Source organism: Actinophytocola gossypii, assembly GCF_025165815.1.
GTDB classification, from domain to species: domain Bacteria; phylum Actinomycetota; class Actinomycetes; order Mycobacteriales; family Pseudonocardiaceae; genus Actinophytocola; species Actinophytocola gossypii.
In genome coordinates this window covers 111,068-466,972 of sequence record NZ_JAFFZE010000016.1, presented here as the reverse complement: position 1 = coordinate 466,972, position 355,905 = coordinate 111,068, and the positions used below count along the sequence as shown (strand labels likewise).

Genomic DNA, 355,905 nt, shown 5'->3' with positions numbered 1-355,905 from the left:
GAGGATCCATTGGACGATGGATCTGCGCGGTACGGTGCTCAGGACGATGGGAGATCCGGGTGCCGGCGCCAATGTTCAGGCGGCGGCACAGGAAGCGCTCGACGAGGGTTCGGTCGACACCTTCCTGACGTTCCTCAACCACGGCCTCTACGTCGCCCGCGCGCTCGACGCCTGTGCGGCTCAGCCGGCATAGCGAGCAGGACAGGAGAACGAACGGGGCCGCGGCGACAAACGCCGAGGCCCCGTTCCCGTTCGGATGACTCAGGTGCGGGCGCGTGCCTTCGGGTACAGCGACGCCGCCAGGACCACCGCGATCACCGCCGCGATGACCTGGAAGATGTGCCGCCACCAGTCGAAGCCGTCGGTTTCCGCCACCCCCGTCCAGCCGGCGACGAGGTTGCCGACCAGCGCACCGACGATGCCGGCGAGGATGGTCAGCCAGAACGGGATCGCCTGGCGACCCGGAGCGAGCAACCGCCCGAGGATTCCCAGGATGATTCCGGCGATGAGCAGGCCGATAATTGCGCTCACTGACCACATAGCTGCTCCTCAGCGTATTGAGTGGTACACCACAGGTACCACTGATCCGCGGAGGTCACACCTCGGCCGGCATCACGAATCGGCTCAGAAAGCCGCTTCGTCCAGCTCCATCAGCGAGTTGTCGGCCGACTCGACGATCCGGCGGCCGGCCGACAGCTCCGGCAGCACGTTGCGCGCGAAGAACGACGCGACGGCGATCTTGCCCTCGTAGAAGGCCTTGTCCTTGCCCGTCGCCCCGGCGTCCAGCGCCGCGATCGCCACCTCCGCCTGCCGCTGCAGCAGCCACCCGACCAGCAGGTCGCCCGCGGCCATCAGCAGCCGAACACTGTGCTGGCCGACCCGGTAGACGCTCGCCGTGTCCTCCTGCGCCGCGGTCAGGTAGCCGATCATCGCGCCGAGCATGCCCTGCACGTCCTCGAGGGCCTGCTTGAGCAGCGCGCGCTCCTCCTTGAGCCGGCCGTTGCCGCTCTCCGCCTCGATGAACGCGGAGATCTGGCCGGCGAGGTGGGTGAGCGCGGTGCCCTTGTCGCGGACGATCTTGCGGAAGAAGAAGTCCATCGACTGGATCGCCGTGGTGCCCTCGTACAGGGAGTCGATCTTCGAGTCGCGGATGTACTGCTCGATCGGGTAATCCTGCAGGAAGCCAGAGCCGCCGAGCGTCTGCAGCGACTGGGCGAGCTGCTCGTAGGCCCGCTCGGACCCGACACCCTTGACCACCGGCAGCAGCAGGTCGTTGACCCGGGCGGCGAGCGCACGCTCCTCGTCGGTGCCCTCGCCGGTCCACTCGACGTCCTGCATGGTGGCGGTGTAGAGGTACACCGCGCGCAGGCCCTCGGCGTAGGCCTTCTGCAGCATCAGGCTGCGCCGCACGTCCGGGTGGTGGGTGATGGTGACCCGCGGCGCGGTCTTGTCCGTCATCTGGGTGAGGTCGGCGCCCTGCACCCGCTCCTTGGCGTAGCTCAGCGCGTTCAGGTACCCGGTGGACAGCGTCGCGATTGCCTTGGTGCCGACCATCATCCGCGCGTACTCGATGACCTGGAACATCTGCGCGATGCCGTCGTGCACCTCGCCGACCAGCCAGCCCTTGGCCGGCACGTCGTGCTGGCCGAACGACAGCTCGCAGGTGGTGGAGACCTTGATGCCCATCTTGTGCTCGACGCCGGTGACGTAGACGCCGTTGCGCTCGCCGAGCTCACCGGTCTCGCCGTCGAAGAGGAACTTCGGCACGAAGAACAGCGACAGGCCCTTGGTGCCCGGGCCCGCGCCCTCGGGACGGGCCAGCACCAGGTGGGCGATGTTCTCGCTGAGGTCGTGCTCACCCGAGGTGATGAACCGCTTCACGCCGTCGATGTGCCAGGAGCCGTCGTCCTGCTTCACCGCCTTGGCGCGCCCGGCGCCGACGTCGGAGCCGGCGTCCGGCTCGGTGAGCACCATGGTGGCGCCCCAGCCGCGGTCGATCATCAGCTTGGCCCAGCGCTTCTGCTCGTCGGTGCCGTTCTGGTACAGCACCTGGGCCATGCTCGGGCCGGACAGGTACATGAACAGCGGCGGGTTCGCGCCGAGCACGAGCTCGGCGGCGGCCCACTGCACCGACGGCGGGAGACCGAGGCCGCCGAGGTCGTTGGTGAGCGCGAGGCGCCACCACTCGCCGTCCCAGAGTCGCTGGTAGGCCTTGCGGAAGCCCTCCGGCAGCGTGACCGAATGGGTGGCGGGGTCGAACACCGGCGGGTTGCGGTCGCCCTCGGTGAACGAGTCGGCGAGCGGCCCGGTGGCCAGGTTGTTCAGCTCCGCGAGTACGCCGCGCACGGTCTCCTCGTCGGACTCGGCCAGGACGCCCGTGCCGAGCCGCTGCTGGATCCGGAAGACCTCGAACAGGTTGAACTCGAGGTCACGCACGTTGCTCTGGTAGTGGCCCATGGTGGCTCCCCGTCTTTCTCAGCTTCCCCTACTCGGCGGTAACTTCAGGATATTACTTGCCGGTAGCTCGGGCAAGTGACCCCGGGGAGAACGCCTGTTCAGTCGCGAGCGACCCGCGAGCCCGGCACGTGCTCGTCGTCCACGACCAGCACGCCAGAGCGGAACGCGATCGCCACCGCGTGCGTGCGGTCCCGCGAGGCGAGCTTGCGCAGGATGCTCTTGACGTGCGTGCGGACGGTCTCGACGGAGACGAAGAGCAGGTCGGCGATGGCCTGGTTCTCCAGCCCGTCGGCGATCAGCTGCAGGACCTGGTGCTCACGGCGGGAGAGCGCCTGCCGGGGCCGGCGCGCCGGCGGCGGGGCCGGGGTCGCGAGCATCGGGGCGAGGACCGGGTCGAGGTAGCGCCCGTCGAGGTGCACGGCCTGGATCGCGCGCAGCACCTCGCCCGGCTGCGCGGTCCGCCGCAGCGCCCCCCGCACCCCGGCGGTGAACGCGACCGTGAGGTGCCGCGCGGTCCGCTGCGCGTCGGCGACGAGCAGCACGACCCCGATCTCCCGGTTGCCCGCGGTGAGCGCCTGGACGAGGTGCCCACGCGGGTCGAGCGAGGAGTCGACGAGGACCACACCGGGTCGCAGCCGTTCGCACAGCCGCTGCCCGAGCACGGCGGACTCGGCCGCCCCGATCCAGCGCAAGCCGGGCGTGCGGTGGACGAGCGCGGCGAGACCCTCCCGGACCAGGGGCGTGCCGTCGACGATGGCCACCCCGATGCTTCTGTCGTAGCTGCTCACGGCCGTCCCGTTCTTCTCGCCGGCGCCCAGTCGACTCAGGGACGTCGGTCACCGGTGGCCGTGACGGCGTTTTGCGGGGGTGGCAAGCGACGACGAACACTTAGCACTGGACGGGGTCGGGCCACTACTGTTGGTGGCACTGTGGAATCCGACATCGAGCGCAACGCGCAGGACTGGTTCAGGTTCATGGTCGACACGAACCTGGCCCCTGGCCTGCGCGCGCTCGGCTTCTTCGGCGTCGGCCGCCGGTTCCGGATCGAGGGCGTCCGCCACTGGGGCGAGGTCCTGGTGGAACAGGCCAGGTCCTTCACCGCCCGCGCCGTCCGCTTCACCGTCCACGTCGGTGTCATCTCCCGCGACGAGTGGGCCGAACAACTGCGCGTCCGCCCGTACTACCCCGCCGGCGAGGTCACCCAGAGCCACGCCGGGTGGCAGGCCCCGATCGGCGAACTGGTCACCGTCGCCGGCCACCCCATCGGCGAACTCTGGTGGGAACTCGAGGTCGGCCGCCCCTTCGACTCCCTCGCCAACGAGGTCCTCACCGCGGTCCGCGAGTTCGCCCTCCCCGCCATGCGCACCCGCATGCCGCCGGAATAAATGTGGCACGATCGCGCACGTGAGCGGACCGGACGCGACGCGGCAGCACCTGCGTGACCTCGCGCTGCTCCGCCGGGTCCGGGACCGGATCGACCGGGAGTACGCGCAGCCGCTGAACGTCGAGGCGCTCGCTCGGGGGGTGCACATGTCCGCCGGGCACCTCAGCCGGCGGTTCCGGGCCGCCTACGGAGAGTCGCCGTACTCCTATCTGATGACCCGGCGCATCGAACGGGCGATGGCGCTGCTGCTCCGCGGCGACCTCAGCGTCACCGAGGTGTGCTTCGCGGTCGGCTGCTCGTCGTTGGGCACCTTCAGCACCCGCTTCACCGAGCTGGTCGGGATGTCGCCCAGCGCGTACCGCAGGCAGGCGCCGCGGGCGACCCAGGGGATGCCGCCGTGCGTGGCGAAACGGGTCACCCGGCCGGTCAGGAATCGAGAAGCACCGGTCGCCGGCCGCGGCTAGCGTGACCGCATGGACATCACCATTCACCAGGCATTTCTTCCCCACGACGACCCGCAGGCCTCGCTGGCCTTCTACCGCGACACCCTCGGTTTCGAGGTCCGGCAGGAGGTCGAGTACGGCGACCAGCACTGGATCACCGTCGGCCCGCCCGGCCAGCCGGAAACGTCGATCGTCCTGCACCCGCCGTTCGCCGACCCCGGCATCACCGACGAGGAACGCCGGGTCGTCACCGAGATGATGGCCAAGGGCACCTACGCCGGCATCAACCTGGCCACGAAGGATCTCGACAGCACCTTCGAGCGGCTGCAGGCCGGCGACGCCGAGGTCGTCCAGGAGCCGACCGACCAGCCGTGGGGCGTCCGTGACTGCGCCTTCCGCGACCCCGCGGGCAGCATGATCCGGATCTTCGAAGTCCGCTGACCGACCGCCCGGGCGGGCAACCGCACGATGCGCGAACCGCAGGCGACCGCGGGGCCGCGATGGGAGACGACAGATGACCCGCGAACCAGGAACCCCCGGAGCGTTCTCGCGCTGGATGCAGCGCACGATGAACGCCAGGATGAACCGCAGGATCCGAGGTGGACGCGGCGTGGCCATGGGCATGGACGTGCTTATCCTGCACACCGTGGGTCGCCGGAGCGGACAGCCGAGGGAGACGCCCGTCATGTGGGTCGCCGACGGCGACGACGCGCGGCTGGTCGTGGCCTCGGGTGGGGGGAGCCGGCACCCGGACTGGCACGCCAACCTGACCGCCCACCCCGACCGCGTGGCCGTCGAGCTGGCCGGCGGCGAGGCCGTGCCGGTCACGCCGAACCAGCTCGACGGCGCTGACCGCGAACGGGCGTGGCAGCGCATCACGGCCGCCCAGCCCCGCCTCGCCAAGTACCAGAACAAGTCCGACCGGCGGTATCCGGTCATCCGACTCAGCCCGCGCTAGCCCGAACATGGAGACACGATGAGCAAGGCCACGCCGCACGTCGCCGACAGCCACGGGCTGATCCGGGTGCACGGCGCGCGGGAGAACAACCTCAAGAACGTCAGCATCGAGATCCCGAAGCGACGGCTGACGGTGTTCACCGGGGTCTCCGGTTCGGGCAAGAGCTCCCTGGTGTTCGACACGATCGCCGCCGAGTCGCAGCGGATGATCAACGAGACCTACAGCGCCTTCCTGCAGGGCTTCATGCCCACGCTGGCCAGGCCGGACGTCGACGTGCTCGACGGGTTGACCACCGCGATCATCGTCGACCAGCAGCGGATGGGCTCCGACCCGCGGTCGACGGTCGGCACCGCCACCGACACCGGCGCGCTGCTGCGCATCCTGTTCAGCCGGCTCGGGCAGCCGCACATCGGCTCGGCGCAGGCGTTCTCGTTCAACGTCGCCTCGATCAGCGGGTCGGGCGCGGTGACCATGGAGAAGGCCGGCCGGACGGTGAAGGAACGCCGCAGCTTCAACCTCACCGGCGGCATGTGCCCTCGGTGCGAGGGCCGGGGCAAGGTCAACGACATCGACCTCACCCAGCTCTACGACGACTCGAAGTCGATCGCCGAGGGAGCGTTCACCATCCCCGGCTGGAAGTCGGACAGCTGGTGGACGGTGCGGATCTACGCCGACTCGGGCTTCCTGGACCCGAACAAGCCGATCCGCGAGTTCACCAAGAAGGAGATGGACAACTTCCTGTACCGGGAGGCCACCAAGGTCAAGGTCGAGGGCTCGACCCTCACCTACGAGGGCCTGATCCCCAAGATCCAGAAGTCGTTCCTGTCCAAGGACAAGGAGTCGATGCAGCCGCACATCCGGGCGTTCGTCGACCGGGCGGTCACCTTCACCACCTGCCCCGACTGCGACGGCACCCGGCTGTCCGCGACGGCAAGGTCGTCGAAGATCAAGGGCATCAACATCGCCGACGCCTGCGCGATGCAGATCAGCGACCTGGCCGAGTGGGTCCGCGGGCTGGACGAGCCGTCGGTGGCGCCGCTGCTGGCCAAGCTGCGTCACCAGCTCGACTCGTTCGTGGAGATCGGGTTGGGCTACCTGAGCCTCGACCGGTCGGCTGGCACGCTGTCCGGCGGCGAGGCCCAGCGCACCAAGCTGATCCGCCAGCTCGGCTCCTCGCTCACCGACGTGACCTACGTCTTCGACGAGCCGACGACCGGCATGCACCCGCACGACATCCAGCGGATGAACACCCTGCTCCTGCGCCTGCGCGACAAGGGGAACACGGTGCTCGTCGTGGAGCACGAGCCGGAGACGATCGAGATCGCCGACCACGTCGTCGACCTCGGTCCCGGTGCCGGCACGGCGGGCGGCACGGTCTGCTTCGAGGGCACCGTCGACGGGCTGCGCGCCAGCGGCAGCCTGACCGGCCGGCACCTCGGCGACCGGGCGGCGGTCAAGGAGACGGTGCGCGAGCCGACCGGTTCGCTGGAGATCCGCGGCGCGTCCGCGCACAACCTGCGCAAGGTGGACGTGGACATCCCGCTCGGCGTGCTCGTCGTCGTCACCGGCGTCGCGGGATCCGGCAAGAGTTCCCTGGTCAACGGCTCGATCCCGGCCGACGAGGGGGTGGTGTCGGTCGACCAGAGCCCGATCCGCGGCTCGCGCCGGAGCAACCCCGCGACCTACACCGGTCTGCTCGAGCCGATCCGCAAGGCGTTCGCCAAGGCCAACGGCGTGAAGCCGGCCCTGTTCAGCGCGAACTCCGAGGGCGCCTGCCCGAACTGCAACGGCGCCGGCGTGGTCTACACCGACCTCGCGATGATGGCCGGCGTCGCCACCACCTGCGAGGAGTGCGAGGGCAGGCGGTTCGACGCGTCGGTGCTGGAGTACCGCCTCGGCGGCCGCGACATCAGCGAGGTGCTCGCGATGTCGGTGACCGAGGCCGAGGAGTTCTTCGGCGACGGCGAGGCCCGTACCCCGGCGGCACACAAGATCCTCGAACGCCTGGTGGACGTCGGCCTCGGCTACCTCAGCCTCGGCCAGCCCCTGACCACGTTGTCCGGCGGCGAGCGCCAGCGCCTCAAGCTGGCCGTCCACATGGGAGACAAGGGCGGCGTCTACGTCCTCGACGAGCCGACGACCGGCCTGCACCTGGCCGACGTCGAGCACCTGCTCGGCCTGCTGGACCGCCTCGTCGACGCCGGCAAGTCGGTGATCGTCATCGAGCACCACCAGGCCGTGATGGCTCACGCCGACTGGCTCATCGACCTGGGGCCGGGCGCGGGCCACGACGGCGGCCGGATCGTGTTCGAGGGCACCCCTGCCGACCTGGTGGCCAACCCCAGCACCCTCACCGGCGAGCACCTGGCGGCCTACGTCGGCTGATTCGTCGGTTGATCAGGCCAGGTCATGTTGATCGACCGCTCGAAGTCGACGTAGCCGAGGCGACGGAACGCGTTCGCCATCGGGGTGTTGCCGAGGTCCGTTGCCGCCCGGATCCTCGGCACGCCCTGAGTGGCCAGGATCCGGGTGCCCTCGGCGAGCAGGTCGTCGATGTGCCCGTTGCCCCGGTGCGCCGGCAGCACCGCGATGTAGCCGATGATCGGGTTGTAGTCGTTGCGCGCCGGGGTGACGAACCCGACCGGCTCGCCGTCCGGCAGGGTGGCGACCCGCCACCAGTCCCGCGGGGCGCGGTAGTGCGCGAGCTCGTCCTCGTAGTGCCGGACGGCGGCTTCGCGCGGGGACATGCGGGTGAGGTCGTCCCGGCCGTGCGCGTCCAGTGTCCCGTCGAGAACCCGGGTCATCAGGTCGAGGATCTCTTCGGTGTCCCGGACGGGCCGGAACCGCAGTCGCCCCGTCGGCTCGGGGATCGCCGTCCCGGGATGCCAGTCGAACCGCAGCCGTTCCACGAACAGCCGCGCACCGGCGCGTTCCAGCACGGCCATGCGGTCCTCGACGTCGCGCCGGGCGGCGGTGTCCGCCCGCCAGTCGGGCGGGATCATCCGCACGTACTCGGGCGGCCGGGTCCCGGCCGGAACCACGTCGGCCATGGCCCGTTCCAGCAACCGCACGCCGAGGTCCACGCGGTCGCCGCTGTCGTCGAGATCGAGGACGTCCAACAGGAACGGCGTGTCGTCTCCGGCCCGCCCCCACCAGGCGACCCGCGCCACCGGCCGGTCCCCCCGAAGGGCGACCCACATCCATTCCGGCCGCCGCCGACCGGCGACGAGGTCGTCGTCGAGTTCGTGGTTGAGGCCGTAGGGCAGTCGGGTGAAGAGGTCGAGTTCGTCGCGCCCGGCGATCGGGCGCATGGTCAGGTCGTGCTGTTCCACACTCAAGGCACACTCCGGTTTCGAAGGCGCCTGCCCGCTCCGGATCAGGTGCGGTTCGCGCCTCCGGAGAACACAAGCGCAATGATCTTGGGAAGCATCGGCTTATCCCTCCTCTCGGTGTCGTGGCCCCAGGTCCTGCCACCGGAGCCCAGGCGGCAACATCTATGCCATGACGCTCCCGCACACAACTGGATTTCGACCCGCGGGGGAATCGCCGTCAGTTGGAGGAGCCATGATCGTCACCGTCGTCCGGGCCGCCGACTTCGACCGGTTCGTGGAGACCTTCTCGACCAGAGGCGTCGAGAAGAGAAGGGAGCACGGATGCAAGGGCGCCCACCTGTTCCGGGACCCGGAGGACCCCGACCGAATCTGGGTGTTCTTCGACTGGAAGGAAGAGGACTACCAGGGATTCCTCGCGGACCCCGAGATCCCCGACATCGCCCGCGAACTAGCCCTCCAGGAGCCGCCGGTCCGGGTCGACCCCGTCGCCAGCTACGACTCCTGACCACACCCCGAACCACTGCTCGGCGCCGAACTCCTCGAACCGCTCCACCTCACTGAAGCCCAACTTCACCGCGACGCGCCTGGCCCGATCGTTGGCGGTCTGGGTGCAGAGCACCACCGGCTCACCAGGAAACGCGCCGGCGAACCAGCCGAGTGCCGCCGCACCCGCCTCGGCGGCGTACCCACGCCCCCACGCCTCCGGCATGCCCGCGCGGTTCCGGGCCATGGTTCTCCTGGCCGCGTTCGCTTCACTCCGGTGGGGTGAGGTGTCGGCGCTGCGACGGTGCGACATCGCCGAGGACGCGAGCTGGGTGCGCATCACCCGCGCGTTCGTCGAGTCGACGGAGAAAGGGCTCATCGTCGGCCCGCCAAAGTCGAAGGCGGGCGCGCGGACGCTCACGCTGCCGACCGCTGTCCGGCCGGACATCCTCCGGCACCTGGAGACCTACACTAAGGGGTCGCGAGACGCGCTCGTATTCACCGGCGAGAACGGCGGGGCGCTGCGACGGCCGAACTTCAACCAGCGGGTGAAGTGGACAGCCACGGTCACGAAGATGAGGCTCACCGGCCTGCACTTCCACGACCTGCGGCACGCGGGCAACACCTGGGCGGCACAGGCAGGAACCTCAACGCGAGACCTCATGACGCGCATGGGCCACGACGACATGCGGGCCGCGCTCATCTACCAACATGCGAGTAGTGAGGCTGATCAGGCGATCGCGAGCCGACTGTCCCGGCTGGTTGACAACCACCTAGACCTGGGAAAACGCGAGTAGGTCGGCGTGGCTGGGCGATTCCCCCTCGACAAGAGGGGGTACGATCAACGGGAGAGGTAAGTGGGTGGGGCCCGTCGTACCTGGACGGCGCCCCACCCCTCTCCCATGCCACCAAGGTTCCGTCGTACCTGGACGGCAACCTCTCGGGGAGACCTCTACCGTTCGGCCGCGGGCTGGTCATCACCTTGCTGGTGGCGCCCGCGGCCTTTTCGGTTGCTACTGACGACAGTGCCTGGCTGGCTCAAGTCAATGCATAGGACGCCATCGTCCATCGTTGCGGGGAACCGCCGCGCCATTGTCGTGTCGATGCCGTAGTACTTGGTGAACGCGGTGCCCGCAACCAGATAAGGCCCGATGTCCTTGCCGCCTTGGCTGCGAATCGGGTACGCGTGCTCCACGTCGGTTTCGATCGCTCTAAAGCCGATGACCTTCGCCTCAGGGTCGAAGAGCAGTTCCACTGCTTTCGGCTCTCCCAACGCTGCATGAGCTGACTTGTTGAGCGCGAGGTTGCCGCGCTTCTGGATGGTCACGTATGGCTTCTCAGCAAGCGGGACCATGCGCTTGGTGAACACCTCGAACTTGGGCAACGACCTCACCTCCAGTCTGAACGCTCATGTAGTGGGCGACAGAGAGAACCGTAGCAGACGTCACCCCGTCCGCCGAGCGAGTATGGCGGCGTGTCGTAGGCCCGAACGCTTCTATTGCGTGGCTGACTGTGTGTCCACCAGTGTCCACGAGTGACGAGTGACCTTCAGTGTCAGTGCTGTAGTTGGCCCGACAGGGACGCCTTGAAACGAGAGAACCATCCTGAACGGGGCAGTGTTCAGCGGGTGGAGCGGATGGCCTTTCGTGTGGCGCGCTGCGCTCGACGTCGCGCCGAGGAACGCGCGGGCATGCAGGCGTGGTGCCCTCGGAACCCACGTACTCGGGTGGGGGGCAATAGGGGCACGTGAGGGGCACGACGGTGTTGCTCGTTACAAGATGACAGAAGCCCCAGTTCACAATGGACTACCTGTGACCTGGGGCTTCTGGCGTGGAGCGGATGACGGGAATCGAACCCGCGTTCTCAGCTTGGGAAGCTGATGTTCTACCATTGAACTACATCCGCAGGGCCCCGGCGGCGGGGCATCGCTGATGCTACACGGTGGCTGTGGCTAGGGTGAGCGGGTGTTGCTGAGTGATCGGGACCTCCGCGCGGAACTCGCGGACGGGCGCCTGCGGATCGACCCCTGTGACGACGCCATGGTGCAGCCGTCCAGTGTCGACGTGCGGCTGGACCGGTACTTCCGGGTCTTCAACAACACCAGGTACACCCACATCGACCCCAGTCAGCAGCAGGACGACCTGACCACCCTCGTCGAGGCGGGGGACGACGGACCGTTCGTCCTCCACCCGGGTGAGTTCGTGCTCGGGTCGACCTTCGAGGCCGTCGCGCTGCCGGACGACCTCGCCGGACGGCTCGAGGGCAAGTCGAGTCTGGGGCGGCTTGGTCTGCTGACCCACTCGACCGCCGGCTTCATCGACCCGGGGTTCGAGGGGCACATCACGCTCGAACTCTCCAACGTCGCCAACCTCCCCATCACCCTGTGGCCCGGCATGAAGATCGGCCAGCTCTGCCTCTTCCGCCTCTCCAGCGCCGCCGAGAACCCCTACGGCTCCACCGCCGCCGGCTCCCGCTACCAGGGCCAGCGCGGCCCCACCCCCTCACGGGCGTACCTCAACTTCCACCGCATCGACACCAGCCGCTAGCCGGCGCTCCCCGGCCACCGGCGTCAGCACCGCCCCGGCCAGCGGGAACACGGCCGCCACCGCCAGCGCCACCGGGTACCCGAACGCCGTGATCAACGCCCCGAACGCCGGCGCGGCCACCATCGCCACCGCGTTCTGGCCCGTGTTCTGCACCCCGAGCGCCCGTCCGGCCCAGAACGGCCCGGCCAGCTCCGCGGTCGCCGTGAAGCCGAGGCCGTTGTCCGTCACCGACACCACCAGCGCCGCCACCAGCCCGGCCACCGCCAGCCACGAACCAAGTACGTCCCCCACCGACCACGCCACCATCGTCACCAGCGCCAGCACGGCGATCACCCGCATCGGCCCCAGCCGGTTACCCACCCGGTCCGACCACACCCCGGCCACGATCCGGCCCGCGGCCCCGACCACCTGCACCACCGCCACCAGCCGGCCGGCGTCCACCGGGCTCCACCCGCGCTCCGACACCAGGAACGTCACCGCGAACGTCGCCGCCACGAACTGCGGCCCCACCAGCAGCGCGCTCGCCGCGTGCAGGCGCAGCAGCGTCGCCCTCGGGCCGGCCCGGTACGGCGACGACGTGACCGCGGGGCGCGGCGGCCGCGGTGGATCCACGACCACCACCAGCACCAGCACGCCGGCCAGCACGCACAACCCCGCCGGCAGCGCCAGCGCCACCACGGCACCAAACCGTTCGCCGAGCACCGGCAGGGTCGCCGCCGCCAGGCCGAGACCGAGTGGCTGCGCGGTCTGCCGCAGGCCCATCGCCAGGCCGCGTTCCCGCGCCGAGAACCACCCCAGCACCACCCGCCCGCTGGCCGCGTTCACCGACGCCCCCGCCGCGCCGGCCAGCAGCAGCCCGCACCCGAACAGCACCAGCCCCGGCAGGAACAGCGCCGCCGCCAGCAGCACCCCGTTGGCGAGCAGCCCGGCCGCCATCACCAGCCGCTCGCCGTAGCGGTCCGCCGCAGCGCCCCACGCCACCAGCGCGCACAGCAACCCCAGCAGCGGCGCCGACACCAGCAGGCCCGCCTCGGTCAGCGACACCCCGTGCGACGCCCGCAGCTCCGGGATCAGGAACGGCAGCCCGTACAGGAAACTCGACGTCGTCGCCTGGGCCACGACCCCGACCACGAGGATGAGCCAGCGTCGCGCCATGCCCGGCACGGTAGCCCGATGGGGGACAACCCCCGGTCCGGCTCGGGGGCGTCCCGGATGTTCCCGCGACCCCCGGGGCCATAGCGTCGAGTCGACGCAGGAAGACTGAGCAAAAGGGGTTCTGACATGGGCATCGGTCGAGTGGTCGCGGGTGGCGCGGTGGTGCTGGCCGGGCTGGGCGTGCTGAGCGCGTGCGGGTGGGACATCACCAAGGAGAAGGCCACCGACGAGACCGGGATCACCGGCGACGTCACCAGCGTTCTGTTCGACAACGACGCCGGCAACGTCACCATCACGACCGGTGACGCGCCGACGGTCAAGCGGGTGATCCACTACGAGGACGAGCAGCCGGACACCACCCACCGCGTCGAGAACGGGGTGCTGACCCTGGCGCCCTGCCCGGTCGAGGACTGCTGGATCGACTACGAGGTCGTGGTGCCGGAGGGGGTCACCGTCGACGGCAGCCTCGACTCCGGCAACGCCGAGGTCACCGGGGTCGACGAGGCCAACGTCCAGGCCAGCTCGGGCAACGTCACCGTCCGCGACGTGACCGGCCCGGTCAACGTCGAGGCGAGCTCCGGAAACGTCGAGCTGGACGGCATCGGCGGCACGGCCCAGGTGCGGGTGAACTCCGGCAACGCCACCGTCGCCCTCACCGATCCCGCGGACGTCCGGGTCGACGCGGACAGTGGCGACATCGACGTCGCCGTTCCGGACGGCACGTACCAGGTCACCGCCAACGCCGACAGCGGCGAGGTCACCAGCGACGTGACCAGCGACGACACCGCCGAGCACGAGCTCCACCTGCGGGCCGACAGCGGCGACGTGACCGTCCACCGAGCCTGACGGGAACCATTCGCCACCCTCCCGCGTTGAGGGAGCAGAAAGGTTGAGCGCCGGGGGCTCAAGTCCAGATCGGCAAGGCGTAGGATCGCTGTCGCGGACTTGAGCGGTACAGGCTCAACCGAACCAGAGAAAGAGCAGGAGGGAAACCCACCATGGCGCGAGCGGTCGGTATCGACCTGGGGACGACCAACTCCGTCGTCGCCGTCCTCGAGGGCGGTGAGCCGACGGTGATCGCCAACTCCGAGGGTTCGCGGACCACCCCGTCCGTCGTTGCCTTCGCCAAGAACGGCGAGGTGCTCGTCGGCCAGCCGGCGAAGAACCAGGCCGTGACCAACGTGGACCGCACGGTCCGCTCGGTCAAGCGGCACATGGGCACCGACTGGAAGACCGAGGTCGACGGCAAGGCGTACTCCGCGCAGGAGATCAGCGCGCGCGTGCTGATGAAGCTCAAGCGCGACGCGGAGGCCTACCTCGGCGACACGGTCACCGACGCGGTGATCACCGTGCCCGCCTACTTCGAGGACGCCCAGCGGCAGGCCACCAAGGAGGCCGGGCAGATCGCCGGCCTGAACGTGCTGCGGATCGTCAACGAGCCGACCGCGGCCGCCCTGGCCTACGGCCTGGACAAGGGCGAGAAGGAGCAGACCATCCTCGTCTTCGACCTCGGCGGCGGCACGTTCGACGTGTCCCTGCTGGAGATCGGCGAGGGCGTGGTCGAGGTCCGCGCGACGTCCGGCGACAACCACCTCGGTGGCGACGACTGGGACCAGCGCATCGTCGACTGGCTGGTGGACAAGTTCAAGCAGTCCAACGGCATCGACCTGAACAAGGACAAGATGGCGCTGCAGCGCATCCGCGAGGCGGCGGAGAAGGCCAAGATCGAGCTGTCCAGCTCGAACAGCGCCAACATCAACCTGCCGTACATCACCGTCGACGCCGAGAAGAACCCGATGTTCCTCGACGAGACGCTGACCCGCGCCGAGTTCCAGCGGATCACCAGCGACCTGCTGGACCGCACCCGGTCGCCGTTCAACAACGTGATCAAGGACGCCGGCATCAAGGTCGGCGACATCGACCACGTGGTCCTGGTCGGCGGCTCCACCCGGATGCCCGCGGTGTCCGACCTGGTCAAGGAGCTGACCGGCGGCCAGGAGCCGAACAAGGGCGTCAACCCGGACGAGGTCGTCGCGATCGGCGCGACCCTGCAGGCCGGCGTGCTGCGCGGCGACGTCAAGGACGTGTTGCTGCTGGACGTCACCCCGCTGTCGCTGGGCATCGAGACCAAGGGCGGCGTGTTCACCAAGCTCATCGAGCGGAACACGACCATCCCCACCAAGCGGTCGGAGATCTTCTCCACCGCCGACGACGGCCAGACCACCGTCGGCATCCAGGTCTTCCAGGGTGAGCGCGAGATCGCGGTGCACAACAAGAAGCTGGGCACCTTCGACCTCACCGGCATCCCGCCGGCACCCCGCGGCGTCCCGCAGATCGAGGTCACCTTCGACATCGACGCGAACGGCATCGTGCACGTCAACGCGAAGGACCTGGGCACCGGCAAGGAGCAGTCGATGACCATCACCGGCGGCTCCGCGCTGCCGAAGGACGACATCGACCGCATGGTCAAGGACGCCGAGGCGCACGCCGAGGAGGACAAGCGCCGTCGCGAGGAGGCCGAGGTCCGCAACCAGGCCGAGACGCTCGTCTACCAGACGGAGAAGTTCGTCAAGGACAACGACGAGAAGATCCCGGGCGAGGTCAAGGACAAGGTCAACGCCGCGATCGCCGAGGCGCAGGAGTCCCTCAAGGGCACCGACACCGCGGCCATCAAGACCGCGATGGAGAAGCTCGCCACCGAGTCGCAGGCCATGGGCTCGGCGATGTACGCCCAGACCGGCGCCCAGCCGGGCGGCGAGGGCGGCGCCGACGCGCCGGGCGGTGAGCAGCCGGGCGGCCAGTCCGGCCAGGGTGCCGAGGATGTCGTGGACGCCGAGATCGTCGACGAGGACGGCAAGAAGTGACCTCGGAACGACCCGGCGGGAGCCCCGAGGGGCTCGGAGCCGATCCCGGAGAGGAGCCGCGAGTCGTCGTGCGCGACCGCCGTCGAATCGACCCGCTGACCGGGCAGGTGCGGCCGCCGGAGGAGCCGGCGGCCGCCACCGGCGAGCCGGCACCCGTCACGGAGCCCGTCACGGAGCCCGTCACCGAGCCCGTCACCGAGCCGGGCACCGAGCCCCTGCCGGAGCAGGCGGCCCCGGTCGAGGCCCCCGGCCAGGAGGCCGAGCTCAAGGCGCAGCTCGACGAGCGCACCGCCGACCTGCAGCGGTTGCAGGCCGAGTACGCCAACTACCGCAAGCGGATCGACCGCGACCGGGAGGCCGAGACCGCCCGGGCGAAGGCGTCCGTGGCCACCGAGCTGCTGCCGGTGCTCGACGACATCGAGCGCGCGGCCCAGCACGGCGACCTGACCGGCGCGTTCAAGGCGGTGGCCGACAAGCTCGTGGTCACCCTCGACCGCGTCGGCCTGGAGTCCTTCGGGCACGACGGTGAGCCGTTCGACCCGTCGGTGCACGAGGCCGTCCAGCACGACACGTCGCCGGACGTCAGCGGCCCGACGGTCACCGCCGTACTGCGCCGCGGCTACCGCTTCGGCGACCGGGTGGTGCGCGCGGCGCTGGTGGCCGTCACCGACCACGAGCCCGGCGGTGCCGCCGCGCCGGCCGAGGAGGCGCAGGCCGACTGGTTCGAGCCCGCCGAGGTGTCCGAAGCCGAACCCGACGACAAGAACTGACAAGGAGGGAGGGGACGTCCGATGAGTGCGAGGGACTGGATCGACAAGGACTTCTACCACGAGTTGGGCGTCTCGTCCGACGCCAGCGACGCCGAGATCAAGAAGGCGTACCGCAAGCTGGCGCGCGAGCTGCACCCGGACGCCAACCCCGGCAACACCCAGGCCGAGACCCGGTTCAAGGCCGTGTCCGAGGCCTACGGCGTGCTCGGGGACGGTGAGAAGCGCAAGCAGTACGACGAGGCCCGCCGGCTGTTCGGGTCCGGCGGGTTCCGCCCCGGCGGCTTCGGCGGCTTCGGCACCGGCGGCGGCGGGTCCACGTTCGACTTCGGCGACCTGTTCGGCGGCCAGCAACAGGGTGCCGCGGCCGGTGGCGGCATCAGCGACCTCCTCGGCAACCTGTTCGGCCGCCGAGGCGGCACCGCCAACGCGGCCAACCGCCCCCGCCGAGGCGCCGACGTGGAGACCGAGGTCCGCATCGACTTCGTCGAGGCGGTCAAGGGTGCGACGGTCCCGCTCCGCCTCTCCAGCCCGTCCACCTGCGGCACCTGCCACGGCTCCGGCGCCAAGCCCGGCACAACCCCCCGCACCTGCCCGACCTGCGCCGGCGTCGGTCTCCTCAACCGCAGCCAGGGCGCGTTCTCGTTCAGCGAGCCCTGCCGCGACTGCCGAGGCACCGGCCGCATAGTCGACGACCCGTGCACCGAGTGCGGCGGCGACGGCGTCAGCACCAGAACCAGGACCCTGACCGTCCGAATCCCCCCAGGCGTCAACGACGACCAGCGCATCCGCCTGGCCGAACAGGGCGAACCAGGCGGCAACGGCGGCCACGCCGGGGATCTGTACGTGCGCGTCCACGTGACCCCGCACCGCGTCTTCGGCCGCAACGGCAACGACCTGACCATCAAGGTCCCGGTCACCTTCCCGGAGTTGGCCCTGGGCACCACCCTCACGGTCCCCACCCTCGACGACAAGGTCACCCTGAGGGTCGCCCCCGGCACCGCCACCGGCCGAGTCCTCCGCGTCCGAGGCAAGGGCATCGCCAAACGCGACGGCCAGATCGGCGACCTCCTGGTCACCCTGCAGGTAGCGGTCCCGGAGAAGATGGACGACAAAGCCAGAACCGCCCTCCAGGAGTACCTCGCGGCCACCGAAGGCCACGACCCCCGCCCGGACCTGACCGCGATGCTGGAGCAACGAGGAGGGTCGTGATGTCCGGATTCCCGTTCCCACCCGGCGCCGACGAGGACACCCCGGTCTTCGTGATCTCCGTGGCCGCCGAACTCTCCGGCCTACACGCCCAAACCCTGCGCGGCTACGACCGCATGGGCCTGGTCTCTCCCGGCCGCACCTCCGGCGGCGGCCGGAGATATTCGATGCGCGACATAGCCCTACTCCGCGAGGTACAACGCCTGTCCCAGGAACAGGGCGTCAACCTGGCCGGCATCAAACGCATCATCGAACTGGAACACGAAGCGGACGCCCTACGAACCCGAGTAGCCGAGCTGACCGAGGAACTGGCCGCCGTACACGCCGCAGCGGAACAGGCCGCCGCCGCCATCCACCGCTCCTACCGCAACGAACTGGTCCCCGTCCGCCAGCAGACCGCGCTCGTGGTGTGGCGCCCGAAAAAGCGCTGACCGCCCAACCGAACGCCCGCAGCAGGCCGGCCGCGTCGATGGCGGCCCGGGTCGACGGGCGGCCCGCGTCGACTGGCGGCCGCGTAACTGGCGGCCGCGTCGACTGGCGGCCGCGTAACTGGCCGACCGCGTCGACTGGCGGCCGCGTAACTGGCCGACCGTGTCGATCGGCGGCCGCGTAACTGGCCGACCGTGTCGACTCGTGGTCGCGCAACTGGCCGACCGTGTCGACTCGTGGTCGCGCAACTGTGGCCCCGCAGACCGGAGGGATCCCACCCGACCGGGAGTCCCGAGGCGACCGGGAGCCCCGAGGCGCGCACGGCAACCTCATCAAACGGCGCGAAAAGCGGGTCCGGGGTTCCGGCGGGTCTGGGGCGGGCAGGCGCCAGCCTTGCCCGGTAGGGCCTGCCCCCAGGGACACCCAGCCCGCATACCTCAGTCCACAGTGAACGGATCGTAAGTGATCCGATCCAACGACGTCCCGGCCACCAACATCCTCGACACCGTCGACCGAACCATCGCCGGCGACCCCGAGACCAGCACGTCGTGGTCCTCCCAAGCCCCGTACCTGGTCACCACATCCGCCAACGTCCCGTGCTCGACCCCAGCCAGCCCGGGTTCCGACTCCAACACCGGAACCACCTTCAACCACGGGTTCGTAGCCGCCAGCATCCGCAGGTTCTCCAGGTCGTAAAGGTCCTGCCGCACCCGCCCCCCGAAAAACAGGTGCACCCGAGGATTCTCGCCCCACTTCGCCAAATGATCGACAATCGCCCGCATCGGAGCGATCCCGGTCCCGCCAGCGACCATCACCACATCGCGCCCAGCGTCCCGGTCCACCCGGATCCGCCCCATCGGCGGCCCGATCCGCCACTGATCACCCGGCTCCGAATGCCCCACGATCGCCCGGCTGACCCAGCCGCCCTCGACCGACCGCACGTGGAACTCCAGCAACCCGTCCTCGCGAGGCGCGGTCGCCGGCGTCAGGTACCGCCACAGCCGCGGCCGCTGCGGCGTCTCCACGCTCACGTACTGACCAGGGTGATACGGCAACGGATAGTCCGGCCGCACCCGCACGATCGCCAGGTCGCGCTCGATCCGGTGCCGTTCCACCACCGTCGCCGGCCACCACGCCGGGCTGTCGTCCGCGGACGCCGCCTCCAGCATGGCCCGCGCCATGATCGTGTACGCCTCGGCCCAGGCGCGTTCCACGTCGTCGGTCCACGCGTTGCCGGCGTACTGCTTGACCCCCGCCAGCAGGGCCATCCCGACCGCCTCGTAGTGGCTGGCGACCACGCCGAACTTCCGGTGGTCTCGACCGAGCTGGCGCAGGAACGGCAGCAGGTCGTCCGGGCGGTCCACCATCTGCACCACGTGCACCAGCGCACGCAGCAGCCGGGACCGCTGGACCTGCATGTTCACCGGGAACATCTCGCGCGTCGCCGGCGCGATCGCGAACAGCGTCGCGTAGAAGTGCTCGGCGACCCGCTCGGAGTGGTGCTCGACGACGGCGAAGCTCTCGCGCACCAGCCGCACCATCGCGCCGACCGGGTCTGTGGGATCCTCGACGTGCTCGTGCCGCGGGTGATGCGGGAGCGGGCTCACAAGTGCGTTGGCTGTCATGGTCGGGGCACTGACTCCACCTCTCGGCGTCCCGGGGCGCGACGCCGCCCGTTGAGTTCGCGGTCACCCATCCCCGACATGAGGACCCTAGACGGAATCTCCCCAGTTGTCCGCACTCGTGGCACTTTCGTGTGAGTGGGTACTACGAAGCGTGGTCGCGTTCACGCTTTCGGGTTACATCGCGATGGGGCGGCTGCCCGGTCGTTCCGCCGTTATGAAACCGTGTCCGCCGTGCGTCGAGACGTGGTGCCCCCCACCGGTGTGGCCGGACCAGCACTGCTGGACCTCGAGATCGCGGACGGATCCGCGGCCCCGGCCCGCCGGCCGCAGCCGCCCCCGGCGGACGGGCCGACCTGGAAATTTCACCCGATCGGCCGAACGGCGCAACCCGGACCGCCGAGCGCGCCGGGACCACTCCGGCCGCCGGCCCAGCCGCCGCACCCCCGAGACGACCGCACCGGCAGGCCGCCCGGCAATCCGCACTTCCGGGACGATCGCACCGGCAGGCCACCCGGCAATCCGCAGCCCCCGATCGCACACCCCCAGGCCCCGCAACTCCCGCCGCTCCGGCCGCCGCTGCCCGAGTCGCAGCGCGACCTGCCCGGCTCCCGCGGCGAGCACCTGCTCCAGTGCGCCTACGGCACCCAGGACCGCGCCCGGCGTTTCTACCGCGACCAGGTCCTCGACCGGCTCAACGACGAGATGATCGTGTTCGTCGGCCGCATGGAGATGGCCTTCGTCGGCACCGCGGACGCCGCGGGCGAGTGCGACACCACCTTCCGCGCCGGCCCGCCCGGCTTCCTGCACGTGCTCGACGACCGGCGGATCGCCTACCCGGAGTACCGGGGCAACGGCGTGCTCGCGAGCCTCGGCAACATCAGCGAGAACCCGCACGTCGCACTGCTGATGATCGACTTCGTGCGCGACCTCATCGGCCTGCACGTCAACGGCCGCGCCGGCATCGTCGACGACGCCGAGCTGCGCGCCGAGCGCCCCCAGCTGCCACAGGAGTTCGAGCGCGGCCGGATCCCCGAGCGCTGGGTCGTGGTGCACGTCGAGGAGGCCTACGTGCACTGCCGCAAGCACATCCCCCGGCTGCAGCCGGTCGCCAGGAACCGGGAGTGGGGCACCGACGACGCCCGCCGCAAGGGCGGCGACTACTTCGGGGTGCGGGCCGACCAGGGCGCCACTCGCTGAAATACACCCGCCTGGCGGTGTCCGTCAGCGTCCGTCCTCGGCCGCGAGCGCGCCCTGTGGACAGGGAACTGGGGATTGTGGACAGGTGTGGAGCACCTGTGGACAACCCTGTTGGTACATGTGGGTGAGCACGGCACGATGGGACGCGACACCGGGAAACAACCGAGTTGAGCGGAACTGACTCAACTTTGCTGACGTTGTACCTGGTGAGTGCGACACACGTGAGGTGAGGGGATGGACGCTTTCAACCCGACGACGAAGACCCAGCAGGCGATCTCGTCGGCGGCCCAGGCCGCGACCGTGGCCGGCAACCCGGACGTCAAGCCGGTGCACCTGCTCGGTGCCCTGCTCGCCCAGGGCGACGGCCTGACCGCGCCGCTGCTCGCGGCCGTCGGCGCGGACCCGGGGGTGGTCCGCAAGGAGCTCGACAAGCTGGCGAACGCCCTGCCGTCGGCCACCGGATCCACGGTGTCCGCGCCGCAGCTCGACGGCCAGGCGCTGCGCGCGGTCACCCACGCGCAGAAGCTCGCCACCGAGATGGGCGACGAGTTCGTCTCCACCGAGCACCTGCTGGTCGGCCTGGCCACCGAGGGCGGCGCGGTGGCCGACCTGCTCAACCGGCACGGCGCCACCCCGGACGCGCTGCGCGAGGCCTTCGTCAAGGTCCGCGGCTCGGCCAGGGTCACCAGCGCCGACCCGGAGGGCACCTACCAGGCCCTGGAGAAGTACGGCGTCGACCTGACCGAACGGGCCCGCAAGGGCGAGCTCGACCCGGTCATCGGCCGCGACGCCGAGATCCGCCGCGTGGTGCAGGTGCTGTCCCGCCGCACCAAGAACAACCCGGTGCTGATCGGCGAGCCGGGCGTCGGCAAGACCGCGATCGTCGAGGGCCTGGCCCAGCGGATCGTCGCCGGTGACGTGCCCGAGTCGCTGCGGGGCAAGCGCGTGGTCGGCCTCGACCTCGGCGCGATGGTCGCCGGCGCCAAGTTCCGCGGCGAGTTCGAGGAGCGGCTCAAGGCGGTGCTCAAGGAGATCACCGAGTCCGCCGGCCAGGTCATCACGTTCATCGACGAGCTGCACACGATCGTGGGCGCCGGTGCCACCGGCGAGGGCGCGATGGACGCCGGAAACATGATCAAGCCGATGCTCGCCCGCGGCGAACTGCGCATGGTCGGCGCCACCACGCTCGACGAGTACCGCCAGCACATCGAGAAGGACGCCGCGCTGGAGCGGCGCTTCCAGCAGGTGCTGGTCGGCGAGCCGTCGGCCGAGGACACCGTCGGCATCCTGCGCGGCCTCAAGGAGCGCTACGAGGTGCACCACGGCGTGCGGATCACCGACGGCGCGCTGGTCGCCGCGGCGTCGCTGTCCGACCGGTACATCACCGCCCGCTTCCTGCCCGACAAGGCCATCGACCTGATCGACGAGGCCGCCTCCCGGCTGCGGATGGAGATCGACTCCCGGCCGGTGGAGATCGACGAGGTGGAGCGCGCGGTGCGCCGCCTGGAGATCGAGGAGATGGCGCTGGCCAAGGAGGAGGACGAGGCCTCCCGCCAGCGGCTGGCCGCGCTGCGCGCCGAGCTGGCCGAGCGGCACGAGGAGCTCTCCGCGCTGACCGCCCGCTGGCAGAACGAGAAGGGCTCCATCGAGCAGGTCCGCGAGCTCAAGGAACAGCTCGAACAGCTGCGCGGCGAGTCCGAGCGGGCCGAGCGCGACGGCGACCTCGGCCGTGCCGCCGAGCTGCGCTACGGCCGGATCCCGGCGCTGGAGAAGGACCTCGATGCCGCCACCCGCACCGCGGCGCGCGCCGAGGAGCAGGCCATGCTCAAGGAGGAGGTCGGCCCGGACGACGTCGCGGACGTGGTGTCCGCGTGGACCGGCATCCCGGCCGGGCGGCTGCTGGAGGGCGAGACCGCCAAGCTGCTGCGGATGGAGGAGGCCATCGGCGCGCGGGTGGTCGGCCAGACCGAGGCCGTGCGCGTGGTGTCCGACGCCGTCCGCCGGGCCCGCGCGGGCGTCGCGGATCCCGACCGGCCGACCGGCTCGTTCCTGTTCCTCGGCCCCACCGGCGTCGGCAAGACCGAGCTGGCCAAGGCGCTGGCCGAGTTCCTGTTCGACGACGAGCGCGCGATGGTGCGCATCGACATGAGCGAGTACTCCGAGAAGCACTCGGTGGCCCGCCTGGTCGGCGCCCCGCCCGGCTACGTCGGCTACGACCAGGGCGGCCAGCTCACCGAGGCGGTCCGGCGGCGCCCGTACAGCGTGGTGCTGCTGGACGAGGTCGAGAAGGCCCACCCGGACGTGTTCGACGTGCTGCTCCAGGTCCTCGACGACGGCAGGCTGACCGACGGCCAGGGCCGCACGGTCGACTTCCGCAACACGATCCTGGTGCTCACCTCGAACCTGGGCTCGGCGGCCATCGCCGACGTCACCCTCGACGAGCGGCAGCGCAAGGACGCCGTGCTCGCGGTGGTGCAACGCCACTTCAAGCCGGAGTTCCTCAACCGCCTCGACGACGTGGTCGTGTTCGGCTCGCTGGCCACCGAGGAGCTGACCCCGATCGTCGACATCCAGGTCGCCCAGCTCGCCAAGCGCCTCGCCGCCCGCAGGCTCAGCCTCGAGGTAAGCCCGTCCGCCCGGGACTGGCTCGCGCTCAACGGGTTCGACCCGGTCTACGGCGCCCGTCCGCTGCGCCGCCTGGTCTCCTCGGCCATCGGCGACCAACTGGCGAAGGGTCTCCTGGCCGGCGAGATCCGCGACGGCGACACCGTCCGCGTCGACGTCACCGACGACAACTCCGCACTCGTCGTCGGCCGGTAGTCCGCCTCCCCGAACTCGTAGGTGTTGGTCGGGTACTCGCTGCTGGGCCGCGTCACGGTGCCCTGAGGTGCCGTTGGGAGGGCCGCGGGTTGGTCCGACGGCGAGGGTTGAGGCCACCACCTGCCCTTTTGTCCTCGACCAGTCGGCTGTACACGGCGCGCCGGGGCGGTGATCTTGGCGCGGGGAGCGGGCCTACTACGCTTCCCCCGTGGGTATACCGGCATGGTTGTGGTTCGTCGTGGCGGTGGTGGCCGGGCTCGCCGGCGCCGCGATGTTGCTGCGCGACCGCGCCCGGCTGACCTCCCGGAACCGGGAACGCCGCAGGTGGGCCGCGCTGCGCGGGTGGCAGTTCGCGGACACCGACCCGCTGCTGCCCAGCCAGTGGGAGGGCGGCGCGATCGCCTTCCACGGCGGCGGGGTCGCCCGTGACGTGGTCGCCGGCTCCACCTTCACCGCCGACGGCCGGCGCCGCGTCTACGTCTTCGACCTGGAGAACGCCGGCCGGGTGACCGCGGTCGTCGCCGCCGTGCAGTGCCGGCGGAAGCTGCCGGCACTGGTCGAGCTCTGGCTGCCCAGCGCCCCCTTCCAGCGCGAACACATGCCCGAGCTGCTCGGCCCGGTCGGCCAGCGGTACGCGTTCGTCTCCGACCTCACCGCCGCGCACGGGCTGGTCACCCCGGACCTGATCGACGCCACCGAGGAGATCGGCGCGGACATCCCGGTTGCCTGGATCGAGGACGGCTGGGTGCTGGCCGGCGCCGCCCCGCACGCCACCCCGTCCCGGCTGGAGCGGCTGCTGCGCGGCATCGGCGAGCTCGCCGACGTCATCGATCCCTTCGACGCCGAGATCGACCCGGTCGGCGAGCACGAGCACCCGACCGGCCGGCACGGCGAACGCACCGAGTAACACAGCGAACGACAGCGGACAACACACCGAGTAACCCGGCGGTTCCGCGGACCACCCGGTCGGTGAACTACTACCGTGTCCGCATGCCCACTGCGCTCGTCACCGGCGGCACCGCTGGGATCGGCCTGGCGTTCGCCAGGCACCTCGCGGCCGAGGGGTACGACCTGGTACTCGTCGCCCGCACCAAGGAGCGGCTGAAGGACGTCGCCGCCGAGCTGTCGGAACGGCACGGCGTCGACGTGCGGACGATGGCCGCCGACCTGTCCACCACCCGGGCTCGCAAGCGGGTCGAGGAACGCCTGGCCGACGAGGACAACCCCGTCGACCTGCTGATCAACAACGCCGGCTTCGGCACCCGGGGCCACTTCGCCGACGTGGACGTCGACTGGCTCCAGGCACAGCTGGACGTGAACGTGGCCTCGGTGCTGCGGCTGACCAGGGCCGCGCTGCCCGGCATGATCGCCCGCCGGCACGGCGGCGTCGTCAACGTGGCCAGCGTGGCCGGGTTCTTCCCCGGCACCGGCCCGACCTACGCCGCGTCCAAGGCCTGGGTGACCACGTTCTCCGAGGGCCTCGCCGCCACGCTCACCGGCACCGGGGTACGGGTGCTCGCGCTGGTTCCCGGCTTCACCCGTACCGAGTTCCACGAACGGGCCGGCGACGACAAGGACAACCAACTACCCGACCGGCTGTGGCTCGACGCCGACCGGGTCGTCGCCGACGCCATGCGCGACCTGCGCCGTGGCCGTACCTTCTCGGTGCCCGGGGTGATCTACAAGGCACTCCTCGCCGTGCCGCGGCTGTTGCCCCGCGGCCTGCTGCGGCGACTGGAGACGAAGTCCACCGCAGGAAGGGACAGGACCTGACCATGGACCTGGGGAACGTGCTGCTGGTCGTCGGCGCTCTCGTGGTGATCGCCGGTTGGACGTGGTACCAGTGGCAGGCACGCAAGAAGAAGGCAGGCGAGTTCAGCACCGTCGCCGCCCAGCGCGGCTGGGAGTACCAGGACGTCGACGAGTCGCGGATCAACCGGTTCCTCGGCACCCCGTTCGGCGAGGGCCACAGCCGCCGCGCCGAGCACGTGCTGCGCGGCACCTACCGCGGCCGCACCATGCAGGCGTTCGAGTACTCCTACAAGGAGACCCGCGGCCGCGGCGACCACATCTACTCCGAGAGCTACAAGCGGGCCAACCTGCGGGCCGGCAACACCGAGCACATCTCGCCCCACCAGGACACGAAGACCTACCGCTTCACCGTGGTCTCCCTGCTGAGCCCGGCGCCGCGCCCCACCCTGGAGGTGACCCGCGAGGGCTGGGGCCGCAAGCTGCTCGGCATGGTGGGCGTGAAGGACCTGCAGCTGGAGAGCGAGCAGTTCAACAAGACGTTCCACATCCGCACGAACGCCGACAAGTTCGCCTACGACATCCTGCACCCGCGGATGATGGAGTGGATGCTCACCGACCAGCGCGCCCAGTCGATCCCGTTCCGCTTCGAGCGCGGGGACATCGTCGTCTGGGACGAGGGCAGGATCGAGCTGGCCAAGGTGGACCAGCTGCTCGAGTACGCCAGCGAGATCCTGGACCGCACCCCGGACTTCGTCTGGAAGGACTGACCCGCCGGGGCCGTGCGGGGGTACTTCGTCCAGCCGGAGCACCGGGTGTGAGAGGCTTCTGACCTGTGCGAACCGCTCCGACTGTGGATCCGACGGCCAAGGGCGAGCTGGCCCGACTGGTGAGCGAGCTGGCCGTGGTGCGCGGCCGGGTCGTGCTCTCCTCCGGCAAGGAGGCCGACTACTACGTCGACCTGCGCCGGGCGACCCTGCACCACGCGGCGGCGCCGCTGATCGGCCGGCTGCTGCGCCAGCTCACCGCCGACTGGGACTACGTCGCCGCCGGCGGCCTGACCCTCGGCGCGGACCCGGTCGCCGGCGCGATGCTGCACGCCGCCGCCGGGGCGGGCGAGGTGCTGGACGTGTTCGTGGTGCGCAAGGCCGCCAAGGAGCACGGGATGCGCAGGCGGATCGAGGGCATCGAGGTGGCCGGGCAGCGGGTGCTGGTCGTCGAGGACACCACGACCACCGGGAACAGCCCGCTGACCGCCGTCGACGCGGTCACCGAGGCTGGCGCGACGGTGGTCGGCGTGGCCACCGTCGTCGACCGGGAGACCGAGGCCCGCGAGGTCATCGAGGCCCGGGGGCTGCCGTACCGGGCGCTGCTGGGACTCGCCGACCTCGGCCTGTGAAGGCGTACGCGATAGGTTCGGGGGCGTGAACGCCGCACTGGTCATCGTCCTGGTCGTCGTCGCGCTCATCGTGATCGTGGTCGGCGCCTTCGTCGCGATGTACAACAAGTTCGCCAGACAGCGGAACACGATCGAGGAGTCCTGGCGGCAGATCGACGTCGAGCTGCAGCGCCGGCACGACCTGATCGGCAACCTGGTCGAGGTGGTCAAGGCGGCCGCCCGGTTCGAGCAGCGCACGCTGACCGGCGTCATCGAGGCCCGTGGCCAGGCGGTCGCCGCGCGTGGTGCCGGCCCGCAGCGGCAGGGGCAGGTCGAGCAGCGGCTCAACGGGGCCTTGTCGAACTTCTTCGCGGTCGCCGAGCAGTACCCGGACCTCAAGGCGAACCGGGACTTCCACCACCTGCAGGAGCAGATGGTGGAGAGCGAGGACCGGATCGCCGCCGGCCGCCGGTTCTACAACGGCAACGTGCGCGCGTACAACACGCGGTTCGACACGTTCCCGTCGAGCATGGTGGCGAACATGGGGAACTTCCAGAAGAAGGAGTACTACGAGGTCGACGACCCGAGGGTGCGCGCGGCCCCGTCGCTGCGCGGCGCCTTCGACAGCCTGAACGAGCCGGTCACCCCGACCCCGCCGATGGGCGCGCCCGCGCTCCAGCAGACTCCGCCGACCGAGCCGGTCCAGGCCCAGCCGCAGGTCCCGCCAGCGCAACCGCCGGAAAACCAGCCGCCCGCCCGGTAACCTGGGCACATGGCCGCGTTCCTCGCCGACGTCACCGTCGTGGTGCACTTCGCGGCGCTGCTCTACATCGGCCTCGGCGGGTTCCTCGCCTGGCGGTGGCCGAAGTCGATCTACGTGCACGTGTTCTTCGCGGCCTGGGGTGTCCTGGTCAACGTGACGTCCGTGCCGTGCCCGCTGACCACGATCGAGGACTGGCTCCGCGCCCGGCAGGGCCTCGGCCCGCTGCCCGGCGGGTTCAACGAGTACTACATCTACGACGACCTGGTCCCGCGCTCGTTCCTGCCCGTGGTCGCGGTCGGCGCGATCGTGCTGCTGATCGTGTCCTACGTCGGGGTGTACCTGCGGCACCGCCGCCGCGCCGCCACCCCGGTGCCCCGGTGAGCGAGCCCGGCCCGACCGAGTGGGAGTTCGGCGACCCGGTCGGCGTCGGCCCGTGGCCGGGCGAGTGGCCGGCCGACGACCGGTACGACCCGGACCTGCTGGCCGGCGGCGACCGGCGCAACGTCGTCGACGCCTACCGGTACTGGCGGCGGGACGCCGTGGTCGCCGACCTGGACCGTCGTCGGCACGACTTCCACGTCGCCATCGAGAACTTCGGCCACGACCACAACATCGGCACCGTCGTCCGCACCGCCAACGCCTTCGCCGCGAAGGCCGTGCACATCGTCGGCCGCCGCCGCTGGAACCGCCGAGGCGCGATGGTCACCGACCGCTACCAGCACGTCGACCACCACCCGGACGTGGAGTCCCTGCTCAAGTTCGCCGCCGCCGATGACCTGTCGGTGGTCGGCGTCGACAACTCGCCCGGCGCGACCCCGGTGGAGACGACCGCGCTGCCGCGCCGCTGCGTGCTGCTGTTCGGCCAGGAGGGCCCCGGCCTGACCGCGGCGGCCCGCGAGGGTGCCGACCGCGTGGTCTCGATCGCCCAGTTCGGCTCGACCCGCTCGATCAACGCCGGCGTCGCGGCGGGCATCGTCATGCACAGCTGGATCCGCCAACACGCCGACCTCACGAGCGCCTGGTAGGACACACTCAGGTGACATCGTCCGTTCGGCGGGGACATGGGATCGATCCAGCCACGACCATGGAAGGGTGAGCCAACGAGCCGAGTACGCGGGTAGTCCGACCGAGGAGTCCCCGTCGCTGTGGGCCGCGCGGGCCGCGGTCGCGGAGCGGGCCGTGCTCACCCGGCATCTGCGCCGGTTCTGGGGCCTGCCCGGCACCCGGCTCGGCGTCGCCGCGTGGCCGCCGTCGGCGCGGCAGCGGCTGCACACGCACTGGAACTACTGGTGGCAGGCGCACCTGCTGGACTGCCTGGTCGACGCCCAGCAGCGCCAGCCGCACCCTGGCCGGGCCGCCACCATCCACCGGCTCGTGCGCGGGATCCGGCTGCGCAACCTGTCCTGGACCAACGCCTACTACGACGACATCGCCTGGCTGGGTCTCGCGCTGCTGCGCGCGCACGAGTGCGAGCAGGTGCCGGTCCAGGTCCCGCTGACCGCGATCACCGCCCAGCTGCGGGACGGCTGGACCGACCACGCGGGCGGCGGCGTCTGGTGGCGGCGCGGCGACAACTTCAAGAACGTGCCGGCCAACGGTCCGGCCGCGATCCTGTTCGCCCGGTGGGCGTCGCTGGGCGGCGAGCGGGCCGACCGGCAGCGCGCCAGGTCGCACACCGAGTGGATGGAGCAGCTCCTGGTCGACCCGGGGACCGGCCTGCTCTGGGACGGCCTCTACGTGGAGCCGGACGGGACGGTGCGCGACGTCGTGCGCACCGTCTACACCTACTGCCAGGGCGTGTTCCTCGGCGCCTGCGTCGAACTGGCCGCCGAGGACACCTCCGGCGTGTGGGTGGGCCGCGCCGAGCGGACGATCCGGGCGGTCGCCACCCACCTGGTCGACCACGACGTCCTCCGCGGCCGCGGCGGCGGGGACGGCGGCCTGTTCGCCGGGATCCTGGCCCGCTACCTGGCGCTGGCCGCCGCCCGGCTGCCCGGACTCGGCTCGGACCTCGGTCCGGTGGCGGCGCGGGTGGTGATCGCCTCGGCGCAGGCGGCGTGGCGCAACCGGGCCCTCGCCCGCGGTGGCCCGCTGTTCGGCCCGGAGTGGACCCGCCCGGCGGACGTGCCGCACTCGGCCCGGCACCGGCGGGTGGAGCGGGACCTGTCGGTGCAGCTGTCCGCCTGGATGGTCCTGGAAGCGGCGGCGATGCTGGAGCGGCTAGGTTCGCCAGGGTGACGGTGCTGGTGGTGACCGGGGGCAGCAGGGGGATCGGGGCGTCGGTGTGCCGGCTGGCGGCCGCGCGCGGGTACTCGGTGGTGGTCGGCTACGCCACCGACGGTACCGCCGCGCGGGACGTGGTCGCCGAGATCGAGGCGGCCGGCGGGCGGGCGATCGCGGTCGGCGGCGACGTCGCCGACGAGGCCGACGTCGCCCGGCTGTTCGACACGGCCGCCGAGCTGGGGCCGCTCGCCGGGGTGGTGGCCAACGCCGGCATCGTGGGCGCCGCCGGCCGGCTCGACGAGCAGGACGCCGGGACCGTGCGGCGGGTGCTCGAGGTGAACGTGCTCGGCGTGTTCCTGTGCGCCCGCGAGGCCGTGCGCCGGATGTCGACCCGGCACGGCGGACGTGGCGGCGCGGTCGTGACCGTGTCCTCGACGGCGGCCGGGCGCGGGTCGCCTGGCGAGTGGGTGCACTACGCCGCCAGCAAGGCCGCCGTCGAGTCGATGACGCACGGGCTCGCCCTCGAGGTGGGCGACGAGGGCGTCCGGGTCAACGCGGTCGCGCCGGGCCTGGTGGAGACCGGCCTGCACGCGGCGGTCGGCCTGCCCGACCGGATCGCCCGGCGCGCGCCGATGATCCCGATGCGGCGCGCGGGGCAGCCGGCGGAGATCGCCGAGGGGATCCTGTGGCTGCTGTCCCCGGCGGCCTCGTTCGTCACCGGCGCGGTGCTGCCGATCAGCGGTGGGTACTAGACCTGTCTGGCCCAGAGCACGAGCTGGATGCCGTCCGGGTCGCGCAGGGCGATGACCCTGGTGCCCGGCGCGGACTGCTCCTCGGTGATCGGGGAGAACGTGACGCCGTGTTCGGTGAGGCGGTCGGTCCACTCGCCGAGACACGCGTTGTTCGGCACGCTGAACGACAGGTGGTCCAGCCCCGGCCGCCGCTCGTCGAACGAGCCGCGGCGCGCGTCGGGGTGCTGTACCAGCGTCAGCGTGATGCCGAAGCCGGGCCCGCGTAAGAACACCTTGCGCCGGCCGGTGGTCTCGTCGTCGTCGCGGCCGATGGTCTCGAAACCGAGCACCCGTTCGTACCACGGCTCGCTGCGGTCCACGTCGGTCACGGTGAGCGCGACATGGTGAACGCCGGTCAACGTGGGCATCAGAGTCCTTCCGGGGCCCGGTGGGGGCGGGCCGCCTCCGACATAGTGCCCCAGGGGCATGACGATAAGACCACCGTTACTGGATCTTTTGCAGGCCGAGACTTGAGCGCTCAGTCGCCGGTGGTCGCGCTCACCGGCTCCGGGTCGACCGGGCGGTGCATCTCCTGGCGGTACCGCACCACGCCCCACACCGTGCCGACCACGAGGAACGCGATGCTGCCCCAGAGCGCCACCGCCTTGAGCCACGGCATGCCGTCGATGATCCCGGCGGCGTAGTAGCCGATCAGCACCAGTGTCGGCACCCACGCGATCCCGCCGATGGACGTCGCCAGCGTGAACCGGCGCAGGTCCATGTTCGCCGCGCCGGCGATCAGCGGCGCGAGCGTGCGCACCCACGGGATCCACCTGGCCAGCACGATCGCCCAGAACCCACGGCGGTCCAGGAAGTCCCTGGCCCTGGCCAGGTTCTCGTGGTTGAGCACCCGGCCGCCGCGCCGGGCGATCAGCGCGTTGCCGGTCTTGTTCCCGATGTAGTACCCGAGCATGTTGCCGGCGACGGCGGTGATGGTCGCCGCGATCGACAGCAGCCAGGCGTGCGTCTCGTGGTCGTGCTGGGCGAGCACCACGCCGGCCGCGAACAGCAGCGAGTCGCCGGGCAGGAACAGCCCGACGATGAACGCGCACTCGGTGAACACGAACCCGAGCACGATGATCCACACCATGACCGGGCCTGCCGACTCGAGTACGCCGGTCGCGAGCGCGCTCGTCTCAGCCAGGTCTACGGACACGACCGGTAGCCTACGTGTCCGTTTTCGCGCGCATGGGGGGAACCGGACCTATCGCCCGCCGATCGCGCGTCGATTGTGTTCGGAATCACTCATGCGGCCGCGCGTGTCGCCTCGCCGGCGCGCACGTACTCGCCCACGTAGCGGATCGCCGCACGGCCCTCGGGGAGCAGCGGGTAGAACGCCGGGAACACGTGCACCTGCCCGGGCCACACCTGCAGCTCGCACGCGCCGCCGGCCGCGCGTAGCCCCTCGGCCAGCCGTTCGGAGTCGCCGAGCAGGCACTCGGTGTCCCCGACCTGGACCAGCACCGGCGGCCAGCGGCGCTTCGGCGCGCCGAGCACGTCGAGCCGGCGGTGCCTCGGCCCGTGCGCGCCGGCGTAGACGCGCCCGCACTCCCGCGCCCGGGCGGGCGGCACGAACGGGTCCCGCCGCACGGCGTCCCGGTCGTCGAGCTCGGCGCCGGTCAGGTCCAGGAACGGGGAGAACAGCACCGCGCCCGCCGGCATCGGCAGGCGCCGCCCGGCCAGCTCCGCCAGCAGCCCGCAGGCCAGGTGCCCGCCGGCCGAGTCGCCCATTACGACGATCTCGGCCGGTGCGTACCCGGAGGCGAGCAGCCACCGGTACGCGGCCAGCGCGTCGTCGGCCGCCGCCGGGAACGGGTGCTCCGGCGCGCGCCGGTAGTCGAGCAGGAACGCGGGCCGGCCGGTGGCCGAGGACAGCGCGGCCACCAGGTGCCGGTGCGTGCGCGGGGAGCCGAACGCGAACCCGCCGCCGTGCAGGTACAGCACGATCCCGGCGGCCCGGGCCGCGTCGCGGCCGGTGATCCAGGTGCCCCGGACGTCTCCGTCGGCGACCGCGGTCACCCGGGTGCCGCGCGGGATCGGGGTCAGCCCGACCGCGTCGAACGCCTCGCGGACGACCTGGAGGGCGGGGTTGCGGGTGATCGGCAGCCGGTCGCCGAGCGGGCGCAGGCCGCCCGCGAGCAGCTGGGCCAGCGCCCGGCTCCGCGCGCTCGGGGTGGTCGGCACGGGGTTCGGCGGTGCCACGCGGCCCACCTCCCGTCCCCGACGACGTTCAACATCAACGGTAAATGATGGGAGGTCCAACGAAAGTCTCAAGTGTCGTACGGTTGAGTACGTGCGCACCGACACCGGTTTGCTGGCGACCCTGACCGACGCGCTGGGCAAGGACGCGGTGCTCGTCGACCCGGACGTCACCGGCAGCTACCGCCGCGACATGATGCCGCTCGCCCCGCACGGCGCCCCGCTGGCCGTCGTGCTGCCGGGCAGCGCCGAGGAGGTCCAGGCCGTGGTGCGGGCGTGCGCGGCCGCCGGGGTGCCGATCGTGCCGCGCGGCGCGGGCAGCGGACTCTCCGGCGCGGCGAACGCCATCGAGGGGTGCGTCGTGCTGGTGACCACCCGGATGAACGAGATCGTCGAGGTCGACCCGGACAACCGGCTCGCCGTGGTGCAGCCGGGCGTGGTGAACCTGGACCTGCGCGGCGCGGTGGAGAAGCACGGGCTGTTCTATCCGCCCGACCCGTCGAGCTACGACTGGTGCACGATCGGCGGCAACCTGTCCACCAACGCCGGCGGCCTGTGCTGCGTGAAGTACGGGGTCACCACCGACTCGGTGCTTGGCCTGGAGGTCGTGCTGGCCGACGGCGAGCTGCTGCGCACCGGCCGGCGGACGGTCAAGGGCGTGGCCGGCTACGACCTGACGAAGCTGTTCATCGGCAGCGAGGGCACGCTCGGCGTGATCACCCAGGCCACGCTGGCGCTGCGGCCGCTGCCGCAGGCCCCCGGCACGCTGGTGGCCGCGTTCCCGTCGGTCGCCGCGGCGGGCGTCGCGGTGAGCCGGGTGGTGCGCGAGGGCGTGGTGCCGTCGCTGATGGAGATCCTGGACTCGACGTCGATCGCCGCGGTCGAGGCGCACCTGAAGACGGAGCTGGGCGCCGGGTCGGGGTGCGCCGCGCTGCTGCTGTGCCAGTCGGACTCGGGCGGCGAGCAGGCCGGGCGCGAGCTGGCCGCGATCGAGCAGGTCTGCCGGGACGCCGGCGCGGACCTGGTGCACTCCACGTTCGACCCGGCCGAGGGCGCGATGCTGCTGGCCGCCCGGCGCGCGGTGCTGCCGGCGCTGGAGGAGTACGGCACCTGGATGACCGACGACGTGTGCGTGCCGCGCACCCGGATCGCCGACCTGATCGCGGGCTGCGAGCGGATCAGCGCGGAGGTCGGGCTGAAGGTCGCGGTCGTCGGGCACGCCGGCGACGGCAACATGCACCCGACGATCATCTACGACGCCTCGTCGGAGGACGAGTTCGCGCGGGCCAACCAGGCGTTCCACGACATCCTGGCGCTCGGTCTGTCGCTGGGCGGCACGGTCACCGGCGAGCACGGCATCGGCAAGATCAAGCGCGAGTGGCTGGCCCGCGAGATCGGCCCGGTCGGGGTGCGCACCCACCGGGCGATCAAGGCGGCGCTCGACCCGGGGAACCTGTTCAACCCCGGGTCGATGTTCGACCTGTCCTAGAAGCGGGTGATCTCGGTGGTCGTCTCGGCGGCGGTCTCGATCGCGGCCTCGGCGACCTTCTTCTTCTCCCGGCGGGCCTTGATCACCTCGTAGACGATCGGCATGATCGAGATCAGCACGATCAGGATCAGCATCGCCTCGATGTTCTCGTGCACGAACGGGATCTGGCCGAGTGCGGCGCCGAGCAGGGTCACGCCGGTCGCCCAGAGCACGCCGCCGATGGCCGAGTAGGTGAAGAACTTCTTCGGGTCCATCCGGCCGACGCCCGCGATGGCGGTGATGAACGTGCGCACGATCGGCACGAAGCGGGCCAGGATGATGGCCCTGGCGCCGTACTTGTCGAAGAACTCGTGCGTCTTGTCCACGTACTCCTGCTTGAACAGCTTGGAGTTCTGCTTCTTGAACAGCGCCGGCCCGGCTTTCAGGCCGATCCAGTAGCCGCACACGTTGCCGATGAACGCGCACACCGTGAGCAGCACGCACACGAGCCACACGTCGGCGTCGATGATGCCGCTGGCCGCGAACATGCCCGCGGTGAACAGCAGCGAGTCGCCGGGCAGGAAGAACCCGATCAGCAGCCCGCACTCGGCGAAGATGATCAGGCACAGGCCGGGTAGCAGGAACGGGCCGAGCCCCCGCAGGATCGTCTCGGGATCGAGCCACGAAGGCATGATCGACATCACGTTGGCGGTGGCGGCGGCAATCGTCACACCGGACAAGGTACCGAAAGCGCTATATATCGTTATAGAAGGGTGAGCAGTCCGACCACCGCACCGGCCGCGAGCCCCAGGAGCAGGGCGAGCAGGAGCACCCACCCGACCCCGACGCCCCCCGGTTCGACCCGCCGGGTGGCCACCTCGGCGACCGGGTGACGCAGGGTGGGATCGGGTTGCCTCGGCAGCGTGACCCCGGAGCCGGAGAGCAGGCCGTAGCTGCCGAGCACCGGGCTGGTGCCCGGGTCCGGTTCCGGGTCCGGCTCGGGGTTCCGTTCCGTGCCGGGTGCCGGCAGCGGCGTGCGGGCGGCGTGCGCGCGCAGCGCGTCGGCGACCAGCCGTTCCGGGTCGTCGGTCACGTGCCCGACGGTACCCACTCGCCGTGGTGCAGGACCGCCTGTGGGTGCAGCGTGTCGTCGAGCAGCACCAGGTCAGCGGCGAGGCCCGGGGCGATCCGCCCGGCCAGGTCGCCGAGCCCGAGCAGCTCCGCCGGGCGGGTGCAGGCGGCGTGCACGGCCTCCAGCACGCCGAGCCCGCACCCCTCCACGAGGTTCCGGAACGCGGCGTCCATGGTGAGGGTGCTCCCGGCCAGCGACCCGCCCCCGGCGAGCGTCGGCACCCCGTCCTCGACCCGCACCTCGAGCCCGCCGATGTCGTAGACCCCGTCGCCGGCGCCGGCGGCCGAGATGGCGTCGGTGATCAGCACGGTCCGCCCGGTGCCCGCGTGCCGCGCCGCGAGCCGGACCACGGTCGGGTGCAGGTGCACGAGGTCGCAGATCAGCTCGACGGTCACCCGCTCGTCGTCCAGCAGCGTCCCGATCGGCCCCGGCTCGCGGTGGTGCAGCGGCCGCATCCCGTTGAACAGGTGGGTGGCGACGCTGGCGCCCGCGTCCACGGCCGGCACGACGTCCTCGGCCAGCGCGTCGGTGTGCCCGACGGCGGCGAGCACGCCCGCGTCCACCAGCCGCTTCACCGCCGGGACGGCGCCCTCCAGCTCGGGGGCGACGGTGACCATCCGGATGGCGCCCCGGCCGGCCGCGAGCAGCGCGTCCACCGAGTTCGCGTCGGGCGCGCGGAGCACGGCCGGGTCGTGCGCCCCGCACCGGGCGGCGGACAGGAAGGGGCCTTCCAGGTGGATCCCGGCGAGCAGCCCGTCCTCGACCAGTTCTCGCAGCGCCGCGACCTGCTCGACCAGCTCGGGGACGGGCCGCGAGACGAGGCTGGCGAGCAGGGTCGTGGTCCCGTGCCGGCGGTGGGCGAGCACGCCGTGCCGGACGTCGGCCGGATCGGTGCTGGTGAACGCGGCTCCGCCGCCGCCGTGGCAGTGGATGTCGACGAACCCCGGCACGACCCACCGGCCGGCGGCGTCGGTGACCGGGGCGTCCGTCACCGGCGGGTCGCCCGCGCCGACGGCACTGATCGAGCCGCCCTCCACGAGCACCCAGCCGGGGTCGAGCACGCCGTCCGGCGTCGCGACCCGGCCCCCGGTGATGAGCTGCGCAGCCATCGCCACACCCCTTGAACCCGCCGTTTCGACACTATTGGTCTATACCATAGCGGCTATCAGTCGACCGGGAACATTTCACAAAACGTCAACCGATCTCGTCAATCATAGTCAGCAAGGCGCGTTTGTCCACGCCGACCTGGACATGGGGTGACCCCGATGGCGGTCCGTAACCTTCACGTCCGGCGCCTGCTCGGCGACGCGGGAGTGCTCATCGACACACCGGCCACGGGTCCTCGCCCGAAGCGGAGTCAGTTCGGGGAGCGCATGATCTTCTGCAGCGCGTCCAGCGCCCGGCTCGCGGTCGACTTGACCGTGCCCTTCGAGATGCCGGCCGCCTCGGCGATCTCCGCCTCGGACAGGTCGCCGTAGTACCGGAGCACCAGCACCTCACGCTGCCGGGGCGGCAGCTTCGACAGCGCCCGGACCACCGACTGGTGCTCCGCGGTCAACATCGCCAGGCTCTCCGCGGAGCGGGCGTTCACCATGTGCGGCGGGGTGTACTCACGCGCGGTCTTCCGTCGCCGCAGGACGCTGCGCGAGCCGTTCACCACGGCCGTGCGCAGGTAGCCGAGCGCGGCCGCCGCGTCGCGCAGGTTGCCCCAGTGGCGGTGCAGGCCGGTGAACGCCTCCTGCACCACGTCCTCGGCCGTCGCCGGCTCGTCGACCAGCAGTACGGCCAGGCGCACCAGCCGCATCCGGTGCGTCCGGTACAGGTCCTCCAGGGTCAGCGGCGCCGGCTCCCGGCCGGGTATCGCGTAGCTGCCCGTGTCGATCGCCCGCAGGTGACCGAGCGTGCGCTCGACACTGCGCTCCGCGCTGCGCTCGATGCCCTGGTCCCCTGCCACGGGCCAAACCTACCGGTGCCGGGAAGCCCCGGGCAGTGCCAGTACCCGGGCCACTACCGTGCCGCCATGGCCTGCTTCACCGTCGAGACCACCTACACCGACGACCGCGACGCCCTCGCCGCCGCCCGGCCCCGGCACCGGGAGTACCTGGCGCGGCTCGTCGAGCAGGGCATCGTCGCCGCCGCCGGTCCCTGGGCCGACGACTCCGCCGGGTTCGCGATCTACCGGGTCGCCGACCGCGCCGAACTGGACCGGCTGCTCGACGAGGACCCGTACACCACCGAGCACGTCGCCGCGGCCAGGACGATCCACGAGTGGAACGTCGTCCTCGGCACGATCGGCTAGCCCCGCCCGGCCACCCTTCCCGCGTGTCGACAAGCGGGTTCGTGCGTTCCGTGTCCGCTCTACGCCTCCGTGACCGCCGAGTTCGGGACCGGCGCGCTGGACACGCGGAGCGAGCTGCTCGTCATGGGCACGGAGCGGATCGGCGGCAGCGGCCCGCTCCACCTCGCCGGCCGTCCGACGTTCACCACCGACGGCCGGTACCGTAGCGGCTCAGTACGTGCCGCCCAGCTTGCGGTGGTCCCAGCTGACCATCCCGGTCGGCCGGAACACCAGCCCGATCCGCTTGCGTGCCTGCACCCGCACGAACTGGGTCGCGGCCGTGGCGACCTGCTCGTTCGCGTTGTACCGGCGGGTCAGCTCGAACCCGATCCGCGTCACCCGCTCGGCGTCCTCGACCAGCTCGACGTCGCACTCCATCGACACGCCGCGCAGCTGGTCGTAGCTCTCGCCGGCCTCCACCAGCACGGTGGCCTGGGGGAGTCGCCGCAGGTTCTTCGCCTTCTGCGAGGTGCCGTAGGTCCAGGTCTCGACGACGTCGCCCTTCGGCACGTACCAGAGCGGGACCAGGTGCGGCCGCCCGTTCGGGCCGATCGTGGCGACGTTCGCGACCGTGCCCTCCGCGAGGAAGGCCGCGACCTCCTCCGGCGTCATCGTGATCCCCGCCCGCCGCGACATCCGCGCCTCCCCTGATCGGCCGCCCGCAGGCTACCGTCCGGCCGCGCTCCGCGCCGCCGCCCGCGCACCCGGCCCGACCATGCTGGCCTCCTCCGGCCCGCGCCGCTCGATGTCGGCGATCGCCGCCCGGTCCGCGTCCGGGACGATCCGCCGCGAGACCAGCTCCACGACCCGGGGGAGCAGCGCCCGGACCAGCTTCAGCGCGCCCACCCAGCCCGGCACGTGCACCGCCCGCGCCCGCGACCGGATCCCGGCGCTGATCAGCTCCACCGCGACCGGCAGCGGGTACTTCTTGCCCATCAGCCCGCGCTGGGTCCGGCGGATCGCGCCGAACACCGGGTGCTCGTCGGCGCTGTCCACCATGTCGGTCGCGATCCAGGTCGGGTGCACCACGCCGACGTCCACGCCGAGGTGTCGGACCTCGGCCCGCAGCGCGTTCGCGAGCGCCTCCACGCCCGCCTTGGCCGCCGAGTACGCCGCGTTGCCCGGGATGTGCACGATCGCCGCCGCCGACGACACCAGCAGCAGGTAACCCCGGCTCTCGACCAGGTGCGGCATCGTCACCCGCACGGTGCGCCACACGCCGAGCAGGTCGACCTCGATCACCCGCTCGAACGCCTTCGGGTCTATCGACCGGGTGAACCCGGTGGCCGCGATGCCGGCGTTGGCCAGGACGACGTCGATCCGCCCGTACCGCTCCACGATCGCGGCGACCGCGCGCTCCAGGTCGTCCCAGCTGGTCACGTCGGCCGTCCAGGAGCCGGCGTCCGCCCCGCACTCGGCTGCGACGGCCGCCAGCTCATCGGCCTCCAGGCCGACGAGCGCGACCTTCGCGCCCCTGCGCGCGAGGTCGCGGGCGACGCCGGCGCCGATGCCCCGCGCGGCCCCCGTGACCACTACGACTTTTCCGCGCACGTCCCGTTCCCGGTCGACCATCCCGCCTCCTCGAAGAGCGTTCGTCGCCTGAACTTACCATGAGTAACCTACTCGGAGTAGATGGCAAATGTGTACCGGATGTTCACCCCGGAAGGCTCTAGGTGACCGGGGGCCGGCGCGGCACGATCCGAAGTCATGGTTGATTCCCTGCTCGACCGTAGATCGGTCCTCAAGGCATCCGGCGTCGCCACCGTCGCCACCGTCGGCCTCGCGGTCGGCACCGCCCCCGCCCCCGCGGCCGCCGCCGTCGACGCCACGTTCGCCCACGGCGTCGCCTCCGGTGACCCGCTGCCCGACGCCGTCCTGCTCTGGACCCGCGTCACCCCGACCCCCGGCGCCACCCCCGGCTCCGGCGTGGGCCCCGAGGTCGACGTGACCTGGGAGGTCGCCACCGACCCGGCGTTCGCCGCCGTCGTCGCCTCCGGCACCGCCCGCACCGGCCCGGACCGCGACCACACGGTCAAGGTCGACGCCACCGGCCTCGCCCCGGCGACCACGTACCACTACCGCTTCCACCTCGGCGGCGCCGTGTCCACCGTCGGCACCACCCGCACCGCTCCGGCCGCCACCGCCGCGGTGTCCCGGCTGCGCTTCGGCGTGGTCTCCTGCTCCAACTGGCAGGAGGGCCACTTCGCCGCGTACCGGTACCTCGCCGAACGCGGCGACCTGGACGCCGTTCTGCACCTCGGCGACTACCTCTACGAGTACGGCGCCGCCACCGACGGCGTCCGCCGGCACGTCCCCGCGCACGAGATGGTCTCCCTGGCCGACTACCGCCGCCGGCACGCCCAGTACAAGACCGACGAGCACCTCCAGCGCCTGCACGCGTCGGTGCCCGTCATCGCGACCTGGGACGACCACGAGGTCGCCAACGACGCCTGGTCCGGTGGCGCGGAGAACCACCAGCCGGCGACCGAGGGCGACTACGCCGCCCGCCGCGCCCGCGCGCACCGGGCGTACTTCGAGTGGATGCCGGTGCGCAACCAGGCCGACCGGCTCTACCGCAGGCTGCGGTTCGGCCTGCTCGCCGAGCTGTCCATGCTCGACCTGCGCAGCTACCGCTCCCAGCAGGTGCCCCCGTTCGACGACGGCGTCGACGACCCGGACCGGACGATGACCGGCGCCGCCCAGCTCGCCTGGCTGCGTGACGGGCTGGTCGGCAGCGACGCGCAGTGGAAGCTCGTCGGCAACTCGGTCATGGTCGCGCCGGTGCTCGTGCCGCCGCTGCCCGCCGACCTGCTCGGCCCGCTGCTGGAGCTGCTCGGCCTGCCCCGCGAGGGCGGTGTGATCAACCCCGACCAGTGGGACGGCTACGCGGCCGACCGCCGGCTGCTGCTCGACGCCATCGCCGACACCGGCGTGCGGGACACCGTGTTCCTCACCGGCGACATCCACTCGTCGTGGGCGTCGGACGTGCCGCGCGACGCCGGCCTGTACCCGCTGTCGCCGTCGGTGGCGACCGAGTTCGTCTGCACGTCGGTGACCTCGGACAACATCGACGACATCGCCGGCGTCCCGCCGCGCACGGTCGGCCCGGTCATCGAGACCGCGCTGACCACGCTGAACCGGCACGTCCAGTGGGTCGAGGTGGACTCGCACGGCGCCTCGGTGCTCGAGGTGACCCCGGCCGGTGCGCAGATGGACTGGTACTTCCTGGCCAACAAGGCGGACCCGGCGAGCACCCTGACCCACGCCCGCTCCTACCGGGTGCGCGCGGGCACCCAGCGGGTCCGCCGCGTCGGCTCGCCGATCGGGAATTGATCGACCGCCCTCCTGGTTGTCTTCGATAATCATCGAAGAGTCGACGGATGGAGGCGGCGTGCACGGGTTGGGACTGTGGGAGCCGGCGAGCGGGTCGGAGCTGAACGAGCCGGAGGCACTGGCGGAGCTCGAAGCACTCGGCTTCGGCACCCTGTGGATCGGGAACTCGCCCCCCGAGCTGCGGTACGCCGAGCAGTTGCTGGACAACTCGACCACGCTGACCGTGGCCACCGGCATCGTGAACGTGTGGCTCGAACCGCCGTCGGTCCTCGCCGGGCACCGGGCCCGGGTGCTGGCCAGGCACCCGGGCCGGTTCCTGCTCGGCATCGGCGCGAGCCACCGTGCGCTGGTGGGCGACCGCTACACCAAGCCGTACGAGAAGCTGGTGAGCTACCTCGACGGCCTGGACGCCGAGGGCGTTCCGGCCGACGGCCGGGTGCTCGCCGCGCTCGGCCCCCGGGTCCTCCGGCTGGCCGGCGACCGCTGCGCCGGCGCGCACCCGTACCTGACCACGCCCGAGCACACCGCGAAGGCCCGCGCGGCCCTCGGCACCGGCCCGCTGCTGGTGCCCGAGCAGAAGGTCGTCCTGACCACCGACCGGACCGAGGCCCACACGCTCGGCCGCCAGGCGCTCTCGATGTACCTGGCGCTGCCGAACTACACGAACAACTGGCTCCGCCTCGGCTTCACCGAAGAGGACTTCGCCGACGGCGGCAGCGACCGGCTCGTCGACGCGATGGTCGCGTGGGGCGACGAGGACGCCGTCCGCGGCCGCGTCGAGGAGCACCGGCTGGCCGGTGCCGACCAGGTGGCGCTGCAGGTCCTCAACCCCGACCGGCTCGCCACGCTGCGCCGGCTCGCGCCAGCGCTGGCCGGCTGAGTACCGGGTGGTGGGACTCGTAGGATTCTGCTGAAGGCCGTGTCCAGCCCCGAGGAGGACGTACCGATGCCCATCGCCACACCCGAGGTCTACGCCGAGATGCTGGACCGGGCGAAGGCGAACGAGTTCGCGTTTCCCGCCATCAACGTGACCTCGTCCGAGACGCTGAACGCCGCGCTGCGGGGCTTCGCCGAGGCCGAGAGCGACGGGATCATCCAGGTCTCGACCGGCGGTTCCGAGTTCGCCTCGGGAACGAAGGTGAAGGACATGGTCACCGGCTCGGTCGCGCTCGCCGAGTTCGCGCACGTGGTCGCCGAGAAGTACCCGGTGAACATCGCCCTGCACACCGACCACTGCCCCAAGGACAAGCTGGACGGTTTCGTCCGTCCGCTGGTCGCGCTCTCCCAGGAGCGGGTGGCCGCGGGCCGCAACCCCCTGTTCCAGAGCCACATGTGGGACGGCTCCGCCATCGACCTGGACGAGAACCTGACGATCGCCACCGAGCTGCTCGACCAGGCGGCCAAGGCGAAGATCATCCTCGAGGTCGAGATCGGCGTGGTCGGCGGCGAGGAGGACGGCGTCGCCCACGAGATCAACGAGAAGCTGTACACGGCCGAGGGCGACTTCATCAAGACCGTCGAAGCGCTGGGTTCGGGGGAGAAGGGCCGCTACCTGCTGGCCGCGACGTTCGGCAACGTGCACGGCGTGTACAAGCCAGGGAACGTCAAGCTCCGCCCGGACGTGTTGAAGCGCGGCCAGGAGGTCGTCACCGAGAAGCTGGGCCTTGCCGCGGGCTCGAAGCCCTTCGAGCTGGTCTTCCACGGCGGCTCGGGCTCGCTGCTCGAGGAGATCCACGAGGCTCTGTCGTACGGCGTGGTCAAGATGAACATCGACACGGACACGCAGTACGCGTTCACCCGTCCGGTGGCCGCGCACATGTTCGCCAACTACGACGGTGTGTTGAAGGTGGACGGCGAGGTAGGCAACAAGAAGGCCTACGACCCCCGCAGTTACCTGAAGGCCGCCGAGCAGGGCATGGCCGCGCGCGTGACCCACGCGTGCGAGAACCTGAAGTCCGCCGGCCGCATGCTGGCCGGCTGAGCGAACGGGACCGGGCCGTCGGGCAGGATGCGGGTATGACGCTGCAAGAGAACCTGTTCGGCGGCCCGCCCGCGACCCAGCTGCCCGACCGCCCCGAGCCCCAGGCGGCCATGGCGTCGGGGACCGAGCCCGCCAAGGTCGTCACCCAGTGGCCCGACTTCAGCGAGGGCTGGGCCGCCCTGGCCGAGCTGGCGCTGACGGAGAACAACCCGGTGGCCGCGTACGCCTACGCCCGTACCGGCTACCACCGGGGCCTCGACCAGCTCCGCCGAGCGGGTTGGAAGGGCCACGGCCCCATCCCCTGGTCCCACCGCCCGAACCAGGGCTTCCTCCGCGCCCTGGCCGCCCTGGCCCGAGCCGCCGAAGCCATCGGCGAGACCGAGGAACACGCCCGCTGCGCCCAGTTCCTCGCCGACTCCGACCCCGAGGCCCCCGCCCAGTTGGGCCTGGCCTGACCCCGCGCTCCACCCGGACCGCCCGCGTCAACCACCCCAGTTGTCCACAACCACGCCGGTTGTCCACATGTTGATCTAGGTACCTTCCCCCGTGACCTTCCGCCGATAGACTGGCAAGGCGGGACGCCCCCGGGATCGGGTGGGGGTTGTCGTACGGGGGTTTGTGTGGGTGGGGGTTGGGCGGGGCGGGTCAGCCGGTGGGACGGTTGAGGACGCCTACCAGCAGGGAGTGCACGGCGGCGTGGTCGCGGTCGTCGGCAACTCGGCAGGAGCCGCCGCGTAGGTGGTACCACTCCGTTGCCCCGGCGTACCGGACCTTCGCGGTCACCACGCCGTCCTTGGACAGGGTGGTGCGCAGCTCCAGGTCGCCGGTCAGGACGCCGACCTCCTCGGTCAGCACGCCACCCTGACCGGCGACCAACGGGCTCTTGTACGAGTTCAGCACGTACCCAGCATGTCCGACAACGCCCCCTGCTCCGCCGAGTTCACCGTCAAGTCGTACACGTACTTCACATGCGTGTACGCCCGCGCGTACTCACACCAGTGCGACTCCAGCGGCGGCTTCCACGCCTCCGGGGTCTGGTCGCCCTTCGACTGGTTCACGTTGTCGGTCACCGCCCACAGCTGGGGGGACGACAGGTCGTTCGCGAACGCCTCGCGCTCGGCGGTCGTCCACTCCGACGCGCCGCTGCGCCACGCGGCCGCCAGGGGCACCATGTGGTCGATGTCCACATCGGACGGTTCGCTCCACGTGTCGCCGTCGTACGGGCTGGTCCACGTGCCGGACGTGGGGTAGCAGTCCGTCCCCACCTCGACACCGTCACCGTCGCGGCGGAGGACCATCTCGCGGGTGTTGCAGTTGCCCTCGACGGACGACCAGTGCGGGAACAGGTCACGGTCGTAGCCGTCCATCGACCCGTCGGGGGCCACCGTCAGCGAGGACAGTTCCGACCTGGCGGTTTCCGCGTCGGGGATTCCCGGCGGTACGGCGGACGCCGAGCCACCACCCACCGCGACCGCGGCTCCGGCGGCCAACAACAACGACGCACCGAAAACCCGTGCTTTCCCCGACTTCGTGAGCATGACGCCTCCGTGTGACAGTCCAGGACGAGACGTCCCTGACTGTGCGACACGAAGTTGACACGATCAATACCACTCGGTGACGGTGAGTGAAAACCCTGGAATTCCCGACTTTCGGTGGGGGCTGAACGGCTCAGTACGGCCGCGCACGCTCGCGCAGACCCGGGGCGACCGTCTCCGTCGAGGCGCGGGGGAACGAGATGCGGTCCGGTACGCCGTCCGAGACGTAGCGCAGCGACGGGGACGCCGCGAGCTTGTCCAGCCACACCGTCGAGCACACCTCGGCCTCGGGGCCGGTGCCGGACTGGGACCGGATCCGCGGAATCCCGGACGGCTCGAACTCGGCGCTGTACGGCGACGGCGACGGGTTCGCCCCGACCAGGAACGCGCCCCGGTACCGGTACCCCTCTCCGTGCAGCGCCAGCTCGGGCGGCTCGGGCTGGATGCCGAACGGCAGCGCCAGCGTGCTCGGCTCACCCCCGACCTCCCGCACCAGCCGGTCCAACTCGACGATCTCCCGCCGCACCTGGTCCGGAGTGGACTCGCCGAGGTTCGCGTGCGTCGCCGTGTGGTTGCCGATCTCCATCCCGTGTTCCAGCAGCCACGGCAGCGTGCGCCGCCCACCCGGATCGCCGAACGGGTCGGCGTTGACGAAGAACGTCGCCACCGGGCGGAACTCCGGGTGCCGCTCGGCGACCTCCTGCATGATCGACACCGCCGTACCGGGCTTCGGTTCGCCGGCCTCGGTCAGCGCGAACTGGCTCGGGTCCGCGTCGTCGAACGTGAGCACCACCGGGTGCGCACCGGCCGGGACGTCGAGGTCGCCCGCCGCGAACCGGCCGGCGGTGACCGGCACGTAGCCCTCCTCGGCGAGCCGCTCCAACTCGGCGCGGAACCCGTCGGGGGTCCGGTCGTACACGGACTCCGGCTTCGCGACGATCCGGTGGTACATCAGCACCGGCACCGAACCGAGCTCGTTCGCGCCGACCTCGGCCGGGTCCGGGGGCGCGGAACCGCTGGTGGTGGGCGGCGGTGAGGACGACGCCGGGGCCGGCGCGGGCTGCGGGGTCCCGCCCTGCGCGGCGCATGACGACAGCGCGAGCAGGGCCGCGAGCGGGACGAGGATTCGGCTTGGCACGTCCTCCACTGTCGAGCAGCTTCCGCGCATCGGACAACAGCAAGGACACGTTCGGGTGACTATGTGTTAGTTCTTCGTTGCGGTGGGCAACCCCGCTGGCACCTGTGACGATCACCCGACCGGGGGGTGGAGGATGGCTGAACGAACGAGGCGCCGGTGGATCTGGGTACTGGCGGTCGTCGGTGTGCTGGCCGCGGTGGCGGTCGCCGTGCCGGTCGGCGTGTGGAGCATGGGCGGCAAACCCGACATCGACGGCGTCGCCGACGGCGCGGTCCTGCACCCCGACCGCCTCGGCGACCTCGCGGTCAGCGCCGACGACGACATCGTGCTGCTCGTCGACGGCGAACAGGTACGCACCCGGCGCGACGGCGACCGGATCGTGCTCGCCGACCCCGGCCTCGATGAGGGCGTCCACAGCGTGACCGCCCGCGACACCGCGCCGCTGCTCCCGGACCGGGAGACCACCCACCACTTCACCGTCGACGCCACCCCGCCCGAGCTGACCGTCGACGACACCGAGGTCACCTCGCTGACCGAGCCGTACACGCTCACCGGCCGGGCCGAGGACGCCAGCGTGGTCACCGTCGACGACCAGGTCGTCCCGCTCGAGGAGGACGGCACCTTCTCCGTCGAGCTGCCGCGCCCGCCGGCGACGGTGAGCGTGCTCGCCCGCGACGCCGCCGGCAACACCGCGACCGAGGAACACCAGGTCCAGGTCCGCCACCCCGGCATGCGCGCGGTGCACATGAGCGCCATGGCCTGGTCCTCGCCGACGCTGCGCGACCCGGTGCTGCGCATGGCCCGCGAGGGCCGGATCGACACCGTCCAGCTCGACATCAAGGACGAGGCGGGCGACGTCGGCTACCTGTCGAACGTGCCGCTGGCCAAGCAGATCGGCGCCACCAACGACCACTACGACGCCAAGGCCGTCGCCGAGCAGCTGAACGACCTCGGGGTCCGCCTGGTCGGCCGGCTCGTCGCGTTCCGCGACCCGGTGCTCGCCGAGGCGTCCTGGGCGTCCGGGAAGCACGACCGGGTGATCCAGACCAGCGGCGGCACGCCATGGTCCGGCTCCTATGGCGAGTACGCCTTCACCAACTTCGCCAACCCCGAGGTGGTGGCCTACAACGTCGCGCTCGCCGAGGAGGCCGCGGAGCTGGGCTTCGACGACATCCTCTACGACTACGTCCGCCGCCCGGAGGGCTCGCTGGAGCAGATGCGGATTCCGGGCCTCCAGGGCACCCCGGAACAGGCCATTGTGGACTTCCTGGCCACCAGCCGGGACTCGGTCCGGCCGCACGGCGCGTTCCTCGGCGCCTCGGTGTTCGGCATCGCCGTGGACCGGCCGACGGCGATCGCGCAGGACATCGGCGCGATGGCGCCCGTGGTCGACTACGTCTCGCCGATGGTCTACCCGTCGCACTGGGGGCCGGGCGAGTTCGGCGTGGCCAACCCGGAGTCGCAGCCCTACGACATCACCTACCGCTCGCTCAAGGCGTTCGTCGACCTGATGAAGGGCAGCGGGGCCGAGGTGATCCCGTGGCTGCAGGCGTTCAGCATGAGCAGGACCTACGGCCCGGCCGAGGTGGCGGCCCAGATCGACGCCGCGAAGAAGGCGACCGGCGCGGAGTCCTACCTGCTGTGGAACGCCTCCTGCCGGTACGACACCACCGGCCTGAAACCCGCGAGCTAACGCCGGATCCGCAGGTCGTCGGTGTGCCGGTACCAGGTCCAGCGGTTCATCGGACGCGGGTGGCGCACGCCGTCGCGCACCGGGGTCACCGGCTGCTCGCCGCCGAACTGCACCGCCCGCCCGCTCACCGTGCTCGACCGCCGGCGCAGCAACCCCTTCCGCACCACCGTCACCGCCAGCCCCGCCCCGGGGTCCGGGGTGACCTCGACCCGCTCCGCCGTCCCGCGCAGCGGCGTCGCGTCGTCGCAGAGGACCGTGCCGTGGACGGGGGCCAGGACGCCGAGACCGAGCAGGACGCCGCCGGCGTCGTCGCGGATCAGCGGCACCGTCCCGGCCGCGCCGTCGAGCGCGGCACCCACCCGGTCCGCCGGCAGGCCCCAGACCCTGGCGACGGGCGAGGACGCCGACACCGGGACGTACCCGACGGTCACGTCCAGCCGGTCAAGGCGGAGCAGCCGCAGCACCACCGCGGCCAGGTCGGCGTCACTCCCGTGTACCAGGACGTCACCGCTGGTACCGGCCTTGATCAGCGCGTCGATGTCCGACTTGCCCGGTGTGGTGGGGATCTCCACGGCATCGGATCCGCTGGCCGAGGCCAGTTTCCGCCAGTCCGGGCTGGTGACGGCCGGGCCACAACCCAGTATCAGTGCGCCCACCCGCCGCCTCCTGGTCTACGCTCAATCACCGGCATTTCCGCTGAACCCCAGGAGTTTCACATGCCGGCCATCGTGCTCATCGGCGCCCAGTGGGGCGACGAGGGTAAGGGTAAGGCCACCGACCTGCTCGGCGAGCGGGTGCAGTGGGTCGTGCGTTACCAGGGCGGCAACAACGCCGGGCACACGGTGGTGCTGCCCGACGGGCAGGACTTCGCGCTGCACCTGATCCCGTCCGGCATCCTCACCCCGGGCGTCACCAACGTGATCGGCAACGGCGTGGTGATCGACCCCGGCGTGCTGCTCGACGAGCTGGCCGGCCTGGAGGAGCGCGGCGTGGACACGTCCCGCCTGCTGCTCTCCGCGGACGCGCACCTGATCATGCCGTACCACGTGGCCATCGACAAGGTCACCGAGCGGTACCTCGGCAAGGCCAAGATCGGCACCACCGGCCGCGGCATCGGGCCGGCGTACCAGGACAAGGTCTCCCGGGTCGGCGTGCGCGTGCAGGACCTGCTGGACGAGAAGATCCTGCGGCAGAAGGTCGAGGCCGCGCTGGACGTGAAGAACCAGATCCTGGTCAAGGTCTACAACCGGCGCGCGCTCGACGCCGAGCAGGTCGTCGACTCCGTGCTGGAGGCGGGCGAGAAGTTCGGCCACCGGATCGCCGACACCCGGCTGCTGCTCAACGAGGCCCTGGAGCGCGGGGAGAACGTGCTGCTGGAGGGCTCCCAGGGCACGCTGCTCGACGTCGACCACGGCACCTACCCGTTCGTCACCTCGTCGAACCCGACCTCCGGTGGCGCGGCCGCCGGCTCTGGCATCGGGCCGACCAGGATCACCACGGTCATCGGAATCCTCAAGGCGTACACCACCCGCGTCGGCTCCGGCCCGTTCCCGACCGAGCTGCACGACGAGATGGGCGAGCGGCTGCGCAAGACCGGCGGCGAGTTCGGCGTCACCACCGGGCGGTCCCGGCGCACCGGCTGGTTCGACGCGGTGATCGCCCGCTACGCCGCCCGGGTCAACGGGATCACCGACTACTTCCTGACCAAGTTGGACGTCCTGTCCGGACTGGAGACCGTGCCGGTGTGCGTCGGCTACCGGGTCGACGGCAGGACCGTGCACGAGATGCCGATGACCCAGACCGACGTGCACCACGCCGTCCCGGTCTACGAGGAGCTCCCCGGCTGGTGGGAGGACATCTCCGAGTGCCGCGACTTCGACGAGCTGCCGGCCAACGCCCGGTCCTACGTGGAGCGCCTGGAGGAACTCGCCGGCGCCCGGATCTCCGCCATCGGCGTCGGCCCCGGCCGCGAGCAGACCATCGTCCGCCACTCCCTCACCGGCTGAGTGCGATGGAGGGAGCCCTCGTCGCGTAAGGCTCCCTCCATCGCGTCGGGTCAGCCGGCCAGGCGGTCGTCGCGGGCGGCGACGGCGATGTCCGGGTTGTCGGTGAAGACGCCGTCCACACCGGCGGCGCGGAACGCGGCCAGCTCGGCGAACATGTCGCCGTACTCGGCCGGCACGTCCGAGGTGCGGAAGTCCGCCGGCAGGAACTGGTTCTCCGCGCGGAACGTGTACGGGTGCACCTCGAGCCCGGCCCGGTGCGCGTCCCGGACCAGCGACGTCGGCTCGGTCAGGAAGCCGGCCTCGTCGCGCGGGATGACCTGGTCCTTCGCCGGGCCGAGGCCGTCGGCGTACCGGGACACCCAGCGCAGCCCGGACCGGGTCACCAGGTCGGCGTAGGTGCGCGGGTCACCGGTGGCGACGAAGTCGTACGGCGCGCCGGAGGCCGAGGTCAGCTGCACCAGCGGCACCCGCAGCCTGCTGTCCAGCCACCGCAGGTTCGACACCTCGAACGACTGCACGTACACCTCGGCGCCGCGCCGGTTGAGCCCGTTGCGGTTGAGCACCTCGACGACCTTCGGCTCCAGCGCCTTGCCCTGCTCGCGGAAGTACGTGGGGTGCTTGGTCTCCGCGTAGATGCCGATGTCGCGGCGCAGCTCCCTGGACAGCCGCTTCGCCAGGTCGATGACCTCCTGGAACGTCGGCACCTGGTACCGGCCGTCGTAGATCGTGTTGCGCTGGCGGACGTCCGGGATCCGCTCCACGGCGCGCAGCGTACGCAGCTCGGCGAGCGTGAAGTCCTCGGTGAACCAGCCGGTGACCGCCTGGCCGTCCAGGTTCTTGGTGGTCTTGCGGTCGGCGAACTCCGGGTGGTCGGCGACGTCGGTGGTGCCGCCGATCTCCGGCTCGTGCCGGGCGACGAGCACACCGTCCTTCGTGGTCACCAGGTCGGGCTCGATGTAGTCGGCACCCATCCGCGCGGCCAGCTCGTAGGAGGCCAGCGTGTGCTCCGGCCGGTAGCCGGACGCGCCGCGGTGGCCGACGACCAGGAAGTCGTCGTGGTGGACCGAAGGCCGGTCGGTGGCCGGCCGGTCCGCGCTCGCCGGCGCCGCGCCGACCAGGGTGAGCACGGCCGCCGCGGCGACGGTCATGCGCAGGAACGTCGAACTCACAGGGCTCCTCCTCGTTCGAAAGGGCCCCAGCATCGTGCTCGATGCCGGCAAACGAGGCACAGACCGCGTGGTAACGGACGGATAACGCATCTGATCACTTCTGTTGGTGCTGTTGTCACCGGTAAGTTGCCGTGGGTGACGAGCTCAACGCAGCGCACCGACGTCGTCGCCGAGCCGCGCGACCAGGTCGGGGAGCACGACGAGGAGCGCCCGGCGCGGCGGCTGTCGGGCCGCTGGGAGCTGTTCGTGTGGGCCGCGGCGATCGCGGTCGCGTTGCTGGTGCTCAAGCAGGTCTTCCTGCCGTTCTCCCAGGGCAACCAGTTCTACCTGGTGGTCTTCCTCGGACTGACCCTGCCGCTGGTGTTCCTGTCCTACCGCCCGCGCGGCCGGCCGAAGGATCCGGACAACCCGGGCCCGCTGGACTGGGCGTTCGCCGCCGCCGCGCTGCTCGTCGGGCTCTACCCGGTGCTGCCGCTGGCGATCGGCGACTTCGGCGGCGGCTACGACGCCTTCCTGGACCGGCAGGGCGTGCTGTCCACACCGGACATCCTGGCCGGCGCGCTGCTGCTGGTGCTCGTGCTGGAGGCCACCCGGCGCACCACCGGGCTGGTGCTTCCCGTGGTGTGCCTGGTGTTCCTCGCGTTCTCGTACTACGGCGGGTACCTGCCGCCGGAGTGGGACATCTCGCACGCCGGGGTCGACTTCGGCCAGATCGTCAACGCGCTCTACAACGACCAGAGCGGCTTCTACGGCATCCCGCTGGACGTGGCGGCCACCTACATCGTGCTGTTCACCATCTACGGCGCGGTGCTCGCGTCCTCCGGGGCCGGCACGTTCTTCGTGGACCTGAGCTTCGCGCTGTTCCGCCGCTCCCGCACCGCACCCGGCCGCACCGCCGCGATGTCCGGGTTCCTGCTCGGCACGGTGTCCGGTTCCGGCACCGCGACGACGGTGAGCCTCGGCGCGATCACCTGGCCGGTGCTGCGCGAGGCCGGCTACCCGAAGGAACGCGCGGGCGGCCTGCTCGCCGCGTCCGGCATCGGCGCGATCATGTCGCCGCCGACGATGGGCGCGGCGGCGTTCATCATCGCCGAGTACCTGGAGACCGACTACCTGACGGTGCTGGTGTGGGCGATCGTGCCGACGCTGCTGTACTACCTCGGCATCGGGTTCGCGGTGGAGGCGGACGCGCGGCGGTTCGGCGCGAAGCGGGTGGACGTCGACACCCAGCCGGTGGGCAAGCTGCTGCTCCAGGGCGGGTACCACTTCCTGTCGCTGGGGATCATCGTGGTGTTCCTGGCGATCGACATCCCACCGTTCACCGCCGTCGTCTACGCCACCGGGGTGGCGGCGCTGTTCGCGCTCGCCGCCCGGCTGCTCGCCGCCCGCCGCGAGGGATCGGGGTGGGGTGCCGGCCTGCTCGGCTGGGTGCGGGCGGTCGCGGACTCGCTGGCGGTGGGCATCCGCGGCGCGCTCCCGGTGATCGCGGTCTGCGCCGCGGCCGGCGTGATCACCTCGACGATCACCAAGACCGGCCTCGGCCAGGAGTTGGCCGCGGCGCTGGTGGACGCCGCCCGGGCGCTGGCCGACAACCCGACGGTGATCCTGACCCTGACCGTGGTGTTCGCGGCCGTCGCGGTCGGCGTGCTGGGGCTGGCGGTGCCGGTGACGGCGTCGTTCATCATCGCCTGGGTGGTGCTCGGCCCGGCGCTCGCGGACCTCGGCGTCGCCGCGCCCGAGGTGGCGATGTTCATCTTCTACTACGCCGTGCTGTCGGAGGTGACGCCGCCGACCGCGCTCGCCTCGGTCGCCGCGGCCGCGATCACCGGCGGCTCGGTGATCAGGACGATGTGGCAGACGTGGAAGTACACGCTGCCCGCGTTCCTGGTGCCGATCGCGTTCGTGTTGACCGACAACGGGTCCGCGCTGCTGCTGCAGCGGCCGGCGGGGACCGTGCTGTGGGTGTTCGCGGTGTCCGCGCTCGGCGTCGCTGCGCTGGCGGTGGCGACCGGCGCGTGGCTGTTCGGCCCGGCGCGCTGGCCGGAGCGGGTGTTGTGCGCGGCCGGCGCGGTGCTGCTGCTCTACCTGCAGCCCCTGTCGATCGCGATCGGCGCCGGGTGTGTGGTCGTCGCGGTCGTGGTGCACCTGGCCACCCGCGAGAGGGAACCCGTTACAGACCAAGGAGCGTGACCATGCGATCACCGATGATCGTCGCCGGAACCCTCGCCGTGGCCCTGCTCGCGGCCGGCTGCGGCGGCAAGCAGGAACGCGAGCCGGCCGGCGGAGGTGAAGCGGGCGCCTGCGAGGCGACCCAGGGCCGGATCACCATCGCCACCGGCAACACCGGCGGCGTGTACTACACCCTCGGCGGTGGTCTGGCCCAGCTGATCAGCGACAACACCGACCTGAACGCCGGTGCGGCGGAGACCGGCGCGTCGGTGCAGAACATCCAGCAACTGGTGGCCGGCGACTACGACATCGCGTTCTCCCTCGCCGACACCGCGGCCGACGCGGTCGAGGGCAAGGGCACGTTCGACGGCGAGCCCCAGGACATCGCGGCGCTGGCCAGGATCTACTCCAACTACACGCAGGTGGTGGTCCGCGCCGACGCCGGCATCGACTCGGTGGCCGACATGCGCGGCAAGCGGATCTCGACCGGTTCCCCCAAGTCCGGCACGGAGGTCATCGCCAACCGCCTGCTCGAGGCGGCCGGCCTGGACCCGGCGTCCGACGTCTCCGCCCAACGCCTGGCCCTGCGCCAGACCGTCGACCAGATGAAGTCCGGCCAGATCGACGGCTTCTTCTGGTCCGGCGGCATCCCCACCCCCGAGGTGACCGACCTGTTCACCTCCCGAGGCGACGACGTCAAGTTCGTGGACATCACCGACCTGCTCCCAAAGCTGCAGGAGATCAACCCGGTCTACGAGGAGGGCACCCTCCCCGCCGCCACCTACGACCTGCCGGCCGACGTGTCCACCATCGTCGTCCCGAACATGCTCCTGGTCCGCGCCGACTTCCTCGAGAACGACGCCTGCGCCATCACGAGCCTGATCTTCGACAAGAAGGCCGACCTGGTCCAGGTCCACCGCGCCGCCGAAGAACTCGACCGCACGACGGCGACCGAAACCGACCCCGTCCCCCTGCACCCCGGCTCCGAACAAGCCCTCACCGCCGAGAACTGACCCCCTCCCGGCCAGCCGCCGACGGTTGCCACAGGCAGTCGCCCACACGCGGTTGCCCCAAGGCCGCCGCCCACCAGCGGCCGCTCAGCGGCGCTCGTCCGCCGAGCAGTTGTCCACAGGGGGTTGCCCGCGCGGGCGGTTGTCCACAGGGAAGATCCACATCCGGTGGATCCGTCGGTGCCGGTCGGTAAGCTGGTGATCGGGGGCCGGAGGCCAACCCCGTGCCGCTGTCGCGCGTCCCCGACCAGGCATCTACGCTCCCTGTTCGTGCGTGTCCTGGTAATCGGCTCCGGCGCGCGTGAGCACGCCCTGGTGCTCGCGCTCTCCCACGACCCAGCGGTGGTCGCGCTCGCCTGCGCGCCCGGCAACGCCGGCATCGCCGCGCTCGCCGAGACCTACGGCGTCGACGTGACCGCGCCCTCCGCTGTGGCCGACCTCGCCGTCGAGTGGAAGGCCGACCTGGTCGTCGTCGGCCCTGAGGTCCCCCTGGTCGCCGGCGCCGCCGACGCGGTCCGCGCGGCCGGCATCGCCTGCTTCGGACCGTCCGCGGCGGCGGCCCGGATCGAGGGCTCGAAGGCGTTCGCCAAGGACGTGATGGTCGCCGCCGGGGTGCCGACCGCGCACAGCGAGATCGTCGACAACCCGGCGAAGCTCGACGCCGCCCTCCGCCGCTTCGGCCCCACCTGGGTGGTCAAGGACGACGGTCTGGCCGCCGGCAAGGGCGTCGCCGTCACCACCGACCTCGCCGTCGCCCGCGCGCACGCCATGACCCTGCTCGACGGCGGCCACCCGGTCCTGCTCGAGACCTACCTCGACGGGCCGGAGGCGTCGCTGTTCTGCCTGGTCGACGGCACCACGGTGGTCCCGCTGCTGCCCGCCCAGGACTTCAAGCGGGTCGGCGACAACGACGCCGGCCCCAACACCGGCGGCATGGGCGCCTACGCCCCGCTGCCGTGGGCACCCCCCGGCCTGGCCGACGAGGTGGTCGCGAAGATCGTCCAGCCGGTGGTCCGGGAGCTCGCCGCGCGGGACTGCGCGTTCACCGGCCTGCTCTACGCCGGTCTGGCGCTGACCGACAGCGGCCCGCAGGTGATCGAGTTCAACTGCCGCTTCGGCGACCCGGAGACCCAGTCGGTGCTGGCCCTGCTCCGCACCCCGCTGGCCGGTCTGCTGCACGCCACCGCCACCGGCACCCTGGCCGCCCACCCGCCCCTCGACTGGGCCGACGGCGCCGCCGTGACCGTGGTGATCGCCGCCGAGGGCTACCCCGGCTACCCCCGCTCCGGCGACGTCATCACCGGCTCCGACGCCGACGGCGTCCTGCACGCCGGCACCCGCCGCCGCGACGACGGCGCGATCGTCTCGGCCGGCGGCCGGGTCCTGTCGGTGGTCGGTCAGGCCGACACCCTCGCCGCCGCCCGCGCCGAGGCGTACCGCAAGGTGGCGGCCGTGCACCTGCCCGGCTCCCACCACCGCACCGACATCGCCGAACGCGCCACCGCCACCCCCTGAACTTGGTAGCCTGCGAAGCGGGACCGCTCAGTTACAACACGTGGGGAGCGATCGGGGATGCACATCGTTGGCGACTACGGCCGTGGCATCAACGAGGCGTTCTGGCAGGTCGACCAGGCCACCAGAGCCGTCAGCTCCGGCACCTTCACCGTGAACCAGGACAACGTCCTTGCCGCGGCGAGGATCATCGAAGCGCAGGCCGATGTTCTGCGAAGGCTGTGGTTGAACACCAGGGACGACCTGCGTATCGAACCTCCGGGCAACGATGACGTCAGCACTCGCATCGCACTGGCCTGGAACGACCGGCTCGTCGATGACGACGACTCCTATGCCGAGCGGATCAGTGCCTACGTCGTCGGCCTGCGGAAACTCGCCGTCCAGCTGGGCGACACCGCCAAGGCTTACGGCTACACCGAGGACCAGATCGAGGCCGCGTTCAGGGGACAGGGTGCGTAGGGCTTTCCTGCTCGCGGCGGCTGGACTGTTGACCATCGCAATCGCCGGTGCGTGCACCGACAGCACAGTCGGCCAGGCGACACCTGGCGGCGCCGGATCGACCGAAACCAGTCCGCCGGAAGGCGGGGGCTCGGACGAGTCAAGCGGCAGCGCGTCCCCCACGGTCGAGATTCCCGCACGCCCACAGGATCTGAGCCTGGAAGGCGTTGATCCGTGTGCGTTGCTCACCCAGGCACAACTGACCCAGCTCGCTGGTCAGATGGGATTCGACGAACCGCCCGTGCCGGACACCCGGGAAACGGCCGGCGTTTCCATGCCTGCCTGTTTGGTCGGGCAGTCGGCTGAGCCCTTCAACGCCTTCCAGCTCAGCTTGGTCACGAACGAGGGCATCGACGTGTGGCTTGCCGGAGATCGGAATGTCGATGCGTGGTTGGTCTCCATCGCCGGTTACCCGGCAGTGAACTACAAGCTGATGGGGACCGAGGACGAGGAGTGCGTGACCTCGGTCGGTGTCGCTGAAGGTCAGCAGTTGACGGTCGATCTTCCGACTCTCGTCGACACGGACTACCGCAAGCTGTGCGAGATCACCGAGAGCGTCGCCACCATGGCGACCGAGACGCTGAAGACGTTGAGGTGAGGGAATCATGAACGGCGACCACGGACTCAGCGACCTGCGTTTCGAGGGCTACTCCAACGAAGAACTCGCCCGCCAGGTGGAGGGCCTGCGCGAAGGCTCCGGCTCGAGCACGCTGCACAACGCCGTCGGCGCGCTGGTGAGCCTTGCCAACGGGCTGGCCGACACCGACCAGACCCTCCGCGAACAGCTCCGCGAGATCGGCGTCACCTGGGAAGGCGAGGCCTCCGAGGGCGGCACCGAGGCCACCGAGAACGCCTCCATCTACGCCGAGCACGCCACCGAGCCCGTCACCGACTCCGCGATGGGTGTCGACAGCCAGGGCGCCACCTTCGCCAACACCCGCAACTCCGCCCCCGACTCGGCCACCCTCCGCGGCCCCAGCGAGGAGAACGTCGTCGACCGCGTCGCCGGCTTCTTCGGGCACACCACCGATCACGCCAAGGAGGTCCGGGCCACCAACGAGGCTCGCGACCGCGCGGTCGACGGCCTGAACGGCTACCGCTCCAGCAGCTCCGACGCACTCAACCGGTCCCGCGCCCTTCCCGTCCCGCCCGGCATGAACCTCGTCGCCCGGCCGGTCGAGCAGCCCACCGGGTCCACCAGCGTCTCCAGCTTCGCCCCCGACGGCGGCCTCACCCCCAGCGGCGCTGGCCAGTACCCGACGCCCGGCAGCGGCCCCGGCCCGATCGGCAGCGGCCCGGCCAACGGATCCGGCCCGCTCCCGCCCACCGCCGGCGGCCCGCCGCCCACCAACGTCGGCCCGCCCGGGCAGCGGTTCGGTGTCGGCACGCCACCACCCGGCGGGCTGCCGGTGGCCCCCGGTGGAGCACCCCCGCCGCTGCGCCCGTTGCTCAACCCGATGCTCATGGCCGAGGGCGCCGCGATGATGAGCGCCGGCGGCGCGGGTGGCGCGGGCGCGGCGGCCGAGCGGGACCGCGTGGTCCGCGGCGGCGCGGGCACCGGCGGTGCCGCCGGCAAGGCACCCCGCGGCGGCGTGCCGATCGGCGCCGCCCCCGACGACGAGGCGCGGGCCGCGCGCAACGCGGAGCGGTTCGGCGCCAGGACCGGCCGCCCCGGCTCCTCCATCATGCAGCCGGCCGCGGCCGGCGGGCGGACCGCCGACGGCGAGGAGGACCAGGAGCACGTGCGCCGCTACGGCATCGACTCGGGCGACGTGTTCGACGACGACCGGGTGGTCGCGCCGGAGTCCATCGGCGACGAGCCGGATGACGACTAGCGACACCGTCCGGCTCACCGCGCTCGAGTTCGACGTCATCTGGGAACGCGAACGCCTGCCGCGCCGGCACGAGGCGCTCGGCCTGCCGAGTCCCGGCCGCACGCACACCGAGCGCGCCCAGCTCGTCGCCGAAGCCCTCGCCGGGCTCACTGCCCGCGGGCTGGCCGACGGCGAGCGCGCCGACGCCGAGCTCGTCGACCAGCTCAACCTGCTCGCCCGCCCACAGGTCTGCCTGGACAGCTGGGTGTGGAGCGACCGGGAGATCCGCGCGCTCACCGTCGTCGCCGGCAACCAGGCGCTGCTCGCGGTCGTCGACTCCGGCGAGGTCTGGCTGATCCCGGCCCGCGACACCGCGATCGCCGAGGCCGCCGTCTCCGTCTGCGGCGAGGCGCCGGCCGGGCCGGGGCGGTCGGTGAGCGTGCCGACCGACCTGCTCACCGCCGCCGACGCCGACGCGCGGGGCGACAGCCGGCTCCTCGCCTCCGCGCTCATCGACAGCGGGGTCAGCGGCTCGGACGCCAAGACGCTCGCCGGCATGGTCGACGGCATCGGGCTGCGCGGGCAGTTCGGCGCCAACCGGGTGCAGCGCGACGGGCGGATGGTCCGCGCCGACCGCGTCGTCGCCTTCCACGACACCCACCACGGCCGCTACGCCCACCTGGCCAAACCCAACAACGACGGCCGCCGCTGGAGCACCGTCACCCCGGCCGACAACCGGCGGCTCGCGATGCTGGTCGAGGAACTGCTCGACGAGGTCTGAGGGTATTTCCCCGATGTCCTGGCCCCGATCACCTGGCACACTCGAAGTATGTTGCTGAAGATCCTCGGCGCCATCGTGGTCATCTGGGTGGCCTTCGCGGTGCTCGGAGTCGTGTTCAAGGTGCTCGGCACGCTGCTGATCGTCGGTGCCGTGATCACCGTCGGCGCGATCGGTTACGCGGCGGTGAAGGGCGCGTCACAACGCAAGCAGATCCGCTGAGAACCCGCACAATGTCCGGGTGACCGAACTCGAACCCCGATTACCGGCATGGCTGGCCGCCGAGCCGGGCCTGCGCCGGTGGCGGCGGTGGACCGACTGGCCGCTGACCGCGCTGGCCGCGATCTTCCTCGCGCTCTACGCGGTCCAGGTGCTCCACGTGAGCGCGGACGAGAACACCAGGGCCATCGTCGAGGCCGGCATCTGGGTGATCTGGCTGGTCTTCGTCGCCGACTACGTGATCCGGTTCTGGCTGGCCAGGCGAAAGCTCAGGTTCGTCCTGCGCAACCCGTTCGACCTGCTCGTGGTCGTCCTGCCGATGCTGCGCCAGCTGCGCGCGCTGCGGGTGGTCACGATCATCACCCTGCTGAACCGGCGGCTCATCCACACCCTGCACCAGCGCGTCGCGGTGTACGCGAGCGGCGCGACGATCCTGGTCGGGCTGTGCGCGTCGCTCGCCGTGCTGGACGCGGAGCGCGACGCCCCGGACGCCACGATCACCACCTTCGGCGACGCCGCCTGGTGGACGCTCACCACGATCACGACGGTCGGTTACGGCGACCGCTACCCGGTCACCGGCGAGGGCCGGATCGTCGCGGCCACGCTCATGGTCGGCGGGATCGCGCTGCTCGGTGTGGTCACCGGTCTGGTCGCGTCCTGGTTCGTGCGGATGCTCAAGGGCACGGAGGAGGCCGCCGCCGAGCGCGCCGAGCAGGCCGAGGACGTCCTGCTCGCCGAGATCGCCGAGCTGCGCGCGGAGATCCGGGCCATGGCCGACCACCTGGCCGAGCAGCGCCGCGACGACTGAGCCACGGCTAGCGCCAGCCGATCCCGCCGATCCGCTCCAGCACCTCGGCGACGTCGGCCGCGCTGACGTCCCGGTGCGTGATGAACCGGACCCGGTTCAGCATCGGCACCGCCAGCACGCCGACCCGGCGCAGCCGCTCCAGCGTCGCCCCGGCGTCGGGGGTCGAGGTGAGCACGATGTTCGTCTCCGGCGTGTCGACCTCCCAGCCCAGCTCGGCCAGCCCGGCCGCCAGGGTCGCCGCGTTCGCGTGGTCGGAGGCCAGCGACGTGATCCGGTCCAGCGCGACCAGCCCGGCGGCCGCCAGCACCCCGCCCTGCCGCACGCCGCCGCCCAGCATCTTCCGCACCCGCCTGGCCTCCTCGACGAACCCCGCCGAGCCCGCGACCAGCGACCCCACCGGCGCGCCGAGACCCTTGCTGAGGCACACCTGGACGGTGTCCACGCCGACCGTCAACGCCGCCGGCGGCACCTCGAGGGCCACCGAGGCGTGCCACAGCCGCGCGCCGTCCAGGTGCACGCGTAAGCCGACGTCGCGGGCGGTCGCCACCAGCTTGGCGTGCTCGTCCGGCGGCGTGACCACCCCGCCCGCCGCGTTGTGCGTGTTCTCCAGGCACAGCAGGGTGGTCCGCAGCGCGTAGTACGGCGCGTTCCCGCCCGCCGTGCGTACCGCCTCCACCGGAAGGTGACCCGGCCGGTCACCCCACTCGACCGGATCCGGCATCCCGCCGGACAGCCACGCGGCGGCACCCAGCTCGCTGTCGAGCACGTGCGCGCCGCGCGGCGCGAGGAACTTCTCCCCCCGGTTCAGGTGAATGGTGAGCGCGATCACGTTCCCCATCGACCCGCTCGGCACCCACAGCGCCGCGTCGACGCCGAGCAGGTCGGCCACCCGCTCCTCGAGCCGGCGCATCGTGGGGTCACGATCCAGCACGTCGTCGCCGACCTCGGCTCTGGCCATGGCGACCCGCATCGCCTCGTCGGGTTTGGTGACGGTGTCCGAGCGGAGATCGATGAGTCTCGTGTTTGTCACGATCCGATCACACCACATCCGGGTGCGGGCATCCCTACGGGCACCTCGCGCGTCCAACGAGTGACTCCGGAAGGGGGTGGGCCTACATCTCAGTCGGGACCCGTGCAACCGTTGACCCGTCCCGGTCCGTCCCCCATACGCAGAACGACGAGCGGAGAGAGTCCGCGTGGAACAACGCGACGAGGAGGACTTCGCGGAGTACTTCGCGGCACGGCGCGACGCCGTGCGGCGGTCCGCGTACCTGCTGTGCGGTGACTGGCACCGCGCGGACGACCTCGCGCAGACCGCGTTCGTCGCGCTGCACCGGAGATGGCGCAAGATCCGGGACCGTGGGGCCCTGGACGCCTACGTCCGCCGGACGCTGGTGCGCGCGGTGATCGACGAGTCCCGACGCCCGTGGCGGCGGGAACGCGCGGTCGACGAGCTGCCCGAACGGGCACAGCCGGGCAGCGGCGTCGACACGACGGTCGCGAACCGGGCGGCGCTGCTCGACGGCCTGCGGCGGGTCCCGCCCCGGCAGCGGGCGGTGCTCGTGCTGCGGTTCCTCGAGGGACTGGACGTGTCGGCCACCGCGGCGGCGCTCAAGTGCTCCGAGGGCACCGTGAAGAGCCAGACCGCCCGAGGGCTCACCGCGCTGCGGGAGGCACTCGGGGACACCCTGGACGACCTGCGGTCGACCACCTGAGGAGGGAGGACGTCGATGGACGAGCGCAAGCTCACCGAGTTGCTGCGTGACGCGGTCGCCGACGCGCCGCCCCCCACGTTCGACCGGGACGACGTCGCCCGCGAGTCGGGCCGGCAGCTGCGCAGGCGGAACCGCGCGCTGACAGGTTCAGCCTTTGGTGTGGCGATCCTGGCGGGCATCGGTGCGCTAGGCGTGGCATTGTGGACAGGACCGGGCTCGATGGAGACGACCGGCGCGGAAAGTCCCGCGGCAGCGAGCGGTAACGAAAACGCTGCTCCATACGAGTTACCTGAAGAGGGAGGTCGCGGCGACGCGGAAACGCAGCGTGGCGACGATCAGAGCTCCTCTCCGGAGTCGCGGAAGCAGGGCCGCTCTTCGGATGAGGAAGCCGGGCCCATCGGGCCTGGCAGCACCCCTAGCGGGTGCGAACAGGCGGACCGGGAGCTCGCTGCTGCCCTCGCGGGCGAGCTCCCGGCCGCCGCCAACGTCGAGGCCGAGGACGGCCGCGTCGAGTGCGTCGACACCGCGACGAAGGTCACGTTCCAGGTGCCCGGCGGCACGGTCACCGGCTGGTTGGTCCCGCCAGGCGAGGTCGTCACCCTCGAACCGCCGCCCGGCTGGGAGGTCCGGCGGGCCAGCACCACCACCGCGGACGGTGACACGGTCATCGTGGCCAGCGCCGACCCCGCCGACAGCGTCGACCCGCCGTACGCCGACCAACTCGAGGAATGGGTCGAGCGGATCGCCCTGAAGTTCTGAGCGGCGCCGGCACCTGGCACGATCGTCGGAGATGACGGCCGCCAGCACACCGAAGGGCGAGCGTCGCCGGCAGGCACTCGTGGAGGCCGCGGCGGAGCTCCTGGTCGAGCGCGGGTTCGACGCCCTCCGCCACCGCGCGGTCGCCGAACGCGCCGACCTGCCGCTCGCCTCCACCACGTACTACTTCGACTCCCTCGACGACCTGGTCGCCGCCGCGGTCGAGCACCACGGCCGCGCCGAGCTGGTCCGCGGCGCCGCCCTGCTCGCCGAGCTGCCGACCCGGCCGCGCGGCGTCGACTCGGTCATCGACCTGGTGCTCGACCAGCTCCTCGGCCCACCCGCCGGCGACCGGGACGCCGAGCTGGTGCTGCTGCGCTACGAACGGCTGGTCGCCACCTTCCGCCGCCCCTACCTGCGGCCGCTGATGCTCGCCCTCGGCGAGGAGCTGCGCGGCCTGCTGCTCGAGGTCTTCACCCGGTCGGGGATGGAGGTCGACCGCCGCCGGCTGGAGCAGCTGATCGCGCTCGTCGACGGCGCCGTGGTGAACGCGCTGATCGGGATCGACCCGGACCCGCGCGCGGTCGCCCGCCGCATGCTGCACGAGTTCCTCGCGCCCTGAGTGCAACCCCGGCCCGCTCTCGGTCGTGGGTAACGGGTGCGAAGGGAGCCCCATGCGACAGACCGACGAGGAGAGCTTCCGCCGGTTCGCCACCCGCTACGCCGCGTCGCTGCGCCGCTCGGCGTTCCTGTTCTGCGGTGACTGGCACCTGGCGGAGGACCTCATGCAACAGACCCTCGTCAAGGTCTACCGCTCCTGGTCGCGCATCCAGCAGGACGAGAGCCTGGCCAACTACGGCCGCACGGTGCTCCTGCGCACCTGGCTGGACGAGAAACGCCGCCCGTGGCGCCGCTCCGAGCACACCGCCGAGGCCGTGCCGGACACCGCCGACGACCGGCACGACCCGGCCAACGGCGTGCACCGGATGTGGGTGCGCGACCTGGTGCACCGGGGCCTGCTGACGCTGCCGCCCCGCCAGCGCGCGGCGCTGGTGCTGCGCTACTTCGACGACCTGTCGGTGGCCGAGACCGCGGCGGTGCTCGGCTGCTCGGAGGGCACCGTGAAGAGCCAGACGGCCCGCGGCCTGGACACCCTGCGGGCCTCGGTCGCCCGGCTCTCGGCCGAGGAGTTGGGCCCGACCGCGGGGAGGGTCGTGACGTGACCGAGCAGGACGTTCGGGACGGACTGGCCAACGCGGTGGCCGGGGAGCCGCCGCTGCGTCTCGACCCGGACGCGCTGATGGCCACCGCGCGCCGCCAGGTCCGCCGCCGGGCGCTGGTGGCGGTGAGCCTGGCGACGGCGGCGGTCGCGGTCGCCGCGGTGACCCTGCCGGCCGCCATCGGCCCCCGCGACGACCTCGCCCCGGCCGCGCCCCCCGTGACCACCTCGACGACCACCGCACCGACCCCGCCGCCCTGGCCGCCGCCGGACGTCGAGCCCCGGGTGCACACCGCCGCCGAGCTGTACCGCCGAGGCGACCAGATGCGCGCGTTCCTCGGCGACGTCGCGCCCACCGTGCTGCCCGGCGCCACCGACGTCGAGGTCGCGCCGTTCGCCGGCGAGGCAGCGGGTGACGTCGACGACGGCCAGGGCTACCTGACCTCCTTCGCCCACTACACCCTCGACGGCAACCGCTTCGCGCTCGGCGTCAACGTCTACGCCCCCGGCGCGCACTCCGAGGGCCCCGACGAGGTGTGCGTCCCCGACCCGGACGGCTGCGAGACCCTCGACACCGAGCGCGGGGGCCAGGTGCTGGCCGTCGACGTGCGGACCGGGAGGGGCGACCCACCCATCACGATCCTGGCCGTCTACCACTTCCGCCGGGACGGTTCGGTGGTCTCGGTCGTCGGCTACGACTACGACCCCGCCGCCACCCTGCCCATGAGCACGCCACCCATGCCGGTGACCGCCGAGCAGCTCGCCCGGCTCGCCGTGGACCCGGCACTCGGCCTGTAGGCACCGCCGTGATCGAGGACCGGTTGCGCGAGGTCCGGCTGGACGAGCCGGCACTGCTGCTCGACCTCGACGCGCTGGTCGCCAGGGCCGCGCGCCACCGCAGAGCGCTCCGGCTCGCGGTCACCCTCGCCGTGCTCGTCACGCTGGCAACCCTTTCCACCCTCTGGCCGTGAGCGGCCAGTGTCCGGTTCCGCGAGTTCGCCCGCGCCCCCGCGACCCGGCTGGACCCCGACGGCCTGGTCGCCGAGGTCACCCTCAACGGCACCGACGACATGGGGTTAATCACCTCCTGCGGAACCTGGTGTCCGACCGCGACCTGCGCTTCCGACCGGGCGGCTAGGCTGGCCCGACGTGACAGTCAAGCCGCGCATCCCCAACGTGCTCGCCGGTCGCTACGCCTCCGCGGAGCTCGCCACCCTGTGGTCGCCGGAGCACAAGATCGTCCTGGAGCGGCGGCTGTGGCTCGCGGTCCTGCGGGCCCAGTCCGCGCTCGGGGCCGAGGTCCCGGACGGGGTGCTGGTCGACTACGAGCGCGTCGTCGACCAGGTCGACCTGGAGTCGATCGCGGCCCGCGAGCGGGTGACGCTGCACGACGTGAAGGCCCGGATCGAGGAGTTCAACGCGCTGGCCGGGCACGAGCACGTGCACAAGGGCATGACCTCCCGCGACCTCACCGAGAACGTCGAGCAGCTCCAGGTCCGCGACTCGCTGGTGCTGGTTCGTGACCGCGCGGTCGCCGTGCTGGCCCGGCTGGCCGCGCTCGCCGCCGAGCACGCCGACCTGGTCATGGCCGGCCGCTCGCACAACGTCGCCGCGCAGGCCACCACGCTCGGCAAGCGGTTCGCCTCGGCCGCCGAGGAACTGCTGGTGGCGTTCGAACGGCTGGACGGGCTGATCGAGCGCTATCCGCTGCGCGGTGTGCAGGGCCCGGTCGGCACCGGGCAGGACATGCTCGCCCTGTTCGACGGGGACGTCTCCGCGCTGGACGCCTTCCAGCGGCGGATCGCCGAGTACCTGGGGTTCACCAGGGTGTTCGACTCGGTCGGCCAGGTGTATCCGCGCTCGCTGGACCACGACGTGGTGTCCACGCTGGTCCAGCTGGCGGCCGCGCCGTCGTCGCTGGCGAAGACGATCCGGCTGATGGTCGGGCACGAGCTGGCCACCGAGGGCTTCCGCGCCGGGCAGGTCGGCAGCTCGGCGATGCCGCACAAGATGAACACCCGTTCCAGCGAGCGGGTCAACGGGTTCGCGGTGATCCTGCGCGGCTACGCCTCGATGGTCGGCGAGCTGGCCGGTGACCAGTGGAACGAGGGTGACGTGTCCTGCTCGGTGGTGCGCCGCGTCGCGCTGCCGGACGCGTTCTTCGCGCTCGACGGCCTGTTCGAGACGTTCCTCACCGTGCTCGACTCGTTCGGCGCGTACCCGGCGGTGATCGCCCGCGAGCTGGACCGGTACCTGCCGTTCCTCGCCACCACGAAGGTCCTGATCGCGTCCGTGCGCGCCGGCGTCGGCCGGGAGACCGCGCACGAGGCGATCAAGGAGCACGCGGTCGCGGTGGCGCTGGCCATGCGCGAGCGCGGAATCGAGCGCAACGACCTGCTCGACCGCCTGGCCGCCGACGACCGGATCCCGCTCGACCGGCCAGGGCTCGACGCGCTGCTCGCCGACCGCCTGTCGTTCACCGGGGTGGCGGGCGCGCAGGTGGCGGCCGTGGTCAAGCGGGTCGGCGAGGTCACCGGCCGGCACGCGGACGCGGCGAAATACACGCCGGGTGCGATTCTCTGACCGGCTAGGCTTCGGGGCGTGCCGACCGTAGCCGCGCTGACGTACTACCCGATCAAGGGCTGTGCCGGGGTGTCCGTGTCCAGCATGGACGTCACGCCGGCCGGGCCGGTGCACGACCGGACGTTCATGGTCGTGAGCGCCGAGGACGGGCTGTTCCGCAGCCAGCGCCGCACCCCGGCGCTCGCGGTGGTCCGCCCGGCGCTGGAGACCGACGGGAGCAAGCTGACCCTGTCCGCGTCCGGCCGCGAGGACCTGGTCGTCGACGTGCTGCTCGACGGACCGCGCCGCACGGTCGACGTGCACGGCGTCTGGCAGGGCGACGGCGTCGACCAGGGCACGGACGCGGCGGCCTGGCTGAGCGACCTGGTCGGCGAGCGGGTACGCCTGGTGCGGGTGCCGCCGGACCACGACCGGATGCTCGACGAGCGGCACGGCCCGGTCACGTTCACCGACTCGACCGCCCTGCACCTGATCGCGCAGGCGTCGCTGGACGACCTGAACGCGCGGATCCTGGAGGCCGGCGCGGAGCCCGTTCCGATGGCCCGGTTCCGGCCGAACGTCGTGGTCACGGGCGTGGCGGCGTACGGGGAGGACGACGTGCGCGCCATCGAGGCCGGGGCACTGCGGATGCGCTGGGTGAAGCCGGACGTCCGGTGCAAGGTCACGATGGTCGACCAGGAGACCGGGGAACGCGCCGGCCCGGAGCCGCTGCGCACGCTGGCGACGTACCGCCGTGAACCGGAGGGCGGAGTGAGCTTCGGGATCAAGCTGCGGGTGGCGTCCCCCGGCCCGATCGCGGTCGGCGACGAACTGTCCTGGAGCGCGGACCGCTAGGGTCGTTGCGCCATGAGCTACGACTGGGTCTCCTTCACGACCGACTACGGCACCGACGACGGCTTCGTCGCCGCGTGCGAGGGCGTCATCGCCCGGATCACCCCGCCGGTCCGGGTACTGCACGTCACCCACACCGTGCCGGCGCAGGACGTGCGCCGGGGCGCCGCGACGCTCGCGCAGACCGTGCCCTACCTGCCGCCCGCCGTGCACCTCGCGGTCGTCGACCCCGGGGTCGGCACCGAGCGGCGCGGGGTGGTGCTGGTCGCCGCCGAGGGTCTGCTGGTCGGGCCGGACAACGGCCTGCTGGTGCCGGCCGCGGAGGCGCTCGGCGGGGTCCGCGCCGCCTACGAGCTGACCGAGCCCGCGTACCAGCTGTCCCGGGTGTCGGCGACCTTCCACGGCCGGGACATCTTCGCGCCGGCCGCCGCGCACCTGGCCGCCGGGATCGCCCCGGAGAACTTCGGCGCGCCGGTCGACCTCGGCGCGCTGGTCCGCCACCCCGAGCCGGAGACCGTCGCCGAGCAGGGCAAGCTGGCCACCGAGGTGTTGTCGATCGACAGCTTCGGCAACATCCAGCTGGTCGCCACCGGCGCCGACCTCGACGCCGCCGGCGCGCGGCCCGGCACCACCGCGCACGTCAACCTCGCCGGCCGCTCGGTCAAGGCCCTGGTCGCCCGCACCTTCGGCGACGCGGAGCACGCCGAGGTGGTCGTGTACCTGGATTCGGCGGGCCGGGTCGCGCTCGCGGTGAACGGCGGCTCGGCCGCGGCGGACTACGGTGCCACGCTCGGTGATCAGGTCCTGCTGTTGTTCGCCCGACCCTGAACCGCCTGTCACCTCGCCGTCAGGCGGATGTCATTCCGGTATGGCCTCATGGTGGCCGTGACCGCACGCCTGCTGGTGTCACTGTCCGGAATCACCGCCTCGACCCTCGACCGCGCCGACGACCTGTGCACCGAGCTCGCCGCTCGGGGCGTCCCGCTGTCGCTGCTGCTCGCGCCCCGCCTGGCCGGCGCCCACCACCCCGACGCCGTCCGCACGTGGGTCCGCACCCGTGTCTCCGCCGGCGACGCGCTCCTGCAGCACGGCTTCGACCCGGCCACCGCCGCCCGCCGTCGCCGCGCCGAGTTCGCCGCCCTGCCCGCGCACGAGGCCAACCTCCGCCTGATCGCCGCCGCGACGACCATGGAACGCCTCGGCCTGACCCCGGACGGCTTCGTCCCGCCACGCTGGCTCGCGTCCCCCGGCACCCTCACCGCGCTGCGCCGCCACGGCGTACCCCTGTGCGCCGACGCCATCGGCGTCCGCGACCTGCGCGCCGGCACCGTCCACCGCGGCCGCGTCCAGGGCTTCGGTTTCGGCGAACGCACCGAGCCATGGTGGTGCTTCGCCCTGGTGATGACCACCGCCCGCCAGGCCCGCCGCGGCGCCACCATCCGCCTCGCCGCCGACACCGCCGACCTCACCCGCCCCGGCCCCCACCGGGCCCTCCTGGACGCCATCGACATCGCCCTACACCACGACGCCCGCCCGGTGACCTACCCGGCCCTCCTACCCCGCCCCCGGGCGCACGCGGCCTGACCCACACCGCCCGCGCCGGGAACGTACAACTCACCGCACGGGAACGTACGACTCGCGACGCTCGCGAGTCGTACGTTCCGGTTGCGCGAGTCGTACGTTCCCGTCGTGCGAGTCGTACGTTCCGGTCGCGCGAGTCGTACGTTCCGGGGGGTCAGACTTCGGCGGGTTCGCCCGGTGTCAGGGGGCGCAGCTCGCAGCCGTCCGGCGCCATCCGCTCGAACCAGCTGTAGCTCATCCTCATCGCCTCCTTGGTGAGCAGTGCCTGGTGGATCGGCACCGCGACCCGGGGTGACACCGCGCGCAGGTAGTCGATCGCCTCGCCGGTCCGCAGCCACGGCGCCTGGGTCGGCAGCGCCAGCACGTCGATCTTCTGCTCCGGCACGAACAACGAGTCGCCAGGATGGAAGAACGCGCCGTGGTCCACCACGTACGCCACGTTCGGCGCCTTCGGCAGGTCGTCGTAGATGATGGCGTGCTTCCCGCCGGTGACGTTCACCGACGCCCCGGCGAGGGTCAGCGCGTCGCCGGGCCCCACCTGTTCCGCGTCGAGCCCGAGCTTGCTCACGTCCTCGACCGAACCCGGGTCGACGATAAGCGCCGCCGTCGGGTTCGCCGCGACCAGCGCGGGCAGCCGGTCCTGGTCGAGGTGGTCGAAGTGCTGGTGGGTGATCAGGATGGCGTCGAGGTCGCGCAGCTCCTCGAACCCGTGGGAGAACGTCCCCGGGTCGAACAGCAGCCGGGCCGAGCCGGTGTCGACGAGAACGCACGCATGGCCGTAGTGAACGATCTGCACGACGACACGCTACTCGTCACGACCCCTACCGGCCGGTAGTTTGAAGGCGAACGCCGACCAGAGGGAGGCCCAGCATGACCGCCGTACAGGCCAAGCCCGACACCTTCGACTCGCTCGACCCGGCCACCGGTGAGGTCGTCGGGAGCCACCCGATCCACACCGCCGCCGACGTCGAGGCCGCGGTCGAACGGGCACGGGCCGCGGCCGACTGGTGGGCCGGCCTCGGGTTCGCCGGTCGCGCGGAACGGCTGCAGCGCTGGAAGGGCGTGGTCACCCGCCGCAGCGCCCAACTCGCCGAGCTGGTGCACGCCGAGACCGGCAAGCCGCACGGCGACGCCATGCTGGAGATCGTCCTCGGCATCGACCACACGGCGTGGGCGGCGAAGAACGCGCGCCGGGTGCTCGGCCGCAAACGCCGCTCGTCCGGGTTGCTGATGGCCAACCAGGCGGCGACCGTGGAGTTCCAGCCGCTCGGCGTGGTCGGCGTGATCGGCCCGTGGAACTACCCGGTGTTCACCCCGATGGGCTCCATCGCCTACGCGCTCGCGGCCGGCAACGCGGTCGTGTTCAAGCCGTCGGAGTACACGCCGGGCGTGGGGAAGTGGCTGGCCGACACGTTCGCCGAGGTGGTGCCCGAGCACCCGGTGCTCCAGGTCGTCACCGGCTACGGCGAGACCGGGGCGGCACTGTGCCGCGCGGGCGTGGCCAAGATCGCGTTCACCGGCTCGCCCGCGACCGGCAAGAAGATCATGGCCACCTGCGCCGAGACCCTCACCCCGGTGCTGATCGAGGCAGGCGGCAAGGACGCCCTGCTGGTCGACGCCGACGCCGACCTGGCCGCGGCGGCCGACGCGGCGGTGTGGGGCGGCATGTCCAACGCCGGCCAGACCTGCACCGGCGTCGAGCGGGTGTACGTACACGAACGGGTGTACGACGAGTTCGTCGCCAAGGTCGTCGACATCGCCGGCAAGGTCCGCGCGGGTGGCGACGCCGAGGCCGACATCGGCCCGATCACCATGCCCAAGCAGCTGGACATCATCCGCCGGCACATCGCCGACGCCCTGGCCCGCGGCGGCCGCGCGCTGGTCGGCGGCGCGGACGCGGTCGGCGACCGGTACGTCCAGCCGACGGTCCTGGTCGACGTCCCCGAGGACTCCGCGGCCGTCCGCGAGGAGACCTTCGGCCCGACCTTGACCATCGCCAGGGTCCGCGACATGGACGAGGCCGTCGAGAAGGCCAACGCGACCGAGTACGGCCTCGGTGCCACCGTGTTCGCCAGGACCCGCGGCATGGAGCTGGCCGCCCGCCTGCGTTCCGGCATGACGGCGGTGAACAGCGTGATCAGCTTCGCCGGCATCCCGTCCCTGCCGTTCGGCGGCATCGGCGAGTCCGGCTTCGGCCGCATCCACGGCCCCGAAGGCCTCAAGGAGTTCGCGCGCCCGAAGGCCATCGCCCGCCAGCGCTTCCGCTCGCCGATGAACCTGACCACGTTCACCCGCACCGCCAAGACCGACGCCAACCTCGCCAAGCTGATCACGCTCCTGCACGGCAAGCGCCGGTGAACCGGGCCTCACGAGGTGACCAGGTCCGCCGCCTTCTCCGCGACCATGATCGTCGGGGCGTTCGTGTTGCCCCTCGGCACGACCGGCATCACCGACGCGTCCACCACCCGCAGACCCTCGACGCCCTGCACCCGCAGTGACGGGTCCACGACCGTGCCGATCGCGCACGTGCCGACCGGGTGGTAGAGGGTCTGGGTCATCGACCGGACGTGCTCGGCGAGGTCCTCGTCGGACAGGGTGTGCGACGCGGGCGCGTGCGGCGCGTCCAGGTAGCGCGCCAGCGGCGCTCGGGCGCCGATCGCCGTCGCGTCCCGCACGGCCCTGGTCATCACGTCCAGGTCGGCGGGGTCGTCGTAGTAGCCGGGGTCGATCTCCGGGCGCCACGCCGGATCGGCCGAGCGCAGGCGCAGCCGGCCGCGGCTCCTCGGCGCCACCAGCGTCGCGCCGATGGTGAAGCCGGTGACCGTCGGCTCGCGCAGGCCGTTGTCGTAGAACAGCGTCGGCGCGACGTGGAACTGCATGTCCGGCAGCCCGTCGCCGACGGCGTAGAACGCGCCCGCCTCGCCGACGTTCGAGGCGAGCGGGCCGCGGCCGGTCAGCTTCCAGCGGAGTAACCCGGTCGTGGTCGCCAGGTTCACCAGATCGGTTGTCCCCCTGGTGCGCCACAGGACCGGCGCGGCCGGGTGGTCGTGCAGGTTCTCGCCGACCTCCGGCAGGTGCGCCACCACCTCGACGCCGTGCTCGCGCAGGTGCTCGGCCGGCCCGACCCCGGACAGCATCAGCAGCTGCGGCGAGTTCACCGCCCCGCCCGCCAGGATCACCTCGGCGTCGGCGTGCTCCACCTCCGACACACCCCGGCGCCGGTACGCCACCCCGACGGCCCGGGTGCCGTCGAACACCACCCGCTCGGCCAGGGCGTGCGTGCGGACGGTCAGGTTCGGCCGCTCCAGGGCCGGCCGCAGGTACGCGTCCGCCGCCGACCAGCGGCGGCCGTTCCGGCAGGTCACCTGGTACAGCCCGGCGCCCTCCTGGGTGGCGCCGTTGAAGTCGTCGGTCGGCTTGAGGCCCCACGACACCGCCGCGTCCACCCACGCGTGCGACAGCTCGTGGGTGTACCGCCGGTCCTCGACGTGCAGCGGGCCGTCGGTGCCGTGCAGCGGACCACCGAGCCGGGAGTTGCGCTCGGCCTTGACGAAGTACGGCAGCACGTCGTCGAAGGTCCAGCCGTCGCCCCAGCCGTCGTAGTCGGCCCGGTTGCCGCGGATGTAGATCATCGCGTTCATCGACGAGCAGCCGCCGAGCACCTTGGCCCTCGGCCAGTACGCGCGCCGCCGGCCGAGCTGCTTCTGCTCGACGGTCTCGTAGTTCCAGTCGTACCGGGTCTTGAACAGGGTCGAGAACGCCGCCGGGACGTGCAGCTCGTCGGCGTCGTCCTCGCCGCCGGCCTCGAGCAGCAGGACGGTGCGGTTCGGGTCCTCGGTCAGCCGGTTCGCGAGCACACAGCCGGCGCTGCCCGCGCCCACCACGATGTAGTCGAAGGCCATCCACCGAGCCTGCTACACGTCGGCCAGGATCTCCAGTTCCTCGTCGGCGGACAGGCCGGCCCGGCGCTCCCGGTCCAGGCCCAGCTCCCGTTCGCGGGCCAGCGCGTCGGCGACCGTGTCGGCCAGCGGGCGCACCGCCAGCCCGGCGGCGAGCGACGGCGCCGGGTCGTGGGTCTGCATCCCGGCGTAGTCATCGGGCAGCCACAGCGGCAGCGACCGCGGCCCGCCCCACGGCTGGACCTTCGCCGCCACCAGCCGCTCCGGGGACACCGGAACCAGCTCGACGTCCACGCCGACGGCCTCGGCGATGTCGGCGAGCACCGCCGGCAGCGGCCGCACCGGCCCGATCGCGTCGTAGGTGCCGGCGATGCCCCGCTCCCCGGCGTCGACGATCCAGGAGGCGTAGTCCCGCACGTCGATGTGCTGGACCGGCTGGTCCGGCGCGTCCGGCACCAGCACCCGGCCGCCGCGCGCGAACCGGCCCGGCCAGTACCCGAACCGGTCACTCCTGTCCCACGATCCGGTTATCAACCCCGGACGGGTGACAAACGCGCGGTCACCCATGGCCGCGCGCACGGCGTTCTCGCTGGCGACCTTGATCCCGCCGTACAGCGCCACCCCGTCCTCGCCGGCCGCCGCCATCGCGTCCCGGTCCGAGTGCTGGGCGAGGGCGGGCACCAGCGGCCCGGTCGCCGGCGTCTGCCCGACGGTCGCGTTGTCGGCGTAGACGTTGATCGTGGAGACGAACGACCAGTGCCCGGCCCGGCCACCGAGGTCACGCAGTGCCCGCGCCACCCACGGGTGGGACAGGGGAGAGACGTCCACCACCGCGTCGAACTCACCGGTCAGCGGCGTGAGCCCGTCGTCGGCGTCCCGATCGACCCGCACCAGGGTGGCGCCGTCCGGCACCGAGCCGGACTCGCCACGCGCCGCGCACACCACCTCGTGCCCCCGCCGCACCCCCTCCGCGGCCACGGCATACCCGACGAAGATCGTTCCACCCAGGACGAGAAGTCGCATGCGCCCACTCTCGCTGCCGACCAGGCCGGTCGCCACCCTTCTCGCCCAGGGCGAAACAGCGCGCGCGACCATGCAACGAAAGGGGTCGCTTCCGCATTAGAGGTGCGAAATCGACGATCGGGAGTGGCCGATGGAGTTTGCTGAGTACGTGGCGAGGCAGCGTCCCGCGCTGATGCGGTTCGCCACGGTCCTGACCTGCCGGACGTGGCTGGCCGAGGACCTGGTGAGCGACGTGTTGGGCCGGGCGTTCGAGCACTGGGAACGGATCTCGGGGATGGCCGAGCCGCACGCCTACGTGCGGCGGATGGTCGTCAACGAGTACCTGTCCTGGCGCAGAAGGCTGACCCGCATCTCCTCGCGCGCCGACGTCGAGCCGAGGGTGATCTCCGACGGCGCGGACGAGCGGGCCGAGCGGGACGCGATGATCCGGCGCCTCGCCGGCCTGCCGAGGAAGCAGCGCGCGGCCGTGGTCCTGCGCTACTACGCGGGCCTGTCCGACCGGGAGATCGCCGCCCAGCTGGGGTGCCGGGAACCGACCGTGCGCAGCCAGATCCACCGGGCCCTCAACGCGCTGCGCATCGACCTCACCGCCGGCGTCGCCGACTTCCAGGAGACCTCATGAGTGACCTTCGCACCCTCCACGACGCCTTCGCCGAGCTGGAGCGGCGCGCGGACGCCGCGACCGTGGGCACGGCCCCGGCCGCGCGGACGCACCGGGCCGTCCGGCTGATCCCCGTCGCGGTCACCGTCGTCGCGGTGGCGGTCATGATCGCGGGTGCGGTGTGGGTGCTGCCTGGCCGCCCCGGCACGCCCGCCGCCGGCCCGCCGACCACACCGTCCACCAGCACGACGCACGGCTCGGCCCCCACCTCACCGGACGACCTGATCGCCCGGTTCAGGGTGGTGCTCGGCGACACCGCGACGTTCGAGGTGACCAGCAAGAACACCGTGCCAGGGGCTTTCCCGTCCAAGCAACCGGGGACGTCGACAGGACCCCAGCCGGAGGACCCGGACGCCCCCAGCAGCCCGCTCATCGGCGGAACCCTGACCGCCGGGGGTGTCACCGGAAGCTTCTCCCTGATGATCTACCCCACCGATTCCGAGCCCGACGCGTGGTGCACCCTTTCCCGTACCGAGGACTGCGACGTCAGCACGCTGCCCGACGGCTCCCGGCTGGCGACCGGGACCGCGCGGCCGGCTCCCGGCGCGGTGTCGCACCTGGCGAGTCTCAAGCGGCCCGACGGGACGCTGGTCCTCATGCACGTCGGCAACCAGGAGGACCCCAGGGGCGCTGCGCTCGACTCGCCGGGCGGCGAGTTCCACGCGCCGCGGCCGCCGCTGACCCTCGACCAGCTGACCGCGCTCGTCACCTCCGACAAGTGGTGACGAGCGCAGGTGGCGCGGCTGGTGTTCCGGAACGACGAGGTCGCGTCCCGGTTCGTCGAGTGGGAACCCAAGGCCCGTGACCTGGTCGCGCTACTGCGGATGGAGATCAGCCGCACGCCCGACGACGAGACGCTCACCGCGCTCGTGGCGGACCTTCGCGAGGTTCTGGGAGTCACACCGAGTGCGTGAGAAGACGAAGGGTTACCACCGCTACCGCCACCCGGACGTGGGCGAGTTCACCCTGCGCTACGGCGGTGGACATGCCCGACGTGCTGGTCGTTCGCCAGGTCGCGGACCCGGGCACGCCGGACGAGCAGGCACTGCGCCTGCTCGCCAAGCTGACGACTCAGCAGGCCTCGACGAACCGACGCCAACTGGCACGGGGAACGGTGAGCATCGGACCGGTCGCGTTCTTGGAGTCCCGCACGGCGACCGCGAGGTCATCCCTCGTAGATCGGTGCGGTGGGATTGGAAAAGCTACTTCGACACACGAACTCCCCGACCCTTCGCTGAAGCTGCTCTTCCGCCACGCCACTTCCACGCAGTCGCTGCCCGACGTGCCGCTGAAGCTGCTCTTCCTCCAGGCGGTGAGCGACATCCGGTTGGCTCCCTCGGTCGTACTCGTCGGCCAGGCTGGCCGTGAACTCCCGAGATTGTCCCTCATCCAGCGCGACGTCAGCGAGCATGGGCAGGAGCTGTTGATAATCGTTTACATAGCTCCGGTCATCGAGGATCAGACCACCGAAGAGGTGATCCAGATACAGCAGCGGAGCGTGTTCGTCGGACTCCATCAGCTGGAACGGGCCACCGAAGTCGGAGCGTTTCCCGACTGCGTTTGGCAAGATGCGCAGCTTGATCTTGTTCGAGTCGGCCGAAAGCACCAGGTGCAGGAGCTGTTCCTGCATGATCGCGGCACTGCCAACCCGCAGCCGTAGGGCCTGCTCGTGCACGTAGAAGGTGAACCGCGTGGGGGTCGACCAGTGCAGGATGCGCTGCCGCTGCTCGCGAGTGCGAACCGCGCCCTTCAGTTCTTCCTCGGGCAGGTCCGGCTCCCGCGCCGAAATTCGGGCTTCGGCGTAGGTGGCGGTCTGCAACAGGCCGGGGATAGCCAGCGGCTCGTAGATGATCGAGTGCTTGGCTGCGGACTCGTGGAAGATCAGGGACCTCAGTGAGTTCCCGATCCGCTTGTCCGACAGCCAGTAGCCCTGCCTGCGCTCGGCGAGCCTGGTCAACTCCAGCAGCGGCTGCGCCTGCGGCAGATTCAGCCCGCACATCACCGCGTACTGGACCACGTCCACAGTCGTCGAGTCCCGCTTGCCGGTCTCCATGCGGGAGACCATCAACGGCGGCCACGCCAGCTTCCGCGCGAGTTCGGCGCCCGTGAACCCCGCGCTCTGGCGCAACCGGCGCAGCGCGCCGCCCAACTCGCGGTAGGCGGCCGTTGGATTGCTGATGCCCATTCCGACACGCTATGACCACGGACCGTAGATGTCCGCACACTCCCGCGAACTCCACCCCAAGGGTGCACTCACGGCCCGCCGTCTCGCATCTTGACACAGGGTAGGCTTCGGTAGTACCGCCTCTCGACCCAGGAGCAGCCTGTCGTGGCCCGAGTCGTCGTCGATGTCATGCCCAAGCCCGAGATTCTCGACCCCCAGGGTCAGGCCGTGGCCCGCGCCCTGCCGCGCCTCGGGTTCACCGGGATCTCCGATGTCCGCCAGGGCAAGCACTTCGAGCTGGAGGTGGACGACTCCGTCGACGACGAGACGCTCGCCAAGATCGCCGAAGGCTTCCTGTCCAACCCGGTGATCGAGGACTTCACGGTCCGGAGGATCGGCGCATGAAGATCGGCGTCATCACCTTCCCCGGCACGCTCGACGACATCGACGCCGCCCGCGCGGTCCGCTACGCCGGCGCCGAGCCGGTCGCGCTCTGGCACGGCGACGAGGACCTGCGCGGCGTCGACGCGGTCGTCGTCCCCGGCGGCTTCTCCTACGGCGACTACCTGCGCGCCGGTGCCATCGCCCGGTTCGCGCCCGTGATGACCCCGGTGGTCGAGGCCGCGCGCGGCGGCATGCCGGTCCTGGGCATCTGCAACGGCTTCCAGATCCTCTGCGAGGCGGGTCTGCTGCCCGGCGCGCTGCTGCGCAACGCCGGCCTGCACTTCGTCTGTCGCGACCAGACCCTGCGCGTCGAGCGCACCACCACCGCCTGGACCGGCGGGTACGCCGACGGCGCCGAGATCGTCATCCCGGTCAAGAACATGGACGGCCGGTTCGCCGCCGAGAAGTCCACTGTGGACGAGTTGGAGGGTGAGGGCCGCGTGGTCTTCCGCTACGTCAACGGAAACCCGAACGGCTCGCTCGGCGAGATCGCCGGCATCAGCTCCGCCGACGGCCGCGTCGTCGGCCTGATGCCACACCCGGAGCACGCCATCGACGCCCTCACCGGGCCCAGCGCCGACGGCCTCGGCATGTTCCGCTCCGTCCTGGGTTCGGTGGCCGCGTGACCGCCACCGCACAGGTCGACACCGTCGGGCTCGCCGCGTCCACTCCGGACATCCCGCAGCCGTACCGCGAGCTGGGCCTCAAGGACGACGAGTACGCCCGCATCCGCGAGATCCTCGGCCGCCGCCCCACCGACGCCGAACTGGCGATGTACTCGGTGATGTGGAGCGAGCACTGCTCCTACAAGTCCTCCAAGGTGCACCTGCGCTACTTCGGCGAGACCACCACCGACGAGATGCGTGCCTCGATGCTCGCCGGCATCGGCGAGAACGCCGGTGTGGTCGACATCGGCGACGGCTGGGCGGTGACGTTCAAGGTCGAGTCGCACAACCACCCGTCCTATGTGGAGCCCTACCAGGGCGCAGCGACCGGCGTCGGCGGCATCGTCCGCGACATCCTCGCCATGGGCGCCCGCCCGCTCGCCGTGATGGACTCCCTGCGCTTCGGCGCGGCGGACCACCCCGACACCCGCCGCGTACTCCCCGGCGTCGTCGCCGGGGTCGGCGGCTACGGCAACTGCCTCGGCCTGCCCAACATCGGCGGCGAGGTCGTGTTCGACCCGTCGTACCAGGGAAACCCACTGGTCAACGCCCTGTGCGTCGGCGCGATGAGGGCCGAGGACCTGCACCTGGCGCACGCGTCCGGCACCGGCAACAAGGTGATCCTGTTCGGCGCCCGCACCGGCCTGGACGGCATCGGCGGCGTCTCGGTCCTGGCGTCGGACACCTTCGCCGGCGACGAGGGCGGCAGCGGCCGCAAGAAGCTTCCCAGCGTCCAGGTCGGCGACCCCTTCACCGAGAAGGTGCTGATCGAGTGCTGCCTGGAACTGTTCCGAAAAGGCATCGTCGTAGGCATCCAGGACCTCGGCGGCGCCGGCCTCTCCTGCGCCACCAGCGAGCTGGCTTCCGCCGGCGACGGCGGCATGCACGTCGAGCTTGACCGCGTTCCGTTGCGCGCCAAGGGAATGACCCCCGCCGAGATCCTCTCGTCGGAGTCCCAGGAGCGCATGTGCGCGGTCGTCCGACCGTCCGATGTGGACGCCTTCATGGCCGTCTGCCGCAAGTGGGACGTCATCGCCACCGAGATCGGCGAGGTCACCGACGGCGACCACCTGGTCATCACCTGGCACGGCGAGACCGTCGTCGACGTCCCCCCGCGCACCGTCGCCCACGAGGGCCCGGTCTACGAGCGGCCCGTGGAACGCCCCACCGACCAGGACACCCTGGCCGCCGCGTCCACGAGCACGCTCCCGCGCCCCACCGACCTGCGCGAGGAGATCCTCCGCATGGCTGCGTCACCCAACCTGGCGTCCCGCAGGTGGGTGACCGAGCAGTACGACCGCTACGTCCGCGGCGGCACCGTCCTGGCCCAACCCGCCGACGCCGGCATGATCCGGATCGACGAGTCCACCAACCGCGGCGTGGCCGTCTCCTGCGACTGCAACGGCCGCTACACGAGGCTGGACCCGTACACCGGCGCCCAACTCGCCCTGGCCGAGGCCTACCGCAACGTGGCCGCGTCCGGCGCCCGCCCGATCGCGGTCACGAACTGCCTCAACTTCGGTTCCCCCGAGGACCCCGGCGTCATGTGGCAGTTCCAGCAGGCGGTCCGCGGCCTGGCCGACGGCTGTGCCGAACTGGGCATCCCGGTCACCGGCGGCAACGTCAGCTTCTACAACCAGACCGGCGCCACCGCCATCCTCCCCACCCCGGTCGTCGGCGTCCTCGGCGTCATCGACGACGTGACCACCCGGATCCCCACCGGCCTCGGCGCCCCCGGCGACACCCTGTTCCTCCTGGGCGAGACCCGCGAGGAACTCGACGGCTCGGAGTGGGCCAACGTCGCCCACGGTCACCTCGGCGGGCGCCCGCCACAGGTCGACCTGGCCCGCGAACGCACCCTGGCCGAGATCCTCCGCGCCGGTGACGTGTCCGCGGCACACGACCTGTCCGAAGGCGGCCTGGCCCAGGCCCTGGTCGAGGCGTGCCTGCTGACCGGCACCGGCTGCCGGGTCACCCTCCCCGGTGACCCGTTCGTGGCGCTGTTCAGCGAGTCGAGTGCGCGCGTCCTGGTCTCCGTCCCCGCCGACCGGGCGGACGCGTTCGCCACCCGCTGCGCCGAGGCCGGCCTGCCCGCGCACCGCCTGGGTACCGTCGAACCGACCGAGACCCTGGAGATCGCCGGCATTCCCGCCCTGCCCCTGACGGAACTCCGCGAGGCCTGGGAGGCGACCCTGCCGGCCCTGTTCGACTGAGCCGTGGAGTACGCGGAGCACGCCGACACGTACGCGAGTGTTTCCGAGGTCGGCCCGCCGAACGTCGGCCACGACCGCCCGGGTCACCGACGGGTGTGGACGGCGCGCTCGACACTGTCGCGCAACAGGGCGCGCCGACGCTCGTGCAGGTCCGCCGGCTCGTCGGCGGTCGCGGCGTAGACGTTGCTGACCGGTGACCAGGCCATCGACATCGCGATGACCATGGCCATCACGTCGAACGGGTCACCCGGTCGCACCAGCCCGGCCGCCTGCGCGTCGGCGATGGCGCGGAGCTTGCCGTCGTCGAGCCGGTCGGCGTCCTCGACGAGGTGCCCGGCCGGGCGCCGCTCCATCCGTGCCCACGTGGCGAGCCGGATCAGCTCGGGGTGGCGCAGGTACTCGTCGTAGAGCCGTACCGCCCAGTCGGCGAGGTCGGTGGCGTCGATGGGGACCACGTTCACGATCCGTTCGAGCGAGTCGGCGAAGATCGCGTCGAACAGCCCTTCCTTGCTGCCGAAGTAGCCGTAGAGCTGTGCCTTGTTGGTCCGGGCGGCGGCCACGATCCGTTCCACGCGCGCCCCGGCGATGCCGTGCTCGGCGAACTCTCGGGTGGCCGCGTCGACGATGCGGCGATGCGTCGCGGCTCCACGGGACGTCATGGCGTGGTCGTACATGTCGCTGAGTGTACGCTCGGATAGACCGAACAGTCTGTTTAAAGAGGCGAGATGAGAACCACCACCGGTTGGCGGGCGGACGGCTCCGCGACGGCGCTGCGGCGGGCGTTCGTCGAACGTCGCGACCTCCGCCCCGACGACATCGCGGTACGCGTCGACCACTGCGGCGTCTGCCACACCGACCTGCACGCCGTCCGGAACCGGGACGGTGGGCCCCTGGTGCCCGGTCACGAGTTCACCGGCGTGGTCACCGAGACCGGCTCCGAGGTCACCCGGTTCGCCCCCGGCGACCCGGTCGCGGTCGGCAACATCGTCGACTCGTGCGGCGGTTGCGCCATGTGCCGGGCGGGCCAGGAGAACTTCTGCCACGAGTTCCCCACGCTGACCTACGGCGGCACCGACCGCCTCGACGGCTCGACCACCCTTGGCGCGTACGCCCGCGAGTACGTCCTCCGCGACCGGTTCGCCCATCGCCTCCCGGCCGGCCTCGATCCCGCCGCGGCGGCTCCGCTGCTCTGCGCCGGCATCACCGTGTGGGAACCGCTGCGCAGCCTCGACGTGGGTCCGGGCAGCCGGGTCGCCGTGGCGGGGCTCGGCGGGCTGGGTCATCTCGCGGTCAAACTGGCGGTGGCTCTCGGCGCCGAGACCACGGTCCTCAGCCGCTCGGCGGACAAGGCCGACGACGCCGGGCGGCTCGGTGCCCACGACTTCGTCGTCACCTCGGACCCCGCGCGGCCGGCCGACGCGCGGGAACGGTTCGACGTCGTCGTCGACACCATCTCCGTACCGCACGAGCTGGGGCCGTACCTGCGGCTGCTCGCCATGGACGGCACGCTCAGCCAGGTCGGGTACCTCGGGCCGGTCACCGTCGACACCATGGACCTGCTGGTCGGACGGAAGAAGCTCACCTCGGCGGGCAGCGGCGGGCTCCCCGCGACAGAGGCCATGCTGGAGTTCTGCGCCGAGCACGGCGTCACCGCCGACATCGAGCTCCTGCCGTCGGCGCGGGTGAACGAGGCCCTCGACCGACTCGAACGCAACGACGTCCGCTACCGCTTCGTCCTCGACCTGTCCGATCTGGACTGAGCGGTCAGGGGCGGACGAGGCCCAGGTCCGGGTCGCGGGACGAGTCGACGTTCCAGCTCGGCGGCAGGTGGTTGTCGTGGGCCAGGGAGACCTTCATCGCGTAGGTGCGGGCGGTGAGGTGCTCGCCGGCCACCCGCAGGTCGAGGCCACCGCCGAAGTGGGTCTCGCCGAGGTCGGTCGGGTGGTCGAAGACCGCGCCGCGGAAGCTGACCTCGGCGTCCCAGGTCGAGCCCTCGAACTTCGTCGCGCCGTGGAACACCGTCGCCTCGAAGTCGGCCTTGTCGTGCACCGTGACGCGGCTGAACCACGCCCGGTCCTCGAACACCATGTGGTGCAGCCACAGCCGCCCCCAGCTGCGGCTGCCGGTGAACCACGCCGGGCCGCGGACCTCGCAGTGGTGCATCGAGTTCGACTCGTACAGGCGCAGGTGCCGCAGCCGCAGCTGTCCGACCACCCGGCCCGAGATGTTGAAGTACTCCAGGGCGGCGCCGTTCAGGTCCAGGTCGTACGCGGGCGCGTCCGCCGTACCCGCCTCCGGCAGCAGGTCGGCGATCAGCGCCTGCGCGGTCTGCCGCACCTGGAGCCACCGGTCCGCCTCGGCCCGGTCCAGCGTCGGCTCCGTACCCCGGACGGCCTCCCAGCGCGGGTGGTCGAACGGGCGCCGCAGGTACGAGCAGATCACGTCCAGCACGTCCTGGGTGTACGCGGGCCGGCTGCGCGCCAGGCCGCCGAGCGCGTGCAGCGCCCCCACCCGCACCTGGTCCGCCTCGCTGCCCAGCAACTCCACCGCGCGCAGGAAACGCTCGTCGGCCGCCCGTTCGCGGTCGTGCTCGGCGCGGTCGCTCTCCAGCCGCTGCCGCTCGCGGTCCAGCTCCTGGCGTTCCTCGTCGACCCGGCGCCTGCGGTCGTTGAGCCACAGCGCGTACAGCGCCACCACCGAGCCGGCCGCGAGCCCGCCCGCCTGCAGCGCCTCGCGGCGGTTCGGGTTCTCGCCGGTCAGCAGCCAGCCGGTGACCAGCGCCAGCGTCCCGACCGCGAGCGACACGGTGCCGACCAGCCGGAACCGGCCGCGCAGCGCGGGGAACGCGAACACCACCACGCCACCGAGGACGGCGGTGGCGCCGACGATCATGAACACCACGCTGATCATCGGCGCCACCTCCTCAACTCAGTAGGCGTAGAAGGTGAGGATGCACCAGCCCTGCTCCTTGTAGAACGCGCTGGTGCGGGCGGTCTCCACCGGCGCGCCGCCGAGGGTGCCGGTCAGGTCGACGCCGACGTAGGTGTCGTCACCGGTGATCGCGTTCGGGTCCATCGCCAGGTCGGCCTTCTGGGTGATCGCTTCCGAGACGTTGGTCTGGGCGGAGCTGTCCGCGCAGAGCACGCCGTTCACCGCGTCCGAGTCGCCGGCCTTGATGGCGGCGAGGAAGTCCTCGACGAACGCCTGGCCGTCCTCGGCGGTCGGCTCGCCGCCGCCACCGCCGCCGCCGCTGGTGCCGCCGGTGTCGTCGCTGTCGCCGCTGCCGGTGGAGGGCGCGGAACTCCCGGAGTCCTCGTCCAGGGAGCCGCTGTCCGGTGCGATGTCCTGCCAGCACCAGGCGTCGCCGTCCTTGGCGACCACCGCGCTGAACGTCGCCGAGTTGCTGTCGAGGGTGATCTCCAGGGTGAGCTTGACCTCGTCGTCGGACACCTCCTCGGTGTCGACCAGCTCGACGCCGGAGGTCTCGTCGATGTCGCGGGTCGCGCCCTCCACGTTGGAGGTGGCGTCCTCGCACGCCATCTCGGTCAGCGCGTCCTTGTCCTGCGAGTCCGCCGCGGCCACCAGCTCGTCGATGAACGTGTCCGCGCCGCTGCCCTCGTCGCCGCCGCCCTCGTCCTTGTTCTGCGAGGTTTCGGTGCCGCCGCCCGCGTTGTTGCCCTCGTCGTCGGAGAGGAAGAAGCCGGGCGCCACGAAGCCGGTGATGCCGAGCCCGCCGAGGACCAGCACGACGATCGCGACGACCGCCACGATCGCGCCGGTGTTCTTCTTCTGCGGGGGCGGCGGGCCGCCGAAGCCACCGCCGTACTGGCCGCCGGGGTAGCCGCCGTACTGCCCGCCAGGCTGCTGCTGCGGGTAGCCGCCATACTGCTGCTGGCCGCCATCCGGCTGCTGCGGGTAGCCGCCGTACTGCTGACCCCCGTACTGCTGTCCCTGACCGTACGGGTCCTGTCCACCGTACGGTTGCTGCGGATAGCTCATGCCCTCTCCCCTACTCGTTGTCCCGGCCCGGACAGTTCGACGTGGCCACCGGGGACACCGTTCCCCTGCTCACGCGGAGCTTAAATGCCGGAAGGGGGCCTTCGCGCCCGGGTGGGTGACGAAGGCCCCCTTCGCGGGGGAATCGTGCCGGTCTCAGTCGCTGTTCGTGGCGAACACCTGGAGCCGGTCGTAGCTGCCGTTGAACGTGTTCTGGTCGATCGGCGTCGAGCTGTACTGCCACACCGTGTAGAAGCTCCAGTCGTACGGGAGCTGGCCGACGGTGGAGGAGTACCGCGCGACCCACAGCGGGTTGGTGCGGCTGAAGCTCGCCCCGACGCACTGGTTCCACCAGCTGGTGGAGGTGTAGATCGCCGGGTACTTGTTCCACCGCGCGTGGTAGGTGTCGCTGAAGTCCCTGATCCACGCCGCCATCGCCGACTTGGACTTTCCGTAGCAGGTCGCGCCGTACGGGTTGTACTCCATGTCCAGCGCGCCCGGCAGCGTCTTGCCGTCACCGGACCAGCCGCCACCGTTGTTGGAGAAGAAGGTCGCCTGCGCGGCGCCGCTTGACCGGTCCGGGAGCGCGAAGTGGTACGCGCCGCGGATGAAGCCCCGGTTGTACGAGCCGTTGTACTGCTGGGCGAAGTACGGGCTGGTGTACCCGGTGCCCTCGGTCGCCTTGACCCAGACGAACCGCTTGCCGGCGTTCCACTGGGCGTTCCAGTCGACGTTGCCCTGCCAGCCGCTCACGTCGATGCCCGGCACCGACGCCATGACGCCGACGTCGCGGGGGTCGACCGTGGCCGGCATGGCCGAGGTGTCCTCGTGTTTGCGGATCTGCGAACCCATCGGGTGGTCGTACTTGCGCACGTACGCGTCGATGGCCGCCTGGTCGCCTGCAGGGGTGGCGTCCTGGTCGGCCGATGCGGGGCTGGCTAGCACTGCCGCCGTGACCACCGAGATGGCGGCGGCCGCCACGCTCAGCAGTCCACGACGCCTGTCGCGAAAGATACTGTTCATCCTGTTCGCCCTTTCCGAATTGCCCTCGCGTTCGGCAGCTCGCGGGCCGGAGCTGCCAAGATACAGATTGTCGTCGCGCGCTACCGATTTGTCACCCTGTCCGGTGAATTGGTAACGACAAGTTCGCCGCCGCGTCGTGATGACCAGGTACGACGCGGAGGATGGCGGCGTGGACGCACGGTGAGGACGGTTCTATCCTCGGTAGACCTTCGAAGCCGAAAGGTGTGACGGTGGCTGGCGGGACATGCTCGGCCCGCGACACGTTCGCGGTGGCGTGGGCGAACGCGCTCGAGGGCACCGGGTTCGTGGCGGCCGAACGGGCGGAACTGCTCGACCGGGTGGGTGTACTCGCCGACTCCCTGGTGGCCGCCGCGGCCGCGACGCCGTTCCTTCCCGGCCCGATCGAGCGGGTCGGCGCGGAGCTGGTCGCCCTGCGGTTCATCACCCCGGAGGCGCTCGCGGTCACCGTTCGGCTGGTCGGCGACCTGCTGGCCGGGGCGCCGGTCCTCGCCGACGTGCAGTCCGCGCTGGCCTGCGGGTTCGTCCGCGCCGTGCAGCTGCGGATCTTCCGCGAGCAGGAGACCCTGCGGCACGCCGCGCTGGACGCCCGCGACCAGGCCGAGGCGGCGCGCAGGCGCAGCGAGGCCCGGTTCCGCGCGATGTTCTCCGACGCGGCCATCGGCATCGGCATCACCGACACCACCGGGCGGCTGCTGGAGATCAACTCCGCGATGGCCGAGATGCTGGAGCTGGACCCCGAGCAGCTGCACGACCGGAACCTGGGTGACTTCCTGCACGAGGACGACCCGCCCGAGCTGCGCCGGTACTTCGACGAGATGGTCAGCGGCGAGCGCGACCACTACCGGATCGAGCGCCGCTTCCGCAAGCGCGACGGCTCGCCCCTGTGGACGAACGTGACGGTGTCGCTGGTGCGCGACGAGACCGGGGCCCCGCAGCTGCTGGTCGGCATGGTCGAGGACGACACCGAGCGGCACGCGCTCTCCGAGCAGCTGCGCCACCAGGCCAACCACGACCCGCTGACCGGCCTGGGCAACCGGGCGCTGTTCACCGAGCGGCTGCACGCCGCGTTCGCCGGCCCGAACGACTCGCGGATCGGGCTGTGCTACCTGGACCTCGACGGCTTCAAGGCGGTCAACGACACCCTCGGCCACGTCGTCGGCGACCAGCTGCTGGTGGTGATCGCCGACCGGTTGTCCCGGCTGGTGTCCGCGCCCGGCCGGCTGGTCGCCAGGATGGGCGGCGACGAGTTCGTGGTGCTGGTCGAGCGCACCACCGGCATCCCGGAGCTGACCGAGCTGGCCGAGCAGCTCCTGGCCGCGGTGGCCGAGCCGGTGCACGTCGGCGGCCACCGGCTGACCGTGTCGGCCAGCGTCGGGATCGTCGAGCGGGCGGTCGGCACCTCCAACCCGGCCGACACCATGCGCGACGCCGACGTCACCCTGCACTGGGCGAAGGTCGACGGGAAGAACCGCTGGGCCTGCTTCGACCCGGAACGCAACGCCCGCGAGATCGCCAGGATCACGCTGTCCGCGTCGATGCCGGCGGCCCTGGAACGGGACGAGTTCTACGTCGACTACCAGCCGATCGTCCGGTTCTCCGACGGCACGCTGATCGGCGCCGAGGCGCTGGTGCGCTGGGCGCACCCGGAGTTCGGGCGGCTCGGGCCGGACCGGTTCATCGGGCTCGCCGAGGAGACCGGGCTGATCGTGTCGCTCGGCCGCTGGGTGCTGACCACGGCGTGCCGGCAGGCCGCCGAGTGGGCGCGCCTCGGCGGGATCGCGCCGGTGGTGAGCGTGAACCTCGCCGCCCGGCAGGTCGAGGAGCCGGGCGTGGTCGACGACATCGCCAACGTCCTGCGCGACACCGGCCTGCCGCCGACGAGCCTGCAGCTGGAGCTGACCGAGAGCGCGATCATGGGTACCACCGGTGAGCCGCTCGGCGCCCTGCACAAGCTCGTCGACCTGGGCGTCCGCATCGCGATCGACGACTTCGGCACCGGCTACTCCAACCTGGCCTACCTGCGTCACCTGCCGGTGCACGCGCTCAAGATCGCCGGCTCGTTCGTGGAGGGCCTGCGCGCCGACGAGCCGGACTCGGTCGACTCGCAGATCGTGCACGCCCTCGTCTCGCTGGCGCACACGCTGCGGCTGGACGTCGTCGCCGAGGGCGTGGAGACCCGGGACCAGGCCGACCGCCTGACCGCGCTGGGCTGCGACTCGGCCCAGGGCTGGCTCTACGCCAAGCCGGGGCCGCCGGAGGAGATCACCCGATGGCTGCGCTGAGCCTGGCCCGGAGCAGCTCGGCCGGGAACGTCGCGGTCACCGGCCCCTCCGGGTCCACCAGCAGCGGGTGACCGTTGAGCTGGGGCACCAGGTCCCAGCCGGACACCCGGCGCCAGCCCGGCCACGCCGCCGGCACCCGTTCCTCCGCCGTGCAGGCCGGAACCATCAGCTCGCCGTCCGGGTTGGGGAACGCGGTGACCGTGTCGTCGTCGGGGGTGGCCGCGTAGACGAGCAGCTCGGCGCGCAGTACCGCGTCCGGCAGCGTCGCCTCCTCCCGGAAGCCGGCCCGGACCAGCCGCAGCGCCCGCTCCAGCTCGGTGCGCCGCTCCGGCGTCGGGCGGTACTCGGTCGCGTGGCGCCTGGCGTTCGGCGCGGCCTGTTCCGGCATGGTTGTTCATGGTAAGCGGGTAGGTTCCGGGTATGCCGACCGTGCTCGCGCCACTGCTGCTCGTCACCCTGCTCGCGGTGGGCTGCTCGAGCGGTGAGTCCGGCTCGCCCACGGCCCAGGATCCGGCCCAGGATCCGCCGTCGGAGACCGAGCGGGAGACCACCTCGGCAACGGGCGTCGACCGGCCGGCGCCGATCGACCTGACGACCGTCGACGTCTGCCAGGTGGTGTCCGCGATGCCGCTGGCCGACTTCGGGCTCGACGCCGACCGGCCGCCGCTGGCCGGGGAGTCCGATCTGTTCCCCGGCGCGAAGGACTGCTTCGCCAACGGCACGACCAACAACGTCTCGCTGCTGATCGTCGCGGTCACCGACCAGGACGCGCGGTCCTATGTGGAGACCGCGAACGCCGGGAAGTCCGAGGCCGACGCCGCCGGCTACCCGCTCACCGTGCTCACCCCGGCCAACCCGAACAGCTGCCTCGGCGTCGTCGACGTGCACGACGAGCAGCTGCTGTACGTCTCCTACGGGCTGAGCAGTCCGCTCGAACAGCCGGTCACGCCGCAGCCGGAGCTCTGCCGTGCGGTGCCCGGGATCGCGACGGCCGCGATCGGGGCGCTCGACTGACGTCACGAACGGGCCCGGCTCGCGTCCCAGGAGAAGTTTCGCCCACTGTGGGGGAACCGGTCCACAGCGGACCGCATCAGAGATACAGTCGTCGCGATCGCACATCCCGAGGAGACGAGCCGTGTTCCTGAGCTACGACGGCGGTGGCGGTGGGTCCGCGTCGCCGGGGCCGACCTTCAGCGGCAACCAGCGCCTGCGTATCGAGCCCTCCGCGATCCCGGGGGCCCTGGCCGCGTTCCGCGACGCGTACGACCGGGTGTCCCGCAAGGTCAACGAGCTGGCCGGGCTGCCGGTGAACGACTGGGCGGGCGACCCGGTCAGCAACGAGACGGCCAGCCAGTTCGGTCAGCGCACCAACGGCGGCGGCGCCGACTCCGCGTACGAGTGCCTGCTCGGCTACCAGAAGCAGCTGGCCAACGCGATCGAGTCGCTCGAGTCCACCGAGCGGCAGTACCTCGCGATCGAGGGCACGAACAGCGCCCGCTGGGGCATCTACGACTAGGACGAGGGATCCCGATGGGCAACCGCTGGCGGGGTTATGACCACCCCGAGCTCTACAACATGATCAACTCTGGTCCGGGTGCGTCCGCTTCCGATCCGCAGACGACGTACTGGCAAGGTCTGTCCGAGGAACTCACCCAGGTCGACCAGGACCTCAACCAGAAGCTGACGAGCCTCAACGCGACCTGGGAGGGCGAGGCCGCCGAGCGCGCGCAGTCCGGCCTGACCCCGCTCGCGCTGTGGGCCAACGACGCCGAGTCGGCGAGCTCGGTGATGCGCACCTCCACCGAACTGCAGGCCGACTACATCTCCGACGCCCGGGCCAGGATGCCGGAGCCGGTCAAGGTGACCACGCCGTCGCCGTCCGGCTGGCAGGTCGCCGGCGCCGCCGCGGCCGCGGTGATCGGCAACCCCGGCCCCGCCCTCGGGGTGGCCGCGCAGGCCGCCGACCACGAGGCGCAGGAGGCCGCGCAGGACGAGGCCGCGCAGCGCGCGGTCGAGACCATGCAGAGCTACGAGTCGTCCAGCACCTGGAACCGGGAGAGCCTCGGCACGTTCGTGGCGCCGCCGGACGTCGTGGTGAGCAGCCCGCCGCCGCAGGGCGGCACGGCGTTCACGGTCACCGGCACCGGTGCCCAGGCCGACTCGATCGGCGGCGGTGGCGGTGGCGGGGGTACCAACACCAGTGGCGTCAGCATCCCGACCGGCGGCAACACCAGCTCGCCCACGCCGAACGGCGGCCACCTGTCCGGCGGCTTCAACGGCGGCGGTGGTGGTGGCGGCGGCGGTGGTGGCGGCAGCGTCGGGAACGTGCCGCCGATCGGCGGCGGTTCCGGGCTGCCGCCGCAGAACACCACACCGTCCGGCCTGCCGCCGGCGCCGGCCCCGCCCCCGCTCGGTGGCCCGCCCATGATGCCCGGCGGCAACCCGCCGCAGTACCTGCCCAACCAGGGCGGCCTGCCGCCGTACGGCAACCCGAACGGCGGCTTCCCGATCACCGGCATGCCGGGGACCAGCGGCAACGCGGGCGACATCGTGCGCGGGGCGCAGCCGCTGCGCGGTGGCCTGCCCGGCGGTCTGCCCGGTGGCGGCCTGCCCGGCGGCATCGACCCGGACGGGTCGCGGGCGGCCTCGCAGCTCGGTCGCGGCATGGGCGGCGTGCCGGGTGAGAGCGTGCTGCGCGGTGGTCCCGGTGGCGGCGGTGTCGGTGGCGGTGCGGCCGGTGGCCGCGGCGGCGCGCCCGGCGCGATGGGTGCCGGCGGCCGGCGCGCGGACGGCGAGGACGACGACGAGCACTTCGCGGCGGACTACCTGATGGAGACCGACGACGTGTTCGGGGACGACCGCAAGGTGGCACCAACGGTGATTGGTGGTTCCGCGCCGCAACAGTGAGCTGACGTAGAACGACGGATGGAGCGGGAGCCGCGTTCGCGGCGCCCGCTTCGCCGTCTCTAGCTAAGGTTGTGCCTCGTGACCAGCACGTTCTCCCTCGGCGAGGGCGGAAGCGATCCGATCTCCCTGTCCGCCCTCGAGTTCGACGTGCTGTGGGAGCATCTGCGGCTCGGTCAGCTGCCGCTGGTGGTGAAGGTGCCCTCGCCGGGGAAGACCTTCGAGGAGCGGGCCCGGCTGGAGCGGCAGGCGTGGGCCGGGCTGGAGGGCCGGGGGCTCGGCCGGCCGGTCGAGCCGCACCCGGAGCTCGAGGACATGCTGGTGCTGCTGGCCAAGCCGGACCGCGAGGTCGACGTGCGGGCCTACGCCGGCCGGAACATCCGCGCCCTCGCCGCCGCCGTCGGCGAGTCCGCGGCGGTCGCCGAGCTGAGCGACGGCTGGGTGACGTTGCGCCGGGCGTCGGCCTCCGGCCTGCCCGGGGCGGCCCTGCGTTCGCTGACCAGCGAACCCGCCGGCCCCGGCCAGTCGGTGACGCTGCGCACCACCGACTTCGAGGCCGCCGCGACCGCGGGTGGTGGCACCCAGGAGGGCTTCCACAAGGCACTGCTCGCCCAGGGCGTCCGCACCGACGACGCGACCGCCCTCGCCGAGATGATCAAGGACGTGTCCGGGATGGGCAACTTCGGCGCCGCCGCCCGCGACCGCCTCGGCCGGCGCCGAAGAGCCGAGCGCGTGGTGTCCTTCTTCGACACCGAGGACGGCCGCTACGTGCAGATCAGGCGGCCCGGGCCGGACGGCACCCTGTGGACCACGATCTCGCCCGCGGACGCCCGCAAGCTGACCCACCACGTGGAGGAACTGCTGACCGACATCGTGACCGAGGCGGCGTCCTGACCAGGCCCGTCGACCCTCACGAACTCCGCGCCGCCGTCGAGGCCGTCTGGCCGTGGCTGACCGGTCCCGCCGACCGGCCCGCCCGCCCCGCGCTGGCCGCCGCGGTCCGCCTGAGCCTGCGCACGCTGGCCCAGGACGCCCCCGGCCGCAGCGTCGAGGTCCGGGTGCCGCCGTTCGCGGCCGTCCAGTGCGTCGAGGGCCCCCGCCACACCCGGGGCACCCCGCCGAACGTGGTCGAGACCGACCCCCGCACCTGGCTCGAACTGGCCACTGGCACCCTCACCTGGTCCGAGGCCGAAGCCGCCGGCCGCATCACCGCCTCCGGCAACCGCGCCGACCTCGCCCCGCACCTCCCCCTGCTCCGCATGGCATGAAGGTGACCTTCACGGCGTTCTCCCCGCGCGGAAGCGGTCGAGGACGCGGCGTTCGCGCTTGGTCGGGCGGCCGGCGCCGCGGTCCCGCCGGGCGACGGGCATGAGCGCCTCGGGCGGTGGCTTGGGGGTGCGGTCGAGGTAGCAGGTGGCCGCGTCCGCCGCGCCGACCCGCTTCTGGATCACCCGCACCACCTCGACGACCTTGGTGGTGCCGGCGACCCGGACCCGGACCTCGTCACCCGGTACCACGGTCGTCGCCGGTTTGGCCGGCTTGTCGTTGATCCGCACGTGTCCGCCCCGGCACGCCGCCGCCGCGTCCGGGCGCGTCTTGGTCAGCCGGACCGCCCACAGCCACCGATCCACCCGAGTCGACTCCACGCCCCCCATCATGGCAGCGGACGCTCGTACACGGAGACGTGCGAGCGGCTGTCCGAGGTGAACGGGACGCGGTGCCAGTCCGCGTGCCGTTCCCGCAGCCGCAGCCCGGCGAGCCGGGCCATCAGGTCCAGCTCACCGGGCCAGCAGTACCGGTGGGCGACGGGCAGCAGGCGCGTCCCCTGCTCGCTCAACGTGATGTGCTGCTTGGTGAGCCGCTGCGCCACCGGGTCGTGGTGGGTGACGGTGATCGTGGCGGAGTCCTCGGTGACGGCGCTCGCCGTCACCCCCTGGCCCTGGTCGGGCACGTAACACTCGATGACGAACGTCCCGCCCGGTTCGAGCACCCGCGCCACGTTGCGGAAGCAGTCGACCTGGCGCTCCTGGCTGGTCAGGTTGAACAGCGAGTTCCACACCAGGTACACCAGCCGGAACGGCCCGTCGACCGGCACGTCCGCCATGTCCGCGACGGCCACCGGCACCGCGTCCCCGCCCGGCGCGGCCCGCAGCCGCTCGGCCACCGCCGCCGACGCCTCGACGCCTTCGACCGCGAGCCCGCGCGCGGCCAGCGGCAACGCGACCCGGCCGCCGCCGATCGCCAGCTCCAGCACCCGGCCGCCGTCCCCGGCGAGCGGGGCGAGGAACTCCACCGCCGCGGTCGGATCGGGCCCCGAGGTCAGATCCTCGAACCGTCGTGCCCACCGGTCCCCGAAGAACGCGGGGTCGTCGAATCCGCTCATCCGGCCACGCAACCAGACCCCGCGCCCGGCCGGCCACCGAATAAGCCCGCCTCAGTCGTCCGGGCGGGCGCGGCGGCCCCGTTTGACCTCGCTCCGGCGCTTCTTCGCCGACAGCCGGCGTTCCTTCGAGCCCTTCGTCGGCTTGGTGGGGCGGCGGCGCGGCGGCGGGGGCTCCGCGGCCGCGCGCAGCATCGACGCCAGCCGCTCCCGGGCCGCCATCCGGTTCGCCAGCTGCGCTCGCTGGGTGCTCGCCGTCACGGTGAGCACCCCGTCCACCAGCCGCCCGCCCAGCCGGGACACCAGCCGCTCCCGCAGCGACTCCGGCACCGACGGGGAGCGCGCGACGTCGAACGACAGCTCCACCCGGCTGTCCGTCGTGTTCACGCCCTGCCCGCCGGGCCCGGAGGACCGGGAGAACCGTTCCCGCAGCTCGCCGTCCGGGATCACCAGCTGCGGGGTCACCACCAGGTCATCCATGGAGCACGAACTCCGGCAGCGCGGCGATCGCGATCAGCTTCTTCTCCGGCACCACGGTCGGCTTGTCGTAGCTGACCCGGTCACCGCGTTGCCGGGCGCTCTCCGACAGGTTCGACGCGACGACCGTCACGAACGTGCCGTCCGGGCGCGCCGACCGGACCCACCGCCGCAGCTCGCCGCCCGCCAGCTTCTGCACCGCCACCGCCATCGGCAGGTCGTACTCCTCACGCACGTCGCAGTGCGCGAACGGCGTCCCCGGCACGTCGCACGTCGTGCCGGGGTGCACGCCCGGCGGCTCGACCAGCACCGACAGCGAACCATCGCCGTCCGCCGTGTGCACGTCGGTCGTCAGCTGGTAGGTCCGGCCGTCGGTCAGCCGGAACGTCACCTCGCCGTCCGCGCCGGGCGGCGGTCGGAGCTTCGCGTTGTCGGGCAGCAGGCCGGACGTGGTCAGCCCGGCCATCAGCCGGACGCTGTTGTCGTCGACCGTGGACGCCGACGGCGGCTTCCGGGTGGTCGTGCTCGACGGCGGGGACTGCGTGGTCGAGGCCGACACCGGTGGCCGCTCGGTCTGGCCGGCGGCCGGGGGCAGCGACGGCTCCTCGCTCACCAGCCCGGTGACCAGCACCGTGCCGACCACGGCGGCCACCACCGCGGCTCCGGAGCCGCCGGCCGCCAACAGCCTGCGGTTCCGCAACCTGCGCCTGCCCTGCCGGAGCACCGCGTCCCGGTCGAGCCGCAGCGGGGGCTCGTCGGACAGCGCGCTGCCCAACCACCGCTTGACGTCGTCGCCGTCGTTGTCGCCGCTCATGCCTCACCCGCCCCCGCCGGTTCGTCGCTGGACAGCATCCGCCGCATCGACGCCAGGCCCTTCGCCGCCTGGCTCTTGATCGTGCCCTCGCTCTTGCCGAGCGCCGCCGCGGTCTCGGCGACCGACAGGTCCTCCCAGTACCGCAGCACCACGACCGCCCGCTGGCCGGCCGGAAGCTGGGACAGCGCCCGGCGCACGTCCACCGACTCCTCGACCTGGTGCGGCGCGCTCGGCGTCTCCGGCAGCGTCTCGACCGGGGACTCGCGCCGCCGCCAGGCCCGCCGGGACTCGTCGATCGCGGCCCGCACCATGATCTTGCGGGAGTACGCGTCGACGCTGCCGTCGCGCCGGATGCGGGACCAGGCGACGTAGATCTTCGTCAGCGTGGTCTGCACGAGATCCTCCGCCCGATGCCAATCGCCTCCACACAGCAGGTAAGCGGTCCGGCGCATGACGACGGCGCGGCTCTCGAGGTACTCCCCGAACTCCGTGTCCCGGTCCTGCACGAACCCGCGTTCCTCTCGCCTCTCCCGTCAGACGGCGCACCGCCCCCGACGGGTTGCCAGTGCCTCGTCAAGAAAGGTTCGGCACGTTTCTCGGCGGCCCAGGCGCCCGCTGGCGGCGTTGGCGGAAGGCCCGAATACGACCCGGTATGAGAGACCTTCCGCCGCCTTGCCAGCGAACGCCTGGATCCACCGATAAACGCACCAACCTTCCCTGACGAGGCACTAGAACCTGGGATGGTCCCCGGTGAGCTCGGCGCGTGGGGCGTCCGGGTCGTCCCCGGTCGGGGTGATCTCGCCGAGCACCCAGGCCGGCACGTGCCGGGCGGTGAGCACCGCGAGCGTGCGGTCGACGTCCTCGGGGGCCACCACGGCCACCATCCCGACGCCCATGTTGAAGGTGCGTTCCATCTCGGCGCGGTCCACCCGGCCGCGCTGGGCGATCATCGAGAACACCGGCGCGGGGGTCCAGGTGCCCCGGTCGAGCACGGCGCGCAGCCCGGGCGGGATCACCCTGGCCACGTTGGCCGCCATGCCGCCGCCGGTGATGTGCGCGAACGTGCGCACCTCGGCCTCGGCGACCACCGCGAGGCAGTCCTTGGCGTAGATCCTGGTCGGTTCCAGCATCTCCTCGCCGAGCGTCCGCCCGAACTCCTCGACGTGCCCTTCCAGCGGCATCCGGCCGATCTCCAGCAGCACGTGCCTGGCCAGGGAGAACCCGTTGGAGTGCAGCCCGGTGGAGCCCATCGCGATCACCACGTCACCCGGCCGGACCCGCTCCGGGCCGAGCACGGAGTCCGCCTCGACGACGCCGATGCCGGTGGCCGACAGGTCGTAGGCGCCGTCGGTCATCAGCCCGGGGTGCTCGGCGGTCTCGCCGCCGAGCAGCGCGCAGCCGGCCTGCACACAGCCGTCGGAGATGCCCTTGACCAGGGCGGCGATCCGCTCCGGCACGACCGCGCCGACGGCGATGTAGTCCTGCAGGAACACCGGCTCGGCCCCGCACACCACGAGGTCGTCGACGACCATGGCGACCAGGTCGAGGCCGACGGTGTCGTGCACGTCCAGGGCCTGCGCGACCGCGATCTTGGTGCCGACGCCGTCGGTGGACGCGGCGAGGATCGGCTCCCGCCAGCGGTCGAGCTTGAGCTTGAACAGGCCGGCGAACCCGCCGATGCCGCCGAGTACCTCCGGCCGCATGGCCTTCTCCGCGAACGGCTTCAGCTGCTCGACGGCCTCTTCGCCGGCCTCGATGTTCACCCCCGCGGCGGCGTAGGTCGCGTGCGGGGAGTCACTGTTGTCGGTCATCGTTCCCGGATCTCGGAGTCGGTCTCGGAGAGTCGCTGTCTCAGGGTCGCTGGAGTGCGTCCCCAGCACCATATCCGGCGGGCACGACCGGGGCGGCGGAGCCCGCGACGCCCTTCTCCAGCCCTTCGAGGAGGTGCTTGCCGATCCTGGTCTCCTCGGGCAGCTCGATCGGGTACTGCCCGTCGAAGCAGGCCGTGCACAGCCGGCTGCGCGGCTGCTCACTGGCCGCGACCAGGCCGTCGAGCGAGACGTAGCCGAGCGAGTCCGCGCCGATCGACCGGCGGATGCCCTCCAGGTCGAGCCCGTTGGCGACCAGCTCGGCGCGGGAGGCGAAGTCGATGCCGTAGAAGCAGGGCCAGCGCACCGGCGGCGACGCGATCCGCACGTGCACCTCCAGCGCGCCCGCCTCGCGCAGCATCCGGACCAGCGCGCGCTGGGTGTTGCCGCGGACGATCGAGTCGTCCACCACGACCAGCCGCTTGCCGCGGATCACGTCCTTGAGCGGGTTGAGCTTGAGCCGGATGCCGAGCTGGCGGATCGTCTGCGACGGCTGGATGAAGGTGCGGCCGACGTAGGCGTTCTTGACCAGGCCCTGGCCGTAGGGGATCTCCGAGCCCTGCGCGTAGCCGATCGCGGCCGGTGTGCCGGACTCGGGCACCGGGATGACCAGGTCGGCCTCCACCGGCGCCTCCTTGGCCAGCCGGCGGCCGATGTCGACCCGGGTGGCGTGCACCGAGCGGCCGGAGATGGTGGTGTCCGGGCGGGCCAGGTAGACGTACTCGAAGACGCAGCCCTTCGGCTCCGGGTTGGCGAACCGCGAGGAGCGCAGCCCGTCGTCGTCGATGGCCAGCAGCTCGCCCGGCTCCACCTCGCGGACGAACGACGCGCCGACGATGTCCAGCGCCGCGGTCTCGCTGGCGACCACCCAGCCGCGCTCCAGCCTGCCGATGACCAGCGGGCGGACGCCGTGCGGGTCGCGGGCGGCGTAGAGGGTGGTCTCGTCGGCGAAGACCAGGCAGAACGCGCCCTTGACGTCGGGCAGCAGCTCCATGGCGGCCTGCTCGATGCCCCGGTCGGCGGCGGCCGAGGCGAGCAGCCCGCACAGCAGGTCGGAGTCGGTGGTGGCGCCGTTGTTGGTGCGCATGCCGGCCGCGGTGGCCCGGTCGAGCAGTTCGGCGGTGTTCACCAGGTTGCCGTTGTGGCCGAGGGACAGCCCGCTGCCGATCGCGGTGTTGCGGAACGTGGGCTGGGCGTTCTCCCAGGTGGTGGAGCCGGTGGTGGAGTAGCGGCAGTGGCCCACCGCGACGTGGCCGCGCAGGGACGAGAGCACCTGCTCGTCGAACACCTGGCTGACCAGGCCGAGATCCTTGAAGACCACGATCCGCTGGCCGTCGGACACCGAGATGCCGGCGGCCTCCTGCCCGCGGTGTTGAAGCGCGTACAGGCCGTAGTAGGTGAGCTTGGCGACGTCCTCGCCGGGAGCCCACACGCCGAACACACCGCACTCCTCGCGGGGCTCGGTTTCCGGCACGTCTTGTCGGTCGGTGACCACCGAGTCAACTCCCCTGCGGACGGTGTCAGGTGACTCCAGTGTAGGTCGCCGAGCGGGGCGACACCCCGACGCGCCGACGTGGCGGTCAGCTCATTCTGAGCGCGCGGAGTACCCGTTCATCACCCGATCCGGTCAACTGCATCCGGCCCCACAGCTGGTAGAGCAGGTTCGCGGCCTTTCCGGTCAGGTACGCGTCCGCGGGTTCGTCCGGGTTCGCCGCCCGCACCTCCGGGGCTTGGCCCGGCAGCAACCGGACGAACCACGCGTGTGGACGGTCCGTGGTGGACACCACCGCGGTGCCGGTGTTCGACGGGGGAGCGTCGAGCAGCTGCCGGGCGGCGAGCAGGGTGCCGAGCAGCTCGTCGATGGCGTCGGTGGCCTGGTCGGGGTCGGTGGGGTCGAGGGTGCGCAGCGCGGCCTGGGCGTCCCAGCGGCGCAGGTTCAGCTCGTGCGCCGCCCGCCGGTGCCACACCCGGGCGAGGTCGGGCGCGGCGGGGGAGAACGTCCACACCGGCCGGTTCCCCGGCGCGGCCCCGAGCGCGACGGTCGCCTGCGCCAGCTCGTCGTCGAGGTGCCCGAGCGGGTCCAGGACCGGCGCGGGGGCGACCGGCCGGAGCTGGACGGTGCTCCCGCTGGACAGGTACCGGGTGACCTGCGCGAGGAACCGGGCGACGTGCACGGTCAGCTCGGTGAAGGTCCACCCCGGACAGGACGGCACCGGCGCGGCGAGGTCGGCCTGCGCCACCGCCGCGCGGAACGACGCCGCCTGCTCGCCGAACACCTCGGTCCACCGCCGCGGGGTCCACTCCGGCATGGGCTCCTCCTTCCCGGATGCACACAGTGTGCGCGAACGAACCCTATGCGGCGTGGGTGCGCGGTAGCGTCGTTTTGCCGAACCAAGGGAGGACCCTGTGCCCGACGGTTACCAGGTGGAGCCCGCCACACTGCGGGACGCGTCGAACCGGATCTACGAGGGCTCGGACGGCGTGGGGGACGCGGCGGCGCTGCTGTCGGTCGCCCAGCTCGTGCCGGCCGCGCTCGGCGAGGTCGCCGCGGCCGACGAGCTGGCCACCGCGTTCGCGACCTTCGTCGGCGAGCACGGCGACGACCTCCGGCACGGCTCGGTCTGGGTCAACGACGCCGCCGACGGCCTGGTCGCGAGCGCCGACGACTACGAGCGTCGCGACGAGAACGCCACCACCGGCCTGCACGCGGCGGAGGCGTCATGACCGACCCGGAGATCCTCTACGGCAAGCTGGCCAGCGGCGACGCCGGCCGAATCGAGGCCGTCGCCGAGCCGATCGGCTCCGCGATGTCCGCCCTCACCGACGCCCGCGCGGCCATCGACGGCGGCGGCTCGACCGCGGCCTCCGGCTGGCAGGGCGAGGCCGCGACCGGGTTCGCGGCCCGCGCCGACCTGTCCGGCACCGCGACCTCCACCGCACACGACCGGCTCGGCCAGGCGAAACTGATCGTCGAGGCGGCCGCCGGCGCGTACCGGACCATGCGCGGCGCCGCCGACAACGCGATCCGCGCCTGGCGCACGCGCCCGTCCGGCATGGACGCCGCCGCCACCGAGGCCCTCGCCACCCGCGTGAACGAGGCCCTCACCGGCGTACGCGACGGCTACGAGCGCACCCTTCGCGCGTACGCCGGCGCGCTCGGCCACATCGCCCCGGCGTTCGCCGAGAAGGCGGCCGGCGACGAGTCGTGGGCGCGCACCGCGCCGGTCACCGGCCTGACCGTTCCCCCGCCCGGCTCGGACCCGAACGCCGTGGCGCAGTGGTGGGCCGGCCTGTCGGAGACCGAACGCGACCAGCTCCTGGCGACCAGGTACGACGAGCTGGGTCGCCTCCGCGGCCTGCCGGCGGACGTGCTCGACGACGCCAACCGTCGCCGGATCGAGGTCGACCAGGCCCGGCTGGGCGCCGAGCACGCGGACCTGAACGCCCGGATCGAGCAGCGTGCCGAGGAGCTGGGCCTCGACCCGTCGGACGAGGGCGCCCTGCGCGAGAACCCGGAGCTGGCGGACCTGCTCGACCAGCGCCAGGACGTCACCCGCCAGCTGGAGAACGCCGAGGCCGCCGAGCAGCGGGTGGCCGAGGCCACCGAGGCGTCCCCGGACGGCGCGTACGTCCTGTCCTACGACCCGGTCGGCCCCGGTGCCCAGGAGGGCATCCTCGCCGTCGCGTACGGCAACCCCGACCTGGCCGACAACGTGGCGGTCGTGGTGCCCGGCACCGGATCGACCCTGACCAGCTTCCCCAACGGCGACGCGTCCGCGCTGCGTGCGCAGATGGACGCCGCCGACCCGAACGCGAGGAACGTCACCATCGCCTGGCTGGGCTACGACGCGCCGACGTGGGACATGAGCGTGGCGACCCCCGACAACGCCATCGAGGGCGGCGACCTACTGGTGTCGGATGTGGAGGGTTACCGCGCGTCCGCCCAGGGCGACCAGCACATCACGGTGATCGGCCACAGCTACGGCAGCGTGACCGTCGGCTACGCCGGCATGAACGGCCTGGCCGCCGACGACGTGGCGTTCATCGGCTCGCCGGGCGTCGGCGCCTCCAACGCCGACCAGCTGTCCCCCGGCGAAGGCCACGTCTGGGCCGGCAGCACCGAGCACGACCCCGTCGTCCAGGGCACCAGCGGCGACTGGTTCACCGCGGACGGTTCGTCGACGGGCCCGTACGACGAGTCCTTCGGCGCCAACGGCTTCGGCGCCTCCGACGGCGGCAACGCGATCGACGCCCACGTCGGCTACTACGACGAGGGAACCGAGTCCCTGCGGAACCTGGGCAACATCGCGACCGGCAACTACGACGCCGTCACCGAGCCGCGCTGGCAGGACCAGCCCCTGCCGCCCGAGCTGCCCGGGTCCGACCTCCCGATCGTCGGCCCGGCGATCGACGCCGCCGCCGGCGCCGGCCGCGAAACCGTCGACATCGTCGAGGACGTGGGCAGCGGCCTGTGGAACACCGGCGGCCACGTCGTGAACGGCGACTGGGACTCCGCCTGGAACGAACTCACCGACACCGGCGGCGAACTGCTCAACGACGCCGGCGACCTGGTCCTCGGCACGGTCGGCGACGCCGTCGAGGGCGGCCGCGACCTCTACGAGAACACCCTCGGCCGCCTGTTCTGACGGACCCGAACCGGCCCCGATCCGGCACCCTGACTCCGTGCTGTTGACGTGGATTCGCGAGGTGGTGTACGAGCCGCCGCGTATCGTCGGCTGACGAACGCGGTTCGATATCGGTTCACGACGTCGTCCGGGTGTTCGAGGAGTGCGCGTCGATCCTGCGCGAGCGGATCGCAGCCGAGGTGCTCGACAGGGGCTACTTCAGGTCAGGGCCTTGACGAGGAACTCTCACGGGCAGGTCTCGGTGAGCTTGACGGCGCCGAGGTCGATCGCGGACGTGGCAGTGATCGGGGTGCCGGCGGGGATGTTCTGGGTGCACACCTGCCAGTTGGCGTCCAGCACCTGGTTGCGGTCCTCGCCGGTCAGGTCGTGGGAATCGCTGTAGAACACGGCGCCGCCGGTCAGCGCCTGGATGCTGTCCTGCGCGTCCTGCAGGCTCATCCCGACCACGGACGGCATCGGCCACTGCTCGGGCGTTTCCGCCGGTGGCGGCGTCGCGATGGCCGTCGCGGACTCGGGTGGCATCGACGGCATGCCGGACTCGTCCTGGTGTTCCACCTCGGCCGTCGCGACGTCTTCGGGGGTGCTGGTCGGCGACGCGCAGCCCACGGCGGCGACGGCGATCGCGGCGACCGCCAGGTATCGGGGAAGGTTCACAGCCCACTCATCGCACGGGGAGCCGCCGTCGTTGCACGGACAACCAAACGTGGGGGGAGGAGGTGGCGGGCCGGGGTCACGCGCTCGCCGCGGACGCGGTGGACCAGGGCCTCCGCGGCCAGCCGGCCCATCTCGGCGCGGGGCTGGTCGATCGTCGTCAGCGAGACGTGGCGTAGGGCCGCGAGCCAGGTGTTGTCGTAGCCGACCACCGACACGTCGCCGGGTACCGACAGGCCGGCCTCCTCCAGCGCCGAGATCGCGCCGACCGCGTTCAGGTCGTTGGCCGCCAGCACGGCGGTCGGCGGCGCGGGCGACAGCAGCGCACGCACCGCCGCGGCGCCGGCCGCCTCGGTGTACTCGCCGCGCACCACTCTCGGCGTCAGGCCGTGCCGGCGCATCGCGGTCACGTACCCCGTGCGGCGGGGCGCGGACTGGGAACCGTTGCCGCCGTCGATGTGGGCGATCTCCCGGTGCCCCAACGACACCAGGTGATCCACCGCCATCGCGGAGCCGGCGCGGCCGTCGTCGTTCACCGTGTCCACCGTGGACACCCGGGACGAGCGCGAGACCAGCACCACCGGGGTGTGCGCCGACGCGCCGGTGAACGCGGACGCCGGCAGCACGGGCCCGAGCAGCGCGACCCCGGCAGGCCGGAACGACAACAGGCCGGTCAGTGCCTGGCGTTCGCGCGCCGGCGACCGCCCGCCCGTGTTGATCACCAGTTCGAAGCCCGCCGACCTCGCCCCGGCGTCCAGGCCGTCGACCACCTCGGCCCAGAACGGGTTGTGCAGGTCCGACACCATCACGCCGAGCACGTGCGACGTCCGGCTCGCCAGCGACCTGGCCATCAGGTGCGGCGAGTACCCCAGCTCCTCCGCCGCCCGCAGCACCGCCGCGCGCCGGCCCGCGCTCACCTTCGGCGAACCCCGCAGCACCAGCGACACCAACGCCCGGGACACGCCCGCTCTGGCCGCCACGTCCTCGATCGTCGGTCGGGGCACCGGCCCTCCCTTGACACTCTGTGACCGACATTACAGGATGGTGCCGTTGGAGCGCTCTAACCCGAGAAGTGGAGCGGAATGCGTATCGGCGTGGCCGGCGTCGGCCGGATCGGGACCATGCACGCGACGCATCTGGCGTCGCTGGACAAGGTCGACCAGGTTCTGCTGTACGACCCCGTACCCGGGCGCGCCGAGCAGGCCGCCGACGCGCTCGAGGGGCACGGCGGCGCCGGCGGCCGGGCCAGCGGCGGCGCCGGCTGGGGCTCGGGCACCCGTGCCGTCCCCGACTTCGACACGCTCCTGCAACTCGCCGACGGCGTCGTCGTCGCGACCCCCACCACCACGCACGCCGACCTCGTCCGCGCCTGCCTCGCCGCCGGCATGCCCGTGCTGTGCGAGAAGCCGATCGCCGCCGACCTCGACGGCACCGCCGCGCTGGTCGAGGACATCGAGCGCACCTCGGTGCCGGTACTGGTCGGCTTCCAGCGCCGCTTCGACCCGGCGATGCTCGACCTGCACAGCCGCATCCGCGCCGGCGCGCTCGGGCCGATCTACCACGTCCGCGCGGTCGGCTACGACGCCGAGCCGCCCGACCTCGCCTACCTGCCCTCCTCCGGCGGCATCTTCCGCGACCTGCTGATCCACGACCTGGACGCCGTGCCCTGGCTGGTCGGCGAGCCGGTCACCGAGGTCTGCGCCTACGGCTCGGTGCTCGTCGACGACGCCTTCGCCGCCGCGGGCGACGTGGACAACGCCGTGGTGCTGCTGCGGTTCGCCGGCGGCGCGCTCGCGGTCCTCGCCGCCGGCCGGCACGACCCGCTCGGCTACGACCACCGCCTCGAGGTGCTCGCCGCGAAGGACTCCGTCACCGTCGGGCTCGATCCGCGCACCCCGCTGCGATCACTGGAACCCGACGCGGCGCCGCTCGCGCCCGACCCGTATCCGGGCTTCCCGCAGCGGTTCCGGCGCGCCTACCTGAACGAGATGAGCGTCTTCGTGGACGTACTCACCGACACCGCCGAGAACCCGTCGCCGGCCAGGGACAGCCTGGCCAGCCTGCGGCTCGCCGAGGCGTGCGAGCAGTCCATGCGCACCGGCGCCCCGGTCCGGCTCGACGTGCGGAGCCCGGTATGAGGATCGCCGCCGCGCCCATCTCCTGGGGAGTCTGCGAGGTCCCCGGCTGGGGCCGCGTGCTCGATCCGGCCACCGTCCTCGGCGAGATGACCGACCTCGGCATCACCGCCACCGAACTCGGCCCGCCCGGCTACCTGCCGACCGAGCCGGCCACGCTGCGGGAGACCCTCGCCGCGCACCGGCTCGGGCTGGTCGGCGGGTTCCTCGCGGTCGTCCTGCACGACCCGGACCGCCAACGATCCACTGTGGACGAGGCGGCCCGGCAGGCGGACCTGCTCGCCGCCGCCGGTGCCGACGTGCTCGTGCTCGCCGCGAACACCGGGCTGCACGGCTACGACGAACGCCCGCCGCTGCGCCCCGAGCAGTGGCGGACACTCGTCGACACCGCCGGCATGATCCGCGACACCGCCGTGCGCGCCGGGCTGCGCACCGTGCTGCACCCGCACGTCGGCACCCAGGTCGAGACCGCGGCCGAGGTCCGGCGGTTCCTCACCGACTCCGACCTGCCGCTGTGCGTCGACACCGGGCACCTGCTGATCGGCGGCACCGACCCGGTCGAGCTGGTCCGCCGGTACCCGGACCGGATCGGCCACGTGCACCTCAAGGACGTCCGCGCCGACCTCACCGACGCCGTGCGCGACGGCCGGCTCGGCTACACCGAGGCGGTCGCACGCGGCGTGTACGTGCCGCTCGGCGACGGTGACGTCGATGTCGCCGCTCTGCTGAAACTGTTGCGTGACAACGACTACCAGGGCTGGTACGTACTCGAGCAGGACACCGCGCTGCCCGAGGATCCCGGCGCGGACGTCGAGGCCGTGCCACGCCGGGACACCGCGCGTAGTCTGGCCTTCCTCCATTCCGTCCACTGAGGACGCGAACGGCCTGAGGGGAGAGACAACGATGTCCGACCGAGGGCGTAGCAAGCCCGCCTTACTCGCCGCCGCGCTGGCGGCACTCGCGCTGGTGCTCGCGGCCTGCACCGGTCCGAGCGCCGAGTCGGCCACCCCACCCGCCGGCGGCGGGGGCGGTGGCGGCGACACCGAGTTCGACCCGGAGGCCCCACTCGACTTCGCGGTGATCACCCACGGCACCGAGGGCGACGCCTTCTGGAGCGTGGTCAAGAACGGCGCCGAGGCCGCCGGCCGCGACCTGGGTGTCGACGTCACCTACGTGTCCAACGGCGACCCCGGCGCGCAGGCCAAGCTCATCGACAACGCCGTCGCGCAGGGCAAGACCGGCCTCGTCGTGTCGATGGCCAACCCGGACGCGCTCAAGGCGTCCATCGAGGCAGCCGTCGACGCCGGCATCCCGGTCATCACGATCAACTCCGGCACCGACCGCAGCGAGGAGTTCGGCGCCATCGCGCACGTCGGCCAGGAGGAGTTCATCGCCGGCCAGGCCGCCGGCGAGCGGTTCGCGCAGGCAGGCAGGAAGAGGATGATCTGCGTGATCCACGAGGCAGGCAACTCCGGCCTGGCCGACCGCTGCGACGGCGCCCGCGACGGCTTCGGGGACGGCGAGGTGACCAACCTCCAGGTCGACATCGCCAACCCGACCGACATCGAGGCCCGCATCCGCGGCGCGCTGCGGACCAACCCGGACGTGGACGCCGTGCTCACGCTCAACTCCCAGGTCGCCGACCGCGCGGTCACCGCGGCCGCCGGGGCCGGCTCGGACGCCGAGGTCGCCACCTTCGACCTCAACACCGACGTGGTGGACGCGATCCGCGACGGCGACATCGTCTTCGCCGTCGACCAGCAGCAGTACCAGCAGGGCTACCTGCCGATCGTGATGCTGAAGCTGTACCGGGAGAACGGCAACACGCTCGGCGGCGGGCAGCCGGTGCTCACCGGGCCCGGCTTCGTCGACCAGTCCAACGCGGACCTGGTGCGTCCGTACACCGAACGCGGCACGCGCTGAGGAGCCCTTCCATGACAACCTTGGACGAACGTGTCGCCCAGAACGGGCTGGTCAGCCGTCTGATCGTGCGGCCGGAGATCGGCGCGCTGATCGGCGCACTCGCGGTGTTCGTGTTCTTCTCGATCGTCGCCGACAAGTTCCTCACCGCGGCCGGCGTGGCGACCTGGCTGGACGACTCGGCGACGCTCGGCATCATGGCGGTCGCGGTGGCGCTGCTGATGATCGGCGGCGAGTTCGACCTGTCCGCCGGCGTGATGACCGCGTCGACCGCGCTGGTCACCGCGATCCTCGCGGTCGAGGTCGGACTGAACGTGTGGCTCGCGCTGCTGCTGTCGCTGGTGTTCGCGCTCGGCGTCGGCGCGCTGAACGGCTGGATCGTGGTGCGCACCGGGCTGCCGAGCTTCATCGTCACGCTCGGCACGTTCCTCGCGCTGCAGGGCCTCAACCTCGGCATCACCCGGCTGGTCACCAACTCCGTGCAGGTGTCCGGGATGCGCTCGACCGACGGCTACGAGTCGGCCGGGTTCGTGTTCGCCTCGACGTTCCAGGTCGGCGACACCCCGTTCCAGATCTCGATCGTGTGGTGGCTCGGGTTCGCCGCGCTGGCCGCGTGGGTCCTGGTGCGCACGAAGTTCGGCAACTGGACGTTCGCGGTCGGCGGCTCGGCGCCCAGCGCGCGGGCGGTCGGCGTGCCGGTGCGGCGGACGAAGATCCTGCTGTTCATGACGACCGCCGCGGCCGGGTGGCTGGTCGGGTCGATCAACATCCTGCGGTTCACCACCGTGCAGGCCAACCAGGGCATCGGGTTGGAGTTCCAGTTCATCATCGCCGCGGTGATCGGCGGCTGCCTGCTCACCGGCGGGTTCGGCTCGGCGATCGGGGCGGCGATCGGCGCGTTGATCTTCGGCATGGCCCGGCAGGGGATCGTGTTCGCGAACTGGAACTCCGACTGGTTCATGCTCTTCCTCGGCATCATGCTGCTCGGCGCGGTGCTGGTGAACAACACGTTCCGGCGTCGAGCGGAGAGGGTCCGGCGATGAGCGCGCTGATCGAGGTCGACGGCATCGGCAAGAACTACGGCAACGTGGTCGCCCTGCACGACGTGTCCACGGTGGTCAACGCGGGCGAGGTCACCTGCGTGCTCGGCGACAACGGCGCCGGCAAGTCCACGCTGATCAAGATCCTGGCCGGCGTGCACCAGCACGACTCCGGCCGGTTCCTGGTCGAGGGCGAGGAGGTGCGGCTCGGGTCGCCGCGGGACGCGCTGGACCTGGGCATCGCGACCGTCTACCAGGACCTCGCCGTGGTGCCGCTGATGAGCGTGTGGCGGAACTTCTTCCTCGGCTCCGAGCCGACCGTCGGGTTCGGACCGTTCCAGCGGCTCGACCGGCGCACGGGCCGCGAGACCGCCCGCAAGGCGCTCGCCGACCTGGGCATCGACCTGCGTGACGTGGAGCAGCCGGTCGGCACCCTGTCCGGCGGCGAGCGGCAGTGCGTGGCGATCGCCCGGGCGGTCCACTTCGGCGCGAAGGTGCTGATCCTGGACGAGCCGACCGCGGCGCTGGGCGTCAAGCAGGCCGGGCTGGTGCTGCGGCACGTCGCGCAGGCGCGGGACCGGGGGCTCGGCGTCGTGCTGATCACGCACAACCCGCACCACGCGTACCCGGTCGGCAGCCGGTTCCTCGTCCTCAAGCGCGGCGCCAGCCTCCGCTCGGCGGAGAAGAAGGACATCACGCTCGAGGAGCTGACCCGCCAGATGGCCGGCGGTGCCGAGCTGGAGGCCCTGGAACACGAACTGCGGGAGGTCTCGTCACCGTGATTCTCACGACCGCGCAGGCCCTGGTCCGGTGGCTGGCGGCGCAGCGGACGGTGCTGGTGGACGGCACCGAAGCCCCGCTGTTCCCGGCCGTGTTCGCGATCTTCGGGCACGGCAACGTGCTCGGGCTGGGGACCGCGCTGTCGGAGAGCGACCTGCCGGTGTGGCGCGGGCACAACGAGCAGGGCATGGCGCTGGCCGCCGTCGCCCACGCCAAGGCCACGCACCGCCGGCAGGTCGGCGTGGCCACGTCGTCGATCGGGCCGGGCGCGCTGAACATGGTCACCGCCGCCGGGGTCGCGCACGCCAACCGGCTGCCGCTGCTCCTGCTGCCCGGCGACACGTTCGTCAACCGCGCGCCCGACCCGGTGCTCCAGCAGGTGGAGCCGTTCGGCGACGGCACCGGCACGGCCAACGACGCGTTCCGCGCGGTGAGCCGCTGGTTCGACCGGATCACCAGGCCCGAGCAGCTCGTCGCCACGTTGCCGCAGGTCGCGCGGGTGCTCACCGATCCGGCCGACTGCGGCCCGGTCACCCTCGCGCTGCCGCAGGACGTGCAGGCCGAGGCGTTCGACTTCCCAGACGCGCTGTTCGAGCCGGTCACCCACCACCCGCCGCGGCCCCGCCCGGACCGGGACGCGCTCGCCAGGGTCGCCGAGGCGGTCCGGGCGTCCCGGCGGCCGCTGCTCGTACTCGGCGGCGGCGTGCGGTACTCCGACGCGGTGGGCGAGGCCGTCGCGCTCGCCGAGGCGCACGGCGTCCCGGTCACCGAGACCACCGCCGGGCGCACGCTCGTCCCGCACGACCACCCGCTGCACGCCGGCCCGCTCGGCATCACCGGCTCGGCGTCGGCGAACGCGCTGGCCGCCGAGGCCGACCTGGTGCTCGCCGTCGGTACCCGGCTGCAGGACTTCACCACGGCGTCCTGGTCGCTGTTCGGCCAGGACGTGCGGCTGGTCACGGTGAACGCCGCCCGGTTCGACGCGGTCAAGCACGGCGCGCTCGCGCTGGTCGCCGACGCGCGGGAGGCCATGGCGGAACTGGCGCCACTGCTGACCGGCTGGCGTTCCGGGTCGGCGTGGACGGCCAGGGCGACCGAGGAGCGGGCGCGGTGGGACGCCTACATCGACGCCCTGCGCGCGCCGTCGGATGAGCCCGCGACGTACGCGCAGGTGGTCGGCGTGGTCAACGAGGCGAGCGAGCCCGGCGACTACGTGATGACGGCGTCCGGCGGCCTGCCCGGCGAGCTGATCGGCGGCTGGCGTGGTGCGGACGTGGCGTCGATGGACGTCGAATACGGCTTCTCGTGCATGGGGTACGAGATCGCCGGGGCCTGGGGTGCGGCGATGGCCCGCCCGTCCGGCGTGGTGACCACGCTGGTCGGCGACGGTTCGTACCTGATGCTGAACTCGGAGCTGTTCTCCGCGGCGTTCGCCGGTCACGGCTTCGTCGCCGTGGTCTGCGACAACGACGGCTACGCGGTGATCGACCGGCTGCAACGCGGCAACGGAGCGCCCGCGTTCAACAACATGTACGCCGACGCGCGTTCGCGGCAGGCGAACACGCCACGGGTCGACTTCGCGTCCCACGCGGCGTCGCTCGGCTGCGCCGTGCTCGCCGCGCGGGACGTCGACGAGCTACGGGCCGCCTACGCGCAGGCGCGAACGCACGCGCGTGACGGCCGCGTGGCCGTCGTGGTGATCCCCACGCACCCGTCGGCGTGGACGGACGCCGGGGCGTGGTGGGAGGTCGGCGTGCCGGAGCAGTCGACCTACCCAGCCGTCACCGACGCCCGCGAGGAGCTGGACAAGGCGAAGTCGGACCAGGTGCGTTACCTGGGCCGCCCCTGAACCAGCCGGTCAACGACGGTAGTCGTCGTCCTCGTAGTCGTCGGTGTCGTCATCGAACCGCTCCCCGTTGCCGTCCGACGACGACGGACCCGACAGCTCGCGTTGCAGAGCCTCGAAGTCCGTGTGGGGAGTGCTGTATTTGAGCTCGCGGGCTACCTTGGTCTGCTTAGCCTTCGCCCGGCCGCGCCCCATGGCTCGACCCCCTCGCACAGTGACGGGGCGGCCGGGGGAATCGGCGGCCCCGCAGATCTCGACTAGTGGTTCCTGCCAACTACCGTACCGTGCCGACGGGGTTCCGCGCGAAGGGGCACGGTGTTCCTGGGCACCTTCGCCCAGGTTTTCGGTCCGTGACACGATGCGTCCCGTGCCTCGACCGTTCGTCGCCTACCTCCGGGTGTACGAACCGTTGTCCTCGTTCGACGATGAGGTCGCCAAACCACTGCGCGCGGCCCTGGAAACGGACCATCTGGACCACACGACGGTGGGCGAACGCGAGCGCGACATGTGGCTCAGATCACAGCTCTCGCAGCCCCCGACGTTGCTCCCGGGTGAACTGGCCAACGGCGACCCGTCCCCGCGTGCCGCCCGCGAGCTCCTGGTCCTGGATCCCGCCGAGGTCCCCGTCGAGCAGGCCACGGTCGGCCCCGGCCCGCTGGTCTGCCCGCTGGACGTCCGCGCCCGCTCGGCCGCGGCGCTGGTCGGCTTCCTGTCGTCGGCCCACCAGGCCCTGCGCACCGCCGCACTCCCCACGTCGACGGACAGCGTTCGGGAGAAGGCCGCCGCCGTCCTCTCCGACCTCCCCGGCGGCGCCGTGCACATCGTGTCCACGACGTGGACGGTGCCACTCCCGTGGTTCACCCTGGTCGACCCCGAGCACCGCCACCTGGTCCTGGCCACCCGCGAGGACCCCCGCCGCCAGGTCTGCTGGCGCGTGGCGATGTCGGACGCCAGGCGTCGGGTCGCCAAGGCGCACTCGCTGGCCGAGCGGGTACTGGGTGACCAGGGCCCCACGAAGGTCCTGGAGGACACCGGCCGCTGGCTGGAGCACTTCCACCCACACTCCGCGGTGGAACTCGACTACGGCGGCCTGGTCCAACTCCTGGACGACGAGGAGTTGGAGTCCGACACCTCCGCCGAGGACGTCAACGCCATCGTCGCGGCCCTGGAACGCGAGGACGTCGAGGCCATCGCCGCCCGCTTCGAACGCCTCCGCGACTTCTGGGGCGACCTCGCCATCCGCGAACGCTTCAACTGACGCCGGGCGGGTCCTCGCCGCGTTCGGCGGCGAGGAGTTGGTCCACCGAGGCGCTGCCGGCGCGGTAGCGGCGGGCGATCTCGTCGTTCAGGACGTCCACGACGACCTGCACCTCGCGCCGCCGCTGGGACACCGAGGCCTCCTCGGCCACGTACGTCCGCAGCGCCAGGTCCAGCCGCTCGTCCGGCAGCGACGTCACGTCCGACAGGTCCGTGTCCGACACCAGCGCCTCCACGTGCCGCCGGTGCGCCTCCGCCCGCGACGGCTCCAGCGTCTGGTGCCGGCCCGACCCCACCGGCACCGGGCCGACCGCGTTGTCCGCCAGGATCTCCGCCAGCCGCTCCACCACCGACGCGGAGCCGCCGTCCACCCGGCGCGACCGTTCCGCCTTCACGATGTCTATCCGCCCGTGCAGCAGCCTGCGCAGGTACGACAGATCCGTCTCCTCCTGGGCCGCGTCGTCACGCCGCGCACGGACCTCGGTCAGGTCGAGCTCACTCAGGTCGGCCACGTAGTCCGGCGCGAGCACCCGGTCTATTCGCCTGCGGCCACCTGGTCGGACTTCGATCACGTGCTCATCCTCCGGTACCGAGGGGTCTGTCGCCAAGTCGTTACGGAGTCAGTTGCTTTCCGCAACCCCGATGAGATCCCGGACCTCGGACGGCGTCAGCGGCGGCCGCTGCGCCAGCGTCGCGAACGCCGCCGCCCGCTCCACCAGCTGCGCGTTGTCCCGCACCCGCTCCCCTCGGGCGAACGACACGGTGTCCTCCATCCCGACGCGGACGTGTCCGCCGGCCGACAGGGACGCCAGCAGTACCGGCACCGTGGTCCGGCCGATGCCGGTGGCCGAGAACGTCGCACCCGGCGGGATCGCGCGCAGGGCCGCGACCAACGTCTCCGTGTCGCCCGGCATCCCGCCCGGCACTCCCATGACCAGGTCGACGTGCACCTTCCCGCCCGCCGGCAGGCCGTGCTCGTCGAGCAGCCGGCGCAGGCTGGCCAGCTGGCCGACGTCGAAGATCTCGTACTCCGGGACGATCCCGCGCTCCCGCATCCGCCGGTGCAGCTCGACCACGAACTCCCAGCGGTTCATGAACACGTCGTCGCCGAAGTTGACGGTGCCCATCGTGCAGGACGCCGAGTCGGGCATCGCCTCCAGCACGCGCAGGCGGTCGGCCTCGGGGTCGGTGACGGCGCCGCCGGTGGACAGCTGCACGACGAGGTCCGTGCGCTCGCGCAGCGCCGCGACCGTCTCCTTGAGCCGTCCGAGGTCGAGTGTCGGTTTGGTGTCGGCGCCGCGGATGTGCACGTGGATCATCGCCGCGCCGGCCGCCTCGCACGCGACCGCCTCGGCGACCAGCTCGTCGAGGGTGACCGGCAGGTTCGGCACGTCCGACTTGGCGTGTTCCGCTCCGGTCGGCGCCACCGTGATCAGGGTCCCTGTCATGCCCCGGCAGGGTAGTCAGCCGCGCAGGCGCTTGGCAGCCTCGCGACCGAGCGCGGGAGTGTCCCCCGGCACCGAGTCGGGGTCGATGGCGGCCTGCACCACCCGGTCCTCGTCGCCGGCGAGCAGTTCGGCGTCCAGCGGCACCGAGTACTTGACCAGCGCGAGCGCGATCGAACCCAGCTCGTGGTGCCGCGCGACCGAGCCGACCCGGCCGACGGTCTTCTCGCCGACGCGCACCGGGTCGCCGGTCTCCGGCAGCACCTCGGGGGAGCCGTCCAGGTGCAGCAGCAGCATCCGGCGCGGCGGGCGACCGACGTTGTGCACCTTCGACACGGTCTCCTGGCCGCGGTAGCAGCCCTTCGCGACGTGCGCGGCGACGTGCACCCAGCCGGTCTCGTGCGGGATCGTGCGGTCGTCGGTGTCCACGCCAAGCCGGGCGCGGACCGCCTCCACCCGCAGCGCCTCGTAGCCCCAGGTGCCCATCGGCCGGGCGCCGGCGCCGGTCAACCGCTGCCACCAGGCGTCCACGGCGTCGCGCGGCACCAGCAGGTCGACGCCGAGCGGCATGCGGCGCACGATCGCCCCGTCCACGGCGGCCACCGCGTACGGCTCGGCGGGCACCGGGAGCAGGTCGCCGGTGTTCGGGCCGACCAGGGACAGCACCGCGCGCTCCGGCGTGGCGTCGCGCGGTTCGACCTTCGACCAGAACACCATCGACTCGAGGTAGGCGAGCAGCGGCTGGGGGCCGCCGCGGGCCCCGGTGGCCTGGGCGCCCGGCTCGGTGTCCAGCCACACGGTCTCGTCGAGGTGGGCGACGTTCATGTGCGCGTCGACCCGGCCCTGGCTGTCCAGCACCAGCGCCTCGGTGCCGGCACCGTCGGCCAGCTCGGTCATGTGCTGGGAGATCACCAGGTGCAGCCAGGACAGCCGCTCCGGACCGGTGACCGCGATCAGCTCCCGGTTCGACCGGTCGACGACGGCGACCCCGCGCGCGGCGGCCCGCTGCTCGGCGAACGGGTCGCCGAAGTGCCACGGCACGCCGGCGTCGGGCGAGCCGTCGGGCGCCGGCACGGCGCCCGGCTGGTCGAGTGTGCTCACGGCGTCTCCCTGGTGCAGTTCCGGCAGGTGCCGGAGAGCGCGAGATGGCTGACATCCAGTGCGAACCCGTGCCGGTCGCGCAGTGTTCCGCGCAGGCCCTCCATCACCTCGCACGGTGCCTCGACGACGTCGCCGCAGGTGTGGCAGACCAGGTGGACGTGCTGGTGCTCGTGCACGGAGTAGGTGGGCGCGCCGTGCCCGAGATGGGTGTGCCGGACGATGCCGAGGCTCTCCAGCAGCTCGAGGGTCCGGTAGACGGTGGTGATGTTGACCGTGGGCGTGCTGCGCTGCACCCGCTGGCAGACCTGCTCTGGCGTACCGTGCTCCATCTCGAGCAGCGCGTCGAGCACGAGTTGGCGTTGTGGGGTCATGCGCATGCCGCGCTGGTGCAGGGTCTGCCTCAGCTCGGCCCGTTCGGCGTCGATGTCGCGCGCGCTCGCGGTCTCCACACCATGAATCGTAGGCCGTGAACGAGAGCGTGGCCGCGCGCGGCGGGCTGCGTGAGCGGAGCGGCGCCGCGTGCGCCGTCAGGGAGGGAAGACGGCGTGTTAGCGGCGACGCGCAGCGAACCATGTAACAGTAGGCTCCGGGTATGCGGGTGCTTGCGATGCTGGACGGGACCCTGGCCGACCCCGAGGCGGCCCACATCCGGGTCGACGACCTGGGGCTGCTCCGGGGTGACGGGGTGTTCGAGACCGTGCTCGTGGTCGACGGGAAGCCGAGGGAGCTCGGCCCGCACCTCGACCGGCTCGAGCGGTCCGCGCGCATGTTGGAGCTGCCAGCACCCGACCGCGCGGCCTGGGAGGCCTGCGTCCAGGTCGTGCTGGACGCCTGGCGGGGCCCGGCCGAGATGGCGCTCAAGCTCGTCCACACCCGCGGGCCGGAGTTCGGCGACGGCACCCCCACCGGATTCGCCATCGGCATGCCGATCGGCGAGAAGGTGCTGCGCAACCGGGAGTCCGGCGTGCGCGCGCTGACCCTCGACCGCGGTTTCGACCCGGAGATCGTCGACCGCGCCCCGTGGCTGCTGCTCGGCGCGAAGACCCTCTCCTACGCGGTCAACATGGCCGCCGGCCGCTGGGCCGAGGCGCACGACGCCGACGAGGTCATCTTCATGGCCGCCGACGGTTCGGTGCTGGAGGGCCCCACCTCGAACGTCGTCATCGCCGAGGGCCGGACGCTGCGCACCACCCCGCCGTCCAGCGGGATCCTCCGCGGCACCACCCAGGGCGCCCTGTTCCGCGCCGCCGAGCAGGCAGGCTGGGTCACCAAGGTCGAGCCGCTGACGCTGCCCGAGCTGCGCGCCGCCGACGGGCTGTTCCTCGCCTCCAGCGTCCGCAAGATCACCCGGGTGCACACCCTGGACGGCGAGGCCCTGCCGGACGCCTCGGCGCTGCACCGCGAGCTGAACGCGCTGTACGAGTCCGAGTACGCCTGAGCCGCGTGTCCAGTCGGGTCGAGCGCTACCTCGCACACCTGGACCGCCTCTCCGGCGGGATCGAGCCGGTCTTCCAGCCGGTCCCGTCCGAGGGCGACCTCCCGGACGTCACGGTGATGATCTACCGGGACCTCCCGGAGCCGGGCCACGTCACCGGGATCACGTACGGGTTGTCCCTCGCCGAGCACCCGGAATGGCGGCACGGGCGGCCCGAGCTGTGCCTGTCCGTCCGCTCCGACGATCCGGCCTGGGCGCACGCCGCGGGCTGGGTCGCCGGTCGGCTGCGCGGCGACTGCCCGTTCCGCTATGGCGACACGATCGACTTCCGCGAACAGGTGTCGCCCGAGTCGGCGATGACCTCGGTCTTCGTGTTCGCGCCGTTCGTCCTCGATCTGAAGGACTACGCGGACATCGACGTGGGTCCGCCGGGTCACGAGGGCCACGACGTCGTGCACATCGCCGGGCTCTACCCAATCCACGACGTCGAGCGCGAGTACATCCACGAACACGGGCTCGAGGACTTCTGGCACCGCGACTGGGACCCGGCGGACGTCACCCGCCCGCCCTGCGTGCCGTAGTCAGCCGGCGACGCGGCGCAGGTAGGCGGACGTGTGCGGCTGGAGCGGCTGGCCGACCATCGCGCGTTCCTCGACGTAGGCCAGGTCGCCGTTGTTGACCAGGCCGTACAGCCGCTTGGCGCCGTTGACCTCCTTGGCCGACGCGGTGCGCATGGTCATGTCCGTGGCCAGCTCCCAGGACGTCTGCGTGCGCGGCTCGCCGTAGAAGATCTCCACCACGCCGGTCGCGTGCGCCAGCAGCAGCTCGATCGTGTCGTCCGGCTGCGGGCGCCACCAGCCGACCTCGCGGGCCGCCGGCCGGATGACCTTGCCGTCGTCGTCCAGCAGCCACGCGCGGGACTCGTAGTACACGAACGGGCGGCCGTCGTGCGCGAAGGTGACCTGCTGTCCGAAGTGCTGGGACTCGATCGTCGGGTACACGACCTCGCCCTCACCGCGCCACACGCCGATCAGCGGCAGCAGCGCGAGCAGGCGGTCGTCGAGGTCCGCGCCCTCACGCAGGTTCGCCGTGTCGTTCGGAATGGGCAGGTCCGCCCACTGCGGGAGGTTGCGGGCACGGGTCGTCTCGGCGCGTTCGGCGGCCGCGCGGACCGCCGCGTCGCCGCTGCCGGGGACCGGGGAGTCGGGTTCGGTCATCGTTCCAGCCCGGTCTGCAGGCGGTAGGCCACGACGGCCAGGTAGCCCGTGCCGGCCACGCCGGCGACGCTCAGCAGGATGGTCCAGAACAGTTCCACCCGGCGAGGATATGCGAACGCGGGACGGCCGAACCAACGGCCGTCCCGCGCTCAGGTGATCGGCTGGCTGCTACTCGACCGTGACCGCCACCGGGTGCAGCCCGGGGCCGTCCGCGGTCACCGTCGTCTCGCCGTTGCCGGTGCGGTGCAGGGCGCGCACGGTCCACCGGCCGGGCGCGGCGAAGAACCGGAAGTCACCGTCGGCCGAGGACACCACCTCGGCGGTGAACTCGCCGCTCGCGTCCAACAGCCGCACGTACGCGCCGCCGACCGGCGCGCCGTCCGCGGTCACCTTGCCGCCGAGCACGATCTCCTTGGCCAGGTCGATCCCGGCCGGCAGCTCGGCGGTCTGCTCGGGCGCGCCGCACCCGTCACTCGTCACGGTGGTGGTCATAGCGGTCTCCTCACTGGGTGCCGGGACCGGTCTCGACCGGCACGCCGACCAGCGAGCCGTACTCGGTCCACGAGCCGTCGTAGTTCTTCACGTCCGAGTAGCCGAGCAGCTCGTGCAGCGCGAACCAGGTGTGCGAGGACCGCTCGCCGATGCGGCAGTAGGCGATGGTCGCCTTGCCCTCGTCGATCCCGGCGTCGGAGTACAGCTCACGCAGCTCGTCGGCGGACTTGAAGGTGCCGTCCTCGTTGGCCGCCTTGCTCCACGGCACGTTGATCGCCGACGGGATGTGCCCGCCGCGCTGCGCCTGCTCCTGCGGCAGGTGCGCCGGGGCGAGCAGCTTGCCGGAGAACTCGTCGGGGGAGCGCACGTCGACCAGGTTCTTGGCGTTGATGGCCTCGACGACCTCGTCGCGGAACGCGCGGATCGCCGTGTCCTGCTCCTTGGCCGAGTACGAGGTCTCCTCGCGGGTCACCGCGTCGGCGGACAGCGGGCGCCCGTCGAGCTCCCACTTCTTGCGGCCGCCGTCGAGCAGCTGCACCTTGTCGTGGCCGTACAGCTTGAAGTACCAGTACGCGTACGCGGCGAACCAGTTGTTGTTGCCGCCGTAGAGGACCACCCGGTCGTCGTTGGCGATGCCCTTGCCGGACAGCAGCTTCTCGAAGCCGGCGCGGTCGACGAAGTCGCGGCGCACCGGGTCCTGCAGCTCGGTCCTCCAGTCGATCTTCACCGCGCCCGGGATGTGCCCGCCGTCGTACGCGGAGGTGTCCTCGTCGACCTCGACGAACACCACCCCGGCGGTGCCGAGGTTCTCTTCGGCCCACTCGGCCGTGACCAACACGTCTTCGCGGCTCATGAGAGCGCTCTCTCCTTCGTTGGGTGGATCAGGACGCGCGGGGATACGCGGGATGAGCGGAGGCCGAGAAGGGGTCCGCTCGTCAGACGCTCGCCGGACACAGGCTGGAGTCGACGCGGCAGTAGTCGACCGCGCGGCGCCTGGTCAGCAAGGTGTACACGGCGCCAACCCTACCGCCGACTCCCTGCTCCTGGGAGCGGCGTCCACTTCGTGAGACGGTCGCGAAGGCGTGGTTTCCGCAGGTCAGCCCCCGAGCATGACGTCCCAGGCCTTGCCCTTCACCGACAGCACGCCGGGTTCGACGGCCACGGCGGTCGGGGTGACCGTGAACGGCAGCTCGCCGGGGTCGAGGGTGATCGTCAGCGCCTGCAGGATCGCGCCTTCCAGCTGCTCGGGGAACTGGCTGGTGCCGAGCACGTTGTTGCGCAGCTCCACCCGCGACGGCACGAAGCTCGCCTTCGCGTCGACCAGGGTGATCAGGCCGAACGCGCAGAGGTCGGTCTCCTCGCCGCTGAAGTCGACGGTCGCGCAGATCCGGGCGCCCGCGGTGGTGTCGTCGTCGTTCTCCAGCTCCTCGGCGCGCTCGGCGGCGGCCTGCTCGGAGTCGGTGCGCTCCTCGGGGTCGGACTGGGCGTCCTGCTCGCTGATCGGGTCGATGGTGACGTTGGCGATCGAGCTGATCAGCGGGTTCTCGTTCTCCAGGATCGCCCGGTTCACGTCCGAGGCCTTGACCCGGACCTGTCCCTCGACCTCGCGCACCTCGACGCCCCGCAGCGACCCGGACACCAGGTCGCCGAGCGGGGCGATGACGCCGCGCAGGTCGACGTGCACCTCCAGGTCACGCAGCGTGTCCTGAACCGGAACGCCCTTCGCGTCGATCGCCACGTTGTCGTACTCGCCGGAGATGGCCTGGGCGAGGAAGGAGAACCCGTGCACCTTCACCGACGGGTCGTCGGTGAGGTCGAACTGCTCGCGGGCGCGCTTGGACACCTGGTACTCGAACACCGCCGCCGCGCCGAAGTCGGCCACCACCAGCAGGCCGAGGAGCACCGCGAGCGCGATGACGAGCCGGCGGGTCCGGCGCCGCCGCTTGGGCTTCACGCGGGGCTTGCCGGGGTCGGTCGTCCCGGTGTCGGTCATCGTCATGCCGCCGTTCGCTCCGATCGCTGTTCATGGGTCGCGGCGCCCAGCCAGGCCGTCATCCGGTCGACCAGCTCCGGGGTCATCGCGGTCTCCGCGTGCCGCACACCGCGCTCGAGCCACAGCTCCGCACGGCCCTCGGTGGCCCGGTGCACGGCCAGCGGGTGGTCCACCCCGACGTAATGATCCTCGGTGCCGTGCACGAGCAGTAAGGGGGTGGGTGGGATTCGGTGCGCGACCTCGATCGGACTGGTCGGGATCCCGGCGACCGGCCGCGCCAGCCGCACCCCGAGCGTCCGCAGCGCCAGCCGCCCGTGCGGCAGCTCGGCCAGCCAGAACAGCCGGCGCATGGCGTCGGTGTCGCGGACCCACCAACGGCAGGCGGCGCTGACCGCCACGACCGCGTCCGGCCGGTGGGTGCCGGTGGCCGCGTGCAGCAGGGCGACCGTGCCGCCCATCGAGAAGCCCAGGGTGGCCACCCGCTCGTGCCCGTACTCGCGGGCGAGCCGGACGCCCGCGTCCAGGTCGTGCACCTCGAGCGGGCCGGCGGTGCTGCGTCCGCCGGAACGGCCGTGCCCGCGGAAGTCGAGCGCGATCACGGTGTGCTCGCGGGCGAGCCGGTGCAGCAGCCGGGTGACGAACGGTTTGCGGACGTGGTTGGTGAAGCCGTGCCCGACGACCACCGCCGTCGTGTTACGGGCGTGTTGCCGGCCGCGTTGATTTCGCACCAGGAGCCCCGTGAGTCGCACACCGTCGGTCGTGCGTTGGTGCACTCGTGTGACACAAGTGTCACGACCAGGACATTTCGCGGGCACGGCGGCTATTCTCCCGGATAGCCACGGAGCTACCCAGAGAGGCGGGCCCAGATGAGCCTCGACCTGCTGCTGCTCACCGCGGACCCAACGCCGGGCTCGGTGGTGCCTTCCCTGATGCTGCTGCCCCACCACGTGCGCACCCAGGCGCCGGAGGTGACGGCCCTGCTCGACGCCGGATCGCGCGACGTCGTGCTGGTCGACGCGCGGGTGGACCTCGCCGCGGCCAAGAGCCTGTGCCGGCTGCTCACCAGCGGCGGTGACAGCGTGCCGGTGGTGGCGATCGTGAACGAGGGCGGACTGGTCGCGGTCAGCGCCGAGTGGCGGGTGGACGACATCGTCCTGCCGACCGCCGGGCCGGCCGAGGTGGACGCCCGGCTGCGCCTGCTGACCTCCCGGGGACCGGCCGGCCCCGGCGCGGACGGCGCGCTGCGGCTCGGCGAGCTGGTGATCGACGAGGCGACGTACACCGCGCGGCTGCGCGGCCGGCCGCTCGACCTCACCTACAAGGAGTTCGAGCTGCTCAAGTACCTCGCCCAGCACGCGGGGCGGGTGTTCACCAGGGCGCAGCTGCTCCAGGAGGTCTGGGGCTACGACTTCTTCGGCGGCACCAGGACCGTCGACGTGCACGTCCGACGGCTGCGCGCGAAGCTCGGCACCGAGCACGAGCAGATGATCGGAACCGTGCGCAACGTCGGCTACAAGTTCGTCCAGCCGCAGAAGCCGACCGGCGACACGGTGCCCGCGCACTGATCCGGTTCGGCGCTATGGTCGAGCGGGTACGGGTTCCCGATCCGCTCCGGAGGCCACGGTGAGCTGGCAGGACGCCGAGCCAGGCGACGAGGTGCGCGCGCTGCTGCTCGCCGCCCGGGCACATGACGGACGCCCCGAGGTCGACGAGACCGGTCCGCTGCCGCGCGAGTTCCGCGGCGGCCGGCACCTGCTCCGGCACGACGGCGGCACCCTGGTCGGCTACGCGCACCTCGACCCGCGCGGCGACGCGTACGGCAACCAGATCGTCGAGGCGATCGTGCACCCCGACCACCGCGGCCGGGGGCACGGCACCCGCCTCGTCACCGACGCCCTCGCCGCGACCGACGGCCCGCTGCGGATCTGGTCGCACGGCGACCACCCGGCGGCCGCTGCCATCGCCGGGCGCGCGAGGCTCGCCAGGGTCCGCGAGCTGCTGCGGATGGGCCTCGGCGCGGACACGGAGCTGCCCGAGCCGAAGCTCCCGGACGACGTCACGATCCGCGCGTTCGAGCCGGGCCGGGACGAGGACGCGGTGATCGGCGTGAACGCCCGTGCCTTCGACTGGCATCCCGAGCAGGGGCAGCTCACCGTCGACGAGCTCATCGCGGCCGAGATCGAGTCCTGGTTCGATCCGGCCGGGTTCTTTCTGGCCGACCAACGGGGAAAGACCGTCGGGTTTCACTGGACCAAAATTCACCCGGACGGGGTCGGTGAGGTCTACGTCGTCGGCGTCGACCCGGCGGCCCAGGGTGGGGGCCTCGGGAAGGCCCTGACCCTGGTCGGACTGCATCATCTGCGGCGCGTCGGGATCCCTGAGATCATTCTGTACGTGGAATCGGACAATGCACCGGCGGTAGCGGTCTACACACGACTCGGATTCAAAGTCACCGAAACGGACGTCGCCTACCAGCGGTAAAAGTCACAATTCGGGGTTGTTCACCTGCCGTTCATCTCTAGAGGGGCGCACGTCCACCCCTCTTCCCTAGCGTCCGCGCTGAGCATGACTTGACATCGACATATCTCGAGAGGATCCAGTGAAGCGCATCCGCTACGGCCGCATCGCGGCCCTTGTCGCCGCCAGTGCGATCGCACTGACCGCGTGCGGCAGTGACCCCGTCGAGTCGGGCGGGGACAACGGTGGCAATGGTGGCAACGGCGGGGGCTCCGAGGAGAGCCTCTCCGGCGACCTCGCCGGTGCCGGTGCCAGTTCCCAGGAAGCCGCCATGCAGGCGTGGATCGCGGGCTTCGGCTCGGAGAACCCGGACGCCACGGTGACCTACGACCCCATCGGGTCCGGCGGTGGCCGCACCCAGTTCGGGGAGGGCGCGGTCGCCTTCGCCGGCTCCGACTCCGTGATGGACGACGAGGAGCGCGCCGCCGCCCAGGAGCGGTGCGGCGGCACCGACGCCATCCACCTGCCGCTGTACATCAGCCCGATCGCCGTCATCTACAACCTCGAGGGCGTCGAGGGCCTGCAGCTCTCGCCGGCGACGCTGGCCGGCATCTTCAACCGCCAGATCACCAACTGGGACGACCCGGCGATCAAGGCGGACAACCCGGACGCCACGCTGCCGAACAAGCGGATCATCCCGGTGAACCGCTCGGACGAGTCCGGCACCACCGAGAACTTCACCGAGTACCTGGCCGCCACGGCGGGCGAGGCCTGGCCGCACGAGCCGAGCGGTGACTGGCCGCTGCAGGGCGGGCAGTCCGGTGCGCAGACCGCGGGCCTGGTGCAGACCGTCAAGGGCGGCGACGGCACCATCGGCTACGCCGACGCCAGCCAGGCCAGTGACCTCGGCGTCGCCAAGATCAAGGTGGGCGAGAGCTACGTCGAGTACTCGGCCGAGGCCGCGGCCAAGGTCGTCGACGAGTCCCCGCGCGCCGAGGGCGTGCCGGAGGGCGACCTCGCCATCGACCTGCAGCGCGACACCACCGCCGAGGGCACCTACCCGATCGTGCTGGTGTCCTACCTGATCGTCTGCAAGAGCTACGAGGACGCCGCCGAGGGTGACCTGGTGAAGGGCTTCGTCAGCTACGTCGCCAGCGAGGAGGGCCAGGCCGCGGCCGAGCAGGCCGCCGGCTCCGCGCCGATCTCCGCCACGCTCCGCGGCGACGTCGAGGCCGCGGTCGAGTCCATCACCGTCGGCAGCTGAGTGACCTTGCTACGGTTCCGGCCGGCTGGGCGAACACCGCACGGTGACCGCCCAGCCGGTCCGGCCCGTCCCACCCCGTTACCGGAGACTCTGCAGTGACCACAACGGGCGACCCGGCGGCCAAGCCCGCGCGGCCGGGTAAGCAACGCGCGCCACAGCGACCGGGCGACCTCATCTTCTCGATCAGCGCCAAGGCCGCCGGCGTGCTGATCCTGGTGATCCTCGCCGCCGTCGCCCTGTTCCTCATCGTGCAGGCCTGGCCGGCGATCCAACTCGACTCGGCCGAGCTCGCCGAGGAGGTGCACTGGATCGGCGAGGCCCAGTCGCTGCTCGACTACGTCGGCCCACTGGTGTTCGGCACCATCCTGGCCGCACTCATCGCACTGATCATCGCGACGCCGATCGCCATCGGCGTCGCGTTGTTCATCTCGCACTACGCGCCGCGGCGGCTGGCCACGAGCTTCGCCTACGTGATCGACCTGCTCGCCGCGATCCCCAGCGTCGTGTACGGCCTGTGGGGCGGCCTGTGGCTGATGCCCAAGCTGTACCCGGTGTTCGACTGGCTGGCCACCAACCTGGGCTTCATCCCGATCTTCGAGGGCCCGGCCGCCGACCCGCCGCGCACGATCCTCACCGCCGGCATCGTGCTCGCGGTGATGATCCTGCCGATCATCACCGCGGTGTCCCGCGAGGTGTTCCTGCAGACGCCGACGCTGCACGAGGAGGCGGCGCTCGCGCTCGGGGCCACCCGCTGGGAGATGATCCGGATGACGGTGCTGCCGTTCGCCCGGTCCGGCGTGATCAGCGCCGCGATGCTCGGCCTCGGCCGCGCGCTCGGCGAGACGATGGCCGTCGCCATGGTCCTCTCGCCCGGGCTGCTGTACTCGTTCCTCATCCTGCGGCCCGGCCAGCAGCAGAACATCGCCGCGAACATCGCGCTGAAGTTCCCGGAGTCCAGCGGAGTCGGGATCAACGTGCTGATCTTCACCGGCCTGGTGCTGTTCGTGATCACGCTGGTGGTCAACATGCTCGCGCGGTGGATCGTGTCGCGGCGCGCCGAGTTCTCGGGGGCGAACTGATGACCGACGTTCAGACTCCGGTCGACATCGAGGCCAGCCTCGCCGGCCGCAAGCTCACCCACGGCAAGCTGCCCCGGTACACGCCGATGGCGGTGTTCGTCGGGTCGCTGGTGCTGGTCGGTGGCCTGCTGGCGGTGCTCGGCTCGTTCTCGATCCCGCTGACGGTGTTCCTGGGGGTGCTGCTGCACGCGGTCGTGCTGCTGGTGGTCACCCGGATGGTCGAGGGCGGTCGTGCCGCGAAGGACCGGCTGGCCACGACGTTGATGTACTCCGCGTTCGGCCTCGCGCTGATCCCGCTGATCAGCCTGATGTGGACGGTGCTGCAGAACGGCCTCAAGCGGTTCGACCTGTACTTCCTGACCTACACGATGCGTGGCGTGTTCGGCGGCATGGACGCCGGCGGCGCGTACCACGCGATCATCGGCACGCTCGAGATCACCCTGTTCGCCACGCTGATCTCGGTGCCGATCGGCCTGCTGACGGCCGTGTACCTGGTGGAGTACGGACCGACCAGGCTCGGGAAGGCCATCACGTTCTTCGTCGACGTGATGACCGGTATCCCGTCGATCGTGGCCGGCCTGTTCGCGTACGCGCTGTTCGTGCTGTTCTTCGGGCCGGGCGTGCGGATGGGTGTGGTCGGTTCGGTGGCGCTGTCGGTGCTGATGATTCCCGTGGTGGTGCGGGCGACCGAGGAGATGCTCAAGCTGGTGCCCAACGAGCTGCGCGAGGCCGCGTACGCGCTGGGGGTGCCCAAGTGGCTGACGATCGTCAAGGTCGTGCTGCGCACCGCAGCGGCGGGCATCGTCACCGGCGTGATGCTGGCGATCGCCAGGATCATCGGCGAGACCGCTCCGCTGCTGCTCACGGTCGGGGTGGTCAACTCGGCGAACTTCGACCTGTTCGACGGCCGGATGATGACACTGCCGGTGTACGTGTACCGGCAGTACAGTCAGGGCTTCGCGCCGAACGGCATCACCACGATCAACTACGACCGGGCCTGGGCCGCGGCGCTGACGCTGATCCTCATCGTCATGCTGCTGTTCGCCGTGGCCCGGCTCGTCTCCCGATTCTTCGCCCCCAAGACCGGCCGCCGGTAAGGAACACGATGGCAAAGCGACTGGACATCAAGGACCTGAACATCTACTACAGCGACTTCCTGGCGGTGGAAGGCGTGTCGATGGCGGTCGAGCCGCGCGCGGTGACCGCGTTCATCGGCCCGTCCGGCTGTGGGAAGTCGACGGTGATCCGGTCGCTGAACCGGATGCACGAGGTGATCCCCGGGGCGCGGATCGAGGGCAGCATCGCACTGGACGGCGAGAACCTGTACGCCCGCGAGGTCGACCCGGTGCGGGTGCGCCGGCAGATCGGCATGGTCTTCCAGCGGCCCAACCCGTTCCCGACGATGTCGATCCACGCGAACGTGATCGCGGGGATGAAGCTGAACAACAAGCGCATGTCGAAGAAGCAGGCCGACGAGATCGTCGAGCGTTCCCTGCGCGGGGCGAACCTGTGGAACGAGGTCAAGGACCGCCTGAACCGTCCGGGCTCGTCGTTGTCAGGTGGCCAACAGCAGCGCTTGTGCATCGCGAGGGCGATCGCCGTCCAGCCGGACGTACTGCTGATGGACGAGCCGTGCTCCGCGCTGGACCCGATCTCGACCCTGGCCATCGAGGACCTGATCGGCGAACTGAAGCAGGACTACACGATCGTGATCGTCACCCACAACATGCAGCAGGCAGCGCGGGTGAGCGACCGGACCGCGTTCTTCAACCTCGCCGGCGTAGGCCAACCGGGCAGACTCATCGAGATGGACGCGACCGAGAAGATCTTCTCCAACCCCACCGAGAAGGCCACCGAGGACTACATCTCCGGCCGCTTCGGCTGACCCCTCGCCGCTGCGGACTTCGCTACAATACCGCAGAAGTCCGCAGCCCTGAGGGGGAGGGCGACCAGTGAGACGCACCGCTCTGATCGTGACGCTCGCGGCCGACCTCGCGGTCGGCCTGGCTGGCTGTTCATCGGAAATGCCGGGCAGCGCGAGCCCGACGGAAGACGACGGTGGCGGGAACGCACCGTCCTTTCCCGAAGGTACCTCGACCGGCGAGGAGACCACCGAGCCCAGCGGAGCGAAGTCGGACTCCGTCGATCTCGATCCGTGTGAGCTGCTCAGCTCTGCGGACCTCACTGCGCTCGGCCTGCCGACCGAGCCGTTCGGCTCGGGAGAAGTCGGGCCTGGTCGCAGCTGCGGTGGCAGGCTTCGGGTCAGTCCCTCGCCCGGCTCGGACCACGCTGTGAAGGTCAGCGGAGCCCGGGGTGCCTGCGTTACCGCGATCGCGGTGACCGATTCGTCCCGTGTGGATGTGAACGGCCTCACCGGTGGCGACATGACCAAGGTTTGTGAGTACGCGCAGCGGGCCGCTGAACCCATCGAACCCAGGCTGCCCGTGATCGCGGGAACCCGGCAGGTTCGGATTTCGTCAGAACCAGGTCTCCCGAACACACCGCTTGGTACCGTTCGGGGGTAGGTCTGTGACCGTGGGACAACGGGGGCTCGATCATGCATGTTGCAGGCGGTATCGGCAGCATCGTCGGCAGCGCGAAATCGTTTGCCAATCTGGCGTCAACCGGTGGTTTCGCTGTCAACGAAACCGGCGGCCAGGCGTTGCTGGCCGCGATCCGCGAGATGCGCGATTGGATCGACGCGCAGGGCTACGGACTCAACATGCTCGCTCAGCAGCCTCCGCTAGGGTCGAGTCACGGCGCTGAGACCATGAAGCCGTACGTAGCCGATGTCGCCTCGGACAAGCAGGGCTTCATTACGATGCTGCAGGAGTTCCGTACCTCGTTGGACGACGCGGAGCGGGGGATTCAGGCCGCCATGGCGTCCTACCAGGAGACGGACACCGGCATCGGCGGCGGATTTCAACAGGTGTGAGGGAAGGCGACCAGTGAGGCGTACGGCCTTGATCGTGACGTTTGCGGCTGCGCTCGCGGTTGGGTTGTCGGGCTGCTCGTCGGAGACTCCGGGCAACGCGAGCCCGACCGAGAACAGTGGCGGGAATACCCCGTCTTTCCCCGAGGACTCCCCCACCGACGAGGAGACCACCTCGCCGAGCGAGTCCGAGTCGGGTACGACCGGCCTGGAGCCGTGTGAGTTGTTCACCGAGCAGGATCTGGCTGCACTCGGCTTGCCGAGCGAGCCCAAAGAGGAAGAGGAACTCGGTCCTGCGCGTAGCTGTTACTGGCAAACCTCAGGCAGCCACCTCGTCGGTGTGGGCATCATCGACGAACTCGGCATCGACCAGGTGCAGTCCGAGACTCCACCGGAGCCACTGACGGTCGGATCGCACGACGCCGTGCAGTACACGGGAGCCTTGGATGTCTGCGCTGTCTCAATCGCGGTGACCGACTCGTCCAGGGTCGATGTGAGCAGCGTTGCCGGTGGTGACATGGCCAAGGCCTGTGATCACGCGAAGCAGGCCGCTGAACTCGTTGAGCCGAAGCTGCCCTGATCGGGAGTTGGAGATGGCACCTCAGGATCCGTACAACGGTGGCTACGGCGCCGATGGTTACAACAGCGAAGGGCGCAACCGCCAGGGCGATTACGACGCTACGTACGACCAGAGCAGCCCGTACTACATCGACCGCGGTGATACGTCGATCACGAGTGAGCAGGCGCAGCGGAACGCTGAGCAGACCGCCGACCAGCAGGAGTCCGGTGGCACCTTCATCGACGACGTCATCGACATCTTCACCCGGCAGGGGCGGGTCGACGAGGCCTACGACCAGGAGCTGAGCGGACAGGCCGCCGAGCTGGCGCAGGGTGTGGAGACTCGGCAGCCGCCGATGATGATGTGCTCGAACTACATGAGCTACGACCACGGCGCGCTCAAGACGATGGTCACCGACGGCGTCGACCCGGACCAGGTCGGGCAGATGGGTGACAAGTGGATCGAGGCGGGTAACGCCATGGTCCGCTTCCAGTCCGGCGTCGCCACGGCCATCAACAACAGCGAGACCGACTGGCAGGGCGAGGCCGGCAACTCGGCCCGCAAGTTCATGGCCGACGTCGGCAACTGGGTCGGCACCGCCGGGCAGAGCGCGCAGCTCGCCGGCACCCAGACCAACATCCAGGCCGAGTCGCTCGCCGAGGCGAAGAACACCATGCCAGAGCCCGTCGAGTTCGACGCCGCCGCGGCCAACCGGGACCTGCAGACCACCAGCAACCCGGCCGACATGATGTTCAAGTACGCCAACTACATGGCCCAGTACCACCAGCAGCAGGCCGCCCACCAGCAAGCCGCGCAGGTCGTCGGGACCTACGACAGCGGCCTGTCCGGCGCCAGCCAGATGCCCGCCTTCGCACCGCCGCCGGTGATGAACAACCCTAACGGCGGCACCTCCGACCCCGGCACCAGCAACATCGACTCGATGGGGCCCGGCGGCTCGGTCGACAGCGGCGGCACCGGGGGCAGCGGCGGCGTCGGCGGCTACGGGGACGCCGGGGGCGGCTCCGGCAGCGGCGTCTACTCGGTCCCGACGCCCAACGGCGGCAACGGGTACGACGGCTCGGGCAACAACGGCGGAAGCAACGGCGGCAACAACTGGGGCGGTACCGGGCCGAGCGGCGACGGGCTCCTCCCCGGACCGGGACCGATGCCCGTGCCGACGCCCGGTCCGGGCCCCGGCCCCAACCCGGGCAACAACCAGCACTTCCCCGGCGCGCCGATGCCGCTCGGTCTGGGTGGCGGCCCCGGCGGGCCCAACGACATGGAACGCGGCGGCGGACGTTACGGCGGCGGGCGCGGCTTCGGGCCGGGCGGCGGTGGCGGAGGGTTCGGCTCCGGCGGCGGTGCCGGCAGCAGCGGCATGGGCGGCCGGCCCGGCATGGGCCCGATGGGCGGCGCCGGCGCGATGGCGGCGGAGAACGCGGCCATGCGCGGCGGCGGTGTCGGCGGCGCCGGCGCGGCGGGCGCCCGTGGCACCGGCATGATGGGCGGTATGGGCGGCGGCCGAGGCCAGGGCGAGGACGACGAAGAGCACACCCGGCCGTCGTTCCTGGTCGAGGGTGACCCGGACGCCGTGTTCGGCACCGACCAGATGACCGCGCCGCCCGTGATCGGTGAGTGATGGGCGGACCCTTCTTCCTGTCGCTGACCGAGGTCGACATCCTGGCGCAGCTGCTCGGCGCCAACGTCCGGCAGTTCCCGTTCCAGATCCCCAGCGTGGGCCGCTTGCAGGTGGACCGGACCCGGATCGCCCGCGAGGTGTTCGCCGACCTCGGCCGGCGCGGGCTCATCCGCGGTCGTGACGTCGACCCCGACCTCGAACGGGCCATGCGCACGCTGTCCGAGCCGGTGATCGCGGTCGCCGTGCTCGGCACGGTCAACGAGCGCGAGGAGATCTACGCCCGCGCCTCGGCGGCCGGGGAGACCGGCGTGCTGGCCCGGCTGATCGGGCAGAAGATGCGCATCGAGCTGATCCGGCCGACCGCGCTCGCGGTCTCCCTGGTCGGCCTGCTGCCCAAGCTGGACGGCGGCCCCGGCCAGTCCGTCACCATCAACCGTCCCGGCGCGCCGGTGCCGGTCAGGGCGGGTGCCGACCAGGGCGGCGACCAGAGCCTGTTCCGGCCGGTCAGTGGATCGGGCGGGGTCGACCAGCGGCTACGGCTCGCCGCGTCCTACCTCAACCGGCCCCGCACCGGCACCGGGTTCTTCGCGGTCTCCGGCCGCGACCGGCACGGCCGGGAGCAGCGGGCCGGCGGGCTGACCTGGATGGACACCGACGCCGGCCGGTACCTGTCGCTGTCCCGCCCGCCCGCCGAGGACGGGTCGGTCAGCAGCACGTTCTCCCCGGCCGACAACAACCGGCTGGTGCACGCCCTCGGCGAGATGATCGAGTCGGTCGCTCCGCGCCGCTAGACCGCCTCGTCGTGGCCGGCGCCGGGCATCCGGCCGGTGACCACGAACACGACCCGCTTGGCCACCGACACCGCGTGGTCGGCGAAGCGCTCGTAGAACCGGCCGAGCAGGGTCACGTCCACGGCCGAGGCGACACCGTGCGGCCAGTCCTTGTCCATGATCACGGTGAACAGGTGGCGGTGCAGGTCGTCCATCTCGTCGTCGGCCTGCTCGAGCGAGTGGGCCTGCTCGACGTCCTGGCTCAGGATCACCTGCTCGGCCTCGCGGGCCAGCGACACCGCGACCCGGCCCATCTCCCGGAAGTCCGACGCCACCTGATCGGGCAGCACCGGCTGCGGGTGCCGGCGGCGCGCGGCCTTGGCGACGTGCAGGGCGAGGTCGCCCATCCGCTCCAGGCTCTCCGCGGCGTGGATGGCGGCCAGCACGGTGCGCAGGTCGGTGGCGACCGGCGCCTGCAGGGCCAGCAGCGCGTAGGCGTGCTCCTCGCACGCGGCGCGGGCGTCGTCGACCTTGGCGTCGTCGCCGATCACCTGTTCGGCGAGGCCGAGATCGGCGTCGAGCAGCGACCTGGTGGCCAGCTCCATGGCGGTCGCCACCATGGAGCACATTCCCGCCAGCTCAGCGGCCAGTTCATCGAGTTCGACACGGTACGCCTCACGCATGACGACATGCTACGGGCGCAGGTGCCCGGGAACAGCATCGCCCGATGAACCCCGTGTGAACCCGAGGACACAACTCAGGCGCAGGAGACGTCGCCCGCGTTGACCGTGGAGAGGTTCTCCGGCAGCTCGACCGGTTCCTTGCCGGTCGGGGAGCCGACCTCACCGTCGAACCCGGGGCCGATGATCAGCTGCAGCGCGCCGCCGACGGCCGGGTCCTCGACCAGCTGCGCGTCGGGCACGGCGGCCGCGAGCGTCTGCGCCTCGGCCTGCTTGACCTTCGAGAACTTGATCACGGTCCGGTCGACGTCCGCCGGCGCGCCACCCATCCACACGACCTGGAAGCCGAGCTCGGCCAGTTCGTCCGCGGTGTCGCCGGCGATGCCGTCCTGGTCGTTGCCGCCGTTGAGGACCTGGATCTTGATCTTCGTCGGGTCGACCGTCGTCGGCTGGCCCTGCTGCTGGAACCGCAGCCCGGACGCCATCTGGGCGTTCGGGGACTCGCCCTCGCCCGACCTGGCGCCCGACTCCGACGAGGTCTCGCCGGGCAGCGGGGTGTCCTGGCGGATCGCCTCGAACAGGGCGTTGTTGTCCTCGACCAGCAGATCCTCGTTGCCGTTCTCGTTGGCCTCGCCGACCGTCGGCACCGTGATGAACGTGACCTTGCCCGCCTCGATGCCCTGCATCGACTGGCCGAGCATGAACATCTGCTCGACACCGATGTTGTCGCCGAACGTGGCGTTGCCGAACGCGTTCAGGAAGCCGGTCAGCTTGCCGGGGTCGAGCAGCACCTCCGAGGACATCGCCTTGCGCAGCAGCGAGGACATGAACCGCTGCTGGCGCTGGATCCGCCCGTAGTCCGAGGTGATGTCGCCCTCGACCTTCCTGGCGCGCACGAAGTTCAGCGCCTGGTCGCCGCTGATGGTGACCCGCTCGCCGGCCGTCGGGATGATCATGCCGAGCTCGTCGTCCTTCATCGGCTCCTCGACGCACACCTCGACGCCGTCGACCGCGTCCACCATCTCCTTGAAGCCGTTGAAGTCGATGCCGACGAAGTGGTTGATGGCCAGGCCGGACAGCTCCTGCACCAGCTTGGTCACGCACTTCGGGCCGCCGACCTGGTACGCGGTGTTGAGCTTGACCACCTCGGCCCCGGGGTCGGTCTTGCCGGTGTACTCGCCGGTCTTGGGGTCCCAGATCTCGCACTCCGGCCGGGTCACCTCGAGGTCGCGTGGGAACGACACGACCACCACGCGTTCCCGGTTCTCCGGGATGTGGGCGACCATCACGGTGTCCGAGCGGGCGCCACCGACGCTGTTCTCGTCACCGACGCCGTCCTCGGCGGACGCGCCGGCCCGGGTGTCCGAGCCGACCAGCAGGAAGTTCTCGTCGCCGCGCTGCGCCGCCGCGTCCTGGATGGCCGCCGAGTTCGGGTCGAGCGCGTCGATCTGCTGGGCCTTCGCCTCGATCCAGCTCTTGAAGCCCCAGCCGACGCCGGTGCTGAGGAACACCAGTCCGGCGGCGACGATGGCGAAGGCACGGCCGGCGGTGGCGGAGCGGTTGCGGCGCTTGGACTTCTTCCGGCGCAGCCGGGTCAGCTTCGACACCGGCTCGTCGTCGGCGTCCTCGTCCGGCTGGTCCCGCTCGCCCGGCTCGTCCGAGATGTTCTGCGGCGCGGCGATGGTCTGCGAGGCGACGAGCTCGTCGAGGTGGTCGAACTCGGCGTCCTGCTGCTGCCACGGGCGCAGCTTGCGGCGCTTCGACTTCTTCTCGCGCTCCTCGGCCTGGATCTCGTCGTGCACGGCGGAGAAGCGGGCGAGGGTGTGGTCGATGCTGCGGCGCTTCTGCACCTCCTCGCCGATGGCCTCCATCTCGGTGGTCATCGAGATGGGGTCCTCGTCCGGCCGGCGCGGCGGCGGGAGCGGGACGGGGCCACGTCCGGTCTGCTGGCCGGGAGCGCGGGTGCCGGGCAGGTCGGCGCCGTCGTCGTCCTGGCCGTCGAGGGCGTGGCCGATGCCGGAGGCGCGGGCGCCGGGCGGCAGATCCGCCTCGGGGCCGCCGGGGCGGCGGCCCGGGGGCACGATCCGGTCGTCCGGGCCGGGCCGGCGAGGCGGGCCGGAGGGGCGGTCGTCGACGCTGGGGCCGCCGGGGTGCCGGCCGGGTCCGGCCATCCGGTCGTCGGGTCCGGGCCGGCGCGGCAGGTCGGCGGGACGGTCGTCGACGGGGTTGGGGTGGCGGCCCGGGCCGGGCATGCGGTCGTCGGGGCCGGGGCGGCGCGGTGGGCCCGACGGACGGTCGTCGACGCTCGGGCCGGGATGGCGGAGGGGCGGGTTCGACGGGAAGTCGCCGGTGTCGGGGGTGGGGCGACGGCCCGGGACGGGGCGGCCCGCTGGTGGGCGCCCGCCGGGGTCGGGCAGGTCGGCGGGGCCCGCTGCCCGGCCGGGGCGGTGGCTGGCCGGTGGCGGGGTGGGAGCCTCGCGGCCGCCCGGCAGCGGGCCAGCCTGCGGTCTGCCCGTTCCGCGATCGCCCGGGAGCGGGCCGCCGGTGGCCTCACCGGGGCGGTAGTGGCCGCTGGTCTGGCCCGGTGCGCGGCGCACGGGGTTCGGCTGGGGGCCGCCGGTGGCTTCGCCGGGACGCCGGCCGGCCGGCCGGCCGCGGCCGGGCGGGAGTTCGTCGGCGGGGAGCGGCTCGGCGCCGTGGCGGGGGTGCGGGGCGGCGTCCGGGGGCACGGCGGCGCGGCGACCACTCGGGCGAGCGTCGGCGGCGGGCCGGCCGTTGGGGGGCGGGGCGGCGTCCTGCGGCGCGGCGGCGCGGCGACCGCTCGGGCGGGCTTCGGCGGGGTGGCCGTTGAGCGGAGGGACGGCGTCCTGCGGCTGGGCGGCGCGTCGACCGTTCGGGCGGGCGTTGGGGGGCGGGACGGCCGCGCGGCCACCGGGGCGGCCGTTGGGGTGGTTGCCGGGGTGCTCGTCGGCGTGGGCGCCCGGGATCGGGTGTGGGCCGGAGGCGTGCCGTTCGGCGCCGGGGACCGGGTGTGGGCCGGAGGCGTGCCGTTCGGCCCCGCTCCTGGGCGGTGCGGCCGGGGCGCGGCCGGCATCGGCCTGGTAGCCGTCGGCGGCGTGGGGGGCCGCGCGGCGTGGGCCGTCACCCGGCTGTGGTGCGGGGCCACGGCCGTTCGGCGGGAGTTCGCCGGGACGTGCGCCCTGGCGGCCGGGAGCGGACTCGCCGGGACGGCCGCGCGGGGGCTGGTTCGGGGGGAGGGCGCGCCGGCCGCCGCCCTGGGGCGGCCCCTCGGCCGGGGGCTGGGGCGGCAGGGGCAGGTTCGCGCGGGAACCGGTGTGCCGCTGCACCAGGTCGGCGACGCTCAGGCCGCCGCCGTTGTCCTCCATGGAGCGGCGGCGGCGCCTCGGCTGCTCGTCCGGCTGCTCGCGGCGGTGTCTGCGTCCGTACCCGTGTGGATCACCGGAGCGGGTGCCACCAAGGTGGTCATCGTCGGGCACCCGGTCTCCTTTCACCTCGCGCTTCGCCGGCGCCGCGGCACACGGGTCGTGCCGCTTTCTTTACCAAGACGTTGTGATCGACAAGGGTGTCGTCGACTCACAGTGTCGTTCCGAGGCGAGATAGTACGGATGGATGGCACCCGTGACGACCATCGATCTCGTTTTGGCCACTTTCTGTGCGCAATTGGGCTCAGTACGCTAGCCCGATCGGCCTACCCGGAACGACCCGAACGTTATCGAACCGCCGCCGCCCGGTTTCGTCAACGTGGCCGACGCACCGGCGCGCCGCACAGTCGCACCTCGCCCCCGACACGGTATGCGACCGCGTTCCGCCCCGACTGCTTGGCGGTGTACAACAGCCCGTCGGCGTGGCGGAGTTGCTGCTCCGGCGGCGCGAGCCCGGTCGCCGCCTGGTGCGCGACACCGATGCTGACCGTCACCCGCAGCCCGGCCACGACCGTCGACCACGCGAACTGCTCGATCCTGGTCCGCGCCGCCTCGGCCACGGCGACCGCCGTGTCCGGGTCCACCCCGGGCAGCACCAGCACGAACTCCTCGCCGCCGTACCGCGCGCAGAACCCGCCGTCCGGCAGCGCCACCTGCAGCAGCTCCACCACCTGCTGGAGCACCCGGTCGCCGACCAGGTGCCCGTAGGTGTCGTTGACGCTCTTGAACCAGTCGAGGTCGACCAGCGCCACCGCGAGGCCGCCGTCGGCCTCCTCGAGCAGCTTCTGGTCCAGGTAACGGCGGTTGTAGCTGGCGGTCAGCGCGTCCCGGAAGCTCTGCTCACGCGCCTCGGCGTGCTCGCGGCGCAGCCGGGCCACCTCGAGCCGCACCTGCTCGGGCACCCGCTCCGGCACCCGGGGACCGTGCTCGGCGGTGGCGAGGGTCAGCGCGTGGCGCAGATGCTCGTAGGCCTGCTGCCACTGGCCACGAGACGCGAGCAGGTCGGCGCACGACCGGTGCAGTTCGACCAGGCTGGTCTCCTGTTCGGGCACCGGGCCCTCGAGGTGCCGAGCTGGGTGCTGCATCGGTACAGTAACCTCGCCGACGACCCGGTCCCGTCGGGCGGGCCCCGGTTGGGACAGCCCCGACAGCCCCTGGTCCAGCACGGCCACCGCGCTCACCTCCTCACGTAGGTCTCTTCGTCCGGGTAGAGCGCGCTCTTGAGGTGTTGGGACGGCTCGATTCCGTTTTCCCCCTACCGGTGGAACCGATACTGCTCCAACCCAGTGACGAAATCGCGACGATCCGTGCCCGGGTTTCTCGCGGCGAGAAACCCGGCCGCAGGTCACCGGCCCAGCGGACAGGGCGAGAAGCCGTAGGCGCGGCCGTCGAGCACCACCACGCGCTGTGAACCGATCTGCTCACCCAAAAGGGCACCGTCCTCACGCACACTGATGGACACCCCGAGCACGTACACGACCCCGCGGGGCGGACCGTCGGCCTCCGGCGGCACCCAGTCCGGGTCGACGCGGAACGTCGACATCGCCGGGATCATGTGCATGGTGAGCCCGCCGAGGTCGCAGAGCCGGTCGGTGAAGTCCGGGTGCTGGGTGCGCGCGAGGTACTGGCGCAGCACGTCCTCGCCCTCGTCGGCCGCGTCGTTCAGCCGGTCGTAGTACTCCTCGACCAGGGCCTGGTCGCCGTCGGACGAGCCGGAGCCGGCCGGCGCGGCCTCGCCGGCCACCGCCACGCTGCAGCCGGTGACGGCGACGAGCAGGAACGCCGCCAGGGCAACGATGGCACGTCGCATAGGTCCTCCCCCGGATGCTCGTCCAGCCAAAGGCTAGCGCGGGCGGTCCGCCGCTCAGGCCGGTTCGATGCGGTACCCGACGCCGCGCACCGTGTGGATCATCGGCGGCTGCTGGAGCTTGCGGCGCAGCCCCGAGATCAGCACGTCCAGCACGTTCGAGTTGGGGTCGACGTACCGGTCCCACGCCTGCTGGAGCAGCTCCTGGCGGGCCGCCGGCGCGCCCTGCCTGGCCACCAGGTGCTCGAGCACGGTGAACTCCCTGGCGGTCAGTGTGAGCAGCACCCCGGCCCGGCGCACCTCGTGCCGGGCGGTGTCGACCTCCAGGTCGCCGCAGCGCAGCACCGGCGGCCGGCCCGAGGTCACCAGCCGGCACAGCCGTCGCACCCTGGCCACCAGCTCGTCCATGGCGAACGGCTTCACCAGGTAGTCGTCGCCCGCCTCCAGGCCCTCGATCCGGTTGATCACCGAGTCCAGCGCGGTCAGGAACAGCACCGGGGCCGCCGGCCGGCGCGCCCGCACGTAGTGCAGGGCGTCGCCGCTGGGCAGCATCCGGTCGAACACCGCGCAGTCGTAGGCGTTGACCATCAGCGCCTCGTCCGCCGCCGGCAGGTCGCCGACGGCGTCCACCGCGAACCCGGCTCCGCGCAGCGACCCGGCCACCCCCAGCCGCAGGTCCTCGTCGTCCTCGATCACCAGCACGCGCACACCACCGACAGTAGTCGGCCGAGCCGGGACCGCTCCCGCCGCTCACGGGTACTCAGGTGGCCGCGAGGACGTCCTGGGCGGTGAGCGTGCGCAACTCGGTGACGTCGGGCATCCGGCCGAGCGTGCGCAACCGCTGGGACTGCGCCTTGCGCACACCCTCGAACAGCCGGCGGGCGTCGCGGGCGTTGCCGAAGTTCGGATCGGTGGAGATCCGGGCGAAGAACTCCAGCAGGATCGGGGAGGCGTCCGCGTCGACCAGGTAGTCGCCGCCGCTCATCATCCTGGCGATGATCTCCAGCAGGTCGTCCGGCGTGTAGTTCTCGAACTCGATCGTCTTGGAGAACCGGGAGGCGAGACCGGGGTTCGCGGCCAGGAAGTCGGCCATCTCCGAGGTGTAGCCGGCGACGATCACCGCGACCTCGTCCCGGTGGTCCTCCATCAGCTTCACCAGCATGTCGATGGCCTCCTGGCCGAAGTCGCCGCCGGAGCCGGCCTGCCGGGACAGCGTGTAGGCCTCGTCGATGAACAGCACTCCGCCGCGTGCCTCGTCGAACACGCTCGCCGTCTTCTCCGCGGTGTGGCCGATGTACTGGCCGACCAGGTCGCGCCGGGACACCTCGCGGAACTGTCCCCGGCTGAGCACGCCGAGCGACTTGAGCAGCTTGCCGTAGGTGCGGGCGACCGTCGTCTTCCCGGTGCCGGGGGCGCCGGCGAAGATCAGGTGGTGGCTGACCGTGCCGACCGACAGGCCGGCGCCGCGCCGCCACTCGTTGACCTGGATCTCGTCGACCAGCGCCCGGACCTCGGCCTTGACCGCCGGCAGGCCGACCATCGCGTCCAGGTCGGCGAGCAGGTCGTCCAGCCCGGCGTCCCCCGACCCGGCGCGCTTCTTCGCCTCCACCACCGTCGGGGTGGCGTCCGGTGCGAGCGACAGCGCCGGCTCGGCGGTGTTGTCCAGCTGGCACTCCTCGACCGCTCCCGTGCAGCCGGGACCGAACGCGATACCGACGCCCTGCGTGTCGTGCACCTTCACCCGCCGAAGCACCGGGCGGCTCTGGTGGGCCACCGCGATCCCCTCGGCCGAGGTGCGGGAGACCTCGCAGGCCTCGATCACCGGCCGGGCGTACTGGTAGACGTAGATGCCACGCTGCCCGCACCCGGCCACCACGCAGTTCCGCAGCTCCGGGTCGGCGCCCATGGCGACCACGATCCCGTCACCGGCGACGTTCTCCACCGTGGTGTCGTGGATCCGCCCGGACGAGCTCTCCACCACGATCCCGGCGGCGGTCGTGCGCGCGACGGTGAACCGCGCGCAGTTGCGCACCGCGAGCGCCGGGCCGAGGTCCGCGCCGAGCACGCACCGCTCGACGGTCAGCTCCACGTTGTCGGCCCGCAGCGCGTTCGACGCCGCCCGGACCTCGATGCCCTGCAGGGTCAGCGCTCCGCCGCTGGCGACCAGTACCGGCCAGTCGCCGCCGGAACCGTCGAGCACGACGGTGGCGCCGTCCACCGCGCGCAGGGTGAGCCGCCGGTCGGTCAGCTCGAACGTCTCCGCGTAGCTGCCGTCCGCGATCGTCACCACGCCGCCGTCCGGGGCGTCGCGCAGCGCCTCGCCGACGGTGTCGTACGCGCCGTGCTGGCCCGGGGCGACGAGCAGGGTCCTACGGGACATCAGCCCGCCCGTTCCATCAGCCAGCCGCGGTCGGCGGCCTTCGCCCCGGCCTGGAACCGGCTGCGCGCGCCGAGCCGGTCCATGATCGTGGACACCATCCGCCGCACGGTCCGCACCGAGCAGTTCATCCTGGCCGCGGCCGACTCGTCGGTGCAGCCGGCGGACAGCAGGGTCAGCAGCTCCCGCTCCTTCAGGTTCAGCTCGGCGGTGTTCGGCAGGTCGGACGCGGTGAACGGCACCGCGGTCGGCCACACCCGCTCGAACAGCTCGACGGTGGTGGTGACCACGCTGGGCAGGCGGAACACCGCGGTGCTCGCGGTGGCGCCGCCCGCGGTGCGGTCGACCGGCAGCACCACCACGGTGCCGTCGATCACCAGCGCGTCGGTCGGCACCTCGGGAACCGTGCGGGCGTCCGCGCCGGCCAGCGCCAGGGCGCCGAGCCGGGTGGCGAGCACCGGCTCGGTGCGGGTCGAGTCCGGCACCACCACCCGGTAGCGCACGCCCCGGCGGACGTTCTCCTGGTCGATCCGCCGGATCGCCCCGATCGGCTCCCGGCCGCCCCGGGAGAGCGCGGTCATCAGCAGGACCTCGCGGGTCGCCGACGCCAGCAGCGCCTCCACCCCCGCCGTGGAGGGACCGGGAGCGGCGTGCCGGACCGGGAGCATCGAGACGGGGCCACGGTTGATGGTCTTGGTCATGGTCTTCATCGCGAGAACACTCCGATCGGAAGGGACGCGGCGACGCCGGACGAGTGCGTGCCGTCGAGTCGGGCGAGCCGGAAACCGGCGGGGACGTACTGGGCCGCGCCGGTGACGACGCGGGCGGCGGCCGTGGCGGCGTGTTCGACCGCGGCCTCGGTGGTGGCGGCCAGGCGCAGCACGCCGGAGACGTGGGCCCCGGTTCGGCCGGACCGCGCGGCCAGGGCGACGGTGAGGGAGACGCCGCCGGTGACCGCGAACAGGTCGGCGACCAGGCGCCGCAGCTGGGGGTCGGTCAGCCGGTCGAGGCCGGACAGCACGAACGCGGCCTGCGAGACCGGTCCGGTGCGCCAGAACCGCCAGTCCTCGCGCACCTCGTTGCGTCCGCCGGTGACGTGCGCGAGCCCGGCGACGGCGGCGAACGCGGCGTCCTCGGCCAGCGGCTCGGCCGGCACCCCCGCCCGGTCGAGCGCGCGGCGCACCCGGCGCATGGCGTTGCGCAGCGCCAGGGTCAGCTCCTCGTCGTGCGGGGTCTCCACGGTGCGGACGGCGTGCACCGCGAACCACACCTTCGGCGGACCGTCCCGGCGGACCCCGGCGTGCAGCACGGTCTGCACGCCGTACCGGTGCGGCTGCCCGGCCTCGACCGAGCCGGCGACCGGGAGCAGCGCGGCCGGCGGCGGCACCAGGGCGAGCGGGTCGCCGACCTGCCCGCGCGGGCGCAGCACCGCGGCGAGCCCGCCGGGGTGGCTCACGGTCATCGCCGGGCCGGTGTTGGTCTCGGTGACCCGCACGGTCGTGCCCGGCACCAGCAGCTCGAGCAGCGCTGGGGTCTTGCCGCCGGTCTCCGGCAGGTCGCGCCGCCTGGCGCGGGACAGGAAGCCGGCGGCGACCGAGGCGACCTGGTACAGCCACCGCCCGCCGACCCGGACCGTGGTGAGCGCGAGCAGCACCGCGGCGCCGGCGGACGCGGTCACCAGCACCGGCCACGGCTGCCGCACGGTCAGCACCACCGCCAGGGCGGCGAGCTGCCAGCAGATGACCTGGATGAGGTTGAGGTGCCGCACGTACTCCTTGACCGGGTTGCCGCGCGGTCCCTTCGGCGGGGTAGCCGTGGTCGCGATCGGCACGGCGTTCGGCGGGCGCATCGGCGGCCGGGACGCGCCGTACGGCTGGGTGCGGCCGTCGGCCGCCGCTGCCGGTTGGGCGGCGACCTGGGTCCGGGCCCGCGGCTGGGCCTGGGCCGCCGGCGCGCCGACGAGCACGGGCGCGGCCGGCGCGGTGACCCGCGTCGGCGCCGGCTGGGCCGAGGGAACCCCTGGTGGGGGTGCCGCCACGGCCGGTTCCGGCCATCCCGCGCCGGCGGGACGGGGCGAGGCGCTACCGTCGTCGATCATCCGGCCTCCGTCGTGTTCGCTCCTGCTGGACACACGATCGGACGGAGCACATTAGGTTTCGATGACAGAGACGAACGTGCGCGTTTTGGTAGTCGAGGACGACGAGGACCTTCGGGTCGCGGTGGCCGCGGAGCTGGGCGCGTCCGGCCTGGCGGTCGCGGCCGCCCCGGACCTGGCGACCGCGGACGCCGCCCTGCGCGCGGACCAGTACGCCTGTGTCGTGTTCGACCGGATGCTCCCCGACGGCGACGCGATGACCTACGTGCACCGCCGCCGGCAGGAGGGCTGGCACGTCCCGGTGCTGTTCCTCACCGCGCGGGACACCGTCGGCGACCGGATCGACGGCTTCAACCACGGCGGCGACGACTACCTGGTCAAGCCGTTCGCGGTGGCCGAGATGGCCGCGCGGGTGCACATCCTGTGCCGCCGGGCCGGCGCGCGCCCGGCGATCCTGCGCATCGCCGACCTCGAGGTCGACTGCGCGCGCCGCGCGGTGCGCCGCGCCGGGGTGCTGCTGACGCTGTCGAACCGGGAGTTCGCCGTGCTGGAGTACCTGGCCACCCGGGCCGGGGAGGCGGTCACCCGCACCGACCTGATCGAGCACTGCTGGGACGAGAGCACGGACCCGACGGCCAACGTGGTCGACGTGACGGTCAAACGGCTGCGCCGCAAGCTCGGTACCCCCGAGCTGATCCACACCGTGCGGGGCCACGGCTACCGGCTGGCGGGAAGCGGGCGATGAACCGGTCCGCCGCGGACGGGCTGCGCCGCCTCCGGTGGGTGCTGACGCTGCTGTTCACCTCGGTCAACGCCGCCGGCCTGGTCGTGTTCGCCTGGCTGTCCATCGACGCCGACCAGGACCGGTACGAGCAGCGCCTGGACGGCGAGCTGAGCCGGGTCGTCTCCACCGTCATGCGGCTGGTGCAGGACGACAACGGCCGGGTCAACACCGCCTTCATCGGCGACGACGTGATCTCCGGCGAGTGCCCGCAGTTCTACGTGCTGCCGCCGGAGGCAGGCGAGTTCGAGCCGTACGTCTCGGACAAGGAGTGCGTCGACGCCGACCGCGAGTACCTCGCCGGAACGGCTCGGCAGGCGACCGACTCGGGCCGCGAGCTCAGCGGCTGGTACGAGTACGCCGACGGCGAGTTCGCCCGGCTCCTGGCCCAGCCGTTCGAGCTCGACTCGCGTGGTGCCGTCGGGGTGGTCGTGGCGCTGGCCGACGCGGAGCCGGCCCGGGACGCGCACGACCGGATGATCCTGCTGGTCGTCGGCGGGTGCGTGCTGGCGGTCGGCGGGCTCGCGTTCGCCGGGCACTGGCTGTCCGGGCGGGCGATCCGGCCCGCGGCCGGGGCGTTGGAGCAGCAGGAGACCCTGCTCGCCGAGACCGCGCACGACCTGCGCACCCCGGTCGCCGCGCTGCGGGCGCTGGCCGAGACCGCGCTGCGCAACCCCGCCGAGGCACCCGAACTGCTGCCGCGCACGGTGAACCTGGCCGCGCGGATGGGCGGGATCATCGACAGCCTGCTCGTGCGGGCCAGGCTCGCCGCCGGTGTCGACCGGCTCGCCGTGCAGCCGGTGTGGCTCGACCAGTTGGTCACCGGCGTCGTGGAGGACACCCCGGCCGGCGGCGCGAGCGTGACCGTGACCGCGGCCCCGACCAAGGTCATGGTCGACCCCACGCTGGTGCAGCGGGCGATCGGCAACCTGCTGGACAACGCGCTGCGCTACGGCCGCCAGCCGGACCAGCCGGCGATCGTGCACATCTCGGTCGCCGGCGGCCGGGTGACCGTGGCCGACCACGGCCCCGGCGTGGACGCCGCGCTGGCCGAGGACGTGTTCGACCGGTTCCGCACCGGCAGCGGGTCCACCGGGCTTGGGCTGTCGATCGTGCGCTGGGTCGCCCAGGCGCACGGCGGCACGCTCGCGGTCTACAACGCCGAGGAGGGCGGCGCGATCTTCGAGTTGACCTTCCCGGTAGCCCCCTGACCTGAACCTGCCAATTTGGTCTCACCCCGCATCGCCGGGAGTCGTCAGGCGTTAACGTGTTGTGGCCATGTCTGCGCAGACTTCTTCCGCCACCCCGGCCCGGGGCCCCAAGGGCTGGCGTTCGCGGCTTCCCGTACTCGCCGTCGTCGTCGCCGTGGTCGCGGGGGTGGTCGCCGCGGTCACCGGGGCGACCGCGAGCGTCGACGCGATGAAGTTCCTCCCGCCGGGGCACTGGGTCTTCAACTCACCGGCCAACCTGCTGCTGCACATCGACGGCGCCACCTCCCGCATCGACGCCAAGGGCGGGATCAGCGGGGACTACGGCGACCGGGTCCAGGTCGTGCAGGGCGACTCCAGCGGCTACGTGATCGGCGACAACCGGATCACCGTGTTCGGCAAGTCCGACCTGTCGGTCGTCGACGAACTCGAACCGGCCGCCGACGAGACGCCGATCGGGCTCGAGGTTCCCGGTGGGCCGTACGCGGTCTACCGGGAGGCGGGCCAGATCACCCGGTTCGGCGAGGAGCCGCTGACGATGTCGGCCGGCGGCTCGGTCGGCGACCCGGTCGCCACCAGCGACGGCACCCTGTGGATGGCGCGCAAGGGCAGCCCGTTCCTGTGCAGCCTGGCGCCGGAGGCGACCAGCATCGACTGCTCGGTGCTGGTGCCGAACGGCAACCCCGGCGTGATGTCGGTGGTCGACGACCGGCCGGTGTTCGTGGACACCGAAGCGGACATGATGCACGCGGTGGAGGACGACGGCCTCGGCGAGGGCCGGAGCCTCGGCGTGGAGGTGCCGGAGGAGGTCCAGGTCGCCGCGCACGACGTGGCGGGCCGGCTGGCGGTCCTCGACCCGCGCGACGACGACATGCACCTGGTCGACGCGGCCGGCCTCGATCCGGCCGCGAACGGCGAGGAGACCGTCGAGGTCGAGCTGGCCGACGGCGAGTACGACGGCCCGGTGTCCACCGGCGACGCGGTCGCCGTGATGGACCGGGAGACCAGGACCCTCTCCACCTTCGACGCGCGCGGCAAGCCGGTGGGCGAGAAGAAGCTGGAGTCCGAGAGCGAAGAGCACCCGCGGATCTCGCGCGGCCAGGACAACCGGATCTACGTCGACGGCGCCGACGGCCAGCACGTCCTGGTGGTCGACCAGGACGGCCGGGTCAGCGATGTCGACGTCCCGGGCCAACTCGAGGACGGCGAGGATTCGGGCGGGAAGGAGCAGGGGCCGCCAGCCCCGCCGCCGTCGTCGCCGCCGTCGTCGCCGCCCTCGTCGAACCCGCCGCCGCCGGACCGGTCGGGCCCCGACCTCCCGCTGCCGGACCAGAACGACCTTCCGACGCCGGACCAGGGCCAGGAACAACAGCAACAGCAGCAGGAGACCACCTCGCCGACCCCGGAGCCCCCGCCGGAGCCGCCGCCGCTGCCGCCCTCCGTGCCCGGTGCCCCCGGCAACCCGCGCGCCACGGCCGACAACGCGTCGGCCACGGTGAACTGGGCCGTGGCGTCGAGCAACCGCGCGCCGATCACCGGGTACACGGTCTCCTGGACCGGCGGTGGCCAGCAGGGCTCGCTCACCACTGGCCCCGGTGCCCGCAACACGCGGGTCAACGGGCTGACCAACGGTGTCCAGTACACGTTCCGGGTGGCCGCCACGAACTCCGTCGGCACCGGGCCCGCCGCCGCGACCAACCCGGTCGTCCCGGCCGTGCCGGTGAGTCGACCGGGCGCTCCGGTCGCCCTCCAGGTGCAGTTCGACGCGAACGCCCGCACGGCCGCGATGAGCTGGAGCCCGCCGAACATGAACGGGGGCACCCTCAGCCACTACGTCGTCGGCGTCACCGGGATGGGGGACATCACCGTCGCCGGCAACACGGCCAACATCACCAACATCCCGGGACCGAACGGCAACGTGACGTTCAGCGTCCGGGCCGTCACCACGAACCCGAACGGCGGCACCCTGACCGGCCCGGCGACGAGCCGCGACCGGCCGGACCCGATTCCGCAGGTGACGGTCACGATCAGCCGCGGGGCGCCCACCGACGAGTACTGCGGCGAGTTGGACGACTGCCGCTGGACGAACGGCATGTCCACCGGCCTGCCGCCCAACACCGACATCCACATCCAGCCGTTCTCGGATTCACCGAGCTACCAGAACGACGGCTATACGGGCACCACGAACGCGGAGGGCGTGCACGACTTCTCGGAACGGTTCGCCTTCGGAGCCCCGGGCTACTCGCTCTGGGTCATCGTGACAGTAGTCTCGACGGGCGAGGAGCACAGGTCGAACAGGATCACAGTGGAGGCTGGGTGAACGAGCCAGTCGCTGGTCAGGTCTACGAGAAGATCGCGGCCAACGTCCAGGGCGTCATCCGGGGCAAACCCCAACTCGTGCGGCTCGCGGTGGCCGCGTTGCTCGCCGAGGGGCACCTGCTGGTCGAGGACGTGCCCGGGCTGGGCAAGACCACGCTGGCCCGCTGCCTCGCCCGCAGCATCGGCGGTGACTGGAGCCGGATCCAGTTCACCCCCGACCTGCTGCCCGGCGACATCACCGGCGTGCAGGTCTACCACCAGGGCGCCGAGCAGTTCGAGTTCCGCCGGGGCGCGGTGTTCGCCAACGTCGTGGTCGCCGACGAGGTCAACCGGGGCACGCCGAAGACCCAGTCGGCGCTGCTCGAGGTGATGGCCGAGCGCACGGTTACCGTGGACGCCGTGCGGCACGAGGTGCCGCGCCCGTTCCTGGTCGTCGCCACGCAGAACCCGATCGAGATGGAGGGCACCTACCGGCTGCCCGAGGCCCAGCTCGACCGGTTCCTGATGCGGCTGTCGGTCGGCTACCCGAACCTCGAGTCCGAGGTCCTGGTGATCATGAGCGACTGCGCCGGCATCGGCCCCGACGAGCTGCGTCCGGTGGTCGACCTGGACACGCTGCGGCAGGCCACCGAGGAGGTCCGTCGCGCGCACATCGACCGGAACGTGGTCGAGTACGCCGCCCGGATCGCCGCCGTCACCCGCGAGCACGAGGCACTGCGCTACGGCGCCAGCCCGCGCGGCAGCATCGCGCTGGTCCGCGCCGCGCAGGCGGTGGCCGCCACGTACGGGCGCACGTTCGTCACCCCGGACGACATCAAGGAGGTCGCCAAGCCCGTCCTGGAGCACCGGCTGATCCTCACCGCGGAGGCGGAGCTGAACCAGCGCAGCACCAGCACCGTCATCGACGACGTGCTCAAGCAGGTGCCGGCGCCGAGCAGCAGCACGAACGCCGCCGTTCCCGCGGGGCAGTAGCGGTGCCCCGGCTCACCGGCCGAGGCGTCGTCGTGCTTGTCACGGCAGTGGTGTGCTTCGTGCTGGCCGAGTGGCTGGGCTACCCGCTGCTGCGCGGCGTCGCCGGCGCGGCGCTCGGCGTGGTGCTCGCGGCGCTGCTGGTGACCGCGCGCCGGCCGAGGGTCGCGGTGACCAGGGCGGTCTACCCGGACCGGGTGCGCCGCGGACAGCCGGCGTTCGCCCAGCTGTCCGTGCGCAACCCGGGCGGCCGGTGGCAGGGCGAGTTCACCGCGGGCGACCCGATGGGTTCCGGCTTCCACGCGGTCACCGTGCGCGCGCTCGGACCGGGCGCGCAGGCCACCTACCACTACGACCTGCCGACGCGGCGCCGCGGCCGGTTCCAGGTCGGCCCGCTGACCCTGCAGCGCGCCGACCCGCTGGGCCTCGGGCGCAGCCGCCTCACCACCGGTGACACCACCACGCTGTGGGTGCACCCCCGGGTGCTGCCGGTGCGCGCGCTGGCCGGTGGGCACCCGCGCCACCACCACGAGGGCCGCACCCGCGACGAGACCCTGCACGGTTCGCTGGACCTGCGCGACGTCCGCGAGTACGTGGTCGGCGACGAGGTGCGGCACCTGCACTGGAAGGCGACCGCGCGGACCGGCCGGCTGATGGTGCGGGACTACGTCGACCCCGAGCAGCCGAGGTTCACCACCCTGCTGGACACCCGCGTCGAGCTGACCACCGAGGCCGCCTTCGAGGACGCGGTGGACCTGGCGGCGTCGCTGCTGACCGCGTCGGCCACCGCCGGCCACCGCTGCCGGCTGGTCACCTCCGGGGAGCTGGACGTGGGGGTGGCGGGCGGCACGCAGTCGGTGCGCAGGCTGCTCGACGAGCTGTGCGAGCTGACCCCGGCCACCGACGTCGACCGGCCGCTGGTGCCGCCGGAGTTCGCCCGCTCCGGCGACCGGGGCGGCGCGCTCGTGGTGGTGCTGGCCGGCGCGCACCCGGCGGACCTGGCGGCCCTGGCCACCCTGCGCCAGCACTACGCGACGACCGTGGCGGTGGTGCTGAACGCGTACCCGGGGCACGGCCCGACCGGCGTCGCGGTGCGGGTGCCGGGAATGCGGGTACTGCACGCGAGCGACGCGGCCGACGCGGTCCGCCGCTGGAACGTGGTGGTGGCCGGGTGAGCACGGGGACGTCGACACGCATCGGGCTGGCGCTGGTGGTGCTGGCCGCGGTGGCGCCGGGGCTGCTGTTCGAGCCGGTGTTCGGGTTCGCGGCGCTCGTGCTGCCGCTCGCCGTGGTGGCCGTGGTCGCCTACGCCGCGGCGGAGCTGGCGCTGCGCAGGCCTGGGCTGGTGCCGTGGCGGGCCCTGCTCGCGCTGGTCGCCGGGCTGCTCGGCCTGGTGGAGACCACGTTGCGGGACACCACCGCCGCCGGCCTGCCGACCGCCGAGACGCTGCGGATGTTCGCCACCGGGGTGACCGACTCCTGGCGGCAGACGCTGCAGTCGACGTGGCCCGCGCGGCCCGACCCGGAGCTGCTGCTGTTCGTCCCGCTCGCCGCGCTGGGCGCCGCCGTGGTGGCGGTGGAGCTGATGGCACGACTCCGCCGGCCGCTGGTGGCGCTGCTGCCCGGGTTCGTCGTACTGGTGCTGAGCCAGGCGTACGTGGCGCTGACCGGGGTGACCGCGACCGCCGCCGGGCTGGGGTTCGCCGCGCTGGCCGTGGCGCTGCTGGTCGTCACCCGCACCCCGGCTGGGCCGGAGCCGACCAGGACCACCGGCCGCCGAGGCGTGGCGACCGCGCTGATGGTGGTGCCCGCGCTGGTCCTCACCGTGGCCGGCGCGGCCCTGCTCGGCGCGCTCGACCCGGTCGAGCGGCCCGCGTACTCGCTGCGGGAGAACCAGGAGGCGCCGCTGCCACCGGGCCGCATGACCAGCCCGCTGGACGACATCGCCGACCGGATGACCAACCCGGACGTCGAGGTGTTCCGCTACACCACCGACGACCCGGTCGAGTACTGGCGGCTGTGCGTGCTCGACGAGTTCGACGGCGCGTCCTGGCAGGTCGACGCGCAGTTCCTGCGGATGGGAAGTGAACTCACCCCGCCGCCCGGGGTGGGCGAGGTGACCAGGAACCAGGCCGACGTCCGGGTGACCGGCCTCGACGGGCAGTGGGTGCCGAGCCAGGCGATGCCGGCGTCGGTGACCGGTCTTGCCCCGCGGATCGGCGAGGACTCCGGGACGCTGGTGGTGCCCGCACACGAGGGCCCGGTGGAGTACGACCTGAGCTGGTGGGCCACCACTCCGACCCGCGAGCAGCTGCGCGGCGCCGGCATCGACCGCGACGTCCCGGTCGGCGGTGTCGGCACCCCGCCCGAGGCGGTCGTCAAGCTGGCGCAGCGGGCGGTGAGCCGGATGCGCCCGTCGTTCGAGGCGGCCCTGCTGCTGGAGGACTTCTTCCTCAAGGGCAACAGGTTCGAGGCCGTCAAGGACGGGGAGCTGCCGACCGGCAACGGCTGGCACCAGCTGGAGCGGTTCCTGACCGACACCAGGATCGGCACGAGCGAGCAGTTCGCCACGGCGTACGTGCTGATGGCCAGGATCCTCGGCATCCCGGCCAGGGTGGCGGTCGGCTTCCGCGCCCCCGAACCGGCGGCGGACGGCGCCACGGTGGTGCACAACGACGACGTGCTGGCCTGGCCCGAGGTCGCCGTCGAGGACGTCGGCTGGGTGCCCCTCGACCCGACCGGTCAGGCGAGCGGCACCGGCGGCGGCTCGGCGCTGGCGGAGGCCACCGCCGGTGCCCGCGACAACCTGCCCCCCAGGAACGAGGTGGTGGAGCCCGACGTGCCGGAGGAGGACGACGCCAGTGGTGCCGCTCCGGTCGGCGGCCCGTCGTTCCCCCTGATCGCGCTGACCGTCGTGGTCGGCGCCGTGCTGGTGTTGCGACTCGCCGGCGTCCCGCTCGCTCGCGGGGTGCGTGCGTGGCGCCGGCGCCACCGGCGTGGCGCCGGCGCGGTGGTCGGCGCCTGGGAGGAGGCGCGGGACCGGCTCCGGGCGTACCGCGTCCCGATCACCGTGGGCATGACCGTCCGCGACCTGGCCGGCACCGTTCCGGAGCCGCTGGTCGTGGACAACCTGCACACCCTGGCCAGAGGCGTGGACCTGGCCCTGTGGTCACCCACCGGCGCCGGCCAGACGACCACGACCGAGGCGTGGCTGGCCGTCCGCGAGGTCCGCCGCGGCCTCGCCAGGAGAGGCTTCGGAGCCCGGCTCCGGGCGGCGCTGCACGTGCCGTCGCTGTTCCGGCCGCGTTAGCTCCCCGCGCGCAGGTGGTCCAGCGCCGCCTGCCGGGCGGCCTTCTCCGGCCGCGGGGCGACGTAGTCGTGCGCCGCCATGTGCGCCAGGAACTCCGCCTCCGGCGCGATCCCGTGCCGCTCGACGTAGTAGCGCAGCCCGTCGCCCCAGATCCACTCGCCGTCGGTCATCGTGGACAGCGGCACGGCCTCACCCCGCACCGGATCCAGCCGGTCCACGTCCAACCCGGTGATCCGCACGATCACCGTCCCGGACCGCAGGAATTTCACCACCCGCTCCAGCTCCGCCGGATCGGTGATCCGCGGCCGCTCCGGGTCGAACGTCCAGTTGCCGTCCCCGTCCTTCCCATCGAACAACCGGGCGATCCGCATGGTTTCCTCCGTGAGACTCCGCTGGTCAGGGCGTGACCAGGGTGTAGTTGGGCACGTACAGGGCCCGTTCCGCCACCGGCGTGTGCCGGTCGTTCATCGGCACGTCGTCCGGTACGGCCGTGCGGGAGATGTGGATGCCAAGCTGGCAGTTCTCGCACCACAGCTGCGCCCAGCCGATCCGCCTGCTCGGTTCTCCGGTGAACACCAGACGCAGTGCCGGCTGTCCGCAGTTCGGACACGTGCTGTCACCGTGTTCGGGAAGGGCCGCGTACATCGCCTCGTAGGCGTCCAGCCACCTGTCGAACTGGCCACCCGTTTCCGGTTGTTCCATGTCACCACCTCTTCGTTCGGTCGTCGCGTCAGCCGCGGACCGCCACTCCGAGCCCGTTCCGCAGCTCCTGCCGGCCTTCCTCGGACAGGACGAACGAGCCGCGGAGGCGGACGTCCCGCCCACCCCAGCTGGGATGTTGCCGGATCAGTGCGGCGAGTTCGGCGGCGGTGGGCCGCCCGTGCACGACGACGACGGCCGTTCCGCCGCTGCCCTTGACCTCGATGGTGGGCTGGTCCGGCACGTTCGGGGTGAACGCGGGGTTGTCCTCGTTGAGCGGGTGCGCGTCCCACCAGCTGAACTCGGCGTCGTAGGCGCGGTTCTCGAACGGCTCCTCCTCCCACTCGGTTTCCGGGTACGGCAGCCCCGCGCGCAGTTCCTCGACGTGGAACCGCTCGTGGTACAGCGTGCGCGCCAACCACGCCTCGCCGTGCCGGAACGCGCGGCGGCAGAGGACAACCGTCGTGTCGGGCCGGGTGATCCCGTCGATGTTCGCCCGCTTCGGCCGCAGCTCGAACACCATCCCGCTGATGTCCACACCGTACTTCTCGGCGACCCGGCGCACGGTCTCCATGGTCATCGGCAGGCGGTCGACCGGCGGTAGCGCGCCCTCCCGGTGGAGCAGCGCGGGTTCCTCGTCGTCGGTCGGGCCGCCGTCCCGCACGCCCCATGGGTTGTGCCGGTCCAGTGCGGGCGGGTCGACCAGCTCCGGGATCGCACGCGGGGCGACGGGCCCGGGGGCGCGACGAACCCGGGGATGGAAGACACGCATCTCGCCCGTCGTCGAGCGGCGGGAAGGTATGCCGCTCGCGGTGAGGTCACCGTCGACGACGAAGATATCGCCGTCGGCGGCGGCGACGAGCCCGGTCGGGGCCATCACCGGAGACCCGCTCAGGTCGGCGAGTCGCTGCGCGATGCCGTCGTCGTCCTGCCCGGTCCGGCTCGCGAGCAGCCGGATCGGTTGCCCGCGCCATCGAGGGTCCCGCTGGGCGAGCAGAACGAGGTGCTCGGCGTTCAGCAGACGGTTCCCCACCCGGACCGAATGGCGACCGCCGTGCAGGTCCAGGGTGAAGTAGCCCGGCATCGGCCGGACCAGGGTGATGCCGTCGAGCAGCGCGTCGCCCGGCGCGTAGAACGCCCTTCCGCCCGGGTAGGGCATGCTCCGGTCGTACAGGTGGAGCAGGACGTCGGCCGGATCGTGCTCGCGCGCCGGCCCGAGCCGGTCGGGGTCCGGATCCGGCTCGAGCGGCAGGCCGCCGGCCGCGGACCACGGTGAGCCAGGGTCGGGGCGCGGCGGTGCGGGCGGCGGCGGAGCGCCGCCGCGGTTCCGCCCGAACAGCTGGAACCGTTTCCCCGGTCGCCTCGGCGGGCGGTCGTCCGGGCCCAGCTTCGGCACGACGGTGCCGTACGGGTCGGTGATCTCGCCGCTCCAGGCCGTCCCGAGGATGCGCTTGAACCGCTGGATCTCCCGCAGGCGGGCGACGGCCAGGTCGACGGCCACGCTGCCCAGCCCGGTGGCCAGCAGCATGGTCCGCATCGCCTCCGGTTTCACCGCGAGCACCGCCATCAGCACCTCGCGGTCGAGCGGCTGGCCGAGCTGGCTCGCGACGAAGCCGGAGACGATCGGGTAGGCCGTGCCGTGGGGGAACGAGTAGGAGTTGTCGATGGCGACCGGATCGCCGGCCGGGCTGGTCAGGTAGTTCCCGGGGTTCCGGTCCAGGTTGCCGATGACGTAGTCGAGCACCGCCAACTGCTGTTGCCGCTGCCACGGGAAGTCGTCGACGATTCCGCCCTTGTTCCGGCGTTCGGCGAACCGCTGGAGCGAAGCGGGCCCGTGCCGGCTGTCCTCGACCATCGTCGTGGTGGGCACCAGTCCGAACCCGAACATCTCGTCCAGCCGCGACGCGGCCACGTCCCGCTGGGCCAGCCTGCCGCCGACGGGCAGCCGCATTTTGAGTGCGTCGTCGCTGTTCCGGGTCTTGACCGCCTCGCTGTGCACCGGTTTCAACACCGTCAGGGACCCGTCGTCGAGCCGGGCGAGCAGCACCGTGGCCGCGTGTCTTCCGCCGATGGCTCTCCGGTCGACCACGGTTCGTTCGGCCAGCTCGCGTTCCCCCCGGCTCGGTTGGTACTCGCCGCCGCGCAGGCGCCACGGGTTGTGTTGGTCGAGTGCGCCGAGGCCGACGTAGATGGGTGCTTCCACCAGGTCGGGGGCGAGGTGGGCGATGTTGTTCCGCCTCGGGTCGAACCAGCGGATCTCGCCGGTCGGGGGGAACTTGGGGTGGGCGATGCCGCTCGCGTCGACCTCGACGTCGGTGACGAACTCCGCGCCGTTGTCGTCCCGGCCGTAGTAGGCGGACGGGCCGCCGACCCGGACCTGGCGGCGGTCGGCGAGGCGTTGGGCGAAGCTGTCCACGCCACGGCCGCTGCCGCAGGCGAGCAGCAGGATGGGCTGCCCGTGGTAGTTCGGGTCCAGGTCGAGGATGGCGTCCAGGTGCTCGACGGTGAGCAGGTGCGCGCCGATGCGGATCGCGGTCCCGTCGGCGCCGTACTCGACGCCGTGCACGTCGAGTACGTAGGCGTCCTCGTGCCGCGGCGTGCCGACGGGGTCGTCGAGCAGCGGGTCGCCGGCCGCGAAGAACACCCGCCCGCCGGGGACCGCGCGGCTCTGCTCCAGGAACGTCCGCAGCTGGTCGGCCACCCGCCGCTTCGTCCCGAGGTAGAGCTCGTGGTCGTACGGCATCGGTGTGCCGTCGTCGCGCAGCTGCCGGTACGCCTGCCACAGCGCCGCCAGGTCCGCCCTGGCCTGCTCTGCCGGCGCGCTGTTCCCGGCCTCGACGCGGGCGAACAGGAGCGCCCGGTCGGCCAGCCGCTCCAGCCGGTCGAGGCCGACCAGGCGGGCGCCGAGCCGGGACATCGGCCTCGGCTCGCGGAAGAGCAGCTCCCGCTCGTAGGCCACCATGGCCTTGACGTCCTCCGGGCCGGGGTTCGCCGGCATCGGCGGGCGCACCGGCATCGGGGCCAGCTGGTGCCGTCCGTGGCCGCGCTCGCGGGCGCGTTCGGCGGCTGCGGCCTCCCGGGTCAGCAGCGTCCCCATGAAGTCCCGCACGGCGGTCGACTCTGCGGCCTCGACCACCCGCTCCTTCGCGCGGTCCGCGAAGATCTTCCGGTCGACCGCGTGCTGCTCGGCCCGCCGGTGCAGGTACCGCATGGGGAAGCTCGCCAGGATCCCGGCGGACGCCGCCGCGACCACGATGATCATGCCGGCGCCCTGGTTGAACGCGATGGCGGCGCTCACCGCGATGCTCTCCAGTGCCACCGCCTGGAGCACGCCCTGCTTGCCGAACCCGCGCTTGTCCCGGTGCCCCGGCGGTCGGGCGGCGGGGTTGGGCGGCGCCGGGACCACGGGCTCCCGGTCGGCGGCCGGCGACGCCCGGCCGAACGCGTCCGCCTCGGCCGCCTCCACCCGGGTCTCCACCTCGTCGAGCATCGCCAGCAGGTTCCGTTCCCGCTGCGCGGCCTGCTCGGTCATCGTCGCGGCGGAGTCGAACTTGACCTGTTTGACGATCTGGTCGTACTCGTCGCTGGTGAACTCCCGGTCCATGAACGTCGCGATCAGGACGCCGAGCCCGAAACGGGTCAGGCCGGAGCCCACCGCGTCGAGGGCCGCGCTGCCCGTCGCGCTGACCGCGTCGAGCACCGCGTTGCCCATCCGGCTCGGGGCGTTGGTGGCGTCCCGGGAGAAGTCACCGGCGCTGTTGGGAGCCGCGCTCGCGCCGTAGCGGTTGGCTGGGTTGTTGTCGATGGTGATGTCCGGGATCGGCTCCCGCACCGGAGCCACGCTGGGCGGGTTCGTGCCGGCGATCCGGTCGATCCGGTCCAGCAGCTCGTGCACGTGGGCGAGGAACCGCTGGTCGAACCGCGCGTTCCGACGGTCGAGCTCGCGGGCGATCTCGTCGAACCACGTCCACTCGCGCGGCACCATCCTCTTGCGCAGGTAGCGCTCGGCCACCGGCCCGAACGCGGCGGCGAAGCCGGCGATGCCCCAGTGCGTGACGAGGTTCCAGGGCGGCAGGCCGACGGCCAGCAGCGGGGTCGCGGCGATCGCGCCGATCACCGGCGGGAGGCCGCGGTTGATGAGGAGGTTCCGGTACCGCTGCACCTGCCTCGGTTCGGGGTCGGTCACCGGCGGTTCGGGCGGGCCGGGATCGTTGACGTCGATGCCCATCGTGCGCATCCGGGCGAGCAGCGCGTTGAGTGGCTCGCGGCGTTTCTCCGCGATGTCGTACGCGCGCTTCTTGCCGTAGTAGCCGTGGCCGGCGTCGACCATGTCCTTCTCCCGCCGGCCGTACCACCGGCCGACCAGCGTGCCGGCGACGGCCGTGCCGAGGTTCATCACTCCGACCGCGGCGGCGACAGCCAACGACCCACCGCTCGCGATCGACAGGCCCGCGATCGCCGCCGTCGCGGCGGCACCGGGAAGGATGCTGGCGCCGAACACGGGGATGAACGCCTTCCACGGCGTGTACCCGCTCGGCTCGTGCACCCAGCTCGGCCGGCGTGTGTTCGCCACGAACCCGTCGATCAGGTACCGGGTGTCGGCCGTGGTGACGGCGCGGCGCTGCGGCCCGCCCTCCTCCTCCGGGTGCACGCCCATGTCCTCGACCAGCGCCTGCCAGACCTTGGTGTGCCGGCGCTGGTGCGGCAGGCCCTGCTTGGCGGCGGCGGCCCGGGTGCGGTGCAGGTGCCGCAGCTCGGCCTCGCGGCCGACGTCGTGGGCGGAGAGCGTCGACGCGGAGCCGGGGTGGTGGTCGCGAGTGAGCAGGTCCTGCTCGACGTCGTTGCCCGCGAGCCGGTCGCCGAGCTGGGCGAGACCGCTGGCCACCGCCAGGTCGACGAGGTCCTCCGCGAGCCGGGGCGACACCCGGATCAGGCCGCGGTCCGCACCGATGACGACGACCTCGGCCGGGTGGCCGTCCTGCACCTCCTTGGCGACGACGGTGACGACGAAGGTGGAGCCGTCCTTTCTGGTCACCCGGTAGTGGCCGCGGCGGGTCTCCTCGACGCCACGCATCGCCGCGTCGTCCTTGACCCGCGACATCGCGCCGCGGGCGTGCTCGCCGATCCACCGGTTGGGGACGGCGTCGGAGTCCACCCGGAACGTCGAATGTGGCAACGCCCGCACCGGGAACGTGGGCGGGGTGTCCGGCTCGGCGCGCGCGGGTTCGCCGGTGGTCGGTTGGTCGCTCTGCTGGTTCGCCTGGTCGGTTGGCTTGATGGCGGCCGCCGCCGTGGCGGCGTTGCGGCCCTGTTCGGCGAAGCGTTGGGCGCGGTCGGCGGCGGTGGTGGCTTGGGTGGCGGCGAGTTCGGCTTCCTGGGCGGTGATCCGCGCCCTGGTGGCGTTCCGGTGGAGGGCGCGGCGGGTGACGTGGTCGGTCGTGGCCAGTTCGGCGGCGCGGTTGGCGGCGCCGGTGGCGGTGTCCGCGTCGAGTCCGGCGATTCGTGCTTCCTTCGCGGCCAGGGCGGCTCGGTCTTCGGCGAATCGTGCGTGTGTGTCGGCCGCGGGGTTCTGGTCGGCGGCGGTCCTGGCTTGGGTGGCGACGTCCTCGGCGTGTTCGGCGGCTGCGGTGGCCTGTTCGGCGGCCTGCCGGGCGCGTTCGGCGGCGGCGCGGGCGGTTTCGTGCGCGGTGGCGCCGTCGCGCAGGAGTTGCCGCTTGCCGGGGGTTGGTTGGTGGGTCTCCTGCTTCGGCTCGGTGGCCGTCCCACCGGCGGCCGCCGCCGCGGCCGTGGCGGCGTTGCGGCCCTGTTCGGCGAAGCGTTGGGCGCGGTCGGCGGCGACGGTGGCCTGGGTGGCGGCAAGGTCGGCTTCCTGAGCGGCGATCCGCGCTCTCTCGGCGTCCCGGTGGAGGGCGCGGCGGGTGACGTGGTCGGTCGTGGCCAGTTCGGCGGCGCGGTTGGCGGCGCCGGTGGCGGTGTCCGCGTCGAGTCCGGCGATTCGTGCTTCCTTCGCGGCCAGGGCGGCTCGGTCTTCGGCGAATCGTGCGTGTGTGTCGGTCGCGGGGTTCTGGTCGGCGGCGGTCCTGGCTTGGGTGGCGACGTCCTCGGCGTGTTCGGCGGCTGCGGTGGCTCGTTCGGCGGCCTGCCGGGCGCGTTCGGCGGCGGCGCGGGCGGTTTCCTGCGCGGCGACGGTAACGGCGGAGGTATCGCGCCGGAGCTGCTGCTTGCCGGGGTCCGGGCGGGGAGCTACTCGCTGCTGGTCAGCACCACTCCGTCCTGGAGCGCCGTCCGGTCCGCCGGGTCGATCCGCAGGGTCAGCCGGTTCGTTCCTGTCTGCGTCGGGGTCGGGAACTCCAGTTCCAGTACGCGCACCTGCTGTCCCGTGTCCTCCCGGTGCAGCACCGTTCCCGGCTCGATCACTCCCTTCTCCAGCCGGCCCGACGCCAGTAGCTCGTCCTCCGGCAGCAGGTATGTCTTGTCCACGACGAACCTGGTTGGCGGCATTGTTGCGGTACTCCTCCAGTGCTGGGGTTTCGTTGGCGTGGGCTTCGGTTTCCAGGGTGGCGCGGTTGTCGCTGGTGACGCGGATTCCGCTGAGTCGTTGGTGGACGTGGGTCATTTCGTGGGCGATGGCCGCGACGAGGGTTTCGTTGTCGACGAAGCTTGCGGGGCCGAGCCGGAGCTGTGGGCCGGTCGGCAGGATCCTGGTGCGGGCGGAGGCGTGGTGGTCGTCGAGGTAGGCCAGTTCGGCGGGGTCGGTGACGGTGACGAACTCGACGTGGACCGGTTCGCCGGTGGTCGGGTGTTCGATGGTGGGGGTGATGCCGGCGAGTGCCGCGTGTTGGAGGGCGGTGTCCGGGGTGAGTGGTAGGTGGTCGCCGCTGGCCAGGACGTCGGTGTTGCCGCGGGAGGCGGTGGGCCGGAACTGGTCCTGTTCGAGATCGGCGACGGTCTCGCGGTACGCCACCACCGCCAGGGCCTGGCCGGCACGGGCCGCGGCCTCCAGCTCGTCGCTGTTCTCGCTGGTCACGCGGATCCCGGCGAGCCGATGGTGGACGTAGGTCAACTGGTACGCGATCGTCCCCACGAGCATCTCGCTGTCGGCGAAGCTCGTCGGGGCGAACCGGATCTGCGGCCCGCTGGCCAGGAGCCTGGTTCGGGCGGTCGCGCCGTGGCGGTCGAGGTAGGCCAGCTCGCTGGGGTCGGTGACGATCACGACCTCGACGTCGACAGGTTCGCCGGTGGCCGGGTTCTCGACGGTCAGACCGAGGCCGGCGTACGCGGCGTGCAGGTGCACGGTGTCGTGGGTGGGCGTGAGCTGGTCGCCGCCGTCCGGGACGTCGGGCTCGGTGTCGGATTCGGTGGGGGCGAACGACCGCACGTCCAGGACGAGGTCGTCGGTCCCGGCCGTGGCGCGCAGCGCATCGAGCGCGTCGCTGGTGAACCGGAGCCCGGTGTGCCCCAGGCTTTGCCCGGCCGGGTCCGGTGCCGGCGTCGAGGTGCCGCCTGGTCGCGAAGGGGCGGTGGTGATGTCCACGCCGAGGGCGTGGCGTAGGTCGGCGAGGTGGTCGGGGGCGATGTCAGGGCCGGCGATGGCGAGGACGACGTCCTTGCCGTGTCGGGTGGGGTCGTGGCGGATCAGGGCCTTCAGTTCGGTCACGCTGAACTGGTCGGCGTGCAGGTGGATGGTGTGGTAGGTCTCGCGGGGCGGGGTGAGCACGGCACCGTCGGGTAGGAACGAGCGGCCACCGCGGACCGGGTGGCTGTCGGCGAGCGTGTCGGCGATGGTGGTGTCGCCGGTTACCGGTACGCCGAGCAGCGTTTCGAGTTCCTGGAGTTTTTCTGGTCGCAGCCCGACGGGTCCGGCGATGTGTACGGGTCGTCCGCGCCATTCGGGGTCCGCTGTGATCAGCCGGCGGGTTCCCTCGACGTCGAACAGTCGGCCGTTGACGAGGATCCCGTCCAGGTCGCCGATGGCGTAGAGGGTGTGCACGGGCGGGAAGGCGGGCCGGGTGGGGAGCGGTTCGCCGAACACGCGGTTGCCCTGGACGATCTTGCTCGCCGCCAGGGCGTCGCCCACCCTGGTGTCGTCCGCCCGCACCGGGGCGCCGAGGAAGGACGCCAGCTCGTCGAGGTGCCGGGTGGTCACCAGGCCGGAGGGGTCGACGAGCCACAGGCCGGGCGTCCGCTCGCGGTTCCAGCTCGGGTCGTGGCGGAACACCCTGGCCATCTCCGTGGGGGTGACGGACCGGTCGCCGAGCTGGAACCCGCCGTCGGGGGCGATCCGCACCTGCACGGTGTGGAAGCGCGGGGTGCGCGGGACGGTCCGCGCCGCCTCGTGGGCCGCGGTGTCGTCGGCCGGGAAGAACGCCCGGCCGCTGGGTGTGACACTGCTCTGCAGCAGGGCGTCGGCGAGGGTCGTGTCCGACTCGACCCGCACGCCGGCCCGGTCGAGGTGCGCGCGGAGCTCCTCGATGAACGGGGCGGACACTCCGATGTCGGCGGCGTCGACCACGACCGGGCGGTCCCCCCGGCTGGGGTCGGCGAGGATCACGGCGGCGAACTCCGCCGCGTCGCGCGGTTCCCCCTCGATCACCACGTGGTCGATGGCGCCGAGGACGTGCAGCACGTGCCGGTCCGGGACCGGCGGCATCCAACGCGCGAGCTCGTGGAGGTCGGCGCGCTCCGGCGCGTGGAACGACCGGCCGGCGCGGGTCGTCACGCTCGCGGCCACGAGGTCGGCCGGCGTGCGCGGCGGCTCGAGCCGGTGCGTGGGCTCGGCCCGGACCGCCACGCCGAGCCGCCGGCCGAGCGCGGTCAGCTCGTCGGGGGTCAGGTCGGTGCCGTGGAGCCACACGTCCTGCCCACGCCAGTTCGGGTCGAACCGGAGCATGGTGGCGAGCGGGCGGACGCCGAACCCTTGCTCACCCGGGGGAACGTGCACGTTGTGGTAGCCCTCGTGCTCCTCGGACGCCTCGCCGACCGGCCGGAACGACCGGCCGTTCGGGGTGACCTCGCTGGCCACGAGAGCGTCGGCCAGCGACCGGAGCAGCGCGCCGGGGATCCTCGGCCGGCGGCCGAGCGTGAACGGATGCCTGGCCCGCTCCTCGGCCAGCTCGGCCGCCGAGAGCCCGGGCCTGGGCATCGGCTTGGCCGTGGCCATCAGGCGCTGGTAGAAGAACCAGGTGTCCTCCAGGTCGCGCACGGCCTGGTCCAGGGCCCTGCTGTCCCCGGTCTCCTCGGCCAGCCGGCGCAGTTCGTCGATCCCGCGCAGGTCCGCGGTCAGCTGGGCGAGGCCGCGCAGGCGGGCGTCGAACAGCAGGTACGGCCGGATCTCCTGGTCGAGCGCGGCCCGCTCCAACTCGACCATCGTGCGCACGTACTGGGTGAACCACGGGTGGCCCGCGTCGATGTGGGTCGGTGTCATCGACGGTGGCGCGGTCGGTTCGAACACCGGATCGGGGGTCGGGACGGCGGTGCCGCGCCCCTCGACGGCGATCTCTCGTTCGAACAGGGTCATCAGATGGCGAAAGCGCTCCGGCTGCGCCGCCAGCGACGCCTCCTGCCGCGACTCCCGCTTCCGTACGTCCCGCTCGTTCTTGGCCTGGCTCGCGGACAGGCGGTCCTTCCACCGCGCGACCCAGCCGCCGACACCGACCGCCGACGCGGCGCCGAACGCGGCGATCAGGAAGCCGGGGACGATCGGCGTCGTGCTCAGCGAGTTGACCGCGTACGCCAGCAGCGCGGTCCCGGCCCAGCCCGCGGTGCCCACGATCGCGCCGAACCGCAGGTAGGTCCGCCGTTCCGCCACGGTCGTCGGTACCGGCTCCGTCGGCAGGTCGAGCGGGGTGAGGCGCGGCTCCGGCGCGACCGCCGGCGGCGTGCTCAGCATCGGGGCGCCGACCGGGGTGTTCGCGTCGAGGTCGGCCGCGGAGAGCCCCGCCCTGGCGGCCGCCTTTCTGGCCGAGGCAGCCGCTTCGGCCGCCGCCGACGCCGCCGCTTCGGCCCGCCGCTCGGCGACCTTCCGCCGGCGGTCGGTCCGGGCCGCGTGCTCCTCCGCCGCCCGCACCCGCTCCGCCGCCGCGTCGGCCAGGTCGCGGCGGCGCTGCTCGGCGGCGTTGACCGGCCTGTCCGTGCGGGGCGCGGTCCGTGCCGCGGCCGCCTCGGCCTCCTGCCGCGCTCGGCCAACGGCGACGCCGGCGTCGGTGGCGTCGCGGCGGGCCTGCTCGGCGCGCATCGCGGTGTGCTCGGCGGTGACCCTGGCGCGTTGCGCCGCCGCGTTGGTGTTGGCCGCGTTGGTGAGCAGCCGCCGGGTGGCGGCGTTCACCGGCGTCGTCCGCCCCTGGCCCGCGCTCTGCTCGCCGGTGCCGGCGAGGTTCGGCGGTGCCGACAGGCCGGCCTTGGTCGCGGCCGCCTCGGCCCGCCGGGCGGCGTCCTCGGCGGCGGCGACGGCGTCCTTCATCCGCGCGGTGGCGGCCGCGGCCTTCTGGGCGAGCGGGTGGTCGGGGCCCACACCGGCCTCGTCGACGGCATTGCCGGCCACCCTGGCGGCGGCTGTGGCGTCGGTGGCGTAGCGGTGGGCCCGCTCGCCGAGCAGGGCGGTGTACTCGGCGGTGATGCGGGCCCGCCGGGCCTCGGGGTCGGCGTGCGGGGCATGGGCGAGCCGGAGCCGCTGAGCCTTGCCGACCGGGGTGGTCGCCGGGTCGAACCCCAGCGCCCGGACCATCCGTGCGGCGTGGATCTTCGGCAGGATGGAGACCAGCACGTCCTTGATCAGCTCGTAGCGCAGCTGCTGGTCGAACGCCTGGTCCGTGGTGAACTCGTGCAGGTCCCGGCGGTCGTGGAGCCCGCGCTCCTTGGCGAACATGATCCGGTCGGCGATCGCCCCGACGAGCGTCGCCAGCAGACCGCGGCCGACGCCGAGGCCACCGGCCAGGGCGGCGTCGCGGTTGGGCAGGTGCGGGCCGTAGAACAGCAGCGCCCTGAGGGTGGACTGGATCCCCCGCCGCGACGACCACGCACCGAAGTGCGCGAAACCGGGCCAGTCGCCGAAGTCGGGGGGTGGTGCCGGCGGGCGCGGAGTCACCACGTGCGGCTGGGACCGGACCTCGTCGACCGAGTCGACCCAGGCCATGAACATGTGCAGGGTGTTCGTCACGGCCGCGGCGAACTCGGCCTCCTGCGCGCTCAGCGGTGCCCTGAGCTGTCCGTACCTGGTCAGCTGGCCGGCCATCTTCCGCTGCTGGAACCACCGCTCGAGGAACGGGGTGGCGCCGGTGACCGCGGCGCCGGTGAGCCACATCGCGAGCACCGCTCTCGACACGTCGAACCGGGACGACGCGACCCCCAGGGCAGGGTCGGTCGGCACGAGCGACGCGATCGGGAGCATCGTGCTGGCCGCCGCCGCGCCGAACACGAGGGGCGTCGCGTGGATCAGCCGGTCCCGCAGCGCCGGAACACCGGTGAGCCTGGTGTAGTCGTCGGGCACCGGCTCGGTCGGCGCGTGCTCGGGGTCGGCGAACGCGGTGCCCCGCGCCGCGGCCAGCAGCGGGTCGACCATCTCCTTGACGAGCATGGCGGACGCGTAGGCGTGCCACTCGGCCTCCCGGTGCTTGACCGCATCGGTCGCGGCCTTCACCTTCTTCGCGTACCACCGGCCGAGCAGGCCGTCGCCGAGCCCGACCGCGAGCGCGGACAGCGCCACCGCCCCGCCGAACGTCGGGTTTCCGAGGGCCCCGCCGAGGATGACGCCCACCGCGAAGCCCGGCAGCGTCTTGGTGACCAGCGCGGTGACGATGAACGACTTGTGGGACTGCACGCCGTCGCCCTGCGGCCCGAGCCTGGCGTGCCAGGACCCCCGCGACCCGACCGGGAAGTGCTCGTCGACGATCCGCTCGACGTCCGCGGACAGCCTGGTCTTGAGCTGCCGGGAGTTCGCCTTGGTGGGGTGGACCGAGATCTCCTCGGCCAGCAGCCGCATGTGGTGCCGCAGGGCGATCCGCTTCAGCACCCTGGCCGGGCCGGTCGCGGTGCGGTACTCGGCGTCGAGGACGCGCAGCTCGGTCTGCCGGCCGTGGTCGTGCGCGGAGGTCTCGGTGCGGTCCCCGGGATTCTGGCCGACCAGCAGGTCCGGGGCGTCGTTGCCGAGCAGCTTCTGGTTGACCTCGCCGAGCTCGTGCCCGAGCCCCACCTTGAGGGCGATGGACCGCATCCACAGTGGCGTCGACGCCAGCAGCGTCGGCGCGAACCGGATGGTCGTGCGTCCGTTGACCACGGTGTACTCGGCGGGGTTGCCGTTCTGGGTGGGACCGACGGTGACGCGGAACGGGAACCGGCCGCCGTCGGCGCGGACTCCCCAGCCGTTCACCGGCCCGTCCATGACGATGTCGGCGAGACCGGCGGCGGCGGCGACGCGGTGGCGGGTGTTCTCGTCGGCGAGCAGGTGCTCCAGCTTCCGCAGGGTCTGCCGGGCCATCGGCGCCCGGTTGTCCTTCGCGGTGAACCCGGGCCGCGCGCCGGCCGCCCCCGTGACGGACGGGCCCGGTGGTGGAGGTGGGTCGCTCCTGACCTTCACCCCGAGCTCCTGCTCGAGCGTGGCGGCCTGCTCGTCGGTCAGTCCGGCACCGGCGACCCAGACCGGCTGCCCCTGCCAGGTCGGGTCGTGCCGCAGGACCGTGGCCAACCCGTCCGTGCCGAACCAGCCGTCGGGGACGTGCACCGTGTAGTAGCCGTCGCGCGGCTCGGCGTCCTGCGCGGCGGCGTGGCTCGCGGTGTCGGCGGCGGGGTGGAACGCGCGGCCGCCGGGGGTGACCCGGCTCGCGGCGAGGGCGTCGGCCATGGCCGGGAGCAGGGCGCCGGGGACCTTCGGCGCGCGGCCGAGCGTCAACGGGTACTTCGCCCGCTCCTCGGCCAGCTTCGCCGGGGCGAGGCCGGGCTCCGGCATGTCCTTGGCCGTGACCATCAGGCGCTGGTAGAAGAACCAGGTGTCGTCGAGGTCGCGGATCGCCTGGTCGAGCTCGCGGCGGTCGCCGGTCCGCTCGGCCCGCTCGCGCAGCTCGTCGATGTGCCGCAGCTCCGCGCCCAGGCGGGTGAGGCCCCGCAGGCGGCGGTCGAACAGCAGGTACGGCCTCGGTTCCTGGTCGAGGGCCCGGTTCTCCAGGTCGACCATGGTGCGGATGTACTCGGTGAACCACGGGTGGCCGGGGCCGATGTGGGTGGGGGTCATCGACGGGGGCGCGGTCGGTTCGATCGCGGGGTCGGGGTCCGCAACGGTGCCGCTCTCCTCGACGGCGATCTCCCGCAGGAGGATGTTCATCAGGTAGTCCAGGCGCGGACCCTGCGCGGCCTTCGAGGTCTCCTGTGCCGCCGCCCGGTCGGCGTCGATCAGCCGGTCCTCCGCCTCGGCGGTCGCCCTGCGGTCCCGCCAGCGCTGGACCCAGCCGCCGATGGCGATCGCGGACCCGACGCCGAGCGCGGCCACCGCGTAACCGGGGTAGATCGGCGTGTCGTGCAGGGAGTTGACCACCCACGCCGCGCCGCCGATCGCGGCCCAGCTCAGACTGTTGCGCACGGTGCCGTGTCGCAGGTAGGACCGCTTGCTCTGGACGGTCGACGGGGCGGGACCACTCGGGGTGGCCAGTGGGGTGGACCTCGGCTCCGGCGGGACCGCGGGCGCCTTGCTGATCAGCGGCGCGCCGATCGGGGTGTTCGCGTCGGCCTCGGCCGCGGTGAGCCCGGCCCGGTCGGCCGCCGTCCTCGCCGCTTCGAGGGTCCTGGTGGCTTCCGCCGCGGCCTGATCGGCTCGTTGCCGCGCGAGCACCGCCTCCTGCCTGGCGTCCGCCTCGCGGTACCTGGCCTCCCGCGCTCGCTCGGCCGCCTGGTCCGACTCGCTGGACAGGGGCGAGGCGGGATCCTCGGCCGCTCTCGCGGCCCTGGCGGCGATGGTGGCCTTCTCAGCGGTGATCTTGGCCTGCTCGGCGGCGACCTCAACCTGCTCGGCGCGCATCGCGGTGTAGTCGGCCACGGCCCTGGCCTTCTGGGCGGCCGCGTGGGCGTTCGCGGCCTGGTGCAGCAGGCGCCGCCGGACGGCGCTGACCGGCTTGGCCTGGTCGTCGCCCTGGTTCGGGGCCGGGTTCGGGGTGGCGTCCTGCTCGGCGATGCCGGCTCGGGCCGCCGCCGCGGCGGCGACCTGTTCGGCCGCCTCGGCGTTCGCGGTGGCGGTGACCGCCCGCGCGGCGGCGGCCTCGGCGGCCACGACCAGGGGGTGACCGCGGTCGCCGGCGACCCCGGCCCGCTTCGCGTCGAGCTCGGCGGCGGCGGCCTCGGCGCGGGCGTCCTCGGCGACCGCCGCGGCGTGGCGGGCCTCGACCCTGGCTCGCTCCGCCCGCACCCGGTCGTCGGCCTCCCTAACGAGCCGCCGCCGCTCGGCCGCGCCGACCGGCTTCGGCTGTGGCGCCGGGTCGGGCCCGTGGATCCGCTGCCGTGCCGCGAGCTGGATCTCCGACAGGACCCGCTCGAACACCTGCTTGATCAGCTCGATGCGCTGCTGCTGGCGGAACGCCTGGTCGACGGTGAGGTCGTGGCGCACCCGTTCGTCGAGGATGCGCATCTCGGTCTCGTGGAACCGCCGGTCGACGATCGCCCCGATGAGGACGCCGGTCACGCTGCGGCTCGCGCCGAGCGCGCCGGTCAGCAGCGCCTCGCGGCCCTGGAGGTTGCCGATGATCTCGACGAGCGCCCGGAACATGGGCGCGCCGCTGTCCGGCGCCAGGCTGGCCCCGAAGTGCAGCGCGTTCGGCCCGCCACCGTGGTAGTCCGGCGCCCGCGGCGGCGGCGCGTGGACCACGGGCGGCTGCGACTTCTCCCCGTCGATCGTGTCGAACCACGCCCGGACCATGTGGAAGTCGGCGATCACGCCCTCGACGAACTCGGTCTCCTGCTTGGTGAGCGCGTCGCCCTGCACCTCGATCTGCGCCAGCTCGGCGGCGACCTGCCTGGTGCGGAACCACTTCTCGACGATGGGACCGCCCCCGAGCACCGCGAGGCTGGCGGCCAGCATGCCACCGAAGGTTCGCGGGGAGAACTCGGCGACCGGCGGTGGGGTGCCCGGCGGGGCCCCCGGGTCGACCGGCCCGGGGAACGGCCCGACCGGGATCATCACGCCGGACGCGACCGTGCCCATCAGGTTCGGCAGCCAGCGCACGAGCCGTTGCCAGCGTTTCGGCAACCCGGTGAGCGCCTCGGCGATCGGGGGCGGCTCGGTGGGTGCGTCGGCCGGATCGGCGAACGCGGTGCCGCGGGCCGCGGCCAGCAGCGGGTCCAACACCTCCTTGATGCGCTGGGCGGCCTCGTAGGCGTGCCGCTCGGCTTCCTTGGCCTTGAGCGCGTCGGCGGCGTCGAGCGACACCTTGGCGTACCACCGGCCGATCAGGCCGCTGCCGAGCCCGGCGACGAGGGTGGACAGCGCGAGCGCGCCGCCGAAAACCGGGTTTCCCCCGGCCGTGCCCCACACCAGCGCGACGCCGAAGCCCGGCAGCGTCCCGGTGACGAGTGAGGTGCCCATGAACCACCCGTGGGAGGGCAGCCCGTCGTTCCGTTCCTGCAGGAAGGCGTGGAAGGACGCCCGGGAGCCGATCGGGAAGTGCTGGTCGACGATGCGTTCGACGGGCCGTTCCAGCCGGGCCTTGTGCTGCTGCGAGCCGTCCTGGGTGGGGTGTACCCGCATCTCCTCGGCCAGCAGCCGCATGTGGTGGCGCACCAGGGCACGCCGCACGCGGTTCCGCGCGCGGGGCGCGGACGCCGCCAGGTGCTCGGCTTCGAGGACCCGCAGTTCGGCCTGCCGGCCGTGCGAGTGCGCCACCTCGTGGTCGTCGTTGCCGAGCAGGATCTGGTTCAGCTCGCTGATCTCGTGCGCGAGCGCGCGCTTGACCATCGCGCCGCGCAGCCAGGCCGTGGTCGACGACACCAGCGTCGGCGAGACCACGATGACCCCGACCCCGTCGTCGCCGACGGTGAACTCGGCCGGGTTCCCGTCGTGGGTCTCCCCGACCACGACGCGGAACCGGAACTCGCTGAGCCCTTTGCGGACGCCCAGGTAGACGTCGGCCTTCTTCTCGATCGACTCGATCCCCGCTGCCTTGGCGACGTCGCCGATCAGCTCCCGGATCATGCGCTCGGTCAGCGCGGCCTTGGGTGTCCGGTCGGCCTTGGCCGCGAAGCCGGGCATCCGCTTGGCCGTGCCGCTGTAGACCCGCCTGCCCAGCGGCGACGACGGCGCGGGAATGACGGTCTTCCCGGTCAGCGCACCGATCGACGAGCCCGGCGCGCCGCGGTCGACGCGCGTGTGCCGGGGCGCCGGACCGGGCCGGCGCGGTTGCGGCCCGGTGTCGGGCCCCGCCACGCCCGCCGCGGCGGCGGCCAGCGCGCCCCCCATCTCGACGGGCGCGGGCGCGCTGTCGTCCGTGCCGGTCCCGGCGGTCTCGTCGGGGGAGTCGGTGGCGGTCTCGGTGGTGGACTCGGTTCCGGTGTCGTCGTCGGTTCCGTTGAGGGTGGGCTCGCCGTTCACCTCGTTCGGCTTCGCCGCGTCGGCCGACTCCCGGGCGTCCTCGTCGGACGCGCGCCGCTGCTCGTCCCGCGCGGTGCCGGTCCCGAGCACGGGACCCGAGACCGTGTGGGCCGGCGCGACCGGAGCGCCGGCGGGGGGGGGGTGCGCCCGGGGGGCGCCCGGGGTGTGGGCCGGCGCGACCGGCGCCCCGGCGGCGATCAGTCCGCCGGTCGGACCGGCGGACTGATCGCCGGACCGCGAGTCGTCCGCGGAATCGTTCGGAGCCGGGCCGGACGAGTCGTTCGTCGACGTTCCCGTCTCGGACGGGACCTCGGTGGGCCCCGTGGTCGAGCCCTCGGTCGAGTCGGCGTCCGGTCGACCGGCGGGCTGGTCCGGCGCTGCCTGGTTCTCGTTCGACTGGTGCTGGTCCGCGGTGTCCGACACGCGCGGGCCGTCGTCCGTCGAGTCGTTCCGCGTGCCCTGCTGCTGCGTGCCGGACTCGCCACCCCCCGACATCGTCCTGGACGGCGGGCCGCCGTCGGAACCTCCGCCCGACGGCGCGGTCGGTCTACCGGCACCACCACCGCCGTCGCCCGGCGAACCGGCCGTCGACTGGGACCCGCCGTCCGCGCCGCCGTCCGCGCCGGGTGGCGGTCCCGCGGCCGCACCACCGGGGGCCGGCCCCGCCTGTGTGCCGCCGGGGTTGTGCGGCTGACCGCCGCCCGACACGTCTCCCGGCCCCCCGGCCGCGCCGGTCGACGATCCACCGAGCCCGCCGACCCCTCCCGGGGCTCCGCCTGGCCCTCCGGTCAGACCGCCGGCCGAGCCACCCGGCCCGGTGGCCGAGCCGCCGGTGGAGGTGCCAGGGTTCCCGGTCGAGCCGCCGGTGGAGGTGCCCGGGTTTTCGGTCGAGCCGCCGGTGGAGGTGCCCGGGTTTTCGGTCGAGCCGCCGGTGGAGGTGCCCGGGTTTTCGGTCGAGCCGCCGGTGGAGGTGCCCGGGTTTTCGGTCGAGCCGCCGGTGGAGGTGCCAGGGTTTCCGGTCGAGCCGCCGGTCGACGTTCCCGGTTCCCCGGTGCCGGGCGGGCCGGCCGCGCCGGGTTCCTTGCCGCCGGGTCCGGAGTCGCCGTCGGGTACGGGGCCGGCGGGCAGCTTGTCCCCGCCGCCCCCGCCTCCGTCGCCCGGCCCACCGCCGAGCAGGGCCTCCAGCTCGTACCCGACCGGCCCGAACCGCTGCATGTTGTGCTGGATCGCCAGGTCGGTCGCGATCGTGCGCGGCGTGCTCACGATGGCCGTGGCCAGGCCCTGCTCCGCGACCGCGTCGCGGTAGTTGCGCCAGTTGGCCAGCTGCTCCGGGTCGTCGTAGTTGTCGACGATGACGGTCGCGTTCGGTGACACCAGACCGTTGCGCATGCCACCGGTGATGACCCTGACCGCCATGGTGTTCGGTGCGCTCGGAAGCTCGTAGTCGGGGTTGCCGCCCACCTTCCGGATGATGTTGTTCATCCCCGCCCTGGCCCACCGGCCCACGAGGCTCAGCCCCTCGGAGAGGGTGCCCCCCACCCCTTCCACGATCGCGTTGTAGCCCACCTCGCGGACGTTGAAGCGTTCCCGCGCGCCCATCAACATCGAGGTGACCTGGGTCAGGGCGTTGTTGAAGCCCCCGTCGAACATCTCCTTGCCGATTTCGATGGTCACCCTGGCCAGACCGGCGATTCCCCGCGCGGCGATCCCGGTGATCATCGTGGTCAGCCTGCCGGCGACCCAGTGCGCGACGTGGTTGGCCAGGCGCCCACCGCCGGGGATCCGGGACAGCGCGAAGTACAGCGGCGCGCTGACCGCGATCTCGATGATGGTGCTGATCTTCGCCTCGAGGATCTGGTCGCCGTACTCGCGGACACCGCCGGAGAACACGCGCATCTGCTCGGCGACGTGCCGGTAGTACGTCGAGAGGGTGACGAGTCCCGTCAGGAACCGCGCGCCGACGGTGTCCATCCAGGAGCTGGCGACGCGCATGGCCTCGGCCTCGAACGACGCCGCGACCTCGTCGAGCATCGTGGCGGTCTCGAACCACTTGTCCGCGAGGGCGTAGACCTTGGACTCGTCGTCCGGCGGCCAGATGGGGTAGACGGCCAGTTCCTTGACCTTCGCCCACAGCCCCGACGGGTCCTGCGGTTCGGGCATCCCCATCGGAGTGTCCGGCTACAAGTTGTTGAGCCGTTGCGCGTTGGCCTGCTCCGCGGCGACGTACTCGTTGACCGCGTAGCTGCCGAAGTCGACCAACTGCTGGAGACGCCGGCCCAGCTCGTCCACCGCTTCGACGAGCTGCTTCACCGAGGCGTTGTACTGCGCGGCGAACTGCCGGCCGAGAGGGCCGTTGCCGAGCTGGCTGTCCAGTGCGGCGATCTCGCCGAGCTTGCCGACCCACGCCTGACGCAGTGCCGTCGCGGCCTCGGCGAGGGTCGCCACGATCGCGCTGACCGCGCTCGGGCGCATGTCCATCCCCGCGCCGTCGACGTTGACGCCTTCAGTCATCGCCGCTCCCAGGTTTCGACTTGTCGTCGAGCAGGTGCAGTACCGGGCCGTACCGGGAGTCGAAGTCGTCGCCGCGTGCGTGCGGGGGCACCAGCCGCTCGGCGAACCGGGTCGCCTCCCGCTCCGCCTCCGCCGCGGCCTTCCGCACGGTGCCGACGATCGCCGCCGCGAGCCCCTCGGCGTCCTGGTCGCGGAAGACCCGGGTGTCGAGCTCCAGCTCGAGCAGCTCACCCCGCCCGCCGACGACGGCGGTGACGAACTCGTCGTCGGAGTGGGCGGTGCCGCGGACGTCGTCGATGTTGTCGCACATGGCCCGCACGTGCTCGGCGAGCCGTTCGTACTCGGCGAGGTTCCCGCGAACCACGTCCGACACCGTGTCCATGCTGGTCAGCATGACCGGGTGGAGCGGCGTGCACACCGCGGTGACCGGTTCCGGCCAGTACGCCTCCCGCGCGCCAGGAACGGCCGGATGATCCGAGACCATGAGCCGTCTCGTCGCCTCCGCCGTGGTCGTGTCCGCCGTCGCGGCCGCGGTGCTCGCCGGAGGCACTCCCGCCGCGGCGGCCCCGCCCCCGGGCGCCTGCCAGGGCACCCCGGACCCGGCTCGTGAGCCGGTCACCGAGCTGCCGTGGGCGCAGCAGCTGCTCGACCTGGACCGCACCTGGCCGCACAGCACGGGTGCGGGCGTCACGGTCGCCGTCGTCGACTCCGGCGTCGACGCCGACCACCCGCAGCTGCGCGGCAAGGTGCTCCGCGGCCAGGACTTCTTCCACGTCGGGGACCTGCCGGGGAACTTCGACTGCGTCTCGCACGGCACCGCGGCCGCCTCCATCATCGCCGCGTCCCCGGCGCCGGGGATCGGCTTCCGCGGCGTCGCCCCGGACGCGCGCATCCTGCCGGTGCGGATCACCGACCGGGAGCTGTCCGACGACGGCCAACCGACGCCGATCAACCCCGAGGCGGTCGGTCAGGGCATCCGGTACGCCGCCGACCACGGCGCCAAGGTGATCAACCTGTCCCTGTCCGGGCACGGGAACTACCGCGCGATCGGCAACGCGGTCGCCTACGCGCAGTCCAAGGACGTGCTCGTGGTCGCCGCGGTCGGCAACCGGGCGGACAACGGGAACATCGCGTCCTTCCCGGCCCAGTACGACGGCGTGCTCGGGGTCGGCTCGTTGACCATCACCGGGGAGCGGGCCAACGGCTCGCAGACCGGCACGTACGTGGACATCATGGCGCCCGGCGAGGACGTGCTGGCCGCCACCAGGGTCGGCGGGCACAACTTCTGGGCCGGCACCAGCTTCGCGACGCCGTTCGTCACGGGGGTCGCGGCGCTGGTCCGGTCCGCGTGGCCGAAACTGACCGCGCCCGAGGTCGCCGCGCGCATCCTCGCCACCGCCGACCCGGCCCCCGGCGGGCGGGACAGCGAGACCTACGGCGCCGGGATCGTCAACCCCTACCGAGCCGTGACCGAGGACCTCACCGACGCCGCCCCGCTGATGGTGCCGCCCGTGGTGGAGCCGCCGCCGGACCACGCGGCGATGCGCGAGGCGGACTGGTGGGCCGACACGAGCGCCGAGGTGAAGATCGGCGCCGGCCTGGTGGTGCTCGCCATCGCCGTGGCCGGGGTGCTCGGATGGTTCCTGCCCCGGGGCAGGCGGCGCCGCTGGTACGCCGGCCGGGCCGCCCTGCCGCCGGCCACACCGACCCGGCAGGAGCCGCCCGACCAGATCTTCCTGTTCCCCGCGCCCGCCGCGGAACGGCACCGCCGCTAAAGTCCGAACGGGACCCAGGAACGACGACGGCTCCGGGAACGGGCGCACGTTCCCGGAGCCGTTGTCCTTGTCGCGTCAGCGGTTCGGATCAGCCGCCGCCGTACATGCTCAGGCACCGCTGCTGGGTGTCCATGTAGCAGTCGTTGCTCGCCCGCATGGCCTGCTCGTGGCGCTGGCCGCGCTCGACGTCGGCCATGTGGAGGGCGTAGTTCCGCTCCTCGTCGGCCATCATCGCCGCGCCGACGGCGTCGGTGTGCCCGTCGCCGTGCAGGGCACGCAGCTGACCGAGGTTCTCGTCGGCCAGGTCCCTGCGCTCGCCCATCCTGGAGGCCAGGTGGGTGGCGCCGCTGTCGATCTCGGCGAAACGCGCCATGATCAAGTCGTTCATGTGGATCCTCCTCTCTCTGATTCGCCGAGTTACGTGTTGATCGCGTTCAGGAACCCGACGCTGTCCAGCTCGGCGGTGTCGTAGTTCACGATCACCTGCCCGTTGGCGACGTTGAGCTCGTCGTGTCCCCGGCTCGTCACGTTCATGATCTCGTCGTGGTTGTGCCCCTGGGTCAGGGACGCGGTACCGGCCCGGCCGATCCAGCTGGGCGCGAGGTCCTCGTGCCCGGCCAGCGTGGCCGACTGGCCGGCGGCCGCCGAACTGTGGATGTCGGTACTGCGGCTCAGGGCGGCCTGCATCATGGCGAGGTCACCATGCAACAGGTTTTGGTTCATTCGCCTGCTCCTCTTTTCGCCACGTGGTTACGTGCACCGCTACGTCGCGGCGTTGCCGACAGTAAGGAGCTTTCAGCAGGTCAGGTGGACCGGCGGCACGTTCCTGCCACGTCCACGCCGCACCCGGCCGCGATCGTCGACCATCGTCGCAACCCTACTGCGAGGAGGTCGCGAGCGTGGGAACGCTGGTGGTGCGCCGGCCGCTGCGACGGCCGGCACCGGACATGCCGGCCGGTGAGCTGCTGCTGGAGGCGCCGCCGGAGATCCCGGTGCCGCGCGGGCGGCAGTGGACGCAGGTGCTGATGGTCCTGCCGATGGTCCTGATGATGGGGGCCATGGTGCTGCTGTTCAGCGGCAGCTTCGGGCAGGGCAGCGCGTACGGCACCATCCGCTACATCACCTTCGGCCTGTTCGGTCTGGCCATGCTCGCCATGGTGGGCGTGGCGTTCCTGCAGGGCGGCGGGCCGAGCAAGCGGGAGATGGGCACCGCGCGCCGGCTGTACCTGCGCGGGCTCGCCCAGCACCGGGTCCGGGTCGGGCGGACGGTCCGGCGGCAGCGCACCGCGCTGTGGTACCTGCACCCCGACCCGCACACGCTGTGGTCGGTCGCCGGCAGCTACCGGCTGTGGGAGCGGCGCCGCGGCGACGCGGACTTCGGCGTCACCCGGGTCGGGCTCGGCCCGCAGAGCCTGGCCACCAGGCTGATCGCGCCGGACACCAAGCCGCTCGAGCAACTGGAGCCCCTCTCGGCGCTCGCGCTGCGCCGGTTCCTCACCACCTACTCGTCGGTCCCGGACCTGCCGCTCGCCATGGCCGTGAACGGGTTCAGCCGGATCCACATCCGCGGTGACGAACGGGCCAGGGGGCTCGTGCGGGCGATGATCGCCCAGCTCGTCACCCTCCAGGCCCCCGACGACCTGCGGATCGCGATCTGCGTGAGCGATGAGCGGCGCGGCGACTGGGAGTGGGTCAAGTGGCTGCCGCACGCCGTGCACCCCGAGCGCACCGACGCGCTCGGGTCGATCCGCCTGGTCGCCCCGACGATCGGGATGCTCGAGGCGATGCTGGACGACGTGCTGGCCAACCGGCCGCGGTTCGACCCGGAGGGCGCCGCCGCCCGGGTGCCCGGGGCGCACCTGGTGGTCGTGCTCGACGGCGGCGAGATCGCCGGCTCGGACCACCTGGCGAGCGGCGCGGGCGTCGAGGGCGCCACGCTGATCGACCTGACCCACGAGCCGCCGCGCGGGCCGGACCGGTACGCGATGGTCCTGTCCGTCGCCGAGGACGGCGCGCTGACGAGTACGACCGCCGACGGGGACATCGCGCTCGGCCGCGCCGACTCGCTGTCGACGGTCGCCGCGGAGGCGCTCGCCCGCCAGCTCGCGCCGCTGCGCCTGACCGAGGGCGCCAAGGGCGAGACGCCGCTGAGCGCGGAGCTGGGGCTGGAGGAGCTGCTCGAGCTGGGCGACCCGTACGCGTTCGACCCGACCGACACGTGGGTACCGCGCCCCCGACGGGACCGGCTGCGGGTCAAGTTCGGCATCCGCCCGGACGGGACCACGATCGAGCTCGACCTGAAGGAGTCCGCGCAGGACGGCATGGGCCCGCACGGCCTGCTGATCGGCGCGACCGGCTCCGGCAAGAGCGAGCTGCTGCGCACGCTCGTGCTCGCGCTCGCGGTCACCCACCCGCCGAACTCGCTGAACTTCGCGCTGATCGACTTCAAGGGCGGCGCCACGTTCGCCACCCTGGACAAGCTCCCGCACACCAGCGCGGTGATCACCAACCTCGCCGACGAGCTGCCGCTGGTCGACCGCATGGCGGACGCGATCAACGGCGAGCTGCTCCGCCGCCAGGAGCTGCTGCGCGCGGCCGGCAACTACTCCTCCCTCCGCGACTACGAGAAGGCCCGGGCGGCCGGCGCGCCGCTGCCCGAGGTGCCCACGCTGTTCGTGGTGTGCGACGAGTTCTCCGAGCTGCTGTCGGCCCGGCCCGACTTCATCGACATCTTCGTCCAGATCGGCCGGATCGGCCGCGCGCTCGGCGTGCACCTGCTGCTGGCCAGCCAGCGGCTCGACGAGGGCAGGCTGCGCGGACTGGACGCGCACCTGTCCTACCGGATCGGCCTGCGCACGTTCTCCGAGATGGACAGCCGGTCCGTGCTCGGTGTCTCGGACGCGTTCTCCCTGCCCTCCCGCCCCGGCCACGGCTTCCTCCGCTTCGGCGACGAGCCGATGGTCCGCTTCCGCTCGGCGTACGTGTCCGGGGTGCACCGCGCCGACCAGCCGGGCCCGGCCGCGACCGGCGACCAGGAACCCGTCGGCCTCAACGTGTACTCCACCGCCTACGTCGCCCCGGACGTCGAGGAGGAGGAGAAGCCGGTGGAGACGGTGCCGGACGAGGTCGACGACGACGCGGTCGGCGAGAGCCTGATGGACATCCTGGTGGCCAGGTTCGCCGGCCGGGGCACGCCCGCGCACCAGGTCTGGCTGCCGCCGCTGGACGAGCCCCCCACGATCGACCAGCTGTTCGGCGAGCTGGTGGTGGATCCCGAGCGCGGGCTGCGGCCGAAGGACGACACCTTCGTCGGCCGGCTGAGCGCGGTGTTCGGCGTGGTGGACCGCCCGCTCGACCAGCGGCGCGACCCGCTGGTGCTCGACCTCGCCAGTGGCTCCGGGCACGCCGTCGTCGTCGGCGGGCCGCAGTCCGGCAAGAGCACCGCCGTGCGGTCGCTGATCGCCGGCATGGCGGTCACCCACACGCCGAGGGAGGTCCAGTTCTACTGCCTGGACTTCGGCGGCGGCTCGCTCGCCTCGATCCGGGACCTGCCGCACGTCGGCGGCGTGGCCGGCCGGCAGAACGTCGGCGCGGTACGCCGGACGATCGCCGAGGTCGCGACGATCCTGACCGAGCGGGAGCGCCGCTTCGCCGAGCTGGACATCGACGGCATGCCCAGCTACCGGGCGATGCGGGCCAACGGCACCGTCGACGACCCGCACGGCGACGTGTTCCTGGTGATCGACGGCTGGCTGACGCTGCGCAAGGACTTCGACGACCAGGAGGAGATCGTCTCCACCATCGCGGCTCGCGGTCTGGCGTACGGCGTGCACCTGATCGGCACCGTCGCGCGCTCGTTCGACCTGCGGATGCAGGTGCGTGACCTGTTCGGCAGCAAGGTCGAGCTGCGCCTCGGCGACCCGATCGACACCATGATCGACCGCCAGGGCGCGCTCCGCGTCCCCGAGCGCTCCCCCGGTCGGGGACTCGGCCAGAGCAAGCACCAGATCCTCACCGCGCTGCCCCGGATCGACGGGCGGGGCACCGCCGACGACCTGTCCTCGGGGGTCGCCGACCTCGTCGCGAGGATCGGGCAGGCCTGGCCGGGTGAGCCGGCGCCGCCGGTGCGGATGCTGCCGGGACGGCTGCCCGACATCGCCCTGCCCAGCGACGACCCGGAGAAGCTCGCCCTCACGGTCGGCATCGCCGAGGAGGACCTCGCGCCGGTGCGGTTCGACTTCGCGAACGACGCGCACGTGGTGCTGATCGGGGACGTCGACTGCGGCAAGACGACGTTCATCCGCTCCATGGCGAAGCGGATCACCGACACCTACACCCCCGAGCAGGCGCGGATCATCATGATCGACCACCGCCGGTCCCTGCTCGGCGAGGTGTCGAAGGACCACCTGCTCGGCTATGGCACCGACACCAGGATGACCGGCGGCTACATGCAGGTGCTGGCGGACGCGATGAAGGAGCGGCTGCCCGGCAAGGACGTCACCCCCGAGCAGCTGCGCGGGCGGAACTGGTGGAACGGCCCGGAGATCTTCGTCCTGGTCGACGACTACGACCTGGTTCTCACCATGGAGGAGAACCCGATGATGCCGATCATGGAGTACATCGCGCAGGGCCGGGACATCGGACTGCACGTCATCGTCACCCGCCGGTTCGGCGGCGCCGGGCGGGGTCTGTACGAGCCGTTCCTCAACCGCCTCCGGGACGTCGGTGCGATCGGCATGTTGATGTCCGGCACCAAGGACGAGGGCCCGCTGCTGAGCGGGTACCGGGCCGAGCCGCTGCCCCCCGGCCGGGCCAAGGTCATCACCCGTAGGGGCAATCCGAAGATGGTGCAGCTGGCCTGGACGCCCCGTCCGGAGTAGTGGCTCGTAGCCGGTTGCAGTCGAGCAGGGAGGAACGATGACGGACAGGATTCACGGGCGAACGAGCTCGATGCTGGCCTACCGGCCCGTGGGTCCCGAGACGGTGCGGGCGGCCGGCCCGGTCTCGGGGATCATGGCGCAGCAGGTCGACTTCACGTCCAAGGACCAGACCGGCGAACAGAACCTGGTCCGGTACCTGGCCGACGCGAACCAGGGCGTGCGGACGTACCAGGACAGCGTCAACGGCACCGGTGCGGCGTACGCCTCCACGGAGGACGCCAACGCCAGTGGCATCAACAGCATCGCCGAGACGGAGGCCTGAGGTGCTGGACTACACCAAGATCGACCTGGAGACCCAGCTCGCCCACATCGCCTCGGAGCTGCCGAGCGCGGCGCTGCTGTCGCAGAAGGCCGCCATGTGGACGCAGGCCGGCAGCTCGCTCAGCTCGGCCGCGCAGAGCTTCGGCAGTTCCACCAGGAATCTCGCCCCGGACTGGCAGGACCAGGTCGGCGAGCGCTGGCTCGAGAGCGCCGAGGCCAGCCAGCGGACGTTGACCACCTGGGACCAGAACGTCAACGGCAACAACCCGAGTCCGGACCTCGAGGCGGTCGCCGGCGCGATCCCGCCGACCCACGAAACCGTGCTGCGGTTCAAGAAGATCGCCGACCAGCTCAAGCCGCTCGCGTCCAACCCGCTCGTCGGCGGGGCGATCCAGGCGATCCTGCTCCAACTGCAGCAGGCGGCCGGCGCGATCATGAACAAGCTGGCCAAGGACTACGCGGCGGCCGGCGAGAAGGTGGCGGCGGCCGGCAGCGGCACCCAGTGGCAGGGCATCCAGGGTGGCGGCGTCGGCGCAACCGCGCAGTCGGGCTCCTTCGCCGGCGGTGGCGGTGCGCTTCCGCCCGGCGCGGACAACGCGGCCCTCACCTCCCTGTTCGCCAAGGGCGCGGCCGGCGCGGAGCTGTCGGCCACCGGCGGTGAGTCCGGTGTGGACTCTGCGGGCGAGTCCGGGGAGTCCGGTGTGGACGCCGAGGAAGCGCCCGTCGTGGAGTCGATGTCGCCGGAGCTCAGCGGTGGCGGTGGCCTCGCGCCGGCGGCCATGCCGCCGGTCTCGCCCCCGCCCGCCGCGCCGCCGGTCGCACCCCCGGCGACCGCCGGGCCGGCCGGGGTGCCGATCGCGCCGGTCGTCGGCGCCGCGGTCGCCCGTGGTGCCGCCCGTGGTGGTGGTGCGGTCCGGATGCCGAGTGTGCCCCCGGCGCGGATCGGGCCGACGGCCATCCCGGTCGCCGCGCCCCCGGTCAGCCCGTTGACCGCACCGGCGGCGGCCGCCGCACCGGTGATCCCGCAGCCGCTGGCGACGCCGGCTCCGGCCGCGGTGACCGGCACGGCCGGGGTGGGCGCCGTGCCGCCGATGATGCCGATGATGGGCGCCGCCGCGCTCGGGGCAGGCGGTTCGGCGACCGACGCCGGCATCGGCGCCGGTCTCGCCCGCCGGCCGGTCCGCCGGCCGGACGACGAGGACACCCCGACCCCCGGTTTGCCCGCGATGCTGTCCGGCAAGGCCGGGGTGCCCGACCCGTTCGCGGCCGCCGTGCGGCAGCGGACCTCGGCCGGGCACGACGCGCCGGCCACCGTCGAGTTCCTCGACGAGGACCAGGAGGTGCGCCGATGAGCGGCATGCTCTACATGCAGACCGGCGAGATGGCCGGCTACCAGGCAGGTGGGGGCGTCACGCCGCCGCAGTTGTCTGCGCTGCAGAGCCAGATGGCCGAGGGGCAGTACTTCTCCCAGAAGGACCACATCGCCTCCCAGTCCCTCGGCCAGTACGTGCCGGAGTGCAACACCGGCCTGCAGGCGTACACGAACACCGCACACCACGCGACGAACCTGTACGTGAGCGCCGACCAGTCCATGGCCGGCGAGATCAACTACCTGACCGACGCCGAGTACGACGTCCGGGCGTTCGACGTGGCCAACGCCAGCCCCGGTGAGCGGCCGGTGGGCGTTCCCGACGAGATGAGCATCGACGCCGAAGCGTTCGAGCAGGAGTAGCGGACATGGCACTCACGGACTACTCCACGATGCCCGTGGACCAGCAGTACGACATCGCCGCGGCGGAGCGGAACAACGCGTCGGTGTTGGAGGGCAAGGCCACGATGTGGGAGCAGGTCGGCGCCGAGCTTGGCACGACCGCCGACACCTTCCAGAACGCCACGAACCGGGCGGAGGCGGCCTACGGCGGCGTCGACGGCGAGGCGTTCGTCGCCCGCTCCCGCGAGAGCCACAAGACGATGATGCAGTGGCGCGACGCCATCCAGGGCAGCGGCGCCCCCGCGGCCCTGCGAGCGGTGGCCGGGCAGATCCCGAAGACCGCCTTCGCGGTGGGTGAGATGGTGGCCGCGCGGAACAAGGCGCTGGCGAAGCTCGCGGAGATCCAGGACGCGGTGAACGCGGCCGGCGGCGTCGGCACCCCCTACGTGGTGCTCCAGTCGCACATCCAGCCGGCCGTCAACGCGACCACGCCGCAGCAGATCGAGGACTTCTACAGCCGCGAGGCGGCGTACTACATGACGGCGCTCGGCGACCTGTACATGGTCGCCGGTGACGCGGTCGAGAAGGCCGACGCGAAGGTGCCGTGGACCGGCGTCAACGACCAGGGCGGCCCCGGCGGCCCGGCGGGCCCGACACCGAACAGCGCGGCCCCTGGCGGCCCCGGCGGTGCTCCTGGCGGTGGCCCCGGTGGCGCACCGGGTGGTGGCCCCGGCGGCGCCCCTGGCGGCGCTCCCGGTGGTGCACCCGGCGGCGCACCCGGCGGGGCTCCCGGGGGTGCGCCAGGCGGTGCTCCCGGCGGTGAGCAGGCACAGCAGCCGCCAGGCGGCGCTGCCGGTGGTGCTGCCGGTGGTGCTGGCGGTGGTGCTGGCGGTGGTGCCGCTGGTGGCGGCGGCGCCGGTGGTGGGGGTGCCACGATTCCTCCCGCCGGCATGCCCGAGCTGAGCGGTGGCCTCGGCGGCGGGGCGACGATCCCGCCGCCCGGCAGCACGCTGCCCCCGCCGAACCTCCCGCCGAACATCCCACCGGGCACGCCGCCGACCCTGCCGCCGCCGGGTGGCAGCGCCATCCCACCGGTCGGTGGCGGCGCCATCCCGCCGGTCGGCAGGTTCGGCGGGCTGGGCGGCATCGGTGGTGGCGTTGGCGGTGGCGGTGGCGTTGGTGGCGGCGTCGGCGGTGGTGGCGGCGCGGGCGGTGGGTCGCGGCTGAACGCCGCCGGGCCCGTCGTCGGCCCGGACAACCCGGCTCCGGCCCGGAACGCGCCGGTCGCGCCACCGAACGGCACCACGGCGGCCAGCTCCGGTCGCGGTATGGGCGGCATGCCGCCGATGATGCCGCCGCCCATGGGCGGTATGGGTGCCGCCGGTGCCGCCGGGCAGGGCGGGAACCCGCCCGGCTCCGGCGCCGCCAAGATCCCCACCACGAACCGTGGTCGGCGCCGGGACGACAGCACGCCCGGACTCCCGGCCATGCTCGCCGGCCGCTCCGACACCCAGCCCGACACCCGGTTCTCGACCGGTGTCCCGGCCGCGCCCGCATCGGTTCCCGAAGCGGAGCTTCCCGCGGGCGGGGACATCCTGGACGAGGACCTGTGGCAGGTCGGGGAGAGCACCGCCCCCTCGGCTGAGTCCCGTCGCCTGTACGGCTGATCCACCCACTGCGAAAGCCGGGCCTCGGGGCGAGATCCCCGGGGCCCGGCTTTCGCGTTCGCCGGGTCAGCGGCGCAGCGCGGCGTCGTGGCTCAGCCCGGGACCGATGGGAATCCTGGTGACCAGGCCGGACGGCATGCGGACCGGTTCCACACCGCCGTAACCGAGCACCTCGAGCACCTCGGCCTGGGCCAACGGGTAGGCGAGGCCCTGGTCGGTGACGACCAGCAGCGTGCCCCTCGGGGCGTCCATCGACGGCACCGCCTCCACGACAACCGCGTGTCCCGCCGGCACCAGCACCCGGTCCGCGAGCGCGGCACCTCGTTCGGTCCGCTGCGGCGTCGCCGACATCGGGTCGATCGCCGGCATCGCCGGTTCCAGGGTCAGCCGAGGCACGTCCGAGCCGGACTCGAAGGTCAGACACAGGGTGGCGGTGTCGTCCCCGGACCCGAACTCCGGCCGGGTCGTGGGCGGATCGCCCTCCTTCGGCGGGTCCTTCCGCGCCTGGGGCGCGGCGTTCGCCTCGATCGGGCCGAGCGGCCGCGCGGTCGGTTCGGCGCCCGGGTAGGCGGCGGCGGTTTCCCGGTAGCCGCGCTGGATCTCGTACTGCAGCTCGGTGATCGGCCGCAGCTGGTCGACCTCGGCGAGGTAGTACTGCACGCCGTCCGACGTCGGCACCTCGAACAGCTGCCCGGCGCGGACGTCCGACTTCGGCCCCAGCACGTTCGTCGGCTGGCCCATCCGTTCCACCGGGATCGGCGCGAGCGGCCGGCCGAGCGGGATCGCCTCGATGACCGCCGGGCCGACCCGGATCGGCGCGGTCGCCCGCAGCGCCGACCCGATGACCACCGCGTCCGGTTTGCTGATCAGGTGTCGGTAGCCGTTCAGCACCAGGTACAGCTCACCGGTCTCCGGCACCTCCGCGAGCACGGCCCGGTCGGCGAGCCGCTGCCCGCCCGCCGCCGGCTGGCCCACCATGAGCACGGACAGCGGCACGGTCGTGCCGGTCGCGTCGGGAGTCGGCTGCGAGCAGAGCGTCCACGGGTCGGTGAGCAGCTGCCCGGTCCCGGGCAGCGCGTCCGGCGCGTCCGGGATGCCGATCCGAGGCCCTCGCGGCACCCCCGCGAGCGAGTCGCGCGACACGCTGAGGGTCTCCGCGTGGTCGCCGATGGCCAGCAGCGCCGAGGCGTAGTTCGCCACCGGGTGCAGCCGTTCCTCCAGGTAGATGTACCGGGTTCCGGTCTCCTCCTCGACGATGACCGACTTGCCGTCGCGCCATGAGTCGTTGCCGCCCGGGTTGATCAACCCGTACACCCCGACCCCGGCGAGCGCGACGATGGCGATCGCGATGCCGCCGAACGCCGCGTTGCTCGGCCTGCGGAACGGCGGCTGCTCCGGGTCGCTCTCCCTGCTCACCAACGCCGAGACCACCCGTTGGACCAGGAACTGGTAGGCGTGCAGCTGGTCGCGCTTCGATGCCATGGGTCAGCCCGCCAGTCCGCGCACGTAGCCGTAGAGGCCGAGCACCGAGCACATGATCGGCACGATCGCCAGCACCAGCAGCACCTCCAGGATCTCGGCGTACCGACCGAGGTACGGACTCGCCTCCTGCCGGCTGTGCACGACGCCGAGCAGCGCGATCGCCACCCCGGCGAGCAGCAGGCACGGCCCGGTGATCGCGAGCAGCTCCGCCCGGTCGGCCATCAGCGGCCCGAGCACCAGGCACAGCGCCCCGGCGAGCCCGGCGCCCAGCACCGCCACCCGCTGCCGCAGGATCGGGTACAGCCGGGCGCGGAGCAGGAAGCCGAGGGTCAGGACGATCACCAGGATGAGCCCGGCCTCGCTGGTGCTGGTGATCAGCCACAGGTGACAGGCCACCACGACCAGGGCGAGCCCGGTCACCATTCCGGTGAGCAGGCTGTCCGCGCGCAGCACCGCCGCGTACACCGCGGTGCGCGGCGGCTGCGGCTCGTCCCGCAGCAGGTCGACGGCGTCCCGGGGCAGCACCGGCATGGGCACCCTGGACAGCCGGATCGACAACGGCGCGAGCACCGGCGAGAACGCGAGCCCGAACCCGGCGAGCAGCGCCGCGGTCTCGTAGGCCTCCAGGGAGTCGAGCGTGGTGAGCCAGCCGCCGACGATCCCGAGCACCCCGACGGTGCCGGCGCCGACGAACAGCGCCGCGCGGTCCACGATGCCGAACAACGCGATCATGGCGGCGAGCAGCAGCGCGGCGCACGCGGCCAGCAGGTGTGCGGCGCCGAGGTCGGTCAGCGCCCGTTCCCCGGCAAACACCAGCGCGCCGCCGGTGAACGCGAACGGCAGCGCGACGCCGCCGGCGACCGCGGCCGCCCCGGTGTCACCGGCCGCCCTGGCCAGCAGAACCGCGCCGGCGAGCAGCAGCGCCGCCAGCCCGAGCGACCACCAGCCGGGCCCGCTCCACGGCGCGCCCGTCCGCAGCACGGCCACCAGGCACAGCAGCACCGCGAGCGCGCCGAGCGTGAGGCCGGCGGCGCGGGTGTGCCGGGGGCCCCAGGTGGCGCCGGTACGGGCCGAACCGGTGGCGATCGCGTCCACCAGGTCGTCGTACTCCAGCTCCGGCCAGTCGACGTGCGCGTGGGTGAGGTGCAGGATCTCGCCGTCGCGAACGCGTTGCGCGGCCAGCGGGCGCGCGGGTTCGAGCACCGTGCCGTCCGGCCGGCGCAGCACCCAGCCGCCGGAGCGGGCGCCCGCGTCGGCGAGGTTCTCGCCGGCGTGGCGGAGCAGGCCGGGCAGCAGCTCCGCGAGCGGGGAGCGCTCGGGCAGGGCGAGGTCGATTCGTCTGGCGGGCGCCGCGACGGTCACCCGGACCAGGCCTGTCGTGTTCATGGGCGGTCTTCCTGACGGGGCTCGTCCGGCGGCAGCAACCTGCCGACCGGCCCGCCACCTCGGCGGGCGGTTTTACGATGACCCGACAAGGACGGCGCCGGTACCGGTTCGGCAGCTAGCGGACAGGACAGGAGGTGGCGGGGGTGGAGAGCGGCACGCGGGTCCTCCCGGTCGGGCACGACCTGGGGGCCTTCCACGTCGGGGACGGCGTGACCGCACCCGTGCAGCAGGTCCGGGTCGGCGCCGAGGTCTTCGACCTCGACCCGGCGCGCTTCGCCGCGTGGACGGCGGCGCACGGGACGCCGGCCGAGGACGGCTCGGTGCCCTCGGTCACCGAGGACGACCTGCGGGCCGAGCACGGCGCGGAGGTCGTCGCCGACCTCGTCCGCGACCGGTTGCTGACCACCGCCGAGTCGGCGCGGGAGTTCGCCGAGGGCCACCGGCTGCTGCCGCTCGCGCTGGGGCTGGGCAACAGCGCCGAGTACCCGTGGATGTTCTCGGTCGGGCTGCTCTACCAGCCGATGGCCGTGATGACCGGTGCGATGTACGACCTGTGGCAGTGGGCCAACCTGTCGCCGGACCTGTGGTCGGCCTGCGAGGAGGCGGCCGAGTCCGCCAGGCGGGCCGGGGCGACCGAACCGGAGCAGACCGACCCGGAGCGGATGCTGGCCGGCGCGATCAGCGTGCTGCCCCACCTGCTCGCCGGCCGCGTGACCTGCCTGGACGTGCGGATCGAGGGTTTGCCATGAGCCACCTGGTGTTTCCGATCGGCCACTACGTCGGCGAGCGGCACCCGGAGGAGGTGCAGGTGCTGCGCGTCGGCGTCGAGCACCGCACGCTCACCCAGGACGAGTTCGGCGTCTGGGTGCTCGCGCACGGTGCGCCGGTCGACGGTTCGCCGGTGTGGACCACCGACGACCTGCTGCGCCTGGCCGAGGAGTCCGAGCTGACCGACGTTCGCCGGCACCTCGACGAGCTGGTGGAGAAGGGGCTGCTCGCCCTGGTGCCGGTCGCCGGTGGGGCGGAGGCGGTGGCGTTCGTCGAGACGTACCGGTTGGCCCCCATGCTCGTCGGCCTCGGCAACTCGGAGGCGGACCCGGACGACTACGCGCTCGGGTTCCCCCAGCTGGACGAGCCGGTGGCGGTGGTCCCGGCCGGCAGCTACGAGCTGTGGCAGTGGGGGCACGTCGCGCCGAGCATGTGGCACACCTGCGAGGTGCGGGCGAAGGTGGCGGCCGACCTCAACGAGCCGTCCGGCACCACCGAGGTACTGGACGGACTGCTGGCCGATTTGCGACCGTTGCTGGTGAACAGCTGTGCGTACCTCGACCTGGCGCGGCGGGAGTAATGGCGACGATCAACAGCGCTGAGCTGAACCGCATCGGCGACGGCCCGGTGGCGACCGTCTACTCGGGGCAGCGGGCCGGGGTCCCGGTCGCGTGGAAGGTCTTCCCGAAGCGGCCGGACAAGCGCACCCTGACCGCGTACAACAAGGAACAGGCGAAGCTGTCGGCCGTGCGCGGGGTCAGCTCGATCCTGCCGGTGGACGGCGTGGACGAGCTGGACACCGGCGAGCTAGCGGTGCGGATGGAGCTGTGCACCCAGTCGCTCGCGGCCCTGGTGGACCGCGTCGGTCAGCTGCCGCACCCCGACGTCGTGGTGCTGGGCCGCGCGGTGGCGCTCGCGCTGGCCACCGCGCACGAGTCCGGCGTGGTGCACGGTGGTATCTCCCCGCACAACATCCTGTTCCGCCGCACCGGTGAGCCGGTGCTGGCGGACTTCGGCGTGACGCTGCGCCACGCGTTCGCCCGGGATCCGTTGTACGCCATCGAGTTCCTGCCGCCGGAGACGCTGCGCACCGGCGAGCTGAACCCGAGCACCGACCTGTACGGCCTCGGCGCGGTCCTGCACTACGCCCTGAGCGGCCGCTCCCCCCACCCCGGCCGGCTCGGCGAGCAACCCGGCGAACGCGTCCTGCGCATCCTCGGCGAACCGGTACCGGCGATCAACGCCCCGAACGTCCCGGTTGGCCTGTCCACCCTGGTCGCCCGCCTGCTCGCGACCGACCCGACCCGCCGCCCCGAGGACACCCGAGCCGTCGCCGACCAACTGGCCGACATGCTCCCCGACGCCCCACCCCGCCCCGCCACCGACGACTTCGACGACTTCGACGGCCCGCAACTCCCGCCACCGCCACCACCGCCGCCCGCGCCGTCCCGCCCGCTCCAGCAACCCCCTCCGCCCCAGCCCACCCCCTACCTCTCCGACGACTTCGACGATTTCGACGACTTCGCGGTAGCCCCCAGGGGCGGCGGCTACCCCGCCGCGCCGCCGCCGGCCTATCCACCACCGGCTCGGGTCACTCAGACTCCAGTTCCCCCGCGCGCCGGTTCGGCGCCGATACCGCTGCCGGTTCCACCGCCGCCGGTTCAGGTGTCTCCGCCCGCGGGTTCGCCCCCGGTTCCGCCACACCCCTCTTCGTCTCCGCCGCGGGCCACGCTCCAGGTGCCGCCGCCTCCGGCGCAGGTGTCTCCGCCCCCGCCGTCCGCGCCGGTCTTCCCGCCGCCCGCGCCGGTCTTCCCGCCGCCCGCGCCGGTTTCCCCGCCGCCCGCGCCGGTTTCCCCGTCTCCGGCCCAGGCTTCGCCGTCTCCGGCCCAGGCTTCGGCGCCTCCGGCCCAGGTGTCTCCGCCTCCGGCCGAGGTTTCCTCGCCGCCGCCCGAGGTTTCGCAGTCGCCGGCATCGGCTCCACGGTTCTCGCTGTCGGTTCCCCTTGCTCCGACTCCGACCCCCAAGCCCCCGGCTCCTGTCGTCGAGCCACCGAAGTCGGCTCCGGACGAAGGTGACGACGTCCACTGGTCGCCGGAACAGCCGGCGGAAGCACCCGACCAGGCCGCCCAACTCCGTGCCCTCCGCAGGGAACGCGTCCGATCGGTGTCGGTCACCCACAGCGCACCCGCGCCCCAGGCCCCCGCCGACCCACCCGAACCGTCGACCCACCTGACGCCGCCGGAGGCACCCGAACCGCCGGCCCAGGCGACCCCGGAGGCACCTGAAACGCAGGCCCTGCCGACATCGCTGAAGGCGCCCGAACCACCGGCCCAGCCGACGCCGCCGGAGCCACTCGAACCGCCGGCCCAGACAACGTTGCCGGAGACGTCCGAACCGCCGGCCTCGACGCCGCCGGAAGCACCCGAACCGGAAGCAGCCGAACCACCGGCCCGGCCGACGCCGCAGGCATCCGAACCAACGGCCGGGCCGACGCCACCGCAGGCACCCGCCGAGGACCCCTTCGAGCCGCGGCCGGTCGTGGTCGAGGGGCCCGCGCACTCGGAGCCGTTCGTCCGGGTCGGGCATCCCGTCGCCGCGCCGCCCGACCCCTGGGCCGTCTCCACGCCCACCGAGACGGACCACCGGAAGCTGCGCTACGACCTGGTCGCCGGCGCCGGCCTGCTCCTCCTCGTACTCGGCTTCGTCCTGGTGATGGCCCTGCGCAGCGAGCCGGAGGGCCTGGAGGTCACCGCCCGCGAACCCGCCTCGACCGACGCCGCGTCCAGCGACGTCGTCGTGGAACTCGCCGAGCCGACCGACCTGGTCGACCATGTGGAGCTCAACTGGACCGGCTCGCACACGATGACCTACGCGGTCGTCATCGCCGAGGAGGGGAAGTCGGAGCCGAAGGTCGACCTCGTCGGCAGCGTGACCTCCATGACCGTCGAGGTCGAGCCGGGCCAGCAGTACTGCTTCCAGATCCAGGCCACCACGAGCGAACGGACCTACGAGAGCAAGGTGCGAGCCCTGCGCGGCGCCACCTGCCAGGAGTAGTCACCGGTACGCGCTGGTCAGGTTCACCCGGAACACGAGCCGGGCGACCACCAGCACCGCCACCAGGAACGCGGTCTGGAGCAACCCGAGGCTCGCGGCCCGCGACAGGTTCCCGTCGGCGATGTAGTCCCAGGTCAGCACCGACAACACCCGGGTACCCGGCGTGTAGAGCAGGATCACCGAGTTCACCTCGCGGATCACGAAGATCGTCACCATGACGACCGACGCGTAGATCGACGGCAGCAGCAGCGGCGTCGTGATCCGCATCGCCGTGCGCGTCCGGCCCACGCCGTTCACCGCCGAGGCCTCCTCGAGCTCCCGGGACACCTGCAGCGCACCGTTGTGGATCAGCCGGTACGAGTGGGGCACGTGCGAGATCACGTACGCGATGATCATCAGCGCCAGCGTCGCGTAGAGCGGCGACCCGATGTAGACCCAGACCAGCCCGGCCGCGAGCACGATGCCCGGCACGGCCAGCGGAAAGCTGTTCACGTAGTCCAGCAGCGACGACGTGACCCCGCGCCCCCTGACCCGGGCGACGAACACACTGACCAGCGAGATCGCCACACACGCGAGCGCGGAGACGACGACCGCGATGAGCGTGTTCACCGCGGCCCCGTGCACCGCCGGGTCGGCCAGCACCGCCACCATGTCCGCGGTGCTCAGCTCGATACTGGCGAAGTCCCGGGAGGCGAACGGCGACAGCGCCGCGATGACCAGCGCGAGCAGCGGCAGCGCGACGCAGACCACCGCGTAGCCGGTGATCCCGCCGAGCACCCACGGCTTCAGCCGGCCAAGCGGCAGCAGCCGGGGCTGGAACCCCTTGCCGGACACGGTGACGAACCGCTGCTCCAGCCGGGTGAGCCGCCGGTAGGCGTAGAGGAACGCGGCACTGAGCAGGAACAGCAGCGTGGCCAGCGCAGCGGCCTCGGCGAAGTCGGCGCGGAACTGCGAGACCGAGCGGTAGATGAGCACCGGCAGCGGGTCGAACCCGAGCTGCCGCCCGAGCACCCCGGGCACCGAGAAGATCCCGGCCGAGAAGATCGTGATGAACATGACCGACGAGCCGATCGCCGGGGTCGCGAGCGGCAGCGTCACCCGCGTGATCGTGCGCACGGTGCCGACCCCGTTGACATAGGACGCCGCCTCCAACGCGGGATCCATGTTCCGCAGCGAACTCGAGATGAACACGTACGCGTACGGCATCGACACCAGCGCCAGCACCCAGACGATCCCGACCGCCGACGTGACGTTCAGTACCGGACCGTTGGCTCCGAACACCTCGGCGAGCGCGAGGTTGAGCAGCCCGGAGCGCGGTGCGGCCAGGGCGTACCAGGCGATCGCCGCCACGAACGGGGAGGTGAACAGCGGCGCCAGCACGAGCAGCTCGATCACGCCCTTGCCGGGGACGTCGGTGCGCGCGGTGAGCCACGCCAGCACGCCGCCGGCCAGGGTCGCGATCAGCGCGACCGCGAGCGCGATGCCCACGGTGCCGAGCAGGGACAGCCAGACCTCGCCCGACAGGTACACGTCGGCGAGCGCGTCGAACGTGAACTCCAGCGGCGGTGCGGTCAGCGACGCCGGCCGCACCGCGCCGTAGAACATCGCCAGGATCGGCGAGCCGACGAACAGCCCGAGGCCGACGACGAGCAGCACCGACCGCAACCGCCACGGCGCCCTGGATCGCGACAGCGGCGTGTTCATCGTTCCTCGCTCGGCTGCTCGTCGATCCAGATGATCCTGGCCGGGTCGACGCGCACCGAGACGCGGTCGCCCTGCCGGATCTCCCGGACACCGCTGACCTCCACCGCGAGGTCGACGGCCCCGGTGGCGACCACGCACTGGATCCGCGAACCGATGAAGGCCGCCCGCGTCACCTCGCCGACGAAGACGTTCCGCGTGTCGTCCGAGGCGTCGCCGCCCGTCGTCACCTCGAAGTACTCCGGCCGGACGACGGCCTGCCCGGCCGCACCCGGCGTCCTCGGCCGTCGCGAGCCCCGCAGGCGCAGGGTCCGGCCCGGCTGGTCGAGCAGTGCGACGTCGGTGAAGTCCTCGCCGACCTCGGCCACTGTCGCCGGCAGCGCGTTGATCTGCCCGACGAACCGCGCGGCGAACTCCGACTCCGGCCGGTGGTAGAGCGACCGGGGGTCGGATTCCTGTTCGATCCGCCCGGCGTTCATCAGGACCACCCGGTCGGCCATCGACAGCGCCTCGGCCTGGTCGTGCGTGACGTAGATGGTCGTCGTGTCGAACCTGTGGTGCAGGTCGACGATCTGCTCCCGGACCTGTTCCCGGAGGCCGGCGTCGAGGTTGCTCAGCGGCTCGTCGTACAGCATCAGGAACGGGCGGGTCGCCAGCGCCCGCGCGACCGCGACGCGTTGCTGCTGGCCGCCGCTGAGCTCGGTGCCGTACCGGTCGGCGTAGTGCAGCAGGCCGACCGCCGCGAGGGTCTCGTCGACGCGGTCCTTCAGCTCCCGGCCCCGAATCCCCTGACCGCGCACGCCGTAGCCGACGTTCGCCCGCACGGACAGGTGTGGCCAGATGGCGTAGGACTGGAAGACCATGTTGAGTGGCCGCCGCTCCGGCGGCACGTGCAGCCGCCCGTCCGCCATCGGCCGGCCGGCGATCGCGATGCTGCCGGCGGACAGCTGGTTGAGGCCGGCGATGGCCCGCAGGAACGTCGTCTTGCCGCACCCCGACGGGCCGAGCAACGCCGTGAACTCGCCCCGGCCGACGGTCAGGGACAGCCGGTCGACCGCCGTCACGTCGCCGTACCGGATCGTCACGTCCTCGGCCCGCAGCGCGGCCGACTCAACCGTCGACTCCGACACCGGCCGCGCCGGTGGCGCGACCCGAGACTCCATTGTCCTGTCCACGCTGTTTCCCTTCGCTCACCGCGCTCTCAGCCGAGCCGGTCGAGCCATTCCTCGATGAACTGATCGCTGTCGTCCAGGCTCAGGTCCCGCTGCCAGGCGACGTCGATGCCCCCGGCCGGCGGCTGGTACCAGGACTCGGTCCGGATCGCGCGCTGGTCCCGCCACTCGCGGTGGCCGACGAGCCCGCCGGAGACCTCCGCGAGCGCGTCCTGGGCTTCGAGGCTCGTTCCCCACTCCAGGAACAGCCGGGCCGCCGCGCCGTGCGGGGCGTTGGCGCTGACGAAGAACTGGTGCATCGACGACGGCGCCGGATCGGGGTAGCCGAGCCGGACCGGTGCTCCCTCGTAGATCCTCGGCACGGCGACCGCGTCCGGAACCCCGATGCCGGCGGCGTACTCGCCGGAGGCCAGATCGTTGGCGACGAACGGAACCGAGCTCTCGAAGACCGCCGCGTCCGCGGCCTTCAGGTCCTCCAGGAAGGACCAGCCGAGGTTCTGGTCGTCGACGATCGCCACGTGCGTACCGAGCTGGGTACCCCCGGCGGTCGGCCCGACGATCCCGACCCGGCCGCTGAGCTCCTCGTCCAGCAACGCCGTGTAGTCGCCCCGCACGAGGCGTTCCTGCAGCGCGGCGCTGACCTCGTTCTCGTTCCAGGCGATCGAGGTGATCACCGCGTACATCGGGTAGCCGGCCTCGGCCGTGATCAGCTTCTGGTCCAGGTGGTCGTGGTTGCGGGTGCGGTACCGGACCGCCCAGCCCTGGTCCACCGAGTCCTGGATGTAGGAGGGCACGCTCATCGACACCACGTCGGCCAGGTGCCGGCCGGCGGAGCTCTCCTCGCTGAACCGCCGGTAGATGTCGCTCACCGTGGCCCGGTAGATCTCGACCTGGATGCCGTACTCGTCCTGGAACGGCCCGACCCAGGTGCGCATGGTCTCCTCGCCGGGCACGCAGTAGAAGGTGACCTTGCCCTCGGCCTTGGCGTCGCGCACCAGCGACGCGAAGTCCGCGTCGGACAGCGGCCCCTCCCGCTCGGCCGGCTGTGCGGTGTCGGTCGCGCCGCCCACCGCGCTGCACGCGCTGGCGGCGAGGACGAGTGCCGAAGCCGACAGGAACGCCCTTCGGTCGATGGTCATGGCGTCACCTCCTGGTCGTGCTCGTGAGTCCGGTCGGGTCCGGCCGGTTCGCGGTACCGGACCCGGGAGCGCGCGTCGGACCACAGGTCCTTCGCTGTCGGTCGGTGCAGTTCCTCGACCACGTGCCCGACCAGGCCGCCGGCGCGGGCCGCGAGGGCGATCGGGCGGGCGGCCGACACCGGGAAGCCAAGGTCGAGCAGGGCGGCCGCGACGGCGCCGGTCACGTTGACCACCAGGGACCGGCCGAGCCGCTCCGCCGTGGTCCGGCGGAGCGTGTCCAGCGCGGCGTGGTGCTCTCCGGCGCAGCCGCGGTCGGCCGCGAGCCGCAGGACCGCGAGTGCGCGCGGGTCGTCGTCGCCGTGCCGTCCGTGGCCGAGCCCCGGGACGCGTGCCGCCCGGCCGAGGAGGTCGTCGACCGCCGCCGACGCGGACCGGTCCGGGTCCTCGGCGGCGGCGATCGTCGCGAGCAGCCGGGCGCACTCCTGGACGCTGCCGACGTAGACGTCGCCGACGGTCAGCAGCCCGGCCGCCATCGCGGCCTGGGCCTGGTCGGGTGCCGCGAGGGCCGTCATCCGGGTCACCAGGGTGCTCGGGTTGAGGCCGGCTTCCATCAACGCGACGAGGCAGCCGTCGAGCACCCGGCGTTGGTCCGGGTCGGGCAGCCGGCCGAGCGTGCCCAGCATGAGCACGTCGGCGTAGCCGGCCCGCCCGATCAGGTCCGCTTCGAGGGACCGGCCGCGGATCGTGACGCCGTCCTCGTCGTGGACGGCGATGCGCGTCTCCAGGTCACGAGGCATCGCGAAGCCGAGCGCTGCCGACGATGCAGGTGCGGTCGCCGGCTGACACGTCGAGCCGGCCCTCGTCGTCGATCTCGACCGTGATGGTCTCGTCCGGGTAGAGCGGACCGACGAACTTGACCTCGATCTCGCCGCGGGTGAACCAGTCCGCCCCGTACTTCTCGGCGCCGAGCGCACTCGCGTAGCCCTGGACCATCAGACCGTGCGCGATGGGCGCCTTGAACCCGCGTTCTCGCGCGTATTCGACGTCGTAGTGGATGATGTCGTTGTCACCGTTGATCTCGCCGTAGCGGTCGATCATCTCCTGGGTGATCAGGTAGTCCTTCTTCATGTCGCGCACCGTGCTTTCAGTTGGGAAAAGTGCTGATGTTCTCCGCCTCGGCGATCGTCTTCCCGTCCGCGCCCGTGAACCGCGCGACATAACGCACGTACCGCCGGCCGCGCTTCTCGAACTTGTCCAGGATCTCGCCGGAGCCCACGATCGTCGTGTCGCTGTCCGCGCTGATGAGTCCGTAGTAACGGAACTTGTTCCCCGCCATGATTCCGCCCTGGGTCGGTGGATACCGCCGGTACAGGGTCGCCATGAGATAGACCGAGAGAATCGACGGAATGGCGACGCGCTTGCCGTCGAGCACATAGCCGTTCGGATCGTTCTCGATCGCGCGGGAGTACTCCGCGACGATTTCCGGGCTGATCGTGAAGCTGAACGACGGCAGCTCGGCACCGATCTCGAAATCGTCCCAGCGGGTTCCCGGAAGGTCCCCTTCCCGCGGCTTCACATCACTCGGCCTGGTCATGCTGCTCCCTCTGCTGTTCGTGGTTCGGATCGGTGACGAGGACTTCGCCGATGCGTTCGGCGGAATAGCCACACAGCTCCGCCAGTACGTCGGCGGTGTCCGCGCCGTGTCTCGGTGGATAACGCAGCTGCCGCGCGCCATCGAACTTGACCGGGCTGCCGAGCAGGCTCACCTGCTCGCCGGACCTCGGGTCCTCGGCGACCTCGACCATGTCGCGCAACCGCGCGGTCTCCTGGTCGAGCGCCTCGGAGACGGTGAGCACCGGGGCGGCCGGAATCCGCAGGTCGAAGAAGTGCTTGCCCCAGGTCGCGGCGTCCCGGGTGAGGAACAGCGGCCGCAGGATCTCGACCAGCTGCTCGACATTCGTCAGCCGGCTGTACCGGTCGCTGAACCGCGGGTCGTCGGCCAGCTCCGGCACACCCATGGCGGCGCAGAAAGCCCGCCAGTAGCTCGCGCCGGTCGGCGACACGGCGAGATAGCGACCGTCGCGGCAGCGGAACGCCTCGCTCGGCGCGATGTTCGGGCTGCGCGATCCCTTGGCCCGGGGCTCCTCACCGGAGATGAAGTAGTTCTGCGCCTGCCAGGTCAACAGGCCCAACTGCGCGTCGAGCAGCGAGACCTGCACCTTCTCGCCGCGCCCGGTCCTGCCCGCCGAGTACAACGCCCCGGACACGCCCAGCGCCAGATACAGCCCGCCGGCCAGGTCGGCGATCTGGTACCCGACGCGCGCCGGCTCGCCGTCCTCAGCACCGGTGATGCTCATGACGCCGCTGAGCGCCTGCACCACCAGGTCGTAGGCGGGCGCCCGCTTGTACGGGCCGCTGTCGTGAATCCCGATCAGCTCACCCACGACGATCGCCGGATTGATCTCGCGAAGGCGTTCGTAGTCGATGCCGAGCCGCTCGGGAACATCGGGTGCGAACCCGTAGAGCACCGCGTCGGACCGGCGTACGAGGTCGTAGAAGGCGGTCAGCCCGGCCTCGGTCTTCAGATCGAGCGCGATCGATTTCTTCCCCCGGTTGACCGACAGGAAGAACGACGAGAGATCGCCGACGTAGTGCGGTGGAATCTCCCGCGCGGGATCACCTCCCGCCGGCTCGACCTTGATCACCTCGGCGCCGAGCTGAGCCAGGAGCTGGCCGCCGAACGGGCCGCCGAGCACCCAGGTCAGATCGAGAACCCTGGCCGATTGCAGCATCGCGAATCTCCTCGGAATTCCTTTGGGAGGAACACGGTTTCGAGGTGTTCAACAGGCTCGTACGCTAGGATTATCCGCATCGAGCGTCAAGCCGTCGGCTCAAAATGAGGGATATCCAGGTGTCGCTACATCATGCGGTTCCTCTCAGCGGAACCACCGGTGGAACGGAATCGGCCGACCGCGTCGCCGACGTCCTGTTGCTGTTGATGGACTCGACCGAACCGCTCGGGGTCACCGAGGTGGCCGCGGAGCTGGGCATGGGCAAGTCGGTCGCCCACCGCGTGCTCCGCTCGCTGACCTCGCGGAACCTGGTCGAGCAGGACCCCGGCACGATGGGCTACCTGCTCGGCTCCGCGGCGGTGGCGATGGGCGCCAGGGCGTTGAGCCTGTCCAAGCTGGAGAGCGAGGCCGCGCCCCTGCTGCGCGACCTGCGCGACCGGACGGAGGAGACGACGCTGCTGTCCCGCCCGGTCGCGGGCGGCCGGGTGCACGTGGCGCAGTTCGAGAGCCCGCGACACGTGCGGATGACCGTGGAACTCGGCGTCTTCCGCCCGTGGCACGCCGGCGCGAGCGGCAAGATCCTGCTCGCCCACGCCGACCCCGAGTTCCGCGAACGCGCGATCGCCCTGGAGTCGGAGCAGTACGACCTCGACCAGGACGCGATCGCGGCACTGAACCGGGACCTCGACCACGCCCGCGAGCGTGGCTACGTGATGTCGAGCGGCGAACGGAACCCGGACGCCGGCGCGGTCGCCGCCCCGGTCTTCGGCGTCCGCGGCGTGGTCATCGCGGCGATCAGCGTGTGTGGGCCACGCTCCCGCCTCACCTCGGCCCGTGCCGAACGGATCGCCCCGCTGCTGCTGAGCGTCACCCGACAGGTCTCCGCCCGGCTGAGTTGATCAGCCGCCCGAGTGCATCATGTCCGCGCCGGCCGGCACGGTCGGGTCGTCCGGGTCGTCGAGCCAGCCGTACGGCAGCGTCACGCGGCCCGGCGAGCCCTGCCGGCCGCGCGGCCCCTCGCCCGCGGACGGGAACGGCGCGTCGTGGTCGAGCTCCCCGAGCAGGTCGTCCAACTCGGCGAGCGTCGACACCATCGCGAGCCGGCGACGCAGCGGCGAGCCGACCGGGAAGCCCATGAGGTACCAGGCCATGTGCTTGCGCAGGTCCCGCACGCCCTTCTCCTCGCCGTCGTGCTCGACGAGCAGTTCGGCGTGCCGGCGCAACACCCGCGCGACCTCGCCCAGGTTCGGCCCCTCCGGCACCGGCTCACCGGCGAACGCCGCCTGCAACTCCCCGAACAGCCACGGCCGCCCGAGACAGCCGCGCCCCACGACGACGCCGTCGCACCCGGTTCGCTCCATCATCGCCAGCGCGTCCCCGGAGGTGAAGATGTCACCGTTGCCGAGCACCGGGATCGTGGTCACGGCCTCCTTGAGCCGGGCGATGTGGCTCCAGTCCGCCTGCCCGGAGTACCGCTGCGCCGCCGTCCGCGCGTGCAACGCGACAGCCACCGCGCCTTCGCCCTCGGCGATCCGCCCCGCGTCGAGATAGGTGTGGTGCTCGTCGTCGATCCCGATGCGGAACTTCGCGGTCACCGGCACCCCGGCCGGTTCCGCCGCCTCCACACAGGCCCGGATGATGTCCGCGAACAGCCGCCGCTTGTACGGCAGAGCGGCCCCGCCACCCTTCCGGGTGACCTTGGTGACCGGACAACCCCAGTTCGTGTCGACGTGGTCGGCCAACCCCTCACCGACGATGACCTTGACCGCCTCCCGCATCGTCGCCGGGTCGACCCCGTACAACTGCACCGACCTCGGCGACTCGCTGGCGTCGAAGGTCATCATGTGCATCGTCTTCGGGTCGCCGATCAACAACGCCCGCGCGGTGATCATCTCGCAGACGTACAGCCCGGCCCCGTACTCCCGGCACAGCCGCCGGAACGCCACGTTCGTGATCCCCGCCATCGGCGCGAGCACCACCGGCGGATCCACCTGGTATGGCCCGATCCGCAACGCCGGCTTGCTCAGAGTGGCGGTCATCCCTCCATTGTCACCGGTGAGCCCGATCACCCACGCCCGGGCCGCCCGCGGGTAGCCGTGTTCACTGGACGGATGTACAGTCAACGCTTGTGTCGCCCCGGTCGGCGCAGGCCAACGAACACCTGCGGGAACAGTCGCGCGAGCGGATCCTGGGCGCCGCGCTCGAGGTGTTCGCCGAGAAGGGCTTCCACAACGCCACGATCTCCGACATCACCGGGCGCGCCGGCGTCTCCCGAGGGCTGGTCACCTACTACTTCCCCGGCAAGCACGAACTGGTCGTGGAACTCCTCGGCCGGTACCTGGAGGGCCTGACCGGCCTGCTCGGGGTCACCGGCACCCCGGACGAGCGGCTCGCCGCGATGATCGACGGGATCCTGGCCGGCGCGGCCGCCACGCTGCCCGTGCAGCGGCTGGCGCTGAGCCTGATGACCCACCCGTCGACGCATCCGCTGTTCGCCCGCGTCGAGGTCGTCAAGGACACCCAGATCGCGCTGCTCGAGGACACCCTGCGCGACCTGTTCGCCGAGCGCGGGGCCGCCGACCCGGCGCTGGAGGAGGTCATGTTCCGCAGCGTCATGGAGGGCGTGATCTTCAAGGCGGCGATCTACGCGGACAGCTACCCGTTGGAACGGGTCCGCGCCCGCGTCTACGCGATGTACGACCTGCCGGCGCCGCGCGAACCCCTGCTGGACCCCGACCCACCCCCGGTCGGTCGCCTGCGCGCCGAGTCGCCCGACGAGTTGGGAGGACGCCCATGATCCTGTCCAGGGTGCGGACCAGACCCGCCGGCCCGCCGGCGTTCGGGCTCGCGTGCGGCGCGCACGTGGCCGTCGAGCAGGGCGAGGACTGGCACGACCCGGCCGGCGCGGGGCTGAGCAAGCTGGTGCTGCGCGAGCGGCTGGCGTCGTGGTGGGGCGTGCGCGGCGCGACCGAGTGGCAGCGGATGATGGACGGCCTGCTCGCCGAGCGCGGTGAGCGGCCGAACGACCTCGCGCTGGAGCTGCGCTGGCAGGCCACCGTCGTGCGGACCGTGCCGCCGGACCTGGCCGGCTGGCGCCGGATCGTCCGGCAGGCCGCCGAGGACGGGGAACTGAGCTGGCACGCCGTGCCGATGCTGATCGAGGCGGCGGAGCGGATCTCCCGGTACGAGGACCGGTTCCGCGCCGACGGGCTGCTGTCGCCGCACGGGGTCGTGCACGGCGTCCGGGCGTACGACTGGGGTCGGGCGGCCAACCTGGCGCGCTGCGGACTGCGCGCCGGGTACTGCGACCGGGCGGCGGCCGAGGAGGCGGTGCTGCGGGTGGGGGAGCTGTGCGCCCGGCACTACATGTCGTGGTCCGACCTCTCGGCCGCGTTCGCACTCGGTCGCCTGCTGGCCGGCGACGAGGACCGGTACGAGGCTCTCCGCGAGGCACACCGCGCCCTGCTGACCGAGGCGGACAGCCCGTGGCGGACGCTGGCGTGGCCGGCGCACCGGCCAGAACCGGGAGGTTTTCGGCAGGTGACGCGGAGGTAATCCGGTGGAATGCCGGAGAGCCGCGACGACGCCTATCACGACGAGCCCGAGCACGAGAAGCTGAAGCGGAACGTCAACGAGTTACTCCAGGAACTGCGCGTGGCGCAGGCGGGCGTGCAGTTCCTGTTCGGTTTTCTGCTCGCCGTCGCGTTCACCGAGCCGTACTTGCGCGGAACGTCCTTCCAGCATGGAGTCCACCTGGTCGCCGTGGTGTTCGCGACCGCCGCCGTCGCCCTGCTGAGCGCACCCGCGGCGTGGCACCGCATGCTGTTCCGGCAGGGTCAGCGCCCCAAGATCGTCGAGATCGCCAACCGCTTCGCCGTCGCCGGCATGGCCTGCCTGGGGATCGCGATGTCCGCCACCGTCCTCCTGCTCACCGACGCCGTGCTGGGCAACTGGCTCGCCATCGCCGTGTCCACGTTCGCCGCCCTGATGTTCGGCGTCCTCTGGTTCGGCCTCCCCCTGCTCCGCCGCTACCAACTCAACGGCGACAACAACTCCGACTGACCCGCGAGTCGTACGTTCCCGTCGCGCGAGTCGTACGTTCCCGTCGCGCGAGTCGTACGTTCGCGTGGCTCCCGGTCAGCTCAGATCGCTGTCGAACCACTCGCCGAACGCGTCCGTGTCGACGTCCGAACCGTCGTCGGTGTACAGCTCGTCGGCCTCGTCGTTCGGGTCGTCGTTCGGTCGGGGCTCGTACTCGGTCGGCTCCTCCGCCACCGGGTCCTCGCTGGTCGGCTCCTCGGCACCGGGCTCCGCTCCGCCGCCGATCCCCGGCAACCCGCCCCCGTCGCCGGAGTCCGCCTCCGCACCGACGTCGCCCTCGCCGTCGCCCACGGAGTCGCCCTCGGAGTCATCGGATCCCCCGGGACCGGCGTCGGCGCCGTCCTCCGCCGGCACCGGCTCGTACTCGCCGCCCGCGTCCGTGCCGTGCGAGGTGTCCGCCGGCGTGACCTCCGCCGCCGGATCCGCCGCCGAGGCACCGCCTCGGCCGTCCTCGTTCCACGTGCCCATGCCGGTCGGGTCCGAGTACTCCGCCTCCGCCGTACCGTCGTCGTCGAGGTCGAGCACGGCGGTGTCGGCGACGCCGTCCCCGTCCGAGTCCCACATCATGTCGTCGACGCGGCCGTCCCCGTCGAAGTCCAGCGCGACGGCGTCCGCCGTGCCGTCGCCGTCGACGTCCACATCGGCCTCGGACGTGTGCACGTTCGGGTCACCCTCGCCCGTGCCGAAGCGGTACTCGATGTCGGGCATGTTCTCCCCCGTTCCAGATGGACCAGCTGAGAGTAGATGCCGGCGCGCCCGCTCCGGTTCCCACCGGCCAGAGTCGAGTCCGATTCCCGCCAGCGCGGCGTCGCGCGCCCAGTGCACAGTGGAGCCATGTACACCGTCATGGACAGCCCCGTCGGACCGTTGACCCTGGTCGGCGACGAGGGCGCGTTGTCCGGCCTCTACATGACCGACCAGCGCCACCGCCCGGCCGACAACGGGTTCGGCGACCGCGACGACGACCAGTTCGCCGACGCCGTCACCCAGCTGAACGAGTACTTCGCCGGCGACCGCACCGAGTTCACCGTCCCGCTGCGCCCCGAGGGCACCCCGTTCCGGCACACGGTCTGGCAGGCCCTGCTGGAGATCCCCTACGGCGAGACGATCACCTACGGCGAGCTGGCCCAGCGCATCGGTCGTCCCACCGCCGCGCGGGCGGTCGGGCATGCCAACGGCCACAACCCGATCAGCATCGTGGTCCCGTGCCACCGCGTGGTCGGCACCACCGGACTCACCGGCTACGGCGGCGGCCTGGACCGCAAGCGCTTCCTCCTGGACCTGGAGACCAGGCCCAGGTGATCAGAGGTACTGGCCGGTTCCCCGGATCGACGGGCCCTCCTGCACGTCGCCGCCCGCTCCCGGCGGCAGCCCGCGGCGCATCGACTCCAGCTGCACCCGCGCCGCCATCTGCTGGGCGAACAACGCGGTCTGGATCCCGTGGAACAGTCCTTCGAGCCAGCCAACGAGCTGCGCCTGCGCGATCCGCAGCTCCGCGTCCGACGGGGCGCCCTCCTCGGTGAACGGCAGCGACAGCCGCTCCAGCTCCTCGCGCAGCTCCGGGGCGAGCCCGTCCTCCAGCTCCGCGATCGAGCGCTTGTGGATCTCCCGCAAACGATTGCGCGAGGCGTCGTCCAACGGTGCCGCCCGGACCTCCTCGAGCAGCTGCTTGATCATCGTGCCGATGCGCATGACCTTCGCCGGCTGCTCGACCATGTCGCCGACCGACTCGGGGTTCGGACCGTCCTCGCCGTCGGGAATCTTCGCGGTGCCCAGCGGCGAGCCGTCGGGGCCCATGACCACCACGTGTTGCGGCTGCTCGGAGCGGCCCTGCGGATCGTTCTCGCCTGTCGAAGTCACCCACCGAGGGTAACCGCCGCCGCCCGCCGGGAAACCGGGGGATGCCCCCGGGAACAGGGCGTTCACCAGGCTCCGTACGGTGTGTACATGGCGTTCGACGTCGCTGCGATTCGGGGTCAGTTTCCCGCGTTGGGTGATGGCTGGATTCACCTGGACGCCCCGGCCGGGATGCAGGTACCGGAGCAGGTCGCCACCGCGGTGTCCACGGCCCTCCGCGCGCCGGTGTCCGGACCGGGCGGGGTCTTCCCGGCCTCCCAACGCGCCGAGGCCATCGTCGACGCCGCCCGTCGTGCCGTCGCCGACCTGGTCGGCTGCGACCCGGCGGGCGTTGTGCTCGGCCCCAACCCCGCGGTGCTGCTGCAACGCCTCGCCGAGGCGGTCGGCAGCGGCTGGGTGATCGGCGACGAGATCGTGGTCTCCCGGCTCGACCACCAGCAGAACATCGCTCCGTGGCTGGGTGTGGCGCAGCGCGCCGGGGCGTCCGTGCGCTGGGCCGAGATCGACATCGAGACCTGCGAACTGCCCGCGTGGCAGTACGAGAGCCTCGTCTCGCACCGCACCAAGCTGGTCGCGGTCACCGCCGCGTCCGGGGTGGTCGGCACCCGCCCCGACCTCGCCAAGATCACCAAGCTGGCCGCCGAGGCGCAGGCCCTGGTGGTGGTGGACGCGACGTCGTCGGCCCCGTTCGTGCCGATGGACATCAAGGCGATGGGTGCCGACGTGGTCGCGGTGTCGGCCACCGCGTGGGGCGGCCCGACCGTCGGCGCGCTCGCGTTCGCCGATCCGTCGGTGCTCGACCGGCTGCCGTCGTACGCGCTCGGCCCGAACCAGAGCGGCCCCGGCCGGCTCGAGCTCGGCCAGCACGCGTACCCGCTGCTCGCCGGCCTGGTCGCGTCGATCGACTACCTGGCGAACCTCGACGACGCGGCCACCGGCAGCCGCCGCGAGCGCCTGCAGACCTCGATCGGCTCGGCGAAGTCGTACCAGGCCGGCATGCTCGGCAAGCTGATCTCCGAGCTACGCGGTCTCCTCCACGTCACCGTCATCGGCGACGCCATGCGCCGCATCCCCGCCCTGGCCTTCACCGTCACCGACATCAAGGCCGCCGAGGCCATCGTCCACCTGGCCGACCGGGGCATCTGCGCCTTCGCCGACGACGTTCCCAGCGGCGTCTTCGCCGCCCTCGGCGTAGCCGAAGTCGGCGGCGCCGTCCGCGTCGGCCTCGCCCACTACACCACCGCCGCCGAGGTAGATGCCCTCGTGGAAGCCGTAGCCGCCCTGACCAACCCCGCCCGCTGACCCCGCGAGTCGTACGTTCCCGTCGCGCGAGTCGTACGTTCCCGTCGCGCGAGTCGTACGTTGGGCGTCCGTCAGGGCATCCGCAGGATCAGCTTCCCGAAGACCCCGCCGTCCTCCATCGCCCGGTGCGCGTCCGCCGCCCGCTCCACCGGCAGCACCTCGTGCACGACCGGCTGCACCGTGCCCGCCTCCACCAGTGGCCACAGCTGTGTGGCGACCTCGTCCACGATCGCGGCCTTCTCCTCCAGCGGCCGGTTCCGCAACGTCGTCGCCGTGACCGAGCCGCACTTCGCGAGCAGCTTGCCCAGGTTCAGCTCGCCCTTCACCCCGCCCTGCATGCCGATGACCACCAGCCGCCCGTTGCGCGCCAGCACCGACACGTTGCCCGGCAGGTACTTCGCCCCCATGTTGTCCAGCACGACGTCCGCCCCGTGCCCGTCGGTGGCCGCGCGCACCTGTTCGACGAAGTCCTGCTCGCCGTAGTTCACCAGCACGTCCGCGCCGAGCACCGCGCACCGGTCCAGCCGCTCCCGCGACCCCGCGGTCACCGCCACCGTGGCCCCGAGCGCCTTGCCGACCTGGATCGCGTGCGTGCCGATCCCACCCGCGCCGCCGTGCACCAGCAGCACCTCGCCGGCCACCAGACCCGCGGTCAGCACCACGTTGGACCACACCGTGCAGGCGACCTCCGGCAGCGACGCCGCCGTCACCAGGTCCACCCCCGCCGGCACCGGCAGCACCTGCCCGACGGGTACCGCCACCCGCTGGCCGTACCCGCCGCCGGCGAGCAGCGCGCACACCTCGTCGCCGACCCGGAACTCAGCCACGCCCTCGCCGAGCGCGGCCACCACGCCGGAGCACTCCAGGCCCGGCACCTCGCTCGCCCCGGGCGGCGGCGGGTACACGCCCTGCCGCTGCAACAGGTCGGCCCGGTTGACCGCGGAGGCCGCGACATCCAGCAGAACCTCGCCTGGGCCGGGCCGGGGATCGGGTTGCTCCGTCCAGGTCAACACGTCCGGACCGCCTGGCTCAGAGATCACGATGGCCTGCATGTGATGACCGTAATCGGTTCCGATAACAGAACGCGAACGGGTCTTGACCAGCCGCTGTGATCCCGACAAGGGTGTGCTGGCCGGATGCGGCGATCGTGGTTCGGGGCCGATCCTCCTGCGCCGGCATCCGCCCGTGATGGAGAGGAAGCTACATGCCGTCCCGCAAGACGACACTCCGCGCCGGGGTCGCGTTACTCGCGGCCGCGACCGGCCTCAGCCTGGCCGCGGCGCCCGCGTCCGCCGCACAGCAGCACGTGCCGGACGGACCGAAGCTGGCCCGCCAGCTGGTCAAGAAGGTCAGCATCACCAACCTCAACCGGCACCTGATCGCCTTCCAGCGCCTAGCCGACCGCAACGGCGGGAACCGTGCCGCCGGCTCTCCCGGGCACGTGGCGTCGGCCGAGTACATCGCGACCAAGCTCGAGAACGCCGGCTTCGTCGTCACCCGGCAGGAGTTCCCGTTCGTCTACGACGAGACCGAGCTGGCCACCGCGACGGTCGACGGCGCTGACCTCCCGGTCGCCCGGATGGGTTACAGCCAGGACACCCCGGTGGGTGGCGTGACCGGCCCGCTCGCGGTGGTGCCGGCCGACGACACCCCGGGCTGCGAGGCAGCGGATTATGACGGCGTGGCCGCCGAGGGCGCGGTCGTGCTGGTCAGCCGCGGATCGTGCACCTTCGGCCAGAAGGCGCTGGTCGCGGGCGAGATGGGCGCCGCGGCGGTGATCATCTACAACAACGGCCCCGGCGCGCTGAACGGCACGCTCGGTGAGGTCGACCCGGCGAGTGCCCCCGCGGCGGGTGTCACCCAGGAGCAGGGCGCCGCGCTGATCGCCCAGGAGGGCGCGTCGGTCACGATCGACCTGCAGGGCCTGGTCGAGGACCGCACGACGTACAACGTGATCGCCGAGACCCAGACCGGCCGGCACAACAACGTCGTGATGGCCGGTGCGCACCTCGACAGCGTCGGGGACGGTGCCGGGATCAACGACAACGCCACCGGCAGCGCCGCGCTCCTGGAGACGGCCATCCAGATGGGCGGCTCGCCGAAGGTGAACAACGCGGTGCGGTTCGCCTGGTGGGGTGCTGAGGAGCACGGCCTGGTCGGTTCGACGCACTACGTGCAGAACCTGACGTTCGAGGAGCAGCTGGACATCGCGCTGTACCTGAACTTCGACATGATCGGCTCGCCGAACGCCGGCTACTTCATCTTCGACGGCGACGACTCGGACGGCGAGGGTGCCGGTGCGGGTCCGTACGGCTCGGCCCAGATCGAGGCCGCGTTCGCGAACTACTTCGAGGAGGTCGGCCTGCCGACCGAGGGCACGGACTTCAACGGCCGCTCGGACTACGGCGAGTTCATCCTCAACGGCATTCCGGCGGGTGGCCTGTTCACCGGTGGGGACGGCGTGAAGACCGAGGAGCAGGTCGCGAAGTGGGGTGGCGTCGCCGGTCAGAACTACGACCCGAACTACCACACGTCCCGCGACAACCTGGGCAACGTCGACCGCGTCGCGTTCGACCGGATGTCCGACGGCGTGGCGTGGGTGATCGGCTCCTACGCGACGTCCACGGAGGACGTCAACGGCGTCCCACCCCGCGCGGCCAGGGCGAAGACCCGCGTGGCGGACAAGCGCACCATGGCGGCTGAGGTGGCAGCCGACCCCCACTCCGAACTGCGCTAGTCAAGACGAAGGCCATGAACGGCGCTTGCCCGACCCGCCGGGGAGGCGCCGTTCATGGCATCTCGAGGTCCGTTGCCTCAACCAGGTCGGCGTGGATCCCCGCCAGGCGTAGTTCGGGGCCCTGAAACGAGGTTCAACATCGTCGGGGTGCCGCTGCACCCAATCCCCGGCGCCCGTGTCCCGTCAGCCAAGAGCTGGGGAAACGCGCCAGCAACGAACCGATGGTCGGTCTCCTGCGAATGTCACCGCACCACCTGCCCTCTCCCGGCACTAGCGTTCCCAGCCGTACCCCCAGCATGCACCCGCGATCCCGGGCTCACAACCCCACCCACCCCACCCGACCTGGTGAAACGCCCGATCACGTTCCGAAGCCACCCGCGATCTACCCTGGTGGAGTGTCCGAGCCCCAGGAACAAACGCGATGGCTGAGCCAGAGCGAGATGCGCGCCTGGCGTGCGTACGTGATCGGCAGCGAGCTGCTGCGCAAACAACTGAACCGAGAGCTCCAGGACGGCCATGGTCTGGCGCTGGCCGACTACGAGGTCCTGGTCCGCCTGTCCGAGCGCGAGGGTCGCCGCATGCGCATGGCCCAACTGGCCGGGGAGGTAGCCAGCTCCAAGAGCCGCCTGTCCCACCAGATCAGCCGCCTGGAAGCGGCCGGCCTGGTCCAACGGGTGGAATGCGGCGACGACGCCCGAGGCGTGTTCGCGGAGTTGACGGAGGCCGGCATGTCCCGCCTCCGCACCACCGCCCCCACCCACGTGGACGGTGTCCGCACCCACCTGATCGACCTGCTCACCGAGCAGGACCACCAGGCCCTGGCCACCATCTTCGAACGAGTCCTGGAACACCTCGACGACCTGGACACCTGAGCCCGCTACCCTGCACCCGTAGGGAGGCGTGGCAGAGCGGCCGAATGCACCTGTCTTGAAAACAGGAGACCTTCACGGGTCCGGGGGTTCAAATCCCTCCGCCTCCGCGGTCTTTACCAGCGGAAACGGGGGTGGAGTTGGCGCCTGGTCAACTCCACCACGTACAGAACGGTCTCGGTCGCAGTCTCACTCACGGCCGGCGCCGAAGTTCACTTCGCAGTAGGTCTCATCGGCACTGAACGAGGGATTGTCAATAAGATCCCAAGATGTTCATGGCAGCGGGTGCGGCATGACAAGCGACGACGTCCCTCAGGTCCACGGCGCACCAGCTGATCTGGAGCTGGCGCACCGGCTGGCTGACCACGCGGACGCCATCGCCGCGCGCTATTTCGCGAGCGGCGACATCGTCTGGCAGGCCAAGAGCGACGACAGCCCGGTCACCGTCGCCGACCGTGAGATCGAACGTGCGGTTCGCACCTTGATCAATCAGGAACGTGTCGATGACGCCTTTCTCGGCGAGGAATTCGGCGCTCATGGCCACGGCCGGCGCCGGTGGATCGTCGATGCCATCGACGGCACCGCCAGTTTTCTCGCTGGCGAACCCGAGTGGGGCACGTTGATCGCCCTGGCTGAAGGCGATGCTGTCTCGCTCGGTGTGGTCACCGCTGCGGCCTGTCGTACCCGGTGGTGGGCCGTACGCGGCTCGGGAGCCTGGTGCGCCAGCCTGCCGATGGGCCCCGCCGCGACGCCAACGCGGCTCGCCGTCACCGCGGCCGCCGACCTCCGCGACGCCGCGATCGGTATCTGGCCGCCGCCTGCCCGACTTGACGCACGCGACCGACGGCGCGCCGCGAACCTTGCGATGCACGTCCGAACCACGCTCCCGGCGCTGGACTGGCACAGCACCCACACGCCGACAGCCACCGTCCGCAAGCCGTCGACCGGATCCGGGACATGCCACGGCGCCCTGCTCGTGGCCACCGGCAAACTCGATGCCTTCCTGCTACAGGGAGTAGGACCGTGGGACATCGCCGCACTCGTTCCGATCGTCGAGGAAGCCGGGGGCGTCTACAGCGACCTGTCCGACGACCGGCACGGCGACACCAGGAGCGCCCTGTTCTCGGCCCCCGCCCTGCACCACCAGATCCTGGACATCGCCGTGGGCACGACGTGAGCTGGGCGGCGAACACGCCGGGCGCGCCTCAGGGCGCGTGCTGATCGACGAACCCGATGGCCCGCGCCGGTCACTTGAGTGCGGTCGCTACCGCCTGCTTGACCAGCGCCCGGATCCGGGAGCGGCTCAGGCGGGTTGGTTCGACCAGGCCTCCGGTTGCCAGGCCGTCGAGGGTGGCCAGGAGTAGGGCGGCGGCGTCGCGGTCGGGGCGGGTGGGGGTGGGGTGGTCGTGGGCCGCGGCCACCAGGGATGTCAGGAAGGACTCCAGCTCGGACCATGTGCGTTGGTGTTCGGCGGCCAGGTCGGGGTCCACGGCGGCTCGGGCCATGAACGCCAGCCACACTCGGGCTTCTGCGGTGCGGGTGTCGTCGACGGGGACGACGAGCAGCGCGGTGCGGTGCAGTGCCTGCTCGGGTGGGAGGTCGCGGAACGTGGTGAGGGTCGCGGCTACCCGGGCCGTGACGGCACGTGCCGCTGCTAGGAGCATCGCGTGCTTGGTGGCGAAGTGGTGTTGGACCATCCCGCCGGTTACGCCCGCTCTCGCGGCCACCGCGCGCACGCTGACGGCGTCCATGCCCTCGTCGGCGACCAACTCGATCAGGGCCTCGATCACTCGGTTGCGCGCCTGGGTTCCTTCTTCCGTCGTGGCCACGGTTGCTTACCTTACGTCTGTATGGGACGGTCGACTACATGGGCAACCGGTTCGTTTCCGTGTTGGTGGGTGTCGCGTTGGTGGGGAGTGGCTGTTCGGCGGGGGAACCTGCCGAACAGGATGAGAGTGAGCCGCGGACGCTGGTCGATTCTGAGGTTGTGCGTGGGCTGAACGGGTTGCCGGAAGGGACCTCCGTTCACCGGATCACGTACCGGTCGGTGACCCCTTCGGGCGAAGCGGACACGGTCAGTGGGATCACGCTCGTGCCAGCGGAACTCGATCCCGAACTGCCGGTGCTGGCTTGGGCGCACGGGACGACGGGCATCGGTGACGACTGTGCGCCGTCCGAGGATCCGTCTCTCGCGGGGTACACCGAGCAGCTCGCCGCGTTTCTCGAGGCCGGGTACGCCGTCACCGCCACCGACTACGCGGGGTTGGGGACGCCGGGGGACCACCCGTACCTGATTCCAGAGTCGGCTGGACGGTCGGTTGTCGATTCGGTGCGGGCGATCCGCGACCTGCATCCGGACCTCGGTGACCGCTGGGTCGCGATCGGGCACTCGCAGGGTGGGCACGCGGCCATCGCGGCGGCGGAGGTGGCCGACGGACACGACCTGGTGGGAGTGGTCTCCTACGCACCGGCGCCGAACATGACCGACGAGGTGGACCGGCTCGGTCAGGTCGTTCTGGCCGAGCAGACCTACTACACGCTCATGCTCGTCGGGCTCAAGACCCAGCATCCCGAGTTGGACTTCGCCGACTACCTCGGACCCCGCGCGCTCGAAATCCTGCCGGTCGCGCGTGAGGCGTGCGTCGACGAGCTGGCGGCCCGGTACGCCGAGGCCGACCTGCCCGGCTCGGAGTTCGAGCCGAAGGACGCGGCCGCCGCGGACCGGCTGCGGGGGTGGTTCGCCGAGAACGAGCTCGCACGGCGCCGGGTCTCCGCGCCGGTCCTGGTCGCTCAGGGCTCCGCGGACCGGATCGTGTATCCCGAGTACACCGCGGCGCTGGTCGAGCAGGCGCGGAGGCAGGGCACCACCGTCGACCACCGCGTGTATCCGGGCGCCGACCACGGCGAGGTGCTCGCCGCCGCCGCGGATGACGTGTTCGACTGGTTGGCCGGCCGGGCAGCTTGACGTAACGCCCTCGATGAACAACCATGCTTGCTTCCAACCGAGGCCAGGACCTAGGCGAGGAGCATCCTGTGGGAGTCGGGGCCCGCGTGTTCCTGCATGTCGGTGCGCCCAAGACCGGCACCACCCACCTGCAGAACGTCCTCTGGCACAACCGCACGGCGCTGGCCGGCGACGGGCTCCTCTACCCGCTCCAACGACCGTTCGAGCACTTCCACGCCACCATGGACCTGCGTGGCATGCACTGGGACGGTAAGCGCGACCCCGCGTGGGCCGGCGCCTGGGACCGGCTCGCCGGGCGGGTACGCGAGTGGTCCGGGCCGGCCTCGGTCATCTCGAACGAGATCCTCGGCGGCGCGGACGTCGAGCAGATCGCCCGGGCCGTCGACACCCTGCGGCCGGCGCGGGTCGAGGTCGTGTTCACCGCCCGGGACCTCGCCCGGCAGCTCGCCTCGGGGTGGCAGGAGCACCTCAAGCACCGGCTCCCGGTCACGTTCGAGAAGTTCGTCGACGACCTCATCCGGCTCGGGCGGGACGCGCCGCCGCCCTACGGGGAGATGTTCTGGAGCCTGCACCACGCGGTCGAGGTACTCGCCCGCTGGGAAGAGGTCGTGCCGGCGGAGAACATCCACGTCGTGACCGTGCCGCAGGCGGGGGCTCCCCGGGACCTGCTGTGGCAGCGGTTCGCGCGGGTGCTCGGCATCGACGCCGCCCGGTACGACACCGACGTCCCGGGCGGCAACCCGTCGATCGGCGTCGCGCAGGCGGAGCTGTTGCGTCGGGTCAACGCCGTGCTCACCAACGACGTCGTACCTCCCCGGCACTCCGACGACCTGATGCGGGTGCTGCTCGGCGAGGACATCCTGGTGCGCGACAGCGCGGGCGCACCGAAGCCGACGCTGCCCGAGCGCCGGATGGCGTGGGTGACCGACTGGTCCCAGCATCTGGTCGACGGGCTGCGCAAGGCCGAGTACGACGTCGTCGGCGACCTCGCCGAGCTGATGCCGGCGACCGCCACCACGCCGGCGCCACAACCCGAGGACGTGTCCGCCGACGAACTGCTCGAACCGGCGATCGTCGCGATCAGCGGGCTGCTCGGGCAGCTCGGGCGGGAACGGGACGAGCTGGCGGTGTTGCGCCGCGCGTTGGACAAGCCGTTCCGGAGCTGGCTGGACCGCAGGCACCCCCGGGCGGCCGGCTACGGGCGCCGGGTGCTCGCCGTCGCTCGCCGGCTCCGCCGCTAGCCGCTGGTGAACGTCACCACGTAACGGCCGGTGTCGCCGTCCGGCACCGTTCGGGTCGCGGTGACCGGGCGGGTCTCGCCGGTCGGCAGCTCGATGCGGGTCAACTCCCCGGCGCGGTCCCGGTCCTCCTCGCCGAGCACGATCGTGCCCTCCCACAGGCGCTTGCTGGTCCGGATCGTCGCCTGACCCTCGATCGTGGTCTCGTCGCGGAGGACGAGGGTCGCCTGTCCCTGGTAGCTGCCCATGGCGTCCATCGTCGCAGGTCGGGAACCGGTGCGCGGAATGTGGCCGCCGGGTTGAACGACGGGGTGCCGGCCACCGTATATAGGGGCGTCGATCGGGCCGGAAGGAGTCGCTGATGTCGTCTCGGGTGGTAGGGCTGGTGGTGGTCACGGCGATGGCCGTGGCCTTGCTGGGGGCCTGCAACTTCCGCGAAGGCGACAGCAGCGAGTACGGCGCTCCGGTCACCCACGTACAGAAGTGAGACACACGATGCGGCGCGCGGTCATCCGCTCGGTGGCGGCCGGTCTCCTCGCTCTCCTGGTGTCGGCGTTCCCGGCCGCCTGGCTCGCGTTCGCCGAGCAGCCGCGGCAGGCTCAGCAGCCCGACGGCGACGAGTTCAGCGACCGGGACCGGGAGTTCCTGTTCACCATCCGGTTCGCCAACCTCTGGGAGATCCCGATGGGCGACCTGGCCGCCCAACGCGGGAACTCCGAGAACGTGCGCGAGGTCGGCCGCACCATCAACGCCGACCACAAGCAGCTCAACGTCCAGATCGAGGAGCTGGCCCAGCAGTTCGGCGTCGACCTGCCGGACGCCCCGAAGGCCAACCACCAGCAGTGGATGGACGAGATCAGCGCCGCCACCGGCGACGAGTTCGACCGGGTCTTCGCCAACCGGCTCCGGGCCGCGCACGGCACCGTGTTCGGGCTGATCGCCGAGGTCCGCGCCGGCACCCGCAACGACACCATCCGGGAGTTCGCCACGTCGGCCAACACCGTGGTCATGAAGCACATGACGATCCTCGAGGGCACCGGACACGTCACCGCCGAAGGGCTGTTCAGCGAGGCCTCCGCCCGCTCCGCCGACAACCCGGAGAACACGCTCGGCGGCAGCGACCTCGCGCTCGCCGGGATCCTCGGCGTCTTCGTGGTCGGCGCGACCCTCGGGCTCGTCCGCGGCTTCAGCAAAGGCGGGACGGCATGATCATCGCCCTGCCCGGCCACGACATCGGCGTCCGGGAGGTCGCCGCGCTCTCCGCCCGTGCCGCCTACGTGCTGATGTGCTTCACGCTGTGCTGGGGTGTGCTGACCGCGACCGGCTGGATCCGCAGGCTCACCGGGTACCAGGCCATCCGGTCCGGGCACATGATCCTGGCGTCGTTCACGATCGCCGCCGGGATGACGCACGCGATCGTGTTCCTGCTGCTGCGGGAACAGGGGTTGTCGCTCACCGGCATCACGATCCCGTTCAGCGGGCTGTTCCGGCACACGCTCGGCATCCTCGGTCTGGAGCTGATGATCGCGATCGCCATCGGGGTCGGGCTCAAGCGGTTCGTGAACTACCGGCGCTGGCTGCGGTTCCACCAGCTCGCCTACCCGGCGGTGGCGATGCTCGTGGTGCACTCCTGGTTCGGCGCGATCGCCAACGGGCACCTGTCGGCGATGTGGCTCGGCGGGTTCACCGTGCTGGTCCCGGCGGTCACCCTGACCGTGCTGCGCTTCCTGCCGCCCCGGCTGCTGATCAGCGCGGGCCTGCTCGGCGCGGCACCGGTCGCCGCCTCCCCGATCCAGGAGCCGTCTGGCGTGCAGAACGGGGTCGCGCGCACCGTTCGGGTGGCCGTGGACAACCAGCGGTGCAAGCGGTACGGCATCTGTCAGATGGAGTCACCGGAGCTGTTCACCCTGCTGGAGGACGGACGGTTGCGCTACGTCCGCGATCCGGACGACGAGAACCGGGCGGGCGCGCAGGCCGCGGCACGCGCCTGTCCCATGCGGGCCATCCAGTTGCAGGAGGTAGGAAGCAAATGAGCCGGCTCGAACGTGTGGTCGTCGTGGGTGCCGGGTTGGCCGGCCTGCGCGCGGCGGAGCGGCTCCGGGAGCTCGGGTTCAACGGCGAGCTGGTGATCATCGGCGACGAGGCCACCCCGCCCTACCACCGGCCCGCGCTGTCCAAGCAGCTGCTCACCGGCGCGATGAAGCCGGTCGACCTGATGCTGCCCGCGTACCGGGAGATCGGCGCGAAGTGGCGGCTCGACACCAGCGTCCAGTACCTCGTGCCGCAGAAGCGCACCCTGCGCCTGCCCGGCGGTGAGGACCTCACCTACGACGGTTTGGTCATCGCCACCGGCATGGAGGCCAGGCGGATCCCCGGCGTTCCGTACCACGACCCGCGGGTGCTCGGCCTGCGCACCATGCAGGACGCGCTCGGCATCGAGCGGGCGGTGTCGGCCGGCCGCGGCCCGGTGGCGATCGTCGGCGGCGGGTTCACCGGCTGCGAGATCGCGTGCAGCCTGCGGCACCTCAACCGCGAGGTGACGATCGTCGCCCGCGGCCCCAACCTGCTCGGCAACGTGCTCGGCCCGCAGCTCGGCGAGTGGATGACCTCGATGCACCGCCACCACGACGTCGACCTCGCCCTGGAGACGTCCGTGCGGCACTGGGTGCCCCGACCGGACGGGATCGAGCTGCACCTGTCCGACGGCACGTTCATGCTGGCCGCGTGCGCGATCGTGGCCGCGGGCACCGTGCCGGCGACGACCTGGCTGCGCGGGTCCGGCCTGCCGCTGGACGACGGCGTGGTCTGCGAGGCGACCTGTCACGTGGTCGGCGCGGAGGACGTGGTCGCCGCCGGTGACGTGGCGCAGTGGCCCAACCTGCGCTTCGACGACAAGCCCCGCCGGATCGAGCACTGGCTGAACGCGGTCGAGATGGGCCGCGCGGCGGCGGAGAGCCTGCTCGCCGGTCGGTCCGCCGCCCGGCCGTTCACGCCGATGCCCCGGTTCTGGACCGAGCAGTTCGGCGTGCGGATCCAGGCCGCCGGCGTGCCGAAGCTGGGCACGGAGACGATCTCGCTCGGCACCCCGAGGGAGGGCAACGGCACCGTCGTCGGCTACGTCGCCGACGGCCGCCTGATGGGTGTGATCGGCCTGGACAGCCCCGGCGCGGTGCTGACCTGGACCGAGACCGTGATGCGGCACAACCCGGCGCCCGGCGAGCGGCGCGCGCCGGCCGAGCCGACGCCGATCCCCGCGGCGGCGATGGCGAGCCGGGCCCCGAACCGCAACCGTGCGACCGGACGTCACCAGCTGCCGACCCGGCGGGTGCCGAGCGTCGCGAAGCCGGCGCTGGCACCGGCGTTCTGAGCGGCCGTTTGCCTTATCGGGCTCGGCAAAAGGGGGAACCGGGCGAGTCGATCGTGGACTATCGTCCGCCGGGCGTCCACTCCGAACAGCAAGGAGCGTGCCCAATGGACTCCCGTCTCGGCCGGCGAACCTTCCTGGCCGGCTCGGCCGCCGCGGCCGTGGTCGCGTTCGACCCCGCCGGGCTGGGCTGGGTCACCGAGGCCGACGCGTCGGCGACCCAGCCGGGCGCGGTGGGCGTGCCGCACCTGGACGGCGAGCTGGTCGTCGACGAGGAGTCCCTGGCCGAGGCGGCCGACGACTACGGCCACCTCGTGCACCGCCGCCCGGTCGCGGTGCTGCGGCCCGGGTCGGTGCGCGACGTGGTGCGGATGGTCCAGTACGCGGGCGAGCACGGCCTGAAGGTCGCGATGCGCGGCCAGGGCCACTCGACGTTCGGCCAGGCCCAGGCCGGCGGCGGGGTGGTGATCGACTCTCGCACGCTGGCCACGATCCACCGGATCGACCAGGACCGCGCGGTCGTCGACGCCGGCGTGCAGTGGTTGGACCTGGTGCGCGCCACGGTGGCCGAGGGCCTGACGCCGCCGGTGAACACCGACTACCTCGGCCTGTCGGTCGGCGGCACGCTGTCGGTCGGCGGGATCGGCGGGGCCAGCTCGCACCACGGCATGCAGGTCGACAACGTGCTGGAGCTGGAGGTCGTGACGGGTTCCGGCCGGCACCTGCGCTGCTCGCCGACCGTGCGCCCGGCACTGTTCCGATCGGTGCTCGGCGGGCTCGGCCAGTTCGCGATCATCGTCCGCGCCGCCGTTCGCCTGGTGCCGGCGGAGTCGACGGCGCGGGTCTACAACCTGTACTACCCGGACCTGGCGTCGATGACCGCCGCCCAGCGCACGGCGTTGGCGGACCGCCGGTTCAGCTACCTGGAGGGCCAGCTGATCCCCGCCGAGGGCGGCTGGCGGTACATGCTGGAAGGCGTCGAGTACCACACCCCGCCGGAGGTGCCGGACGACGCGGCGCTCCTGGCCGGCCTCGACCCGGCGTCCACCGAGATCGTGGACATGCCGTACTTCGACTGGCTGAACCGGATCTACGCCCTGGTCGAGGACCTCAAGCCGCTGCGCCTGCCCGGCCCGTGGATCAACGTGTTCGTCCCCGACGCCGCGACCGACGCCTACGTCGCCGACGTCCTGGCCGACCTGACCCCGGCCGACGCGGGCGGCGTGGTCCTGCTGTACCCGGTGCCGAGGGAGCTGCTGACCCTGCCGTTCGTGACGGTGCCGGACAGCGAGGTGATCTTCCTGCTGGCGATCCTGCGCGCCGTGGACCCGCCGAACGAGGCGGACGTGCAGCGCCTGCTCGGCGTGAACCGCGACCTGTACGACCAGGTCCGCGCGGTCGGCGGCACCCACTACCCGGTTGGCGCGATCCCGCTCACCCCGGCCGACTGGCGCGCCCACTACGGCGACCGGTACCCGCGGTTCGCCCTGGCCAAGGCGACCTACGACCCGCGGCACGTGCTCGCTCCCGGGCAGGGCATCTTCGAGTAGACCCCCTGGTAGGCCCACCCGGCCAGAAGTGGCCGCCGCACTTGCCTTGTCGCTGACGCGTACCGACCCCGACCCTCTGGCACCAGCACGGCCGAGTGGCAGGGGTGGAGAACTGGTGCGCGTACTGACCGTTGACCTGGGAACGTCCAACACGGTGGCGGTGCTGTCCGCGCCCGGCCGGCCGCCGAGAGTGGTCGATGTGGACGGAGCGTCGGCGATGCCGTCGGCGGTGTTCGCCACCGAGGACGGCCGGCTGGTGGCCGGTCGTGAGGCGGTCCGGCTGGCCCGGTCCGCGCCCGCCCGGTTCGAGCCCAACCCCAAGCGCCGGGTCGACGACGGCACGCTGCTGCTCGGCGACGTCGTGGTGCCGGTGGCGTCCGCGCTCGGCGCGGTGCTCGGCAAGGTCGTCGCGGAGGCGAGCCGGCAGCTCGGGGGTGTGCTGCCGGACCAGGTTCGGCTCACCCACCCCGTGCGGTGGGGCACCGCGCGCTGCGCGGTCCTGCTGGAGGCCGCCCGGCAGGCCGGCGTCGGCGCGGTCGTCCAGCTGGTGCCCGAGCCGGTGGCGGCCGCGGCGCACTTCGCGTCGGCGACCGGGCGGGTACTCGCGCCGGGACAGGCGCTGGCGGTCTACGACCTCGGCGCCGGCACGTTCGACGCGGCGGTCGTCGGCGCCGGCCAGCACGGCCTCACCGTGCTGGCCGAGTCCGGGTTGTCCGACCTGGGCGGCCTGGACATCGACCAGGCGCTGCTCGACCACCTCGGCCGCCAGGTCGGCGGGCGGGACCCGGACGCCTGGCGTCGCCTCGTCACCCCGGGCTCGGCCGAGGACCGCCGGGCGTCGCTGGCGTTGCGGGAGGACGTCCGGGTCGCCAAGGAGGCGTTGTCCGAGCACCCGCAGACCGAGGTGGCGATGCCGGAGCCGTTCGGTTCGGTGCTGGTCACGCGGGCGGAGCTGGAGACGCCGGTCCGGCCGGGCCTGCTGCGCAGCGTCGAGCTGCTTGGCTCCACGACCCGAGGCGCCGGCATGGACGTCGGCTGGCTGGCCGGGGTGTACCTGGTCGGCGGATCGAGCCGGATCCCGCTGGTGGCGACGCTCATGGCCGAGCAGCTGGGGGTCGTCCCGACGGCCCTGGACCAGCCCGAGACCGCGGTCGCGCTCGGCGCGCACCAGATCGGCCTGGGCAGTCTCGGAGCGCGCACCTGGGACGTCCCGGCCGCCGCCGCCCCGTACCCGCCGCCGCACCGCCCGTCCGGGCGCCGGACGGGTGGGGCCGCCGTGGTCGGCGCGCTGTCGGTGCTGATCGTCGCCGCCGTCGTCGCGGTCGTCGTCCTGGCGCCCTGGCGGGACGGTCCGTCGTCCGGGTCGGACGACGGCATCGCCGCCGAGCAGCCGGGCCCCAACGGTGTCGGCGGGTTCCACTGGGCGATGACCAGGGAGGAGGCGGGCTTCTACGAGGGCATGTGGCCCCTGCCGGACGGTGTGGTGTTCGGCCACTGGAAGGGGCTGACCGCGTACGACGTCGAGACCGGTGCGGAGCTGTGGTCGTGGGAGGTCCCCGGGGACGCCTTCCTGTGCAACCTGAGCCCGAACGTCACGGCGAGCGGCCTCGGCGCGGTCACCTACGGACCGCGGGGCGGGGACGGCGGGCAACGGTGCCACACCCTGCAGGTCATCTCGGTGGAGTCGGGCGAACCCGAGTGGGACGAGCCGGTCTCCCTGGTCGACGAGGGCTTCTCCGGCGCGGTGGGCAAGACCGGCGGGACGTCGCTGTCGATCAGCGACGGCCTGGTGACCGCGTCCTACGGCGGCGGTGCGTCCCAGACCGAGCACAGCACGGACCTGACCTGGTTCGACACCAGGACGGGAGAGCGCCTGGGGTCGACGGACGTCGGTGCCGAGCCGGTGGAACCGTCCTGCCGGCTGACCGGCTTCGCCCACGCGGTGGACGACAGCGTCCTGGCGGTGTCGAGGTGTGCCGATTCGACGAGGTTGCTCGAGTGGAGCAAGGACGACCCCGGCTGGGCGCCGGGCACGGAGCTGGAGGGATGCGGTGAGTTCTCCAACTTCATGGGCGGCGGCTTCCTGCGGCCCGCCGGCAAGCACCACCTACTGGCCGGCTGCTTCGACGCCGCGGGCCTGCGACGTCTCCACCTGGTGGGAAGTGGACACTTCGCCAGACCCGTCGACATCTCCGGCGCCGGGGTCGGTTCGGTCGAGGACCGCACCGCCGGACACCCCCCGACGAACCTCCTGACCGACGGCGACGGCGTGTTCGTCGTCCGGGGCGAGGAGGGGGAGACCGACGGCGTGGTCCGGACGTCCGAGGGCCAGCCCTGGGAGTACGCCGTACCCGACGCGACCGAGGTGCGGTTGCTGGCCGTCGCCGACCACGCCGTGACCCTCCTGGTGGTCACGCCCGGCCCGGCCACCCTGTACACGGTCGCCGGCCCGAACGAGGCCGTCCAGACCTCCGGCCTGGACCCCGAGGTGGTCAAGAAGCTCCCCGGCGCCGACGCGACGGTCCGGGTCGGCGACTACCTCGTCTGCGCCTTCACCGCCGTCGACGAGCACGAACCCGTCATCGGCGCGGTCCGCATGACAAGCTGAGCAGGCCATCCGCCCCGACGGGTGACACGAGTACGCCCATACCGGACACGGCTCCGGCGCCTCGGTAGCATGACCCGAGCACGGGCCGTTAGCTCAATTGGTAGAGCTGCGGACTTTTAATCCGTAGGTTCTGGGTTCGAGCCCCAGGCGGCCCACCATCAGCCGGTGCGCGAACCGGGTCTCCGTTGTCGGTAGCGGCTGGCCGAACGCGACGGGCGCCTCGGTCTGTACGTGGCGGCCGCCGCCGACCACGAGGGCGCGACGATCAGTTGCGCGCTCGGGTGGGGCGACGAGAACGACCCGGGCCGCCAACGCGAGGGCTGGGGGTACCGGTATCGCGCTGGTCGGTCGGATGGGCGGCGGACCTGGGTTCGCTACCGGACGGTTTCCTGTGCTGGCGCGTCAGGTCCACGAGCCGCTGAGAGTCTCGTGCCGACGCGTTTGGTTCACGACCAGCCGGTACGCATCGTCCGGTGCGGTGGTCGGGTCAGAGGTCGTGGAGTGCGGGGACGGCGACGGTTGGTCTACTGTGGACTCTGCCTGGGATCGGCGGAAGATCGTCATGATCTCGACGAAAGGATGGAGGCGTGGGCGTCGTCGACGTGCTCGGTCGTATCGAGAAGATCAATGCAACAGACGCGGATTCGGCCGTGGAGTTCGGCCAGTTGGAGATGGGGCCGCGCGGTGTCGTGGTTACGGATCTGCTGTGTGTGGATGGCGTTGTCACGCAACCGGCTTCCCGTCAGGTTCGAGAGTTCTACGGCTACGCGGTGTGACATCGCCGCGATCATGTCCGAATCACCGGTCCAGGACATGGTCGACGGCGACTTCAGGCGCGGCAACATCTCCGTCTCGGGGATGAGCCCGTCGAACAGCGTGTTGTTCGCACTCGACAACCGCGATGCCCCGTTCGACCGCGCCTATCTCGTGTTCGACGGAGCGCCTGAACCCCGTGTCGTCTATGCGGGCTCGGAGGTCAGCGAGTTCGAGGACCTCCACGCGTACCTCACGTCCTGGCTCCGGACGTTGGCGTGACGCCGTACCTACTGACCATCTCGTCTGCCGGGAGCGACGATTGACCCTGTGTAGTACGCGAGGCCGATCGGCCCGGTCTCGTGGACCGCGCACGACGACCTCGCCGAGGCGGCGGCGATCGTCCTCGCCGACCCCACCACTGACCGCGCCGATCGCGCTCGACCTCGCGGACGTCGCCGGGATCCTCGGTGAGGTCCACGGGCGCACGATCGAACGGGTCGTGGTGGACGACGACGAGTGGGCGGCCGGGCTGGTCGGGCAGGGCGTGCCGGCGGATCGGGCGGCGATGCTGCTCGGCATGTTCCGCGCGGCTCGGCGTGGCGAGTTCGCGACCACCGACCCCACGCTCGAGGAGCTGATCGGGCGGCCAGCCACGCCGATCCTCCAGGGCCGCTGAGCGGGCGGTCAGGGCAGTGCGGCCAGGACCTTGTCCAGGGTGATCGGGAGGTCCCGCACCCGGACACCGGTCGCGTGCCAGACGGCGTTGGACACCGCGGCGGCGGTGCCGACGATGCCGATCTCCCCGATTCCCTTGGAGCCCATCGCGTTCACGTACGGGTCGTGCTCGTCGATCCACGTCGCCTCGACGTCGGTGACGTCGGCGTTGACGGACACGTGGTACTCGGCCAGGTCGTGGTTGACCACGTGCCCGGTACGCGGGTCCAGCACGCTGTGCTCGTGCAGCGCCATCGACAACCCCATCGTCATGCCGCCGATGAACTGGGAGCGCGCGGTGCGCGGGTTGATGATCCGGCCGGCGGCGAACACCCCGAGCAGGCGCGGCACCCGGAGCTCGCCGGTGTCGGCGTGCACGTGTGCCTCGACGAACTGGGCACCGAACGCGTGCATGGCGTGGTCCTCGTCCGCCGGGCCGACCGAGCCGTCGGCCTCGTCGCCGTCCGCTGGATCTTGGCCGAACTTGTCGCGGAACGCCCTCGCCGCCTCGACGACCGCGGAGCCCCAGGTGGTCATGCCGGACGAGCCACCCGCGACCGACGCCATGGGGTAGCGCGTGTCGCCGATGCGTACCTCCACATCGGACACCGGCACGTCGAGTGCGTCGGCGGCGATCTGCGGGAGGGTGGTCCAGGTGCCGGTGCCCAGGTCCGCCGCGCCGATCTCGACGACGTACCGGCCGGCCTCGCGGCGGATCACGGCCGTGGACGCGGGCATCCGGTGCACCGGGTACGTCGACGCGGCGACGCCGGTGCCGACGAGCCAGTCGCCGGAGCGGCGCACGCCGGGGCGGAGGTCGCGGTCGGCCCAGTCGAAGCGGTCCGCGCCCGCGAGCAGGCAGGCGACCAGGTTGCGGCTGGAGAACGGCTTGCCCGTGTCCGGGTCGACCGACGGCTCGTTGCGGATCCGCAGCTCGATCGGGTCGACGCCAAGGCGCTCGGCCAGCTCGTCCATCGCCACCTCGGGACCGAACATGCCGGGGCAGTCGCCGGGCGCGCGCATCCACGACGGCACCGGCACGTCGAGTGGCACCAGGCGGTGCGTGACGCTCCGGTTCTCCGCCGCGTACATGATCCGCGTCGGGGTGCCGGTCTGCTCGGCGTACTCCTTGATCCGGGACGTCTGCTCGACCACGTCGATGGCGATCGCGCTCAGCCGGCCATCTGCGTCGGCGGCGAGGCGCATCCGTTGGATCGTCGGCGTGCGGTAGCCGGCGAGGGAGAACATCTGCTGCCGGGTCAGCGCCAGCCGCACCGGGCGGCCCGGCACCGCGCGCGCGGCCAGCGTGGCGAGCGTGACGTTGGCGTGCGCGGTGCCCTTGGATCCGAACCCGCCGCCGACGTACGGGCAGATCACCCGCACCCGCTCCTCGTCCAGGCCGAAGATGGGCGCGATCGTGCTTCGCAGCGGGTGCACGCCCTGGGTGGAGTCCCACAGGGTCAGCGAGTCGCCGTCCCAGAGCGCGGTCGTGGTGTGCGGTTCCAGCGGGTTGTTGTGGTACATCGCGGTGGTGTACGTCCGCTCGATCGTCGTCTCGGCGGACGCCATCGCGGCGTCGACGTCGCCCTGGGCGCTCTCCGTCGGGTAGCCGGCGTTGAGCTGCTCCGGCACGTACGAGCCGCGCTCGGTGGCCAGCTCGGCGTCGTGCTCCGCCTCGTCGTAGGTCACCCGGACCAGGCCGGCGGCCTCACGGGCCACCTCGGAGGTCTCGGCGACGACCACGCCGACGAGCTGGCCGCGGAAGGCGACCTCGTCGCTCTGCAGGACGGCGAGCTCCTTGTCGTCGGTGTCGGCCAGGCGCTCGGCGTTGTCCGGGGTGAGCACGGTGAGCACGCCGTCCAGCGTCTCGGCGTCCTCGATCTCGATGTCCCGGATCCGGCCGCGGGCGATGGTGGCCTGCACCGGGTGCGCGTACGCCGGGCGCTCCACCGGGGCCTCGTAGGCGTAGGTCGCGGTTCCGGTGACCTTGACGGTGCCGTCCCGACGGGCGAGATCCGTGCCGATGGCGGTCATCAGGCGTCCTCCCGGGCCAGGTCGCGGAGGGTGGCGACGAGGGTGCGGCGCAGCAGCGGGATCTTGAACGCGTTCCCGCCGTCCAGCCCGTCCTGGGCGACGGCGTCGGCGAGCTCGGCGTCGGCCGCGGCGCGGTAGCTGTCGTCGGCCGCGGTGGCCCCGCGCAGCGCCTCCTCGGCCCGGTACGCCCGCCACGGCTTGTGCGCGACGCCGCCGAACGCGATCCGGGCGTCCCGCACCACCCCGCCGTCGACCTCGACCGCGGCGGCCACGCTGACCAGTGCGAACGCGTACGACGCCCGGTCGCGCACCTTCCGGTACGCCGAACGCCGGGCGATCGGCCTGGCCGGCAGGTCGATCGCGGTGATCAGGTCGCCGTGGCCGAGCACGGTGTCGTGCTCAGGGTGGTCGCCGGGCAGCCGGTGCAGGTCGGTGAACGGGATCACGCGCTCGCCGTCCTGGCCGAGCACCCGCACCTCGGCGTCCAGCGCGGCGAGTGCCACCGCCAGGTCGGACGGGTGGGTGGCGATGCAGTGCGCGGACGCGCCGAGGATCGCGTGGTTGCGGGTCCAGCCACCGATCGCCGAGCAGCCGGAGCCGGGCTCGCGCTTGTTGCACGGCGTGGTGACGTCCTGGAAGTAGACGCACCGGGTGCGCTGCAACGGGTTGCCGCCGGTGGTGGCCATGTTGCGCAGCTGCCCGGAGGCGCCGGCGAGCAGCGCCTGGGACAGCACCGGGAACCGCTCGCGGACCAGGGGGTCGGCGGCCAGGTCGCTGTTCGGCACCCCCGCGCCGACCCGCAGCGCGCCGCCACCGAGGTCGGTGATCTCGACCGAGGCGAGCCCGGTGACGTCCACGACCAGCCCGGGATCGAGGATGCCGAGCTTGAGGTGGTCGACCAGGTTCGTGCCGCCGCCGAGGAACACCGCGGTCGGGTCCCGCGTGACGGCCCGCACGGCGGACGCCGCGTCGGCGGGTGCCTGGTAGGTGAACGGCCTCATCGCCCGGCCTCCCGGACGGCGGGCACGATGTTGGCGTAGGCGGCGCAGCGGCACAGGTTGCCGCTCATCCGCTCGGCGATCTCGGCGTCGTCCAGCTCGGGTTCGCCGGTGCCGGTCGCCGCGCTCGGCCAGCCCCGGTCGAGCTCGTCGAGCATCCCGACCGCCGAGACGACCTGGCCGGGCGTGCAGTACCCGCACTGGAACGCGTCCCGGTCGATGAACGCCCGCTGCACGGGGTGCAGCTCGCCGTCCGGGGCCAGCCCCTCGGCGGTCACCACCTCGGCGCCGTCCCTGGCGACCGCGAGGGTCAGGCAGCTGAGCACGCGGCGGCCGTCGACCAGGACGGTGCAGGCGCCGCACTGGCCGTGGTCGCAGCCCTTCTTCGGGCTGGTCACGCCGAGGCGCTCGCGCAGGGCGTCGAGCAGTGTGGTGCGGGTGTCGACGGTGAGCCGGCGTGGCGTCCCGTCCACGCGCAGGCCGATCTCGGAGTCCATGCGGGTCGGGTTCCCACTCCGTGACGCTCCACACGCCCTAGCGGCCGGCGCGGGCGCGCAGGTGGGCGCGTTCCCCCTGCGGACCGGCGAGGATGAGCAGCTCGACCGGGCCAGGGCCGGCCGAGCCGAGCCAGTGCGGCAGGTGGGTGTCGAACTCCGCCGCCTCGCCCGGCTTGAGCCGCAGGTCGCGGTCGCCCAGGATGAGCCGCAGGGTGCCGTCGATGACGTAGAGCCACTCGTAGCCCTCGTGGCTGCGCGGCTCCGGCTCGCCGCTGTCCGGCCGCACTGGGATGATCATCTTGAACGCCTGCAGCCCGCCGGCGCGCCTGCTCAACGGGATGTAGGTCATGTCGCCTCGGCGCACCGGCCGCAGGTGGACGCGCGGGTCGCCGGTCTGCGGGGCGCCGACCAGTTCGTCGAGCGGGACGCCGTAGGCGCTGGCCAGCGGCAGCAGCAGCTCCAGGTTGGGTCGTCGCTGCCCGCTCTCCAGGCGGGACAGCGTGCTCTCCGAGATGCCCGTGCTCTCGGCCAGGTCGGCGAGGGTGACCCCGCGCTTCCGGCGCAGCGCGCGCAGCCTCGGCCCGACCGCCGCCAACACGTCCGCGAGCTCGTCCATACGCCCCAGCTTGCCGAACCGGCAACATACGTTGCAACCCTGGTCACCCCGCGCGGAGAGTGTCCGTCATGACGACCGACGCACAAGTGTTCTGGGACAACCACTACAGCCGCCGCGCCGCCGCGGGCACACCGAACCCGGTGCTCGCCGACCTCGTCGCGGACCTGTCACCCGGCCGGGCGCTGGAACTGGCCTGCGGCAACGGAACCGACTCCCTCTGGCTGGCCGAACGCGACTGGACGGTGACGGCGGTCGACGTGTCCGCCACCGCCGTCGAGCGAGTGACCGAACGAGCCGCGGCCGCCGGCCTGCCGATCGACGCCCAGCGACACGACCTCGCACACAGCTTTCCCACTGGCGAGTTCGACCTGATCGCGGCCCTGTACCTGCACACCCCGCTGGACTTCCCCCGCTCGGCCGTGTTCGCCACGGCCGCCGGCCGGCTGCGCCCCGGCGGCCGCCTGGTGATCGTCGACCACGGCTCGACCCGCCCGTGGGGCTGGGAACCGAGCCCGGACTTCCGCTACCCCACCCCCGAAGAGGTCGCGACCGGGATCGACCTACCCGCCGACTGCCACGCGGCCGTCCTGGAACGCCGCCCCCGCGAGGCCACCGGCCCCGACGGCCGCCGCGCCACGGTGATCGACAACGTCATCGTGATCACCCGAGGCGCACCGGTACGCGAACTCCGGTGACGACCACGCCACCTGGGTATGATCCGCGCTCGAAGGCGTGGAACTCGACGACGACTAGCAGCAGGTGTTTCGCAGCTCCACAGAGGACTCGAGGTTCGGACGCGTCCCACGGCGACATCCGCGCCTCCCGTCACAGTTCGCGCACGGCCGATCCCGGGGCGTTGGTGACGATCCTCGATCCGGTGGTCGTGCGCATGTGAGGCTGCCCTCGGCCTGGTGAAGTTTTGTCGTTTCGTCGTCGGCGGGCGTTCGAGCTGGGTAGAGTCCGGCCAGCAGGGGTTCAGGGGAGGCACCATGGCCGAGTTCGTCGATGCCGCGTTGTCCTTTCCGGCCGTCCTGCTCAGTTTCCTGCTCGTCGTCGTCGTTCTGTACTGGGTGCTCGTGCTGCTCGGCACGTTCGACGTCGAGCTGGCCGGTGGCGACGGGGGCGACGACGGCGGGTTGCTCGACGGGGTGGGGCTCGGCGGCGTTCCGGTCACCGTGACGTTGTCCGTGCTGGTCGTGGTGGCGTGGTTCGTCTCGCTGGTGGGTGGGGTGCTCCTCGGCGGGAACGTGCTGGTGGGGATCGGGGTGCTGCTCGTGGCCCTGTTCCTGGGGCTGCTCGCCGCGCGGGTGGTCGCGGTGCCGTTGCGGCGCCTCTACACCACCACCACGGAAGCCTCGCGCAGCGACTTCGTCGGGCGGGAGTGCGTGATTCGGACCGGGCGGGTCTCGGCGGACTTCGGGCAGGCCGAGGTCACCGCCGCGGACGGGTCCTCCGCGATCGTCCAGGTTCGGCAGACCGGGGAGCACGCGCTCGCCGCCGGGCACCGGGCGCTGATCTTCGACTACGACACCGACGGCGAGTTCTTCTGGGTCGCGCCGGCTTGACGAAAGGTCCACTATGGAGGCTATCTTCATCGCGGTCGGCGTGGTGCTCGCCGTCGCGCTCATTCTGCTGATCGCCATCAGCCGGCTCTTCCGCAAGGTGGAGCAGGGGAAGGCGCTCATCGTCTCGAAGGTGCGGAACGTGCATGTCACGTTCACCGGGGCCGTCGTGCTTCCGGTGCTGCACAAGGCGGAGTACATGGACATCTCCGTCAAGACCATCGAGATCGAGCGCACCGGCCACGAAGGGCTGATCTGCCAGGACAACATCCGGGCGGACATCCGGATCACGTTCTTCGTCCGGGTCAACAAGACCAGTGAGGACGTCATCAAGGTCGCGCAGGCGATCGGGACCGAGCGGGCGTCGGACCAGATTACCCTGCAGGAGCTGTTCAACGCCAAGTTCTCCGAGGCGCTCAAGACCGTCGGCAAGCACCTCGACTTCGTCGACCTCTACACCAAGCGCGACGAGTTCCGGGACCGCATCCTCGCGGTCATCGGGACCGACCTCAACGGGTACAGCCTCGAGGACGCGGCGATCGACTTCCTCGAGCAGACCCCGCTGTCCCAACTGGACACCAACAACATCCTCGACGCGCAGGGCATCCGCAAGATCACCGAGCTGACCGCGATCGAGCACGTGCGCACCAACGAGTTCACCCGCAACGAGGAGAAGGAGATCACCCGGCAGAACGTCGACGCGCGCGAGGCCATCCTCGAGCTGGAGCGCCGGCAGGCCGACGCGGAGAACCGGCAGCGCCGCGAGATCGAGACCATGAAGGCCCGCGAGGAGGCCGAGACCGCCAAGGTCCAGGCCGAGGAGCGGCTCAAGGCCCAGACCGCGAACCTGCGCACCGACGAGCAGCTCGGCATCCAGGACCAGAACCGCGCCCGCGAGGTCGCCGTCGCGGAGAAGAACCGCGAGCGGGTCATCGCCATCGAGACCGAGCGGATCGAGAAGGACCGGCAGCTCGAGGTCGTCGCCCGCGAGCGGGAGATCGCGATGGCCAACACCGCCAAGGACAAGGAGGTCGAGGTCGAGAAGCGCTCGGTCGCCGAGGTCGTGCGGGAGCGGGTCGCGGTCGACCGGACGGTCGCCGAGCAGGAGGAGAACATCAAGCGGCTGCGCGCGGTCGAGGAGGCCGAGCGGGAGCGCCAGGCCATCGTCATCCGCGCGGAGGCCGAGGCCCAGGAGAACCTGGTCAAGGACATCAAGGCGGCCGAGGCCGCGGAGGCCGCCGCCAAGCACAAGGCGCGCGAGCAGCTGGAGCTCGCCGAGGCCGGCCGGCAGGCCGCCGAGCTGGAGGCCGCGGCGAAGATCCGGCTCGCCGAGGGCGTCCAGGCCGAGGCCGCGGCCGAGGGCCTGGCCGACGTGCAGGTGCGCGAGCGCGGTGCTGAGGTCATCGAGAAGGAGGGCCGCGCGGAGTCCGTCGTGATCCGGGAGAAGGCGCTGGCCGGCGCGGACGCGCTGCGCGAGCGGCTCAAGGGCGAGGCCGAGGGCCTCACCGAGAAGGCCGCCGCGCTCGCCGCGCTGGACGACACCTCCCGCGCGCACGAGGAGTTCCGGCTCCGCCTGGAGACCGAGAAGGACGTCCGGATGGCCGGCATCACCGCGCAGCGCGAGGTCGCCGAGGCCCAAGCCGCCGTGCTCGCGAAGGGCCTGGAGCAGGCCGACATCGACATCGTCGGCGGCGACTCGGTGTTCTTCGACAAGCTGATGGGCTCGATCGCGCTCGGCAAGGGCGTCGACGGGTTCGTCGAGCACTCCGACGTGGCGCGGACGCTCGCCGGGCCGTGGCTGAACGGGTCGGCCGACTTCACCGACGACGTCAAGCAGATCCTCGGCTCGATGGGCACCGACGACGTCAAGAACCTCTCGATGTCGGCCATGCTGATGAAGATGGTGCGCGACGGCGTCGACCTGAAGACGCTGCCGGTGACCGTCGGTGACGACGCGGCGGCCGCGGTCGCGCCCAAGCCGTGACGACGACCGAGGAGGCCCCGGCCACCGTGGACGGGCTGGACGCGCGCACCTACGAGGTGCTGCGCGCCCGGCTCGCCGAACAGGCCGGGGAGCTGGCCCGCCGCGCGGAGGCGCTCAACGCGCGGCGGCTCGAGGTGTTCGGCAGCACCGAGCTGCGGCTGGTCGGTGCCGAGCGGATCCGCACCGTCAACAACTGCGTTCCGCGCGACATCCTGTCCATCCAGGACGGTACCCGTGGGCTGATGTTGTTCGGCTACAACGTGTTCATCGGCCTCAAGCCGGAGACCACGATCGAGGACGTGTTCTCGCTGCACCGGTTCACCCGGGACGGCGACGCGTTCCGGTTCGCCGACGCGGGCGCCGACGAGCGGCCGGAGCTGTTGCGGGACGAGCGGTTCCGCCGCGACTTCACCGAGCTGTACCGCTACTACCGGGAGACCAGGCTGCTGCAGCTGCGCCCGGTTGAGGGCAAGCTGCTCGCGGTGTTCCAGACCGGCCCGCGCACCGAGGACATCAAGGTGCTGCGCTGGCGGATCGACCCGAACGGCACGGTGTCCTATCTGGACAACGCGGGCGAGCGCGATCACGTCTTCCCGGCGTCGCACGACTTCGAGTGGACCGAGACCACGCGGGACGACCACGTGCTCGGCCGGCACCCGCACATCTCGATCGGCGACGAGGTGTTCATCGAGACGCTGAACGGCGACCTCACCATCAAGGTGGAGAACAACACCGAGTCCGGCGAGGGCGTCTACTCCGAGCCGGTGGACGAGCCGCTGCAGAGCCTCGCCGACGCCGCCGTGTACCACGCCAGGGTCGGCCCGCTGATCCTGCTGAAGATCCTGCCCTACAACGAGACGGTCTGGCGGTACCTGGTCTTCAACACCCGCACCAGGTCGGTGGTGCGGCTCGACGGCATCGGGCAGGCGTGCCAGCGGCTGCCCGAGGACCAGGGGCTCATCTTCCCCGGCGGCTACTACCTGGCCACCGGCGCGTCCAGGACCTTCGACACCGACACCGACGACCTGGAGTTCGAGGGGGTCGTCCGGTCGCCCAACGGCGAGGACGTGCTCTACGTCTTCCACGCCCGGCGGGAGGGCCGCACGCTCCTGTTGCCGTACAACGTGATCCGCAAGGAGGTCGCCACCCCGCTGCCCTGCCACGGGTACTCGCTGTTCGACGACGGCACGCTGGTCGCGTTCCGCGCCGATTCGGAGGAACCCACGCGGGTGCACCCGATGCAGGTGTGGCAGACACCGTACACATCGGACAGCTACGCCGCCGCGCAGCCGGTCGGCACCGGCCCGCTGGAACGGATCGGCAACGCCGACCTGGTGCGTGGCGTCTCCGACTGCCTGTCGGTGGCCAGGATGGTCGGCGAGATGTCCCCGTCGACGGCGATGTTCGAGGGCCTGATCGCCGCGTGCACCAGGGCGTTCGACAGCTACCACTGGCTCGGCGAGCCGGAGCTGGGCGACCTGCGCACCCCGGTCGCCGACGTGCGTGCCACCGCCGAGCAGGTGCTGGCCGAGTTCGAGACCGTGCAGGAGCTGACCGCGTCGTCGGCGAAGGCCCTCGCCGAGGCCGACGGGGAGATCCGGTCGCTGGTGCGGCGGGCGCGCGGCGAGGCGCCGAAGACCGCCGACCAGTGGGTGGCCCAGCTCGCCGAGCTGCGCCGCGCACAGGGCAGGCTGGTCACCCTGCGTGAGCTGCGGTATGTCGACACCACGCGGATCGACGAGCTGGCCGAGCTGCTGTCGGCCGAGCTGGACGCGACCGCCGGGCGCGCGGTGGAGTTCCTGCGCGGCCCGGACGCGTTCACCGGCTACCACGAGCGGGTCGCCGCGCTGGTCGCCGACGCCGAGGCGATCGCGACGGTCGCCGAGGCCGGGCCCGTCGGCGAGCGGCTGGGCGAGCAGGCGGCGGCACTGGAGATCGTCACCGAGGTCGTCGGCGGGCTGGAGATCGCCGACGCGACCGTGCGCACCGGGATCCTGGAGCGGATCGGCGAGGTGCTCGGCGGCGTCAACCGGGCCCGCGCCACGCTGGACGGCCGGCGCCGGGAGCTGCTGTCCACCGAGGGCAGGGCCGCGTTCGCCGCCGAGTTCGCGCTGCTCGGGCAGGCGATCACCGGCGCGCTCGCGGTCGCCGACACCCCTCGCCGCTGCGACGACGGGCTGGGCACGCTGCTGCTCCGGCTGGAGAACCTGGAGTCCCGGTTCGCCGAGTTCGACGACTTCCTCGCCGAGCTCGCCGAGAAGCGCACCGAGGTCTACGAGGCGTTCTCCTCACGCAAGCAGTCGCTGGTGGACGAGCAGGCCCGGCGCGCGGACCGGCTGGTGGACTCCGCCGAGCGGGTGCTCACCAGCGTCAATCGCCGGGTCGCCACGCTGTCCTCGGTGGACGAGGTGAACACCTACTTCGCCTCCGACCCGATGGTCGCCAAGGTCCGCGCCGTGGCCGACGAGTTGCGCACGCTGGACGACTCGGTGCGCGCGGAGGAGTTGGCCGGCCGGCTCAAGGCCGCCCGGCAGGAGGCGGGCCGGTCCCTGCGCGACCGCGCGGACCTGTTCGGTGACGGCGGCGAGACCGTCCGGTTCGGCCGGCACCGGTTCGCGGTCAACACCCAGGCCGTCGACCTCACGCTGGTGCCCAAGGACGGCGAGATGGCGCTCGCGGTCACCGGCACGGACTTCCGCGAGCCGCTGGCCGACCCGGAGTTCGCCGCCACCCGCCCGTTCTGGGACCAGTCGCTGGTCTCGGAGTCGGCGGAGGTGTACCGGGCGGAGTACCTGGCCGCGAGCATGCTCGCCGACGTGCCGCCCGACACCCCGCCCGACGACCTGCTCGACCTGGTCCGCGCCGCCGCCGAGGCCCGCTACGACGAGGGCTACGAGCGCGGCGTGCACGACCACGACGCGGCCGCGATCCTGGCGACGTTGCTGCGCCTGTCCGCCGGGGCCGGGCTGCTGCGGTACCCGCCGGACGCGCGGGCCGCGGCCCAGCTGTTCTGGGCGTTCGGCACCGACGAGCCGGCAAGGCAGCGCTGGTCCACCCGCGCCGGTTCGCTGGCCAGGGCCCGGTCGGCGTTCGGCCCGGTACCCGCGATCGCCGACCTGTGCACCGAACTGGCGGCGGCGATGGCCGAGTTCCACCGCGCCACCGGCCTCGGCGAGCCACCCGCGCTGGCGGCCGAGTACCTGGTCGAGGAGCTGGCGTCGACCCCGCTCGGGTTCGTCACCAGCGCCGCCGCCCGCACCCTGGTGGAACGGTTCCGCCGCGCGCTCGGCGACCGCACCGACTTCGACGACGACCTGCGCGCCCTCGGCGACGACCTCGCGGCACGGCACCAGCTGGCCCACGCCTGGCTGGCCGCCTTCCTGCCCACAGTGGACGGTCGACCCGACGACCTTCCCGAGGCGGTGGCGATCGAGCTGTGCGGCTCGACGTTGCCCCGACACGACTCGTCGGCGCCGTTGTCGTCCACAGTGGAGTCCCTGCTCGGCGCGCACCCGAGGATCGTCGACCGCGGGCTGGAGGTCCGGGTCGACGAGCTGCTCACCCGCACCCGCCGGTTCCGCGACGAGACGGTGCCGGCCTACCGGGCGTACCAGCGCCGGCGCAACGACCTGGTCGCCCGCGAGCGCGCCCGGCTGCGCCTGGACGAGTTCCGCCCGACGGTGATGAGCGCGTTCGTGCGCAACCGGCTGCTGGACGAGGTGTACCTGCCGCTGATCGGCGACAACCTGGCCAAGCAGCTCGGTGCGACCGGCGAGGGCAAGCGGACCGACCAGATGGGCCTGCTGCTGCTGATCTCCCCGCCCGGCTACGGCAAGACCACGCTGATGGAGTACGTGGCGAACCGCCTCGGCCTGGTGTTCGTCAAGGTCAACGGTCCCGCACTCGGCCACGACGTGACCTCGCTGGACCCGGCCGACGCGCCCAACGCGACCGCGCGGCAGGAGGTCGAGAAGATCAGCTTCGCGCTGGAGCTGGGGAACAACGTGCTGCTGTACCTGGACGACATCCAGCACACCAACCCCGAGCTGCTGCAGAAGTTCATCAGCCTGTGCGACGCCCAGCGCCGGATGGAGGGCGTGTGGCGCGGCCGGACCCGCACCTACGACCTGCGCGGCAAGCGGTTCGCGGTGTGCATGGCCGGCAACCCGTACACCGAGCAGGGCAAGCGGTTCCGTATCCCGGACATGCTCGCCAACCGCGCCGACGTGTGGAACCTCGGTGACGTGCTGTCCGGGAAGGACGAGCTGTTCGCGCTGAGCTACATCGAGAACTCGTTGACGTCCAACGAGGTCCTGGCGCCACTGTCCACACGGGAGCGCTCGGACATCGAGCTGCTGGTCCGCCTCGCCCGCGGCGACGAGTCGGTGCGCGCGGATTCGCTGACGCACCCGTACTCGTCGGTCGAGCTGGAGCAGGTGCTGTCGGTGCTGCGCAAGCTGCTGCGGGTCCAACAGGTGGTGCTGGCGAACAACAAGGCGTACATCGCGTCAGCGGCCCAGGCCGACGCGTCCCGCACCGAGCCACCGTTCCTGCTGCAGGGCTCGTACCGCAACATGAACAAGCTGGCCGAACGCATCGTCCCGGTGATGAACGACGCCGAACTGGAGTCGATGATCGACGATCACTACCTCGGCGAGGCCCAGACCCTCACCGCCGGCGCGGAGGCCAACCTGCTCAAGCTCGCCGAACTCCGCGGCCGGCTGACCGAGGAGCAGGCCGCCCGCTGGTCCGACGTCAAGGCCGCCTACCTCCGCGACAAGGCCCTCGGCGGCACCGCCGAAGACCCCATGACCAGGGCGATCGGCGCCGTCGGCCTGCTCGCCGACCGGGTGGCCGCGGTGGAGTCCGCGATCACCCGAGCCGTGAACCGGGAGCCGACCTGACCCGAGACCGCCGCCAGGCCTGACGCCGCCCGTCCGGATCGTTACGGGCATTCCCACGCCGCCGGGACCTCGGACTCATGTCCGAGGGACCTGTCTCCCGGACCCTCGATGAAAGCCGAAAAAGTTTCGGCTCGGCCGGTTCGGTCGACAGCCATCCGAGGGCGGCGTCATGGACGTTCGGACTCCCATCAGACCCGCCGGCTGGCGGTCCGCGCTCATCGTGCTCGGCGCGCTCGGCTGGTCGGTCGCACTGGCACTCCTGGCCCGGCGGCTGGTGGAGGGCGGGCCATGGACCACGTTCGACCTGCAGGTCTTCCATGCCAGCGGTACCGCCGTGTGGAACGGGGACAACCCGTACCTGTTCTGGCTCCCGCAGCGCGAGCTCAGCCTCGTCTACCCGCCCTTCGCCGGGTTGCTGCTCGCCCCGCTGTCGCTGCTGTCCCTGGAGGCCGTGCGGATCGTCTGGTTCACCGGGATCTTCCTCGCCCTCCAGGGTGCCGTCTGGCTCACCACCGGGTGGGTCGGTGTCCGGCGGGTCCGGGTGCGGCTCGGGGTCGGGCTCGCCGCCGCCGGTGCGTTCGTCGTGTTCGACCCGGGCTGGCAGGAGCTGTGGTCCGGTCAGGTCAACATGTTCCTCGCGCTGCTGATCGTCGCGGACCTGTGCCGGCGTGACGGGGCGCGCGGGCGCGGCGTCATGATCGGCGTCGCGGCCGGCATCAAGCTCACGCCCGGCCTGTTCATCCTCTACTTCCTGCTCACCCACCGGTTCCGGGAGGCGTGGACGGCGGTCGCGTCGTTCGCGGTGACCGTCGCCGTCGGGTTCGCGGTCATGCCGGGGGCGGCTTGGAGCTACTGGACCGGCCACGCCTGGGACACCGACCGGATCCACCAGGACCCCGGCATCTCCCTCAACCAGAACCTGCGCGGCATGATGGCCAGGCTGCTGCACGACCCAGACGTGTTCGTGTCCTGGCTGGCCGTCGCCCTGGTCGTGCTCGTCGGCGGGCTCGCCGTGTGCGTCGGGCTGCACCGGCGCGGGCTCGTCCGCGAGGGGGCGGTGCTGGTCGGGGTGGTCGCTCTCCTGGTCTCCCCGATCTCGTGGGCCTACCACTGGGTCTGGCTGGTGCCGGTGTTCGTGGTGCTGACCGCGCTCGTCGTGCGCACCCGGTCCCGGACGTGGGGCGTCGCGGTGCTGCTCGCCGCGGCCGCGTCCTTCGTCGCGCCCTACACCTGGGTCGAACCGTGGGTCCGACACACCCCGACCACGCTGGGCGGGCAGCTCGAGTCGAACTCCCTGACCGTCGCGGGGCTGCTGCTGCTCGCCGCGGGCGCGCTGGCGCTGTGGCTCCCCCGGTCGTCCCCACACGCACGGGTGCCGGATCCCGCGTCCGGACCGGCGACGCGGTGAGCACCCGGCCCGCGCGTCCCACACTCGCCGCAGGCACTGCACGGGCTCGGAGTCGACATCCGCCGCACGGTGCTCGACCGGGGGGCGAGTTGGCAGGTGCTGCGCAACGCCCTGTGGCTGCGGCTCTCGCCGCCCCGCCTCACCGGTTCGCCAGCGCCCCGGACACGTCCTCGATGAGGTCGTCCGCGTGCTCGATGCCGCAGCTGAGTCGGATCAGGTCGTCGTGCACGCCGGCGGCGGCGCGGGCCTCGGGGGTCATGCCCGCGTGTGAGGTCAGCGCCGGGCGGGTGACCAGCGACTCGACCCCACCCAGGGAAGGGGCCACCGCCGGCAGGCGCAGCGCCGACAGGAACGACTCCGCGGCCGGCACGCCGCCGGCCAGGCGGAAGCTCAGCATGCCGCCGAAGCCGGACAGCAGGGCCTTCGCGTGCGCGTGGTCGGGGTGGTCGCCGAGGCCCGGGTAGTTCACCACCGACACCTCGTCCCGCCCGGCCAGGAACTCGGCCAGCGCCATCGCGTTCGCGTTCTGCGCCCGGACCCGCAATGCGAGCGTCTTCAGACCCCTGGCCAGCAGGAACCCGGCGTGCGGGTCCAGGCTGCCGCCGTAGATGTTCAGGGTCTCGCGGATCCGGCCGACCAGCTCCGCGGAGCCCGCGACGGCACCGGCGACCAGGTCGGAGTGACCGTTCAGGTACTTCGTCGCGCTGTGGAAGACCAGGTCGAACCCGGCCGCCAGCGGGCGGAAGTTGACCGGGCTCGCGAACGTGTTGTCGACCACGCTGACCAGGCCCTCCGCCCGCGCGAACGACACCACCTCGGTCAACGCCCCCACCCGCATCAGCGGGTTCGTGATCGTCTCGACCAGGAACGCCTTCGTCTCCGGCCGGCGAGCGGCCGCCCAGGACGCCGGGTCGTGCGGGTCGACGAACGTGTACGTCCAGCCCAGTCGTTCGGCGTGCGCGGTGAGGAACCCGTGGGTGCCGCCGTACAGCACGTCACCCACCAGCAGGTGGTCGCCGGCCTTGAGCAGCGCGTGCAGGGTCGTGGTCACCGCGGCCATGCCGGACGCCGTGGCCACCGCGTCCTCCGCTCCCTCCAGCGCGGCCAGCTTGTCGTGCAGGTACGCCTGCGACGGGGTCGAGTTCAGCCGCAGGTACTGGATGTCGTGGTAGCTCTCGCCGGGCTCGGAGCGGAACACCGTGCCCTGGTAGATCGGGAACACCACCGAGTTGTCCGGTCCCGGCGACCGCTCGCCGGCGTGCACGGCCATCGTCTCGATCCGGGAATCCCGCACGGTGCGCCTCCTCATCAGTGTCGCGTCAGCCCAGCGTACGGGGGTGCGTTGCTCGACCTTCGAGGGGTAATTGCGCAAATCGCCCTAGCTTCCACCGCAGGCAATCATGTGGAAAGGAACCGTCTCATGGCCACAGAATCCGCCGGCACGCTCGGCCGCGAGGAACTGATCGAGGCGTACCGGGTGATGCGGACCATTCGGGCGTTCGAGGAGCGGGTCCACGCCGAGTTCGGCTCCGGTGAGCTGCCCGGGGCGGTGCACCTCTACGCCGGCCAGGAGGCGGTCGCCGCCGGCGTGTGCGGCGCGCTCGTCGAGGGCGACTACATCGCCAGCACCCACCGCGGCCACGGTCACGCGATCGCCAAGGGCTGCGACATCGGCGCCATGATGCGCGAGCTGTACGGCAAGGCCGGCGGCTCCTGCAACGGCAAGGGCGGCTCGATGCACATCGCCGACTTCGAGCGCGGGATGCTCGGCGCGAACGGGGTCGCGGCCGGCGGCGCACCGCTGGCCTGCGGGTCGGCGCTGACCGCGAAGATCCTGGGCAAGCGGCACGTCTCGGTCGCCTTCGTCGGGGACGGCGCGGCCAACCAGGGCTCCTTCGCCGAGAGCCTGAACCTGGCCACGGTCTGGCAGCTCCCGGTCGTGTTCGTCGTGGAGGACAACGGGTACGCGCAGGCCACCGGCACCCGCTACCACCTGCGTGGGCTGGACGTCGCCCGCCGCGCGGAGGCGTTCGGCATGCCGGCCGCCATCGTGGACGGCACCGACTACCTCGCGGTGCGCGCGGCCGCGGACGCCGCGGTGGAGCGTGCCCGCTCGGGCGGCGGACCCTCGTTCATCGAGTGCAAGGCCGGCCGGTTCTTCGGGCACATGGAGGGCTTCGACCAGCAGGGCTACCGCGGCGAGGGCGAGGTCGACCGGCTGCGCGCCGAGGACTGCCTGGTCCGGTTCACCGCCGCCGCCGGACTGTCCACCGAGGACGTCAACGGGGTCGACGTGACGGTCGAGGCGGCCGTCGAGGTCGCGGTCGCCGAGGCGAAGGCCGCGCCCGCCCCGGAGGCCGCCGAGCTGCTCACCGACGTCTACGTGTCCTACTGACAGCACTTGAGGGAGAGGAAAGAGATGACTCAGCCGCAACGGGTGCTGTCCTACCTGGATGCACTGAACGAGGCGCTCGCGCAGGAGCTGGCCGCCGACCCGTCGGTGGTCGTGTTCGGCGAGGACGCCGTCGGTGGGCACGGCTGCGACGGCACCATGGGCCACGCCTGGGGCCCGACCCGCGGACTGCACAACCAGTTCCCGGACCGGATCCTGGACGCGCCGATCACCGAGTCCGCGTTCGTCGGCGCCGCGGTCGGGGCCGCGGCGACCGGGCTGCGTCCGGTGGCCGACCTGCTGTTCGTCGACTTCGCCGGGGTCTGCTTCGACCAGATCCTCAACCAGGCCGCCAAGCTGCGGTACATGGTCGGCGGCAAGGCGGCCGTGCCGATGGTGCTGCGCTGCATGTGGGGTACCGGGATGCGCCGCGGCGCCCAGCACTCGCAGGCGCTGTACTCGCTGTTCACCCACATCCCCGGGCTGAAGGTGGTCGCGCCGTCCAACCCGGTCGACGCCAAGGGCCTGCTGGCCGCGTCCATCCAGGACGACGACCCGGTGATCTTCTTCGAGCACAAGCTGCTGTACTTCGGCAGCCGCGCGGTGGTCCCCGAGGAGCGGTACACGATCCCGCTCGGCCAGGCGAAGGTCGTGCGCGAGGGCGACGACGTCACCATCGTCGCGATCGGGCGGATGGTGAACGAGGCACTGGCCGCGGCCGAGCGGCTCGAGGCCGAGGGCGTGCGGGCCGAGGTCGTCGACCCGCGCACGCTGTCCCCCTTCGACTTCGACACGGTCTACGCGAGCGTGGAGAAGACCAGCCGGCTCGTGGTGGTCGACGAGTCCAACCCGCGCTGCTCGGTGGCCACCGACATCGCCGGCACGGTCGCGGAGAACCGGTTCTCCTCGCTGTCGGCCGCGGTGCGCACGGTCACCGGTCCGCACGCCCCGGTGCCGTTCAGCCCGGCGCTGGAGGACGCGTTCCCGCCCAACGCCGACAAGATCGTCGACGCGGTTCGTTCCACCCTCCCGAGTTCGGTAACCAGCAAGGCATCCTGAGGAGTTGACAATGTCGGACCACCCCAACGTCCAGCTGATGGAGAAGGTCTACGCCTCGTTCGGTGTCGGCGACGTCGAGACCGCCGCCACCTACTGGCACGAGGACTCGGTGCACCACTACCCGGGGCGCAGCCCGCTGTCCGGTGAGCACGTCGGCATCAAGGACTCCACCGCGTTCGCCAACAAGATGTGGGAGCTGACGAACGGCAACATGCGGATGGACGTGCTGGAGATCGGCGGCAGCGACAACCACGCGTTCGCCATCCTGCACACCCGGTACGAGCGCAAGGGCCGCGTGCTGGAGATGCCGTTCATCAACGTGGCGCGGATCGTCGACGGGAAGATCAAGGAGTTCTGGACCTACCCGAACGACGTGTACGCCGTCGACGAGTTCTGGAACGCGTGAGCCGGATGAGGATCATCGCTGTCGGAGCGAGCGTCACCGGCCTGGCCGCCGCGGCCGCGCTGGCCGACGCCGGTCACGAGGTGCTGCTGGTCGAACGAGAATCCGCCGCCCCGCCGTCCACACTGGACGACGCGGCGGACGGCTGGGCCCGGCCGACCGTGCCGCAGGCGGCGCACTCGCACGCCTTCGGCTCGCGCGGCACCAACCTGCTGCGCGACCGGCTCCCGGACGTGTACGAGGCGTTGCTCGCGGCCGGCGCGGGCACGCTCAACCTGGCCGACTACCCGCCGCCGACGCTCGGCGACTTCGAGCGCAAGCCCGAGGACGACGAGCTGAACATGATCACCGCGCGGCGCTCGGTGTTCGAGTTCGTGCTGCGGGAGCGGGCGCTGTCCCGGCCCGGGGTGTCGGTGCGTACCGGCGCCACGGTCCGCGGCCTGCTCACCGACGGCGGCCCGGTCCGCGGCGTGCGGCTGGCCGACGGCACCGAGCTGACCGCCGACCTGGTGCTGGACACCAGCGGCCGGAAGACCGCCGCGCCGCAGTGGCTGGACGCGGCCGGTCTGCCGGTGCCGGAGCAGACCAGCGAGAGCTGCCGGATCACGTACTACACCCGCTACTACCGCCGGCTCACCCCGGCGCCGCCCGGCCCGCTGAACCGCGGGTTCGGCGCGGGCGGGCTGTGGGACAGCTACACCGCGGTGCTGTTCCTCGGGGACAACGACACCTTCTCCATCTCGCTCGGCGTGCTGCCGGACGACAAGGAGATGAAGGCGTTGCGCACCGAGGAGGCGTTCACCGCGGCGATCCGGGCCACCCCGCTGCTCGCGGGTTGGGTCGCGCCGGGCAACTCCGAGCCGACCTCGCCGGTGTACGCGATGGGCGGGCTGGACAACAGCTCGCGGCTGGCGGATCCGGCCGGTGACCTGCCGGTCGGCTTCTACGGCCTCGGCGACTCGGTGTGCACGACCAACCCGGCGTACGGGCGGGGCGTGTCGCTGGCGCTGGCGCACGTGTTCGAGCTGGTCGACCTGCTCGCCGAGCACCCGACCGTGGACCGCGCGCAGGCCGCGCGGTTCGCCGGGGCCAGCAAGGCGCTGCTCGCGCCGTGGCTCGGCGAGTCGATCGCCAACGACCGCGGCCGTGGCGGGCTGTGGGCGGCCACGATCGCCGGCGAGCGCCCGCAGGCGCCGCCGCCCGGCGTGCTCACCTTCGGCGCGGTGGTCGGAGCGTCCACGAAGGACGCCGAGATCTGGCGCCGGGTCGCCCAGGTGATGATGTCGCTGGTGTCCCCGGCCGAGCTGTACGCCAACGACGAGATCAAGGAACGGGTCGGCAGGGCGCTGGCCGGCGGTCCCCCGCCGCAGCTGCCCGGCGCGAGCCGCGCGGACCTGGTCGCCGCCGTCCGGGCGGCCACCGCGGGCCAGCAGGCCGCCTGATCCGAAAGCCATGAGGGTCACCTTCGAGACCATGAGCGTCCCGAAGGTGACCTTCATGGCACACACCCGCGAGGAGGAGCCATGCGGCTGGCGGTGTTCGGTGCGACCGGCGGGACCGGGCGCGCGGCGATCGCGCAGGCCCTGGAGGCCGGCGACAAGGTGACCGCGCTGGCCAGGGATCCCGGCGCGCTGGCGGAGTTCGGCGACCGGATCACGGTCGTGGGCGGGGACGTGCTCGATCCGGACGCGGTCGGCCGGGTGGTCGCCGGCTCGGAGGCGGTGGTCTCCGCGCTCGGCATCGGCATGCACCGGCACGCCACAACGGTCTACTCGCAGGGCACCGGCAACATCCTCGACGCGATGCGCGCCGAGGGCACCCGGCGGCTGCTCGTGGTGTCCACGTCGTCGCTGGAGATCCCGCCGCCGAAGCACGTCGCGGAGTGGTTCCTGGCGCGGTTCCTGCTGCACCGGATCCTGGCCAAGCCGTACGCGGACATGGCCGAGATGGAGCGGCGGGTCCGAGCCAGCGACGTCGACTGGACCCTGGTGCGGGCCGCCCGGCTCACCAACGGCCCGGTCACCGGTCGCTACCGCACCGCGCGGAACGGGAAGCTGCGCGGCTGCTGGTCGATCTCCCGCGCCGACGTGGCGCACCACCTGCTCGCCCACGTCGGCGACGCGTCGACCTTCCGGTCCACCGTGGAGATCGCCTACTGAGCCCGCGGGGGACGTCCCGGCGGCGGCCCGAGCGGCCCGGACAGGTGGCAGTGCGCGATCAGCCAGCTCCCGTCGCGCCGGGTCAGCACGATCGTGGCCCGGAACTCGCCGTCGGCCGCGTGGCCGTGGTAGCTGCCCTCCTGCCGCTGCACGGCCAGCACCAGCGCGGTGTCGCCGTACTCGCGCACCTGCGTGTCCCGCAGCTCGAACGCCTTGGGCACGAGCGCGCCCGACCGGTAGCGGTCGATCCACTGGTCCTTGGTGAGTACGAACCCGAGCGGGCCGACGCCCTGGAAGTCGGCGGCCAGCAGGACGTCCAGCGCCTCCGCGTCGCCAACGCGCTCGGCGGCGGCGAACCGCTCGATGGTGTCGGAAACAGTCATGCCCCGACCATAGGCCCGGTCGTCTCGAGACCCACTCGACGGCGGGCCGGGAACCCTCGTGCCCGATCGATCCCGATTCTACGATTTGTCAATGACCACAACGGTTTCCCGTTCCACCAGCGGTGCGTCGGTCGCCGTCCCGGCACTGGTCACCGCGGGCCTGTTCGTCGTGAGCCTGCTCGCCGGCCTGGTGTTCGCCGGCGCGGTCTACACCAACCCGTTCGGCGACGACGCCGGCATCGCCGCGTTCTACGCCGGGCACCCGACGCTGGTGTCCTGGGTGGGCTTCCTCCAGTTCGGCACCGGGCTCGCCCTCGCCGTGCTCACCGCGACGCTGGTCGTCCGGCTGCGCTCGCTCGCGCCGGGGCTCCCCGCGCACACGGCGGTCGCCGCCGCCGGTGGCCTGGTCGCGGCGGCGTTCCTCGCGCTGAACGGCCTGGTGCAGTGGGTCCTCGCGCACCCGGGCGTGACCGAGGAGCCGGCCGTCCGGCGGGCCATGCACTACCTGTACTTCGGTCTCGGCGGGTTCGCGCACGTCGCCGCCGGCGCGCTGCTCGTGGGCGCGGTCAGCCTGGTCGCCCGGCGGGCCGCGCTGCTGCCCGGCTGGCTGTCCGCCGCCGGTCTGGTGATCGCCGGGCTGTCGTTGGCGTCCAGCCTCACCTTCGTCACCGAGCCGGCGACGACGCTCATTCCCGTCGGCCGGTTCGCCGCGCTGCTCTGGCTGGTCGCGGTCGGCTTCCTGCTCCCGGCGAGAGCGCGCGAGCGTTAGCTTTCCGGTTCGGCGCGGGTCGCTGTCGGGTCACTGTCCCAGCCCGTCCGTGATCACCGACCGATGCTCTCGGGACGTCCCTCACCGCAGACTTGCCGTTGGTGTGGTGAGGAGGACGAGAGCAACCATGGTGACTTCGAACGAAGCCGACCGACAGCCCGACGCTCCGGAGCCGGTGGCGATCGTCGGTATGGGCTGTCGGCTGCCCGGCGACATCAACTCACCCGAGGCGTTCTGGAACGCGCTCGTGGACGGCTTCGACGCGATCGGCGAGGTACCACCGGACCGGTGGGAACACTACGAGGCCGCGCCGGAGAACGCGGCCGCGGTGCGGAAGGTGTCCAAACAGGGCGGCTTCGTGTCCAACGTGGACGAGTTCGACGCCGCCTTCTTCGGGGTGTCCCCGCGCGAGGCCACCCTGATGGACCCGCAGCAGCGGATGACCCTGGAGGTCACCTGGGAGGCCCTGGAGCACGCCGGGATCGTGCCGGGCGACCTCGCCGGCACCAACGCCGGTGTGTTCGTCGGCGTCAACACCGACGACCACGGCCGCAAGCTCCTCGAGGACCTGCCCAGGATCGAGGCCTGGACCGGCATCGGGTCGTCCATGTGCGCGGTCGCCAACCGGGTGTCCTACGTGCTCGACCTGCACGGGCCGAGCATGGTCGTGGACACCGCGTGCTCGTCCTCCCTGGTGGCGCTGCACCTGGCCTGCCAGAGCCTGCGCCAGGGCGAGACCCCGGTGGCGATCGCCGGCGGGATCATGCTGATGGTCGCCCCGGGCCTCACGATGGTGATGGACACCGCCGGCGCGCTCGCCCCGGACGGCCGCTCCAAGTCCTTCGACGCCTCCGCCAACGGGTACGGCCGGGGCGAGGGCTGCGGGATCGTCGTCCTCAAACGACTCTCCGACGCCCGCCGGGACGGCGACCGGGTGCTCGCGGTCATCCGGGGCAGCGCGGTGAACCAGGACGGCCGGACGAACGGGATCATGGCCCCGAGCGGCGAGGCGCAGACCGAGATGCTGCGCGAGGCCTGCGTGCGCGCCGGGGTCGCCCCCGAGTCGGTCGACTACGTGGAGGCGCACGGCACCGGCACCCGGGCCGGCGACCCGATCGAGGCCGCCGCGCTGGCCGCGGTCTACGGCGCGGGCCGTCCGGTGGACCGGCCGTGCCTGATCGGCTCGGTCAAGACCAACATCGGGCACCTCGAGGCCGCGTCCGGAATCGCCGGGGTGATCAAGGCGGTGCTCGCGATCGAGCACGCGGCCATCCCGCCGAGCCTCAACTTCGACACGCCGAACCCGGACATCCCCTGGCCCGAGACCGGCCTGCGGGTGGTCACCGAGGTCACCCCGTGGCCGAGCACCGCGGGCGCGCGCCGGGCCGGGGTGTCCGGCTACGGCTACGGCGGCACGATCGCGCACCTCGTGCTGGAGCAGGCGCCCCGGCTCGACCAGCCGGTCACCGCGCTGGACAAGGGCACCGCGCAGCGCGTCTACCCGCTGTCCGGGAACTCGCCGGAGGCCGTGCGCGAGTACGCGGTCCGGCTGGCGCAGTGGCTCGGCGGCGACGGGCTGCGGGCCGCGGACGCCGAGCTGGCCGATGTTGCCTACACGCTCACCCGCCGGCGCAGCCACCTCGCGTACCGCACCGCGATCACCGCGACCGGGCAGGACGAGCTGATCGCACGCCTGCGGCAGGTGGGGGTGGACGAGCCGGGTGACGGGATCACCTCGGGCCAGCCGCTCGAGGGCGCCGCGAAGGGCCCGGTGTGGGTGTTCTCCGGGCACGGCTCGCAGTGGATCGGCATGGGCCGGGAGCTGCTGGCCACCGAGCCGGCGTTCGGGCGGGTGCTCGACGAGCTGGAGCCGGTCTTCCTCGACGAGGCCGGGATCTCGCCGCGCCGCGCGCTGCTCGAGGGCGACCTGCTGCACACCGACGTCATCCAGATGATGATCTTCGCGATGCAGGTGGCGCTGGCCGAGGTCTGGTACGAGCACGGCATCCGGCCGGCCGCGGTGATCGGGCACTCGGTCGGTGAGATCGCGGCCGCGGTCGTCGCCGGGATCCTCGACCTCGCCGACGGCGCCCGGCTCATCTGCCGCCGCTCGGCGCTGCTGCGTCGGGTCGCCGGCAACGGCGGCATGGCCATGGTCAACCTGCCGTTCGAGGAGGCACAGCGCCGCCTGACCGGGCACGACGGCGTGGTCGCCGCGATCTCCGCGGCGCCGAGCTCGACCGTGATCGCCGGCGACACCGCGGTGCTGGACGTGGTGGTCAAGCAGTGGACCGCCGACCCGGAGCTGCACGTCCAGCGGGTCAACTCCGACGTCGCGTTCCACAGCCACCACATGGACCCCCTGGTCGGCGAGCTGGCCGAGGCCGCGCACGACCTGACCGTCCGCGAGCCCGCGCTGCCGGTGTACTCGACGTCGCTGGTCGACCCGCGCGACGACGCGCCCCGGGACGGCTCGTACTGGGCGGGCAACCTGCGCAACCCGGTCCGGTTCGCCGGCGCGGTCGGCGCCGCGCTCGCCGACGGGTACCGGGCGTTCGTCGAGGTGTCCCCGCACCCGGTGGTGTCGTACTCGATCAACGAGGTGCTCGCCGCCGAGGGGATCGGCGACGCCGTGGTCGCGCACACGCTGCGGCGCAACCGGCCGGAGCGCACCACGCTGGTGGACAACCTCGGCACCCTGCACTGCACCGGCGTCCCGGTCGACTGGTCGGCCGCGTTCCCCGGCGGGCGGCTGGCGCCGCTGCCGGGGATCGCCTGGCAGCACCGGGAGTTCCGGGTCGAGGTGCCCGCCGCCGGTGTCCACACGCGACTGCACGACGAGGACAGCCACACCCTGCTCGGCTCGCCGCTCACCGTGAACGGGACCTCGACCGTGCGGTTGTGGCAGACCAGGCTGGACCACGGCAGCCGGCCCTACCCCGGCGACCACCCGGTGCAGGGCACCGAGATCATTCCGGCCGCGGTGCTGCTGAACACGTTCCTCGCCGCGTCCGGCGGGCACGTGCTGACCGACGTGTCGCTGCGCGTCCCGGTGTCCGTCGCCGCGCCCCGCGAGCTGCAGGTCGTGCACATGGACGGCTCGCTGCGGCTGGCGTCCCGGTTGCCCGGCGAGGCCGCCGAGCAGGACAGCGGCTGGCAGACGCACACCACCGCGGTGGTGCCGGCGGTGGCCGACCTCGGCGGGGGCGGCACGCTCGCGCTGGAGGAGCTGCGCAACCGGTGCGTTGAGCGGCTCGACCCCGACTACGTGGTGGACCGGCTCGCCTCGATCGGCGTGGCCGCGATGGGCTTCCCGTGGCGGATCAACCGGATCCGGCGCGGGCCGGGCGAGCTGTTCGTCCGGGTCGTCGCCGACCCGAACGGCACGTTGCCGCGTACCTGGGCGTCGATCCTGGACGCCGCGCTGTCCGCCGCGTCGGTGGTGTTCGACGGGCCGGCCACGCTGCGGATGCCGGCGCACATCCGGCAGGTGGTCGTCGGCGGCCGCCCGCCGGAGGAGGCGGTGCTCAGCGTGCGGGTGCAGCCCGGCTCGACCGACACCGTCGACGTGCGGGTCGCCGCGCCGGACGGCTCCGTGGTCGCCAGCCTCACCGGCCTGCGCTACGGCGTGCTGGACGGCGACATCGGCGCCCCGGCGAGCCCGCGGCGGCTGGTCCACGAGGTCGTCTGGCGTGCCCTGGAGCTGCCGAAGCGGACCCACGAGCTGGACCAGGTCGTGTTCGTCGGCGACACCGGGTTCGGCGGCGAGCTGGGCGCCTCGTTCGCCGAGGCCGGCGTGCCGTGTCGGGCGGTCACCGAACCGTCCGAACTGGACGGAGCGGAGGTCACCGCGGCCACCGCGGTCGTGGTCCTGCCGCGACGCACCGAGGACGCCTGGGACTCCTCGCTCGCCGCGACCTGGCTGCTCACCAGGACCGTGCAGCGGCTGTCCACCTGGGACACCCAGCCCGCGGTGTGGTGCGTGACCCGCGGCGTGCGGGAGGCCACCGAGCTGGCCGGTGTCGGCGACGCCGCGCTGTGGGGCGTCGGGCGGGTGCTCGGCGGTGAGCACCCCGGGCTGTGGGGCGGCATCGTCGACCTGGACGGCGCCGACCCGCTCGGCTCGGTCGGCATGCTCCGGCAGGTGCTCGCCGCCCGCCCGGCCGACGACGTGATCACCGTGCGGGGCACCGACATCGAGGTCGCCCGGCTGTCCCCGGTGGACGGTGGCGCCGACCGGCCGGGCGTGTCCTGCCGGCCGGACGGCACCTACCTGATCACCGGTGGCCTCGGCGTGCTCGGCCTGGAGGTGGCGCAATGGCTCGCCGGCCGCGGCGCCCGCAGGCTGGTGCTCGCCGGCCGCCGAGGGCTGCCGCCCCGGTCGTCGTGGAACACCGTCACCGACCCGAACCTGGCGAGCCAGATCGAGGCGGTGCGGGCGCTGGAAGCGGCCGGGGTGACCGTGCGGGTGGTGGCGCTGGACATCGCCGACCGCGCGCAGGCCGCGCGGCTGCTGTCCGCGAACGAGCTGGGTCTGCCGCCGATCCGCGGGGTCGTGCACGCCGCCGGTGTGCTGGACAACCGGATGGCCGCCGACGTCGACGAGGCGTCGCTGGTCACGGTGATGCGGCCCAAGGTCGCCGGCGCGCTGGTGCTGCACGAGCTGTTCCCGCCGGGGAGCCTGGACTTCCTTGCCCTGTTCTCCTCCGCCGGTCTGCTGCTCGGCCTGCCCGGCCAGACCAGCTACGCGGCCGGCAACGCGGTGCTCGACGGCCTCGCCACGCACCGCCGCGCGGGCGGCCGGACCGACACGATCAGCCTCGGCTGGACGTCCTGGCGCGGCCTGGGCATGTCGACCTCGTCGGCGGCCATCGACGCTGAGCTGTCCGCGCGGGGCACTGCCGACATCACCGCTGCCGAGGCGTTCCGCTCCTGGGAGTACGCGGCCCGGCACGACGTCGCGCACGTCGCCGTGCTGCGCACGATCCCGCTGCTGCCCGGCATGACCCGGCCGGCGCTGCTCGGCGAGCTGACCGCCGAGGAGCCGGCCGCCGCACCGGGTGGCACCGCCGCGCCGTGGGCGGAGCTGCGCGGCGACGACCTGCGCGAGTACCTGGTGCGCGAGGTCGCGGGCGAGGTGGCCGGCGAGATCAAGCTCGCCGCCGACGAGCTCGACGTGCGCCGCCCGCTGATCGAGATGGGCCTCGACTCGGTGATGACCCAGATCATCCGCAACCGGCTGGAGCGGACGTTCCGGGTCAGCCTGCCGGCGACGCTGCTGTGGAACCGCCCGACGGTCCAGGCCATCGGCGACTTCCTCGCCGAGCTGCTCACGCCGGACAGCGCGACCGAGCCGGGCGACGACGAACCGGAGACGCCGCTGCCGCCCGCGGTGGCGGCCTGAGGGAGGACCTTTCGGATGCATCGGGACGGAGTGACCCCCTGGCCGGCGGAGCTGGCCGAGAAGTACCTCGCCGAGGGCTACTGGCGGGGCCGGCCGCTCGGCCACTGGATGTGGACCTGGGCCGAGCGGGACGGCGACCGGGTGGCGGTCGTCGACGGCGAGGTGTCGATCACCTACCGGCAGCTGGCCGAGTACGCCGACGCGCTGGCCGACCACCTGCTCGACCTTGGCCTGCACGACGGCGACAACATCCTCGTGCAGCTGCCGAACACCTGGGAGTTCCTCGCGCTGTTCCTGGCCTGCCAGCGGATCGGGGTGGCGCCGGTGCTGGCCCTGCTCGCCCACCGCGAGCACGAGCTGCGCTACCTCGCCGACCTGGCCGACGTCCGGGCGATCGTGGTGCCGGACCAGTGGCACGGCTTCGACCACCAGCGGATGGCCCTCGACCTGGCGGCCACCCGGCCGCAGCGGTGCGAGGTGCTCGTCCTCGGCGAGCGGCACGACGACCCGGCGGTGGACCTGCGCTCGCTGCTGGAGCGGTGGCAGGACCCGGCCCGGCTGCGGTCCAGACTGGACGCGTCCGCGCCGGACTCCGGCTCGGTGGCGCTGTTCCTGCTCTCCGGCGGCACCACCGGCACGCCGAAGATCATCGCCAGGACGCACGACGACTACGAGTACAACGCCCGGTGCAGCGGCGAGGTGTGCGGGTTCGGCCCGGACACGGTGTACCTGGTGACCCTGCCGGTCGGGCACAACTTCCCGCTCGGGTCGCCCGGCATCCTCGCCACCCTGATCCACGGTGGACGGGTGGTGATGCTCCGCTCGCCCAAGCCGGAGGTCGCGTTCCCGGTGATCGAGCGGGAGCGCGCCACGGTGACCTCGCTGGTGCCCGCGATCGCGTACCGGTGGGTGGAGGCGGCGCCGGGCGGCGGGCACGACCTGTCCAGCCTGCGGTTGGTGCAGGTCGGCGGCTCGGTGCTGGACCCGGCGTTCGCGGCCAGGATCGGCCCCGCGCTCGGCGCGACCCTGCAGCAGGTGTACGGCATGGCCGAGGGGCTGCTGAACTACACCCGCCCGGACGACCCGGTGGACGCGATCGTGCGTACCCAGGGCCGGCCGATCAGCGACGCGGACGAGGTGCTGCTCGTCGACGAGGACGGGCGGCCGGTGCCCCCCGGCGGCACGGGTGAGCTGCTCACCCGTGGTCCGTACACCCCGCGCGGCTACTTCCGCGCGCCGGAGCACAACGCCAGGGCGTTCACCGAGGACGGCTGGTACCGCAGCGGCGACCTGGTGCGCTGGGACGAGACCGGCAACCTCGTGGTCGAGGGCCGGGTGAAGGACCTGATCAACCGGGGCGGGGAGAAGATCTCCGCTCCGGAGATCGAGGCGGTCGTCGAGGCGCTGCCGCAGGTCCGCCGGGCCACCGCGATCGCCCTGCCGGACCCGGAGTACGGCGAGTCGGTCTGCGTCTGCGTCGTCCCGCACACCGGCGCGGCGCTCACCCTGACCCAGGTGCGCGAGGAGTTCACCGCACGCGGGGTGGCCAAGTTCAAGATCCCCGAACGACTGGAACTACTGGCCGACTTCCCGCTGACCCCGGTCGGCAAGGTGGACAAGAAGGCGCTGCGCCAGCAGATCCTCACCGCAGCCGAGGGCCGGGCGGCCTGACCAGAGCACGGCGAAGGGGCCCATCGCGGACGATGGGCCCCTTTTCCGTTGTGCCGCTACTTGCCGGTGACCGCGCGGAGTTCCTTCAGCTGGTCGAGGTCAGCGCCGCACGGGGCGAGCAGGACCTCGTCGCAGCCGAGTTGCTCCAGGCGGGCGAGGGTCTCGGTCAGCTTCGCCTCGCCGACCGCGGCGTTGCGGAGGACGAGCTGCGCGTACGGCGGCGCGAAGCCGTAGTAGTCGGACAGGTACTGGTCGGCCAGCTCCTCGGCCCGGGAACCGAGCGCGAAGTACGTCAGCGACACCACCCGCGGCTTGCCCTCGCGGCCCGCCTCCTGCCAGGCCGCCCGGAGCGCGGCGAGGCCGCCGGCGAACATGTCCACCCCGCCGCCGCCGGAGATCCAGCCGTCCGCCACGCGGGCGGTACGGGACAGGGCGGCCGGGGAGTGGCCGCCCATCAGGATCGGCGGCGCGGTCACCGACGGCCCGATGCCGCCGGCGAACCCGCGCCGCTCACCCGACCAGATCGCCCGCAGCTCGGCCACCTGGGCCTCGAGCCGCTTGCCCCGCCCGCCCAGCTCGACCCCGCTGGCGCGGAAGTCGTCCGGCCGGGAGCCGGCCGCGACGCCGAGCACCAGCCGGCCGCCGGACAGCCGGTCGATGGTGGCCGCCTGCTTGGCGAGCAGCGCGGTGTTCGAGTACAGCGGCGAGATCAGGATCGACGTGGTCAGCCGCGCCCGCTCGGTGACCGCCGCGGCGGCCGCGAGCGTGGTGAGGCTGTCGTAGTTGTCGTACACCAGCCGGTCGAGCGTGGCCAGGCTGGAGAACCCGGCCCGGTCGGCCTCCCTGGCCCACTCGAGCACGTTCTCCGCGGTCGCGCCGCGGATCGCGCCCGGCAGGCCGACCCCGATCTCCATCAGGCGGCCGCCTCGTGCCCGGGAGCGCGCCGGTTGAGCACGTTCTCCATACCGGCCTTCTGGAAGAACGCCCGCGCGCCGTCCGGGGTGACCATGTCGCGCGGCTCGGTCAGGTGCTGCTCGAGCTGCTTCTCGAACTCCCGGACCTCCGGCTGGCGGCTCATGTGCGCGGCCACCAGCGGCAGCGGCCCGTCGACCTCGATCGCCCGGATCGCAAGGCCCTCACCGACGAACGCCATGGTGGCGAGCAGCCGCCCGACGACCTTGCCGTCCGGCCCGGTGATCTCGAACGTGGGCCGCCCGCTGTTGCGGAACAGCTCCTTGACGGCCTCCTCGCTACCCCGCTTGATCGGGTACTGCAGCGCGTGCCAGGTGGACATTCCTTGACCTCCGTTGAACGGGAACCTTCTCAATGGCTGGCTGTTACGCCGCCGTCGACGTAGATGACCTGGCCGTTGACGAAACGGGCCAGGGGCGAGGCGAGGTAGGTCACCGCGCTCGCCACCTCGTCCGGTTCGGCGAAGCGGCCGATCGGGATACGTTGTCGCAGGCGGGCGACGAACTGCTGGTTCTGCTGCGCGGCCTCCACGAAGTCGGTCCGCATGAACCCGGGTGCCACGGCGTTCACCGTGACCCCGCGCCCGCCCCACTCGGTGGCGAGCTGCTTGACCAGCAGGTTGACCCCGGCCTTGCTCGCGCCGTACGCGGAGAAGCCCATCCGCCCGCCCGCGTCGCCGCGGACCGACGACAGGTGGATGATCCGGCCGCTCCCGCGCTCCAGCATGTGCCGGCCGACCCGTTGCGACAGCAGGAACGCGCCGACCAGGTTGGCCCGCACGACCTCGGTCCACTCGTCCGGGTCGAAGTGCTCGGCCGGCACCGTGACCAGCTTGCTGGCCGAGTTCACCAGCACATCGATCCCGCCCCACGCCTTGTCCATTTCGGACACCGCGGCGTCGATGCTTCCCGGGTCGACCACGTCGAGCGCGAGCGGCAGCGCGGTGTGCCCGTTCGCGGTCAGCTTCTCCGCCAGCTCGGTCGCCTTCTCCGGCGACCGCCCGGCGATCGCCACCGCCGCGCCCTGCTCGGCGAACTGCTCGCAGATCACCGCACCGAGCCCGCCGTACCCGCCGACGACCAGGACCCGCTGCTCGCTCATGACGCCCTCCTCAACTCGACCTCGTCCAGCCCGAACAGTGCAGTCGCGTTGCCCCGCAACACCTTCGCCCGGTCCTCGTCGGACAGGCCGAGGGCGTCGACGGACGCGAGCGCGGCGTCCAGCGGGGTCGCCAGCGGCGGCGAGTCGGTGCCGAACAGCATCCGGTCCGGGCCGAACACCTCCGCCGCCGCGCGCAGCGCCGGCACCGACGGCGTACCGGTGTCGACGTACAGCGACCGCAGCTGCGCCGAGATCGGCGGACCGTCCACCCCGTCACGCCGCTGGGCCATGTCCAGCTTCTCCGCCAGCAGCGCGAGCGCGCCGCCGGCGTTGGGCGCGATCAGCTTCAGCCCAGGGAAGGCCCGCAACCGGCCGGCCAGCAGGATCGCGGCCACGCCCATCGTGATGTCGCACGGGCGCACCACGTGCTCGATCGCGCCGACTGCCTTCATCGCGTCCGCGGCGACCGGGACCGCCGGCGGGTGCAGCAGCACCGGCGCCCCGGTCTCCGCCGCCATCGCGAAGAACTCGTCGCTGCGTGAGTCGTTCAGGAACTCCCCACGCACGCTCGAGTTCACGATCAGCCCGACGAACTCCGGCCGGCGCAACAGCTCCGCCGCCGCGGCCACGCTCGCCGAACCGTCCAGCGGGTTCAGGTACACGTACCCGGCGAGCGCACCGGCCTTCTCCCGCACGGTCTCGGCGACCCAGTCGTGGAACCGGGCGAGCGCGTCCGCCGGCTGGGCGTAGTTGTCGATCCCCGGCACCGGCAGCATGGTGCCGGCGCCGACCGGGCTGCCGACGACGGTGGTGGTGATGCCGAGCGCGGCCTTGCGCTCCACCATGCCGTCGATGTCACCGAGACTCGGCGGCATCGGGAACTTCTTCAGCAGCTCGGGCGGCGTGACGTGCCCGTGCACATCGATGGTCATGTGCTCAGTCCCGCGTCAGTCTCGCGGCGGGCCGAGCACCTGGCCGCCGTACTTCTGCGTGGAGGCGATCACGTCGCCGAAGTCGGGGAAGGTGGACGGGTCGAACGCCGGGATCTCCAGCCGCTCCGCCGGCGTCCCGGTCTCGACGAACCAGTTCTCGTAGCCGGCCGGGGTGCCCAGCACCAGCGTGCGCACGGTGTCGGACTCGGCCTTGTACGAGTGCGGGATGTTCCTCGGCAGGAAGACCGACGAGCCGGCGGTGGCGTTGAACAGCTGGCCGCCCACCTCGATGCTCATCTCGCCCTCGAGGATGTGGAACAGCTCGTCCTCGCGGCTGTGCACGTGCACCGGCGAACCGTAGCCGCGGTTGCACGACATCTCGGCCAACCAGTACTGACCGTCGGTGTCCTCACCGGTCGCGCGGAACACGACCAGCGAGCCGAAGTGCCAGATGGCACGACCCTGCTGCGGTCCGCACAGGAACGGTTTGGTGTCGGACATGCTCACACCTACCCTCGACGCGTTGGAACTCAACGCTTTTCGTTCTACGGAGGGTGACTCGAGAGCCGCGCAACGCCGGATCGGAACCGTGTCCGACCCGGCGTCGCCCGCGTGCCGTCAGGCCGGCTGTGGGACCGTGCTCGACGGCGGAGCCACCTCGTCGCCGGCGGCCGGCTCGGGGGTGACGGTCCGCTCGACGAACAGCAGGACGGTGGCGAGCACCCCGAGCGCGGCCAGGCCCAGGCAGATGAACAGCGCCCAGGCGTAGCCCATCGACCCGGCGAGGCCGAGGATCACGCCGGCACCGGCGAACCGCACCGCGTAGGAGATGCTGGTCTGCACGGTGAAGTCCGACCCGGCGCTGTTCGGGCGGGCGTAGTCCATGTTGATCGTGTACATCGCCGCGTACCCGGCGGTGTTGAAGATGTTCAGCAGCACGATCGCGGTCAGCACCCACGCCATGCCGCCGGCCCACACCACCGGCAGCACCGAGGCGATCGCGACGACCTGGCCGAGCCCGTAGAGCACCAGCGCCCGCTTGCGGCCGAGCCGGTGGATCAGCATGCCGGCCACGATCGCCGCACCACAGCCGATCGCGCCGCCGAAGCCGTTGGTCAGCAGGCCGACCGAACCGACCGACACCCCGGCGTCGATCATGATCGGCACCAGCAGGCCGTACGCGCCTGGCATGCCGAGCGCCATCAGCGGGGTCAGCACGAACGCCCAACGGGCCGCGCCGCGCTGGCGGAACAGCGACCGCATCGACGGGCGCGGCGCGGTCGCGTCGACCCGCACCAGCGCCGGCTCCCGGTACCGGCGCACGCTGAGGATCGGCAGCGCGGTGCACACCGCGAGGGTGAGGATCGCCGGCGTCCAGCCCCACTGGTCGTAGACCACCAGCACCAGACCGCCGCCGATGATGTCGCCGACGAACCCCGCGCCGATCTGCACCCCGTTGATCCCGCCCCGGTTGCGGCCGGAGATCGAGCGCACCGCGATGGCGTCGGTGGCGACGTCCTGGGTGGCCGACAGGATCGCGACCAGCGCGAGCATGCCCAGGATCACCCAGATGTCGTCCACCACGTCGAACGGGATGATCCCCAGCAGGATCACGGCCATCATCGGCTGGGTCCACAGCAGCCACGAGCGGTAGTGGCCCCTGGTGGCCGAGCCGTACCGGTCGACCAGCGGCGCCCACAGGAACTTCACCGCCCACACCATGCCGAGCACGTAGATCGCGCCGATGTCCTCGAGCTGCCCACCGCGGTCGCGGGAGATCGCGGTGAGCGCGGTGAAGAGGAACCCGATCGCCAGGAACTGGCTCATGTAGAGGGGCACGAACAGGCCCCAGATCGCACGCTTGTCGTCCACCGGCTGCTCCACGCGTTCTCGTGACCCACTCGAATCCCGACGCAAGGGACCTTCCGGGGCGGCACTCGAACGGTGCTCAAGGCTAACTCGACGGACCGGCGGGACGGTTTCCCAGCCCCGGTGGGACCTCGGGGAGACTCCGCTGGGACGCCGCGCGGGTCACGCTGGAACGACCTACGCCCAGCCCAGGAGGAGGCCCCGATGGCCGCAGGCACACCAAGGGACGCGGCAGGGGACGCGACAGGGGAGGCGTCGTCTCCGCAGGTCGGGCTCGCCCCGTGGCAACTGCGGACGGTGCTGATCGTGCTGCTCACCGGTCAGCTGCTCTCCGCGCTCGACCAGACGATCGTGGGCACCGCGCTGCCGACGATGGTGGGCGAGTTCGGTCAGATCGACAGTTTCTCCCTGGTCGTCACGTCGTACCTGCTGACCACCACCGCCGCGATGGCGTTGTACGGGAAGCTGGGCGACCTGTACGGGCCGAAACCCGTCTACATGTCGTCCATCGCGATCTTCACCGTCGGCTCGCTGCTCGTCGGGTTCAGCCAGGACATGACCCAACTGGTCCTGTTCCGCGCCCTCCAGGGCCTCGGCGCCGGCGGCCTGGTGGTGCTGGCGTTCACCATCTCCGCGAGCGTCGTGCCGCCCCGCCAGCTCGGCCGGGTGCAGGGCATGGTCGGCGCGATGTACGCGCTGGCGTCGCTGGTCGGGCCGCTGGTCGGCGGGGCGTTCACCGAGTACGTGTCCTGGCGCTGGTGCTTCTGGATCAACGTGCCGATCGGCTTGATCGGGCTGGTCGTGCTGGCCAGGAACCTCAAGCTGCCCCGGATCAGCCGGCCCGCGTCGGTGGACTACGTCGGCGCCACGCTGCTGGTCGCGACGATCTCGGTGCTGGTGCTGGTCAGCATCTGGGGCGGCACCGAGTACGCCTGGGGCTCGCCGACGATGCTCGGCCTGATCGCCGCGGCGGTGGTGCTGATCGCGGCGTTCCTGGCCTGGGAGCGGCGCGCCAAGGAGCCGATCGTGCCGCTGGGCATCTTCCGGGTGCCGGAGATCGCGCTGGCCATGGTGGTCACCTTCATCATCGGCGTGGCGACCATCGGCGCCTACTTCTTCCTCCCGATCTACCTGCAGGTCGTGCGCGGGGACGACCCGACGATGGCCGGACTGAACCTGCTGCCGCTGATGATCGCGGTCATGGTCGGCTCCGGGCTGTCCGGCTGGCTGATCGCCGCGGTGCTCGGCCGGACCAAGGTCGTGGTGGTCGCCGGGGTGGCGACCATGGCCGGCGGCCTGTTCCTGCTGTCCCTGCTGGACGCGTCGACCCCGGCCTGGCAGCTGTGGCTGTTCCAGGCGGTGCTCGGCATCGGCATGGGTATGGTGATCTCCAAGCTGATCATCGCGGTGCAGAACCTGGTGAGCCGCCGCGAGCTCGGCGCGATCACCGCGCAGGCGAACTTCATCCGGGTGATCGGCTCGGCCATCGGCGCCGCGGTGTTCGGCGCGCTGCTGGCCGCCGGGCTCGTGTCCGCCGGCACGTCCGGCGTGACCGACAACGCGGTCTACCAGGACCCGGCGGCCATCAAGGAGCTGGCCACGACGCACCCGGAGGTGTACCCGCAGGTGATCGAGGCGTTCACCGACTCGCTGCGCACCGTGTTCCTGACGGCCGGCGGGCTGATGGTGGTGGCGTTCCTGCTGGCCTGGTTCCTGCCCAACACCGTGCTGCGCGACGAACACGGGCACGGGCACGGCGGCGACGCGCCCGAACGGGAGAAGGTGGGCGCCGGTGAGTGACGCGCCGCCGCTGGACCGCAAGGTCCTCGGAGTCGCCCTGATCGTCGCGCTCGGCGCGGTGACCGCGATCATCGACATGACGATCATCGGGGTCGCCCTGCACACGCTGACCGACGAGTTCGGCGTCGGCCTGTCGACGATCCAGTGGGTGACCACCGCCTACATCCTGGCCGCGGCCATGGTGGTGCCGCTGACCGGCTGGGCGACGGACTTCTTCGGCGCGCGCAGGCTGTGGCTGGCGGCGGCGGTGATCTTCGCGGTCGGCTCGCTGCTCGCCGGGCTGGCCTGGTCGGTGCCCAGCCTGATCGCGTTCCGGATCGTGCAGGGGATCGGCGCCGGGCTGATCGCGCCGGTCGGCACGTCCATCGTGGCCAGGACGGCCGGCCGGGAGCGGATGGGCCGGGCGATGAGCGTGGTCGGGGTGCCGCTGGTGCTCGGCCCGGTGCTCGGCCCGGTGCTCGGCGGGGTGCTGATCGACACGGTGTCCTGGCGGTGGATCTTCCTGATCAACCTGCCGATCGGCGCCATCGCGGTCGCGCTGGCCTGGTTCGTGTTCGACCGCGACCCGCCGAGGGAGGCGGGCGACGGTATCGACCTGCGCGGTTTCCTGCTGGTGTGCCCCGGGGTGACGCTGCTGGTCTACGGGATCGTCAACGTCTCCTCGGCCGCCGACCTCGCCTCGACCGGGTTCCTGCTGCCCGGCGGGGCCGGGATCGTGCTGCTCGCGCTGTTCGTGCGGCACGCCCTGCGGACCGCGAAACCGTTGCTGGACCTCAGGTTGTTCGGCAACCGGGTGTTCACCGGCGCGGCCGGCATCCAGTTCCTGATGAACGCCACGCTGTCCGGCTCGATGATGCTCTTCCCGCTCTACTACCAGATCGTGCACGGCGAGTCGGCGCTGGTCGCCGGGCTGCTGCTGGCGCCGCAGGGGATCGGGGTCGCGATGATGATGCCGATCGCCGGCCGGCTGGTGGACCGGGGCAAGCAGGCGCCGCTGGTGCTCGCCGGGATCCCCCTGCTGGTGCTGGGTTTCTTCTCCTTCACCCAGGCCGGCGCGGACGGCGGCTACCTCCGGCTCGGCCTGTCGCTGTGGATCATCGGCGTCGGGGCCGGCTGCACGATCATGCCGGCGATGACCGCCGCCTACCGGGCGCTGAACCCGATGAAGATCCCGCACGCGACCGCCACCTTCTCGATCGTGCAGGAGTTCGGTGCGTCCACCGCGGTCGCGTTGTTCGTGGTGGTGCTCGACGCCAGGCTGCGGACCGCGCCCGAGCCGGCGGCCGCGTTCGACGTGGTGTTCTGGCTCCCGCTGGTGCTGACCATCGCCGGCCTGCTGCCCGCGCTGCTGCTCGCCTGGCGCCGCCGGGGTCCGGTTCCGCCCTCGGCCGGGCCGGAGCCGGAGCCGGCGGCGGTCCAGGGGTAGCGGCGATGCGCTGGACCGTGCACGGGGAGCGGCGGTTGTACAGCAGCCCCTGGATGTCGCTCGAACTGTCCGATGTAGAGCGGCCGGACGGCGTGCGCTGGGAGCACCACGTGGTCCGGCTGCGCGGGTCGGTCGGCATCGCCGTGCTGGACCCGGCCGACCGGGTGCTCATGGTGTGGCGGCACCGGTTCACCACCGACACCTGGAACTGGGAGCTGCCCGGCGGCTGGGTCGACCCCGGCGAGTCGCCCCGGCAGGCCGCGGCGCGCGAGGCGGAGGAGGAGACCGGCTGGCGGCCGGCGCGGCTGCGTGAGCTGACGTACCTCCAGCCGGTCGCCGGCATCACCGACGCCGAGCAGTGGATCTACGTCGCGGACCGCGGGCACTACACCGGTCCGCCGGTGGACGCCTACGAGTCGGACCGGATCGACTGGATCCCGCTCGCCGACGTGCCCGAGCTGATCCGGAGCAGGCGGATCGTCGGCGGGGTGTCGGTCGCCGGGCTGCTGCAACTGATCGTCGACCGCGCGGAGGAACAGCCCCGCCGGTCGGTCGCCTGAGGAGGGAACGAAACCGATGCACGACCCACGTCCCGCGTTCGACGACCGCTACGCCACCATCTACGACCTGATCTACCAGGGCCGGGGCAAGGACTACGACGCCGAGGCCGCCGACCTCACCCAGCTGGTCACCACGCGGCGCCCGGACGCCCGTTCCCTGGTGGACGTCGCCTGCGGCACCGGCCTGCACCTGCGCGGCTTCGCCGACCGGTTCGAGCACGTCGAGGGCGTCGAGCTGTCCGAGGACATGCTGACGATCGCGAAGGGCAGGCTGCCGTTCGTGCCGCTGCACGTCGGCGACATGCGGGACTTCGACCTCGGCCGCACGTTCGACGCGGTGACCTGCCTGTTCGCCGCGGTCGGCCACATGCGCACGGTCGAGGAGCTGCGGACGGCGGCCGACCGGCTGGTCGCGCACCTGGAGCCGGGCGGCGTGCTGGTCGTCGAGCCGTGGTGGTTCCCGGACAACTTCCTGCCGAACTACGTCGGCGGCGACATCGTGCGGCGCGACGGCTACACGATCTCCCGGGTCTCGCACACCACCGCCGACGGCCTGGTGACCACGATGACCGTGCACTACGTGGTGGCGACCGAGGAGGACGGCATCCGGCACTTCACGAACACCGTGGTCAACACGCTGTTCACCCGCGAGCAGTACGAGACAGCCCTGCGGGACGCGGGCTGTGTGACGGTCGAGTACCTGGTCGACGGCCCGTCCGGCCGGGGCCGGTTCGTCGGGGTGCGCGGGTAGGCGCGACTCACGCCGCGGCGCGGCCGCCGATCTCGGCCATGGCGGCCCGCACCGCGGCGATCACCGTGGTCACCTGGTCGTCGGTCAGGTGCGGGCCCATCGGCAGGCTCAGCACCTCGGCCGCGGCCCGCTCGGCCAGCGGCAGCGAGCCGGCCGGCCAGCCGGCGTCGGCGAACGCCGGTGCGCGGTGCGCGGCGACGGGGTAGTGGCTGAGCGTGCCGACCCCGGCCGTGTCGAGCAGGTCCCGCAGCCGGTCGCGGTGCGGGGTGCGGACCACGAACAGGTGCCACACCGGGTCCGCCCAGGCCGGCACCTCGGGCAGCACCAGACCGTCCACGTCGGACAGCTCGGCCAGGTACCGGGCCGCGATCGTTCGCCGGCGCGCGTTCCACTCGTCCAACCTGGACAGTTTCACCCGCAGGACGGCGGCCTGCAGCTCGTCCAGGCGCGAGTTCGTGCCCTTGACCTCGTGCTGGTACTTCACCCGGGAGCCGTAGTTGCGCAGCAGCCGGACCCGCTCGGCCAGCTCGGCGTCGTTGGTGACCAACGCCCCGCCGTCGCCCAGCGCGCCCAGGTTCTTCCCGGGGTAGAAGGAGAACGCGGCCGCGTACCGGGAACCGATCCGCTCCGCCCGGTGGTGCGCGCCGTGCGCCTGCGCGGCGTCCTCGATCACCGGGACGTCCCCGGCGGCCTCGGCGATCGCGTCCAGGTCGGCCGGCTGCCCGTACAGGTGCACCGGCATCACGGCCCTGGTGCGCGGGGTGATCGCGGCCGCGAGTCGGGCCGGGTCGAGGTTGAGCGTGCCGGGATCCGGCTCGACCGGAACCGGCGTGGCGCCGGTCGCGGCCACCCCGAGCCAGGTCGCGATGAACGTGTGCGACGGCACGACCACCTCGTCGCCCGGCCCGATGTCCAGGCCGCGCAGGGACAGCGTGATCGCGTCCAGCCCGGAGCCGAGCGCCACGCAGTGCTCCGCCCCGCAGTACGCGGCGAACTCCGCCTCGAACGCGCGGACCTCGGGGCCGAGCAGGTACCACCCGGAGGCCAGCACCCGCGCCACCGCCGCGTCCACCTCGGACTGGAGCTCCCGGTACGCGGCGCCGAGGTCCAGGAACGGAACGGGTGTCACGCGATCGCCCGCGCGTCGCGGAGGTACTCGTCGTAGTCGCGGTAGTACTCCGACTCGTCGTAGGGCTCGGACACCAGCCACAGGCCCACGGTTCCCGGCGCGAAGGCGACCATGTCCCGCCACACCATCGGTCCGACGTACAGGCCGCGGCTCGGGTCGTCGAGCACGAACCGCGCGCTGGCGTACCCGTCGTCCACCACGACCTCGAAGCTGCCGTGCACGGCGACGATCAGCTGGCGCAGTCTGCGGTGGCCGTGCGCGCCCCGTTCGGCTCCGGCCGGCACGTGGTGGATGTAGTAGGCCCGCCGGATCTCGAAGTCGACCTCCTTGCCCGGCTCGACCACGGTGAGCTTGCCCCGCGGGTCGCTGTGCTCGGTGAGGTCGACCATGCGGCACGGGGAGATCCGGCCGACCGCGGGCTGGGTGGCGTTGTCGGACTGCGGAAGCACATCGGTCACGGGGCACGACGATGCCGCATCCCACTCGGAGTGTTCTCGAAGGCTTCTCGAAGCCCCAACGGTTTCCGGATTTCCGTGGCTAGCATCGACGGTATGCGCGTTCTGTTCTCGAGCCTCTCGGCGTACGGGCACTTCTTCCAGCTCCTTCCCCTGGCGGTCGCCGCCCGCGAGCGCGGCGACGAGGTGCTGTTCGCCACCGGCGAGGTGCGGCACCAGCTGCTGAGCGGCCTCGGGCTGACCCCGGTGCTGGCCGGCCGCTCCACCGACGAGGTGGTCGGCGACGCCGTCGGCGCGGTGCGCGCCGAGCACCCCGACTTCGACCAGCTCGCGCAGGAGCGGCAGCTGGAGCTGATCTCCACCCGGTTCAGCCGGCTGATGCCGCAGGCGTTCGTCGACGCCCTGCGCCCGGTGTTCGCCGAGAACCGGCCCGACCTGGTGGTCCACGGCGGGTACTGCCCCGGGCCGGGGCTCGCCGCCGCGGTCGACGGGATCCCCGCGCTCTGTCACGGCACCGGCCGCGCCAGGGCGGACGACGACCAGCGGATGGCCAGCACCGCCGTGGTGCTCCGCGAGTACGCCGCCGAACTCGGCGTGTCGCTGCCCGACGAGTACGCCGTCCACCTCGGCAACACCTTCCTCGACATCTGCCCGCCGTCGATGCAGAACCCGCACTTCCTCGCCACCGCCGACCGGGTGGAGCTGCGCCCGGTGCCGTTCAACCCGCCGGCCGAGCTGCCCGGCTGGGTGCGCACCCGCGACCGCGGCCGGCCGCTGGTCTACCTGACCATGGGCACCGAGTCGGACTCGGTGGAGATGCTCCGGCACGCCATCGACGGCTTGTCCACACTGGACGTCGACGTGCTGGTGGCCACCGGGAAGCTGCCGGTCGAGGCGCTGGGCGAGGTGCCGGCGAACGTGGTCGTCGAGGCCTGGGTGCCGCAGGCGGACCTGCTGCCGTACACCGACCTCGTGGTGCACCACGGCGGCAACGGGACCACGTTCAGCGCCATGTCCGCCGGGCGCCCGCAGCTGTTCCTGCAGAACAAGCCGGGTCCCGACCAGCTCCTCAACGCCGACATGGTGGTCGAGGCCGGCGCCGCGCAACGCCTGCTGCTCGAGGAGGTCGACGCCGAGGCGGTGGCCGACCGGGCCCGCGCGCTGCTCGGCGACGGCGCCCGCCGCGACGCCGCCACCGCGATCGCCGACGAGATCGCCGGGATGCCCGCGCCGGAGGCGATCGCCGCCCGGCTGAAGTCCTACACGTAGGACCGAATCCCACCGCGTCGGTGATCTCTGGCCCACGACGCGGGGACCGCCCGGAAGACAACCTTGGTCTGTCGGGCGTCACGTCTGCTGAGGAGCCAGAGCATGCAATTCCTTTCCGGCAAAAAGGATCTGAAGGTCGCGGTCATCGGGCTCGGCTACGTCGGCTCGTGCATCGCGGCCACCCTCGCCGACCGTGGCCTGGACGTCGTCGGAGTCGACGCCAATCCCAAGCTGATCGACGAGCTGTCCGACCGGTACTGCCGGTTCGCCGAGCACGGCCTGGCCGAGCTGCTGTTCGCCGGGATGGACGCCGGCCGGCTGCGGGTCACCACCGACACCGCCGAGGTCACCGCGGCCGACGTCGTGCTGATCACCGTCGGCACCCCGGTTCGCGAGGACGGCTCGCTCGCCGACGAGCAGCTGCAGAGCGCCTGCCTCGAGCTGAGCACCCGGATCCGCAAGGGCCAGCTGCTGGTGCTCAAGTCCACGGTCCCGCCCGGCACCACGCGGGGCACCGTGCTGCCGCTGCTGCAGCGCAGCGGGCTGGTCGGCGGGCGCGACTTCGGGCTCGCCTTCACCCCGGAGCGCCTGGCCGAGGGCACCGCGCTGGCCGAGCTGAACTCGTTCCCGATCGTCGCCGGCGGCCTGGACGCGGACAGCGCCGCGGACGCCGCCGAGTTCTGGCGCTCGGCCATCGGCGTCGAGGTGATCCCGCTGGACTCGCTGGAGGCCGCGGAGATCGTCAAGCTCGCCGACAACTGGTGGATCGACCTGAACATCGCGCTGGGCAACGAGCTGGCCAAGTTCTCCGCGCTGTTCGGTGTGGACGTGCTGGACGTGATCTCGGCGGCCAACTCGATCCCCAAGGGCAAGGGGATGGTCAACATCCTGCTGCCCAGCGTCGGCGTCGGCGGCTCCTGCCTCACCAAGGACCCGTGGATGGCCTGGTACTCCGCCCGCGAGCGGGGCCTGGAGATCCTGACCGCGCCGGCCGGCCGGCAGGTCAACGCCGGCATGCCGGAGTACACCGCGCAGCTCGCCATCGACGAGCTGACCAAGCAGGGCAAGGACCCGGCCACCTCGACGATCGCCGTGCTCGGCCTCGCGTTCAAGAACAACACCGGCGACCTGCGCGCCACCCCGACCAAGGACGCGGTCGCCGCGCTGGCCCGCGCCTGCGGCGAGGTGCGGATCCACGACCCGCTCGTCGAGGTCGCGGAGGCCGAGGCGATGTTCGGCCTGCCGGTCACCGAGTCGGTCGAGGACGCCGTACGCGGCGCCGACTGCGTCGCGATCCTCGCCCTGCACCGGGACTTCGCCGACCTCGACTTCGCCGCGCTGCCGGTCGCCGACGACTGCCTCGTCCTCGACGGCCGCGCCTACTACTCCCGCGAGAAGATCGCCGAGCTGCGCGCCCTCGGCTACGGCTACCGGGGAATTGGACGGTGAAGCGCCCGTGTCCACCTCAAAAACCGTCACCCCAGGGGAACGTGACGCAACTCAGTCACAAGTACGTGACCAATCCCAACACGCACTATTCGACGCGACCAACCGTAAAAAGTTCGGGGAGGCGGAACAGTGAGTAGGGCGGTGGTCACCGGGGGCTGCGGGTTCATCGGCAGCCACCTGGTGGAGCAGCTGGTCGCCCGCGGCGACGAGGTCACCATCCTGGACGGCACCCCGCCGCCGGCCTGGCAGGAGACCGCCCGCCGGCACGCCAGGTTCGTCCAGGGCGACATCCTGGACCGGGAGTCGCTGGCCGGGGTCATCACCTCCGAGGTGGACGTCGTGTACCACCTGGCCGCCGTGGTCGGGGTGGACAACTACCTGGCGCGCCCGCTGGACGTCATCGACGTGAACTTCACCGGCACCCGCAACGTCCTCGACCTCGCCACCGACGCCGGCGCGCGGGTGGTGGTCGCCAGCACCAGCGAGGTGTTCGGCAAGAACCCCGCGGTGCCGTGGCGCGAGGACGACGACCGGGTGCTCGGCGCCACCGCGGCCGACCGCTGGACCTACAGCTCCAGCAAGGCGCTCACCGAGCACCTGACGTTCGCCTTCGTCCGCCAGCGCGGGCTCGAGGCGACCATCGTGCGCTACTTCAACGCCTACGGTCCCCGGCAGCGCCCCGGCTTCGTGGTGAGCCGGTCGGTGCACCGGGCGCTGAACGGCAAGCCCATCGTGGTCTACGACGACGGGCAGCAGACCCGCTGCTTCACCTACATCGACGACGCCATCGCCGGCACGCTGCTGGCCGCGGACAGCGCGGACGCGGTGGGCGAGGCGTTCAACATCGGCAGCATGGTCGAGACCACGATCGCCGAGGTCGCCGAGACCGTCGCGGACCTGGCCGGTCCTGGCGTCGAGGTGACCAAGGTGGACACCGGGGTGAAGCTGGGCAGCTCCTACGAGGACCTGACCCGCCGGGTACCGGACAACACCAAGGCGCGCACCCGGCTCGGCTGGGAGTGTGCGACACCGCTGGCGACCGGGGTCGCCGACACGATCGCGTGGGCGCGGGAGAACCCGTGGTGGCTCGCGCTGCCCGACAGCGGGGCGCACTGAGGTGCGTCAGGTTGCCGGGCACGGGCCGGGGGAAGGTTCAAGACAGGAGAGGTAAGACATGACGGCATCGCCCATCGCCGAGCCATCGGGTGGTTTACCCCCGGCGAGCTCAGCCAAGGACAAGCAGTACGCGAAGGCACACATCGGGTTCGCCTGGCTGCGCATGTTCGGTGCGCTGGTGGTCGTGCTCGAACACAGCTGGGCGCTCATCGACCCGGAGAACCCGTCGCTGTTCCCGGCACACTGGCACGTCGGGGACGTCGCCATCCTCGCGTTCTTCGCGATGAGCGGCTACCAGGTGCAGGCAAGCTGGGAGAACGACCCGTCCTGGTGGCGGTTCAGCGCCCGGCGCCTGCTGCGCATCATCCCGCCCCTGGCCGTCATGCTGGTCGTCACCTCGCTGCTGGTCGGCGCGCTGTTCACCACGCTGCCGGTCGGCGACTACTACGCCAACGGCGCCACCTGGCAGTTCCTGCTCGGTGCGTTCCCGCTGGTGCTGTACCACACGCTGCCCGGCGTGTTCGAGAACAACTTCAGCAACTACTCGATCAACCCGTCACTGTGGACCCTGCCGATGGAGCTGGTCGGCTACGCGGCGATCCTGGTGCTCGGCGTGCTGCTCGCCTTCCGGGTGACGCGCTGGCTGATGGTCGTGGTGCTGCTCGGGCTCGGCGTGTGGCGGGGCATCTACGTCGCCACCATCGGCGACTACGGCGCGGGTGGCTACTTCTTCGACACCCCGCTGAATTTCATGGTGAAGTTCCTGATCGCCTTCGGGGTCGGCGCGGTGCTCTACAAGTTCCGGGACCGCATCTCGCTGCGGCCGCTCGCCGCGATCGCGCTGTTCGCGGTCTGGCTGCTGGTCAACTTCACCATCGCCCCGGAGGCCGTCGACGCGACGCCGAACTGGAACGGCGGTGCCGCGGACTCGGTCGCGCTCACGCTGTTCAACCAGTACCTGATGCTGGTGGCCGCCGGCTACGGCGCGATCACGCTGGCCCACCACTGGCCCAAGGCGCTGGAGAGCAGCGGCCGGTGGGTGATGGGCAGCTACGGCATCTTCATCTGGGCGGGCGTGATCCAGCAGTCGGCGATCGCGCTCGGCGTGTCCGACCAGTGGACGCTGCTGGTGCTCTCGCTGCCGCTGTCCTACCTGCTCGGCCTGCTGTCCTGGCACTACGTGGAGCTGCCGACGCAGAAGCTGCGCCGGTTCCTGCGGGCCAAGGACCTGAGCGTGCCGGACAAGCCGGAACGGTCCGAACCGGCCAACACCCGGTAGCCGAGACGGGGCGGGGCCGTGCTCAGCGAGTCTGGGCGCGGCCCCGCTTCGTGCGTCCCCACGGCTTGAACACCGACAGGACCACGCAGGTGGTGTAGATGGTGGTGGAGATGATGCCGGCGGAGATGAGCGCGGTGACGTCGCTGGTCTCCAGCTGGACCAGCTCGCCGGCCGGCGTCGCGTTCACCTCGTCGCGCATCCCCTTCAGGCCGGGCACCAGGGAGAACGTGGTCAGTGCGACGGTCAGCACGGTGAGGCAGAACTTGGTCAGCACCCACTTGTGCCGCAGCAGGCCCCACTGGGTGCCCAGGGCCAGCAGCAGCCCGGTGAGGAACGCGGTCCACGCGACCGGGATCAGCAGGATGTCGGCGATCGTGCCGAGGGCGCGGAACATCGCGTGCCGCACCTCCGGGCTGTCCGAGGCCATGCCGGTGATCGCGAGCGTGACGTCGGCGAAGGTCAGGCCGAGCCAGCTGACCGCCGCGATGATGTGCAGGACCAGCACGGTCCGGCGGACCCTCGGCGGCATCGGTGTCGTGCGCCTGGCACGGGTGCTCTCGGAGTCTCGAACGGACACGGTCGCCTCTTCCACTGTCGTGACGGACACGAGAATGCCCTGAACGACGCGCCCGGGACGTGTTCGGTGTCCCAGGAGCGCCGTTCAGGGCGTCTGGACTCAGTTGGTGACGGTAGCGGACTTGCGGTAGGCCGCCCTGGTCGCCGCGATCCCGCCGAACAGGGCCAGCACGATGCCGATCACCCGCACCCAGGTGCCGGCGAAGTGGCTGAACGTGCTGGTGTCGACCAGCTGGTCCGCGGAGGTGGCGAAGGTTCCGCCCGCCTCGAAGAGCGCGATCAGGACCGCCACGATCGGGGTCCACCGCCACGGGCCCTTGGCGAGCAGCGCGGCCGCGATCAGGAGCAGGACGAAACCGGGCGGCACGACCGGCATCTCCGCGCCCGCCACGTAGAGAATCGCGATGCCGAGCGCAGCGACGAGCAGTCCGACCAGGGTGACGCGATACGGGGTCGACGACTGCAACTGCTTTACGTCGGCCATTTTTCTCCTCCTTCAGCGGGAGTTCGTGAAACTACTCAACTGTATTCTCCGGACAGCGCTCGGTGCGCATTCCGGTATTCGTCTCCGACCCGCTCTCGACCCGTTTCCGAGGTCAGATCATCACCTTTCCGCCGGCGACGTCCAGGGTCTGCCCGGTGATCCAGGACGAGGCGTCGGAGGCCAGGAACAACGCGGCGTCGGCGCAGTCGTCCGGCGTGCCCCAGCGGGCGATCGGGAACTGCTTGGCCACCTGCTCGCGGACCTGCTCCGGCAGCCGCTGCTCCTGCCGCTCGGTGAGGATCGCCGACGGGGCGATGGCGTTGATCCGCACGCCGTGCGCGCCGGTGTCCAGGGCGACCCGCTTGGTGAACATCAGCACGCCCGCCTTGGCCGTGGCGTAGGCGATCGACGACCGGCCGGGGGACCGGCCGGCGGACGAGGCCATCGTGATGACCGAGCCGCCGCCGAGCGCGATCATGCCGGGCAGGAACGCCTGCACGGTCAGGAACGTGGCGGTCAGGTTGCCGTCGACGACGGTGTGCCAGTCCTGCTCGTCGATCTCGTCCAGCGTGCCCGGCCCGAGGTCGAACCCGGCGAACGCGGCGAGCACGCCGACCTGGCCGAACTCGCGCTCGGCCGCCCGCACCAGGTCGGCGACCGCGGCCTTGTCGGTCACGTCGGCGGCGACGCCGGTCGCGGTGCCGCCCTCGTCCCGGATCGTGTCCACCACGGCCTGGATCGCGTCCTTGTCCCGGCCGCTGACCACGACCTTCATGCCGTTGGCCGCGAAGTGCCGGCAGGTCCGCGCGCCGATGCCCCGCGATCCCCCGGTCACCACGGCGACCTTGCCCGCGAGGTCGGGATAGCGGGCCATGTTCGGATCCATCTGATCTCCCATTCGCCAGCCGCCTCATTCGTAGATGTGCTCGACGACGTCGACCAGTCTGCGGAAGCCCACCTTCTCCACCACGGCCAGCATCGACTCGTACTTCAGGAAGTGGGTGCACACGCACGCGTCGGCGCCGTCCTCCAACGCCCTGGCCACCACCTCGCCGAGCACCAGGGTGGCGATGCCGCCGTCGCGGTGGTTCGGCGAGACGAACACGCCCGACGGACGCACCACGCCGTGCAGCGGCGGGTTCCAGCCGGCCGCGCCGGCCGCCTCGCCGGCCGAGGTCTCCCACACGATGAGGCGCTGGTTGGCGATCTGGCCGCCGACCATGTGCTGGGTGCGGCGCAGGATCTCCTCCGGCGACAGGCCGGAGTCCCGCATCCCCGCGGTGAACCACTCGGCCACCACGTCCTGGTCGTCCTCGGTGGCCAGCCTCGGCCTGCCGTCCGGGTTCACCGGCCGGGTGGTCTCGGTGCACCGCATGATCCACTGCGCCCGCTCGTTGCCGACCCGCTGCCCGGTGAGCTCGGTCCAGCGGGCGGAGAACGCGGTCGCGGCCCCGGTGGGTCCGTTCACCCCCGGCACCGGCTCGCCCTCCTTGGCCAGGTGCTCGGCGAGCGCGACGGCCGCCTCGGCCGGCATGTCGGAGATCGTCATCCGGTACGGCGACCTGGCGAACGCGGTGCCGACCACCGCACCGGCGTCGGTGACCGTCGCGAAGACGGGCTCCCGGTCGCCGGGCGGCACGCCGTTCGGGTCGAGCGCGTGCACCAGCAGCACGTTGTTCTCCACCGGCTCGCGGACGAGCCAGTCGCCGGCCGTCGCCATGAACTCCGCGGGGTCGGCCGTGGTCGTTACCTGCATCGCACGCTCCGTCACAGGATCCGGGTGGGGGTGAGTTCCTTCTCGTGGATCAGCACGTCGTACCACTCGGCCAGCGTTCCGCCGGTCAGGTAGTAGCCGTCGGCCGGCTGGTCGGCGGCGCAGATCGAGCCGATGACCCTGGCCTTGGCCGGGCGGTCCAGCCACTCCCGCACGATCGGGGGAACTCCGCGGTGCAGGTTCAGCAGGTACCTCGGCGAGCCGTAGTTGTGGAAGTAGCGCTCGACGAAGTCCGGCGACTGGACCGGCGCGGGAACCGGGCCGCTGGTGAACGGCGGCAGGCCCCAGCCGGAGTTGACGGTGCCGCTGGTGAACGTGATGCCGATGGAGAAGTACCCGTCGCCGAACAGGTCACGCAGGTGACCGCCGGTCGGCTTGAAGGTCAGCGTGCCGCGCGGCGGGACGCTGATCGTCAGCTCGTCGGCGCGCACGCTGTGCGCGTTGGTCGACCAGTAGGCGATCCGGTGGCCGGTGTACCGCTGCCACCAGGCCAGGTTCTCCGCCATCTTCTCGTCGCGGTAGCCGTCGTCGACCAGGTGGTAGGCGTAGTGCTCGTAGAAGGCCACGATCTGCCTGGTCTGCTGGACGAACCACTCGTGGTCGCCGTCGGTGTGCGGCAGCGACTCGACCAGGGCGAGCGCGGACCGCGCGTGCTCGACGTAGCGGTCCTTGTCGCGCACCTCGCCGATGAACCAGCGGACGTGCTCCTCGCGGGTCGGCCGGAGCACCGCGAAGTGCTCGGCCAGCTCGGCGGCCCGGTCCGGTGCCACCGCCTCGACGTGCGCGCTGACCTCGTCGTAGAGCGCCGCGCGGGTGTCGATCACGCCCGCGCCGACGAACCGCACCGGCTCGTCGCTGGTGGTGTTGAACTCGCGGATCCACTCCAGCAGGTCGCGGGTCTCGCCGACCCGCCACGGCACGCCGGTGCCCTTGACCAGCGCGTCCAGGTCACCCTCGCCGGTCCGCACGTACCGGTCGATGTCCCGGGCGACGTCCCAGTCCTCCTCGGTGGCCACGGTGCGGAAACCGAGCCGCTCCACCAGGACCCGGATGATCCGGTGGGTCTGGGTGAACTGCTCGCTCCCGCCGTAGGTGGACGGCCCGATGCCCACCACGACCGCGTCGCCGACCATGCCGGCGAGCGGTTCGATGTCCCGCAACGGCTCCGTCGGGTCCGCTGTGGACAGTGGAAGGCCGTACTGCCGGATCCACTCGGTCACCTCCGCCTTGACGAGGGCCTCGTCCGGGGCCTCACCGGCGGCGCTGTGTGCGTTCACAGTCGTTTCTCTCCTCAGCCTGGAACGGCACCGGCCACCACGGCGGGTGGCCGGTGCCTGTCGAATCTCCAGCGTGGCGCAGGGCCCTCGTAACTCGGTCAGTCGACCGGCACGGCCTCGATGATCGAGAACGCGGTCTGGGTCGGCACCACCCGCTCGAGCCGGTAGCCGGCCTGCCGGAAGACCTCGGCGTACTGCTCCTCGGTGCGCAGGAAGCCGGCCATGGTGACCAGCATCATCACGTCGAAGTACTTCACGAACTTCTGCACGCCCGGCCGCAGCACCAGCTCGGTGGCCGCGATCCGCGCGGTCGGCGACGCGTCCCGGCACCGCTTGAGCACCGACAGCAGCTTCTCGTCGTTCCACGAGTGGGTGATCTGCTTGCAGACGTACAGGTCGACGCCGGCCGGCACGGTCTCGAAGAAGTCACCGGCGTGGAACTCCAGCCGGCCGCCCTCGATCAGCCCGGCCAGGTCCGGCCGCGCCTTGGCCTGCTCGATCACCGGCGGCAGGTCCGCGAGCACGCCGCGGGAGACCGACGGGTACTGCTCCAGGATGGTCGCCAGGTAGGTGCCGGTGCCACCACCCAGGTCGGCGACCACGCCCGCCTCGCCGAACTTCGGGTAGTCGGCGACGATGCGCGGGCCGAGGGTGGCCGAGAACTCGTTCATCGCGGCGTTGAACTCGCGGCCCTTGTCCTGGTTGCGCCCGAGGAACGCCCACAGGTTCATGCCGTACGCCTCGTCGAAGGCGGCCTGGCCGGTCTTCACGCTGTGGCCGAGCTTGGCGTACGAGCGCCACAGCCACTCCGACGCGGCGAACTGCGACATCACGTGCTGGGAGTTGGGCACGCCGGCCCGCAGCAGCTCCGAGCGCGACGTGTTGGCGAACACGCCCGGCTCCACCTCGGCGAAGATGCCGTCCTCGGCGAGGATCTGCAGGGTCGACTGGAGCGCGTGCTGGTGCGCGGAGGTCTTCTCGGCCAGCTCGGCGATGCCGAGCGGGCCGTCCGCGAGCAGGTCGGCCACCCCGAGCTCGGCGGCGATGCCGAGGCACTGCCCGGACGTCGGGAACATCAGGTCGAGCAGGACCTGGACGTCCTTGACCGTCGTGTCGGTCGATTCGGTGCTCATGTCTGTTCCGTGCTCCCTTGCTGGTCAGCCTGTGGTCTGGTGGGCCTACTTCTCGGTGTGGATCGCGATCGTGCTGCCGCCGCCGGGCAGCTCCCGGAAACCGGGCACCTCGCCGGAGACGGTGACCTGGCGGACGCCGGTCAGGTTGGGCACCTGCGCGGGCTTGGTCTGCAGCTCGGTGTGGCCGAGGCCGAGCTCGCCGAAGTCGTTGTTGCCCCAGGCCCAGACGGTGCCGTCCGCGCCGACCGCGATGCTGTGCCCGGCGTCGCCCGGGTTGTCGTCGCCACCGCCGCCGGTCGCCACGACCTGGGTCGCGCCGGTCACCCCGAGCACCTCGACCGGGGTGGCGCGCTCGACGGTGGTGCCGTCGCCGCACTGACCGCGGTCGTTGATGCCGCAGGCACGCACGGTGCCGTCCTGCAGCAGGATCAGCGTGTGGTGGTACGCACCGGCGACCGCCTTCACGCCAGACACCTGGGCCTTCACCGGGGTGCGGTACTCGCGCTTGCGGCCGGTGGTGGCGCCGTCGCCGAGCTGGCCGCAGTCGTTGAGGCCCCAGGTGGTGAGGGTGCCGTCCTGGTGCACGACCAGCGAGTGCCCGCCGCCGGTGGCGACGAAGGTGGCCTCGCTGATCCCCTCCACCTGCGCGGGCAGCGCGCGGAGCGGGTACTCCCGGCCGGCGTGCACCTGCACCAGCGAGCCGGGCCGCTTGCCGGTCTGGTCGCCGTCGGCCAGCTGCCCGCAGTCGTCACGGCCCCAGGCCCACACCGTGCCGTCGTCCAGCAGGGCGAGTGCGTGGCTGCCGCCCGAGGAGAGCTGGACGATGTTGTCCGGCGCGTCGATCCGCACCGGAACCGGGTGCACCCGCATGTTGTCCGGGCCGAGCATGCCGAAGAAGCCGGCGCCGCAGCCCCACACGCTGCCGTCCTCGAGCAGGTACAGGGTGTGCCCACCGCCGGGGGCGACGGCCTTGATCCCGTCCAGCTTCACCCGGACCGGCTCGGTCTGCTGGTCGGTGGAGCAGTCGCCGATCTGCCCGAAGCCGTTGCGCCCCCAGCCGTAGGCGGAGCCGTCCTCCATGATCGCGATGATGTGGCCGCTGCCGCCCTCGATCGTGCGGACACCTTCGAGACCCTTGATCGGCTGTGGGGTTTCGGCCTGTCCATCGGTGGTTCCGTTGGAGAGCTGGCCATTGGTGTTATCGCCCCACGCGCTGACGATTTCTTTCATGCTGGAACCTCTCGTTCTCGGATTCACCGTGGAAGTCGGACCCCGTGATCGGACATTTTGGTCTTTCGACATCGATGATGAATTCCTTCAGGTGCTCACGCCAGGGTTCTCGAACCGTCCTTGAGTGCGCGGCCAGAAGGGCACGTCATGGTAGGGACAGCGGAAAAGTGACCGAAGTAGAACCGATCCGGAAGGTTGCCATGGCACCGGCATCTACCCCGCCCGACCTGCCGCGCACCCGCACGAACCCGTTCGACCCGCCACCGGAGTACGCCGCACTGCGCGCGGAGGCGCCGATCTCGCGGTTCGTCTGGCCCAACGGGGTCGAGGGTTGGCTGGTGACCACCTACGACGAGGTGCGCAAGCTGCTGGCCGACCCCAGGCTGTCGATCAACCGGTTCAACAGCCCACCGCCCTCGGTGTCGGTGGTGAAGGACCGCAAGCCGGAGGCGATGCTGCCGCGGTCGCTGGTCGCCATGGACCCGCCGGAGCACACGCCGTGGCGGCGCGCCATCGTACGGGAGATGACCCCGCGCTGGGCCAGGTCGATGGAGCCGAGGATCCAGGCCATCACCAGGGAGTACCTGGAGCGCATCCGGGACACCGGGCCGCCGGCCGACCTGGTGCCCGAGCTGGCGCTCCCGGTGCCGTCCAGGGTGATCTGCGAGGTGCTCGGCGTGCCGGCGGCCGACCAGGAGTTCTTCCAGGAGCAGGCCGAGGTGCGCAGCCAGGTCGGGGCGCCACCGGATCGGGTGAACGCGGCCACGACCGCGCTGTACGAGTACCTCGACCAGCTCGTCAGCGACAAGCGGAAGGCCGGCGACGCCGAGGACGTGCTGGCCCGGCTCGCCCGCGCGGAGATCGCCGGCGAGCCCGCGCCGCACGACATCGTGGTCGGCCAGGCGATGCTGTTGCTCATCGCCGGCCACGAGACCACGGCGAACATGATCGGGCTCGGCGTGGCGACCCTGATGGACAACCGCGAGCGGATCGCGGACCTGTCGGACACGGTCAAGGGCGCCGCGCTGGTCGAGGAGATCATGCGGATGCACGCGATCATCCAGTGGGGCATCATCCGCCGGGCCACCGCCGACATCGACCTCGAGGTGAACGGCGAGAACGTGCACATCGCGGCCGGCGACTGGGTGGTGAGCTCGCTGGCGTCGGCGAACCGGGACGAGAGCCGCTACGGCTGCCCGCACGCGGTGGACACCGGCCAGAACCAGGCGCCGCACCTGACGTTCGGCTACGGCGTGCACCAGTGCGCCGGGCAGAGCCTCGCGCGGACCGAGGTGCGGGTGGTGCTGCGCGAGCTGTTCGCGATGTTCCCCGAGCTGCGCACCACCTCGCCGGTGGCGGAGCTGCGGTACCGCAAGGACATGTGGGTCTACGGGCTGTTCGAGTGCCCGGTCGTCTGGTGACGGGGTGGTAGCGGTGATCAGGGTTTCCGTCGACCGGAGTCGTTGCTGCGGCGCGGGTCTGTGCGCCCAGGACCTGCCGGACGTGTTCGACCAGGGCGACGACGCGGTCGTGGTCCTGCTCGACGAACACCCGGCCGACGAGCTCGCCGACGACCTGGACGACGTCGCGTTCGCCTGTCCGTCCGGCGCGATCCGCGTCCACCGCGACTGACACCGTCCACACAGGAAAGCGGGTGACCTCCTCGGCGGAGGTCACCCGCTTTCGCTATGCCCGCGTTCGCCCGTAGGTCATCCGCCGGTAGAAGGTCTCGGCCGGACCGCGGATGCCCCTGCGTGCCATGGCATCGGCCATCAGGACCGTGACCAGCCACACCCCGACACCCATGCCAGCCGCGGCGATGTTGGACATGGAGTTCTGCAGTCCCAACAGGTACGGCGCGCTGAGCACCATCCAGGCCACGGACTGCAGCAGGTAGCAGGTCATCGACCGCTGCCCGGTGGCGACCAGCGCGCCGACCACCGGTCCTCGGCGCTGGCCGATCCGGATGGCGATCAGCGCGAAGACCGCCGCGTACCCGAAACCGCCGGCGTAGCTGGACATCAGGTTCACCCAGTACACGCCGGTGTAGGTCATCGGCGACGCCTGCCACATCCCCACGCTGAGCAGCGCGTACGGCAGCCCGGCCAGCACCGAGATGGTGACGCCGTAGCCGGCGACCGCGCGCAGGAGCTTCCGGTTGCGTTCCGGTTCGTCCAGCACGCGGCGCCGGGCCGCCCACACCCCGATCAGGAAGGGGAACACCGCGTTGGCGAACGCCAGCGGCATCATCAGCGGCCAGCCGAGCCGGTACTGCAGGTCGCTCAGCACGGTCGCCTCGCCGGGAGCCACGCTGTTCCAGCCGATGAGCAGCTGATAGATCATCGGCAGCCCGAACGCGTAGACCAGCGTTCCGCCGGCCAGCCAGGCGAACGCGTGCGCGAGCAGGCGGCGGCCGGCCCACCGCAGCGCTCCGGCGAAGGCCAGCACGATCAGGCCGTACACGGCGAGCATGTCCCCGAAGAACAGCAGGACCGTGTGTGCCAGGCCGATGACGACCAGCCAGAGGCCACGCCGCCGCAGCAGCACGCGCAGCACCGGCCACTCCTGCCCGTCGGCGGTGCCGCGGTGGTAGAGCTGGGCCACGCCGTAGCCGAACAGCACGGCGAACAACGCGAAGCCGCGATCGTCGGCCAGCAGCGTGGTCAGCCCGCTCACGGCGAGGTCCACCGGGTCGGACGCGCTGAACCCGCTGCCGCTCCACGCCGACCGGAACACCGACGCGTGCACGATGGCGATCAGCAGCAGCATGAAGCCGCGGGACAGGTCCGGGGCCAGGGCGCGTAACGAACTGGCCCGTGGTGCCAGGGAACCCGGCACCGAGGGTCTTACTGTGAGGTTGTCGGTCATGGAGTCGTCCGTTCGATCAGTGGGGACAGCCGTCACTCCAGGCCGAAGGCCAGCAGTACCGTGCCCTTGTCGGTCGGGTAGAACGGGTAGTAGCCGGCCATCACGTAGACCATCCCGTCGGCGATCACCGCGCCGCCGTTGCCGGACAGCGCGCTGCCCCGGCCGGGGCCGTTGACGCTCTGGAAGTCCCGGATCGCGTCGAACTCGAACAGCTGCTCCCCGGTGCGCGAGGAGAAGATGCGGAACTTGCCGTCCGCGCTGCCCTCGTAGATCAGCCCGGGCGAGCCGCTGACCGCGGCCGTGTAGATCGGCATGCACAGCTCCGGGTGGGCCGCCGCGCCGCCGGTGCTGCAGCCGTCCTCCGGGTGCGGGCTCTCCCAGACGATCCGGCCGTTCCTCGGGTCGATCTTGTAGATCGTGCTCGGCTCCTCGTACCAGGTCGCCGCGTACAGGTACCGGCCGTCGAACACGCTGCCCCACTGCACGCCGACGCCGCCGTGCGGGCCGGGCGCCAGCTCCACGTCCCACACCAGCCGCCCGGTGCGCGCGTCGAAGGCGTAGTACATGCCGTTCTTCTGGCCGATCGTGACCAGCGTGCGGCCGCGGAACTTGATCACGTTCGCGGACGCGCCGAAGTCGGCGTCCAGCGCGGTGGTGCCCTTCCCCGGGCAGTACGCGCCTGGGTTCTCCTGCTCGCACGCGGTGGTGTAGGTGTCCGGGAACGTCATCCGGTTCTTCCAGCGCACCTTGCCGGTGTCCATCGACAGCGCGACCACGCTGTTGATGTCGCCCTCGGAGCCGGTGGTGTTCTGGCCGGTACCGACGAAGATCGTCCTGGTCTTCAGGTCGGCCACCGGGCTGCCCCACACGCTGCCGCCGGACGGGGCGTACTTGGTCGCGCCGCTCGGCCAGGTGCCGACCGCCTCGGCCGGGCGCATCGTGTAGTAGGACCAGATCCGCTCACCGGTGTCCGCGTCGAGTGCGACGACCTGGCCGCGGTGCCGGCAGCAGGGGTACTCCGGGTCGCCGGCGAGGCCCGCCTCCAGGGTGGACACGCCGATGTACAGGCGGCCGCCGATCACCAGCGGGGAGCTCGTCATCGCCGAGTTGGCCTGCTCGCTGGCCCGGTGGACCCACACCTCCTCGCCGGTCTCGCGGTCCAGCGCGAAGACCCGGCCGGTGGAGTCGCCGAAGTAGACGGTGTCGCCGACCACCGCGGCGCCGTCCCGGATGCCGTTCGGCGACCCGTCCGGCAGCGGTCCGGTGACCTCGGTGATGTTGTAGGTCCAGCGCGCCTCGCCGGTCTTGGCGTCCAGCGCGGCGAACTCGCCGTCGGGACCACCGACGTACAGCACGCCGTCGGCCACCGCGGGCTGGCTGCCCACCCGGGCGTACGGCACGTGCGCGAACGTGTGCGACCACTTGAGTTCCAGCTCGTCCACGTTGTGCGGCCGAATCCGTCGCTCGTCGGCGTTGTAGCGGGTGCCCTGGGGGTTCAGCTGCCAGGTCGGCCAGTCGCTGGAACGCCAGTGCTTCTTGGAATCCGAGTCGCCGCTCGCGGCGGTGGGTCCGGACGCGGCGGTGATCCCCATCGCGGCGATCGTCACGGCGGCGAGGCCGGCGCCGAACGCCTGCCAACGACGCCGCGCGCTCTTCGGTAAGTGCACGACACCTCCCGAGGTGCTTGGAGTGCATAGTTGTCCAGGAAAAGATGATCCCCGCCCGGCAGGTCGGGCGGGGATCTCTCGAGCGGTCGGAACGGTTGACTGTCAGCGTTTCTCGAGTGTCCTAACTAGATGGTCAGGATCGCGGCGAGGTACGCCGCCACCGCGAGGATGCCGCCGTAGGTCCGCACCTGGTGGGCGATGTGCCAGATGTGCCGCTTCTTCGCCCACTGGTCGTCGTCGACGGTGTCGACGCTCCACTTCTCGATCTGCCGCCAGATCGGCCGGTTGACCCCCTCGGAGGCCAGGCCGACGATCAGCATGCCGACGCTGCCGATGATGAACAGCGCCGCGGAGCCGCCGCCCGTGGTGGCGAACGCCGCGATCACACCCACCCCGGCCGCGATGATGCCGTTCCACACCGCGATCGGGTGGAACACGTGCATGTCGATGCGCTGGCACGTGCTGACGTACTGGCTGTAGGGCAGGCCGTTGAGCAGTGGCAGGATCGACAGCTTCATGATCCAGAGGGTGCCGAGCTGGATGCCGGCCGCGGCCAGCACCCAGACACTCATGATGGTGAGGGACGTGGTCATCTCTTCTCCTACTCAGCCCGCCAGCCTTCTCGTGGTGTTGGCCGTCTCTTCCCGGATCTCGAACTTGATCGACCTGGCCTCGGTCATGCAGGCGCGCATCGGCCCGGCCAGCTCCCGGTGCCCCGGGCTCTGCTCCCAGGCGACGAAGTGGTCGAGCGACTCCCACTCGCTGGTGATCAGCCACTGCTCCGGGTCGGTGGTGGACTGGCACACCTGGTCCAGCACGTGCCCCGGCACCCCGCCGGCCACCTGGTAGCGGATCCGCTCGTAGGCGGCGAGGAACCGCTCCACGTTCTCCGCCGGCACCCGGATGAGGAACACGATTCGCGCCCTGCTCATGACTCCTCCTCGTAGCGGCCGACGACGAGCGCGGTGTTGTACCCGTCGAACCCGCGGGCGTTGATCAGCGCCAGCGACGTCCGCTGCGTTGTCGGCTCGGTGACGAAGTTCAGCTCGCAGCCCGGTGCCGGCTCGGTCAGCCCGGGCGTGGCCGGCAGCGTGTCGTACCGCATGGCCTGCAGCGCGGTGGCCACGTCGACCGCCGCGCCGCCCTGGTACATCCGCCCCAGCCGGCCCTTCTGCGTGGTGACCCGGACGTCGTCGCCGAACACCGAGCGGATGGCCTCGGCCTCGACCCGGTCGCACTCCGGCACGCCGAGCGCGTCCGGGAACACGACGTCCACGTCGGACGCCTGCCGCCCGGCCCGCTCCAGCGCCACCCGCATGGCCCGCGCGACCTGCCCGGTGTCGCCGCCGTCGCCAGGACGGGAGGCCCGGCCGTCGTGCGTGGCACCCCAGCCGAGCACCTCGCCGTGGATGACCGCGCCGCGTTCGCGCGCGTGGTCCAGGTCCTCCACCAGCAGCACGGCACCGCCCTCGGCGGCGACGTAGCCGGCGGCACCGGCCGCGAACGGCTGGTAGGCGGTGTCCGGGTCGGTGCCGGTGGCCAGCCGCCGGGTGGCGAGCTGGCAGGTCAGCGCGTACGGCGACAGCGGGCCCTCGGTGCCGCCGGCGAGCACGACCTTCGTGCCGCGCCGGACGGTCCTGGTGGCCTGCGCGAAGCTGTCCAGCCCGCCCGCGCTCTCCGCGACCAGCACGCTGCACTGGCCCTTGAGCTGGTGCAGGATCGAGATCTGGCCGACGCTGGCCGCGTAGAACCACGCGATCGACTGGTACACGCTCACCGCGCCGTCCGGCTCCGCCCACAGCGACTGCAACTCGCCCTGGCCGAACTCGTTGCCGCCGGACGACGACGCCAGCGCGACCGCGGTGTCGTACGGGTCCATCGCGGACAGGTCGACGCCGGAGTCGTCCAGCGCCTCCTGGGTGGCCGCGAACCCGTGCCAGGTCCACCGGTCGGTGGCGACCTTGAGCCGGGGCGTGACGTACTCGTCCGGGTCGAAGTCGGCCACCTCCCCGGCCAGTGAGACCGGGTAGCCGGACGCGTCGAACCGGGTGATCGGCGCCAGTTTCGAGCTGCCGTCCAGCACGGACTTCCAGTGCGCGTCGGCACCCACGCCGGACGGCGCGACCACCCCGATGCCCGTGATCACCGCACGGGGCTGACTCATGACGCCTCCTTCAGGCGGCTGAACACCATCGCGGACTGGAACCCGCCGAACCCGCTGCCGACCGACAGCGCGACGTCCACGTCTGCCTCCCGGGCGGTGTTCGGCGTGTAGTCCAGGTCGCACTCCGGGTCGCGGTTGGCCCAGTTGGCCGTCGGCGCGATCGTGTTCCGGTCGATGGTGAGCGCGCACGCGGCCATCTCGATCGCGCCGATCGCGCCGAGCGAGTGCCCGACCATCGACTTGATCGAGCTCACCGGGGTGCGGTAGGCGTGGTCGCCGAGCGCCTTCTTGAACGCCGCGGTCTCGTGCCGGTCGTTCTGCTTGGTGCCCGAGCCGTGCGCGCAGATGTAGTCCACATCGGACGGATTGGTGCGGCCCTGGTCCAGGGACACCCGGATGGCCTCGGCCATCTCCAGCCCGTCGGGCCGCAGCCCGGTCATGTGGAACCCGTTGGATCGGCTGGCGTACCCGGTCACCTCGCAGTAGATCTTCGCGTCCCGCGCGAGCGCGTGCGAGAGCTCCTCGAGGATCAGCACCGCGCCACCCTCACCCATGACGAAGCCCTTGCGGGTCGCGTCGAACGGGCGGGAGGCGTGCTCCGGGTCGTCGTTCTCCGGCGTGGTCGCCTTGATCGCGTCGAACGAGGACACCGTGACCGGCGAGATCGGGCTGTCCGACGCGCCGGCGATGATCACGTCCGCCTCGCCGTCCTGCACCAGGTGCCAGGCGTACCCGATCGCGTCGATGCCGGACGTGCACCCGGTCGACACCACCTGCGTCGGACCGTGCGTGCCGTACCGGTGCGCGATGTCCGCCGACAACGACGAGGGCACCAGCGCCTGGTACAGGAACGGCCCGGCGTAGGTGTGGTCCACGAGCCAGTTCTTGCCGGTGTTGGACACCGCGACGTACTCGTCCTCCAGGGCCATCGTGCCGCCGACCGCCGAGCCCATCACCACGCCGGTGTTGTCCAGCGTCTTCTCGTCCAGCTCCAGCCCGGAGTCGGCCAGCGCCTCGGCCGCGCAGGCGAGCCCGAACTGCACGTACCGGTCGGCACGCCGGATCTCCTGGGCGGTCAGGCCGGCCGCGACCGGGTCGAAGTCGGCCTCGGCGGCCACCCGGGAACGGAACTTCGTGGCGTCGAAGAACGTGATCTTCCGGGTCGCGGTGCGGCCGGCGGTCAGCGTCGACCAGAAGCCCTCCCGCGTGACGCCACCGGGGGCGACCACGCCGACCCCGGTGACCACTACCCTCCGATGATTCATCGCTGCTGCTCCCGGGCGGCCAGGATCTTTTTCGCGACGGCGGCCGCCTCCTCGCGGGTCTCGGTGTCCACGTGGCCGAGCTCGGGCCGGGGCGCGAGCGGGCCGAGGTGGAAGACCGCGAAGACCTCGTCCGAGCCGACGTTGCGCAGCCGGTGCCTGGTCTCCTTGGGCACCAGGATCGCGGTGCCGGCCGGAACCGGGACGACGGTGTCGTCGATGTCGGCCTCCAGCTCACCGCGGATGCAGAAGACGAACTCCTCGCTGTACGGGTGGTAGTGCTCGGCGATGGCCTCACCCGGCTGGAGCGTGGCGCCGCCCATGAACCCGGAGGTGGAGCCGACCGTGCGCGGGGACAGCAGGGTCTGGATCGTCGCGCCCCGGCGGTGGTCCTGGGGGCAGTCGTGGATCGAGACCGTCTTGAACTCCGAGGCCCGCCGCGAGTGGTAGACCTTCTCGATCTTGTCCTTGATGACCTGCATCTGGACCTTGGAGTTCTTGTTGATGTTGTTGACCATCCACTCGTCGTCCACCGGTGCGGTGTCCTTCATGTGGAAGTCCTGCACCCAGCGCAGGATGACCCCGCCCTCGACCTCCTCGTAGTACCAGTCGAGGTTCATGTACTCGAACGGACCGGTCTCGATGCGGTGCGAGTGCGTGCGCTTCTCGTCGTAGTACCGGGTGCGCTCGCTGACCCAGCTCCAGGTCTGGCCGTTGTCGTCCGGGTACATGGTGAGCCGGAAGGTGATCGTGTCGCCCTCCTCGCTCACCACCTCGGTGGCGGCGTACTCGGTGAACAGGTTCGGCCAGTTCGGCACGTCGTTGGTGATGTCCCAGACCAGCTGGAACGGCGCCTCGATGCGGATCTGGTTGTCGGTGTGCCCAGCCATGTCACTCTCCCCTTACGCTGCCTGCTCGTCGCCTGCGTTGTTGATGAACTCGACGATCTCGCCGACGTTGAGGCCACCGCTCTCGTCGGGGATCTCGATCCCGTACTGCTTGGTGATCACGATCTGCAGCTCGAGCACGGCCAGCGAGTCGAGCCCCAGGTCCTCCAGCGAGTTCTCCGGGGCGTCGGCCAGCGTCTGGGGGGCCAGGCCGACCTTGTTGACCAGGATCGTCTCGATGTCGTCGAACGACACGTCCGCCATGTGCGGGGCTCCTTTATTTCTCGTAGGTGTAGAAGCGACGAGCCTGGGCGTCCTTGGGCGAGCGCCAGGTCGGCAGATAGGGCGAGATGAACTCGCTCAACTTCTCGGAGATCCCGACGAACTCGGGATGACCCTTGATCCGGTTGATCGTCTCCTGGCCGGGCTCGGCCGTCTCCAGCAGCTGGATGTAGACGTCTCCGAGGGTCCACAGGGAACGGTGCTCGACGCCGGCGATGCGCGGCAGTTCCGTTGCGTCGGAATCGGCCCAGATCTGGGCGACCTGGTCGTGTGAGTCGGGCTTGATTCGCGCGACGATAAGTGATCGGTGCACGCCATTCTCCAGCTTCGGCAACGAGGTCCTTTCATGGAAGAATGCGGTCTCGGCGGTCCCAACTGCATGAGTCGGCCGTCCCGGCCGGCTGGGCAGATGACCCGTTTCCACCGAATTTCGAGCGGCTCTCGACGAAAAGAACGATGCCGGCCCGGATATACCGGACCGGCACCGCCGTCGCGTTTGTCAGTGAATTGTCAGGCGGCCTCGCCCGGCCACGGGTAGTGGTCCAGGCCGGCGACCGACTCCATGAACGCGAGCAGCGCGGCCACGTCGTGCTCGCCGAGCCCTCGGTTCTGCGCCGCGGTCAGCCAGTCGTGACTGGCCGCCGTGGTCGGCATCGGCACGCCGAGCGCCTGGGTCTCGGCCAGCACCAGCCCGAGGTCCTTGCGCATCAGCTTCAGCCGGAAGTCCGGCTGCTCGAACGCCCGCCGCGCCATCACGCCGGCCTTGAACTTCATCATCGGGCTGCTGTACCCGCCGGCCGCGATCAGCTTGATCAGGGTCTGCCGGTCCAGCCCGGCCCGCTCGCCGAACGCGATCGCCTCGACCAGCGCCTGCATCTGGACGCCCATCAGCAGGTTCAGCGCGAGCTTGGCGGTCGCGCCCTTGCCGCCGGGGCCGAGGTGGGTGACCTCCTTGGCCAGCGGCTCGATCACCGGCGCCAGCGCGGCCACGTCCTGCGCCGCGCCGCCGATCATGAACCGCAGCTCGCCGTCCTTGGCGTGCTGGGCGTTGCCGAGGACACAGGCGTCCAGCCCGCGGTGCCCGGTCTCGGCGAGCCGCGCCTGCAGCCCGACCGCGAACTCCGGCGCGACCGTCGACATGTCGGCCACGATCGCGCCCGCCGGCAGGCCCTCGACCACGCCGTTCTCCCCGAACAGCAGCTGCTCGACGACCTCGCTGGTGGCCAGCGACAGGAACACCACGTCCGCGCCCCGCGCCGCGGCGGCGGGGGTGGTGGCCAGCACCGCGCCCTCGCCGGCCAGCGCCTCGCCCCGCGAGCGGGTGCGGTTGTAGACCGTGACGTTCGCCCCGGCGGCGAGCAGGCGCGACACCATGCCGCCACCCATCGCGCCGAGGCCGACGAACGCGATCTTTGCCGTCATCAGCTCGCCTTCGCTTCCGGCAGCGCCACACCGGCGGGCGGGGCGGCACCGGCCGGCGGCGCCGGCTCCTCGACGATGCCCAGCTCGAACAGGATGCGCGGGAAGTCGTCGCTGATCCAGGACTCGACGACCTTGCCGTTCCGCACCCGGTGCAGGTCGACGCCCTCGACCACGAAGGTCCGGCCGGTCGGCGGCATCCACATCAGCGGCCCGGTGTGCGTGCCGGTGGTGCGGAACCGCAGGCCGACCAGGTCATCGGCGGCGAACATGTCCTGGATGCCGCAGGTGAAGTCCGGGAAGGCGCGCTTCCAGAACTCGCACGCCATCTTGAAGGCGGTCGGGCCCTTGGGCAGCTGCAGGCCGGCGGTGTGCACCTCGTAGTCGTCGGCGAATACCCGGTCGATGAAATCGAGGTTTCCCTTGTTCAGCCCTTCTTCGGTCGCGAATCGGACCAGTTCGATGTTCTCTTCGGACATCTGCGACCTCCGCGCATGACAGACCAGTACACGTTCGAGCCCACGGTTTCACGCGGATATCCCGAGGTCTGCCACCGAATGTCCCGGCGACGCGGTGAACTGTTCCCGGTTCGCCCGGGAAGCCCTTGTTGCCGGCCGAACGAGCACTTTACCGTGAATGCCGAACCGTTTGTTTCCCACCGGAGGACCAGATGCAGACGACTCAGGTGTACGCCGTCAACCGGCAGCAGACCGACTGCCTCGAGGTCCGCACCACGGACCTGGAGGCGCCGCCCGCCGGCCACGCACGCGTCCGCGTCGAGGCGGCCGGCGTGTCCTACGGCGACGTGCTGTTCCAGCGCGGGGTGATCCCCGGCGGGCCGAAGCCGCCGTACACGCCGGGCTGCGAGCTGGTCGGCGTGGTCGAGTCGCTCGGTGCGGGCGTCACCGGCCTGGAGGTCGGCCAGCGGGTCGCGGCCCTGGTCGTGTCCGGGGGCTACACCAGCGGGATCAACCTCCCCGCCGAGCGCCTGGTCCCCGTGCCCGAGGGCGTGGACCCGGTACGCGTGGCCGCGGTCGGCCTGAACTACTTCATCGCCCACCAGATGCTGCACCGCGTGGCGAAGGTCGAGTCCGGCCACCGCATCCTCGTCCACGGCGCGTCCGGCGGCGTCGGCTTGGCGTTCCTGCAGCTCGCCGAACACATCGGCGGCGTCACCGTGTTCGGCACCGCGTCCGCCAAGAACCTCGACATCGTCCGCCGCCACGGCGCCATCGCCATCGACTACCGGGCCCAGGACTTCATCAACGTCGTCCGCGCGACCGTGCACGAGGACGGCACCATCAACGCCGCGACCGCGTACGACAAGTACGGCACCGTACACGCCGCCTTCGACCCGATCGGCGGTCCGCACTTCTGGCGCTCGTACAGCGTCCTGCGCCGGGGCGGCCGCCTGGTCGCCTACGGCCAGAACGACGCCCTGCGCGACGGCCAGCGCAAGCTGCGGATCGGTGCTGTCGGGTTCCTCGGCGGCATCATCCTGCCCAACCTGCGCCCGGACGGCCGCAAGACGACCTTCTACAACGCGTGGTCGCTGGAGAAGTCCCAGCCGCACGCCTACCGCGAGGACCTGACCGAGATCCTGAACCTGCTGTCCGCGGACAAGATCGCCCCCCGCGAGATCAGCACCCTCCCGCTGACCGATGCCGCCGAGGCCCTCGCCCGAGCCGAGCGCGGCGTCACCGGCAAGCTGGTGCTGGACTGCCGCTGAGGAAGCGTCCGGCCGCCCCCGCCCGGGGCGGCCGGCGCGATCTAGGGGTCATCCTGAGGGACATCCCCGACGCAAGGGCCCCCGGATCCGGCTTGAGTAACCGTCATGAAGACAACGATCGAATGGGTCAGCGTCAAGGACGGGTTCCCCGAGGACGGTTACAGCGTCGCCGCCGCCGTGACCGGCCGCTACCGCGTCGACCACTGCGATCCCCCCGCGGAGATCAGCGGCCTGGAGTTCTGGGTGGTACTCCACATGTACTTCCGCCGCGAACACCCCGTGGAGGAAACCGGCGAGATCATCGAAAACTGCTTCGTCGACGCGGACTACGTCCCCCGCCAACCCCTCGGCGGCACGACCGACGAGGTCGTCACCCACTGGACCTACCTACCAACCCTCCCAGGAACCAACACCCACCATGTCCTCGGCGACGACGTCCAGCCCGCGCTCCGCGCCGTGTCCGCCGACTAGCGGTTCAGCAGGTTGGTTCTCTCGATCGGCGGTAGGCCGTCGTCGAGGCCGCGCAGACGGGCGTAGATGGCGCGCATGGCGGGCTTGTCGGGGAGGTGTTCTCCGCCCGCCGCACGCGTCAGGACGGTCAGCGTGCTCACCAGTCTGATCGATCCCACGGCGCGACCGCTGGCGTGCAGGCGTCGAAGCCGGCTGATTTCCGCGGTGGCGGTGCGCGTCCCCGGTCCGTCATCGATGAGAACGGTTACGGTCTCGCCGGCTTCGGCCGCCACGACAGCGTGTGCGATGACCATGGTCTCGCCAAGGTCTTTCGGTTGCTTCAGTCGTTGTTCCATGGACTGCCGAGTGATCCGGTGGACCACGGCTGCGAGTTCGGGTGTCTGGTCATCGGAGAGCACCCGCATCCAGGTAGGCGTCAGCTTCCGCCAGACCGCGGCGGCGGCGCGGAAGCGCTCGTCGTGATTGGACTTGCGAAAGACCTCGTTCTGCACTGTCTCTGGGGCGCTCAGCGGACCAAGGACGCCAATAAGAAGACGCTCCTTGTTGATGGAGAAGAAGTTCAGCCCCGGGCCGGCGTCGATGATCGGCGGGTGACTCATTCCGCCGGTCGTTCCACTGTCGCTGGCCGGCCGTCGTCATCCGGCGTGTTTAGGGCTTTGTCCAGGGCTGCCAGGTCCACGCGCACGTCGGGCAGCTCTGCCGGGTCGGCCCACTCGGTCGCTTGCTGGACGGGCACGACGCCTGCCTCGCGCAGGTCGGTTTCGGCGGCGGCGAGGGTGATGCCGCGCAAGGTGGCGATCGCCTGCGCGGACAGTACGCCTTCCTCGTAGCCCCTGATCGCTCGGGCGAGCAGCCGCTGCGGAGCCCTCCGTTGGTCGGAGTCGGCCCGCAGGGCGCGGTACTGGTCGCTCCAACCGAACCGGGTGGCCAGCTGTGGCGCGGTCAGCGTCATCCACTCGCGTTTGGTGTCGTCGTCGACGTATTCGGCCTGGTGCAAGGCGATCGCCGCGATCTGTGGGGACACCAGGAACCGTTGCACGACTTCGGAGAGGGTGGACTGGGCGAGCTTGGCCCGGTGCCCGAGGAACTCACGCAGACCGTCGACCGGCACGAGCAGGTGTCGCGCGAAGGCGTCGGCTCGGATCTCGGTCGGTGTTCGGTCGCTCCAGGTGCCCGTACCGCCGTCGGTCCAGTCCTCGAACAGCACGTGGGCGAGTTCGTGGGCGAGCGTGCTGCGTTGGCGCATCGGTCTGCTGGTGCGCGCGACGCCGATGAACACGGCGTCGCGCTTCGGATCCCGGACCGTGAGGCCGTGCTCGTCCGGGCCGACGTCGAGGATGGCGACGTCGATTCCGGTCGTCTGCTCGATGATCGCCACCAGGTCACCCAGTGGCTGGGTGCCCAGGTGGTGGTCGCGGCGGAACCGTGCGGCGGCGGCGCGGCCCTCGGCCTCGGCGTTCACTCCTCGTCCCCGCTGTCAGACCGTGGCCGGGATGGCCTGGTCGTCCAGGTAGTCGTTCAGCTCCGCGAAGTGCAGCAGCGCCGCGCGCATGCCATCCAGGCCCGAGTCGTTGGTCGCTCGCGCCGCGTACCGCATCCGGTCGGCCACCGTGCCGGCTTCGGTGAGTTGGGCCACCGTGTGTCCGGTGGCCCACGCGATCGCCACTACTTCCGGCATCTTCGCCTGCCTGTCCCCGGAGATGATCCGCGACAGGGTGGGCTGGGAGATGCCGGTCGCGTCCGCGAGGGCTCGCTGGCTGAGACCAGCGGCGACACGGGCACGTTCGACCAGCTCACCGACACCGGACACCACCGTGACCACCCCTTCTCGCGATTGAATCAATCCCAGTCTCAGTGATTCAGTGTAGCACTCGAAGATTTCTGGAACCGGACGTATCTGGGTCGGAGGGGTCCGCTCCTTATCAGTGGGGGATGACGAAGACGGCCTCCGCCTTTGGGGAGGGGCGGGGGCGGTCTTCGGGCCTACAGGGGGTGGAAGGCCGCCTTCGCCTGGGGAGTGGCGGAGGCGGCCTTCGTCATGCGTGGCCTGTTGGTGACGGATCCGGGACCGGTCCCGGCGGGAGGCCGCACACTGGGCGGAACAACCGTCGAACCGAAGGATCGCGCGATGTACCCGGTGTTCGATCCCCCGACCGTCGAGCTTCGTCTGCCTCGGCCGCGTGATCCGCTCGCCGTGGCGGTGGGCAACGCGTCCCTGCTCGGTGTCGGCTACCTGCTGCTCGGGCGGCGGGTGCCGGCCGCCCTCGCCGCCGTCGGATCGATCACGCTCGTCGTCGTTCTGGGTACCACTGAGCGGGTCGGGTGGTTGCAGTACGTGCTGTTCGCCTGGTGGGTGGCGGGGATCGCGCACGGGTTCCTGGTCGCGCGTCGGCGGGCGGGCCGGCCGGAACACGTGCGCAGGCACCGGATCGTCGCGGCCGCGGTGGCCGTGCCGGTGGTGGCGACGTTCGTCATCGTGCGGGTCGACGTGAACGGGATGGCCGACGACGCGGACGCCGCGCACCGGGCCGGGGAGTGCGACTCCGTACTGGCCACCGCGGCGGGGGTCGGGTTCTGGCAGCGGGTGGGGGACGGCCCGGTCGCCGACGCGCTGATCGACGGGGCCGCGGCGTGCCGGCTCGTCGTGCGGGCTCGGGACGAGGCCAGGGGCGACCGGGAAGCCGCCGCGGCCACCATCGCCCGCTACGAGGACCTGCCGGACGCGCGCTGGGACGGCGCCCACCAGTACCGCGCCGACCTGCTGCTCGACCAGGCCGCCGAGGACCTGGGTGACGGCCTGGTCCGGCAGCTCACCGCCCTGGACAACGGGTTCGGCCTGCTGGCCACGGTCCGTGACGAGTTCCCCGACCGGCGCGACGACGTCACCCGCGTCCTCGACGACTTCCTCGGCCAGCTCCCCGACAACGACGCCTGCGACACCACCGAGATCGTCGACTGGATGCACCAGCAGCGCGAACGCACCGCCGAGCTGGACCGCGCCGCCGAGATCATCGGGCAGGTCGCGCCGACCGCACTCGTCGGTTGCGCGGACTACCTGATGGCGCACGACAACCACACCGGCGCCCGCGCGCGCTACGAACAGCTCGCCAAGCAGTACCCGAAGAGCCAGCTCGCACCGCGCGCCAAGGCCGGCGTCACCCGCGCCACCCACGCCATCCAGCTCGACACCCTCCGCGAGCGGCTGCGCACCACCTACACCGACGAGCAGCCCGCCTACTGCAGGAACCCGTCGCCCTACGGCGCGGCCAAGCCCTACCGCGGCCCCGGCCCGCACCGCGCCCTCGTCTACGGGCAGGACTTCCAGCGCGACAGCCTGCCCCGCGGCTGGCGGGCCAAGGACGCGGCCAACGCCACCCTGATCATCTGCGCCGGGGAGGGCGACTACGGCGACTCGGTGCAGACCTGCCCGTACACCGGCGGTCTCGCCCCGAACGGCGTCACCTACGTCACCTTCCACAAGCGCAGGATCCCCGTGCGGGTCTACGAGGTGCGCACCGGCCGCGTGGTCCGCGGCGGTTCCGTGCAGATCGGCGGGACGAGCTGCCCGGCCGTCATCCACTACACCACCTACGGCGTCGACATCGGCCCGCCGTCCACCGACTACGTCGAGTCGTCCACATCGGACATCCGGGACGCCTACCGGCCGGTGATCGACCCGTAGTCACTCGTAGGCGATCGCGGCCAGCACGTTGACCCTGGCCGCCCTGGCGGAGGGGGCCAGGGCGGCCAGCAGACCCGCCGCCACCGCCAGCCCGAGGAACACCGCCAACGACAACCACGGCACCGCCAGCTCCGCCAACCCGGCCACCGACACGAACGCCGCGCCGGCCAGCCCGCCGAACGTCAGCCCGAGCAGCCCGCCGAACACCGACATCACCAGCGACTCCGCCACCACCATGTGCACCATGTGCGACCGCCGCATGCCGATCGCGCGCAGCAGCCCCAGCTCCCGCGTCCGTTCCATGATGGACAGTGCCATCGTGTTGATGATGCCCAGGATCCCGATCACCACCGACAGGCCGAGCAGCACGTAGAGCATGATCTCCGCGAGGTCGAGCCGGCCGGCCGAGTCCGCCGCGAGCTGGGTCTGGTCGGCGACGGTCACCTCCGGGTTGTCCGCCACCAGGTCCGATACCGCCGCCTTCACCCCGGCCACGTCCGCGCCCGGCTCCAGCTCGACGTAGCCGAGTGCGGGCAGCGCGGAGACGAACCGCTCCTTGGCCGTCTCGGGGGACAGCACCGGCCCGCGCAGCAGGAAGTTCGGCTCGTAGCTCGCCACGATCCGGTACTCCTGCCAGCCGCCGCGCGGGGTGGACAGGCGCACGGTCCCGCCGACCGACAGGCCCTGCTCGGCCAGCGTCTCGGTGTCCAGCACGACCTCGTTCCGGCCGAGGTCCGGCAGCCCGGGGTCCAGGCCGAGCACCGGCGCGAGCCGGGACAGGTCGCCGGCGTTCGCGGGGCTCGGGCCCGGCGCGGCGCCGTCGATCTCGACCGTGTCCACGTACTGCGCCGTCGCCAGCGCCACGCCGTCCAGGTCCCGCGCCCGGTCGATCACCGACTCCTCGAACGCCGGCATCACCCGGCCGTCGGCCGCGGTCGGCGGACCGCCGGTCTGCCCACCGGCCCGCGCGCTCACCCCGTCGCCGGAGATCACCAGGTCGGCCTGGAGGTCCGTGGCGACGGCGGTCGACACGTCCACGCGCAGCGACTCGGCCACCACGCCGACGCCGCCGACCAGGCCGAGCGTCACCACCAGCGTCGCCACCGTGATCGCCGTGCGCCTCGGGTTGCGGGCCGCGTTCAGCCGGCCCAGCTTGCCCGGCGTCGACCAGCTCAGCAGCCTGCCGACCGCCGGCAGCAGCACCCGGCTCGCCAACGGGGTGAGCAGCGCCAGCCCGATCAGCGCCAGCGCCACCCCGCCGCCGAGCGCCACGAACTCGAGGTCACCGGCCCAGCCGGCGACCGCGGCCGCGATGCCCGCCACGCCGATGGTCGCCGGCACCGCGCCGGCCACCGTGATCCCGGTCAGCGACCGCTGCTCGGCCGCCGACGCACGCATCGCCGCCACCGGCGGGACCCGCGACGCCCGGACCGCCGGGACCAGCGCCGCCACCAGCGTCACCAGCACCCCGACCCCGAACGCCACCAGCAGGTCCGGCATCGGCACCACCAGCCCGACCGGCAGCTGCGCCCCGCTCTGCGCCTCCATCACCGACTTCAGCCCGGTCGACACCGCGATCCCGAGGCCGACCCCGACCGCGGACGCGAGCACCCCGACCAGCACCGCCTCCACCAGCACCGAGCCGACGATCTGTCGTCGCCGCGCGCCGAGCGCCGCGACCAGCGCCAGCTCCCCGGTCCGCTGCGCGACCAGGATCGAGAACGTGTTGAGGATCAGGAAGATCCCGACCAGCAGCGACAGCCCGGAGAACGCCAGCAGCACGATCCGCACGATGTCCAGGAACGCGCGCCCGTCCGACGCCGTCTGCGCCGCCAGCTCGTCGCCGGTGCGCACCGCGAACCCGTCGCCGAGCAGGCGGGTGACCTCGTCGCGCAACGCCTCCGGGGACACGCCGTCGGCCGCGGTGAGCGTCACCGACGAGTACACGTCCGGCGCGCCGAGCATCAGCCGCTGCGCCACCGGCTCGGTGAACGCCACCTCGGTGCTGCCGCCGAGCGTGCCGAGCCCGTTGCTGTACCCGTAGACGCCGACGACGCGGAAGGTCTGCCGGGGCTCCAGGGTCAGCACGTCGATCGTGCCGCCGACCCGGAACCCGCCCAGCTCGGCCAGGCCGGCGTTGATCGCGACCTCGTCCGGCGCGGTCGGCCCCCGGCCCTCGCGCAGCCGCGCCATGCCGGTCTCACCCGCCCAGGCGACGCCGAGACGCGGTGGGCCCTGGACCGAGATGACCTTGCCGTCCGGCCCGACCGGCCGCGCGCCGTCCGCCGACACGACCCCGGCCACGGACTCCGCCCCGCGCACCCCGCGCAGCTCGTCCACGACCGACGCCGGCACCGGCGGCGCGAACGTCGCCGCGCCGCCGTTCGGCTCGGCCGAGACCGACACGTCCACCTCGGACGTCGTGGTGGCGAAGATCGTCTCGAACCCGTCGCCGATGGTGGCCGTGGTGACCATCGCGGCCGACACCGCGGTCACCCCGAGCACCACCGCCAGCCCGGCCAGCACCAGCCGGGTCTTGCGGGCCAGCAGTCCCTTCAGCGTCGCCTTGAGCATCACGTGTCCAACGACTTCATCGTGTCGAGCACGGTCTCGGCGTCCGGGTCGCGCAGCTCGTGCACCAGCCGGCCGTCGAGCAGGAACACCACCCGGTCGGCGTACGCGGCCGCGCCCGCGTCGTGGGTGACCATCACGATCGTCTGGTTGAACTCCTCGACCGAGCGGCGCAGGAACCGCAGGATCTCGGTGCCGGAGCGGGAGTCCAGGTTGCCGGTCGGCTCGTCGGCGAAGATCACGTCCGGCTTCGGCAGCAGCGCCCGCGCGCAGGCGACCCGCTGCTGCTGCCCGCCGGACAGCTCGCTCGGCCGGTGGGTCAGCCGGTCCGCGAGGCCGACCGCCTCGACCACGGTGTCGAACCACGCCTGGTCCGGCTTGCGGTTCGCGATCGCCAGCGGCAGCGTGATGTTCTCCTCGGCCGACAGCGTCGGCAGCAGGTTGAACTGCTGGAAGACGAACCCGACCCGGTTGCGCCGCAGGTCGGCGAGGCCCTTGTCGCCCAGCCCGGTCAGCCGGGTCTCACCGATCCACACCTCGCCGGAGTCCACCGTGTCCAGCCCGGCGAGGCAGTGCATGAGCGTCGACTTGCCCGACCCGGACGGACCCATGATCGCGGTGAACTGTCCACGCTGGACGTCCACACTGAGGTCGTCGAGCGCGGTCACCGCCGCCGCGCCGGTGCCGTAGGCCTTGGTGACGCCGTCCGCGCGGGCCGCCAGGCCCGTGACGGTCTCGGTCATGATCGTCATCACGACTCCTGGGTCTGAGGGGTACGGGTGCGCCAGGGGATCCTTCCCCATGGCTTCACGACCGACAGCAGCGCGGCGACCAGCGTCAGCAGCGCGATCACCGACAGCATGCCGACGAAACTGATCTCGTCGCCGTCGGTCAGCTCGCCGGCGGCGGAGAGTCCGGCCACCTCGACCACCGCGTTCTTGAGCGCGAAGGTGGCGGCGACCAGCAGCGCGATGCCGATCACCAGCTTCGCCGCGACCCAGTAGTACTTGACCAGGCCCCACCGGGTGCCGAGGCCGAGGACCAGACCGCTGACGAACATCAGCGCGGTCGCCGGGACGAAGAACGTGTCGGCCAGCAGCATCCCCGCGTCGTGGGCGGTGCGCGCGGTGCCGGGGTCGTCGGTGGTCAACCCGATCGTTGCCAGCCCGAGCACGCAGACCTCGATGCCGAGCCAGCCGACCGCGCTGACGATGTGGATGAGCTGCCAGACCTTGCGTGGCACCCCGTGCAGGGGCTTGATGACCGGCTTGTTCGCCATGGCGATACCCGTCTCTGTCCGCGTCACCGTTCAACCCCCCAGGGTGGTGGCCCCCACTGACGAACCCCTCGACCCCCGCGCCGCACGACGGCCGCGTGGACGAAGTAGCTGCCCCACAGCAGGAGCATCGGGCCCGCCGGCCAGAAGAACGGCACCCCGGAGGCGACCCAGCGCACGATCAGGAACACCGACAGCACGGCGGCGACCGTGGCGTGCACGCGCAGCCGCTGCGGCATCCCGGCGAACCGGCGCGCCGGGTTCGCCGGCCGTTCGACCGGCTCTGGCAGGTCGGCCACGAACCGGTCCAGCTCGTACCGGTAGGTGGCGGCGTAGATGGCGTTCATCCGCTCCTCGGCCTCGGCGAGGGTCAGTCGGCCCTCGCCGGCGGCGTCGCTCACCAGGGTGGCGACGCGTTCCCGCTCGGCGTCCGAAGCGCGGACGGGGTAGTTCGACCGCTTCCGCTCGCTTGGCTCGTTCATACCGTCAACTGTGCCGCCGAGCAGCGGTTTCGTCGTCGGACGGGCGACTGAACCCGGCCTACCCTGACCGGCGACGCGCGATGGCCGTCCCTGCGCCCTGGGGCGTACGCGTCCCGGTCAGGGTCGTGAACGGGTCGAGCCAGCAGGTCAGGGTCGGTCGGGTTGTTCTACGGTCGGCACATGACGTCCGCGGGGCCGCAGCGCACCTCACAGGGGCCCCTCGGCGGGCTGCCCCCGTTCGCCCTCGTCATCCCGGTCGCGTTCGTCCAGGTCATCGGAACCTACCCGGCCTCGATCCCGCAGGAGCACGCCCAGCTGAACGCGCTGACCTACGTGCTGGTGCTGGCCGGGCCACCGATGCTGCTGCTGCGCCGCTCCCGGCCGCTGCTCACGCTCTACGTCACGGTAGCGATCACCGTCCTGTACGCGGCGCTGCGGTTCCCGATCGGCCCGGTGTTCCTGTCCGCGGTCATCGCGGCGTTCAACGCGGGGCTGCACGCGCCGCGGCTGGTGGCCTGGGTCTCGTCGGCCGTCTCGCTCGGCACGGTCACCGTCGTCCTCTCCATGACCAGCCAGTACTACGACCTCGAGCTGTCCGGGATCGGGTTCGGCGTCGCGTGGCTGGCGCTGATCCTGGGGCTCGCCGAGATCATCAAGGCCCGGCACGACCGGGCCGAGCAGGCCGTGCGGGCGCTCGAGGAACAGGGCCGCCGCCTGGCCAGCGAGGAACGGCTCAAGATCGCCCGCGAGGTGCACGACGTGCTCGCCCACCACGTGTCGCTGATCAACGTGCAGTCCGGGGTGGCGCTGCACCTCATCGACGAGCAGCCGGAGCAGGCCAGGCAGGCGCTCTCGGCGATCAAACAGTCCAGCAAGGAGGTGCTGGTCGAGCTGCGCAACATCCTGGGGGTGCTCAAGGACGCCAACGGAGATGCCGACGGCTCGGCGCCGCGCCAGCCGGTCGCCAGCCTCGACCAGCTCGACCGGTTGCTGGAGCGGATGCGGGAGGCCGGGCTGCCGGTGTCGCTGGAGGTGACCGGCGAACACCGGCAGCTGCCCAGCGGGGTGGACGCGGCGGCCCTGCGGATCGTGCAGGAGTCGCTGACCAACACCTACCGGCACGCCGGCCCGACGCAGGCCACCGTGCGGCTGGGCTACCTGCCCGGCGAGCTGTCCGTCGAGGTGCTCGACAATGGGCGCGGCGGCGCGCACGCCATCTCGGCGGAGGGTACCGGCAGCGGCCTGACCGGGATGCGGCAACGGGCCGAGGCACTCGGCGGCACCCTGACCGCGGGGCCCCGGCCCGGCGGCGGTTTCCTGGTCGCCGCGACGTTGCCGACGGGCTCCACCGGTGGGATCGAGGACGAGTCATGATTCGAGTTGTACTGGCCGACGACCAGGCGCTGGTCCGGGCCGGTTTCGGGGCGCTGCTGAACGCGCAGCCCGACGTCGAGGTGATCGCCGAGGCGGTGGACGGCAACGAGGCGGTCGCCGCGGCCCGCGAGCACCGCCCGGACGTGATGCTGATGGACATCCGGATGCCCGGCCTGGACGGCCTGGAGGCCACCCGCCGGATCTCCGCCGACCCGGCACTGTCCGACGTGCACATTCTCATCCTGACCACGTTCGAGGAGGACGAGTACGTCTTCGAGGCGATCCGGGTCGGCGCCAGCGGGTTCCTGGTGAAGGACACCGAGCCGGTGGAGCTGGTGCGCGCGGTCCGGGTGGTCGCCCAGGGCGACGCGCTGCTCTCGCCCGGCGTCACCCGCCGGCTGATCGGCGAGTTCGCCACCCGCGCGAAGAAGGCGCCCGAGCCGTCCACCCTGGGCGTGCTGACCGAACGCGAGCGCGAGGTGGTGGCGCTGGTCGGCGAGGGCCTGACCAACGACGAGATCGCCGAGCGCCTGGTGGTCAGCCCCGCGACGGCCAAGACGCACGTGAGCCGGGCCATGATCAAGCTCGCCGCCCGCGACCGGGCGCAGCTCGTCGTGCTGGCCTACGAGTCCGGGTTGGTCCGCCCCGGCTGGGCGGAGTAGTACGCCCGCTGGGGTACTCGCGAAGCCTCCCTCGGCCCGAGGCGCGTGTCAGCGCGCGCTGTCAGGCTGGGGCCGGCCACCGTCGTGGCCGCCTGCCATCGAGGGAAGGAGTGCGATGACCGCCAACCAGGACGCCCGTCGGGGGAACTGGGGAGTGCTGACGGGTTCGTTGTTCGTCGTGCTGTGGTTCGCCGGGACGATCGTGCAGGGCATGTCCGGGGCCGGCTTCCCGAGACCGACCGACGACATGGCCACGGTCGCCGGCTACATCCGCGACGGCGCCGACCGGATGGGGCAGAGCGCCGGCCTGCAGATCCTGAGCGCGTTCGCGCTGCTGTGCTTCGCCGGCATCCTCGCCGCGTACCTGCGCCGCACCGGGCGGGGCGGCGCCGCGGCGGAGCTGGTGCAGGGCGCTGGGGTCGCGTCCGCGGTGACGCTGATGGTCGGCACCGCCGCCACGGTCGCGCTGGGCACCACCGACCTGGTGAACGACGACGCGTCGGCCCAGCTGCTGTACCAGATGTCGTTCTGGCTCGCCGGGCCGATCCACATCGCCGCGCTCGGCGCCATGATGCTGGCCGCCGCGTACGGCCTGGCCATCCCGGCCTGGCTGCGGATCAGCGGCATGGTGATCGGCGCGATCGGTGTGGTCGCGGCGGCGTCGCCGATCGTGTCGACGCTCGTCGTCGCCACGCCGATCGGCCGGTTCGCCGGGTTCCTCTGGATCATCGTGCTGACCGTGCTGCTGGCGGTGCGCCGCGCCCCGGCCGCGGCACCCACCGTGGAGCAACCGGCTCAGGTGTGAGCGGAGAAGGAGCCCCGGCCGGTTCACACCGGCCGGGGCTCCTTGCTTTCCGCTCAGTTCCCCAGGCCCGCGCGCCGGGCCTGGACCGCGGCCTCCGTGCGGTCGGCGATCTGCAGCTTCGCGAAGATCCGCGACAGGTAGTTGCGCACGGTCTTGATGGACAGCCCGAGCCGGCGCGCGATCGACGCGTTGCCCAGCCCGTCGGCGACCAGCTCCAGTACCGCCCGCTCCCGGTCGGTCAGCTCCGGGAACGGCTTGGCCGACTCGCGGGGCTTGTTCAGGTACTCCAGCGCCCAGTTCGCCACCGCGGCACCGAACACGACGCCGCCGCGCCGCACGGTCCCGATCGCCTGCCCGATGTCCTCCGAGGACGCGCCCTTGACCAGGTAGCCGCGCGCACCGGCGCGCATGGCGGCCAGGAACGTGTCCCGGTCCTCCAGCATCGACAGCATGATCACGGCCGTGTCGGGGCAGCGGGTGGCGAGCGTCTTGGTCACCTCGATGCCGCTGGCACCCGGCATGTTCACGTCCATCAGCGCCAGGTGCGGGCGCAGCCGGTAGATCTCGGCCAGCGCCTCCTGCCCGGTCCGCGCCTCGCCGACCACCTCGACCACGCCGATGGTGTCCAGCAGCATCCGCAGCCCGGACAGGTACACCGGGTGGTCGTCGGCGATCACGACCCGGATCGGGGGCGCCGGCCGCTCGGCCCGCACTATCAGATCAGCTGTCACAACAAGGACTCCTCCGCTGGCGACGGGGCCGGCAGGTGCGCGGTGACCGTGACGCCGACGCCGTTGTCGGACACGTCGCACCAGCCGCCGAGCTCCGTGGCCCGGCTGGCCATCGAGGTCAGGCCGACGCCGCGCCGCCGCAGTCGGGCGCCGCCGGGTCCGCCGCCGACGCCGTTGTCGACGATCTCCAGCCACAGCCCGCCGTCGACCCACACCCGGATCGCGCAGGTGCGGGCCTTCGCGTGCTTGACCACGTTGGTGAGGGCTTCCTTGGCGATCCAGAACGCGGCGACCTGCGCGGCCCGGTCAACGCCGACCGCCGCGGGTTCCACGTCGGTGGAGACCAGCAGCGTGTTGCCGCTCGCCCGGCTCATCCGCCAGGCCAGGGTGCGCAGCGCCTCGTCGAGGTCGTGGCCGTCCAGCTCGACCGGGCTCTGGTCGGCGAGCATGCGGCGGAACTCGGCCATGAACGACGCCGCCTCGCGACGCAGCTCCCGCAGCATCTCCTCGACGGCGCCCTGGTCCGCGCTGAGCAGCTGGGTGAGCACGTCGGCCCGCATCATGATCCCGGCGAGCCCCGGGCCGAGGCCGTCGTGCAGGTTCCGCCGCAGCCGGACCATCTCCCGGTAGTGCTCGCACTCGCACGTCCGGCACGTGCCGGAGCCTGGTGCGTGCTGGTCTTCCACGGTGAGCGCGCGGGGCACGGTGACCTCCGAGGACTTGGTTGCTCCTCGATGGTGTGCGCCGAGCCTGGAAGTCACCTCGAGACGGGAGCAGGGCGGGTTCCAGGGGTCAGCCGACCGCGGGGCGGCAGCGCAGCACCACCGGCCCGGTCGCGGCGAGCGCGATGTCGAGCGACAGCGGGCGCCGGGCGGTGACCGCCGCGTCGCGGGACAGCGCGGCCAGCTGCCGGACGGTGGCGCGGCCGAGCGAGTACCGGTGCCGCCGGTTGTGCGGCAGGTTCACCGTGCCGGTGCCACCGCGCGCGGGCACGTGGGCGGTCGGCTTCCAGGCGAGCAGCTCCCGCCCGGCGGTGCCGTCGGCCGGCACCTCGAACGTGTCGGCCGGCGAGGACGCCTCGGTGAGCCCCCACCGCCCGTCGATCCGCACCGGTCGCCGCCGGTCCGGGTGCGCGTGCACCACGGCGGACGCGGTGACCGGCACGAACCGTTGCAGCAGCAGGACGGTGTTGCCGTGCACGGTGGTCAGCCCGCACCGGCGGCCCGCCGCGGCGGCCTCCACCAGCGCCTCCGGCAGCGGGTCAAGGTGCAGGTTGTACATCACCAGGGCGCCCGCCGACCCCGGCCGGACCGGGGCGGGGCTCGCGATGCCGAGGGTCAGCGTGCCGGCCGAGGGCAGCATCCCGTGCGCGGCCGGCAGCAGCCGGTCGACGACGGTGCCGGCGTCGACGTCCGGCTCGACCACGATCACCACGGTCGGCGGGACCGGCAACCGGTCCAGCAGGCCCGCGGTGACCCCGACCTCGGCGCCGACCAGCGCGTGCCGCCTGGCCATCCAGTGGGCGAGCGGGAACACGCTGGCCCCCAGCCGGGGGAACCCCGGGGCGCCGGCGAGGACGGAGATCCGCGCGCCGTGCCCTTCTCCGGGGAGTCGCTCGTCGGGGACCCGCATCTCGGACCGCACAGCCGATCCCCCTCCCGCGCTCACCCTCGGTGGCAGCTCGGGCGACAGTAAGCAACCACGCCGGAGAAACGCTCGACGACCGGTCGAAGCCGGGCGGGTCAGGTCGGGGAGACCTCACCTCTCGTCCGCTTCCACCACGAGCTGCCGAGCGTGCCGGACAGCCCGACCAGCCGGACCAGCGCCGGCACGTGGTGACGCGGCTCCTGGTCGGCACCGTCCGGCTCACCGGCCAGTTCCTCCACCAGGTCCGCGTCGACCAGCTCGTCCAGCACCGTGTGCACTGCGGCCGGGGCCATGCTCACCCGCTCGGCGATCTCGCTCGCGGTCAGCAGCTCGCCCTCGACCGCGGCGAGCCGGCGGAACACCCACCGCTGCCGGGCCGACAGCCGCTGGTACGCCTCCGCCAGCCGGCCGAACACGTCGAAGCCGCCGTAGCTGAGCTCGGTCAACCGGTTCCGCTCGTCGGTCATCCGCGCCACCATCCGCGACAGGTACCAGCCGGGGCGCCCGGCGAGCTTGGCGCCGACCGCGCGCAGCGCGAGCGGCAGCCGGTCGGTCAGCTCGGCGAGCCGCTCGGCCGCGTCCAGCTCCTGGCTGACCCGCTGCTCGCCGACGGTGTTCGCCAGCAGCCGCACCGACTCCGCCATCGACAGCACCGGCAGCCGCAGTCGCACCGCGCCGGCCAGCGCGTCCACCGGCACCCGGCTCAGCACCACCAGGGCGCAGCCGGATCCGCTGGGCACCAGGTGCCGCAGGGTGTTCGTGCCGCTCGCGTTGTCCAGCACCACGAGCAGCCGCCGGTCGGCGGTCCAGCTGCGGAACATCAGCGCCGCCTCGGCCACGCTGTTCGGCACGTCCGCCTCGTGCGCGCCGATCGCCTTCAGCATGGAGATCAGCACCTGCCTGGTCGGCATCGGCTCGCCGTCACTTCCGGCGAGGTCGACGTAGAGCTGCCCGTCGGGGAAGTGCGCGCGCACCGCCCGCCCGACCCGCGCGACGAACGCGCTCTTGCCGATGCCCGGCCGGCCGACGACGTTGACCACGCGCATGCCGCGCACGTCCGGTCCGGTCAGCAGCCGGGTGAAGGTGTCGGTCTCGGCCTGCCGGCCGACGAAGTCCGGCAGCTCGGCCGGTAGCTGCGCCGGCGCGGACGGTCCGCTGTGGACGGTCAGCTGCTGCTCGGTCGGTTGTGCGGCAGGCATCCCGGGCAGGTCGAGCTCCGGGTCGGCCTCGAGCATCAGCTGGTGCAGGCGTTGCAGCTCGGCCGCCGGGTCGAGGCCGAGCTCGTCCACCAGCGCGGTCCGGATCCGTTGGTACACCCCGAGAGCGTCCGCGCGCCGGCCGCTGCGGTAGAGCGCGATCATCAGCTTCGCGGAGAAGTCCTCGCGGGTCGGCTCGGCGTTCACCAGGCTGGTCAGCTCGCCGATGATCTCCTGGTGCCGGCCGAGCTGCAGGTCGGTCTCGATGCGCAGCGCGAGCACCGTGCGGCGCAGCTCCTCCAGCCGGGTGGCGTGCGAGTACAGCAGCGGCCCGGTCGCGACTCCCTCGAGAAAACCGCCGCGCCACAACGACATCGCGTTGCGGAAGGTCTCCGACGCGGCCTCCACCCGCACACTGAGCAACTCCTGCCGGCCGCGTCTGGCGAGCTGTTCGAACAGGTTCGCGTCGATGGACTCCAGGTCGGGCAGCTGGAGGATGTAGCCACCGGGGTGGCTGAGCAGCACCGGCGCCGGGGCACCGGTGTGCGGCTTGTCGTCCAGCCGCAGCAGCTTGCGCAGCTGGTAGATGTAGGTCTGCACGGTGGTCAGCGCGCTCTGCGGCGGGCTCTCCTCCCACAGCTCCTCGACCAGCTGGTCCACCCGGGTGACGGAGTTGGCCTGCACGGCGAGCAGGGACAGCACCTGGCGCAGCTTCGGTGCCGACGGCGTCACGATCTTCTCGCCACGCATGAGTAACAACGGACCGAGCAGTCCGAGTGTGATCGGGCCGGGCTCACGGGTCGCCGACGGGTCCGCTACCGTTCGGTCGTCGGTGAGCTGGAGTGGCGAGGTGGCGCTCGCTCCGGTGTGGCCAGTGTGCATGACAGCTCCCCAATCGGTTCCGGGAACCGGTTTCCCCTTGTCCTGCCTGTGTTCTTCGACCTCCGACGAATCATGGTGACACCGGCGGCGGCGGGCGACGGAGGTCGTCAGCGTTCTTCGACCGGGTCGCGACCCGAGCGCTATGGCCTGCCGCGTGTCCAGTCCGCTCCGCCCACTGTCGAGTGGCTCTCGAGAACACGCGCCCAACGTGTGGGCATGACCACACCAGCACCCGACGAACGCGAGGCCCGCACGGCCACCGCCGCGCCGACGCGACCGGCGACCGGCCAGCAGCCGACGACCACCTCCGAGCGCGACGATCACCTCGTCCGCGGGTACAACTGATGCCGCGCGGTCGCCGGAACCGGCTGTGCGGCACCTGCCTGCTGCACACCCTGGCCGGTGTCGCGTGGCCGATGTGGGGCGGGCGACCCGAAGGCTGGCCCCGGCTGGTCCGGTGCCGGTCCTGCGCCGCCCGGCGAGCCGGCTGATCCGATCCGCACGCCGTGACGCGCCGTCCCCGTCGACCGGCGCGAGGCCGAGCCGCGTTGGAGCGTCGTCGCCGATTCGCGTTCCGGCGAGCTCACCTGAACCGAGGGCGGTTGACCCTCACGCCAGCATCGCCACCAGCATCGCGCCGCTGCCCAGCGCCATCGTGGCCTGGCAGGTCGCGGTGAGTCGCGGCGCGAGCAGGATCGACGGGACACGCGCGGGCACCGGCCGCCAGTTCGTCGTCGCGACCAGCAGTACGGCCGACACCGCGCAGTACCCGGCGAGCGCCCAGCCGACCGCCGGCAGCGCCGCGCCGGCGGACAGGTGGCCGGTGGTTCCCATCGACAGCCACGGCGAGGACGCGTCGTGATGGTGCGCGGGCATCGCGGTCAGCATGTAGAGCATCGCGACCGCGGCCACCGCGTGGTGCAGGCCGCCGCCGTGCCAGTCGCCGGGAGCGGGTGCCGCGCGCCGGGAATGCCACCAGGAGCCGACGAACCAGAACGTCATCACCAGGAAGATCGTCTGCCAGCCGGCCATCGGCAGTGGGCCGCCGACCGGGGAGACCATGGCGGCCATCCCGACGCCCATCAGCACGTGCGCGGTGTCCATGGCCCGGTGGTGGCCCGGGTATCCGCCGGGCGCGCGGTGCGCGGCGACCAGGCGGGCGACGCAGAACCCCGCCACCGCGAGGAATGCCGCCGTGCCGGCCAAGCGCAGCGCGAGGTCGGCGCTCACCGGGACTGGAGCAGGCCGTCCAGGGTGCCGTCCTTCGCGTCCGCCACGATGTTGGCGAACTGGGCCACGCTCATCTGGATGCGCTGGCCGAAATCGTCGGTGATCTCCACGCGCTGGCTCGGAACCGCGTCGGGGTCGACCCACAGCGTGGGACAACCGCGGGCGGTCGTGCCGCAGAACGTTCTCACCTGCCGGAGATTGGGGCGATTGTCCACTTTTCCACCTCACGTCAAGGTGTCGGGGCAGTCATCTTCGAGATTCGCAGGCGCGCGCCGGGAATTCCATAGCGCAACCGAGCGATTACCCAAACGTCAACAACGACAATCCGTGACCGGACAGGTTTGTCACGGATCGTTACTGATCTTCGACTCATCGAGTGGTGACAACCGGTGGCCGCCACGCCCCGGCTGCACTAGGTTTCTCCTGCGGGCCACATGGGGGTAACTGCGAGGAGGAAGCGACGGCCATGAGGGCCACGGTCGTGTTGACTCTGTCGACGTGGACACTGCGGGGGAATCACGGATGGTGACTGTTTCGCCACCCGAACCGGGTACCGATCAGCCGCGCAAAGGCGTGTTGGGGATGCCCGCGACCGCGGTTCGGCACGTCCGGCGTTCCGCCGCCAGCACCCCGGGCCGCCTGTTCGTCATCGGTGTCGCCCTGGTGCTGCTGTCGCTGCTGACCGGGCTGGCCGGCGCCATCGGGCTCCAGCAGAAGCAGTCGACCGTCGACAACCTCATCACGCACCGCGAACCGGTGGCGGCCGCGTCCCAGCAGATCTACCGTTCGCTGTCCGACGCCGACGCCACCGCGGCAAGCGCGTTCCTCGCCGGCGGCACCATGCCGGAGGAACTGCGCGACCGCTACGACCTCGACATCGCCCAGGCCGGCGCGAACCTCACCAAGGCGGCCGCCGACGTCGCGGGCGTGCCGGAGGCCGAGGCGCAGGTCGACCAGCTGGCCCAGCAGCTGCCCGTCTACACCGGACTCGTCGAGACCGCCCGCGCCTACAACCGGCAGGGTTTCCCCGCCGGCGCGGCCTACCTGCGCGAGGCGTCCGGGCTGATGCGGGCCAAGCTGCTGCCGGCCGCGCAGGAGCTGTACTCCATCGACTTCCGCCGCCTGGCCGACGCGCAGGCGCAGGCACGCGCGTTCCCGTGGGTCACCGCCGCGCTCGTGCTGGCGCTGCTCGGCGCGCTCGTCGCCACCCAGCTGTACCTGACCCGGCGGACCAACCGGCTGCTCAACATCGGGCTCGTGGTCGCCACCGGGTCGGTGGTGCTCGCGCTCGCCTGGGGCTCGGCGTCGCTGCTGATCGCGTCGAACGACGTCGCCGACGGGCACGACTCCGGCACCCGGCAGGTCGAGCTCGCCGTGCAGGCCAGGATCGTGGCGCTGAAGATGCGCGCGAACGAGACCCTGACGCTGGTGGCCCGAGGCGACGGCGCCGACTACGAGGCGGAGTGGCAGGACCTGACCGCCGAGCTCGCCGGCGACGGGGACAACCTGCTGGCCCGCGCGCAGGAGCTGGCGGCCGACCAGGAGACCAGGGACGTGCTCGAGACCGCGCGGGCGACCGTCGACGACTGGCTCGGCGTGCACCAGAAGGTGCGGGAGCTCGACGACGGCGGTGCCTACCAGCAGGCGGTGGACCTCGCGATCGGCGACAGCCCCGAGGGCGCCGCGGCGACGTTCGCCGAGCTGGACGGCAAGCTGCTGGAGGCGATCAACAACGGCCGGACCCGGTTCGTCACCGAGACCAGTGCCGCCGGCAACGCGCTCACCGGCCTGGTGCCGGGCGTGGCGGTGCTGGCCGTGGTGGCCGCGGTCGGGGTGACAATGGGGGTCAGGGAACGACTGCGGGAGTACCGGTGAGGCTGGCCAGAGGGAACCGAGTCGCGCTGCTGTCGGTCGCGCTGGTGGTCGCGCTGTCCGCGTGCGCGTCCGTCCCCAAGCCGGTCGATCTGGCCACAGTGGACAGTGTGGAACGCCCGAGCCCGGTGGGAGTGGAGGTCAACCCCGCGCCCCCGAGCACGTCGGCCGCCCCCGCGCCCGACTGCGACCCGACGGCCAGCCTGCGCCCGCCCGACCCGATGCCGGCGCCCGGCGCGATGCCGTCCGGCTCGACCATGCGGGAGATCCAGGAGGCCGGGAAGCTGGTCGCCGGGGTGGACCAGAACACGTACCTGTTCGGTTTCCGCGACCCCACGACGAACCAGCTCGAGGGCTTCGACATCGACCGCGCCCGCGACATCGCCGAAGCGATCTTCGGTGACCGGACGAAGATCCAGTTCAAGGTGATGACGTCCGCCGGTCGCATCCCGGCGCTGGTGAACGAGGAGGTGGACGTGGTGGTCCGCACGTTCACCGCGACCTGCCAGCGGTGGGAGGAGGTGAACTTCTCGGCGACGTACTTCATGGCCGGCCAGCGCCTGCTGGTCGAACGCGGCTCCGAGGTGACCACCCTGGACGATCTCGGCGGCGAGAAGGTCTGTGCGGCAGAGGCGTCCACGTCGATCAAGACGATCGCCGAGCACGAGGCGGAGCCGGTCCCGGTACAGGTGGAGAACTGGAGCGACTGCCTGGTGATGCTGCAGCAGGGCCAGGTGGCCGCGGTGTCGACGGACAACGTGATCCTCGCCGGAATGGCCGCCCAGGACCCGAACCTGACGATGGTCGGCCCGACGTTCACCCCGGAGCCGTACGGCATCGGGGTGCCGAAGGGGAACGAGGACATGGTCGGCTTCGTCAACGGGGTGCTGGAGCAGACGATCGCCAGCGGCGAGTGGGCCCGTAGTTACGACCGCTGGCTAGGCGGCATCGACGGCCCGCGCCCCGCCCCACCGACCCCCACCTACCGGGACTGATGGCGATGGCGAGCTGCCCCAGACCCGGCTGCACCGGCGAGGTGGTGGACGGCAACTGCACGGTGTGCGGCCAGCCTGTTCCCGGCGACTCCGCCGGCCAACTACGCCGCGAGGCCGAGGAACAGGCCCAACGCCTCACCGGCGCGGCACTGGAGGAGGAGACCGGCACCGGCTGGTTCCGCCCACCCGACGAACTGACCGGAGCCGAGCAGCCCCCGACACCGGATCCCCGACCGACCGGAGCACCACTGAGCCAGCACCAGCCCCCGCAAGCCGACCGGCCCCAGCCCCGTCCGGCCCAGCCCGCGTCCCAGCCCGCACAGTCCAGCCCGGCCCAGCCCGCGCAGTCCCAGCCCCTACCGGGCCAGCCGTTTCCGCGCCCACAGGGTGCGCCCGCGAACCACCCCGGCCCGAACCACGGAAACGCGCCATCGCAGCCCGGTCAACCGCGGCAGTCCCAGCCGGGCCAACCGCCACAGCCGCCCTACCCGGGCCAACCCCAGCCGAGCCAGCCGGGTTCGGCACCACAGCGTTCCCGACCGGGCCAGCCCGGGATGAGCCACGCGGGTCCGCCGTCGCAGCCAGGTCCACCTCCGCAGCGTGGCCAGGCACAGCAGCCAGGCCAGGGCCAGCCCCCGCAGCATTCCCAGCCGAGCCAGCCCGGCCGGGCGCAGCCGTGGAACCCGAGCCAGGGTCAGCCGGCCGCCGCCCGCCCCACCTCCAGCCAGCAGCACGCCACCCGCTTCGCCCCACCGCCACACGGCACCGGCAGCCAGAGTTCGCCCGGCCAGCCTCCCGCCGGTCAGGGTTCCCGCGGTCAGGCTCCCGCCGGCGCACCTTCCGCCGGTCAGGCTCCGGGCGGCCAACCTTCAGCCGGCCGCTCTCCCTCCAGCCAGGGTTCCGGCGGCCAGGTTCCGTCTGGGCAGGTTCCTGGCGGCCGGCCTGCCACCGGTCAGGTTCCGGGCGGCCAGTCGTCCAGCAGCCAGGTTCCCGGCAGCCAGCCGATGCCGGCCGGGATGCGTTGGAACCAGGGTGTCCCCCTGCCCGACGTCGCCCCCCGCCGGTCCGGCCCGGCCGCCGTGGGCAGCGGCGACCCGCAGCCCACCAGCGTCCTCGGCGAGTCCCCGATCACCCTGAGCATCGAACCGCCGGCCCCCGCCGCGAGCCAGGGCGGACCGCACGACACCGGCTCCCGGTCCTCCCCGGGCACCAGCGGGCGCCGCACCTCGTCCCGGACGTCGGGGCGGGGGCGGCTCGGCGCGGGGTTGGTCGAGGTGCCCGTGGTCCCGGTGAGGGACCCCGCCTCCGCCGTCCTGCGCGACCCGGCCGTCAGCGAGAACAAGCGCTTCTGCGGCAACTGCGGCGCCGAGGTCGGCCGCGCCCGGGACGGCAAGCCCGGCGTCACCGAGGGCGAGTGCGAGAAGTGCGGCACCCCGTTCAACTTCCGGCCCCGCCTGTTCGACGGTGACCTGGTCGCCGGGCAGTACGAGGTCCTCGGCTGCCTGGCCTACGGCGGCCTCGGCTGGATCTACCTCGCCAAGGACCACAACGTCTCCGACCGCTGGGTCGTGCTCAAGGGCATGATCGACACCGGCGACGCGACCTCGATGGCCTCCGCGGTCGCCGAGCGCCGGTTCCTCGCCGAGGTCGAGCACCCGAACGTCGTCCGCATCTACAACTTCGTCCAGCACCCCGATCCGAAGACCGGCAACCTGGTCGGCTACATCGTGATGGAGTACGTCGGCGGGCAGTCGCTGCGCCAGCTCGCGCTCGAGCACCACCGGGAGACCGGCAAGGCCGACCCGCTGCCGATCGGGCAGGTCATCGCGTACGGGCTGGAGATCCTGCCCGCCATCGGCTACCTGCACAGCGTCAACATGCTGTACTGCGACCTCAAGCCGGACAACGTGATCCAGTCCGGCGAGCAGCTCAAGCTCATCGACCTCGGCGCCGTCCGGCAGACCGACGACTACGAGAGCCCGCTGTTCTTCACCCTCGGCTACTCCGCACCCGAGCTGGCCACCGAGGGCGCCACCGTCGCCTCCGACATCTACACCGTCGGCCGCACGCTCGCCGTGCTCTCGATCGAGTTCGCCGGGTACACCACGCGGCACAAGTACACGCTGCCCGGCCCGGACGAGGAGCCGCTGTTCGCGCTGTTCGGCTCCTACCACCGGGTGCTCAAGCGCGCCACGCACGAGAACCCCGCGCTGCGGTTCACCTCCGCCGAGGAGATGGCCGACCAGCTCACCGGCGTGCTGCGCGAGGTGATGGCGCTCGGCACCGGCCGCCCCCGCCCCGGCACGTCGACCGTGTTCGCCCTGGAGACCCGCACCTTCGGCTCCGGCATGGTCGTCGGCGAGCGCGGGTCGCTGCCGTCGCCGAACCCGATGGAGGTCGCGTCGATCCTGCCGCTGCCGATGGTCGACACCCACGACCACGCCGCGAGCACGCTCGCCAGCATCACCGCCACCGAGCCCGGCGAGCTGGTGGCCGCGCTCGCGTCCGCCCCCCAGGACTCGATCGAGGTCCGGCTGCGGATGGTCCGCGCCCGCCTCGAACTGGGCGACCTGCGCGCCGCCATCGCCGAGCTGGACGCCGCCCGCCGCATGTCCACCGACCCGGCCGACTGGCGCCCCGACTGGTACCAGGGCCTGATCCACCTGGCGACCCGCCGCCCGGCCGACGCGGCGGCGGCGTTCGAACGCGTCTACGACGCCGTCCCGGGCGAGATCGCCCCCAAGCTCGCGCTGGCGGTGAGCGCCGAGTACGCCGGCAACTACTTCCAGGCGGCCAGGTACTACGAGCTGGTGTGGCGCACCGACCGGCAGTGGGTGAGCGCCGCGTTCGGCCTGGCCAGGGTGTACCTCGCCCAGGGCGCCCGCACCAGCGCGATCGAGGTCCTCGAGGCCGTGCCGGACTCGTCCAGCCACCACGTCGCCGCCCAGGTGGCCGCGATCAAGATCAAGATCCGCCCGTCCGAGGTCACCCGAATCGCCGAACACGACCTGCACGACGCCGCCCGCCGCCTCGAACGCCTCTCCCTGGACGCCGAACGCCGCACGATCCTGTCGGTCGAGGTACTGGAGGCCGCGCACGCGTGGGTCCGCGCCGGCCGGCCGAGCGCGTCCCCGCCGGGCACCATGGGCAACACGGTCCTCGGCTGCCGCCTCACCGAACGCGACCTGCGCTTCGGCCTGGAACGCTGCTACCGCGCCCTGGCCCGCCTCGCCAGCACCCCCGACCAACGCCACACCCTGGTCGACAAGGCCAACGCCATCCGCCCCCGCACGCTGACCTAGCCGCCGACCCGGGGCGCTCCGAAGGACCCGGTGTCAGCTCGATTCGGGACGCAGCTCCATGATCGAGATGTCCGGCGGCGCGCCGACGCGGACCGGTGGGCCCCAGAAGCCGGCACCCCGGCTCACGTACAGCCAGGTGTCGTCCACCCGGGACAACCCCGCCAGCCCCGGTTGCGCCAGCGACACGATGTGGTGGAACGGGTACATCTGACCGCCGTGGGTGTGGCCGGACAGTTGCAGGTCCACGCCGCGGGCGGTGGCCTCGTCGACCTGGACCGGCTGGTGGGCCATCAGCACCACCGGCCCGTTCGACGTCCGGCCGGCCAGGGCGCGGTCGTAGTCCGGCGGGTCGCCCTGGTTCACACCGGTGACATCCGTGACGCCGGCCAGGTCCAACGTCGCGCCGGCGCGGGTGATCGTGGTGCGTTCGTTGCGCAGGGTGTGCACGCCGAGTCGGTCCAGCTCGCGGATCCATGCCTCGGGGTCGGCGAAGTACTCGTGGTTCCCGGTCACGAAGAAGCTGCCCTCGCGCGGGGCCAGGTCGGCCAGCGGGGCGGCGGCCGAGCCCAGGTCCTCCGGGGTGCCGTCGGCCAGGTCGCCGACGATCGCCACCAGGTCGGGCTCGGTCTCGTTGATCATCCGGACGATCCGCTCGGTGTGCGACCGGCCGAGCAGCGAGCTGAGGTGGACGTCGCTGACCACCGCGATCCGCAACCCGGACATCACCGGGTCGAGGCGGCGCAGCGGCACCGGCAACCGCAGCAGGTCGGGTGGGCCGAGCGCATTGGCCATGCCCACCCCGACCAGGCTCGCGGACGCCGCGCCGGCGACCAGCGCGGTGCCGCGGGCCAGGAACAGCCGGCGGCTCTCGTTGACCTCGGGCTTCGCCGTCCGCTCCGGCGCCTGGGGGGTGACGGGGGGCGCGGCGTCCGTGGTCGCGGTCGCCTCCAGCGGCCGCCGGCGCAGCCAGCCGCGCAGCGCCAGCCGGGGCAGCTCGAGCACGGCCGTGACCAGGAACAGGTAGACGGCCAGCGCGAACCAGATGTACCCCGGCCAGGTGAACCAGCGCGCGGCCTCCGGCGGCAGCCCGCGCCCGAGCGTGAGCGTGGCGAACACCAGCAGGAACAGCACGACGAACGCCAGCGAGCCGGCCCGTCGCACCCACCCCTTCCGGGTGACGTCCTTGATCAGCCGCTTCCACAGGTACCAGTGCATGAGCGCGACCAACGCGCTGATGACCACGCCGAAGATCACGGCTCGGACCTCTCCTGGGTTCTCACGCGACCAAGAGTAGCCAGACGTCCGTGATGTCCGGCTGAGAGCATTCTCAGCCGGTCCAGGCGGGATCGCGGCCGGACAGCGCGAGTGCCCGGTCCAGTGCGGACGCGTCGCTCCCGACGGCCACCGCCGGACCGTACACCCCCATCGCGCGGCCCTGGTCGGCATTGCGCGCCACCTCGGCGCGCACGAACTCCGCCAGGCTCTCGTCCCACCCCGGGCGCTGCCCGGTCGCCCGCGCGAGATCCCAGCTGTGCAGCACCAGTTCACCGGTGACCATCCCGCCGACCTGGCCGGCCGGCAGCTCATGGTCGCTACCCATCCAGGTGACGCCCTGCCAGGCCGTCGGCTCGGACCACGCCGCGACCAGCTCGCCGACCAACCGCTCCAGCGCCGTCACCCAGTCGTCGCCGGCCAGGTCGACATCCGACTCGGCCGCGGCCGGCGGCCGGACCAGCTCCTTGCGGCCCGCGCCGACCAGCGACGGACCCCAGAACAACAGGTGGTGGACCAGCGCGCGGACGTCGTACTCCGCGCACGGCGTCGGCGCGGTCAGCTGGTCGGGCTTGATCTCGTGGACGACCCCCAGCAGGGTCGCGGCGGCGGGAGCGATGAACTTCTCGGACATGCGCCCAGCTCACCAGCCCGCGCGGACCGCTGTCTTGAACAAACGCGACATACACTCGCCCGCGTGACCGTTCGGGACAGCCGGGAGCTGGCCGGCGCGTGGGCGCGGCACCAGCGGCACGCGTTCCACCAGCCGTCGCCGGACCTGGCGCCATGGGTGGCGCGGTACTGGGAGGTCACCTGGGACTACGCCGAGCCGTACCGGCAGAAGGTCGTCCCGTACCCGAACGTGCAGCTGACCTTCCGCGACGGCGGCGCCGCACTGCAGGGCGTCGTCGCCGGCCACCAGACGAAGGTGCTCGCCGGCCGCGGCCACGTGTTCGGCGTCGCGTTCCGCCCCGGCGCCTTCCGCCCGTTCCTCGGCGCCCCGGTCTCGACGCTGACCGACCGCACGGTCGACGCGGCCACGGTGTTCGACCCCGCGCTGCCGGCACCGGAGGTCACCGAGGTCGAGCGGTACCTGCGCCGCCGGCTGCCCGAGCCGGACCCGAGGGCGCAGGAGGCCGCCGGCGTCGTCGACGCCGTCGCCACCACCCCCGGCATCACCCGCGTCGACGCGCTCGCCGGCGACCTCGGCCTGAGCGTCCGGCAGCTGCAACGCCTGTTCGCCGAGCACGTCGGCCTCGGGCCGAAGTGGGTGATCCGCCGCTACCGGCTGCACGAGGTCACCGAACGCCTGGCCGCGGGCACGCCGGTCGACTGGGCCGCCGTCGCCGCCGACCTCGGCTACGCCGACCAGGCGCACCTCACCCGCGACTTCACCGCGATGTTCGGCGAGTCCCCGACCTGGTACGCCCGGCGCTACTGAGCCAGCGCCGACATCGACTTCCACTCGTCCCACGGCACGGTCCAGTCGTAGTAGTCGCCGTCGGCCGCGTCGAGCTGCTTGTCGCTGCCGGTGATCTCCACCGGGTCGCCGACCAGTGCGCTGTCGAAGTACTTCTTCGCGTCGGCCGGCGAGAGGTTCACACAGCCGTGGGACACGTTCTGGCTGCCCTGCGCCCACACCGAGGGGGCGTAGCCGTGCACGAACTCGCCGTTGTTCGAGATCCGGACGGCCCACGGGACCACGACGTCGTAGTAGTCGTACTGGGGGTTGGTCATCGAGTACGACTCGTGCATGGACATCACCACGTGGGTGCCGCTGTTGGTGACCCGGCCGGGGTCGGACTCCATGCCGAAGCTCGCCGGGAAGTCCGCGGTCAGCTTGCCGTCCCGGTACACCTTCAGCCGGTGGGTCTGGGTGTTCGCCTTCACCACCTGCTTGCGGCCGATGCTGAAGTCGGCGGTCATGTCGTCGGCGCCGTAGATCCCGTCGCCGTAGTGCACGCCGTAGAGCTTGAGGTTCACGTGCACCTCGGTGCCCGCCGGCCAGTAGGTCTTCGGTCGCCAGTGCGCGCGGGTGTCGTCGAGCCAGGCCCACGAGCCCTCGACCGGGACCGAGGTGCGCACGGTCATCGCGCGCTCGGCGGCGGCCTTGTCGTCGACCGGCGCGTCGAACGTGACCGCGATCGGCATCGCGACGCCGTAGGTCTTGCCGTCGCCGGTGTTGATCCGGGTGCCGATCGTGCCGTTCGGGGTGACGGTGGTGAACTCGCCGGCGATCGGCTTCGTCGCGCCGTCCGCCCCGAGCGCGGTGCCCGACCAGGTGTAGGTCTTGCCGAAGCCGAGCGGCTCGCCGACGTTCCAGGTGGTGTGGTCGGCGGAGAGCTTGCCGATCACCTTCTCGCCGGCGGGGTTGGTGAGCGTCAGCGACTGGATGGTCCCGTCGGTGACCTTCACCGAGACCGGCGCGACCGGGTTGACGTCGGTGGCGCCCGCGGTCGGCGTGTAGGCGACCGCGGCGGACGGTTTGGGCGCGGCCTGCGCGGTCGGACTGTGCGCTCCGGTGGCGGGTGCCGCCGGTGTTCCGGACGTGTCGGAACTACAGGCGGTGAGCCCCAGCGCCGCCACGAGCCCCGCCGCGACCAGCACCCAGCGCGACCGTGCCTTCATCGTTTCCCCCTGTCGATACCCCTGCCCGTACACCACATCTGTTTCGACGCCTCGGAGCGCTGTGACGTTGGCTCGAACGGATGTGGTACGGATCACATGTGATCACCCCCTCGCGGCCTGCGGAGATCGTTCGGCGGGTGTAATCAGTCGTGTGCAGGTGGTAGTGCACAGCGTGTTCTTCGCGCTAGGCTTTGCCGCGCAGGCCGTAGTTTCTGTGTTCGTGCTTTTCCACGCTCGCGGAACGAAAACGCGGGCGTGTGGCACTTTCGTCGAGGTTGGCGAAGGCAACGCCCGGGGGCTGCCGGGGTTGCACGGTGTAACCCCATGCTGATCCTGCGACGGAGGCAGGTAGATGGCACAGGGCACTGTGAAGTGGTTCAACTCCGAGAAGGGCTTCGGATTCATCGCCGTCGACGACGGCGGCGCCGATGTCTTCGTGCACTACTCGGAGATCCAGGGCAAGGGCTTCCGCACCCTGGAGGAGAACCAGCGTGTCGAGTTCGAGGTCGGGCAGGGCACCAAGGGCCCCCAGGCCACGAACGTACGCGCGCTCTAGAGGCTCGCGACGCGAGTAAGGGCCCCGGTCGGGAGCGACCGGGGCCCAGTCGTCAGGTCAGCGCCGGTTCAGTGTCGGTTCAGCGCCGGTGGAGGTGCTGCGACTCCCACTCGAGTCGCTGCAGGACCCACTCCTGCGCCAGGGCCATGGGTGAGGTGTGGTGGTGCGCGGCGAGTTCGCGGAGCTGCTCGTTGGCCATCAGCGGCAGTCGCAGCTGGTAGACCTGCGCCCCGCCGAACCGACGCCCGGACCCCGTGGTCTCGGGGTCTCCCTCTGGTGAGAGCGCCGCGAGGTACGACTCCAGCTCCTGGTCCGGCAGGTTCTCGTCCTGCGCCTGCCCCTGGGGCTCGGGTCGATGACGTCCCGCGTTGGCGAGCTCGTCGCTCGCCGCCTTGACACTCGACCGACTACGTCCGGTGAATAGCACGCGAAGAGGATAACGAACAGATTGCGTTCCGACTACCAACCCACCCAGGCAAAAGCAAAGTAAGCACGCCGACACGCGGAGTAGCGCCCAAAGCAATACGCGAAAGCTCGGCGAAATGCCTGGTGACATGTGGAGGCCCCCGCGCCAGGGGGAGGAACGCGGGGGCCGGAGGGGATCTCCACAGGCGCTGACCGGGGGTGTGTCAGCGAGTCGATTGTTGCATGCGCACGCGCTTCGTGGGAGTGGGTAGAGCGGAAAAATTGAGAGAACTCTTCACCTACTCCATCCGGGGACGCTGAGTTCTCCACCGGCGACCCCGATGACCAGGACGAACGATGCACGCGAAGCGGGCCCGTCAGTCGGCCAGGCGGTGGCCGGCGTGGGCCAGAGCGGCCTCGACCCTCGGCCGGCTGAGCTCGTCGGCACTGGTGACGGTGACGGCGCCGGTGGAGAGGTTGACCGCGACGTCGGTGACGTGGTCGAGCTCGGTGAGCTCCTCGGTCACCGAGGCGGCGCAGTGGTCGCAGGTCATCCCGGCGACGGTGAACACGGTGTAGACGGTGTGCATGGGCACTGGTGTTGTCCTCCTCGTTCGACGGCTTCCCCATCTCCCATTCCGTTGTTTCGGGTCGCGACCCGAAACGCTTGAGGGACGCGCCGTCCCCCACATGGGTCGCGTTGAGCGAGATGCCGTCGCCGCTGGTCGTCGGCGATTCCGCGGTGGCCGCCGAGGTGAGCAGTGGTCACCTGGGTGGGCGTGGGCGCGGCTGCGGTGATCGCCATACGCCCGTTCGAGTGATCACCCGATCCGTCACACGAACGGTCTCGCTCCCGGGAGGGGTCGCGAGCTGGCCGCGACTACTGAACGTGTGGGCGGGATTCACTCCTCGGGGGGCTGTGGCCGATGCCCCCGGACTCATAGTCTCTCCGCCAATACCTGGACTGTCGGGGAGGCGACATGAGCGGACCGGTCGAAGTTCGTGACTTCCTGCTACAGCAGGAGACCCGAGACGCGTCACTCGGGTTCGGTGGGGTACCGGCCCCACGCAGCGGCGAGACGTCCCGGGTCACCGACGAGCAGGTGCGCCGCGCCCAGCTCGCGGTCGCGCGCAGCTCCCGCGACGTCGAGGACTGCCGTGAGCTACTGGACATGCTCGGCCTCGTGCCGGGCGACGACGGCGTCCCACCGGCCCAGCGGTAACCGGCGGCGGAACCCGGGTTCGCCCAGCTCGCGACGCCTGCCGATACCCGCTTTGTGGGGTGCGGGCAGCGTGTCCTATGCTTTGCGTGCTCCAGAGCGGGCAACCCGGGCTCCCATCGTCTAGCGGCCTAGGACTCCGCCCTTTCAAGGCGGCAGCGCGGGTTCGAATCCCGTTGGGAGCACCACTTCTCATCGCACTGGCTTCGTGGCCAGTTCCCCCGCAGACGATCCCAGGTGGATGAACGGCGCCCAGATGTGCGGCCGGGCGGGGTGTCGTGTGCGGAGCGCGCTGGTGGTCGAGCGCAGCGCCGCTGCGCAGTCGGCCGTGCGTCCTGGCCCGGTGATGGAGTCGTACCCGGTCTTCGCGAGCGCGGTGGCGTGTCGGTCGGCGACCGGCCACAGGGTCGCGACCACATGTGCGGTATCCCGTCAGCTGTAGCGCGGCCGCGAGGTTGATCGCCTCGTCGGCGAGGTCCATCGAGCCGCCCGCGGTCCGGCACGCGGACAGTAGGCGAGGTCGAGCGCGGCGAGCCGCCTGACCGGCAGGTCGCCGCCGGTCAGGTGCGGGCGCTGCGACTCGGCTCCGCCACGTGCTGGGTGGTGTGGCACGCGAAACGCGCCCACCGGTACCGGCCGAGTCCGGCGAGTACCGCGTCCGGGGTCGCCGCGGGGCCGACCAGGGTGTCCGTGCCGGGCACCGCCCCGGCGACGTGGCCGGGTTCCGCGCGTACCGACGGGAGATCCGCCATCCGGGCGTCTGCGGCGTGCCGACCGCCACGACGGTCGGCTCGCCGGTCGACGGAGCCGCCCCCGCCGGCACGCAGCAGGGCACCTAGGTCGGTGGTGTTCCGGTCCGGAACCGTCGTCCGACGCCCGCGCCGGGGCGTCGTGCGGCCGTAACGGCCCGGCCGCGGGCAGCGGCGGCAGGGTCAGCGGACCGGCGGGACACCACCACACGCGGTGTGGCGCGCTCCGGCCGGGTTCACCGGCGTCCGGTGCGGCGACCACGTCCCACAGCCAGCGCGACAGCGACGTGAGCGTGTGCCGCGCCTCGGCGAATGGGGTCGAGCAGGCCGGTGGCTCTGCGTCGCGCGCTGTCGAGGGTGAGCCGTGGCAGCGGCACCGCGCGGACGCCGTCCCGCCCGACGATCAGCGCGTACCGATCGAGCCGGGATGCCCCGGCGAACCGGGTGCCGTGGGTCTGCTAGAGTTCCCGACGTTGCAAGGCCCAGTGGCGCAGTTGGTTAGCGCGTCGCCCTGTCACGGCGAAGGTCGCGGGTTCGAGTCCCGTCTGGGTCGCGAAGGTTCCGGGTGAGCCTTGTCCGCGGAAACGCGGACCATGTCACCTTCGCGCTGATGCTTGGGGGTCGAGCCCCCCAAATCCCCCACGGTGCGAGCTTCACCGGACCCGGCGTGGGTGTGGTGCGGGGGTGTTGGGCCAGGTAGCTCAGTTGGTACGAGCGACCGCCTGAAAAGCGGTAGGTCGGCGGTTCGATCCCGCCCCTGGCCACATAGTGGGCTTCTAGGAGATCTCGTGGGGCAGCCGGGGTGGTTGTATACCGGGGAGGTCTCGGAGAGATCGATCGTCACGGCGCCTGGTGCGGGCGATGTCGGTGACGCGGTCGTCTTGGTGGATGCCGCTGTTGCCGGGTTCTGTGGGAAGGTGCCTGGTTGGTTCCGGGCGGTCCAGCGGCTCAAGTACTGGTGGTACGCGGTCTGCATCGCCGTTGGGCTCGCGGTGGGGTTGGTGTTCGTTCCCACCCCGGTGGAGTGGCGGCTCACCGCTGGGTTGACCGCTGGTCTGGTGTTGACGCCGGTCAGTGGCGCCGTGCTGGGGTTGGTGGCGCGTCGGCAGACCCGGGTGCAGGGTGTGCGTCGGCCGGAGCGGTTGCTGGCCAAGGTAGCGGGGCGGGCGCGGCCAGTGGCTGACACGGTCAGGGAGCAGATCGTCACGGTGTTGGCCCGGGATCCGGGGCTGGACGCCACGGTGCATGAGCTTGCTTGGCGTAGTGCCAAGGAGGGGGCGCGCCGGGAGTTGGACGAGCTGTGGAAGAAGGCCGACCCTCGGGCGGCCGCGGCTCGTGCGGCGAAGATCGCCGAAGTCACGGCTCGGGTCGATGATCTCAAGGACCAGGGCAAGGCGTGACGCCGCTTTGGGTGGCTGTGGGTGATCGGAAAATAACTGGTCCACTGTCGACAGCCCGTTCGGGCTGGTCTTTGGGGTGACTGGTGCCCTAACGGGGGGTGTCGGTCTCACTGTGCGTGTAACGGTGGGGTGGGGCTGAGCGAATCAGTCAGCGCGACCTCGGGCTCGGCAGGGGTAGCCCGATTCGTTGAGGTCGTGGGCGAGTCGGACAGGTACGGGCTCTCGGGGATGCCCTCAACCCGCCGCGTCGGTATGTGCGCGGCTGGGGGGGAACCACTATGAGTGACCAGAGGCTACGGGTCCCGCGCCGGAGACCGATGATCCGGCTGGGTGGCCAGCGTGGGGAACCTTCGCGGCCGCCGGTGGCGGCGTGGGAACCCCGGTATCGGCGGTTGGTGATTGTCGGCGACGTGTTGGTCACCGTGGTCACCTCGCTGGTGGTGGGGCGGGTGGTCAGTGTCGGCGGCGCCGCTCTGTTCAAGGACCTGACGTTGGGGTTCCTCACTGTCGGGGCCGTGCTGTGCGCACTGGCCATGGGGCGGGCCTGGCATCCGGTGGTGCTGGGGCAGGGGGCCGAGGAGTACGTGCGGCTGGGGCGGGCGATGTTCGCCGCGGCGGTCGCGCTCGCGTTGGCCGGGCTGGCCACGGGGGTGGTCTCCACCCGGCCCTGGGTGTTCGTGGTGATTCCGGCCACCGCGCTGGTGGCGTTGCTGACGCGGTACCTGTTGCGGCAGGTCCTGCACCGGCGGCGGCGGGTCGGGGAGTGTCTGCTGCCGGTGATGGCGGCGGGGAGCCCGGAGACGGTGCGGGACCTGATCAGGCGGACCGTGGACAACTCGCACATCGGGTGGAAGGTCGCCGCGGTGTGCACGGCCGACGGGGCTGGGGACGAGGTCGACGGGGTCTCGGTGGTGGGGCGGCTGGACGAACTGGCCGAGCACGTGCGGCGGGGTGGGTACCGGATCGTGGCGATCACCGCCGACGCCTACTGGACGCCGAAGCGGCTGCAGCAGCTCGCCTGGCGGCTGGAGGGCAGCGGGGCCGAGATGGTCGTGGCGCCGACGCTGATGGAGGTCGCCGGGCCGCGGCTGCACGTCAACAGCGTGTTGGGGATGCCGTTGTTGCGGGTGTCCGCGCCGGTGTTCACGGGGATGCGCCGGGTGGTCAAGGGGGTGGTCGACCGGGTGGGGGCGGTCGTGCTGCTGCTGATGGCGGCGCCGGTGATGGTGCTCGCGGCGGTGGCGATCGCGGTGGACAGCCGGGGGGCGGTGCTCTACCGGCAACGGCGGGTGGGGAAGTCGGGACGGGAGTTCACGATCCTGAAGTTCCGGACGATGGTCCAGGACGCGGACCGGCGCAAGACCGAGCTCGCCGACGCCAACGAGGGCGCGGGGGTGCTGTTCAAGATGCGCAAGGACCCGAGGGTGACCCGGGTCGGCGCGATCCTGCGGCGGTACTCGCTGGACGAGCTGCCGCAGCTGATCAACGTGCTCTCCGGGTCGATGTCCCTGGTGGGACCTCGGCCGCCGCTGCCGGAGGAGAGCGCGCGCTACGAGCCGGACATGCGGCGCCGGCTGCTCGTCAAACCTGGATTGACCGGATTGTGGCAGGTCAGCGGTCGAAGCGACCTGCCGTGGGAGGAGGCGGTCCGGTTGGACCTGCGCTATGTCGAGGACTGGTCGCTCGCGCTGGACGCGATGATCCTGTGGAAGACCTTCCGCGCCGTGCTCGGCGGGCAGGGGGCGTACTGATGACCTGCCGACTGTGCGGGTCGGGCGACCTGCAGAGCGTCGTCGACCTCGGCGCGACGCCGCCGTGCGAGCTGTTCCTCACCGAGGCCCAGCTCGACGAGCCGGAAATGACCTACCCGCTGCACCTGCGGGTGTGCACCTCCTGCTGGCTCGCGCAGCTGCCGCCGCTGATCACGCCCGAGGACACGTTCACCGAGTACGCGTACTTCTCCTCGTACTCCACCTCGTGGGTGGAGCACGCGAAGCGGTTCGTCGAGGGGGCGGTGGGGCGGCTCGGGCTCGACCAGGACTCGTTCGTCGTCGAGGTCGCGAGCAACGACGGGTACCTGCTCCAGCACGTGGCCGCGGGCGGCATCCGGTGTCTGGGGGTGGAGCCGTCGGTGAACGTTGGCGCGGCCGCGCGGGAGAAGGGCGTGCCGACGGTCACCGAGTTCCTGTCGCCGGAGACCGGGGCGGCGGTGCGCGCGGAGCACGGGCCGGCGGACCTGGTGGTGGCCAACAACGTCTACGCGCACATCCCGGACGTCGTCGGGTTCAGCAAGGGGCTGCGGGCGCTGGTGGCCGACGACGGGTGGGTGTCGGTCGAGGTGCAGCACCTGCTGACGCTGATCGAGCTCAACCAGTACGACACCATCTACCACGAGCACTTCCAGTACTACACCGTCGCGTCCGCCATGCGGGCGCTGGCCAGCGGCGGGCTCGCGCTCGTCGACGTCGAGCTGCTGCCGACGCACGGCGGGTCGATCCGGCTGTGGGCGCGGCCGGCCGAGGCGGCCGGGGAGCCGAGCCGGGCGGTGACCGACGTGCTGGACCGGGAGAAGGCGGCCGGGCTGCACGAGCTGGCCGGGTACGCCGAGTTCGCCAAGCGGGTCGCCACCGTGCGGCGGGACCTGCTGAGCTTCCTGACCGTCGCGGCCGCGCAGGGCCGGAGCGTGGTCGGCTACGGCGCGCCCGGCAAGGGCAACACGCTGCTCAACCACTGCGGCATCCGGCCGGACCTGCTGACGTACACGGTCGACCGCAACCCGTACAAGCACGGCCGGTACACGCCGGGCACTCGCATCCCGATCCTGTCGCCGGAGCGGATCGCCGAGGACCGCCCGGACTACGTGCTCGTCCTGCCGTGGAACCTGCGTGCCGAGCTGACCGAGCAACTGTCCTATGTGGGCGAATGGGGTGGCCGGCTGGTGTTCCCCATCCCCGGTCTCGAGATCGTTGAGGTGAAGCCATGAAGGTCGTTCTCTTCTGCGGCGGCTACGGGATGCGCATGCGCAACGGCGCCGCCGACGACGTGCCGAAACCGATGGCCATGGTCGGGCCCCGGCCGCTGATCTGGCACGTGATGCGCTACTACGCGCACTTCGGGCACACCGAGTTCGTGCTGTGCCTCGGTTACGGCGCCCACCACATCAAGAACTTCTTCCTCAACTACGAGGAGACCACGTCCAACGACTTCGTGCTCCGCGGCGGCAAGCCGGAGCTGCTGTCCACCGACATCGCAGACTGGTCGATCTCGTTCATCCAGACCGGGATCGAGTCCGCCATCGGGGAGCGGCTGCGCCGGGTGCGCGAGCACCTGGACGGCGACGAGATGTTCCTCGCCAACTACGCCGACGTGCTCACCGACGCCCCGCTGGACCTGATGGTCGAGCGGTTCGCCGCCTCCGACGCGGGCGCCTCGATGATGGTGGTGCCGCCGCAGTCCTCGTTCCACTGCGTGGAGATGGGCGAGGACAACCGGGTGGGCGCGATCACCGCGGTCAGCGAGATGCCGCTGTGGGAGAACGGCGGCTACTTCGTGCTGCGCCAGGAGGTCTTCGACCACATCCCGGCCGGCGGTGACCTGGTCGCGGACGGCTGCGCGGAGCTGGCCAAGCGCGGCCGGCTGCTCGCCTACCCGTACCGAGGGTTCTGGAAGCCGACCGACACCGTCAAGGAGCGGTTCGCCCTCGACGACGGGTACGCGCGCGGCGAGCGGCCGTGGGCGCTGTGGGAGCACGCGCGGGTGCCCGCGTGATCCCTCTCGCCGGTGCGGTCCGGCGGGTGGTGGCGCTCGGCGCGCACTGCGACGACATCGCCATCGGCGCCGGCGGAACCCTGTACGGGCTGTGCGCCGCCCGGCCGGGGACGCGGGTCGACGCGCTCGTGCTCTCCGGCGGCGGCACCGGGCGGGAGGACGAGGAACGCGCCGCGCTGGCCGCGTTCTGCCCCGGCGCGGACCTCGACGTGACCGTGCTCAAGCTCCCCGACGGGCGGCTGCCCGCGCACTGGGACGAGGCCAAGTCCGCCCTGGAGGAGCTGCGCGCCCGCACCGACCCGGACCTGGTCCTGGCCCCCCGTACCGAGGACGCGCACCAGGACCACCGCGGGCTCGCCCAGCTGGTGCCGACCGCGTTCCGCGACCACCTGGTGCTGGGCTACGAGATCGTCAAGTGGGACGGCGACCTGGGCCGCCCGAACGCCTACCGGCCGCTGTCGGTGGAACTGGCGGAGAAAAAGGTGGAACTGCTGCAACGGCACTACGCCTCGCAGCGACACCGTCCGTGGTACGACCGGGAGGCGTTCCTCGGGCTGGCCAGGATCCGCGGGATCGAGTGCCAGTCCCGCTACGCCGAAGCCTTCCACGTCACCAAGCTGACCCTCGACCTGGAAGGCTGAGCCATGAGAGTCCTGTTGACCGGCCACAAGGGCTACCTGGGCACCGTGATGGCGCCGGTGCTCCGCGACGCGGGGCACGAGGTGGTGGGCCTGGACTCGGGCCTGTTCGACGGCTGCGTGCTCGGCCCGGCGCCGGACGATCCGCCCGGCCACACCGTCGACCTGCGCGACGTCACCGCCGCGCACGTGTCCGATGTGGACGCCGTGATCCACCTGGCCGCGCTGTCCAACGACCCGCTCGGCGCGCTCGCCCCCGAGTTGACCTACGACATCAACCACCACGCCGCCGTGCGGCTCGCCCGGCTGGCCCGCGACGCCGGCGTCGAGCGGTTCCTGTACGCCTCCACCTGTTCGGTGTACGGCGCGGCCGGTGGCGACGAGCTGGTCGGCGAGGACGCGCCGCTGCGCCCGGTCACCCCGTACGCCGAGTCCAAGGTGCGGGTCGAGGACGACCTGCACGAGCTGGCCGACGCCGACTTCACCCCGGTCTACCTGCGCAACGCCACCGCGTTCGGGTTCTCGCCCCGGCTGCGCGCGGACATCGTGCTGAACAACCTGGTCGGCCACGCGCACCTGTCCGGCGAGGTGCTGGTGCTCTCCGACGGCACCCCGTGGCGGCCCCTGGTACACGCCCGCGACATCGCCGCCGCGTTCCTCGCCGCCCTGGCGGCGCCGCGCGACGCCGTGCACGACCGGGCGTTCAACATCGGCACCGAGCGCAACAACGTCACGGTCGCGGAGATCGCCGCCGAGGTCGTCGAGGCGGTGCCCGGCTCGACGCTGCGGATCACCGGCGAGGCCGGCGCCGACCCGCGCTCCTACCGGGTCGACTTCTCCCGCTTCCGCGAGGCCGTCCCCGGCTTCGAGTGCGGGTGGACGGTCAAGGACGGCGCCGTCGAGCTGATCGATGCCTACCAGAAGCACGGTCTGACCAGGGAGACCTTCGAGCAGCGGTTCACCAGGCTGGCGTGGCTGCGCGGGCACTCCGGCGTCGACGACACCCTGCGGCAGCCGAGATGACCGACCTCGGCGAGCGGATGCACGCGCTGGTGCGGCGGCTGTACCCGCTGTGCCGGAGCATCACCGGCGACGGCGTGCGCGAGACGCTCGCGGTCGTCGGTGAGCAGCTGCCGCTGACCGTGCACGAGGTGCCCACCGGCACCCGGGTACTCGACTGGACCGTGCCCCGGGAGTGGAACATCCGCGACGCCTACGTCGCCGACGCCACCGGCCGCCGGGTGGTCGACTTCCGCGAGTCGAACCTGCACGTCGTCGGCTACAGCGTTCCGGTGCACACCAGGATGCCGCTCACCGAGCTGCGCCGGCACCTGCACACGCTGCCCGACCAGCCGGACCTGGTGCCGTACCGCACCAGCTACTACGCGCCGACGTGGGGCTTCTGCCTCGCCCAGTCCACACTGGACGCGTTGCCGGACGGCGAGTACGAGGTGTTCATCGACGCCACCCTGGCCGACGGCTCGCTGACCTACGCCGAGCACGTCGTGCCCGGCCAGGTCGAGGACGAGGTGCTGGTCAGCTGCCACGTGTGCCACCCGTCGCTGGCCAACGACAACCTGGCCGGCATCGCGGTCGCCGTCCAGCTCGCGCTCTCGCTGGAGAACCCGTACCACACGTACCGGTTCGTGTTCGCCCCCGGCACGATCGGCGCGATCACCTGGCTCGCCCGCAACCGCGGCCGGATCGAGCGCGTGCGGCACGGCGTCGTGCTCGCCTGCGCCGGCGACCGGGGGTCGTTGACCTACAAGCAGAGCCGCCGCGGCGACGCCCCGGTCGACCGCGTGTTCCGGCACGTCCTGGCCGGTCGTCCACACGAGATCCGCGCGTTCTCCCCGTACGGCTACGACGAGCGCCAGTACTGCTCGCCCGGCTTCGACCTCGGCGTCGGCTCGCTCACCCGCACCCCCTACGCCGGCTACCCCGAGTACCACACCTCCGGCGACGACCCCGACTTCGTCACCGGCGAGTCCATGGTGGACACCCTGCGCGTCCTCCAGGAGGCGTTCGCCGTGCTCGACCGCGACCGCGCCTACGTCAACCTCAGCCCCTACGGCGAACCGCAGCTCGGCCGGCGCGGCCTGTACGACTCGCTCGGCGGCCGCAGCGACGCGCATGACGCCCAGCTCGCGATGCTGTGGGTGCTGAACCTGTCCGACGGCACGCACAGCCTCCTCGACGTCGCCGAGCGCGCCGGCCTCCCGTTCGGCGCCGTCGCCACCGCGGCCGACGCGCTGCGCGACGCCGGGCTGCTGAAGGAGGCGTAGTGCGGGGACTCGCGGGACGCCTCAGCTGGGGGCTCGGCGACCAGGCCGTGTCGAGCATGACGAACTTCGCGGTCGGGCTGGTCGTCGCCCGCGAGCTCGGGGTGGCCGGGTTCGGCGTGTTCAGCCTGGCGTGGGTCACCTACGGCGTGCTGCTCAACGTCTCCCGCGGCCTGGCCACCGACCCGCTGGTGGTCCGGTTCTCCGGCGTCCCGGCCGACCGCTGGCGCACCGCGACCGCTCGGGCGGCGGGCACCGCGGTCGCCGTCGGCACGGCGTTCGGCGTGCTCAGCGTGGCCGCCGGCCTGGCCATCGGCGACGAGCTCGGCATGGCGTTCGTCGCGCTCGGTGTGGTCGCCCCCGCCATGCTGCTGCAGGACAGCTGGCGGTTCGCGTTCTTCGCCGCCGGCCGGGGCCAGCACGCGCTGGTCAACGACGTCGTCTGGGCGGCGGCGATGGTCCCGGCGCTGCTGCTGGCCGCCGGGCACGGTGGCGTGTGGGCGTTCGTACTGGCCTGGGGCGGGTCGTCGCTGCTCGGCGCCGGCTGCGGCTGGCTGCAGAGCGGCATCACCCCGCGCCTTGGCGGGGTGCTGGAGTGGCTGCGGCACCACCGGGAGCTGGGTTCCCGGTACCTGGTGGAGAACGTCAGCAACTCCGGCGCGTCCCAGCTGCGGATGTACGGGCTCGGTGCGATCGCCGGCCTGTCCGAGGTCGGCGCGCTGCGCGGGGCGGAACTGCTGCTCGGCCCGTTCCTCGCGCTGCTCATGGGCGTGAACCTGGTCGCCGTGCCGGAGGCGGCCCGGGTACTGCGCCGCGCCCCGCACCGGCTGGCCCGGTTCTGCCTGCTGCTCGGCGGCGGCCAGGCGGTCGCCGCGGCCGCCTGGGGCGTGCTCCTGCTGTTCGCGGTGCCGGACGCCCTCGGCCGGCTCGCGCTCGACGACGTGTGGGGGCCGGCGTCGGAGCTGATCGTGCCGGTCACCCTGTCGGTCACCGGCGCCGGTGTGGTCGCCGGGGCCACCGCCGGCCTGCGCGCGCTCGGCGCCGCTCGTCGCAGCCTGCGTGCCCAGCTGATCGCCTCCGCCGGCTACCTCGGCGCCGGCCTCGCCGGTGCGTTCGCCGCCGGCGCGGAGGGCGCGAGCTGGGGCTCGGCCGTCGCCATGTGGTGCGGCGCCGCCGTGTGGTGGTGGCAGCTGCGGGCGGCCCTGCGCGCACACCACCCGGAACCTCGCACCGAGAATCTCACCGGAGTGACGACATGACACAACCTGAGGGTTTGCCAACCGCATCCCAGGGGAACGTGACGCAACCCAGCCACAAGCATGTGACCAAACGTGACCTTTCGTTCGCCAACGTGACTACCACGCAAAAATTCGGAGAGGCGGAACGGCCACCCAGGTTGAGCATCGGCTTGCCGGTCTACAACGGCGAGGAGTACCTCGCGGAGTCGCTGGACGCGCTGCTCGGCCAGTCCTTCACCGACTACGAGCTGATCATCACCGACAACGCCTCGACCGACGCCACCGAGGAGATCAGCCGGCGCTACGCCGCCAAGGACTCCCGGATCCGGTACGTGCGACTGGACCGCAACATCGGCGCCGCGCCCAACCACAACCACGTGTTCACCCTCGCCCGCGGCGAGCTGTTCAAGTGGGCCTCGCACGACGACCTGTACGGCCGCGACCTGCTGCGCCGCTGCGTGGAGACCCTGGACGCGCACCCCGAGGCCGTGCTCGCGCACGTCGGCCAGGCCATCATCGACGGCGACGGCGCGGTGACCGTGCCGTTCGACTACCGGCTCGACACCGCCGCGCCCCGCGCGCCGGAACGGTTCCGCAGCCTGCTGTTCGAGCCCGGCGGCGACGACTTCTACGGCGTGATCCGCACCGACGTGCTGCGCCGGGTCCGCCCGCACGACAGCTACCACCACGCCGATCGCACGTTCGTCGCCGAGATCGCGCTGCACGGGCCGTTCCGCCAGGTGCCGGAGCTGCTGTTCTTCCGCCGCGACCACCCCACTCGTGCCGAGCGCGCCAACCCGACGATCCGCACCCGCTGCGCGAACCTGGACCCGCGCCGCGCCAACCCGTGGCGCCACCCCACGGTCCGGCTGCTCGGTGACTACGTGCTCGGGTTCGTCGGCGCGATCCGCCGCGCGCCGCTGACCCCGGCCGAGCGCCGCGAGTGCTTCCGGCACCTGGCCGCCTGGCTGGCCAGCCGCGCCCGCCCGCACCGCACGCACCGGGTCGAGGACCGCGCCCCGGTCGACACCCGCGCGGAGTCGTTCGTGGTGAACACGATCGTCGCCGGGCGGGAAGGGCGGCTGGGGTGACCCGGATCGGCCTGTTCGGGCTGCTCGGCTCCGGCAACCTCGGCAACGACGGCTCCCTGCGCGCCATGCTGGACCACCTGGGCGCCGCCCACCCGGACGCGCGGATCGACGCGCTGTGCGGCGGCCCGGAGTGGGTGCGGGCCACCTACGGGATCGAGGCCACCGCGCTGTACCGGGACACCGAGTTCCGCACCGCGTCCGGGGTCCGCTCGGCCGTGGCGAAGGTCGCCGGGAAGCTGGGCGAGGTGGTGCGCACCGCGGCCTGGGTACGCCGGCACGACCTGGTGATCGTGCCCGGCATGGGCGTGTTGGAGGCCACGCTTCCGTTGCGGCCCTGGGGGTTCCCGTACTCCCTGTTCCTGCTGTGCCTGTCCGGGCGGCTGTTCGGCACACCGGTGGCGCTGGTCAGCGTCGGTGCCGGGCCGATCCGCGACCGCGCCATCCGCTGGCTGGTCACCCGCGCCGCCCGGCTGGCCGCGTTCCGGTCCTATCGGGACGCCCGGTCCCGGGACGCGCTGGCCGCCATGGGCGTCGACGTGTCCCGCGACCGCGTCTACCCGGACCTCGCGTTCGCGCTGCCCACCCCGGACGGCCGGGCCGACACCGGGTGCGTCGGGGTCGGCGTGATGGCCTACCGGGGCGGGCCGGACGACCGGGCGCGGGCCGAGGAGATCCACGCCGACTACCTGGCGAAGGTCAAGGCGCTGGTGCGGCGGCTGGTCGAGGACGGCCGGAGCGTGCGGCTGTTCGTCGGGGACCGGCTCGACTCGGCGGTGGTCGACGAGGTCATGGCCGACCTGCCGGTCACCGCCGCCGAGGTGTCCACCCTGGACGAGCTGCTGGGCGAGCTGGCCGGGGTGGACGTGGTGGTCGCCAGCCGTTTCCACAACGTGCTGTGCGCGCTCAAGCTCGGCCGGCCGACCGTGTCGCTCGGCTACGCCGCGAAGAACGACGTCCTCATGGACACCATGGGCCTCGGGGCGTACTGCCACTCGATCCGCGACTTCGACGTCGACCGGGTCCTCGGCCAGGTCGCCGAGTTGGAGCGGCGCGCGCCCGAGGTCACCGGGACGCTCCTGGTCCGGGCCAAGGAACAACGTGAGCTGCTCGACGAGCAGTTCGCCCACCTGGCCACGCTCCTGCCGACGGAGGTGCGCGCGTGAAGGCCAGGCCGGTGCCCGAGATCGCCGGGGCGTTCCTGTTCGAGCCGACCCCGCACGCCGACGAGCGCGGGTTCTTCTCCCGTACCTTCGACCGCGACGTGTTCGCCTCGGTCGGCCTCGACCCGGACGCGTTCGCGCAGGACAGCGTGTCCCGCTCCCGGCGCGGCGTGCTGCGCGGCATGCACCTGAGGTCCGGGCGCGGCGAGGCCAAGCTCGTCCGCTGCTCGTCCGGTCGCGTGTTCGACGTCGTCGTCGACCTGCGGCCCGGGTCGCCGACCCACCGCAACCAGCTGCACGTCGAGCTGTCCGGCGACACCCAGGTGTCCCTGTACGTCCCGGCCGGCTGCGCGCACGGCTTCCAGGCGCTCACCGACCCGGCCGACGTGTCCTACCGGATCGACCGCCCGCACGACCCGGCCGAGGACGTGGCGATCGCGTTCGACGACCCCGAGCTGGCCATCCCGTGGCCGCTGCCGGTCGCCCTGCTGTCCGAACGGGACAACCGGGCGCCGACCCTCGCCGACGCGCTGAAAGGCTCGTAGACATGGACTTCACGAACTCGCGCGAGGCCAACAAGCGCCTGCACGACCTGGTCCCCGGCGGCGCGCACACCTACGCCAAGGGCGAGGACCAGTACCCGGAGGGCATGGCGCCGGTCATCACGCACGGGCGCGGCGCGTACGTGTGGGACGTCGACGGCAACTCCTACCTCGAGTACGGCTCCGGTCTGCGCTCGGTCAGCCTCGGGCACGCGCACCCGCGGGTCACCGAGGCCGTGCGCGCCCAGCTCGACCTCGGCGCCAACTTCGTGCGCCCGAGCGTGGTCGAGCTGGAGGCCGCGCAACGGTTCCTGGCCACCGTGCCGACCGCCGAGATGGTGAAGTTCGCCAAGAACGGCTCGGACGTCACCACCGCCGCCGTACGCCTCGCCAGGGCCGCGACCGGCCGCGCGCTGGTCGGGATCTGCCGGGACCAGCCGTTCTTCTCCACCGACGACTGGTTCATCGGCCTCACCGCGATGCCGGCCGGGATCCCGTCGGCGGTCGCGGAGCTGACCGTCACGTTCCCCTACGGCGACCTGCCCGCGGCCGAGGAACTGATCACCCGCCACGACCTCGCCTGCCTGGTGCTGGAAGCCACCGGCCGGCCGGACTACCTGCGCGGCCTGCGCGAGCTGTGCACCCGGCACGGCGTGGTGCTCGTCTTCGACGAGATGATCACCGGGTTCCGCTGGTCGGAGGCCGGCGCGCAGGGCCTGTACGGGGTGGTTCCGGACCTGTCGACGTTCGGCAAGGCGCTCGGCAACGGGTTCGCCGTGTCGGCGCTCGCCGGCCGCCGCGACCTGATGGAGCTGGGCGGCCTGCGGGACAGCCGGGAGCGGGTGTTCCTGCTGTCCACCACGCACGGCGCCGAGACCCACGCGCTGGCCGCCGCGATGGCCGTGCAGGAGACGTACACCGCCGAGGGCGTCACCGCGCGGCTGCACGAGCTGGGTGCCCGGCTCGCCGCCGGGGTGCGGGCGGTGGCCGCCGACGCCGGCGTGGGCGAGCACGTGGTGGTGCGCGGGCGGGAGAGCAACCTCGTGTTCGCCACCCTGGACAACGCGGGCCGCCCGTCCCAGGAGTACCGCACGCTGTTCCTGCGCCAGCTGGTCACCGGCGGGGTGCTGGGGCCGTCGTTCGTGGTCAGCGCGGCGCTGTCCGAACAGGACGTCGACCGCACCGTCGAGGTGGTGGCCGGCGCGTGCGCGGTGTACCGGCGGGCACTCGACGCGGACGACCCGACCCCGTGGCTGGGCGGCCGCCCGGTGCGGCCGGTGTTCCGCCGCTACGCCTGAGACGCGCCGGCGACCCGGTCCATCGTCCAGGCCACCGCCGGCACCACGGCGAGCGCGGCGCAGAAGCCGCCGAGGGTGTCGGTGGCGTAGTGCGCGTTCAGCAGCACCTGCGACCAGGCCATCGCCGTACCGGCCGCCACGGTGACGACCAGGATCGGCACCAGCCGGCGCGCGACCACGAGCATCACGACCAGCGCCATGGCGGTCGCGGCCGCCGTGTGCCCACTGGGGAACGCGAGGAACCCGCCGTTGATCTCCCGCCCCACCAACGGTTTCAGTACCGTCGTGCACGCGATGCTGCCGCCCGTGCCCAGTACGGCCAGTACCGCGGCCCTGCGGTGCCCGAGCCGCAGGCACACCAGGACGAGCGCGCCGAGCGTCAGCGCGCCGCCCACGGGCTCGGCGGTGTAGTCCACGACGAGCGCGAGCTGACGCCATGGCGACCCCAGCTCCACCAGCCGCGCGCTGAGCCAGGCGTCGAACCAGGTCCCGGCCGTCTCGCCGGCGAACAGCACGCAGAGCACCGCGAGCCCGATCGCCGCGCAGACCGCGACCACGGCGAGCGGAACCCGGGCCAGCGGGACCGGCCGGGCAGTGGGTTCCGAGTCGGTGCGCACACCTGGTGAATCGCCGCCCTGGTCACGATCGTTTCCCAGCGGTAACGGGTGCCGCGGCGCCACCGAATCCACTATGGAGAAAGGAATCCGCCATGCGCCTGCGATCGACCGAACTCTCGGCCAGAACCATCGGCGACGAGACCATCATCCTGAGCCTCCCCGACTCCCGGTACTTCTCCGTCACCGGCATCGGCACCCGGATCGTCGAGCTGCTCGGCGAGGAACGCACCATCGACGAGCTCGTCGACACGATCGTCGGCGAGTACGAGGTCGACGCGGACGTCGCCCGCCGGGACGTCGAGGCGTTCGTCGGCCGGCTCACCGAAGCACGGCTGGTCCGGTGAGACGCGCGCGGTACCTGGCCGAGGTGGCCCTCGCCTGCTGCCGGCTGGCCCGCGTCGAGGCCATGCTGCGCCGCCACGACCTGCCGACCGTGTGCGCCCGCCTCGGCATCGTGCCCGACCTGGACAGCGGCGATCCGCCGGCGACCGGGCCCGCGGTGCTCCCCGGCCGCGCCAGGACCGCGATCCGGGCCTGCTCGGCGGCCACCCGCCGCTGGCGCCACGGCGACACCTGCCTGCGCCGCTGCCTGCTCGTCGGCAACCGGCTGCGGCACCTGTCCCCGGTCCTGCGCATCGGCGTCCGCCGTGACGGGGACGGGATCCTGGCGCACTCGTGGCTGGAGGTCGACGGCCGCACGCTCGATCCCACCGCCGTCGACTTCGCCCCGCTCGGCCGCTGACATGCCCGGCTACCACGCCTACGGCCTGCGGATCGCCAGCGACGTCGAGCTGCCGCTGCCACCCGGCTCCGGCCACCCCGACCTGGTCCTGCGCCGCGGCCCCGACCGTCCGGTGCCCGCCGAGCGCCCCGGGCCGCCGCTGGCCGAGGTGCTGCGGCCCGACGGCTCGGTCTTCTACACCCTCGCCCGCGTCGGGGACACGACCGTGCTCCGCTACCCCGGTCTGTGCGACTTCGTCGGCGATGCCGAGGTGACCATCCACCTGCACCCCGGCGCCGACGCGGGCCTGCTGCCGGTGCTGATCGCCGGCACCCTGCTCGCCGTGCACCTGACGCTGCGGCACGCGCACGTGCTGCACGCCAGCGCGGTCGAGGTCGACGGCCGGGCGGTGGCGTTCGTCGGCGCGTCCGGCATGGGCAAGTCGACCCTCTCCGCCGCACTGTGCGCGGCCGGCCACGCGCTCGTCTCCGACGACCTGCTCCGGGTGGACGGCGGCGTCGTGCACCCGGGCGCCACCGAGAGCCGCCTGCGGCCGGCCGCCAGCGCCCTGGCCGAGACCGCCGCCGTCCGGGAGACCGCCGACGGCCGCCTGGCGGTGGCCCCTCGGGTGTGGACCGGCGGCCCGCTCCCGCTGGCGGCCTGCGTCGTCCCCCGCCCGGACCGGGCGGCGGCGGGGGTGGCCGTGCGGCGCCTGCGTCCGGCGGTCGCGCTGCTGGGCCTGAGCCGCTACCCGCGCGTGCTCGGCTGGACCGACGGCCCAACGGCCGCGTCGGCGTTCCAGTCGCTGGCCGACCTGGTCGAGCGGGTCCCGGTGTTCGAGGCCACGATCCCGTGGGGGCTCCCGTTCGCCGACGGCGTGCTCGCCGACCTGCTGGACGCCGTGCTGGCGCCTCAGCGGTACGCGGCCGACTGCAGCCGGTAGAGCTCCGCGTACTGGCCGGCCGAGGCCATCAGCTCGTCGTGCGTGCCGCACTCCACGACCCGGCCGTCGGCCAGCACGTAGATCCGGTCCGCCAGCCGGGTACTGGAGAACCGGTGCGAGATCAGCAGCGCGGCCCGCCCGCCCAGCGTCGCGCGCACGTCGGTGAACAGCTCGTGCTCCGCGCGCGGGTCCAGCGCGGCCGTCGGCTCGTCCAGCACGACCAGCGGCGTGTCCCGGTACAGCGCCCGGGCGAGCGCGACCCGCTGCCACTGGCCGCCGGAGATGTCCACGCCCTCGTCCAGGTCGCGGCCGAGCACGGTGTCCAGGTCCAACGGCACGCCGGCCCGCCGGGCCGCGTCCGCCGCCGCGGCCGGGTCGGCCCCGGCGTCGCTGATGGTGATGTTGTCCCGAACCGACAGCTGGTAGCGCACGAAGTCCTGGAAGACCACCGTGACCGACGCCCGCACGTCCGGCGCCGGCACCGCCTCGCCGTCCCACACCCGCACGCCCGAGTCCGGGTCGTACAGCCCGGCGACGATCTTCGCCAGCGTCGTCTTGCCCGAGCCGTTCTCCCCGACCAGCGCCACGACCTCGCCCGCCCGGACCTCGATGTCCACGTCGTCGACCGCGGGCCGGTCCTGGCCGGGGTAGGCGAAGCTGACCGACCGCAGCGCCACCCGGTCGGCGAGCCGGTGCCGTCGTCCCTTCGGCGCCGGCTCCGGTCCGGACGCGACGAACCGCTCCAGGTCGGCCAGGAACGGCGCCGACTCCAGCAGCCCGCCGACCGCGCCGAACAGCCGCCCGAGCTGCCCGGACAGCAGCCGCACGGCGATCGCCGCGGCACCGGCGTCGGCCAGCCCGATCCGGCCGGAGCGCACCAGCTGCACGATCGCCAGCAGCGCCGCGGTCAGCGCCGCCGCGACCCCGAGCGTGGACAGCACGGCGATCACCTGCCGCCGCCGCACCTGGACCCGCAGGGCCGCGTTGACCTCGACGTTCAGCTCCTCGTGCCGCCCGCGCAGCGCGGGAGCCGCGTCGAACGCCCGCACCTCGGCCGCGTAGGGCCGCCTGGTCAGCAGTTGGCGCAGGTACTCGCGGCGGCGGAACAATGCGGTCAGCCGGTGCGCGAACGCGAACTCGGTGCGGCTCGCCCACCGGGACAGCAGCACCGCCGGCACCCCGGCGGCCAGCAGCAGCGGCACCAGCAGCGGCTCAACGGTCACCAGCACCGCCGACATGGCCACCACGCCGAGCAGGCTCCCGGTCAGCCCGAGCAGCGAGGTGGTGACGGTGAACGGCCGGGTCACCGCGTGCTGCTGGACCCGCTCCAGCGCGGTCGCGAATCCGGTCGACTCGTAGGTGACGAGGTCCGCCCGCGCGGTGGTGTCCAGCAGCCGGTCCCACACCCGCTGCGCCACCCGCTCGCCGAGCACCCGGTGCTGTTGGGTCTGCAGTGGACCGACCGACCCGGTGAGCGCGGTGGCGAGCGCGAGCAGCAGCAGCGCCGGCGTGAGCCCGAGCGCGGCGGTGTCCGGGGTCAGCAGCGCGTCGAAGGTGAGCTTGCCGGCGGCCACCACGCCGAGCGCCGCGACGGCCCCCACGAGCTGGTAGACCGACGCGACCGCGGTGCCGGCCCGGTCGGCCAGGCGGACCTCGCGGGCGGCGGCCGCGAGCAGGCGCGGAGTGGTCGCCAACCGTCGCAGTCGCACGACTGGAACGTCCGATCACCCACCGTTTTCGTTACAGGAAAAGGGTAATGATCCGGCCGGTCGGGCGACCTACAGGACAACGGCCCTGCATCAGCTGCGACGGCCATGAAGGAGGTGACCATGCGGCAGCCGTACGAGGCACCGGAGCTCACCGCGCTCGGCTCGCTCACCGACGTGACCCAGGCCAACCTGTTCGGGGAGTCCTCCGACAACCTGACCTGGATCCTGCCGATCTTCGGCGACGACGACAACTACTCGTGATCGTCAGGGGCCACGGATCGACCCTGGAGCGGTCCGTGGCCCCGGCAGGAGTCTCCGTGTACACAATGGACCCCCTGGAGGTGGCCGGCGGCTGGGTCAACGGCTACGACCCGGTCCCCCCGCCGTCGGGCCAGCACCCGGCACCCCGCCAGGTGCTCGACAGCGTCCTGTTGCCACACCTGGCGAGGACCCCGTGCCTGGTGGCCTTCTCCGGCGGCCGCGACTCCTCGGTACTGCTGGCCGCCGCCGTGGCCCTGGCCCGCCGCGAGTCCCTGCCGCCGCCGATCCCGGTCACCCTGTCCTATCCGGACGCCGCCGACACCGACGAGTCCGCGTGGCAGCGGAGGGTGCTGTCCCACCTCGGCGTCACCGACCGGATCGTGCTGACCGTGCACGACGAACACGACCCCCTCGGCCCGGTCGGCACCGGTGTGCTGCGCCGCCACGGCCTGGTCTGGCCGCCGAACTTCACACCCACGTACCGGATGCTGACCCAGGCCCGCGGCGGCGCCCTGCTCACCGGCGAGGGCGGCGACGAGGCGTTCGGGCTCAAGCGGATCACGCCGCTGACCAAGCTCCTCGCCGCCCGCACCCGCGTGCCGGCGGCCGTCCACCGCGACGCCCTCCGCGCGCTCGCCCCGGCCGCGTTCCGCCGCCGCGGCGCGTTGCGCACCCGCTACCGCCGCCCGTGGCTACGCCCCGAGGTCGAGGAACTCCTGGCCCGCCGCGACGCCGACGACCTGGCCGCGTACGCGCTGCACGCCGGCCGGAACACCTGGCAGTTCGCCACCCGCCGCTGCGCCACGATCGGCTACGCGACCATGCGGGCCCTGGCGTCCGAACTGGACGCCGAGTACGTCCAGGCGTTCGCCGAGCCGGCCGTCGTCGCGTCCGTCGCGCACGCCGCCGGCCGCTGGGGCTGGACCGGCCGCACCTCCGCCATGCGCGCCCTGTTCGGCGACCTGCTGCCCCGCGAGGTGCTGGAGCGCCGCACCAAGGCCCGGTTCGCGAACGCCGTCTTCCGCGGCCACACCCGCGAGTTCGCCCGCACCTGGGACGGCACCGGCGTCGACCCCGACCTCGTCGACCCCGACGCCCTCCGCGCCAACTGGCTCTCACCCACCCCGCACGCCCCCTCGATGTCCCTGCTCCAGCAGGCGTGGCTGAGCCGGCGGCCTGGGGCCGCGGCTCAGGACGTAGGCGAGGAGGGCCGCCATCAGGGCGACCCCGGTCCACATCGCCGTCCGCCACCCGTCGACGAAGGACTGCTGCGCGGCCAGGACCAGTTCCGGCCCGTCGGCGACCCTGATGGCGTTGGCGATGCCCTCGCGGGCGGGGCCGGCGATCTCGTCCGGATAGCCGTCGAGCCGAGGGCCGATGGCGCCCCGGTAGCCGGCGGACAGCAGCGCACCCAGCAGCGCGACGCCGAGCGCGGTGCCGAACTCGCGGGTGACGTCGTTGAGCGCGGAGGCGACGCCCTGCCGTTCCCGGGGCAGCGCGCCGGTGATCGCCTCGGTGGCGGGCGGCATGGACAGGCCCATGCCGACGCCCATGGCGAGCACGCCGGGCAGGATCGCGAGGTAGCCCCCGTCGACGGAGACGAGGGTGGCCATCAGACCGAGGCCGGCTCCGGCGAGCGCGACGCCGGCCGCCATGGTCGCGCGCGCTCCGACGCGCTCGGCCAGCCGAGGGGCGAGTCCGGAGGTCACCATCATCAGCAGGGCCATCGGCATCAGCGCCACCGTGGACAGTAGCCCCGACCAGCCGAAGACCGTCTGGAAGAACGGGTAGAGGACCACCGAGATCCCCGCCTGGACGCCGAAGACCGCCAGGAGCACCACGGACCCGCTCGCCAGGCCGCGCTCGCGGAAGAGCCGAACGTCCAGCAGCGGGGACCGGTGACGCAGCTCCCAGACCACGAAGCCGACGGTGCCCAGGCCGCCGACGAGCAGCCCGGCCAGGGTCGCCGGCGCGCTCCAGCCCCGCTCGGGGCCATCCTGGAGGAAGAAGATCAGCCCGACCACGGCGACCAGCGACGTCAGCGAGCCGACGGTGTCGAAGGAGCGCCCCGCCCGCTCGCGCGAGTCGGGAACGGAACGCCGCGCCATGGCGAACGCGACGACGACGAGGGCCACCGGCAGCACGAACAGGTAGCGCCAGCTCGCCACGTCCACTAGCACGGCCGAGAGGAACATGCCCAGGATGCCGCCGCCCCCGGCCACCCCGGTCCACACGCCGATCGCCCGGCCGCGTTCCTCATCGGGGAAGGTCGAGGTGATGACGGCGAGCGTGACGGGCATGATCATCGCCGCGCCGACGCCGCTGAGCACCCGCGCCGCCAGCAGGACCTCCGCCGACGGGGCCAGGCTCGCGACGACGTTCGCGGCCCCGAACGCGGCCAGGCCGGCGAGGAGCACGGGCTTGCGGCCCAGCCGGTCGCCGAGCGCGCCGAGCGGCAGCAGCAGCGCGGCGAGGGTGAGGGTGTAGCTGTTGATGATCCACAGGATCGTGCTCTGCCCGGCGCCGAAGGCCAGGGCGAGATCCGGCTGGGCGACGTTCAGTCCGGTCACCGAGGCGATGACCGCCATCAGGGCGATACAGACCGCCACCAGGGTCGAGCGGCGTTGACGCGCGTCCGAGATCGTGCTCATGTCTTCCTCTCGAGTAGGACCGTGCGGCACGACGCTAGGCACGTCTTGCGGCTCGGGCATACACTCGTGCCTATGAAGCAAGAAGATGACGAGCTGGACAGCCTGGTGCGCAAACGCGTCCGCGCTCTCCGGGTGGCGCAGGGGTGGTCGCTGGAGGAACTGGCGACGCGCGCGCGGCTCAGTCCGTCGTCGCTGAGCCGGATCGAGAACGGTCAGCGCCGTCTCGCGCTGGACCAGCTCGTCACCCTCGCCAGGGCCCTGGACACCTCGCTCGACCAGCTCGTCGAGACGGACACCGACGACGTGATCGTCAGCCCGCTGATCGACAACGCGCACGGGCGCATGCAGTGGCCCATCAAGGCCGAGCCCGGCATGATCGTCATTCGCCAGCGGATGACGGAACCGCCGCCGGACAACCCGGCGCGCATGCGTGCTCACCCGGGTCGCGAGTGGATGGTCGTGCTCTCCGGTACCGCCGTCCTGCTGCTGGGCAACCGCCGGCTCCGCATCGAGACCAACCAGGCCGCCGAGTTCCCCACCATGCTCCCGCACGCGATCGGCGTCGAAGGAGGACCGTGCGACGTGCTCGGCATCTTCGACCGGGACGCCCGCCGGGGGCACAAGGAGTGACCGGTTTTGCGTGTTCGGCAGCCCAGCACGTGACCTCCTTGCCAAACAGGCAAGGGTTCGTGCACGAGGCGCACGGTCGACCTACCGTGAGGCCATGACCGACACCACGCACGACCAGACGGACATCCTCGACCTCGACGCGGAGGTGCTCGCCGAGCACATCGCGGCCATCACCGCGTGGCTGCCCGTCGACGCGCGCCCGCGCCACATCGTCGACTTCGGTGCCGGGACCGGCACCGGCACCTTCGCCCTGCTCACCCGCTTCCCCGACGCCCACGTCACGGCCGTCGACTCGTCCGCCGAGCACCTGCGCCGCCTGGCCGAGAAGGCCGGCGAGCTGGGGGTGGCCGACCGGGTGCGGACCGTCCAGGCCGACCTCGACGGCACCTGGCCGGACCTCGGCACCCCCGACCTGGTCTGGGCGTCGGCGTCCCTGCACCACCTGGCCGACCCCGACCACGCGCTGCGCCGCGTCCGCGACCTGCTCGCCCCCGGTGGGTTGTTCGCCGTCGTCGAGCTCGCCGGCTTCCCCCGGTTCCTGCCGGCGGGCACCCCGGAGAGCGCCCTGGAGGAACGCTGCCACGCCGCGGTCGAGCACCACCACACCGAGCACATGCCCCACCGCGGCGCCGACTGGGGCGTCAAGCTGGTCGCGGCCGGGTTCACCCTCGACGGGGAACGCACGGTCACCGTCGACCTCGACCGCTCCGACGCGGTCGGCCGCTACGCGCTCACCAGCTTCCGGCGCATCCGCGGCGCCGTCGCCGACCTGCTCCCGGCCGAGGACCTCGCCGCGCTGGACCGCCTGCTCGACGGTCTCCCGAACCGCGACGACCTCGGCGTCCGCACCGAACGCACCGTGTGGGCCGCGCGTCAGCCGTGACCGCGGCGGGCGTCGCGGAGACCGTGCCGGAACCGGGACAGCGGCGACGCGTGCCGCCCGGCCGTGTACCCGCTGTCCGGGAACAGCAGGGCCCGCAGGTAGGCGGCCTTGTCACGCAGGCCGGGGAGCACCGGCAGGGTCGCCACCGCCTGCGCGGCGAACGTCTTGTGCTCGTGCGTGTGCAGTGCCAGCCACGACTCCTCGCGGCGGGTCGGCACGTGGTCGCGGGCCCAGGTGCGCAGCTCCCCGGTCACCGGCAGCCCGAGCAGGCGCGTCGAGTCGGCCACCGCCGCGGCGACCACCGCCTCGACGCCCCACGACCGCGCCCGGGCCAGTACGGCGGCCTCGTCGCGCGGGTGCAGCTGGGCCACGTCCCGCAGGGAGCCGAGCCGCAGCGGCCAGTCGCCGAGGGCGGCGTGGTAGCAGGCGTGCAGGAACCGGTCCGGGGCGGACAACGCGGTCACCGGGCGCCCGGCCAGCTCGAACGTCGCCGAGTCGGCCCACAGCGCGTCGAGGTCCACCCGGAACCCCCACGGGCCGAGCACGAACGTCCGGTGCAGGTCCAGCTCGAAGTCCGCCGCGCGCAACGTCGTGCCCTTGTCGAACCGCCGGTCGAAGCCGGGGCGCGGTTCGGCCAACGTCCTGGTGAACCCGGCCGAGGTGAGCACCGCCACCGCGCCCTCCACCTCGGACGGCCGGAACAGCAGGTCCAGGTCGATGAACGAGCGCAGCGCCGGGTCCGGGTAGTCCAGGTGCGCGTACGCGCTGCCCTTCAGCACCCGCGTGTCCAGGCCGGCCCGTGCCAGCAGGTCCACCACCCGCACCAGCTGGCTCTCCAGCGACAGCATCCGCACCAGCAGCGCCCGGTGCACCGCCCGTACCCGCGCCACCTGCCCGTCCGTGGCCGGCAGCGCGCCCGACGACACCGCCGCCCGCAGGTGCCCGAGCACCCGGTGCTTCCGCGCCCCGGTCAGCAGCGCGTTCCACACCTCGTCGTCCAGCGGCTCCTTCGGCATCGGGCGCGTTCCGGCGAGCCCGTACGCCGCCACCGCCAGCAGCGGCGCCGGGTAGCTCGCCTCACCGCACAGCCTGCGCACCGCGATCCTCCGTGACGGACCGGTACCCGGCCAGCAGGTTCGCCAGCCCCACCTCGGGGGTGAAGCCGCGCTCGTACCGCCGCCGCGCCGCGGCCCCCATCGCCGCGTTCCGGCCGGGCACCAGCACGGCCCGCAGCGCCGCCGCCAGCGACTCCGCGTCGCCCGGGCGGTGCAGCAGGCCCGTCTCCCCGTCGTCGACCAGCTCGGGGAACGCGCCGTGCGCGGGCGCGACCGCCGGCACCCCGGCGGCCATCGCCTCAACCACCACCAGCCCGAACGTCTCCAGCCAGGTCGACGGCGCCGCCACCACCGCCGCCCGCGCGGTCAGCTCCCGGCACCCGGCCCGGTCCAGCAGCCCCGCGTACCGCACGTCGCCCCGGCCCGCCGCCCACGCCGCCACCTCGGTCTCGAGCGGACCCGTGCCGGCCAGCACCAGCGGCACCCCGAGCGACCCCGCGAGCCGGTCCCACGCCGACATCAGCAGCCGCACGCCCTTCTCCTCGGCCAGCCGCCCGAGGAACAGCACGTGCTCGCCGGCCCCCGTGCGCCGCACCCCGGGATCCGGCACGAAGTTGTGCTTGACCACCAACCGGTCCGCCGGCATCCCCGCCCGCACCAGCAGCTCCCGCTGCGCGCCCGAGATGCAGAACAGCCGCGCCACCCCGGTCCGCCACCGGCTCCGGTTCAGCACCTGACTCGCCGCCCCGGGCACCGTCGCCGCCGCCGAACCCCGGTAGCAGCCGTGCCGCACGGCCGGCAGCGGCGGGCCGCCGACACAGTCGACGCACACCCGCCCGTTGCGGAACAGCGTCCCCGGCACGCACACCGGCGTGTAGTTGTGCAGCGTCGCCACCGCGGGCACGCCGGCGTCGGCGCACGCCGCCAACACCGACGGTGACAGCAGCGGGAACGTGTTGTGCACGTGCACCACGTCCGGGCGCTCCGCCAGCAGCCGCGCGGCCAGCTCGCGGCGCACCGACGGGTTCCACGGCACCCGCAGCGGCACCGACACCTTGCCCGGCAGGGACATCCCGGCGATGTCGTCGCTGTGCCGCTCGAACCGGAGCACCTCGTGGCCGGCGGCGGTCAGCAGCGCGCGTTCCTGGTCGACCACCGCGTTCTCCCCGCTCGGCTGCCCCGAGCGGTACCGGTTGTGCACGACGAGCACCCGCACGGCTCAGCCCGCCCGCACCGCGACGATCGACTTCGACAGCCCGGCCAGCCGCTCGTGCCAGATGTCCGAGCCGGGGAACAGGTGCCGCAGCTCGGCCGTGCTGACCAGGTCGATGGTGAGTACCTGGGCCAGCGCGTCCGGCACCGTGTAGACCCGCTCGTGCGCGAGCGGCCACCGGCTCACCAGCCGGGCGCGGGTCCGCACCGGCAGGAACTGGAACCCGGGCGCGACGTAGTGCGGCTCGACCGGGAAGTACCGGTTGGGCGTCTGCACCCAGTGCGCCGGCGCGGCCGAGGTGACGACCTCGGCGAAGTCCCGGCGGCGCTGGTAGCCGCCGACGTGCTCGATCAGGCTGTTGGACACCACCAGGTCGTAGTCGCCGGGGCACTTGTCCAGTGTGGACAGCTCGCAGGCGTCGGCGACCACGTGGTCCAGCCACGGCTCCTCGGGGTCGTACTTGGGGTCGAGGTTGACCGTCGTCACGTACTTCGGCTGGACCGGCGTCGCGCGCCAGAACTCCGGGGTGCCGCCGAGGTCGAGCACCCGCATCGCGTCCAGGTTCGGGAACCGCCGCATCAGCTCGGCGAACCGCACCGAACGCCGCCGGCTGGAGAACGAGTTCCGCTGGTCCGGGTCGCCCAGCTTGTGGTGCACCCACCGAGCGAGTTTGGTCATGTTGTCTCCTGTCGTGGAACGAGCAAGGACGCGGCGGCGGCGAGGTGCAGCAGGTACGGCGAGGCGTCGCCGAGGCCGACCTCGGTGTAGGAGGCGATGAGGCAGTACACGATCAGGAACACCGCGCACGCCCGCGCCGGCGACGGCGGCCGCAGGAACGCCACCGCGAGCAGCGTCGCCAGGAACACCGCGACGATGCCGACGCCGATCAGACCCTGTTCCTGGTAGACCGCGAGCCAGCCGCTGTCGATCGGCAGGCCGTCGAACGACTTGTTGCCCAGGCCGACGCCGAACCACAGCTCGCTCGGCGAGCGCGGCGCGGCCAGCAGCGCGTCCCAGACCTTCTGCCGCCCGGTCAGGTTGGCGAAGTTCTCCTCGGTCTGTCCCCGGCGGAACCACGTCTCGATGGCCGGGGCGAACGCCACCGCGGCGAGCGTGGCCGCGGCGGCGGTCCCGGCGATGAACCGGCGGGCCCGCGCGGTGGTCAGCGCCAGGCTGATCCCGGCCACCACCAGCGCCACCGCCAGCCCGAGCGTCGCGGTGCGGGTGTAGGACATGAACACCAGCACGAGCGCCGGCACCGCGATCGCCAGCGTGCTGCGGTGGTCGGTGCGCCGCGCCAGCCACAGCACCAGCGTGAGCCCGGCGACCACCGCGGCGTACTGGCCGACCTGCGGCGGGGTGAGCGGCCAGATCGCGCCGGTCAGCCGGCCGCCGTAGGTCTCCGGCATGGCCAGGCCGGGGGCGACCGCGAGGCCGAGCACGACGGTCACCAGCACCGCCGCGTAGGACCGGATGTGGTACCTGGCGAACGCGACCGTGCCGTCCCACCAGCAGGTCAGCAGCCACAGGGTGGCGAGGAACATGGCCAGCCGCCAGCAGCGGAACAGGCCGCCGCCGACCCCGGTCTCCAGCTGGACGGTGGCCACCAGGCTGGTCACCAGCAGCAGGCTGAGCATCAGCAGGAACGCGTTGGGGCGCAACCGGATGCGCGGGTTGAGCGCGAGCGCCAGCACGAACGCGGCGACCAGCGAGCCCATCGTGACCAGCTGGTACACCGGCTGCGGCACCGGCACGAACGTCTGCGCGCCCTGCGAGCCGAGTACGTTGACCACCAGCAGCGCCCACACCGCGCCGACCAGCTTCGGCGGGCGGTGCTCGGCGCCGACGGACGCGGTCGGCGGGGCCGGGTCGAGGCGGGTCACGTCAGCCGGCTTCCTGGACGACGAACGTGCTGCCCTCGTCCTGCCGGTACGGCTCGCTCTGCCACTTGGTCTGGGTCAGCACCCCGCTGGTGTCGTAGGCCATGAACGTCCACGGGCCGGAGTACTCGTTGTGGTGCCAGCGGTTGTCCTGGCCGAACGTGACCGCCTCCTGCACCACGTCGCCGGTGTACGGCGACCAGTTCGGGAACGTGCCGTAGTTCGCCAGCACCGCCATCCTGGTGCACAGCGAGTTGCTGCACTCCACCACCGTCGGGTCGAGCACGAACCTGTTGTGGTGCACGTCGAGGCGCTGGGTCTTCCACCGGCAGTCGTCGTAGTGCGGCTGCTCGGCGATGCCCGGCTGGGCGCACTCCCCGGTTTCGGCCAGCAGGGTGCAGTCGCCGCTCGGGTTGGCGGGGCTGTTGCAGAACCGGTCCGCGTTCTCCCACGCGGTGATCCCGGACCAGTTGTTCTCCAGCAGGTTCCCGTGGATCTCGATCCGGTCGGTGCGGGCCGGAATCCTCGGCTCGCCACCGGACTCGGAGACGTAGATGGTGGCGGCCGGGAACGGATCGCCCCGGCCGGCGAACATCCTGCCCTCGACCATGTTGTTCCCGCGGATCGTGTTGTCCCGGATGATCGCGTTGTAGCTGGCCTCGTAGACGATCGCGGCGCCGTCGTTGTGCTCGATCAGGTTGTGCTCGATCAGGAAGTCGTTGTTGTTGATGTCGCCCCACAGGCCGGGGCCCCGGTTGTCGTGCACCCAGTTGCCGCGCACGTCGGCGCCGTCGACCGCCCAGAACTTGACGCCGCCGGTACAGCCGCAGCCGGGCCGCTGGGTCTCCCAGTCGTCGGTGTTGTTGCCGACGATCTCGTTGCCCTCCACCACGAGCCCGGTGATCGTGTTGCCGGCGGAGAACGCGTTGATGCCGTACTGGCCGTTCTCCCGCAGGCAGTTCCCCCGGATTCGCTGACGGGCGCCGGCCATCATCCCGGCGCCGTCGTTGTACTGGATCGTGTTGTGCTCGATCACCCAGTCGTCGCCGGAGTCGTGGTTGACCACGCCCTGGTTGTGCGGGGCCGCGAAGCCCTGGATCGTCAGGTGCCGGATCGTCACGTGGCTCGCCGGCTGGGTGAACGCGAACAGGTTCCTGCCCTGCCCGTCGAGCACCGCGCCGGGCGCACCGAGGTAGGTGTTGCCGTCCTTGGGGATCACCTGCCCGTACAGGTCCGTGGTGAGCGTGTGCGTGCCGGGCGCGAGCCAGAACGTGGTGCCGGGCGGGTTGGCCATGGTCTTGTCGGTCAGGTCGCCGTCCACCGCCGGGTCGACGGTCACCGCGCCGGCGGGGGCCTCGGCCGGGCCGGGCCGCACGTGGTCGCAGACCGCGGGCACCGAGCCGGCCGGGCCCTCCTCGACCGGCCTCTCGTCGACCGGGGTCGAGGTGCAGCCGGCCAGCAGCAGCGCGGCCGACAGCCCCACGGCGGTCCACAGTCGACTGGTCACGGCGGTCCTCTAGTCGAAGCGCAGCAGGGTGGTGAAGACGCCGGTCATGCCGGTGCCGACGAGGGTGGTGGCGGGCTCGATCCGGCCGAAGCCGGACGAGTACCAGCCGAGCGGCGGGTCGGTCTCGCCCCGGTGCGCGCGCCAGGACAGCTCCGCCGGCAGCTCCAGCACGGCGCCGCGCTCGCCCTGGGCGGTGGTCCAGGTCAGCCGCACGGTGTGGCCGTCGAGGGTGGCGGTCACCTCCGGGCCGAGGTGGAACGCGAGCCGGGCCGGGTGGCGGCCCTGGGTGTGCACCTCGTCGTGGATCCGGTACTCGCGGCGTTCGGCGTCGAGGTCGACGGTGCGGCGGTGGATCGCGGGCTGCACGCCGAGCGCGTAGCCGTCGTGTTCGGCGCTCCAGCGGGTCGGCTCGGCGGCGAGCACGGTGGTGCGGGCGTGCCTGGTCCACAGGAACGGGCCGCCGCTGCTGGACTGGTCGGCGCCGTGCAGTTCCAGGGTGTTGTGCGCGAGCGTGGAGCGGAAGTACGACCGCCACTCCGGTTGGCCGTGGTAGCAGTACGTGCCGGGGTCGGCGAGGATGTCGACGCCGTCGTGCCGGATCTCGACCGACAGCGCGTCGGCGTGCGCGTGCGCGGCGATCGACAGGAACCCGTGCGGCCCGCCGTCGCAGCGGCACCACAGCTCACCGTCCGGAGTGGACGCGCGGAGCACGGTCAGCCCGGCGTCGGCGAAGTGCGCGGCCCGCCGCTCCGGGCGCGCCGCCTCGACCGCCACGCCGCCGGCGAACGCGGCGAGCAGCGGGGTGCGCACGTCGGTGCCGGGCACCTCGGGCCACCAGTCGCGGCGACCGAACAGCGCGGCGCCGGTCGCCAGCAGCGAGCCCCACCGGTCGGTGCCGGCGCCGTCGAGGACCAGTCCGTGCCCGTCGTCGGCGTCGCCCTGCCGGGGTGGCCGCAGCCGGACGTCGACGACCGCGGCGAGCGCGTCGCACATCCGCAGCAGCACCAGCCACGTCGAGTCCGGCACCGCGATCCCGCCGGCGTGTGCCTCCAGCGCGGCGGCGAGCCCCAGCTCCAGCACCAGGCCGTGGTACTCGGTCGCCAGCTCCCGGTTCAGCCCGGAGCCGAACGTGTTGCGCCGCAGCTGCTCGTCGAGCACCCGCAGGGCCTCGGGACCCCAGGTACCGGACTCGGGGAACCAGTCGAACGCGGCCGACGCCGCCACCTGCCCGGCGGCCTCGGCGATCACGTGGTTGTTGGCCGACGAGCCCCGGCTGCGGAACCCGGCCAGCCACCGCTGGTGGTGCCAGACCTGGTGCAGGGCCACCGGGTTGTCCTCGAACAGCGCGGGCGCGCCCGGCCAGCCGTCGAGCAACCGGCGTACCCAGACCCAGGAGATCAGCCGGATGCCCAGCTCGATCCCGCTCACCCAGTGCACCCCGCGCAGCGGCGGGTTCGCCGCCCACCACGACCGCAGGTGCTCGGCGACCCGCTCGGCGTACCGGTCCTCCCCGGTCAGCGCGTACGCCGCGGCCAGCACGGTCAGGTGCTGGTGCCGGGACGGCTCCCAGAGCTGCTTGATGTCGCCGACGGTGTCCTCGCTGCGGTAGGCGATGTCGAACGCGTAGGCGTCCGCCGGTGCCGACCGCCCGGTCTTCGGGTCGAACGACCAGTCCGGCGCCACCAGGTCGTCGCGCCACACGCCGAAGTACTCGGCCTTGCCGGACATCAGCTCCTCGGCGGTCGCGGTCAGCCGCGCCGCCGCGTCCGCCGGCACCCGGTCCAGCGTGCCGGCCGGCAGCACCGGCGGCGCCGAACGGTCGGCACGCCAGGTCTGCCGCACGGGCTCGGTGAGCACCCGCCGCCAGCGGCGCCTGCGCAGCGTGTCGCCCGCGCGGCCGACGATCTCCGCCGGCCCCATCCTGGACAGGCGGCGCAGGTACCAACCGGGCGAGGTCATCGGGTCACCACCGGCTCCCGGGCCGGCAGCTCAAGGCGGACCGGGGCGCCCGTGCCGAGGCTCGTCTCCACCGCCAGCGTGGCGAGCGTGGTCGACACCAGCGAGTCGACCGGCACCGGCATCGGCCCGCCGGTCGCCACGGCGGCCAGGAACGCGGTCAGCTCGGCGCGCTGGCCCTTGTCCCGGCCGCGCGGCAGCCTCGGGCTGGCCCAGCGCTTGCGGGCGTGCACGGACGCGCGCAGGAAGTCGTCCAGGCGCAGCACCTTGCGGTCGGCGACCAGGTCGAGGGTCTCCTTGGGGAAGCTCGACGCGCCGGAGGTGGCGTAGGTGATGGTCGCGGTGGAGCCGTCCGGGTAGCGCAGTACGACCTGCAGGTCGGCGTTGCCCGGGGTGGCGCAGGCGTACACCGACACCGGGTCGGCGCCGAGCAGCCAGCTCACGGTGTCGACGAAGTGCCCGCCCTCGCCGGCGAACCGGGTGCCCTCGGCGGCGGCCCGGTTGTACCAGGAGCCGGCGTCGAGGGTGCCGGCGTTGACCAGGTACCGCACGGTCGCCGCGCCGACCCGGGTGCCGAACCGGCCGCGGGCCTCCCGCAGCAGCGGCGCGAACCGGCGGTTGAAGCCGACCTGCAGCCGGTCGTTGCCGGACTCCCGGATCGCGTCCAGCACGGTCGTCAGCTCGGCCTCGGACAGCGCGAGCGGCTTCTCCACGAACACGGTCTTGCCGGCGCGCAGGGCCCGCGCGGTCAGTTCGGCGTGCGAGCTGTGCCGGGTCACCACGAACACCGCGTCGATGTCGTCGTCGCCCAGCACGTCGTCGAGGTCGGTGGAGGCGCCGGCGAACCCGAACTTGCGGCGCGCGTTGGCCGCGGACAGCGCGGAGGTGGTGACCACGTGGGACAGCCGCACGTCCTCCCGCTCGGCCAGGTGCGGCAGCAGCATCGACGAGGCGTAGTTCCCGGCGCCGACGAACCCGATCCGGACCCGACCGAGCCGACGGCGCGGCGCGGATCCGTTGCTGGACACCGGGATCGTGAGCGTGGTCGGTTCGGGGGTCGCGGTGGCGTCCGGGTAGCGGAACAGCACCGCGACTGCCTTCAGCTCGCCGTCGTTGAGCGCCTGGTACGTCGGGGCGGCGTCGGCGAAGTCGGCGACGTGCGAGATCAGCGGCTCCACGTCGACCTGGCCGCGGCCGGCGAGGTCCAGGAAGCACTCCAGGTTGCGCCGCTCCGTCCAGCGCACGTAGCCGATCGGGTAGTCGCGGCCCTCCAGCTCGTAGGACGGGTCGTACCGGCCGGGCCCGTAGGACCGGGAGAACCGGACGTCCAGCTCCTTCTCGTAGTACGCGTTCCACGGCAGGTTCAGCGAGCACTTGCCGATGTCGACGACCGTGCCCCGGTCGCGGGCCAGCTTCGCGGCCAGCTCCACCGGCCCGTTCGAGCTGCCGCCCGCGGCGAGGTACACCTGGTCGACGCCGTGCCCGCCGGTCAGCTCGCCGACCGCGGTGTCGACGACGCCCGAGTCAGGGTGCGCGCACACCAGCGCGCCGGACCCCTCGGCCAGCTCGCACCGCGCCGGGTCCGGGTCGACCCCGACCACCCGCACCCCGGAGGCGACCAGCAGCTGCACCACGAGCTGCCCGATCAGCCCGAGCCCGATCACCAGGGCGACGTCGCCGAGCTGCGGCTCGCCCCGCCGGACCCCCTGCATGGCGATGGACCCGACGGTGCCGAACGCGGCGTGCCGGGGGTCCACCCCGGACGGAACGCGGGCGTAGAGGTTCTTCGGCACCCAGTTCAGCTCGGCGTGCAGCGCGTGCTCGTTGCCGGCACAGGCCACCAGGTCACCGACCGCGACGTCGTCGATCCCGGCGCCGACCTCGGCGACCACCCCGGCGAGCGAGTAGCCGAGCGGGGTGTAGGAGTCGAGCTTGCTGGTGACCTTGCGGTAGGTGGCGGCAAGGCCGTTGGTGGCGACGCTCTGCACCACCTTGGCGACCTGGTCCGGGCGGGCCTTGGCCTTGCCCAGCAACGACATGCTCGCCTCGGACACCTTCATCAGCTCGGTGCCGGTGGAGATCAGCGAGAACGCGGTGCGAACGAGCACGCCACCCGGCTTGCACGCGGGTTCCGGCACGTCCAGCAACGCCAGCTCGCCCGACTTGTAGTTCTGTACGACCTGCTTCAAGAGATTTCCCTCTGCTCGGACGCGGTCGCGCCGCGGTACCAGTGCTCCAACGTCAGTACGTGCCACAGGTGTTTGGCCCGGTCCTGTTGCCCGGCGGCGTCCTCGGCGACCAGCCGGCGCAGGGCGTCCCGGCGCAGCAGCCCGTCGCGCACGACCAGCCCGTCCTCGACGACCTCGCGGACCAGCGGCGCCAGGTCGCGGCTCATCCACGCGCGCAGCGGCGCCGAGAACAACCCCTTGGGCCGGTACACGATCTCCTTCGGCAGGATCGACAGGGCCGCCTTCTTCAGCGCCGCCTTGCCCTGGCGGCCGGCGATCTTCTCCCGGCCGGACAACGCGAACGCGGCCTTCACCACCTCGACGTCGACGAACGGCACCCGGACCTCGGTGGACGCGGCCATGCTGGAGCGGTCGGTGTAGGCGAGGTTCAGGCCGGGCAGGAACATCCGCGCGTCGGTCAGGCACATCCGGTTCACGTGGTCGGCGAGCGCGTTGTCGTGGTACGTGTCCGCGTGCTCGGCCAGTACGTCGTCCACGGTGGACGCCAGGTCGGGGTGTACGAGGTCGAGCAGCTCGGCCCGGTCGTACATGGTGTAGCTGCGGCGGAACGCGGTCTCCTCCGGCATTCCGGCGAACGACAGGAACCGCTTGGCGAACCGCACCGACCGGTACCCCCGGTTCGCGCTCGCCACCGGCAGCCGGTCCACCACCGTCTCGATCGGACGGCGCAGCGCGCCCGGCACCCGCTGGTAGCGCAGCGCGAGCAGGTTCGCCACGTGCTTGCGGTAGCCGGCGAACAGCTCGTCGGCGCCCATCCCGGACAGCATCACCTTCACGCCGGCCTCGCGGGCGGCGGTGCAGATCAGGTACGTGTTGATCGCGGCCGGGTCGCCGATCGGCTCGTCCAGGTGGTACGTCATCGCCGGCAGCAGCTCGCGCACCCGGGGCGCGATCTCGATCTCGTGCAGGTCCACCCCGAACCGGGCCGCGACCTGCCTGGCGTAGCGCAGGTCGTCCGGCATCGCCTCGAACTTCGCGTCCTCGGCGCGGAAACCGATGGTGTACGCGGAGATCCCCGGCCGGGAGCGGGCGGCGAGCGCGGTCAGGTAGCTGGAGTCCAGCCCGCCGGAGAGGAACGTGGCCACCGGCACGTCCGCGAGCAGGTGCGCGCGCGTCGAGTCCGCGACGACCTCGGCCAGGTCAGGCGCCGGGGCGTCCGCGGCCTCGGCGGCGACGTCCCTGATCGACCAGTACACGCCGCGGGTGACCTGCCCGTCCGGGCGGATCCGCAGCCAACTGCCCGGCGGCAGCTTCTCCGCCTCCCGGTACGCGCACCGGCCGTCCGGCACCCAGTAGTACAGCAGCGACGCCACCAGCGCGCCGTCGTCGACCCGCAGCGAGCCGCCCAGCTCGGCGGCCAGGGCCTTCAGCTCCGAGGAGAACACCAGGCCGCCGCCGCGCCGCACCAGGAACAGCGGCTTGATCCCCAGCTGGTCCCGCACCAGCGTCAGCTCGCCGGTGCGCTCGTCGAACACACCGAACGCGAACATCCCGCGCAGCCGGGGCAGGCAGTCCGTGCCCCAGCGCCGCCACGCCTCCAGCAGCACCTCGGTGTCGCTGGTGCCGCGGAACCGCACCCCGGCCGACTCCAGCTCCCGGCGCAGCTCCGGCGCGTTGTACAGCTCGCCGTTGTAGGTGATCGCCAGCCCGCCGGCGGCCATCGGCTGCGCGCCGGTCTCGGACAGGTCGATGATCGAGAGCCTCCGGTGTCCGAAGTGGACCTCACCGGTGCCGGCGGCGTGCGTGTAGCGGCCGGAGCCGTCCGGGCCGCGGTGCGCGAGGGTCTTGGTCAGCCGGTCGGTCAGCGGGCCGCCGTCCGGCCAGTGGTAGGTGCCTGCGATGCCGCACATGGGTGCCCTCTCAGCCCTTGGTCCCGCGCTCGACCGGCGCGAACCGCTTGGTGGGCAGGTCGTGCACCGACGGTTCGTGCCGGCGCAGGTGTGGTTGCACGGGCGCGAACCGGTGCGTCGACGGCTCGGTGCCGTTGGTTCCGTTGGTGCCGTTGACCTTCGGCGGTTCTGGCGTTCGGCCGCGGCCGCGCAGGGCGGTGTGCAGGCCGTCCCACAGGGTGCCGTCGGACCGGTCCCTCGGGTCCGGGTCGACCAGGACGACGCCGATGATCGGGATCCGCGCGTCGGCCAGCTGGCGGGCGACCGTGTGCAGCCACTCGGTGTGCGCGAACCCGGCCCGCACCACCAGGATCGTCTCCGCGCCGAGGTGGGTGAGGTCGGTCCACGCCGTCCCGGGCGCCACCGAGCCGATGCCCAGCCGGGTCTCGTCCGGCGTGCTGGCGCCGGTGTCCTCGGCGCCCACGATCCGGACCGGTCGCTCGGGGTCCTGGTCGAGCCTTCGGCCCGGCAGGTCGTCGGCGACCACCCGGCCGACCGGGTCCTCGACGATCACCACGTTCCGGTCGGCGGCCAGGCCGGTGGCGAGGTCGAGGGTGAGCGCGGCGGCGACCCTCGGCGAGCCCAGCTCCAGCACCGACACCGGACCGGGGCCGGTACGCAGCAGCCGCACGAGCGTGGCCGCCACCCGGCCGCGTTCCCGCGCCGCCCGGCCGCCGCGCCACAGCCGGCTCGGCCCCCGGCGCGGCGCCGGCAGCTGGGCGATCACCGACGCCCCGAGGTGCTCGGCGATGTCCTTGCGCAGCACCGGCTTGTCCTTCACCACACCGGTGACGGCGGCCAGCGCGACGCCCGCGACGAGCCCGAGCACTAACCCGATCACGGAGTTCGTCGCACCGCTCATCAGGATCGAGGTCCGGACCGGGCGCGGCGCGTCGACGATCTGGGTGTTGGCGGCCACCTGGGGCGCGCCGATGCCGGCCTCCTCGGCCTGCTGGGTCAGGTCCGAGATCCGGGAGGTCAGCTCGGCGCGGCGGGCGTAGAGGGAGTCCAGCGCGGCCGCGTTGGCCGGGGCGGCGTCCTCGGTGTCCTCGATGGCGGCCTCGGCGCCGTTGATGTCCCGGTTGACCCGGTTCAGCTCGCCCTGGATCCGGTCCCGCTGCTCGATCAGGGCCTTGGCCTGGGCGGACGCGGCGGCCTGGATACGGCCGACGTGGTCGGCGATGAACGCGTCGGCGAGGGCCTGCGCGCGCCGGGTCGCCTCGGCCTCGGTCGGGCCCTCGACGCTGATCTCCAGCACGTTGTTGGTCAGCCCGGTGACCGTGTACTCCTCGACGAACCGCTCCGGCGGCTGGTCGGAGCCGAGCCGCTCCAGCGCGGCGGCGGCGATCGAGGTGGTTGCCAGCAGCGCCGCGTCGGTGCGGATCAGGCTGCCGGTGTCGGACGGCTGGTCCTGCTCGTGCACCACCAGCAGCCGGGTGGTCGCGGTGGGCGGCGGCGGCAGCAGGACCGCCACCAGACCGCCGCCGATCATGCCGAGCAGCGCGCACGCCACCCACAGCCTGCGCCTGCGGCGGATCGCGACGAACAGGCGGGCCAGGTCGAGCAGCGGCGGGCCACCCGCGGGCTTCTCGGGAGGTTTCGCGGTCATGGTGAACCTGCCAGCGCGCCGTCGATCGGGACCTCGGGCCGGGGGTCCGGGTCGGTGGGGTCGAGCGGCCTGGTGCGGTGGACGACCACGACGCCGAGGACGTCCTGGCCCGCGTCGGCGCACGCACCGGCGATGCCGACCAGCTCCCACGCCGTCCTGGTGCCCGCGGTGACGAGCACGAGCACGCCGCCGGACCCGTCCGGCACCACCGGCCGTTCGGCGGACACCTCGACCGCGCGCACCGAGCCGTTCCCGGCGAGCCGGGCGGCGGCGCGGCGCGCGCTCGGGTCGTCGCCGGGCACCACCGCGAGCACCTCGCGCCGGGGCAGGCGGGACAGCACCCGCCGGTACCGGACGTCCAGGCCCGCCTCGTCGGGCGGCGCAGGCGGGTCCGGCGCGTGCCACGGCCGGTCCCGGTCGCCGAGGCCGAGCAGCCGGCGCGGCCCGGTCACCGGCGCGTGGTCGCCCGGCTCGTCCGGCACGTCGACCGTGCCGAGGGCCGTTCCGCCGAGCGCGGAGACGATCTCGGACTCGGCCCGCAGCCGCTTGTCGCCCCGGCTGGCGAGCAGGTGCCCGAACAGGCCGACCAGCAGGAACGCGGCCGCGCCACCGCCGGCGAAGTGCACCATGGTCGGCGCGGCGGGCGCGGTCGGCCGCTGCGCCGGGCCCATCACGACCATCTTCGCCTGGCTGGCGGCCGCGTCGATCTCGTCGAGCTTGGTCATCGCCTGGGCGAGCGCGGTGCGCAGCGACTCCAGCCCGGTGCGCACGCCGACGCTGTCGATGGTGTCGCCCCGGCCGGCCGCCGCGTGCAGGTCGGAGATCCGCTGCATGGTCTGGCTGACCTGCTGGCGCAGCGCGTCCTGCTGCTCCTGGGAGACCCGCGCGGTGGCGTCCTCGGTGCCGCCGAGCAGCTGGGAGGAGTAGGCGACGAACTCCTGCGCCGTCCGGTCGGCGAGTTGCTGGGCCCGCTCCGCGGTGTCGGCGACCGCGGTGATCTCGATGATGTTGCCGTCCGCGACCGAGGTGGTGACCGAGTCGGCCAGCTCGCGGCCGGTCAGGCCCCAGCCGAGGCTCGCGGCCGTGCGGTCGAGCACCACCGAGCTACTCGCCACCTGCGCCTCGGTCCGCAGCTCGTCGGTGGCCCGGGGGCCCTGCAGCAGCACGCTGGCGGAGGTCTCGTAGCCGGGGGAGAACAGCAGCGACGCGCCGACGCCGACCAGCGCGCCGGCGGCGGTGACCACGAGCAGCAGCCGCCAGCGCCGCCGGAACACCCGGCCGAGCAGCGACAGCCCCAGCGCGTCCTCGTTCACCGTGGTCTCCTCACCGGCAGGCGGCCTCGTAGGCGGCGAGCAGCGCCTGGCTGGAGTGCGCCCAGGACAGTTCCCCCTGGACCCGCGCCTTGCCGGTCTCGCCCATCCAATAGCGCTCGGCCGGGTCGTCCAGCAGCTTCGCGGTGAGCTTGGCGAACGCGGACACGTCGTTGGCCGGTGCGTACACCGCCGCCTCGCCGGCCGACACCCGCGCCTCGCGCAGCTCGAACGACACGATCGGCTTGCCCATCGCCATGTACTCCATGACCTTGTTCATGGTCGACACGTCGTTGAGCGGGTTGCGCGGATCGGGGGAGAGGCACACGTCGGCCGTGGACAGGTAGCGCACCAGGTCCTCGTCCGGGATCCGCCCGGTGAACTCGACCTGGTCCGCGAGCCCGAGCCGGGCCGCCAGCGCCTTCATGTCCTCGAACGTGTCGCCCGCGCCGACGAACACCGCGTGCCAGTCGGTGCGGCCGTACTCGTCGCGCAGGGCGGCCAGCGCCTTGAGGGCGTAGTCGACGCCGTCCTGCGGGCCCATCACGCCCAGGTAGCAGAGCAGGTGTGGCTTGCCGCGCTTCAGCTCCGGCTCGGGCGGCACCTGCCGGAACCGCTCCACGGCCGGGGCGCTGCGCACCACGAACACCCGCTCCGGCGCCATCCCGCCGCGGGTCACCGCCACCTGCCGGTAGCTCTCGTTGGTGGCGATCACCACGTCCGCGGCCCGGTAGGTCGCCTTCTCCAGCCGGCACACCGCGCGGTACAGCAGGTCCTCGCCCCGGTCGAACCGGGACAGGTACAGCTCCGGCACCAGGTCGTGCTGGTCGAACACGAACCGCGCGCCCCGCCGCTTGAGCATCCTGGCCACCAGGAACAGCAGGTCCGGCGGGTTGCACGCGTGCACCACGTCCACCGGGCCGACCTTGCGGGCCAGCCGGAACGTGTGCCACAGCGCGGAGCCGTACTCCTTGACGTAGCCGGCCGGACCCCCGGTCGCCGCGCTCAGCGGATAGCGGTGGATCCGCACGCCGTCCAGCTCGACGTACGGCTCGGTGTCCCGTTTCGTCCCCTGTGGACAGATGACGTGCACGGTCCAGCCGGCGTCGCGGAGGGTCGTCGCCTCCTGCCACACCCGGCGGTCGAACGGGACCGACAGGTTCTCGACGAGGATCAGCGCTCTACCAGGCAAGGCCCACGTATCCAGGTTCGGCCCGGCGCGCCGGCGCGTCGGGGAGGCGGACGAGATCGACGATGGTCCGGTCGTGCGGGAGCTTGGCCAGCACCTCGGGGTCCTTGCAGCCGACCAGGATCACCTCGGCGTGGTCGAGCACCTCGTCGACCGACGCGGCCAGCAGCTGACCCAGGTGCGGCAGCCGGGCCTCGATGAACTCCCGGTTCGCGCCGAGCAGCCGGGACAGGCTCACGTTGGCGTCGTGGATGCGCAGGTCGTAGCCCTTGCCGAGCAGCCGCTCGGCCAGCTCGACCAGCGGGCTCTCCCGCAGGTCGTCGGTGCCCGGCTTGAACGACAGCCCGAACAGGCCGACCTTCCGCTTCCCGGTACGCGCCACCAGGTCGAACGCGCGCCGCAGGTGCTCCTCGTTGGACGGCAGCACGTGCGACAGGATCGGCACCGACACGTCCGCGCGGTGCGCCGCGTGCACCAGCCCGCGCAGGTCCTTGGGCAGGCACGAGCCGCCGAACGCGAACCCCGGCCGCAGGTAGGCGGGGCTGACGTTGAGCTTGGTGTCGGCCAGGAACACGTCCATCACCGCGTGCGAGTCCAGGCCGAGCGCGGCGCAGATCGAGCCCAGCTCGTTGGCGAAGCCGACCTTGAGCGCGTGGAACGAGTTGTCCGCGTACTTCGTGATCTCCGCGACCGGGATCGACACCCGGAACACCGCGCCCGGCAGCCCGTCGTACAGCGCGGCCACCACATCGCCGCTGGGCCCGTCCAGCTCGCCGATCACGGTCTTCGGCGGCTCGAAGAAGTCCCGCACGCTGGTGCCCTCGCGCAGGAACTCCGGGTTGACCGCGACGCCGAAGTCGACGCCGGCGGTGCGCCCGGACGCCTTCTCCAGGATCGGCACCAGCAGGTCGAGGCAGGTACCCGGCAGCATCGTGGAGCGGAAGACGACGGTGTGCCGCTCGCCGGCCGGCTTCGCCGCCAGCGCGTCGCCGATCTCCTCGGCCACCCGCTCCAGGTACGCCGTCGACAGGCTCCCGTTCGGCGCGGACGGGGTGCCGACGCAGACCAGCGACACCTCGGTCGCCGCGACCGCGGCCGCCACGTCGGTGGTCGCCCGCAGCGCCCCGGAGGCCACCACCTCGGCGGTCAGCTCCCCGATCCGCTCCTCGACCACGGGGGCGTTACCGCCCGTGATCAGCTCGACCTTCGTCGGGTTGACGTCGACCCCGACCACCTCGTTGCCCCTGGCAGCGAGGCACGCGGCGGACACACAGCCGACGTAGCCGAGGCCGAATACACTGATTCTCATGCCCCGCACCCCGTTTCGGGGGCAGCACAAAACAGGCGTGACGTGACCACGCGCGATCCTCCGTCGGAATTGTGCTCCGGCCCCCGAAGCCGGACTGACGCTCCTTTGCTAGGTCGGCCGATCGACGCGCTCTGTTACCGCCGGGCCGGGTCACGGGCTGTGCTCGATGTAGCGTTCGACTCGCGTGGATCGTCCAGACGAAGCTTCAAACAAGGGGAGTGGCCGTGTTCGTACGACGGATCGCGGTGGTCGGCACGGGTTATGTCGGCCTCACCACCGGGGCCTGCCTCGCCTCGCTCGGCCACCACGTGGTGTGCGCCGACGTGGACGCGGACAAGGTGAAGCGGCTGTGCGCCGGTGAGATCGACATCCTGGAGCCGGGCCTGGCCGAGCTGGTCAGCGAGGGCATGGCGGCCGGCCGGCTGTCGTTCGTCCTCGGCGCGGCGGCCGCCGTCGAGGGCTCCGAGGTCGTGTTCCTCTGCGTGCCGACCCCGATGGGCGTCGGCGGCGTGGCGGACCTGTCGATCGTCGAGTCGGTGATCGAGGAGGTCGGCGGGCTGCTGCCGCCGGGCAGCGTCGTGGTCAACAAGTCGACCGTGCCGGTCGGCAGCGCGCAGCGCACCGCCGAGCTGCTCGAGCGCGACGACGTCGCCGTCGTGTCGAACCCGGAGTTCCTGCGCGAGGGCTCCGCGGTGCACGACTTCCTCAACCCGGACCGGATCGTCGTCGGCTGCGACCAGCAGGACGCCGCCGAGCGCGTGGCCGCCCTGTACGCCCGCCTCGGCGCGCCGACCGTGCTGACCGACGCGGCGAGCGCGGAGCTGGTGAAGTACGCGGCGAACTGCTTCCTGGCGATGAAGCTGTCCTACGTGAACGCGATCGCCGAGCTGTGCGACCGGCTGGGCGCGAACATCTCCGACGTCACCGAGGGCATGGGCTACGACAAGCGGATCGGCCAGGCGTTCCTGTCGCCCGGCCCCGGCTGGGGCGGCTCCTGCCTGCCCAAGGACACCTCGGCGATGCTCCAGCTGGCCGACGCGGCGGACTTCGAGTTCCGCCTCATCCGGGCCACGATCGACACGAACAACCGGCAGCGCCAGCGCATGGTCGAGAAGGTGCGCCTCGCGGTCACCGGCAAGCGCGGCGGCTCCCTGTCGAAGGTGCGCCTCGGCCTGCTCGGCCTGACCTTCAAGGCGGGCACCGACGACCTGCGCGACTCCCCGGCCCTCGCGGTGGCCGCGCTGCTGCGCCAGGCCGGCGCCAAGCTGACCGCCTACGACCCGGCGCTGTCCTCGGGCGAGGGCCGCGCGGAGCTGGACGGCATCGCGGTGGTCGACGACCCGTACCGCGCCGCGGAGGGCGTCGAGGCGGTGATCGTGCTGACCGAGTGGCCGGAGTTCCGCTCGCTCGACTGGTCGAAGCTCGCCGGCGTCGCGTCCCGGCCGGTGGTCGTCGACACCCGCAACCTGCTCGACCCGGACGTGGTCCGCCGCGCCGGCTTCCAGTGGGAGGGCCTGGGCCGCCGCTGACCTGGCTTTTCGTCCGCGCGGCCGGTCAGAACCGGACGACCGCGAGGGCCTGGTCGTCGTGCACCTTCGGGCGGGGCCAGCGCTCGCCGTTCGGGTCGCCCTCCTCGGCGGCGCGCACGGCGTCGAGCACGGCCTGCGGGCCCTCGGCGTCGACCAGCGCGACGACGCCGGTCCAGTCGAACAGGCCGTAGTCGTCGACGCCGCAGGAGACGCCGTCGCTGGCGAGCAGGATCTGGCGGACCTCCTGGCGCGGCCAGGTGGCGCGCACGGCCTGGTAGGCGGCGTCCGGGTCGGCCTCGGCGACCCAGAACCCGCCCTCGGTGTTGCGCAGCCGGCCGACGTTCGCGGCCGCGGTGCGCAGGGCGGCGACGTGCTCGGTGCCGTAGCCTCCGCCGTCGCGCAGCCGGGCGCGGTAGCCAGGGCCGGTGCGGGGGACGCGGGCGAGCCGCTCGTCGGCGAGGACCCGGGGGCCGTCACCGGTGACCGCGACCACCGGGCTGTCGGCCAGCACCAGGCCTTCCACGACGTCGTCCGACCAGCGCGCGATCGCGACCGTACTCGACGGTGACTCGCCGGGGACGAGGCCGTTCTCCCTGGCCACGGCCTGGATGGCGGCGGCGAGCAGGTCGGCCAGGTCCATCGTCGGGTACCCGCTGAGCCGCCCGGCGAGAGCGCCGGCGAGCCGGCTCGCGTACCAGCCGCCGCCGCGGCCGCCCGGGAGGACCGAGGTGGCGCCGTCGAGCAGCACGACCGCGCCGGGCAGCACGGCGACGACGTCCTCGCTGGGCCGGGGCTGCCCGTCGAGCCCGACGCCCGGTCGTTCGGCCACGTCGACGTCCATGATCCACATCCTACGTGTCAACGCGGGTTGACAGCGTCGATCTGTCAACGTAGGTTGACGACATGAGTGAAGCGACGCAGTTGGCCACCGCGGCCGGCGACGCCGACCCGCGAGTCGGGCTCCGCGCCGTCGCCGCGCTGCGCACCCTGTTGGAGCGCCTGGAGTCGGTCCAGGTCCGCAGCGCGCGGGCGAAGGGCTGGTCGTGGCAGGAGATCGCCGTCGAGCTGGGCGTCACCCGGCAGGCGGTGCACAAGAAGCACGGGAGGTCGTGAGATGTTCGAGAGGTTCACCCACGCGACCAGGCAGGTCGTCCTGGACGCCGTCACCGAGGCCGAACGCGAGCAGGCCCCCGAAGTCACCCCCGAGCACCTCCTACTGGCGCTCCTGAACGGCACCCGCTCCGCCCCCGTCCTGGCCGAAGCCGGCATAACCAGGCAGGCCCTCCTCGAAGCGTTCGCCGCCACCCACCGCCAAGCCGGCCTCACCGACGCCGACACCCAAGCCCTGGCCGAACTCGGCATCGACGTACCCGCGATCGTCGACACCGTCGAGCGCACCCACGGCCCCGGCGCCCTGGCCGCCCCCCGCCGCCGCCACTACCCCATGAGCCACATCCCCTTCGCCCCCACCGCCAAAGCCGTCCTCTCCGGCGCCCTACGTCAAGCCAAGGAACGCCGCCACCGCCACATCGGCGACGACCACGTCCTCCTCGCCCTCGCCACCACCTCCGGCCCCGCCGCCCAGGCCCTCGCCGCCCACGACCTCACCTACCCCGACCTCCGCACCCGCCTGGCCCAAGCCAGCTGACCCCGCGAGTCGTACGCTCCCGCCCCGCGAGTCGTACCTTCCCGGAACGTACGACTCACCGACCCGGAACGTACGACTCGCGACCTCCGCGAGTCGTACGTTCCCGTCGCGCGAGTCGTACGTTCCCGTCGCGGGAGGTCGCCGGGTCAGGCCGCCGTGGTGGTCGGGGCCGGGGCTCGCCAGGTCACCCACGGCAGGAACGCCTGGGTGAGGGGGCCGATGGCCAGCGCGTACACCACGGTGCCCACGCCGACCGTCCCCCCGAGCAGCCAGCCCACCGCGAGCACCGCCAGCTCGATCCCCGTCCGCACCACCCGGATCGACAACCCCGTCCGCGCCGCCAGCCCGGTCATCAGCCCGTCCCGCGGCCCCGCTCCGAGCCGTATCCCGATGTACGTCGCCGTCGCCAGCCCGTTCAGCACCACGCCGCCGAGCATCAGCGCGATCCGCACGGCCATCGCCTCCGGCGGATCGACCAGCGCGAGCGTCCCGTCCACCGCCACCGCGATCACCAGGATGTTCGCCACCGTCCCGATCCCCGGCCGTTGCCGCAGTGGCACCCAGCACAGCAGCACCACCGCCCCGACCAACCCCGTGACCAGCCCGAACGTCAACCCCGTCCGCTCCGACAGCGCCTCGTGCAGCGTGTCCCACGGATTCAGCCCCAACGCCCCGCGCACCATCAGCCCCATGCTCGCGCCGTACAGCGTCAGCCCACCGACGAGTTGCGCCAGCCGGCGCACCGGGCTCCGGCGCGCGGAAACAGTGTTCAAGTCCACCTGGCCATCCTGCGGCAGTCCACTCTTCCCGTTCAATGACCAATCTGGAATTATTGGCCTGTGCTCCCACCAGGTGGACGGGTGAACGCTCGCAGATTGGCCCAACTGCTCGGTTCCTGGCGCCGCCACGGATCCCGGCAGGGTGCCGCCGACCTCGCCGCCGGGGTACGCCTGCTCGTCCTCGACGGCAGGCTCCCCGCCGGCACCGGTCTGCCCCCGGAACGCGAGGTCGCCGCCGCGCTGGACGTCAGCCGCACCATGGTCGCCGCCGCCTGGGAACGGCTGCGTGCCGACGGCCTGGTCGTCAGCCGTCGGGGCGCCGGCTCGTGGACCGCGCTGCCGCGCGACACCCGCCGGGGCGAGTACGACGACTCGCTCGACGGCCTCCGCCCGGTCATCGACCTCGCCCGCGCCGTGCCGTCGTCGGTCGCCGGCGTCGCCGAGGTCGCCGAGGCCGCGCTGCCCCGGCTCGCCACCGAACTGCGCGGCCACGGCTACTACGAACAGGGCCTGCCCGAGCTGCGGGAACGCATCGCCGCCCGGTACACCGAGCGCGGCCTGCCGACCAGCGCCGACGAGATCCTGGTGACCAACGGCGCCCACCACGGCCTGGCGCTGGCACTGCGGCTGCTGGTCGGCCCCGGCGACCGCGTGCTCGTCGAACAGCCGACCTACCCCAACGCGATCGAGGCCGTCCGCGCCGCGCACGCCCTCCCGGTCCCGGTCGCGATGACCGACGACGGCTGGGACCTCGACGCGGTCGAGGCCACCCTCCGGCAGGCCGCGCCCCGCCTCGCGTACCTGATCGTCGACTTCCAGAACCCGACCGGACACCAGCTCACCGAGTCGGCCCGCGCCCGCCTCGGCGCCGCCCTGCGTCGCGCCCGGACCCCGGTGGTGGTCGACGAGACCCAGGTCGAGCTGGACCTGCGGGCCGAGCCGGTCCCGCTGCCTCCGCTCGGCGCGTTCGCCGGCGACCTGGTGCTGGCCACCGGCTCGGCCGGCAAGTCCCATTGGGGCGGGCTGCGGATCGGCTGGGTGCGCGCGTCGGCGGAGCTCGTCGACCGGCTCCTCGCCGCCCGCCGCGGGCTCGACCTCGGCACGCCGGTGTTCGAGCAGCTGGTGCTGGCCGAGCTGCTCGGCGCGCCGCCCGCGCCCCTTCGGGAGCGCCGCGCCACGCTGGCCGCCCAGCGGGACGTGCTCGTCGACGCGGTGCGGGCGGAGTGCCCGGACTGGTCGTTCCTGGTGCCGGACGGCGGCCTGTCGCTCTGGTGCCGGCTGCCGGGGCCGGTGAGCACCCGGATCTCGGCGGTGGCCCAGAACTTCGGGGTGCGGGTGGTGCCCGGCTCGTTCTTCGCCGTGCACGGCGGCTTGGAGCGGTGGCTTCGACTGCCGTACGTGCGCCCGGCGGAAGAGCTGGTGGAAGCGGTGCGCCGGCTGTCCCAGGCGGCCGCGTCGGTGGCCGAGACGAGGGCGCCGACGGCCGGCGACGGGTTGATTCCGGTCACGTGACTAGCGCGGGAGACGGTATACAGGGTAAAAAGCAGTGCGCTGGATGGCCTAGTCCAATTGCGGCCATCCAGCGCACTGTTCGCCTCTGGTCTGCTCGGCAGGGCGAGGCCGGCACAGCCCCTCGTTGTGCCGACCTGGGTGGTGGCGAGGGGGGGGCGCCCCGGCGCGGGGGGGGCCGCGGGGCCCCGGGGCCGGGCCCCGACCTGACCGGGCGCGGTCGGCAGGTCGGGTAGCTGAGGTTGTTCTGTTCGGCGGATCGGCGGTGAAGCTCGATCGGGTATCGGGTTACGACGAGCGGCGCAACGCGGTCGTCGCGAGAGCAGACGGCTCCGCTGTGGGGCGGCAGGCTCAGTCGGGCGAGGTGGCGGGCAGCCCGGCGACCCGCCCGGAGGCGTCTGCGGCGCGGCCCCGGGTGGTGAACTCGCCCGCCGGGGGCGCCAACGGCGGGTGCGCGGAGAGCACGCCGTGAGCGCCCCGCGCCCCGCTGGAGTGATCGTGCCCGGTCGAAGCGGCCGAACCGCCCCCCACCGGTGCCGGCGCCGGCGCCTTCACCGGCTTGCCCGGCCCGGTCGACTTGTGCGCGCGCTCACCGACGGACCCACCGACCTCTTCGGACATACCCACCGGAGCGTGCATGCTCACCGAAGGCTGAGGAACATCCCCCGTCCAGGTGACAGTGCTCGCCGACGCCGGGACGTCGACCCGAGGAGCCGGCACCGGCTCCGGTGCGCCCTCCACCGGCACCGCGACATCCGCAGCCGGTGGTGCGGTCGGCACGTCGTCGAAGCCCTCGCCGATGTCGTCGAAGTCGTCGAAGAAGCCCCCGACGGTGTCGGTGAAATCGCCGATCAAGTCGTCGAGGCCGCCGCCGTGGCCGGGCGGAGTGTGCGGTGCCGGCGGGTAGGACGGCAGGTCGAAGTCCGGCAGCTGGAAGATCGGCAGGTCCGGCAGCGCGGGAAGCGACAGACCGAGCAGGACGACCGAAGGCGGTTCGACGACGGGAACGTCGAACGGCCGGTCGAGCAGCTGGCTGACATCCGGCATGACGGGCGGTTCGGGAGCGTGCTCGACCAGGAGGACCTGAGGCAGGTCGACCAGCGCCTCCGACGCGCCGAACGGCGACTGGCCGGGTAGCTCGGCGTACCCAGGCGAGTCGCCCGGGCGGTGTGCGGTGCCGAGCTGGTTGGACCAGCTGCTCGGGTCGGGCGTATCGCCGGGCGGCCCGGCGGATGGCGGGCCATCGGGCTGGTCGCCGGCCGGAAGGTCACCGAATGGGTCGGAGTGGTCGCCGGAAGGCGCCCCGTTGGTGGGGTCGGGCTGGCCGGGCGACAAGCCGTCGGTCGGCAGGTCGCCGCTGTGGCCGGGCTGGTCAGCGGGTGGGAGCCCGCCGGCGTCGTCGGGCTGCCCGGACGGCAGGTCGCCGGTCGGGTCGGGCTGGTCGGCGGGTGGCAGGTCGCCGGTTTGGTTGGAGGGCAGGTCACCAGCCGCGTCAGGCCGCTCGGCGGGTGGCGGGTCGCCGGCTTGATCGGAGTGACCGGAAGGTACGTCGTCGGCTTGGTTCGGCTGGTCGACCGGTGGGCCGGCCTGCTCGCCCGGCTCGCGTCCGGCGTGCTCGGCGGATGGTGCGCTGGCCTGCTCGCCTGATTCGTGATCGGCGTGCTCGCCGGATGGTGGGGTGGTCTGCTCGCCTGGTGTCTGGTCGCCCGACGAGTCACCGGCGGGGGGTTGGCCAGCGGGTTCGTTCGGCAACTCGGCCGGAGACTGGCCGGTGGACTGGTCGGGGCGCTCGTCCTCGGCCGGCGAGGCGGCGGCCCGCTGCGCGGCCGGCGTGCCGTCCGCCGCTGGCGAAGGGGCCGGGGCGGCAGCGGCGCCACCGGCGACGAGTACCGACAGCAACCAACCCGCGCCCGCGAGGGTCGTGACCAGCGCGGCTCGGCGCAGCAACCGGCGGCCTCGGCCGCTGGTTGGCGCCCGCACGCCGTCCACCCCGACCACCACCGTCCATTGCTCACGCCAACGCGTCGAAAGGGCTGCCGTTTCGACTGTGCACACTATCCAGCACCGCACCGACAGTGTGCACCCTAGCGGCGGTGATTCCACCCGGAAAGACGGCAAAAGCGCACCTTATCGGCCGTACGCCCCCCAGTTGATCACATGCGGTAAGGCCCCGCGCCCTGGGTAGTACTACTCATTTCGCTCGTCCAGCGGCACCGGGCCGCCATTCGGTCCGTCCGACCCTCCACGACCACGGAGGGGGACACCATGACTACCACGAGCAACACCATCCACGGGGACAACGACTGGTCCGACCTGCTGGACCGGCACACCCCGGTCGTCTGGCTCGTCGCACGATCCCACCGGCTCGACCACGCCGACGCCGCCGACGCCGTGCAGAACACCTGGACCGCGCTCGCCGAGCACCTGCCCCGGATCAACTCGCCCGACCGGCTCCGCTCCTGGCTGGTCACCACCGCCCGCCGGGAGAGCCTGCGCATCCGCTCGCGCCGCGACCGGGACCAGGACCTGCCCGCCAGCTGCCCGGAACCCTGCGTCAGCGTCCGGGACCGGCAGGTCTGGCTCGCCTTCGGCGCCCTCTCCGACCGGTGCCGCCTGCTCCTCGCCCTGCACGCCCACGCGCCCGAGCTCAGCCACGCCCAGCTCGCCGCCGCCCTCGAGATGGCCACCGGCAGCGTCGGCCCCACCCGCACCCGCTGCCTCGACCACCTCCGCCGGCTGCTCCCCGCGGAGTGACCGGCCCCCTCAGGACACCAGCCGGTGCAGGCGGGTGACCGCCTCGTCGATGACCTCGTCGCGCTTGCAGAACGCGAACCGCACCACGTGCCGCCACGGGCCCGGGTCGTCGGTGAACCCCTGGACCGGCACCGCGGCCACGCCGATCAGCTCCGGCAGCCGCCAGCACAGCTCCGCCCCGTCCGCGAACCCGAGCGGCCGCACGTCGGCGCACACGAAGTACGTCCCGGCGCTCCGCCGCACCCCGAAGCCCGCCGCGGCCAGGCCAGCCGACAGCCGGTCGCGCTTGGCCTCCAGGTCGGCGCGCAGCCCGCCCACCCACGCCGACTCGTGCGTCAGCGCGTGCGCGACCGCGGGCTGGAACGGCGCCCCGCCGACGAACGTCATGAACTGCTTGGCCGCCTTCACCGCCGACACCAGCTCCGCCGGCCCGCACGCCCAGCCGATCTTCCACCCCGTGCAGTTGAACATCTTCCCCGCACTGGAGATCGTCACCGTCCGCTCGGCCATCCCGGGCAGCGACCCGAGCGGCACGTGCTCCACCCCGTCGTAGGTCAGCGACTCGTACACCTCGTCGGTCACCGCGACCAGGTCGTGCTCGACGCACAGGGCCGCGATCCCGGCCAGCTCCGCGCGGTTGAACACCGTCCCGGTCGGGTTGTGCGGGGAGTTGACCAGGATCGCCCTGGTCCGCGGGCCGATCGCGGCCGCCAGCGCGTCCAGGTCGACCGCGAACCGGCCGTCCTCGGCCTCCACCAGCGGCACCACCCGCCTGGTCGCGCCGGCCAGCGCCACCGACGCGGCGTAGGAGTCGTAGTACGGCTCGAACAGCACCACCTCGTCGCCCGGCTCCACCAGGGCCAGCATCGACGCCGCCACCGCCTCGGTCGCGCCTACGGTGACCAGCACCTCGGTGTCCGGGTCGAACGACGTGCCGTACCGCTCCCGCTGTGCGGCGATCGCCGCGCGCAGCTCCGGCCGGCCGGGGCCGGGCGGGTACTGGTTCACCCCGTCGGCGATCGCCCGCTGGGCCGCCGCGAGCATCGACGGCGGGCCGTCGGTGTCGGGGAAGCCCTGGCCCAGGTTGACCGCTCCGGTCCTGGTGGCCAGCGCGGTCATCTCGGCGAAGATCGTCGACGTGAAGGGCTCGAGTCGGGGAACCAAGGCTTTCCGGCGCACGGTCACGCAGTCTCACGGACAATGGTGGGGTGCGGCAACCGACGGTCCCCACCACCAGCGCCCCCGTCCCGGGTGAGGCCGAGAAGCAGCGCGGCCTGCGGAAGATGAAACTGGTCGCCCTGTCCTTCCTGCTCGGCGCCACGGTCATCTTCCTGGCCATGTCCTTCTGGCAGTCCGCC

The 355,905-nt window shown here is 72.2% G+C and carries 337 protein-coding genes, 6 tRNA genes and 3 pseudogenes (1 of these 346 running past the window's edge); 191 read left to right on the top strand and 155 right to left on the bottom strand.

Features of this window, described 5'->3' with window-relative positions; all coding sequences use genetic code 11:
* The coding region (locus JT362_RS23535) for an ALF repeat-containing protein (RefSeq protein WP_260193814.1) at positions 1 to 193 on the top strand (193 nt) is incomplete at its 5' end.
* 68 nt (positions 194 to 261) lie between these two features.
* Here JT362_RS23535 and JT362_RS23530 read toward each other — a convergent pair.
* From JT362_RS23530 to JT362_RS23520, 3 genes are all read right to left on the bottom strand, one after another.
* Positions 262 to 540, bottom strand: a complete 279-nt coding sequence (locus tag JT362_RS23530) for a GlsB/YeaQ/YmgE family stress response membrane protein (RefSeq protein WP_260193813.1) — start codon at positions 538 to 540, stop codon at positions 262 to 264.
* Between the two features lie 84 nt (positions 541 to 624).
* Entirely contained in the window at positions 625 to 2,457 is a 1,833-nt protein-coding gene (locus JT362_RS23525) for an acyl-CoA dehydrogenase (RefSeq protein WP_260193812.1), read from the bottom strand.
* Between the two features lie 98 nt (positions 2,458 to 2,555).
* On the bottom strand, positions 2,556 to 3,245 hold the full coding sequence (locus JT362_RS23520; protein WP_260193811.1) for a response regulator transcription factor: 690 nt from the start codon (positions 3,243 to 3,245) through the stop codon (positions 2,556 to 2,558).
* Positions 3,246 to 3,386: 141 nt separating this feature from the next.
* Between JT362_RS23520 and JT362_RS23515 the strand changes: the two genes are divergently transcribed.
* From JT362_RS23515 to JT362_RS23495, 5 genes are all read left to right on the top strand, one after another.
* The gene (locus JT362_RS23515; protein WP_260193810.1) at positions 3,387 to 3,842 is read left to right on the top strand and encodes a DUF4304 domain-containing protein; all 456 of its coding nucleotides are present in this window, start codon (positions 3,387 to 3,389) and stop codon (positions 3,840 to 3,842) included.
* Positions 3,843 to 3,861: 19 nt separating this feature from the next.
* A complete protein-coding gene (locus JT362_RS23510) occupies positions 3,862 to 4,305 on the top strand; it encodes a helix-turn-helix transcriptional regulator (RefSeq protein ID WP_260193809.1) in 444 nt (147 codons plus the stop codon).
* Positions 4,306 to 4,314: 9 nt separating this feature from the next.
* Positions 4,315 to 4,725, top strand: a complete 411-nt coding sequence (locus JT362_RS23505) for a VOC family protein (protein WP_260193808.1) — start codon at positions 4,315 to 4,317, stop codon at positions 4,723 to 4,725.
* A 73-nt stretch (positions 4,726 to 4,798) separates the two neighbouring features.
* On the top strand, positions 4,799 to 5,242 hold the full coding sequence (locus tag JT362_RS23500; RefSeq protein WP_260193807.1) for a nitroreductase family deazaflavin-dependent oxidoreductase: 444 nt from the start codon (positions 4,799 to 4,801) through the stop codon (positions 5,240 to 5,242).
* Positions 5,243 to 5,260: 18 nt separating this feature from the next.
* Positions 5,261 to 7,627, top strand: coding sequence for an ATP-binding cassette domain-containing protein (locus JT362_RS23495; RefSeq protein ID WP_260193806.1), 2,367 nt, complete (start codon positions 5,261 to 5,263; stop codon positions 7,625 to 7,627).
* Here the strand turns inward: JT362_RS23495 and JT362_RS23490 are convergent.
* The gene (locus JT362_RS23490; RefSeq protein WP_260193844.1) at positions 7,615 to 8,574 is read right to left on the bottom strand and encodes a GNAT family N-acetyltransferase; all 960 of its coding nucleotides are present in this window, start codon (positions 8,572 to 8,574) and stop codon (positions 7,615 to 7,617) included. The genes JT362_RS23495 and JT362_RS23490 overlap by 13 nt on opposite strands.
* Positions 8,575 to 8,806: 232 nt before the next feature.
* Between JT362_RS23490 and JT362_RS23485 the strand changes: the two genes are divergently transcribed.
* The gene (locus JT362_RS23485; protein WP_260193805.1) at positions 8,807 to 9,079 is read left to right on the top strand and encodes an antibiotic biosynthesis monooxygenase; all 273 of its coding nucleotides are present in this window, start codon (positions 8,807 to 8,809) and stop codon (positions 9,077 to 9,079) included.
* On the opposite strand, the gene JT362_RS23480 is transcribed toward JT362_RS23485, so the two are convergent.
* Positions 9,023 to 9,304 (bottom strand): GNAT family N-acetyltransferase, encoded by a 282-nt coding sequence (locus JT362_RS23480; protein ID WP_260193804.1) that lies wholly within the window; start codon positions 9,302 to 9,304, stop codon positions 9,023 to 9,025. The two genes, JT362_RS23485 and JT362_RS23480, sit on opposite strands and share 57 nt — an antisense overlap.
* Here JT362_RS23480 and JT362_RS23475 point away from each other — a divergent pair.
* Positions 9,303 to 9,854 (top strand): tyrosine-type recombinase/integrase, encoded by a 552-nt coding sequence (locus JT362_RS23475; protein WP_260193803.1) that lies wholly within the window; start codon positions 9,303 to 9,305, stop codon positions 9,852 to 9,854. The genes JT362_RS23480 and JT362_RS23475 overlap by 2 nt on opposite strands.
* 155 nt (positions 9,855 to 10,009) lie before the next feature.
* On the opposite strand, the gene JT362_RS23470 is transcribed toward JT362_RS23475, so the two are convergent.
* Both JT362_RS23470 and JT362_RS23465 read right to left on the bottom strand, forming a co-directional pair.
* The gene (locus tag JT362_RS23470) at positions 10,010 to 10,441 is read right to left on the bottom strand and encodes a hypothetical protein (RefSeq protein WP_260193802.1); all 432 of its coding nucleotides are present in this window, start codon (positions 10,439 to 10,441) and stop codon (positions 10,010 to 10,012) included.
* Between the two features lie 447 nt (positions 10,442 to 10,888).
* Positions 10,889 to 10,962 (bottom strand) — tRNA-Gly (locus JT362_RS23465).
* 59 nt (positions 10,963 to 11,021) lie between these two features.
* On the opposite strand from JT362_RS23465, the gene dcd reads away from it, so the two are divergent.
* Positions 11,022 to 11,603, top strand: coding sequence for a dCTP deaminase (dcd, locus tag JT362_RS23460; protein WP_260193801.1), 582 nt, complete (start codon positions 11,022 to 11,024; stop codon positions 11,601 to 11,603).
* On the opposite strand, the gene JT362_RS23455 is transcribed toward dcd, so the two are convergent.
* Complete coding sequence (locus JT362_RS23455; protein ID WP_260193800.1) at positions 11,559 to 12,758, bottom strand: MFS transporter; 1,200 nt, start codon at positions 12,756 to 12,758, stop codon at positions 11,559 to 11,561. The two genes, dcd and JT362_RS23455, sit on opposite strands and share 45 nt — an antisense overlap.
* 126 nt (positions 12,759 to 12,884) lie before the next feature.
* On the opposite strand from JT362_RS23455, the gene JT362_RS23450 reads away from it, so the two are divergent.
* The 5 genes from JT362_RS23450 to JT362_RS23430 all read left to right on the top strand — a co-directional run bounded on the left by JT362_RS23450 (position 12,885) and on the right by JT362_RS23430 (position 18,029).
* Entirely contained in the window at positions 12,885 to 13,604 is a 720-nt protein-coding gene (locus tag JT362_RS23450) for a DUF4097 family beta strand repeat-containing protein (RefSeq protein ID WP_260193799.1), read from the top strand.
* 152 nt (positions 13,605 to 13,756) lie between these two features.
* Complete coding sequence (gene dnaK, locus JT362_RS23445) at positions 13,757 to 15,622, top strand: molecular chaperone DnaK (protein ID WP_260193798.1); 1,866 nt, start codon at positions 13,757 to 13,759, stop codon at positions 15,620 to 15,622.
* 68 nt (positions 15,623 to 15,690) lie between these two features.
* Entirely contained in the window at positions 15,691 to 16,392 is a 702-nt protein-coding gene (gene grpE, locus JT362_RS23440) for a nucleotide exchange factor GrpE (RefSeq protein ID WP_260193797.1), read from the top strand.
* 21 nt (positions 16,393 to 16,413) lie between these two features.
* Positions 16,414 to 17,601: a molecular chaperone DnaJ gene (dnaJ, locus tag JT362_RS23435; protein WP_260193796.1), complete on the top strand. Its 1,188-nt coding sequence runs from the start codon at positions 16,414 to 16,416 to the stop codon at positions 17,599 to 17,601.
* Complete coding sequence (locus JT362_RS23430; RefSeq protein WP_260193795.1) at positions 17,601 to 18,029, top strand: heat shock protein transcriptional repressor HspR; 429 nt, start codon at positions 17,601 to 17,603, stop codon at positions 18,027 to 18,029. Before dnaJ ends, JT362_RS23430 begins: the two co-directional genes overlap by 1 nt.
* A gap of 435 nt (positions 18,030 to 18,464) precedes the next feature.
* On the opposite strand, the gene JT362_RS23425 is transcribed toward JT362_RS23430, so the two are convergent.
* A complete protein-coding gene (locus JT362_RS23425) occupies positions 18,465 to 19,652 on the bottom strand; it encodes an FAD-binding oxidoreductase (protein ID WP_375546547.1) in 1,188 nt (395 codons plus the stop codon).
* Between the two features lie 231 nt (positions 19,653 to 19,883).
* Between JT362_RS23425 and JT362_RS35450 the strand changes: the two genes are divergently transcribed.
* The 11 genes from JT362_RS35450 (at position 19,884) to JT362_RS23370 (ending at position 30,534) form a co-directional block, all read left to right on the top strand.
* Positions 19,884 to 20,849 (top strand): pyridoxamine 5'-phosphate oxidase family protein, encoded by a 966-nt coding sequence (locus tag JT362_RS35450; protein WP_311202742.1) that lies wholly within the window; start codon positions 19,884 to 19,886, stop codon positions 20,847 to 20,849.
* A 234-nt stretch (positions 20,850 to 21,083) separates the two neighbouring features.
* Positions 21,084 to 23,669: an ATP-dependent chaperone ClpB gene (clpB, locus tag JT362_RS23415; protein WP_260193794.1), complete on the top strand. Its 2,586-nt coding sequence runs from the start codon at positions 21,084 to 21,086 to the stop codon at positions 23,667 to 23,669.
* 208 nt (positions 23,670 to 23,877) lie between these two features.
* Entirely contained in the window at positions 23,878 to 24,576 is a 699-nt protein-coding gene (locus JT362_RS23410; protein WP_260193793.1) for a TtfA family protein, read from the top strand.
* 83 nt (positions 24,577 to 24,659) lie between these two features.
* Complete coding sequence (locus JT362_RS23405) at positions 24,660 to 25,442, top strand: SDR family NAD(P)-dependent oxidoreductase (RefSeq protein ID WP_260193792.1); 783 nt, start codon at positions 24,660 to 24,662, stop codon at positions 25,440 to 25,442.
* Between the two features lie 2 nt (positions 25,443 to 25,444).
* Positions 25,445 to 26,188 carry a DUF3137 domain-containing protein gene (locus JT362_RS23400; protein ID WP_260193791.1) on the top strand — a complete coding sequence of 248 codons (744 nt, stop codon included), beginning with the start codon at positions 25,445 to 25,447 and terminating at the stop codon, positions 26,186 to 26,188.
* Positions 26,189 to 26,253: 65 nt separating this feature from the next.
* Positions 26,254 to 26,817 (top strand): orotate phosphoribosyltransferase, encoded by a 564-nt coding sequence (gene pyrE, locus JT362_RS23395; protein ID WP_260193790.1) that lies wholly within the window; start codon positions 26,254 to 26,256, stop codon positions 26,815 to 26,817.
* Positions 26,818 to 26,842: 25 nt separating this feature from the next.
* On the top strand, positions 26,843 to 27,559 hold the full coding sequence (locus JT362_RS23390) for a LemA family protein (protein WP_260193789.1): 717 nt from the start codon (positions 26,843 to 26,845) through the stop codon (positions 27,557 to 27,559).
* A 9-nt stretch (positions 27,560 to 27,568) separates the two neighbouring features.
* Positions 27,569 to 27,940, top strand: coding sequence for a DUF2784 domain-containing protein (locus tag JT362_RS23385; RefSeq protein WP_260193788.1), 372 nt, complete (start codon positions 27,569 to 27,571; stop codon positions 27,938 to 27,940).
* Positions 27,937 to 28,584: a TrmH family RNA methyltransferase gene (locus JT362_RS23380; protein ID WP_260193787.1), complete on the top strand. Its 648-nt coding sequence runs from the start codon at positions 27,937 to 27,939 to the stop codon at positions 28,582 to 28,584. The genes JT362_RS23385 and JT362_RS23380 overlap by 4 nt, the downstream gene beginning before the upstream one ends.
* Before the next feature lie 67 nt (positions 28,585 to 28,651).
* Positions 28,652 to 29,797 (top strand): glycoside hydrolase family 76 protein, encoded by a 1,146-nt coding sequence (locus JT362_RS23375; protein WP_260193786.1) that lies wholly within the window; start codon positions 28,652 to 28,654, stop codon positions 29,795 to 29,797.
* On the top strand, positions 29,794 to 30,534 hold the full coding sequence (locus JT362_RS23370) for an SDR family oxidoreductase (RefSeq protein WP_260193785.1): 741 nt from the start codon (positions 29,794 to 29,796) through the stop codon (positions 30,532 to 30,534). Before JT362_RS23375 ends, JT362_RS23370 begins: the two co-directional genes overlap by 4 nt.
* Here the strand turns inward: JT362_RS23370 and JT362_RS23365 are convergent.
* The 3 genes from JT362_RS23365 to JT362_RS23355 all read right to left on the bottom strand — a co-directional run bounded on the left by JT362_RS23365 (position 30,531) and on the right by JT362_RS23355 (position 32,775).
* Entirely contained in the window at positions 30,531 to 30,941 is a 411-nt protein-coding gene (locus tag JT362_RS23365; RefSeq protein WP_260193784.1) for a VOC family protein, read from the bottom strand. The two genes, JT362_RS23370 and JT362_RS23365, sit on opposite strands and share 4 nt — an antisense overlap.
* Before the next feature lie 110 nt (positions 30,942 to 31,051).
* Positions 31,052 to 31,663 carry a DedA family protein gene (locus JT362_RS23360; RefSeq protein WP_375546549.1) on the bottom strand — a complete coding sequence of 204 codons (612 nt, stop codon included), beginning with the start codon at positions 31,661 to 31,663 and terminating at the stop codon, positions 31,052 to 31,054.
* A gap of 155 nt (positions 31,664 to 31,818) precedes the next feature.
* Complete coding sequence (locus JT362_RS23355) at positions 31,819 to 32,775, bottom strand: alpha/beta hydrolase (protein WP_260193782.1); 957 nt, start codon at positions 32,773 to 32,775, stop codon at positions 31,819 to 31,821.
* A gap of 91 nt (positions 32,776 to 32,866) precedes the next feature.
* On the opposite strand from JT362_RS23355, the gene JT362_RS23350 reads away from it, so the two are divergent.
* Entirely contained in the window at positions 32,867 to 34,261 is a 1,395-nt protein-coding gene (locus JT362_RS23350) for an FAD-binding oxidoreductase (protein WP_260193781.1), read from the top strand.
* Here JT362_RS23350 and JT362_RS23345 read toward each other — a convergent pair.
* From JT362_RS23345 to JT362_RS23330, 4 genes are all read right to left on the bottom strand, one after another.
* The gene (locus JT362_RS23345; protein WP_260193841.1) at positions 34,258 to 34,941 is read right to left on the bottom strand and encodes a DedA family protein; all 684 of its coding nucleotides are present in this window, start codon (positions 34,939 to 34,941) and stop codon (positions 34,258 to 34,260) included. The genes JT362_RS23350 and JT362_RS23345 overlap by 4 nt on opposite strands.
* 62 nt (positions 34,942 to 35,003) lie before the next feature.
* Complete coding sequence (locus JT362_RS23340) at positions 35,004 to 35,333, bottom strand: hypothetical protein (RefSeq protein WP_260193780.1); 330 nt, start codon at positions 35,331 to 35,333, stop codon at positions 35,004 to 35,006.
* The gene (nagA, locus tag JT362_RS23335; RefSeq protein WP_260193779.1) at positions 35,330 to 36,481 is read right to left on the bottom strand and encodes an N-acetylglucosamine-6-phosphate deacetylase; all 1,152 of its coding nucleotides are present in this window, start codon (positions 36,479 to 36,481) and stop codon (positions 35,330 to 35,332) included. The genes JT362_RS23340 and nagA overlap by 4 nt, the downstream gene beginning before the upstream one ends.
* 248 nt (positions 36,482 to 36,729) lie before the next feature.
* Positions 36,730 to 37,326, bottom strand: coding sequence for a SigE family RNA polymerase sigma factor (locus JT362_RS23330; RefSeq protein WP_260193778.1), 597 nt, complete (start codon positions 37,324 to 37,326; stop codon positions 36,730 to 36,732).
* Positions 37,327 to 37,392: 66 nt separating this feature from the next.
* Here JT362_RS23330 and JT362_RS23325 point away from each other — a divergent pair, with 66 nt between their 5' ends.
* Positions 37,393 to 37,671: a YciI family protein gene (locus JT362_RS23325; RefSeq protein ID WP_260193777.1), complete on the top strand. Its 279-nt coding sequence runs from the start codon at positions 37,393 to 37,395 to the stop codon at positions 37,669 to 37,671.
* A 210-nt stretch (positions 37,672 to 37,881) separates the two neighbouring features.
* Here JT362_RS23325 and JT362_RS23320 read toward each other — a convergent pair whose 3' ends face one another.
* Both JT362_RS23320 and JT362_RS23315 read right to left on the bottom strand, forming a co-directional pair.
* A complete protein-coding gene (locus JT362_RS23320) occupies positions 37,882 to 38,346 on the bottom strand; it encodes a pyridoxamine 5'-phosphate oxidase family protein (RefSeq protein ID WP_260193776.1) in 465 nt (154 codons plus the stop codon).
* Between the two features lie 30 nt (positions 38,347 to 38,376).
* The gene (locus JT362_RS23315; protein WP_260193775.1) at positions 38,377 to 39,282 is read right to left on the bottom strand and encodes a short-chain dehydrogenase/reductase; all 906 of its coding nucleotides are present in this window, start codon (positions 39,280 to 39,282) and stop codon (positions 38,377 to 38,379) included.
* A 135-nt stretch (positions 39,283 to 39,417) separates the two neighbouring features.
* Between JT362_RS23315 and JT362_RS23310 the strand changes: the two genes are divergently transcribed.
* The 4 genes from JT362_RS23310 (at position 39,418) to JT362_RS23295 (ending at position 43,479) form a co-directional block, all read left to right on the top strand.
* Positions 39,418 to 41,043, top strand: coding sequence for an alkaline phosphatase D family protein (locus tag JT362_RS23310; protein ID WP_260193774.1), 1,626 nt, complete (start codon positions 39,418 to 39,420; stop codon positions 41,041 to 41,043).
* Positions 41,044 to 41,101: 58 nt separating this feature from the next.
* Entirely contained in the window at positions 41,102 to 41,923 is an 822-nt protein-coding gene (locus tag JT362_RS23305; protein ID WP_260193773.1) for an LLM class F420-dependent oxidoreductase, read from the top strand.
* 66 nt (positions 41,924 to 41,989) lie between these two features.
* Positions 41,990 to 43,024, top strand: a complete 1,035-nt coding sequence (gene fbaA / locus JT362_RS23300; protein ID WP_260193772.1) for a class II fructose-bisphosphate aldolase — start codon at positions 41,990 to 41,992, stop codon at positions 43,022 to 43,024.
* A 35-nt stretch (positions 43,025 to 43,059) separates the two neighbouring features.
* Positions 43,060 to 43,479, top strand: coding sequence for a DUF3151 domain-containing protein (locus JT362_RS23295; RefSeq protein WP_260193771.1), 420 nt, complete (start codon positions 43,060 to 43,062; stop codon positions 43,477 to 43,479).
* A 190-nt stretch (positions 43,480 to 43,669) separates the two neighbouring features.
* On the opposite strand, the gene JT362_RS23290 is transcribed toward JT362_RS23295, so the two are convergent.
* From JT362_RS23290 to JT362_RS23280, 3 genes are all read right to left on the bottom strand, one after another.
* Positions 43,670 to 43,924: a hypothetical protein gene (locus JT362_RS23290; RefSeq protein ID WP_260193770.1), complete on the bottom strand. Its 255-nt coding sequence runs from the start codon at positions 43,922 to 43,924 to the stop codon at positions 43,670 to 43,672.
* Complete coding sequence (locus tag JT362_RS23285) at positions 43,918 to 44,562, bottom strand: GmrSD restriction endonuclease domain-containing protein (RefSeq protein WP_260193769.1); 645 nt, start codon at positions 44,560 to 44,562, stop codon at positions 43,918 to 43,920. Before JT362_RS23285 ends, JT362_RS23290 begins: the two co-directional genes overlap by 7 nt.
* A gap of 130 nt (positions 44,563 to 44,692) precedes the next feature.
* Entirely contained in the window at positions 44,693 to 45,697 is a 1,005-nt protein-coding gene (locus tag JT362_RS23280) for a polysaccharide deacetylase family protein (RefSeq protein ID WP_260193768.1), read from the bottom strand.
* 133 nt (positions 45,698 to 45,830) lie between these two features.
* On the opposite strand from JT362_RS23280, the gene JT362_RS23275 reads away from it, so the two are divergent.
* Positions 45,831 to 47,390 carry a putative glycoside hydrolase gene (locus JT362_RS23275; RefSeq protein ID WP_260193767.1) on the top strand — a complete coding sequence of 520 codons (1,560 nt, stop codon included), beginning with the start codon at positions 45,831 to 45,833 and terminating at the stop codon, positions 47,388 to 47,390.
* Here the strand turns inward: JT362_RS23275 and JT362_RS23270 are convergent.
* Positions 47,387 to 48,046, bottom strand: coding sequence for a hypothetical protein (locus JT362_RS23270; RefSeq protein WP_260193766.1), 660 nt, complete (start codon positions 48,044 to 48,046; stop codon positions 47,387 to 47,389). The genes JT362_RS23275 and JT362_RS23270 overlap by 4 nt on opposite strands.
* 60 nt (positions 48,047 to 48,106) lie before the next feature.
* Here JT362_RS23270 and JT362_RS23265 point away from each other — a divergent pair, with 60 nt between their 5' ends.
* Complete coding sequence (locus JT362_RS23265) at positions 48,107 to 49,396, top strand: adenylosuccinate synthase (protein ID WP_260193765.1); 1,290 nt, start codon at positions 48,107 to 48,109, stop codon at positions 49,394 to 49,396.
* A 50-nt stretch (positions 49,397 to 49,446) separates the two neighbouring features.
* On the opposite strand, the gene JT362_RS23260 is transcribed toward JT362_RS23265, so the two are convergent.
* Complete coding sequence (locus JT362_RS23260; protein WP_260193840.1) at positions 49,447 to 50,544, bottom strand: glycerophosphodiester phosphodiesterase; 1,098 nt, start codon at positions 50,542 to 50,544, stop codon at positions 49,447 to 49,449.
* Between the two features lie 156 nt (positions 50,545 to 50,700).
* On the opposite strand from JT362_RS23260, the gene JT362_RS23255 reads away from it, so the two are divergent.
* The 9 genes from JT362_RS23255 (at position 50,701) to JT362_RS23215 (ending at position 59,373) form a co-directional block, all read left to right on the top strand.
* A complete protein-coding gene (locus JT362_RS23255) occupies positions 50,701 to 52,755 on the top strand; it encodes a TRAP transporter permease (RefSeq protein ID WP_260193763.1) in 2,055 nt (684 codons plus the stop codon).
* Positions 52,756 to 52,757: 2 nt separating this feature from the next.
* A complete protein-coding gene (locus JT362_RS23250) occupies positions 52,758 to 53,747 on the top strand; it encodes a TAXI family TRAP transporter solute-binding subunit (RefSeq protein WP_260193762.1) in 990 nt (329 codons plus the stop codon).
* A gap of 267 nt (positions 53,748 to 54,014) precedes the next feature.
* The gene (gene purD / locus JT362_RS23245) at positions 54,015 to 55,259 is read left to right on the top strand and encodes a phosphoribosylamine--glycine ligase (protein ID WP_260193761.1); all 1,245 of its coding nucleotides are present in this window, start codon (positions 54,015 to 54,017) and stop codon (positions 55,257 to 55,259) included.
* A gap of 57 nt (positions 55,260 to 55,316) precedes the next feature.
* Positions 55,317 to 55,715 (top strand): hypothetical protein, encoded by a 399-nt coding sequence (locus tag JT362_RS23240; protein WP_260193759.1) that lies wholly within the window; start codon positions 55,317 to 55,319, stop codon positions 55,713 to 55,715.
* A 28-nt stretch (positions 55,716 to 55,743) separates the two neighbouring features.
* Entirely contained in the window at positions 55,744 to 56,352 is a 609-nt protein-coding gene (locus JT362_RS23235) for a DUF3558 domain-containing protein (RefSeq protein WP_260193757.1), read from the top strand.
* A 7-nt stretch (positions 56,353 to 56,359) separates the two neighbouring features.
* Positions 56,360 to 57,589: a PPE domain-containing protein gene (locus JT362_RS23230; RefSeq protein ID WP_260193755.1), complete on the top strand. Its 1,230-nt coding sequence runs from the start codon at positions 56,360 to 56,362 to the stop codon at positions 57,587 to 57,589.
* Complete coding sequence (locus JT362_RS23225; RefSeq protein WP_260193754.1) at positions 57,579 to 58,349, top strand: ESX secretion-associated protein EspG; 771 nt, start codon at positions 57,579 to 57,581, stop codon at positions 58,347 to 58,349. Before JT362_RS23230 ends, JT362_RS23225 begins: the two co-directional genes overlap by 11 nt.
* Positions 58,350 to 58,397: 48 nt before the next feature.
* On the top strand, positions 58,398 to 58,568 hold the full coding sequence (locus JT362_RS23220; protein WP_260193753.1) for a hypothetical protein: 171 nt from the start codon (positions 58,398 to 58,400) through the stop codon (positions 58,566 to 58,568).
* Positions 58,569 to 58,587: 19 nt separating this feature from the next.
* Positions 58,588 to 59,373, top strand: a complete 786-nt coding sequence (locus tag JT362_RS23215; RefSeq protein WP_260193752.1) for a potassium channel family protein — start codon at positions 58,588 to 58,590, stop codon at positions 59,371 to 59,373.
* Between the two features lie 7 nt (positions 59,374 to 59,380).
* Here the strand turns inward: JT362_RS23215 and JT362_RS23210 are convergent, their stop codons facing one another.
* Entirely contained in the window at positions 59,381 to 60,403 is a 1,023-nt protein-coding gene (locus tag JT362_RS23210; protein ID WP_260193751.1) for a threonine aldolase family protein, read from the bottom strand.
* A 166-nt stretch (positions 60,404 to 60,569) separates the two neighbouring features.
* On the opposite strand from JT362_RS23210, the gene JT362_RS23205 reads away from it, so the two are divergent.
* The 10 genes from JT362_RS23205 (at position 60,570) to JT362_RS23160 (ending at position 68,061) form a co-directional block, all read left to right on the top strand.
* Complete coding sequence (locus tag JT362_RS23205) at positions 60,570 to 61,088, top strand: SigE family RNA polymerase sigma factor (RefSeq protein ID WP_260193750.1); 519 nt, start codon at positions 60,570 to 60,572, stop codon at positions 61,086 to 61,088.
* A gap of 15 nt (positions 61,089 to 61,103) precedes the next feature.
* Positions 61,104 to 61,847 carry a hypothetical protein gene (locus JT362_RS23200; protein ID WP_260193749.1) on the top strand — a complete coding sequence of 248 codons (744 nt, stop codon included), beginning with the start codon at positions 61,104 to 61,106 and terminating at the stop codon, positions 61,845 to 61,847.
* Positions 61,848 to 61,878: 31 nt separating this feature from the next.
* Complete coding sequence (locus JT362_RS23195; protein ID WP_260193747.1) at positions 61,879 to 62,466, top strand: TetR/AcrR family transcriptional regulator; 588 nt, start codon at positions 61,879 to 61,881, stop codon at positions 62,464 to 62,466.
* A gap of 52 nt (positions 62,467 to 62,518) precedes the next feature.
* Positions 62,519 to 63,067: an RNA polymerase sigma factor gene (locus JT362_RS23190; RefSeq protein ID WP_260193745.1), complete on the top strand. Its 549-nt coding sequence runs from the start codon at positions 62,519 to 62,521 to the stop codon at positions 63,065 to 63,067.
* Complete coding sequence (locus JT362_RS23185; RefSeq protein WP_260193743.1) at positions 63,064 to 63,861, top strand: hypothetical protein; 798 nt, start codon at positions 63,064 to 63,066, stop codon at positions 63,859 to 63,861. Before JT362_RS23190 ends, JT362_RS23185 begins: the two co-directional genes overlap by 4 nt.
* A gap of 8 nt (positions 63,862 to 63,869) precedes the next feature.
* Positions 63,870 to 64,034 (top strand): hypothetical protein, encoded by a 165-nt coding sequence (locus JT362_RS23180; protein WP_260193742.1) that lies wholly within the window; start codon positions 63,870 to 63,872, stop codon positions 64,032 to 64,034.
* Between the two features lie 178 nt (positions 64,035 to 64,212).
* Entirely contained in the window at positions 64,213 to 65,646 is a 1,434-nt protein-coding gene (purB, locus tag JT362_RS23175) for an adenylosuccinate lyase (RefSeq protein ID WP_260193741.1), read from the top strand.
* 18 nt (positions 65,647 to 65,664) lie between these two features.
* Positions 65,665 to 66,480, top strand: a complete 816-nt coding sequence (locus tag JT362_RS23170) for an MOSC domain-containing protein (RefSeq protein ID WP_260193740.1) — start codon at positions 65,665 to 65,667, stop codon at positions 66,478 to 66,480.
* A 12-nt stretch (positions 66,481 to 66,492) separates the two neighbouring features.
* Positions 66,493 to 67,305, top strand: coding sequence for an SAM hydrolase/SAM-dependent halogenase family protein (locus tag JT362_RS23165; RefSeq protein ID WP_260193739.1), 813 nt, complete (start codon positions 66,493 to 66,495; stop codon positions 67,303 to 67,305).
* A 48-nt stretch (positions 67,306 to 67,353) separates the two neighbouring features.
* Positions 67,354 to 68,061 carry a DUF2334 domain-containing protein gene (locus tag JT362_RS23160; RefSeq protein ID WP_311202741.1) on the top strand — a complete coding sequence of 236 codons (708 nt, stop codon included), beginning with the start codon at positions 67,354 to 67,356 and terminating at the stop codon, positions 68,059 to 68,061.
* A 151-nt stretch (positions 68,062 to 68,212) separates the two neighbouring features.
* Here the strand turns inward: JT362_RS23160 and JT362_RS23155 are convergent, their stop codons facing one another.
* On the bottom strand, positions 68,213 to 68,854 hold the full coding sequence (locus tag JT362_RS23155; protein ID WP_260193735.1) for an MBL fold metallo-hydrolase: 642 nt from the start codon (positions 68,852 to 68,854) through the stop codon (positions 68,213 to 68,215).
* Positions 68,855 to 68,928: 74 nt separating this feature from the next.
* Here JT362_RS23155 and JT362_RS23150 point away from each other — a divergent pair, with 74 nt between their 5' ends.
* Entirely contained in the window at positions 68,929 to 70,416 is a 1,488-nt protein-coding gene (locus JT362_RS23150; protein WP_260193734.1) for an aldehyde dehydrogenase family protein, read from the top strand.
* 8 nt (positions 70,417 to 70,424) lie between these two features.
* On the opposite strand, the gene JT362_RS23145 is transcribed toward JT362_RS23150, so the two are convergent.
* A complete protein-coding gene (locus JT362_RS23145; RefSeq protein ID WP_260193733.1) occupies positions 70,425 to 71,960 on the bottom strand; it encodes a GMC family oxidoreductase in 1,536 nt (511 codons plus the stop codon).
* Between the two features lie 12 nt (positions 71,961 to 71,972).
* Positions 71,973 to 72,980, bottom strand: a complete 1,008-nt coding sequence (locus JT362_RS23140; RefSeq protein ID WP_260193732.1) for a Rossmann-fold NAD(P)-binding domain-containing protein — start codon at positions 72,978 to 72,980, stop codon at positions 71,973 to 71,975.
* Between the two features lie 130 nt (positions 72,981 to 73,110).
* On the opposite strand from JT362_RS23140, the gene JT362_RS23135 reads away from it, so the two are divergent.
* The 3 genes from JT362_RS23135 to JT362_RS23125 are packed head-to-tail and all read left to right on the top strand — an operon-like array spanning position 73,111 to position 74,555.
* Entirely contained in the window at positions 73,111 to 73,602 is a 492-nt protein-coding gene (locus tag JT362_RS23135; protein WP_260193731.1) for a SigE family RNA polymerase sigma factor, read from the top strand.
* Positions 73,599 to 74,366, top strand: coding sequence for a hypothetical protein (locus JT362_RS23130; protein ID WP_260193730.1), 768 nt, complete (start codon positions 73,599 to 73,601; stop codon positions 74,364 to 74,366). Before JT362_RS23135 ends, JT362_RS23130 begins: the two co-directional genes overlap by 4 nt.
* Before the next feature lie 9 nt (positions 74,367 to 74,375).
* Positions 74,376 to 74,555, top strand: coding sequence for an MmyB family transcriptional regulator (locus tag JT362_RS23125; protein ID WP_260193729.1), 180 nt, complete (start codon positions 74,376 to 74,378; stop codon positions 74,553 to 74,555).
* Positions 74,556 to 74,712: 157 nt separating this feature from the next.
* Here the strand turns inward: JT362_RS23125 and JT362_RS23120 are convergent, their stop codons facing one another.
* Entirely contained in the window at positions 74,713 to 74,964 is a 252-nt protein-coding gene (locus JT362_RS23120; RefSeq protein ID WP_260193727.1) for a DUF397 domain-containing protein, read from the bottom strand.
* 55 nt (positions 74,965 to 75,019) lie between these two features.
* Positions 75,020 to 75,826: pseudogene (locus tag JT362_RS23115) on the bottom strand (helix-turn-helix domain-containing protein); the annotation flags it as partial.
* Between the two features lie 144 nt (positions 75,827 to 75,970).
* Between JT362_RS23115 and purS the strand changes: the two are divergent.
* Genes purS through purL form a run of 3 tightly spaced genes read left to right on the top strand, consistent with a single transcriptional unit; the run spans position 75,971 to position 79,127 of the window.
* Positions 75,971 to 76,210, top strand: coding sequence for a phosphoribosylformylglycinamidine synthase subunit PurS (gene purS, locus JT362_RS23110; RefSeq protein WP_260193726.1), 240 nt, complete (start codon positions 75,971 to 75,973; stop codon positions 76,208 to 76,210).
* On the top strand, positions 76,207 to 76,875 hold the full coding sequence (gene purQ, locus JT362_RS23105; protein ID WP_260193725.1) for a phosphoribosylformylglycinamidine synthase subunit PurQ: 669 nt from the start codon (positions 76,207 to 76,209) through the stop codon (positions 76,873 to 76,875). Before purS ends, purQ begins: the two co-directional genes overlap by 4 nt.
* The gene (gene purL, locus JT362_RS23100; RefSeq protein WP_260193724.1) at positions 76,872 to 79,127 is read left to right on the top strand and encodes a phosphoribosylformylglycinamidine synthase subunit PurL; all 2,256 of its coding nucleotides are present in this window, start codon (positions 76,872 to 76,874) and stop codon (positions 79,125 to 79,127) included. The genes purQ and purL overlap by 4 nt, the downstream gene beginning before the upstream one ends.
* 83 nt (positions 79,128 to 79,210) lie before the next feature.
* On the opposite strand, the gene JT362_RS23095 is transcribed toward purL, so the two are convergent.
* Complete coding sequence (locus tag JT362_RS23095; RefSeq protein ID WP_260193723.1) at positions 79,211 to 79,801, bottom strand: TetR/AcrR family transcriptional regulator; 591 nt, start codon at positions 79,799 to 79,801, stop codon at positions 79,211 to 79,213.
* 51 nt (positions 79,802 to 79,852) lie between these two features.
* Between JT362_RS23095 and JT362_RS23090 the strand changes: the two genes are divergently transcribed.
* Positions 79,853 to 80,887, top strand: a complete 1,035-nt coding sequence (locus JT362_RS23090; RefSeq protein WP_260193722.1) for an NAD(P)-dependent alcohol dehydrogenase — start codon at positions 79,853 to 79,855, stop codon at positions 80,885 to 80,887.
* A 4-nt stretch (positions 80,888 to 80,891) separates the two neighbouring features.
* Here JT362_RS23090 and JT362_RS23085 read toward each other — a convergent pair whose 3' ends face one another.
* From JT362_RS23085 to JT362_RS23075, 3 genes are all read right to left on the bottom strand, one after another.
* Positions 80,892 to 82,037, bottom strand: coding sequence for a pentapeptide repeat-containing protein (locus tag JT362_RS23085; protein WP_260193720.1), 1,146 nt, complete (start codon positions 82,035 to 82,037; stop codon positions 80,892 to 80,894).
* A gap of 18 nt (positions 82,038 to 82,055) precedes the next feature.
* Positions 82,056 to 83,126: a hypothetical protein gene (locus JT362_RS23080; protein WP_260193719.1), complete on the bottom strand. Its 1,071-nt coding sequence runs from the start codon at positions 83,124 to 83,126 to the stop codon at positions 82,056 to 82,058.
* A 153-nt stretch (positions 83,127 to 83,279) separates the two neighbouring features.
* A complete protein-coding gene (locus JT362_RS23075; protein WP_260193717.1) occupies positions 83,280 to 84,146 on the bottom strand; it encodes a lysozyme in 867 nt (288 codons plus the stop codon).
* Positions 84,147 to 84,376: 230 nt separating this feature from the next.
* On the opposite strand from JT362_RS23075, the gene JT362_RS23070 reads away from it, so the two are divergent.
* Complete coding sequence (locus JT362_RS23070) at positions 84,377 to 86,449, top strand: putative bifunctional diguanylate cyclase/phosphodiesterase (RefSeq protein WP_260193716.1); 2,073 nt, start codon at positions 84,377 to 84,379, stop codon at positions 86,447 to 86,449.
* Here the strand turns inward: JT362_RS23070 and JT362_RS23065 are convergent.
* On the bottom strand, positions 86,430 to 86,837 hold the full coding sequence (locus tag JT362_RS23065) for an SseB family protein (RefSeq protein WP_260193714.1): 408 nt from the start codon (positions 86,835 to 86,837) through the stop codon (positions 86,430 to 86,432). The genes JT362_RS23070 and JT362_RS23065 overlap by 20 nt on opposite strands.
* Positions 86,838 to 86,869: 32 nt before the next feature.
* On the opposite strand from JT362_RS23065, the gene JT362_RS23060 reads away from it, so the two are divergent.
* The 5 genes from JT362_RS23060 to JT362_RS23040 all read left to right on the top strand — a co-directional run bounded on the left by JT362_RS23060 (position 86,870) and on the right by JT362_RS23040 (position 90,621).
* Positions 86,870 to 87,463, top strand: a complete 594-nt coding sequence (locus JT362_RS23060; RefSeq protein WP_260193713.1) for a DUF3558 domain-containing protein — start codon at positions 86,870 to 86,872, stop codon at positions 87,461 to 87,463.
* 121 nt (positions 87,464 to 87,584) lie between these two features.
* Positions 87,585 to 87,965 carry a hypothetical protein gene (locus JT362_RS23055; protein WP_260193711.1) on the top strand — a complete coding sequence of 127 codons (381 nt, stop codon included), beginning with the start codon at positions 87,585 to 87,587 and terminating at the stop codon, positions 87,963 to 87,965.
* A gap of 14 nt (positions 87,966 to 87,979) precedes the next feature.
* Complete coding sequence (locus tag JT362_RS23050; RefSeq protein ID WP_260193710.1) at positions 87,980 to 89,356, top strand: PPE domain-containing protein; 1,377 nt, start codon at positions 87,980 to 87,982, stop codon at positions 89,354 to 89,356.
* Between the two features lie 78 nt (positions 89,357 to 89,434).
* Positions 89,435 to 90,247, top strand: a complete 813-nt coding sequence (locus JT362_RS23045; RefSeq protein WP_260193708.1) for an ESX secretion-associated protein EspG — start codon at positions 89,435 to 89,437, stop codon at positions 90,245 to 90,247.
* On the top strand, positions 90,244 to 90,621 hold the full coding sequence (locus JT362_RS23040; RefSeq protein WP_260193839.1) for a sterol carrier family protein: 378 nt from the start codon (positions 90,244 to 90,246) through the stop codon (positions 90,619 to 90,621). Before JT362_RS23045 ends, JT362_RS23040 begins: the two co-directional genes overlap by 4 nt.
* A gap of 9 nt (positions 90,622 to 90,630) precedes the next feature.
* On the opposite strand, the gene JT362_RS23035 is transcribed toward JT362_RS23040, so the two are convergent.
* From JT362_RS23035 to JT362_RS23000, 8 genes are all read right to left on the bottom strand, one after another.
* Positions 90,631 to 90,999, bottom strand: coding sequence for an Hsp15 family ribosome-associated heat shock protein (locus JT362_RS23035; protein WP_260193707.1), 369 nt, complete (start codon positions 90,997 to 90,999; stop codon positions 90,631 to 90,633).
* Positions 91,000 to 91,007: 8 nt separating this feature from the next.
* Positions 91,008 to 91,736: a class I SAM-dependent methyltransferase gene (locus tag JT362_RS23030; protein ID WP_260193706.1), complete on the bottom strand. Its 729-nt coding sequence runs from the start codon at positions 91,734 to 91,736 to the stop codon at positions 91,008 to 91,010.
* Positions 91,737 to 91,787: 51 nt separating this feature from the next.
* A complete protein-coding gene (gene arfB, locus JT362_RS23025) occupies positions 91,788 to 92,213 on the bottom strand; it encodes an alternative ribosome rescue aminoacyl-tRNA hydrolase ArfB (RefSeq protein WP_260193705.1) in 426 nt (141 codons plus the stop codon).
* Positions 92,206 to 93,024, bottom strand: a complete 819-nt coding sequence (locus JT362_RS23020; protein ID WP_260193704.1) for a hypothetical protein — start codon at positions 93,022 to 93,024, stop codon at positions 92,206 to 92,208. Before JT362_RS23020 ends, arfB begins: the two co-directional genes overlap by 8 nt.
* Positions 93,021 to 93,530, bottom strand: a complete 510-nt coding sequence (locus JT362_RS23015; RefSeq protein WP_260193703.1) for a SigE family RNA polymerase sigma factor — start codon at positions 93,528 to 93,530, stop codon at positions 93,021 to 93,023. The genes JT362_RS23020 and JT362_RS23015 overlap by 4 nt, the downstream gene beginning before the upstream one ends.
* Before the next feature lie 222 nt (positions 93,531 to 93,752).
* Positions 93,753 to 94,835, bottom strand: a complete 1,083-nt coding sequence (gene purM, locus JT362_RS23010; RefSeq protein WP_260193702.1) for a phosphoribosylformylglycinamidine cyclo-ligase — start codon at positions 94,833 to 94,835, stop codon at positions 93,753 to 93,755.
* Positions 94,836 to 94,875: 40 nt separating this feature from the next.
* Entirely contained in the window at positions 94,876 to 96,366 is a 1,491-nt protein-coding gene (gene purF, locus JT362_RS23005) for an amidophosphoribosyltransferase (RefSeq protein WP_375546546.1), read from the bottom strand.
* A gap of 106 nt (positions 96,367 to 96,472) precedes the next feature.
* On the bottom strand, positions 96,473 to 97,201 hold the full coding sequence (locus JT362_RS23000; RefSeq protein WP_260193700.1) for a maleylpyruvate isomerase N-terminal domain-containing protein: 729 nt from the start codon (positions 97,199 to 97,201) through the stop codon (positions 96,473 to 96,475).
* 97 nt (positions 97,202 to 97,298) lie between these two features.
* Between JT362_RS23000 and JT362_RS22995 the strand changes: the two genes are divergently transcribed.
* Together JT362_RS22995 and JT362_RS22990 are read left to right on the top strand one after the other, a co-directional pair.
* A complete protein-coding gene (locus JT362_RS22995) occupies positions 97,299 to 97,616 on the top strand; it encodes a hypothetical protein (RefSeq protein ID WP_260193698.1) in 318 nt (105 codons plus the stop codon).
* Positions 97,613 to 99,538 carry an alpha/beta hydrolase gene (locus JT362_RS22990; RefSeq protein ID WP_260193696.1) on the top strand — a complete coding sequence of 642 codons (1,926 nt, stop codon included), beginning with the start codon at positions 97,613 to 97,615 and terminating at the stop codon, positions 99,536 to 99,538. The genes JT362_RS22995 and JT362_RS22990 overlap by 4 nt, the downstream gene beginning before the upstream one ends.
* 225 nt (positions 99,539 to 99,763) lie before the next feature.
* On the opposite strand, the gene JT362_RS22985 is transcribed toward JT362_RS22990, so the two are convergent.
* Both JT362_RS22985 and JT362_RS22980 read right to left on the bottom strand, forming a co-directional pair.
* Positions 99,764 to 100,192: a PASTA domain-containing protein gene (locus tag JT362_RS22985; protein WP_260193695.1), complete on the bottom strand. Its 429-nt coding sequence runs from the start codon at positions 100,190 to 100,192 to the stop codon at positions 99,764 to 99,766.
* Complete coding sequence (locus tag JT362_RS22980) at positions 100,189 to 101,193, bottom strand: LacI family DNA-binding transcriptional regulator (RefSeq protein WP_260193694.1); 1,005 nt, start codon at positions 101,191 to 101,193, stop codon at positions 100,189 to 100,191. Before JT362_RS22980 ends, JT362_RS22985 begins: the two co-directional genes overlap by 4 nt.
* 78 nt (positions 101,194 to 101,271) lie before the next feature.
* On the opposite strand from JT362_RS22980, the gene JT362_RS22975 reads away from it, so the two are divergent.
* From JT362_RS22975 to iolD, 6 genes are read left to right on the top strand one after another with little or no spacing between them, the layout of a single operon-like run.
* Positions 101,272 to 102,327, top strand: coding sequence for a Gfo/Idh/MocA family protein (locus tag JT362_RS22975; protein ID WP_260193693.1), 1,056 nt, complete (start codon positions 101,272 to 101,274; stop codon positions 102,325 to 102,327).
* Positions 102,324 to 103,196: a TIM barrel protein gene (locus JT362_RS22970; protein WP_260193692.1), complete on the top strand. Its 873-nt coding sequence runs from the start codon at positions 102,324 to 102,326 to the stop codon at positions 103,194 to 103,196. Before JT362_RS22975 ends, JT362_RS22970 begins: the two co-directional genes overlap by 4 nt.
* Positions 103,197 to 103,227: 31 nt before the next feature.
* Positions 103,228 to 104,247, top strand: coding sequence for a sugar ABC transporter substrate-binding protein (locus tag JT362_RS22965; protein ID WP_260193690.1), 1,020 nt, complete (start codon positions 103,228 to 103,230; stop codon positions 104,245 to 104,247).
* An 11-nt stretch (positions 104,248 to 104,258) separates the two neighbouring features.
* Entirely contained in the window at positions 104,259 to 105,287 is a 1,029-nt protein-coding gene (locus tag JT362_RS22960) for an ABC transporter permease (RefSeq protein ID WP_260193688.1), read from the top strand.
* Positions 105,284 to 106,066 (top strand): ATP-binding cassette domain-containing protein, encoded by a 783-nt coding sequence (locus tag JT362_RS22955; RefSeq protein ID WP_260193687.1) that lies wholly within the window; start codon positions 105,284 to 105,286, stop codon positions 106,064 to 106,066. Before JT362_RS22960 ends, JT362_RS22955 begins: the two co-directional genes overlap by 4 nt.
* Positions 106,063 to 107,913 carry a 3D-(3,5/4)-trihydroxycyclohexane-1,2-dione acylhydrolase (decyclizing) gene (iolD, locus tag JT362_RS22950; RefSeq protein ID WP_260193686.1) on the top strand — a complete coding sequence of 617 codons (1,851 nt, stop codon included), beginning with the start codon at positions 106,063 to 106,065 and terminating at the stop codon, positions 107,911 to 107,913. The genes JT362_RS22955 and iolD overlap by 4 nt, the downstream gene beginning before the upstream one ends.
* A gap of 9 nt (positions 107,914 to 107,922) precedes the next feature.
* On the opposite strand, the gene JT362_RS22945 is transcribed toward iolD, so the two are convergent.
* Positions 107,923 to 108,105: a DUF3073 domain-containing protein gene (locus JT362_RS22945; protein WP_260193685.1), complete on the bottom strand. Its 183-nt coding sequence runs from the start codon at positions 108,103 to 108,105 to the stop codon at positions 107,923 to 107,925.
* A 172-nt stretch (positions 108,106 to 108,277) separates the two neighbouring features.
* Here JT362_RS22945 and JT362_RS22940 point away from each other — a divergent pair, with 172 nt between their 5' ends.
* Entirely contained in the window at positions 108,278 to 109,168 is an 891-nt protein-coding gene (locus tag JT362_RS22940; RefSeq protein ID WP_260193684.1) for a DUF8083 family protein, read from the top strand.
* On the opposite strand, the gene JT362_RS22935 is transcribed toward JT362_RS22940, so the two are convergent.
* Genes JT362_RS22935 through JT362_RS22920 form a run of 4 tightly spaced genes read right to left on the bottom strand, consistent with a single transcriptional unit; the run spans position 109,161 to position 112,090 of the window.
* Positions 109,161 to 109,739: an RsiG family protein gene (locus JT362_RS22935; protein WP_260193683.1), complete on the bottom strand. Its 579-nt coding sequence runs from the start codon at positions 109,737 to 109,739 to the stop codon at positions 109,161 to 109,163. The genes JT362_RS22940 and JT362_RS22935 overlap by 8 nt on opposite strands.
* Positions 109,740 to 109,787: 48 nt before the next feature.
* The gene (locus JT362_RS22930) at positions 109,788 to 110,615 is read right to left on the bottom strand and encodes a beta-keto acid cleavage family enzyme (protein WP_260193682.1); all 828 of its coding nucleotides are present in this window, start codon (positions 110,613 to 110,615) and stop codon (positions 109,788 to 109,790) included.
* A gap of 15 nt (positions 110,616 to 110,630) precedes the next feature.
* A complete protein-coding gene (gene ygfZ / locus JT362_RS22925) occupies positions 110,631 to 111,713 on the bottom strand; it encodes a CAF17-like 4Fe-4S cluster assembly/insertion protein YgfZ (protein WP_260193681.1) in 1,083 nt (360 codons plus the stop codon).
* Positions 111,710 to 112,090 carry a Fur family transcriptional regulator gene (locus JT362_RS22920; protein WP_260193838.1) on the bottom strand — a complete coding sequence of 127 codons (381 nt, stop codon included), beginning with the start codon at positions 112,088 to 112,090 and terminating at the stop codon, positions 111,710 to 111,712. The genes ygfZ and JT362_RS22920 overlap by 4 nt, the downstream gene beginning before the upstream one ends.
* Before the next feature lie 215 nt (positions 112,091 to 112,305).
* On the opposite strand from JT362_RS22920, the gene JT362_RS22915 reads away from it, so the two are divergent.
* Both JT362_RS22915 and JT362_RS22910 read left to right on the top strand, forming a co-directional pair.
* Entirely contained in the window at positions 112,306 to 113,151 is an 846-nt protein-coding gene (locus tag JT362_RS22915) for an aminodeoxychorismate lyase (RefSeq protein ID WP_260193680.1), read from the top strand.
* Between the two features lie 5 nt (positions 113,152 to 113,156).
* Positions 113,157 to 113,729, top strand: coding sequence for a suppressor of fused domain protein (locus tag JT362_RS22910; protein ID WP_260193679.1), 573 nt, complete (start codon positions 113,157 to 113,159; stop codon positions 113,727 to 113,729).
* Here JT362_RS22910 and JT362_RS22905 read toward each other — a convergent pair whose 3' ends face one another.
* The 5 genes from JT362_RS22905 to JT362_RS22885 form a co-directional block, all read right to left on the bottom strand.
* On the bottom strand, positions 113,730 to 114,365 hold the full coding sequence (locus JT362_RS22905) for a heme-binding beta-barrel domain-containing protein (RefSeq protein ID WP_260193678.1): 636 nt from the start codon (positions 114,363 to 114,365) through the stop codon (positions 113,730 to 113,732). It abuts the gene before it with no gap.
* Between the two features lie 168 nt (positions 114,366 to 114,533).
* On the bottom strand, positions 114,534 to 114,857 hold the full coding sequence (locus tag JT362_RS22900; RefSeq protein ID WP_260193677.1) for a DUF1416 domain-containing protein: 324 nt from the start codon (positions 114,855 to 114,857) through the stop codon (positions 114,534 to 114,536).
* A gap of 10 nt (positions 114,858 to 114,867) precedes the next feature.
* Complete coding sequence (locus tag JT362_RS22895) at positions 114,868 to 115,710, bottom strand: sulfurtransferase (RefSeq protein ID WP_260193676.1); 843 nt, start codon at positions 115,708 to 115,710, stop codon at positions 114,868 to 114,870.
* A gap of 243 nt (positions 115,711 to 115,953) precedes the next feature.
* On the bottom strand, positions 115,954 to 116,856 hold the full coding sequence (locus JT362_RS22890; RefSeq protein WP_260193675.1) for an LmeA family phospholipid-binding protein: 903 nt from the start codon (positions 116,854 to 116,856) through the stop codon (positions 115,954 to 115,956).
* The gene (locus JT362_RS22885; protein ID WP_260193673.1) at positions 116,853 to 117,533 is read right to left on the bottom strand and encodes an alpha/beta hydrolase family protein; all 681 of its coding nucleotides are present in this window, start codon (positions 117,531 to 117,533) and stop codon (positions 116,853 to 116,855) included. The genes JT362_RS22890 and JT362_RS22885 overlap by 4 nt, the downstream gene beginning before the upstream one ends.
* 183 nt (positions 117,534 to 117,716) lie before the next feature.
* Between JT362_RS22885 and JT362_RS22880 the strand changes: the two genes are divergently transcribed.
* The 11 genes from JT362_RS22880 (at position 117,717) to JT362_RS22830 (ending at position 127,571) form a co-directional block, all read left to right on the top strand.
* On the top strand, positions 117,717 to 118,415 hold the full coding sequence (locus JT362_RS22880; protein ID WP_260193671.1) for a winged helix-turn-helix transcriptional regulator: 699 nt from the start codon (positions 117,717 to 117,719) through the stop codon (positions 118,413 to 118,415).
* A gap of 58 nt (positions 118,416 to 118,473) precedes the next feature.
* Positions 118,474 to 119,331, top strand: a complete 858-nt coding sequence (gene mshD, locus JT362_RS22875; protein ID WP_260193670.1) for a mycothiol synthase — start codon at positions 118,474 to 118,476, stop codon at positions 119,329 to 119,331.
* Positions 119,332 to 119,449: 118 nt separating this feature from the next.
* Positions 119,450 to 120,571, top strand: coding sequence for a phosphate ABC transporter substrate-binding protein PstS (gene pstS, locus JT362_RS22870; RefSeq protein ID WP_260193669.1), 1,122 nt, complete (start codon positions 119,450 to 119,452; stop codon positions 120,569 to 120,571).
* A 95-nt stretch (positions 120,572 to 120,666) separates the two neighbouring features.
* Positions 120,667 to 121,650, top strand: a complete 984-nt coding sequence (gene pstC / locus JT362_RS22865) for a phosphate ABC transporter permease subunit PstC (protein ID WP_260193668.1) — start codon at positions 120,667 to 120,669, stop codon at positions 121,648 to 121,650.
* Entirely contained in the window at positions 121,650 to 122,747 is a 1,098-nt protein-coding gene (pstA, locus tag JT362_RS22860) for a phosphate ABC transporter permease PstA (RefSeq protein ID WP_260193667.1), read from the top strand. Before pstC ends, pstA begins: the two co-directional genes overlap by 1 nt.
* Positions 122,748 to 122,755: 8 nt before the next feature.
* Positions 122,756 to 123,535 (top strand): phosphate ABC transporter ATP-binding protein PstB, encoded by a 780-nt coding sequence (gene pstB, locus JT362_RS22855; protein WP_260193666.1) that lies wholly within the window; start codon positions 122,756 to 122,758, stop codon positions 123,533 to 123,535.
* Positions 123,536 to 123,602: 67 nt separating this feature from the next.
* Entirely contained in the window at positions 123,603 to 124,175 is a 573-nt protein-coding gene (locus JT362_RS22850) for a DUF3558 domain-containing protein (RefSeq protein ID WP_260193665.1), read from the top strand.
* A gap of 32 nt (positions 124,176 to 124,207) precedes the next feature.
* The gene (locus JT362_RS22845; RefSeq protein ID WP_260193663.1) at positions 124,208 to 124,585 is read left to right on the top strand and encodes a hypothetical protein; all 378 of its coding nucleotides are present in this window, start codon (positions 124,208 to 124,210) and stop codon (positions 124,583 to 124,585) included.
* 34 nt (positions 124,586 to 124,619) lie between these two features.
* Positions 124,620 to 125,162, top strand: a complete 543-nt coding sequence (locus tag JT362_RS22840; protein ID WP_260193662.1) for a DUF3558 domain-containing protein — start codon at positions 124,620 to 124,622, stop codon at positions 125,160 to 125,162.
* A 13-nt stretch (positions 125,163 to 125,175) separates the two neighbouring features.
* Complete coding sequence (locus JT362_RS22835; protein ID WP_260193661.1) at positions 125,176 to 126,780, top strand: hypothetical protein; 1,605 nt, start codon at positions 125,176 to 125,178, stop codon at positions 126,778 to 126,780.
* Positions 126,780 to 127,571 (top strand): ESX secretion-associated protein EspG, encoded by a 792-nt coding sequence (locus tag JT362_RS22830; RefSeq protein ID WP_260193660.1) that lies wholly within the window; start codon positions 126,780 to 126,782, stop codon positions 127,569 to 127,571. The genes JT362_RS22835 and JT362_RS22830 overlap by 1 nt, the downstream gene beginning before the upstream one ends.
* Here the strand turns inward: JT362_RS22830 and phoU are convergent.
* The 8 genes from phoU to JT362_RS22790 form a co-directional block, all read right to left on the bottom strand.
* Positions 127,568 to 128,233, bottom strand: a complete 666-nt coding sequence (gene phoU / locus JT362_RS22825; protein WP_260193659.1) for a phosphate signaling complex protein PhoU — start codon at positions 128,231 to 128,233, stop codon at positions 127,568 to 127,570. The two genes, JT362_RS22830 and phoU, sit on opposite strands and share 4 nt — an antisense overlap.
* Positions 128,234 to 128,307: 74 nt before the next feature.
* Complete coding sequence (locus tag JT362_RS22820) at positions 128,308 to 131,727, bottom strand: LCP family protein (RefSeq protein WP_260193658.1); 3,420 nt, start codon at positions 131,725 to 131,727, stop codon at positions 128,308 to 128,310.
* Positions 131,728 to 131,987: 260 nt separating this feature from the next.
* The gene (locus JT362_RS22815; protein ID WP_260193837.1) at positions 131,988 to 132,758 is read right to left on the bottom strand and encodes a GGDEF domain-containing protein; all 771 of its coding nucleotides are present in this window, start codon (positions 132,756 to 132,758) and stop codon (positions 131,988 to 131,990) included.
* A 260-nt stretch (positions 132,759 to 133,018) separates the two neighbouring features.
* Positions 133,019 to 133,483: a hypothetical protein gene (locus JT362_RS22810; RefSeq protein ID WP_260193656.1), complete on the bottom strand. Its 465-nt coding sequence runs from the start codon at positions 133,481 to 133,483 to the stop codon at positions 133,019 to 133,021.
* Between the two features lie 54 nt (positions 133,484 to 133,537).
* A complete protein-coding gene (locus JT362_RS22805; RefSeq protein ID WP_260193655.1) occupies positions 133,538 to 134,188 on the bottom strand; it encodes a response regulator transcription factor in 651 nt (216 codons plus the stop codon).
* Positions 134,189 to 134,240: 52 nt separating this feature from the next.
* Positions 134,241 to 135,860, bottom strand: a complete 1,620-nt coding sequence (locus tag JT362_RS22800; protein WP_260193654.1) for an AAA family ATPase — start codon at positions 135,858 to 135,860, stop codon at positions 134,241 to 134,243.
* Positions 135,860 to 136,567, bottom strand: coding sequence for a response regulator transcription factor (locus JT362_RS22795; protein WP_260193652.1), 708 nt, complete (start codon positions 136,565 to 136,567; stop codon positions 135,860 to 135,862). The genes JT362_RS22800 and JT362_RS22795 overlap by 1 nt, the downstream gene beginning before the upstream one ends.
* Entirely contained in the window at positions 136,564 to 137,955 is a 1,392-nt protein-coding gene (locus JT362_RS22790; protein WP_260193651.1) for a type VII secretion EccE family protein, read from the bottom strand. The genes JT362_RS22795 and JT362_RS22790 overlap by 4 nt, the downstream gene beginning before the upstream one ends.
* Positions 137,956 to 138,016: 61 nt before the next feature.
* On the opposite strand from JT362_RS22790, the gene JT362_RS22785 reads away from it, so the two are divergent.
* The 6 genes from JT362_RS22785 (at position 138,017) to JT362_RS22760 (ending at position 146,539) form a co-directional block, all read left to right on the top strand.
* Positions 138,017 to 138,697, top strand: coding sequence for a response regulator transcription factor (locus JT362_RS22785; RefSeq protein WP_260193650.1), 681 nt, complete (start codon positions 138,017 to 138,019; stop codon positions 138,695 to 138,697).
* Positions 138,694 to 139,944 carry a sensor histidine kinase gene (locus JT362_RS22780; RefSeq protein ID WP_260193649.1) on the top strand — a complete coding sequence of 417 codons (1,251 nt, stop codon included), beginning with the start codon at positions 138,694 to 138,696 and terminating at the stop codon, positions 139,942 to 139,944. The genes JT362_RS22785 and JT362_RS22780 overlap by 4 nt, the downstream gene beginning before the upstream one ends.
* Positions 139,945 to 140,011: 67 nt before the next feature.
* On the top strand, positions 140,012 to 142,261 hold the full coding sequence (locus tag JT362_RS22775; protein WP_260193648.1) for a fibronectin type III domain-containing protein: 2,250 nt from the start codon (positions 140,012 to 140,014) through the stop codon (positions 142,259 to 142,261).
* On the top strand, positions 142,258 to 143,232 hold the full coding sequence (locus JT362_RS22770; RefSeq protein ID WP_260193646.1) for an AAA family ATPase: 975 nt from the start codon (positions 142,258 to 142,260) through the stop codon (positions 143,230 to 143,232). Before JT362_RS22775 ends, JT362_RS22770 begins: the two co-directional genes overlap by 4 nt.
* Before the next feature lie 32 nt (positions 143,233 to 143,264).
* Positions 143,265 to 144,404 carry a DUF58 domain-containing protein gene (locus JT362_RS22765; protein WP_260193643.1) on the top strand — a complete coding sequence of 380 codons (1,140 nt, stop codon included), beginning with the start codon at positions 143,265 to 143,267 and terminating at the stop codon, positions 144,402 to 144,404.
* On the top strand, positions 144,401 to 146,539 hold the full coding sequence (locus JT362_RS22760) for a transglutaminase TgpA family protein (protein WP_260193641.1): 2,139 nt from the start codon (positions 144,401 to 144,403) through the stop codon (positions 146,537 to 146,539). Before JT362_RS22765 ends, JT362_RS22760 begins: the two co-directional genes overlap by 4 nt.
* Here JT362_RS22760 and JT362_RS22755 read toward each other — a convergent pair.
* From JT362_RS22755 to JT362_RS22735, 5 genes are read right to left on the bottom strand one after another with little or no spacing between them, the layout of a single operon-like run.
* Positions 146,536 to 146,910, bottom strand: coding sequence for a hypothetical protein (locus tag JT362_RS22755; RefSeq protein WP_260193640.1), 375 nt, complete (start codon positions 146,908 to 146,910; stop codon positions 146,536 to 146,538). The two genes, JT362_RS22760 and JT362_RS22755, sit on opposite strands and share 4 nt — an antisense overlap.
* 25 nt (positions 146,911 to 146,935) lie before the next feature.
* Complete coding sequence (locus tag JT362_RS22750) at positions 146,936 to 147,241, bottom strand: hypothetical protein (protein ID WP_260193638.1); 306 nt, start codon at positions 147,239 to 147,241, stop codon at positions 146,936 to 146,938.
* A 28-nt stretch (positions 147,242 to 147,269) separates the two neighbouring features.
* A complete protein-coding gene (locus JT362_RS22745; protein ID WP_260193636.1) occupies positions 147,270 to 165,959 on the bottom strand; it encodes a WXG100-like domain-containing protein in 18,690 nt (6,229 codons plus the stop codon).
* An 18-nt stretch (positions 165,960 to 165,977) separates the two neighbouring features.
* Positions 165,978 to 166,310: a hypothetical protein gene (locus JT362_RS22740; RefSeq protein ID WP_260193635.1), complete on the bottom strand. Its 333-nt coding sequence runs from the start codon at positions 166,308 to 166,310 to the stop codon at positions 165,978 to 165,980.
* Positions 166,303 to 166,794, bottom strand: coding sequence for a YbaB/EbfC family nucleoid-associated protein (locus JT362_RS22735; protein WP_260193634.1), 492 nt, complete (start codon positions 166,792 to 166,794; stop codon positions 166,303 to 166,305). Before JT362_RS22735 ends, JT362_RS22740 begins: the two co-directional genes overlap by 8 nt.
* On the opposite strand from JT362_RS22735, the gene mycP reads away from it, so the two are divergent.
* Positions 166,793 to 168,085 carry a type VII secretion-associated serine protease mycosin gene (mycP, locus tag JT362_RS22730; protein WP_260193633.1) on the top strand — a complete coding sequence of 431 codons (1,293 nt, stop codon included), beginning with the start codon at positions 166,793 to 166,795 and terminating at the stop codon, positions 168,083 to 168,085. The two genes, JT362_RS22735 and mycP, sit on opposite strands and share 2 nt — an antisense overlap.
* An 88-nt stretch (positions 168,086 to 168,173) precedes the next feature.
* Here the strand turns inward: mycP and JT362_RS22725 are convergent, their stop codons facing one another.
* Both JT362_RS22725 and JT362_RS22720 read right to left on the bottom strand, forming a co-directional pair.
* The gene (locus JT362_RS22725) at positions 168,174 to 168,473 is read right to left on the bottom strand and encodes a hypothetical protein (protein WP_260193632.1); all 300 of its coding nucleotides are present in this window, start codon (positions 168,471 to 168,473) and stop codon (positions 168,174 to 168,176) included.
* Positions 168,474 to 168,502: 29 nt separating this feature from the next.
* A complete protein-coding gene (locus JT362_RS22720) occupies positions 168,503 to 168,808 on the bottom strand; it encodes a hypothetical protein (RefSeq protein ID WP_260193631.1) in 306 nt (101 codons plus the stop codon).
* Positions 168,809 to 168,984: 176 nt separating this feature from the next.
* Between JT362_RS22720 and eccCa the strand changes: the two genes are divergently transcribed.
* Genes eccCa through JT362_RS22695 form a run of 5 tightly spaced genes read left to right on the top strand, consistent with a single transcriptional unit; the run spans position 168,985 to position 176,664 of the window.
* The gene (eccCa, locus tag JT362_RS22715) at positions 168,985 to 172,965 is read left to right on the top strand and encodes a type VII secretion protein EccCa (RefSeq protein ID WP_260193630.1); all 3,981 of its coding nucleotides are present in this window, start codon (positions 168,985 to 168,987) and stop codon (positions 172,963 to 172,965) included.
* A gap of 37 nt (positions 172,966 to 173,002) precedes the next feature.
* Entirely contained in the window at positions 173,003 to 173,287 is a 285-nt protein-coding gene (locus JT362_RS22710; protein WP_260193628.1) for a hypothetical protein, read from the top strand.
* Between the two features lies 1 nt (position 173,288).
* Positions 173,289 to 174,638: a hypothetical protein gene (locus tag JT362_RS22705; protein WP_260193627.1), complete on the top strand. Its 1,350-nt coding sequence runs from the start codon at positions 173,289 to 173,291 to the stop codon at positions 174,636 to 174,638.
* Positions 174,635 to 175,018, top strand: coding sequence for a hypothetical protein (locus tag JT362_RS22700; protein ID WP_260193626.1), 384 nt, complete (start codon positions 174,635 to 174,637; stop codon positions 175,016 to 175,018). Before JT362_RS22705 ends, JT362_RS22700 begins: the two co-directional genes overlap by 4 nt.
* 5 nt (positions 175,019 to 175,023) lie before the next feature.
* Positions 175,024 to 176,664 carry a hypothetical protein gene (locus JT362_RS22695; RefSeq protein ID WP_260193625.1) on the top strand — a complete coding sequence of 547 codons (1,641 nt, stop codon included), beginning with the start codon at positions 175,024 to 175,026 and terminating at the stop codon, positions 176,662 to 176,664.
* Positions 176,665 to 176,730: 66 nt separating this feature from the next.
* Here JT362_RS22695 and eccB read toward each other — a convergent pair whose 3' ends face one another.
* Positions 176,731 to 178,146: a type VII secretion protein EccB gene (gene eccB, locus JT362_RS22690; protein ID WP_260193624.1), complete on the bottom strand. Its 1,416-nt coding sequence runs from the start codon at positions 178,144 to 178,146 to the stop codon at positions 176,731 to 176,733.
* Between the two features lie 3 nt (positions 178,147 to 178,149).
* On the bottom strand, positions 178,150 to 179,532 hold the full coding sequence (gene eccD, locus JT362_RS22685) for a type VII secretion integral membrane protein EccD (RefSeq protein WP_260193623.1): 1,383 nt from the start codon (positions 179,530 to 179,532) through the stop codon (positions 178,150 to 178,152).
* 143 nt (positions 179,533 to 179,675) lie between these two features.
* Here eccD and JT362_RS22680 point away from each other — a divergent pair, with 143 nt between their 5' ends.
* The 3 genes from JT362_RS22680 to JT362_RS22670 are packed head-to-tail and all read left to right on the top strand — an operon-like array spanning position 179,676 to position 183,354.
* Positions 179,676 to 180,281 carry a hypothetical protein gene (locus JT362_RS22680; RefSeq protein ID WP_260193622.1) on the top strand — a complete coding sequence of 202 codons (606 nt, stop codon included), beginning with the start codon at positions 179,676 to 179,678 and terminating at the stop codon, positions 180,279 to 180,281.
* Positions 180,278 to 180,880: a hypothetical protein gene (locus JT362_RS22675; protein ID WP_260193621.1), complete on the top strand. Its 603-nt coding sequence runs from the start codon at positions 180,278 to 180,280 to the stop codon at positions 180,878 to 180,880. Before JT362_RS22680 ends, JT362_RS22675 begins: the two co-directional genes overlap by 4 nt.
* Positions 180,880 to 183,354 carry a protein kinase domain-containing protein gene (locus tag JT362_RS22670; RefSeq protein WP_260193620.1) on the top strand — a complete coding sequence of 825 codons (2,475 nt, stop codon included), beginning with the start codon at positions 180,880 to 180,882 and terminating at the stop codon, positions 183,352 to 183,354. The genes JT362_RS22675 and JT362_RS22670 overlap by 1 nt, the downstream gene beginning before the upstream one ends.
* On the opposite strand, the gene JT362_RS22665 is transcribed toward JT362_RS22670, so the two are convergent.
* From JT362_RS22665 to JT362_RS22635, 7 genes are read right to left on the bottom strand one after another with little or no spacing between them, the layout of a single operon-like run.
* On the bottom strand, positions 183,355 to 185,058 hold the full coding sequence (locus tag JT362_RS22665) for an ABC transporter permease (protein ID WP_260193619.1): 1,704 nt from the start codon (positions 185,056 to 185,058) through the stop codon (positions 183,355 to 183,357).
* Positions 185,055 to 186,218, bottom strand: a complete 1,164-nt coding sequence (locus JT362_RS22660) for an ABC transporter ATP-binding protein (protein ID WP_260193618.1) — start codon at positions 186,216 to 186,218, stop codon at positions 185,055 to 185,057. The genes JT362_RS22665 and JT362_RS22660 overlap by 4 nt, the downstream gene beginning before the upstream one ends.
* A gap of 38 nt (positions 186,219 to 186,256) precedes the next feature.
* Entirely contained in the window at positions 186,257 to 187,366 is a 1,110-nt protein-coding gene (locus tag JT362_RS22655; RefSeq protein ID WP_260193617.1) for an ABC transporter substrate-binding protein, read from the bottom strand.
* On the bottom strand, positions 187,363 to 188,163 hold the full coding sequence (locus tag JT362_RS22650) for a citryl-CoA lyase (RefSeq protein WP_260193616.1): 801 nt from the start codon (positions 188,161 to 188,163) through the stop codon (positions 187,363 to 187,365). Before JT362_RS22650 ends, JT362_RS22655 begins: the two co-directional genes overlap by 4 nt.
* Positions 188,153 to 188,494 (bottom strand): MaoC family dehydratase, encoded by a 342-nt coding sequence (locus JT362_RS22645; RefSeq protein ID WP_260193614.1) that lies wholly within the window; start codon positions 188,492 to 188,494, stop codon positions 188,153 to 188,155. Before JT362_RS22645 ends, JT362_RS22650 begins: the two co-directional genes overlap by 11 nt.
* Positions 188,495 to 188,510: 16 nt before the next feature.
* Positions 188,511 to 188,960, bottom strand: coding sequence for a MaoC family dehydratase (locus JT362_RS22640; RefSeq protein ID WP_260193613.1), 450 nt, complete (start codon positions 188,958 to 188,960; stop codon positions 188,511 to 188,513).
* Positions 188,944 to 190,158, bottom strand: coding sequence for a CaiB/BaiF CoA transferase family protein (locus tag JT362_RS22635; RefSeq protein WP_260193612.1), 1,215 nt, complete (start codon positions 190,156 to 190,158; stop codon positions 188,944 to 188,946). The genes JT362_RS22640 and JT362_RS22635 overlap by 17 nt, the downstream gene beginning before the upstream one ends.
* Before the next feature lie 104 nt (positions 190,159 to 190,262).
* On the opposite strand from JT362_RS22635, the gene JT362_RS22630 reads away from it, so the two are divergent.
* Positions 190,263 to 191,057: an IclR family transcriptional regulator gene (locus JT362_RS22630; RefSeq protein ID WP_260193611.1), complete on the top strand. Its 795-nt coding sequence runs from the start codon at positions 190,263 to 190,265 to the stop codon at positions 191,055 to 191,057.
* Here JT362_RS22630 and dusB read toward each other — a convergent pair whose 3' ends face one another.
* Positions 191,058 to 192,197 carry a tRNA dihydrouridine synthase DusB gene (dusB, locus tag JT362_RS22625; protein WP_260193610.1) on the bottom strand — a complete coding sequence of 380 codons (1,140 nt, stop codon included), beginning with the start codon at positions 192,195 to 192,197 and terminating at the stop codon, positions 191,058 to 191,060.
* A gap of 89 nt (positions 192,198 to 192,286) precedes the next feature.
* Between dusB and JT362_RS22620 the strand changes: the two genes are divergently transcribed.
* The 3 genes from JT362_RS22620 to JT362_RS22610 are packed head-to-tail and all read left to right on the top strand — an operon-like array spanning position 192,287 to position 194,220.
* Positions 192,287 to 192,955 carry a TetR/AcrR family transcriptional regulator gene (locus JT362_RS22620; protein ID WP_260193609.1) on the top strand — a complete coding sequence of 223 codons (669 nt, stop codon included), beginning with the start codon at positions 192,287 to 192,289 and terminating at the stop codon, positions 192,953 to 192,955.
* A complete protein-coding gene (locus JT362_RS22615) occupies positions 192,952 to 193,713 on the top strand; it encodes a DUF1266 domain-containing protein (protein ID WP_260193608.1) in 762 nt (253 codons plus the stop codon). The genes JT362_RS22620 and JT362_RS22615 overlap by 4 nt, the downstream gene beginning before the upstream one ends.
* Before the next feature lie 9 nt (positions 193,714 to 193,722).
* Positions 193,723 to 194,220: a DUF6328 family protein gene (locus JT362_RS22610; RefSeq protein ID WP_260193607.1), complete on the top strand. Its 498-nt coding sequence runs from the start codon at positions 193,723 to 193,725 to the stop codon at positions 194,218 to 194,220.
* Between the two features lie 75 nt (positions 194,221 to 194,295).
* On the opposite strand, the gene JT362_RS22605 is transcribed toward JT362_RS22610, so the two are convergent.
* Positions 194,296 to 194,967: a hypothetical protein gene (locus JT362_RS22605; RefSeq protein ID WP_260193605.1), complete on the bottom strand. Its 672-nt coding sequence runs from the start codon at positions 194,965 to 194,967 to the stop codon at positions 194,296 to 194,298.
* A 126-nt stretch (positions 194,968 to 195,093) separates the two neighbouring features.
* Between JT362_RS22605 and JT362_RS22600 the strand changes: the two genes are divergently transcribed.
* Positions 195,094 to 195,561 (top strand): methylated-DNA--[protein]-cysteine S-methyltransferase, encoded by a 468-nt coding sequence (locus JT362_RS22600; RefSeq protein ID WP_260193604.1) that lies wholly within the window; start codon positions 195,094 to 195,096, stop codon positions 195,559 to 195,561.
* Here JT362_RS22600 and JT362_RS22595 read toward each other — a convergent pair whose 3' ends face one another.
* Positions 195,562 to 196,056 carry a bacterial proteasome activator family protein gene (locus tag JT362_RS22595; RefSeq protein ID WP_260193836.1) on the bottom strand — a complete coding sequence of 165 codons (495 nt, stop codon included), beginning with the start codon at positions 196,054 to 196,056 and terminating at the stop codon, positions 195,562 to 195,564.
* A 150-nt stretch (positions 196,057 to 196,206) separates the two neighbouring features.
* Here JT362_RS22595 and JT362_RS22590 point away from each other — a divergent pair, with 150 nt between their 5' ends.
* Positions 196,207 to 197,418, top strand: coding sequence for a cysteine desulfurase-like protein (locus tag JT362_RS22590; protein WP_260193603.1), 1,212 nt, complete (start codon positions 196,207 to 196,209; stop codon positions 197,416 to 197,418).
* A gap of 71 nt (positions 197,419 to 197,489) precedes the next feature.
* Here the strand turns inward: JT362_RS22590 and JT362_RS22585 are convergent, their stop codons facing one another.
* A complete protein-coding gene (locus tag JT362_RS22585; protein WP_260193602.1) occupies positions 197,490 to 198,470 on the bottom strand; it encodes an NAD(P)H-quinone oxidoreductase in 981 nt (326 codons plus the stop codon).
* 152 nt (positions 198,471 to 198,622) lie between these two features.
* Between JT362_RS22585 and JT362_RS22580 the strand changes: the two genes are divergently transcribed.
* From JT362_RS22580 to JT362_RS22565, 4 genes are all read left to right on the top strand, one after another.
* Positions 198,623 to 200,155: a M28 family metallopeptidase gene (locus JT362_RS22580; RefSeq protein ID WP_260193601.1), complete on the top strand. Its 1,533-nt coding sequence runs from the start codon at positions 198,623 to 198,625 to the stop codon at positions 200,153 to 200,155.
* A 440-nt stretch (positions 200,156 to 200,595) separates the two neighbouring features.
* Positions 200,596 to 201,027: a MarR family winged helix-turn-helix transcriptional regulator gene (locus JT362_RS22575; RefSeq protein ID WP_375546548.1), complete on the top strand. Its 432-nt coding sequence runs from the start codon at positions 200,596 to 200,598 to the stop codon at positions 201,025 to 201,027.
* A 22-nt stretch (positions 201,028 to 201,049) separates the two neighbouring features.
* Positions 201,050 to 201,134, top strand: a tRNA-Ser gene (locus JT362_RS22570).
* A 182-nt stretch (positions 201,135 to 201,316) separates the two neighbouring features.
* Complete coding sequence (locus tag JT362_RS22565) at positions 201,317 to 202,201, top strand: inositol monophosphatase family protein (RefSeq protein WP_260193599.1); 885 nt, start codon at positions 201,317 to 201,319, stop codon at positions 202,199 to 202,201.
* Positions 202,202 to 202,271: 70 nt separating this feature from the next.
* Here the strand turns inward: JT362_RS22565 and JT362_RS22560 are convergent, their stop codons facing one another.
* Entirely contained in the window at positions 202,272 to 202,853 is a 582-nt protein-coding gene (locus JT362_RS22560; RefSeq protein WP_260193598.1) for a TetR/AcrR family transcriptional regulator, read from the bottom strand.
* A gap of 263 nt (positions 202,854 to 203,116) precedes the next feature.
* Here JT362_RS22560 and JT362_RS22555 point away from each other — a divergent pair, with 263 nt between their 5' ends.
* Both JT362_RS22555 and JT362_RS22550 read left to right on the top strand, forming a co-directional pair.
* Entirely contained in the window at positions 203,117 to 203,989 is an 873-nt protein-coding gene (locus tag JT362_RS22555; protein ID WP_260193596.1) for an alpha/beta hydrolase family protein, read from the top strand.
* A gap of 68 nt (positions 203,990 to 204,057) precedes the next feature.
* The gene (locus tag JT362_RS22550; RefSeq protein ID WP_260193595.1) at positions 204,058 to 205,230 is read left to right on the top strand and encodes a hypothetical protein; all 1,173 of its coding nucleotides are present in this window, start codon (positions 204,058 to 204,060) and stop codon (positions 205,228 to 205,230) included.
* Here JT362_RS22550 and JT362_RS22545 read toward each other — a convergent pair.
* Positions 205,227 to 205,475, bottom strand: coding sequence for a hypothetical protein (locus JT362_RS22545; protein WP_260193594.1), 249 nt, complete (start codon positions 205,473 to 205,475; stop codon positions 205,227 to 205,229). The genes JT362_RS22550 and JT362_RS22545 overlap by 4 nt on opposite strands.
* Positions 205,476 to 205,588: 113 nt before the next feature.
* Between JT362_RS22545 and JT362_RS22540 the strand changes: the two genes are divergently transcribed.
* The 10 genes and pseudogenes from JT362_RS22540 (at position 205,589) to JT362_RS22495 (ending at position 214,181) form a co-directional block, all read left to right on the top strand.
* Entirely contained in the window at positions 205,589 to 205,714 is a 126-nt protein-coding gene (locus JT362_RS22540) for a hypothetical protein (RefSeq protein WP_260193593.1), read from the top strand.
* An 8-nt stretch (positions 205,715 to 205,722) separates the two neighbouring features.
* Positions 205,723 to 206,436 carry a DUF4142 domain-containing protein gene (locus tag JT362_RS22535; protein ID WP_260193592.1) on the top strand — a complete coding sequence of 238 codons (714 nt, stop codon included), beginning with the start codon at positions 205,723 to 205,725 and terminating at the stop codon, positions 206,434 to 206,436.
* Positions 206,433 to 207,260 carry a ferredoxin gene (locus JT362_RS22530; protein WP_260193591.1) on the top strand — a complete coding sequence of 276 codons (828 nt, stop codon included), beginning with the start codon at positions 206,433 to 206,435 and terminating at the stop codon, positions 207,258 to 207,260. Before JT362_RS22535 ends, JT362_RS22530 begins: the two co-directional genes overlap by 4 nt.
* The gene (locus JT362_RS22525) at positions 207,257 to 208,594 is read left to right on the top strand and encodes an NAD(P)/FAD-dependent oxidoreductase (protein ID WP_260193590.1); all 1,338 of its coding nucleotides are present in this window, start codon (positions 207,257 to 207,259) and stop codon (positions 208,592 to 208,594) included. The genes JT362_RS22530 and JT362_RS22525 overlap by 4 nt, the downstream gene beginning before the upstream one ends.
* A gap of 104 nt (positions 208,595 to 208,698) precedes the next feature.
* On the top strand, positions 208,699 to 210,141 hold the full coding sequence (locus tag JT362_RS22520; RefSeq protein WP_260193589.1) for an FAD-binding protein: 1,443 nt from the start codon (positions 208,699 to 208,701) through the stop codon (positions 210,139 to 210,141).
* A 115-nt stretch (positions 210,142 to 210,256) separates the two neighbouring features.
* A pseudogene (locus tag JT362_RS22515) lies at positions 210,257 to 211,411 on the top strand (Hsp70 family protein); the annotation flags it as partial.
* A gap of 1,420 nt (positions 211,412 to 212,831) precedes the next feature.
* Positions 212,832 to 212,907, top strand: a tRNA-Lys gene (locus JT362_RS22510).
* A gap of 429 nt (positions 212,908 to 213,336) precedes the next feature.
* Positions 213,337 to 213,525 (top strand): hypothetical protein, encoded by a 189-nt coding sequence (locus JT362_RS22505; protein ID WP_260193588.1) that lies wholly within the window; start codon positions 213,337 to 213,339, stop codon positions 213,523 to 213,525.
* Between the two features lie 37 nt (positions 213,526 to 213,562).
* Complete coding sequence (locus tag JT362_RS22500; RefSeq protein WP_260193586.1) at positions 213,563 to 213,784, top strand: hypothetical protein; 222 nt, start codon at positions 213,563 to 213,565, stop codon at positions 213,782 to 213,784.
* 40 nt (positions 213,785 to 213,824) lie between these two features.
* Positions 213,825 to 214,181, top strand: coding sequence for a Rossmann-fold NAD(P)-binding domain-containing protein (locus tag JT362_RS22495; RefSeq protein WP_260193585.1), 357 nt, complete (start codon positions 213,825 to 213,827; stop codon positions 214,179 to 214,181).
* An 8-nt stretch (positions 214,182 to 214,189) separates the two neighbouring features.
* On the opposite strand, the gene JT362_RS22490 is transcribed toward JT362_RS22495, so the two are convergent.
* The 4 genes from JT362_RS22490 to JT362_RS22475 are packed head-to-tail and all read right to left on the bottom strand — an operon-like array spanning position 214,190 to position 218,364.
* Positions 214,190 to 216,253 carry a xanthine dehydrogenase family protein molybdopterin-binding subunit gene (locus tag JT362_RS22490; RefSeq protein ID WP_260193584.1) on the bottom strand — a complete coding sequence of 688 codons (2,064 nt, stop codon included), beginning with the start codon at positions 216,251 to 216,253 and terminating at the stop codon, positions 214,190 to 214,192.
* A complete protein-coding gene (locus tag JT362_RS22485) occupies positions 216,253 to 217,254 on the bottom strand; it encodes an FAD binding domain-containing protein (RefSeq protein ID WP_260193583.1) in 1,002 nt (333 codons plus the stop codon). The genes JT362_RS22490 and JT362_RS22485 overlap by 1 nt, the downstream gene beginning before the upstream one ends.
* Entirely contained in the window at positions 217,251 to 217,748 is a 498-nt protein-coding gene (locus JT362_RS22480) for a (2Fe-2S)-binding protein (RefSeq protein ID WP_260193582.1), read from the bottom strand. The genes JT362_RS22485 and JT362_RS22480 overlap by 4 nt, the downstream gene beginning before the upstream one ends.
* A 37-nt stretch (positions 217,749 to 217,785) precedes the next feature.
* Positions 217,786 to 218,364 carry a helix-turn-helix domain-containing protein gene (locus JT362_RS22475; protein WP_260193581.1) on the bottom strand — a complete coding sequence of 193 codons (579 nt, stop codon included), beginning with the start codon at positions 218,362 to 218,364 and terminating at the stop codon, positions 217,786 to 217,788.
* Between the two features lie 68 nt (positions 218,365 to 218,432).
* Here JT362_RS22475 and JT362_RS22470 point away from each other — a divergent pair, with 68 nt between their 5' ends.
* From JT362_RS22470 to JT362_RS22450, 5 genes are all read left to right on the top strand, one after another.
* Positions 218,433 to 219,059: a class I SAM-dependent methyltransferase gene (locus JT362_RS22470; RefSeq protein ID WP_260193580.1), complete on the top strand. Its 627-nt coding sequence runs from the start codon at positions 218,433 to 218,435 to the stop codon at positions 219,057 to 219,059.
* A gap of 294 nt (positions 219,060 to 219,353) precedes the next feature.
* Entirely contained in the window at positions 219,354 to 219,929 is a 576-nt protein-coding gene (locus JT362_RS22465) for a hypothetical protein (RefSeq protein ID WP_260193579.1), read from the top strand.
* 13 nt (positions 219,930 to 219,942) lie between these two features.
* Positions 219,943 to 221,910 carry a flotillin family protein gene (locus JT362_RS22460; protein ID WP_260193577.1) on the top strand — a complete coding sequence of 656 codons (1,968 nt, stop codon included), beginning with the start codon at positions 219,943 to 219,945 and terminating at the stop codon, positions 221,908 to 221,910.
* Positions 221,907 to 226,814, top strand: coding sequence for a DNA repair ATPase (locus JT362_RS22455; protein ID WP_260193575.1), 4,908 nt, complete (start codon positions 221,907 to 221,909; stop codon positions 226,812 to 226,814). The genes JT362_RS22460 and JT362_RS22455 overlap by 4 nt, the downstream gene beginning before the upstream one ends.
* Before the next feature lie 169 nt (positions 226,815 to 226,983).
* Positions 226,984 to 228,222: a glycosyltransferase family 87 protein gene (locus JT362_RS22450; protein WP_260193574.1), complete on the top strand. Its 1,239-nt coding sequence runs from the start codon at positions 226,984 to 226,986 to the stop codon at positions 228,220 to 228,222.
* A 139-nt stretch (positions 228,223 to 228,361) separates the two neighbouring features.
* On the opposite strand, the gene JT362_RS22445 is transcribed toward JT362_RS22450, so the two are convergent.
* Entirely contained in the window at positions 228,362 to 229,516 is a 1,155-nt protein-coding gene (locus JT362_RS22445) for a trans-sulfuration enzyme family protein (protein ID WP_260193572.1), read from the bottom strand.
* A gap of 126 nt (positions 229,517 to 229,642) precedes the next feature.
* Here JT362_RS22445 and JT362_RS22440 point away from each other — a divergent pair, with 126 nt between their 5' ends.
* The 5 genes from JT362_RS22440 to JT362_RS22420 all read left to right on the top strand — a co-directional run bounded on the left by JT362_RS22440 (position 229,643) and on the right by JT362_RS22420 (position 234,235).
* A complete protein-coding gene (locus JT362_RS22440; protein WP_260193570.1) occupies positions 229,643 to 230,617 on the top strand; it encodes a thiamine pyrophosphate-dependent dehydrogenase E1 component subunit alpha in 975 nt (324 codons plus the stop codon).
* A gap of 24 nt (positions 230,618 to 230,641) precedes the next feature.
* On the top strand, positions 230,642 to 231,673 hold the full coding sequence (locus JT362_RS22435) for an alpha-ketoacid dehydrogenase subunit beta (RefSeq protein ID WP_260193569.1): 1,032 nt from the start codon (positions 230,642 to 230,644) through the stop codon (positions 231,671 to 231,673).
* 10 nt (positions 231,674 to 231,683) lie between these two features.
* Complete coding sequence (locus JT362_RS22430; protein WP_260193568.1) at positions 231,684 to 232,079, top strand: nuclear transport factor 2 family protein; 396 nt, start codon at positions 231,684 to 231,686, stop codon at positions 232,077 to 232,079.
* Positions 232,080 to 232,084: 5 nt separating this feature from the next.
* A complete protein-coding gene (locus tag JT362_RS22425) occupies positions 232,085 to 233,518 on the top strand; it encodes a tryptophan 7-halogenase (RefSeq protein ID WP_260193567.1) in 1,434 nt (477 codons plus the stop codon).
* An 81-nt stretch (positions 233,519 to 233,599) separates the two neighbouring features.
* On the top strand, positions 233,600 to 234,235 hold the full coding sequence (locus tag JT362_RS22420; RefSeq protein ID WP_260193566.1) for an NAD(P)-dependent oxidoreductase: 636 nt from the start codon (positions 233,600 to 233,602) through the stop codon (positions 234,233 to 234,235).
* Here the strand turns inward: JT362_RS22420 and JT362_RS22415 are convergent.
* Entirely contained in the window at positions 234,229 to 234,618 is a 390-nt protein-coding gene (locus JT362_RS22415) for a nuclear transport factor 2 family protein (protein ID WP_260193565.1), read from the bottom strand. The two genes, JT362_RS22420 and JT362_RS22415, sit on opposite strands and share 7 nt — an antisense overlap.
* Before the next feature lie 91 nt (positions 234,619 to 234,709).
* Here JT362_RS22415 and JT362_RS22410 point away from each other — a divergent pair, with 91 nt between their 5' ends.
* The 3 genes from JT362_RS22410 to JT362_RS22400 all read left to right on the top strand — a co-directional run bounded on the left by JT362_RS22410 (position 234,710) and on the right by JT362_RS22400 (position 242,462).
* Positions 234,710 to 235,387 carry a DUF4386 family protein gene (locus tag JT362_RS22410; RefSeq protein ID WP_260193564.1) on the top strand — a complete coding sequence of 226 codons (678 nt, stop codon included), beginning with the start codon at positions 234,710 to 234,712 and terminating at the stop codon, positions 235,385 to 235,387.
* Between the two features lie 127 nt (positions 235,388 to 235,514).
* Complete coding sequence (locus JT362_RS22405; RefSeq protein ID WP_260193563.1) at positions 235,515 to 240,791, top strand: type I polyketide synthase; 5,277 nt, start codon at positions 235,515 to 235,517, stop codon at positions 240,789 to 240,791.
* Positions 240,792 to 240,806: 15 nt separating this feature from the next.
* Positions 240,807 to 242,462, top strand: a complete 1,656-nt coding sequence (locus JT362_RS22400; RefSeq protein WP_260193562.1) for a (2,3-dihydroxybenzoyl)adenylate synthase — start codon at positions 240,807 to 240,809, stop codon at positions 242,460 to 242,462.
* A 56-nt stretch (positions 242,463 to 242,518) separates the two neighbouring features.
* Here JT362_RS22400 and JT362_RS22395 read toward each other — a convergent pair whose 3' ends face one another.
* The 6 genes from JT362_RS22395 to JT362_RS22370 form a co-directional block, all read right to left on the bottom strand.
* The gene (locus JT362_RS22395; protein ID WP_260193561.1) at positions 242,519 to 243,376 is read right to left on the bottom strand and encodes an LLM class flavin-dependent oxidoreductase; all 858 of its coding nucleotides are present in this window, start codon (positions 243,374 to 243,376) and stop codon (positions 242,519 to 242,521) included.
* Positions 243,376 to 243,756, bottom strand: a complete 381-nt coding sequence (locus JT362_RS22390) for a SchA/CurD-like domain-containing protein (protein WP_260193560.1) — start codon at positions 243,754 to 243,756, stop codon at positions 243,376 to 243,378. The genes JT362_RS22395 and JT362_RS22390 overlap by 1 nt, the downstream gene beginning before the upstream one ends.
* Before the next feature lie 29 nt (positions 243,757 to 243,785).
* On the bottom strand, positions 243,786 to 244,535 hold the full coding sequence (locus tag JT362_RS22385; RefSeq protein WP_260193559.1) for an SDR family NAD(P)-dependent oxidoreductase: 750 nt from the start codon (positions 244,533 to 244,535) through the stop codon (positions 243,786 to 243,788).
* Complete coding sequence (locus JT362_RS22380) at positions 244,532 to 245,467, bottom strand: amidohydrolase family protein (RefSeq protein WP_260193558.1); 936 nt, start codon at positions 245,465 to 245,467, stop codon at positions 244,532 to 244,534. Before JT362_RS22380 ends, JT362_RS22385 begins: the two co-directional genes overlap by 4 nt.
* A 15-nt stretch (positions 245,468 to 245,482) precedes the next feature.
* Positions 245,483 to 245,968, bottom strand: coding sequence for a cupin domain-containing protein (locus JT362_RS22375; RefSeq protein ID WP_260193557.1), 486 nt, complete (start codon positions 245,966 to 245,968; stop codon positions 245,483 to 245,485).
* A 117-nt stretch (positions 245,969 to 246,085) separates the two neighbouring features.
* The gene (locus JT362_RS22370) at positions 246,086 to 247,339 is read right to left on the bottom strand and encodes an MFS transporter (RefSeq protein WP_260193556.1); all 1,254 of its coding nucleotides are present in this window, start codon (positions 247,337 to 247,339) and stop codon (positions 246,086 to 246,088) included.
* A 201-nt stretch (positions 247,340 to 247,540) separates the two neighbouring features.
* Between JT362_RS22370 and JT362_RS22365 the strand changes: the two genes are divergently transcribed.
* The 4 genes from JT362_RS22365 to JT362_RS22350 are packed head-to-tail and all read left to right on the top strand — an operon-like array spanning position 247,541 to position 251,873.
* Entirely contained in the window at positions 247,541 to 249,136 is a 1,596-nt protein-coding gene (locus tag JT362_RS22365; protein WP_260193555.1) for an MDR family MFS transporter, read from the top strand.
* Complete coding sequence (locus JT362_RS22360; RefSeq protein WP_260193554.1) at positions 249,129 to 250,562, top strand: DHA2 family efflux MFS transporter permease subunit; 1,434 nt, start codon at positions 249,129 to 249,131, stop codon at positions 250,560 to 250,562. The genes JT362_RS22365 and JT362_RS22360 overlap by 8 nt, the downstream gene beginning before the upstream one ends.
* 5 nt (positions 250,563 to 250,567) lie before the next feature.
* Complete coding sequence (locus JT362_RS22355; protein WP_260193552.1) at positions 250,568 to 251,122, top strand: NUDIX hydrolase; 555 nt, start codon at positions 250,568 to 250,570, stop codon at positions 251,120 to 251,122.
* 16 nt (positions 251,123 to 251,138) lie between these two features.
* Complete coding sequence (locus JT362_RS22350) at positions 251,139 to 251,873, top strand: class I SAM-dependent DNA methyltransferase (RefSeq protein WP_260193551.1); 735 nt, start codon at positions 251,139 to 251,141, stop codon at positions 251,871 to 251,873.
* A 7-nt stretch (positions 251,874 to 251,880) separates the two neighbouring features.
* Here JT362_RS22350 and JT362_RS22345 read toward each other — a convergent pair whose 3' ends face one another.
* Positions 251,881 to 253,002, bottom strand: a complete 1,122-nt coding sequence (locus JT362_RS22345) for a DegT/DnrJ/EryC1/StrS family aminotransferase (RefSeq protein ID WP_260193550.1) — start codon at positions 253,000 to 253,002, stop codon at positions 251,881 to 251,883.
* Positions 252,999 to 253,460, bottom strand: coding sequence for a sugar 3,4-ketoisomerase (locus JT362_RS22340; protein WP_260193548.1), 462 nt, complete (start codon positions 253,458 to 253,460; stop codon positions 252,999 to 253,001). Before JT362_RS22340 ends, JT362_RS22345 begins: the two co-directional genes overlap by 4 nt.
* Positions 253,461 to 253,553: 93 nt before the next feature.
* Between JT362_RS22340 and JT362_RS22335 the strand changes: the two genes are divergently transcribed.
* From JT362_RS22335 to JT362_RS22320, 4 genes are all read left to right on the top strand, one after another.
* Positions 253,554 to 254,726 carry a glycosyltransferase gene (locus tag JT362_RS22335; protein WP_260193547.1) on the top strand — a complete coding sequence of 391 codons (1,173 nt, stop codon included), beginning with the start codon at positions 253,554 to 253,556 and terminating at the stop codon, positions 254,724 to 254,726.
* Between the two features lie 102 nt (positions 254,727 to 254,828).
* Positions 254,829 to 256,175 (top strand): nucleotide sugar dehydrogenase, encoded by a 1,347-nt coding sequence (locus JT362_RS22330; RefSeq protein ID WP_260193546.1) that lies wholly within the window; start codon positions 254,829 to 254,831, stop codon positions 256,173 to 256,175.
* A gap of 129 nt (positions 256,176 to 256,304) precedes the next feature.
* Entirely contained in the window at positions 256,305 to 257,291 is a 987-nt protein-coding gene (locus JT362_RS22325; protein WP_260193545.1) for an NAD-dependent epimerase/dehydratase family protein, read from the top strand.
* Between the two features lie 58 nt (positions 257,292 to 257,349).
* A complete protein-coding gene (locus JT362_RS22320; RefSeq protein ID WP_260193544.1) occupies positions 257,350 to 258,570 on the top strand; it encodes an acyltransferase family protein in 1,221 nt (406 codons plus the stop codon).
* 22 nt (positions 258,571 to 258,592) lie between these two features.
* Here the strand turns inward: JT362_RS22320 and JT362_RS22315 are convergent, their stop codons facing one another.
* The 7 genes from JT362_RS22315 to JT362_RS22285 all read right to left on the bottom strand — a co-directional run bounded on the left by JT362_RS22315 (position 258,593) and on the right by JT362_RS22285 (position 265,044).
* A complete protein-coding gene (locus JT362_RS22315; RefSeq protein ID WP_260193543.1) occupies positions 258,593 to 259,147 on the bottom strand; it encodes a DUF2269 family protein in 555 nt (184 codons plus the stop codon).
* A gap of 99 nt (positions 259,148 to 259,246) precedes the next feature.
* Positions 259,247 to 259,630: a hypothetical protein gene (locus JT362_RS22310; RefSeq protein ID WP_260193541.1), complete on the bottom strand. Its 384-nt coding sequence runs from the start codon at positions 259,628 to 259,630 to the stop codon at positions 259,247 to 259,249.
* 112 nt (positions 259,631 to 259,742) lie between these two features.
* Positions 259,743 to 260,516 carry an SDR family NAD(P)-dependent oxidoreductase gene (locus JT362_RS22305; RefSeq protein WP_260193539.1) on the bottom strand — a complete coding sequence of 258 codons (774 nt, stop codon included), beginning with the start codon at positions 260,514 to 260,516 and terminating at the stop codon, positions 259,743 to 259,745.
* Positions 260,517 to 260,540: 24 nt separating this feature from the next.
* Positions 260,541 to 261,386, bottom strand: coding sequence for a GNAT family N-acetyltransferase (locus JT362_RS22300; RefSeq protein WP_260193537.1), 846 nt, complete (start codon positions 261,384 to 261,386; stop codon positions 260,541 to 260,543).
* 11 nt (positions 261,387 to 261,397) lie between these two features.
* Positions 261,398 to 262,681 (bottom strand): erythromycin esterase family protein, encoded by a 1,284-nt coding sequence (locus JT362_RS22295; RefSeq protein WP_260193535.1) that lies wholly within the window; start codon positions 262,679 to 262,681, stop codon positions 261,398 to 261,400.
* A gap of 98 nt (positions 262,682 to 262,779) precedes the next feature.
* Positions 262,780 to 263,814 (bottom strand): methyltransferase, encoded by a 1,035-nt coding sequence (locus tag JT362_RS22290; RefSeq protein ID WP_260193533.1) that lies wholly within the window; start codon positions 263,812 to 263,814, stop codon positions 262,780 to 262,782.
* Positions 263,815 to 263,859: 45 nt separating this feature from the next.
* The gene (locus tag JT362_RS22285; protein WP_260193531.1) at positions 263,860 to 265,044 is read right to left on the bottom strand and encodes an RCC1-like domain-containing protein; all 1,185 of its coding nucleotides are present in this window, start codon (positions 265,042 to 265,044) and stop codon (positions 263,860 to 263,862) included.
* Between the two features lie 200 nt (positions 265,045 to 265,244).
* Here JT362_RS22285 and JT362_RS22280 point away from each other — a divergent pair, with 200 nt between their 5' ends.
* Both JT362_RS22280 and JT362_RS22275 read left to right on the top strand, forming a co-directional pair.
* Positions 265,245 to 266,465, top strand: coding sequence for a cytochrome P450 (locus JT362_RS22280; RefSeq protein ID WP_260193529.1), 1,221 nt, complete (start codon positions 265,245 to 265,247; stop codon positions 266,463 to 266,465).
* Between the two features lie 13 nt (positions 266,466 to 266,478).
* The gene (locus tag JT362_RS22275) at positions 266,479 to 266,676 is read left to right on the top strand and encodes a ferredoxin (RefSeq protein ID WP_311202740.1); all 198 of its coding nucleotides are present in this window, start codon (positions 266,479 to 266,481) and stop codon (positions 266,674 to 266,676) included.
* 54 nt (positions 266,677 to 266,730) lie between these two features.
* Here the strand turns inward: JT362_RS22275 and JT362_RS22270 are convergent, their stop codons facing one another.
* The 11 genes from JT362_RS22270 to JT362_RS22215 all read right to left on the bottom strand — a co-directional run bounded on the left by JT362_RS22270 (position 266,731) and on the right by JT362_RS22215 (position 276,072).
* A complete protein-coding gene (locus JT362_RS22270) occupies positions 266,731 to 267,912 on the bottom strand; it encodes a DUF418 domain-containing protein (RefSeq protein WP_260193527.1) in 1,182 nt (393 codons plus the stop codon).
* Between the two features lie 32 nt (positions 267,913 to 267,944).
* Positions 267,945 to 269,579 carry an outer membrane protein assembly factor BamB family protein gene (locus JT362_RS22265; protein WP_260193526.1) on the bottom strand — a complete coding sequence of 545 codons (1,635 nt, stop codon included), beginning with the start codon at positions 269,577 to 269,579 and terminating at the stop codon, positions 267,945 to 267,947.
* A 125-nt stretch (positions 269,580 to 269,704) separates the two neighbouring features.
* Entirely contained in the window at positions 269,705 to 270,172 is a 468-nt protein-coding gene (locus tag JT362_RS22260; protein WP_260193525.1) for a hypothetical protein, read from the bottom strand.
* 12 nt (positions 270,173 to 270,184) lie between these two features.
* Positions 270,185 to 270,511, bottom strand: a complete 327-nt coding sequence (locus JT362_RS22255) for an antibiotic biosynthesis monooxygenase family protein (protein WP_260193524.1) — start codon at positions 270,509 to 270,511, stop codon at positions 270,185 to 270,187.
* Positions 270,508 to 271,743 carry a beta-ketoacyl synthase N-terminal-like domain-containing protein gene (locus tag JT362_RS22250; protein WP_260193522.1) on the bottom strand — a complete coding sequence of 412 codons (1,236 nt, stop codon included), beginning with the start codon at positions 271,741 to 271,743 and terminating at the stop codon, positions 270,508 to 270,510. The genes JT362_RS22255 and JT362_RS22250 overlap by 4 nt, the downstream gene beginning before the upstream one ends.
* Positions 271,740 to 273,008, bottom strand: a complete 1,269-nt coding sequence (locus JT362_RS22245; RefSeq protein WP_260193519.1) for a beta-ketoacyl-[acyl-carrier-protein] synthase family protein — start codon at positions 273,006 to 273,008, stop codon at positions 271,740 to 271,742. Before JT362_RS22245 ends, JT362_RS22250 begins: the two co-directional genes overlap by 4 nt.
* Positions 273,005 to 273,895, bottom strand: a complete 891-nt coding sequence (locus JT362_RS35445; protein ID WP_311202739.1) for a cupin domain-containing protein — start codon at positions 273,893 to 273,895, stop codon at positions 273,005 to 273,007. Before JT362_RS35445 ends, JT362_RS22245 begins: the two co-directional genes overlap by 4 nt.
* A gap of 12 nt (positions 273,896 to 273,907) precedes the next feature.
* A complete protein-coding gene (locus JT362_RS22230; RefSeq protein ID WP_260193517.1) occupies positions 273,908 to 274,156 on the bottom strand; it encodes a phosphopantetheine-binding protein in 249 nt (82 codons plus the stop codon).
* A gap of 13 nt (positions 274,157 to 274,169) precedes the next feature.
* The gene (locus tag JT362_RS22225; protein ID WP_260193516.1) at positions 274,170 to 274,508 is read right to left on the bottom strand and encodes a TcmI family type II polyketide cyclase; all 339 of its coding nucleotides are present in this window, start codon (positions 274,506 to 274,508) and stop codon (positions 274,170 to 274,172) included.
* Between the two features lie 176 nt (positions 274,509 to 274,684).
* Positions 274,685 to 275,596 (bottom strand): NAD(P)-dependent oxidoreductase, encoded by a 912-nt coding sequence (locus JT362_RS22220; RefSeq protein ID WP_260193515.1) that lies wholly within the window; start codon positions 275,594 to 275,596, stop codon positions 274,685 to 274,687.
* Positions 275,596 to 276,072 (bottom strand): ester cyclase, encoded by a 477-nt coding sequence (locus JT362_RS22215; protein ID WP_260193514.1) that lies wholly within the window; start codon positions 276,070 to 276,072, stop codon positions 275,596 to 275,598. Before JT362_RS22215 ends, JT362_RS22220 begins: the two co-directional genes overlap by 1 nt.
* Positions 276,073 to 276,263: 191 nt before the next feature.
* On the opposite strand from JT362_RS22215, the gene JT362_RS22210 reads away from it, so the two are divergent.
* Positions 276,264 to 277,322, top strand: a complete 1,059-nt coding sequence (locus JT362_RS22210; RefSeq protein WP_260193513.1) for an alcohol dehydrogenase catalytic domain-containing protein — start codon at positions 276,264 to 276,266, stop codon at positions 277,320 to 277,322.
* Positions 277,323 to 277,427: 105 nt separating this feature from the next.
* The gene (locus tag JT362_RS22205; RefSeq protein ID WP_260193512.1) at positions 277,428 to 277,793 is read left to right on the top strand and encodes an AQJ64_40280 family protein; all 366 of its coding nucleotides are present in this window, start codon (positions 277,428 to 277,430) and stop codon (positions 277,791 to 277,793) included.
* Here JT362_RS22205 and JT362_RS22200 read toward each other — a convergent pair.
* Genes JT362_RS22200 through JT362_RS22190 form a run of 3 tightly spaced genes read right to left on the bottom strand, consistent with a single transcriptional unit; the run spans position 277,790 to position 279,606 of the window.
* Entirely contained in the window at positions 277,790 to 278,392 is a 603-nt protein-coding gene (locus tag JT362_RS22200; RefSeq protein ID WP_260193509.1) for a PIN domain-containing protein, read from the bottom strand. The two genes, JT362_RS22205 and JT362_RS22200, sit on opposite strands and share 4 nt — an antisense overlap.
* Complete coding sequence (locus tag JT362_RS22195; protein WP_260193508.1) at positions 278,389 to 279,255, bottom strand: ImmA/IrrE family metallo-endopeptidase; 867 nt, start codon at positions 279,253 to 279,255, stop codon at positions 278,389 to 278,391. The genes JT362_RS22200 and JT362_RS22195 overlap by 4 nt, the downstream gene beginning before the upstream one ends.
* 15 nt (positions 279,256 to 279,270) lie before the next feature.
* Positions 279,271 to 279,606 carry a helix-turn-helix domain-containing protein gene (locus JT362_RS22190; RefSeq protein ID WP_260193505.1) on the bottom strand — a complete coding sequence of 112 codons (336 nt, stop codon included), beginning with the start codon at positions 279,604 to 279,606 and terminating at the stop codon, positions 279,271 to 279,273.
* Between the two features lie 315 nt (positions 279,607 to 279,921).
* Between JT362_RS22190 and JT362_RS22185 the strand changes: the two genes are divergently transcribed.
* On the top strand, positions 279,922 to 281,475 hold the full coding sequence (locus JT362_RS22185) for a tetratricopeptide repeat protein (RefSeq protein ID WP_260193503.1): 1,554 nt from the start codon (positions 279,922 to 279,924) through the stop codon (positions 281,473 to 281,475).
* Here the strand turns inward: JT362_RS22185 and JT362_RS22180 are convergent, their stop codons facing one another.
* Genes JT362_RS22180 through JT362_RS22165 form a run of 4 tightly spaced genes read right to left on the bottom strand, consistent with a single transcriptional unit; the run spans position 281,476 to position 285,804 of the window.
* Positions 281,476 to 284,049, bottom strand: a complete 2,574-nt coding sequence (locus tag JT362_RS22180) for an ABC transporter permease (RefSeq protein ID WP_260193501.1) — start codon at positions 284,047 to 284,049, stop codon at positions 281,476 to 281,478.
* Positions 284,049 to 284,789, bottom strand: a complete 741-nt coding sequence (locus tag JT362_RS22175; RefSeq protein WP_260193833.1) for an ABC transporter ATP-binding protein — start codon at positions 284,787 to 284,789, stop codon at positions 284,049 to 284,051. The genes JT362_RS22180 and JT362_RS22175 overlap by 1 nt, the downstream gene beginning before the upstream one ends.
* Before the next feature lie 8 nt (positions 284,790 to 284,797).
* Positions 284,798 to 285,352 (bottom strand): hypothetical protein, encoded by a 555-nt coding sequence (locus JT362_RS22170; RefSeq protein WP_260193499.1) that lies wholly within the window; start codon positions 285,350 to 285,352, stop codon positions 284,798 to 284,800.
* A complete protein-coding gene (locus tag JT362_RS22165; RefSeq protein ID WP_260193497.1) occupies positions 285,349 to 285,804 on the bottom strand; it encodes a DUF1707 SHOCT-like domain-containing protein in 456 nt (151 codons plus the stop codon). The genes JT362_RS22170 and JT362_RS22165 overlap by 4 nt, the downstream gene beginning before the upstream one ends.
* Positions 285,805 to 285,984: 180 nt before the next feature.
* Here JT362_RS22165 and JT362_RS22160 point away from each other — a divergent pair, with 180 nt between their 5' ends.
* From JT362_RS22160 to JT362_RS22150, 3 genes are all read left to right on the top strand, one after another.
* Positions 285,985 to 287,178 carry a sensor histidine kinase gene (locus tag JT362_RS22160; protein ID WP_260193495.1) on the top strand — a complete coding sequence of 398 codons (1,194 nt, stop codon included), beginning with the start codon at positions 285,985 to 285,987 and terminating at the stop codon, positions 287,176 to 287,178.
* Positions 287,175 to 287,840: a response regulator transcription factor gene (locus JT362_RS22155; protein WP_260193492.1), complete on the top strand. Its 666-nt coding sequence runs from the start codon at positions 287,175 to 287,177 to the stop codon at positions 287,838 to 287,840. The genes JT362_RS22160 and JT362_RS22155 overlap by 4 nt, the downstream gene beginning before the upstream one ends.
* A 115-nt stretch (positions 287,841 to 287,955) precedes the next feature.
* Entirely contained in the window at positions 287,956 to 288,645 is a 690-nt protein-coding gene (locus JT362_RS22150) for a hypothetical protein (RefSeq protein WP_260193490.1), read from the top strand.
* A gap of 53 nt (positions 288,646 to 288,698) precedes the next feature.
* Here JT362_RS22150 and JT362_RS22145 read toward each other — a convergent pair whose 3' ends face one another.
* The 4 genes from JT362_RS22145 to JT362_RS22130 form a co-directional block, all read right to left on the bottom strand.
* Positions 288,699 to 289,376 carry a response regulator gene (locus tag JT362_RS22145; protein ID WP_260193489.1) on the bottom strand — a complete coding sequence of 226 codons (678 nt, stop codon included), beginning with the start codon at positions 289,374 to 289,376 and terminating at the stop codon, positions 288,699 to 288,701.
* Complete coding sequence (locus JT362_RS22140; RefSeq protein WP_260193487.1) at positions 289,373 to 290,137, bottom strand: sensor histidine kinase; 765 nt, start codon at positions 290,135 to 290,137, stop codon at positions 289,373 to 289,375. Before JT362_RS22140 ends, JT362_RS22145 begins: the two co-directional genes overlap by 4 nt.
* A 31-nt stretch (positions 290,138 to 290,168) precedes the next feature.
* Entirely contained in the window at positions 290,169 to 291,020 is an 852-nt protein-coding gene (locus tag JT362_RS22135) for an early set domain-containing protein (protein ID WP_260193485.1), read from the bottom strand.
* 98 nt (positions 291,021 to 291,118) lie between these two features.
* Positions 291,119 to 293,101 (bottom strand): AfsR/SARP family transcriptional regulator, encoded by a 1,983-nt coding sequence (locus JT362_RS22130; RefSeq protein WP_260193483.1) that lies wholly within the window; start codon positions 293,099 to 293,101, stop codon positions 291,119 to 291,121.
* A gap of 216 nt (positions 293,102 to 293,317) precedes the next feature.
* Between JT362_RS22130 and JT362_RS22125 the strand changes: the two genes are divergently transcribed.
* Both JT362_RS22125 and JT362_RS22120 read left to right on the top strand, forming a co-directional pair.
* On the top strand, positions 293,318 to 293,446 hold the full coding sequence (locus JT362_RS22125; RefSeq protein ID WP_260193482.1) for a hypothetical protein: 129 nt from the start codon (positions 293,318 to 293,320) through the stop codon (positions 293,444 to 293,446).
* Positions 293,446 to 293,592 (top strand): hypothetical protein, encoded by a 147-nt coding sequence (locus tag JT362_RS22120; RefSeq protein WP_260193480.1) that lies wholly within the window; start codon positions 293,446 to 293,448, stop codon positions 293,590 to 293,592. Before JT362_RS22125 ends, JT362_RS22120 begins: the two co-directional genes overlap by 1 nt.
* A gap of 118 nt (positions 293,593 to 293,710) precedes the next feature.
* On the opposite strand, the gene JT362_RS22115 is transcribed toward JT362_RS22120, so the two are convergent.
* Positions 293,711 to 294,331, bottom strand: coding sequence for a DUF5134 domain-containing protein (locus JT362_RS22115; RefSeq protein WP_260193478.1), 621 nt, complete (start codon positions 294,329 to 294,331; stop codon positions 293,711 to 293,713).
* A complete protein-coding gene (locus JT362_RS22110; protein WP_260193477.1) occupies positions 294,328 to 294,519 on the bottom strand; it encodes a hypothetical protein in 192 nt (63 codons plus the stop codon). Before JT362_RS22110 ends, JT362_RS22115 begins: the two co-directional genes overlap by 4 nt.
* Positions 294,520 to 294,913: 394 nt before the next feature.
* Between JT362_RS22110 and JT362_RS22105 the strand changes: the two genes are divergently transcribed.
* Both JT362_RS22105 and JT362_RS22100 read left to right on the top strand, forming a co-directional pair.
* Positions 294,914 to 296,206: a GlnX family signal transduction membrane protein gene (locus JT362_RS22105; protein WP_260193475.1), complete on the top strand. Its 1,293-nt coding sequence runs from the start codon at positions 294,914 to 294,916 to the stop codon at positions 296,204 to 296,206.
* Positions 296,203 to 297,198: a glutamate ABC transporter substrate-binding protein gene (locus JT362_RS22100; protein WP_260193474.1), complete on the top strand. Its 996-nt coding sequence runs from the start codon at positions 296,203 to 296,205 to the stop codon at positions 297,196 to 297,198. Before JT362_RS22105 ends, JT362_RS22100 begins: the two co-directional genes overlap by 4 nt.
* 356 nt (positions 297,199 to 297,554) lie before the next feature.
* Here the strand turns inward: JT362_RS22100 and JT362_RS22095 are convergent, their stop codons facing one another.
* On the bottom strand, positions 297,555 to 297,932 hold the full coding sequence (locus JT362_RS22095) for a hypothetical protein (RefSeq protein WP_260193473.1): 378 nt from the start codon (positions 297,930 to 297,932) through the stop codon (positions 297,555 to 297,557).
* Positions 297,933 to 298,214: 282 nt separating this feature from the next.
* Here JT362_RS22095 and JT362_RS22090 point away from each other — a divergent pair, with 282 nt between their 5' ends.
* Positions 298,215 to 300,500 (top strand): serine/threonine-protein kinase, encoded by a 2,286-nt coding sequence (locus JT362_RS22090; protein ID WP_260193472.1) that lies wholly within the window; start codon positions 298,215 to 298,217, stop codon positions 300,498 to 300,500.
* 33 nt (positions 300,501 to 300,533) lie between these two features.
* On the opposite strand, the gene JT362_RS22085 is transcribed toward JT362_RS22090, so the two are convergent.
* Positions 300,534 to 301,754, bottom strand: a complete 1,221-nt coding sequence (locus JT362_RS22085; protein WP_311202738.1) for a metallophosphoesterase — start codon at positions 301,752 to 301,754, stop codon at positions 300,534 to 300,536.
* A gap of 73 nt (positions 301,755 to 301,827) precedes the next feature.
* Entirely contained in the window at positions 301,828 to 302,406 is a 579-nt protein-coding gene (locus tag JT362_RS22080; RefSeq protein ID WP_260193470.1) for a TIGR03086 family metal-binding protein, read from the bottom strand.
* A gap of 63 nt (positions 302,407 to 302,469) precedes the next feature.
* On the opposite strand from JT362_RS22080, the gene JT362_RS22075 reads away from it, so the two are divergent.
* Positions 302,470 to 303,213: a helix-turn-helix domain-containing protein gene (locus JT362_RS22075; protein WP_260193469.1), complete on the top strand. Its 744-nt coding sequence runs from the start codon at positions 302,470 to 302,472 to the stop codon at positions 303,211 to 303,213.
* On the opposite strand, the gene JT362_RS22070 is transcribed toward JT362_RS22075, so the two are convergent.
* Positions 303,207 to 304,400, bottom strand: a complete 1,194-nt coding sequence (locus JT362_RS22070) for a L,D-transpeptidase (protein ID WP_260193468.1) — start codon at positions 304,398 to 304,400, stop codon at positions 303,207 to 303,209. The two genes, JT362_RS22075 and JT362_RS22070, sit on opposite strands and share 7 nt — an antisense overlap.
* Positions 304,401 to 304,752: 352 nt before the next feature.
* Here JT362_RS22070 and JT362_RS22065 point away from each other — a divergent pair, with 352 nt between their 5' ends.
* Positions 304,753 to 304,956, top strand: a complete 204-nt coding sequence (locus tag JT362_RS22065; RefSeq protein WP_075127229.1) for a cold-shock protein — start codon at positions 304,753 to 304,755, stop codon at positions 304,954 to 304,956.
* A gap of 79 nt (positions 304,957 to 305,035) precedes the next feature.
* Here JT362_RS22065 and JT362_RS22060 read toward each other — a convergent pair whose 3' ends face one another.
* On the bottom strand, positions 305,036 to 305,383 hold the full coding sequence (locus JT362_RS22060) for a hypothetical protein (RefSeq protein WP_260193467.1): 348 nt from the start codon (positions 305,381 to 305,383) through the stop codon (positions 305,036 to 305,038).
* A gap of 355 nt (positions 305,384 to 305,738) precedes the next feature.
* Entirely contained in the window at positions 305,739 to 305,951 is a 213-nt protein-coding gene (locus JT362_RS22055; protein WP_260193831.1) for a heavy-metal-associated domain-containing protein, read from the bottom strand.
* 390 nt (positions 305,952 to 306,341) lie between these two features.
* Here JT362_RS22055 and JT362_RS22050 point away from each other — a divergent pair, with 390 nt between their 5' ends.
* Positions 306,342 to 306,584, top strand: a complete 243-nt coding sequence (locus JT362_RS22050) for a hypothetical protein (RefSeq protein ID WP_260193466.1) — start codon at positions 306,342 to 306,344, stop codon at positions 306,582 to 306,584.
* A gap of 109 nt (positions 306,585 to 306,693) precedes the next feature.
* Positions 306,694 to 306,769, top strand: a tRNA-Glu gene (locus JT362_RS22045).
* Between the two features lie 4 nt (positions 306,770 to 306,773).
* On the opposite strand, the gene JT362_RS35655 is transcribed toward JT362_RS22045, so the two are convergent.
* Positions 306,774 to 306,998, bottom strand: coding sequence for a CHAT domain-containing protein (locus JT362_RS35655; protein WP_375546545.1), 225 nt, complete (start codon positions 306,996 to 306,998; stop codon positions 306,774 to 306,776).
* Positions 306,999 to 307,186: 188 nt separating this feature from the next.
* Between JT362_RS35655 and JT362_RS22040 the strand changes: the two genes are divergently transcribed.
* From JT362_RS22040 to JT362_RS21970, 15 genes are all read left to right on the top strand, one after another.
* On the top strand, positions 307,187 to 307,420 hold the full coding sequence (locus tag JT362_RS22040) for a hypothetical protein (RefSeq protein ID WP_260193465.1): 234 nt from the start codon (positions 307,187 to 307,189) through the stop codon (positions 307,418 to 307,420).
* A 389-nt stretch (positions 307,421 to 307,809) separates the two neighbouring features.
* Positions 307,810 to 307,883: transfer RNA gene (locus JT362_RS22035), tRNA-Asp, on the top strand.
* A gap of 137 nt (positions 307,884 to 308,020) precedes the next feature.
* Positions 308,021 to 308,094, top strand: a tRNA-Phe gene (locus JT362_RS22030).
* 24 nt (positions 308,095 to 308,118) lie between these two features.
* A complete protein-coding gene (locus JT362_RS22025) occupies positions 308,119 to 308,730 on the top strand; it encodes a hypothetical protein (protein ID WP_260193463.1) in 612 nt (203 codons plus the stop codon).
* A 317-nt stretch (positions 308,731 to 309,047) separates the two neighbouring features.
* Positions 309,048 to 310,481 (top strand): sugar transferase, encoded by a 1,434-nt coding sequence (locus JT362_RS22020; RefSeq protein WP_260193830.1) that lies wholly within the window; start codon positions 309,048 to 309,050, stop codon positions 310,479 to 310,481.
* A complete protein-coding gene (locus tag JT362_RS22015; protein ID WP_260193829.1) occupies positions 310,478 to 311,713 on the top strand; it encodes a class I SAM-dependent methyltransferase in 1,236 nt (411 codons plus the stop codon). The genes JT362_RS22020 and JT362_RS22015 overlap by 4 nt, the downstream gene beginning before the upstream one ends.
* Positions 311,710 to 312,498: a sugar phosphate nucleotidyltransferase gene (locus tag JT362_RS22010; protein ID WP_260193462.1), complete on the top strand. Its 789-nt coding sequence runs from the start codon at positions 311,710 to 311,712 to the stop codon at positions 312,496 to 312,498. Before JT362_RS22015 ends, JT362_RS22010 begins: the two co-directional genes overlap by 4 nt.
* Complete coding sequence (locus JT362_RS22005) at positions 312,495 to 313,139, top strand: PIG-L deacetylase family protein (protein WP_260193461.1); 645 nt, start codon at positions 312,495 to 312,497, stop codon at positions 313,137 to 313,139. Before JT362_RS22010 ends, JT362_RS22005 begins: the two co-directional genes overlap by 4 nt.
* 3 nt (positions 313,140 to 313,142) lie before the next feature.
* Positions 313,143 to 314,159, top strand: a complete 1,017-nt coding sequence (locus JT362_RS22000) for an NAD-dependent epimerase/dehydratase family protein (RefSeq protein WP_260193460.1) — start codon at positions 313,143 to 313,145, stop codon at positions 314,157 to 314,159.
* On the top strand, positions 314,156 to 315,421 hold the full coding sequence (locus JT362_RS21995; RefSeq protein WP_260193459.1) for a DUF4910 domain-containing protein: 1,266 nt from the start codon (positions 314,156 to 314,158) through the stop codon (positions 315,419 to 315,421). The genes JT362_RS22000 and JT362_RS21995 overlap by 4 nt, the downstream gene beginning before the upstream one ends.
* Positions 315,421 to 316,677, top strand: coding sequence for an MATE family efflux transporter (locus JT362_RS21990; RefSeq protein WP_260193458.1), 1,257 nt, complete (start codon positions 315,421 to 315,423; stop codon positions 316,675 to 316,677). Before JT362_RS21995 ends, JT362_RS21990 begins: the two co-directional genes overlap by 1 nt.
* Positions 316,678 to 316,826: 149 nt before the next feature.
* Positions 316,827 to 317,747, top strand: a complete 921-nt coding sequence (locus JT362_RS21985; RefSeq protein ID WP_260193456.1) for a glycosyltransferase family 2 protein — start codon at positions 316,827 to 316,829, stop codon at positions 317,745 to 317,747.
* Entirely contained in the window at positions 317,744 to 318,910 is a 1,167-nt protein-coding gene (locus JT362_RS21980) for a polysaccharide pyruvyl transferase family protein (RefSeq protein WP_260193454.1), read from the top strand. The genes JT362_RS21985 and JT362_RS21980 overlap by 4 nt, the downstream gene beginning before the upstream one ends.
* The gene (gene rfbC, locus JT362_RS21975) at positions 318,907 to 319,452 is read left to right on the top strand and encodes a dTDP-4-dehydrorhamnose 3,5-epimerase (RefSeq protein WP_260193452.1); all 546 of its coding nucleotides are present in this window, start codon (positions 318,907 to 318,909) and stop codon (positions 319,450 to 319,452) included. The genes JT362_RS21980 and rfbC overlap by 4 nt, the downstream gene beginning before the upstream one ends.
* Positions 319,453 to 319,454: 2 nt before the next feature.
* A complete protein-coding gene (locus JT362_RS21970; RefSeq protein WP_260193450.1) occupies positions 319,455 to 320,747 on the top strand; it encodes a glutamate-1-semialdehyde 2,1-aminomutase in 1,293 nt (430 codons plus the stop codon).
* Here JT362_RS21970 and JT362_RS21965 read toward each other — a convergent pair.
* Positions 320,738 to 321,364 (bottom strand): phosphatase PAP2 family protein, encoded by a 627-nt coding sequence (locus JT362_RS21965; RefSeq protein WP_260193448.1) that lies wholly within the window; start codon positions 321,362 to 321,364, stop codon positions 320,738 to 320,740. The genes JT362_RS21970 and JT362_RS21965 overlap by 10 nt on opposite strands.
* A gap of 92 nt (positions 321,365 to 321,456) precedes the next feature.
* Here JT362_RS21965 and JT362_RS21960 point away from each other — a divergent pair, with 92 nt between their 5' ends.
* From JT362_RS21960 to JT362_RS21950, 3 genes are read left to right on the top strand one after another with little or no spacing between them, the layout of a single operon-like run.
* On the top strand, positions 321,457 to 321,708 hold the full coding sequence (locus JT362_RS21960) for a PqqD family protein (protein WP_260193447.1): 252 nt from the start codon (positions 321,457 to 321,459) through the stop codon (positions 321,706 to 321,708).
* Entirely contained in the window at positions 321,705 to 322,106 is a 402-nt protein-coding gene (locus JT362_RS21955; protein ID WP_260193446.1) for a lasso peptide biosynthesis B2 protein, read from the top strand. The genes JT362_RS21960 and JT362_RS21955 overlap by 4 nt, the downstream gene beginning before the upstream one ends.
* A gap of 1 nt (position 322,107) precedes the next feature.
* Positions 322,108 to 323,028 carry a hypothetical protein gene (locus JT362_RS21950; protein ID WP_260193445.1) on the top strand — a complete coding sequence of 307 codons (921 nt, stop codon included), beginning with the start codon at positions 322,108 to 322,110 and terminating at the stop codon, positions 323,026 to 323,028.
* On the opposite strand, the gene JT362_RS21945 is transcribed toward JT362_RS21950, so the two are convergent.
* Positions 322,998 to 324,737, bottom strand: a complete 1,740-nt coding sequence (locus JT362_RS21945; protein WP_260193443.1) for an ATP-binding cassette domain-containing protein — start codon at positions 324,735 to 324,737, stop codon at positions 322,998 to 323,000. The genes JT362_RS21950 and JT362_RS21945 overlap by 31 nt on opposite strands.
* A gap of 120 nt (positions 324,738 to 324,857) precedes the next feature.
* Between JT362_RS21945 and JT362_RS21940 the strand changes: the two genes are divergently transcribed.
* Both JT362_RS21940 and JT362_RS35650 read left to right on the top strand, forming a co-directional pair.
* Entirely contained in the window at positions 324,858 to 324,998 is a 141-nt protein-coding gene (locus tag JT362_RS21940) for a lasso RiPP family leader peptide-containing protein (RefSeq protein ID WP_260193442.1), read from the top strand.
* A 65-nt stretch (positions 324,999 to 325,063) separates the two neighbouring features.
* A pseudogene (locus JT362_RS35650) lies at positions 325,064 to 326,059 on the top strand (asparagine synthase-related protein); the annotation flags it as partial.
* Positions 326,060 to 326,113: 54 nt separating this feature from the next.
* Here JT362_RS35650 and JT362_RS21925 read toward each other — a convergent pair.
* Positions 326,114 to 327,649 (bottom strand): MFS transporter, encoded by a 1,536-nt coding sequence (locus JT362_RS21925; RefSeq protein ID WP_260193441.1) that lies wholly within the window; start codon positions 327,647 to 327,649, stop codon positions 326,114 to 326,116.
* Between the two features lie 72 nt (positions 327,650 to 327,721).
* Here JT362_RS21925 and JT362_RS21920 point away from each other — a divergent pair, with 72 nt between their 5' ends.
* Together JT362_RS21920 and JT362_RS21915 are read left to right on the top strand one after the other, a co-directional pair.
* Positions 327,722 to 328,279: a helix-turn-helix domain-containing protein gene (locus JT362_RS21920; protein WP_260193440.1), complete on the top strand. Its 558-nt coding sequence runs from the start codon at positions 327,722 to 327,724 to the stop codon at positions 328,277 to 328,279.
* Between the two features lie 94 nt (positions 328,280 to 328,373).
* A complete protein-coding gene (locus JT362_RS21915) occupies positions 328,374 to 329,162 on the top strand; it encodes a class I SAM-dependent methyltransferase (RefSeq protein ID WP_260193438.1) in 789 nt (262 codons plus the stop codon).
* Here JT362_RS21915 and JT362_RS21910 read toward each other — a convergent pair.
* Genes JT362_RS21910 through JT362_RS21855 form a run of 12 tightly spaced genes read right to left on the bottom strand, consistent with a single transcriptional unit; the run spans position 329,153 to position 346,328 of the window.
* Positions 329,153 to 330,259 (bottom strand): nucleotidyltransferase family protein, encoded by a 1,107-nt coding sequence (locus JT362_RS21910; protein WP_260193436.1) that lies wholly within the window; start codon positions 330,257 to 330,259, stop codon positions 329,153 to 329,155. The genes JT362_RS21915 and JT362_RS21910 overlap by 10 nt on opposite strands.
* Positions 330,240 to 331,433 (bottom strand): glycosyltransferase, encoded by a 1,194-nt coding sequence (locus JT362_RS21905; protein WP_260193434.1) that lies wholly within the window; start codon positions 331,431 to 331,433, stop codon positions 330,240 to 330,242. Before JT362_RS21905 ends, JT362_RS21910 begins: the two co-directional genes overlap by 20 nt.
* A gap of 3 nt (positions 331,434 to 331,436) precedes the next feature.
* Positions 331,437 to 332,108, bottom strand: coding sequence for a class I SAM-dependent methyltransferase (locus tag JT362_RS21900; RefSeq protein WP_260193433.1), 672 nt, complete (start codon positions 332,106 to 332,108; stop codon positions 331,437 to 331,439).
* Positions 332,105 to 333,313 (bottom strand): O-antigen ligase family protein, encoded by a 1,209-nt coding sequence (locus tag JT362_RS21895; protein WP_375546544.1) that lies wholly within the window; start codon positions 333,311 to 333,313, stop codon positions 332,105 to 332,107. The genes JT362_RS21900 and JT362_RS21895 overlap by 4 nt, the downstream gene beginning before the upstream one ends.
* 1 nt (position 333,314) lies before the next feature.
* Entirely contained in the window at positions 333,315 to 334,817 is a 1,503-nt protein-coding gene (locus JT362_RS21890; RefSeq protein WP_375546543.1) for a right-handed parallel beta-helix repeat-containing protein, read from the bottom strand.
* 9 nt (positions 334,818 to 334,826) lie between these two features.
* Positions 334,827 to 336,776, bottom strand: coding sequence for an alginate lyase family protein (locus JT362_RS21885; RefSeq protein ID WP_260193431.1), 1,950 nt, complete (start codon positions 336,774 to 336,776; stop codon positions 334,827 to 334,829).
* The gene (locus JT362_RS21880; RefSeq protein ID WP_260193430.1) at positions 336,773 to 338,962 is read right to left on the bottom strand and encodes a bi-domain-containing oxidoreductase; all 2,190 of its coding nucleotides are present in this window, start codon (positions 338,960 to 338,962) and stop codon (positions 336,773 to 336,775) included. The genes JT362_RS21885 and JT362_RS21880 overlap by 4 nt, the downstream gene beginning before the upstream one ends.
* Complete coding sequence (gene asnB, locus JT362_RS21875; protein ID WP_260193429.1) at positions 338,959 to 340,872, bottom strand: asparagine synthase (glutamine-hydrolyzing); 1,914 nt, start codon at positions 340,870 to 340,872, stop codon at positions 338,959 to 338,961. The genes JT362_RS21880 and asnB overlap by 4 nt, the downstream gene beginning before the upstream one ends.
* A 10-nt stretch (positions 340,873 to 340,882) precedes the next feature.
* On the bottom strand, positions 340,883 to 342,520 hold the full coding sequence (locus tag JT362_RS21870; RefSeq protein WP_260193428.1) for a Wzz/FepE/Etk N-terminal domain-containing protein: 1,638 nt from the start codon (positions 342,518 to 342,520) through the stop codon (positions 340,883 to 340,885).
* Positions 342,517 to 343,833 carry a YveK family protein gene (locus JT362_RS21865; RefSeq protein WP_260193427.1) on the bottom strand — a complete coding sequence of 439 codons (1,317 nt, stop codon included), beginning with the start codon at positions 343,831 to 343,833 and terminating at the stop codon, positions 342,517 to 342,519. The genes JT362_RS21870 and JT362_RS21865 overlap by 4 nt, the downstream gene beginning before the upstream one ends.
* A gap of 10 nt (positions 343,834 to 343,843) precedes the next feature.
* Positions 343,844 to 345,022: a glycosyltransferase family 4 protein gene (locus tag JT362_RS21860; RefSeq protein ID WP_260193426.1), complete on the bottom strand. Its 1,179-nt coding sequence runs from the start codon at positions 345,020 to 345,022 to the stop codon at positions 343,844 to 343,846.
* Positions 345,012 to 346,328: a nucleotide sugar dehydrogenase gene (locus tag JT362_RS21855; RefSeq protein WP_260193425.1), complete on the bottom strand. Its 1,317-nt coding sequence runs from the start codon at positions 346,326 to 346,328 to the stop codon at positions 345,012 to 345,014. The genes JT362_RS21860 and JT362_RS21855 overlap by 11 nt, the downstream gene beginning before the upstream one ends.
* Before the next feature lie 224 nt (positions 346,329 to 346,552).
* Between JT362_RS21855 and JT362_RS21850 the strand changes: the two genes are divergently transcribed.
* Entirely contained in the window at positions 346,553 to 347,857 is a 1,305-nt protein-coding gene (locus JT362_RS21850; protein WP_260193424.1) for a UDP-glucose dehydrogenase family protein, read from the top strand.
* Between the two features lie 25 nt (positions 347,858 to 347,882).
* Here JT362_RS21850 and JT362_RS21845 read toward each other — a convergent pair whose 3' ends face one another.
* Positions 347,883 to 348,701 (bottom strand): hypothetical protein, encoded by an 819-nt coding sequence (locus tag JT362_RS21845; protein WP_260193826.1) that lies wholly within the window; start codon positions 348,699 to 348,701, stop codon positions 347,883 to 347,885.
* A gap of 59 nt (positions 348,702 to 348,760) precedes the next feature.
* Here JT362_RS21845 and JT362_RS21840 point away from each other — a divergent pair, with 59 nt between their 5' ends.
* Both JT362_RS21840 and JT362_RS21835 read left to right on the top strand, forming a co-directional pair.
* Complete coding sequence (locus JT362_RS21840; RefSeq protein ID WP_260193422.1) at positions 348,761 to 348,970, top strand: helix-turn-helix domain-containing protein; 210 nt, start codon at positions 348,761 to 348,763, stop codon at positions 348,968 to 348,970.
* A gap of 1 nt (position 348,971) precedes the next feature.
* A complete protein-coding gene (locus tag JT362_RS21835) occupies positions 348,972 to 349,505 on the top strand; it encodes a Clp protease N-terminal domain-containing protein (RefSeq protein WP_260193421.1) in 534 nt (177 codons plus the stop codon).
* A gap of 146 nt (positions 349,506 to 349,651) precedes the next feature.
* Here JT362_RS21835 and yczE read toward each other — a convergent pair whose 3' ends face one another.
* Entirely contained in the window at positions 349,652 to 350,284 is a 633-nt protein-coding gene (gene yczE / locus JT362_RS21830; protein WP_260193419.1) for a membrane protein YczE, read from the bottom strand.
* A gap of 81 nt (positions 350,285 to 350,365) precedes the next feature.
* Here yczE and yczR point away from each other — a divergent pair, with 81 nt between their 5' ends.
* Positions 350,366 to 351,796 (top strand): MocR-like transcription factor YczR, encoded by a 1,431-nt coding sequence (gene yczR, locus JT362_RS21825; protein WP_260193418.1) that lies wholly within the window; start codon positions 350,366 to 350,368, stop codon positions 351,794 to 351,796.
* Positions 351,797 to 352,144: 348 nt separating this feature from the next.
* On the opposite strand, the gene JT362_RS21820 is transcribed toward yczR, so the two are convergent.
* Complete coding sequence (locus tag JT362_RS21820; RefSeq protein ID WP_260193416.1) at positions 352,145 to 353,773, bottom strand: hypothetical protein; 1,629 nt, start codon at positions 353,771 to 353,773, stop codon at positions 352,145 to 352,147.
* 285 nt (positions 353,774 to 354,058) lie between these two features.
* Here JT362_RS21820 and JT362_RS21815 point away from each other — a divergent pair, with 285 nt between their 5' ends.
* On the top strand, positions 354,059 to 354,547 hold the full coding sequence (locus JT362_RS21815) for an RNA polymerase sigma factor (protein WP_260193415.1): 489 nt from the start codon (positions 354,059 to 354,061) through the stop codon (positions 354,545 to 354,547).
* Positions 354,548 to 354,556: 9 nt separating this feature from the next.
* Here the strand turns inward: JT362_RS21815 and JT362_RS21810 are convergent, their stop codons facing one another.
* Positions 354,557 to 355,726, bottom strand: a complete 1,170-nt coding sequence (locus tag JT362_RS21810) for a pyridoxal phosphate-dependent aminotransferase (protein ID WP_260193414.1) — start codon at positions 355,724 to 355,726, stop codon at positions 354,557 to 354,559.
* Between the two features lie 104 nt (positions 355,727 to 355,830).
* Between JT362_RS21810 and JT362_RS21805 the strand changes: the two genes are divergently transcribed.
* Positions 355,831 to 355,905, top strand: the 5' end (the start) of a protein-coding gene (locus JT362_RS21805; protein ID WP_260193825.1) for a DUF445 domain-containing protein. 1,134 nt of this gene lie beyond the right edge of the window; only the first 75 of its 1,209 coding nucleotides appear in the window; it begins with the start codon at positions 355,831 to 355,833; the stop codon falls past the right edge of the window.

What these genes read in the sequence shown, in the direction of transcription:
- JT362_RS23530 (WP_260193813.1), bottom strand. Translation starts at nt 540, where the DNA reads ATGTGGTCAGTGAGCGCAATTATCGGCCTGCTCATCGCCGGAATCATC.
- JT362_RS23525 (WP_260193812.1), bottom strand. Translation starts at nt 2,457, where the DNA reads ATGGGCCACTACCAGAGCAACGTGCGTGACCTCGAGTTCAACCTGTTC.
- JT362_RS23505 (WP_260193808.1), top strand. Translation starts at nt 4,315, where the DNA reads ATGGACATCACCATTCACCAGGCATTTCTTCCCCACGACGACCCGCAG.
- JT362_RS23500 (WP_260193807.1), top strand. Translation starts at nt 4,799, where the DNA reads ATGACCCGCGAACCAGGAACCCCCGGAGCGTTCTCGCGCTGGATGCAG.
- JT362_RS23495 (WP_260193806.1), top strand. Translation starts at nt 5,261, where the DNA reads ATGAGCAAGGCCACGCCGCACGTCGCCGACAGCCACGGGCTGATCCGG.
- JT362_RS23485 (WP_260193805.1), top strand. Translation starts at nt 8,807, where the DNA reads ATGATCGTCACCGTCGTCCGGGCCGCCGACTTCGACCGGTTCGTGGAG.
- JT362_RS23475 (WP_260193803.1), top strand. Translation starts at nt 9,303, where the DNA reads ATGGTTCTCCTGGCCGCGTTCGCTTCACTCCGGTGGGGTGAGGTGTCG.
- JT362_RS23480 (WP_260193804.1), bottom strand. Translation starts at nt 9,304, where the DNA reads ATGGCCCGGAACCGCGCGGGCATGCCGGAGGCGTGGGGGCGTGGGTAC.
- JT362_RS23455 (WP_260193800.1), bottom strand. Translation starts at nt 12,758, where the DNA reads ATGGCGCGACGCTGGCTCATCCTCGTGGTCGGGGTCGTGGCCCAGGCG.
- JT362_RS23450 (WP_260193799.1), top strand. Translation starts at nt 12,885, where the DNA reads ATGGGCATCGGTCGAGTGGTCGCGGGTGGCGCGGTGGTGCTGGCCGGG.
- dnaK (WP_260193798.1), top strand. Translation starts at nt 13,757, where the DNA reads ATGGCGCGAGCGGTCGGTATCGACCTGGGGACGACCAACTCCGTCGTC.
- dnaJ (WP_260193796.1), top strand. Translation starts at nt 16,414, where the DNA reads ATGAGTGCGAGGGACTGGATCGACAAGGACTTCTACCACGAGTTGGGC.
- JT362_RS23430 (WP_260193795.1), top strand. Translation starts at nt 17,601, where the DNA reads ATGTCCGGATTCCCGTTCCCACCCGGCGCCGACGAGGACACCCCGGTC.
- JT362_RS23425 (WP_375546547.1), bottom strand. Translation starts at nt 19,652, where the DNA reads ATGACAGCCAACGCACTTGTGAGCCCGCTCCCGCATCACCCGCGGCAC.
- clpB (WP_260193794.1), top strand. Translation starts at nt 21,084, where the DNA reads ATGGACGCTTTCAACCCGACGACGAAGACCCAGCAGGCGATCTCGTCG.
- JT362_RS23405 (WP_260193792.1), top strand. Translation starts at nt 24,660, where the DNA reads ATGCCCACTGCGCTCGTCACCGGCGGCACCGCTGGGATCGGCCTGGCG.
- JT362_RS23400 (WP_260193791.1), top strand. Translation starts at nt 25,445, where the DNA reads ATGGACCTGGGGAACGTGCTGCTGGTCGTCGGCGCTCTCGTGGTGATC.
- JT362_RS23385 (WP_260193788.1), top strand. Translation starts at nt 27,569, where the DNA reads ATGGCCGCGTTCCTCGCCGACGTCACCGTCGTGGTGCACTTCGCGGCG.
- JT362_RS23365 (WP_260193784.1), bottom strand. Translation starts at nt 30,941, where the DNA reads ATGCCCACGTTGACCGGCGTTCACCATGTCGCGCTCACCGTGACCGAC.
- JT362_RS23360 (WP_375546549.1), bottom strand. Translation starts at nt 31,663, where the DNA reads ATGGTGTGGATCATCGTGCTCGGGTTCGTGTTCACCGAGTGCGCGTTC.
- JT362_RS23345 (WP_260193841.1), bottom strand. Translation starts at nt 34,941, where the DNA reads ATGTCGATCATGCCTTCGTGGCTCGATCCCGAGACGATCCTGCGGGGG.
- nagA (WP_260193779.1), bottom strand. Translation starts at nt 36,481, where the DNA reads ATGGCTGCGCAGCTCATCACCGGGGGCCGGGTCGCGACGCCGGACGGC.
- JT362_RS23325 (WP_260193777.1), top strand. Translation starts at nt 37,393, where the DNA reads ATGGCCTGCTTCACCGTCGAGACCACCTACACCGACGACCGCGACGCC.
- JT362_RS23320 (WP_260193776.1), bottom strand. Translation starts at nt 38,346, where the DNA reads ATGTCGCGGCGGGCGGGGATCACGATGACGCCGGAGGAGGTCGCGGCC.
- JT362_RS23315 (WP_260193775.1), bottom strand. Translation starts at nt 39,282, where the DNA reads ATGGTCGACCGGGAACGGGACGTGCGCGGAAAAGTCGTAGTGGTCACG.
- JT362_RS23310 (WP_260193774.1), top strand. Translation starts at nt 39,418, where the DNA reads ATGGTTGATTCCCTGCTCGACCGTAGATCGGTCCTCAAGGCATCCGGC.
- fbaA (WP_260193772.1), top strand. Translation starts at nt 41,990, where the DNA reads ATGCCCATCGCCACACCCGAGGTCTACGCCGAGATGCTGGACCGGGCG.
- JT362_RS23295 (WP_260193771.1), top strand. Translation starts at nt 43,060, where the DNA reads ATGACGCTGCAAGAGAACCTGTTCGGCGGCCCGCCCGCGACCCAGCTG.
- JT362_RS23285 (WP_260193769.1), bottom strand. Translation starts at nt 44,562, where the DNA reads ATGCTCACGAAGTCGGGGAAAGCACGGGTTTTCGGTGCGTCGTTGTTG.
- JT362_RS23275 (WP_260193767.1), top strand. Translation starts at nt 45,831, where the DNA reads ATGGCTGAACGAACGAGGCGCCGGTGGATCTGGGTACTGGCGGTCGTC.
- JT362_RS23265 (WP_260193765.1), top strand. Translation starts at nt 48,107, where the DNA reads ATGCCGGCCATCGTGCTCATCGGCGCCCAGTGGGGCGACGAGGGTAAG.
- JT362_RS23260 (WP_260193840.1), bottom strand. Translation starts at nt 50,544, where the DNA reads ATGACCGTCGCCGCGGCGGCCGTGCTCACCCTGGTCGGCGCGGCGCCG.
- JT362_RS23250 (WP_260193762.1), top strand. Translation starts at nt 52,758, where the DNA reads ATGCGATCACCGATGATCGTCGCCGGAACCCTCGCCGTGGCCCTGCTC.
- JT362_RS23240 (WP_260193759.1), top strand. Translation starts at nt 55,317, where the DNA reads ATGCACATCGTTGGCGACTACGGCCGTGGCATCAACGAGGCGTTCTGG.
- JT362_RS23230 (WP_260193755.1), top strand. Translation starts at nt 56,360, where the DNA reads ATGAACGGCGACCACGGACTCAGCGACCTGCGTTTCGAGGGCTACTCC.
- JT362_RS23225 (WP_260193754.1), top strand. Translation starts at nt 57,579, where the DNA reads ATGACGACTAGCGACACCGTCCGGCTCACCGCGCTCGAGTTCGACGTC.
- JT362_RS23220 (WP_260193753.1), top strand. Translation starts at nt 58,398, where the DNA reads ATGTTGCTGAAGATCCTCGGCGCCATCGTGGTCATCTGGGTGGCCTTC.
- JT362_RS23200 (WP_260193749.1), top strand. Translation starts at nt 61,104, where the DNA reads ATGGACGAGCGCAAGCTCACCGAGTTGCTGCGTGACGCGGTCGCCGAC.
- JT362_RS23195 (WP_260193747.1), top strand. Translation starts at nt 61,879, where the DNA reads ATGACGGCCGCCAGCACACCGAAGGGCGAGCGTCGCCGGCAGGCACTC.
- JT362_RS23190 (WP_260193745.1), top strand. Translation starts at nt 62,519, where the DNA reads ATGCGACAGACCGACGAGGAGAGCTTCCGCCGGTTCGCCACCCGCTAC.
- JT362_RS23165 (WP_260193739.1), top strand. Translation starts at nt 66,493, where the DNA reads ATGAGCTACGACTGGGTCTCCTTCACGACCGACTACGGCACCGACGAC.
- JT362_RS23160 (WP_311202741.1), top strand. Translation starts at nt 67,354, where the DNA reads ATGGTGGCCGTGACCGCACGCCTGCTGGTGTCACTGTCCGGAATCACC.
- JT362_RS23150 (WP_260193734.1), top strand. Translation starts at nt 68,929, where the DNA reads ATGACCGCCGTACAGGCCAAGCCCGACACCTTCGACTCGCTCGACCCG.
- JT362_RS23145 (WP_260193733.1), bottom strand. Translation starts at nt 71,960, where the DNA reads ATGGCCTTCGACTACATCGTGGTGGGCGCGGGCAGCGCCGGCTGTGTG.
- JT362_RS23140 (WP_260193732.1), bottom strand. Translation starts at nt 72,980, where the DNA reads ATGCGACTTCTCGTCCTGGGTGGAACGATCTTCGTCGGGTATGCCGTG.
- JT362_RS23135 (WP_260193731.1), top strand. Translation starts at nt 73,111, where the DNA reads ATGGAGTTTGCTGAGTACGTGGCGAGGCAGCGTCCCGCGCTGATGCGG.
- JT362_RS23130 (WP_260193730.1), top strand. Translation starts at nt 73,599, where the DNA reads ATGAGTGACCTTCGCACCCTCCACGACGCCTTCGCCGAGCTGGAGCGG.
- JT362_RS23120 (WP_260193727.1), bottom strand. Translation starts at nt 74,964, where the DNA reads ATGTCGCTCACCGCCTGGAGGAAGAGCAGCTTCAGCGGCACGTCGGGC.
- purQ (WP_260193725.1), top strand. Translation starts at nt 76,207, where the DNA reads ATGAAGATCGGCGTCATCACCTTCCCCGGCACGCTCGACGACATCGAC.
- JT362_RS23095 (WP_260193723.1), bottom strand. Translation starts at nt 79,801, where the DNA reads ATGTACGACCACGCCATGACGTCCCGTGGAGCCGCGACGCATCGCCGC.
- JT362_RS23090 (WP_260193722.1), top strand. Translation starts at nt 79,853, where the DNA reads ATGAGAACCACCACCGGTTGGCGGGCGGACGGCTCCGCGACGGCGCTG.
- JT362_RS23085 (WP_260193720.1), bottom strand. Translation starts at nt 82,037, where the DNA reads ATGATCAGCGTGGTGTTCATGATCGTCGGCGCCACCGCCGTCCTCGGT.
- JT362_RS23080 (WP_260193719.1), bottom strand. Translation starts at nt 83,126, where the DNA reads ATGAGCTATCCGCAGCAACCGTACGGTGGACAGGACCCGTACGGTCAG.
- JT362_RS23075 (WP_260193717.1), bottom strand. Translation starts at nt 84,146, where the DNA reads ATGAACAGTATCTTTCGCGACAGGCGTCGTGGACTGCTGAGCGTGGCG.
- JT362_RS23065 (WP_260193714.1), bottom strand. Translation starts at nt 86,837, where the DNA reads ATGCCGGAACAGGCCGCGCCGAACGCCAGGCGCCACGCGACCGAGTAC.
- JT362_RS23060 (WP_260193713.1), top strand. Translation starts at nt 86,870, where the DNA reads ATGCCGACCGTGCTCGCGCCACTGCTGCTCGTCACCCTGCTCGCGGTG.
- JT362_RS23050 (WP_260193710.1), top strand. Translation starts at nt 87,980, where the DNA reads ATGGGCAACCGCTGGCGGGGTTATGACCACCCCGAGCTCTACAACATG.
- JT362_RS23030 (WP_260193706.1), bottom strand. Translation starts at nt 91,736, where the DNA reads ATGAGCGGATTCGACGACCCCGCGTTCTTCGGGGACCGGTGGGCACGA.
- arfB (WP_260193705.1), bottom strand. Translation starts at nt 92,213, where the DNA reads ATGGATGACCTGGTGGTGACCCCGCAGCTGGTGATCCCGGACGGCGAG.
- JT362_RS23020 (WP_260193704.1), bottom strand. Translation starts at nt 93,024, where the DNA reads ATGAGCGGCGACAACGACGGCGACGACGTCAAGCGGTGGTTGGGCAGC.
- purM (WP_260193702.1), bottom strand. Translation starts at nt 94,835, where the DNA reads ATGACCGACAACAGTGACTCCCCGCACGCGACCTACGCCGCCGCGGGG.
- JT362_RS23000 (WP_260193700.1), bottom strand. Translation starts at nt 97,201, where the DNA reads ATGCCGGAGTGGACCCCGCGGCGGTGGACCGAGGTGTTCGGCGAGCAG.
- JT362_RS22990 (WP_260193696.1), top strand. Translation starts at nt 97,613, where the DNA reads ATGACCGACCCGGAGATCCTCTACGGCAAGCTGGCCAGCGGCGACGCC.
- JT362_RS22975 (WP_260193693.1), top strand. Translation starts at nt 101,272, where the DNA reads ATGCGTATCGGCGTGGCCGGCGTCGGCCGGATCGGGACCATGCACGCG.
- JT362_RS22970 (WP_260193692.1), top strand. Translation starts at nt 102,324, where the DNA reads ATGAGGATCGCCGCCGCGCCCATCTCCTGGGGAGTCTGCGAGGTCCCC.
- JT362_RS22965 (WP_260193690.1), top strand. Translation starts at nt 103,228, where the DNA reads ATGTCCGACCGAGGGCGTAGCAAGCCCGCCTTACTCGCCGCCGCGCTG.
- JT362_RS22960 (WP_260193688.1), top strand. Translation starts at nt 104,259, where the DNA reads ATGACAACCTTGGACGAACGTGTCGCCCAGAACGGGCTGGTCAGCCGT.
- JT362_RS22955 (WP_260193687.1), top strand. Translation starts at nt 105,284, where the DNA reads ATGAGCGCGCTGATCGAGGTCGACGGCATCGGCAAGAACTACGGCAAC.
- JT362_RS22945 (WP_260193685.1), bottom strand. Translation starts at nt 108,105, where the DNA reads ATGGGGCGCGGCCGGGCGAAGGCTAAGCAGACCAAGGTAGCCCGCGAG.
- JT362_RS22930 (WP_260193682.1), bottom strand. Translation starts at nt 110,615, where the DNA reads ATGACAGGGACCCTGATCACGGTGGCGCCGACCGGAGCGGAACACGCC.
- JT362_RS22920 (WP_260193838.1), bottom strand. Translation starts at nt 112,090, where the DNA reads ATGCGCATGACCCCACAACGCCAACTCGTGCTCGACGCGCTGCTCGAG.
- JT362_RS22915 (WP_260193680.1), top strand. Translation starts at nt 112,306, where the DNA reads ATGCGGGTGCTTGCGATGCTGGACGGGACCCTGGCCGACCCCGAGGCG.
- JT362_RS22905 (WP_260193678.1), bottom strand. Translation starts at nt 114,365, where the DNA reads ATGACCGAACCCGACTCCCCGGTCCCCGGCAGCGGCGACGCGGCGGTC.
- JT362_RS22900 (WP_260193677.1), bottom strand. Translation starts at nt 114,857, where the DNA reads ATGACCACCACCGTGACGAGTGACGGGTGCGGCGCGCCCGAGCAGACC.
- JT362_RS22895 (WP_260193676.1), bottom strand. Translation starts at nt 115,710, where the DNA reads ATGAGCCGCGAAGACGTGTTGGTCACGGCCGAGTGGGCCGAAGAGAAC.
- JT362_RS22890 (WP_260193675.1), bottom strand. Translation starts at nt 116,856, where the DNA reads ATGACGATGACCGACACCGGGACGACCGACCCCGGCAAGCCCCGCGTG.
- JT362_RS22880 (WP_260193671.1), top strand. Translation starts at nt 117,717, where the DNA reads ATGAGCCTCGACCTGCTGCTGCTCACCGCGGACCCAACGCCGGGCTCG.
- pstA (WP_260193667.1), top strand. Translation starts at nt 121,650, where the DNA reads ATGACCGACGTTCAGACTCCGGTCGACATCGAGGCCAGCCTCGCCGGC.
- pstB (WP_260193666.1), top strand. Translation starts at nt 122,756, where the DNA reads ATGGCAAAGCGACTGGACATCAAGGACCTGAACATCTACTACAGCGAC.
- JT362_RS22845 (WP_260193663.1), top strand. Translation starts at nt 124,208, where the DNA reads ATGCATGTTGCAGGCGGTATCGGCAGCATCGTCGGCAGCGCGAAATCG.
- JT362_RS22835 (WP_260193661.1), top strand. Translation starts at nt 125,176, where the DNA reads ATGGCACCTCAGGATCCGTACAACGGTGGCTACGGCGCCGATGGTTAC.
- JT362_RS22830 (WP_260193660.1), top strand. Translation starts at nt 126,780, where the DNA reads ATGGGCGGACCCTTCTTCCTGTCGCTGACCGAGGTCGACATCCTGGCG.
- phoU (WP_260193659.1), bottom strand. Translation starts at nt 128,233, where the DNA reads ATGCGTGAGGCGTACCGTGTCGAACTCGATGAACTGGCCGCTGAGCTG.
- JT362_RS22815 (WP_260193837.1), bottom strand. Translation starts at nt 132,758, where the DNA reads ATGCAGCACCCAGCTCGGCACCTCGAGGGCCCGGTGCCCGAACAGGAG.
- JT362_RS22810 (WP_260193656.1), bottom strand. Translation starts at nt 133,483, where the DNA reads ATGCGACGTGCCATCGTTGCCCTGGCGGCGTTCCTGCTCGTCGCCGTC.
- JT362_RS22800 (WP_260193654.1), bottom strand. Translation starts at nt 135,860, where the DNA reads ATGTCCCGTAGGACCCTGCTCGTCGCCCCGGGCCAGCACGGCGCGTAC.
- JT362_RS22795 (WP_260193652.1), bottom strand. Translation starts at nt 136,567, where the DNA reads ATGAAGACCATGACCAAGACCATCAACCGTGGCCCCGTCTCGATGCTC.
- JT362_RS22790 (WP_260193651.1), bottom strand. Translation starts at nt 137,955, where the DNA reads ATGATCGACGACGGTAGCGCCTCGCCCCGTCCCGCCGGCGCGGGATGG.
- JT362_RS22785 (WP_260193650.1), top strand. Translation starts at nt 138,017, where the DNA reads ATGACAGAGACGAACGTGCGCGTTTTGGTAGTCGAGGACGACGAGGAC.
- JT362_RS22780 (WP_260193649.1), top strand. Translation starts at nt 138,694, where the DNA reads ATGAACCGGTCCGCCGCGGACGGGCTGCGCCGCCTCCGGTGGGTGCTG.
- JT362_RS22775 (WP_260193648.1), top strand. Translation starts at nt 140,012, where the DNA reads ATGTCTGCGCAGACTTCTTCCGCCACCCCGGCCCGGGGCCCCAAGGGC.
- JT362_RS22755 (WP_260193640.1), bottom strand. Translation starts at nt 146,910, where the DNA reads ATGCGGATCGCCCGGTTGTTCGATGGGAAGGACGGGGACGGCAACTGG.
- JT362_RS22750 (WP_260193638.1), bottom strand. Translation starts at nt 147,241, where the DNA reads ATGGAACAACCGGAAACGGGTGGCCAGTTCGACAGGTGGCTGGACGCC.
- JT362_RS22745 (WP_260193636.1), bottom strand. Translation starts at nt 165,959, where the DNA reads ATGCCCGAACCGCAGGACCCGTCGGGGCTGTGGGCGAAGGTCAAGGAA.
- JT362_RS22740 (WP_260193635.1), bottom strand. Translation starts at nt 166,310, where the DNA reads ATGACTGAAGGCGTCAACGTCGACGGCGCGGGGATGGACATGCGCCCG.
- mycP (WP_260193633.1), top strand. Translation starts at nt 166,793, where the DNA reads ATGAGCCGTCTCGTCGCCTCCGCCGTGGTCGTGTCCGCCGTCGCGGCC.
- JT362_RS22735 (WP_260193634.1), bottom strand. Translation starts at nt 166,794, where the DNA reads ATGGTCTCGGATCATCCGGCCGTTCCTGGCGCGCGGGAGGCGTACTGG.
- JT362_RS22725 (WP_260193632.1), bottom strand. Translation starts at nt 168,473, where the DNA reads ATGAACGACTTGATCATGGCGCGTTTCGCCGAGATCGACAGCGGCGCC.
- JT362_RS22720 (WP_260193631.1), bottom strand. Translation starts at nt 168,808, where the DNA reads ATGAACCAAAACCTGTTGCATGGTGACCTCGCCATGATGCAGGCCGCC.
- JT362_RS22710 (WP_260193628.1), top strand. Translation starts at nt 173,003, where the DNA reads ATGACGGACAGGATTCACGGGCGAACGAGCTCGATGCTGGCCTACCGG.
- JT362_RS22700 (WP_260193626.1), top strand. Translation starts at nt 174,635, where the DNA reads ATGAGCGGCATGCTCTACATGCAGACCGGCGAGATGGCCGGCTACCAG.
- JT362_RS22695 (WP_260193625.1), top strand. Translation starts at nt 175,024, where the DNA reads ATGGCACTCACGGACTACTCCACGATGCCCGTGGACCAGCAGTACGAC.
- eccB (WP_260193624.1), bottom strand. Translation starts at nt 178,146, where the DNA reads ATGGCATCGAAGCGCGACCAGCTGCACGCCTACCAGTTCCTGGTCCAA.
- eccD (WP_260193623.1), bottom strand. Translation starts at nt 179,532, where the DNA reads ATGAACACGACAGGCCTGGTCCGGGTGACCGTCGCGGCGCCCGCCAGA.
- JT362_RS22675 (WP_260193621.1), top strand. Translation starts at nt 180,278, where the DNA reads ATGAGCCACCTGGTGTTTCCGATCGGCCACTACGTCGGCGAGCGGCAC.
- JT362_RS22670 (WP_260193620.1), top strand. Translation starts at nt 180,880, where the DNA reads ATGGCGACGATCAACAGCGCTGAGCTGAACCGCATCGGCGACGGCCCG.
- JT362_RS22665 (WP_260193619.1), bottom strand. Translation starts at nt 185,058, where the DNA reads ATGAACACGCCGCTGTCGCGATCCAGGGCGCCGTGGCGGTTGCGGTCG.
- JT362_RS22660 (WP_260193618.1), bottom strand. Translation starts at nt 186,218, where the DNA reads ATGGAGTCTCGGGTCGCGCCACCGGCGCGGCCGGTGTCGGAGTCGACG.
- JT362_RS22655 (WP_260193617.1), bottom strand. Translation starts at nt 187,366, where the DNA reads ATGACCATCGACCGAAGGGCGTTCCTGTCGGCTTCGGCACTCGTCCTC.
- JT362_RS22650 (WP_260193616.1), bottom strand. Translation starts at nt 188,163, where the DNA reads ATGCCTCGTGACCTGGAGACGCGCATCGCCGTCCACGACGAGGACGGC.
- JT362_RS22645 (WP_260193614.1), bottom strand. Translation starts at nt 188,494, where the DNA reads ATGAAGAAGGACTACCTGATCACCCAGGAGATGATCGACCGCTACGGC.
- JT362_RS22640 (WP_260193613.1), bottom strand. Translation starts at nt 188,960, where the DNA reads ATGACCAGGCCGAGTGATGTGAAGCCGCGGGAAGGGGACCTTCCGGGA.
- JT362_RS22635 (WP_260193612.1), bottom strand. Translation starts at nt 190,158, where the DNA reads ATGCTGCAATCGGCCAGGGTTCTCGATCTGACCTGGGTGCTCGGCGGC.
- JT362_RS22630 (WP_260193611.1), top strand. Translation starts at nt 190,263, where the DNA reads ATGAGGGATATCCAGGTGTCGCTACATCATGCGGTTCCTCTCAGCGGA.
- dusB (WP_260193610.1), bottom strand. Translation starts at nt 192,197, where the DNA reads ATGACCGCCACTCTGAGCAAGCCGGCGTTGCGGATCGGGCCATACCAG.
- JT362_RS22615 (WP_260193608.1), top strand. Translation starts at nt 192,952, where the DNA reads ATGATCCTGTCCAGGGTGCGGACCAGACCCGCCGGCCCGCCGGCGTTC.
- JT362_RS22610 (WP_260193607.1), top strand. Translation starts at nt 193,723, where the DNA reads ATGCCGGAGAGCCGCGACGACGCCTATCACGACGAGCCCGAGCACGAG.
- JT362_RS22605 (WP_260193605.1), bottom strand. Translation starts at nt 194,967, where the DNA reads ATGCCCGACATCGAGTACCGCTTCGGCACGGGCGAGGGTGACCCGAAC.
- JT362_RS22600 (WP_260193604.1), top strand. Translation starts at nt 195,094, where the DNA reads ATGTACACCGTCATGGACAGCCCCGTCGGACCGTTGACCCTGGTCGGC.
- JT362_RS22595 (WP_260193836.1), bottom strand. Translation starts at nt 196,056, where the DNA reads ATGGGCCCCGACGGCTCGCCGCTGGGCACCGCGAAGATTCCCGACGGC.
- JT362_RS22590 (WP_260193603.1), top strand. Translation starts at nt 196,207, where the DNA reads ATGGCGTTCGACGTCGCTGCGATTCGGGGTCAGTTTCCCGCGTTGGGT.
- JT362_RS22585 (WP_260193602.1), bottom strand. Translation starts at nt 198,470, where the DNA reads ATGCAGGCCATCGTGATCTCTGAGCCAGGCGGTCCGGACGTGTTGACC.
- JT362_RS22580 (WP_260193601.1), top strand. Translation starts at nt 198,623, where the DNA reads ATGCCGTCCCGCAAGACGACACTCCGCGCCGGGGTCGCGTTACTCGCG.
- JT362_RS22575 (WP_375546548.1), top strand. Translation starts at nt 200,596, where the DNA reads ATGCGCGCCTGGCGTGCGTACGTGATCGGCAGCGAGCTGCTGCGCAAA.
- JT362_RS22565 (WP_260193599.1), top strand. Translation starts at nt 201,317, where the DNA reads ATGACAAGCGACGACGTCCCTCAGGTCCACGGCGCACCAGCTGATCTG.
- JT362_RS22545 (WP_260193594.1), bottom strand. Translation starts at nt 205,475, where the DNA reads ATGGGCAGCTACCAGGGACAGGCGACCCTCGTCCTCCGCGACGAGACC.
- JT362_RS22540 (WP_260193593.1), top strand. Translation starts at nt 205,589, where the DNA reads ATGTCGTCTCGGGTGGTAGGGCTGGTGGTGGTCACGGCGATGGCCGTG.
- JT362_RS22535 (WP_260193592.1), top strand. Translation starts at nt 205,723, where the DNA reads ATGCGGCGCGCGGTCATCCGCTCGGTGGCGGCCGGTCTCCTCGCTCTC.
- JT362_RS22530 (WP_260193591.1), top strand. Translation starts at nt 206,433, where the DNA reads ATGATCATCGCCCTGCCCGGCCACGACATCGGCGTCCGGGAGGTCGCC.
- JT362_RS22525 (WP_260193590.1), top strand. Translation starts at nt 207,257, where the DNA reads ATGAGCCGGCTCGAACGTGTGGTCGTCGTGGGTGCCGGGTTGGCCGGC.
- JT362_RS22520 (WP_260193589.1), top strand. Translation starts at nt 208,699, where the DNA reads ATGGACTCCCGTCTCGGCCGGCGAACCTTCCTGGCCGGCTCGGCCGCC.
- JT362_RS22500 (WP_260193586.1), top strand. Translation starts at nt 213,563, where the DNA reads ATGGTCGACGGCGACTTCAGGCGCGGCAACATCTCCGTCTCGGGGATG.
- JT362_RS22490 (WP_260193584.1), bottom strand. Translation starts at nt 216,253, where the DNA reads ATGACCGCCATCGGCACGGATCTCGCCCGTCGGGACGGCACCGTCAAG.
- JT362_RS22485 (WP_260193583.1), bottom strand. Translation starts at nt 217,254, where the DNA reads ATGAGGCCGTTCACCTACCAGGCACCCGCCGACGCGGCGTCCGCCGTG.
- JT362_RS22480 (WP_260193582.1), bottom strand. Translation starts at nt 217,748, where the DNA reads ATGGACTCCGAGATCGGCCTGCGCGTGGACGGGACGCCACGCCGGCTC.
- JT362_RS22475 (WP_260193581.1), bottom strand. Translation starts at nt 218,364, where the DNA reads ATGGACGAGCTCGCGGACGTGTTGGCGGCGGTCGGGCCGAGGCTGCGC.
- JT362_RS22470 (WP_260193580.1), top strand. Translation starts at nt 218,433, where the DNA reads ATGACGACCGACGCACAAGTGTTCTGGGACAACCACTACAGCCGCCGC.
- JT362_RS22465 (WP_260193579.1), top strand. Translation starts at nt 219,354, where the DNA reads ATGGCCGAGTTCGTCGATGCCGCGTTGTCCTTTCCGGCCGTCCTGCTC.
- JT362_RS22460 (WP_260193577.1), top strand. Translation starts at nt 219,943, where the DNA reads ATGGAGGCTATCTTCATCGCGGTCGGCGTGGTGCTCGCCGTCGCGCTC.
- JT362_RS22450 (WP_260193574.1), top strand. Translation starts at nt 226,984, where the DNA reads ATGGACGTTCGGACTCCCATCAGACCCGCCGGCTGGCGGTCCGCGCTC.
- JT362_RS22440 (WP_260193570.1), top strand. Translation starts at nt 229,643, where the DNA reads ATGGCCACAGAATCCGCCGGCACGCTCGGCCGCGAGGAACTGATCGAG.
- JT362_RS22435 (WP_260193569.1), top strand. Translation starts at nt 230,642, where the DNA reads ATGACTCAGCCGCAACGGGTGCTGTCCTACCTGGATGCACTGAACGAG.
- JT362_RS22430 (WP_260193568.1), top strand. Translation starts at nt 231,684, where the DNA reads ATGTCGGACCACCCCAACGTCCAGCTGATGGAGAAGGTCTACGCCTCG.
- JT362_RS22425 (WP_260193567.1), top strand. Translation starts at nt 232,085, where the DNA reads ATGAGGATCATCGCTGTCGGAGCGAGCGTCACCGGCCTGGCCGCCGCG.
- JT362_RS22420 (WP_260193566.1), top strand. Translation starts at nt 233,600, where the DNA reads ATGCGGCTGGCGGTGTTCGGTGCGACCGGCGGGACCGGGCGCGCGGCG.
- JT362_RS22415 (WP_260193565.1), bottom strand. Translation starts at nt 234,618, where the DNA reads ATGACTGTTTCCGACACCATCGAGCGGTTCGCCGCCGCCGAGCGCGTT.
- JT362_RS22410 (WP_260193564.1), top strand. Translation starts at nt 234,710, where the DNA reads ATGACCACAACGGTTTCCCGTTCCACCAGCGGTGCGTCGGTCGCCGTC.
- JT362_RS22405 (WP_260193563.1), top strand. Translation starts at nt 235,515, where the DNA reads ATGGTGACTTCGAACGAAGCCGACCGACAGCCCGACGCTCCGGAGCCG.
- JT362_RS22400 (WP_260193562.1), top strand. Translation starts at nt 240,807, where the DNA reads ATGCATCGGGACGGAGTGACCCCCTGGCCGGCGGAGCTGGCCGAGAAG.
- JT362_RS22395 (WP_260193561.1), bottom strand. Translation starts at nt 243,376, where the DNA reads ATGGAGATCGGGGTCGGCCTGCCGGGCGCGATCCGCGGCGCGACCGCG.
- JT362_RS22390 (WP_260193560.1), bottom strand. Translation starts at nt 243,756, where the DNA reads ATGTCCACCTGGCACGCGCTGCAGTACCCGATCAAGCGGGGTAGCGAG.
- JT362_RS22385 (WP_260193559.1), bottom strand. Translation starts at nt 244,535, where the DNA reads ATGAGCGAGCAGCGGGTCCTGGTCGTCGGCGGGTACGGCGGGCTCGGT.
- JT362_RS22380 (WP_260193558.1), bottom strand. Translation starts at nt 245,467, where the DNA reads ATGACCATCGATGTGCACGGGCACGTCACGCCGCCCGAGCTGCTGAAG.
- JT362_RS22375 (WP_260193557.1), bottom strand. Translation starts at nt 245,968, where the DNA reads ATGTCCGACACCAAACCGTTCCTGTGCGGACCGCAGCAGGGTCGTGCC.
- JT362_RS22365 (WP_260193555.1), top strand. Translation starts at nt 247,541, where the DNA reads ATGGCCGCAGGCACACCAAGGGACGCGGCAGGGGACGCGACAGGGGAG.
- JT362_RS22355 (WP_260193552.1), top strand. Translation starts at nt 250,568, where the DNA reads ATGCGCTGGACCGTGCACGGGGAGCGGCGGTTGTACAGCAGCCCCTGG.
- JT362_RS22350 (WP_260193551.1), top strand. Translation starts at nt 251,139, where the DNA reads ATGCACGACCCACGTCCCGCGTTCGACGACCGCTACGCCACCATCTAC.
- JT362_RS22335 (WP_260193547.1), top strand. Translation starts at nt 253,554, where the DNA reads ATGCGCGTTCTGTTCTCGAGCCTCTCGGCGTACGGGCACTTCTTCCAG.
- JT362_RS22330 (WP_260193546.1), top strand. Translation starts at nt 254,829, where the DNA reads ATGCAATTCCTTTCCGGCAAAAAGGATCTGAAGGTCGCGGTCATCGGG.
- JT362_RS22320 (WP_260193544.1), top strand. Translation starts at nt 257,350, where the DNA reads ATGACGGCATCGCCCATCGCCGAGCCATCGGGTGGTTTACCCCCGGCG.
- JT362_RS22310 (WP_260193541.1), bottom strand. Translation starts at nt 259,630, where the DNA reads ATGGCCGACGTAAAGCAGTTGCAGTCGTCGACCCCGTATCGCGTCACC.
- JT362_RS22305 (WP_260193539.1), bottom strand. Translation starts at nt 260,516, where the DNA reads ATGGATCCGAACATGGCCCGCTATCCCGACCTCGCGGGCAAGGTCGCC.
- JT362_RS22300 (WP_260193537.1), bottom strand. Translation starts at nt 261,386, where the DNA reads ATGCAGGTAACGACCACGGCCGACCCCGCGGAGTTCATGGCGACGGCC.
- JT362_RS22290 (WP_260193533.1), bottom strand. Translation starts at nt 263,814, where the DNA reads ATGAGCACCGAATCGACCGACACGACGGTCAAGGACGTCCAGGTCCTG.
- JT362_RS22285 (WP_260193531.1), bottom strand. Translation starts at nt 265,044, where the DNA reads ATGAAAGAAATCGTCAGCGCGTGGGGCGATAACACCAATGGCCAGCTC.
- JT362_RS22280 (WP_260193529.1), top strand. Translation starts at nt 265,245, where the DNA reads ATGGCACCGGCATCTACCCCGCCCGACCTGCCGCGCACCCGCACGAAC.
- JT362_RS22270 (WP_260193527.1), bottom strand. Translation starts at nt 267,912, where the DNA reads ATGACCGACAACCTCACAGTAAGACCCTCGGTGCCGGGTTCCCTGGCA.
- JT362_RS22260 (WP_260193525.1), bottom strand. Translation starts at nt 270,172, where the DNA reads ATGACCACGTCCCTCACCATCATGAGTGTCTGGGTGCTGGCCGCGGCC.
- JT362_RS22255 (WP_260193524.1), bottom strand. Translation starts at nt 270,511, where the DNA reads ATGAGCAGGGCGCGAATCGTGTTCCTCATCCGGGTGCCGGCGGAGAAC.
- JT362_RS22250 (WP_260193522.1), bottom strand. Translation starts at nt 271,743, where the DNA reads ATGAGTCAGCCCCGTGCGGTGATCACGGGCATCGGGGTGGTCGCGCCG.
- JT362_RS22245 (WP_260193519.1), bottom strand. Translation starts at nt 273,008, where the DNA reads ATGAATCATCGGAGGGTAGTGGTCACCGGGGTCGGCGTGGTCGCCCCC.
- JT362_RS35445 (WP_311202739.1), bottom strand. Translation starts at nt 273,895, where the DNA reads ATGGCTGGGCACACCGACAACCAGATCCGCATCGAGGCGCCGTTCCAG.
- JT362_RS22230 (WP_260193517.1), bottom strand. Translation starts at nt 274,156, where the DNA reads ATGGCGGACGTGTCGTTCGACGACATCGAGACGATCCTGGTCAACAAG.
- JT362_RS22220 (WP_260193515.1), bottom strand. Translation starts at nt 275,596, where the DNA reads ATGACGGCAAAGATCGCGTTCGTCGGCCTCGGCGCGATGGGTGGCGGC.
- JT362_RS22215 (WP_260193514.1), bottom strand. Translation starts at nt 276,072, where the DNA reads ATGTCCGAAGAGAACATCGAACTGGTCCGATTCGCGACCGAAGAAGGG.
- JT362_RS22210 (WP_260193513.1), top strand. Translation starts at nt 276,264, where the DNA reads ATGCAGACGACTCAGGTGTACGCCGTCAACCGGCAGCAGACCGACTGC.
- JT362_RS22205 (WP_260193512.1), top strand. Translation starts at nt 277,428, where the DNA reads ATGAAGACAACGATCGAATGGGTCAGCGTCAAGGACGGGTTCCCCGAG.
- JT362_RS22200 (WP_260193509.1), bottom strand. Translation starts at nt 278,392, where the DNA reads ATGAGTCACCCGCCGATCATCGACGCCGGCCCGGGGCTGAACTTCTTC.
- JT362_RS22185 (WP_260193503.1), top strand. Translation starts at nt 279,922, where the DNA reads ATGTACCCGGTGTTCGATCCCCCGACCGTCGAGCTTCGTCTGCCTCGG.
- JT362_RS22180 (WP_260193501.1), bottom strand. Translation starts at nt 284,049, where the DNA reads ATGCTCAAGGCGACGCTGAAGGGACTGCTGGCCCGCAAGACCCGGCTG.
- JT362_RS22175 (WP_260193833.1), bottom strand. Translation starts at nt 284,789, where the DNA reads ATGACCGAGACCGTCACGGGCCTGGCGGCCCGCGCGGACGGCGTCACC.
- JT362_RS22165 (WP_260193497.1), bottom strand. Translation starts at nt 285,804, where the DNA reads ATGAACGAGCCAAGCGAGCGGAAGCGGTCGAACTACCCCGTCCGCGCT.
- JT362_RS22160 (WP_260193495.1), top strand. Translation starts at nt 285,985, where the DNA reads ATGACGTCCGCGGGGCCGCAGCGCACCTCACAGGGGCCCCTCGGCGGG.
- JT362_RS22155 (WP_260193492.1), top strand. Translation starts at nt 287,175, where the DNA reads ATGATTCGAGTTGTACTGGCCGACGACCAGGCGCTGGTCCGGGCCGGT.
- JT362_RS22150 (WP_260193490.1), top strand. Translation starts at nt 287,956, where the DNA reads ATGACCGCCAACCAGGACGCCCGTCGGGGGAACTGGGGAGTGCTGACG.
- JT362_RS22130 (WP_260193483.1), bottom strand. Translation starts at nt 293,101, where the DNA reads ATGCACACTGGCCACACCGGAGCGAGCGCCACCTCGCCACTCCAGCTC.
- JT362_RS22125 (WP_260193482.1), top strand. Translation starts at nt 293,318, where the DNA reads ATGACCACACCAGCACCCGACGAACGCGAGGCCCGCACGGCCACCGCC.
- JT362_RS22120 (WP_260193480.1), top strand. Translation starts at nt 293,446, where the DNA reads ATGCCGCGCGGTCGCCGGAACCGGCTGTGCGGCACCTGCCTGCTGCAC.
- JT362_RS22105 (WP_260193475.1), top strand. Translation starts at nt 294,914, where the DNA reads ATGCCCGCGACCGCGGTTCGGCACGTCCGGCGTTCCGCCGCCAGCACC.
- JT362_RS22090 (WP_260193472.1), top strand. Translation starts at nt 298,215, where the DNA reads ATGCGTTGGAACCAGGGTGTCCCCCTGCCCGACGTCGCCCCCCGCCGG.
- JT362_RS22080 (WP_260193470.1), bottom strand. Translation starts at nt 302,406, where the DNA reads ATGTCCGAGAAGTTCATCGCTCCCGCCGCCGCGACCCTGCTGGGGGTC.
- JT362_RS22070 (WP_260193468.1), bottom strand. Translation starts at nt 304,400, where the DNA reads ATGAAGGCACGGTCGCGCTGGGTGCTGGTCGCGGCGGGGCTCGTGGCG.
- JT362_RS22065 (WP_075127229.1), top strand. Translation starts at nt 304,753, where the DNA reads ATGGCACAGGGCACTGTGAAGTGGTTCAACTCCGAGAAGGGCTTCGGA.
- JT362_RS22055 (WP_260193831.1), bottom strand. Translation starts at nt 305,951, where the DNA reads ATGCACACCGTCTACACCGTGTTCACCGTCGCCGGGATGACCTGCGAC.
- JT362_RS22050 (WP_260193466.1), top strand. Translation starts at nt 306,342, where the DNA reads ATGAGCGGACCGGTCGAAGTTCGTGACTTCCTGCTACAGCAGGAGACC.
- JT362_RS22020 (WP_260193830.1), top strand. Translation starts at nt 309,048, where the DNA reads ATGATCCGGCTGGGTGGCCAGCGTGGGGAACCTTCGCGGCCGCCGGTG.
- JT362_RS22010 (WP_260193462.1), top strand. Translation starts at nt 311,710, where the DNA reads ATGAAGGTCGTTCTCTTCTGCGGCGGCTACGGGATGCGCATGCGCAAC.
- JT362_RS22000 (WP_260193460.1), top strand. Translation starts at nt 313,143, where the DNA reads ATGAGAGTCCTGTTGACCGGCCACAAGGGCTACCTGGGCACCGTGATG.
- JT362_RS21995 (WP_260193459.1), top strand. Translation starts at nt 314,156, where the DNA reads ATGACCGACCTCGGCGAGCGGATGCACGCGCTGGTGCGGCGGCTGTAC.
- JT362_RS21970 (WP_260193450.1), top strand. Translation starts at nt 319,455, where the DNA reads ATGGACTTCACGAACTCGCGCGAGGCCAACAAGCGCCTGCACGACCTG.
- JT362_RS21960 (WP_260193447.1), top strand. Translation starts at nt 321,457, where the DNA reads ATGCGCCTGCGATCGACCGAACTCTCGGCCAGAACCATCGGCGACGAG.
- JT362_RS21950 (WP_260193445.1), top strand. Translation starts at nt 322,108, where the DNA reads ATGCCCGGCTACCACGCCTACGGCCTGCGGATCGCCAGCGACGTCGAG.
- JT362_RS21940 (WP_260193442.1), top strand. Translation starts at nt 324,858, where the DNA reads ATGCGGCAGCCGTACGAGGCACCGGAGCTCACCGCGCTCGGCTCGCTC.
- JT362_RS21925 (WP_260193441.1), bottom strand. Translation starts at nt 327,649, where the DNA reads ATGAGCACGATCTCGGACGCGCGTCAACGCCGCTCGACCCTGGTGGCG.
- JT362_RS21920 (WP_260193440.1), top strand. Translation starts at nt 327,722, where the DNA reads ATGAAGCAAGAAGATGACGAGCTGGACAGCCTGGTGCGCAAACGCGTC.
- JT362_RS21915 (WP_260193438.1), top strand. Translation starts at nt 328,374, where the DNA reads ATGACCGACACCACGCACGACCAGACGGACATCCTCGACCTCGACGCG.
- JT362_RS21900 (WP_260193433.1), bottom strand. Translation starts at nt 332,108, where the DNA reads ATGACCAAACTCGCTCGGTGGGTGCACCACAAGCTGGGCGACCCGGAC.
- JT362_RS21885 (WP_260193431.1), bottom strand. Translation starts at nt 336,776, where the DNA reads ATGACCTCGCCCGGTTGGTACCTGCGCCGCCTGTCCAGGATGGGGCCG.
- asnB (WP_260193429.1), bottom strand. Translation starts at nt 340,872, where the DNA reads ATGTGCGGCATCGCAGGCACCTACCACTGGCCGGACGGCGGCCCGCTG.
- JT362_RS21870 (WP_260193428.1), bottom strand. Translation starts at nt 342,520, where the DNA reads ATGACCGCGAAACCTCCCGAGAAGCCCGCGGGTGGCCCGCCGCTGCTC.
- JT362_RS21855 (WP_260193425.1), bottom strand. Translation starts at nt 346,328, where the DNA reads ATGAGAATCAGTGTATTCGGCCTCGGCTACGTCGGCTGTGTGTCCGCC.
- JT362_RS21840 (WP_260193422.1), top strand. Translation starts at nt 348,761, where the DNA reads ATGAGTGAAGCGACGCAGTTGGCCACCGCGGCCGGCGACGCCGACCCG.
- JT362_RS21835 (WP_260193421.1), top strand. Translation starts at nt 348,972, where the DNA reads ATGTTCGAGAGGTTCACCCACGCGACCAGGCAGGTCGTCCTGGACGCC.
- JT362_RS21815 (WP_260193415.1), top strand. Translation starts at nt 354,059, where the DNA reads ATGACTACCACGAGCAACACCATCCACGGGGACAACGACTGGTCCGAC.